We start from the raw sequence: 461373 nt of genomic DNA on the forward strand, positions 1-461373 counted from the left end.
GTATGGTGGAGTTGATTAAATCTACAAAATGTGCCGTTTTATTCATTTCCGCAGCCGATATTTGCTGACCGCTTCGTATGGATTGTAGCTGGTACATCACAAAGTAGAACGGCTGGGTATTATCAATCAGATTTTGCATTTCCTTATGTTCAAGGGGAATGTTTTTGACCTTATTCCAGTAACTGTATGTTTTCAACAAAGAATCTTTCATTTGCAGATCCTGATTGATCTTCTGTGTAGAGACGATAATCGACTTCAGCTTGTCTCCGATTTGGGTATATTCGCGGATCGTGCTATTGAAGTTGAAGTTGGGATTCATTTTCTGCAGGGATTCCAGCATGCGTTGTACGGGAAGCTTGAACCGGATACTGAACAGGATCGAGATTAAAAGACTGACTACCAGAGACAAAGCAAATAAAATCAGCAATAGCAGGCTCAAACGGGATACCGTAGAGGCGATTTGCTGGTTTGGGGTGACACTCACATAGGTGAGTTTGGATTTCTCGCCGGTCTGATAGAAATAATAATTGTTATTATTCGAATCATAGGCTTCTCCATTCCCTGCAGCCCGAAAATTTGTAAGCGCTTTTATTAATGAAGTGCTGAAGAAGCGCTTTCCGTGTTCGTCCTCTATATAGAACAAATTATTATCTGAGAAGTGAGAGTTTAAGTAGATCTCATCTGCATCTATAAAAGCGGCGATATAGCTATTCTTCTGAAGCGAGTTTTTGACAATGACAGGGAAGTAAGTTCCTGCCTGTTCGACCTTTCCGTTGATATTTCGTTTCTGGAACTGAGCGGCCGGAAATATCCTCATGTGGTAATCTTCCTCCAGCTGTTTCTTCCAGAATGCGGCATTGTATTGGGGATTTATATAATGATCTTCAAACATATCGGCAACCTCTGTTAGTCCTCCCTTTTCAATGATAAAGGAATAACTGTCATTATAGAAAAACAAATTATCTAGATTCAAATTATTGTAATTGGCTAAAATCACCTTAATCTCACTGGTAAGGTTATTCATTGCCATGAAATTTGATCTGTTACGTTCGAGTAACGGGATATTGGCACCGAAAAACAAATTGGAAGCGATATCGTCCAAGAGCCGAAATTGTTTCTCATAATTGTTTACGGTGTTGCTCAAGTTGAGTTTATTGTACTTGATGATTTCCGTCCGAAGGGTGTTCTGAAAAAAGTTGAAGGAGAGCAAGTTGAAGATGAAGGAGATCAAGACGATAATCACAAAGCTAAAAAGCAGCTTGATAAAGAATGAGTTTCGTTTCGATTGCAGATACATGAACATAACTCACGCTCCTTGTTGTAGAAATATACTATTATTATATTAGGTTTCATGTACAAAGCGAATCTGCATTATTCATTCTATTCTTCTTTCTCCGATCATTATTGCAGATTACAAACTCATTAACCGTACATTTATTCATTTATCGATCTTTACTGGGCACATTGTCGCAATGGGAATAATAGTACGGGTATTGCGTCTATCTAGGAGAGAAATTGCACCTTTATAATCAAAGTGTGCTCAGATGGAACAGGTCAGGAGCACCTGCAATACCGCTTGACCAATATTGATGCAGGGGGTAACAGGAAATGAAAAAAGGAAACAGACGTTTGATCAGTTTCATGCTTGCAACGATTTTAGTAGTATTGTCCGCTTGCAGCAATAGTGGAGGGGACGCAAAGCAATCTCCCAGCACGAGCAATACGCCAACCAACTCTGAAACTCCAAAGGTCCCGGAACCGGAGAAACCGACCAAAGATGGGAAGTATGATCCGCCCATTACGTTGACGACGGTGAGAACTTTGGAATCGACGGTCAAGTTCGCAAATGGAGATTCCATGGAGAACAATGTATGGACACGTGCTTATGAAGAAGAATACGGCATTAAAGTTAAAACCTTATGGGCTGTAGATTGGAGTCAATGGGAGCAAAAAATGAATTTGACGATTGCTTCCGGAGAAATTCCGGATTTCTTCCGAGTAAATGCAACGCAGTTCAAACAGCTTGCCGAAGCAGGTATGATTGCCGATCTAACTGACGTCTATAATGAAAACGCTTCCGGCAGCCTAAAGAGCTTACTGAACGAAGAGGGAACAATGGCATTAGATTCCGCCACCATTGATGGCAAGCTTATGGCCATCCCCTTTACGAGCCCAAGAAGGGAAGGCTCGCAGATGGTTTACATTCGCACCGATTGGCTGAAAGCCTTAAATCTTCCAGAGCCAAAGACGATGGATGATCTCTTGAAAATCAGCGAGGCGTTCTCCACTCAAGATCCTGATAAAAACGGTAAGCAGGATACCTATGGGTTGGCGGTGGATAAAGACTTTGCACTTTTAAACGGCTTTTTCAACAGCTTTCACGCTTATCCGGGCATTATGATTAAAGATAGTGACGGCAATCTGACCTCCGGAGTCATTCAACCTGAAGTGAAGTCCGCTTTGGCCAAGCTGCAGGAAATGTTCAAAGCGAAGCAAATCGACCCAGAATTCGGAGCGAAAGATATTACCAAAGTATTTGAGATGATTGCTAACGGCAAGATCGGAATGATGTACTATGCCTATTATGCGGGATTATACCCGCTGCAAGCCGCTAAAGACAAAAATCCTTCCATGGAATGGAAAGCGTTTCCGATTATGTCGGTTGACAGCAATCCTGCCAAATCCCAAGTAACATTGGGCGTAGATAGCTATTGGGTTGTGAAGAAGGAAGTCGAACATCCCGAAGCAGTTCTCAAAATGCTCGACTTCTGGGTTAAAACGTTCTATGAGAATACGTCGGACGAGATTTATCAGAAGTTTAATACTACACCCGAGGATGGCAACCAGGTCTGGCTTCTCAATAATATTGCGGCATATAAAGCATTCAAGAACGTGGATGAAAGCTTGAGGATCATTAAGGCGCTTGATTCTAAAGACACATCAAAGCTAAATCCCGAGGATAAAGGCGTTTACGAGAAAATCCTGAAATTCCAATCCGGAGATCTGACCAATTGGGGCTGGAACCTGATATTCAATAAGGGGCAGTCCTTATCGATATCTGATTATTACCGAACGAATAATCTCTATATCAATGATGAATTTACAACGTCGCCTCTTGAATCCATGGTCGAGAAAAGTCCAGTGCTTGCCAAGATGCAAGCGGAAACATTCACCAAGATTATTCTTGGGCAGTCTCCCGTGAACGAATTCGATAATTTCACTAAGCAATGGCTGGGGCTTGGAGGCAAAGAGATCTTGGCCGATGTGAATCAATGGTATAAAACGAAAAAATAATTATACCCAAGTAAAAAATGCCATTGGCGTCCTTTAGGCGCTGATGGAGCTTTGCGGAGACAATTCAGAAAAGTATAGCGAGTGTTATACTTTCTTTCTGAATTGTTGAATAAGGGGGGGAGTATTCCGTGTATTTCTCGCCCCTTGTTTTGTTACGAACATTTGTCAAGTTGAACGGAGGTGAACGGACTTTGTCTAAAAAACTGGTGAACTGGCCACTGCATCTTATGATTTTGCCAAGTCTGGTTCTCGTCTTCATATTTAGCTATGGACCCATGGTCGGAATCGTCATTGCCTTTCAAAAATTTATTCCTGCCAAAGGGATTTGGGGCTCTGAATGGATAGGATGGGATAACTTCAGGTATGTCATAAGCTTGCCCGATACCTTCAAGGTGTTGCAAAACACGGTCTTTATCGCCCTGATGAAAATCGTTACGGGCCTCATCTTTCCACTTACGATTGCCTTGCTTATTAACGAAGTTCTAAACAAATTCGTTAAGCGCTCGATCCAGACGCTCATCTATTTACCCCATTTCTTATCCTGGACGATATTAGGCGGCGTGCTGATCGATATTTTGTCACCCTCGCTCGGGATCGTTAACGATATGGTCAAGATGTTCGGGTTTAAGCCTATCTATTTTCTAGGCGACAATAATTGGTTCCCTTATGTACTTGTCGCCACCAATGCATGGAAAGAAGTCGGGTTTAGCACCATTCTCTATCTAGCTGCCTTGACCAGTGTAAATCCGGCATTATACGAAGCGGCGGTAATGGACGGTGCAAACCGCTTGCGACAGACATGGCATATATCACTGCCCGGCATGAGACCGATTATTATATTGCTGGCTACGTTAAGTTTGGCGAGTGTTCTCAATGCAGGCTTTGATCAGGTTTTCGTGCTCTATAATTCGCAAGTCTATGAGAGCGGAGATATCATTGATACCTATGTATACCGTATGGGCTTGATTAGTGCGCAATTCGGACCCGCGACAGCGATTGGACTGTTCAACTCCATTGTTTCCTTTGTATTAATATCTATCGCCTATTATCTGGCCTACCGTTTTGCCAAATACCGTATTTTCTAGGAAGGAGGGGTAAGGAAATGCGGGAATCCAGATGGAGAGCAGGTTTCCATGTCTTTAATTATACTTTTCTCTGTTTAATCTCTATTGCTTGCGTGCTTCCGATGGTCCATGTCCTCGCGCTGTCTCTGAGTTCGAATGCTGCAGCTTCAGCGGGAATTGTCCGGTTGTGGCCGATCGGATTTAATACGACATCTTATTCGTACGTCATGGAACAAGCCGCTTTTATCAACTCGTTTGTCATCTCATTGAAGCGGGTTGCTATAGGCGTATCGATTAACATATTGCTGACGATCTTGTTAGCTTATCCTCTGTCCAAGGAATCCCATAAATTCAAATCACGGACGATTTATGCCTGGTTTTTCGTGTTTACGATGCTATTCGGCGGGGGTCTCATTCCCGCTTATATGGTCATTAGGACAACGGGCTTGCTTGATTCGATATGGGCGCTTGTCCTCCCGGGAGCTGTACCTGTATTCAGCGCGATCTTGCTGCTCAACTTCTTTAGAGGATTGCCCAAGGAATTGGAAGAAGCCGCATTCATAGACGGTGCCGGACATTTCACTACGCTGTTCCGAATCTTTCTCCCTCTCTCTACTCCGGCCATTGCTACCATTGTGCTGTTGTCGTCTGTTGGACATTGGAACAGTTGGTTTGATGGGCTCATCTATATGAACTCGCCGGATCATTATCCGCTGCAAAGCTATTTACAGACCATTGTAATTCAGAAAAATTTTTCCGGATTAACAGACTTGAATTCGGAGATGCTGCGACAAATTTCGGACCGGACGGTGAAGGCTGCACAAATTTTTCTGGGTGCTTTGCCAGTTCTCGTTGTTTATCCCTTTCTTCAAAAGTATTTCATGAAAGGCATCGTGATGGGGAGCGTTAAGGAATAAAAAAATGATAGATAGGTGGAGGATTTAAATGCGATTCAGACAAATACATCTCGATTTCCACAATCATGGATCCGTTAAGATTGGGGAACAGTTTTCCAAGCGGCAATTTCAGGAGATGCTTCAGCTAGGCCATGTAGATTCGATTAATGTGTTTGCGAAATGTTTCCACGGCTGGGCTTATTACGACACACAGAAATTCAATAAGCACCCCGGATTAAAGTTCGATTTATTGGGTGAAATGATCGAGGCAGCACATGAGATAGGTGTCAAGACGCCGGTCTATATTAATGTCGGATTAAGCGAAAATTTGGCTCTGCAGCATCCGGAGTGGTTGACCCGCGACGAGAATGACAAAACGCTCTATGATTCAGGATTTATGCAGCCCGGTCTTCATACCTTCTGCTTTCACTCTCCTTATTTGGAATATATTCTGCAGCTGACAGAGGAAGTGGTTGCCAAATACGATGCGGATGGGCTGTTTCTAGATATCGTTTTTCCGAAAGCTTGTTATTGTCATCATTGCAGAGGAGCTCTGCTGGAAGAAGGCAAAGATCCATTAAATCGAAACGATGTTATGGACCTGGCAGAGAGGGTATACGCCAATTACACAAGTCAGCTCAATGAGCGGGTATGGAAAATCAAGCCCGGTCTCGATATTTTTCATAACAGCGGCATTAGGTGCGGGCGCCGGGATATGGTAGCGATGAATAGCCATATTGAAGTGGAATCGCTGCCTTCCGGCGGATGGGGCTATGATTATTTTCCGATTTCGGCGAGATACTTCCAACAGTTAGGGAAAAAGGTTGTCGGGATGACTGGACGATTTCATATGAACTGGGGCGAGTTTGGCGGGTATAAGCATGCGAATGCCATTCGGTTCGAAGCGGCATTGGCTCTTGCGCATGGAACGCACTGCTCCGTAGGCGATCACTTGCATCCCGATGGAATCATGGACCCCATTGTCTATCGAATGGTCGGCGAGGCTTACCGGGAGGTGGAAGCCAAGGAACACTGGTGCACGGATGTGACAAATGTAGCAGATGTAGCCTTACTCTCGCTAGAGTCGACTGGACTCGAGCACGCCAGGATGGGACTCTCGGATACGGGAGCGTACCGTATTCTCCAAGAAGGCAATATCTTGTTTGATATCGTGGATATGGAATCCGACTTCCATCCATACAAAGTGATTATTTTGCCTGACAGGGTCAGAATTACGGATTCACTCGGCGTTAAGCTAAACCGTTATTTAGATAACGGCGGCAAGGTATTTGCGACAGGAGAGTCCGGACTCAACTCGGCAGGGGACGCATTTGCGCTTGATCTGGGAGTGGAGTGGGTAGGGGTTAATCCGTACAAACCTGATTTCTACAAACCGTATGAGCCATTGGCTAGTTTCGGAGAAGGATCATTTGTATTTTATTCGCAGGGACAGAAGGTTTCATTAAACGGCGGTAAGGAACTGGGCAACAGGGAAGATCCTTATTTCAACCGTGGCTTACATGCCTATTACTTCACTCATACTCCGAACAGCCGCAATGATGCAGGGCCTGGGATGGTTGAAAGCGCGAATGGCATTTACTTGGCATGGGATGCGTTCGAGGATTACGCGGAAAACGGCAGTTTGTTCGTTAAGGAAACGGTGCTTTATGCGCTTGAAAGATTGCTGGGCGCAAGTAAAGTGCTAACTACCAGCTTGCCTGCCCAAGGCGTTGTAACGCTTCAGCATCAGACGAAGGATTCCCGGTACATTAATCATCTTCTGTATGCTTTTCCGGTTAAGAGGGGGAGAGACAAAGAAGTTATAGAAGATATAACGCCGATCTATCAGATTGACGTCAAGCTTCAATTGCCTGAAATCATTCGTCGCGTATATACCGTTCCGCAGCTAGAGGACATTCCTTTCGAGCAGGATGGATCGTCCGTTCGCTATCAAGTGCCTGTTATAGACTGTCATCAGATGATTGCGATTGAATATGACAAAGCTTAATGAAGCGGATGAGGTCATGCGCGAGGCGACATTTGAGAATGAGAACCGGGAAAACCGCTAAGGAGGATTCATCGAATGGCAGAAAAGAAATACGAGTTTCGCAAGCGATTGGAGGTTGTTCATCAACCCAATCGGCGAGATTCCGAGGCAATTGCCCAAAAGAATGAGATCACGATCGATCAAGATTGGAGCATTGCGATTGGTGAAGAAGCAACTCCTCTGATGATGAACGTGGCCAAAGATCTTCAAGATTATTTGCTCGTGAGCATGAATATCTCGGTAAGACTTCTTATCGTGAAGAACGTATTGGAGTATTCGCAAACGAAGGATAGGACAATCATCCTTGCGACCAAGGAAGAACTCCCGGAAGTCGGTCAGGCTTTGAACCTGCCTCGAAGCTACATTGTCATCGTTAGCGACAGACGCATCATCGTATGCGGCAATGACGAACGCGGAGTCGGTCAGGGAAGCTATTACCTCGAGGATTTGATGAACTTGCGGGAGGCGCCTTTCCTTACCGTTCAAGAGGTTATGAGGGAACCGATCTTCTCGCCGCGGATGGCGCATTCGGGCTGGGGACTCGACCGTTATCCCGATGCCCATCTGAATGCTATGGCCCATGCAGGCATTGACGCGATCCTTGTGTTCGTCAAGGATGTGGACAAAACAACGGAAGGCTATCAGGATTTTAACTATCTTGTTGACCAGGCGGCCCTATATGGTCTTGATGTCTATGTATACAGCTATTTAATCTCGCGAAAGCATCCTGATGAGCTCGACGCGGAGCAATATTACGACAGAGTTTACGGTAAGATTTTCGAGGCTTGCCCGCGCTTCAAAGGTGTCATACTCGTGGGCGAGTCCTGTGAATTTCCAAGCAAAGATGACAATACGACCGGCGTTCTCAGGCTTGAATGGCCTGCAGATCAGCCGCAGACTAAGCCGAGTCCCGGCTGGTGGCCGTGCACCGACTATCCGCAATGGCTGAATCTATTGAAGAAGGTCGTCCGCAAGCATAATCAGGAGGCGGATATCGTTTTCTGGACGTACAACTGGGGCTGGGCTCCCGAGGAGGATCGCCTTAAGCTGATCAGGAATGTACCGGAGGATATTACTCTGCTCGTTACGTTCGAAATGTTCGAGCAGATCAAGCATGAGCATGTAACCAACGTATGCGTGGATTACACGATCTCTTTCGAAGGACCTGGCCAATATTTCAGCAGTGAAGCGAAGGTCGCCAAGGAAAGAGGACTCAAGCTATATGCGATGAGCAATACGGGGGGATTAACCTGGGATATTGGCGTTATCCCTTATCAACCCGTACCTAATCAGTGGGCGAACCGACATTCCGCTCTTCTGCAAGCGAATGCGGATTGGGGGTTATCGGGTCTGATGGAAAGCCATCACTACGGCTGGTGGCCGTCCTTTATCAGCGATATCACGAAATGGACCTATTGGAATCCGAGTCCGCCTTCAGAACAAATAGTTGAAGCAATTGCCATACGCGATTTTAGCCGTGAAGCGGTTGATCACGTCTTGGAAGCATGGCGGAGCTGGAGCGAAGGAATTAGACATTATGTTCCGACCATAGAAGACCAGTATGGACCGTTCCGTATCGGTTCCTCCTATCCATTCGTATTCCAGAACGAGGTGAAAATGCCGGTCGCTTGGCATGCGATGTTCGGCAACGAGATCATATTTACGGCTTATAAGCCAATAGACACTTCGCGCCAATCGTTAGGCGCGTCACGGTATCCTGTAGAAATAAGAAGCTTGCAACGGATGCTGGAGCTGATGATTCAAGGTAACGAAGCGATGAAGAAAGCGATAGCGCTTACACCGGAGAGGAAGCGGGAGCAGGCGCTGAAAGGGCTAGGAATCAGCCTATTTATCACGCATGCGGTGCAGACGGCAATACATGCGAAGCAATGGTGGCTGCTGAAGCAAAGGCTGCTTATAGAGCCGGATACCGGCAAAGCGCTTGCCATTCTGGAGGAAATGCAATCGCTGGCCAAAAGCGAGATTGCCAATGCGCAAGCGGTCATTCCCCTTGTAGAAGCGGATTCCCGGTTAGGCTGGGAGCCTAGCATGGATTACATGACGGATGCCGAGCATTTGCATTGGAAGATTAATCAAGTAAGAAGCGTGATCGAGAACGAATTTCCGGGATGGCGGGCATCACTGGCGCTTACGGACTAACAGCCACATTCACGAGCTGGATTTTTAATCGAATGGCCCGTTAAAGAAGGGGGTGACAACGGTGTAACAGATTATTGAGAGGATTGAAACGCCTGCCGTCGTTGTGGACATGGAAATGATGTAAGCCGATTTATAGGCGGAAACATGAAGAAGTTCTCTTTACCTAAATTTAAAATTCAGGAGGAAGAAACGATGTCAGAAATCATGGATCATTCCAAGCAAATTGATGGACAACAGAGAACAGGCACAGGGCCAGACGCAGGGGCAGACACAGACACAGATAAAGGGACATTAAGTCGGAGAAAATTTTTGACTGCGATTGGTGGATTGGGTGCAGTTGTTGCTACTGGCGGTTTGCTGTTTAACAATCCTCAGTTGGCCAGCGCGAAAAAGAACAGCGAGAACAGCATCAACACCGAGAATGTGATTTATCTGAATAGCGTTGCAGATATTCAAACCCTTGATTTATCAACGCTTACTGATGGTCAGCAATTCAGTGTACGTTGCTTTCATCCCAATACAACGATTGGCGGGGGTATCTTCTATCTGAATAAAACCCGTGCGAAATCAGCTCATAATGGAGGTACCATTGTATCTACCACCGTTCCATGGAATGGAACGGTAGCGGGTCTGCCGGGTTTTCTCAATGGAACAGGCGAAACGAATCCAACAGGATCCGGATGTCTGGTCCGTTTGTACGGGGAGAGGATTACTTCTCATATGTTCGGTGCGAGGGGAAATAGTACCGATGATGATACGACAGCCATTCAGGCAGCTATTAACGTAGGCATCCCTCTTTATTTCCCGGAAGGGACCTATTTATTAAAACTATCACAATCGATAACGCTTGCAGGTGGCCCTACTGTTTGTTCTTTGATTGCGCGGGATAAAATGAATCTGCTAGGGGCGGGTATTGGAAAAACGATATTCAAGCTAAAAGATAACGAGTCAACCGATTCCAGCCCAAAATACTTTAATATTATTGCTGGCAACACCGTAATAAATAACCTTTACGTTGAAGGTATTACATTCGATGTGAACGGAGCTAATAATAAAATTAGTCCCAATAGAAGCAGTGGCTCTTATTATGCATTTAATTGTGCAGGAATTTTCATCTCCGGTACTGTTGCAACTTCCGGCTCCGATGCCAGGTTGTATAATTCTAAAATCACGAATTGCGAGTTTATCAACTCTCCCGGAGTCACTTGTATAGCTACAGGACAACAAGAATCCCCCGGTGTAATTAGCAACAATGTCGAAATCAGTTTCTGTAGATTCTACAACAATGGTATCGACAGCAGCGATCACTCCTCTGTTTACATGTGGGGTGATTCAATCAATGTTCATGATTGTGTATTTGATCACCCCACGGTTTCCACAGGTATCGCAGGTCCAGTGGTCGCTGCCGAACTTCATGGATCTGAAAATTTCTTTACCAACAATATTGTTAATAATTATGCTCAAGGAGTATGGATTTCCGGAAATCAGAAAACACCATCAAGGGGGATTAGCGTAACAGGAAATTCCTTTACTGTTTCGTGGTTTGGGGTTGGTTTGTTCAGTATAAATCCAATAGGCCTCGGCACATCGGATGTTCTGATTGGAAATAACAGAATCTACATTATTGCAGGTGAAATTCTAAACCCGGGTATGGGTTTCCCTAAGACAGCGGTATTCTTGAATATGCAAGATGGCGGGGGTGACCGAATGACGGTCACGGGGAATCAATTGTATTGTACGGACAGGTCTTCTAACATAGCAGTTTTGGTCTCTGCTGCCGCAGGTGGTTATATGAGAGATACGTTGATATCCGATAATTTGGTCAATGGCTTTTGCAGAGGGATTTGTGTAGGGCTTGGGGCACTCGGATCTGCTTATAATACCACGATAAAATCTAATACCATTTGCAACCTACAGAGGACTACAAACTTACCCGCCACAGTAGGCATACATGTGTCCGGAACGCAAGGAGGGGTGATCCTATCATCCAATGATATTGGCGGGGGGACTGGAACGACCGATCAAGGCATTTTTATTGGTGGAGCAACGGGCGCTCTTGAATTTCTCCACTTTGAAGGAAATAGAGTAGATGCATCTGCATCTTCCTCTATTGAGGACAGTATCATTGTTACTGGCCGGAGATCAGGCGAACAGGCACTAACCTTTACTGCTTTACCTGCTCAATCCACATGGAAGAAAGGGGATTCTGTAACCTTAGCCTCTCCTATACAAGCAGGCACAGCCCCAAATAAGTACATGATCGTCGGTTGGCAAAGGATAACCAATGGCACTGCTAATGTCCTCAACACAGACTGGTTAGAACGAAGAGTTCTTACTGGTAATTAACTCGAGATTAAGCCCCGAGCTATGCGGAAAAGCCCCATCGAGAGGTTGTTGTATATGAAAAAAATACGATTAGGCATTATCGGCTGCGGAGGCATTGCAAACTCCGGACATGCAAAAGGGTTAATACAACTGAACGACATCATGACCTTCACGGCCGCCTGCGACCACAATCTGGAACGCGCGGAGCATATGGCCGGACTTGTTCAAGCGGAGAAAGCAGTCACGGACTATCGAGACATGCTGGATGACGTGGACGCCGTCTTGATCGCACTCCCGCATGACCTGCATTATGAAGTGGGGCTGGCGTGTTTAAAAGCTGGCAAGCATGTGCTGATGGAGAAGCCGCTGGCCAATACGGAAGAGGAGTGCGCAGAGCTGATCCGCACGGCGGAAGCAATGGACCGGGTGCTGATGACGGCGTATCCGGTTCCGTTCTGGCCGGTCATCGAGAAGATGAAGGAACTGATCGACAGCAAGGCGTACGGTGACATCTTCCAGCTGTCCATCTGGACGGAGCAGTTGACGTACGCCGAGGAAGGACACTGGACCCATTCGGCGAAACGGCTGGGCGGCGGCCAGCTCTTCAGCCATGGCTGCCACTATATCAACCTGATGCTGCGCTTCCTGGGGAAACCGATAAAGGGCGTGCATATGGGCACGAACTTGGGCACCCCGTGGATGGAAAAGGAAGGCACGAGCAACGTGACGATCGAGTTCGAGAACGGCGTCATGGGTTACCATTTCGGTACATGGGGTGCCCGCGGGTCCCGGCTCGGATACAGCATCCATGCCCATTGCACGGAAGGAATGCTGGATATGCACCTGGGCGAAGGTAAGCTGTACGCGTATTCGCATATGAAGCGGGAGCAAGGCGATCTGGAAACGGGCTCGAGCAGCGCGGTAGTGATGGAAATCGAAGAGCCGGGCAAGATGACGCAGCATGAAACGCGCCATTTCCTCGAATGCATCGCCAGCGGCAAGCGGCCGATCGTAGACGGGCCGCGAAGCATTCAGGGACTGCGGGTCATATGGCGGCTGTACGAAGCCGAGCAAAATAATGCGATCGCAGATTTGCGTGGACTCGGCTTGGACGAGGAATGGGACAACCCTGCGCTCAGGACGAATTTCCAGTTGGTTTAAGCAGCGGGAGCATCGTAACATCCTTCCAGGAGCGCTAAGGCTTTCTAATCGGATGGAAATGGTCACTATCGTCGCAAAATGTGAAAACGAGAAGCAGGTTATGCAAAATCGCCTCGACCCTCATATTGTCGCAAAAAGCGATTATGAGTGGGCCGAGGCAGCAAATTGTTCTTGTTCCGTCATTGTCGCAAAAAGCGACAATGAGAGCGTGGAAGGGTTTTCCTGGATTGCAGAGTTCCCGTAATAGATTAAGGTTTCGAAAAAATCGATATCTAAGGAGATGATTGCAATGCCACATTTTAGCGCGTCCACAATCGTATTATTGGTAATCGTTGCTCTTCTATTCTTCGGACCAAAGAGACTTCCCGAATTAGGTCGTGCAGTTGGCAATACGCTAAAAGAATTTAAAAAGGGAACTAGGGAGATGATAGCTGAGGAAGAATTGCATTCCCCTGCGCAGCTTGAGAAAGAGAATCTTGAAGGTAAGTCATCGGGAGGAATGGAAAGGTGATCCTATGAAGGATAGGTCAATGTCACTATTTGATCATCTGGGAGAGCTTCGCAAGCACATCATATGGATTACGATTGTACTGGTAGTTACTATGATCGTTGGTTTTTTTCTTGCAAGTCCGGTTCTGGAATATTTGAAAAAGACAGAGCCGGCTTCAACTATTCAATGGAACGCCTTTGCTCCATGGGATGGCGTTCGAATCTACTTGCATTTTTCATTCATTCTCGCTCTCGTAGTGACAGTTCCATTTACATTCTATCGCCTTTGGTTCTTTGTCAAACCTGGGTTGAGCGAGAGGGAAAGGGAAGCGACTTTACGATATATTCCTTATACGATTGTTCTCTTTTTAGTCGGATTTAGCTTTGCCTATTTTATTGTGTTTCCCCTAGCCTTTCGTTTTACGTCGGGATTTAATGAGAGCATGGGGCTAACGGAAACCTATGGAATCACCCAATATTTTTCATTCATGTTTAATATCATTTTGCCATTGTCATTATTATTTGAAATGCCAATTGTCATTCTATTCTTAACGAGAATTGGGCTGTTGAACCCTACTCTTCTTGGCAAGGTTCGCCGATATGCTTATATGTTGCTGCTTGTGTTAGCTACCTTCATTACACCGCCTGATGTTATTTCCGTATTAATCGTGGCTATACCGCTAATCGGCCTTTATGAGGTGAGTATCCTCATCTCGAGATATGTCCTCCAGAAGCAATTGGCCAAAGAGTCCGTCCGGGAGAACACCCCACTATCCATCAAGCTCTAGCATCATGGAATATTTTCGTGTAGCGGCAGTGAAATTGCAAAATCAGAAGTTAAACCGGGAGGAAGCTCGAAACGGAGCTTCTTTCTCTATTTATAGACAATTTAAAGATTTGTCTTTTATATGCATGGATACTAAGATGAAGATATCCAAAGGAATTACATCGGCCAAAGATAAAAAGAAGTCTCATTCTGCACTGAAGGAGAAGGATAATGACTATGAAAGCCATTCGTGATCTGCTTCCTTCCGCCAAAGCGATCGAACGTGAGCTGATCGAGCTGCGAAGGAAGCTTCATCGAAACCCAGAGCTTAGCTTCGAGGAATCCGAAACAGCGGCGGCGGTAGCTGAGTTATTGCGCGGCCTGGGACTTGAGGTGCGAAGCGGCATTGGCGGGCATGGTGTCGTGGCGGAGCTTACAGGGAGCAGACCGGGACCGCGGATTGCTCTTCGGGCGGATATGGATGCACTGCCAATCCAAGAGGAAACCGATCTTCCATACGCTTCCGAGAGGCCAGGTAAGATGCATGCCTGTGGACATGATGCCCATACGGCAATCTTATATGGAGCCGCCAAGCTGCTATCGGAGAGGAAGGATCAACTGGTCGGCAGCGTCCGGTTTATTTTTCAATCGGCCGAAGAAATCAATGCCGGGGCGCAGGTGATGATCGAACAGGGTGTTCTGGAAGGCGTGGACGAAATATTTGGTCTCCATAATCTTCCTACATTACCTGCAGGTAAGGCAGCCACTCGGTACGGCGCTTTGATGGGATCGGTCGACCGATTTGAACTGAACCTAACAGGAAAGGGCGGACACGGTGCCATCCCCGATCAATGTGTCGACCCTGTCGTTGCGGCTTCGGCGATCATTTTGTCGCTTCAATCAGCGGTCAGCCGGGAGATTTCCCCGTTCGATCCGGTGGTCGTCACTGTCGGAAGCATCCATGGAGGAGCTTCTTATAACGTCATTCCTGAGCGGGTGGAGATGACAGGGACGGTTAGAACGTTTTCCCGAAGTGTTCAGGAGGGTATGCCGTCACGGCTGGAAAGGCTAATCAACCAAACGGCCGAGGCATACCGCTGCAAAGCGGAGCTTCGATATACGCAGCAAGTGCCGGTGCTTGTCAATCATGATGACAATGTCCGGCATGTCGAGGATGCGATCGACCTTATTCTAGGCCTGGAAAATCGAGTTGAAGCAAATCCTGTATTGGCGGGCGAAGACTTCTCCGTCTATCTTCAGCACGTACCTGGATGCTTTTTCTGGTTGGGATCGGGACCAGCAACCGGAGCGGAACAAGCTTATGGACTTCATCATCCGAAGTTTGCCATTAACGAGGACTGTCTGTCAGTAGGAGCTGCTTTACTGGCGGCGATTTCGATTCATCGGCTGGGAGTTTGAGGACCGCACGATCCGTCTGCTGTCCGGCGGCAAATACAGCCATATCGGTCCGTATATGACTGGGCAGCAGGCTGATAGGGGTAAGACAGCGGACACGAATTCACATTACAGAGAGATAACCTAGCTTTTGCGAAATCATGCGGCCGGCTTCCTTCACGGATGCCGCGATCTCAGGGAGCTGTTCATTCGGAAAACGGTGAACGGCCCCGGATATGCTGATTGCACCTGCGACGTGACCAAACATGTCAAATATAGGAACGCCGATACACCTTGCCCCTTGCGTTATTTCCTCATTATCAACCGCAAAGCCTTGTTCTCTTACCTGTTCCAGCTCTTTATAGAATGAACTTTCTTCGGTAATGGTGTTAGGTGTCAGCCGGGGAAGGCCTTGAGCTGCAATCATATCCCTTACTTGATCTTCCTGGAGAAAAGCTGCAATCGCTTTGCCCGTTGCGGTAGCATGGAAAGGGGATTTAGAACCGATCTTATCCGACATCCGAAGGGCATAGGTTCCTTCAATGATCTCTACGTACAAAATTTCTTGCTCCATAAGCACGCAAAGGTTGACCGTATCCCCGTATTTTTCGACCAGCTTGTTCATTTCCGTTAAAGCCGCATTGCGTAAAGAGCTTCGCTCCAGCAAGTTTTTCGTTATGATCAGCTGCTTGTACCCCAAGCAGTATTTGCCGTCTTCTTGACTGCGGGAGATGAATCCGCGTTTCTCCAGAGTCAGAATGATTCGGTATAACGATGATTTCGGTTGGTTCACCAATTCCGCCAATTCTATCAAGCTCAATGAATCCTGTGCGGATAGAGCCTCAAATACATCCAATGCTTTCTCGATAGAGTGGATCGAATAACGATCCTGCTTGTCTTTCTCCAAGGCTACACTTCCTAACTAAGAGAGTTTAATGAGTTGACCTCCGTCAATGACCATGCAGTGTCCGGTCATGTACCGCGATTCGTCGCTAGCCATGAACAAAGCGGCTGAAGCGATGTCTTCCGGCTGCCCCACGCGCTTCATAGGTATTGTTTTTAAGTATTCCGCAATGGCGGTCGGATTGTCAATGAGCGGTTTCGTCAACTGCGTCTCGATAAACCCGGGGCAAAGGGAGTTTACACGAATGCCATGCGGCGCCAATTCCACCGCCATCGACATCGCCAGTAAATTAATCCCGCCCTTGGATGCATTGTAATGGGCTTGATCCGCTTCGGCCGAGAGACCGTTCACGCTCGACATCTGGATGATCGAGCCGCCGTTTCCCTGCTTGACCATCTCTTTGGCAGCGCGTTGGGAGACAAGGAAAGTTCCCTTCAGGTTAATGTCCAGATGCCAGTCCCAGTCCTCCTCCGTAATTTCTAGGAAAGGCGCAGTGCGGTTGACTCCCGCATTGTTCACGAGAACATCAATCCGTCCCCATTCTCGCAAGGTATCATCGACCATACGATCCACATCTGCCCGGTACCGTACATCCGCTTCGATCGCGATCGCTTGGCTTCCAAGGTCAGTTATATAAGCTGCAGTCTCTTCAAGGCCTTCTTTACCGAGACCAGCAACAGCGACCTTCGCGCCTTCAGCCGCAAACCGGACAGCAATTGCCCGGCCAATTCCTTGAGATCCTCCCGTTACGAGCACTACTTTATCTACTAGTCTCAACCTATAAACCTCCCCTGTTCGCTTTTATAGGTTTGTGTGAACGACCTACACGTCTTCTTCTAAGAGCCCGCACCAATCGATAATCATTTCAGCATACCATCGAATCAGAACTTCATAAGAAGCGATATCGAGAAATTCATCCGCCGCATGCGCGTTGCCGCCGCACGGTCCAAGTATCAACGCCGACGTATTGCTGTACAAGTTAAACATAAAACCGTCGCAGGCAAACGGCGCCCCTGTTGGAGGCTCCGGGGAGTGACCGAGCGCCTTTACGCCGCAACCTGCAGTCAGCTCCAGAAACTGAGCGGTCTTGTCGTCGTTCTTCATTTCACTGGCGGACAAATAGCGGATTAAGGGCTGAATCTGCGGTTTGCACTTTTGCAGCAACGGATAGTTAGAAAGCTGAGCTTCGTAAAATGTCCATAGATCCGCGATAATGTCCTCTCCGGTCATTCCCGGATAGCCTTCAATCCAGAAATTCAGTTCTCCGGTTGCAGGAAGCTTCTCTTGCAGCTCGCGATTCACGTCTCCGGACATAATCCTAATAAGGGTCACTTCCGCTTTCCGAGCCCCATCCCACCACACCGGTACCTCCAGATTTTCCTTTCGATAGGCATCGTAAGCACGCAAAAGGTTTGCGAAATCAATCGTTGCTTCGAGTGCACTCAACAGCTCTTCACCTGCGAAGCCGATTCCGCTCTGTCCGGTGAAGGTAGCCTTCCAGATACCGCCGCCGAGATGAGCCGGATAGAGCTTCATGTTCGATGGCTCCGGAATGATCGCCATGTCCGGATTTGGTCCGCGAAGTCGCCCAGCCAGAGTGCCGTTGGCGCCTCCATGCTCCTCATCCACAACGCTTTCGACATATACCTTGCCTGCTATCGGGATATTAAGCTCCTGCAGACATTTGACCGCCATCAATGCGGCAGCCATGCCGCCCTTCATATCGTACGCGCCTCGACCGTACAATTTGCCGGAATCGATTGTCCCGGAGAAGGGGGGATGGGTCCATGCTTCCGTTCCTTCATAGACGGTATCGGCATGCCCGGAGAACATCAAGGACCGCCCCTGACCGCCACCGAAAAACCGTCCGACAACATTCGGCCGATTGTCATAGCTGCGAGAATCCATATAGGCGGCATGCTCCCGCAATCCCGGCACCTCTGAAAGCTCGTACAGATCCACTTCGGCTTCTTGAGAGCGCATCCATTCCGCGATGAAACGCTGATATTCCGCTTCATTACCGGTTGGAGGATGATTGACGCTTTCGATTTGCACCAGCTTGGAAGCAAACGAAAGTGCTTCCGGCTTATTTTCCTCCATCCACCGATTAATCGATAGGGATATTTCCTCTCGGCTTGTATGCACGGTCTATTCTCTCCCTCGTCAGCCTATTTCTTCCCGTTTGGCGGGAGCGAATGCAATTACGTCGATTTCCACCAAATAGGCGCCCAAGTCGACTGGAGCGGTCGTTCTGGCCGGATAAGGCGAGTTAAACACCTCTGCGTACGTCTTATTGTAGCCTGGGAAGTCTTCGCTTCGACTGACAAAAGCATTGGATTTGATTACATGGTCAAGCGTCAGCCCGGCCTTCTCGAGTATGATTTCAATATTGCGCAGGCACTGCCGGGTTTGCGCTTCAATCGTATCCCCTGCGAGCTCTCTCGTTACAGGGTCAACACCCACTTGACCAGATACATATACAAAATCGCCGGAGCGGATAGCGTGAGAGAACGGCAGTGGAAACTGCGGTGCATTTTCAACATGGATAGCTTTAGACATAGAATAATCATCCTTTCGATCTCAATAAATAGTTAACGAACCTTACCTCGCGCATCGACGCTAATTATACGGTCTACCTGATCTCCACGAACGCCTTGCAGCTCATTGTGCAGGTTCGTCGTTGTGCAGCAGTGATTCGGCAGAAACAGCAGCTGGTCGCCAATTTCGAATTGGACGCCTTCTGGCAGGTGCAAGATACCGTGTTCCTCGCTCAGCCGCTCCACATAAACGTCCGGGTAATCACGCAAAGTGCCATACCCGGGCACATGCACACTGGCGTCGCTGCTGAATGTTTTCGAACCGGCATCGATGATTGCGGTTCCCTTCCGCGGGGTGCTGACAACCGTGGCCAACACGTGCATGGCGCATTCTTCGGCTGTGATCACACCAATCGCAAGCTGCGCGATGTCTCCGAATACGTACGCTCCCGGGCGAATTTCCGTCACACCGTCAATTTCGCCAATAAATTTGGAAGTAGGCGTGGAACCGACACTGATTTCTTCGATTAGAATCCCTGATTGTTCGAGCAGCTGCTTGGTGCGGACAAGGCCTTCCGCTTCAACCCGGGCTGCATCCCGTACTTGTTCCTGCGTTTTTTTTCCGTAGGCAAATCCACCGTGCGTCATTAACCCGACCACATGCACATAAGGGAGGCTTGCAATCTCTTGAACGAGCTGGACCGTTTCTTCCCCTGGCTCTTTCCCGCAGCGGTTCAATCCGGTATTGACATCGATATACAGCTTGATGTCCTTGCCGATCGAGCGCCCTAAGTGGGAGAGTCCTTGTGCTACTTGTACGTTATCGGTGCTGACTATGACGTTGGCACGCTCCATCAGCTTAGCCAATCTTCTTAGCTTCACCTCGCCAACGATTGGAAAAGCGACGAGAAAGTCGGCGATGCCTGCATCCGCTAACACCTCGGCCTCCCCCAGCTTGGCAACCGTGATCCCGCAAGCGCCGTAACGGATCTGCTCTTTGGCGATCCAAATGCTTTTATGCGTCTTGAAATGCGGTCGCAGCTTTACACCGGCCTGGCGCGCCAATTCCGCGGTATGCCTTAGGTTTCGATCCAAAGTATCGAGGTCGATCAGTACGGTGGGAGTTTCTATATCCGGCCACGGTTGTCGATTTTCTTGCACATTTATCCGCCTCCTCAAAAGGTTTCATCTATCAAAACCAACGTTTCATTAAATGAATCGTAACTGACGCTTTAGGATTTGTAAATAAAAAAGTTCATATTTAGGCTTCTACGATAACCGCAATAAATCTGTCACCTGATCGCATAACGTTTGTTCATCAATCAAGTCGGACCAATATTGTTTTAACAGGTATCTCAAAGCGTTGAAGGAGGCCATTGATAAATTCAAATCCCGGTGCATGCGATAGGAGGCCATGGTTTCACGGAACATAAAAAATCGGGAGGGGCGATTCATACTATTCATGCTTTCGGATTGTTCCAAGGGAGCTTCCGCTATACGTTTCAAAGCAGGCAGACTGAGCGATTTCTCCCGAATGATCCGCTGCGCCCTGGGTGAAGCCAAGTAGTCGGTGAGCAGCATGACCGCTTTCTTTTGTTTCGAGTTTCGGTTTACTGCTACTCCGATCACGTTCAGAAGCGAACGTGGCTCGCAAATATAGGGCAAAGGGGAAATGTCGTAATCCAGATTCGTATCTTTGAAGTCGTTAATGGACATGTAATTGGTCAGGATCATAGATACTTTTCCTTGCACGAACAGTTCGTTGACATCGTCGCTGTTCTCGGAAAGATATCTGGGGTAGAAATTACGGTTGTCGATCAGTTCCTTGCTAAGGCGAATGCTCTCCATCAAGCGTGTGCCGCTCAGGCGGAACGAACCGTCAGGCTCAGGCTCGAAACGCATGCCGCTCTGCAATAGGAGTGCTGGCCAGCGGTTGTCCGACAATAGGTAGAAGTATAGCCCATGCCTTTTGCCCGGGATGGTCAACGCGGTTGCATGTGCAACGACGTCGTCCCATTTCCAACTCCCGTCCGGTTCGGGGACATTCGATTCATGAAAATGGGATCGGTTATAAGCGAGCACAATGGGGGAGAAAATGACCGGCTTGGCCAATATATCATGATCATGAACGAACGCTTCCTGTGTGAAGCGGTATACCTGCGTATCTGGAGTCAACGGTTCAAGCATGTGTGTGTAGCCATGGTCAACGATGTGTTGAAAGTCTAGGTTATTCAACGTGAACGCATCGAGTAGATTGTTGTCCATATATTCCTTTGCGGTGCTCATGTAATCGGTGGTAGAACGCAGGGGCAATGCTTTGACCCGGACTGACGGATGCAGGGCGTGGAAATCATCTAGAAGAGACGAAAGAACAAAATCCCGCTCGATGGAGGCGCTGTAACCAAACGAAAGCGACAAGGCAGCACCAGGGGCTATGTCCGTCACGCGGCTGCCCACCCGGTCGATTTTGACGATTAGTCCTTCGCCGACTAGCGTATCGAGCCCTTTGCGAACTGATTTGTTGCTTAATTGGAATTGCTCAGTGAGCATCATTTCCGAGGGCAATAATTCTCCGGGCGAATAAGCTCCGTGCATAATGTCGGAGCGTAAGCGATCGATCATATGTTGTAGGCGGAGTTGAAACGATTTCCGTCCGGTTTGGAGGTGAGTGCTGTCCATGAGGCCCAACCCTTCTGCAGTTTTTACTGTATATCATAATAGATAGGCTATGAATTGTACATCAGTTCTGAGTGTGATAAACAGCAAGAAGATATTCGTTGACATCAGAGTTGGAAAATTGGTAAGTTATAGGGGTAATAATACATCAGGATATACATCAATTTGAGGTAAAAAACTTGTAATTATCAATGATATACATCAGTTTGTGCGTGAAAGACAAAAAACTGGAGGTTGGGTATACGATGATCGGGATCAGTGAAACGAAGCACGCGATTATGAAGGAGCCGCTTCTGTCCCCCTTTGGATTCAAAGGAGCCTACTTGACGGAATTATGGCAGTCTGTCGCTGGACTCCGTGCGCAAGACGGAGCGCTTAGTATCGGTATAGGCGTTCAAAGCGTTCTATGGTCGGACCCCCGGGTATTCGCGCGTTACGGAGAGGCTTCCGGGAACGGGCTAATGGCCGATTTGACCCAATACGCATTGGCGCTCGCGGATAATGCGGAATTTGATACGCCGCTTGAGCTTCTGGATCGATTGTTTCCGGACGTGTATGAATATGGCCGGAAACATGTGGGGCTTTCTGATCTGCGGAGCACTTTTGCGCTGAATGCGCTCGTTGCTGTGGATCATGCCGCGTGGGGCTTATACAGCAGAGGGAAGAGCATGTGCTTTGAGGAGTTGGTGCCGGATAAGTACCGATCCGCATTGTCTGAGCGACAGCGGAAGCTGGCAAGCATCCCTGTCGTTGCTTATGGCTTATCCGAAGAGTCGATCGAGCAGATGCTTCAGGAAGGGTATTTTCTGCTGAAAATCAAAATCGGAGCCGATCCTGACCGTGACGGCGATCAAGCCAAGATGCTGGAATGGGACCAACAACGGCTGTCGCAAATTCATCGCATTGCATCACGCTATGAAACGACCTATACCCGGAACGGGAAAATCGCTTATTATCTGGATGCAAATGGCAGATACGACGGGAAAGAACGCATGATGCGTTTTCTGGATCATGCAGATCGGATCGGCGCTTTGGAACGAATTGTATTGTTGGAGGAGCCCTTCGATGAGGCGAATGTGATCGATGTATCGGATTTGCCGGTTCGACTCGCGGCCGATGAAAGCGTACACGACGAGCGGGATGCTCAGGAGAGGATCGATATGGGATACGGCGCGATTGCGCTTAAGCCTGTTGCCAAAACGATGAGCATGAGCTTGAAGGTGGCGAAGCTTGCGCGCGACCGGGGTGTGCCCTGCTTCTGCGCTGATCTGACCGCGAGCCCGATACTGGCGGATTGGAACAAAACGTTGGCTTCCTACCTGTCCCCTTTACCAGAATTAACGATCGGCGCGATTGAAATGAACGGACGTCAGAACTATCGGAATTGGGATCGGATGAAAAGTTGGCATCCTTGTGCAAACGCTGCATGGACCGAAGCTAATGAAGGTATTTTTAAGTTGGATGATCGTTTTTTTGACATTTCGGGAGGGGCTCTTGAGATCAGCCCTTATTACGAAAGGTTATTGGACAACAAAGGAGGGCGACAGGAATGAAATCGCTGAGAATCGGTCTTGTGGACCTGGATACTTCGCATCCCGGCAGTTTTGTTCCTTTGATTCGCGGCTTGGGGCATGAAGTGACCGGGGTGTTTGATAGCGGGACGATCTATCCGCCTGGATATGCGGATACGTTTGCCCGCGAGCATCGGATTGACGCTGCTTGCGAATCGTTGGAGGAATTAGTTGACCGGGTGGACGCGGTATTCATTCATAGCTGTAACTGGGATATGCATGTGCGGCATGCGCAGCCTTTCGTGGAAGCGGGCAAGGCCGTGTTCATCGATAAACCGATTGCAGGAAACGTCGTCGATCTACGTCAGATGATCGACTGGGCCAAGCAGGGTGCCGTAATTACCGGTGGATCGGCGCTGCGGTATTGTAACGAGGTTAGGGAGTGGAGAGAGCGGGAAATAGGCAACGAGGAATGGGTATATGGACTTGTTGGCTGCGCGGTGGATGAGTTCAACTATGGCATCCATGCTTATGCTATGCTTCATGGGCTGCTTGGACCGGGTATCGAATCGGTGCGTTATCTGGGGGGAACCGTGCAGCGGCAGATCGAACTGACTTGGAAGGACGGCAGGCAGGGGGTCGTCAGCATCGGGAAAACGGACGGGTATTTGCCCTTCTACTCTACTATCGTTATGCAAAAACAAGTGGATTTTATCAGGGTGGACAACAGCCGGTTATATCAAGCGCTATTGGAAACCGTACTTCCTTATTTAGCCGGAGAAGCGCCGGCTCCCTTGCCGCTCGAAGAGCTGGCTGAGGCGGAAATGGCGGCAATTGCCGCGAAGCTGTCGGCTGATCTGGGAGGGAAGTCTGTTCGAATTAATGAGATTCCTGCCGATTACGCTGGATATGACGGGACAGTTTTTTCCAAACATTATAAAGCTTTAATATTCCCTCAGACAAGTTAGGCAATAAGCATGAAACGAGCGGTCTTCCGTAATAGGGAGGATCGCTTATTTATTTACATATTCTCTTCCTATCCTTGATGCGATAGTGCAAAAAAAACGGAAATATTGATAAAGCTAGCCAAGTGATTAAACGCTATATTTGAAGTAGAAATAACTTCACCTCTCATGGCACTATATATGTCGTGATAATGGCGAGGCAGGAAGGAATGGTTTGTCAAAGTTCGTAAACAGTTGGGGGAGCAGCAAACCAGATTTGTAAGAAGATACCGGCTAGGTGAAGTCAAAATTATACTTGGAGGGTGTGTCGAGTCATGAACCAAGCAAATCGACGGGTTAAATTGATCGCAATCATTGCAGGTCTTACCATGGTATTCGCTCTTGCTGCCTGTGGAAGTGGAAATTCGGTTAATGAAAAACCAAACAGCAAGCCTTCGGAAGCAACGAGTGAGCAAAGCGATCCACCCAAAAGCGATGTGAAGCTGACTTTATGGCATTGGAAGGTTTCGTTCGATCCAGGTTTCAAAGCGGTAGCCGATGCGTTTAAAGAGAAAACCGGCATTACGGTCGAGACGCAAACAACAACTCCGGACGCTGCTTACAGCCAGAAACTCATTGCTTCTGCCGCTGCTTCAAGCTTGCCGGATATATGGGCGACGGATGCCTCTCCTGCCTATCGTGCATTCGATGGCAAGGCTTACGAATGGAGTGGCGAGCTAAGCAAGGATGAGGCATGGAAGAATGGGTTTCTTCCGGCAGCACTGTCCGGCATTACTGTTGCTCAGGCCAATATCGACGCATGGGCAAAGGACGATAAAGCAAGCGACTGGCAGAAAGCGACGAAACCGGGTCAAGTCTATGGCATTCCCATCGACGTAGGCGCGTTCTATATGATCTATGGAAATAAGAAGCTTGTGGAACAGGCAGGTTTGGAAGCCAAAGAGCCGGCTACGTTTGAAGAATGGGTATCCATGATGAAAACGGTGAAGGAAAAGACGGGTACTCCAGGATTTGTGTTCAGCGGCAACGTTGGCGGCGTCTATAATGCATGGTTCCTCAATCTGATTGATTATATGAAGAATGGTGAAGAATCTTTCACGAAGTTCATGAACAGGGAAGAAAAGATGTCCGATCCAAAGCATATATGGGCGTTGAAATTCATCGAGGATTTAACGAAGGGCGGGTTGTTGTTACCGGGTGCGGCCTCTTTGGATATCGATCCTGCGGATCAAGCATTCGCTCAAGGGAAAGCAGCATTCAGCCTGGGAGGCACATTCACCTATGCGAACCTTACCGCAATCGGGATGAATGCGGATGATGTGTTCAGCTTCAGGGTACCCGCGTTCAAGGGTTCAGTCGTACCGGATGCGAAAGTATCCCCGTTCCCGCTTGTTCAAATGGTCGTCAATAATGAAAGCCCGAATAAGGATGCGGCAATTGAATTCGTTAAGTTCCTGACGTCGGAGGAAGGTCAGGTTCTGTACGCGAACCATGCATACGATTTACCGTCGGTGCAGATTAAAGATGGAAGCAAGCTCAATTCTTCTCTTCAAGCGATGGCCGCATCGCTTAGCAGCGAGAGCAACTGGTGGTCGGAAAATTCGGCGATCTGGCAGCAGGTGTTCAAGGAGGATTGGAAGGTTTTCAGTGCGGGAATGGTTAAGGTGATGCTCGGAAACAGTACTGCTGAAGAAGCGGCAGCGGAATACGATAAGGCTGCAGCGGCTTATAAAAAAGAAAATCCTTAAGAAATATCCATAACGCAAATGGATCAAGAAGAAAAAGAGGGGGGACGCCCCTTCTTTTCTGTCTTGCGGATAGGAGGAACGGATGAATTTTCGAAAAGCCGCAAGGCGGGAAGCACTTGCAGGGTATTTACTGATTGCACCGGCAGTTGGTTTGTTTATCGTCATTGGTTTGTTTACGGTTCTTTTTTCAATTGTGCTTTCCTTCTTTAGTCTGCCGCAGGGTCAGTTAATCTGGAACGCCAAATTTGCCGGATTGGATAATTTCAAGGATTTTTTGTTAGGCGGGAACTACATTCTATCGGGATTTTTTAGGCAGGCTCTTGTTAATAATTTGTGGATTGCTTTTGCCATGGTAGTTATTGTCATTCCGCTGGCGCTTTTTATTGCAGTGTTGTTGGAGAGAGCCGTCAGGGGCGTGCGTTTGTTTCGTACGATATTCCTTCTGCCCATGGTCACCTCCTCGGTAGCGATCTATTACGTCTGGCAAGGCTTGTATGATCCAACAGGCTCAATCAACCAATTGTTGGGATCCATCGGTCTTGATTCATGGAGAGCGGAGAACGGCTGGATCGGGGAAATTCACACGGCTTTACCGGCAATTATCATTGCCATCGTGTGGGGGGCGCTTCCGCATAGCCTGATCCTGTTTTTTGCGGGATTGCAAGGCGTGGACACACACTTATATGAAGCTGCTGAGATTGACGGCGCTAACGCTTGGCAGAAGCTGACTCGAATTACTTGGCCGATTTTGAAACCGATTACGGTTATTGTGGTCATCATGAATCTAAACGTGGCGCTGCAAGTATTCGATCAGATCTGGATTATGACCAAAGGCGGACCGGCGGGCGCAACGCAAGTCGTTAATGTGCTCGTGTATCAACAAGCATTTTTTCAGGATGGGGATATGGGCGTCGCGAACGCAATGGGCTGGACGATGTTCATGCTGACGTTTGTGTTGTCTTTGCTTAGCTTGAAGTTATTCCGGGATAAGAGCGGGGGGAATCGCATTGATCAGAGCTAAGACGGCCGCTGTTTATAGCATCCTCCTGCTGTGGAGTGCCTTGTGTCTATATCCTTTATTGTGGATGGTCGGGGCTTCGCTGAAAGCTCCGATGGATGTCATGAGTACTTTCTCTCTGTTTCCGGTAGGAAGATGGCATTGGGAAACCTTTGTGGATGTGTGGAACCGGTTGAATTTCTTTTCCTATTTCTGGAATAGTGTCTTTGTGACGCTCTCAACGCTGATCGGCATTAACGTGCTTTATTCCATGGCGGCCTTTGCCTTTGCAAAGCTGCGTTTTCCAGGAAATAATGCTCTGTTTGTCCTCTTTCTTGGGATGATGTTCGTCCCTGGAATTACGGTTATGGTGCCGCTCTATTTGACCGAAAATTACCTTGGCATTCTTAATACGTATATTGGCTTGATTATGCCCTCCATTAATGGTGCGGCGCCAATGGCGATTTTCTTGTTCCGCAATTATTTTCGCAGCATTCCGCATGAATTGTTTGAATCGGCCAAGATGGAGGGAACGGGCATCATGCGCACCTTGTTCCAGATCTACCTTCCTCTCTCGGTCCCGATCCTTGCGACGCTTACCGCGATTAATTTTCTAGGCTCATGGAACAGCTTGATTCTTCCGATGGTCATACTCAGCGATCAAAGCTTGTTTACACTGCCGATCGGGGTGATGCTGCTGGATTCCGGCGTATTCCGGCAATGGAACGTCCTGATGGCTGGGTCGTTAATCTCGATCGTTCCGATTCTGCTTTGTTTCGGCTTTTTGCAGAAATATTACATTAAAGGGCTGTCCGCCGGGGCAGTTAAAGCGTAAAAGGATAATAACCTTGGAATTCCAATAGGTGGATAAGAAAGGTGAATGCCTTGAAAAAAGTAACGATAAGCAATTTTAATTTTCACTATGGGGTCGTGGAGACGGGGGCTGACGCGGAGGCATGCATTCAGCAAATCGAGCGTTACCTCGCGCAGCGGATTGGGCAGGTGCTGCCGGATCAGCCCGATTTGATTGTGCTTCCCGAGTGCTGTGATATGCCCTCTGGAATAGCCGAGGATGCCTTACAGAACTACTATCGTGTACGGGGCAATCGAATACGGGATAGCTTGTCTTTACTAGCAAAGCAGAACAGCTGCTATATCGCCTACCCGTCTATTCGGCTTGATTCGGATGACAAGTGGTGGAATTCCGTTCAGCTGCTGGATCGGAACGGTAATGTGGCGGGCGTCTATAACAAGAATCATCCTGTTATTATCGAGATCGAGGAAAACCAAATCGAATGCGGAAGAGAAGCGCCTGTTATCGAATGCGATTTTGGCCGTGTCGGCTTTGCCATATGCTTCGATCTGAATTTCGATGAACTGAGATTGAAATATGTCCGCGATAAGATGGATTTAATCTTGTTTCCATCGATGTTTCACGGTGGATTCATGCAGCAATACTGGGCTTATTCCTGCCGAGCTCACTTCGTAGGGGCGATTGCGGGGGGACTGCCAAGCTCGATTGTTTCTCCTGTAGGACAAGCGGTGAGTACGACGTCCAGTTACTATGATTTCGTGAGTACGACGATTAATTTGGATTGCGCCGTTGTGCATCTGGATTATAACAGAAGCCGGCTTGAAGCATTAAGGCAGAAGTACGGCAAGAAAGTAAGGGTTACAGACCCTGGTTACCTGGGCTCCGTACTTCTATCCAGCGAGACAGAGGAGTTCTCAGTAGAAGATATTATTCGCGAGTTTGAAATAGAGAGATTGGACGATTATATGGCACGTTCCAGATTGCATCAAAAATAATAAGGCACTTCAACGCAAAGAGTTCGCCAGCTGCTTATCGCAAATTAAAATTAAATGTAATGGAGATGACCCTATTGAGCTCATTTAAGGTTGGAATTATTGGTTGCGGCGCATTGGGCAGGACGCATGCAGAGTGCATCAAAGAGTTGGAGCATATGGAGACGATCTCTTATTGTGACGTCCATAAGCCAAGCGCGCAGAAGCTGCTGGAGCAATTCGGCGGTAAGCTGGCAACGACGGATGTAGAAGAACTATTCAAAGATACAGAAATTGATGTTATCTATGTCACTACTCAACACGATACACATGCGGATTTATGTATTCGTGCTTTGCAAGCGGGCAAGCATGTTCTGGTGGAGAAGCCGATGGCCATGACGGTGGAGGATTGTGCCCGAATCGGCGAGGTGGTACAAGCGACTGGAAAGAAGCTGTTTACGGCGTACAAAATGCGGTATTACAACATGCTCTGGAAAGCAAAGGAATTGATTCCGCAGCCGATTATGGTCGTTATGCAAATGATGGATAGCCGTTGGGGAGAAGGGATATGGCCTAATGATCCAGTAAAGGGTGGAGGAAATGTCTTAAGCCAAGGCTGCCATTCAACCGACGTGCTGCGTTTTGTAGCCGGAGGTAATCCAATAGAGGTATATGCGGCAGGTGGGAATTATTATCAGCAAAGCGGAGTTATCGACAATCTCACAGCGGTATTCCGCTTTAACAACGGTGCGGCAGGCACGCTCATTCAAGGAGATTGCAGCTGCCCTCCGGTTACGAGCAAATTTTTCATGCAGCTGTTTGCCGAGCATAAGTCCATTACGATCTCCGATCGACTGACCACGTTAACGTATGCAGAAGATGGTAAAGAGACAGTCGTCTATCGGGGTTCTGAATCCGGATTTCTGGAAGAGAACCGCGCGTTCGAGAAGTGTTTAGTCGATGATACACCTCCACCAATCGATCATATTGACGGTTTGTATTCCACACTGATGATTTTGCAAGCTATTGAATCTTTGAAAAGCGGGAAGCCGGAGAAAATCGAAGAGATCGTTGAGCGATATGTCTAATCAGGTGAATGGTGCTGCGAGAACCTAACGCAGAGGTGGAGTGCTAGAGCTACTTGGAAAAAGCCGGATTGAAGGAACATCCGGCTTATATAAGCATGCCCAATTAGAGTAAATTTTACTGCGAAAATACAACACGATTGTGCAAAAAAAACGGATCGTCTGATAAATATCATTCGCAGGGCAGACCGTATGATAAGGATATGAAAGACAATTTTAAGCAGAGTGGGAGAGAGCTCAATGACTAAATTACGTATGGGAATTATCGGCTGCGGCAGTATGACCGCGGAAGCGCATCTTAACGGACTTCTGGAGCTGACGGAAGTTATGGATGTCACTGCTGTATGTGATATTGATATGAAGCAGGCAAACCTATTACAAGCTAAACTGCCTAACGCGATCGCAGTAACGGATTATCACGATTTACTTGATCATGTGGATGCCGTATTAATTGCATTGCCCCATGATTTGCATTATGAGGTCGGAGTCGGTTGTCTTGAAGCAGGCAAACATGTTCTTATGGAGAAGCCGCTGGCGAATACGGAGGAAGAGTGTGAGGAACTGATCCGAATATCCAATGAACGGAATCTTACTCTCATGACGGCGTACCCCGTCCGGTTCTGGCCGATTGTACAAAAGATGAAGGAACTGATCGATGCCAAAGCTTACGGAGATGTGTTCCAAATGTCGGTTTGGACTGAACAGCTAACCCATCCCCCACAAGGGCATTGGGCTACCTCGGCCAAGAGATTGGGAGGCGGGCAATTTTTCAGCCATGGCTGTCATTACGTGGATTTGATGCTCTGGTTCCTGGGTAAGCCGATTAAAGGTACTCACTTTGGTACCAATTTAGGCACGCCTTGGATGGAGCGGGAGGGCACAAGCAATGTCGTCATTGAATTCGAGAACGGTGTTCTCGGCTATCATATGGGGACATGGGGAGCCCGTGGCAGTCGCTTGGGATACAGCATTCATATCCACTGCACCGAAGGAATGCTGGAATATAACCGTGCGGAAGGCAAGCTGTATCTGCATTCGCAAATGCAAGAGGAACGGGCGACAACAGATACGTCTTCTGATGTGACAATCCTGATGGAAGAGAAGGAAGCGGGCAAGCAAACGCAGTTCGAGATTATGCATTTTATCGAATGTATCCGCGATCGAAAATTGCCTTTGACTAATGGCGACATAAGTCTGCAAGGTCTGAAAGTGATCTGGAAATTGTATGATGCCGAGAACGCCAGCACATTAGCTGATTTAAGGGGACTTGGTTTAAGCGAGATTCATTGAGCTGGGTGGATCTACTCAAATTTACTGGCAGCCTCTATAACAGGAGCTTTTCCTGTTAATCTTGCTGAGCGGACTGTGGAACCGCTATTCAGATCGAAACACGACTCCAAACAAGTTCAGCGGACACAGGATCCGCTATCAACTAAAATGCAGCTGATTTCAGATGATTTGCTGGAGAATAGCGTCTTCTCTGTCCTTTAATCCACCTACATGCAGTGATTGGACTGAAATAAGAGCTCTCCTGTCCGCTCAGCATCTGATTACCTTCGACAGTAACCACCAGTTTTGGTGTAGAGACTTAGGACAAGTAAAAAGAGGGCTTACGCCCTCCAATAAAGTTTAGTTTTCTACTCTACTCAGAAAGTATAAAATTCGCCTATCCTTTTCTGATATTTTTGTGGAGGAAACTTGCGTCGCTGCCAGAGGGCAGCGACGCAAGTTTCTTCTTAAATTAATAAATTGCTGCCGCGAATTGATTGCGAATGACATTAACGACGGCTTTAATATCGTCATGCTTGGCTGTGTCCGTTATCCACAGATCGATGTTCAGGAGCAATTGGCTATCGATTTGCGCGACAGCGCCGCTAAAATCCCCGCTTGATGCTTTAGTTATTACCTGCCCGATCGCAGCTGACAGATTTGAGCGTCGCGTTGCCGGCGTTGCGTCGAAAGCGGTGTCCGGAATGTCCGATAACACTTCATTTAACGCCTGAGGATCTTTATAACCGGATTCTGTCAGCGCGTTCAGCATGAAATACATAAAGGCTGTTCCTGAGCGGGTATCGTTCAGGAAAGATCCGTCCACATTTTGCAAGGCGAGCTTAGAATTAATGTATGTGAGCAAATTATCAGTGAAATCAAGATTAGCCACCGCAGCAAGTTCCTTCTTCAGCACCGGGAAATCCGCGTATCGGTTACCCAGATCTCCTAGTACCTTCAGCAGCATATCTTCGACATCGCTATTTCCGTGCAGCTTATTATAGCTGGCCAAGTCTAGGGATTGGACGAAATTGTAGGCGGCTGGCGTTTCACCGATTAATCTCCACCCATAAGGCCAACTGCCGGAATCATATTGAACAGCTTTCAAATTGTTGATTAATCCGTTCATATAGGGCACTAAGTCGGCATCTGAAGTCAAGTTGTACATCAGGCCGAAGATGTTCAGAGCCGTTGCGTCTACATTGTATATTTCAATGGCCGGCCCGGTGACTCCGTTAATCGTAATATCAAGCATGTCGTAGTAGGGAACCGTGCCCCGAGTATGAGCGGTATCGAGCCAGACGTACTTGGTGCCGGGATTCGTCAGCATGTAGTCTTTGCCCTTCTCTAGCGCATCCAGATACTCCGGTTTGCCGAAACGCAAGTAAGCCTCATATAAACCGAGCATCGCTTGCTGGGTGTTGACGGCATTCGTCTCCGTTTTTGGACGAAGTGCGCCAAAGCTTGTATAATCCCACGGCAGTACCCAACCTCCATTTGCCTGCTGGGTATTTAATAATTGTTCGGCCGCAAGATGAGCTTTGTCCAAATAATCCGAATTGCGGGTGATGTCATACATTGCAGCGTAGATCCGGTATATGCTTGTAATACTGTTCGTGTCTGCATCCTGCGGATCGGTTGGCCAGAATCCATGGTAAGTTTTCCAAACCGACCCGGACAACAGCGTATCTAGGTGGCTGTCGAAATGCCCGGCGCTGCTTAGAATGGTTTGACCAACTCCCCAAACCGTGGAGTCTTGGAGAGTGCCATATCCGCGGTTAAGCAATTTGTAGAGGATCGTGGAGTTACTTTTCTTCTCGTGTAGGGCTACAGGGGTTATCAGTGCCCCGGCTTCAGCCGTGAACGTTCCTGAAATCTCGATTGTACCCTCACCATAATTGTTAAGCGCGATAGTGCTGGAGGCGGCATCGAATGTGAGATCTCCAGCAAGCGTATAGCTGTAGGAAGAGGCACCATCAGATAATTGGGAGCTGCTTGTGATAGCCAGTGTTTTGCCGAGCAATGAAAAGGTGTCCAGCAGCGATCGCGTGTTTCCGGAATTCTTGACCTTCAGTGACAGCGTATCATGTACCGTTCCTTTAAATAGACCGGAAAGTGGCAGGATGACGGGACTAGGCTGTTCCGTAAGCTTTGTGATTCGGGCGTTGTCGAACCATACGTCCCCCGAACCGAAATCCAGGAAGGGCCTGATAGCGACATAGGACGCATTGTCTGGCAGCTTCAGATTAACCGTAATTTCCTGCCAATCGTGGGTGCCCGGTGAGCCGGCGAAACGTCGATTATCAATGACCTGATGGCTGGAGTTATAAACGCCGAGCTCGAATCCAACGAATTGGGCCGATACGGAAGAAGTTTTGTGCTCGATGGAAAAGCGATAGAAGGAGCCGCCATTGATGGGAACCGACCACTGGTTAACGGCTGCGCGGCTGCTAGCGTTAACTCCAGACAAGCGGACCGAACCGGCTCCTTCGCGGAAAACGGAGGTCGAGACAGCGGCTGTTCCGCCGTCCAGAAGCGTATAATCCCATCCGTCCGGTATAGAATCGGAGTTGGTATCTCGCTCCAGAGATCCGTTCAGTAATAGGTTACTGTTAACAAGGGACACTGCTTCAGCTGCATCAAACCATGCGTTTCCACTTGCATAATCGAGCACCATTCGGAATGAAAAAAAAGCTGTATCTGCCGGTGCTTTCTTAGACAAACTCACTTGCTCCCAATCATGCGTGCCGGAATTGGCAGGCTGGCGTGCGGACTGCAGGAGCTGATGGCCTTCATCGTAGAATGCGATTTCCAATCCGACAAAACCATTGCCGCTCGCAAGTGTCACTCCATTGGTTTTGAGCTTGGCTTGAAATTGGTATTCTTTATATTCCTGAGCGGGCAAATACCATTGGGAAGCGAATGAACGGCTTGAAGTGGATGAACCCTGAAGCCGCACCGACTTTTGCCCCTGATATTTTTCCGCCGTTACCAGAGAGCCCGATCCACCGGAGGCCACGGAATAATCATACCCATCTGGAACGGAATTGTTATCGATATCCGTTTCCATGTTGCCATTAAGTAATAAATTTTGCTCATCTGCAACGAACGAGGCTACAGAATCGGCCCAAAGGTCTCCACTGCCAAAATCGAGTGCAACCCGGAAGGCATAGGACACCGTACCAGGTGGCGAAATCCATGAGGTTTCTACTTTCTGCCAATCATGTGTGCCCTGAGTGACAGAAGTTCGGACCGAAGCAAGTGATTGGTGGGAGCTGTTGTAGAAGACAAGCTCGAGACCGGCAAATCCGGCAGTCACATTATTTGTTTTGATCCATGAGGACATCGTATATCTGGTATTTTCTACTGCGGGTACGTACCATTGATTAACAAAGGAACGGCTTAGTGAGGATGAACCCGATAATTTGACCGATTTACCGCCCGAATAGAAGAGGTTTGTTGCCAATGCAGCAGTACCTCCGGCGACTAAAGTATAATCCCAACCGTCAGGCACCCCGTTAGAATCAATGTCGGTTTCAAATCCGGGGTTGAGAGCCGTATTCGGCTCCGAAGCTAGTGCTTGACGTGTACCAATCGGTAACAATCCAACAAAGAGCATAAGGACAATTCCGTAGCAAGCCATCTTTTTAAACAAAGGTCTCATTTCTATTTTCCTCCATTCAGTTATTCGTTCCTCGTACTTAACACGGACTCATAACGAAAAGAAAGCAGCTCCTTCCTTATTTGATGGTTAGCTCCTTCTTCTGTGTAATTTCGTGGGGTTATTTATTATAATAAGGGCAGCACATGTGAACGATCTTTGTCATTCTATCCGATTTTTTTATACTATCGTGTTAAGGGAGACGATCTGGATGGCCTACAAACGGGTAACACTTAACGAAGAGATCGTTATTAACCAAATTATCACTTTTCACTACTATGAATTGCCTGGATCCTATGTAACCAAAGGGGAGAAACATAATTTTTGGGAGTTCGTCTATGTCGATAAAGGAGAAATTGATGTTCGATCAGACAGCGGTGTATTTTCCGTCAAGCAAGGGGAAATCGTCTTTTATAAGCCCAATGAATTTCATTCCGGCAATTCAAATGCCAAATCCCCGCCTAATTTGATCATTATTACGTTTGACTGTGACTCAGAGGCTATGAAAATATTCGAGAATAAAAGATTCAGTGTGGACGAGCAGGAGAGAAGATTGCTCACTCAATTAGTTAACGAGGGGTATAATGCGCTGACTCCACGCCTCGATAAACCTTATAAAAAAGAAATGCAAATAAAGAAAAACTCGCTATTCGGAAGCCAGCAGTTGGTCAAGTTGAATTTAGAGATGCTGTTAATACATTTTGCGCGCAGGTTGAAAACAACCGACACCTTTTCCAAGCTGGTGTCAACGATGAATGAAAAGAAAGACTCTGATCTGACCAAACAAATTATAGCTTTTATGAATCGAACGCTTCACAAAAGCTTAACGCTCAAAGATATTTATAACAATTTTACGGTTGGCCGTTCGCAGCTTCTACGGACATTCAAGATGAATACGGGCTATGGCATCATGGAATATTTTAATCGTTTGAAAATTGAGAGGGCCAAAACATTGATCCGCGAGGAACAATATAATTACACGGAGATTGCTGAACGGCTTGGTTACAGCAGCATCCATTATTTCTCCCGTCATTTCAAGCGTTCAACAGGTATGACACCGACAACCTATGCAAGATCGGTGAAGGCGAGGATCCTGAATCATCGGTAATTTCATTGGAAAAGACGTAGAAAATTACTCGGCCAAATCGAATTGAAAATCGGTGAGATTTAATACGAATGAGGAGTCAACCTAAGGGTTGCTCCTCTTTTTTTGTGTAAAGAAAGTATTTAGATAACAAGTCCATTCATAGGGCCTAGTACTAGCTTTGTGATCAACTCAGCGTTAGTGGACCCTAAAAGTCGCTTTATCGCAAATAAGTCATTTTAATGTTTTAATATGAGTCATAAATAATGATTAAAATTAACTATTGCATTATTTATGACTCATAAATATAATAAAGGCATAACATATACCGGAGGAGGATGAACGATTGTTGCGAGTTGGTCTTAGTGGAACAGGACGAATAGGCAGGTTATGTATTCGTAAAGCTTTGTCGCTAAAGTCACGAGATTTTGAATTGACAGTCATAAACACGACATGTGCAATTCATACATTGGCACATTTACTCCAATACGATACTGTTCATGGCAAATGGGATGCAGACATCAAGATAAACAAAGACCAATTAATTATTAACGGCAATCGAATATCCATCGTATCGGAGAGAGATCCAAGTTTAATTCCTTGGAAAGAGTATGGCGTTGAACTCGTCATCGACTCGACAGGAAAATTTACCGACCGTCTTGCGATGGAAAAACATTTGTCATCTGGAGCCCGCAGGGTGCTTTTAACATCACCGGGAAAAGATGTCGATTTGACAATCGTAATGGGAGTCAATGAGGATCGATATGATCCGGCAAGGCATCGGTTGCTTTCGGCAGCCTCATGCACAACGAACTGTTTAGCCCCGGTTCTAGATATTATGGATCAAGCTTTTGGAGTGAAACGGGGATGGATGACGGCGGTGCATGCCTATACCAACGATCAGAATCATATGGACAATCCACATAAGGATTTGCGGCGAGCCCGTTCCTGTACAAGTTCCATCATTCCGACTTCTACGGGAGTGAGTAAGGCTTTGATCGATGTTCTTCCTGGACTTGCTCCGCATATTAAAGGAATTTCTGTACGCGTTCCGACCCAAGATGTTTCTCTACTGGATTTGCAGCTTGTTTTAAAGAGCCCGGTACAGGTTGCTGATGTACAGAAAGCCATTCAAGCAGCGATTACTGGAGAGCTCGGAGCATACGTCGGTTATAACGAGCTGCCGTTGGTTTCTTCGGATTATATCGGTAATGATAAATCGGCTGTTGTTGATGGGCTAAGCATCATGACACAAGAGGATCAGGTGAAATTATTAGCTTGGTATGACAATGAATGGGCATATGCTAGTCGAGTCATCGACGTCACTCGCTTGATCGCTGAAGCAGAACAGCGGCAACTAAAAGGGGGAGAACAATGCGTAACCAAGATGGCGTGATCACAAAAAATGAGTTAGGAATGGCCATTTGTAAGATTTGCAATGAAGTTCTATATACCCTGCCGACGAACCGCCTGAAAAAGTTTTACGTCGTTTGCAACAATGAGGAATGCATAGGGAAAACCAGAGAGGGAGATACAAAATGACATTGAAAATGGTATATTCCTTTACCGAAGGAAATGCGAAAATGAAAGCTTTACTGGGGGGTAAGGGCGCGAATTTGGCGGAAATGACCCGAACAGGTCTGCCGGTTCCTCCTGGTTTCACTATAACGACCGAAGCTTGTCACGCTTTCTTTCATTCTGGCAATCGAATAACAGATGATCTTCTAGCACAAATTAACCTCGGGTTGAAGCAGCTCGAAAGCGATAAGGGTCAAATGTTCGGCGACCCGTCTCATCCGCTCTTGATATCTGTTCGATCGGGCTCTGTAACCTCTATGCCTGGTATGATGGACACGATTCTAAACCTGGGATTAAACGACGAGACGGTGGAAGGATTAGTGGCATTAACCCATAATGATCGTTTCGCTTATGATTGTTACCGCCGGTTGATCCAGATGTTCGGCAGTGTTGTTATGGGTATTGAGGGCTTTCAGTTCGAGCGCCTCTTGACTCGAATGAAAAAAAATCTCGGCATCCAGCAGGATCAAGAGGTTACGGCTGAGGGTTGGCAACAACTCATTTCTGAATACAAACAGTGCGTAAAGACGCATTCAGGCGTTGAATTCCCGCAAAATGTGCATGATCAGCTCAAATTGGCTGTGGAAGCTGTTTTCAAATCATGGCATAACCATAGAGCGCAAGTATACCGTAAAATCAATCGTATTCCTGATGAACAAGGAACTGCCGTCAATGTGCAAAGCATGGTATTCGGCAACAAGGGCGACGATTGCGGTACTGGTGTCGTATTTACCAGGAATCCATCATCGGGTGAGAATGTTATGTTCGGTGAATATCTCATCAATGCTCAAGGTGAAGATGTAGTTGCAGGTGTGAGAACCCCGCAAACTATTGAAACACTGAAGAACATACTTCCGGAAATGTATGACCAGATTGAGCAAGTGTGTAAGCAATTGGAACAGCATTACAAGGATATGCAGGATATCGAGTTCACGGTTGAGAATGGGAAGCTGTACGTGCTCCAAACGAGAAATGGAAAACGAAATGCTCAAGCGGCATTAAAAGTTGCCGTCGATCTCGTTTCAGAAGGCGTGATTAGCAGAGAGGACGCTCTGCAAAGAATTGAAGTTTCCCATCTCGACCAGCTGCTTCACAGGGGAATCGATGAAAGTGCAGTTACTGACGTGATAGCAGTAGGACTACCAGCTTCCCCGGGTGCTGCGATCGGAATCGTCGCGTTCGATGCGGATACCGCAGCAGAGTGGAATAAAGCAGGTAAACAGGTGATTTTGGTTCGCTCTGAAACGACGCCCGAAGATATTCATGGCGTACTTGCAGCCGAAGGCGTCCTTACCAGCCGCGGAGGAATGACTAGTCACGCTGCGGTTGTGGCACGGGGAATGGGTAAGCCTTGCGTTTGCGGCTGTGAAGGTGTGCGCATTGATTTGCAGGCAAAGCAGATGTTTGCGGGTGATAGAATCGTTGAGGAGGGAGACTGGATTACTTTGGATGGAGTGAGTGGAAGAGTTATCCAAGGTGCCGTCCCTCTGAAAGAGGCAACCGTGACGGATGAACTTCTCCAGATTCTGCAATGGGCCGATGAAGTCCGCAAATTACGAGTGTACGCCAATGCTGATAATCCTGAAGACGCGGAAATAGCGCGTGGCTTTGGAGCAGAGGGAATCGGCTTGTGCCGGACGGAGCATATGTTCTTCTCTCCATCTCGTTTGGCGGTCATGCAGAGAATGATCATGGCTGATTCGCTAGAAGAACGCAAGATAGCGTTGGATCAGCTTTTGCCCATGCAGCAATTTGATTTCGAGGGGATCTTTAAAGCTATGGATGGACTTCCTGTCACCGTTCGGCTTCTGGATCCGCCTTTACACGAATTTCTGCCCAATTTGAGCGAGCTGCAGAGCAAGCTTCAAAGTTCGGATACGGACGAGGAAAAGGTGCAGCTGCAGCAAATGATCCGCAAAGTTAATGCCCTGCATGAATCCAATCCGATGCTTGGTCAGAGGGGCTGTAGATTGGGTATCGTTTACCCGGAAATCTACGATATGCAAATCGAAGCCATTTTCAAAGCAGCATCCGCATGTATAGATAGAGGAGTATCTGTGCATCCGGAAATAATGATTCCTCTTGTCGGCGATGTGAGCGAGCTGAAAATATTGAGAGAACTTGTTGATGAAGTGGCTGAACAAGTGCTCAGTGCGGATAAAAAAAGAGAATGCAGGTATAAGGTTGGGACGATGATCGAAGTGCCGCGTGCCGCCCTTACGGCTCGGCGAATCGCAGCCCATGCAGACTTTTTCTCTTTTGGTACAAATGATTTAACACAAATGACTTATGGCTACAGCAGGGATGATGCGGAGGGTAAATTTCTAGCACATTACCTGGACAAAAAACTTCTACCCCATAATCCATTTCAAGTGCTTGACTCTGAAGGGGTAGGCCAATTAATCGATCTTGCTGTGACAGCAGGACGCGCTTTGAAGCCAACACTGAAAACAGGCATTTGCGGAGAGCATGGAGGGGATAAGGATTCGATCGCTTTCTGCCACCAAACCGGATTGGATTATGTCAGTTGCTCCCCATACCGAATTCCAATGGCTAGAATTGCCGCCGCCCAAGCTGCAATTGAACATAATAATCAGGTAGAGAAGCAGGCAGAGAAGCAGGCAGAGAAGCAGGTAGAAGCAAAAGCAGTGTGATCCATCAATCGGATCGGTTACAATGGTGGAAGACGTACGACGCAATGGGAGGGAACAACGATCGAACTATCATCCCGCCAATTGGAAATTATCGAATTGGTCCAGAAACGTGCTCCGATTACAGGAGAACAAATCGCTGAGCTTCTTGGATTAAGCCGACCCACCATCCGGTCCGACCTGGTGCTGCTTGTGATGTTGGGTTATATCGATGCGAAGCCTAAAGTCGGTTATTTTATCGGCAATGCCGTGATGAAACAGAATTCTAATGTTACCCAAATTACACAGCAGCTAGTCAGTGATGTGATGGGTATCCCTGTGGTTCTTCGAGAGACGGCGACCGTAAGCGATGCGGTCGTCACTCTTTTTCTCGAAAATGTAGGGAGTATTATGGTCGTAGATGCATCCGGTGCACTGGCTGGTATCGTTTCACGAAAGGATTTGCTGAAAGTGACACTGGGTAACGCTCAGGCGTCTCCCATTTTGCTCAGTATGGTGATGACCCGCTACCCGAACATCGCCACGGTGTCCCCTGACGACACGGTCCGTGAGGCGATGAGCAAAATGATTTCCCACCAAGTGGATGGTTTGCCTGTCGTTCACCCTATGAATCCATCAGAAGGATCGCCCAAAGTGGAAGTGATCGGCAGAATAACGAAAACAACCATTACGAAGTTGCTGTTCGATGCGACTGCGGGGGATCAATAGGGGGCGAATACAGGTTGAATGAACAAATAAGCACCATTTTTGTTTGCTCCGATTCAGTAGGAGAAACCGCAGAGGCTGTCGTTCGCGCGACGGTTCGACAATTCGATACCGAGAATGTGAACATTAGGCGCTGGGGACATATCAAATCTGAAGAAGAGATTCGCAAAATCATGGAAGAGGCCGCTCGAATCGGCAGTTTTGTCGTGTACACGCTTGTTCTTCCAGAATTAAGAGAAATGATCCGGCAAGAGGCTGTCCGTTTAAAGGTGTTTGCCGTGGATGTCATGGGACCTGTAATGGAAGCTTTTATACATACATTCAACTTTTCACCGAAACAAAAACCCGGTCTTCTTCACCAAATGGATAGGGAGTATTTCAAAAGGGTAGAAGCAGTTGAATTTACAGTGAAATGCGACGATGGGCAGGACCCGGCTTCTTGGAAACAAGCGGATCTTGTATTACTTGGTGTCTCCAGAACGTCTAAGACACCGCTAAGCATCTTCTTGGCACATAAAGGGTACAAAGTGGCCAACTATCCGATCGTTCCTGAAGTCAAGCCGCCTAAAGCTCTGACTGAATTGAAGGAATGCAGGTTCATCGGATTGACCATGAGACCGGAAAGCCTGGTTAATATTCGAACGGAACGTTTGAAAGCGATGGGGCTGCCCTACGGAGTCACTTATGCATCATTAGAACGGGTTGTCGAAGAGTTGGAACAGGCCCAATCTCTCTTCCGGCAGCTAGGCTGCATGGTTATAGATGTCACAGAACAGGCAATCGAAGAGACGGCGGGAACGATTATGGAGGCATTGGCTTTTCAATCCAAATAGTTCAATGACTTACGGTCAAATTGTCCATTGATTTACGGTCAAATTGTTCAACAAAATGCACGCGGCGAGAAGTTCGCCGCGTGCATTTTTATTGCGTTATTCGTCCATATAGGTTTATTCAATTAGTTGCTTTGCGCTATTGTATGGTAATAAATACGCAAGCTTAAGTCCTTAGCGCTCTGCTTAACACAGTTTTGGGCACTCTGCCACAGCTCATCGGTCAGCCGCGTCTCAGGGATGGAGATGCCAATGGCGGCTACCGCTTCATTATTCGCATTGCAGATGGGAGCTGCTACACAGCGTACACCTTGAACGGCTTCTCCATAGCTATAGAAGAGGCCTCCTTCGCGTGCTTCCCGAATCTGTTCGAGCAGCTGGTCTAAGTCATTGATCGTCGATTCCGTCAGCGTACCCAGCGATTTATCGGAATAGATGGAGGCGACTTCATCGTCGGTGTATTTGCTTAGCATGGCTTTACCCATCGCAGTGGAATGGATCGGAAGCTTCATCCCCATATGGGAAACGAATCGAATGGGATGACTGCTTTGTTTCTCGGAAACGTAGAGGATCTTATCCCGATCCCTGATCGACAGGAATACCGCTTCGTTAATGTCGCCTACTATCTTTAATGCAATTTGCTGAAATTCAGAGATCAAATCCGTGTTCCGGGTATATTTCGTCGCGATTTCCAGCAGCTTGTGGCCTAGGCGGAACTGTTTCTCGCTATTATCGCTCTCCAGGTATCCCCGCTCAAGCAAGTTTTGAATGATCTTATAGGTACTGCTCGTCGGTAAATCCAGCCTTCGGGAAATTTCCATCAAATTGAGCGGATGCTGTTCATCGGCAAGCAGCTCCAATATATCCAATACACGGTCGGCCGATTTAACGAAGGCCACCTGCTTTCCGGTATTTTCCATTAAAATTCCTCCTGCGAAAACAAATTTCTTAATGGTAATAAGCTATAGATGAATTTACATCAAAAATGGATCATTGTCCATCAGACATACGACTCCAAGGTCGGATGGAGTTTTGCGACAATGAACGGCGGAGACTATATTCAAGGAATCTATTCAACTATTCGGAAAATCACCTTGAAAAAATGCAAATAGAAAATTATTTTCTTGATATAAAATAAACCCTTTGCTATTATGAAAAAAAACAACGAAAAAGTGAGCCCCATGAGACTGCATAATAAAGTCGCGATTATTACGGGCGGGCACGTTCAATCGGGAAAGCTGTAGCCGTGAGATTTGCTGAAGAAAGCGCTTCCGGTAAAAGTGGACGGCGGCTGGATGATGCATAAAGGAGCATAGAGATGAAAATTGCAGAACTACTCAATCAGTCCGCGGATCCACAGTGGACATTATCCAAGCAAGCGGGCGTCACGCATGCTGTCGGAAGATTGCCGACCAAATCCAACGGGGAAGTATCGTGGGATTATATGGCCTTGCTGCAAATGAAGAAGCGGTTCGATGATTTCGGTTTAAAGCTTGAGGTGCTGGAACTGGCTATGAGATGCTGATGAACAACATCAAGCTGGCTACGGATCAGCGCGATAATGAAATTGCCCAAATTCAGAATTTGATTCGCAACATGGGCAAGCTGGACATTCCTGTATTGTGCTACAACTTCATGGCGCACTTCAACTGGATCCGGACCTCACTGGCTGTACCGTCTAGGGGCGGTGCATTAGTCACCGGTTATGACCATACTCTCATGAAGGAAGCTCCTCTAACCGAAGCGGGTGTTGTGACGGAGGAGCAGCTATGGGAGCGGCTTGAATATTTTCTGAAGAAAGTGGTGCCGGTTGCAGAAGAAGCAAAAGTGAAGCTATCCCTTCATCCTTGCGATCCGCCGCTTTCACCGATCAGAGGGATATCCCGTATTATCACGAGTGCCGCAGCTATGAAGAGGGCTATCAATCTCGTACCGAGCGAATATAGCGGGGTAACGTTTTGTCAGGGAACCTTTGCTACTGCCGGGGAAGACATACCGGCTTTGATCCGTGAGCTTGGCGGCCTTGGCAAAATATTTTTCCTTCATTTTCGCGATGTACGGGGCACGCCCGAAAAATTCGTGGAAACTTTCCACGACGACGGTCAGACGAATATGTTCGAAGCGATTAGAGCCTACAAGGAAGTCGGCTTTGACGGACCGGTAAGGGTTGACCATGTTCCCACGATGGAGGGCGAATATAATCTGGATCCAGGCTATGCCTCGATCGGTCGATTGTATGCGCTTGGATATTTGAAAGGGCTGCTTGAAGGTGCAGGATACCAATATTAAGTCCAAATCCTAAGATGATAAATGGAGGCAATCAAATGACAGTATTCGAAACTTCAAAAACAAAGTTCGCGGAATCCCGCAACTATCTTGCCGGCGGCGTATCCAGCTCCCTGCGTGCTTCAATGAAGCCGGTCCCGCTTTATGCAGCTTCAGGAAAAGGCTCGCACATCCGGGATGTCGACGGCAATGAGTACGTTGATTACATGTTGGCTTACGGTCCATTGATTCTCGGACACGCGCATGACGGCTTAACCGAATCGATTCTTGAAGCCATGCGCAAGGGTTACACTTATGGCGTTCAGCATCAGGGGGAAATCGAACTCGCACAGCTGTTATGCGAAGTACTGCCATGTGCGGACAAAGTGTCGCTGAGCGGCTCCGGTACCGAAGCGGTCATGCTGGCGTTAAGGTTGGCCCGCGCTCACACGGGCAGAAGCAAAGTTATCCGTTTTCACGGTCACTACCACGGCTGGTCGGATGCCATCTTCACCTCTTTTCCCAGCGCGGATATGAAAGGCCATGCGGCCAATAACGATGCAGCGGTTTCACCGGGGACTAACGGACAGAGCGCAAACAGCTTGTCCGATGTCATTTTGCTGCCATGGAACGATAAAGCTGCACTTGAGTCGACGCTTCGTACCCGACATTTGGAGATCGCGGCTGTCATTACCGAACCTGTTATGTGCAACTCCGGCTGTATTCTTCCTGAGGAGGGGTACCTTGAATTGATTCGCGATCTCACTAAAGAGCTTGGAATCGTGATGATCATGGATGAAGTTATTACGGGATTCCGGCTCGGAATCGGCGGCGCCCAGGAAAAATTCGGCATTACGCCCGATCTCGTAACCGTAGGCAAGGCGCTCGGCGGAGGCATTGCGATTAGTGCGGTTGGCGGCCGGGAGGCCATTATGAAGTTGGTGGATGACGGGGTAGTCAGCCATCTCGGAACCTTGAATGGCAACGGCGTATCCACGGCGGCAGCGATTGCTACGATCCGCGAGCTCCGCAAAGATAATGGGGCCGCTTTTGCCCATATTGAAGGTTTGACCGGTACTTTGGTCGAAGGCATCCGGTTATTATTCAAGCAGCACGACGTGCCGGGAGTCATTAATCAAATTGGACCCGTATTTAATTTCATGTTTACAGAAGAAGCGGAAATCCGGGGCTTCGATGCTTACAATAGACGCGATTCGGCCAAATATGCCCGTTTCGCCGAGCTGATGCTGGATGAGGGAGTTCTCGTTCGTCCGAACGGATTGTGGTACATGTCGACTGCGCACAGCGAAGCGGATATTAAGAAGACGCTTGCGGCGATCGGCAACGTGCTTCTGAAGTTGAAATAATCTGAAGTCAGGCGGAGGGGATTCGGATGAGACTCTTAGTAGCGGGCGTTTTCCACGAAACAAACACATTCGCTCCAGGGAAGACGGAAATCGAGCAGTTTCAAGGTGAATGGGTAGAAAGGACGGGCGCCTACTTCGAACGATACACAGGAACCCGAACAAGCATGGGAGGGTTAATCGACGCGGCCGCTGCTGAGAACGCGGAGCTGGTGTGCGGAGCTTATTTGTCCGCCATGCCGTCAGCTATGGTGTCGGCTTCAGCCGCGGAAACCCTTCTTGACAAACTGGTTTCCACGGTTGATGCGGAAGCCGACGGCATTATCGTCATTCTGCATGGGGCTATGGTGGCGGAAGGTATTGCGGACATGGAGGCTGAAGTGCTTCAACGCATTCGGATCAGAGTTGGACCACATGTGCCGATCGCGATTACGTTGGATATGCATGCGAATGTCAGCCAGGAGATGCTGGATCATGTGCAGATCGTGACCGGCTATGACACTTACCCGCACGTCGATGCTTATGAACGAGCCGTCGAAGCACTTGTGTTATTGGCGCGTACGGTGCGGGGGGAAATTACACCCGTCCAAGTGCTTGCCCGGCCGGGAATGCTGATCGTGCCGCCGGTGATGCTGACAGATGAAGCGGGTCCGATGCGGGAACTGATGGATAGGGCATTCGAGATGGAGCGGGAACCGGGTGTGCTCAGCATTATGGTTGCAGGAGGTTTTCCCTACAGCGATGTGCCGGCTGCAGGAATGGCTTTCGTCGTTACGACGGATGGAGATTCAGCGCTTGCGCAAGGGCTGGCCAACGAGCTTTCATTGATGGCTTGGGAACGCCGGGAGCGATTTGTCAGTCCGGCTTATCTGCCGGCGGATGCCCTGCGATTAGCCATGGAAGAGCCGAAAGGCCCGGTTGTCCTTGTCGAAGGCTCCGATAATGTCGGGGGCGGAGCTCCTGGAGACGCGACATTCCTGCTCGGACATTTAGTCAACGCCCCGGTTAAGAGCCTGATCGTGATTTACGATCCGGAAGCGGTTAAGCTTGCCCACCGACTTGGAGTCGGCGGAGCGTTCGAGACCGAGATCGGCGGCAAAAGCGACCGGCTGCATGGCGATCCGGTTGCCGTTCGAGGACGGATTCGGTTGCTATTCGACGGGAAGTACACCCATATTGGCGCTTATATGACAGGCCAGAGAGCGGATATGGGGCTAACCGCTGTTATTGAAGTCAATCAATTAACATTAATTGTTACGGAACGAAGGACAGCACCTTGGGATCCCGGCCATGTCGTTTCACTTGGGCTGCGCGCGGAGGACTACCACATCATCACGGTTAAAGCGGCAATCGCTTGGAAGACGGCGTTCGGGGACATTTGCACCAAGTCTATTCTCGTCGATACTCCCGGCTGTTGCGCGGTGGACGTGAACCATTTTAACTATAAGCAAATCGTCAGGCCTATCTACCCGCTCGATCGTGAATAATAAGTGATGGAGAACCCTTCATTCCCGCTACCATGCGAATCGGATGTCCCGTTAAGATGCCTGCCGTACATAAATGATTAGATGAAGAGGCCGCCGCTGATATAATCATTGGCCAGCCTCTTCTTGTTTTTTAGCGAGCCTCTGAGGCAGCAGACTTCACTTGTTTTTCGAAGTTTTTAATAATTTGGAAACCGTTATACTGGCTCATAATTTCATTGTAATAGACAGGCCATTGCTTTCCCGATTGATCGGAGAACAGCATTTTGACCTGCAGCTCATTTTGCCTGGCCCGGAAGGCGCCTACATCAATGCCGATGGGCGGCGCCAAAGCAACGCCAAGCTTCGCTTTAACCGGGAGCTGGGCTAGGAATGTCTTGATTTCCTTGTCTCTAGCTGTCATTGTGGGATCAACAACCTGCAAGCCTAGCACGCTCGGGGTTTCCGGAGTGAAGAAGCTCCATAATTTCAACGAGTTGAAATTATGCTTCTGATCCTCCGTCTCCTGCGGTAATAACGTGATCGCGTTTCCGCGACGTGAATAGTACTTCCCCTCAATACCGTAATGGGTGAGGAGATAACCTTCTTCACTCGATAGCCAATCCAGTATTTCCACTATTTTTTTTATTTTCTCAGGATGCTTGTCGGCTGTCATTTTGGCGAATACAAAAGGATACTCAGGTGATCCTCCTGCCCTTAACGGCTGATTACCCAGCGGGTTAAAGGGTACCCAGTTGGCGTTCGGATCTAGCTTGCGACTAAGCGATTGAATGCTTGCCGGATTAGCATCTAAGGCGAAATCAACGGTTTGGCCAAGGATAACGCCTGCTTTTCCTTCTATCACTTTGTCGACATGCTCCGTTCCGGAGTTGAAGAACCAGTCAGGATCGATTAATCCCTCATTAATTACCCGGAGAATGTCATCCACGACATGTTCGACTCGCAAATCCGATTCCATGTCGACAAGCTTATTATTATTCATATAAGCCGGATATACGAGACCGTTCTTTGCATACTCAGGCCAGTCAGTAGACAGACTTGAATTGTTGCCCGATGTCGTGAATCCATAAGTATCCTTCTTGCCATTTCCATCCGGATCATCGAATGTAAAGGCGCGTAACACCTGCAAATACTCGTTGTAATTATGCGGGATTTGAAGTCCCAGCCGCTTGAGCCAATCTTGACGGATATAGTAGCTTCGATAGGAATTCTTATCATAGGGAATCGGAGCACGATAGAAGCGATTATGGATTTGATATTGCTTCAATTCCTTCTCGGATACCCAGTACTTGAAGTAATTTGGCATCGTAAGCTGGGATATGTAAGACGACATATCTGCAAGCACACCATCAAGTGAAAGCTTGGAGGCACCGTCGTTGCTTCTGTCGATCCACATATCGGGAGGGTTGTTGGCAAACAGTAAAGTCTCGATCTTGGCGTTGTAATCATTTCCGGGTATCATAGCGGTAAGATGGATACGGACGTTAAATTTTTTCTCAATGATTTGGCGAATAAAATCAGTATCCCCCTCAGGTAATACCGTATCCGCGGATACATTAATGAACAGGTTCAAAGGCATGATTTGTTGATCTTCATTTGCAGGTGCAAGAAGAGCTGGTTTATTATTTTGCGTCCAAATGCTCCAACAGAGAACGAATAAACCGATAACTAGGAAGACGCTTAACGGCAAGATTGAACGGTATCGCAGCATCTATTTTCCCTCCAAATCGATCATTGCTGATTACTTATTTAATATGTTAAGTTATTTCCTATAGAAAATATATGACTTCTGGATAATAAATTTTGCTAGCTATTGAGAGGAATGAGGAGTGCTATGAAGACAAATTGGTTTAATAGACTATTGCTCTCCTATTTGCCGGTCTTTTTTATTATTACGTTAAGCCTGCTGCTCATGACCTTCCTTACCTTAAGTGAAATGTCCAAGAAGGCTTCTGTAAAGGCGAATAATGCACTATCTCACAATATATCAAAGCTGATAGACAGCAAGCTTGCAGACATAGATTCCTTATTGGTATATGAAATACAGAATAATGAGAAGATCAAGCAGTTTTTCTCGGACAATCCTAAGGAAAACCGTCACTATACGGATATCCAAGCTTCTTCAGCATTAAAGGAGCTGCTGCAGAACAATCCAACTATTGACTCCATCTATTTGTACCGAACTCCGGATCGAATCATCCTTACTCCGTCCACGCTTACTGAATTGAATGATTTTACAGACAGCCAATTCATTGGTTTCTCCTTGAACAGCCGCGTTCCGTACCATTGGACATACCGATCCGTAGAGCCCCAAATTACCGATGGCAACAACACCCGAAGAGTAATTAGTTTGGCCAAAAACACGAATCTGAGCAATTTAAGCATCCTGATCGTCAATGTCCGAACCGAATCTCTTCTTGGATGGATTGCCAGCATGACCGACAATAATTCAACCTTTGTGCATCTCAATGATGAACACGGCAATCTCATTGTCTCTACGGAAGCAGATGCCGATGGAAAGACATCCGGTATGAGGGCCGGCACAGTTCTATCCTCTTCTATTTCGGAACAAACAGGCTGGATCATATCCAGCGGCACTCTTAACGGCGGGATTCTGGAGTTTGTGTCCTCCCTATTCTACGTATGGATGGCTATTGCTTCGGTAATTGTTATTGCCGGTTTGACCTGGATTATCTATGTGTCTAGGCGTCAATACAAGCCGGTTCTTACTTTAATGAACATGATTTCAGGTGCACGCAAAGACTCTCCTACTCATCCAAAGACGGAGAAGGTTGATGAATTCAAGTTTATTGAATCTTCGATCGAAGAGCTTTTGGATGAATCGAATATGCTTCAGGAGCAGCACAAAGAATTGTCCGTGTACCACAAGAGACATCTGTTTCTTAGCTTAATGGAAGACGCGAATGACAATGCTAACTTTGGCAATTCTCTCGAAGAAGAATTATCGCGGCTTGGAATCAATCAACCTGTGAGCGGCTCGCTCGTCGCGATTGTTGAGATCGATCAATACGCGGAATTTGTGATCCAATACGGGAGCGATCAGCATTTGCTGAAATACATCCTTGGCGCATCAGTGAAAGAATTAGTCGAGAACAAGCCTTTTACCGTATGGACCGAATGGATTTCTAATTCCAAGATGGGGGTTCTCTTTCTATTTCATCATCAGGAAAGCCAGCAGGAAGTACTGGAATGCTGCGAGACGCTAAGGGATTGGGTATCCAATAATTTGGACTTTACAGTGACGATAGGGGTAGGTCATCTGTTCCATGAATTGGAGCTGACCTCGGAATCCTTCCGGGAAGCGGTTAATGCGGTGGGTTACAAGTCATCATTGGGAATGAACCGGATTATTACGCCCAATCATGTGGTTTCCAAGCCGAAGGGTGAATTATTCAAGCAACTGCAGGTTTTTAGAATCATTAGTCAATCGTTCCGGCTTGGAGACGAGAAGTGGGAATACTATTATCAGGAAATGTATCAGACGCTCCAGGATCAGCTCTATACCCATGATGATCTATCCAGTCTTATGCAGGTTCTGATTGGATATTTGCAGAAGGAAATGGCTGAGCTGACCGAGGAGTTAAACAACGTTTGGATTCGGGATGTACAGCCTTCATTGCTGATGGCTCTTAAAGAAGAAACGCAGGATGAAGTATATAAGACCTTTTATAATATTCTGAAGGCTGCCTTTGATAGGCTCAACAAACTGCGCGAAAGTAAGTCGTCACATCAGCTCATGCATCAGGTCAAAATGTACATCGTCGACAATTATAGCAACCCCGATCTATCTCTCACCCATCTTAGCGATGAATTCGGATTAAATGCCAAATACTTAAGCCGCCTCTTCCGGGAGGCATTCGGGATGAAGTTTGTTGAGTATGTATCCAATATCCGAATGGAGAAGTCGGAACAATTGCTCTTGGAAACAGATGAGACGATCCAAGATATCGGCCGTTCTGTCGGGTATGATCAGTCTCTGACTTTCATTCGCGTATTTAAGAAGCATACCGGTGAAACCCCAGGACAATATCGAAAGAATAATCGTACAATTTGAAGCCCTGCATGGTGTTGCGGGCTTCTTTTTTTCACAAAATAAATAGCGATGAGGAGAAAAGTCTATTGCGGACTTATCGTCTATCGCCTAAAAACCGCAGCTTGTTCCTTTTCATCTATGTGCAGCAAATGATCTATATACCGTGAAAGTGCTGGGGTGTTACTTTTATTTGCGAGGCGCGGAACCAATGAATAGCTGCTTCGGAACGGAGGAAAGAGAGCATTAAGGATGTAGAGAAATGAGAAGTCAAAACAAAACAATCGGGAGGGTTCATCTATGAAATACAAAGCTAAGATGTGGGGTTTATCGTTGACTTGTTTGCTTCTTGTATCTACGACGGCTGCTTGCAGCAATGGCAAGAACAATTCTCAGGCTCCCAATAATCAAGAATCCACAACCGCACCAACAAACTCGACAGTAAACTCTGATGCGAGCACCAATGGTAGCGAGTCCAACGTCTATCCAGAGAATGGACTTCCTAAAGACAAGAAAGTCACTTTGAAATTCGGCTACTGGGAAAACGCCAGCGGGAGGGAATGGATCGATTACGCGATTGAAACATTCACGAAGAAGTATCCGAACGTAAGCTTCGATACGACTTATTCCCCTAAAATCGATACGATTACCGCTACGAAAATAGCGGCTAAAAACGATGACGATATGTTTGATATTTTCTCGAATCTCCTACCAGGAGGCGGCAATGCCAACGCAATGGCGACAAGCCTTGTGGAAGCAGGCAAGCTGGAGCCTCAGGACGATCTGTGGGACCATAAAGCGCTCGACAATGAAGCGAAGACGTTGAAGGAGCTCCAATCGGGCATTTATGAAGGAAGAACCCTCATCCTGGGTAAAATGTATGCCATTCCTTACGGGCAGAGCATAACAGGTCTGTACTACAATAAAGCTCTGTTCGAGAAAAACGGTTGGAATCAGAATCCGAAAACCTGGAGCGAATTTAAGGCGCTTATCGATACGATCAAAGCGGCGGGAACTATTCCGATCACATACCCTGGTAAATATCCGGGATACCTGGACTTTTCCATCGGAATAGCAAAAATGTTTGAAATCGCCGAGATAAACGGAAATTTGGATAAATTCAATGATGACTATCGAAACTTCAAAGCGCCATTCTATGCATCACCAGAAAGCTTGGACGTATATAACAGGATTTACGAACTCGGTCAGAAAAAAGCATTCCCGGATGGAGTGGCAGCATTGACCCACACACAATCGCAAATGCAGCTGCTGCAAGGTCAAGCTGCACTGGCTTCGACAGGGGAATGGGTCCAGAACGAAATGAAAGATTCCATCCCTGATGGATTTAAATGGGGCTTTATGCTGGTGCCGATGGGGGATAATCCTGATAGCACCAAATATTATCAAAGCTATGCGGGCGGAGGCCATTACACCTGGGCAGCTAAACCGGAATTAAACAAGAAGTGGGCGAAAGAGTTCTTGGTCTGGCTGTGGAATCTGGATGTGCAACAACGCTTTGCGGAGGAAGCGGGAGGACTGCCGGTTCGTACCGACTTTATGGATGATGCCGCTTTGGTCGAAAAGCTGCAGGATGCTCCGAAAGCCGTTCTGGAATACTTGAAGAACAATAACGTCAAGGGTACGAGCGAATCGCGCAGTGTTACGCTCACTGATCCCAATTCAGAAAAGGCGAGAAAGCTTGTTGAAGAGACCGTGAACGATATCGCTTCAGGCAAGCAAGATCCGCAGCCTAAGCTACAAGAGGCCGAGAATCTGCTTGCTAAAGCAATTGCCGCACAGAAATAATAGACCGATATCATTGCACTTAATAAGAAACCATCACGGAGCGCTGATGGAATTAGCGTTCCGTGAATAGTAAAGGAGCGACTTCACGATGAATGAACTGCCTAATCCTGTCGCGCACACAACAGCACCACCAAGTCAGCACTGGAAGCAGAAAGCCAAATTTCAGAAGAGATTGTTTATTTTACTGGCAACGTTTCCCGCTTTCGGAGGATACATTTTATTTACGTTGTACCCGAATTTGTTATCGGCCTATTATTCTTTATTGGATTGGGATGGAATTAAAGAGCCCGTATATGTCGGCTTGAACAATTTCAAAGAGATGTTACAAGACGACTATGTATGGCGGGCGCTCTGGCATAACATGCTGCTTATGGTAACCGTTACTCCACTTGTTGTTTTCATTTCAATCATCCTTGCGTATTTGCTGGCGAATAAAGGATATCGATTCAATTCGGTGTTTAAAGTGCTGTTCTTTTTCCCGAATGTACTCTCTCTGGTTGCCGTTTCCTTGCTGTGGTCCTTCGTGTATGACGGATCCTTTGGCTTGATGAATGCCGGGCTGCGATTGATCGGAGTGGATATCGGAAATTATTATTGGCTAGGTGAGAAGAAATCCGCCTTGTGGGCGACGATTCCTCCTTCCGTTTGGGGTGCGGTAGGGTTCTATTTCGTTATTTTCTTGAATGCAATGGGTACGATTCCGAAATCGCTTTACGAAGCGGCGATTCTCGAAGGGGCAAGCCACCGGGTGCGGCTCTTTAAGATTACCATCCCGCTCATGACCCCGATTATCCGAGTTGCCGTTTTGTTTTTAATGCTAGGCGTGTTCAAGGGTTTCGAGAATATCTTGATCTTAACGAACGGAGGACCCTCGGGCTCGACGGATGTAATCGGTTTATATATGTTCAATATCGCGTTCGGTACGGGAGTTCACAATTATGGATACGCATCGGCGATCGGGATGATGTTGTTCGTTATTCTAGTTGTAGTCAAGCTTGTGATCGATAAGTTCACGACAAATCGGGATTCCGAATACTAGGGAGGGGCAGCAGTGAGAGAGAGAAGAACGATAGTCGATGCTTGGTGGTACATCATTCTCCTGATCTGGTCGGTGACGATCTTGTTTCCTATGATCTGGGTATTCTATGAATCGCTCAAGACAAATCAGGAGTTTTTCCAAAGCGTATGGAATCTACCGAGAGATCTGCAATGGACGAACTATAAAGGTTCTTGGCATAAATACGGAATCGGAAGCGCCATGGTCAATACGGTTTACTATGTTGGTGCAAGCCTAGTGATCGGTACATTTTTGACGGCCATTAACGCTTACGTTCTGACTCGCTTGGAGTTTAGAGGGAGAAAGCTGATGTGGGCAGTTATCATGCTGTCGCTGTTTCTTCCGGGAATCAATGCATTGATCCCTCAGTATATTTTGATGCGTGATTTGCATCTGACGAACAGTCTGACCGGGATTATTATTCTAGACAGCTTCAGCGAAAGCGCGTTTTATTTGATGATGCTAAGCGGCTTTATGCAATCTCTGCCGAAGGAGCTCGAAGAGAGCGGCGCGATCGATGGGGCATCGATCTTCCAGATTTTCTTCAAGATCATTATGCCGCTGTCTACTGCCGGGATCGTTACGGTGGCCATATTCAAGTGTCTCGCCTTGTATAATAATTTCTTGGGACCGTTCATTTACTTGGGAGACCCGGATAAGTATACGATTGGTGTCGCCATGTATCAGGCGAGTCAAATTATGCAATATAAGGCCGATTGGGTTACCTTGTTCGCTGGACTCATGATCACGATGATCCCGCTTATCTTTATGTATATTTTTCTGCAGCGTAGAATCATGGAAGGCGCGACTTTGGGGGCAGTGAAGGGTTAAGCGAGGAGATACTCACTAGAGGTGCATTAAACTTTCTATATTTATCAATAGTATTGGATTTCACGAGCAGGATAACGTTAATAGGCCGAACGGTTATCCTTATTGCCATTGGCTGCAAACGACGTAAGGAGAAGGCAGGTTTTAAGCGGCTGGCCACCGCTTCCTCATGCTACTGATGCCGGAGGCTTTATTTCGTATTTTCCTATTCGGTTTCATTCCACCATATTTTCAATTGGCTGTAATCGATATAGCCTGAACTTGTATGCGATTACATTCATGGTGGGCAGCCGGAATGACTGAGATCAATTACATATAAGGGAGTGAATATAATGAAAAAATTATCTTCTAAAGTACTCACCTTGTTTTTGATGGCCGCGTTGTTTGTTACAACTGCCAGGACAGCCTTTGCCGAAGATTTCATGATCGGTTTTTACTATGCACCACCATCGGATTATACAAATGCTACGCAGTACGATTTAATAAGCGATGCAAATATAAACGAAGTATTTAATGTTAACGCTTTTGATTCAACAATAGACACAGTAGCGAAAAATATTACAGCTATGGATTTAAGCAGTCAAAGAGGATTGAAATATCATGTTTCCGATGCGAGAGTCAGGAATGTTGATAGTGCAACAAATGCTGAAATCGATGCTTTTGTAAACGACTACAAAAATCACAGTGCATTAAAGGGATTATATATCCGAGACGAGCCGTCTGCCTCTAGGTGGGAGGGTTATGCAAGAGCTTACAATAGATATTTGTATGACAAACCCGATATTGTGCCTTATGCAAATTTGCTTGGAAGCTACAGTAATTCCGATCTGGAGACTTTTCCGGTTGTGGAAACAGCCCAAACTGAAGTAGGTAATGGTACATTCGTTCAAAGCAATCAGCTGTTGAGACAAAGTTTTAAAACATCTGCAACTACCAGCTATATTCAGTCTATAGAATTGAAAATAGATTACAATACATGGAGTCCCGCAGAAAATCTGACATTAACTTTATGGAATGCCGATAAGACAGTTTGGCTTGCCAAACGTACATTGAACGCTACAAATAATGGGTATTACCCGAGTTTTGAACTTATGGCTAACGTATCGCCAAATACGACCTATCAATGGGAATTAACCCATGATGGCGGTGGAAACAATACGGTTGGATGGGTAGTTGGATCTACCGCTGATGTTTATCCGGATGGTATTGCGTATGTAAATAATAGTGGGCAGAGCTGGGATTTTTACTTTAGGGTATTTTCAGGGTACACAAAAGCAAAAACGACTTTAATTGAACAGAATCAAGGATATACTGTCGACACTTCTGTTACTAGCGGGCGGCCTCTAGGTCAGTCTTTTAAGACTACAGCATTCACTACTAATATAGATTCAATTGAGTTGCATCTTGATAGTACCTCATGGTCACCTGGTGAAGCTCTTACATTGAAACTATGGGATTCGCCTTCTAAAACAACTCTAATCGCTTCCAATGCGCTACAATCAACGAATAATATCGATTATCCGAGATTCAAGTTAAACGCAAATGTGTCGGCGAACACCACATATTATTGGGAAATTACACATAATGGGGGAGGAGATAATTTGATAGGGCCTGTATACTATACAAATTATGATTCCTACACAGATGGTAATCTTTATTCAAATGGCACTTCAGCACCTAATAGTGATTTTTATTTCAGGATATATGGGAAAGACCGCTTGAAAATGCCTTTATTAGCATCTCAGACTTTACAGGGTACAGGTTACAATGTAACAAGTACAAATAGTTTAGGACAAACGTTCAAGACCCCTCTAAACAGTACTTATATTAATATGATACAGTTAATGGTTGATTCCAGTTCATGGGGTGCCGGCGAAGCTCTTACGTTGAAATTATGGGATTCATCTTCAAAAACGACTTTAATTGCATCAAGTACGTTGACGGCCACCAATAATGGAGACTATCCCCAATTTCAGCTGGCTAGCAATGTTTCTGCAAACACAAGTTATTATTGGGAATTAACACATAATGGCGGCGGAAACAACTCAGTAGGTTGGGTATGGAATTCAAATACGAACAATTATGCAGATGGTTCTGCTTATCAAAATGGGTTAGTATTAAACAATGATTTTGTTTTTAGGGTGTATGGAAGTCCGGCTATTAAAGATAAGATTGTTATGAACTCTACATTCGGCGATGGGGATTTTGTAAGTACCTCCAATGCGGTGGGTCAAACGATAAAGACTCCAGCAGACTTAGATAGAAACTTATATAGTGTAGAATTGTATGTGGATCCAAGTACCTGGACAACAGGTGAGACGATGACTTTGACGGTTTATGATAGCGTTTCGAAGAAAGAAGTATTTGCTAAAGATTCAATTTCAGATAAATCAAACAATGGTTGGTTTCCAAGGTTTAATATGAATGGATTTCTAAAACCAAATACTACCTATTACTTAGAGTTGACACATAATGGTGGAGGAAACAATAGTATTTATGTGGTTCACTCCCCATTAAAGACTTATATAGATGGTAGCGGGTATAAAAACGGTACTGCGCAAACTTGGGATCTCTATTTTAGATGTATATTCAGTTCAGATTATCAAGACTATTTGGATGAATGGGTAGATACGATCGGACCGTCCAGTCTAAAAAATATTTCCAATGACTTTTATCCATTTTCGACATTAGGAGATCTAACTGATAGTTATTTCTTAAATCTTGAGTTATTAAGAGATAAGGGACTAAAGACGAATATCAGTACACGCGGTTATTTACAGTCAGTAGGTATTGCTAATTATATGACCCGTCCTAACGAAAACCAAATGAGATGGAATGTGTTTACAAGTCTTGCATACGGATTGAAAGGTTTATCTTGGTTTACATGGTGGACTCCAACAAACATTCCGGAATTTAGTGATGCTATTATAAACCGAACCGGGAATAAGACTGACTTATATACTCCTGTACAGACGTTAAATGCACAGATAAAGAATTTAGGTCCTACTTTGATGGGATTGACTTCACAAGATATATTCCATTCGGTTAGCAGTTTGAATACAGGAACGCGCAGTGTGCCTACAGATTTTTTCTGGAAAACTAATAACAGCAGTGATGATGTTATTATTTCGTACTTTATAAATTCAAGTAATAGAAAGTACATTATGGCAGTTAATAAATCTTATACAAGTACCGTTACATTTACTTTTAATATTAATCCTAAACCTTCAACAGTAACGGAAGTATCCAAGACTACGGGACTGGAAGTCAGCACAAATTATAATTCTTCAACAGGAGTTATCTCAGCTCAGTTTGCACCGGGAGAAGGAAAGCTTTATGCACTTCCTAGCGGGTATTAGGTTTTTTTGGTTACTATTTTCAGTCAGCTAAACAGTATTTAAATAAGCTGTTCCGGCTGAAAATATGCTCGCTGCGGATCTTCTTCGGGATTGTTGCCCTCTGAAGCACTTTGCGTTCAATCAACATAAAGATAAATGAACAAATGAAGAGGAGGCTGCCGATGATGACTTCACTGGCCAGCCTCTTTTTGTTTCAAATATGTGGAAGTCATTGCACCAAGACGATTCAGGATGTCGGCCGTTCTGAGAGGCCATGAGGAGAAATATCTATTGCGGACTAATCGTTTATCGTCTAAAAAAACGGAGCATCTTCCTTTTTATCTATCCGCTGGAAAATGGTCTATATACCGCGAAAGCGCAGGGGTGTTACTTTTATTTCCGAAGCGGATTCCCGGTATATGATTTCAATTCCGGAGAACAGCTTGTTATCGATGATTCCGGTTGTACCGCTTGGATAATGAGTAAGTCAGAGGTGTTTATTTGATGAGAAGACTTTCCGTAAAGCAGGCTTAGTATTTATTGCCTTATGCCTGTTAATTTCAACGTTCACGTACAGTCTGATCAGCTAATTATTTGGCGGCAAAACCGATGTGTTCAGTCTTGCCCTTATTTATAGAAATATATGACGAGGAGATTATTACATAAGAACGATTAAACGAGCCATACACATCGATTTTCACACTATGCCGGACATTCCCGATTTCGGGGCGAATTTCAGCGCGAAGGCATTTGCAAAGACGTTAAAGGATGCAAACGTTGAATATGTGAATGTCTTTGCCAAGTGCAATATCGGGTTTGCTTATTATCCAACAGAAATCGGAGTCGTTCATCCGCATCTTAAATTTGATATGTTCGGGGAGATCGTCAAGGAATGCCGCAAGGTGGATATCGGCGTAACTGCCTATTTCAATGCGGGCTTGGACCACGAGATGGCCAGGAAGCACCGTGATTGGACGGTAGTCAACAAGGAAGGCCAAGTGATTTACGGCGACCGAACGGCGAACTTCTTTCGCAATATGTGCTTTTGTTCGGGATACCGCGATCACTTGTTGAACATGATCCGCGAAGTGGCGGAGCGATATCCGGTGGAAGGGTTTTTCCTGGATTGTATGGTCGTTAATCCATGCTATGGCAATGAGTGTCTGGAAGGCGTGCGCGAGCGTGGAATGGATCCATTGAATGACGAGCATGTACTGGCGTTCGCCAAGGAAACCTTGCTCGATTTCTCCCGGGAAGTAAAAAGGATTGTCGGTCCCGACAAGTTCCTATATTTGAACGGCTTGGATCACGCTGATACGGAAGGATTGCGAACGCATGTAGAACTCGAATGTCTGCCAAGCGGATGGAGCTACGATTTCTTCCCGGCTCAAGTCGCTTATGCGCGCAATTTGGGACAGCAAGTATTCTACATGACCGGACGGTTTAACGTCAATTGGGGGGACTACGGCGGCTTGAAAAGCAAGGCGTCACTGCTGAATGATTGCTGGGATGCGCTCAGCAATGGCGTACCAACGTCAATCGGGGACCACATGCATCCTCGTGACGGCTTGGAGTCGGCGGTGTACGATGTCATCGGTGAAATTTATGAGGAGCTTGAAAGATACGAACCGTGGACGGACAACGCTAGGCTATTGCCGACATCGGGATTCTGACGCTGGAGGGCGGCAAGCTAGACGAATGTCACAATGGCGCGGTGCGAATGCTGGGTGAGTTGAAGATCACCTATGACATCATCAACGAGAATCATGACCTGTCCAGGTACAAGGTGATCATCCTGCCGGATAACGTGAGGGTAACACCAGTGCTAAAGCCTAAGTTGGAAGCTTATATCGCTGCGGGAGGCGGGATTATCAGCTCAGGACATTCGGGCTTGAATCCCGAAGGCGAGGCGTTTGCGCTTGAAGAATGGAACATGGCCTACGAAGGGGAAGACTCGTGGAACAGCTCGTACTTCCGTATGCTTGAGGATACAAATGGAGAAGTGCCGGACATGCTGTGTGGGATCTATAAACAGGGGATTCTGCTGCAGACAAAGGAAGGCGCACACGCGATCGCCGATTACTGGCAGCCATACTTTAACCGTCAATGGGACGGCTTTCTCGCCACTTTCTACACGCCGCCGGAAAAGTACGCCGGACGTCCAGCGGTGGCGAGGTCGGGTAATATCATTCAGTTCTGCTTTCCGATATTCGGTGCATATATCGAGTATGCCGCGAACGTCCATAAGTATATGATTGGCTACAGCTTGAGGCAGCTGCTGCCGGAGCCCCTGATCAAATGCGAAGAAATTCCGACGACGGCGCGCGTGACGGTGACGACGAAGAAAAACAAACGTATGATTCATATCAAGCTGACTCATCCGGAATCTAGAGGCAAATACAACGTGATCGAAGATGTGCAGACGCTTGCCGACGGGATCGTGTATTTGAGGGGGAGAATGCCGCGAGCGTCTATTTGGCACCAGGGAAAGAACCTTTGGTTTATGATCTTGTGGATGGCTATATTCGCATTCCCTTACCGAAGGTGAATGGATATGCTATGGTCGTCGTGGAGCAATAAAGGAAGAAGGGGCTAACCGCCCACTTCAGTTTTTCTTACAAAGTCGACAATACATCATTGTCGACTTTGTTTGTTGTACGTACTTTTCCACGATTTCACGAAGCAACGGCTAACCTAAATCCTTATCATCGATGTGAGGAGCTATACGATGCGTTATTTCTCCATCCGTTTCACTAAACGGTGATCGCCAGGATTGTGCCCGGTAATCTCCAGGAGTGAGTCCGGTAATTCGTTTGAACATACGGGTGAAGGAATTGGCATTGTGATATCCGACTTTATTGGCTACTTCCTGAATTTTATCATCGGTTTCCATAAGGATTATTTTTGCTTTACGAATGCGAACGTCCTCGAGATAATCGTTAAAAGTTTTGCCTGTCTTGTTCTTAATATACTTGCCCATATATCTGATGGATAAATTAAGCTTGCTTGCGATGGCCTCCTGACTGATATCTCCACCGCTATGATGCTCAATATAAGCAATAACATAGTCGACAATAGGATCCTTGCCAGCATTTTTGATGCTAATTAAAGAAGCGGCTTTCTCAACTAAGGAGATATAGAAGGTAAGATATTGCTCTTCAGATACGAACTCCTTTATTTGTTCATAGGGAGTCAGCTCAGCAAGCAATTCCCCGACCTCGATTTTTTGTGACATCAGGTTAAGTAAAATCTGCGAGATAATATCACTGGCCATTTGCTTGTATTCAAGGGCTATGCCATTGACGCTCAGACGCTGCAGCATGCGGCGGATCGACTGCAGAATATCTGCAGTGTTGCCCGCCTCGATCTGAGCCGACAGCTTCATTAGCTCGGGAGGTGCAATCTGAAACCGGTTCTGTACATGGCTAAGCTTGGTAATGATCTGGATATCCGCATTTAGTTTGCGTTCACGAATCATCTCCAAAGTCTCTTCATAGGCCACTGTAAAATCGCTGGGATTTTGCAACCGTAGATTGGTAGCGATTGTAATGTAATACTGCTCCTGCTGGTTAAATTTCTCCGTCAGGATATGTAGTGTTTCAGTCAACTTATGTTGATCCTGTAAGTCGTTCTCACTGAAAATAATCGCAACGATTAAATCCCTCTCAATCTGCAATATTTCGGATTGGATGAAGCTACATTGGATATTCAAATTGATTATCTCCATGAAGTGTGCGGTAGTTTGCATGTCCTGCGATGTTTCATGAATAGGGTGAGCAGATTGGAGTTGAAACATAATAAAATAAAAGGGCTTGGTCGAATCAATCAGGCTCTGCATGTCCTTGCTGCCGAGAGGGATGTTTTTCACCTTGTTCCAATATCCATAGGTCTTCAATAGGGAATCCTTCATCTGAAGGTCTTGATTTATTTTTTGATTAGAGTTGATGATCGTTTTCAACCTATCGCCAATCTGAATATATTCTCGTATCGTACTCCTTAAATGAAAATTAGGATTCATCATTTGCAACGAATCCAGAATACGTTGGACAGGAAGCTTGAATCGTATACTGAACAGAATGGAAATGAGCAGGCTGAGCACTAAAGACAAGGCGAATAGAATAAGTAATATCCAACTCAGGCGGGATACGGTGGAGGCGATTTGTTGGTTAGGAGTAACATTTATATAGATGAGATTAGATTTTTCACCTTTCTGGTAGAAGTAGTAATTGTGATTGGAGGAGTCATAAGCCTGCTCGGTTCGCGTAATTTTATAATTTGTAAACGCTTTACTTTGAGGCGTGTTGAAAAAAAGCGTTCCCTTATCATCGCTTATAAAGAATAAGTCATTCGTAGAGAAGTGAGAGTTCAGGTAAATGGCATCCGCGTTAATAAACGCGGCAATGTAGCTTTGCTTCTGCAAAACGTTCTTGATAATGATGGGAAAGTAGAGCCCCGCGTCCTCAATCTTTCCGTTGAAATTACGCTTCTGGAACCGCGCGGCCGGAAAAATCCGCATATGATAATCTTCTTCAATCTGTTTTTCCCAGAAGTCAGCGTTATAATCAGCGTTAATATAAGAGTTCTCGAACATCTCAGGAATACTATTTAACCCTTTTTTATCAATAATGAAAGATAGACTACTATTATAGAAAAATAGGTTTTCCAAATTGAGGTTGTTGTAGTTGGACAGAATGGCATTTATTTCCGCAGCCAAACTGTTCATGGCGATAAAATCCGAATTTTTCTTCTTAAGGATGGACATGTCGGTGCCAACATATAGATTTGTGGTGATATCGTCTAGCAGCCGAAACTGCTTTTCGTAATTATTAACGGTATTGCTCATAGTCAGCTTATTGTATTTAATAATTTCCGTTCGCAACGTTTTCTGAAAGAAATTAAAGGAAAGCAGGTTGAAGATGAAAGAGATCATCACGATAATTAGAAAGCTTAAAAGCAATTTGAAGAAAAACGAATTCCGTTTCTTCTGCAGGAAAGTTATCATAACTAACACTCCTTAATCTAGCTGAGTAGAATTATCATAATCGATTTCATCTCAGAAATGAAACCTTCATTTTTTCACTTGTTATTCATTCGAGTACGAATATCGAAAATCTAATGATTGAGGATAAATGGAATAAGAAGCCGGATATTGCGTGTTTCAAAGTATGTCATGCTGGTTCTATTATGGGGACAAGCCTTCCTGAAGGCCAATAGGAATACCAATCATAGAGGAGCGTGTTGATGTGGGAATGAAGGATGAAGCGAATGTGAAACAGGATGAAGCTGTCGGAGAAAGCTTGATTAGCCGTCGAAAAATGCTTGCTTCGCTCAGTATTGCGGGTGTAGCCATCGCTGCGGGGACACTGCTTCCGGGAGGTATGGGAACGGCTCACGCGGATGTGTTGAAGGGAAAGGCTCATGCAGATGTGTTGAACGATTCCGTAGCCGATATCCCGGCGCTTCTAGCCTATTCTCGTGGGACGAATACTTGCGTTATCGTAGCCGATCCTCTGCGAGGCGGTATTTTTAGTTGGTCCAGTACAGGGACTCCGAATGGCGGGACAGTATTTGCAGCGTCCGGCGGAGGGGTTTGGAACAGGCAATTCAGCGGAGCATTCAATGTATGCTGGTTTGGAGCTAAATCGTTGACGGACAGTACGGCAGCTATACAAGCGGCATTCAACGCGATTACTCGTCCAGGATGTGTCTTTTTCCCGGCGGGGGACTATTATATTTCCGCGCAGATTATCATTCCAACTCAAGTGGTTAGCGTACGGGGCGAAGGACAATATGTTACCTATATAAGGGCAAGGACTAATGGTTCAATTCTGCATGCCATGTTCTTAGGAACAAATGCGGATACAATGGAATTCAATAGTATCTCTCTTGCCGGGGAAGGTAATGCGGACTCTGCTATTTTTTACAATAATATTAATCATAGCGCTTTCATTAATCTATTTATTACGGGAACTGGGGTCGTAGCCATCCATATAAATGGATGGAACAATAAGTTTCAAAACTGTCAGATCGTAGCCAATGCGGGCAATGGAATTGAAGCTTTTGGAACCCCTTATTACAACAATAACCTAACTGTACTATGCTGTGAGATTTATGCTAATGGCGGGATCGGCATGCGTGTCGGAAACGGGATGAATGTTACTATTAGTAGCAGTACACTCGAGCATAACAAGGTGGCAGCAATTATTGCTTACGATATACAAAATATTAATATTGTTGATAGTTATTTCGAGCGTAATGCACAAGTTGGATTTAATTATACGGATGCGCAGAACGTTACGCCGATCAACATCAAGAGTGATATTCATCTGCTTGGTGGAGGAGCGACGATAATCGGAATCGATCCATCGAAGCCAGTGGAATGCGCGAAGATAAGCGGTATTGAATGGTCACCTTTGAATAGTGCAGGGGTAGATAATGGCGGAATTAATAACACGAGCTTCGTATTCAGCAACTACCTGGACAAAGTAACCATTGAGAATGTGCATTGTTTTGATACGTCCAAAACGGATTCATTATTAACGATATGGGGCAATGGACTCACTAGTATTGTCAAAGGATACGTTTCTATTAGAGGAAATAGCAAGTCGGATGTACAACTAATCGGTGTAGATAACGGAGTTGCAGTTAGTGGCGGGCATTTGATTGAGATTTCAAATACGAGATCAAAAAATTACTACAACCCTAATTTTATCGATTATCAACGTATGGCCGAAACTTATTTGGGCAATCTGCTTAAATCACAAGAAAGGCTCAGTGATTATCCATCATTTGAGCTTACAGAGGGCAACGAGTGGTGGGGAAGCTTCGTGGATGTAGCAACGAAGTTTCCTGAGCTTAAGGGGAAACTCATTTGGTTTGGGGCTTGGGTTAAAGCTGCTACAGGGAATGATGTCAAGATAGTAACTTATGACGGAGTAGCTCCCCATGGAGACACTATTGCTGCAGCGGGAACAGGGAAGTGGCAGTATAAATCCATTCTTATTCCTGTTCCCAGCAATGCTACCTCTCTGGCTTGCGCTTTTCAGAAGCTGGGCTCGGGAAGCAAAGCTAATGTGGCGTTCCCGGTTATGGCTTTAGTTGGTTCCTCGCTAGACCGGTTCGAGATAGGAAGCGAAGTTGATTTCCGTTCAACGTCTTATCCGACAACGGGATACTGGGAACAGGATGATGTTGTACGAAATTCAGCTCCATCTGCAGGTGGCGTAATGGGTTGGGTATGTACTGCTGCGGGAAGTCCGGGAACATGGAAAGGTTTTGGAAAAATCGATATCTAAGGAGATGATTGCAATGCCACATTTTAGCGCGTCCACAATCGTATTATTGGTAATCGTTGCTCTTCTATTCTTCGGACCAAAGAGACTTCCCGAATTAGGTCGTGCAGTTGGCAATACGTTAAAAGAATTTAAAAAGGGAACTAGAGAGATGATAGCTGAGGAAGAATTACATTCCCCTGTGCAGCTTGAGAAAGAGAATCTTGAAAGTAAGTCATCGGGAGGAATGGAAAGGTGATCCTATGAAGGATAGGTCAATGTCACTATTTGATCATCTGGGAGAGCTTCGCAAGCACATCATATGGATTACGATTGTACTGGTAGTTACTATGATCGTTGGTTTTTTTCTTGCAAGTCCGGTTCTGGAATATTTGAAAAAGACAGAGCCGGCTTCAACTATTCAATGGAACGCCTTTGCTCCATGGGATGGCGTTCGAATCTACTTGCATTTTTCATTCATTCTCGCTCTCGTAGTGACAATTCCATTTACATTCTATCGCCTTTGGTTCTTTGTCAAACCTGGATTGAGTGAGAGGGAAAGGGAAGCAACTTTACGATATATTCCTTATACGATTGTTCTCTTTTTAGTCGGATTTAGCTTTGCCTATTTTATTGTGTTTCCCCTAGCCTTTCATTTTACGTCGGGATTTAATGAGAGCATGGGGCTGACGGAAACCTATGGAATCACCCAATATTTTTCATTCATGTTTAATATCATTTTGCCACTGTCATTATTATTTGAAATGCCAATTGTCATTCTATTCTTAACGAGAATTGGGCTGTTGAACCCTACTCTTCTTGGCAAGGTTCGCCGATATGCTTATATGTTGCTGCTTGTGTTGGCTACCTTCATTACACCGCCTGATGTTATTTCCGTATTAATCGTGGCTGTACCGCTAATCGGACTTTATGAAGTGAGTATCCTCATTTCAAGATATGTCCTCCAGAAGCAATTGACCAAAGAGTCCGTCCGGGAGAACACCGCACAATCCATCAAGCTCTAGCGTCATGTAATCGTGTGATCGACACACATTAAGTAAATAGTTATTCAATTGTAGCTCATGTTGAAGACTTAGGTACAAATGGAATAGGATGACCGATATTGCGCCTTTCCAGGTCAGGGATTTCGCCACTATGATTAGGGTGCTTAGGGTGCGACAGCACAGAAGCATGCTTCAAATTCAAAGAAGGGCTGTATAAATTTGTTCGAGGGGGAAAAGAAATTGAAAAGAAGAAGCAGGCGTTTGATCGGATTCACGCTAGCAGCTATTTTGTTGGTACTGACAGCTTGTAGCAACAATAAAGGGAACAACGCACAATCTCCAGTTCAGAGCAGTGAAGCAAGCGGCACCGCGTCAACTCCATCATCTCCTACAGCAAGCGAAACTAACGGAATGAATGCAGACGGAAAGTACGATCCGCCTATTACGCTGACAACGGTAAAACCACAGGAAATTACCGTTAAGTTCACAGATGGTGATTCCATGGAGAACAATGTATGGACTCGTGCTTACGAGGAGAAATACGGAATCAAGGTTAAAACCTTGTGGTCTGTCGACCCAAGTCAATATGCTCAGAAGATGAACCTAACGATCGTATCCGGAGAGATCCCCGACTTCTTCCGTGCCACTGCGACACAATTTAAACAGTTGGCTGATGCGGACTTGCTTGCCGATTTGACGGATGTCTATGCTAAACAGGCTACGGATTCCGTAAAAAGCTTGCTGACCGAAGAAGGGAATTTGGCACTTGATTCTGCAACTATCGATGGCAAACTAATGGGTATTCCGTTCACCACCCCTAGCCGGGAAGGCGCACAGGCCTTATACGTTCGCACGGATTGGCTGAAGAAATTGAATCTTCCGGAACCGAAGACAATGGAAGATGTCTATAAGATCAGCGAGGCGTTCACAACGCAGGATCCGGATAATAATGGAAAACAGGATACTTACGGGTTAGCTGTCGACAAGGACTTTATTCTTCTGACGGGGTTTTTCAACAGCTTCCATGCTTACCCCGGCAGCTTTGCGTCGAATTTAGTGAATTTCTTCCTCAAGGATAGCTCGGGCAACCTAACTTCCGGAACGATTCAGCCGGAGGTAAAAGCAGCTCTGGGCAAGCTGCAACAATTATTCAAAGCGAAGCAAATTGATCCAGAGTTCGGCGCGAAAGATACAACAAAAGTATACGAGATGATTTCTAATGGCAAGATCGGCATGATGTATGGTCCGTATTATACCCCTTTATTTCCGCTTCAGGGCGGCAAAGACAAGGATCCATCCATGGAGTGGAAAGCCTTCCCGATTTTCTCGGTGGACTCTACTCCGGCCAAATCGCAGACAGTGCTCGGCGTTGATGGCTACTGGGTCGTGAAAAAAGGCGTTGAACATCCTGAAGCTATTCTTAAGATGCTTGATTTCTGGAACGAAACGTTCTACAAAAACACGTCGGATGAGATTCAACGCAAATTTAATAGCTCGGAAGACGGCAACCAGATATGGCTGCTTAACAACATCGCTGCCTATAAAGCGTTTAAGAATGTCGACGAGAGCCGACGGATCATTGCGGCGCTGGACAGCAAGGATACTTCTAAGCTGAATGCTGAAGAAAAGGGTGTCTACGAGAAAATACTTAAATTTCAAAAAGGCGATCAGACGAATTGGGGTTGGGCCCAGATTTTCAGTAAAGGTGGAACAATGTCTATTTCCGATTACTATCGTCAGAACGATCTATATGTCACGGATGAATTTACAACCGCACCACTTGATTCAATGGTTGAGAAGCAGCCTGTACTGACCAAATTGCATGCGGAGACGTTCACCAAGATTATACTTGGACTTGCTCCAGTGGACGAATTCGATAACTTCACTAAGAAATGGTTGGAGCTTGGCGGAAGTGAAGTTTTGGCAGACGTGAACAAATGGTACAAGACGAAAAAGTAAACGAACTTACGCAATGGGGAGAGAAAGATTCGCTCTCTCCCTTTCCAATGGGCAAATAGGAACCCAGCTTTAGGTGGAGGTGATCGGACTTTGTCCAAGAAACTAGCGAATTGGCCGCTGCATCTTATGATTTTACCGAGTCTGATTCTAGTCCTTATATTCTGTTATGGTCCTATGATGGGTATCGTAATCGCTTTCCAGAAGTTTATTCCGACCAAAGGATTTACAGGATCTAAATGGGTTGGGTTAGACAACTTCAGATACGTGATTAGCTTACCCGATACCATCCTAGTTCTGAAGAATACAGTATTCATCGCTTTAATGAAAATTATCACGGGGCTCATTGTCCCCCTTACCGTCGCTCTGCTCATTAACGAAGTACTCCATAAATTTTCCAAACGTTCCATTCAGACCCTCATTTATTTGCCGCATTTTCTGTCCTGGACCATATTGGGCGGTGTATTGATTGATATTTTGTCGCCTTCGGTGGGGATCGTGAACTCCTTGATCAAAGCGATTGGATTTCAACCCATTTATTTTCTCGGGAATAATCATTGGTTTCCCTATGTGCTTGTCATCACCAATGTATGGAAGGAATTTGGATTTAGCACGATTTTATATTTAGCGGCTTTGACGAGCATTAGTCCTGTCTTATATGAAGCGGCAGTAATGGACGGAGCCAATCGCATACGTCAAACCTGGCATATTACGCTGCCAGGGATGAGACCTATAATCATTCTACTTGCAACGCTCAGTCTTGCAAGCGTGCTCAATGCAGGCTTTGATCAAGTATTCGTTCTCTATAATCCGCAGGTTTACGAGAGTGGAGATATTATCGACACTTATGTTTATCGTATGGGCTTACTTAGCGCACAGTTTGGTCCAGCTACGGCAATAGGCTTATTTAACTCTATTGTTTCCTTTATCCTGATTTCCGTTTCTTATATTCTCGCGTACCGATTTGCGAAATACCGTATCTTCTAGGAAAGGAGCCATAAGATTATGCGGGATTCCGGTTGGAGAATCGGCTTTCAAATCGTCAATTATACCTTTCTATGCATGATCTCTATTCTTTGTATACTGCCGATGATTCATGTCCTAGCCCTGTCCCTTAGTTCTAACGCCGCTGCTTCCGCAGGTATTGTCAGGTTGTGGCCGATCGGGCTTAACACTACATCTTATGCTTACGTTTTGGATCAGGCTGGATTTATCCATTCGTTCCTCATCTCGTTGCAACGCGTTGGATTGGGGATTATTATCAATCTCTTACTTACGGTGACATTGGCGTATCCGCTCTCTAAGGAATCCACAAAGTTTAAATCGCGTACCTTTTACGCTTGGTTTTTTGTCTTTACGATGTTGTTCAGCGGCGGGCTTATCCCAACTTATATGATCATTAAGTCGTTGGGTCTATTGGATTCGCTTTGGGCACTCGTTCTTCCCGGGGCAGTTCCAGTATTCAGCGCAATCCTATTGCTTAACTTCTTTAGGGGGCTGCCGAAGGAGCTTGAAGAGGCGGCTTTCATAGATGGAGCAGGACATTTCACGACATTATTCAGAATATTCCTCCCTTTGTCCACTCCGGCTTTAGCTACGATTCTGTTGCTGACTATGGTAGGGCATTGGAACAGTTGGTTTGATGGGCTTATCTACATGAATTCACCTCAGAATTACCCGCTGCAAAGTTATTTGCAGACGATCGTGATTGACAAAACGTTTACAGGCTTGACGAACCTCAATACGGAAATGTTGAGGAACGTCTCCGACAGGACGGTTAAGTCAGCTCAAATATTCCTCGGTGCATTGCCCGTTCTTCTGGTATATCCATTTCTACAGAAATTCTTCATGAAGGGAATCGTTATGGGAAGCGTCAAGGAATAATAACATATGTAAAATGGAGGGTTAATATATGCGATTTCGTCAAATCCATTTGGATTTCCATAATCATGGGTCGGTTAAGATCGGAGAACGGTTCTCCAAGCATCAGTTTCAGGAAATGCTTCGTCTTGGCCATGTCGATTCCATTAATTTGTTTGCTAAATGCTTTCACGGATGGGCCTATTACGATACGGAGAAGTTCGATAAGCATCCCGGTCTGACGTTTGATCTATTGGGCGAGATGATTGAAGCCGCACATGAGATTGGCGTTAAGACACCTGTGTATATCAATGTCGGCCTGAGCGAGAATCTGGCATTGAAGCATCCAGAGTGGTTGGCTCGCGATGAGAATGAAAAGACTTTCTATGATGTCGGATTCAAGGAGCCAGGACTGCACACCTTTTGCTTCAACTCTCCCTATCTGGAGCATATTCTTCAGTTAACGGAAGAAGTGGTTGCGAAATACGACGCGGACGGACTATTCTTGGACATCGTATATCCGAAAGCTTGCTATTGTCATATTTGTAGGGCACAGCTGCTTGAAGAAGGCAAGGATCCATTTAATAAGGCCGATAATATGGAATTGGCTGAACGGGTATATGCGAACTATACAAAACAATTAAATGAAAGAGTATGGATGATCAAGCCGAACCTTGATATCTTTCACAATAGCGGAATTCGAGCAGGGCGTCGGGATATGATTGCCATGAACAATCACCTAGAAGTTGAGTCGCTGCCTTCAGGCGGCTGGGGATATGACTATTTTCCAATATCGGCGAGGTATTTCCAACAAATGAATAAACGGTTGGTCGGAATGACCGGCAGGTTCCATATGAACTGGGGCGAGTTCGGCGGTTACAAGCATACGAACGCGATCCGTTTCGAGTCTGCTTTGTGTTTGGCACATGGGACACTTTGCTCTGTAGGAGATCATTTACATCCTGATGGAATGATGGATCCGATTGTTTACAAAATGGTGGGCGAAGCCTATAGGGAAGTGGAAGCGAAGGAACCATGGTGCATGGATGTGGAGAATGTCGCGGACGTTGCTATTCTTTCCTTGGAATCTACGGCACCCGAGCACGCCCGTATGGGACTGTCGGACACGGGAGCTTACAGGATTCTTCAAGAAGGGAACATCCTGTTTAATATCGTGGATCTGGAATCCGATTTCAGTTCTTATAAGGTTATTATTTTACCGGACAGAGTGAGAATTACGGAGACGCTCGGCGATAAATTGCGGATCTATGTGCAGCAAGGCGGGCGAATATTTGCTACAGGTGAATCGGGTTTAAATGTAACTGGAGATGCGTTTGCGCTTGATCTCGGAGTGGAGTGGGTGAGCGTTAATCCGTTCCGGCCTGATTTCTACAAGCCGAATGAACCGCTGCCGAGCTTTGGGGAAGGATCGTTTGTTTTTTATTCGCAAGGACAGAAGGTTTCATTAAAAGGTGGAACGGAACTCGGCTATCGAGAAGACCCTTATTTTAACAGAAGCCTGCATGCTTATTACTTCACACACACGCCGAACAGTCGTAACAATGCCGGACCAGGCTTGATTGAGAGTGGCAACGGTATTTATCTGGCATGGGATGCGTTTGAGGATTATGCAGAGAATGGAAGCTTGTTCGTGAAGGAAGTTGTCCTATTCGCACTGAACAGGCTGCTTGGCGACCAAAAAATTCTGTCTACAAATCTGCCTGCACAAGGTGTTGTCTCGGTTCAGCATCAGAAGAAGGAGTCTCGGTACATCAATCATCTTCTCTACGCATTTCCGGTTAAACGGGGCAAGGACAAAGAAGTTATTGAAGATATTACGCCGCTCTATCAGATTGACGTTAAGCTTCAATTGAGCGAGACCGTCAGACGTGTATATACGGTTCCGCAGCAGGAAGAGCTCGCCTTCTCCCAGACCGGAAACTCTATTCAGTATCAAGTTCCCGTTATTGATTGCCATCAAATGATCGCTATAGAATACGACGAACTTTAATTGGGAGTGACCAATCATGCCAAATATAACAGTAGTGAATGTTCGGGATTACGGCGCAGTTGGGGATGGGATAACGAATGACACAGAAGCTCTCCGTCTTGCCTTCGAAGCGGCTCCCTATCAAACCGTTGTACTGCCTAAAGGTACTTATCTGACTGGAACAATAACGATACCGGCGCACGTTGAAGTCAATTTTCAGAATGGAGCGACGTTGGTCCTAGAAGAGGGGGCTGTGCTGGAATTAAACGGTAAGTTATCCGCGGGTCCTTATCCAATCTTCGATTTCCCTTACGAACGTAATTCAGGTACGGCAAAGGTTGTCTTCCAAGGATTTCAATCGCTCACCCATTGGTTGCCGGAATGGTTCGGGGCGGTAGGAGATGCCAAGATTGACGAGAGGGTTACCGACTTGCCGATTGTTTCTGGGACGGATAGCTCGCTTGCATTCGAGAAGTGCTTTTTGGTTATGAGCCAGACTGGTGTCGCAACGGTAAAGCTTAATCATGGTAATTATTTGTTCGCGCATGAGGTGAACGTATTTGACGGAAATTTCTGTCTGGAAGGCAGCACGCATGCGAAATTCTCTTCCGTACCAACCAGCCATAATCCTTCGGATTATTCGATCCATATGGATACGGGCTACATTACAGGCAAAGGCATCGAAGCTTTATTTCATATCAAGCAGTCGGAGCCTCTTCACGGCTATTTCGGATTTTTAATTGAGAGAGCCTTCTTCCGCAGCTATCACGATGGACCGCAGTCTGTCGTTAAGGTAACCGGACCGGCATTTCCAGTCCTGGGTGCACCTCCAAGACCCTGTGTGTTTGACAACTGCAGAGTGTTTAAATTCCGCAAGGCGATTTGGAGCAGTGCAACCTTTGGGCTTGGCACCCTAAACGTTACGAATTGTTATTTCTCGGCAAGCGATTTTACAGGAAATCATTACGCGGTATACTCCGATGCTTACGGAGGTGTAACGAACTTTAATTTTATTAACAATGTTTCAGAGCAGGGCGGTAAAATTCTATTCGAGCGGGTACATGAGCCTGGTTATGGTTACTTCGGCAGTCTTGAAGGCCAGTTTCGGATCGAAGGCAACTTGTTGGAGGGTCAGACAGATCCAATCGTGATCCACTCCAATGTGGCGAGCGGCTCGATACGCAACAATTATTTCGAAGCTAACAGCGGCTCGATTATTGAGTTTCATTGTCTTGGAAGGGATCCCGACCTGGATGGATTAAAGGAAGACGTGTCTACGATTGAGATCTGCGATAATTTCTATCATGTTCTCAAGAATCCCGTAATCGTATTAGACAATTGCCGGGTAACAAAGCTTGATATCAGCAATGAACCGGGAATTAGAGTAAACTTGTCCGGCGTACGCCGTTATTCCCGCGACAGTGAGAATACCAAGGTGGGAATCCACCCGTCCCTCGGCGATTTCTGCGGTTTTTCAGTCGATTTCAGCTATTTGCGTGATAACCTGTACAGCGCCGTTCCTCTTGCCGATCAGGGAGTTATCCCGTTCACTCAGGGGGGGATGAGCAGCATACGAATGACCCCGCTTGGCTCTCGTTCCAGCATGGCTTTCGAAGCCGAAACAGAATGGAAACCGATTCCGATTCCTGTACATGAGGATGAGATATTCGTTGTCGGTTCCATTCTGAAGAAAACAACGATTGAAGCAGAATTCGTCGGATTATCCGTATCGGATAACGAAGGCAACGTTAAGCTAAGCACCCCCCAACTAGTGCAACTCATTAATGGGCCTAGATCGTTCACCGCCGTATTCTTCGCTATTGATGGAGCACTTATTTCCGGAGAAGGAAACTTGCTTCGTTATAGCTGCTCCAGATCTGGTAATGAAATTACCGATGCATACTGCTACACGGTCAAGAAGAACGAGGCGCAGGAACAATTTAGCGTGTTTCTTCAGGATGGGACAACCGTATGAGTGAGAGAAATTACGAGTTTCGCAGACGGCTTGAAGAAGTCCATAAGCCAGATCGCCGCAATCTGGAGTTCATAGCGCAGTCGGACGAGATTGAGATCAATGAGGATTGGCAGATTATTATTCCTGATCCATCCTGTTCGGTTCTATTGAATGTCGCGAAGGATCTGCAAGATTATTTTCTTGTGAGCATGAATATTTCGTTGCGATTGCGCCGCGTGGTTGATATCGCGGAAATCGCCCGTAATGGTGAACGCGTTATCGTGCTTGGAGACAAGGAGCAGCTACCGGAATGGGAAGGACAACTGGCAAAGAACCGCAGTTACCGTATTAAAGCCGAACGTGAACGTATTGTGGTATGCGGACACGATTCGCGGGGCATTGGACAAGGTAGTTATTATTTGGAAGATTTGATGAATTTACGCGAGGCGCCGTTCATCCGCACGCAAGACATTTGCCGGGAACCCTTATTTACGCCACGTATGGCGCATTCCGGCTGGGGGCTGGATCGTTATCCGGATGCTCACTTGAATGCGATGGCTCATTCCGGGATCGATGCTATTCTTATTTTTGTTAAAGATGTGGATATGACTCCGGAAGGATATCAGGATTTTAACTATTTGATCGACAGGGCGGAGCTTTACGGTCTAGACGTGTATATGTACAGCTCCCTGCTAAGTCGAAAGCATCCCGAGGATAGTGGCGCTGAAGCCTACTACGACAGCACTTATGGCAGGGTGTTCGAGGCGTGTCCACGACTGAAGGGAGTCGTGCTTGTCGGGGAATCATGCGAATTTCCTAGTAAAGACGAGAATACAACTGGAATGCATCGACTTGACTGGCCTACGGATCAGCCGCAGACAAAGCCAAGCCCAGGATGGTGGCCCTGCACGGACTATCCGCAATGGCTTAACATGATCAAGAAGGTCACTCGTAAGTATAATCCGGACGTAGACATTATTTTCTGGACTTACAATTGGGGCGGAACGCCCGAAGAGGATCGCTTGAAGCTCATACGAAACATTCCAGACGATGTAACCTTGTTAGTTACCTTTGAAATGTTCGAGCAGATCAAGCATGAAGGCGTAACTAGCATAAACGTGGATTATAGCGTTTCATTTGAAGGCCCGGGTCAGTATTTTGTTAGTGAAGCTAGGGCTGCTCATGAACGTGGAATCAAGCTATATACGATGAGCAATACGGGTGGGCTAACCTGGGATATCGGGGTCATCCCTTATGAACCGGTTCCCTACCAATGGGCCAGAAGACATTCTGCCCTGCACAGGGCGCAAGACCAATGGGGATTGATCGGGCTTATGGAATCGCATCATTACGGTTGGTGGCCTTCCTTCATAAGCGATCTTACGAAGTGGTCATACTGGAGTCCCAGCCCTCCGATTGAAGAAACCTTCGCGGCCGTAGCTCAAAGGGATTTCAGCGCCGAGGCGGTGCCGATGGTTTTGCAAGCTTGGGAGCACTGGAGCGAAGGTATCCGATGCTACATTCCGACGAATGAAGATCAATACGGCCCCTTTCGAGTGGGACCTTCTTTCCCAATGGTGTTCCGCAAAGCTTTATTCCGTAAGGAACTTACTATGCCAGCTTCCAGTCATGCCATGTTCGGCAGTGAAATCGTGCTGACGGATTACGCTCCAGCCGATGAAGCACGCCAATCCTTGGGAGTCTCGCGAATTGATGTGGAGATCAGGCAGCTTGAACGGATGGCCGTATTATGGCGTCAGGGCAATCTATCCTTGGAGCGCGCGCTCTTGCTAACCTCAGAGAAAAAGCAATTCAACGGCCGTCTATTGCTTGGGATGAATCAGTTTATCTTGAATGCGGTACAAACGACAATACACGTTAAGCATTGGTGGAAATTGAAGCAACGCCTATTTAATGAGCCTAGCCCCCAGATCGCCGGAAATATCCTGGAGGAGATGGAAGCGTTGCTGTTGAAGGAAATCGACAATGCCGAGGCGACCATCCCGCTTGTTGAATTCGATTCCCGACTTGGCTGGGAGCCGAGCATGGAATATATGACGGATTCGAAGCATTTGCGTTGGAAAATAGCTCAGGTTCGAAGCGTCCTGGACAACGAATTTCCCGATTATCGGAAGTCTCTAGCACTTACGGAGTCTTAATCTGACTATCCGGGACTTCCTGCCACTTCTCCTGATTCTGTCAGTGCTTCCAGTGCCTGGTTCTGTGAAAGGGTGGAGGGATAAGAAATTCAAATTGAGGAGGCCGGGATAACCTATGTTACAAGGGGAAATGCTGACGCCTGAGCAAGTATGGAAGGATTATGACCCGAGCCGGGAGCCGTTGGAAGTCGAAGTATTGAAGCAGTGGACGGAAGACGGGAATGGCTTTAAAGAAATGTATTTTACGGGAAAAACGATCGGAGCGGAGAAAGTTCGGATTTACGCAGTTTACAGCGCTCCGCTGCCCGGCAAGCAGCTGCCCGGCATCTTGCACGTTCATGGAGGAGGGCAAACGGTTAATCAAGACATTCTGCGCTATTGGAATGAACGCGGTTATGCTGCGTTATCGTTTAACTGGGGTGGAAGAAGAACGGACGGCAAGGCTTATACGCAATGGGGCACCGCCTTGGCGCACGCCAATGAAGCGGACTCCGGCGAACAAATAATGGCGACCATCCCGAATGTGCGAGCCTCCTCCTGGTACGAATGGGCTGAAGCCGGACGGCGGGCATTAACCTTGCTGGCCGAACAGCCGGAGGTCGACCCGGGTAAGCTCGGCGCTTTTGGAGTGTCCATGGGAGGAACGTTGTTATGGACGATGGCGGCGATGGATGAACGTATACGTGCAGGATGTGTAATTTACGGGCTTGGCTGGCACAACTTCAAGGAAGAGTTTCACCTCGTGACAGGGACGAAGCCTGAATATACCGATGAAGATAGTTGCATCTGGAAGCGCGTGATGGAGCCGGAAGCCTATGCGCCTTCTATTCGCAGTCCCATGTTGTACTTGAGTGCGACCAATGATTTTTACGGAAAGATGGACCGGTCGTTCGATGTCCTGTCTACCTTGCCGGAGCAGACTCCGCGAAGAGCGGCTTTCACGTCGGGTTTTAATCACTATATCCATTGGGAACAGGCGGAAAATGTTCACAAATGGATGAATACATGGCTCAAAGGGGAAGAGCAATGGCCCGGCACACCGGAGGTTTCACTTCAAATGGATGAGGCGGGCCGTCTTGAGCTTATGATCAAGCCCGATCCTGCTCAACCCGTAACCCGGATAGAAGCCAATTGTGCGCTCGGAAATCCGCATGCGGTGTCCCGCCATTGGAGACAGCTCGCTCCCGTTGCGAACGGCGAAGCGTGGCGAGCACCACTAGGCGTAACAGGTTACCGTGGAACCGTTTATGCTTATGCCAACGTGTTCTATGAATCAGGCATTTGTTTGTCCAGCAGCTTAGTGACGGAGACGCTTGGCGGTGCCGGAGCTGCGAATGCGGATGATTGCGCTTGGCCTCCAGAACACCGATCCAATCTCATTTACGATGGCCGGGACGGCTTGGACGGCTGGGTGACGAACACCCCCAATGCGGATCCGTTTCCCCGCCGATACAGCCCGCTAACGACAGCTGTGAGCGAGGATGGTGTACTAGGCTTTCGTCCGGATAAACAGCTTTCTCCCATTACGTATCGGCTGGGAGACCCGGAATATCGGGGGATGGAAGGCGAGGCGCTTCGCTTTCAGCTGTTGAGCCGGCATGCCGCCGATTTTACAATCATCGTACAGCAGCGTCATTTTCCGTCGCACACGCTCAGTTATCGGTGTTCCGCCTCTATTGAAGGCGCGGCGGCGTGGCAAACCTTTACCCTCCCGCCGGAATCGTTCCGGCATGAGGAGAGCGGAGAAGCTCTGGGCAGCTGGGCAGACGTCAATTATTTGGAGCTTTGCAAGCCGGAAGAAGGCTGGCCGGACGAAGCCTTGTTGTTTGCGAATTTTGAATGGGTACCTTCAGCCTATCATCATCAGCAATCCCTCGAATAAAGCCAACCGGTACGATTCTCCCGATGAAATGGATGGCTATATTCGCATTTCCCTGCCGAAGGTGCACGGATACGCAATGGTCGTGGTGGAGTATTGAAAAGGATGATCGGAGAGAAATATCTATAAGTGTCTAAATGCCGTGAAACTTATGCGACGTTGAGATAGACCCTTTAAACAAGAAATGCCACTCCTTTGTAGGGTGGCAATTTTTATTTTAGGTAATGTATATGGCATAGAGAACCTTATATTTCTTCTTTTTATCTATCAAGTGTCAAATCGTCTATATACGAGAACGAATAAAAGGCTTAGTTATAGAGTGAGACGTCGATACAGAAGGTGTTTTATAGGAAGGGGTAGAAGAGGAATGGAAAGCAAATACGAATTTCGCAGAAGACTGGAAGAAGTACATAAGAAGAACCGCCGTGATCCCAATGTACGTGCTTCCGACGATGAATTGGAGATCTCGGATGATTGGAGCATTGTTGTTAGTGAAACGGCAGGAGCGCTTCTCCTGAATACGGCTAAGGATTTGCAGGACTATTTGTTCACAAGCATGCATGTCTCTGTCCGCTTGTCACGTGTGAAGGACGTTCAGGAACAATCCAGCTCGGGTGAGCGTGTCATTGTGCTAGCCACGAAGGAGGAGCTTCAGTTATTCGGTGATAAGCTTGTAAAATCCCGCAGCTATCGCATCGCCGCCGAGGTTAACCGCATCGTGATCTGCGGATATGACGATCGTGGTGCTGCTCAGGGCAGCTATTACCTTGAGGATCAGATGAATTTGCGTGAGGCACCCGTATTCGAGTACCGGGATACCGTGCGTGAGCCGCTGTTTTCCCCGCGCATGGCCCACTCCGGCTGGGGGTTGGATCGCTATCCCGATGCCCATTTGAATGCGATGGCACATGCGGGCATCGATGCGGTAATGGTGTTCGTGAAGGATGTGGATCATACGCCCGAAGGGTATCAAGATTTTAACTATCTGATTGATCGCGCTGCTTTATATGGGTTGGATGTGTATGTGTACAGCTATCTAAGCAGTCGCCTTCATCCTGACGATCCGGATGCACCCGCCTATTATGAGAGCACTTACGGCAAGGTATTTCAAGCTTGTCCGCGCTTCAAAGGCGTCATTCTGGTCGGAGAATCATGCGAATTCCCGAGCAAAGATCCGAATACGACAGGTAAGCTTCGCCTCGATTGGCCTGCTGACCAACCGCAGACCAAACCGAGTCCGGGCTGGTGGCCGTGTACCGATTTTCCTCAATGGCTGAATCTGTTATCGAAGACTATACGTGCACATAACTCGGAGGCGGATATTGTTTTCTGGACTTACAATTGGGGCTGGGCACCGAAAGAGGATCGGCTGAAGCTCATTCACGCTCTTCCGGATAACATTACGCTGCTCGTGACCTTCGAAATGTTCGAGCAAATCCGCAATGAAGATGTGACTCATGTATGCGTCGACTATACGCTTTCTAATGTCGGGCCAGGAGAGTATTTCAGCAGCGAGGCCGAAGTTGCCCGCGAACGCGGCATCAAGCTGTACGCGATGAGTAACACCGGGGGACTCACTTGGGATATCGGAGTTATCCCGTATGAGCCGTTTCCCGATCAGTGGAACAGAAGACATTCCGCCTTATTGAAAGCTCAGGAGGATTGGGGTCTGTGCGGATTGATGGAATCCCACCATTACGGCTGGTGGCCGTCATTCATCAGCGATATAACCAAGCAGCGATACTGGAGCCCGAGTCCGTCTTACGAGGAAGTACTGGCGATGCTTGCCAAACGTGATTTCAGCGAAAGGGCTGCTCCAATTGTAGTGGAAGCATGGAAGCATTGGAGCGAGGCAATCCGCAGCTATATCTCGACGAATGAAGATCAGTATGGTCCGTTTCGGGTTGGTCCTTCTTACCCGCTCGTATTCCGTAAAGGGGTTCGTATGCCTGCAGCGAAGCATGCCATGTTCGGCAACGAAATCGTTGAGACGGATTACTCGCCAATGGACGATCCGAGACAATCACTCGGGATATCCCGTATAGACGTCGAGTTACGGAGTTTAGAGCGCATGCTAAAGCTTTTGGATACTGGGAATGGTCTCTTGGAACAGGCCCTTGCTCTTACGCCAGGCAGAAAGATGGAGGACGCATTGCGCATGCTCGGTTTAGGCCGCTTTATTGCCCGTTCCGTTCAAACCACCATTCATGTGAAGCAATGGTGGAAGCTGAAGCAGCGGCTGTTTACCGTAGGGGATGCTAGTCAAGCTTCTCAATTATTGGAGCAAATGGAGCAGCTTGCGGAGCGGGAGATTGCCAATGCTGAGGCCACTATACCGATCGTGGAGGCGGATTCAAGGCTTGGCTGGGAGCCTAGTATGGAATATATGACTGATGCGGATCATTTACGTTGGAAAATCAATCAGGTTCGCTCCGTGCTTCAAAGTGAATTTGGGCAATATCGCAGTTCCCTTGCATTGACGGACCCGACGTATGATCGCAAAAGATAATCGTTTGATCCGTAATAGTACAGTATCAATATTAGGATTGACAACTCTAAAATATGGTAATATAATTTGGGAAAACGTTGTACCAAATGTATTTGCACAAAATAGGCGATATATAGGCGCGTACAATGGATTTTTCGTAAAATAAAGGGCTTATGTCGAAGAATGAGGATTAAAAGACTATTATTCTTTTAGTTTATTTGGGAAAACGTTACCCCAAACTGAAATCCACTACTTGGATGAGGAGGTGAGGACATGAATAAGGGTCAAGGCAATACATTATGGATATTCCCCGACTGTGAACTGCCGCCGGCAGGAGATTCCCTACTGAAAGGGCATGAGTCGGTTATTGTGCTTAATCTGGATCCTAATGTGGCTAATCTCAGCATAACGCTTTATTTTACGGATCGTGAGCCGGTCAAGGATATTCGGTTAAAGGTCGAAGGGGAAAGGGTGCGCTGTCTGCGGCTGGATAACCCGGATGACTTAGATGGATTTGTGATTCCGAGGGAAGTGCAATATGCGCTTAAAGTCGTTAGCGATATTCCTGTAGTCGTCCAATATGGAAGACTAGATACTAGACAAGATAATATGGCCTTCTACACGACAATGGGCTTCAGTGAATAGATATCGAATTCATAGAGAGTAGGGAGAACGATGAACGACAAAATTCATGTAATCTTCGGTTTCGATATGGAAACGGATGTTGGCAGCTTCACTCCCTACTATGACGGCGTGAAAAATGCGACTGCGCCACTAGTGGAGATGTTCGACAACAAGGGAATCAAAGGCACCTTTTTCTATACCGGTGATGCAGCCCGCAGAAATCCGGAAAGCGTAGAGCTTGTGAAGCTAAGCGGTAATGAGGTTGGAACCCATTCCTTGTTCCATGAGACGGTAGGCGACCAGCTATTCCCGATTCCAGGCGTCGTGCCGCTGCTTCCCGAAGAAGTGCCCTTCCGTATTCGCAAAGCTACGGAATGGGTGGAGGAAGTGCTGGGAGAGCAGCCGGTTTCGTTCCGCTGCCCAAGGCTGTGGAGCTCCACGGCGGTGGTGAATGCTTTGGAAGAGCTTAACTACGTGGTTGATGCATCCTATCCGATGTACTTCTACCGGGAAAGACTCGTTCCTTACCATCCTAGCGAGCAAGATTGGACCAAGGAAGGCAATCTGAACATTCTCCAAATTCCGAATTTCGCAGACATGGTCATGAAGAGCAAGGACCCGGGCCTGGAGCGGGATCGAGATCAGTGGCCGTTATTTCGGACCAAGGGAGCCAATGCATTGATGAAACGCGTGGACAGCTTTATTAAGTTCATGCGCCAAAAAGAGCTTCCTGTCGTGCTTTGCTTCTATTTTCACCCGTGGGAATTTATTCCGCTTGAAAAAAGCTACCATTTCGGGGAATGCAGAGTCACTCCGGATCGCTTCCTTACACTGAATTGCGGAGATAAGGCGATGAGCGAGTTTGGTATTCTCATAGACCGTTTGAAAGATTTAGGAGCGGAATTCCATCGTGCGGACGAATTCGCCAGCCTGTGGAATAAGGCTCATGATGTTCAAATCGCTAGCGTATAAGATTTACATTCGATCCGACGAGGAGATACGAAACCATGACAACTCACGTAAAAATTCCTGATCATGAATACCAGGAGCGGATTCAGAAAGCAGCGAAGCTAACGGCGGAAGCGGGACTAGATATACTGATCGTTAACTCTAATGAAGCGGATTACGCCAATGTCAGATATTTCAGCGGATTCTGGCCTTTGTTCGAACGGGCTGGCGTGGCAATTGCTGCATCGGGAAAAGCTGCCCTGCTGGTCGGACCCGAAAGCACGATTTACGCGTCCGACTTCAGTCACATCGATAACATCTTCTGCATGATGGAGTACCGCGAGTCCGCGGATCCAAGCTATCCACAGATCAAGCCGGATACTTATGGTGACGTATTTAAGTCCTTAGGCGTTAATGGCTCAAAGCTTAGAATCGGCGTTGCCAGCTTCTTGGATACGACCGTGATCATGATGGATGGGCTTAAGAACAGCTTTCCGGAGGCTGAGATAGTACGAGCGGATGCAATTATGATCAAATTGCGTTCAATTAAATCAGAGAACGAGCTCAATTGCATGCGCGAAGGCTTCCGCATAACGGAGCTAGCGACACGCGAGGTTATCCGCACGATTCGTCCCGGTATGACGGAGTGCCAAATGGTTGGCGTTGCCCAAAGAGTTATCTACGAGAACGGAGCGGAGTACGAAGGGCTTCCCATGTATATTTTCAGCGAGAAATCGACTCGTCATGCAATCTCGCGTTCATCGCATCGCGTGATCAACAAAGGAGACATTGTGCAGCTGAATTTGTCCGCTAAGGTGGACGGGTATTCTCCGAGCATCGGCATGCCGATCAGTATGGGTAAGCTGACTACCGAGCGCCGGGAAATCATCGAATTTGGGTTGAAGGCTCATGAATGGACTCAGGCTAACCTGAAAGCAGGCGTGCTGGCCAGTTCCGTCGCGGAAGGGTTTCTTCAATATTTTAAAGACAATGGGTATGAGAAAAATTATTTGTACGGACCTTGCCACGGAACGGGCATGATCGAAGTGGAGGCGCCATGGATGGAAACCTCCTCAGACTATTTGCTGGTGCCTAATATGACCTTCCAAGTGGATACGTTCATGACGACAGATACGTTCGGAATCCGTTGGGAGAAGGGTGTCGTCATTCGCGAAAGCGGATGCGAGGTGCTCTGCAATCCGATCGGCCAGATTCATGAGCTTGAATTCTAATGATGAATTTCTGGATTTGGACAGCTATGTCGAATTGATCCGCTGGTATGCGGGAATTGCCGTCGACTGGTGTGGGATCGACGCTGGACAGGAGGGCTGATCGGATGACTACTTCAAGGAAATGGAAAATTGCCGTTGCAGGTATTTTCCACGAAACGAACACCTTTGCGCCTGGATTGACGGAGCTTGATGCTTTCTGGAGTGAATGGATCAGTGGAATGGATGCTTTTCTCGGGCGTTATGAGGGTACAAAAACCTCAATGGGCGGTGTTATCGAAGCAGCTGCCGCGCTCGGAGCCGAATTGGTTCCCGGTCTTTACACGGCAGCAACGCCAAGCGGCATGGTCACTTCTTCAGCCGCTGAACAGCTCATGGATGAATTTATTGGCTCTATTGATGCTGATGCTGACGGTTTAGTCATCATCATGCATGGGGCCATGGTAGCGGAAGGTTATCCGGATCTGGAGGGCGAGTGTCTGCGGCGACTGCGCGTCCGGTTCGGGACCGGCTTTCCCATAGCGATGACATTGGATCTGCATGGTAATATCAGTCCGGATATGGCGGAACTGGCTAATTTTATCGTGGGCTATGATACTTATCCTCATATCGATATGTTCGAGCGAGCAATAGATGCAGTGGGACTGCTTGTTCGTTTAATAGAAGGCGACATCGTTCCGACCCGAGCTTACGTGCATACGGGGATGCTGATTACTCCGCAGGCGATGCTGACGACAGCCGGTCTTATGAAGGAGCTAATGGAAGTCGCGTTTTCTATGAAATTGGATCCAAGCGTATTAAACGTTACGGTGGCTGGAGGATTTCCGTACAGCGATGTCGCCGACGCAGGAATGTCATTCGTCGTGACAACAGACGGTAATCCGAATTTGGCTGAACGATGCGCATCTAAGTTGGCACAGATGGCGATTGGGCGAAGAGACGAATTTAGGGTCGATTATATGCCGCCTAGCGAAGCCATTCAGGCTGCCCTTGCCTATGAAGAAGGCCACGTAATTCTCGCTGAGGGCTCTGATAATGTGGGAGGCGGTGCACCTGCGGATGCGACGCATGTGTTGGCGCTGCTAGTCGGAGTTCCCAAGCGATCACTGATCGTGATCCGTGATGCCGATGCAGTGGACACTGCGAATTTGGCTGGTATTGGTGGGGAATTCAGCAAAGCGATCGGCGGTAAGAGCGGAGATAGGCATGGTGAGCCGGTTATCGTGCAAGGTACGGTGCGGCTTTTGTTTGATGGTGTTTATCGCCATCGCGGCTCTTACATGACTGGACATCAAGCATTCATGGGGCGAACAGCAGTCATCGAATGCGGCAAGCTTACGATCGTGTTAACTGAGAAGCGGGTTGCGCCATGGGATCCGGGCCATATTCTTTCGGTTGGGCTTGATCCTGAACAATTTCATCTAATTGTCGTTAAATCAGCGATCGCATGGCAGACTGCATTTGGCACCTATGCGCGGAAGGTTATTCACGTGGACTCGCCTGGCTGCTGCAGCGCGAATTTACAGCATTTCGAATATGAGCACTTGCTGAAGCCTATATACCCATTTGATCCAGAGCCATGTCCTAGATTCTTTAGCTATTAGACCTAAATGCTGTTGATCGAAGGAAGATTCGAGGAGAGCCGGCCATCAATAATTGCTCGGCTCTTATTTGTGAGTTTATACCGATTGGCCACATTGGACAGCCGCAGGATATTGTGGCTGTCACTTTGTTATTAGCTTCAGACAAGCCGCGGTTCATGGCGGCGCAATGCATGGTCGTGGACAACGGACAACGGACAGCGACAGCGGACAATGGATAACTAATCAAGCTGTCATGAACAAAATCAATACTAACGAAAGAGCAGGAAATGTAGTATTGTTTAAAGCAGGCTATAAATGGTGAAACTCAATTATTTTCTAAATAAATCTTAGTAGGTGCATGTAACTTACTTTTAATAAGATTTTCCTATTATTTTGGGAAAATTTATCTCAGAATAAGGTAGGGGGTTATGACGATTCAACTCAAGGATATCGCGAAGCAATTGAATGTATCGGTGTCCACAGTCTCCAAAACCATTAATGGTACCGGCAGAGTTGGGAAGGAGACAAGAGAGCGCATTTTGGCTGCCATTAAGGAGTCTGGTTATCAGCCGAATGAGGTTGCCCGAAGCCTGAAGCGTAAGAGTACTCGTTCGCTGGGTGTAATTGTAGCGGATATTTCCAACAGCTTCTATGCCAAGGTCATTAAGGGTGTAGAGAAGGTAGCAAGCGCAAACGACTACAATGTGTTCGTCTGCAATACAGATGAGAAGATCGGCAAAGAGGAGGAATATGTACGGGTTCTGCTGCAGAATCAGGTAAGCGGACTGGTTATTGCCACCGTCGGTGGTGATCCCAAGCTGTTCCAGCCCTATATTAATTCAGGGATCCCTTTCGTCTTTATTGACAACCTGCCGGACACGGATGACAACTTCGATCTGGTCACGATCGATAATGTCAAAGCAAGCTACACCATTGCTCAGCATCTGGTTGATCAGGGGCATCGTAAGCTAGCGCTTATTACAGGACCGCTGAATCAATCAACAGCTTCGGAACGGAAAAAGGGCTTCCAGAAATGCCTCGAGGACAATGGCATTCCGCTGCAGGACGAATGGATTGGGGTCGGTGAGTTCAAAAACGAAAGCGGTTATCAGATCATGACGGAGTGGTTAAAGCGGGATGAACGGCCTTCAGCTTTGGTTGCTGCCAACGATTTTCTATTGTATGGTGCAATCAAGGCCATCTATGAGGAGGGGCTAAGGATTCCTCAAGACATTGCAGTGGCTTGCTTCGATGCAACCGATGAGACGGGGCTGCTTCGGCCTAGAATTACCTCGATCATACAGCCCGCCTTTGAAATCGGTTCTATCGCTGCCGAGATTATTATGCGCAAGGAACGAAACAAAGAGCGGAAGCTTTTTGAGAAAATCGTGCTGGAGCCAACGCTGCTAATGAACGAATCGAGCCTTGGCGTTTCTGGAATTTAATGGAGTAAATAGAATATATCATTAGGAGGGCGAACGGATGATAAAGATGATGCAGGCTGAGTTGGTAGTGGATTGTGCATGTCAATTAGGAGAAGGACCGGTTTGGGACGCTGCGGGAGGTTCCCTCATTTGGGTGGACATTGATGGATGCTGCATCTATCGATATTGGCCGGACAGTGGAAGTGTTCGCAAAGTCGAAACGCGTGTACCTATTGGAACATTTGCCTTGCGCGAGCAAGGAGGAGCCGTCGCAGCGGGGGTTGGAGGTTTTTACCTGCTGGATATCGACACAGGAGAGCTGCAGCCGATCGCAGACCCCGAAGCCCATTTGCAGCATACAAGGTTTAACGATGGCAAATGTGATCGTGCCGGTCGATTTCTTGCTGGAACGTATTCGTCACGAGAAGAGCCGGAAGGAGCTTTCTACACGCTTGGACCGGATCTTCAAGTTCGAAAAAACTTCGACGGGGTCAAGTGCTCCAACGGAATTGCATGGTCTTCGGACGACCGAACGATGTATTACATCGATTCGATAACACGTGAGGTCGTATCCTACGACTACGATATAGCAACTGGCGATTTATCTGCGAAAAGGACAGTCATTCGTTTCGAGGAAGGCTCTGAGCTTCCGGACGGAATGACTGTGGATCGGGAAGGCATGCTGTGGATTGCAGAATGGGGTGGCTGGGCAGTCTGCCGCTGGAATCCGAACACGGGAGAACGCTTGGCGAGGGTCGAAGTGCCTTGCCAATACGTGACCTCCTGCACCTTTGCGGGTGAAGGATCTGACATCCTCTACATTACAACGGCGCGCAATGGCTTATCCGGAAGTGAACTATCCGAACAGCCTCACAGCGGTGGATTGTTCCGTGTGAATACGGGTGTTGAAGGTACGGCTTCATTTACTTTCAGTCAAATTGATCAATAAAAATGCACGCGGCGATTCTCTCGCCGCGTGCATTTTTATTGCATTATTCATCTATTATTCCACCGGTGTGGATTCGGCCCGGAGCAGTCGATTGACAGTTTCCCGGCGAAGTCCGATAAGCTGGCCGATTTCCTCCTGTGTGAGGACATCCGTTATGGGTGCTGGGCCTATATAGGTCTTAAACCAAGCTTGCAGCTTGCGCAGCTTCTGAGCTGGCGTCACCTCAGTTAATTGATCAATTCGCTGCTGCATCATGCGCAGCTTGTCCTGCAGTAAGAGTGCAATATCCCTGCATTTGGCCGGATACTGTTCAAGTTCGAAGTACCACTGTGACGAGGATACCGGTTCGACCTCACAAGGAACGAGCGCAATCGCCGTGCCATTGTAGGGATTGGGGCTAATGAGGGAATGTTGCGGGATGATTTCATCTGGAATAATAATATTCACGAGAAATGGAACGCCGTCCTCATTTATGCGAACGATTTTTAAGAGACCGCTCTTAAGATGATACAGCTGGCCGGATTCCCCTTGGCGAAATAGCGTTTCTCCCTTATGTAAATGCATCGTAACCCCCATAGTAATAAAGCGAAGGTTCTCTCAACGGTCATTTCGCTTTTTTGTTTTAATTGTAATAAGTATAACAGTTCCACAATTGCAGAAAACATATTCGAAAAAGGACGTAAAAAAGGACATATGTCCTTTCCATCACAGATGCGATTACTTACACTTAGTACCAACGAACGGGGGATGCGCCTTGCAAAGGATAAAGGATGCTCAAGCGATCAGCGAGCTGCTTCGCAGTAACAACCTGCTTACTATCTTCCGGCCTCAGGTTGTAGAGTCCATGGAGCTGCGGATCTACGGCAATCAAGAAACCATCTGCACAATGGGTGATACTCTGGATGGCTTGTATGTGCTCGTAACCGGTAAACTAAAAATCTATACGGTGCAGCCTAACGGGAAATCAATTCTGCTTCGATTCACGAGACCTCCTAGCCTGATCGGTGACGTGGAATGGATGGGGCAATACCCTGTCAAAAATATCGTGGAAGCGGTTGGTCAAAGCTCATTGCTGCTAATCAAATGGGATCGGATGCTGGAGGAAGAAATGAATAATCCAGCCTTCTTGCGATTCATCATAGAGAATCTTAGCCGCAAGATGTATACGCTGAGCAATGCCTCGGCTATGAATTTGCTGTATCCAGTGGAGAATCGTTTCGCCAGCTATTTGATGTCTCTTCTGCCTCAGGAGACCGATGCAGGGCAGGTAGAGGAAATTCGAACTTCATCGCTGATGGAGACCGCTGATATGCTCGGTACAAGCTATCGTCACTTGAACCGAGTCATTAAGAGCTTAATCCAGGAGGGCGTTCTTCAGAGGGAGAAAGGACGTCTGCTTATCTGTAATGAACAGCGGCTAAAGGAGTTAGCAAATAATCAGCTCTATACGTAGAGCAGGCACAGTATGAGAGCTGAGCTGATATAAGATACGGGGGAGTTAGTAAATGGCGGGTATTTTGTATTCTTTATTGGCGGGCATTGCGATTGCCATACAGGGTATCGTGAACACGAGAGTAAGCGAGAAGGCGGGGTTCTGGTTAACCAATACGATTGTACACGGATCAGGCTTTATCGTGTCCTTGCTGTTATTTGCCCTTCTGCGTGACGGTTCAATCAGCGGCATTCAGACGATGAATAAAGGCTATCTGCTAGGCGGTGTGTTTGGCGTCGTCATTGTATTCTCGGTGATGAAGGGGATCGGGCAATTGGGGCCTTCCTATTCGGTGGCGATCTTATTAGTATCCCAGCTGATTTTCGCTACTGTTATTGATAGCTTCGGTTTATTCGGTGCTCAGGCAGTTCCGTTTGCTTGGAACAAGGTCATCGGAATCCTAGTGATGGTAGCTGGTATTGCTGTATTTAAGTGGAATTAAAATACAATTGACATGAAATTATGTATCGTTTGTACAGTCCGTTCCATCAGAATTATACGAAGCTGCAGATATGGAAGACTGGCGCGTTCATCTACTCCACAAAAAGAAGAGGGGCGGATATCCGACCCTCTTCTTGTGAAATTAAATGCTGGATTAGTAAGCAAGTGCGAACATGCCGTGGATATGTGACAGGTAGCGAACATTGCTCGCTTCCTTCATAAACGTAGCAGGCAAGCCTTTCAGCTGAGTACCGTTGCCGCCGATTGTGCCGACAGCATCTTTACGACCCAAGCTTCCAAGTGTTCCGGAGAATACAGGTGCGAATTTGTCCATAACGCCGCCTTTGATCATAACGGACAGATTGTAGCCGACCGTCTCACCCATCTGCCAAGCAAGCTGAGCAGTTGGAGGATAAGGGCGATCGCCGCCTTCAGGGAATACAACCGCACAGTCGCCAGCTAGGAAAACATCTGCATGCGAAGTCGATTGCAGCGTTTGTGAAACCGTCGAACGGCCGCGATCTTCTGCAAGGCCGCTGCTTCCAACAACAGGGTTGCCTTTAACGCCGCCAGTCCAGATAATGGTGCTGGATTCGATAGTATTGCCATCTTTTAGCGATACAGCTGTTTTGGTTGCTTCTGTGATTGCGACGCCAGTGATGAAAGTAACGCCGCGCTTCGACAGGCTCTCAACTGCACGCTCGATCAATACTTTAGGGAAGATAGGCAGAACAGCAGGGCCTGCTTCGATACAGTACAGTGAAATATCTCTGAAGTCGATACCTTTGCTGCGACAAACCTCAGGAAGTTTGTCAGCGAATTCGCCAACAAGCTCAACACCAGTCAAGCCGCCGCCGCCAACAACGATTGTTGCGTCAGCCTGGTTGCCTGATTTCTTGTAAGCGTCAAGGCGAGCCTCAACATGCGTACGAATGCGGTTCGCATCTGCAACCGATTTGAGAACCAAACTGTTCTCTTCCAGACCTGGAATACCGAAGTAGTTTGTTTCGCTGCCAAGTGCAACGACAAGCGCATCATAGCTGTGCACGCTGCCGCCCTCTAGAACAACTTGTTTCTCATTAGGTTTAATTTCTTTGACCGAATCAACGATGATGTTGACATCTTTGCTGCCCAGCAGCTTATTAAGTGGAAGCGAAACGGCTTGCTCTGCAATACTGCCGCCAGCAAGACGGTGCAGCTCGGTAATAATTTGGTGAGTCGGGAAACGGTTAACGATCGTGATGCTCGCTTCCGCTGCTGACAAATACTTGCGAGCGGTAAGAGCTGTAAGAACGCCACCGTATCCGCCACCCAAAATCAAAATTTGTTTCGACATGTCCATCCTCCATTCTTTCTCAACCTAATTAGTTACTAGACCTTCTCGTTCTTACGATCAGCAAGTACGCTCAGGAAAGCTTGAGCGAAACGAAGCGTTTTTTGTACTTCTGGATCCTTCAGCATTTTGAGCATGCCGAATAGTCCGACTGTACTTCCTGCGTCGGATTGCGTGCGTTCGCCGGCTTCGATTGCTGCCGATGCGATACCCTTTGCTTTTTCTTGAACGGGTTTGACGAATTCGCCGATGCCGTGCGCGAACTCATTAATCAATACTTTGTCTGTTGCAATGCCTTGAGCAAAATCATAAGCCTTCGTCATGAACGTAACCATTTCGGCCAATTTCGGCAAGCTGTCTACGAGCACAGTCAAAGATTGTTGGACCTCCGGCTGCATTAACTGATCAAGCACATCTAACGACTTTTTTTCTTCAGCGAGGGCTGTAGCTACCTCTTGTCCAGCAGATGTTTGTGACATAAGAGAATGTCCTCCTTTGCATTGAGATAAAATAAGTTGTTGGTCTCGATTGCGTCAGTTCTTGCAGGTAAGTTCGCATGTGATGAAGATTGCACCATTTTTCACATAGTTATACAGTCGTACTCCATAACATGCGATGCAGCCTATCATTACCAGTGAATAAAGAACCATCAGTAAACATGACTTCTTCAGATCACAACTCTTACTTCTATTCTACTCCTTTTTTCGAACTAAATTAATAAGAATTTTTTTGAAAATCTAATTTTTATTAAAATAAATGCGAAAGTTGGCATAAGTAGACCACTATAGGGAAAAAATACGCAGGATAAACCCGATTTATGTTTGAAATTCGTGTAACTCCGTTCCATCAATTGGAGATCAGTGCAAGGATTACGACATCTATAAAGATACTTGTCACATCATGCTTCAGATATTGCTTTAGTAAGCCTTCGTATTTAAAGCCGAATTTCTTTAATATTCTCAAAGAAGCTGTATTCTCAGGAACGACATCTGCTTGGATGCGGTGAGCGCCAATTGTATGAATGCCGAATTGAGTAACCTCCTCCAAAGCTTCGGACATGATGCCTTGATTCCAATACTCCGTAGATAACTCAAATCCAATTGAAAGCGGGAATAGTGGGATTGTCTCGAAAGTGCCTCGTGAGGGCATGTACATAATCGTTCCAATTAATTTAGGGTCGCTCTGCCGCGTTATTCCCCAAGGCAGCAGCTTTTTGTCCATAAACAGCTCATTCCACGATAGAATCAATGCTCTCGCTTGTTCAACGTCGGAAGGGCCATTCCAATCCAGATACTTGATCACTTGTTTGTCGGAATAGATATGATACAGGTCCGCAGCATCTTCCAAAGTCATTTGTCTTAGAACTAAACGACCGGTGGATAGGATTGGGAATTGGTCGAAGTACTCCATGCTATTAGCCCCGACTTTCAAACGATAGGATAACTAGTAGTATAAACTAGCAACATGAAAATGAAATGAATGAGCAGGTATGAAGAAGAAAAATTCACTTCCCCCTATTGACAGACCGCCAGTCGGTTTGTATACTGAGGTTAATAAAACCGACCGTCGGTCTGCAGTGACCGATTAGATCATAAGGAGCGAATTAATATGACACAGCAGCAATGGGATTGGATTGGTTATGGTGTATGGGCATTGATTATCTGGGTTACATTGAAGCAGTTTATGCAGACGAGAAGAGAATTTAGGGGCAGCGGCGTACGTATATTACTTGGAGACTGGCTGTTAATCGCGCCGCTTCCGTGGATCGCTTATTGTATGGGAAGTAGGGCTACGCTGGAGCAGCTGTTATGGACCATTGGGTTAGGCGTTGCCATTGCGATTCCTTATATTCTGACCAGCAGGTTTGTGGTAAAGGATGGCGGACGCATTTTCTTCAAGTCAAGTTGGATCTTCTATGTCATCTTAATTGGGTTCCCGTATGTGCGCTACTTGATCCGCGATAAAGTGTTCCACACCTATCCGATTCTGAGCTTAGATCATCGCCCAGATATTGAATTAATGCTTGCGATGTATATTGCGGCGCTAGTGATATATACCTTCCTCTGGCGTACATTCATGTATGCGGGCTACGTAAGACTGCAGCGAAAACAGCAGCTTCTAAAAAACACACAAGTCGCTAATCTTTTGTCTACTGACAAACCGACCGTTGGTATATAATAAGGAGGATGGGGACAATGAATAAGTGGACGAAGAGAATAATCACTCTACTTGCGGTCTTGTCGGTTGTCTTTATTATTGTCGGGTACATTATCGTTCAGTACGGCTTCTTCAGCGCCAAGCAAGCTGCACTTGTTGATTTCAAACTGAAGAGTCCCGACTTTCATTACAAGCCTTGGGTTTACGTTTTATACATTCATATCATCACTGCCAGTATGGCGCTTGCCATAGGGCTCTATCAGATGCTCCGCAATCCAATAGGTAAACAACGTACAGTCTGGCACAAAAGAGTAGGTAAGCTCTATGCCTATTCGATCTTGATTAGCGGTGTGGTCAACATGTACCTGTCGGCTTATGCCAGCGGGGGATGGATTGCAAAGCTGGGGTTCTTTACTCTCGATTTTCTTTGGATCTATACAACGTTCAAGTCGGTGAGCTATGCACGCAAAAAGCTCATTGAAGCGCATCGGAACTGGATGTATCGCAGCTATGCATTAACATTCGCTGGTATTACGTTGCGCATTGTACTAGGCCCGCTTATGATGCTGTTCGGCGAATTTACTCCTGCTTACCAGGTCACCGCTTGGTTATCCTGGGGGATCAACCTGATCATTGCCGAATGGTTCATCTATCGCAGCAGGGTAAAGCCTAGCTTGACCACCCAGCAGAAGGTTAGTATACAATAGAAGCGGGAAAGAAGGAGGTATACAGGATGTCAGACTCGACCAACCCAAACGCAAGCTTTCAACTTATATTAGATACGGCCGAGAAGCTCATTGATGAGAAAGGCTGTCGGCAGACGACCCTGCAGGATATTATTGAACGGTCGGGGCTTTCCAAAGGGGCCATTTATCACTATGTATCTGGCAAGGATGAATTATTTGGACGTATTCTCATCTCCAAGATGGAGACCATTAATGATAGCTTTAATGAATCCGTATCCCAAGCGAGCAAGGGGGATGCGGCTTCTCCTGTTCAGTTGATTGCTAAGGGCATGCTAGCCAATACAGATAGCCAGTCCGTGACCAATAAGATCTTTACCTACTTGCTTAGTCAAAGCGATAATCCAAAAATCGCTGCTATTTTAAACAATTTGTATCACTATACGCTGCGTCTCTCTACGGAGTGGATTAAAATTGGCCAGACATCCGGTGCGATCCCGCCTCATATCGACGCTGCCAAAATGTCCATGCTATTCACGATCTTCACCTACGGTCTGCGTACTCAAAGGGTGATTACCAAGGATGAGGATCAAGTCGATTTCGAAGATATCTTCCGTTTAATATTCCGATCCCTGCAATGAAGCGATTCCCGCAGAGCCTTGTGCTCACGATTCTATTGAACGCAGTCGCTCCTTATCTCATTTATATGGCATTAAAGGATAAGACTTCAGGTTTGACTGCGCTGGTCATTGCTACTTGTGTACCACTGGCAGAGCAAATCTTTTATTTTGCCAAGAAAAGAGTCATCGATAGCTTCGGTATGCTTATGGTCGGCACCTTTGTGCTGGGAGCGGGTCTAGCTCTAATGGGTGGAAGTGAAAGGGTAGTGCTGCTGCGGGAATCCTTCGTTACGGGAGCCGTTGGCACTGTGTTTCTAATCTCCCTATGGATGCGAAGACCCCTAATCTATAGCTTATCGCTGCGCTTCATACCAGAGGCGAATGCCGCTTCCCAGGAGCTGAAATGGAAGAGCCCCTACTTCCGCCGAGCTTGCCGACTGATGTCCGCCGCTTGGGGCCTGCTATTAATCGGGGAAGCCGCTGTTCGCAGCTATCTCATTTATTCGCTCTCTACTTCTACATTTCTCATGGTATCAAATGTTGTTTTCTATAGCTTTATTGGTGTGGGCATTATCTGGAGCGTGATCTACCGAAGGCATGTACAGAAACAGATGGAGTAAATAAAAGCAGGTCAATATGTATCCCCTTTCTAGATAGTGAAAAAGGAGCTCATGATTTCATGGGTTTCAGACACTGTTGATGGAAGGGGATATTTGCTATGTCTTCCCAAAGAGGCGGGTAAGCGGAAGGGTACAACCAATAGAGGCGGTATCGCTATGGAGTATGAGGTTTATCCTTATTCCTTAATAGCGAACAAGGTTATCAGTTTTTCAGTAAAGCTAAATAAGAGGACGGCGTATTTTAACAAATTTAGGTAATTAGGAAAATGCAGAATAGGGGAGGGGGTGAGGAGGAGAACGGAGTCAACTTATTTTTGGGTCTATTTGGAAATCGAATAATAGGCTTCATTGACGACAAAACTTGATCCAATCAACTCATCCTCTTTTTAAAGTGTAGAATTTACCCGTCGAATCATGCATAAATACGAAGGTGAAAAGTCGAAAAAGCCTGTATTTACGAGGGTTTGTCGATTCTCCTCACAATACGAGAGCACCAAAACGCATTCCGCTCCTTCGTACAATTAAGCCGTATTTCGCTGCACAAACGAAAGACTAGTGTTTGTGACGGCTATTTGGCCCATTCTAGCAGCCTCCATATGACAGCTTAAAAGGGAGTAGGAGTCCGTTGAGCAGTTCTTGAGATAAAAGAGGGCTGAAACTGATCGATCATCGAATCCAGATGAACATGCCTTAATTTGAGGTACCAAGAGAACGAAATCAGGCTTATCGAGAAAAGGCATTCATCCCATCTCTGGAGCCATTGCTTGAAACGAATACTCCTTCATCACCTGAGTGGGTTTTATCCCCGTTTATATGAATGTAGCTCCTTAATGTTATTCCGAGTATCGCATCATCCGCTGCTTTTAGCGCTACATGAGCCGCCAACAAGGCTACTCAGTGTTTGGTTGACTGATTTTCTATTAAATTTATATCTAAATTAAACTACCTATAGAATACAGCGTTTGCCGTCAAAAGTACACGATAAAGAGAAAAAAGGCCAGATATATAGGGAAAAATATACGAAATAGAGAAAACGGGATCTGATGATATCGTTATTTTTTGCATATATGAACACAAATTTATATTCCTAATAAAGATGGATCCGATGCATTGTAAGGGCTGTAATAAGCCTATTCGGCACTTAATTGGTAACTTGCCCCTGCAACAAGATTACATGGCACCTTTGAAGCGACTTCAATCTCACAGATTGCAGAGACTCGTGTTTCGAACGAATCTGATAACAATTATTTAAGCAAAAGCCCTTAGTACGCGAGTAGGGGGCTCCTCTTCTTTGTCTTATTCCCTGTATCTAAGCTGCGTCCCGCATCAGATGGTCTAGCGGCGAAACTTACCGCTGATTCCGCTGCTTCCGCTGATTATTACAGCTGACTCGCGTATCGATCTGTTACTTTATGTAAATCCTTTAAATGAGCATTTCAATCTTTATCCAATGTAGGGCCAACTGATCAAGATAGGATGATTCCGGATGTTTTGGTTTTTAAAGTTGTTGATGGGAAAAAGCAATTCCAAGTATCAAACGCCTGCCAAACCAACAGACACATTGGATGCTGTTCCAATTAACAGCGAATTATCTGTTAACCTCGATCACCTTAAACAATTGTTTAATTTGACTCCCGACTTGGTCATTCGGCAGATCCAAGTGGGTCAGGCGGCAACTTCTGCAACCCTTGTCTACTTAGATGGCATGGTTGATAAGGAAGCAATTAACAATAATATTTTAAAGGAATTAATCCATCTAGCTCCCGATAAGCCGTCAGATTTGAATGATGCGGTAAGTGTTGGGGATTTCCATACGGAAACGGATTGGAATCAGGTGGAAAATGCCATTCTGCAGGGAAATAGCGTACTTTTTGTCGATGGGCAGCCGAAAGTCTACATTTTTGATACGAAAGGTTGGCCGAAAAGAGCAATTGAAGACACACACGTCGAAACTGCTCTTCGGGGAGCTCATCAAGCTTTCGTCGAAACCGGGAGTCAGAATATCGCGTTAATTCGCAGGTATATTCCCAACCGGGAATTGAAAATCAAGGAACACAATGTAGGCACACGTGGAAAAACAAAGGTCTCGATCTTATATTTGGCTGACGTGGCGAATCCGGACCTTCTGAAGGAACTTGAAACTCGAATTACGCAGATTGATGTGGATACCATCCTGAATACAGGTGAGCTGGCTGAATTCATTGAGGATAATTCGTTCTCACCTTTCCCGCAGCTTCTATTGACGGAGAGACCTGATTCGGTAGCTTCCCATATCCTTCAGGGGAGGTTCGCTGTGGTTGTGGATCGCTCTCCCTCTGTGTTGATTGCTCCGGCAATCTTTGTGTCTTTTTTTCAAAGTGTTGACGATTACAGCAGCCGTTGGCTGATCGCTTCCTTTATTCGGCTGCTTCGTTTTTTGGCGTTGTTTATTGCTTTGTTTTTGCCAGCTATATACATTGCGCTCATTTCTTTTAATTACGAAGTTATCCCTGTACAGCTCATTTTATCGATTGCTGAGACAAGGTCGCGGGTTCCGTTTCCTCCAATTTTGGAGGCCATTCTGATGGAAATAACGCTTGAAATGATGAGAGAAGCAGGACTTCGGCTGCCCGCGCCAATCGGGCAAACCGTTGGCATTGTAGGGGGAATCATCATTGGGCAAGCGGCGGTCCAAGCAGGGATCGTCAGCAACTTTATGGTTATTATTGTTGCCTCTACCGCCATCGCTTCTTTTATTACTCCCAACTATGATATGGGCGCATCCATTCGGCTACTTCGGTTCCCAATGATGCTGCTGGCTTCAATGTTTGGAATAGTGGGTATGGTCTGTGGAGCGATGGCCTTGGTTGCCCATTTCGTTTCACTTGAAACGTTAGGTACTCCATATGGCAGTCCACTGGCGCCTTGGAGATTCGCCGATTTGAAAGATGTATTCATCCGTCTGCCCCTATGGACGATGGGCAAGCGACCTAAAGGCACAAATGCAGTGCAATCCGTCAGACAAGGCAATTCTTTGGGAAGAGAGGATCCATGAAAAAATACGCGTTGAACGAAATTACCCTTATGCAGTTTATTTTCCTCATTCATGGAGCTCAAGTAGGAATAGGGATATTCTCTTTACCCATGGACGTGGCTGTTAAAGCGGGGACGGATGGCTGGATGTCTCTTATTCTTGGCTGGGGCTGCAACATGGTCGCCAGTATTGTGATCGTGCAGGTTTTCAAAAAGTACCCGAACGATACCTTATCGGATCTTTTGATCCGCCTTTTTGGCAAGTTTATTGGGAAGCTTTTCATTATACCCGTCATTTTTTATTATGCATTTGCTGTCTGGACCATACTCACCATCACGGTGCTCTTCGTCAAACACTGGTTTTTGCCGCTGACTCCAGACTATATCGTGATGATTTTATTGATTGTACCGGGGTATTTTATTTCTCGAAATGGTTTGCGTGTATTGGGCCGATACAGTGAACTCGTTTTTTATATGATGCTGTGGATGCCTTTCATATTATTGGTTCCTTTGAAAGATAGTCACTGGATACATTTGCTTCCGCTTTTCAAAGAAGGATGGAAGCCGATTTTTGATGGATTAGGAGCGACGATAAATTCTTTCCTCGGTTTTGAAATCGTTTTTTTTATCTATCCGTTTTTAAAGAAAAAGCAGTTGGCTATGCGTGGAATCGTTATTGCCAACACATTGACCTTATTCGTTTACCTTGGAGCAACTCTGATTTGCTTCGCTTATTTCAGTCCAGACGATATCACGAACTATAACCAACCTTTACTGAGTTTTTTGAAAGTCATCGAATTTCGTTTTCTCGAGCGATTTGACTTGATCTTTTTGGTTCTTTACCTGTTTATCGTTTCGACCACTTGGCTGCCTTATACGTTCGGAGTGATCTTTTTTACAGGCCAATTGTTAGGAAAAAAGGATCCGGCTCCGTTTGCAGTGGTATTCTTCCTCCTGATCATAACACTCGTCTTCGCTTTACATCCTTCATGGAATCAGGCCCAACAATGGCAGCAATTCGTAAGCGGAGTGGGGATATGGTTCGCTTATGTGTTTCCATTCCTTCTTTACCTATATGTTCTTGTCTATAATCGATTCAGAAGGAGTGTATCCTCATAAAACGCGCTTTCCTCTTTTGTCTGCTGCTGTCGCTTTCAGTCATTTCGGGCTGCGGAGATCAAATCAATGTTGAAGACATCTCGCTCTCCTTGTTAATCGGAGTTGATCTCGATAAAGAGAACCACCTTGTTTTTTCATCATCCAGTCCGGTATTTAGTACAGAAGCGAAAGAGAAGGAAGAGTACGCTGAAGTTCATGCCGACACGCTTCGTGAATCAAGAGATGAATTTGATTCCACGATCACCGCTTTAACGAGCCGCGGTAAGGTCCAGGTGGTGCTCATAGGCAAACGTGTTCTTCAGCACAAGGGTTGGTTTCCTGTTATGGATTCTATGTATAGAGATGGCAAAAATACAGTTATGGGCCGCGTCGTTCTTGTAGACGGCCCGGTTTCGGATGTCGCCAAGTTTAGGCCCATAGATAAACCGCGTCTTCCTTTATATGTGTCCAAGCTTATTGATACCGCGCATGAACGAAATGTAACAGTTATCACGTCACTTCAAGAACTTCATCGTCAATTTACGGATAAAGGATTGTCGCCCAGCCTTACGGAACTTAAAAAAGATGGAGAGATTAAAGTGACAGGAACGGCTCTTTTGGATCGATTCGGTAAATACAAATTATCTATCAACGCTGATGAGACTCGCCTGTTGAGACTCTTGCAGCATCAAACGGATGGAGAGTTTACTTTTACGATTCTTCTTCCTAAGCAGCCTGGGAAAGGCGTTTTCAATAAAAATAGTATGACCTTTACACCTGAGGGTATTTCTGTCAAGACAAAGACTAACTATAAGGATGACAAGTTTGTATTTGATATTGGAGTTGGCCTGAGAGTTGGGATAAAAGAGCGCCTTTTTTCCTATGACGTCAAACATAAAGCGCCGGAATTGGAAAAGCAAATTGAGAAGGAACTTGAACAGCAATTTTCACAATTGGTCAAGAAAATCCAAAAGGCCAAGATCGATCCGATGGGACTCGGACTGTATGCCAGAGCCTATAAATACACCCAATGGAAGAAGGTTCAGGATAGATGGGGCGAAGCTTTGTCAAAAGCGGACGTGAATGTTAAAGTGGATATTAAAATTCAGTCAATGGGATCGATGAAGTAAACGCAAAGGGCCACCTCCTGGTGGTCTTTTTTGCAATTATTAGAGACAAGATCTTATCAAATTTCCTATTGACTCTCACGTATCGTGATCCTTTATAGTAAGTCATGAAAGGAGGCGGGGATGAATCGATGCGGGTAAAAGAAGTTGCGGATTTGGTTGGTATTAGCGTGCGAACCTTGCATCATTATGATGAGATCGGACTACTAACGCCAGATGAAATAACTGATGCCGGGTATCGTCTATATTCGAATGTCAATCTTGAGCTGCTGCAGCAGATTTTATTTTTTAGAGAACTCGGGTTTCCTTTGAAGGAAATTAAAGAAATTGTCAGCAGTCCAGATTTCGACCGCAAAGCAGCGTTGGAGCTGCATCGCAAAATGCTGATGGAGAAGCGCAGCCAACTTGATCAATTGATTGCCACCATTGAGAAGACGGTTCAATACACGAGAGGAGAAATTCAAATGACGAATAAAGAAAAATTCGAAGGCTTCGATTTCGGTCATAACCCCTACGAGCAAGAAGCAAGGGAACGCTGGGGGAATCAAGCCGTTGACACCGCAAATGCGAAGGTGGGCGGAATGTCTAAGGACGAGCAAGGTGCGTTATCTGCAAGGATGAACGAGATTTACACGAGGCTGGCTGCTCTGCGTAATAGCTCGCCTGATTCTGAAGAGGCACAAGGAGCCATCCAAGAGTGGTATCTATTGTTGAATACCATGGGCAGCTACTCACTTGAGGGTTTCAAAGGATTAGGTCAAATGTATGTCGATGATAGCCGTTTTACCAAGAACATTGATAAGTTCGGCGAAGGACTGGCGGTATTCATGCGGGATGCGATGGCCATCTATGCTGAGAACAACTAGAAAATGAATAAAGCATGAGCAAAAGCGAAGCGGACGGAATCGTTCTGAAGAAGCGAGAGCGTTCGCCTTTGTCTCCGTATTTCTACCCCTAAGGGATAGAATCAAGAAATAGGGAGACAACAGCGACCCTTAAGAATGATCCGTCCGCGCAGCGGGCTTCTAGGTCATTATTTGAGTAGCGATAAATGGTTTGATGCTTTCTTTCAGTGAAGTAACAGGGCCTCCAATCAATCTCTCCAAATCTCCTGAGGTTGAAGAAGTATCAATCTTGCCCAAGAACCCATATATCCAGTTCTGGATCTCGGGGTCCTGACGGTGAGAAACGGACTTGCCTGTAAGCTCAGACAGAACGATCGCTAGTTCATTGAAGGTCCATGGACGGGGTGCGGTAAGCTCATAGGTCTTATTCTTATGGTCCGGTTCGGAAAGAACGGCCGCTATTCCTAAAGCAAGATCATTGCGCGTAACCGTATTAAAACTCCAATCTCCAGGGTAAGTCCTCAGTTCACCTGTAGCTATGGCAGCATCCAGACCAAGCACGCCGACAAAATCAGTATACAAAGCATTCCGAAGAATAGTATGCGGAATTCCTGTTGTGAGAATGGCGTGCTCCGTTGCCAAATATAAATGAGAAGGTGGAATCGAACCGACTCCCAGGAAAGCAAAGCTTGTGAAAAGGAGATGTTCCACTTTCGATTTTTTTGCCGCTTCTATGACATGAACATGTTGACGTAAACGAACCGTATCATCGGTATTAGAGCTTGAAATTAATAATAGCTTGCTGGCTCCGGCAAATGCTAGATCAAGTGATTCAGGCTGATCATAGTCGCAAAAGCGCACTTCAATTCCTTGCTCTTGATATTCTTTCGCTTTCTCGATGTCACGAACACAGGCAATAATTTGATCCGCCGAGACTTTCTGAAGGAGATGCTTAATAATTAAACTTCCTAGTTGGCCATTTGCCCCTGTAATGATAATCGACATCGGGATTTCATCCTTCCTAAGCGCAAAATAGTTAATAGCTTAACTAAATGAACAAAAAAATTTACGCTCTGCTTAGTTTATTTAATAAAAAAAGGAGCTGTTTCAATTCCTGCTCTTCCAGCACTTTCATTTTCTCGGCAATCCCTTGGCGGTTCTCGGGTAAGTGTTTCAATAGGATGCTCTGACCGTCATTTGTTATTGAAATCACCGATTTTCTGCCGTCCTTAGGATGGCTTGCCCGACGGATTAATCCGTCATTTTCTAAAGGGATAAGCAAAAGACTAATATTTGCTTTCGTAACGCCAATTTTCTTGGCGAGCATCGAGGGAAGTATAGTGCCTCCTTCTTTCATAATTTCAACCAAAATTCGAATTCTGGCACCATTTAGACCTTTGGATTGCCAATACTTCTCGGAGACATCAACTAAATTTGCTGTTGCTTCAACCAAGGAAAAAAAAGCCTGTGTATGCAGCGGTAAATCAAGAACGTACTCTTGTAAATCTTTCATAAAGCCACCACCATATTATAGTTAAGCACTTAACTTAATTGAATGTACTATAGATACGTGATAGTTGTCAAACCTAAATCCCTGAGTAACAAGCAGACCGGTATTCCTAGGTCTGCTTGCTCTCATTAATTCGTAGGCTTGCGTTTGCGAAGAATCAGTGCTAGCGGGAGTGCCAATGCGATGAGGAGACTAGAGATCAGAAAAACATTATTCACGCTGAGTGTATAAGCCGTCTTATGAATCCAAGAAGCTCCTTTACTAGCTTCATCCTTAAGTAAGTGGGACTGATGGATATCCAGTCTCATGTAGAAGAACGAGGTCAAGAGGCTAAGCGTCATCGCGCTGAATACCTGGCGAATCCAGTTAATAAGCGCTGAAGCATGACCCGATAGCTCTCTAGGAATGGCAATCATACCTGCGTTCGTCGCAGGAGTCATGGCAAGACCTGTTCCGATATTACGAATCGATAGCCAAAGCATAATCGAGAAGAGCGTCGAAGTTGGGTGTAGGTGACTAAAGTGATAGGTGGTCAGTATCAGAATTAGACCGCCCGCAATGATTAAGGTTGCCGGACCTAGCTTTGTATAGAATTGACCGGAGAAGAAGGTTGCACAGGTTAAGCAGAATGCAGCCGGCAGGAAAAGAATACCGACCTGGAATGAGGATAACCCCTGCATCTCCGACAGGTAGAGTGGAATAAAGTAAATGCCCGCATAGAGAGCGACGGATAGGATTAGCGAGATGGAGAGGCTTGCTGTGAACATAGCAGAGCGGAATAACCGAAGCTGCAGCAGCGGAGACTCCGTACGCAGCTCATGAATGACAAAACCAATTCCACATGTCACACCGATAATCAGACATACCCAAGTTGGGGCTGCCTGCCATCCCCATTGATGCATATTGCCGAAGAGCAGAAGGAGCGATAGACTGCCTGCTGCTGCGAGGATAAGTCCAATTACATCCAGTTTAGCTCTCCGTAACAAGTGGTCAGAAGGTAATATTCGTAATGCTGCTATGATCACGGCAATCCCCAGCGGTACAGTAACGAGAAAGATCCAATGCCAATCGTAATCCTGCAGCCAACCGCTAATGGATGGTGCGAGCGCAGTACCAAGAACGGTAGAAAATGACCATATACTGACGGCAAATGGCTGTTTATCAGAAGGAACTGTTTGATAGATCATGGCTAGTGCGACAGGAGAAATTAATCCGCAGAATAGGCCTTGCAGGATACGGAATGCGATCAGCGCATAGATGTTCCAAGCTAAGGCACACAGGATGGAGCTGGCGGTAATCCCCACTAAGGAGAAGATAAAGAGCCTTTTCCCTCCGAATCGATCCCCAGCGTACCCACTAACGGGAGCGATCACACCCGCTGCAAGGGTGAAGCCTGTAACGATCCATTGAACAGTGATAAGCTCCGTATGGAAGATCCCGATGAATCCGTGAAGGGAGACGTTAAGAGAAACGACAGGATAGACGCCGACGAACGATCCGAAGAATAAGGTGATTAAAGCAGGCCAGATCGACTTTCTCGCTGTCGCTGGAAGTGTCTGAACAGCTAATTTTCGTGCGTCAACAGACAAACAAAGTACCTCCAATCAGAAGAATAGACTTTTGACTACTAGCCTATAAGAGGGCCAGTATAAACGAATTATAGTATATAGGTGAACCAAGGAACGATCGAACTTTTCAATTCATTAATAGAAGATTCTAAAGCTTAAGTAGAGATACGAGATAACAAAGTTTTCTGCGGTTTAAGCATTGACGAATGAAGCGAAGGGGTATAGAATATCACCTGCATGTAAGTTCGCAGTATGAAAAGAGGATGAACGCGAGTTGAATATTAAGACAGCTGCAATTTGTTTGTATATCGTTGGTGTATACGGGGTTGCGACAAAATTCCCTACGCTGCATTCTTTATTTTTTCCGACTCTAGGCGCTTTCAGCTTACTCTTTATAAACCGGCCCTTCTCTATAATGCAATTAAGCAAAGTCGCATTGGGTGCTATTATAGCTTCCCTAATTGGAACGGTTATTGTCTATGTACATGCTGGAGTCATTCCCTTACTCATTAACATGGTTATTGTGATTTGGCTTATCAATCGCTTCAAATTGAATGCCCCTCCGATTCTGGCGGTTTCCTTTGTCCCATTCTTTGTTCAGCCTTCATTCATTTGGGCAATCCCGATATCGGTATTTGGTTCACTGATTGGATTGCTGCTTACCTTGTTACTGGCCCATCAGGTTGAGACCAAATGGACCGTTTTGCCAGCATTCCTAAAGACGAATACGGAATCTAAGTCAGATACTGCTGCGTGATTGGGCCATTCACATGGGATACGCCATGGATTCTTCAGACGATTAACTGCGCCAAGCAGATAATCGTCTTTTTTGTGCACATTGTGGTGGGTGAATTGCTTAAACCTCCGTAATACCCTACAATTTAGATCAAGACGAATTTGTTAGCTGAGGAGTTTATTATGAGTCAAACAAGCTTTAGTACCTATAAATTAAGTGAAGAGATCGTACGTGCGCTGGATAGCCTAGGCTATGAGCAGCCGACAGACGTGCAAGCTAAGGTCATTCCGGTCGCACTCGAGAAGAAGGATCTTGTTGTAAAGTCACACACGGGCAGCGGCAAGACGGCCGCTTTCGGTATTCCGATCTGCGAAATGGTCGATTGGGAAGAGAACAGTCCACAAGCGCTCATTCTGTCACCAACGCGTGAGCTGGCTGATCAAGTCAAAGAGGATATTACGAATATTGGCAGGCTGAAGCGGATTAAGGCGACAGCTCTGTATGGCAAGCAGCCTTTTGCCAAGCAGAAACTAGAACTGCACCAGAAAACTCACGTGGTTGTAGGCACGCCAGGGCGTGTGATTGACCATATTACAAAAGGTACACTCGATATCGAAAAGGTGAGATATCTGGTTATTGATGAAGCTGATGAGATGCTGAATAAAGGATTTATTGAGCAGGTAGGCGCTATTATTGATGAGCTTCCGAAGGACCGGGTAACGCTGCTATTCTCTGCTACCTTGCCCAAGGATGTTGAAGGCTTATGCCATCGCTATATGAGCAGCCCTGTGTATATCGAGATGGTTACCTCGGAGGAAGCGACAGCGCAGATTGAACATTCTCTTATCATTGTCAAAGAAGAGAACAAACCGAATCTGCTTAAGGATATAACGATCGTCCAGAATCCGGACAGCTGCATCATCTTCTGCCGCACTCAGGAGCAGGTTGATAACGTCTATAAGCAGTTGAATCAGATGAACTATAGGTGTAACAAAATTCATGGCGGTATGGAACAGGATGATCGGTTCAGCGTCATGAATGATTTTCGAAGGGGTAAATTCCGGTATCTCGTGGCGACGGATGTAGCTGCTAGGGGCATCGATATCGAGAATATTACCCATGTCATCAACTATGACCTGCCTGTTGAGAAGGAAAGCTACGTACACCGAGCGGGGAGAACGGGACGAGCCGGTAAGTCTGGTAAAGCGATTAGCTTCGTTAAGCCAAGTGAAGAACGGCTGTTAGCGGATATTGAGGGATATATAGGAATGGAAATTCACAGAAGTGATGCTCCTTCCAGGGAAGAAGTCAGCAAGCGAATGGCTGCATTTGAAAAGAAACTGAGAGCGGAACCCACAATTAAGAAGCATAAGAGTGATCAACTGAATCAGGAAATTCTGAAGCTGTACTTTAACGGCGGAAAGAAAAAGAAGCTCAGAGCGGTGGATTTTGTCGGAACGATTGCTAAGATTGAGGGTATGACTGCTGAGGATATTGGGATTATTACGATTCAAGATAACGTTACGTATGTGGATATTTTGAATGGAAAAGGCCAGCTCGTCATTCAAGCGATGAAGACAACGACGATTAAAGGCAAGCAATTGAAGGTGCATAAGGCGCTTGAGAAATAGGTATGCTGCCGGGGATAATCCTATCCATAAGTCAAGCGCATAGCGCGTCGTTCCAACGGATATCCTACGTAGACCACCAAGAAGTGCTTCAGCAAGGGTATGCCTAATCAAGCGTTTCGGAACAAGCAGCACACGGGTTATCCATAACTCTGCTTGAATTCAGCCTAACTGATTACAGAAGAAGCACCGTACTCCGCCTAGGGGGCGGTGCTTTTGTATAACGATCGCCACCTTCCAAGTAAAGGATGCGGGGAACAATGAAAGTAATCGCCTGTACGGGTATTGTTGTCCTTATAATGATCGTGCTCTTCTCCATTAGTTTGTATTTTTACCATGTTGCAGTGAAACGAGCGAATAAGAGCTTTTTGACGCATAATCCGGATTTGGAACTCAAATCCATCCCACAGCGACGTGAAATATGGAAGAAAGATCCTGGTTTCGAAGAGATAACGATTACATCGGAGGATGGCTTGAAGCTGCAGGGCTACTGGCTGGAGGCTGCAATGCCCACTTCGAAGACGGTCATTCTCTCCCATGGGTATTCGGGTAAAGCACGCGATATGGATCTATTAGCCAAGCTGTATCATGAGCAATGTGGTTATCATGTGTTAATGCCGGATGCAAGAGGGCATGGGCGTAGTGAAGGCGGCTACATTGGGTTTGGCTGGAGGGAACGTAAGGATTACGTGCAATGGGTTAAGGCTATCATGGAGAAAAAAGGTTCTCATTCACAAATTGTGCTTCATGGGGTGTCGATGGGTGGAGCAACTGTATGCATGACGAGTGGCGAAGCACTTCCCAGCAATGTGAAAGCGATTATATCCGATTGCTCCTATACCTCTGTCCTTGCGCAGCTCACTTATCAGTTGAAGAGAATGTATCGTCTACCCGCATTTCCGTTGGTGTACTGTACAAGTCTGCTGACACGAATGAGAGCGGGGTATTTTTTCTCTGAAGCTTCGGCGCTGGAGCAGGTCAAGAAGTCAAGGACACCGATGCTGTTTATACATGGTGAGGACGATACCTTCGTACCGTTCAAAATGGTCAAGGAGCTCTATGCAGCATGCAGCAGCGAGAAGGAACTCTATACTGTGCCAGGCGCTGGTCACGGACTCGCATATAGTGTTGATCCGGGTAAGTATACCAAGAAGGTTGAAGCGTTTCTGGGGAAATATGTTGGCTAGCTGAATGCACTATCTTAAGAGTGGATAGCTCCTGCCGTATGAAGAAGGAGACTGCAAAAATGAGTCGTAAGGCAAAATAAAAAGCACCACTTGGGGTGCTTTAAGCTGAGCTGATATTTCGGCACTTGGGAAACACACTGCATCCGTAGAATTCATACGTAGACCCTTTCCTTAGAACCACATTACTGCCACAGCGCGAGCAGATACGTTCTACCTGCCTATTCTACAGGACTGTCTTCTCTGTTGTTTAATACAGAAAAAGCTGTCCTTTTTTTCACACCCGCTTTTTATACACCCACATTGCAAAGAAATATGCTACGAGCAAAATCCCGACGCACCACGCAAGCGCGACCCATATATCATTGCCCACCGGCTGACCTGACAGTAGCGCACGAATGGCTTCCACTATCGAGGTCACCGGCTGGTTTTCGGCAAAGGCGCGAACGACCGACGGCATCGACTCGGTTGGCACAAACGCCGAGCTGATAAACGGCAGGAAGATAATCGGGTAGGAAAAGGCGCTTGCGCCATCGACCGTTTTTGCGGTCAGTCCAGCAATTGCTGCGACCCAAGTTAATGCCAGCGTAAACAGCGCGAGTATGCCGGCTACTGCAAGCCATGACAATATCCCCGCCGGCGAACGAAAGCCCATAATCAACGCTACGAGAATGATGACGAGAACCGATATGGCGTTGGATACCAGCGAGGTCAGCACATGCCCCCACAGTAAGGTGGAACGTGAAATCGGCATGGTGTGAAACCGCTCGAATATGCCTCGTTGCACATCCGTAAACAAGCGGAAAGCCGTGTAGGATATGCCGCTAGCAATAGCAATCAGTAGTATACCGGGCAACAGGTAATTCACATAGTTATCCGTTCCGGTTTGAATTGCACCGCCGAACACATAGACGAACAGCAACATCATCGCGATCGGCATGATGGTGACCGTGACGATGGTGTCCATACTGCGGAAAATATGGCGCATGGAACGTCCAAGCATAACGCCCATATCGCTGAAAAAGTGTTTCTTTGCCGCCTCCATTTACTTTCCCTCCTTTTTGCCGATGATTGCGAGGAATATCTCCTCCAATGTCGGCTGTTTTTCAACATACTCCACCTTTGCGGATGGGAACAGCTTTTTTAGCTCCGAGAGCGTGCCGCTGGCGATAATCCTACCCTCGTGCAGAATGGCAATTCGGTCGGCAAGCTGCTCAGCCTCCTCCAAATACTGCGTGGTTAGGAGTACCGTCGTGCCGCCGTCGGCAAGCTCCTTGACAATCTTCCAAACCTCGATGCGCGCCTCGGGGTCAAGCCCAGTGGTCGGCTCGTCGAGGAAAATGATCTGCGGTTTCCCCACAAGGCTCAAGGCGATGTCGAGCCTGCGGCGCATACCACCCGAATAAGTAGACGCCCTGCGGTCGGCGGCGTCTGTCAAGCCGAAGCGTTTAAGCAAGTCGTCCGCAACCTGACGCGGATTTTTGAGGTATCGTAGCTTGGCAATCATGATAAGATTTTCCCGTCCGGTCAAAATTTCGTCCACGGCGGCAAATTGCCCGGTCAGACTGATCGCCTGCCGCACATTCTCGGGTTTTGACGCAACATCGAATCCGTTTACCGTGGCGGTTCCGCTGTCTTGTTTGAGCAGCGTGGTGAGGATTTTGACAACCGTTGTCTTGCCCGCCCCGTTGGAGCCGAGTAGGGCGAAAATACTGCCCTTTTCCACCTCGAAATCAACGCCCTTTAGGACTTGATGCTGCTTGTAGGACTTTTGCAGTCCAATGACTTGAATCGAATTATTTTGCATAACTTCCCCCTCCTTATCGAACAGTAACCTTGGACAAATCGGCCCCCATGCCTTTAAGCGCAGCATAGGTCAGCTTATCCATGACTGCGCCGTCAAAGCAAATGGTTTTGATGGAACGGTAATACTTATTGGTCAACGAAAAAAACGCCTGAAAAGACACATTCTTGAGTGTCGCGCCCTTAAACGAAACTTCGTTCAGTGCCGCCTTGTCAAACTTGACGCCGATAAAGGTTTGCCCGTCAAAACACAGCCCTCCCAGATCGGAAGATTTGAACTCCACGCCGTCAAAGATACAGTTTTCAAAGATTGTTTTTCTAAGGTCGGTCATGGAGAACGTGACGTCGGTCAGTTTTACACCTGTGAATTTTGCTCCGTCCAGTCCCGACTTGCTGAAGTTAGTGCGTACAAGGATCGATTGATTGAAGCTTACATTCGCAAGGTCAAGGGCGGATAGGCTGCAGTCAGTCAGATTTGCGCCATCAAAATTGGCTTCACGTACGTCGCTGCTCTTAAACGAGCTGCCGGTCAAGTCTGCGCCCGCAAAGTCGGAACCGCGTAACGCGCTAGCATTAAATTGTCCTTTATGCGCAATAACGCCCGCAAAGTCGCTCTTTGGCAGGTTGCTCGCGCTAAAGTTTGTCAGCACCTGCCGCTCCAGCGAGCGGGAGAGGTTGGTGACCTCCAGTATCGTTTGCTCGATGTCGCCGATGCTCTCAATGGTCATCTTAAACGCTGTTTCATCGTCTTTGCCCTCGGCTTTGAGTTCACGGTATCGCTCCTGCAAATCGGAGAGCAGGTCGGCCTTTAATTCGGTGACGCTTTTTACCCCATCGTATGGCGTGAAAACGCCGTTCAAATAGTTCGTCAATTTCTGATTCATCTCATCAAATCTCCTTATAATAAATTTTCTAGCACGCGCTTAGAATACTCCCAATTGCTTTTGTTGCGGGCGTAAGCACCCTTGCCCTTTTCGGTAATCCTAAAATACTTGCGTCGTCCGCCCTGAGATTCATCGCCCCAATACCACTCGATATCGCCGTCTATCTCAAGCCGCCGGACGCTGGAGTACATCGTGGCTTCCTTTAATTCATACTCGCCGCCCGAGCGCTCGGCAATCAGCTTGACAATCTCGTACCCGTAGCGGTCAGCTTCGGATAAGAGCCGTAAAATCATCGTATCGGTATGTCCGCGAAGCAAGTCGGATGTAATTTTGTTCTCGCTCATGTAATCACCTCCGTATTTGTATAATACGACATACTACTATGACTGTCAAGGTAGTATTTTAAGTTAAGTACTTTGTTTGAAAAGTAAGATATAAATTCATAACGGTATCTAACGGATTCATTCTCTTTTTCGAGCTTTCGTGGAGTAGTTTCTGCGCACATGAAACCAGCCAGTGTAAAGAACATAAATATACCGATGCCCACTCCGACTTATACATCGGTGTAGGCATCGGTATGAATAAACCGCTGGCAAAGGCATCACCCGTGATCTGGAGATTAATCGGGTGTCCATTGATACCCTCGGCTTTCCATGTTTTAGAGCCTTATTATTAAATGATATATCTAGGTATTCTGGGAAGGACATATGTCCTCAGCTTGCCAAATTGGAAGGGAAATAAAAAACCACATGGCGTATCAAGATACGTCGTGCGGTTCCTTGTTAATTGGAGATTCTTCTTATAATGGAGATGTATACCGTGCGCCATGCGCGACAGGTACGAGCTGGTCCTTCTGCTGCTTGAGAACGTAAAGGGAGCTGCCTTCGGCTCCGAACCACTCTAAGCCAAGCGCATAGCCTTGCTTCGAATGAGCGGCGAACATGAAACGAAAGTGCTCAGGAAGAATCTCTCCACCATCGTCAACCCGCCAAGTCGAATAGTGATCTTTATCAATTTCACCCGGTAAATCATGATACAGGATGCCGCTTGGGGAAACGAGGACGATACTGGCTAACGCATGTTTCCCCTTAGGCTGAAACTCTACGAGTGCAATTGAGGTTTCCTTGCCGATCTTTGCGATTAATCCCTGTCTAACCACTTTTCTCTGATAGTGCTTAGTGATTTTCTTCACGACTTTATCGGTTAATTGACCTTTGGCTGGCGATGGGGCAAACGTATAAAAGGTATAGCCTTGGAAGGCCCCCTTCTTGGCGACGACACAGCTCTGATTATCGTCTGCTCTTCCTTTGTTCACGCCGAATATTGCGCCTTCATCCTGTAAGAAGTTTTGTGCTGTATTTCGCCCCGTGCTGTCTGCACCCATTTTCTGTGTTTTCTCATAGCTGATTGTGAGGACATGGCCAGGCTGGCAGTAAGCTTCTGTGTATGCTGCAGGTTTATCATCGGTTGTTTGTGAGACGTTCAAATGTTGCCCCGTCTGATTAGCATAAGCAAATGTCAATGGAACACTTTCCGTCGTTCCTGCGGCGGAAGCTAGTGACTGGCCCATTAGGGTCATCACACCCGCGAGCAGTAACAGTTTCTTTAGCATAATTACATCTCCTTTTCCCATTTTGCGATTGGATCGTTATAACCAGCAATCACTACGACGTTATAATATAAATAAATGTTCCAATTTTTTGAAATTTTATTTTGAGCGAGCCGAATCCCAAATGGAGGGGGCGAACGTTAGTATCTCCGCGTTAACGGTTAGTTCGTTGAGCATAACCGAACGCTTGTACCTCCGCGTTAACGGTTAGTTCGTTGAACATAACCGAACGCTAATATACCTCCGCGTTAACGGTTAGTTCGTAACATAGCAAGTTTGGAACAGATTACCTTTGGTGGGGATGCTACAATCAAGTTACCGATCGGGAGGTGGAGCGCTATAGCTTACATCGAGAGTTATCAGAAGAGTATTGATTATATTGAGGAGCATCTCAAGGAACGAATAACCGTAGAGTGTCTGGCCGAGATCGCAGGCTTCTCCGCGTATCATTATTATCGACTATTTAATGCTTACGTTGGGATGCCGGTGATGGAGTACGTCCGTAGAAGACGGCTTGAACATGCGGTAACTGAATTATCCGGAAGCAAACGCATTATAGATATTGCGATGGAATATGGGTTTGAGTCCCATAGCGGATTTGGCAAAGCATTTCGTAAAGTGTACGGTTGCTCGCCAGAGCAATATCGCATTCACGCAACTGGCAACATCCCAAGCAAAGTGGATCTTATGCTGTTAAAACAATTTAATTTATCAGGAGGCATTATTCTGGAACCTAAAATCATAACCAAACCAAGCTTCAAGGTAATTGGATACGCCCTAGAAACAACGTTAGAAGACAATCGAAGGAAGCGGGATATTCCGGCTTTTTGGGACCATTTTAATGTGGAGGGACTTGAAGCGAAGCTGTATGAAATGATTCAGCCCAAGGAACATGGCGAGTTCTGTATCTGTTTCCCACCTGACATGGAGACAGGCAAGTTCACCTATGTGATCGCGGTAAAGACGGATTCCTTTGAAGGCGCGCCGGAGTATCTGTATCAAGGTGAAGTACCGGAGGCGACCTACGCGGTATTCACAACGCCGCCCGCGGACTATAATGACAAGGGATTTGTTCAGGCAATTGAGGGGACGTGGAGATTTATTTTCGAGAAATGGTTCCCAACCTCCGGTTATGAGTTTGCGTCTGACAAAGTGGATTTTGAGTTTTATGATGAGCGGTGTCATCCCCAAATTGGCGCTGTAATGGAGATTTATATTCCTATAGTAAAGTCGTAGAGTTTAAGCAAAGCTCGGTGGATGCTAACCTAGATCCGCCGTTTTTGCTTTAGGATCGTCCTCTTATCCATTTCTACGCTCCAGAAGTGCTTTATGTATCCAGATGGCGGCTTGGGAGCCTTCTCCCATAGCAATTGTAACTTGTTCCGAATGAACAGCGACATCGCCAGCTGCCCACAAGTTTGGAATACTAGTCATTTTGCTGCGAGGATGGGTCAAAATATGCATATTCTCGTGGAGATGAGCGCCGAGCTGATCGGCCAAAGTAGATCGAACCTCGTTCCCTCCGAAGGCCAAAAAGGCTCTCTCTGCATCTATTCGAAGGCCATCTTGCATCACAACGCTTTGAATCGAGCCTCTTGCAGCTAAAATGTGCTGGATATGCGCCTTTAAATAGCCGATCCCTGCATTCTCCAATGCATCCAAAAGCTCTGAGCTGACCGATTTCACCGTATGCTCGTGGTTGATATACAGCAAATAACTCGTCCAAGCACGAAGCGTAAGCGCCATGTTGGCTCCAGTATCACCCGAGCCTAGAACGAGCGTCGCGCGATCTTTCACCTTGAAGCCGTCGCAATCCGGACAGACAAATACGGTGAGCCCCAAGCATTCCCGTAAGCCTGGAAGTTCGGGGAATCGGTCCATGACCCCTGTTGCTAGCAAAAGCGTAGCTGCCTCATAAGTTGAGTTATCTTTGTCCCCATGGATGAGAAAGGATCCATCTTGCATCGATTGAGCGTTTATTACCTTATCCTGCGTGAACTGTACGCCGTAAGATGAAGCTTGGTTCATGCCGATTCTCCTCAGATCCATCCCTGAGACACCCTCTGGGTAACCGAGCAGGTTTCGATAGCTTAAGCAAATCGAAGAGCGGCCATCCGAAGAATCGATGACCAGCACACTGTGCATAGCGTACCTGCCTAGCTGGATAGCGGCTTGAAGCCCCGCAATGCCTCCGCCAATAATAATGCAATCAAAGCGCATTCCGATCCCCCCATTCTCTCTACCACAGATCTCATTAATTTCGCCAACTTCTAATGAAGTATGCATGTGAGCAGCAGATTTTCACGAACAGGTATTCAAGCTCCTTATTTGATAAAATAATCATAGAACAAATACCTTATGAAATTTGAGAGTGGGCTGGACAAACATGAATCCGCTAATGGAGCAGTTTGGCGATATCGACCTATGGGGATAGAACTAAAGAATTTCTGAAGGGGACCGTAATTATAAAGACGAAAATCCCGTCATTATGTGTAAGCGTTACCGTTCCTTCGTGCAGTTCAACAATGCTTCTGGTGATCGAAAGACCTAAACCGGTACCCGTTTGGATATCTTCGCTGCGCCGCGAGTGATCGCCTTTATAAAAACGGTCAAAAAGTTTTTCCTCTTGATCTTTTGTGATGGGTGTTCCTTCATTTTCGACCGTAATGTAAAAAAACTGTTCATCCGTTTTCATGGAGATGCGGATTGTGCCCGGCTTAATGGAATACTTGAGCGCATTCATCAGCAAATTATCGATGGCTCTCGCGAATTTTTCGTTATCAATTGCCGTAACAACAGCGGTATTGCCCATATCTTTGTCAATGGATGCTCTGTTTTCCAGAGCAATAGGCTCGAATTCAAAGATCATTTGGTTAAGCAGCTGATGAACATCAATTTGTTTCAGGTTTAATTTAATGCTGCTAGATGTAAGACGAGTGTATTCAAACAAATCATCTATGAGCTTTTTTAAATGAATGGCTTTGCTATATGTGTTTTGAACAAATCGTTCATACTCATTCTGATCTTTAAATGAACTAGTTCTTAATAAATCTAAGTAACCAATGATGCTCGTAAGGGGCGTGCGCAAGTCATGGGATACACCTGTTATTAGGTCCATCTTGGATTTTTCAATCTTCCGCTCTCTTTGAATCTGTCGATCTAATCGTTCAGTCATCGCATTAATGCTTAGTGCTACTCGCCCAAGTTCATCTTCTCGCAGTATAGGTACGCGGTAATCCAAATTTCCTTCTGAAATGATATGGAGTCCATCTGCTAAAGCAATGAGGTATCTGACCACGCGGCCGGTTAGCAAATAAAAAGAAAAGATGAATGTAGCCACAAAAAAAATAGTCGGCACATAAGTTTGATTAAAATTCGAGACGACAAACATGGAAACAACTGCAATAATAAAACTAAAAACAAACGCCCAAAACATCTCGACCCGGATGCTTTTTTTACCGCTTATCAGGCGAAATAGTTTATTTATCAATTTTATATCCCACTCCCCAAACCGTTTTGATATATTGTGGTTTTCTTGGATGTTCCTCCATTCTATCACGCAGGATATGCACCATGACCGTGTTATCGGAATTCAAGTAGCCGGGCAGCGCTGCATGACAACCTGGTGTGTAAAGAAGAACAATGAAGAAGAGCGGTAGCCTAGGGGCTATCGCTCTGTCCTCATCTACGTACAAACAAGAATTTGCCGAGAGAAATTCCCTTTCTTTGCTATACAACGATCTGTAATGGTGAAGCCAGCGCTTGCAACTCTGTCATCAATCGTTTCGATCGTAATGATGATAACCTTGCTGGCGATCCGGCGAGCATGCTGAAGAATTGAATCCTGCTCTGCTGTTGTACTCGTCGAGAACAGGTTATAAGGCATATCAATGATCGCTACATCATAAGTGCTTGTTATATCCTCAATCGCACCCAATGTGACCTCGCATTCGAAGCCGAAATGGGCAATATTCTCACGAGCACCGCGGGCGATGAACGGATTGATATCGCGTCCGACGATGTCGATGCCCATAGAGAGGGCTTCTACAAGCACAGTCCCAATTCCGCAGCAAGGATCAATGACTTTAATTCCTGTTGGATCAGGAACAGCAATATTGGCAGCTGCTCTAGCTATTCGTGTCGTGAGGGCAATGGAATAGTTACGCGGCTTCTGCATGTGATGAAACCAAGTGGCCTTGTTCTTATGATAATTACCGAAGTACCAGCGTCCACCCAAGGGAACAATGCCGAAGAGCAGCTCCGGACTTTGAATGTCCGCCTCGCCTTCAATGCGCAGCCCAATCTCCCGCTCAATTCCACGGCGGTTCACATATACGACTTTGTCTGTTATATCCAAGTCATTGGTTTTGATGAATAAAACTCTGAACGTCGCATCCCCTACCTGTACTTGATCGACCTGGTCATAAATCTCCTCCAGCGTGTCTCCTTCGTACATGACATCAATTCGCTCGCGAATAAAGGGGCTTCGGCTCGGATCAATCTGGATCGTGCTTTTAAAAATTTGCTGAGAAGCCTCGAACCCAAAGAAAGAACGCATCTCCAAATCGCATAAGGAAACCTCGTCCTTACGACAGGCATACGTATATATAAATGCCGGTTTTCGGCTAGTATCCAATCTAGTCCCATCCTCTGTTTCATAGTATAACGTCCTCTCAAACCATAGCGGTTATTAGGAAAAAAAGCAAAGATGAGCATTATTAAAGATCGACTACTGGCATTGCATTCAACTTACACGGTGCATTATTTTTTCCTAGCAAATTTAATAATCCATACAATTACTACAATGACCATAATCATTGTTAGAAGTTGAATGATGGCCGTATTTAAGTGGAAATCCATATTTCAGCCTCCATAAATGAAATCCTAAAAAGATTGGGGGGTGTCGAAAATATAATCTGGTGAACTTTGCTATGGGCTTCCCCACAAGCTGCTCAAGCTCCTCAGTGGTCGCCTCCCGACCTAATATCGTGCGGAAGCCCAATCTATTGGCTTCGGTCGCCAATTTCTCGCTATCCTGAATCGTACCGTCCAGATCAAATAAAATACATTTCATATGACTCTCTGTTCTCCTTTCAATGCAATTGATCCTCGATAGCTTTTCTGTGTCTTTGGGGCGAATTGCGTGGATTATAATTGTTTAATAACGATTAATATTTCGCTTTTTGTAAAGATTTTCACCCTATATTTTTTATGGATATTCACTTCTTCTATTTCTCTTATTAACTGGAATCCTCCGAGATCTGTATCAACATGATCAAATCCTTTAGAATTATGCTCGATATTGTTTATAATAACTTCACGAGTTATTGGACCACGATTAGAATCAATAATGTTATTTATTATGCCATTGACTGACCAAAACAACAGACATAAAAACAGTAGACCCCCAAAGAATTTAATTGAAAATATTTCTAATGCTTTGTTAACATTCTTTAAATTTGACTTCATCATGGATGGAATAAAAGTTGTTATAAACAGCATTAAAAAATGAATAGGAACCTCACCTAGTAAAACACTACGCTCATCGGTTGAGAGAAAGTATCTAATATAGGATTCAACGAGCAAGCAAAGAATAATTAGACAAATTCTTATTAAATTGATTCTTTTTGTAAACCACTTCGGTCTTCGATAAAAATTAATTGGAGAGTTTATCAAATTAAGATCCCCTTTAATGGAGTGAGGGCCAAAAAGTGGCCCGAAGTGAAAACACGATTTATGGATTGGACTGGCTTTTGGCTTGAGAGTATTTTACCATAATCAGGAATTATGAGTTCTAAATTTATTTGCTCTTCAAGATCAGTCTAATTACGGATAGCTGACTGTCAAAGCAAAAAAGGCTGCCAGTTGGCAGCGATTAGCATAAGAGGTGCGAGAGGTACTTTTCCTTTATCCTATAAGTCGCTCGATTAAATGGTCCACTTCGTCTACCCAGCTCGCTTTTGTTTCTCTCTGGGAACAAATAAGTCGATATGATTATCCTCGCGAAAATAAAAAATCATGCAGCACCTCACGTTGTACGTAGTTGATATTTTTCATTACAAAGATCAATGATATGAAGTACAAAACGCAGTGTGTGGAGAGCACGTTCCTCGATGGATTCAAAGCCCATCTCAAGCTCCGAGCCTTCTCTAATTCGCAGGGCTTCATTAATGAGCGAGTGCCATTCATTTGTCATGACAGCTAACAGATAATAACCGCCTTGTTCTTTTGTAATCATTTCTTTATTTTGCAGCGTATAGAGAATACGACCGAGTGTTAGAACGGTATCTACAACCCAATCATCCTGCAAGAAGATGGTATAATCCTTCACTTTATCCGTCCAGTAGCTGTGCAGGTTATATTTCATAGCAAGAAGAAGATCGTCCCAATCCACTTGTATGTTTATTTCGTTAACATCCGGTCCAAGAACGGAAATGCCATGGTACTTGGTAATCCACAGAGAAGTAGGATCAATCCATCCATTCCTCAGCCCCATATATTCCCCGTAGAAATAGTTAGGATAGAGTTCCTGCGGTTTTTTAATTGTCTTATCAAGATGGCCTAGGGTGGTGTATTGTCCTTCCATTACCATATAGTACTCGTGTTTTTGCTTGAGCTCCTCATGAATATCCCGAATGATCGAAAGTTCACCTGCTGTTAATTCATGGTTTACTACAATGAGGAAATCAATATCACTCCGTTTCTTGTTAAACCCGCGAAGGGCAATGGATCCTTGAAGATAGAAGCCCAATACAGCATTGGGCAGCTTGGATTGAAGCAAATCCTTAAAATCACTAATCAGAGGCTGGATTTCAGTTGGAATCCTTGCGTTCATTATGTATTCCTCCTTGATCATAAAGTTTTTATAGACGTGGAGATTACCGTTACTTGTAAAGCAAGCATAAATGAACCTTTCAGATAGAAATAGAGAAAGTTCTAGATGGTTTCTTTCTTATTTAGCAAATGGCATTTGTATATCACATCCTTATCATGCAGATATAGTGGATAATCAGAACGTGGGAACAGTAGGAGCAAAGATGGCCGACATTTGCCTAGTGCGGAGCCACCTTCTTTGCTTATTTTTGTGAGCTACCAGCTTAAGTGGCGGGGCCAATACCGTTTCTTTTTTTTGTGACATGGACTTGTGCAGGAACTAACTGTAAAATCAGAATTGTGCCTATTTTAATGGGAGGAAGGGGTGTTTGAAGTTGTCTTTTGTTATTCGGTTAAAATGGTTTTTTCAACAAAGATGGGGCAGCTATGTGTTGGCAATTAGTTTCATGTCAGCTGTTAGCGTATTAACAACGATACCGCCCAAATTGATCGGCAATACGATTGATCATATTCGTAAAGGGGATTTGACAGCCTCAGGCTTGAACAATACCGTTCTACTGCTCGTAGGTCTTTCCTTGCTGTTATATGGAATGGTGTATGTATGGATTACGACCTTGTTCGGTAACTCTGCACTGGTGGAGAAGCTGCTGAGAGGGCGATTGCTCGCGCATTTGACGAGAATGACACCCGCGTTCTTCCAGCGTAATAGTACAGGGCAGCTTATGGCGCTTGCCACCAATGATATCTTAGCCATTGGGCAAACGTCCGGTTATGGTGTTATGACTCTTGTGAATACGCTGGTTGGCGCTTCGGTTGTCATTATCATGATGGTTTCCTTTATTAGCTTCAAATTGATGTTAGCCGCGCTCATTCCGCTGCCTTTTCTAGTGTTGGTAATTAGCAAGTTAGGGAAAAAAGTGCGTACCCGGTTTCTTGCGGCTCAAGCTTCCTTCGGCAAAATGAATGAGCATGCACTGGAGTCGATCTCCGGCATCCGCGTCATTCGTTCTTATGTACAGGAGAATCATGACCTTCATGCTTTTGATGCGATGACCACCGAGGTTATGGATAAGAACAAACGGGTATCCATCTTGAATGCACTCTTCCAGCCAATCATTTCATTGATTGTTGGCGTCAGCTACTCGATTGGCATTGGTTATGGCGCCTATCTTGTTTTTCACAATAAAATTACGCTAGGTCAGCTGATTTCCTTTAACATTTATCTAGGCATGCTGATTTGGCCGATGATTTCCTTCGGTGAGTTTATTAACGTCCTTCAACGCGGAAGCGCATCAGCAGACCGCCTTGAAACAGCACTTACTCAGAAAGCGGATTTGGAAGATGCGGCATCGCCTATTGCGATAGATCTGCCTACCTCTATAGAAATGAAGGGGTTAACCTTCACTTATCCGACCGCTAATCAGTCTAGTCTGGATCACATTTCCTTCCGATTAGAACGAGGGGAGACGCTGGGGATTGTCGGTAGAACGGGAAGCGGGAAGAGCACGCTGCTCAAGCAGCTGCTCCGTCAATATCCGGTTGAACGCGACAAGCTCCTCATATCCGATATTCCCGTTGAGCAAATTGCCATCGATCAAATGAAACGTTGGGTGGCCTACGTTCCTCAGGAGCATTTGCTGTTGTCCAAGTCGATTCGCGATAATATCGCGCTCGGTAAGCCAGGAGCCACGCCAGAGGAAATTGCTCGGGCAGTCGAAATGGCAGCTTTCACGCAGGATATTGATCAAATGCCGGAGGGGCTGGAGACGATTGTCGGTGAAAATGGCGTCATGCTGTCCGGTGGGCAAAAGCAGCGATTAGCGATCGCACGCGCGCTGCTCATTGACTCCGAAATTCTGCTGCTGGACGACTCCTTGTCTGCGGTGGATGCACGTACGGAGAGCCGCATCCTGCATCATATCCGATTAGAGCGTGCGGGCAAGACGACTTTGATCTCAACGCATCGCCTCTCCGCCGTCAGCCATGCCAATTGGATTCTGGTCCTCAGTGAAGGACGGATTCTGGAAGAAGGCACGCATGATGACCTGATGCTCTTCGGTGGCTGGTACAAGGAGCAATGGGACCATCAGCAAATGGAAGCGAGTCTTGAGGAGTAGATTGGTGTAACAAAAACTTAGCCTATGTTTCTGGGCTCTAAACCATAATCAGTGGTTGTCATTACGAAAAACATAGCGCAGCGGGCGGAATCGTTCTGAAGAAGCGATAGCGTTCGCCTTTGTCTCCTGATTTCTACCCTAAGGGATAGAATCAAAGAAATAAGGAGACAACAGCGATCGTAAGAATGATCCGTCCGCGCAGCGGGCTTTTACGCACCATGCTGCAAATTTAGGCAGAGCCGCGCAAAAACTTAGCATATGCTTTCGAAGCAGTTTTCGCTTAAGGATACCAAGAACCACGGTATCCCTAGGCAGAGCCGCGCAAAAACTTAGCCTATGCTTTCGAAGTAGTTTTTGCTTAAGGATACCAAGAACCATGGTATCCCTAGGCAGAGCCACGCAAAAACTTTTAGGAGGGCATAACCAAATGGTATCCAAGCCGTCCACGACGAGACGATTACTCGCGTATGCGCTCGTCTATAAATTCCGAATTATCGGCTCGCTGCTCATTCTTTGCTGTGCGGTAGGCGCCGAGCTCGGCGGACCTTATATTACAAAGACCATTATCGATAAGCATTTGTCTGGTGGAGGGAATGATATCGCAGCCGTGCTTTGGCTGCTTGCCCTGTATATGGGACTTCTCCTTATCGCCAGTATCAGCAATTTCACGCAAGCCTACATGCTGCAATCCACGGCGCTTCAAATTATTAAGAATATGCGGATGGACCTCATGCGGCATATTCAGCGTATACCGCTGCGGTACTTCGATAATACGCCGATTGGACAGGTAGTTTCGAGAATCGCGAATGATACGGAAGCTGTTCGGGATCTGTTCATGAGCTTCATGGCAACCTTCGTCGTAAGCTTGGTACAGCTATCCGGTATTTTCATAGCGCTGTTTATCTTGGATGCAAGGCTCGCGCTATTTTCCTTACTGCTGCCGCCCTTGTTCGCTGTTATTATGGTTATTCATCTCAAGTACTCGAAGATCTACATCACCATTATGCGTGCCCGGCTTAGTGATATGAATGCGATGATTAATGAATCGATTGTCGTCATGCCGATCATTCAAGCCTTCCGCAGGGAGAAAGTGACGCTGGATGAGTTCGAAGTGCTCAATGAGGATCGGTATGTTAATCAAATTAAGCAATTCCGGATCTTTTCCTTATCATCCCGGAATATCGTAGGTACCATAGGAAGCTTGGTCACCGCCTATGTTATCTGGTATTTTGGCCGGAACTCTCTGCAAACGGTCATTTCGTATGGTGTGTTTTACGCGTTCATTGATTATTTGGGGCGGATTTTTCAGCCCATCATTGGGATCTTTGATCAATTGACGAATGCGCAGCGTGCGTTTGTTTCTGCGGAAAAGGTGTTTGCCATTATGGATTTGGAAGGCGCTGAGGTCGAGGAAACTACGGATGTGGTGAAGCCGGATGGTATCGTGAAATTCGACAACGTAACGTTTGCCTATAAAGCAGGTGACAATGTACTGAAGGGCATTTCCTTCGAAGTCCGCAAGGGCGAGACGGTTGCGTTAGTGGGTCATACCGGATCGGGTAAGAGCTCGATCATTAATCTGCTGCTCGGTTTCTATGAACCAGATCAAGGTCTAATTACGATTGATGGTCGGGATATCTCGACATTCTCGAAGCAAGCGCTGCGCAAACATATGGGGATTGTTCTTCAAGATCCCTACTTGTTCGCCGGAGATATCAAATTCAACGTAAGTCTCTATAACAAAGAGATTTCACTAGATCAGGTCAAAAGGGCACTTCAAGATGTGGGCGCGGCAACCTTCATCGAGCAGCTGCCTAATGGGTATGACGAGCAGGTGGTGGAACGCGGAAGCACGCTGTCCTCGGGTCAGCGGCAGTTGATTTCTTTTGCCAGAGCATTAGCATTTGATCCGTCTATTCTCATCTTGGATGAGGCAACTGCGAGCATTGACAGTGAGACGGAAGGCTTGATCCAGCAAGCGCTGCAGGTGGTTAGTGAAGGCCGAACGACCTTAGTCATCGCGCATCGACTGTCTACCATTCGGGATGCAGATCAGATTCTTGTCCTGCATCGCGGAGAGATTGTGGAGCGAGGCAACCATGATGCGCTTATGGCGATGGAAGGTCGATACTACAAGATGTATCAGCTTCAAAAAGGGGAGAAAGCGGCTCCTTCGGCTCACTGAGAGTAATCAGGGAAGAAACTTGCTTCACCGCCAAGGACGGCGATAGCCGGTTAATTAATTAACTAAAACAGGCTGCCGTCGCCCGGCAGCCTGTTGTGCTATTCCGCTTTATTTATTCCCTATTCTCATAGGTATGGGTATAGTCCTTGGGAATCAAGTTGAATTCCCTTTACGCAAGTTGATCCCGCCTATTCCTAAAGAAATAAAAATAATAAATAGTGATACATTATCCATTAGGGACAAATGCTCATTTAGAAATAATGTTCCCAGAATAACTCCGAAAAGAGGAACCAAGTAATTGTTGAGCGATGTAAATATAGCACCCGTTCTGTTGATAAGGATGTTGTAGAGCATATAGACAATACCTGCGTGGAAAACGCCAAGAATGATTAGGGCAATCCACTGCTGAGAACGTAAATTTACTTCCATAGGATTTTCAAATATAAAGGCCAAAGGAATCAATAAAACCGCTGCAATCGACAACACATTCCTCATAGCTATAATAGGTGAAATTGAAGGCAGTCGGTTTAATAAAATTAACGATCCGGCGAAGCTAAGTGCAGCCCCTAAAACAGCTAATATCCCCAATACATTGAGATTGATTGCTTTAAAAGAAATATCCGGTGCGATTAAGAGTAGAATTCCAATAAATCCGAATATAACACTAATCCATTTTAAGGCGTTTATTTTTTCTTTCTTAACAAAAACAGCTGCCAACAAAATGGTGAAAATAGGCACCGTCCCCATGAGAATAGCCGTCAGACTGCTAGTGATCCGCTGCTGCCCCCAACCGATTAAGAAAAAAGGAATCACGGCTTCCAATAATGCAATCCAAAGATAAATCAACCATCGTTTATTAAACGGATTAGACTTGTTCTGGCTAGATCGATTCTTAACAAAGAAGGATAGAACACCTAAAGTGGCTGCGCCGAAAAGGGCCTTATATGCAGCCAGCGTAAGTGGCTGTATGTTGTCGATAACGATTTTTACAAAGAAAAATTGAGAACCCCAGATTAATCCGATTCCAAGTAACAATATATAGTTTGTCCAGCGCATAGCTGTAGGCTCCTATTCGAGTTACTTCTATTTCTCCTTCAGCATAGTTTGCTTATTCTTCTTGAAATTAACCTGGGTACTAATAACACCGCCGATAATCAGAATGGCACCAATAATATGAAAATAATGAAGCTGCTCATTCAAAAATAATACCCCGGCAACCATAGTCATTAAAGTAGCTAAATTACTGAAGACACTCATTTGTGAGGCTTTCAGGATGGATAAAGCATAATTGGATAGCAATGCTGTACCAAAAGACGAAAGAACCCCTAAAAATAGAATAGACAGTACAAAGCTGGAGTTAGTAAAGGGTTGAAAAAAGCTGGTTAATGTATTCGCCGCCTGATGTTGAACGAGCGCAGCGGCATTGAACGCAATAAAGCCGATTAGCAGCATGACATAGGTTAGTTCGTACAAGGAATACTTCTTGGTAAGCTTTCTGGCGAGCACATTGTAACTGGCAGCCGATATGGCCGACAGGAGAATAAGAATGGAGCCAATAAAGCTTGAACCGGTCAAATTAAAGCCTTTCATGGCAAAAATATATACAACCCCGACTGTTGATATAAAGGTAGCCAGCTTTTGTTGAAGCGTTGAAGTCTCGCCTAACAAAAATGAGGCTAACACTAAAGTGAAAACTGGAATACTGGCTTGAATAATTCCTGCTTCAGAGGAAGAAGAAAAGGTGAGCCCAAAGACTTGAAATGCAAAAAAAATGGTTGGATAGAGGAGAGCCAGCGGCAATATGGAAAGAAAATCCTTCCACTTCATAGTGAATTTGACTTTTTTCATCAGGAGCGGGATAGAAGCTGCAAGTAAGGCTAGAGTGAACCGGTGAGCTAATGTATCGATTGGGCTGGCTGCTGTCAGGGCTACTTTTACAAACATGAATGAGAACCCAATGATGATCGTATAGAGCAGCGCCGCGGTATACGCTTTTTGTGTTGATGACATCGGAAAACCTCCATTGTTGTCGTTCGACTTTATCGTTATCGTAACCGTCGACGGAAATTGTTACAATGTAAAAAAACCATAACTGTACCGGTACAAGAGGTACAGACATTTTAATTTATCAGACAGAAGATGGGAAAACCAAAATAGATGTTAAACTTGATAGCGGCACTGTTTGGATGAGTCATAAGGCGATTGCAGAATTGTATCAGAGGAAGCAACTATTCGGAAAGACCGAATAGTTCAAAATGAAGGGAAGCGTGAAGTGGAACGAGATGTAGAGCCTCAGAGAAGAGGTTTTACCGTAAAATTACAGCTATCTATTGGCTATCCATTGTTTATGATTCGCAGTTGAATTCAATTGAATTCGGCGCTTCACAAGTAAAGTTTATTTCTGGGAAAGCTTTACAAGATATGCATGAAAAATGGGAAGCAATCACAAGATAAAGACGAGGTGGGATAATGACTTTGTCTTGTGAACCGACGAACCAATTACATATAAAGCAAATATTCGAGGGCAGTGACGATTTCATCTATGCGGAAACAGTATTGAATAAGAAAAAAATACATATTTGTTATTTGCAATCCTTAGTTAGCTTAAAGGATACGTTGGATTTGTTAGTGAATCAGCTGAGTCATGCGGATAAGGATATGGATCCGGCTCAGTATATTGTTTTGTCCTATAATGCTAGAGCGAATTTGTCGTTGGACGAGCTCGTTGAATCCTTATTGCAGGGCATGCTGATTATTTTCCAACCGGATGGGATAGAGAATGTGGTTTTTGAACCGCTGCATCCGAAAATTACCAGAAATATCATGGAAGCTCAAAACGAGAATCCAATTCAATCCTCACTGGATGCTTTTACGGAAGATATGAATATGAACGTTGGTCTGGTGCGCAGTAAACTGAGAACAAAAAACTTGGTCATTCAATCCCATTCCTTAGGGAGCGATTACCCGCGTGAATTATCGGTTCTCTATTTAAAAGACCAAGCTAATCCGAAGATGGTTGAGCTCATCTCGGATTGTTTGAATGAGAATAAAATGATGGATATATCTGATGTTCAGCGTTTGCTAAAAGCATTAAAGCAGCCTAGCTTCAGTCTCATACCAACCTATGTTACTTCCGAACTTCCCTCAGCGACGAAGCATTACCTGCAGGATGGACGAGTCGTGATTATATTGGATCATTTTCCGTTTGCAATTTCGTTTCCTGCGATTGTGACGGATTTCTGGGCGGTGAAGACGGATCAAGACCATCCGCTCCCTTTTATGATTCTATACCGAATCATCCGTATTATTGCTTTATTAGTAGCGATCTCCATGCCTGGCTTGTATGTAGTCCTCAATGCTGTAAATCCGGAGCTCCTGCGAATTCAACTTGCGGTGTCTATTACGGATTCCAGGGAAGGGGTTCCTTATCCGGTTCTAGTTGAAGTGATGCTCATGCTGATCATCATTGAAATGGTAATCGAAGCGAGCATTCGGCTTCCTAAGAGCATCGGTCCAACGATCACAATGGTAGGCGGCATTGTTCTTGGAGAAGCGGTAGTTCAGGCCAGACTGATGAGTAATTTTTTGATTATCATCGTGGCGGTTACAACCATTGCTCATTTTACATTGGGTACTTATATGAATTCACTTTCGATTCGCTTATATAAATATGTAGTGATTGTTTTCTGCGCTTTATATGGCATTTTAGGTTTAATGGCCTCCCTCGTACTTCTTTGTTTCTATTTGGGGAGCATTTCGACCTTTTCCATCCCTTATTTGAGCTTGACTGCAAAAAGAGGGAAATCCAATGAATAAATATTTGGTTTTGATTTTGTTTTTTCTCGTCCACCTTTCTTTTTTATTCTATATGTATCCGGTGAATATTATCGAATCGTCAACCAAGGGCTATTGGGAACCGATACTGGTTGGTTTTCTTATGGAGGCCCTTCTGATAGGAGTTTATCTGAAGGGATTATCGGCTTTTCCGCGCAAGGATATCATTGATATATTCACTGGAAAATCGGGGAAATGGCTAGCAAGAGTTCTCCTTACTCCCTTTTTTATTTTCTTATTTGTGAATTTCGGCACCATGCATCGTGTTGAATTTGATTCGGTTAACGTGGTTCTCCTGCCCAAAACCCCTCTGTTATTTATTTTGCTGCTGTATCTTATCCCTCTCTACGCCGCCTGGAAAGGCTTGCAGTCAATTGCTCGCGGTGCGGTGCTACTGTTTGTTTTTGGTGTACCTCTTATTCTTTTTTCCTTAATGAGCAGTATCAAAAATTTTGATTTTCATCAAGTTTTCCCCTTGTTAGATACGCAGATGGCTTTCTTCAGCAAACCAGAATTTTATTCGGCTCTCCTTGCTCACACAGGTTTTTTGTTTCTCGGTATGATTGGTCTTAATAAAAATGCAAGCATGCGGTATTTAATTCCGATCTTAATCGTGATTTTTATTTTTGGGTTAGCTGCAGTTTACGTACCCTTGCTGATTTTTGGCCCCGAGTCGATTATTTATTTGCGCTATCCTGTTGTATTAACTTCGGACACAGTTGATATGGAATGGGTTATCTTTGATTGGCTGCCTACGTTTTTTGTTATTTCCACGATTGCCATCTCTATGGTGGAAGCAGCTATATCACTTTGGATGATGACGACTCTTATGCATAAACTAGCTTTCCCCGCCAAAAGGGGATGGTCAGTTATTATAGTAGGCGCAGCGTTATATGTCTTTAGTGCGATGATTCCCAATACGGATTGGCTGGATCAGCTGACTACATGGAATTCCGTCTTTGGCTTGTACAGTATCGTTGTCATTCCTATCACTGTTTTACTCATGAGTTTAAAGGATAGGAGGGATTCCGCATGATACCTCGCTATGTCGTCCGTATTGGACTCTTTCTATATTGTCTGGGCTGCTTTACAATCCTTACGGGTTGCTGGGATACAAAAGATATTAACAAAAGACTCATGCCTGTTGTCATGGGAATTTGTAAAAAGGAGCAGCAGCCATACAAAATTATTTTGCAGATTCCGAGTCCTCAGATGAAGGGTTCTCAATTCTTGGAGGGTCAAGCGGAAACGATTAATAAGGCAGTTGATGGCATCCGTACAAAGTCTGAAAAAGGTGTCGACCTGCTGCATTTAAGGCTATTTCTAATCTGTGAAGAATTGGCGAAAAAGGATATCGAGAACATTGTCAATTACACGATACAGGCAAATGACATCTCAGTTAAAGGCTTAGTAGGTATTGTGAGAGGCGATTTCGAGAAAATGATGCACCACAAAATTCAAGCCAATCCGGAGCTGTCATCCTATGATTTTTTCAGTGAACAGGCGGGATGGACTCCCAATAATACGATCATACGTTTATGGGAAGTGTATCGCGATATGAATTCGTATACGAGGGATATGGCCATTCCTATCCTCAGTAAAGGAACCGATACCTTATATAATTTCGAGGGTTCTGCGATTATGCGGCGGGACAGAATGGTGGGGGATATTTCTCCAGAGGAAACCTTAATTTATAATACGTTTCAAAGAAAGTATATAGGAGGCACGATAGAGGTTGCGGGACATAGCAGTGTTTTAATTAAGAAGGCAACCATTAGCCACCATGTCAAGTGGACTGCATCAGGACCTAGTATGAAAAGTAGGATGAAATTGAATGTGGTTGTTGCAGAGAATGAAAGGAATTTACCCGACGATGTAATTGCAAAATTGCTTAAAAAGGATATAGAAAAAAAAGCGGCTAAACTGATTAAGAGGCTGCACGAGCAAAAAGCTGATGTCCTTGGCATAGGCCAATATTTCCGAAGAATCATGACGGAGAAGCAGATGAAAAGCTGGAAAAAACAATGGTTTCCGCAAATGGAGCATGAAGTCACAGTGGATATAAATATCCTCGATAATATATATTTCAAGTCTTCCAATAAAATGAAATCGACCCCCGTTTCTTGACAAAGTAGACACGGAGAACCGAGAATGCGATAGAATAAAGCTATCAAAATTCGGACCGTACAGATGATGCCGGTAGACGGAAAACCTGTGGTGCAGCGAGCTAGGGGAGCAATAATGAAAATAGATCGTTTGTTAGCGATGACGGTTCTACTGCTCAATCGTAAACGGGTCAGTGCCAAGGAATTAGCTGACCGCTTTGAAGTTTCAACCAAGACGATTTACCGTGACATGGAAACCTTGAATCAAGCGGGAATCCCCATTGTGGCGCATCAAGGAATATTAGGCGGGTTTGAAATCATGGAGCCCTACACGATAGCCCGCCAATTTCTAACGCTTAATGAAATAACTGCCATTATCGCTGCAGTAAAGGGGATCGCCACTGCGGTGGATGACAGTATGCTAACGAATCTTCTTGATAAGGTTCAGGCGATGCTTAGTAAGATGGACAGAATAGACGCCGAGCAGCAGGGAACAGGAATGGTCTTTGATTTTAACCCATGGGGACAGAGTGCTGCTGCCCGAGAAAAAGTGAATACGTGGAGGCAGGCCATCGAGGAAACGCGCAAGGTAAAGATTCAATACTTAAACATGAACGGCGTGGAGAGTGAGAGAGTTGTTGAGCCGGCTGCGTTAATTATGAAAGGGAATTTGTGGTATCTGCATGCCTACTGCAATTTACGGCAGGATTTTCGAGTGTTTCGGTTATCCCGTGTACAGGATTTGCAGATGTTAACGGAACATTTTGAGCGCCGACCTGCACCGTCATTAGATGGTTACGCATGGGATTCGGAGTGGTCCAAGGATAGCAAACGGGAAGTTATACTTACCTTTCATCCAAAAGTTCGTTATCGCGTCGTGGATTCTTTTCCTCCCGATTGGGTCACCGAGCTAGAGGATGGCTCCGTTCAAGTGAAAGGGGAATTACTGGAGGACGAATGGTTGTATGGTACGCTTCTGAGCTATGGCGATAAGGTCAAAGTCGAACAGCCGACTAGTGTGGTGGAGGAAGTCGTGAGCCGTGCACAAAAAATAATTGAACGATATTCAAACGAAGACAGATAGTTGTCCACTTTTCCAATCTATAATAAGTTCAGATACAAGGAAAAGAGGATGATTCATGAATACCCATATCGTTCAAAAGCCAGAAATAACACTTGTAGGAGTAACTGTACGTACGACAAACGCCGAAGAAGCAGGTCCGAACAGACGCTTGCCGCAGCTTTGGGACACCTACTTTCAGAGTAACCTTGCGCTGCAAACAGATGCCCATAACCCGCATCTCATCTATGGCTTATATACAGACTATGAAAGTGATGCAGCTGGAGCGTACACGACCCTTATTGGGCATGAAGCAGGCGATGCGATGCTTACAGGCGACAACAACTTTGTGCACGCGGTTATACCGGAGAGTAAATATATCGTCTTCACGACTAAAAAGGGTCCCGTATATGAAGTGGTCGCACAAGCGTGGGGAGAAATCTGGGGTTATTTCAAGGAATCGGTGGAGACAAGAACCTATACGGGGGATTTTGAGCTTTACGATTCTCGCAATTTCGATCCTCTCAGCACTGAGGTGCAGATTTATATTGCTATTGAATAGATAGACTGATAAGAATGGGAGCAACAGTATTTTTTGTCTAGTGCATAATCCAAGTCACGGGACATATGGAATGCTGTGTGTTGCTCGTGAAAAAGTAATTTATGGGGCCACATTTACCTAGAAGAATACTGTTGAAGTGAGTTTTGAGAGTTTAAGCACATCAATTGCTTGAAAGAATAAAAAGAGTTGACCATCTATTATCGCTGGTCAACTCTTTTTTCGTCATAATAATTGAGTTCTAGCCTATTTGAAAAATGCCGAGTTATTTGGATAGCGTCATTACCTCTTCTACATAGAAAAGTACAAGCCAATCTGAAACAATCACCTTCAAATACCAAATGTAGAGAATATTTTTTCATCGTTTGGCACATACTAAAAAGTGATTTTACATTGTAAAAATTTATTTTACAACTGTACGCTCAGTAGCATATAATAAAAGAAGGTGAAAAAGAGAGGTGAGAAGCAATGAATTACAATTATTTTGACTACCGTGAATTGATTTCCAAAAACTTGCTTTCTTTCTTGAGGCAAAGTGGCTTTTCCAAATTGTCATTTTCCAAATTGACGGAAATTTCACGACCAACGATTGACCAGATTATAAAGGGTGAAAGTCCAAGTCCGAAACAATACAATTCACAGATCACAAAAATTAATGAGACGTTCCAATTGCCAGACGATTTCTTCATTGTTTTTCAGGATGAACCAACGACAACTTCGCGTTACGCTTACGCTTATTCAGACCATGGTCGAGATGTTGAAAAAAGTCCAAAAACAATGGAACTTCTCAATGCGCTGGATGATATTCTGGACGTTTATTCCCTTTATTTGAAGTAAGGAGGGGCCTGTTTCATGCGAATCACCAGCGAAAACCTGGATCAAACGATCCGCACTAATGAACAAATTGCCAATCAGATTGTAGATCACATTCACTTCATTGAAAAACGCTTAATCAAATGGCAGTCCCTTCCGATTGAGGAGCAAGCTTTTGAGATCTTAAAGGAACATAATTTGATAGAAGTACCGATACCTGATGAAAATTGGGGTGGTGCAATTCGTAAGTTTACGAATAACAAGATGATTCCCATCATTAATACTTATCAACCACGTCTGTATCAATATTTCATTTACTGGCATGAAATTTATCACTTGACTGAACGTGAAGAGATGCAAACTATGCATAAAGATGGTTACGAGATAACAACCGAGTTTGATCTTAACGAGCGAAAAGCGGATTATTTTGCGAGTCAAATGATCTTTGGTAGAACGGATCTTTACGACTTCTTCCACTCATTAAACACGAATGATTTCATTGAGCGAATTGCGCATTGTATGAAGTCCTTTAAAGCCCCGTACAAAGCGATCTTGATTGAATTGTATCAGATCGCCAATAAAAATAATCACATTCAACTGCAGAATGAAATCAAAAAGCATTTTGATCTACGTCTTAAACCAACAGAGTGGGAAATTATCTTCCAAGAAAACGGTTTGGATGATTCTTTGATTAAACCTTCCTTCGTGACGAATATGAATGCGATCATCAAAACAATCCAGGAAGAAATCACAAAACATCCTGATGTCCAGTTCTACAAAGAAAACTTAAACTTAATTAAGGAATGGGAGCTAAAGTACAAAAACGTTCATCGTGAAGCCAAAGGAGCAGGGGATGGGCAACTATCGTGACTTAAGTCAGTCATTACGAGGAATGACAGGGGTAAAGATATTGATTTTGGATACTAACAACATCCAGTTTTATTATCAGCACGAGACAGTATTGCCGAAATCCGAAATTTTTGCTCCATATGATCTTATTCTTATTCCAGGCTGGGTTCAAAATGAATATGGCCATCATGAAGGGAAATCAGAGTATATTCATGCCATTCCCAAACCTTTATTTATTATGGATGAGACTGAGGATTATTTGGAGATGATCGGATACAGCGATGAGCGACTATTAGAACTATTCCGACTTGCCTCTACTGGTTTTCGTGAAGCATTGTGGTTTATTCACACCTGTAAAAAAGATCATCAAATTTTACCTGATACATGGATAGATGATTTTTATGATCAAGGTTTTGAGACAAAGCAAATGCCATCAGGACTGACCACAAAGAAGAATGCTGGTGAAGTTTCAATTGTAACACTGTGTTTCTTGTTGCTGTCTCACTTTAGCAATCATATTTCATCTATTACTTTAGCGTCCAGTGATTATGGTACATACCACCTAAAAGACAAAGTGCTTAGCGAAGCCAATTTACCACTATTACATCTTGGCATTTCGCAAGCGCCGCCAATCTCTTTTCAAAGTACGGACGTCGTAATCTACAACGCATTAAAAACAGGTCTTATCCAGCCTCAACAAATTTACACTTTACGAAATCATACACAACAGCGATCGGTGCTTTATCTCGAAAATTTTTCGGATCGAGATTCAGCCATTCATCATCATCTTGTTGATATTCCGACCTTCATTTCGATCTGCTCCAATCATGAAAAGTATAAAGTGGTTTTTTAGTGTCTGTTTACGGAACATGGATACATAAAGATAGAACCCTCCAAATCAGGAGGGTTTCTTACTGAGCATTGTCTTTAAATTGGTACGGTGAACCGTACCACAAGTAACGGCGAATTTTCCTGCTTTTGATGCGGACAGAAAAAGACCCTTCCGCATCGTTAGCAGAAGGGTGGTCGCGCATTACTTTCTCAACGCTACAGCAGGCTCTATACGGATTAACTTGTGGCTGGCTATTATGCTAATTAGAATAACAACTTTTACTCGTTAATGTAAGTGTTGACTCGGTTTTGGATCAGCTTGCTGACATCTTCAACTGATTTCTGGCCGCTCATATAGGAATCAAATTCTTCAACCGCAATGGAAACGACCTTGAAATCACTAGATAAATTCTTACCTGTTCCATCTATGAGCTTATGCAATTCTTGAATCTTGCTTTCTACTGTATTAGCATCAAACTTCTGTCCAGTAAGTGTACCCTCTACTGCCTGCTTCTTGGCATCCTTGAGCTGTTTCTCTACAACTCCCTTATGCATCGCAAAGCCTCCTACCATTGGTGAAGATTGCATTTCCTCGGAAAGCATGAACTTAATAAAATTCCAAGCTTCTTCTTGAACCTTAGATTTGCTGTTCATGCCTAAAGTGAAATACGACTTAAATGGAGTTCCGCTATATTGTCCATTTACTGTTGGCTTTTGATATATATTAACCTTTGGATCAAGGACTTGAGCCAGGCCTGTTATTGGATCGAGAAGGTTAGCATTGTTGAACAAGGATTTGGAATAGTCGGACGAGAATTCGGTACTGAGCACACCTTCATCATACATCGATTTGATTTGCTTCATCATACCTCGAAACAGATCGGAATCGAAATTTGCTTGGCCTTGATCAATGAGCTTATCATAATTAGCCTCTATATACTCCGATAACAGTTGAACTGGGAATAGATTAACAAATCCCACATAATCCTCACCTGCTTTTTCCTTAAGCTGCTTTAAAGCCCCTTTTAGATCATCCCATGTCCAAGTTCGATCATTAATTTCAATATTAGCTTGCTCTAACAAGTCTTTATTGCCAGAAAATGCGTCTAGGACAAATGAGAATGGCATTGCATACAAACCATCTCCATTTTGGGAAGATTTAAAGATATTTTGATAATACTGATTTCGATCAAAGTCAGAATCTTGGTCCATCAGATCATAGAAATTAACCAGCATGTTCTTGGCTACATATTTGTCCTTCGGTAGTTCGTTCATTACGATGATGTCTGCTCCTTTACCAGACATTAGCTGTGTGCTGACCGTTTGTACATACTTCTCAACATCGGCCTTTGTTAATGGTTCACTCGATGTATTTTCCTCTATTTGAGGTGTAGCTTTATACGCTTTGATTTCAATGTGGACATCTGGACGAATTTTTTTATATTGCTTAATCGCCTCATCCAAATAAGGATTTGCTGACATCATTGCAATCTCAATCGTTTTGCCATCTTGACCTGAATGTTCCTCAGATGATCCTCCTCCACCTGATCCCACGTTACTAGAGCATCCCGATAACACGACTATCATTGCTAATAAGGCCAATACCAATCTTTTCTTCAAATTCATTCATTCCCTTCAATAAACTCGGATTCGATTACCTTCCTGCAGTGGTTCACTTGATTCAATAATGATCTCATCATTTGAGCTTAACCCACTCACTGCTATGACTTCATCCTCGGTTGAATCACCTGTTAATATATAAGCTTTGCGTGCATTGAACGTATTGCCGAGTGAGCTTTTCTTCTCCTCAACTACATAGACATAGCTTCCTGTCGCATCTTTATGAATCCATTTCTTTGGTAACACAAAACCTTTGTCATTCGATTCCTTCTTTATATCTAGACTTGCTTGTTCGCCGCCTTTAAGACCACCATCGGTGATGGAAACGACAACTTGATAACTGGATTCATTGGGTGAATCTTTGCTGGAATCTCCACTATTTTCTTTTTTTGCAGTTTTAATCTCTTGAATTGTACCGTCAACCAATTTATTGTCTTTCACCAATCGAACAGAAACCTTAGACCCAATCTCGAATAATGCCGTATTCCCCGAATCGACAGCAAATAAAAATTCAAAGCCCTTGCCACTATCCATAAGTGTCAGAATAGTCCCGCCTTGTGAGCCATTCATGCTATCTTCTGCTGTAATCTTTGTAATTTTGCCGTCAAAGGGGGCAGTCAGCGTTTGTTTGTCCGCCTTATCTTTATGCAACTTATTCAATTTTCTTGTTGCCATTTCAAGATCCATATTATCCAGTTCAAGATCTCGCTGAGCTTTGACAATTGCTTGCTCATCACCGGCTCGCACCGCATTCATTATGTTCTCTTTCAACACCTCCCGATTCAGCTTTTGCTTTTTAAGTCCCATTTCCTCTTGGTAGAGTTGCTCATCCAGTTCAGAGCTGTCGAATGTCACGAGCTTTTGACCCTTCTTAACCTGATCATTCTCTTTTACATAAACCTTCAAAATTTTAGAGCCACTCTCATTCACCAAATCTACCTGCTTTCGAGGCGTTAAGACTCCACTCCCGTTAACACTATGAACTAATGTTTTAGAAACAAGCTTCTCCGTAATCACTTTGGGCAGCATCATCGTTTCGAGTGTGCTGCTAAAGAAAGTCAAGCCAGCCAATATCGCAAAGAACAATATAAACAAAGTGGCCGTTAAACGTTGTCGCTTAGATATACTTGTCATCTCATTCCACCTATCCTTTAATTCCAGAAAGCTCTATGCCCTCAATAAAATACCGTTCCGCAAGAAGAAATAAGAGAATCATAGGCATCATATACAAGACCGCAGCGGCAAAGGATACCCCAAACGCATCTTCCTGCAAGCGAGATAGAAAAATGGACAAGGGCTGCAAAGCGGCATCCTGCAGAAAGATCAGTGGCTGCTCCACCATATTCCAGTAATCTGCAAACAGCAGTACGACAAGCGCTGCCATGCCAGGTTTCACCATAGGCAGGACCATCGTAACAAAGGAACGGAAATAGCCTGCCCCGTCCATTTTGGCAGCCTCCATATATGCAGTTGGAATCTGGAGCATAAATTGTCTGAGCAGGAATACGCCAAACGCTGCAAATATTCCTGGTAAAATAATAGAGCTCGGACTATTAATAAGCCCCAATCGATCAGACATAATGTAATTCGGTACAAGTGTGACCTGAAACGGCATGAGCATCGTTATTAGATACACAATAAATAATGGCTCTCTACCAGGAAATCGCAGCTTCGCAAATGCAAATGCCGCTAGTGTTGCCACCACGACCTGACCTATAATAATTGGAACCACCATAAATACAGAATTCCAAAACATACGAAGAAATTGCGAGGTTGAAATAAGCACCTTAAAAAATTGCTCGAACGAAACCCAATCTGGAATCAGCTTCAAATTCGCAAAATCATTTATCTGAGTACTACCTAACATGCCGTAATTCAGCATAATTTCTTTCTCCGTCATCAAGGAGCTTACTATTGTCAGTACAACAGGAAACAACATGACAAGTGCTATTACGGTTAAGAAGATAGTGAGTAGCAGTGTTCTTATCTGTTTCTGTTTCATCTACACACCTTCCCTTACTCCATAAACGAACGGAACTTCCGTTCAACTCGGAATAGTATTAGCACAATGACTAGAATGCAGAGCACCATCAAGCATGCTGCAGCCGACAGCTTCTGAATATCGAGCGATAGGAACATATTGTTCATATAGTGCTGAAGCATATAGATGCTGTCATGTGGATAGTCACCTGCAACTAAATAGATTTCCCGAAATACCTTGAATGAGTTCAAAATTGACATCAGTATAACTAAAAATCCTGTCGGTATTAAATAAATCAAGGTGATCTGGAGCTTACGAGCCCAGCTTGCTCCTTCCAGGTTTGCTATCTCATAATATTGATCAGGGATATTTTGCAACCCGGCTAAGAACAGGATCACGTTATAGCCAATGTTCTTCCATACATAGATAACTATAACAACTCCTTGTGCCCAATCTGATTTCATCCAATCGATCCGATCGATTCCAAGCCACTCCAATACATAATTGAAAAAACCATTCCAATCAAATAAAATCTGCCATACGAGCACAATTGAAGCTACTGGAACAACCAGCGGCAGCACATAAGAGGTGCGCAGCCAGTTTTGAAAGAAGACTCGTTTGTTAAGCAGCATGGCAAGAGAAAGTGACAATAGAATAAGAATGGGAACGCCAATAATAGTAAACCAGAATGTATTCCCCATTGCCTTTTGAAAGGACGAACTGGCTAATAGGCTCTGATAATTGGCAAGCGAGAACCCTGCTTCTCCGCTTGGATTCTCAAAAGAAAATGCAATACTTTGACCAAACGGAATTAAATAAAATAAGGCAAAACCTATTAAGCTCGGAGCAAGAAAGCAGAATGCCACAAGAACCTCCTTGCGAGCCAAATTTGATATTCTCACAGCATCACCCCCTATTTGCGTTTTTTAGATTATACATTTTTGTTCCTCCTAGGATTGATGCAACCATCGTACAACAATCGATGTTAAATCCCTGTTAAGTGATTTTCTTTGTTTAGAATCAAATGCTTAACATAGATTTAACCTATACTTAGGTACAATAGTAAAAGAGGTGATTTGCGTATGAGGATACTTATTGTAGAGGACGAGCTTGATTTGCAAGAAGCGATTGCAGATGGGCTTAGAATAGATGGTTACGCGGTGGATACCTGTGACAACGGTGAAGCTGCTTACGAGCTTTTATATGAAGTAAATTACGACTTGGTTGTACTTGACTTAAACCTCCCGAAATTGGATGGGCTTGAGGTTTTAGCTAAGATACGAGATGAAAGGCCGGAATTAAAGGTACTTATCCTCAGTGCAAGAAGTAGTGTTAATGACAAAGTAAAAGGCTTAGACATAGGTGCAAATGATTATTTGGCGAAGCCATTTGATTTTGCCGAGTTGGAAGCAAGAATACGAAATTTGTTAAGGCGAAAGTTTGTGCAAGAAAGTAGGTTGCTTTCCTGCGGTTCAATTAAAGTGGATTTATCAAAGCGTATTGCAGTTGTTAATGAAAATGAAATATCACTTACCAAAAAAGAATTTGCATTGCTTGAATATTTCTTGCTTAAAAAGGACAGAGTGGTTAGCCAAGAAGAACTGATTGAGCATGTTTGGGATCAGAATGCGGATAGCTTTAGTGGTGCTATACGGGTTCATATTGCAACTCTCCGAAAGAAGCTGAAAGCTGTATTAAACTATGATCCCATTGGAACGAAAATCGGGGAAGGATACTTGTTATCAGATAAGGCGGGTGATGATGTTAATGCTTAAAAAAATGCCAATTCGATTGCGACTTACAGTTATGACCGTTGCACTTTTGACTGTTTGTTGTGTAGGTCTTACCTTAATACTTAATTTTTCTGCTGATACAATGGCTTCAAGGATTGATGCAGCTTTGGTATTACCGGCAAAAGAGATCGGCGAAAATGGACGGGTTGATGAAAGCCCTCAATCACCGTCAAGCAGCATAATCATTCCCGTTCCATCTGATGATTCCCAAAAAGCAAGAATGGATTTTAGATTTAAAAGCATTATTTATATGATTTTAGTTATTGTTGGCGGCGGATTCTTAACCTACTATATTTCGGGCAAGGCATTAAAGCCTCTTGATACACTAAATGGTCAAGTGAAAAATATAAATGTGCATAACCTATCTGAAACATTATCTGTGCCGCCTACAAAAGATGAAATTGCAGAGCTTACTATAACATTTAATGAAATGACCGATAAGTTGAATAGTGCTTTTATGATGCAAGGAAGATTTTCCGCAAGTGCCGCCCACGAGCTTAGAACACCTCTTGCTGTGTTACAAACAAAGGTTGATGTATTTAAGAAGAAAAAAGATCATACAAACGAGGAATATAATGCTCTTATTTCCGTTATTGAAAAGCAAACAAAACGCTTGAGAGGACTCGTCGGCAACCTGTTAGATATGACGAATATGGACGATAACGGTGAGCAAAGCAGCATTTTCATAAAGGATATTTTTGAGGATATTATTTCCGAGCTTTCTCACATAGCTAAAGATAAAAATGTTACGCTGTCCTTAGATTGTGATAATAGCATTGTTACTGGAAACACCGACTTATTGTATCGTGCGTTTTACAACCTTGTGGAAAACGGAATTAAGTACAATATTGATGGTGGTACGGTTGGGGTCATTGTAAACAGATTAAGTAAAGAAGAAGTCTCAATCAAAATTAATGATACAGGCATCGGCATTGCCGGAAATAACAAGAAGAATATATTTGAGCCTTTTTATCGTGTTGACAAATCACGCTCCCGTCAAATGGGTGGTGCGGGCTTAGGACTTTCGATTGTTGATAGTATTATCAAAAAGCATCATGGTACGCTTACTGTTACTGATAATGAAAATGGCGGAACTTGCTTTAATGTAATCTTATAAACGGGAAAGGAGCGGGGAAGGTTTTAAATATATCAGAATATGATATATTAGGTTCTAGATATGAAATAGGGAGATATTGCATCCATGAAGCTTTCGTTGAAGCACTTAATTTTATTAGTAGCACTGATTTCGGTGATTTTCACTCTGTGTAGCAGCACTTTATCTGGTTATCGGATTAGTCAGAAAACGCTTATTGAAAATACTTTAGAAACCAATCGAGTTTACGCACAAAAACTTGCCAGTATAACAGATGTTTTCTTTAAGATGACACTTCAAACGTTGGAGCTGAGCTCAAAGGATATTTCGTTATACATGAGAAATGATAAATTTAAGACAAAGCTTCTTCAAGAGGCGGATCGTTTGAAAAATCAGACTAATACGTTTAATTCGGTTGTGATTGTCGCTGCCAATGGTGAAATTTTAGCGACGTCACCGCAAACTCTAAATATAGTTGGGAAATCTCTAAATTCTACAGGTGGACAGCAAGCTTTAAATGGGAAACGTCCGCTTATATCAAAGCCCTACTTATCCATCACGGGGCGGTTAATTATTTTTATATCGCATCCGATCTTTGATGAAGATGGGAAATATCTGGGTTTAATTGGCGGCACCTTGTATTTAAAGGAAAAAAATATTTTGAGCGAAATTTTAGGAGAGCATTTCTACAAGGATGGATCTTATGTATACGTTGTAGACGGAGACGGGCGCATTATTTATCATCAAATGCAAGAACGGATTAATGATCACGTGCCGCAAAATCCGGTCGTACAGCAACTGATGAAAAAAAAGAGCGGATCTGCCCGTGTCACAAACACAAAAAATGTTGACATGCTTGCAGGATATGCATATATTCCGGCGGCTGGATGGGGGGTTGTATCACAGCGACCGACGGCTGTTTCATTAGCACCAACGACGGACATGATGAAAGAAATGATTTTAAAATCATTGCCGTATTTATTGGTATCTTTAATACTTATTCTACTTATTTCCAAGGTAATTGCTCAACCCTTACAAAGGCTAGCGCTTTTTACGGAATCAAGCACCCAAAATAATCAAGATGAAAGTTTGAAAACGGTTAGAGCTTGGTATTATGAAGCGATTCAATTAAAAAAAGCACTGACCTATAGTCTTGGTTTTTTCCATGATAAAGTAGACTATTTTACATATCAGTCTAAAACAGATCCGTTGACAAAACTTACAAATCGGCGGACGCTGGATGAAGAGACTCTAAAGTGTGCGGAGAACGGGACACCTTTTTCAATTATTATACTGGACATTGATCATTTTAAGAGGGTTAATGATACATTTGGCCATACTAAAGGTGATGAAGTGTTGAAATTTTTGGCAGAACAAATGAGAGGAGTATCCAGGGAAGAAGATATTTGTTGCCGCTATGGCGGTGAAGAGTTTGTATTACTTCTCCACAACATGAATAGTGATGAAGCGTATCAAGTTGCTGAAAAATTACGCATGAAAGTAGAAAGCACAGTGAGTCCATGCGGCGACATAATTACAATATCTTCCGGAATCGCTTCTTATCCAGTTTGCACGACTGAACTTGCAGTTTTATTTGAAATGGCGGACCAATGCTTGTATGAAGCGAAGAATACCGGAAGAAATAAAAGCGTAGCAAAAAAATAAAAGTCTCTGTTGTCGCTACAGATGGAAAATGGCCCCAGAAAACACCAAGAATGATAGGATCAAACCCGCAGATATCAAAAAGCCCTGAAGGTATCATCCCTCAGGGCTACGCTTATTCATACGGCTGTTCCGCTTCCATTGCCATTATCGATTTACTTAGCTGCCCGCCAGCTGCTGGCGGTACTTTTCCGCTTCCAGGTTCAGAATATCCTGTTTCTCCTGCTCAGTCAGAATCCGCGGCTGTCCCATGCTGCTGGCGATCCAGAAGACTCTTGCCGCATCTTCCATGAGTTCTGTGCGGTAATAAGCCTGCTTCATGCTGGTTCCCAGTGTAATCAGCCCGTGGTTTTTCATTAGTAGGGCATTGTACGACGGATTTCTCAGCACCCCGATAACGGCATCCGCCAATTCCTTCGTGCATGGCGTGATATATTCCAGACAGGGCACATCCCCCAGCAGGACCACTTGATCGGGAAATAATGCGGGAATGTCGTCGCGTCCAGAGCTGATAAGACCAATCGTGATGGGAGGATGAGTATGGACGATTGCAGTCACATCCGGTCTTTCCCGGTAAATATACAGGTGGAACAGCACTTCGGAGGAAGGGCGCAGCTCGGCATGCCCGCATTCGCCAGTTTCAATATCCACCGGCACCCAATTGGGAGCCTCGATATTGTCGAGGGAAAAGCCGCTGGGTGAAATCCACATCTGCCCGCCAATGCGCACACTTGTATTCCCGCCCGGGCCCACAACGAGATTTTTCTCCACCACCTTGTTGCTGTAATAGATGAGATCGTTCAACAATGGATGATCAGGCTTGGACACAATCCTTCATTCTCCTTCCAGATGACTTGCCATATTCCAATGAATCAGGCGGTACGAGCCCTCCGTATACTTCAACACATTAATTCCGGTATTATATTGTTCCAGCTTGCGATAATGAGACAGCGGCATGCCGAGGCTGTCCGCCATGAATAGGCGGTTGACTGTGTTGTGGCCGACAATGAGCAGGGATTCACCTTCATGTTTCTTGCTTAACTCGTTTATGCAGGAGAGGACTCTGCTGCATACTGCCGCAGCTGTCTCTCCGCATTGTCCAGCCTGGGTGTCAGCCGGATCGACAAGCCAGCGCTCCCAGACGGAAGGATCCTCTTGCAGAATCTGCTGCTTCGTTCTGCCCTCCCATTGTCCGAAATCGATCTCCTGCAGCCTTGGATCGGAGGAGGCTGCAAGCGAGTGGGAGCGGGCAATGGTCTGGGCTGTTTCCAGCGCTCGCTTCAGGGGTGAGCAGTAAACAGCGGACAGCGGAATATCCTGAAACCATGCCGCTGCTTTTCGCGCCTGCGATCGCCCTGTTTCACTCAGCGGGATATCCGTAATTCCGCAGTATCGGTTGCCGGCGGCATTCCACTCGGTTTCTCCGTGACGCAGTAAATAAATCGTAGTCATAAATTTCCTCTTCCTTCTTGTGAGAGATAACCCAAAACGGCCAATTCTGCGGTGAAACGTTGGTATTTCTCATTGTAGGGCCCGCTGTTACTCCCAGGCTCAACGGTTTTCTCGGGCAGCGCCAGCTGCCCTGCTGCTTCAATTAGACCGCCAAATGCAGACATGGATGCGGCGATGATGGCCGCGCCTACCGCTCCATCGGCATATTTCATCTTCACAATCGGCTTTTGCAGGACATCGCTGCGGATTTGCAGCCAGCTCGCGCTTCTGCTGGCACCGCCGGCTGTGAAGATGCGGGCGGGAGCCTCACCTGATAATTGTTCAATCATGTCGTATGACATACGCTCCATGAAAGCGACACCTTCCATGCGCGCCGCATAAAGCGATTCCGCACTGACCTCCGTAGGATCAAATCCCCGTGCATTGGCGCATAGGAAGGGAAAACGTTCGCCTGTCTGCATAAGCGGATACGATAGCCACGGCGTCGGGATCATCCGGGCAACCGCTGAATCCAGAGCGTCCAGATCATAGCCTGCATAATCGCGCGTAATCCAGGCTGCGCCCGTATTGCTGGCTCCGCCGGGCATCCAGAACCCCTGAGGGTGCTTGTGATTGTATAATCGCTCCAACGGATCGAGAACCCTTGCCCGGGTTACCCCCTTTACCACCAAGGTAGTACCGATCGTCGTACTCCAATCGCCGGGAGCGGCTGCCCCGGAGGCAACCTGCGAAGCGCAGCCGTCGGTCATGCCAAGCATTACCGGCGTGCCCTCCGGCATTCCCGTACATGCCGCGACAAATGCGGGAAGCGGCCCCAGAAAGGTTCCGGGAGCTGCGACCTCGGGCAGCCATGCGGAAGGAACGGACAGCCGTCCGGTAATATAAGCCGGCCAGCGCTCCTCCTGAAGATCGTAGCCGGTCTTCAGCGCATTGGTATAATCGGTTACACCCCAGACGCCGCTCAGCTTGCCAAGGATATAATCGCCGGCATGACACCAGCGGCCTATCCGGGAGGCAGCATCAGGGTAGCGGCGCATGAACCATAGTATCTTCGGCAGCCCATATGAGGAATGGAAAGAAACCGACGGCGATGTCGGGTCCTGGGCGGATGCCTCGCTGCATGCAATCGCTTCCACAGAAGAACGGGAATCATTGTACATAAGTGCCGGATGGAGCGGTTCGTTGAAGCGGTCCATGGGTATGACAGTCCCTGATGTAGAAGTGACGGAGATGGCCTTGATCTGTCCGAGTGTGGCCGATCCCGCCAACTGGTCGGCGAGCTGCTTCAGCAGGCCGGTCAATATGTGCCACCACTGAACAGGGTCCTGCTCATGCGCCCCTTCGGACTGACTGCTGCCTGCCGGATGTGAATGGGTGTAGGGCTGCTGCAGGGCCGCCAGCTGCTCTCCCGCATCATTCATCGCCACAACTCTTACTCCCTGGGTGCCAATATCAATCCCGATAAATACAGAACGGTAATTCAAGATGCCACCTGCCTTTTATTGTTTCAATATTTATATGTATATTTCAATAATATTCAATAAAAAACAGTAAGTCAATGCGTTTTTCGCTGCGTGTGGGACTTCTCTAGGTAAGCGGGCTTGTCGCCTTGGCTGCGCCCACCCGCATGTGCATGTGGTCGGACTGCTGCCATGCCACGCCACACCGCGCGCGTAGGAGCTGCGCGGTGTTTCACGGGCAGTGGATAACGCAAATAAGCCGCCATTTCCACGGTGGTTGTGGTTAGCAGCTGCTTACAGTTATTAGGGGAGGGAATTCTGATTGGACAAGGGAAAACCTGGGCTGTTTCGCGCCCTTAGCCGGAATAGTAGGCTGTCCTATACCGTCAGCACTTCAATCCCCTGTGCAGTCAATAAGGTTCGATTTGTATCGCTAATAGCATTATCGGTAATCAGCAGATCCACTTTATGCAGCGGAGCAAGCTCGGCGAAAAACACGCGTCCCATCTTGGTGGAGTCCGCTAACAGAATGACCTGATCGGCCGCGGCGATCATGGCCTTCTTCACTTCAGCCGAGAAAATATGCCGTTCAGTCAATCCCTTCCCAGCATCGAAGCCGCTGCAGGAAAGAAAAACCTTATGGGCGTGAATTTCCTTAATTCCGGCAATGGCTTTGGGACCGACAAGCTCCTGCAGCGACGATCGCAGCATTCCGCCGACAAGATGCACATGCGCATTGCCATGCCGCCCCGCTGCGCTGGCCACGTTCAAAGCGGCTGTCACCACATTAAATTCAAAGCCGGAGGGCAAATGCGTGGCCAGCTCCATCACCGTTGACCCCGCATCCAGGAATATGGTTTCTCCCGGAGCGATCAGTCCGGCAGCTTTTTTCCCGATTCTCTCTTTCTCGCTCGCATGGACGACGGCCCTTTGTTCATAAGTAATTTCATTCATTCTGGAGAGATCGACGGCACCGCCATGCAGCCGCTTCAGCATGCCATTCTGCTCCAGGTACTTCAAGTCATTACGCACCGTGGCTTCAGAGACATCCAGCCTCTCTCTCAATTCATGGATACCGATTGAGCCTTTTTCAGAGACAATATCTATGATGGTCTTCTGTCGTTCTTTAGCAAGCATTTCTTCCCCACCCGGCTTCCGATAATCATTCATTATTAATGAATTTTAACGATATTTATCGTATGCGTCAAGGTTGTGGGATAACCCCAATCCTGAGAAGAAATCCGCAAGGAAATGAAACTAGCATAATTACTTTTTCTTTTCTTTCAAAAAAACTTCTTTAGCAACATTAATTGCTGAAGCTGCTCGCGGCCACCCCACATAAAAAGCAAGATGTGTCATCACCTCAATCAGTTCTTCTTCAGAAAGACCATTCTCCTTGGCAAGGTTGAGATGATAGACGAGCTGACTTGTATGTTCACCAGCTACTAATGCAGATACCGTAACGAGACTCCGTTCCCTTAGAGACAACTCTTCTCTTCTCCATACATCACCGAAAAGAACATCTTCCGTATAACTAACAAAGGCCGGAGCAAAATCTCCAATGGTTGTTCTAGCGGTCGATGTGATTGGTTTATGTTTCATCTTTATTCCTTCTTCCTAATATATAACTACCAAACCTCTTATAAAATCATTTGTGCGAGTCCTTTTCCGAATGTCCAATCTTCTAATTCTGTTTCAATCAGAACAACAAATACATCTTCTTCCCTGATTTTGCATTGAGATGACAATAGCTCGGCTAATCTTTTATAGAAGCTGCGTTTTTGATCTCTGCTTCTTCCCGACCCAAGTGTAATTTGGATAATCAGTAATTGATCCGTTCTGGATACATTCAAATAATCTTTACTGTAATAAAATTCACTCTTTTTATGAGCGTGAAAGACCTGGAAATAATCATTTTCTGGGACATTAAAATGTTCGATCAGTGCGCTCATTATACTCTGGCTAATTACGGGCAATTCCTTTTCCGTGTATTGACTTTCCAAGTAACTTACTCGTACGAATGGCATCTTGTAAATCCCCCTCATCGATTGATAACTTGATTTTACATCAACATTCTTTATCAGTACAATTGAAAATAATCATAAATATATTCAATTTAATAGATGGAGTTGGGTGTTCATGGATCTCAAAGAACTAACTACATTTCGTACCATTATTGAAGAAGGAACGTTCTCAAAGGCAGCCGCTAAGTTGAATTACGCTCAGTCCACGGTGACCAATCAGGTGCAGAGACTCGAGAAAGAATTAGGGATAAAGCTTTTTAAAAGAGGATGGGATTCAGTATTAACTGCATCCGGCAAAGTATACGCAGAAGAAGTAGACGGATTGATACAACATTGGAATTATGTGTTGGAACAGGCTAAGTCTTTGGAAAAAGAAGAAATTGGCACACTGAATATCGGTGTTATAGAAACGGTAACGGCTAGTATATTGCCCGCTGTCCTTCAAAAATTCCGTGAGCATAAACCGAATATAACTTGCAATTTTATTATTGGGAATACAGACGCTCTCTCGAAGGCTCTAATGAATAACTCGCTAGATTTCGCGATCTGCGGGGAGCCACACGCTATATCTTCTTTGCATTTTGAACCCACTAATATCGAACAAATCTCTTTTATCGTATCTAAGAATCACCCTTTTGCCGAGAAAAGCGATCTCACTTTGGAGGATTTGTATGAGTATCCGCTTATCGTTGGCGGAGCCAATTGCCTGTATCAAATACAGTTGGAGAAAGAACTCTCTCGATTTCCTTCAAAACCATTCTTTTATACAGTCAGTCAAATTTCATCCATTCCATCATTTGTACAAAATATCCCTTCTGTCGGAGTAGTTCTTTCTTCACTACCCTTATCCGTTGGGGTTGTGACCATTCCATTGCCCATGTTAAATTCTTATATTCCGATTGGACTCTTGCAGAGGAGCAAAAAAGAATATGTCTCTTCAACCAAAAAAATATTTATGCAACTTTTAAGGCTCTACACCAAAACTAGTGGTTGACGACGAAGGTAATCAGATGCAGAGCGTCAGCGGACAGGAGAGCTCTTATTTCAGTCCAATCGCTGCATGTAGGTGGATTAAAGGACAGAGAAGACGCTATTCTCCAGCAAATCATCTGAAATCAGCTGCATTTTAGTTGATAGCGGATCCTGTGTCCGCTGAACTTGTTTGGAGTCGTGTTTCGATCTGAATAGCGGTTCCACAGTCCGCTCAGCAAGATTAAAGGGAAAAGCTCCTGTTATAGGGGCTGCTTTCGTCTGTTTTTTCGTTATAACGGGAATTTCTCCCGTTAATCCATTCTTTTTCAATAAAAAGCGGCTTAGGCCCGAGGGCCCGTTACAAAATAGTCAACCACTGATTATGAGATTGAGCCACTTTTAAAGGAGGAACTTTCTTGACGAGAGGTGAACCGTACCACAAGAAGAGGATAAAGCAGAAAGATCAAGAAAGCCCTGACGCGAATAATCGCGCAGGGCTTTCTTCGTATTAGAAATCGGCATTTCCCATTTTCCCGGATTAAAAATCTTGAAAGGCTTTAATGATCTCCTCGCGGCTATTCATGACGAAGGGTCCGTGTTGATAAACGGGCTCATCAATCAGTTCCCCGCTCAGGACAATGACAAGTGTATCATCGGTTTGCCCTTTAATAAGGATGGGCGACGCGAAGGCCCTTGCTGGCATGCTGGTGCGGTATGCAGCTGATCGGGATAGTGGAGTTGGACAGGCTTTCCCTGTAATGGGGGGAGCCTGTATACTTGTATATAATTGTGAGAATTCATACTCTAGAAGGAGATCAGAGCCTTGGCGACAAACAATCGTAAACCGAACGTCTTTATCGGTTGCTCACGCGAAGCCATCGATTATGCACGTGCAGTGAGCGCTCAGCTTGAATACGTGGCCCAAGTGAATCCCTGGTACGCCGGAACCTTCGGAGCCAACGATTACACGATGGAAGCGCTTGAGACCGAGCTTGACGTCAATGACTTCGGCATATTCGTATTCGCTGCTGACGATGTGGCCTTGATTCGGAAGAAGCCTGTTTTCATCACCCGGGACAATACTGTATTTGAAATGGGCTTGTTTTGGGGGAGACTAGGGAGACGGCGCGTATTCTGCATCATCCCACGGGATCTTCCGGAGCGGGACGATTTGATTCAGGGAACGAATGTCTCTGAATTCCATCTGCTTTCGGACTTGGCTGGACTTACGTTGCTCAGCTATGGACAACGCACTGACGGCAAGTTCTCGGCAGCGGTTGATACAGCATGCGGTGAAATTATGAAAGCCATAAAGCAGGAGAAATTGTTTCAGGACCCGAAAAGACTTCTGGCAGAAAAGCAGGCCGTCATCGATCGGAAGCAGAGCATCCTCCGCTTTTTTTGGGAGTACATTAGAAATGTATCCGTGACGGATCAAATGGAACGGTACACGGCATTCTCTGAAGCGATTCGCAACTCCCTCTTGCCACCGCATGATTTTATAACAACTGGAGCAGCTATTTGGAAGAAAATCGATGAAGAGAATATCAGTCAGGTCGGCGGTAACGTAGGCCGGGGAAGAACCTTTAAACTCAGCGAAAACCAAGGCAAAGCAGATGGGGATCAAAAAATATACGTCGTGGACGCCTTCAATACAGGAGAATTTGAATTTTTCCTGCGCCGGGGAATTGAAGAGATATATATACTATGCTATCCTTTAGATAAGGAGCATGTTCTCTCCGTACACATTTCAGGTAATAGAGTTTTATCCGATGCGCACTTTGAAGAGATCATCGGGATTAACGCGGAGCTCCTGGTTACCATTAAAGCTTTGGTTGGAGGGGATTCGAAATGAAGAAATTCGGAAGAAAACCTGCGGTTCGTGCCTTCGGGTCCAACCACGTCCGCCATCGCAGGGGGCAGGCTAATCACGTTGTGATCACCACGGGTACTGGAATTAAGCGAGATTCCAGCATTGGAGTTGTCTTTACCGGTCCGTCCGTTGAAGGCACAGACAAGGAATACGTAAAGGTCTATAGTGGCAAGGTAATCGATAAGAAACCTTCGTTCGCATAATGTTGGGTAAACCGCTTCGGCTTCGGCCGGGGCGGTTTTTTTGTTGTTCAGTCGCAACCCTTAAGGGTCAAAAAGTGGTAAAGGCTGGCTGTGAAATTTCATCCAAGGCAACCAAGGCCAAGAAGGTTAAAGTCGTGCCGAAGGCTTCTGGTAAATGCATGTAATTCCCAATTTCCGCTGCCATAATGGTAACACCTATTCAAGGAGTAGGAGGAAGTAGGAAGGAAATGCAGTGCTTGTAAAAGAAAAACATGACGTCACCGTTCATTAGGTGACGTCATGTTTTGTTCTTCTACACGGCTCCCATTGACTTGCCTTTGACAAGCGTGACGTAAATGTGCTCATGCTCGACATCGTTCCCAGCAATTAACTTAAGCAGCTGCTCGGAGGCCAATAGCCCCCATTTTTGTTTGGAATAATCGATCGATGCCAGACGAGGCTGCGTGTATTGGGTTACTTCGATGTTATCGAACCCGATGATGTGGATATCCTCGCCGATCCGAATATCCGTCGTGATCAAATAGTCGTACATCCCAATTGCCATTTCGTCGTTTAAGCAGAAAACGGCTGCGGGTTCAGAATATCCCTGAGCGATTTGGATACCGGCAAGCGCTCCTGACGATTTGTTAAAGTCGCCTTCGATTTCGATATATTGTAGGTCTGGATGTCGATCAATCACTTGTTTGACTGCTTGCAGGCGCTGTCTGGAATCGAACGAGCCTTTAGGCCCGGTTACCACGTACAGCTTGCGATGACCAAGCTCGATCAAATGCTCCACCGCCAGTGTGGCTCCAGCTTTATTGTCCAGCAGCACCTGATTTATATTCGGGTGGTTTAGATCACGGTCCATTACGACCAATTTATGACCAAGATCGGCATATCTCAGCAGCTCTTCACTAGAGAACGTCTCGTCGAGGACAATGGCTCCGTCGATCATTCGCTGCGGAAGTAGCTGATGGGACTGCTTGCCGCTGCAGACTACGAGATCGTAACCACTCTGGTTTACTCCCTCTTTCATCCCTTGCAGCAGATGGCCGTAGAAAGATCCGCTGAAATCAGTCAAGAAAACCCCAATAATTTTCGTTTCCTGCTTCTTCAAGTTCCTTGCGGCTGCGTTCGGAATATAGTGCAGCTCTTTGGCAATGGCTAATATTCTAGCAGAAGTTTCATCTGTTACTTTCGGGCTTCCGTTGAGCGCATAAGAGACCGTCGATATTGAAACGCCTGCTTGTTTAGCAATATCTTTAATATTTGCCAAGGTACACGCTCCTTTTCCTATGCATTTAAACATACCACAATGGGCCGCTAGTATACGAAACTAGCGGCCCTTTTCTAATCTCTTTCCGCATTATCACATGAAGATGTCAATGATGTTGCTCTCGGACATCAGAACCGATTCAAGCTGCTCCTGGGTGATTCGCAAGCCGCCTTGACGGTAGCGGTTCTGTACCATTTGAACGGATACTGCTTCGCCGTTCACCAACACGCGGCTTACTGGCTGGCCGCTGAGATGATAGACGAATTTGATAGGTCGGCCCATGAATTGGAATTCAAAATGCAAGCCGTCCAAATGAGCAGGCAGAACAGGATCGACAACCAAATCATTACCCTCAAGGCGGATGCCGAGGCAATTGGAGATCAGTTGATTCATATAAATCCCCGGGCCGCTAGAGTAGATTCTCCAACCGCCTTTGACCGGCACCTTGCCTTGTTTGAGGTCATCAAAACGTTCTTGCGCCTCGTAACGGTCGTTAAATTTACCATCGGAGCTGCTGAAATAAGAATTGCTCTGGCGCAGCTCGGCATTTGAAACGACGTCCCGAAGACCGATCGGATTTATCATCAGAAGCCCTTGCCATACCTCATCCTGATGACCGAGCTTAGCCATCGCCTCGACGAAGCGGATATGAGCATGTACGTACTGCAGCCCGACTTCCCTTCCGAAGTTGGACGCCTGTTCGGCACGTTTGAAGTGGGTACTTACGCCGCCGGTGTACTTGGCTGGTCGGTCCATCAGTCTTACGCCGTCTGGACAGTACAGCTTTTCCTTAATAAGCGCATAATGCGCTTCCGCCTGCTCCTTGGTAAGCAGTTCACTGATCATGCTGCGCGTCATGGGCAGCAGACGATAATGGATGCCTGTCTTCGTGTCCTCTGGATGGAGCATCAACTCCGCTTGCTCCGGCTCCTCCATATATACAAATCCGGGAATGACATCCGTCTGCAGCATATAGCGATGGAAGTCTGCTTGGATGCTGGATGCGAGCTTGTTCAATTCGTCAGCCAACACTTCATCATAGTCCACTAGCGCTGCGGACAACTGATTAATCGTTTGATAGGTCAAGGCGACCGTCCAGCTGCTTACCATATACTGCTTAAGCTGAGCATTTGCTGGTTGGAGTGTATCGTCCCAATCGCCGTCGCCGTAAGACGATAAGTGTGTTCCGTGTAGGAAATGATCCTTGATATATTGGATTTCCTTACGGGCATGCAAAAGTAAAGTTGACCGCTCTTCTGTAAACTCGAAAGTATGGCGGTCCGTGTACGGTACAAGCTCCTGAAGAATGTTGTAATCCTTCGTGGCGTTCAAGTAATCGCCCAGTACTTTAAGTGGCCAGACGATAATATCGCCGTGGCTTTCTTCCTGTTGGACCTTGGAATAACGGTCGAACATAAACCATTGCGGCCAATTCCCGGTATCTTCGTATTGATGGGAATATACCGTTAACAGGATGTCGCGTACCATGCCGTTTTTTTGGGTCGCCATGAAATATTCGACTGGTCCCTGACATACGTCACGCGTTCCCCAAGCTGCTCCACCGTACTGCTCAAGGCCATGCGGTACGGAGAAATGAACGAGCATATTATGGGTGTACCACCAAGCTAGAATGTTTACTTTATCCAGCTCACTGCTGGCTCCGTCATTTAAGGAGAGGTGGAACCCGTTCAAGATCGTCTTAAAGTATTGGCGATATTTTATAATTTCCGATTCCGAATCTCGCGTGACAAAAGGCAGCTCCTGTCCATGGAGTAAACCTTGAACGGCTAGGCTCCAAGACTTGCTCATGCCAAGCTCCAGAACGACTAGTGATGCTTCGTTAGGCTTGACATTGTCCGCCAGCATACGTTCATCACCGACGTTTAATTCTACTCCCGACACTCGCATGCGGTAGCACAAATCCGGATAAACGGAAGTGCTAGGCGAACTGCTGTCCGCTCGGAATGTTATCGTATCGCCGTCTTGCTGCAAATGAAACGGCACTTCATACTCGTTATTATTCATCGTCACTTGATTCGTTACGAGGTAACGATACAACGTTCCGCTCTCGGAGGTAACCTCGAGATAAACCTCAGGCGTATCAATTGTAGTAAAAGTGGTGATGATCAGTGTGTCTTCCTGCATTTTGTAAAACCATCTGGCATAGTTAAACCCGATCTCGTATAAAGATGGCATGGTTAAAAGCCGGTAATTGCCATCCAATTCGACATAAATACGCTGTCCAGATGTTTTCATGACGTTCAGAGCGTTGCGGGCATTCGTTAGCATTTTGTTGAATGAGGTGTTGCCGACCACGAGCTGGGAGTTGAATATTCCGTACATATACGATGTCGAGGTCAGAATATGCTCGTTCATCCGGTCATTATTGCCAGTCATCAAAATATGCCCGTGCGGGCGCTCGACCTGAAGCTCTTTTTCCTTCAGCACGATATGCTCATATGTTGGTGTAAAGAATGAAAGCAGTGTCTCTCCGTCCCATTCCTCTTGTAGTCGAACTGGGAAGCGAAGGTTGATTTCCTCGCGGCTCATCTCCAGCGACTGCAAAGGATTGCCGATAGTGGCTTTAAGGGCCGTCTTCTCGATAGAACGCCCTTCGATTGGTAATTGCGCTTCGATTTGCATCCAAGCATCCGCAATCTCTGTCCCATACTCCAGTGCTGTTACGGCCGATGGATGATCTTCTTTGAACAGGCCGTAGAAGACAATCCGAGTCGGTCCCTCGAGCTTCATGCGTCCAGACTGCAGTGCCACATAGGCGAATTCGTACTGGTAAATTTCGTTCGCCAGTGTTTCCTTTGTGAGCTGTTCTGGTTCATTCGTTTCTTTATAGGAAAGACCATAGAATTGGAAGCCATCTGTGGAGTATCCGACTGCCCCCGTCAGCACCCCCTGCTGCATATAAGGGAATTTTCCCTGCTGTGGTTGATTCTGACGGGAACAAACGACATATCCTTTTTCTTCATCTTTGAAGGCTTTATGGTCGATATATTGGGATAAATAGGCTTCATTAGAACGTACTGCAGCCTTGTCGGCAATGCCGATATCCTGACCGTAGATCAGATCCACTTCAGCGTCACACCCGTCCAGCTGGACATCCCAGAACCAAATACCGCGTTCTGCAAGACGGAAATCCACTTTGTAGGAGATCCCCCAAGCAGAGCCCTCCCAAGTCAACCCTTGCGCCGAATAACGCATGCGGCTTTCGGAACGAACGCCGAGCAGCGGCACCGATTCGATGCCTGTTGCAAGGTGAAGACGAAGGTGCAAATTATTTAACGATCCGTCAATGGGATTTGCAAGCAGCTGATTGATAAGTGTATCTCCATAGGACGCTTTGTGTAAATCGCCACTATTCAAAAAGGTGAAGCACAAAGGGCCATCTTGCAAATGAAGGTTAGAATCGACTGTGTTTGTCATAATGATTCACTCATTTCTAATTAATAGTTAGCTACATTAACAATAGAAACGTTTCGATTGATACTTATCAAGTGTAATAAATCTTAATTATTTAGTCAATCGAAGAAATATATTATCTTTTCCCATTTAAAATCATTCTAAAATACATAGTAATTGGGTGACTTAAGTAGTTGGATACGGTTTAAACTTTATTTTATACTCAAATAGAAACGTTTCTATAATTCGAATGAATGAATGGGTGGAACGGCAAATAGAAAAAGAAATCACTCTTTTTTAATGAAATGGAGGTAACAGCCAACCATTACTAAAAGGAGCGATTTCTTTATATTTTAAATTTACCATGGAATACCTGCGTTAGGTATTAAAATTCCATATTCTCTGTCCGATAAAATAAGCCAGAGCATGTATACTATCTACGATCAAGGGGGAGTTCCATGAGAAGTTCTTCGCTTAAATGGGGAATGGCTGTTTTTGCCCTCAATATGGTGTTTGGCTCCGTTGCCTACTCGGCTACATTCGAGCCCACCAGTTTGTTCTCCGATATTTCCCAAATACCGCAGGATAAAACCGAAGCGATCCGCGAAGCAGTCCGCCTTGGACTTTTGTCAGGCTACCCGAACGGAGAGTTCCACCCGTTAGCTCAGCTAACCCGCCAAGAACTAGCAGTCATATTAGCTAAAGCATTACATTTGCAAATTAAGAGCAGTGTGTCCTCATCCTTCAAAGACGTAGACTCTATAAATTGGGCCTCTGGTTATATTGAAGCCGTCAAGGGTGCTGACTTGATGAGTGGAGACAAGACAAACATCTTTCGACCAAATGATCCAGTATCACGGGAAGAATTAGCGACGATCTTTGTACGAGCGATCGGCGGGACCGAAGCGCTCGGTGGACAAGTATCCCAAGTTGCAGATCAATCACAAATTAGTGTATGGGCATCCGGATCGGTAGACACGGCGCTTCGTTTGGGACTCATTGATACGCCGGATGGCAGATTAAACCCAAAGGGCGCTCTGCTACGTGAAGATATCGCTTTGTTTCTTGTTGAGATTTTCAAACAAGAGCAGCAGACTGCTAAGATCGACCGGGTTGACGGGGACATTGTAACTATCGACGGCGTACCGTACCTGGTCGCGGGCAAGCTGAAACAAATAATCGGTGACACGAATCGTGAAGCGTTGGTTGGCGCTGTCTTGAAATTTAATTCTTTGAACCGTAACCTGGATGGAATTCAGGAGCTTGAAATCGTTCAATCGGGGGTCGTTATCAACGCATCCTCAATCTCCGCCAACACTTCGCTGCGCATTTCGGGGGATAACGTGACATTGAGAGGAAACGTGCCCGGCGAGTTGATCGTCAAAGAAGGGGTATCGAGTCTGAACATAGAAGGCCGAGTAGAACGAATCATTCTGAACACCGTAGCCCAGTTCAGCTTAAAAGGGACTGGCTCTTTGCAGAATATGCAAATCGTCAGCGCGGGGGCCAAGGTAACGCTTGACCCCTCGTTAGCTGTAGAGAATCTGCAGCTTCCGGCTAATACACAAGTTTCTCAAGTCATTCAAAACTATCAGGCTGTACAGAAAAGCATCACCCACGTGCTCAGCGCCGACGGTATCATACAGACACCTTCTGTACCGGGTTCTTCAAATCAGTCTGACGGAAATTCTCCCGTAAATCATGCGCCATACGTTCGAAACACGATTGATACGGTTACAGTAGGATTTGCTGATGGGACCCATACCGTCAGCTTGGCCAGCACATTCTCCGATCCGGATAATGACGCGTTGACCTATACGGCCGCATCCGCGAACACGGATGCAGTAACGGTCTCGATAAATGGCGCGGACCTAACCATCACACCGGTACATGCAGGCACGGCAATCATCACCGTCACTGCAAATGACGGCAAGGGAGGCAGCAAGCAAACCACGTTCACGGTAACCGTCGAAGCAGCGACGCCGGTGAACCGTGAACCGATAGTGGTCAACACAATATCATCGTTCACGGCAAGCGTAGAGAATGGTAGCCGAACCGTTAGCTTGGCCAGCACATTCTCCGATCCGGATAATGACGCGCTGACCTATACGGCCGCGTCCGCCAACACGGGTATAGCAACGGTCTCGATAAATGGCGCGGACCTGACCATCACACCGGTACATGCAGGCACTGCAATCATCACCGTTACTGCAAATGACGGCAAGGGAGGAAGCAAGCAAACCACGTTCACGGTCACCTTCGAAGCAGCAACGCCGGTGAACCGTGAACCGATAGTGGTCAACACAATATCATCGTTCACGGCAAGCGTAGAGAATGGTAGCCGAACCGTTAGCTTGACCAGCACATTCTCCGATCCGGATAATGACGCACTGATCTATACGGCCGCGTCCGCGAACACGGATGCAGCAACGGTCTCGATAAATGGCGCGGACCTGACCATCACACCGGTACATGCAGGCACTGCAATCATCACCGTGACTGCAAATGACGGCAAGGGAGGAAGCAAGCAAACCACGTTCACGGTCACCTTCGAAGCAGCGGTACCGAAAGGTCTGTTCTTCTCCGAATTGGTCTGGGGCCAAAGCGACAGCAACCTACAAGCGATAGAATTGTACAACCCGACCGGCCATGACATCGATACCTCCAAGATCCGCATCGAGCGCTCCAACGGCGGTGAACCAATTACGTTGGAAAACGGGAAGATCTCCAGCGGTGGCCTCTTCATGATCGTGGAGTCCTCCTACTCTGAAACTGATGTCCCCGTGGATTACAATACGATGATGAATTTCTACTATGATGATACTCAACCGGTCACACTCTCTCTCTACTACGAAAACAAACTTATGGATATCGTGGTCTTCTGCCCGTATCAATCGGTTAGTCGAGTTTCCGGTACCGTGATCGGCAGCACAACAGCGTATGAATCAGCGCAATGGGTAAGTGAAGGGGTCGATTATATTGGCGGTCTCGGCAAATACACCCCTTAAAATAAAGTAAGTCTAGAATAGTCCCTATTCTGTTATAAGATAGGGATTATTTTACGCTTAAGGATGTTTCAAAAAGATGTTTCATGTGGTTTTGCATGAGCTTATGAAATGGAAAGAGCATCTGAATAAGTCAAGAATGAATCATTGACTAATGATGGTCAAGGGCAAGGGGCTGTCCCAGAAGTCATAAATATGACTGAGGGATGGTCTTTTTTTCTTAAAAACGACAAAAAGAACAATCGTCAGACTCGTCAGGATATTAAAACTGTGAAAGTACGTATCAACATGGTTATAAGTTTTTTCAATTGATGCCTTACGCTATTATGACGAAATTGATCTGTTGAAGCCGCGTCGGAACTGCTCTATTTCCTGCTTCAGCTTGGTGGCAATCGTACGAATAAGCTGGGCCGTATTAGCTATGATGCTTATCAGCCAAGTGTGGCAGGCAGCAAGGATCTTAGCGTATACCGGATGTCGAAGGACGGAGCTAGAACAAACGCAACTGTATAGTAAGGTAGAATAAGAGGGGCTGTTCCAACAGGTCCAAGACCTGGGACAGCTTTTTTGCGCAGTTAGTTATACAAGCATACGATGTCTAGCTTCGGGCATGCCGGAGGAGAAGAACATATGTCCATAATAAAAACCACCAAGCGGCAATAAGCTGCTTGGAGTTTTTTGTATTCGCACACAAACTCCTACTCCTGCGAATCTAAGTAGCGCTAGGCAACAAGTCAAGAAAAGATAAAACCGAAGTAAAAAAAATACAAATAAAAAGTGGGTTAAAGCCCTGTATAATGAGGAAGAAACCGCTTACCACAGCCAAGAATGGAGTGACCGCGTGCGCCAGCTTTTCCATAATCGCAACTTGTTGTCATTCGGTTTGTTCCATAAAATATGCCTGGCCTTCTTCGTGGCGATCATTCCGATTCTATCGGTCGGTTATTTGATCGTCATCAACGGAGAGAAAACGATCCGCCAAGAGATAGAGAGCTCGCTTCGCTCGCGAGTCCATTTCTATCTGAACGAGCTCACTTTGGAGCTGGAACATATCGTGAATCTGAAGAGGGAATATATTTTCGATCGGGATATTCAGCGTTTAAGCGTCCTGTCCTCGGCGATGAGCGATTACGAGCGAAGGGTCGCCATTCTTGATCTTCAGAAAAAAGTGCAAACGCTGAAATCGTCGAGCTCTTATATCGAGGACGTCAGATTGTTCATGGTGTCCGAGGACAAAGTCGTACAGCCGAATCAAATTCTGTTCCATATTTCCGATGAACAGAAAAGCATCCATCGAACGATAAGCTTGAAGGAGTACCCGGTCATCCAATGGAACGGCCAGCTGATCATGGTCGAACGATTCCCGACGGGCAATACCCATTACGTGGACGATAATCTGCCTGTTTATTGGATGGAGATCGTACTTAACCGTTCCAAAATCGAGTCTGCTCTGTCGCGAATTTTGTCCGAGAATGGCGCCAGCGCGATATTGTCCGATATGCGGCATAAATGGAGCTTGCATGGGGACAACGGAAACGCGTCCCTTTCCAAGGAAATGATTAAGGCTAACGACGGCGCCGAAGGATCGTCTGATTCTGGGCAACGGCTGCTGAAAGTTCGCAATGACTCTTATATCGTAGCTTACGAGCAGTCACCGGCCTATGGCGTCGCACTCACGATCTACGTGCCGGAGAAAGTCGTGCTGGAGCCGCTCGCGATCTACCAGAAATGGTTTCGGATCTTGATCGTGACGGCTATGGTCATCGTGGTATTATTCTCATATTGGATTTATTTGTTTCTGCAGAGACCATTGCAACGATTGATTCGGGCATTCCGCAAAGTGAAGGATGGCGCCTTCGACGTTCAATTGATCCATACAAACCGGGATGAAATTCATTATTTATACGAGCAGTTCAATCAGATGGTCGGAACGATCCAATCGTTGATCCACGACGTATACGAGCAAGGAATTCGTTCCCAACGGTCGGAGCTTCGCCACTTGCAGGCGCAGATTAATCCGCATTTTTTGTATAACACGTATTATCGGTTGCACCGTCTTGTCCAAGACGAAGACATTGAGAACATTAAGATGTACACGCGGCTATTAGGCGATTACCTCAAATATATTACCCGGAACGCTCAAGACGAAGCTAAGCTCGGAATGGAGATCGATCACGCGCGGACTTACGCGGACATCTTGAAAATGAGATTCCGCAACAAGCTGGAGCTGGAGTGGGAAGAGATGCCGAGCGAATTGGCGGATATCCCTATTCCTCGTTTGATCGTCCAGCCGGTCGTGGAAAACGCCTTCGAGCATGCGCTCGAGGAGATGGAAGGCGTCGGGCGGCTTCGATTCTTGATTTTCTATTCCAATGAAGAAGTATCGATCCGGATCGAAGATAACGGAGATCGGTTGACGAATCAGCAATTGGACGATCTTCAAGAGCGTTTGCGTGATACGCGCGAGGATATGGAAACGACCGGACTATTGAACGTCCATCGCAGGCTGCAGTTGAAATTCGGGGATGCTTTCGGGATTGGAATCGCCAGAAGCGACTTAGGAGGTCTTCGAGTCGAGATTCGTATACCGCATAAAGCAAACGCATAAGGAAGGAGAACATACAAATGTATCGATTATTGATCGTAGATAACGAAGATTACGTTGTAGAAGGGTTGATGAACGTATTTCATCAACTGACTCATCTTGATTTGGAAGTGATAGGCGCATACTCTGGCAAGGAAGCATTGGAGAGGCTGAGGAAAACGAAAATCGATATCGTCGTATCGGATATCCGCATGCCCGGAATGGACGGCATGACGTTGCAGCATGAGATTTGCCGGTTCTGGCCGAGCTGCCAGATGATCTTCTTGTCGGGCTTCAACGATTTCGATTACGTTCAGAAAGCGATCCGCAAAGGCGCTGTCGATTATGTCCTGAAGACGGACGGCGATGAAGTCGTCATTGCTGCGGTGGAGAAGGCGATTCAAAAACTGGAAGCCTCGATCGAGATCGAACAATTAATCGCCAAGTCCAAAAGCCAGATGCAGATGGCGATGGTCGTGATGCAAAGAGACTTCTTCAGCAATCTTCTGCAGGGGGATCGTATCGGGGAGAGCTTCATCGCAACGCAATTCGAAGATCTCCAAATTCCATTGAAACCGAAATTGCCCGCATTGCAAGTGGTGGGCAGGGTGGACGAATGGGCAGACGGCATCAGTTACTATGACCGCTACTTGTTGATGTACTCCATTCAGAACATCGCGAGCGAATATTTGGACACGACGGTGGAAGAGGTTTCTTTCGTCTACGACCGATTTAACCTGATTTGGTTTATTCAACCGAAGGAGTTGCAACCGAGCAGTCTTGACCGAATTCAGGAAGACACTTGGAGCACTGTTAGTCGGTTCGTCTTAGGGACATTCGAGCGAATTCAGATGGCATGCAAGGAATTGATCAAGCTGAAGCTATCCGTCGTTCTGGCGGATCGGCCGATCGAATGGGAACATTCCGCCCGCAAATTCGCCGAATTAAAGTCTAAGCTCGCTTGGGGACTCGGGTCCGGCCAGGAACTTCTGATCGTCGATCGAGAAGAAACGGATCAAGATACTTCGATTCTGATGTCGACGCAGGATACGGTTCATCGGCTGAATCGTCTTGGCCAATGCCTGGAAAATAATCTCAAAGCCGAATTCATGGAAATTCTACGGGAATTACTAAGCGATGGAGCATACGAAAAAAATTATTATATGATCGTCTCCCTGATCTTTTCCTTGCAAAGGGAGGGACGTGCCCCATCCGTCGATACCTCGTTGGAATGGAGCAGGCTTGCCCGTCCGAACCTGCATGAAACCTGGGACGAAGCGGTCGGTTATCTCTATCACTGCGCCGAGTTGATCTTCGACGACAAGGACCGAATCCTTCACGAAGAGGAAGACGAGCTGGTCGGCAAGGTGAAGAAACTTATCACGGACAACTTGGCTAACGAGCTTTCGCTGACCGTCATCGCGGAGAGCGTGAAGCATAATTCTTCGTATCTTTCCCGCTTGTTCAAGCAGAAGAACGGGATTGGTGTCTCCGAGTACATTTCGGATTACCGTATTCAGAAGACGAAGGAAATGCTGACCGACCCGAACCGGAAAATCAACGATATCGCGGCCGCCGCCGGGTTCGCCTCCGTCCAGTATTTTTATCGCGTATTCAAGAAGGCGACTCGGATGACGCCGCAGGAATTCAGAGATCAATCGGTGGGGAAGTAAATAAAAGGCAACGCGGCATGCGGAATTGTGCAATCAAGAAACTGCAAAGGGAAGTAAAATCATTAGAATAGTTTTCCAATTGGGCGGTTGCTACAATGAGATCGGGAAGCGCTTTCAATCCCTAAACTCAGGAGGTGCAACAGATGCCGCATTTCAGCTCTTCAACGATTATTTTATTAATTATTGCCGCATTGCTCTTGTTTGGCCCTAATAGGCTCCCCGAATTGGGACGGGCGATCGGCAAAACGTTTCGGGAATTCAAGAACGGGACGAAGGAATTGATCGAGGACCCTTCGCCTGAGCCCCTGTCCCCGCAACGAAAAGAGGTTCGAGCCGACGAAACGAATAATCTCGAACTGAATCCCTTGGCGTTATCGGAATCTAAACCCGAAGCGCGAGGGTGAAGGATGGGACAAGCCTATGCAACCGAATCAAATGTCGCTTGTCGATCACTTGGGAGAAATACGTAAACGTCTGATCTGGATTTTGCTTGCGATGGCCGTTGCCATGATCGCCGGGTTTATCGTGGCTAAGCCGATTTTGCGATATTTTAAAAGCGTAGAGCCGGCTTCGGGAATCGAATGGAACGCGTTTACCCCTTGGGACGGCTTGCGGGTATACATGCAGGCCGCCTTTCTTCTCTCCTTCGTCGTGACGGGTCCGCTTACTCTCTATCATCTATGGGCATTCGCTAAACCCGGTTTGGACGTTCCGGAGCAAAAGGCCGCATTGCGTTATATTCCTTACTCTGCCGCGCTGTTCGCGATTGGACTAAGCTTCTCTTATTTCATCGTGTTTCCTTTAACGTTCAAGTTTACTTCCAGCTTTAATGAAAGTCTTGAGCTTAAGGATGTATACGGAATCACGCAATACTTTTCCTTTATGTTCAATATATTGCTGCCCATCTCCTTACTGTTCGAAATGCCGCTCATCATTATGTTCCTTACCCGGCTTCGTCTATTGAATCCGGCCCTGTTGAAAAAAACGCGGCGATACGCGTACATGGCGCAATTGTTAATCTCGACGCTAATAACGCCGCCCGACGTCATATCCGTGCTGATCGTGGCGATACCTTTAATCGTTCTTTACGAAATCAGCGTCGTTTTGTCGGGATACGTCCATAGCAAACAAGCGAAAAATGATTGAATCCTCCATCGGATCGGAAAGGCGGGATCGCAATGGCAACGGAAAAGATGACTGTAGTTCATTCGCGCGAACAGGTAGACGAAGGTATGGTATTCCAGATCGCCGCAAATGATTTTCTGACCAAACCTCTTCCTAGGCGAACTTTCATGCGCAGTTCATTCATGGCCATGATGATGCTGGTGCTTGGACCTTATCTTTACCGCTTGCTCATTAAGGAGTTGGGTGCGGATTGGGGAAGCAAGAAAATTGCCTGGAACGAGCCGGATTATGGACCTTCGGCGACACAGGAGAAGATCGATCCATCCATGAATGGTCGTCCTTCCCTCATGAACCTACAAGGAATCGCAGTGCCCAGTCTGACCGGAAACGGTAAGCGGCTTTACAAAGGGAAGCTGGGATAACGGAGAGGGGATAACGGAATGTTGGTTACGACGAGATATACGATCACGAATCCTTACTTGTATGTTTCCGGCATTAACGGGATTATCGACGCCATCTCGGTCGATCCGGCCGGGACGGGCAGTTATAAAGGCAATATGATCAAAAGCGGCGGTTCGCTCTATATGAGCCTCTATAAAGACGGAGGGGAAATTACGTGTTATAGCTCGCTCGGGACGTGGGCGATAAGCGGGAGCACGCTCACGATAAGTGATGTCCCTTTCGGCTCGACGGAGATCAAAGGCGACTGGACGATTGCTTTGAGCGTGAATACACTCCACTGCAGCTACGTCATTAAGAATACCGGCTTAGCGGCGGTTCTGTTCACAAGCCCGGGCTTTAAGCTGGTTACGCCGTTCGAAAGGGACGGTTACGACGTGACAGATCCGGCGAAAATTTATTTTAGCAAATTTATTACCGAGAAGGATCAGTATATCGATATACGCAATTACAAGCGTTTAACGGAAGACGACGCATTGGATTTGTACGGAAATTGGATACACGCCTTCGGTACGAACGGGTACGATTTGCGTTTTACGCCGGATAGCGGCATTATGAGTCCCCATAATGATGCCGACAGCCAGACGCTGCGGTTCTCGAAGATCAATACCGCCAAGCACTCCCGGCTTAACCCGAGTCAACAAATGGCGAAAACGCTGAATATCGAAGTCTATGTTCCAGGAGCGTATACGAAGCCCGATGGTTATCCGACCTTTAGGGCATCCGACGCCGAGGTAGCCGAATCCTTAAATGCCATGTTCTACGAACGTTGCTTCAGTTGGCCGGGCTCCTGGGCGCCTCCTTCCATTTGGAAGGAATTGACGATGATTGAGAAATCATTCTTGAAAAGCTACGTACGGGATCAGGAAAGAGAATCGCTGTTGAACATGCAATTGGATTCGGACGGCACTGTATTTACTTGGGGCAGTCAGAAAAACTACGCGACCGGCACGAATCATGCCTTGTTCGCGAATGCCAATTACATTAACGGAAGTTGCAGATACTTCATGGCGACGGGGGATACCGATTTTCTGGGATTGATCATGCCGAAGTTAAGAGCGGCCATGGACAAGCTGTTAACCTATTATTCCGCCTCGGATAAAATTTTTATCCTGAACGACGGCATCCATCTAGGCAGCACCTATCAGAACGGTTCATCCAATCTTTGGGACGGCTTCCCGTTCGGGTATAAGGATGCCTACGACAATATTTATTGTTACGCGGCGTTGAATCGTATGGCTGAATTGGAGTCCATTGTTGGGAATGCCTCCAAGGCTTTTCAGCTTGCGAACTACGCCGCGGACGTCAAGACGGGGTACAATGCGATCTTCTGGGACGGCAACAAATTCATTCAATGCATCGATATTACGGGAGCCGTGCACGATTACGACATGACTGGCGTGAATCTGGAAGCGATCGCCAATGGGCTCGTAGATCCGGCTAGGGCGAGCTCGATTATCGATTATTTCACGAATAAAATAACGCCATCCGGCACGGCCGACGTATTTACGAGATGGGCGGTCGGACCAAGGCTATTGGCTACGGACAATCCGGTCAAGGCTTCGGGCGGTTGGTGGGTCTATCAATATGATCCTACGCTCGGGTACGACAACGTAATTGAAGCCGGAGGGACGACGCTGTGGCTTGGATATTACGAGTTAATGGCGAGAATCATCGGTAAGGACGCTGACAATGCCTACGCGAGATTGGCAACGATACTTAACCGATTTAATCAACCAGACCATCTTAGCGGCGGAAATCCATTATTCAACGGGGAAAATAATCAGCATGGCAGTGAAGGCAACGTAGGCGTGTGGGGAGAGTTTCCCGAAAGTGGCGTGTTTCCGACGATCGCTCTCTATGGCTTCATGGGAATTAAAGCGGATAAAGACGGGCTCCACATTACGCCTAATCTTCCTGCCGCGCTTACTTCCCTTGCCATCGATAAATTCAATTACTGGGGTATGGATCTGTCGATCGACGTTACAGTCTCTTCCGTCAGGATCAGAGCGACTTCCTATAGCAGCCCGTACACTTGGGCGGTAGACGGAACAACCGTATCCGGCATGTTCGATCGCACGGTCGCGATCGCGTCGGGACAGACGGTCACGCTGCAAAGAACCCCGAACGGACATCTCGATCTGACTGCTCTTCAACCGAATTATTACAGACTGAAGCTGGGTTTAAGCTCTGATATCGTAAGTAAATCGCATACATGGGAATATGTCGGCCCTAAGCCGCTGCAAAACGGCCTTAACGTCGTCAGTTTGCCCTCGTCTGGATTCGTCGGCTACAACACGACCGCATCGGATGGTACGGGCGGCGTCATCGCCGAGGTCAATTTGCCAGACGGTTCGAAGCTCTATACGGACAGCTCATGGAAGGTCAGCCGAACCGCCGAGGGGGACATCAGCGATCCCGCGTTCGATGATACGTCGTGGGCGAATGCAACCTCCTATGGCCATTACGGAGTATCGCCATGGAAAAGCTTGATTCCCGGCATGAGCGGTTCACCAGGACAGTGGATTTGGTCCGGCGCCAACAATGATGAGCTCTCCCCGGCATCGATTATCGCATCCTCGGCTTCAAGCGAAATCTACTCATCCCTGAACGCTTGGGATAACAATCCCACTTCTTGCTGGTCGAGTGCGGGACATGCCGGAGCCGCCAACACGGAATGGATTCGCATCGATTTGGGGATTGCCAGAGACGTCAGGGGGATTACTTTGACGCCAAGGCAAGATACGCCGGGAGCCGGCTTCCCGGTCGACTTCTCTATTCAAGTCAGCAATGACGGTATTCAATATACGACCGTATCGGGACACAATTATGCCGGCTATCCGAACCCCGGGGCGAGCTCGCAGGATTTTATATTTACGGATCCCACGAGAGCAAGATACGTGAGAATATACACTACCCGATTAAGTTCGATTGGCGGCAGCTATTATTGCCAGTTGGCCGAAGTCACAGTCAAGGAAATGCAATACGCTCAGTCTTGGATTGCGGCGACGAAGCTGCAAGTAAATTCCGTATCGGCGTCAAGTACTTACCCGGGATATTCGGGAAGCTTTGCTTGCGACGGAAATCTGGGCACGACTTGGTCGAGCGCGGGACATGCCGGCGAAGCTTTTACCGAAAATATTACGTTCGACTTGGGCGAAACGCAAAGCGTGGGCGCGATCGTCCTGAATCCGACGTATAACGGTAAATATTTTCCGAAGGACTTCTCGATTCAATCTTCCGTTAACGGCACGGTATGGACGACCGTACTCGGACAGAGCTATTCCGATTATCCCGCGCCGAATAGCTGCGTCGACCTTAAGTTTGTGTTCTCCGGAGCCATTCAGGCCAGGTACATTCGAATGAACGCGACGAAGCTTCGCGGCGATTCAACGGGCAACTATTACTTCCAGATTAACGAAGCAACGATATACGGAGGTAATTTCACGGCATTTGCTTCCAGCCAATTATCGTGGGGACCGCCGGGCCAAGTGACGGATAGAGACTCATGGGACTCTTTTTTCACGCTTTGGTCCAGTGACGTGCACACGTCGGCCGCTTCAACGGAATGGATTGCCATCGACATGAAAAGCGCCAGGAGCATCGATTACGTGGTCGTGCAGCCGACGTATTACGGCGATTTTTTTCCAAAGGATTTCAAATTTCAATCCAGTAACGACGGTTCCGCATGGACGGATATCCCGGGAGCATCCTATATAGACTATCCTAAGCCGGGAATCAACTTCTCTAACGTGCAATATTTCGAATTTCTTACGCCCGTATTTGCCAGGTATATTCGGATGTATGCAACCAAGCTGACGGATTACCAAGGAAACGGATGGTATTATTTCCAGCTTGCAACGATTGGGCCAATGCAGAAGAATACGGCCTATTTGCGGAAAACCTTTTACACCTCCGTTACGCCGCAAAGTCTATCGTCTGCCATGGCTTCCTCTTCGGCTGGTTCGGGTTATGAAGCTGTAAGGGCGATCGACAACAATGTCGGCACGAGCTGGTCGAGTATAGGCCATGTTACGGAAGCTGCGACGGAGTGGCTTTACGTGGATGCTGGCTCCTCGCAAACGATCAAGCAGATTTTGCTGAAACCGGGTTCAGGAGGTTGTTTCCCTGTAGATTTCAAATTCCAGTACGGAAACGAGGCGGAGAACTGGATGGATATTCCGGGTCTAAGCTATGTCGGTTACGGGGATCCGGGCGTCCTCGAGCAAAGTTATGCGATCCGAACTCCGGTGATGGCGCGTTACATTAGACTGTATATCACGAAATCGAGGGTTTCCTCGAATGGAACGTATTACGCGCAGATCGGTGAAATGAAGTTGGAGAAGTAGCGGTATGATCAGGCTTTTAGGGTCCCGAAAAGGGGATCGTAAAAGCCTTTTTGCCGAAAGGCGTCCAATCCGATTAACGAAGCTAGTAGGCCTTGAACGTTGCTGCGAAGTCGTTAAAGTATAACAGTATCACGTGATCGTGCAATCAAAAACATGCAACGAAAAGTGGATTTATTAGAATAGATACCCTCCGAAGGGGGGTGTTATGATGAGCGTGCATCTATCAATCAAGGAGGGTAATTCAGTGAAAAAGAGAAAGAGAATATCGCTTCTTCTTGTACTCGCGTTACTTCTGACCGTACTAAGCGCATGCAGCAGCAAATCGAACGATGCTGGTTCAAGCGGCAGCCCGACCACCTCATCCGCAAATCCGGAGACGGGTGCTGACGGGCAGAACGGAGAGGCTGCGGCAGGCAAAAACGAGAATGCGGCAAGTGACGGTCCCTTCTCCAAATACGAAACGCCGATTACGATGAAGTCCACGCTTGCGACGCAAGGTTGGGCGACTTTCCCAGCCGGAGAAACTTGGGATAACGATAACATCTGGCACAAGCTCATCCGTGAAACGCTTGGCATCGACGTCAAATGGGCGTGGCAAGTCGACGGCGCTCAATACTTCAACAAAGTGAATTTAACGATCTCTTCCAATGATTTGCCAGACGTCATGATGGTGAACAAACAACAATTGAACCAGTTGGTAGAAGCCGACATGGTCGAAGACATGACTCAAGCATTCGATCAATACGCCATGCCGTTCCTGAAAGAACAAGTGAAATCATCCCTTTTGTCCGCTCAGAAGACGGCTTTGTATAACGGCAAACTCATGGCGATCCCCCAGTACGCGGGCGATCCAAGAGATTCGGCGTTGACGTTGTACATTCGCACCGATTGGCTTGCGAACGTGGGTCTCCCTGAACCGAAAACGTTGGATGAACTCGTCCAAACGGCCGACGCTTTCGCCAAGAAGGATCCAGACGGTGATAAGAAGTCCGATACCTACGGCCTCGGATTGCTGCCCCTCTATACCGGCGGGGGATCGTTAACGGGATTCTTGAATGGGTATCATGCTTACCCCGCTATCTGGGTTCCCGACTCATCCGGCAAGCTCGCGTACAGCAGCACGCTGCCCGAAATGAAAACCGCGTTGGGACGGCTTCAGCAAATGTACAAGGACGGCTTGCTCGACAAGGAATTCGGAACGAAAGATTTTAACCGGTTAAAAGAAGACGTCATCGCCGAGAAAGTCGGCATGTTCTACGCAACGACGTCCGAATCCGCAACTATTCTCGGCGAGGCGATGAAGAAAAATCCGAAGGCGCTCTGGAAGGCACTGCCTCTCGTGTCGATCGACGGCCAACCAGCGCGGCCGAGCGTTCCGATTACCGGAGGTGCATTCTTCGTCGTGAAAAAAGGCTATACGCATCCCGAAGCCGTTCTGAAAATCATGAATTTGTTCGTCACCAAAGTATACGGCGAAGATGGAGCCGGGAAGGGCGCGGATAGCAATTACGCCTGGAAAGATAATGGCAAATATGCCGTATTCCCGCAGTCTCCCATTCAAGCGTATGTCAAGGATTTCAATTACGTGGCCGTGAGGGACGCGTTAAAGAATAATGACGGCTCCCAATTGCCGGAAAACTTAAAGAAAACGTACGATCTGGTCAAATCGACCGACGGCACCGAGGTCAACGAAGGGAAATGGCAGCAATGGTGGATTTATCAAACCAACGTCAGCCCGTTCGAAGTTCGCGCTAATTATCAGAAGGACCCGAATTTCACGATCGTGGACAGCTTTTACGGCGGGTCGACCAAGACGATGGAGGAGAAAATGTCCACTTTGTTCACGATGGAATTGGAGACGTTCGTCAAGATTATTATGAATGCCGCCCCATTGGACGATTTCGACAAATTCGTAGCCAATTGGAGCAAGCTCGGGGGGGAGCAAATCACGAAAGAAGTCAACGAATGGTACGTCAAAAACAAATAAGCAAAAAGCAATTTATTCGCGTTAACTTGGGGAGGGACTTCAGTGAACAAAAGCAAATTCATACCGGTTTGGCTTGTCGTCGCCTTATTGCTGACCGTTCTTAGTGCCTGCAGCAGCAAGTCGAATGATGCGGCACCAAGCACCGCTGGTAATTCCGAACCTAGCGGAACGGCATCTTCGAACCCAACGGAGCAAGCGGGAGCCAAGGACGGACCTTTCACCAAATACGATCCCCCGATTAAGCTGTCATCGACTCTGATGACGCAGGGCTGGGCCTCGTTCCCGGCCGGACAATCGTGGGATAACGATAATCTGTGGCACAAGCTGATCAACGATACGCTCGGGATCGACGTGAAGTGGGCTTGGCAAGTCGATTCCTCCCAGTACAACAACAAGATGAACGTCACGATCGCCTCCAACGATTTGCCGGACATCATGGCCGTGACCAAGCAGCAGTTAAATCAACTTGTCGATGCGGATCTGGTGGAAGATATGACGAAGGTTTTCGACGATTACGCCATGCCGTTTCTGAAGGAACAAGTGAAGTCGTCGTTAATGCCCGCTCAGAAAATGGCGCTGTATAATGGGAAATTAATGGCGATTCCTCAGTATTCGGGCGATCCCAGAGATTCCGCGTTGACCTTATATGTCCGTACCGATTGGCTCGCGAATGTAGGGCTATCCGAGCCGAAGACATTGGATGAGCTCGTCAAAGTGGCGGAAGCGTTCGCAAAGAACGACCCGGACGGCAACAAGAAAAATGATACGTACGGTCTTGGATTGCTGCCTACTTTCGCGGGCGGAGGGTCCATGACGGGCTTCCTGAACGGATATCATGCTTATCCCGGTATTTGGTTGCCGGATTCGTCCGGTCAATTGGTTTATAGCAGCACGCTACCCGAAATGAAAAACGCGTTAACTCGTCTTCAAGTGATGTATAAGGATGGCTTGCTCGACAGGGAATTTGGAACGAAAGATTTTAATCGGCTGAAAGAAGATGTCGTTTCCGAAAAAGTAGGCATGTTCTACGGAACGATATCCGAATCCGCCACCGTCCTGATCGATGCGATGAAGAAAAATCCGAAAGCCAAATGGAAAGCGCTCCCACTGGTGTCGGTCGACGATCAACCGGCCCGTCCGAGCGTTCCGATTACCGCGGGCTTGTTCTACGTCGCGAAAAAAGGCTTCGCTCATCCCGAAGCGATCCTAAAAATTATGAACTTGTTCGTCAGTAAAGTATACGGGGAAGATGGCGCGGGCAAAGGCGCGGAAAACAAGATTTATGCTTGGGTGGACAATGCCAAGTACGCCGTATTTCCACAATCTCCGGTCCAAGCCTACGTCAAGGATTTCAATTATGAGGCGGTCAGGGACGCGCTCATTAGCGGCGACGGGTCGCAATTGCCCGAGGAATTAAAGAAAACGTATGACATGGTGAAAGCGAGCGACGGAACGGACATGAACGGTTGGCAGCAATGGTGGATCTATCAAACCGACGTGAGTCCGTTCGAAGTACGAGCAAATTATCAGAAGGATCCGAATTTTACTGTCGTGGACAGCTTTTACGGCGGATCGACGGCAACGATGGATGAGAAGGCGGCAACGCTTGCCACGATGGAAAGCGAGACCTTCGTCAAGATCATCATGAACGCTGCTTCGTTGGATGAATTCGATAAATTCGTAGCCAATCGAAGCAAGCTTGGCGGCGAGCAAATCGGCAAGGAAGTCAACGAGTGGTACGCGCAAAACAAATAAGACGTCCAAAGCGGGAGGGGAGGGGAAGGGAAACCCCTTCGCCCTTCTGCTTGAATTGGAAATGGGGAGTGAGGAATGAAAAAAAGAAGTTTGCGACTAGAAGTCCCTTTTCATCTCATGTTGTTGCCTGGAGCGCTTCTCGTCTTTATTTTCGCCTATGCTCCAATGTTCGGAATTATCATCGCCTTTCAGAAGTATTATCCGACCAAAGGTTTCTTCCACTCTGCATGGGTAGGACTGGACAACTTCCGATACATTTTTATGCTTCCGAATTTCGGGAGGGTCATGTGGAACACGGTGTATATCGCGTCGATGAAAATCATCCTGACTTTAATTATTCCTGTGCTTACCGCCTTGCTCTTGAATGAAGTAAGGAAGCAGTTCTTCAAACGGATCGTACAAACATTTATTTATTTGCCGTATTTCCTATCTTGGGTCATTCTGGCGGGCATATTGATGGATGTCTTATCCCTGGACGGCGTCGTCAACCATTTGCTAGGTTTTATGAACATCAAGCCGATATTCTTTCTCGGCGATAACAAATGGTTCCCTTGGACGCTGATCGCATCGGATACCTGGAAGCAGTTCGGGTTCGATACGATCATCTATCTGGCAGCCTTAACGGGCATAAATCCGACATTATACGAAGCTGCCGTTCTGGACGGTGCGGGGCGATGGAAGCAAACGCTGTATGTTACCCTTCCCGGAATTTTGCCGATCGTCATTCTCATGATGACGCTTAGCCTTGGGAATGTCCTGAATGCCGGGTTCGATCAGGTGTTCAATTTGTACAGCGCTCCGGTAATGGAGAGCGGAGACATCATCGACACGATGATTTACAGAATGGGGCTGCAAAATTTCCAATTCAGCGTGTCCGCGGCGCTGGGCGTGTTCAAGTCGGCCGTGTCTTTCGTATTGATATCGGTTTCCTACTGGTGCGCCTATCGTTTCGCAAATTATAGAATTTTCTGATTGGAGCCATGTGACCATGTTGCACAAAATGTCATGGAGCAAGCGATCGTTCGTCCTCGCGAATTATTTAATGCTATCCGTGTTAGCCGCGCTCTGTTTCTTGCCGATCCTGCACATTCTGGCGATGTCTCTTAGTTCCAAGGTGCAGGTGTCGGCAGGCAACGTCTTTTTCTGGCCTAAGGAATTTACGATCGCTTCTTACCGATACGTGGCTTCCCAAGGGCAATTTGTTACGTCGATGATCATTACCCTGAAACGGGTCGCTCTCGGCACGTTAGTCAACATGCTCCTAACGCTGCTGATCGCTTATCCTCTATCCAAGGAAACCCGGGAGTTTCGGTTTCGTACCGCGTACGTCTGGTATTTCGTGTTTACGATTCTTTTCGGTGGCGGCCTGATTCCTTGGTATTTAACAATTAAAAACCTCGGACTGCTCGATTCGATCTGGGCGCTGGTGCTTCCGGGTGCCGTGCCGGTGTTCAACGTGATTCTATTATTGAATTTTTTTCGGCGGCTGCCCAAAGAACTGGATGAATCGGCGAAAATCGACGGCGCGAGCGAGTGGACGATTTTACTCAGAATTTATACGCCGCTGTCTATGCCGGCTCTGGCGACGATCTTGCTGTTTACAATAGTGGGTCACTGGAATGCCTGGTTCGACGGGTTGATTCTTATGAACAGCCCGTCGCATTATCCGATTTCCAGTTACTTGCAAACGGTTATTACAATGCCAGATCTATCCAAAATGCAAGATCCAGAAAGCGGGAAGCTGCTTGACTTCATCTCGGATCGGACGGTCAGGGCCGCGCAGGTGTTCGTCGGCATGCTGCCGATCTTGCTCGCCTATCCGTTCTTGCAGAAGTATTTCATCCATGGCATCGTGCTGGGAAGCGTAAAAGAATGAGAAATAGCATACGAATTGCCGACTTGGGGGAGGCAGCGATGAGACCGTTCTGGTGGGATGTTGATTGAGGATACGGACGAAACGGGGATAGGAGAGCTATGAAGAGCGAACGCTACGTCGGTCCATGGGATCTTGCAGGGTTGAGTCAGGTTCCTGACATGCAATGGGAAGAAGAGACTGAATATTCGGCATACTCCTTAACCCGACTTTCTTATGCGAACGAGTCTTATCAAGGACGGGATACGCGCGTGTTTGCCTATTATGCGCAGCCTAAGCAAATGGAAGGTCCTATTCCGGCAATCGTCCTCCTGCATGGAGGCGCTGGCAAAGCGTTTCCCGAGTGGGCGGGCCAATGGGCGGAAAGGGGATACGCGGCGATCGCGATGGATTTGTTTGGAAACGGGTCCGACGGGGATCGGATGAGCGACGGGGGCCCGAATCAAACGAATGAGGAGCTTTTTTTCAACATATCGACGGAAACCGTAACCGAGATGTGGCCTTATCATGCCGTCGCGGCGGCCATACGCGCGGTGTCCATCTTGGACGACAGACCGGAAATCGATGCCTCGCAAATCGGCTTGATGGGCATTTCCTGGGGCGGCTACTTGGCGGAAATCGTCGCGGGGCTGGAATCGCGGCTTAGTTATGCCATTACGGTGTACGCCGGTGGCTATTTCGAACAAGGCTCTCACTGGGCAAACGAGATGAAGCGAATGAGCAAGGAGCAGCTCGGCCTATGGAATGACAATTTCGAGATTAGCAGGTATGTTCATCAATCTAGGATTCCGATGATGTGGGCGACAGGGACGAATGATACGTGTTTTCCGTTGGACAACTGGCATAGAACCTATAGAAGCGTACAGGGAAAAGCGACGCTGAGGTTAATCAAAGATTGGCAGCATGGTTACCACGAGCCTTGGGGAACGATGGAGTTTATCGCCTATGCGGATTCGAATACAGGGAGGGGCACCCAATTGGCGATTACGCGATCATTCGGCGTAAGCGACGGGGTTGCGTGGGCTGAATATGAAACTGGGAGCCCAATCCAATTCGCAAAGCTTCTGTATACGCAGGATGATGGGGATTGGCAAACCAGGCGATGGCAAGAGGTTGCAGCCGATTTAAACGCAAGGGCGAACCATGCAAGCGCTGCTCTCCCTGATGGAACGACTATCTTTTGTTTTATCCTCGAGGATGAACGCGAACTAATCGTTAGCACTGAATTAGTATGGGTTTAAGAGTAGGGGGGATTCGATGCAGCCCAATGTGATTATGCTGGTCGCCGATGATCATCGGCAGGAAAGCATCGGGGGCTATGGCAATGAACAGGTGCGGACGCCTAATCTAGATCGACTGATGCGGGAAGGCACCTCTCTGCAACGGACTTATACGATGGGAGGGACTTCCCCTGCGGTATGCGTTCCGGCGCGGGCGGCTTTGCATACGGGAGTAAATTGGTTTCGGGCTTCCAGCGCTCCCGAGGCTGCTGATTACCATGACGTCATGACGATCAGGCCGGAACTGGAAACGCTGGGCTTCCAGCTTAGAAAAGCAGGATACCATACGTTCGCCGTCGGCAAATGGCATAACGATAAGCGGAGCTTCTCGGAGAGCTTTGCCGATGGAGCGAAAATTTTCTTCGGCGGAGATGGCGATCCAATGCGTCTGCCCGTGCAGGACTATGATCCATTAGGACAATTCGCCGATACGGAGGCATATGTGGACGGACGTTTTTCAACGGATATGTTCGCCGATGCGGCAATAGATTTCATCGATCAATATGATTCGCCACAGCCTTTCTTCTTGTATGTGGCTTTCACTTCACCGCACGATCCGCGCACGCCCCCTGAGTCGTTCGCAAACTCGTATTCACCAGAAGAGATTCGACTGCCGGCTAACTGGATGCCTGCTCATCCGTTCGATAACGGTGAGATGGAAGTACGGGACGAAAAGCTTGAACTTTGGCCGCGTGACCGCAGTCGAATTCGTAAGCATATCGCGGATTATTACGGCATGATCAGCCATATGGACTTCAAGATCGGCCAAATTTTACAAGCCCTTAACGATAAAGGCCTGCGCGAACATACTCATATCGTATACACGTCCGACCATGGGTTATCGCTTGGACAGCATGGTCTTATGGGAAAACAGAATCTCTATGAGCACAGTGTTCGTATTCCGGTGATATGGAGCGGACCGGATATACCGAAGGATCACCGAATAGAAGCGTTGACACATCAAGTCGACTTGTACCCGACAATATGTCGGTTGGCTAGCGCAGTCATTCCGGATGATCTAGACGGCTACGATCTGCTTCCGCTCATCCGGTCAGAAGTATCATCTGTTCGTTCGGAGGTTGTCGCGGTATACCGCAGTTGCCAAAGGATGATTTGCGATGGCAGATGGAAGTTGATCCGTTATTATGCAATACCCGAGCATTCGTTAGGCACGAATTGCCTGCAGCTATTCGATCTAGAGAACGACCCTATGGAGACGTGCAACCTTGCCTTTAGGTACGAACAGAGAGAGAGGATTGCGGATCTAATTAGTCGATTAAATCTATGGATGGCGGGGAATGGAGATCCATTGGCAAACGAACGATTCGAAATTCAATATTAATAGGAGTGATCATCAATGAGTGCCAAATATTCGGTTATTTTGTCCAACGTAGGTTCCTGTTCAGATCGTTACTTAACGACGGGTTACGAGAAGCCGTATTCGATCTCCGAGCTATTCGAACGGGTGTCGAAAATTCCGCAAGTCGGCGGGGTGGAATTGATCGGGACATGGCACGTGACGGACAACAACGTTAAGGAAATTAAGCGGCATCTGGACGAATATGGGCTTAAGCTCGTTTCTATTATTCCCGATCATTTCGGCCAAATGAAATGGAAGTATGGAAGTTTCGCTTCCAAAGACGGCGCCATTCGGGATCTGGCGGTCGCCCATACGAAGGAAATGATAGATGCGGCTGTCGAGCTGGGTGGAAACCTGATCTCGTTATGGCCGGGTCAAGATGGTTATGACTATCTCTTCCAAGCGGATTATATACAAGAACGCGATTGGTTCGCGGAAGGAATCAAAGAAGTGTGCACCTATCGGCCGGATGTCAAAATCAGTCTGGAATATAAAGTGAAAGAGCCCCGCACGCATAGCTATTTAAGTACCGTCGCCACGTCTCTCCTTATCGCGCAAGAAATCGGAACGGATAACATCGGGGTTACGATCGATTTCGGCCATTCGCTGAACGCGTACGAAACGCCGGCCGAGTCGGTGGCCTTGCTCAAGAAGTACGGGAATAAGCTTTTTCACGTCCACATGAACGACAACTACCGTCATTGGGACGACGACATGATCGTAGGAAGCGTCCATACGATCGAGACTCTTGAATTTTTCTATTGGCTGAAGCGCACCGGTTACGACGGATGGTTGTCGATCGATCAATATCCATACCGCGAAGACGGGTTGGAAGCCGTTCGCGAGGGCGTGAACGCGATGGAGGATTTCGTGAATCTCGTCGATTCCATTTCGACCGGAGAAATCGAAAGTTTAATTCGCAAGGGCAACTCACCGGAAATTACCGCCTATTTGCGCAAGCTGCTGCTATCCGCGCGTAGTTGATTATTCTAAAGGAGAGACAAACATGCTTACGATAAGCAAGATGATGGTGGATTACGAGGTGAATCCTCTGGGAATAGATGCCGCTAACCCGGCACTAAGCTGGCAGCTGCGCTCGGATCGCTCGACGCAGTACCAGAGCGCTTACCGAATTCTCGTTTCGTTAAGCTCGGAAGCGTTGGATCGCGATATCGGTGACTGTTGGGATAGCGGACAGGTGGTATCGGGCGAGTCACAGCACCGGATTTACGAAGGCAATCCGTTTCAATCGGGAACCCGGTATTACTGGAAAGTAAAAGTGTGGGATGAAGAAAGCAACGAGAGTGAATGGAGCGACTCGGGCTGGTGGGAAACGGGGTTATTGTCTCCATCCGATTGGCAGGCGAAGTGGATCACCGCTCCATTCCTACCCGATCCTCAGCCGGAGCCTGATCTTCTTCGAGATATCCCGGTCGTCTGGGATCCGCAGGCTCGTCCGAACGAGGATAAGGAAAACTCCCGCAGATATTTCCGGTTATCTTTCGCAATCGACGGGGAATTGCCTGAAGAGGCCAAGCTGCATGTTTATGCGACCGATTCGCTTTACATCCATGTGAACGGAGAAGACGAAGGACTTTATTATCCTTATATGCAAGCTGTTACGCTGGACATTGCCGATTTGCTGCGAGAGGGGAGCAACCTGATTGCTTGTGCCGCGGACGGTGAGCATCCCGGCTTCATTGCGGCATTATCTCTTCGTTATAGCGACGGTCGCGCAATGTTGCAAACGACGGAATCGAATTGGAAAACCTTCGATATCCCTGAAGAGGGTTGGATATCCCACGATATGGATGACTCGCATTGGCGCTCGCCAGTTTCGATCGGTCGATTCGGGCATGATTCCTGGGAGGTATATAAGCGGATTTTGTATCCGGTTAACAAAGCTTACGGGCCTTGCCCTCGGTTCCGCGCGCAATTTCGCGTCGACAAGCCAGTACTAAAGGCAAGATTATATATTTCGGCTCTAGGAATCTATCAAGGTTACTTGAACGGGCGGCAAATCGGCAACGACGTCTTTGCTCCGGGTTGGACCGATTATCGTACACGGATACCTTATCAAACTTATGATTTGACGTCATTGATTCAAGATGGAGACAATTCGCTCGAGGCGATCGTCGGTTCCGGCTGGTACGCGGGCAATTTGGGCATATGCGGACCTTACCATTACGGGAAAAAGGTGGGCTTGCGCGCCCAGTTATTATTGGAATTTAGCGATCATACCCAAGAAGTCATCTTTTCGGATACCGATTGGCAATCCGCCGAAAGCCCGGTCGTCGCTGCGGATATGTACATGGGTGAGACTTTCGATGCGCGGAAGTTAATGGCGCAGCCAGAATGGCAAGCTTCACTGCTGCACGAAGAGCTGCCTGGAGGCTTGATGTCGGCGCAACAAGGTCCACCGATTCAGCGGATTGAGGAAATCGTTCCGAAATCCATCGTCAGGCATGACGAGCGAACGTTCATCGTCGACTTGGGACAGAATATGGTTGGCTGGGTTAGATTGAAGATGCAAGGCGCGGAGAGTGGTAAGAAAATTCGCATTCGTTACGCCGAACGGCTAGAAATGGACGGAAGTTTGTACAGGGCGAATTTGCGCACCGCTAAGCAGACGGACGTTTATATCGCTGGCGGCGGCAACGGGGAAGAAAGCTATGAGCCCAAGTTTACTTATCACGGTTTTCAGTACGTGGAAATCCAAGATTATCCCGGCGAATTGACGGCTGATCAGATCACGGGAATCGTCGTTCATTCGGCCGCGGATCCCGTAATTGACATGGAAACCTCGAATCCATCAATTAATAAGCTGCTGGACAACATCCGTTGGAGCCAGAAGGGGAATTTCTTTGGCATTCCGCTAGATTGCCCGCAGAGGGACGAGAGACTAGGTTGGCTCGGAGATGCGCATGCCTTCGCCAGGACCGCCACCTACAATATGAACGCGGCTGGCTTCTATACGAAGTGGCTAACGGACATCCGCGATGCCCAGGCGGAAGATGGCGCGATTCCCGATATTGCTCCGTTCGTGGAGCACTTTGGATACGGGCATGTGTTTTTCGCCGACGGCGGGGTTATTATTCCTTGGATCATGTATCAGGTGTATGGTGATACGAGGTTCATCGAGACGAACTATGACGCGATGGCGCGATGGATCGATTGGATGATCAAGGATAGCGACGAACAGTTGATCCGGAAGTCTGAATCGTTCGGGGATCATCTCTCACACGGGGCAGACACGCCGCCTACATTGATCAATGCTGCGTTTTTTGCTTATAGCGTGCAATTAATGGAGAAGATGGCTCTCATCGTCGGCAAGCGAAGCGACTCCGAAAGCTATGGAGAGCTTTTCGAGCGATTAAAATTGTCTTTCCAGAAGCGATTCGTCCGGGATGACGGCATGATCGAGAGCGAAACGCAGACGGCTTACGTGCTCGCGCTGAAGATCGGATTACTTCCCGAAGAGTTGATCCCGCTTGCGTTTCGGAATTTACTCGACGATATTCGCGAGCGCGACTGGCATTTGACGACGGGCTTCATGGGTGTTAGCTATGTGCTTTCGGAGCTGGCAGAGCGGGGAGAGACAGATGTGGCATATCGATTGCTGCTTCAGGATACTTTTCCGTCGTGGTTATATTCCGTGCGCAACGGAGCGACGACAATCTGGGAGCGCTGGGACGGCTGGACGAACGAGAAGGGCTTCCAGGATCCGGAGATGAATTCGTTTAATCACTATGCGCTCGGATCAGTCGGGGAATGGATATATCGGTTCGTGGCGGGCATAGACCTACAGGACGGAATAGCGGGTTATCGGACGTTCAAAATTCAGCCGCGTCCGGGTGGAGGGTTTACCCATGCGAGCTGCCGATACGAGACGCTGTACGGAACCATCGTCAGTTCATGGAGGATCGAGAATGGAATATTCACTCTCCATGCGGAAGTTCCCGTGAACACCGAGGCATTGATTATGCTTCCCAAGTCGGGCAAAGGGATCACTGTCGGATCAGGCAAATACGAATTTAGTGTGGCCGGATGGGCGTAACCCGCCCGATCGGCCATCGACATAGAGGAGAAGAACTCGAATGAACATCGGAAAGAATCAGGCAACTTGGATCTGGTATCCGGACGACTACGAAATATGGCTTCATCGGAAGGTATCCGTTCTCAGGCAGTATAAAGGGTATATTTGTCCGCCATCGTGGCGATTGGACGATGCCTATACAAGCGTTAAATTCCGTAAGACGTTCCATTTAGATGCGCCCGAGACGTTAACGCTATCCGTTCAAGGGGAGTTCGTGCTGCTGATGGACGGGAATATGACTCCGATTCCTTACGAGCGGAAACCGATCACTTCGGTTGTTATTCCGGCAGGAATGCATGAGCTGACGATTAACGTATACAACGAGCATTACGTTCCGGCGATCTACGCATCGGGCGAAAGCTACATTACCGACGATACGTGGGAAGTGACGGCTCTCGACGGAAAGTGGGTCAATGCGGCATCCTCTTCGCAATTTGACGAAATCCATCATCCGCCGAAGGAATTTCCGTTTTCGTACGAAACGTTTGCTCCCGTCCAAGTCGAGGATATCGAAGGGGGGACCTTGCTCGATTTCGGCCGCGAGTCTTTTGGTTATCTGAACTTTACGGACGTAACCGGCAAAGGGACGATTCGTCTCACCTACGGCGAATCCCGTGAAGAGGCGATGGCAGGCGAGCTTTCGGAAACTTTCGACGATCTGCCGGTCGAGGGGGACGCGAAGGCGATAGCGGTAATCAAGACGCCGGTCACTCGGGCATTCCGCTACGTGTACGTCAAGTCGGACGAGGGGATAACCTACTCTCGCGCCCTGCATGAATACGAATTTTTACCGATGGAAGCTCAAGGCTCGTTCCGCAGCTCGGACGACACGCTGAATCGGATATGGGATGTTTCCGTTCATACGATTCGCCTTACGATGAGAGAGTTTCTATACGACGGGATCAAGCGGGACAGATGGGTTTGGAGCGGCGATGCGAATATCGGATTGATGATCAACAACTACGTGTTTTTCGAACAAGACTTGGCCAAACGGACATTAATCGCGTTGCGAGGAAAAGACCCGGTCTGTACTCATATCAATACGATCATGGATTTCACGTTTTATTGGTTTCTGAGTTTGCGTGATTATTATGTTTATACGGGCGATCTGGCGTTTATTGAGACGAATTATCGTAAAATGCTGTCGCTGATGGAGTTCTGTTTGAATCGGCGTAACGAAGAGGGCATGATGGAAGGGCGTCCGGAAGACTGGGTGTTTATCGATTGGGCGCCGATGGATTTGCGCGGGGAGGTCAGCGCTGAACAACTTCTGTTCTGTCGAAGTCTGGATACGATGGCGCTATTCGCCGAGAAGCTGGGAGATACGGACAACCTGGAGCGTTTCGGCGAACTCGCTGCCGGTCTGCGGCGAAAGATTTTCGACGTGTTCTGGGACGGGAAGGAAGGCGCGTTGCTTCACGGCCGTCATCAAGGCGAGGTTAACCGGAGCGTTCTGAAGTATCCGAACATCTTCGCGACGAAATTCGATTATTTGGACGCAGAGCAGAGGGAATCCGTCAAGACCAAAGTGCTGCTGAACGACGACGTACAAAAAATCAAGACGCCGTTCATGAGATTATTCGAACTCGAAGCCCTTTGCCTGCTAGGCGAGCCCGAGCATGTACTTAGCGAAATCCGGAGCTATTGGGGCGGCATGCTCGAATTGGGCGCGACATCGTTCTGGGAGGAATACGATCCGACGCTTCCCGCGGACGAGCAATATGACATGTACGGCGATAAATACCGCAAAAGCCTTTGCCATGCTTGGGGCGCGGCGCCGAATCTGCTTCTTGGCAAATACGTGTTGGGCGTTCGGCCGCTAGAACCAGGTTATACTCAGTATATCGTAGAGCCTCGTCTGTGCGATCTCGAATGGATCGAGGGTAAAGTTCCGACTTCGAACGGCGATATTGAAGTGTTTGGGAATAGCTCTACGATCCGCGTTCGGACGAACGAAGCGGGCATAGGCACTTTACGGATTCATGCGCATTCGCGCCCTCGAACGGACGACGGAGAGTTGATGCTTGCCGACGATGGAATTTACGAATTGTGCCTGTCCGAACCGAACCGACTTTACGTTGTTCATATGGATGTGGAAACCGGCGACGCTTAGCATGCAGGGCTTCCGCAGGAAACTTTCGAATCCTTAGTCGGAGTTTTTCGTTCTATAAGTCTAAGTCTTGCAGGTCTATTTCACTTCCGATTATGGGCATACTAAGCCCGTTCGACGCTATTCTGGCGGATGATCGCACTGGTAATCTAGAACTTCCGCTACCCCAAGATAAGATTCAGGATCTGCTCACTCTTTGTATGGGGCAATATAATGCCGATAACCCGGGGGTAGCAGAGTTTTGGAGTAAAATAAGGAACTTGGAAACTTCTCCATCTTAGTTTTAAGCAGCTGATTGATAAGCTAAGTTGGTAATAGCTTTTGATCATGAAATGGAAGCCCCATTACGATATGTAGTGGGGGTTTCCTGTTTTCAAGAGTTTTATAACCAACAAACGTGCATTTAAAATAGGACGCTGAAGCGTATCTTATAGGAGTCGTTGATATCTATTGACCGTGCTTACTGCAAGGGATACTGCTCTAAGAGAACAAAACGAAAGCCGGCTTTTTGGAGCTTCGGTATGGCTTTCATCACACCCTCTGCGGTATCCTTCTCCGGATGATTCATGTGACCAATCACGATGGAGCCATTCTTTGCTTTCATCAGAGCGGCTTCTACCTGCTTCGTATTATATGTAGCGCCAGCATCGCCGAGAAGGTTGTAATTAACGGGCTCTAAGCCCAAATCTTGAACAATATGAATGGCTACATCATCGTAATAGGCGGTTCCAGAGCGGAAGTAAAGCGGTCTACGGCCCGTTAGTTTGGCGATTTTCTCCTCATTCTTACTTACCTCATCAACGACAGCAGCCACATTCTTCGTACCCCGAATACCATAAGCCGCCTTACCTGTAACGGAGAGCGGGCGATGCTCATAGCCATGATTTTCAATTTCAAATAACGGATTTTTGGCTAGCTCTAGGAAGATCGCCGGGTTGGCGTCGATCCACCGAGCATTCACGAATAATGTAGCTGGGATTTGCTCGTGAATGAGATAATCAATCAGCTTCTTATCATAGCCGCTCCCCTTGGACCCCCCGCAAGCATCAAAGGTCAAGGCGATCACTTTATCCTTCTTGTTTAAGTGGGTTAAGTGGGTTTTAACACCAGGAAGGTTCTCTCCCCACTTCTTGGGCTTGATTTGCTCATAGCGTTGTAATAGGAGTTGTTTCGTCTGATCTGGAGAGGTTGAGCCAGACGATGCTGCCGTCATTGGCGCAGCTGATAAGGCGGCCAAGGAAGCAGTGAGCAGAACCAGAAGGTTAAGAGAAATTATTATTTTTGGCACATGGAGAGCTCCTTAGCAACTATAATTTGGAATTTAATGCAATTAGGGTCCATATTATCACTGTATGATGCCAGCTAGCAAACTGCCAAGGGCAGTAACATTAAAGAGCATATTCGCTTGCTGCCATTTGCTTTTCACGGCTGGATAAAGTTATATGTAAATAGGAGAATTCTAGGGTCATCTAGCCTTCCAATTGATAGATAAGGGGAGTGAGCGTAATGACAACTAAGGATGTAACCAAATTACCTGACGTACTGGGTCAAAAGCAGCGGATAGCCGTTGTTACTGGTGCAAGCGGTGGAATGGGAAGGGCAACCGCAGCGCTTCTCGCAGCAGAGCATGGGATGAAAGTCTTTCTGCTGGCGCGCAGCTTGGATAGAGGACATGCAGCGGTTAATTATGTGAACAGCAAGAGCGGCCGGAAGGATGCGGAGCTCATACTGGGTGACTTGGCCTCATTTGCAAGTATTCGGACTGCTGCTAAGCAGCTAGCTGAGCGTACGGATCATATCGATGTACTCGTTAACAATGCGGGTGTCGTTACCTTGAAGCGAGAAGAAACAGAGGATGGCTTTGAACGACAGCTTGGCGTTAACCATCTGGGCCATTTTCTCCTAACGGGGTTATTGCTGCCCTTGCTTGAGCAAAGTGAAGCGGGACGTATTGTCGTCGTATCCTCTGGCGCACATAAGATCGGGCGGATGAATAATGAGGATATGGATATGAAGAAAAGGTTCACCATTTGGAATGCTTATGGTCGTTCGAAGCTGGCTAATATTTGGTTCGTGAGGAGGCTCGCTTCACGCCTTGCTGGATCGCATGTTACTGTGAATGCCCTTCATCCAGGTGCGGTTTCTACGCAGATTGGCGTGAACCGCGCAACGGGATTCGGCGGGTTCGTTCATAAGCTGCTGCGGCCGTTCTTCTTATCGCCAGAGCAAGGCTCGGCTACAGCCGTCTATTTAGCCAGTTCTCCCGAAGCTGCAGGTGTATCGGGCCAGTATTATTACAAGTGCAAACCATCAGGGATATCTAAGCGAGCTGCTTCTGAGGGGGAGGCCGAGCGCTTCTGGAAGTGGAGCGAAGAGGCGACGGGCTTTCGTTGGAGCAAATAGGAATGTGCAGCGGATAGGAATTATTATGCCACAAACAACAAGATAACTACTGGGAGGGAATGCGCCATCATCAGCTTTCTAATTACTGTATTGATCATCGTTGTACTCATTATTGGCGTTTATCTGTTTATGAAGAGCTATCCTGCTTTTGGTGGGAGGCCCTCCAGAGAGCAGCGCAGCAGAATCGAGCAATCCAAGTCCTTCATTAAGGGTAAATTCGTGAATCAAATCCCAACCTCCACGGCATCAAGCCCCAAAGAAACAGTGAAGATTTTGCTTGAATTTATGAAGGGTAATCCGAGTCGGAAGCCTGCTAAGGCCATAGCTGCGGAGCCACTAAATTCGCAAGAACTGTTTAAAGTGGAAGCCGGTAAGCCAGCAGCAGTCACCTGGTTCGGCCACTCTACCCTGCTGCTGCAGTTGAATGGGAAGACATTATTCATCGACCCGATGCTGGGACGTGCGCCATCACCCTTTCCGGCAATCGGAGGGAAGCGGTACAGCAGCAATCTGCCTATCGAAATCGAAGATCTTCCACCGATTGATGCTGTTCTAATCTCCCATGATCATTACGATCATCTGGATTATGGCTCCATTAAGAAGCTGAAGGGGAAGGTGAGGAAGTTCTTTGTCCCACTTGGCGTGGGTGCTCATCTGGAGCGATGGGGAGTAGATCCGAATAGGATCGAAGAGCATGATTGGTGGGATGAGTTTGAATTTGAGGGTCTCACACTGGCTAGTACGCCGGCTAGACATTTCTCAGGCAGAAGCCTGACCGATCGCAATACGACACTATGGTGCTCATGGGTCATACTTAGTCCAGATACGAAAATCTTTTTTAGTGGCGATAGTGGCTATGGACCTCACTTTACAGCTATCGGGGATAAATACGGACCCTTCGATCTGACCTTAATGGAATGTGGTCAGTATGATGAGCGATGGGCTACGATACATATGATGCCAGAAGAAACGGTACAAGCTCATTTGGATGTGAAAGGGAAGGTAATGATCCCTATCCATTGGGGCGCCTTTACATTAGCTCTGCACAGCTGGATAGACCCTGCGGAGCGAGCAGTGAAGGCCGCTAGAGCTCAGAATGTGTCTATTAGCACACCGAGGATTGGCGAGAAAGTCCTTGTCGGAACGGCTCGATTTCCTGCTTCAGCTTGGTGGCAATCGTACGAATAAGCTGCGCGACGGCGCCAGCCGTTTTTTCTTATATGCAAAGTTAAATCTGTAAATTCGTAACATTCCTTCTCTTCGGTTCGTTTGTAGTAGTGTAAGACAATGGAAAGAAGAGAAGGGTGGAAGGGATATGAATAAGAAATTAGCTTTAGTTGCAGTAGCTTTAACGACGACATTAATCTTGGGCGCATGCGGCAACGATAATTCCAATACGAAGAAATCCAATACAACACAAAACACAACAGGCAACGCAGCAACAACAAACAACACAACAAAGGGAAATGGTCAGGAGCTGGCTAGCATTCCGGTTACCATCAATGATATCGAAAGCAACCTCAAGGTCGGATCGGATCAAAGCGAGGTTACGAAGCTGATGGGTGACAAGCATGAGGTTGTGAAGTCCGCGGATGGCAATGTATGGCGGTTCGATATTGGATTAAAAGGGGATTATACGTACGCCAACGATAAGACAGATCCCGATCGTGATAGTATCGTCAACGGAACGGTTCCGCTGCAGGTCTTCTATTATTTCGATAAGGATGGCAAATTAGTTAGCTACGATGCTTATCAGCCAGGTGTGGCAGGCAGCAAGGATCTTAGCGTATACCGGATGTCGAAGGACGGAGCTAGAATAAACGCAACGGTGTAATAAGGTAGAATAAGAAGATGAGGCTGTTCCAAAAGGTCCAAGACCTGGACCTGGGGACAGCTTTTTTTGCGCAGTTAGTTATACAGTATACGACGTCTAGCCTACGGGTATGCCGGAGGATAAGAACATATATCCATAATAAAACCGCCAATTGTATCTGGCGGTTTTTCGTTAATCAAAAGCCTTATTTATGTACATAGCGTCAGAGTGCACTTATAACGTCGAGGCCGCCTGACTTACTAGAGACGACAGTTGATCAGTATCGACCGTCTGGCCTTGTCGCAGCTTTATTGTCTTTCTTTCGGGAGGACCGTCGAACATTCCTTCTGGAAGCACAAGCTCACTTGCGTTAAAGATCGTAAAGCTTACCGCGTCTTTCGACGTTGAAATGACGGCGGCGTATTTTCCATTTTTCAAAAAATGGGGTTTCTTGTACTGGATGCGCTCCTGTACCTCTGGAATCGACTGGTGGACAACCTCGCGAAGGCGGGAGCACAGCTCCCCTTGCCAAGATTCCTTTATTGCTTCAATAAAATCTGTTACATCTTGGTTCATCGGTCATTCTCCTTTTAAGCAAATGGGGTTTTCTTTATAGTCTTATTGCTTGACGATCATCCACGTAACGCCGAATTTGTCGACGACTTCGCCGTAATAGGCTCCCCATGGCTGAAGATCGAACGGAAACTTGATCGTACCACCCTCACCGAGATTCGAGTATGCCTCTCGGGCTTCGGCTTCGACGTCGTAAGTCAGGGCAATGGTGATGCTGCGGCTACCGTTTACTGGTTCGAAGGAGTCGGACAGGAATAACGTATTTGCTCCGGCAACCGTCAGAACCATGTGCATCACTTTATCCTTGACCGCTTCTGGCGTGTCCGGCATCTGGCCGAACGTCATGATGGAATGGATCTCCCCTCCCAGAGCCTGTTTATAAAATCCAGCCTGTGTTCTTGCATCCTCCGACATAATATAGGGGTTTAACTGTGCTCCCATGTTCAACAACCTTTCACTTTAGTTTTTTTGAAATAGACCGGGTGTTTCGAAAAAGATAACCGATGAACGCAGCCTCTACCAACACGACGAATGGGAAATGACAAAATCGACAGATTCGAAAAATATTTTCAGCTTTTTTTTAGCATATCAATTTGGTCTCGCAGATCGGCCACCTCCGCGATTACCCGATACGTTGGCCGCGCATTCGGCGGTGCGCTTCAGCAGAAACTCGCGCTCACGTGCGTTGTGTGTCAGCGACGCAGCGCGTTCAAACTCTTCCTTCGCTTCGCCCATGCGGCCCAATTTCATCAGAAGGTCGCCGCGAACGCTCGGAAGAAGGTGGTACTCCTTTAGCGACGGCTCGGAAGTCAGCTCATCGACGATCTGAAGACCGAAAGCAGGACCAAATGCCATAGCGATAGCTACCGCGCGGTTCAGTTCGACTACCGGGGAAGGTGTAATCCGGGTCAATGCTTCGTAGAGCGCGGCGATACGCGTCCAGTCGGTCTCCGACGCGGTACAAGCCCGCGCGTGACACGCGGAAATCGCGGCCTGAAGTGCATATGGACCGAGCGGGCGTCCGAGCTTCTGGGCACGCTCGAGTGCGGCCAAACCGCGGCGGATCAGCAGATGATCCCATAGTGCACGGTTTTGGTCCATAAGAAGTATGGGTTCGCCCGTAGGGCTTACCCGGGTTTTGAAACGTGACGATTGGATCTCCATCAGGGCAACCAAACCGTGAACCTCTGGCTCCGTAGGTGCGATCTCCGCAAGTATGCGCCCGAGTCTAAGTGCCTCTTGGCAAAGCAGCGGGTGTATCCAGTTACCGCCAGAAGTCGCCGTATACCCCTCGTTGAACATGAGATAAATAACTTCGAGCACCGTTGACAGGCGCTCCTTGAGCTCTTCACCCAAAGGAACCTCGAAGAGAACTCGAGCGGCACTAAGCGTCCGCTTCGCCCGAACGATCCGCTGTGCGATGGTCGATTCGGCGACGAGGAAAGCGTGCGCGATTTCATCGGTTGTGAGCCCACCGAGCAGACGCAGCGTCAGCGCTACACGCGCTTCGCGGGATAAGACCGGATGGCAAGTCGTAAAGATCAATCGCAGGAGATCGTCGCCAATCTCCCCGTCCATCGTATTCTCCAGGTCGTGCTCGGTGTACAAATCGCTGCTGCGGCCAAGCTCTTCATATTTCCGGTCGCTCAGTTTGCTCCTGCGCATCAGATCGATCGCACGGCGTTTCGCTGTAGTCATCAGCCAGGCGCCGGGATTGTCCGGGATTCCGGTATCGGGCCACCGTTCTAATGCGATGACAAGCGCATCATGTGCAAGGTCTTCTGCGAGACCGACGTCACGTACCATCCGCGCCAGTCCAGCGATAAGATTGGCCGATTCGATTCGCCAGATTGCATCGATTGTGCGCTGGGCTGCGGAGGAGGTCACGATTTCTTTAGCCTCTCCATCTGTTCACGAAGCGCGGTTTCCTTCGCCAGCGTTTCCGGATTTTGTGTCAAATCTAGCGCCTCGAACACCTGCCGGAGCTCGATTTCCCCTTCGCCATAACCGTGGGGATCCGGCATGCGTCTCGCCCATTCGATCGCTTCTTCCCTAGATTTGACTTCAATGAGCGTATATCCGGCTATTAACTCTTTCGCCTCGGTGAAAGGGCCGTCGGTTATCTTCGGCTTGCCGCCGGGCTCCGGATAGGAGATCCGAATTCCGTTTGAGCTTGGGTGTAGACCATCGGCAGCGAGCAGCACGCCAGCCTTAACCAACTCTTCGTTGTACCTCTGCATCGCTTCGACAAGCTCCTGACTAGGCATAACACTCGCCTCGGAATCCTTAGTAGCTTTGACAATCATCATGAATCGCATATGTGTTTTCCTCCTGAATTCATTGTGGAGACTCGTTTATCAGTTCTAATCAGACCGGTAAATTTGCCTCTACATAGACGACGAATAGATATCGATTGAATCGACATGGCGAGGCAAATTTTTTTTAGATTTGTCATTAACAAACGCAGCTATGAGAAATATCCCCTATTGTTGCAGTCCATCTAGTCATTCGTCATCTATAAACAATTCTCCTTTTCTCCTTTACTCAAGCGAAAAAGAAAAAAGCCGCGAATATGCGGCTTCTAATAAACATATGTTTTTGTCTTCCAAGTAAAAACACCTCCGCCGAAGCGTGTGACTACGATTCGGGGAGGTGTGGAGGCAGTTCAATCCATTGATTGGCCCAACCAATAATTTCTGTAAAGAGAGGAGCGAGGCCTTGGCCTTTCTCCGTAAGTTTGTATTCAATACGCACTGGCATCTCTGGATAAACATCCCGCTGAATAATACCTTCTGCTTCAAGTTCCTTTAATCGTTCAGATAGAACCTTCCCGCTTAAGTTGGGGATCGAGTGCTCGATTGCAACGAATCGCTGCGGTCCGTTAAGCAGTTGATAGACGATCATCGATGTCCACCGTTTGCTTAATATCTCCAACGCCTTCTCAAAACGGGCACACATGAATTGTGGATGCTCCATCGTCATCACCTCATTCTCTCCTTTTATTATAGCCCTCAAGCCCCATAAAAACAATCTTACTAAATGGAATGTACACACTTTATGGGAATATCTTATTAAATAATACTTAGTTACATTAAGTAACTAGATTATAAAATTATCTGTCATTGCTAAAACAGAGTTGGCTATCATTCGTGACTTTTATGAGCGGCTAGCTCATCATGCGCTGTGAGTCGTTCCGCGAGCCGAACATTTCATTCCGCTCTTCCTGGCAATGGGAAGTGCCGAGGCGGTGGGTAAGCCGCTGACCATCTATCGCGGATATGAAATGGGCTCGTCCAGCTTTAGCTTTGAAGCCTATTCGAGGAAGACAGTTACATCATGCTTGGAATGCTAGTTGGACGGGAACCAAATATTGCGAAGGTCGACCCAGCCCTGTGAGTTGAAGGTTACGCCGCGCACGGAGGGGAGATAGGCGGTTTGAACAGGCTTTTCGTATAGGATATGCAGCTGATTCTCCTGAATAAGCTGGTCTTGAATCCGCGCAAGCCCCTGTTCTCTTTCCTTAGCATCGGGTGATTGCTTCACGGTATGAAGCAATCGCTCAATGTCGACTCTCGTGTGAGGCTCAACATGCTCGGCTATCGTTAGATAGAGGTCGAATAAACGCAGCTGCTCATCCTGATCCCGTAATAAAGAGAATAGAATAAGGTCTGATTCCAGTCGAATCATGCCTTTGAAGTCCTCTGGCGATATAAAAACCACATGGCAAGCATATCCATGCTTCTCTAGCCCAGCAGCGACGGCTTCGGCATCCTGTTTGTAAGGCGGAATGGTTGCAATCTGCAGCGTACCAATCGAATTGGGCTGATCTCCTTGATCTCCGCTGCTTGCTGATGCTGTGCTGTCGTCACGCAGACAAGCTAGAATACGAGCACGAACGGTCGGATCGGTCAACGGTCCGGCTTTTTTGGTGTTGCACGTAATGAATTTCCGAACGGAAGCCTCCGAGTGAATTTGACTCCATACGGCTTCACCATCCCATGCTTGACCTTGCATTACATGGAAGGGCAGCAAATGATCGGCAGGGTCATTCTTCATCCCCCACGGCACATGGACGATCTCCACCCGGTCCAGATGCGCTCTCCCCTGAAAGTAAGGCGTAAACACTTCAAGCACACAAATACTCTCATTCATCTGGGCGACCTTGAACGGTCCCGACCCGATAGGACGTGTACCGAAGAGGGCCTCACCAATCTGATCCAGATCCTTCGGTACAATTGCAGCGCGGCTCGTACACAAGAATGGCAGGAACAGCTCACTCGGCTCCTCTAAATCGATGATCACGGTTGTCGGATTGATCGCACGAACAGATCGGATTTGTTTGAAAATAAAGCTGTACAGCGTTCGCCTCGAGGAGTGGATTAATCGATCCAGCGAGTAGACCACATCCGCGGCTGTCATGATTTTTCCATTGTGAAAGAGGATCTCTTTACGTAGGAAGAAGGTCCACCTCGTACGAGCTTGATCCACGTCCCAGGCGTGGGCGATATTCGGAAGGATCTCATTCGAATTATTCATTCTCCGGGCTAGACCGTCGAAGACATGGCTGGAGACAAACGACTCAGCGAGCAAATTCATATATAACGGATCAAAGGTATGAAGCTGTTCACGGATAGGAAGCCGAAGCGTATCGATCTGCTTATCACTTCGGATCTCGGAATGATGACCGAAGTAAGTAAGCAGCCAGCCCTGCAGACGGTCCTGCAGCGAGGAAGACCTTGCATGGATGCTGATTTGATCAAAGGTCCGCTTGAAATCCTTGCGATTAATGGACTGCATGACGGACTGCACCGCAATCTCCTCAGGCTGGACAAGAAACTGCAAGCTTGATCGGCGTCCGCGTCCACGATGGGAAGTCCATGAGATCCATCCATGCTGGGCCATTTTGTTCACGATAATCATGGCATTGCGATGGGTGCAATCCAAGGCTGCTGCTAATTCGTCCAGCGTAACCTCTGTCTCCTCGGTATGTCCGTAGTGGGAATGGAGCCGAAGGAATTGGTTGTTTAGCTTCATACTCTCATCATCCTCTAAAATGCGAAATTTTTGGGCAGTTTCTTTCTCTTTATTTTTCTTATTTTAACATCTAAAATAAGGGTTAGATAGGAAGAAAGTGGAGGTATTGATGATGAACAACAGATCAACCCCCTTGTTAGGGCGATCACCCAAGGCTCTCATTGCCGCGGTTGTCTTGGCTATTGTGCATCAGTATTTATTTTATGGCCATGTGCTGGGTGTCTCGTATCCCATCTTTATTATTCTCTTCTATGCGTTCATGTATCATCTGGCGAATGACAGAATGCGAGCACCGACGCCGTTTGGTTGGCTGCTGCTCATCGTCAATCTGATGTTATCTATGACGTATGTGCTGTTTAATAATTCATTTTTTTACGTGCTGAATGTGCTTGTCATTCCGCCGCTTATCTTCATACATATGTCCTATATGCTGAGTGCCAGGAGAATAGAGTGGTGGAAGATCCGAATTATTCAGGATGCCTTGGATCACCTGTTCGTGCAGAGCACTCGTCATTTTCCCACTGTATTCAAAGTTATACGACTGTCTACCTTTCGAAGAATGAACAAGCAGCGTAAAGGTGTGATGAGCAAGGTACTCCTTGGTTTAGTTATTGCACTGCCGTTCTTAGTCATCGTCATTAACCTATTAGCCTCAGCAGATGGCGTGTTCAACAGCCTGCTGTCCGGCGTTCCAGGGTGGCTGGATCAACTGTCTTATAGTGAGAGCGTCCTAAGGCTCATATGGGTTATTATCTTCGGGTTCCTGTTCTTCGGCTACCTATGGGGATTCATCAAGCAGAAGACCTATGATTGGGAGAAAAGAGCACAAGCTGCCAAAGCACAGCTGCGAACAGACTCAGAAGCTGCAGCGCTGACCGTTCAATCCAGCTATCAAATTGATCCCATTATTATGGCTACTGTACTGATTGCCTTCAATGCGGTGTATGTACTCTTCGTGGTTGTGCAGTTTACTTATTTGTTTGGGGCAGGGCAAGGGATATTGCCGGAGGGGAGCTCCTATGCAGAGTATGCCAGAAGCGGGTTTGTCGAACTCATTGCCGTATCGATCATTAACTTTGCCATTATGATGATCACGCTCGTATTCGGCAGTGCACAAGGGCAATCTGCTCTGAAAAAACTGAACAATGCGATGCTGTATATCTTGGTTGGATGCTCCTTCGTTATGCTGTATTCGGCCTATATGCGGCTTACCCTCTATGAGGATACATTCGGCTACACGTATATCCGTTTCTTAGTCCATGCGTTTATGCTCTTCCTGGCAATCCTCTTGATTATTGCGGGGTTCAGAATCCATTACGCGCGTATTCCGCTTACGAAATGCTACATCGTGTTAGGGCTAATTTCTTATGTCATGATGAACTACATCGGAATGGATCGCATTATCGCTAGTAATAATATCGAGCGCTTCAGAGAAAGCGGGAAGATCGATGTCAATTACTTGACTGATCTATCCACGGATGCGACTCCGCTGCTCATTCATTTTGCCCAAAAGGAATATCCCGAGCTGCAGGAGTCGCTTCGTAACCAACAGACGGATTTATGGAGGGATAGTAATCGGGCATGGCCTTCGTTCAATCTATCGCATTATCGGGCGGAGCGAGCGCTTAACCGTTATTTCGAGGAAGAAATCACCAAAAGTCACTAAGTGAGAAAGCCGGCTGCGGTTTGCAGCCGGCTTTAGAATTTTGCAATAAATTAGGTTGACGTGTTCTATCTGTGATTGCCAAGTAATCCACGGGGCCGATAGTTCATGCCATTGATCGTTCATAAAGTTCCTGCTTGAGATATTGATAGAGCTTTAAGCTTGCTATCTTGGGCGGATAGGCCGATGCTTTGCAGAGGAGTCCGAAAGGCATGTCAATTAGACTGCCGCTGATTGTCCGGACCGTAGATCCAGCAGGAACTGGATCCAAAATAATCTTGGGCACAAGGGCGATGCCTAATCCACTCTGGACATAATATTTTAAAGCCGTCATACTTCCAATTTCCATCGTGCTCAGTGGGATGCTCGCCGTTTCTTGTAATACCATCTCGAGTTTTCTGCGGTAGGGACAGGATTCCGAGGTAATGAGCAGGCGATGTCCCCGAATATCATCCGGCGCAATTACCGCTTTTTGTGCAAGCGGATGGTTCTCAGGCATCAACACTACGAACTCTTCTTAAATAAGGGTTCAAAATAAAGCTCAGACCCTAGATCTGGTGCCGAGCAAAGAGCGAAATCAAGTTCTCCTTTGAGAAGCCGCTCGCTTATGGTTGGGGTGTTTGCGAACTCCACAGAGATTCGAATATTCGGGAATTCAGACATAAACCTCGCCACAATCCGGGGTAATCGGTGACTGGCGGTTGGTTCCGTTACCCCAATACGAATGTTCCCTGCTTCGCCCAACTGCAAATCGGATAAGTTCGATTGTAATTGCTCCATGTTTTTTATAATTTGCAAGCTTTGTTCGTGAAATAGTCTACCAGCTTCCGTTAACTGAAGTTTCTTCCCTCGTTCGATAAGCTGAACGCCCAAGTCGGATTCAAGCTTCTGAATCTGCATGGTAACGGTGGATTGCACATAATTCATTTCTTCGGCTGCGCGGACAAAACTGCCGTATTTCACAATCATTTGAAATGTTTTTAATGTTTTAAGGTCCATCACGCACTGCTCCTATATGAATTCAAAATTTTTGAATCAAAATATCAATTGATTCAATTATACAAATTGAACATAGCGATATACAATCATTTATATCAGGGTACACAAAAGGAGAGAATCCCATATGGATTTAAATAACAAAGTAGCTCTTGTTACTGGCGGCGGTACAGGGATCGGAAGGGCTGCATGCCTAGCACTTGCTGAGCGGGGAGCAAGTGTTGCAGTGAATTATTCGCGCTCTCAAACCGATGCGGAAGAAACGGTGCAAATGATCATGAACAAGGGTGGGCGTGCAATAGCGATAGAAGCCGATGTTTCTCGGGACAAGGAAGTCAGGGGAATGGTTGATACCATTGTGCAGCAATTGGGGACGATTGATTTGCTTGTGAATAATGCCAGCATTACACGGCATATCCCGCTTGATGATCTGGAAGCGGCAACGGAGGAGGTATGGGACGAGCTTTATGATGTGAATGTGAAAGGAATGTTCTATTGCGCACGAGCCGTTGCCCCTTTCATGAAAATGAATAAACAAGGCGCGATTGTCATTGTCGGCAGTATAGCAGGACAAACGGGATTAGGCTCCTCGCTTCCATACGCCGTATCCAAAGCGGCAGCACATGGTCTTACGAAATCGTTAGCACGTGCCTTAGCTCCGGATATTAGGGTGAACTGCGTTGTACCGGGAGCCGTCGCAACAAGGTGGTGGGATGGAAGGGAAGAGCAAATGAAGAAGCTTGCTCCTAATCTTCTGCTGCAGCGCATCTCAACACCTGAAGATATTGCTGCATTAATTTGTGCAGCCTTGGAACAAGAAGCGATGACCGGTCAGATTATTACAGTGGATAGCGGACAAACGTTGTAGCATGCTTTTCTGCAAAACCAGAGACAACCCCGCTATCTGAACAGATTATGTTGCAATTAATTTCTGCTGGTTGGCTGCGGGAATAATGATTTTAATCGTTGTCCCGATGCCGATCCTGCTCATAATGGAAACCCCGTACTCGCTGCCAAAATGCAGCTTGATCCGTTGGTCGACGTTGCGAATGCCATATCCCAAATAAGCGCCGTCGTTTGGCGTGAAAATCTGGGCAATCGTTTCAACACTCATTCCGGATCCGCCATCTACAATTTGGAATATAATACGCCCGTTGTCCATTTCTGCATAAATCGCGATATGAATTTTACCTTCCCCATTCCAGCCATGTTCAATCGTGTTCTCCACAAAAGGCTGCAAAATCAATTTCACCGTATTATAGGTAAGCACTGACGGATCTATATGTAATTCAACGACTAATCGATCTGTATACTTTATTTGCTGAATTTCGATATACGACGTTACCTGTTCCAGCTCTTTTTCTACCGAAATGAGTGTTTTTCCGTTGTTTAACGAATTTCTATAAAATTTGGATAACCCCATCACCATCATTTGCAGCTTCTTCAGCTCGCCGAATTGGGCCAATCGGTTAATGGAAGAAAGGGTATTATATAAGAAATGGGGATTGATTTGCGCTTGCAGCGATTCCAATTCCAACTCTTGTTTTTCTATTTTGGAAAGATACGTTTCTTTAATTAGCTGATTCATATGCTCACCCAATTGATTCAGAGCAGACACAATGTAGGTGAACTCATCGCCTCCTTTATATCGGATCCGTTTGTCATATTCGCCTTCCTGGAAAAAATGGAGCACGGAGATGACTTTGCTAACACGTCTGGAAAACATACGGGAAATAACGCCGCTTGCGATTATACATACGGCTAAACTGATCAAACATACGATAATGGTCAGATTCGCAAGCTGTCTCGCGTCTTTTTCCAGAATCTCTACGGGAATGAGTGCTGCCAAATTCATATTAAAGTCTGGAAGCGGTTGGGATATGACCAACTTGTCATTCGAGGTATACTCACGCCAATAATGATGAATGAAAGCATCCTTGGAGGCATACATAATTCTTTCCTGGGCATCTACTGCAAAAACAAGTGTGCCTTCACCCAATTTCGGGTAATCCAAGCTTTGAAAAAGACTGGAGATCTTCGTTGTAATGCGGATAAATCCGATTTGATTGCGGGTGAACGGATCGCTTGAATCGACCAGTCTTCGCAGTAAGGAGATGTTACCATATTGGCTGTCGTCTCCAACTTGCTGCCATAGCATCGTGGTACCGTATTGTTCTTCGGGAAACTGCCTATACCATTCTTCCTTTTCAATGCGGCGAATGTTGTACATTTCGAAAGATCGCTTATGCAAAACAAGAGGATCCTCCATATGCAGCGAAGTGCTGTATACTTCTGGAACTGCCGGATTGTTCATATAAACGGTCAATTGAATATTTTGGCTAGTGGCATTAATTGTACTTTGAAACTTGGGGATCATATATTTAATATTGCTCTCATAGCTGTCCCAGCCCTCATCGTAATTCTGAATATTGCCTGCAAGGGTGTCATCATTGTACAGGAGATCAGACACGCGCCGTATATCTTCAAGCTTGAAGGCAATATTGTCGCTCATCTGCTGCAACGTTTCACTCATACTAATGCGTGTATGCTCCTTCATAGCATGCATAAAGGTCGTATACGAAAAGATACCGACGGCAATAATTGGCATAAGACAGATAATAATATAGGAAATCAATAATTTATACCCGAAGGGAAGGTATCCCTTCCTATTAATCTCCATCTATCCGCTCACCTCTTTTGATCAACATTGTTTTCTGAATTCGAGTGGTGACATTCCAAAGCTATCCTTAAACTGTCTGCTGAAATAATTCAGATTGCGATAGCCGACTTTATCTGCAACTTCATATATTTTCAGGTGCGTCTCTGCCAGCAGTTCCTGGGCTTTCAAGAGACGTGCCTGAATGACATAGTCTGTAAAGGTGAGGTCCATTTCCTCCTTGAAGAGGAACCCAAGATAATTGGGGGTATAAGAGAAGGCATTGGCCGCATTCCGCAGTGTGACCACTTCATGGATGTGTAAATGGATATAGTCGATGATTTCCTTAATTAATTTTTGATTTTTTTTCTGTTTTTTGATATTGAGTATTTCCGACAGCTCGTACATGACATTTCGGAGCCATAATTGTATTTCATCAATGGTTTCAAAATGATGAATAACTTCCAAGTTTTGTGGTTGAATATCGAGTAATCCAAACATGCTTTCGTTAAGGGTATGAAGCCAGGTATCCAGTTTTACAATCACATAAAGCAATACATTGTAAGCCGTAGCCTTAGATTGGATCGACTTCAAATAATAGAATAAATCACCGTTTCGGTCGTATATGTATAGCAAATCATAGTTTTTTATTGCTAGAAACAAACCTTCGATTTGCGCATCGATGTTACCTGCCAATTCCACATGCTTTTGCTTAATATCGGAGAACGGAATGATACGATCCTTACCCAAGAACATTTTGTATTCCAAAGCTTGCAGTGCCTGCCGATAAGCTTCGGATAACTTATTCACTTCGGTAAATTCACGGCTTAATCCGATCGTAATGGAGTAAGAAGATGCGATTCGGAACGCGTCAGCAACTGTTGACCATTGGTCGTCTGCAGAAGACTGATTATCCGCATAAATAACGGCCACACGGTGTGAAGAAACAGGGAAAACCGCATCGTATCCTTGCGTGCGGCATGCATGGGCGATATCCCTAATCAATAATTTCAAGATATCGGACCTTTCATTTTCGTTATATCCTTTGAGCTTCAAGGTTACGTCATCGATTTCGATGACCGCTACCCGTAGAAACTCGAATAGGGACGGAAGCCCGCATTCTTCGTAATACAAGGGATACTCCATCTCCGATGCTTTTCCCTCCAACAGTTGAAGGAAAAGCTCGTTTTTGAGCAAGGGAGCAATTTCCTTATAAGCTTTCTCCGTCTTTTTCTGACTCTGCTCCATGTCCAGCAATTCCTTCACTTTGGTTAAAGCTTCATAAACTTCCTCATCGTCGACAGGCTTCAATATATAAGAACAGGCATTCAGGCTTAGCGCCTGTTTGGCATATGTAAAATCCTCGTGTCCGCTGATAAAAATGATCCGTATGTCCTTGTTTCTTTCCAGCGCCAGCTTAGCGAGCTCGAGCCCGGACATCTGGGGCATGCGGATGTCGGTAATCAGGATATCCAGTTTCGTTTGATTGATCAATTCCATGGCCGAAACCGCATTATTCATCGCACCCGCAACCTTCATATTCAGCTGATCCCAGGGAATGAATAGTCGCAGCGCATTTAAATCCAAATCCTCGTCATCCACGAGCAGAACGTTGTACACCCCAATCCCTCCTTCCTTATCATGCCAAGAGAGCATACTATTCCTAGTATACTCTCTCTCTTCTTCCAACTGGATTTTAATTTTTCTTGATTCTCTTAAGGTTCTCTTGCCATTTTTGAGTTTCGTACTGCAGCAATTTTTCATATCCTGCTTTATTGGCGGAATTCTCACCATCTGCTATTATTTTCTCAACCTCCACGTCGCTTCCGCCATAAAGACCTTTAGCAATGACGCTCGTTTCGATATCTGCCACTTTCTGCAAGGTTTTGCCCTCTGTCGTCGCTGGATCTGGCGTTAAATTGGAAAATTGCGTTGTATTATAGGACGTTTTCCATGCAATCGTGAGCTGTGCTTCCGCCGCCCAGTCGCGTTGACCTTCCGGGAGCTTCATGTTGTTACTTGATTTGGAGAGGTCGATAAAGCTGGTGTTGCCGGCCCATTGGAAGCTGTCCGTGATCGCCATGAATTTCGTTCTCTCCTCCACATCCGTCTTGAATTTCTCCGTCCAGATTGGGGCACCGTCCTTCTCTGTTCCTTTCCAGTATAATCCTTCTGGCCCCCAGAAAATGATGCGCTGTCCTTCTTCTCCCGTCAACCAATCCAGATAAGCGAAGATGCCTTCCGGATTTTTAGCGCTGGTCGTAATGACATTGACATTCCAACCGATGGTGTCGTAATTGTTCGGATATACTTTGTTTGGGTCCACACCTTCCTTGTGCAAAGGCCAGATCATCTGATATCCTGCGTCCGGATCGGTTTGCTTTAGTGTTACTGTAGCTTGGCTGCCTAAATCTGCCGTATCGTAAGAGGCATATACGGCTACTTTACCTGTGTTTAACTTCTCGACAACCTGATCTTTGGTTTGCGTAAGAGCATCTTGGGTAATTAACTTCTCTCTAAACAGCTTGCTGGCATACATAATAGTTTCTTTAAATACGGAATCCGCGAAGATGGATTTCAATTCATTGCCTGAAGGAACGAATCCATATGAAGTATAGGCGGAAGTATGGTCTTCCCCGAATCCGGAATATAGAACGCTGATTCCCTGTGTTCCGTAGCCGATGTCCAGCGGTACCACCCCGGGCGCCTTTAGTTTGACCAGCTTCAAATAGCTATAGAGATCTTCGAACGTTTCCAGCTTTGGTGAACCCAGTTCCTTGTAGATTTTTTTGTTGATCATATATCCACCGTTGCCCATTGGAGTAGACGTATACCAGTTCGGAAATTGATACAGCTTCCCGTCATCGGCCCGCAGCATATTTAGTGTTTCTTCCCCAGCGTACTTTTTGAGGTTCGGGTATTTGTTCAGATAATCGTCGAGCGGCACCAGTTTTCCGGCTTGACGAAGCTTTTCCACGAGTGGGCCGCGATCCATCCAGAGGACATCCGGCAAGTCTCCAGAGGCGACCATCGTATTAAATTTTTGAACGGATGCTCCTTGAGCCGGAACCGGAGTAACAGTCACTTTTTTATTTTCCTTGATCCATTTGGAAGCGGGATCCTCTCCCCAGGGCTGCATCGTATACCAATCATAATTGCCATAGAAAGAAAATTTCACCGGTGTTTCTCCGAACATGAAGGTGTCGGAAGTACTCTCAGGTGTGCTTGCGGATGGACTGCTGTCCTTATCTGCTTTTGAACAACCCGAAATCGTGATAGCCAAGCATAATGGAATGGCCAACAGACTAATAGTAGCGATAGTTTTCTTCAAATCTGATCCCCTCGATTCGTTATTTTTTATTCTTTCAACGAGCCTACCATAACGCCTTTGACAAAGTATTTCTGCACAAAGGGATAAACAAGTATGATAGGAATCGTAGCAACCATCATAGTGGCCATGCTCAAGGACTTGGATGTTATCGTTCGGGCGGCCGCCATATGACTTTGCGCAGCTGCGCTTGTCTGCATCATTTGCTCCGACATAATATTGGAGCTGAGAATCTGCTGTAGAAGCGTCTGGATCGGCAGCAGATTCGTATCTGAAATATACAGCGTAGCCGTAAACCAGTCGTTCCAATGCTCTACAGCGGTAAATAAGGATAGTGTTGCGACGACTGGACCCGAGATCGGCAGAACAATTCGAAACAAGGTTCCCCAATAGCTGCATCCGTCCATTTTTGCCGATTCTTCGATACTACCCGGCAATTGCAGGAAAAAGGTGCGGAATACGATCATATTCCAAATGCTGATCAGTCCCGGAATAATCAGCACCCAGAAGGAGTTCATCAAGCCCAGAGAACTGATCAACATATAGGAGGGAATTAAACCTCCGCTAAAATATAACGGTATGATGCACATGATCATGTAATATTTGCGTCCAACGAGCTCCTTCTTAGACATCCCATATGAAAATATAGCGGTCAGCGTAATGGAAAGCAGCGTTCCGATTACCGTCCGTAATATGGAGATAAGGAATGCATGGACAAGCCGTTTATCCTGAAATACGACATCATAATTCTCTAATGTAAAATGCCTCGGCCAGAACGTAACCCCGCCAAGCGAAGTGTCTGCACCGGTATTAAAGGAAATAACACCAGAATTCCAAAAAGGATAAAAGGTAATGAACATAAGGAGGGTCAGAAGAAAGTAAATCATAATGGATGACAATCGTTCACCATGCGATAGTTTCATGAGTAGATCCCCATATTCGTAGATTTTACCATAAACTGTTACCTGATCTTCGGGCAGCGAAATTTGCGATTGTCAGTAAGACGATGCTAATAATCGCTTTAAATAACCCGACTGCAGCAGCATAAGAGAAGAGGGAGTTCCGGATGCCTACCCTGTACACATACGTATCAAGGACATCGGAAATATCTCTGACTATATCCGATTGCAGCAGCAAAATATCTTCGAAGCCAGCACTGAGCAGATCACCAATTGCCAGAATCAAAAAGATGGCAATGACCGGCATAATGCAAGGAATGGTAATCAGATAGATTTTCCGGAAGCGGCTTGCTCCGTCAATCGAAGCGGCCTCATACAAATCAGGATTCACCCCTGAGATTGCTGCAAGATACACAATGGAAGAGAACCCAACGCCTTTCCACAGCCCGGTTGTAATTAAAATAGTCCAAAAGTAGTTAGGAATGGTTAGCCAATTGACAGGTTCGTCAATCAGGTTTAACTTCTCGAGGGCTATATTTAAGCTCCCATAATCTGCGGACAATATCGTCATTACAAATCCGGAAACGATAACCCATGATAAGAAGTGGGGTAAATAACTAATGGTCTGAACGACTCTCTTAAACAAAGGGATCCGTACTTCGTTCAGCAGCAAAGCAAGTAGGATTGGAGCAGGGAAGCCAATGAGGAGCTTCAGAAAGCTGATCGCCAGTGTATTACGCATAATCGTTAGAAATTCCGAAGCGTTCAGAAATTCCTTGAAGTTGTCTAGTCCGATCCAAGGGCTCTTATAAAATCCTTGGAAAATATCATAATCTTGAAACGCAATCAAAATGCCATACATGGGAATGTACGAAAATACGAAAATAAAGATAATTGCGGGGATCACCATCAATTGTAAATCCCATTGGCGAAGGATTGATCGACCTATCTTCACGGCTTTCCTCCTCGAATGTTTTGTAACTATAGTGTAAAAAGAATCAAGGGAATAAACTACAACACAAACCAACAATAATCTTCATGGAACAATGATGTTGTGCGATTCCGGTTTTATCAGGAACGAAAAAACCTGCCCCCTACGTCTTTTTAGACATAAGGAACAGGCTCTTCTCGGTTTTAGATTTTACCAGGATCGGCGGGAATCAATTTTCTTCAGTTGGCTGTCTGTCCATTTGCCGTAGAGGAAAAAGCTCAGATTCTGTATCTCAGGAAATTTACTTCGGATTCCTGCATAAATTTCGTGGTATTCTGCATCGCTCCACCAGACGTCCAGACCGGGAATGATTTCTTTGGTTCCGATTTTAGTCTTTGTTTGCGCCAATATTCCGGTATTATTGTAAACCCAAGACGGCGTAAAACCCCAGTCAGCGAAATAAGCCATTGGCGACACGAAATCCACATCGTTTTTGAACTTGTTTGCGTCCTGGCCGACTTCAACGAATTCCGGTGGCAGGATGTACACACCTGTAAAAAGACCAGGAACGAGACTATTAATATCGCTTTTTACATCCCGCACATAATTCCCGATTTGGGTCGTTCTCCAATCGTTCCACTGCTTTCTCTTCGTGTTATCGGTCGTGAAGTCAATTGTGATCGGATCGTAGCCATATTCATTGTTATATTGCTGCCTGGTGTAGGAGCCCATATCCATATTGTAGTCGTCGAACCGGAGCCAATCCAAGACAACACCATCGACGTCATACTTGGTTATGATCTCCCGGATGATGGAACGTTCATAGGCTTGCACATCTGGGTGAATCGGATTCACGAAATACTCGTTTCCATTTGCACCAGTAAAGGGCACAGCCTGCCCATTTACTAACGCCATCATCTTCCAAGAAGCATTTTTGTCAAAAGCAGCTTTATCGTGAAATTGTGGGACCCAGGCTCTTACTTGTATGTTTCGCGAATGTGCTTCCTTGATAACATCGGCCAAAGCATCGAAATTAGCATACCCTTGGGCGATGGGAGCAATCGTGCTCTTGTAGAACACATAACCTGAAGGGACCGTATCGTCTTCGTCTTCCTTCACATTCAGATTAATGACGGAAACATGATATCTTGCAGCGCTTTTCATGAAACTGACGACATCTGCATGATTCTTAAAGTTTTCCACCGTTCTAACAATAACTTCGGTAACATACGGGTTATTCGCCGCTTGAACTGGTTCGGGTTGTGAATAACTTGCACTGCCCACCAACAGTACTGCAGCCAGGACAAAAGCAAGCTTAGAAAAATACCTGTTAGCCATTGATATCAATACCTACTTTCATAGATTATTTGATCGGCCGATGGTTCTATCGTAAGCCTTCTTGCCTATTAAGAATATAGGAAATTCCAACAATATATGGAACAAAACAATGTTTACACTTCAACACATCCCTTGTTTTTTCCTTCTGTTCCCTAGGGCATGCGGCCATTTGCTTGTATACTAAGGCTAGGAATGGGAGGCGATAGTATGGCAGTGACGATACTGCTGGTAGAAGACGACCCTTCAATAGGGGAAATGGTAGAAAGTTATTTGAGCCTGGAAGGCTTCCAAGTTGTGCATGCTTGGGACGGAGAGGAAGCGCTGCGTCTGTTCACACAGCAGACATTTGATCTGATTCTGCTGGATTTGATGCTGCCCAAGCTGAATGGCATGGATCTTTTGAAAAAGGTAAGAGAGAAGAGTCATATTCCCATTCTAATTGTTTCTGCGAAAGACGGTGAGGTGGATAAGGCGCTGGGCCTCGGATTTGGAGCAGATGACTATATTGCTAAGCCTTTCTCGATGATTGAACTGACTGCTCGTGTAAAATCGGCTATTCGCCGAGCAACACACTATAGCGATACGCCGTCCGCTCCAGTGGAAGCCAAATCTAGCCTCATAGTGGTACATGAGCTGGCAATGGATATGGATAATCTGACGGTGAGTAAGAAGGGGGAAGAGATCAAGCTGACCTCCAAAGAGCTGCAGATCCTGCAGCTGTTCCTGACAAATCCCAAGAAGGTGTTTACGAAGCAGCATATCTTCCAGTCGGTGTGGAATGACGATTATTTTGGCGATGAGAATGTCATTAACGTCCATATGAGCAGGCTGCGCGAGAAAATTGAAGATATACCATCCAACCCCCAATATATCAAGACGTTGTGGGGAATTGGCTACAGGCTGGGTGAATTTTAAAATGAACTTCTTATTATGGAGCATCATCGGGCTGCTGTTGGTTGTAAATGGGCTTCAGTACTTCGCCCGAAGGAATCAAAACCGGAATTTGCATTATATGGCCACGAAGCTGAGCCGGATTATGGATGAGGCTACCTCTGAACAATTAATGGTCATGACCGATGACCGTCATCTGCGCACCTTACTGAGCGCAATCAATGAATTGCTCGCGTATAAGCTGCAGACAGAAGCTGAATTTGCTAAGACGGAGCTAGCCATGAGAAGGATGCTGGCGAATATTTCGCATGACCTCAAGACGCCGCTGACGGTAGTGCTTGGTTATATGGAGACGCTGCTAAGACATCCGAACCTCAGCCATGAGGAAAGGGAGAAGCTGCTGACCAAGGTACATACGAAGGCCGGAGAAGTGGTTGATCTGATGAACCGCTTTTTCGATCTTGCGAAGCTGGAGTCCGGGGATAAAGAGCTTCCGCTTACCCGTGTAGATATGAATGAGATTTGTCGTAATAACATGCTCATGTTCTATGATTCCCTGGAGTCGCAAGGGCTTGAGGCGGTAATTGATATACCGGATAAGCCGGTGTATGCATGGGGCAATGAAGAGGCGCTGGACCGGGCTATTGGCAATTTGCTATCCAATGCCATTCGTTATGGCAAGGATGGTAAGGCTGTAGGCATGACGCTGCGCAGTGACGAGCGTGATGTATATATTGACGTTTGGGATCGGGGTAAAGGGATCAGCGAACGTGAGCAGGAGCTTATTTTTGAACGCATGTACACACTTGAGGATTCCAGGAACAAGGCCTTTCAAGGAAGCGGGCTGGGACTCACGATTACCAAAAGATTGGTAGAGCAGCTTGAAGGTGACATTCGGGTGCGCAGTAAGCCTTATGAACAAACTTTATTTACAATTCGTTTGCGGCGTCTGAGCTGATCAAGAATTCAAGCTTGCAGCTTAAGATATTCGTAAGAATTAGGCAACAAAAATGATAAGGATCAGGGCTACAATGATCTTAAGCAAGTTAATAGGGGGGAGCTAAGGCCAAGTGAGCTATATCGTGAGTACTCGTCATGTTAGCAAGGTATATAAGGGTAAAGAAGTGGTATCGGATGTGAGCTTGAACGTTGCCAGAGGGCAGATTTACGGCTTTCTCGGTCCTAACGGAGCTGGTAAAACGACCTTAATGCGAATGCTCCTGAATATTGTAAAACCGGACAGCGGTGAAATTGAAATATTCGGGGAGCTGCTGAAGCCGACTTCCGTTGAATTATTTAAGCGGATCGGCAGCATCATCGAATATCCGGTCTTTTATGAGAAATTGACAGCCCAAGAAAACATGGAGCTGCATTGCGAGTATATGGGTTTGCATAATAAAAAGGCCATTGGTGAAGCGCTGGACATGGTTAAGCTGTCCGCGATCGACGGCAAAGCAGTAGGCCAATTCTCGCTCGGTATGAAGCAGCGGCTCGGACTGGCCCGGGCAATTGTAACTAAGCCGGAGCTGCTCATTCTCGATGAGCCGATTAATGGATTGGACCCTGTAGGCATTAAGGAATTTAGAAGCTTGTTCCGCATGCTGAGTAAGGAGTTCCGCATGACACTGTTTATTTCGAGTCATTTGCTTAGCGAAATTGAACAGGTTGCTGATACCATAGGTATCATTCAGAATGGCAAATTAATGGACGAAGTAACGATGAATGATATCCGTAACCGCAATACGGATTATTTAGAAGTGGTTACAGCGCAATGCAAGCAGGCTGTATTTGTGCTGGAAAATCAGCTCAAGATCCGCAATTTCCGGGTTATCGGCGAGGACACGATCCGTATCTATGAGTCAGGTATCCCACAGCCGGAAGTGACAAAAGCGCTGGTAATGAATGATGTGTCCATCATATCCATCAATCATAAACATACCTCTCTTGAGGAATATTTCATGCATCAAATCGATGGCGGTGAGAAATATGATTAAATTAATCAAGCTGGAAATGAAAAAGCATAAGTTTGGCTGGTACTGGAGAGGAGCAGCGATTGCCAACCTGCTCATCATTGTCTTATTATGGCTGATTCCTTTCACAGCAGATGACGGGGCCTCGTTTGCCAATTTTGAAGGAGTCTATACATCGATGGGATTGATAGTTAGGGCCACGTTTACCGTTTTTGCATCCGTACTGATCAGCAGACTGATTATTGATGAGTACAAGAACAAGACGGTTACTGTGCTGTTCACCTATCCCGTTCCACGGAAGAAGCTGATTGCAGCTAAACTCGTTCTAATCATGGGGATGACGTTGTTCACCAATCTAGCTTCGTTGGTTGTAATAGCCACAGCCTTCAATATCATTAATGCCTATTTTGATTTCTTTCCAGGAACGCAATCGTTAGATGTTCTGATAGAACAAGGTTTCCGCCTCTTCATTCACGCGATCTCTGCAGCCGGAGTAGGCTTGATTCCATTGTACTTCGGGATGCGAAAGAAATCAGTCTCCTCAACAATTGTATCTTCGATTCTGCTCGCGGCAGTTATCAACTCCAATAATAATGACTTCTCACTCGGCTCGTTTCTCAGCGTATCGATTACGCTCGCCGTTATTGGCATCCTGATTGCTTACCTGTCATTCCGAAATATAGATCGGACGGATCTTATCTAAGAGATTGCTAGGTTGCGATCACTTCCACCGTGTTATATGCTTGCCTGCTTTGGCCAGTCCAAAGACAGGCTTGTTGTTTGTATTACGACGTAATAACGCCATCTCGCGGTTCCTATACAGCCTCCTTCTCCTGTTCTTCATGCCATTGAAAGAGGAAGCATACTTCAGCCTGACTGCGCTCGGGTATTTTGGTATGCCTATTCATTCTTGCCAGCAAAGCAATCAAAATCGGGTTTACGAGGTTGTTAGTACTTAAGAAACTCGTAAGAACTGAGTAAGAGAAAAGAGAAACTTATTTTATACAATTTAAACAGAGAGAGAACATCGAATACGGCTCGTCATAGGGAGAGAGAAACATGGCAATTTTAAACGCAATGAGCATGGTATCAAGAACAGGCATGCAGTCGGCATGGATGGCCTGGGAAGGTTTATTTGATCAAATTACTCGGATAAGAAGTGAATCCGTTACACAGTATGGGATATGCAAGCTAGTGATTAGACAGCATCATGGAAAGAGCATAGCCTGTGACAAAGGGTACTGGATACACGAAGGAGACTGGGTGGGAGAGCTGCATCTGGATAACCGGCAGGTATTGGAACTATCGCGTTCGATCGGACCGGATCGTGCAGCATTAATGACGGCACGGATGCTGCGCAAATCACTTCAGCAGATCAGCTATGCCATGGTGCATAATCCTGGGCTGTGGAAGGTGCAGGCTTTAACAGGCATCACGCTGCTTCATAGAGGAATCATTCACGGATTAGGCTTTGAGCTGCACCCTATGGAATCAAGATGGCTCAGAGTTTGGACGACCTACTATCTCAGATTCCTGCTTCGGATCCTGCATCCGGTAGGTAAACAGCGTATGAAGCAGAGTGCTTCGAAGCTCGTTCCCATGAAGCTGATGATAACAAGACAGGCTCTGCTAAATCGTTACTGGAAAGAAATGCAGCTATGAGTCCCGCGATGCTCGTCCTGCTCATACTTTGTGTCGTTGTCTACATGTTGATTCCATATGTCCTGTCGAGAGTATGCGGTCTTGGTGTTTACCGACGCGGAAAGAATAGGCAGGAGAAGGAGTTCGCCTTCACTTTCGATGACGGCCCTGACCCCTGCTATACACCAGAACTGTTGGATTTGCTAAAGCAATACGGTGTGAAAGCGACCTTCTTTGTTCTTGGCAGTAAAGCCGAAAGGTATCCCGAATTGATATGGCGTATGCATGAGGAGGGACATCAAATTGGCATTCACAACTATACACATACCTGTAACTGGATGCTGACACCATGGGAAGTAAAGCATCAGCATGTGGGTCGCACCGCGGATATCATTGAGAGAATTACTGGAGAACGACCTACTTGCTATCGTCCACCGTGGGGATTGTTGAACATGGGTGATTTGCTTTTTCTGCGAAAATCATACCGCATCGTGGTTTGGTCCGTAATGGGTTGGGATTGGAAACGCCAAGATGATGCGGAGCCGTTGACTCAGCGGCTGCTAAGTAAGATTAAACCTGGAGCTATCGTATTGCTGCATGATAGCGGTGATACACCGGGAGCTGATGAGGAGGCACCAAGGCAAATGCTGAAGGCGCTGCAGACGGTACTTCAAGTGCTTCAGCACAAGGGATATCAATACATGCGTACAGATAAACTTTTGGAGTATAAAGCGGTTGAAGGATATGCAATGAATCAGACGATTCATCCTGCAAAACACATAAAATCCCGGGTGTATGAATAACCCCGGGATTTTTGCTCATATGATCTTGACGGTGGGCGAACACGATATCACTGGAGTCGTGGCTGCTTGTGAATTTCAGGAGAACTTTAGGTTTACTAACGGACTGTCGTGGGAGCCAACCAATCAAAGTTCGGAATATTCCTCAGTAATCCAAATGAAAGGGTCAAGATCAGCATTATAGCCATAATTCCGCTGCTTATAAGCCGCATTTGCTTCTTTTTTGTAACGAAGTACATCGCATACAAAGGAAGTAAGATAAATACTAAGGGGTTGTATCTAAAGGCTTGAACAAAATCTAAACTCAGCAAGGAAATAACAACTCTCGTTATCCCACATCCTGGACAAAAAAAACCAGTTAACTCGTGAAAAGCACAAGGAACACCGATGTTCGTCACTGGTAACCATACTTTTAGGTAAAATAACCCTCCTACGCCAAGCGAGACACCCCAAAATAGTTTGGGGTGTCTCTTAGGATCAAGCGCAAGCTTAAGCGAGTCTATTAACATCTGATTGAACCAAAGCATAGGTTACGATACTCAGACCGAAGAATGTAAGAATAAGGTAAAGAACCGAATTGTCTGATACCAATAGGCCGCGTTGTCTTTGTGCATCTGCGACTTGCTGACCTACTTGATAGGCCCAAATGAAACTCCATATCCCACATGTGACCAATGTTAGAAGGAAATGCTTTCCTCCCGTAAATGAGGAATCTCCACTCGCTTCGCCGACTTCATTGGTTAAAACAATAAACCAATATATACTATAGATGCCGCATGTGATTATTGATAAAATAATTGCTAACGCGATACTCCTCTGACTACCCATTACACACTCTCCTATTAATATATGTATTGCTAGATCATAAAGCAGGCCTGAAATCAAACTCACGGAACATAATAACAGATCACCAATCGAATTCGTCCGGCTAAAATATTTTTAGTGAGTATCTGACAGGATATGAAAAAAATCGACAATATTATCATAATAAAATAGGAGTTTATATACAAGACAATAATTGATATTGATAATAGTTTTACTGGAAAAGCGGAGATTCCGCGAAACTGCACCACTCATCAAACAATAAGACGGTTTGTTCATTTTGAGTATGATCTCCTGCTTATTGCTACTTTTATTTCGATTGTTTTTAGATGCTCGTTAAGGACCGCGTTCTGTAGAACAATCGAAAAAACATTCAATAGCGATGTCGCCATTGAATGTTTTTTTTGATTGTTGTTGACCTAATGTTCCTACACTATTGTGGCCGTTCGCCATCAGATGTCATTCGATCGCCTCCCCGGGTCCTCCCGGATCTCCGCTTCTGCCTACGGTCACCCCTGATTCATTTAGCCGGGATACGAAGGTTGGAATCTGGAACTCAACCACCTTCGTCCCGTCCTTATCTTCACTGCCGTTGTATAAAGGCAGTTAGCTTCGCTACCGGTCGATGTTCCTCCCAAGTGAGGTTGTAGGTAGCATCTTTTTTTTAACCTGGTGTGCTGACGAACAAGGACTGATAACAGGATTTACAAACCGAATTGCTGCTTATGAGGCTGGAAAAGACAGTCATAGCTTATAAATATAGTCACGGTTTGCCACAAGACCTGCCTCGATAGAACTAGATACTGTTATTTGAAGGGTACAGGACATACCGAATAAGGTAAGTTCATAGTAACTTTTAGTTAACTGTGTAGACTACAATCACGAATACTAAAACAAATCATAACATATACTGTTACTTGAATCTGTAACAATACCCTGTTGAGGTTATATTACAGTTCTAAAGTTAATATACATGAGGAAAACTTAAACCATATGGATAGAAGGGGGCATATACCCACCTTGAGGCATTCTGTATATTTATGTTGTCAAAACCCTGAGTGCTCAAATGATGAAGTCCTTTTTGTATGTAGTGCTTTAAATGAAGAATCATCAGATGATACAGCAAATTACTACAATTTCAACTCACAAAAAATATGCCACGCTTGTAAAGAAAAAATCATTTACTTCTCAGCACCAGAGAATAGAAATAGCCCCCTATTCAAAGAATAGGGGGTTATTTCTACAGCCGGGTCTATTACTAGACCTCTTTACCTGCAATGGCCTCTCGGCTCGGTTAAATACAGCATACAACTCAATACATAATTTGTCAATCCGCATTTTTAATTACCCCGTTTGCACTGCTGGTGCTACCTGCTGTAGAAGTGCAGCATAAGCAGTATCTCTTACCGCTGGACTTACCATTCTTATTGTTTTATCTGGATTTCTAATAGCCTTTGGTTTTATCCATTTTTTAAGCAAATCTTTTCGAGTTTCGCTAGATAATGTTGCTTTAGCGGGTCGTTTGTATAGAATATAGGTATTAGCATCATCTTCAACCATATAATCTATATGTGACCTTTGATCGCTTAATACTCGTACAACTCGGAATAAGTGCTTATACTGCAATTCATGATCTTGAAATTCTGGTATCATAGTTTCATCTTCGTAAATAAACTCCTCGTATAATGTCTTTTTTCCATGCATTAATACTTGAAGCCCTTCTTCAATTCTCCTTGCTTGTATTTCATCAATACGAGCATTACCGAAGCTACCGTTTGCTGGGTTTCTTGTGTGATAGTTCGCAATTCGTTTTCTGCTTACAGGTTGTATTTGATCTAATAGAACAACAGTTGAAGTTGATAACACTCCATGAACTGTATTATTAGGACCTAGAAACTTTGCAGGACCAATATTAATATCATAGGCACTTTCAACAGTGCTGTCCATTTTAAAGCTAGTACAAGGTATTACCAAGACACGGTCATTAGAGTTCTCAACATGCCATACTATAGCTGGGTGGTTCCCCTTATGTTCAGTTCCAAGTCCTGCAAAATCGACATGCACCATCATTCGCTTCTTTAAATGTACACGTGAAGCAGTTGGTCTCTTAGAGGAATCTGTAAATAAGGCAACTCTTTCGTAAATATCTTCTTTTGTGTATATTCCATCATCTCTAATTGATGAGATATTTTGAATTATACTTCTTACAGTTTCATCCTTTACGATTTGAGACAAATGTTGTGAAGTTGATCTACGTTCTTGTAATGTTAATTCTTCGAGCTTTCTAACTAATGTAGTTAGCTGTGGCTCTGACAGAAGCATAATGAAGTTAGTTAGGAACTTCGTACGTTGCACCGGAGTCGATGCTAGATATTGGGTCAAAAAATCTTCAAGAGTAGGCATACTATCTCCCTTTACAGTTTATCTTTAATACAAATTCTATCATAGACCTTACCAAATATACCATCATTACCTAAATTCCACTTTCGTCAAACCGTTGCCGTTACTTATGGTAAGGTCCACCGTACCACAAGTAACGGTGAATTTATTAATTCTTAATCTTTATAAATAGGGCTTGGGAGAATTCAATTTAATTAAAATAAATGGTATTACAAAAAGTTAGTTGAAAAAAAGCTATGGGAGAGGCTAACTAATGGATTTTATTGTCCGTTTCGATGAATTAATTGAGGAAGGCTTACTTATTTCTTAATTTCCGGTTACGACAATCGTTATCAACTATTAAAAGAGCCCTTAACCATATTGAGTTAAGGGCTCTATGACGTACTTCAGCTTATAACTGATAGTCGATCATTCTTCAGATAGAAGGTTGTTCAACCGAAAGCACAGCGGTCGATTTTCTTACAATGAGCTTGGTTGGGAGTAGAATCTTCCTGCGCTCCTGTTTAGGGTGTTTGATAATAGAATCAAGCAATCGGACCGCTTCTTTACCAAGTTCTTTCTCCTGCTGACTCACACAGGTCGGGGGAACTTTGGAAAGAGCCGATAGTTCATAGTTGTCAAAAAAAACAATAGACAAATCCTCAGGAACATGAATGCCGATCTCGACGGCGGCTTCCATAATGGTTAGCCCTACTGCAGAATTAATTGCAAATACAGCAGTCATATCCGGGTTTTTCCGTAGGAAGGATTGTACTTCATGTCTGACTGTTTCGTCAGCAACTCCCTCTTGTAAGATCGTGTTCGTCTGCTCGTTATCGAAATGACAAAGACGAAGGCTGTGGTCGACAGGGATATTATGGTCAGCCAACGATTTTTCGTAACCGGTCAGCCGATCTTCTATACTGGTCGTACCTTGATATGCCGTTGAAACAAATCCGATCCTTGTATGGCCTAATGAAACGAGATGAGAAGTTGCTTCATGCGCGCCTTGCACATTATCCGAACAAACGCAGTTTGTTTCAATTCCCCGTAAATAGCGGTCCAATACGACTAGCGGAAATTCGCTTAACGTTAGCCGTAAAATCTCCTCGCTGTATGTTTCGCCCTCCACAGGGAAGATGATGATCCCTTTTACTCCGAGTTGGATTACTTCCCGCAAAATATCCTTTTCGATGTCTTGGGAGTCATGGGTTCTGCAAAATATGAGGCGATAGCCTAGTTTCGACAGCTCACTTTCAACTCCACTAAGCAGTTGTGCCGTATACATGTTTTCCAGACGTGGCATGAGGTAAGCGATCAACGGCTTACTTGTATCATTAGTAGAATCTGAGCGATAAATAAACGGTTCGCCGGTAGTATCTGGAGAAACAAACGAACCTTTTCCCTGCACTCGAAAAATGATGCCTTCCTCAATAAGCGCAGCAAGCGCATTCTTCACAGTAATTCGGCTGACGCCGAATTGGCTGGCGAACTCATTCTCAGAAGGGATCCTGTCGTTTGGAAGCCATATTTTCTGCGTAATTTGATCTTGAATATATTGACGGATTTGCGTGTATAAAGGGATTCGTTGTGAAGATTTAGTCATGCTCCTGATTCACTCCTGAATTCGAAGAATAATGTATATAACAAATATACAACTTACTAGTCACGATGTACAGAAATTTTTATAATTTACAACTGCAATGAGTGGTGGTAATATTCGTTATATACAAATAATCATTTTCGGGTTAGTTGTATTATAAATATTTTGATTGGAGTGAAACTGTTCATTGGCAAAGAAAATCGTTCACATCATTTCACATTCTCATTGGGACCGTGAGTGGTATATGCCTTTTGAGAAATTTCGTATCCGTCTGGTCGATCTAATAGATCGTACCCTTGAATTGTTGGAGTCCAAGGAAGGTGGTTTTCAATATTTTCACTTGGATGGTCATGTCCTTCTGGTTGATGATTATCTGGAAATTCGTCCTGAACAAGAACAGAGGCTTCGCAAGTTGGTTGAAGCCGGGAAGTTGTATATTGGTCCATGGTATGTACTTCAAGATGCATTCCTGACGAGCGGCGAAGCGCAAATTCGTAATCTGCAATTCGGAATCCAACGTTCCGAGCAACTGGGGAGCGCCACGAAGGTCGGTTATTTCCCGGATACGTTCGGCAATATTTCACAGTCCGCACAATTGCTTCAAGGGTTTGAGATCCATACCGCCGTATTCGGCAGGGGAATAAATTCCGTCGCGGAAAACAATACGCTAACGAATGATCAAAATTCAGGCTATCATTCCGAGCTGTGGTGGGAATCGCCGGACGGTTCGAAAGTATTATCCGTATTTATGGCGAATTGGTATCATAACGGGATGGAGCTGCCGACAGAACCAAAAGCTGCTTTGGCAAGGGCAGAGGTCATATTAAACAATGTTCAAAAATATTCAACGTCGCAGCATTTGCTATTGATGAACGGCTGCGATCATCAACCTGTACAGTCGGATGTAGGAGCGGCCATTCGAACTTTAAATGAGGTCATGCCGGATTATACATTTATACATAGTAACTTTCCTCTTTATCTGGATAGCTTGCAAAACGATATTCGGCCATGGGAGACCGTGCAGGGGGAACTGATTAGCGAGTTTACGGATGGCTGGTCTACTCTTGTAAACACGGCTTCCTCAAGAATGTATCTTAAGCAATGGAATGTCAAAGTCCAAACAGAGCTGGAACGGTGGGTTGAACCTTTTGCGGCGATTGCCGATCAACAAGGAAGAGATTACCCTGCAGCTTTGGTTCGTTATGCTTGGAAGCTATTGCTGCAAAATCATCCGCATGACAGTATTTGCGGTTGCAGCGTGGACGAGGTTCATGACGAAATGGTTACGCGTTATCGTAAAGCCATGCAAGTAGCGGAAACATTGAGTTCAAAGGCGTTGGAGTTCATTGCGGCGAACGTGGATACCGGCAATCTTGATTCTGCCGGCATACCTCTGATCGTTTTCAATCCGCTTGGGTGGGAAAGAAATGAATGGGTAGATGCACTCATCGATGTTGAAACGGAACTTCCGCTCAAGCGATATGCGCTGTTGGATATTCACGGAAACGAAGTCGATTATGAATGTGAAGATTTAGGCATTGTAAATGGGTTTACCCTGCCGGACGAGGTGTTTAGAATTCCATGGCAAAAGCGAAGGTATAAACTAAGTTTTAAAGCAAGCCGTGTTCCTTCTCTGGGGCATACAACTTATTTATTTACAAATCGAACCTCTGCTCCTTCAGCCGAGGATGCCGTCCAAGAACAATCCGCTTGTCGGGTTACAAATGGCAGTGCCTTGATGGAGAACGATTATTATTCTATCGAAGTATGTCCGAAAGGCCTCGTCAGCATTAAGGATAAAATAACCGGAAAAACGTTTCATGATTTGCTAACTTTGGAGGACTCCGGGGATATAGGAAATGAGTATCTGTATCGAAATGCAGAGGGTGCGGAGCCGATCGTGTCCGGAAACGATCGGGTTGAGATGAAATTGCTTTCTACGGGGTCTATTTCGAAGCTTAGCATTAAACATGTTCTCAAGCTTCCGGCTGAACGCGAGGGCAACGTTCGTTCCATGCGAATGAGAGATCAGGTTGTCGTGATTGATATCAGCTTGCCTATGAACGCTCGAAGAATCGATGTGGAAGTAAAGTTGGACAACCGGATTAAGGATCACAGGCTGCGTGTGCTTTTTCCAACGGACTTGAATACGGAGTTTGTCCATGCGGATGCACCTTTTGATGTTGTTCGGAGGAATATTAAACCATGGGGGGAAAGGACGAATCCCTCGAATTGCGAACGCATGCAATCGTTCTTTGATCTTTCCGATGGCAAGGATGGAATGATGATTGTTTCGAGCGGACTGCCCGAATATGAGGTGTTAAGAGACGGGAGAAACACGATGGCTTTGACTTTACTTCGATGCGTGGGCGAATTAGGGGATTGGAACTACTTCCCTACTCCTGGCGCGCAATGTCTTGGAGATTATTCCGCTCGTTTCTCGATCATCTCTCATAAGGGTGATTATCGATCGGCTCTACAGCAAGCTTATGAATTCAATGTTCCTATGCGGGTGGTTCCCGCTGAAGTTCATTCGGGTACAATCGCTCCCGAGTTATCGTGGGTAAAGCTATCCGCTGAGCCATCCGTACAGCTTACAGCCTTAAAAAAGGCGGATACCTGCGACGGGCTTACGTTGAGGTTTGTGAATTTGAGCGATCGGGAAGAAAATATTCAAGTCAGCGGGGAACTGTGCAAAAATGCGATCGGCGCAAACGAGACTCTTCTCAATGAAAAAAACATAAGACCCATCGAGGGAGTGGATGAATCGCTGAAAGCAACCGTACCTGCTAAGCGAATGTCCACGTTTATTCTCGAAGGAAGCAAATCAAATAGGAAATAATATAACAAAAGATCATCTTTACACAAAAAACCAATAGTGGTATCATATGTAATATACAAGTCATAAGTTGTATATATGATATAAACTTTCTTTTGTTCGGAGGGATGCAACGGGAATAAACTAAAGCGCTTTCATAATTAGAATTACCGAATTGAATGGAGTCCATAACGAGAATAAGGGGTGTTGTTGCATGAAAAAAGGATTCGTTATATTACTTACAGCGGTATTGATATTTACGTTAAGCGCTTGCGGAGGAAATAAAGCGGCAAATCAAGAGGGCAGTGGAAAGGCAAGTGAAGGAAAGGCAAGTGAAGGAGCGGCATCCAAGAGCGCTGAAAGTTTGACATTATGGCACTGGAAAGTCGCGTTTGATCCGGGATTCAAGGCAGTGGTGGATGCTTTCGAGAAAAAGACGGGCATCAAGGTGAATACGGAAGTCACGACCCCGGATGATGCGTATAAACAAAAAGTAACGGCATCAGCCACTGCTAATAATTTGCCTGATATTTATGCCTATTGGGCAGGCCAGGCAGAGGGGGCATTCGATGGAATCGCAATGGAATGGACTGAAGAACTTAACCGTGATTCCGCTTGGAAAAGCTCGTTCTTTCCTTCAGCGCTTTCAGGACTTACGATAGCGCAATCATCTCTCGATACTTGGGTCAAAGACAAAGCGGCAAGCGATTGGAAAAAAGCAAGGAAAGTCGGAGAGATTTATGGAATACCGCTAGATGTAGGCGCTTTCTATACGGTGTATGGAAATGCCAAATTGCTGGCTGATGCAGGTGTCCCGACTGATGCGCCCGCTACGATCGAGGAATGGGTGGCAAGAATGAAGAAAGTGAAGGAAGCAACGAATACTCCGGGTTTTGTGTTCAGTGCCAAGACATTCTCGGTGTATGAGAATTGGATGGTCAATTTTTTGGATTATATGAAAAACGGAGAAGAATCTTTTACGAAATTCATGAATAGAGAAGAAAAAATGTCCGATCCTCAGCATATCCATGTAGCGCAATTCATTGAAGATTTGACCAAGAGCGGGTTAATGATTCCCGGAAGCGTGTCGCTTGATATCGATCCAGCGGACCAGGCTTTTACGCAAGGGAAAGCGGCATACTTACTCGGAGGTACATTTACTTACGCCAGCTTGACGGCAATGGGGATGAACCCGGCCGATATTGTCAGCTTTAGAGTTCCGGCTTATGAAGGATCGAAATTACCGGATGCCAAGGTTACCCCGTTCCCTCTTGTTCAAATGATTGTCAACTCCAAAAGCCCTAATGCCAAGGAAGCAGTGGAGTTTGTCAAGTTTTTGACTTCGGATGAAGGGATGACGCTATATGCCAATGGGGCGTATGATATTCCTTCGGTCAAAATACAAGATAAGTCCAAGCTGAACGAATCCATTAACGCAATGCTTTCCTCCTTAAACACGGAATCGACTTGGTGGTCGGAGAATTCCGCGATCAGCAGCAAGGTATTCGGTCCGGAATGGCAGTTGTTTCATGAAGCAAAGCAAAAAATCATTTTGGGCTCTATGACTGCAAAAGAAGCAGCAGCCAAGTTCGATGAGGCTGCCGCCGCGGAGAAAGCTAAAGAACAGAAATAAAGGATGAAAAGGGGAGTCATCAAGAGAGGCTCCCCTCTTTATTCAGCAGGAGGAATGTACGTTGAATTTGAATATCAAAAACAAGATGGCGTTTAAGGAAATGCTTGCCGCTTATTTGCTTATTGCGCCGGCATTGGTTTTATTTCTTGTTATTGGATTATTTACAATTATATTTTCTCTGGGATTATCTTTTTTTCATATGCTTCAGGGAAGTCAGGTTCAAAATGCAAAATTCGCGGGGCTCGACAATTTCAAAGATTTTTTATTTGGCGGGGCGCCTGTCCTTTCAGAAATGTTCCGCAATGCTATCATACATAACTTCTTGATAGCGCTATCTATGGTTGTATTTGTTATCCCTATTGCATTAATATTGGCTGTTTTACTGCAGCAGATCAAACGGGGAACCAAATTTCTTCGAACCGTATTCTTGCTGCCGATGGTAACGTCTTCGGTTGCTATATATTATGTTTGGACTGGTATTTACGATCCAGAAGGATCGATTAATAAACTTCTGCTCGCAATGGGAATAGATCACTTCGCCCAATTAAACGGTTGGTTGGGTGAATTGAATACCGCCCTGCCATCCATTATCTTCATGATCGTTTGGGGTGCGGTTCCGGGTACGATGGTTCTTTACTTTGCGGGATTGCAAACCGTGGATAATCTATTGTATGAAGCAGCCGATATAGACGGCGCCAGTGCGTTCCAGAAAATGATTCATATTACATGGCCCGTGCTTAAGCCCATAACCGTTATTGCCGTGATTTTGAATATTAATGGGGCACTCCAAGTATTCGAACAGATATGGATCATGACCAAGGGAGGCCCGGCTGGCTCGACGCAAGTCGTTAATGTGCTTATTTATCAAGAGGCTTTTGTAAGCGGAGACATGGGAAGAGCAAACGCGATGGGGTGGACGATGTTTTTACTGACCTTCGTGATGTCGCTGCTAAGTATGCGTGCCTTTAGAGAAAAAACGTAGGTGGTTGAGACAAATGAAAAAACAGGGTAGCAAACGATTGGTTATATACCTGGTTTTGCTTGCATGGGGCTTTATTTGTATCTATCCCATGTTGTGGATGATTGGTGCGTCATTAAAGGAACCTTTGGATGTGATGAGTTCTTATGCATTGTTCCCGACCAAGAAATGGCTTTGGGAGACCTATTACAATGTTTGGAACAGATTGGGGTTTTTCAAGTATTTCTTAAACAGTCTGAGTGTGACGGTATGGACTTTGGTGCTAATTAATCTTATTTATAGCTTTACGGGTTTTGCTTTCGCCAAGCTTAAATTTCCGGGCAAGACGATATTTTTCTATATGTTTCTCGGAATGATGTTTGTACCTGGAATTACGGTTCTGGTGCCGATTTATTTGACGGAAAACTATCTTGGAATATTAGACACACATCTCGGTGTCATTCTGCCTATGGTTAACGGCGGTGCACCCTTTGCCATTTTTTTATTTCGTAATTACTTCCAGACGATTCCCCATGAAATTTATGAATCGGCAAAGATGGAAGGAGCGGGAATTTCCCGAATATTGTTTCAGATTTATTTGCCGTTGGCATTGCCTGCTATTATAACCATTACGACAATGAACTTTTTGGGTTCATGGAACAGCTTGGTGTTGCCTATGATTGTTCTTAACGATCATAAACTATTCACACTCCCTTTAGCAGTTATGTTGCTGGATACCGGAGTGTTCCGACAGTGGAACGTGTTGATGGCCGGTTCATTGATTTCAATAGTTCCTGTTGTCATTACTTTCTTTTCCCTTCAAAAATATTATTTGCAAGGACTAGCCGCGGGAGCTGTTAAATCATAAAGGAGGCCAGTAAATGCGAAGATGGTACATCCTTATGATCGTGATAGCCTTCGCAGCGGTTCTTTCTATCGTTTTATTGTGGACTATTCATGATCGCAAACCACTACCTGTGGAAGTTCTCGATTGGGAGGAATTAAGCAAACCCCAATATATCGGCAAACCTGTTGTCGTTCCGGCTCGTTATGACACCACTGATATTCCGATCGCTTCATATGTCGTCAGTCAATTCGGTTCCAAGGGAGATGGTCGCACGGATGACACAGCTGCCTTTCAGGCAGCGATGGATAAGGCTTCCAGTGACGGTGGCGGCGTTGTATACGTACCGAGCGGCGTTTACGCATTTCATGGAACGTTGAATATTCCAACGGGCGTGACGCTTCGAGGGGAGTGGAACAATCCCGAAGACAGCGATCAAGACGAAGACGGTACGCTATTCCTAGCGTACTCGGGCAGGGGAGACGAAGAGGGAATTCCTTTTATTACCATGCAGCCGAGCAGCGGGTTAAGAGGAGCGAAGATATGGTACCCCGAGCAAACTGGGAATACATTCGTACCGTATCCTTGGACGATCAAGCAAGCCAGCGGCATGCATATTACGGTTCAAAATGTCACATTAGTTAACCCTTATCTAGGAATTCGCATCGGACCGGAATGGAATGAGCTTCATTATATTAATCAAGTTTATGGAACTCCGCTGAAACAAGGGATTGCTATTGATTTTACAACAGACATCGGAAGGCTCGAGGACATTCATTTCAGTCCACGTTATTGGCTGAATTCCGGCTTGGAAGGCACTCCGGATAAGCAGAAACTAGACCAGTGGCTTTGGGATCATGCGGAAGCCATTGTAATGGGCAGAACGGATTGGCAATACAGCTATAATATATCGATTGAAAACTATGGAATCGGCTTAAAAGTTAATTCTACATTAAGCGGGAAGCCTAATGCCCAATTTTCCGGCTTAAATATTCGAAACGCAAGAGAAGGCATCCAGCTATCGAATGCCAATGAGCATGGGGTTTTATTTTCGAATAGCACGATTCACTCTGATGGCGGGAAAGATACGGTTGGAATTAACATTGAAAGCTCATTCAATACGGTAGCTCAGTTCAATCAAATAACGATCAACGGTACACCCGATGTGGCGGTAAAGATGAGCGGAACCGGGGTCGCGACTTTTTCCGGCGGACGATTCGAGGGCTGGAGCAATAAAGCGATCGAGCAGGCAAATGGGACCTTGACGGTGGAAAACAGCGCGTTCGTAGGCAAGGGAACTCATGCTCTTATTCAACCTAGTATTCAATCTTCAGCATTCCTGGGGAACACTTATGAGGGCCGTCCTGTCATTTCGAGCTTAGGGGTGGAAGCGAGCAAATTGCTCATCAACGAAGAGCGGAGGGATTTGACGCCGAACAAGCCAATGGAGCACAAGTATATCGGCGAAATACCAAAGCCCCAATCGAATGCATTATTCAATGTGAAGGATTATGGCGCTGCGGGGGATGGATTACAGGATGATACGGAAGCGATAAATACAGCCTTACACGCCGCCGGGCAGGACAAAGGGACCGTATATTTGCCTGCCGGTACCTATAAAGTGCTAGGGGAATTAACCGTTCCATCTGGTGTGGAATTAAGAGGAACGTTCGATGTTCCCCATCATTCTCAAGGTAATGGAAGCATTCTGCTGGCCTATTCTGGGAAAGGAAATGAATCAAGCAAGCCCTTTATTTCATTAAAATCTCACTCGGGCGTAAGAGGCGTCACTATATTTTATCCTGAGCAGCGATGGAAAGAAGATCCGTTTGCTTATCCTTGGACGATCCAGGGCCTCGGAGAAGGGGTATGGGCCAAGGATGTCGTCTTAACCAATTCCTATCAAGGCATTGATTTCGGCACCCACCCCAGTAAAAATCATTACATCTCCTACGTATCCGGCGCACCGTTAAGGAAAGGGATATTTGTCGGGAACAATTCGGGAGAAGGCTGGATCGAAAACGTACAGTTTAATCCGCATTACTTTTTCCGTTCAGGCTTTGCAGGAGCACCAACAGAGGAAGATTGGACGCCGTTGTGGGAATATCAGATCCAGCACCTGGATGCCATTACCTTCGGTAATAATCAGCAAGAACATGTATTGGGGACATTTGTGTTCGGTTCCAACAAAGGCTTGTATTTTGTTAGTCAGAACAGAAAAGGCACAAACGCGGTTATTATTGGACATGGAACGGACGGAAGCAACAAGGGGATTGTTGTGGAAGGGGGTGGAAAGCTAGATTTCATGAACACTCAGCTTGTGGTTATGGGGAAAGGAGGAGATAAAGAACATATCGTTGTCGCCAAAGACGTGGGCTCGGATGCGGATATTACATTCCATAACAGTTCCGTGTGGGGATACGCCGATCGTTCCATTCAACTATCGGGTGGAAAGGTTACGCTCCGTCAGACCAATTTTTACAGCCAAGGCGATGCTGCGATCTATGCAGATGGGGGAGAGCTTCTCGTGACGAACAGTTATTTTCAACAAAATTCGACCCAGGTGAAGCTTGAGAGCGGGATTCTCTCTGCTAAAGTGTTTGGAAACGTTGGGAAAGGAAGCGTATGGGCAAAAGCGGAAATTCCGTTGAATGTTGAAAATCATGCAGGAGACAAAGCGGAAATAGGTGACAATATCGGTATTGAGTAATAGCGATCGGCTTGTACCCGGAAGGAACTCCAAAGGAATTTTTCCTTAAAATCCTTTCGGGTGTTATGCAATTCGTTACGAACTTAAATAATGGGAGGAGTTATATTATGAATAGATCGACGAAGAAGGTAGGTTCGTTGGTGACCTTTCTGCTCTTCATGTTGTCAATATTTGCAAACTTATTATTTTTCTCGCAAAATGCAAGCGCTTCCACTAAATTTGAAGCGACCTGGAACACAGGAAGCAGCTATGGATTGACGAATACGCTGGATTTCCCGTTAGCCAACGTCACGGGTTATAGCGGCAGCGGATTGCCCCAAGCCAATCAAGCGGCTAGCGGGACGCAGGGAATAACGGCGCATCAAGGAAATGGTTATCTTCAGGTTGCGGGAAAGGATACTAGCACAACGGCAAACAGCTACGCGTATCACCGAATTTATGAGAAAGTGAATATCACGGTTATGTCCGGCATGCACATGAAATATTGGGTCTACCATTATGCACATACGACAACAAGTCCTCATATGGGATTTGACTTGTTATTTTCGGATGGCACCTATCTCAGGGATTTAGGATTGTTGGATAGTAACGGAGCCAGCTTCCATCCTGCAAACCGTAATGAAGCAATGAATCAATGGGTTCAGGTGGATGTCGATTTATCTCCATTGGCCGGCAAAGTTATCCAGAGGATAGTGGTAGCCTACGATGATAATGTGAATGCCAATACGGGGCAGTACGTCAGCTATTTCGATGATTTCACACTTGAAACAGCGACCGCAGCAGCCACTACCAATCCACGCACGTTGACGCCTGTTAACTCAACGGATGATCTGGTCGTATACACGGTTAATGCAACGGAAGCTCCCTATTCGGCCGATAATACGGGCGTCAATGATGCGGCTCCAGCGATCCAGTCAGCGCTCAATGCTTGCTTCAGTCAAGGAGGCGGAGTTGTCTGGCTGCCGGCAGGAAAATATCGGATGGATACGAATATTGTCATACCGAACCACTGTACGCTCCGGGGAGACTGGAGAGATCCTGATAGCGGATCCGGCAACTATGGTACGGTTATCATGGCCTATTATGGAGCCAACATGACCAAATCCGACCCCGGTCTCATCCAGATTGCAGCCAGCGGTGGTGTTAAGGGGCTGACGGTATTCTATCCGAATCAGGATATAGCCAATGTTACGCCGTATGCTTACACGTTTGAAATATTCGGCGATTCGACAGTCGGCGGGTACAACGGATATATGAGCTCGTCGATCCAGAATGTAACAATGCTTAATTCGTATCGCGGAATTATTGCCGGTTATAGAAGTACGCATGAACTTCACGAAATCCGTAATGTCAAAGGGACTGCGCTAAATAACGCGATAGCGCTATACAATTCAGCCGACGTAGGCAAAGTCAATCAAGTGAAATTCAAAAGCGATTACTGGTCCGGTATGGACTTGACTCAATTTGCCGGCTATTCCCTGAAGCCGACGGATTCGCAGGTTACCGCTTATACGCGTGCGAATGGAACAGGCCTGGAAATCGGCGATCTTGAATGGTCTCAAATGAACGATGTGGCATTGAACGATTATAACATCGGCATTCATATTGTCCCTGGCGTCAGAGCTGTAGGCTATACCCCTTTTTCAGGCATGATGTACGGGATGTCAGTGCTAAATAGCCATATAGGACTGTTAGTAGATCCGCAAATTGGCGGGAGAGACAGCCTGGACACCAGAGTCGGATTAACCATATCGAATTCTACGATTAAAGCCAATCAGGGTATAGATCCTGTCGCTGTTAAGATTCAGAATAATAATGGAGCGAGTATCATTTTCAATACCTGCACGATCGGCGGCGGCGCTTTGAATGCCGTGCAATTGCTCGGGAATACGATGGCCAGCTTCCACAACACAACATTCGACAGTTGGACGGATACGTATGCCATCTCGGCAAGCGGAGGGACGTTAATCCTGGAAGGATCCACTTTCGTACCTGTGCTCTCGGCAACCAAGAAGGGGGCCAATCTGCAAGCCGGTCTTTCGTCAGCTGCTATTCTTGGCAGCGTCATTTCTCCTGCGGGCTCCGCAAATTTGGTTGCGAATAATGCACCTTTGGCTGACGTAACTCGCAATGACAGTTTGGTCTTTGCAACGCATGGCGTTGGAGCGTATCTGGCAAAGTCAAGCTTGCCCCGACCAACCAACAGCAACTTTTATAATGTCAAAGATTATGGAGCAGCGGGTACAACCGCTAACGCTAATCCTACAGTAGACGATACCGCCGCATTCAATGCTGCGCTTGCTGCCGCTGCTGCCGCCGGGGGCGGAACGGTTTATGTGCCGCCGGGAATATATCGGATTGACGGCCATTTGACGGTAGGGGCCAATGTGCAGCTAAGAGGCAGCGATGATATCCCGCACAGGGCGGCGGTTTATGGATCCGCAACGGGCAGTATTTTATATGCTTATGAAGGCAGGGGCACTTCTACGCCCGATACGGATGCTCCGTTGATTTTGTTAAATGGCAATAACTCCGGGGTAAGAGGGCTCTCCATTAACTATCCGGACCAGGCAACAGACAGCGCGGCTAATATAGCGGCCTACCCCTGGGCGATCCGAGGAGCGGGCGATGGCGTGTATGCCTTTGATATCGGATTCGTAAATGCCTATAAAGGAGTTTACCTGGGCAGCGGCGGCACGGCCGACAATCACTATATCAATCAGGTAGTCGGTACAGTGCTGCGCGAAGGCATTCGTATCGAAAATAGCAGCGTCGGCTGGATTGAAGACAACTTGTTCAATATAACCGGTTGGGGCAGGGCCTACGGAATGCCGAACCAATTGAATGAAGTGACAACTATGTTTCCCGTTGCCGGCACGTACACGAAGACTAACTTGAAGGCGTATACGGTTAACAATTCCGCATTAGATGAGCGAATGATCAATAATTTCGTATACTCCAGTCAGGCCGGATTCACTTATTGGGGAAATGCGCATGCCACAGCCATTAACTCGGCCCATGATGGCGGTATTTATCTGATAGATTCGCAAGGATCGGCCGTGTTGAATATGATTAACCTGCAGGGCTGCGGATGCGGAAACGGGGGAAATGCAATCAATATTGGCGGTGGTACCGTTAACCTATTCAATGTATTGACGATGGAGGCATATGGGAAAGCCATTAGTCAAACGGGCGGCTCATTAACTCTGCAGGGGGCTGCATTTCATCACGGATTAGCGACCGTTTCAGGCGGCACTGTTGTTATGAACGGCGTATTATTCCGCGACTCCGGCACCGACGTAACCCTTACGGGATCGACAACGGCAACATTGATCGGGAATATCGGGGGGAACGGCTTCAACATCTCCGGAGCATCTACCAATAGCAATAACATTAGAAGGTAATCAAAAAGTGGTAATGGAAAATCTGGAGTCGGAAAAGCACTGGCATCTGCGCTAAGTAAAGTTGGTTGACCCAGGCGGTCCAGTGATTCGTAATTATAATAATATAGGTAGTGTCACTCAATGAAGCAGCTCGCATCGTTTGGCGAGCTGCTTTTTGTTTTAGCGTGCCCAGAGGCACGCCTTTTCGCCGATAGAGCCGTTAAGCTGAACCGTACCACAAGTAACGTCCCGCGAGTTCATCACCTGGCCTCGCCAGATTCCTTCGAAACCAAGCTCATTTCCCTGCGCTCTGTCTGGGGGTAGGGATATAATTCACTCATGCGAACACTCTGCCCGACTTCATTCTTGAATACCACATGCTCACGTGTTAATTGACGAGGACTTTCCAAGCCACAGGCTGCCGAGAGAGCAAAAACACTTTCTCGCATTTGGAGAATGTAGTTCATGACGCGCCACTGTTTTTCCTCAGGGGCTAAGGCCGCTTGATACTTTGAATCTGTCGTTGTAATACCTGCGGGGCACTTACCCGTGTGACATTGCATCGCCATGATGCAGCCATTGGCCATCATGAACCCACGAGCAGAATTGACGCAGTCCGCTCCAAGTGCGAGAGCCGTGGTAACCTTATCAGGCGTGATTAGCTTCCCAGAAGCTATAATTTTGAAGCGATCACGTATGCCAAATTTCCTAGCCGCATCATCAAGAATGATTAGCGCGGGGAATAAGGGCAAACCCATTCCATCCGCCATAGCTTTGAAGGTTGCACCTGACCCGCCTTCACTACCGTCAACCGTAATGAAATCGGGATAAATATCAAGGTCCACCATCGCTTGAAAGAAAGGCTCCAAGCGGGTCTGATCGCCTACCACAATTTTGATACCTACGGGCTTACCGCCCGCCTCCTGCAGCCTTTTCACGAAACGAAAGGTATCCTCAGGATTTCGCAGGAAAGGGAAACGATTCGGTGAATTAACCGTTCGACCAACGACAACTTTACGAACGGCCGCAATTTTCTCATTGACCTTCGATCCTTCTAAATGTCCGCCGCGAATTTTTGCACCTTGGGCGAATTTCAATTCAAAGGCCTTAATATTCGCAATGGCTGCTTTTTCACAGAATTCATCAAAGGAGAAGTTATCCTCGCTATCTCTAAAACCGAATAAACCTGGACCAATCTGAGCCACTACATCGACCCCGGAAGCCAAATGTTCGGGGGCAACTCCGCCTTCTCCGGTGTTAATCCAAGAGCCGCCAGCCATCTGTGCGCCATTACCTGTCGATTGGATATAATGCTCGCCTACCGCTCCGTAGGAAGTAGCTGAAGCCCCGAACATGCCCTTTAGCCGCCATGGATGCTTACGGTTTTCGCCGATCACGATGGCATCATCATCCGTATAAAGCCATGGCTTAATTTTATCCTCAATCATTCGTTCTTGGCGGGTAAATAAGCCTTCCTTTACAATCTGATACTTCTTCCCAAGCGTGTCCACCCGGTTATCTACTCTCAACTCATCGACTAATTTAGGGAACATGTCGTTCGACAGATAAAAGCCAGTTTTCTCATAATCACGCTTCGAGCCAAAGCTGATCAGGTCGGTGCGATATTTGGAAGCGAATACGACGCCTAGAAAGTCAGAACGGGAAAAGGGCTTTCCCTGGTTATCGTCATCGAACCAATACTGCCGGAATTCGGGCCCAAGCTTCTCCAGTAAGTATCTCACCCAACCCAAATAGGGGTGAGCGCGGATAATGGAATGCTGTGGTTTCTTCGAAATGGCATACAAGTATCCCAAGAGAAGGACAGGGGGGATTACGATAATAAGGAATAAAATAATTAGGGCCAGTGTCATGTTCATACTCCCTTTACGATGAATGTAGTTAATGAAGGTTGAACCCCGAAGGGTTTTTGAACGGAGGATATGATGTTAAAAGCAGTTAAAAGCAGCTGGTACATAGTTTCTATATATGATGATACACTCGTGGTAATCAGGGCGCCATTTAAAAATAGGGCGAATTGGCCGGGCTCTACACCCGACACGGAAAAAGTAACTTCATAGTTGCCCGGATTGGTAACTGCAATCTGTGTGGTTCCAGGGGCATGAAAAAAAGGCTTCACTCGCCGCAGTATGGCGGACCGTGGAGCCTTAATCTGTTTTATACGCTGTTGCATTTAAGTGGTGCTGCTTGTTTCTTACTGCTTCCAAACGTCATGATACTCTTTCTTTCGTCTAAACTGAGCCTCCGCATAGGAACAGGCCGGGATGATCTTCTTATTCGTTTGGCGGGCATAATCCACTACCTGCTTCACTAACGTCTCTGCGAGCTTCTGACCCCGCATAGCCTCTGAAACATAAGTGTGGTCAATGACCAGCGTATCTTCCCCTTGGGGAACAAATGTGATTTCGGCTACCATTTCTCCGTTCTCTTCGATGACAAACGCATTTCCTTGCTTGATTGGTTCACTCATTTAACCTCACCACCTCTTCAATGCTATAATGTATAACTCCTTAACAGTTATTGCGGATTCGTTGTCCAAATACCAGCAGTCTTGATGAAAACACGCTGAGGCAGCTTTAATGCAGCTACTGCCAATTCGGCTACATCCTCTGGCTGCATCATACGATCCTCATCACCGATTTTGAGACCCGCGCTAGAAGCAAGCTCTGTATTAACGGTACTCGGTGTGAGCGCCGTTACTCGGATATTGAATTTGCGTAATTCCTGCATGAGCGATTCAGTCAAACCCATAACAGCGAATTTAGAGGCGACATAGGCAGAGCCAGTGGCAAAGCCGCGCTCTCCGGCAGTCGAGGCAATGTTAATAATATTTCCGCTGTTACGCTCGATCATAACGGGAAGTGAAGCACGCGTTACATAGTAGGTTCCCATAAGGTTGGTTTGAATAATTTGTTCCCACTGTTCAGGCTCCATATCCAGCAAGGTACCAAACTGGGCAATTCCCGCATTGTTGATCAGAATATCGATGGCGCCCAGCTGTTGAAAAAGCGTACCTACCGCAGCATCCACCTCTGCTTTATTAGAGACATCAGCTGTTGCTATATGAACACTGACGCCATATTCACTGGACAGAGAGGTCTGCAGGGACTCTAAGTCACCTAGGCTGCGTGCGATTAAACCTAAATTTACGCCTTCTTTGGCAAGAGCGACGGCGATAGCTTTTCCAATTCCTTTACCAGCGCCTGTAATAAGGGCTGTTCTATTCTTTAAATCCATATCCATCTCTCCTCATGTTGTTGTATGTGACAAGTATGGAATAGCTTAGAACTGAAAGCAAGTTTATGCCTCGCAGGGGTTCTGCAATCGTTACACACAATAAAGTATTGTTGTCAGTAAACTGGCCATTTGACAAACGGACGCAAATCAAGTATCTTTAATTTAAGATAAAAAGTAATAGCTGACTTCAGAGGGTAGAGGTGAACTTCATGGGTAAAGATAAAGAGGATTCCTTAAATCTCTTCATCGTACTCTCAAGAGCGAGCCAGTGGGTAAATGCACATGCGGATCGAGATATTCGCACGCTTGGCTTGAATCGAACCGAGTTTGGCGTTCTGGAGCTCCTGTATCATAAAGGGGCACAGCCCATCCAACAAATCGGTGGAAAAGTACTGATGAGCAGTGGCAACATCACGTATGTGGTGGATAAGCTTGAGCAGAAGCAATTCGTTCAGCGCAAGGCTTCTACCGAGGACAGGCGTCTCATCTATGCGGAGATAACCGACAAGGGCAAGGCATTCATCGATGAAAAATTCCCTGCACATGCAGCAGTGATCGAGAAGGCCGTTGCTGGACTTACCCCCGAAGAGAAGAAGATCGCAAGTCAGCTGCTTAAGAAGTTAGGCAGCTTTGCTCAAGAGAGCTTTAAGTAGTTATAAGGGATACTTCTTATTACTGCTTTAGCTTTATCATATATCTTAAATTAGAGATAATTATTCTAAAAGGAGCTGTGAACAAAATGACCAAACAGACAGCAGGGATTCATCATATTACTGCATTTGTGAGAAATGCACAGGAAACAGTTGATTTTTATTCCGGTGTGCTAGGACTTCGACTCGTGAAGAAAACAATCAACTTTGACGCACCCGAGGTTTATCATCTTTACTTCGGTGATCAAAGCGGAAGCCCAGGAACAATCATTACCTTCTTCCCATGGGCGCATTCACGCAAAGGAAGAATCGGCGGCGGGCAGGTGGGTACAACCACTTATGTAGTTCCGCCGGGTACCTTGGCGTTCTGGAAGGAGCGGCTGGCTCGGTTTCAGATTCCAGTTGCGATAACGGAGCGTTTCTCGGAAACATATGTCGAATTTGTCGATCCAGATGGCTTGCAGCTGGAGCTTGTTGAACGGGAGCAGGGAGCCCCAAGTGAATGGTCATTCGGCGGGGTCCCTGCAGAGAAGGCAATTAAAGGGTTCGGCGGTGCTATTCTATACAGCGCTGCTTCTGCTAAGACAGCAAGGGTGCTTGAGAATGTAATGGGGCTTGAGCAAGTCGGGCAAGAAGGACCGTATATGCGGTTTCAAGCGACGGGAGATCTCGGCAATGTCATTGATGTTAACACAGCCTCTATGCCAATGGGTGAGGGTGGCGCCGGTACAGTCCACCATATTGCTTGGCGCGCGAAAGATGATGAGGATCATGTAAGCTGGAGGAATCACGTTGCACAAAGCGGCCTTCAGCCTACACCGGTCATCGACCGACAATATTTTAATGCGATTTATTTCCGTGAAGGAGGAGGCATTCTGTTCGAGATTGCCACCGATCCACCGGGTTTTGCGAATGATGAACAGCCAGATCAGCTAGGGGAGCATCTGATGCTGCCGGAATGGTTCGAGGAGAAACGTGCTGATATTGTGAAGAATCTACCGCCTATTGAAGTTCGGGTATTAGAGGAGGATGCGAAGTGAAGCATATCTTTCAAGAAGGATTGGATAAAGACGCTAAGGTACTCGTTCTCTTGCATGGAACTGGAGGGACGGAGCGTGACCTATTGCCGCTTGCCGAGCGAATTGCTCCCCGTTCATCGGTGCTTAGCATAAGAGGGAACGTACTAGAGAATGGCATGCCGCGATTTTTTCGGCGGTTAGCCGAAGGTATTTTCGATGAGGAGGATCTTCTGTTCCGTACGAAGGAGCTGAATGATTTCTTGGATAAAGCTGCTGTAGACTATGGATTTGATCGGCAGAACCTTGTGGCTATCGGCTATTCGAATGGTGCTAACATAGCGGGAAGCCTGTTATTCCATCATCCCCACGCGTTAAAAGGCGCGATTCTTCATCACCCGATGGTACCAAGGCGAGGTGTGGCTCTACCCGATATGACAGGACTTCCCTGCTTTATTGGAGCAGGGAAGAATGATCCGATATGCTCTCCCGAAGAGACGGAAGAGCTAAGTACATTACTCAAGCAGGCGGGTGCCTCGGTAACGGTTCATTGGGAAAGCTATGGTCATCAGCTGACACAGCCCGAGGTGGAAGCCGCGGCACAATGGTACCAGCAAGCTTTCTAAGAAAGCTTACAAGGAACGGACAACTCACCACAGTTAAGAGGGGAATGCCAAGCATGACAATGATTACTATTGATCCCGCAAGCCAAGGCGACCGAGATAATTATAAGCTGCTCATTGGAAGTGTTATTCCGAGACCTATTGCTCTAGTCACCACCCTCTCAAGCGAGGGGGTTCTGAATGCAGCGCCGTTCAGTTACTTCAATATTATTACGGCCAGCCCGCCGATGATCTCCATATCCGTTCATCGGAAGCAGGGTGTGATGAAGGATACCTCCAGGAATGCGATAGCGGCAGGAGCCTTCGTCGTTCATGTATCGGATGAATCTTATATTAGGCAGATCAATGAAACAGCTGCAAACCTGCCGCCAGAGGAAAGTGAAGTGGATTATGCTGGCTTGACGCCAGTCCCAAGCACTAAGGTTACTGTACCGGGGCTGGCTGAAGCCCGCATCCGTATGGAATGTGTGCTGGAGCAGATTATTCCACTAGGCGGAACAGAGGGAGCACCTTCAACGGATTTGATAATCGGACGGATTGTTTGCTTTCATTTGGACGAATCTGTCTATCAGAACGGACACATTGATGCAGTGAAACTACAACCAGTCAGTCGTTTGGCGGGCAGTCTATATGCGAAGCTAGGCGAGATATTCTCGATTGATCGCCCACAATAGCAGGTAAGGTTTACCTCATGAACGATATTTGAACAAAATAATCGCCCCCATTTTGGTCTGTTCCAATAAGCCAAAATGGGGGTTTGATCTGTGTATGAGACAGGTGGGAAATGTTTATCCTACCGCATATCGGATATTCAGGTATACTTAGTAAGTGTTTTGAAACCAAAATGGTTTTCATCCGTATTACTGATGTCGGCTTTGAAATGAAAGAAGAGAACGGATCCGAGAGAGGACAATGTGTAAGCATGTTTCAAGAGGACAAAAGCGCTTGGCGAAAAGATATCGCAACCTACGAAAGACCACAGATTCGTCATAGTGTGTGGCAAATTCTGAATACGCTGTTGCCCGTATTCTTGCTTTGGTATATTGCTTATGCAAGTTTATCTGTCTCTTATTGGCTTACCCTTGGAGTATCTGTCCTTGCCGGAGGCTTCTTAGTTCGAACCTTCATCATTTTTCATGACTGCTGTCACAGATCATTCTTCAAAAACAAAGCTGCAAACGAGATTATTGGTACGATAACCGGGATCATGACGTATGTACCTTTTCACCAATGGCGTCATACGCATAGCGTTCACCATTCGACTAGCGGTAATTTAGATAAACGCGGTACAGGAGACATTTGGACACTGACAGTAGAAGAATATTTGTCGGCCACACCTCTCAAACGGCGCATCTATCGGCTTTATCGTAATCCCTTCATCATGTTTATTATTGGTCCAATTTATATATTTCTACTCGATTATCGCTTTAACCGCAAAGGCTCAAGCATGAAAGAAAGAATAAATACGTATATAACGAACATTGGTATTGTCGGCATAGCCGCTTTACTTATCTGGGCTGTAGGCTGGCAAGCGTATCTGATGATTCAAATTCCTGTGTTCTTCGCGTCAAGCATGACAGGGATCTGGCTCTTTTATGTACAGCATCAGTTCGAGGAATCCTATTTTGAAGAAAATGAAGATTGGGATTATGTGCAGGCTGCCATGCAGGGTAGTTCCTTCTATAATCTGCCCAAATTCCTTCATTGGATAACTGGTAATATCGGTTATCATCATATTCATCATCTAAGCCCGAGGGTGCCCAATTACAATTTGGAATCCGTTCACAACAAGAATCAGCGGTTTCGGAATGTGCCGACGATTTCATTGTTAACGAGTCTGCAATCCCTTCGGTTCCGATTATGGAATGAGCAAACGAAGAAGTTTGTTGGAATCAAAGAAGTGAAGCGAATGGCTGCCGACAAGCTATCCCTTCCGGTACTACCTGTACCTGTGAGTAAGAAGATATCATAGCGATGAATGACCGAATGACGTGAGATAACTCGCGTCATTCGGTTTTTTTTGTTTTTCTGCCCAATACAAATGAGGCCGCCGCACCTATCCCGGGGGATTAAACCTTGATGAGCTAATCCCTTAGACACTTAGACATCAAGGTTTTTTACTTGCACAAGAGTAGCTTTATGTCGTATGTAAGTATTTTTGTAGGAAAATGGAACCTTCTGTTGTAGTATTAGGGACAAGTTTCTATCTTGCACTCTATTCGAGTTATGCTTTGTATGAAGGAGGGCGAAAAGAGAGAAGCAATTTTACTTTTCCTATTATTTTTCGCGCTCACAACTTCCAACTACGAGGCCTGCGGGAGGATTAACGATGGCATTGATCAAACGTTTTGTTCCCTATTCGCTTAAAAATCGGTTGACCATCATGCTGATTGTAACGACAATGATTCCGCTTGCATTGATTGGTACCATATCCTATGCATCGATCTATTCTGTTCTGGAGAATAAAGCCGAACGGGGGGTACGAAGTAATCTGCACCAAGTCATGCTGTCGCTGGAGAGTACACTTGATCAGCTCAATCATGCCTCTCAACAGCTGGCTTTAGACGGTAGGATCGGCAAAAATCTCGATCTATATCTGAAGGCCGATATCTATGAGAAGAAGCAGCTCCTTGATGAGATCAAGAACGAGCTCAGCCTGGTTACATTTACGAACCCATCTATGGGTCTCGCTTTTTATTATTTTGCGAATTCAGGAAAAGTCATGTTTGAAAATTATAGCATCGAGGAGGGTGTTGATATCCTCGATCTTCCCGTTCTATCCAAGCTTGGTACGATTTCGTACAATGGACCACACCGTTCTTTGAATCCGTGGGATGGCCATCAGGTATTCTCGATTGTCCGTAACGTTAATCTAGCAGACGAAGAGAATGTATATGTGTATATAGAAACGAGCTTTAAGCTGGCCGAGTCACTCCTGAGCATGGATCAATCGGTGGCCGACACCGCTCATTTAATTGTTGATTCTGAAGGCCGGATTCTATTCAGCGAGGATGAAAAGTTGTTTCCTACCGGAAGCCTATATGCGTCTGGTGAGCGAAATCAGAACGGTTACGCGGGGCATTATTTTTTCGAGGAATTGAACGAAAAACAAAACTGGAGATTGGTAGCCGCCATCCCGAAGGCCTCCTATGACAGAGAGCTTCGAAGCTGGCTGCTGCAATTTGCCGCGCTGACGATCCTGTCGCTAGCTGCCGGTTGTCTGGTGGCCTGGATTCTATGGCGCACGGTGTACGAACCATTGAAGAAGCTTTCGCAGGATATGAGACTTGTTCCCTATTCCAAGTCGCAAAGCAACGGAAGAATGGCTTCGATTATGGAATTCGACCGTATTCATAATAGCTTCGAATCCATGCGCTCGCGGATTGAGATGCTGCTGCTGGAAGCGGAGCAAAGGGAACAGCGCAAAGCACGTCTGGAAGTCGAGAAGCTGATGCACCAGATTAATCCCCATTTCCTTTACAATGCGCTCGATACGGTCCGATGGTTGGCCAGGATGAGGGGGGAGAAGGAGATTGATAAGCTGGTCTCATCGTTAAATAAAATTCTTCATTATAACCTCAACAAGGGCGAAACAGCGCAAATACGCGATGAGTTGGAAGCGCTCCAAAATTATATGTCGGTACAATCCGCTCGGTATCAATTTCACTATGAGATCGATTTTCAGGCTGAGGAAAGCAATCTGGATTGGTTCATACCCCGGTTTATTTTGCAGCCGCTGGTTGAGAATGCGCTTCTGCATGGTCTGAAGGATGACGGGCGGATATGGGTCCGCATTGCCGCGGAAGGTTCGGATGCGCTGATCGAGGTTAGGGACGACGGAATTGGGATGACGGAGGAGCAGCTGCGTAAGCTCAGAGATACCGAAACGGATAGTGCCCCCAGCGCCGCCGGGTTTGGCATTGGTTTAAATTACGTGAGGAAGGTCATCGCTCTGCATTTCGGAGATCGCGCGAAGCTATTCATCGAAAGCGAGCCGGATACGGGAACGATTATTACGCTTCGGTTGCCTATTATACGGGAGGTGAAAGGCGATGCTTAATGTGCTTGTTGTGGATGATGATCAATTGGTGCGGAATGGTTTTATCACAATCATGCCCTGGAGCAAGCATGGCCTACGGGTCGTAGGGGATGTCAACAATGGGGAAAAGGCGCTGGCCTTTCTTCGCGATAATCCGGTTGACTTATTAATTACAGATCTGGCCATGCCGGTCATGTCCGGAATCGAACTCATGCGGCAAGCCAAACAGCTGCTTCCGCGCCTTCGTATGGTGGTGCTGACGTTTCATCACGAATTTGAATACGCTCAGGAGGCAATCCGCCTCGGTGCACTCGACTATATTACGAAAGTGGAACTGGAAGAAGACCGCATGGATGAGGTACTGCGGCGGATCGCATTGCGGATTTCAGAGGACGATCAGGTAAACGGAGTGCATAGTCCTACTGTTAATGATTTCTACGAAACTCCGGCAGCTTCTGCTAGGAACGAATCTGTGGAGACAGGGAAGAAGGAGCTGCAGACGCTAAAGGAAAGATGGTGTTCGTTCGATTGGATGATCGATGACGAACGGTTCGCCCAGCTGCTTGGGGAGATGGAGGAGAGGCGTCTTGCTCCCGAACGCATCGAGATGCTGTTCGAAGCAGCGGTATCTCATTGGGAGAAGATCATTCCGGAGCTTCACCCCCATATGGATACGGACGGCCTGCACACCTGGCAGCAATGGTCGGATTGGCTCAGGCGGCTGCGGTTTGTGGTTAGCGAATCCACGCGGACACTGCCCTATTCGTCTGATGTAGTGAATTGCATAATGAAAGCGCAAGCCCATATCCGCGGCCATCTGGAGGAAGAGCTTCAGATGCCGCAGATCGCCAGGATGGTAGGCATGAGTCGGAGCTATTTCAGCCGCTGCTTTCATGATATTTCGGGATTTACGTTTAACGATTATATCAGGGACCTACGCATTGAACGGGCCAAGGCGCTGCTTCAGCAGACGGACAAATCCATTGGTTGGATCGCTGCTCAATCGGGATACCCGAACGACAAATATTTCTCCAAAGTGTTTCGAAATGCAACCGGACTGCTGCCGAGTATCTACCGTAAAGATGTAAGAGGTCAAAAATGATACGAAAACAGGTGCAATCTTATCTACTGGATTGCGCCTGTTTTGTACTAGAGACGAAAATAGTGGAAAAGGTGAGACTATTTTGGTCCCCCAAGAGGGGAGTCTACCTCATACTTAAAATAGATTCACAACCAATACATCCGAAGCGAGGGCGCCAAATGAAGGGGAGCACATGGAGTAAAGGAATCGGGGCAACACTAGCTATCCTGCTCGTTGCAATGACGGCAGTAGCATGCAGTGGGAGCAAGGAATCTAACAAGGAACCAGCTGAGTCGTCAACAAAAGGGGATGACGGGAAAGGGCAAGTCGCACAGGGAGATAAACAGCCAGAAGAAGCGTTCAATTATTACAAGTATAAGGAACCCGTTGAAATTACAATTGTAAAGGATGTTCCTCCAGGGCTAAAGCTGCCTGAAGGGGAAACGATTGAAGACAATTCAGTCTCGCGTTTCGTCAAGAAACATACGAACATCGACTTTAAAGTGGCTTGGTACGCTACAGGACAGGATTTCGTGCAGAAGCAGCAGCTGGCAATTGCCAGCAATGACATCCCGGATGTCATGCTGGTCGATGAAACGACATTCCGGCAGCTGGCTGCTGCTGGGCAGCTTGAGGATCTGACCGAAGTGTACAACAAATATGCGCAGCCGAAACTGAAGCTCAAGTACGAAGCAACAGGTGGCGTGGCGTTAGGTAAAGCGACCTATGACGGCAAACTGATGGCGCTCCCTAATTTAAGCGGACTTGCTGAATCGATCAGTCTGTTATGGGTACGGCAGGATTGGTTGGATAAGCTCAATATTCCTGCACCCAAAACTACGGAAGATGTGGAAGCGATTGCAAAGGCTTTCGTCCAGCAGGATCCCAATGGAAACAAAAAAGCGGATACGATAGGTTTGACCGGATCGGGTTCGACACTGTACTCGAATGGTTATGCAGGCATGCATGATTTTACGGGACTATTCGCTGCTTATAACGCTTACCCTGGCCTTTGGCAGAAGGGAGCGGACGGTTCGATTGTATATGGTTCAACTACAGCAGAGACGAAGGCGGCGATTGCCAAGCTGCGCAGCATGTATGCGGATGGGCTGATCGATAAGGAATTCGCGCTGCGCAAGGACCCGAATCAACTCATATCGAGTGGAGAAGCAGGCATGTTCTTCGGCCCTTGGTGGGCGCCATGGAACTTGTATGAATCCATTAAGAATGATCCAAAGGCAAATTGGAAGCCCTATTGGATTGCCGATGCGGAAGGCAAGCTCAACACGCATATGGTACCGATCAGTTCCCACTTTGTTGTTGTGAAGAAAGGCTTTAAGCACCCGGATGCGGTTATGACCTATATTAACTGGTATACAGGCGGAGACGATCTGAAGAGCAAGGACGAGAAGGAAAGAGCCCGTGCTCAAGAGCGGTTGGATGATTACAAAAAGCTGGATCCGACTTTAATCGCCCCACTATATCCCTTATATACAACTTATGTGGACACCGATGTAGTGGAAAAGACAGCTACTAAGCTGAAGCAGGCAATTAGCGGTGAAATAAAGCCGGAAGACATAGAAGAAGCCGGGGATAAAGTATTATTCGAGCAATGGCAGCGTGATAATGCCAATCCGAGGGGTAATGCGGGCGATTGGCCTCCTCCATATGCGTTCCTGAATGGCGGGGGTGCTATCATGCAGCCAGCGGATCGAAAGGTATTTAACGAATATACGGCAACGACAAAGACCATGCAGCGCAAGTGGGGAAACCTGCAGAAGCTGGAAACCGAAACATTATACAAAATCATTATGGGTGAAGTGCCGCTCGAAGCGTTCGATACCTTCGTAGAGAAATGGAAAAGCCAAGGTGGCAGCGAGATTATCACTGAAATTGAAGCTGAACTGAGCAAGCAAAAATAAAAGAAATAAAGACGGGGCTAGCGCCGGCGTATGAATGGGCTTCGGCTTAGGCATATGGCGCTGCCCTGCAATGCCAAAATGGGGTGGAAGCTGTGAGATACCGGTCATTCGAGAAACATTACCATCTGATGCTGCTGCCGGGTATCATTCTGCTGTGCATATTTAGCGTGATACCCATGTTCGGGCTGATTATGGCATTTCAGGATTTCAAGCTCGGTTTCGGTATCTGGAGATCTCCCTGGATCGGACTTGAAAATTTTCAATATATGCTCCAGATGTCGGACAGCCGGCTTATATTTTACAATACGTTATTTCTTGCAAGCTGCAAAATCGTCATGAATTTGGTCGTACCCCTCGTGTTCGCGGTGCTCTTGAACGAACTGCGGCTGCGGATGTTCAAACGCTGGGTGCAAACGATCGTATACATCCCGCACTTTCTGTCCTGGGTTATTATTTCGGGGATTATCGTGGAGATGCTGTCGCTAGACGGAATTGTAAATGGGGTCATTCGGATGTTCGGGGGAAAGGGAATTCTCTTTCTGGCGAGCAATAACTGGTTTCCCGCCATTCTTGTGAGCAGCGATGTATGGAAGGAATTCGGCTTTGGAGCCATTATTTATTTGGCTGCGCTTACAGGCATTAGTCCTTCGTTATATGAATCGGCAGCTATTGACGGAGCGACTAGAAGACAACGCATGCTGTATATTACGCTTCCAGGGCTGCTGCCTACCGTTATTCTGATGGGGACGCTGAGCATTAGCAATATTTTGAATGCGGGGTTTGATCAAATTTTTAATTTGTATAATCCTATGGTTTATGAATCGGCGGATATTATTGATACTTACGTGTACCGTTCAGGGCTGCTGCAGGCGCAATTTGGTCTTGCGACCGCGGTTGGGCTGATGAAATCGGTCATTTCGTTCATCCTGATTATGTTCTCTTATGGATTGGCTTACCGATTTGCCAATTATCGAATTTTCTAATCCTACAAATCTATTACTCAACAGCAAAGCAGGTGAGCAGTTTGGTTGAGAGCCGAACGATGACTTCGAAAATGGCGGATGTAACGCTGATTATCATCATGACGCTTATTGCGTGCATGTCTCTTGGGCCGATCTGGCATACAGTTGCGGTATCTCTTAGCGACAAGGCGTATGCTGCGGCGGGGCGGGTCACGTTTTGGCCGGTTGGATTTAATGTTAGCTCCTATTACGTCATCTTGTCAGATTCGTCTTTTATCCAGGCATTTATGGTGTCGGTCAAACGGGTAGTGCTGGGCGGGGCAGTCAATTTCGGACTTTGCGTGCTGATGGCCTATCCTCTGTCCCGAACGTCTCGGGAATTCCGGTACCGTAATCTATATATGTGGTTTCTTGTTTTCTGCATGTTATTTAGCGGCGGTATCATTCCACTTTATATTTTGATGAAGACTCTCGGTCTTTTTAATTCCATATGGGCCTTAGTGCTGCCTGGAGCTGTGCCGGTGTTTAATGTCATCTTACTGATGAATTTTTTCCGTAGTTTACCGAAGGAACTCAGTGAAGCGGGGTATATTGACGGAGCGGGCCCCTGGTATATGGCTGTTAGAATTTTCATTCCATTATCCACACCTGCTTTGGCAACGATTACGTTATTCAGCATTGTCACGCATTGGAATTCATTCTTTGATGGATTGATTTTCATGAGGACCCCGGAGCTGTATCCGCTTCAGACTTATATTCAGCAGTTAGTCGTACAAATCAGCGCACAGAACATTGATCATACCAAGATGTCGCTGCTCGCCAAGCTATCGAATCAGACATTGAATGCGGCGAAGATCTCCGTCTCCATTGTGCCGATCCTAATCGTATATCCGTTCATGCAAAAGTATTTCGTTCATGGAATCGTACTCGGTTCCGTTAAAGAATAGCTACTTCCAATATTAAATTATACATCCCAGAAATGATTACAAAGGATAGGATGAAATCGCGATGAGAATTGGAATTATCGGATACGGACTGCGGGTCCGTCACGTATTTGAGGATCTGTCCAAGCTGGATTCGAGCTGCCGTATAACGGCTATCGCCGATCCAAGGTGGGAGGAGCTCCGAACACAGCTCGAAGATGGGGCAGATGATATCGCCTGGTACGAGCATGCGGATGAAATGCTGGAACAAGAGAAGCTGGACGGTGTCGTAATTGGCACCCGCTGCAACCTGCATACCGAGATGGCGCTAAAGGTGCTCGCGCGTAATTTACCGCTATTTCTTGAGAAGCCCGTAGCTACGAATTATGAAGATTTGTTCCGTCTGAAACAAGGATACGAGGCTTCCCGATCACAGGTGGTCGTGTCGTTCCCGCTGCGAAATACGCCTCTCGTCGAGCTGGCCAAACAAATCGTCGATTCAGGACAGATTGGTACGGTTGAGCACGTCCAAGCGGTTAACAACGTTCCCTACGGCGGAATCTACTACCACAACTGGTATCGGGACGAGCGCATAACAGGCGGCCTTTTTCTGCAGAAGGCTACCCATGACTTCAATTATATTAACTATTTGCTTGGCATGAAGCCGGAAGCGGTATGTGCGATGAAATCAAAGCAGGTTTTCAAGGGTCATCATAAGGCAGGGTTAAAGTGTGTAGATTGCGAAGAAAAGCATACCTGCCCGGAAAGCACAATTGTCAATCAGATCGGTGAGTACTGCTGCTTCGCAGAAGATACCGGCAACGAAGATTCGGGAAGCGCGCTAATTCGTTATGAGTCAGGCATGCACGTCTCTTACTCGCAGAACTTCTTCGTCCGTCGAGAGGCCGGGAAGCGCGGGGCACGCCTGATTGGATACAAGGGAACGATGGAGTTCGATTGGTATACAGGTGAGCTAACGGTGCAAATGCATCATGAGCCCCGAGTTGTTACGCATCGACTTGACGTGAACGCTTACGAGGGGCATGGAGGAGGTGACGCCAAGCTATTACACAACTTTGTTCAAATCATGAAGGGCAAGGAACAATCCAAAACAACGCTTGAAGATGGTTTACTCAGTGCCCTAACTTGTTTGAAAGCGACTGAATCAGCGGAAACGAGCACATTCCGCACGATCGAATGGGCACGATAATTCGGACGAACTTGAGTTTTACGAATCTATCATCTGGAGAAGCAAAGGAGGGAGTTACAATCGAAAAAAAGCATACCACCGGTAAGAATGAGGGGAATGGCTGCCTTCTGTTTCTCACAAATAGTCGGTTCCAGGAAGGGGCTGCCTCGTTCGAAGCCGGAATCATGCCTGTGCTCCAGCATCTCGGAATACCTTTCCGGGTGTTGGATATCAGTGATGACGGGGGCGCATATGTGCGGCGTATTAAGAAAGAAGCGCCTCAGTGCGCCGCCGTCATTCTGGCGCATGACGGCGTTGCGGCAGCTTTGCCTGCGATGGCGTGGAGCTACATTGTTCAGGTTTCCGATTCTGGCATTGGCGTTCTAAACATGGACGGAGCTTTATGGGAAGCGGATCCGGAAATTTGGCGATTTTTTGGAGCGTCATCGATGAAGGAACAGCCGCTTCAAGAACTGTACATACCGGATAACCTGCACGATATTACATGCATGCAGCTGTCACCGGTAACACATGAGCTTCCACAAAATGTAAGCGCTTCCTATATCGAGGGATTAGAACCAGGCTTTGAAAGTCTTGCCTATTCGGATAATGGCTCTCCAGCTATCATAGCCTATGCGCCCGCTGACAGTAGAAGTACAAAGGGACGGAGGGCTGCGCTGTTGTTCTCGCCGCGCATATGGCTGCCGGAAGTGTTCGGTCACGCGATGGGGCTGGACGATTTACTTTGGCGGTCGATGGTCTGGGTGGCGCGCAAACCGTTCATTATGCTGAGCATGCCACCTTTTGCCGTATGCCGTATAGATGATGCTTCTGGGCATGACCGTTTTAACTACATTCGCGTGCTGAATGATTACGGCTGGCTGCCGCATATTGGATTGTTTCTGAACGATATCGACGAAGACAAAGCCGAGGCTGCCCGGGGGTATTACAACGAAGGTAAGGCCGAGTTCGGGGCGCATGCGTTCAGCGAGCTGGAGTGCTCGGTTCCAGATCAGATCTATCTGCATCATGATGGGCAGGAGTATGGCACTGATGAGCTTGCGGGGCATTTTGCCCGATTGGACGAATGGTTCGAGTGGGCAGGTATCAACCCATCGCGCACGGTTAACAGCCACTTCAGTGAAATAGGAATAAACAGCCTGCCTTTTCTGTTGGCCAGAGGTCAATGCTATTCGATGTCGTTTGTCCCTCACGGAATCCCGTTTGCAAAATCCGAGCGTTCGTGGGCGCCGTATCCTTATGGTCATCAGGGCTTTCATTACGCTCCGCTCGATACGGAGGGGGAATTCTGGAATGTAATGGGGCATCATCTCGGCGGTTATAAGGTAGCGGATCAACTTCTTGGTCCAGGGGAGTTTCTACTTGGCTGTACGACATTTGCGGAGGAAAGTACGCACAACGATATCGAGATGGCCGTGCTAAAGGCAGTTAATGCTGTGAAAATGGGTATCGCCAGTGGCTTCTTCGGTACCTTGATGACCCATGAGCAAAGGATTTCGGTGCTGAAGCCGGAGGAATGGACCGCAATTGTAGAGCGGATTTCCATGCAGCTAGAAGGCTGGGATGTTTTATACCGCTCTTATGATGAAGTGGCGCGTTACTGCAAGGATAAGGCGCTGACCCGGATCATCAGTTCCAACGTGTACAAAGAAGAGGATGGCTTGATTCAAGTCAGACTTGCCGGACAAGCGGAACAGGCGCTTTACGTTCATGTTTATACCGATACCGGGAATCGGACATTGATGCATCCTTTTGAAGTAGAACCTTTCAGCGGCTTTGCAAGTCTCACTATTCGAAAGTAATCATGAATGAAGTGAATGTAGAATGCATGACTGAAAAGGAGGCATAAAAATGAGGAAGAAATGGTTGCTTGGACTGTTAGCCATGCTGCTCTTGAGCGGGTTTATTCCGCCTAATCGTACGGAGGCTTCATGGTATCCTTCGATCCAAGTAGACGGTCGAATGGATGAATGGAACGATATTCCTCCGCTGATCCGCGGCAAGCATACTACTGTGAGTGCATTACGGGTGACGAATGACGCTTCTTATTTGTATGTATTGGTCGAGGGCATCGGGCTCTCCACCCTAACTTCTTCTTTTTATCTAAATACGGATGGAAGCGACACTACGGGTTACCAGGAATCGGGATGGGACAAGAACAGCGGAGCGGATTATCTTGTGGAAACAAGTATCGAATTGGACCCCGTCACTGCCCTAGGACAAGTGCGGAACGCGAAGAAGGACAAAGCCACTCTGCTGAGTTATACGGGCTCGGGGACGGATTGGAGTTGGAATAAAATAGCCGAGTATAAGGGGAGCGGCCAGATCGTAAAGTCGGACAGCTTAATCGAAGCGCGAATTCCGCTAAGTGACCTCGGCTTATCATCGGGTCAGTCTATTAAAGTCGGGTTCGTTAACTATTACTCCAAATCTGAACGGCTCCCGGCTAAAACCGATGGATTTGCAGCCTATACGTTAAAGTCAGCTAATTCGGAGCGTCCCTCCGTTCCAATTGGATTAAACGTAACGAATGCGCGAAGCACCGAATTGCAGATTAATTGGTCACCTTCTACAGACAATAACGGCGTAAAGGGTTATAAGATCTATCGCGTCAAACCGGGTAAGCTTGAATATGCGGGTTGGTCTACGACCACCTCCTATACCGATGGCTGGCTGCAGCCTTCGACGGCTCATTCCTATAAGGTGGAAGCCATCGATACGGACGGTTACGCTTCGGGCCCAAGCGTTACCATTACAGCTTCGACAACGGCTTACCCGAGCGTTCCAGCATCAACTGGCGACTGGAGTAAAGTAACGGATTTATTATTTAATTATACCGTGGAAGATTCGATCGATGCCGAGGAGTTTGCGAGCTATGATCTGCTGGCGCTCTCCGGCGCGGTCTCCCCTGAGAAGCTGAAGGCGATTAAAGCGATTAATCCTGATATTTTTATAGTGGGCTATATTTCGGTCGGTCAAGACGCAAGGGAAGGTAATTCGCCGGACATCTTCTTCAAGGATAGCGAAGGGAATCCGGAGTGTGACTTGAATTGGCCATCCTGTTTCATCGATCCAACGAATCAGAACTGGCAGAAGAAAGTTCTCGATGAGCTGCTGCCAGGGCTAGTGGCTCGTGGATTTGACGGCTTTTATCTGGATACAGTTGATGTTACAGAATCGGTTCATACGGATAAAGCATGGGGCATGGGGCAGCTGGTACAAAAAATTAAGCAGAAGTATCCGGACAAGAAAATATTTTCCGGCGGCGGGGTGCATCTCATGCGCGGCGGGGCCTATGATATTCGTTCATCGGTCGATGCCGTGCTGTTCGAGAGCTACACAAATACATGGGTCGGCGATATGATGTGGGACGAGACAGCGGAAGCCCCCATTGGCAATTCGGAAGCCTATGGCGTATACACGCCTTATGATCATCCGAGGAAGATGGACTACATGAGCAAACGCGATGTTATCAACAAGGCTAGATTCAAATTTAACGCCGATGGCACGCTTGTTCGTGATGGCTCCGGCAAACCGGTAAATCAACCGGATGCGAAGTTTCATGTATTTACGCTGGATTACAACACTCCGTTCCAGCCTGAGCTTATTCGCTATTCAGCTGAGCGAGCCTGGGCGGACGGGTTTCTCCCGTCATTCAGCATGAAGCTGCTGTATTTCCCTCCGGCGTATGACTGGAGAGCGTTGAGTGGATATTCACCGTTTAATGCGCTTACGACGTACAGCGCGAACAATTTCGGTAAAACCTACGATTTATTGAAATACATTCCCGTAAAGGTGGATGGAAACAGCACGGAGTGGAGTGGGACAGCCGCGCAGTCCGTTACCGGAACAGGATCGATTGCGAAGATGAGCGCAGCCATCGACGGAACGAACTTGAATTTGCTCGTGGAAGGGACGGGATTGAATACGCCGGGACAACGAATTATTCTGAATACGGATAATAATATGTATTCGGGCTACCAGTTCCCGGAATGGTTAGGCAATGCCTACACAGGAACGGACTTTATTATTGAGAACGGGATTTTGCTGAAGCATTTGGGTGATCCTTGGACCAGCAGCGGATGGACGTCATGGTTGTGGAAAGAGGTTACGGAACCTATCAGCTATGCCGTTAATAGTGCAGGAACCGTTATTGAAGCGTCAATTCCATTAGAGCTTCTGACGTCGGTCGGCGGAAACAAGCTTTATCCGTTCAGTCAAATTACCGCCGCATATATGAAGTACACCGGGGCCACAGCCACAGAGACATTGCCGAAGGTGCTGCCAAGTACGACAGACAGCTTGCTGCACGTCGATTTCCGCGGGGAATTAATCAAAGCGGATGGGTCGGCAGCAGATTGGTCCGGGCATGGCGCTACTTCATCGGCTTCGGGAACGGGCAGCATTCATAAAATTAGTGCTATCGGAGATGGATACCATCTAAATGTTCTTGTTGAAGGAACGGGATTAACAAGTAATAAAGGACGGCTGTTGTTAAACACCGACAACAACCCGGACACCGGATATCAATCCGCATCATGGGGACCGACACAATCGACGGGTGCGGACTTTATGGTGGAGGATGGAAAGTTGTTTGAATATGCGGGAAGCGGCAGCGATTGGAGCTGGAAGTCTGTCGTGCGCTATCCGGACATTCCGGTACAGCCTACCGGGTATGCCGCGTCCGCTTCGGCGATCGAGTATCGTATTCCGCTGGATGCGGTTCATTTATCGCCCATCAGTACATTTAGCGCAGCTTTTCAGACTTACAGCGGGGCATCAGTCGTTGAGACATTCCCTCATTTTCTGCAAATGACGCTTCCCAAGTAATATTCACCGCTGGAAATATGGTAATACCAATACCAATACCAGTGCCAGTGCCAGTGCCAGTGCCAGTGCCAGTGCCAGTGCCAGTCCCTGTCACTGTCACTGTCACTGTGTCTAAGAAGATATCATAGCGATGAATGACCGAATGACGTGAGATAACTCGCGTCATTCGGTTATTTTTTTCTGCACATTGGAACAGGGATATATTGGGGTTATGAATTCATCAATAGGGGGGGGGGGAGGCTCTTCCTTTTATTGGACCTGAGTGCTTCCCGCGCTTCTCTTCTAGCCCCTTCTCCTTCACACTGGCAGCCAGTAAATAAATAATAAAAACTAAAAAATAAACATATACGATTGAAATTCGGACATGGTTAGGAATACCAAAGAGGAATTATAATCAAGTCAGTTTTAATTGTGCGCCAAGGGCAGAAGCGGCTAACCGCTATTACGCCGCAAACGTTCAAGATGGCCATTACGGTCATCACCATACTGTCCGTCGCTTTTGTATATCCTTTCCTGCAAAGGTATTTCATTAAGGGCTTGTTGATTGGTTCGATTAAGGGATAACTGGGAGGTTCAGTCAAAATGATAAAAAACGCGATTCGGTTAGCCGTGGTTGGGGGAGGAAGAGGCGCTTATTTCAGCAATTGCTTGGCCAGGCTGAAAGGGCGCATGGAGTTGGTTGCGGTTTGCGACAATCAAATAGAAGTATTGGGAAAATGGAAGAAGGAATTTCCGACGGCAAGTGCATACAACGACTATGAGAGGTTGCTGGAAGATCCTTCGATTGATGCAGTTTTCTTGGCTACTCCATTATTTATCCATGCTAATCAAGCCGTGCAAGCTTTGCGGGCAGGTAAACATGTGATTAGTGAAGTGATAGCTGCACATACGCTTGAGGATTGCTGGGAATTGGTGAAAGCCGTTGAACAGACAGGGCTGACTTATATGATGGCGGAAAATTACTGTTATACACGAAGTAATATGATGCTCCAAAACATGCTGCAGCATGATTTATTCGGAGAGTTGGTCTACGCGGAGTGCGGTTATACGCATGATATAAGGGACTTGATGCACGACCGGGATGGGAACCTGACCTGGCGCGGGCGGTTAGTGCGGGATTACAACGGATGTACGTATCCTACGCATTCCTTGGGACCGGTGGCGAAGTGGCTGCGCATTAACCGCGAGGGAGGTGACGAACTTGAATCGTTGGTAACCGTCACTTCCAAAAGCAGGGCGGCTGCCAGCTACTTCAATGAGCATTTCGGGTCGGAGCATCCGGGTTCGGACTCCTCCTACTGGAGGGGCGGGGATGCAACCGTTACGTTAATCCGCACGAAAAAAGGAGCCCTTATCGCGCTTAAATATGATATCCAGTCTTCTCGGCCGCACAATATGAATCATTATACTTTGCAGGGAACACAAGGAGCATACTTATCGCCACGATATGAGGGAGAGGAGCCGGTCGTTTGGTTAAAGGATAAATCGCCGGGGCGCTCTCCCGCTAACCATGGCGGGGCTGCGCATGCAGAGTGGCAGAACTTCTCTCAATATTCGGATAAGTGGGAGCATCCTTCATGGCAGCGGTGGGCGGAGGAAGCGAGTAGCTCCGGACATGGAGGGGGGGATTTCTTCGTGCTGGAAGAGTTTGTATCCGCTATCGAAGAGGGGCGCAGTCCAGACGTTGATGTATATGACGCCGTGACGTGGAGCTCGGTATTTCCGTTATCCGTTCAATCCGTCTCAATGGGTGGAGTTCCAGTCTCATTCGTTAATTTCAAAAAGTGATTCTATGGACCAGTGGAATGAATGAAGGGAAAAGATGGCATACTATCCCCTAGATTTGGGGGGATTGTAGATGAGAAAATATAGAACAGCAGGATTGGTTTTTGTATTAACAGTTGTACTTATGTGTACGGCTTGCGGGAAGAAGAAAGAGGAGAACACGGCGAAACCGACGGGCAACGCACTTAAGGTCATTCAATCGAGTGGGGAGCTCCGTGTCGGGACTGAAGGAACCTATTCACCTTTCACTTTCCATGACCAAGCAGGAACGCTTATGGGCTTCGATGTGGATATTGCGAAGGAGGTTGCTAAGCGGCTCAACGTAAAGGCAACCTTCGTCGAAACGAAGTGGGATGGGATGCTTGCCGGATTGGATGCCAAACGATTTGATATGGTAGCCAATGAGGTTTCCATCCGTGATGACCGCAAAGTGAAGTATGATTTCTCCGATCCTTATATCGTGTCCAAATCCGTGTTGATCGTCCGTGAGGATAACACGGATATTAAGAAGCTGGCTGATCTGAAGGGCAAGAAATCTGGACAGTCGCTGACGAGCAATCTATCGGATATTGCCAAGGCTAATGGTGCCACGATCGTTCAGGTAGATGGATTCAACCAAGCGATTGATCTGCTGGCATCCAAGCGAATCGACGCCACCATCAATGACGGACTTTCCTATCTGGATCTCAAGAAGCAGCGGCCTGATACTGCGATCAAAGTCGTCGATGAGACGGATGTCGCCTCACAAAGCGGCTTTTTGTTTCCCAAGGGAAGCGAGGCTTTGATAACAGCTGTGAATAAGGCGCTGAAGGATATGAAAGCAGACGGGACTTACTTAGGTATTTCGCAAAAATATTTTGGCGCGGATGTATCGAAGTAAGAAGGGTGGACGGCGACGATGAGTGATAGAACCGAGCGGCTGCTGCATATCTTCCTGGACTCTTTCCTACCCTTGCTTCATGCGGGGGTAGCTTTTACAGTTCCATTGACACTGCTTTCATTTACTTTTGGCTTAATCCTAGCCATGGTTACTGCGCTTGCTCGCTTGTCTGACTTTCCTGTACTTGCAGCGATAGCAAAATTCTACGTCTGGATTATCCGAGGCACCCCGCTGCTCGTTCAACTATTCATTATTTTCTATGGCTTGCCGAGCATTGGTGTTACCATCGATGCCTTCCCTGCTGCGGTTATCGGGTTCTCGCTTAGTGTTGGGGCTTATGCCGCCGAGATTATTCGCGCTGCTATTATCTCCATTCCCAAGGGTCAATGGGAGGCTGCATATTCCCTGGGGCAGACTAGGCTGCAGGCGCTTCGTCGCATCATACTCCCGCAGGCGGCGCGTGTATCGGTTCCGCCGCTGTCTAACTCCTTCATCAGCCTCGTGAAGGATACCTCCTTGGCTTCTGTCGTAACGGTAACGGAGCTGTTCCAGAAGGGTCAGCAAATTACAGCAGTCGTCTATGAGCCCTTGCTGCTCTATTGTGAGGTTGCGCTCATTTATTTACTATTCTGCAGTGTGCTTTCTGTGCTGCAGCGGCGATTAGAACATCACTATGATCGGTATCATGCAAGATGAAGATGAAGATGAGGATGAGGATGAGGATGAGGATGAGGATGAGGGAGACATCATGATAGAGGTAAGAAGCCTAACCAAATCATTTGGTTCATTAGAGGTGCTGCGAGGGATTGATCTGAGCTTGGCCAAAGGTCAAGTCTTAGTCATTATCGGTCCTTCAGGTTCAGGTAAAACGACCTTGCTTCGGTGCATGAATGTGCTGGAAATGCCTTCTTCGGGTTCGATAACGATTGGACAAGCTCAGCTCACATTTCAGCAAGGCTTGAAGCCTAAGCAAGCTGAGATCCTTGCTTTAAGAAAACAGAGCGGTATGGTGTTTCAGTCGTATCATTTGTTCCCTCATCTGACCGCTCTTGAGAATGTGATGGAGGGGCAGATCACGGTAAAGAAGAGGCCAAGGAAAGAAGCGCAGGCTAAAGCAATGGTGCTTCTGGAGAAGGTGGGGCTTGCGGATAAGGGAGAGGCATATCCACATCAGCTCTCAGGCGGACAGCAGCAGCGCGTGGGCATCGCACGGGCAATGTCAATCGATCCAGAGCTGCTTCTATTCGATGAGCCAACCTCGGCTCTGGATCCAGAGCTTGTCCGGGATGTATTAAAGGTGATTAAGCGGCTGGCAGAGGAAGGCAGAACCATGATGATTGTGACCCATGAGATGAAGTTCGCGAGAGAGGTAGCGGATCGCGTCATGCTAATGGATAACGGCGTGATTATCGAGGAAGGTCCGCCCGCGCAGCTGTTTAACCAGCCGCAGCAGGAGCGGACACGTCAATTTCTATCGATGCTGCAGGGCGGCTAAACATCGATGTTCTTGCTTAATATAGTCCCGTGGTTATCGAATGGGGACCGCATAGATAATAGGAATGACAGTATGGATCAGCTGCTGCTTCAGCAGGTAACCATTTTCCTCAAACCAGTGAGAAAGATGAAGAAGACTGCTCATGGGTCCAGCAATACAGATTCGCCCGCGAGGCTTTAGTACTCGGCGCATCTCCGTGAGAGCGAGAAGCTGCTGTTCATTTGTAAGATGATGAAAGGCGAAGCTGCTCACGACAAAATCAAACACTCCCTCAAGGTAGGGAATCGCTAGAAAGTTGCCAAGCCGCCCTTCAAGTGTCGGATATTTGCGCTGACTGTGCCGCAGCATTTCTTTGGACTGATCAACCCCAGACATATGAATGCCGCCCGCAATGAATTTCCCCGCTAAATTCCCTGTTCCGGTACCTAAGTCAAGTCCATGCTCTCCTTGTATAGCGGACACCCACTTCACAATGAGATTCAGTGTATCCTCGTAGTAGGTGTATTCACCACTGTGGCTGGCTGCCCGCTCGTCGTGAGTAGGGGCCAATTCATCGTAATGCCACGTATCCTTCCATGCTGTCCGCTGCTCCTTCAGAGTCTTAGAGCCTTCCGCCAGCTTGTAAATCGCTTCGAGTGGCAAGGTGCGATTCACTTTGAGCAGGGTGATCATATGATCAGTGGTCTCAATGACCTGCTTCATCTCTAACCATTTGGCTACCAAGACGGAGCGTTGAAGCTCCAAATAATACCGCAGCTCTTGTATGTTATCTTCGTCCATCTCTGCAAGCGCATGCTTGATCGATTCCAGCGGCATGCCGGCTTCACGGAGGGAGAGGATCGTTTGCAATCTCCATATGTCCTGTTCGGTAAAAGTTCGATATTGATTGTGAGCTTGTTTGATCGGGGATATTAACCCTTTCTCCTCATAAAATCGAATGGCTCGCGGAGAAATGTTCAGCTTGGTTGCGACTTCTTTAATTTGCAGAGGAATCACTCCTTTCCTCCTTCATTCTAAACCTTTCCGCTACGTGAATGTATAGGATTATATGCAACGGGAAATAGCGAAAGCACAAGGTTTCGTCCGGTCTGGTAATGAGGCGCAGCAGCTGTAGGGGGTCTTTTTCGGTTTCATACCCCGTTGTGGTACAATAGAGATGCGAATAAACTTGGGGAGTGTTTCGAGCGATGAGTAAAGAACAGGGACAACCGCAATCAGAGATTAACGAACAAGAGCTAGTAGCTTATATAGCCGCTGAAACAAAAGTAGATGCGAAGAGCATTCAGCTCGTATTGCAATTCGAGCAGAAGTTCATTGATAGTGCGCAAGAGGATGCCAATGGGGAAGTCGAGATCGATAGCGATGAGCTCGTTGATTACATTCTTAAGCAGCAGACTGTTAAATTAGATGAAATCACGGTGGAGAATATTTTGGAAGCCGAGATGGAATATTTGCTGGATAAAGGAATTGTCGGTTATATCGATTAATAAAGAAGCATACAGCGAAGGCTCGTGGTCCCTCTTTAAGTAGAGGAGCCATGAGCCTTTATTAATATTACTTCACTTGCACCCATGATTAAGGTCGTTTCGAATAGGCTTTGCGCTTATGGAAGGAGACGGAGCGATATTTGAGGGCAAGCTTCTTACGTTTGGCTTCGGTGAGTCCAGAGGCATTCATATGCAAGCTCGTATTCAAGGCTTTTTTCAATACATATTGGTTTCGATAATGGGCGTGAAGGAAGTTCCCGTACGTTTCGAATTCAGAGAAGCCAAATTGCTGTTTCTTGTTAATGCTGCGAATAATGGCGGAGTGCCAGCTCGTTTGATGCTTGGCTTCAATGATTCTCTTCAGCCGGGCAACCTTTGCGCGCTCGAATAGCATGTAATGGGTGACGAATGAGGTGGGAGAGTCGGCCTTCCGGCCCATCAGCTTCTTATAGGTTTTAAAATATTCAGGCTGGCTCCATTTGCGATAGTAGAAGACGGTGCGCCCTCCCGTGGTCTTAAAAACATGCGGCCTTATAAGCACGGTATCCGCATCAATGACCAAATAATAATCTTGTTTGCCGAGTTTACTGCCGCCTAGCTTAAGCAGCTGCTGGAACAGCCATCCCGATCGATCCCATCTGGCTGATTGGTAGTTAATGCTCTTCTTCGTGATGGGCAGAACGGTCTTCTCATTGATGAAGGTACAGCCCTTTCTTGCGCATAACTGGCGAATTTTTTTGCTGTCTGGGGATACAATCATAAACTTACCGATAGGATGTTTAACTTGTTTCCTGACGCTGTCGATCACGTAGGGAAGTGTCCCTAGATCCTTCTCGATGGCTGGAATTAATATATCTATCTTGGGAAGAGGCATCTGTTCATCTCCGTTGTACAGGATAGGATGACTAGCTGCACAAGAAAGGCTGACGAGCCGAATTCCTTTCAGATGCAACTGTATCATGATATGACAACGGAGGAGTGTAGGTTCGGTGGAAAAGGGGCAGCTTTACTTCGAAAGCGTGTCAGCGGCTTGTGAAGAAGGGCTCAAGACAAGCAGTGCGAAGATCAACAGTGCACCTACCTCCATAACGGCGATAATAATTCCCATAGGCACGGCTGTAAGACTGCCGCCGAGACCGACAAGCGGGGCCGCCAGAGATCCAAGTAAAAAAGTTAATACACCAAGCAATGCGGATGCACTGCCTGCGGAATGGCTTAAATTACGCATGGCAAGTGAGAAGCTAAGAGTAGAGACAAGTCCCACACATGATACGATTATGAATAAGAAGATAAGGATGGCTGCTAGTCCAGCGCTGATAAGAATCATTCCAAGCAGCATGACACCGCCGAATGCAGCCAGGCAAAGTCCAATCAGCAGCAGCTTGGTTTCATTCACTCGGCCTGCTAATCGGCCAGCAACCTGACTGGCTAAGATAATGCCAAGACCATTGATAGCAAAGCATAAGCTGAACATTTGCGGCGAGACGCCGAAGATATCCTGAAGGACAAAGGGTGAGCCGGAGATATAAGCGAACATCGCCCCGAGTACAAGACCTTGGCATAACGCGTATCCGACAAAAACACGATTTCGTGCTAGGGTTCGGAAGGTGGATAACGTGTTCATGATCCCGCCCTTCATTCTCTTAGCCGCAGGTAAGGTTTCGGGCAATCCGAGCAGAACGGCAAGCAGCATAATTACGCCTATGACAGCAAGGACGAGAAAGACACCGCGCCAGGATGTAAAGTGAAGCAGCTGCCCGCCGGCTATGGGAGCGGCTATTGGGGCTATCCCATTGACGAGCATGAGCAGGGAGAAGAACTTTGTCAGCTCAGTCCCGGAGTAGAGATCCCTGACAACAGCGCGTGCAATAACGATGCCTGCTGACCCTGCAAGCCCCTGAACGAATCGAAGGAGAATGAAGGTCCAGATGGAAGGAGCGAACGCGCATAGCAGGGATGACGCGGTGTAGCCGATCAGCCCGACCAGAAGAGGAATACGTCGTCCGCGGACGTCGCTTATGGGACCAGCAAAGAGCTGTCCCAAGGCCAAACCGATCAGGCAAGCTGTCAGACTAAGCTGGGTCAACGAAGTCGTGGTATGCAGATCATCCGCAAGCTTAGGCAAAGAAGGTAAATACATATCCAGAGACAGCGGTCCAAAGGCACTGAGCGAGCCTAGAATGACAGCGGTCCAAAGGCGCCCGGAGCGTGTCAGAGTTTGTGATTGACGATGAGCATTATGAGGCATGATTAAGAGTTCCTTTCTGTATCCATCTCGTGATCTGTTCAATCATCCGTGCTTATTATTGCTTATTGTTACATTCCGGTCAATCAAACAAGCATAGAAACACCCGTACTTCCAATTTTTCGGATATTCTAATTAAAAATCTTTCATAAAACGACAAATAAAGGGGGAAATCATCGGGCGTTGTCGAATACAATTACCATTCCGTGAAAAGAGAGTGATGCCATGAAGCGCAGAAAAGGCTTTACACTCCGGTTTATGGTGAGCTTTCTTGTAGTGCTGTCTGTGTTATTGACTCTGACTTTAAGTGCATTAGTCGGTTATCGTAACGAGAAACAATCGCTTTTCAGCATGACCTTACAGCTTAACCAGACTTATTCGAATCGAATCGCCGATACCGTAAATGAAGTATTTCTTTCGATGAGAGAAAGTCTTGAAGTAACCGGAGAATATTTATCCAAGGATTTATCCAGGCCGGATCTTGATCAGCAGCTTGACTTGTTCCGCCGCAGTCATTCCAATTTTACGGGGAGTCTAATTGTCGATAAGACTGGGTATGTCCTGTCAACCTCGCCAAACACGCTTGACTTAAAAGGGAAGAAGCTTACGACAGTGGGGGCACAGCAAGCGCTGAGGGAGCGGAAACCCCTTATTTCCGAACCTTATATAGGGACGACGAAAGCGCTGATTATTATGGTCAGTCAGCCTTTATTTGATAGCAACAATCAGTATCTTGGCTATATTGGCGGAACTATGCGACTGCATGGATCCAATCTAATGAATACACTGCTAGGAAATTCAACAGATCGTAAGAATGGTTCTTATGCCTATGTTGTCAGCTCTACGGGTGTTCTGCTCTATCATCCAGAAGAGAAGAGAATCGGCGAGAAAGTGCTCCAGAATCCCATTGTTCGCAAGGTCGTAGCTGGCGAAAGCGGAGCGATGCGGGTCATCAATACAAGAGGAGTCGATATGCTGGCCAGCTACACCTACATTAAGGAAGCGGGCTGGGGAATCGTAGCACAAACGCCTACGAATGTTGTATTAGCTTCATCAAGGGATCTGGCCCTTCGTATGGCGCTTTATACGCTGCCTGTGCTGCTTATTTTCTTGGTCTTCATTTATGGGGTTATTGGACGCCTATCAGCACCGCTTGTCGTGCTTGCGAATTATGCTGCCGTGCTTTCTCCGCACCAGAGTCAATTGGATGAAATTCCGAGAATCAACTCTTGGAATGCTGAGGCAAATGCTCTTCACAAAGCGTTCGGAATGGCAGTTAATCATTTCCGCAACCAGTTTGATCATTTATCCATGGTAGCCCAGACTGACCCGCTTACAGGGTTATTCAACCGCCGTACGATGGGGCTTTACATGGAGGATTGGATTTCGAAGAAAATGCCGTTTGTCATTCTGGTACTCGATCTCGATAAATTCAAAAAGGTGAATGACACTTACGGTCATGAGCTGGGTGATGAAGTGCTTAAGTTCTTGGCGCAATCCATGAGGACTCATTTTGAAAAGGATCATGTATGCTGTCGGTACGGCGGGGAAGAATTCGTTATTCTACTTCCAGCAGCTGAGCTGGATACAGCTGCACGCTATGCGGAGACGATCCGTGCTGTTATGGCGGAGACGGATAGCCCGATCGGGAAACCTGTGACTCTTTCAATAGGAATTGCAGCTTATCCAGGCTCGGCTTTGGTAGCAGATCAGTTGTTCCGAATGGCCGATGAGGCTCTGTACCGTGCAAAAAGACTTGGCCGGAACCGGGTGGAGCATGCAGAACTGCATGATAGTCTGACATTGTAGTTTATAAGCAGGCTTTCAATAAATAAAGGGCTGACCCGCAGGAGCGTACGGAACGATGAACCGTTCTGTGCTTTTCACAAGGTCAGTCCTTATTTGTATGGTAGTAAGATATTTCGCATCTTCTCTTCTGTCATTTCTTAAGCAAAGATGCGAGCTAGGTGATTAATGAGGCACTAGCTGTTGCTTCTTGGGGTTATAAATGTATCCGGAGCATGCTCGCGTAAAATCTTCGGAATGTGATCGGCTGGTTGAGGCTTATAGAAGAAATAGCCTTGGATTTCATCGCACTGATTGTGCTCAAGGAACAGGTATTGTTCAGCAGTTTCTACACCCTCTGCAAGAATGGTTAAGTTCAGGTGTCTGGCGACGAGCAGCATCGCCATAATAATTGCTTCATCCTTAGGGTCCTTGGCAATACCGTCTACGAAGGAACGGTCAATTTTTATTTTATTCACTGGTAGATGCTTCAAATAACTAAGAGAAGAGTAATGCGTGCCGAAGTCATCGATGGAAATCGTAATATTCATTTTCCTTAGTTCTTCAAGTGTGGTCCAGTTCTTATCCTGCATCGCCATACTTTCCGTTATTTCGAGCTCCAGATAAGTGGGGTCTAGACCCGTGTCTGTTAATATCTCTTGGATATGTTCAGCTAATTGGTTTTGCGCGAATTGTCGTCCAGACAGATTCACCGCGATTCTTACGGGAGGTAAGCCCGCCTCCTGCCATGCTTTACTTTGGGCACATACCGTACGCAGCACCCATTCTCCGATGGGCACGATCAGCCCAGTTTCCTCCGCGATAGAGATGAAGCTGCCGGGCATAACGAGACCTCGCTTTGGATGATTCCAGCGAATAAGCGCTTCAAGTCCAAGGATTTGACCGCTGCCGACCTCAATCTGAGGCTGGTAATGAATCACGAATTCTTGGCGATCAAGCGCATAACGCAGACTGTTCTTAATTTCCATTCGCTCTTCTGCATTCGGGTTCAGCGTGCTGTCATAGAGTCGGAAATTGTTTTTTCCCTCTTCTTTGGCTTGGTACATGGCGGCATCTGCATATTTAATGAGTGTTGCGGCATCCTCGCTGTGATTCGGATAGAGGGTAATACCAATACTAGCCGTTACATAATACGCCACGCTCTGGAGGGTGAAAGGGCGTTGGAATAATTGGACAATTTGCTGAGCCGTATTCTTAGCTTGGTCTTCGTCAGCAATACGGGGTATAAGGATCGTGAATTCATCACCGCCAATGCGAGAAACCGCTTCTCCCTCCGTAAAAATGCTAGTTAATCGCTGCCCGACTTTTTGCAGGAGCAAGTCACCATAGGTATGTCCAAGAGTATCGTTTATCATTTTAAAATGGTCCAGATCGAGGAAAAAAACGGCGAACGGACGTTGGTGAAGCTTCGCATGAGCTAGTAGATCATTCAGTCGTTCTTGGAAATAAACGCGATTATGCAAGCCTGTTACCGTATCATGATAAGCCATATAGCGAAGCTTTTTCTCATTGCCTTCAAGTAATTGGTATTGCTCTCTTAATTCTTCCTCTGTCGCAGTAAGCTCCTCGTATGTGGCTTCTAGCTGTTGATTTGCCATGACAAGACTGGTGGTTCGCTCTTGCACCCGGGTATGAAGCTTGCCCTTCTGAGTCATTTGGACATAGAGAAAAGCTAGCAAGAGCAGCAAAGCGAAGGAGCAGATGATCCGAATAACCTGTATCTTGGTCTGGATGGAATGGAGCTTGCTCGCACTGGGCTCAGCGGCTAGCTCCCAATAGCCTTCAGCAAGTTGAATATGCCGATAAAGGGAGCCTGGGTGTAGATCGAATAGATGTGCATCCCCGAGAAGAACTTTTCCATCCGCCCTTAACGCGATAGTGATTCCCTTCTCCTTTAGTAAGCCGGCTTCTTGCAGAATCGGCGGAAGATCAAGCACCACGGAAACAAAACCCCAGAACTGATTATTGATAAATATGGATTGTCTAGTTAAAATGCCGAGCCCGCCTTGTGCCAACTCCCTTGGACCAAGCAGCGTCATATTGGTCGTTTGTCTCGTACGTTCGGCCTGTTCTCTGATTTGCCTATCCGGGTGATGGAATAAGTCCATACCTATAATCTTCTCGTTGCCGATGAGCGGGTAGACGAATTGTGCTTTACCGTCTGGATAAACGGATAAATTACGAATGCCCTTCATGGGCTGGATAAAGCAAGAGGCGAAGTAATTGAATTGCTCCTCCGTCAGCGTTTGATTCTGTGCAAGCTCTGTTTCTACGAATGCTTTTAATCCAATGGAGAGAAGAAAGCGACGCTCGAGTGATAAGGTTAGAGATGAGACATTATTCGATAACTCCACGTTTGCATCATGATAGACTTCTTTTATAAGTCGGTCCCGATAGCCATTGGTAGCCCACCCAGTAAGTGCGCCGAGAATAAGCAGGATACTGGATAGAATTAACCATGTACGAATGGGTGTCTTGTAGCTGATGATAGTAGGGTCTGATCTATCGTTCATGGAATCTCCTCTTCTAGTAGGCCAATATATGGAAACAAGTTGATTAGGTGTTAATTCGCTATTTATCGACAAATTCCTCCAAGGTCACAAAAAAACGGATAGGTATTAAGAATCAGGTGTCGAAAATCGCTAAAAGAAGGATCAAACGTCATCTCAGTGAATTATATTTATATCAGATTAACTGCGGATGCAAGGCTTAGAAGCTGCTTTTGTAGCTGTTAAAGAAAGGATGAGATAGACGATGAATCAGGACCATAGTAGTGCTAAATCTCTATTGGAACAGCTGCCAAAGGTAGATCTTCATGTTCATTTGGATGGCAGTGTCAGGCCGGAGACGGTTCTGGAGCTTGCAAAGCTGGAGGGCATTGAGCTGCCCGCCTACGAGAAGGAAGCCTTGCTTCCGTTCATGCAAGTGAATGATACATGCACGAGTCTAACGGAGTATTTAAGCAAATTTGATTTTACAACACGATTTCTTCAGACGGGGCCAGCTTTGGAGCGAGTGGCCTATGAGACAGTCGCACAAGCTGCCAGTCATAACTAGCCGTTATATAGAGGTGCGCTTTGCTCCACAGCTGCATCGTAGGAATGGCATGACAACGGAAGAAGCCATTCATTATGTAATCGAAGGGCTGCGCCGTGGAGAAAGGCAGTTTGGAACAGTGGCTCGTGCCATTGCGATTTGTATGAGGAATCATACACAGGCTGATAACCTAGAAGTAATTGAGGCTGCAGCTGCTTATATCGGCAAAGGACTCGTTGCGGTAGATCTCGCTGGAGATGAAGCTTCCTATCCGCCGGAGCTATTCCGTGAGGTGTTTGCACGCGCTCATAAGTATGGAATTCCTGTGACGATACATGCGGGTGAGGCAGCGGGAGCTGACAATGTGTACGAAGCGGTTAAGAACCTCGGTGCTTCACGGATCGGACATGGCATCAGGGCAAGGGAAAACCCAGCCATTTTAGATATGGTACTTAAACAGGGTATCCCACTTGAAATGTGCCCCGTCAGCAATATACAGACGAAGGCTGTCGTGAGCTGGGATGTTTATCCGATTCGTGAATACTTTGAAGCGGGCCTTCAGATTACCATAAACACGGATAATCCGAGTGTTTCCGGAACGGACATTACCCGGGAATACCGCATATTAGCAGATAAGTTTGGATTCGCAACTCGTGAGCTGGCGGCAATCATCCTGAATGGGGTTGAAGCTGCGTTCTTGGAGGACTCCAGTAAGCGGGAGCTAAAGCGAAGCATCCAGAAGGACTTCCTTACACTAGGGGTGCGGCTTTAAGGGTGAGGTATGTTTTGTTGAACATTCTATTGTCGACGGATCCATTCTTCTTCGCCTATCAATCACCGACTTATCTGACAGCCTACTATAGTGCGGAGGGTAGTCCTTCAGCCACCGTCAGGGGCAGCTGACGGCGCTTGGTTACGGAGCAGCGGTTCTATTGGCGACCATCCTCAGTGTACCTTACTGGGAGTGGCTAGGACTCATTCATCCAATCCAATAGAGTAGGGGAAGTAGCCTGCAAATTATCCAAATCAGCGGCAAAAAACTCCAACAAAGGCCGAATTCCCTTTGTTGGGGTTTTTGCTGTGGCTTGCTATTCGTTTACCAAAGCGTGTTCGGCCTGCATCCCCTGAGGCGATGGTCAGCAGCTGCCGCTGTCCGTGGCTCAAATTGCAGCTCCCCAGTAGAGCTTCAAGTAAACGAATAATTTCAACACAAATCGTTCACCTCGCCATAGGTAAAGTTAAATTTATAGATCGAATTCCAGATCTAGATCCGTCTCCTTGTAGATAGCGATGAGGACAACGGCGGGTCCATCACCCACATTTTTCACTAAATGGGGGACACAGGCATGCCAGCTGAAGGAGTCACCCTCAGACAGAGTAGCGGAGTCCTCTCCTTGCTCGACATATACGCTCCCCTGCATGACAAAATGCACTTCTTTTCCCTCATGCGCATGGGGCTCCGTTCCTGTAGAAGCACCGGGTGGAAGCTCGGCAAGGGTCATTCTCACCCCGCCAACGGAGCTCAGATGCGTGATCTTCAGGTTGCCGCTGCCTGTCGTCGTCATCTGTCTCTCCTCCTTGCGCACAATACTCATGCGGTCATCTTTTCTCAGGAGCAAGAAAGCGAGAGGGACGTTCAAGGCATTCGCGATTTGGTCTAAAGTAGAGATCGAGGGAGAGGTCTTATTGGTCTCTACCTGACTCATGAACCCCTGTGACAGGCCGGTTTCTTCACAGATTTGGGCGATCGTTATGTTTTTTCGTTTGCGTATGTTTCGAATCGTTGAGCCGATATCCATTGCTGCTCCTCCAATTCCATTAATATTAGTAATAACAACAATAAGTTTATAATAGCAAATTTCCACTTGACTCGCTATCACAAATGAAGTTAAATTAGTTATATAAACTTTAATTACCTATAACTAATATTTTATAAAAAGGAGTTGATGATAACGATGGTACCCTCATACTTTTTTGCGCATGGTGCGCCTTCTTTGGTCATCGAAGAGCATGGCTATACGGATTTCCTGAAGAGCTTTGCGAAGGATAAAGTGAAGCCTAAGGCAATCGTTCTATTCTCTGCCCACTGGGAGAGTACAATTCAATCGATCGGTGCCGTAGATACGTACAGCACGATCTATGATTTCTCCGGTTTTCCGGAACAGCTTTATCAGATCACTTATCCAGCGCACGGAGATGCTGCGCTTAGTGATCAGATTCAGACACTATTCGCGGAGAAAGGGATTCCGAGCAGACTGGATCACGAACGCGGGCTTGATCACGGGGCTTGGGCGGTTCTGAAGCTTCTCTACCCAGATGCTGACATTCCTGTTATTGCGCTATCCGTTAATCGGAATTTGACCAATGAACAGCAGTATCAGATTGGCCAGGCTCTGGCTGAACTTCGGGAACAGGATATTATGATTATTGGAAGTGGTGGAACTGTTCATAATTTACGCCGAATTGAGTGGGGCGCTAATGCTGCTGCGGATTGGGCCGTTTCCTTCGATCAATGGCTGAAGAGCAAGTTGGAGACGTGGGATCTTGAAGCACTATTCAATTACCGGGAAGAGGCTCCTTATGGCAAAGATTCCGTGCCGACAAGCGAGCATTTCATTCCCTTACTACTGGCAATGGGCACTGGTGATCGGAACAGGCAGGCGAAGCTTGTTTATCAGGATTACCAGATGGGGACCTTGAGTCTCAGCTGCTGGAAATTCGAATAAGTTTTTATAGGGAGGCCTGGTTGTGCGTGAAGCGCTTCCAGGCTTTTCGATTATAAAGGGATTTCCCAGGCTTGTGTTTATAAAACCAGGATTGTGGGTAACATGTATTTTGGAGTGGTTTTCCGCGTGGTTACTGCGTTTAGAGGGACAAGTCAGTCTGCATTTTTAGTCGAAAAATATCCAAAAGAAAACCATGGAAAGGCTTGTAAGCGAGTTGCATTTGGGAGATAAACATGGTAAGATATGAGTATCCATAAAAGAGCTAACCTGAATTCACTTATTGAAAAGGGTTGTCATTTGTGCGACAGGATGGTACCTTTCTCAATGTGTGATTTTTTTATTTGTTTACCGAATAAAAAGTACATGTTAATTTATCTTTGGAGGTTTTACCCATGCAAACAGGAACAGTAAAATGGTTTAACGCAGAAAAAGGATTTGGCTTTATCGAAGTTGAAGGCGGCAACGATGTATTCGTACATTTCTCCGCAATCGTTGGAGACGGCTTCAAATCTTTGGACGAAGGCCAACGCGTTGAATTCAACGTTGTTCAAGGCAACCGTGGACCACAAGCAGAAAACGTTGTAAAACTGTAGTATTTACAACTTTCTTCTGTTACAAAATAAAACTGCCCTTAACTTGTGTTGAGGGTAGTTTTTTTTAATAAAAGGAGGGATGTATCTTGTATAATAGGAAGAAGTTGCTAGAAGATATCCCTGAAGAGAACACAGAGATCTGGAGCTGCGAGAAGGAAGGCTGCAAGAGCTGGATGCGTGATAATTTCGCATTCGAATACGTGCCGACCTGTCATATCTGTCATTCACCTATGGTAAAGAGCATGAAGATGCTGCCGACGCTTGTGAACTCAAACGGCGATCTAAAAGCACTAAAAAAAGGTAAACAAATATAAGCAGCCGTCCATCGCAACCGTTGGAACGGCTTTTTTTTTATTTTATAGGAGATGAAGATGCCTAATACGATACGTCTGTCGGTACGATCGCTCGTTGAATATGTATGTAGCAGTGGCAGCATCGAATCTGGTTTTCGGACAACCAGCTCCATGACGGAGGGGACGAAGGTCCATCAAGCGATTCAGAAGCAGTACGGCGAGCAGGACCAGAAGGAAGTATATGTCTCTGTGGAGATCGTGATTGACGATCTTCTATTCATCGTTGATGGACGTTGTGATGGGCTTCTGGCGCATGAAACGATCTTAACAGTTGACGAAATTAAGTCTACTGCAAGGGAACTCGCGGCTATTACGGAGAGCTCGTATCCCGTTCATTGGGCGCAAGCCAAGATGTATGCTTACATTATCGCTAAGGATCAAGGGCTCGATCAGATGAAGGTGCAGCTAACCTATGTGCAGGTGGTTACGGGGGAGCAGAAGCGTTTCGTCGAAGTGATGCCATTCGTGGAGCTGGAGCAATTCATGTTGAGTATGCTGGCGGCCTATTCTCCCTACGCGCAGTTAATTACCCATCATGCAAGGCTAAGAGACGAGAGTATCAAGCAGCTCGCTTTTCCGTTTGATCAATACCGAGAAGGCCAGCGGAAGCTAGCTGGAGCTGTGTATAAAACCATTGCCGACAGCGGTAAACTTTTTGCAAAAGCACCTACTGGCATAGGGAAAACGATCTCGACGATCTTCCCATCTATTAAGGCCATGGGGGAGGGTTTGCTTCAACGCATCCTTTATTTGACTGCGAAGACGATTACACGGACGGCTGCTGAAGAGGCCTATGCCCTGCTGGAATCTAAAGGGCTGCATCTGCATACTGTGACACTAACGGCCAAGGAAAAAGTTTGCTTCAAAGAGGAAGTGCGGTGCTCCAAAGAACATTGCGAATATGCAGATGGCTATTATGACCGAATCAATGAAGCGCTGCTGGATCTGCTGTCACAGGAGACGCTGATGACTCGGACTGTTATCGAAGCTTATGCCCATAAGCATCGGGTATGTCCGTTCGAATTTGCTCTGGATGCCGCGTATGCCGCTGATGCGATGATATGCGACTACAACTATGTGTTTGACCCGCGCGTCAGTTTGAAGCGGCTGTTCGATGATCAGAAGCGGCAAACCGCTTTATTGATAGATGAGTCGCATAATCTGGTGGATCGTGCTCGTGAGATGTATTCCAGTGAGCTGCATAAGGCGGATTTTCTTGCGGTTCAAAGAGAATATAAAACAACGAATCCGGCACTATATCAAGCGGCCAAAGCAGTGAACGATAGCTATATCGCGCTTCGCAAGCAAATTGGAGATCGTTATACACAGGTGGTCAAAGAGCCGCCGGAGTCACTAGTAGTACTGCTCGAGACTTTTGTAAGCCTGGCTGAGAAGGAGCTTCTAGTGCCGGGCTCTGGGCCAGGTCAGGGCAATGCCCTGCTGTTGGATCTGTTTTATGCTGCTCAGAGCTTCATCCGCATTGCGAAGCTGTACGATGAGCGCTTCGTCACGTACACGGAATGCACGAAAAGTGATGTTCGCATGAAGCTGTTCTGTCTAGACCCCTCGCATCTCTTGCGGCAGATGAGTAAGGGCTATCGATCGGTCATTTTTTTCTCCGCTACGTTATCACCGCTGAATTATTATATGGATATGCTTGGTGGCGGCTCGGAGTCAGATTTCTCCGTGACGATACCATCGCCATTCTCCAGTACACAGCTGGATGTGTTCATCGGGCCGCTGTCGACCCGGTATCAGGATCGGGAACGGACGAAAGATCCGATCGTTCGGCTCATCAGTGAAATGACGAAGGAGAGGCCGGGTAATTATTTGCTGTTCTTCCCGTCTTATGAATATATGAATGATGCTTATGAGCGATATGCAGCTGCTGCTGAGGATGGACAGGCGAATACGATTATTCAAGGGACGAGCATGACGGAGGAAGACAGAGAGAACTTCTTAGCTGCTTTCGCAGTGGAACCGATAAGTGCTATGGCTAGATTGGGTCCTAATGATGATGGCAAAAAGAAAGCCTTCGTCGGGTTTGCCGTCATGGGCGGCATCTTCTCGGAAGGCATCGATTTGGTCGGTGATCGTCTGACAGGCGTTGTTGTCGTAGGTGTTGGGCTTCCGCAAATTGGTCTCGAACGTAACATCATCCGTGAATATTTTGATAGCGTGGGTAAGAATGGCTTCGATTATGCTTTCCTCTATCCCGGCATGAATAAGGTACTGCAGGCAGGTGGAAGGCTGATTCGTTCCGAAACCGATACGGGCAGCCTGCTGTTGATCGATGATCGTTATTTGCAGCCGCAATATAATCGCCTGTTACCTCAGGAGTGGAAGAATTACACGATTCTGAACGGACCGAAGCCGAGTTCCTTTTCCTAGCTGGCATTAAATTAAACAGAGCCATACATTTTGGCGCCACGCGGTTGATTGCCATGGTCATCGGGCTCGAGCGTAATGCCGATGGAATCAAAGGCAAGCGTATCGGAGGCGATCGGCATGGCCAGCAATCCGATTCCTTTGTCCGATCGATGAACCCGGAAGGTGCCAGCGCTGCTTCTTACCCCATCCTTAATGAGCCATACTTGGTAGGCTTGATCACCTTCGGTGACGGCTGCGCCAAACAGATAGATGACGAACTGCTTGCTCTGTCCATTATCGACAATGCAAGCAACACCCGCAGATTCGGATACCTCGGGCGACTTGGGCTGCAGTCGAACCAATTGAGTAATTTGAGCGGCGGATACGGACAATGCCTGCTCTACGGGCAGAGGTGCCGCCGACTGATCGCGGTACAGCTGCACATTCCACAGCGAGACGAGTAAGATTGCGGCAATGGCGGCTGCAAAGAGAGCTGTTGTAGACCTTTTGCCGAATAACGGTCTTCTTGCTCGGATTGCTGTTGAAATCGGATGATCTTTATCGCTTTCTGTCGCCATTATGGCGTTCATAACTTGATTTTTCAGGTCGGCTGGCGGTTCGATTTGTTCCATATCCGTAGGAAGAGCCTCCCATACGATGCCCAGCTCCTCGAGCTCCTTCTGACAGTCTTCGCAAAAGGGGAGATGACGTTCGAAAGCGAGCTTCTCCTCATCCGTGCAAATGTCCATCACATAGTCCGGACAGCATTCACATACGGGTAACCCTCTTCTTTCTCCCATCATATCCCCTCTTCTTTCTCCCATCATATCCCCTCCTCTTCTACCAGCAGATGTCTGCGCAATATTTTTAAAGTTTGATGTAGGCGGTTCTTCACTGTGCCCAGCGGTTGATTATATTTGGCCGCCAGCTCGCTTAGGCTATAGCCCTGCCAATAGAAATGCTCCAGCAGAAGGATCTGCTGCTTTGAAAGATGACAATAGGCGTTGCGGATTTGTTCTTTAAAGGATTGTCGTTCAGCTCGATCCTCTGGCGAGGGTGTGCGCGCATCGGGAATTCGCTCGAGCTCTTCAGGAAAATAGGGCATAATCCCTGCGTTATCCCGTCTCTTCTTGCGCAGGGAATCCGTCGTTATATGGCGGGTTATTGTTAACAGCCAGCTCGTGAACCGACCTTTGTCTGGATTGAAGTCCGATTCGGTCGTCCACAGCCTCAAGAATACAGCCTGCACAATATCTCGAGCTGCCGACTCATCCCTCAAGGCCTTCCATGCAAAGGAATAAATGAGTGGCGCATACCGATCATACAAGATAGATAACGCCGTGTGTCGTTTGCCTTTAACGAGCAGCATCAGCTCATGATCGGACAGATTCTGCATACGGACTAGCCTCCAGAATAGGCGTGAATTACGTTCATTTTATCAAACAAAGACAGTGGCCGATAGCTCTATGGAATAAAGTCAATCGGCCCGTCCGTGGATTTTGTTGAAGTCCTTCCATAAGGCCGCTGACGAGCTATGCTCATTGTCCTCACTTTGCAGTAACGACGATGGTTCCTTGCATGGCCGGATGTGGTGAGCAAAAGTAAGTGAATGTACCCGCGTTGTCAAAGGTTACGGATTTGGCTTCATCCAAACCGAGCAGATCCGTATCGAAGATACTATCGTCAGAAGTGGCGGAATGCTTTACTTTATCTCTGTTGACGAATTTCACAATGTCTCCTGCTTTGATCTCCAGATTGGCAGGGGAGAAGGCAAAATCTTTAATTTCTACGACGAATACAGTGCCAGTCTTCTCGGAAGGGGTAGAGCTGGTTGGTGGCTTACTCGGCTTGGGGTTCTTGCCAGAAACAGAGCCGTCCTTCGAGCCGCTATCGGACTTGGCAGGAACGGAGCCGTCCTTCGAGCTGCTGTCGGACTTGGCAGGAACGGAGCCGTCCTTCGAGCTGCTGTCGGACTTGTCAGGAACAGAGCCGTCCTTCGAGCTGCTGTCGGACTTGTCAGGAACAGAGCCGTCCTTCGAGCTGCTGTCGGACTTGGCGGGAACGGAGCCGTCCTTCGCGCCGCTATCGGACTTGTCAGGAGCAGAGCCGTCCTTCGCGCCGCTGTCGGACTTGGCAGGAGCAGAGCCGTCCTTCGCGCCGATATCGGACTTGGCAGGAACGGAGCCGTCCTTCGAGCTGCTATCGGACTTAGCAGGCGAAGAATCATTCTTCGCCTTATCGTCATCTGTGTGCTTTGTACTAGCAGCATTGTCAGCAGGGGTCTTGGAATCCATGTTATTTGTCTGTGTTCCCGCAGGAGTCTTATTCTCTTGTGAGGACTCAATTGTCTTAGAACCATCGGACGCAGCTGTATGGCTCTCATGTCCTTCTGCGGCGGGTGTATTTGTCTGTTGCGATCCGCAGGCTACCAGTAGAAGGAAGACTAGCAAGGTAGATAGCAATGCGAATACTTTTCTCTTGTGCAGCTTTATTCTCATCTCTAGCCCTCGCCTACTTCACGATGATCTGGCCGGTCATGAATTTCTTGTGCGGCTCACAGTAATAGTCGTAGGTTCCGGCTTTATTTAGGGTAATCGTGAAAGATTCTCCTTTGGCAAGCAAAGGAATGCTGAAGCTGCCGTCCACCGCTACGGCATTATGCTGCATATCGTCGTAGTTGGTGAATACAACCTTGGAACCGGCCTCGACTGTAAGCGGTCCCTGGCCGAAGGAGTACTCTTTGATGTCGATGTGGTAGGTTTTGGCTATAGGTGCTGTTGTGCCAGCGAATGTGGCTGGATTAACGACGAACCAGACGTGACCGACATCTTGGCCCAGTACATCGCCATGTGCTTTGTCCTTGATGAAGTAATAAAGGGGGAACCCTTTATAAGTCGTTTGCTTGCTGCCGTCCGATCTAGTAAGAGTACCGATATCGCTTTTGGCAACACCTGTCGGGACATAATCGCCATGTGCTAGATAGGCTGGCCAGTTTACTAGACAGTCGCCTTCGCAGACGCTCGTTTGGGGTGTATCTTTATCAAAATAGTAGAGGGTGCGGCCGTGCTCATCTGTTAAGTAGTTGCCCAGCGTTGGAGAGGTGCCGAGCATAGCGGCATAATCGGCTTTGGCGACAAACCAGACGCCGCCCACAGCTTCGCCTAGTACATCGCCAGCTTGATCCTTCACGAAATAGTAAAGGGGCCATCCTTTATAGGTGGTTTGTTCCGTGCCGTCCGCACGCTTCATTACGCCAAAATCAGCCGGATTCAGGGAGGATGGGATTTGCAGCTGATCCGCATAGAATATTGGCCATGCTTTGAGGCAATCGCCTTGACAGCTGTTCAAATCTGCCGCATCCTTCGTGAAAAAGTAGAGGGTGCGTCCATTCTGATCTGTGAAGAAGGTACCAAGCTTATCGGAGCTGCTTAGGCGAATTCGCTCACCTGCTGGCAGCTTATCTGACGCAGCAATGACGCCATCTGCCTGCAGCATCTCGAATAGGCTGTGCCCGTGCATGCCTGTGGCAGTTAAGGCTTCAACGAGCGCAGTGGCAATATGGGCATTAGTAATAGAGGCTGTACCCGCAATTTGACTTAGACCTTGCTTGGCTGCGAAGCTTTCAGTGGCGGCATAGGTGAAATCCGTTCCGGATTTGAATCCAAGGACTTCAAGAAGGACCTTGTACAGCTGCTGTGAGCTGATTTCAGCTAATGGATTGAAGGTTCCATTCCCCGCGCCATTCCAGCCAAGCTCCTGGTGACTCTTCAGATAACCAAGAATCGCTTGGTTCTGCTTGTTAACCAACTTGGCATCGGAGAAATTACCAGTTCCTGAATAAGTAAGTGCTTCTTCTAAATGCCCTTGAAGACGTAAAGAAATAATTGCCGCTTGTATGCGAGTAGAATGCTTGCCTAAGTAAGCATCCGAAACGCCTTCACCATCTCCTAGCAGCAAGCCTAGCTTGGCTGCTGTTTGTGCATCGGTCGTAACCGTTGCTGTCTCTTGCTCGGCAGCAACTGCACCCAAAGTGGGTGCGAGTAATGAGGCACATAAGGTCAAAATAAATAGGAAAAGCCCAAACCTTCTTGTTTTCATAACGTTACCTCCCCAAAATGATTAATATCATAATGAGGTAACGAACGAATGAGGCAAGCGGTTTGAGCAGGTATGAATGATTATTGTTGAAGAGAAGGCTTACGTGGACGGAACCAGGGATTTCTCATATACGTTAATCCAGAAACCATCGATAACGGAAGCGCCTCTATGGTGGTACCCGTTATTCATAAACATCTTTTTTGCACCGAGCTGGTTGGTAAGCGCGTCTAGATAAATGTGATTAAAGCCGAGCTCGAGCGCGCGTTCCTCCAGTCGCTCCAGCAGAGCCTGGCCGAATCCACGCTGTTGATAATCGGGATGAACACGAAGCCGTTTAATTTCCGCGGTTTCTTCGTCCAGCTTCTTCAAGCCGCCCATCGCGAGAACGACTCCATTCAACCCTGTTCCAACAAAGAAATCTCCACCGCAATCTAAGTAATTCTCATGAATGTGAAAAATATCGTGGTAATGCTGGTGAGTAGGCTCGACACCGGCCGCGGCAATGACAAGCAAATGGATCCTCCATATATCTTCGTGGTCGGCAGTAGAGTAACGGCGAAAGTTCAGCATGGCATTCTCTCCTTATTCTCTGTGAATTCATCGCTCAAGGTTATATGTTATATAATCTAACATGGAAAAGTAGGGGTGACAAACCCTTTTCGAAATCATTTAGAAAAGTTAAGCGGGAATTAGCTGGATAAAATAATACTTGATAACGGAGAAGAACTATTTTATAATCAAAAATGAACGGAGGTTCATTAATGGTTCAAATACTCAAAGATGAGATTAGATATGCCATTCTTCGGGCTGCTCAGGATGCGTTCATGCAGCATGGTTATTCGGGTACATCGATTAAACAGATCGCCGAAGCCGTTGGCATCTCTGCTGGCAACCTCTACCGCTACTACGCGGGTAAGGAAGAAATCTTCGAGGCTGTTGTTGGCCCTGTGTATCAAGAGCTTCAGCAAATGCTCGGTCACAATGAGCAAGAATCGACTGCAGAAATTCGCGGGCTGCACATTGGAGTTCTGGTTGACATGATCATCCAGGCCTTTGGTGGTTTGACGGTAAAGTATCGCGTTCCGCTTCTCATTCTAGTTGATGGCAGTAAAGGAACGAGACATGAGAATGAGAGACAGACGTTGTATAAAATATTCGCCGATCACATCGTGGGTCACTTTGCTGAATATAACCACAGAGCAAAGCTGCAATATGAGAGCAATCTGTTGACGCAGGCAGACCCGGCGATATCGCTTGAGGAGCCTATTTATTTTACGGAAAAGGCAGCTTGGCCGATTTCGGTCGCTTTTTTTCAAGGCTATCTCGAAATTGTAAGACGTTATGAAGATCCGGAAGAATGCCACGGCGTTCTTCGCCAATATGTTGCCCTTTGGTATCAAGGCCTACAATCGCTTATTTAATCAGCAGGTAGGCATTTTTTTTAGCAACAAAAATGAATTATTATTCATTATTGAAAAGGTGGAGATGTCCGTGTCCGTATTGAAATCGTCTCAAGTCAATTTAGGAAAGGAAGGATTTGATCTCAATCTCAAGGCTTCACAATCCGTGGAATCCGTAGAAACCTCCTCATTACCTCCTGCGCACGGATCACGCCTTGGACTCGTTATTCCTGGACTACTACTCATTCTAACCATTGCTGTTCTCGATCAAACCATTGTCTCGACAGTAGTTCCAACGATCGTGTCAAAGCTTGGGGGAGCGGGCTATTATGCATGGGTGTTCTCGGTGTATATGATTGCAATCGTGGTGGCAACGCCTATTGCGGGTAGATTATCGGATATTTATGGCCGTAAGCCGCTTCTAGCCATTGGTGTTGGTGCATTTCTGCTCGGCTCTGGTCTTTGCGGGGCTGCTTCGTCTATGGAAATGATGATTGTGTTTCGCGGTATTCAAGGTTTAGGGGCGGGCATGATCATTCCCATCGTATTTGTGACGATTATCGATTTGTTTCCCGAGGAAAAGCGCGGCAAAATGAATGGGTTATTCGGGGCAGTGCTTGGGCTTGCATCTGTGTTTGGCCCGCTAGCGGGTGCATATTTCGTGGATCATTGGAACTGGCGATGGGCCTTCTACATGAATATGCCTATTGGTATTATAGCTGTGCTTTGTTTCCTATTAGGCTTCAAGGAGAAGGAGAGGGGAAGCCGCCCGAGGGGGCGTCTGAATCTTCTAAATGCCCTGTTATTCACACTCGCGATCATTACGTTAATGCTGGGACTTGAATTCTGGAGCCGCGAGCAAGCACTGAACTCCTTCAGGGTTATTGCTTTTCTAGTCTCCGCTATTGTTCTGTGCAGCGTGTTCATCCTTGCGGAAAGGAGATCCAAGCAGCCGCTTATTCCGATGGATATGTTCCGGAATCCTGTGTTCTCCATTACGATGGTGTTAAGTGTTATCGTTGGGGTTGTCATGATGGCTTGTTCAACCTATATTCCACTCTTTATTCAAGGTGTTACGTTAGAGTCGGCTACCAATGCTGGTCAAACCTTAACGCCGATGATGCTTACGCTCATTATAGGCTCCATTCTCAGCGGGTTAATGGTCAATAAAGTGACCTACCGTACGATGCTGGGTCTCGGAGCATTGATCATTGGCATTTCCATGATCATGCTGTATCGACTGGGTACACAGTCCACGCACGGAGCCGTCATTCTCTGTATGTGTGTCGTGGGTTTTGGTCTTGGTATCATGGCGGCTGTCCTTAATCTGTCTTCTGTCCACCGTTTGGCACCTGAACGTCATGGGATGGCTAACTCGCTGGTGCCGTTCTTCCGTAACATGGGTTCGGCTATTGGAATCGCCATATTCGGTCTGATCCAAACGAATCTGCTGCAAGAGAAGATGGCCAAATTTGCATCGCCGGAGCTTCAGAAGTCAGGCGCCGCTGTGCTGCTCGAGGTGAAACAGCGTGCCGCGCTTCCAGTTCAAATCGTCAATCAACTTACTTCGGCACTGGCGGGTTCCATTCGTGTCGTATTTGTGGGCTCTTTATGCTTAGTTGTGATTGGTCTGCTGCTCATTCCGTTCATGGGGCGCTCAAGAGTGAATCTAACAGGGCGCAGCGAGGAACAAGCTGCTGAAACCCTATCCCGCTAAAGGGTGGAAATTACAAAGACATCCTCTTCTCATCAATCATCAGATTGATGGAGAAAGGGATGTCTTTGTGTGATTGATAGCGCTGACAATTTACATTGAATTCCCTAGCGTAAATGCACATAATGATATAGAGAGGCTTTGCCGTATAGTCCGTATTGTTGCTACGAGACCCGAAGTGAAGGGAAGAGGAGTTGGTTCGGATGAAGCTGGTTGTCCTATCCGATACACATATGCTGCGCATGGCGAAGAAGCTACCAGAGCGTCTTATTCTAGAGCTCAAGGATGCAGATGCAATCATTCATGCAGGGGATTGGATGGAAATGTCCGTTTGGGACATGCTGCAGGCTTATGCGCCTACAGATGGTGTGGCCGGTAATAATGATGGGCAGGCCATTATTGCTAAGTTCGGCTATCGTAAAGTGATGCAATTCGGCGGGGTTCGAATTGGCGTTGTTCATGGCCATGGATCGAGGGGCAGGGAAGGCACGGAGACGACTGCCTTTCATGCGTTTGCAAGGGATGAAGTGGATGTTATTATTTTTGGTCATTCCCATGTTCCTTTATTGAAGAGACGAGATGGAATCCTGCTGTTTAATCCGGGATCGCCGACGGATAAACGCAGACAGCCCCTCTATTCGTTCGGTATACTGCGTATAGAAGGCAGTAACTTGAGCGCGGAGCATATTCGATACGAGAACAAAGGATAAGAACAAAGGATAAATAATAAAGTGGGCTATCGTGAAGGAGATCGACAGACATGAGCGGGCAACAGACTAACTTGCGTAACGTCGGCATCTTCGCCCATGTCGATGCGGGTAAAACAACAACAACAGAGCAAATGCTCTATTTAAGCGGGCATATTCGAGCGCTTGGCAGCGTCGATAGCGGAACGACGCAGACCGATTCGCTCGATGTTGAACGGGAGAGGGGAATCTCTGTACGCGCAGCCGTGACTCGGTTCCAATGGAAGAACACGACGATCAATTTGGTTGATACACCAGGACATGTCGATTTTTTATCGGAGGTTGAACGTTCGCTTCGTGTGATGGATGGAGCAGTGCTGATCCTATCGGTGGTTGAAGGCGTGCAGGCACAGACGGAGGTGATCTGGCAAGCATTAAGAGAGTTGTCGATTCCAACGCTAATCTATGTGAACAAAATGGATCGAATCGGGGCGGATGCAAGCGTTGTTCTTAGTCAAATTCAACGCTTCCTCTCCCCTCATGCGGTCCCGATCCAAGCACCGAATGGAGCTGAGGCTGCGTTCCTTGGCTCAGAAGAATTACTGGGACAAGCTGCTGATTCGCTGCCAGCTTGGACGGCTCCATATCGTCAAATGCTTGCAGAGCTTGTTGCAGAGCAGGATGAAGCTTTAATGAACAAGTACATAGATGAAGTGCCATTGTCTAAGGAGGAATTGGACGATGCACTTCTTAGCGGTGTTCATCAGTCAGCGCTTTTCCCTGTCTTGTTCGGCGCATCTGGCCGGGGCATTGGTGTAAGCCAGCTGATGGATGCGGTGATTCATTATCTGCCTTCACCAGGCGGCTTGGAGGAGGCGCCAGTAGCGGGTGTGATTTTCAAAATGGAACGTGATCCGATCATGGGGAAAATCGCTTATGTCCGTTTGTATGAGGGCGCGATTCATAACCGCGATTTGGTACATAACGTGACCCGAGATATGCAGGACAAGGTGACTCAAATCCGTAGAGTCCATGGACAGAAAACCGAGGATATCGGCGTACTGAAGGCGGGTGATATCGCAGCGGTCTGCGGCTGGAGTCGTGCTCGGATCGGCGATATTGTCGGTTCGCCAGAGGGTGTGCCGGGGGAGAAACGGCTGGCGGTCCCGCTGCTTACGGTTCAAGTGCAGTGGCGTAATGCAGCCGAATATCCGGCGGTTGTGGCAGCCTTCCAAGAGCTTGCTGATGAAGATCCGCTGCTTGATCTGCAGTGGCTGCAGGAGGAACGGGAGCTGCATTTGAAGGTCATGGGACCGATCCAGATGGAAGTCTTAACCTCCATTCTGAAGGGGCGGTTTGGGCTTGATGTTACCTTTGGTGCTCCATCTGTTATTTACAAAGAGACACCAGCAGTCACTGGTGAAGGCTTCATCGCCTATACCATGCCTAAGCCATGCTGGGCGATCTTGCGATTTCTCATCGAACCGGGTGAGCGAGGAAGCGGCTTGACGTACAAAACAATTGTACGCGGTGAGCAATTGCTGGATAGCTATCAGAACGAGGTGGCAAGGCGGGTTCCTGAAGCTCTGCAGCAGGGACTGCTAGGCTGGGAAGTGACGGATTTGAAGGTTACTTTGGTGGAAGGCGAGCATCATGTCTGGCATACGCACCCTCTGGATTTTGTCATTGCTACGCCAATGGGTATTATGAATGGACTGGCGAATATCGGCACGAAGCTGCTGGAGCCCATGCTTCGCTTCCGCCTATCCATTCCTGAGGAGTATGGCGGCAAGCTGATGAATGAGCTGATCGTGATGCGCGGGGAATTCGAGGCTCCAATTGTTCGTCAGGAGCGGATGGAGATCGAAGGCTTACTGCCGGTTGCGACGACGCTAGATTTTCCTGCTAGGCTCGGTTCCATGACAAAGGGGCGAGGAACCTTATCGACCTTCTTCTCCGGTTACCGGGAATGTCCGTCCGATGTTCATGTGGAGCGGCAGCGCCGAGGGGTGAACCCGCTCGATCAATCGAAGTATATCTTAGCCGTGCGCAACGCATTAACGCAGCATTAATCCTATATTATTCGCTTCCCTTTCAGAGACCTGCTTCCCTATAATGGGAGCAGGTTTTTTTGTAGGAATAGCAGAAAGTATAAAATTCGCCTATCCTTTTCTGATAAAATATAAGTTTTCTCCATACTTTGTTTCTATTTCAGAGGAAGAAACTTGCTTCACCGCGAAGGACGGCGTTAGCCGTTTCTTCTGGATCACCGTGAAATTTGTCATCCTTGTGACTGGAGCAGGTGAGAAAAATATGGATAACTCGAGGTTGAACGTGCTTCTTCGGACTGATTTCTTTATACTAAGAGCATCGTGAATAAGATAGGATGACAGACATGCAGAATAACCTCATGGTTGATCATAGACAGTTATTAGAAGAAGCAGATTTATTCATCAAAGACAGCTACGGCGAGCTTGGCAGGTCGAATCAGGATATCGCTGATCGGCTTAACGAGATACAAGACGAGATCGTCCGAACGGGGACCTATACGCATACCGTAGAAGAGCTGACCTATGGAGCGAAGCTAGCTTGGCGTAACAGTAATCGCTGCATCGGGCGTCTTTTCTGGGAGTCGCTGATTGTCGAAGATGCACGTCTTTTGTCCACTGAGAAAGAGATCACGGGAGCACTGTTCAGACATATTGAGACGGCCACGAACGGCGGTAAAATATTGCCGACGATCACCGTATTCGCAGCTGCCGCTCAAGCGGAAGAAGGCTCCATACGAATATGGAACGATCAGCTGATCCGCTATGCAGGTTACGAGACGGCTGATGGTACGATTGGTGATCCGATTTCGGTAAAGCTAACGAGTATTTGTCAGAGGCTTGGCTGGCGGGGAGCGGGCACGTCCTTCGACGTGCTGCCGTTATTGGTGCAAATAGGGACAAGAGCGCCGCAGTGGTTTGAAATTCCCAAGTCCATTATTATGGAAGTTCCTATCTCACACCCCGATTACGAAGCATTCACATCGCTTCAGCTGCAATGGTATGCCGTTCCGCTTGTTTCGAACATGCGGCTGGAGATCGGGGGGATTCATTATATGGCTGCTCCTTTCAATGGATGGTATATGGGGACGGAGATAGGTGCTCGCAACCTCGCGGATGAGTTTCGCTATAATATGCTCCCTAAGGTAGCTGCTATTATGGGACTCGATACGAGTCGGGAGTCCAGCCTATGGCGTGATCGAGCACTCGTTGAACTCAATGTGGCGGTCCTGCATTCCTATAAGGCACACGGGGTAACGATCGTTGATCATCATACGGCGAGCAAGCAATTTGGACGGTTCGTGGAAAAGGAAGCGCAAAAAGGGCGGTCGGCTACGGGAGAGTGGAGCTGGCTCATTCCACCGCTTTCTCCTGCGACTACAGCTATTTTTCATACGAGCTATGATCATTCTGTGAGGAAGCCGAATTTCTTTTATCAAGATCCATTGTCTGAGTAAATATAGGGGTTTCGCCTCGTGCGATGCCTCTTTTTTGTTGGTGAAAATCGGGTATCCCTCACGCCAAAACGTGTCCGCTTTGCTGACGGATCATTCTTACGATCGCTGTTGTCTCCCTATTTCTTGATTCTATCCCTCAGGGGTAGAAATACGGAGACAAAGGCGAACGCTATCGCTTCTTCAGAACGATTCCGTCCACTTCGCTATGGCGCACAAGTTACTGACGAAGTCCATGTAAGGTTTATGACCCCGCATTTCTAGCAACAAAGGAAAGAGACTGCAGGGATCGGGCAATTCTGCAGTCTCTTTCTGTAATATGATGACAATTATTGGAAAAAAAGAAGGATGAAACAGCTAGAAAAGAGAGTTAATGTTGGTATTCATAACATGGAATCGAGCCAAACATGAAAATTTCGACAATATTGAACAATTATTTTAAATCGTATGTTATAATTGCTCCCATACAAAAAGAGGAAACTAAAGAGGGTTGGGATGCTTATGTTCGATTGGTTAGGCTTACGTAAAGGGCTTCCGCTTTGGTGGTCTTACAAGCTCAACACAGCGATGACAGAGGATGTAGGGGATATCTTCGAAGGGATTGCCGATACGAGGATGAACGTACTGAAGGCGTGGACGACTGAATATTGGGATCATCTGGACCGTCTTCTTGGACATATGGCCATTCAGCATCAGGGAGAATCCCTATTCAATGAGGATGACCAGACCGTCTGGGAGCGGTCATTTGCAGCTGCACAGACACGTGCTTCCGATTTCTCCGAAATATTCCTGCTCAATGCAGAAGGCAGTGTTGTCTTTTCTACCGATCATCGGCATCGGGGCGTAATTTATGGAGCAGACGGCATAATAACGCCTGGTCTAACCTACACGCGAGCAGTCGCAGAAGGACGCAAATGCTTATATGGTCCTTACGCCGATCCATGGACAATAACGATTGGTCCCAGCTCTTCTTCTTTTCACGATAAAATGACACTGCTGTTCATTACGCCGATTATCGAGCAGGGACAATGGAAAGGCGCCTTATGCGGTCGTGTCCCGAACGATGTCATTGGCGATCTGATCCAGCGAGAATCTGGACATGTCTATCCCGATTCTGGCGATAACTACATCTTTATGGCTCAGCCCAAGCTGAATGCACATATTGCACCAGGTACGGCGCTTTCGCGCAGCAGATTTGAAGATCGAACATTCACCCATGGAGAGAACCTGAAGGATGGTGTATCCACAGATTGGGGGACGGTCTCGGTTAAAGAGCATACGGAGCTGGAGATTACGTTCACCGACCCGGCCACCGGCCAGCTTCATCCCGGAGTTGCAAATACGATCAAGAATGGCAGCAACCTATTCGTAGCTTTTCCCGGCTACTCGGATTATCGTCATATTTCCGTTATTGGGAAAGGTGTGACCTTCCAGCTTCCACACTGCCCGGATGTCTGGGGGATGATGTGCGAAGGTGATCTGGAGGAGGTTTATCGGATTCGCAGTATACGATGGACGCAGTTCCGCCAATCGTTAGGGTGGATCGCAGGTTTGGGTGTAATTGGTGCGATCCTTACTTATTGTTTAATAAAGTATACGTCGCCTCTGATAGGTGGACTGCTTGTAGGTTTATGTAATCTGCTGCTTGGACTAGCTTTGATCTGGTCATTAGATCGCAGAGGCAGCCGAAGAGCCGTGAATCAACTGAATAGAATTAATCAGTTTATCCGCATTAATGCGGAGGGTAAAGGTGATCTTACTCAGCGACTAGACACCGCCTCGTTCGATAACAACGAAACGCGGGATTTGGCTAAGTGGATTAATAATATGATTGATTCACTCGAAGGCTTCATGCTTCAGGTTAAGCTTGCTTCTATCGATGTACTCACGAATCAACGTATCCTGAGTGATTCGACCGTAGTTACAGCAGGGGCGACTAAACGTGTTAGCGGCAAGATCAGTGATATGATTCTCAGTATCCGAAGTCAGCTGAAGGATATCGATATCGCCAAAGATGTAGCGGGTGAGATGAGACTAACGCTTCGGCAGCTGGAGGATAAAGCATCCGCGCAGATCGGTGTGACACAGGGTGAACTGGTTCGAATCGGGGACAAAATGGAGCAGATCGCGGGTCGTGTAACGGAGACGAATCGGTCGATTGAAGCATTCATGCTGACGACGAATGAGATACGCAATGTTCTGGGCGTTATCGAAGAGGTCTCGGCGCAGACGCATTTGTTGGCGCTCAATGCATCCATTGAAGCAGCGCGTGTTGGCGAACAGGGAAGAGGCTTTGCGGTCGTGGCTGTTGAGATTAAGAAGCTCGCTGACCTGACGCGCCAGTCCACCGAAGAAGTACATGAGATCGTCCAAAACATTTACCAAAATGCCAAGGATGCAACAACCACGATGGCAGAAGGAACACGTGTCGTAACTGAGGGTACGGAGCTGGTCGCGGCTGCTTCCGAAATATTAAGCAGCGCGAATGAGGATGATTCGCTTAAGACACAAATTATTGACGAGGTTGTCGTGCTCATGGAGAAAATCGCTCAGGTCAGTATGCAGAACCGCATGATATCGACCGAAGTAGAAGGCAACGTGCAGGAGCTTCTTACTGACTTTATGAACGTACGCCATTCCTCCAGCCATGTCGAGGCGATTACGGCCTTCCTGCAGCAGCTCGTCGGTCAATTCCAGCTTACGGATGCTCGTAAGAGGTAGCTTTAGCTACCTCTTTGCGATTCTTCGTTTCCTTATTAGATACCAGATAATCAGGACGAGAACGAAGAGCCCTCCTGCAAGAAAGGGCAGCGCATCTTCCCACAAGATCTGATTAATTTGAGTGACTTTACCTCCGTAACGATGCAGATAGGTAGCTTTTATAAACAAATTTTTCTTCTTCTTGATGGCAATGGCCTGCTTAGTAGCTACATTGTGAATTTCATAGTATTCTGTACCTTTGGGAAATCGGTTGGAGAAGTTCCCTGAGTAGGTACCTTCTCTATTCGAGTAATATGTCACTTTCCCAATCTTGGATCCGATTAGCTTGGGGTCCACCTGCGTATCTGAAATCTCATATGAGCTGCCATTATAAACGACAAATAAATAGACCCAATCTGCACGAGCTGTTCCCATAAACAGTGAAATGCCGATTAAGCAAGCCAAGACAATGCCTGTAAGTTTCTTCAAGTCCATCAATCCCCCACACTAAAGGCTTTACAAGTATTTTGCAGATGCTCGTAAGAGATAGCATTAGCTGCCTTTTCGAATTCTCCGTTTCCTTATCTGGTATAAAATAATTAAGAAGAGAATGAAGAGCGCTCCTGCAAGAAAGGGCAGTGCATCCTTCCATAGGATTTGATTGAAGGAAGTGACGCTCCTTCCGGGGTCGGAGTCACTGACTGAATCATCGACGCTGCCTCCGCCTGGGTAGTGACTCTGATAGGTAGCTTTTATAAATACTTGGCTGCTCTTCTTAATGGCAATGGCCTCTGTAGTCGCTACATCCAGAATCTCGTAGTATTCCGTACCTTTGGGAAATTGATTGGAAAAGTTCCCGGAATAGGTGCCTTCTCTATCCGTGTAAGACGTTACTTTACCGATCTTGGAACCGATTAGCTTGGGATCTACCTGCGTATCTTCAATAACATAAGAATTACCCTTATATACGACAAATGCATAGGCCCAACTTGCACGAGCTGTTCCCATAAATAGCGAAATGCCGATCAAGCAAGCCAAGACAATACCTGTAAGTCTCTTCAAGTCATCACCCCTTACTTTATAGACTTTACAAGTATTTGATTTGTTGCGATATGGAAGAAAAGTAAATAGTAAAGGGTTGTCTCAAATGGTCTAATCACCATGGAGACAACCCTCTATTTGTTTGTAACAAGTCCACTGGGGCCAAAACGCGAAGATTAATAATCTTGGCTTCGTTAACTAACGATTTAAGCTTCGCGTTTGTGCTCAGGAAGCTGAGGAGAAGCAGAGGGGGTTGGGACAGCATATAACTTGATCGGCTTAGCGGGTATTGAATCTTGCTTGGCCGTCTGCCTCGAGGCGAACCGTGCGGCTGTTAATCCGAGCACAACCATAATAGAAAGTACATACATTACTCGCACGAGAGGGAGGCTGCTATCCGTCCCCATGAAGAAACTGTGAATCAATGCCATGATATAGATTGGATAGGAAAGCATATGGAAAAGCAGCCATAGGCCTCTTTTTATTTTGTTGCGTAGATCAGTCGTAAGAATGACGACCAACATCCCGTAGCTGCTTAACGTACCGAGGCCGCTTAAGGTCGGCGAGTATGAAGCAGAGAAGGGAATCAGCAGATCCCTCCAAGAATAGGGTGCATAAGTATCGATGATCGTAATGAGACCGTGAAGCATACCAAGAGCTGCTCCTGTTATCGTAGAGAAGGAGTGAATTTGATAAACCCTCCGCTTGGTCTGCCGGGTCCAGAATGAGAAGCTATAGGAAATGCCAAGGCTGATTCCAACCGTTAGGAAGAGGAAGGACAGTATGCCGATTATCCGAATCAATGGCCATGTGGGTAAATGGAGTAGGAAAGAAATCATTGCGTACACCTCCCTGAATTTAGATAAAAAAACGAATAACGGAAGAAACTGTTATACATTCATTGCCTCATGTATGCGATTGATCTGTACCTGCTGCCATCGCTCACCGATTGCCGCTTTACTGCCGTAAAACTCGATTGTTCCATCCTTCATAAAAAGCAATGCTTCGGCCTTATCTGACTTCTTCGCTAATAAAGCCAGTCCTTGCACGCTGCCGAGGATACAGATCGTTTTGGCCCAGATTTCGCAATCTACGGCATGTTCTCCTGCAACGGTGCACTGCACGACATCACTATCACTCGGACGCAGCGTAAAAGGGTGAATGAGATGGTGCATGGCTCCATTAGCTGATTGCCACCGTCGTCTTCGCGAGCCGGATGAAGCCGCTGCACCCTCCGTGAGTACAAGTATGCCAGCTGTTCTGCATTCTCTCAACGGATCATCGATAGCGACTTGCCAGGTAGACGAGGGGTTAGCTTGGGTTGGCCTTCCCCAGACGGTCAGATCACCGCCAGCATTAATCAAGCCCTGCTTAACTTGATACTGATTGCGTAAGAAGTTAGCGATTCGCTCGACAGCCCAGCTCTTTACAATCCCTCCTAGGTCGATGGATGAGTGAGTCGGTATTTTTACCGATTTCATTGTTCTATCAATCTGCAAGGATAAGTTGTTGAGAGGTGCACCAGTGTGAAAAGCTTGTGTACGGGTGGGGATGACCCGGTTCTGAATACGCTCAAAGGAATCATCGTAGCCGCATTGAAGAAGGCTATCCAGCACGAAAGGATTGAAGATACCTTCCGTTAGCTGCATATACGTCTGAGCGAGTAGGAGCACTTCCAGCATTGTGGAGGAAATCATGCAGCGTTCCCCGGCCAGCACATTCAAGTGGCATAATTCGCTATCTGGAAGAAATCTGCTGAAGCGTTTCTCAACGTGGCTAAACCAATGATGCGTAAGTCTCTCAAGCTCAGCGGCATTTTCCTCATCCTCGCATTGAAGCGTGCAAGTAACAGTTGTATTCATCGCGCCAAACGAGAAGCGATGCAGCAAATCTGACGGATGCGGGGAATCAGTTTGATTGAAAAGACTCATGGTGTTTCCCTCCTAACCTTCATTGTTTAAGTGGTACTAAGATTGGCTGGTGCGTGTGTCATAACGATTCGCATCGGTCTGATCGCTACTCGAATCGCCATTGCTGCCCTGTTGGCTTTGTCTATTAGTGGAGCGACCGCCTCGATGATGCTGTTCCCTGCTGGGGGTCGAATCCTCTTGGTTATCGAACCATTCTTGAATAACCGGATCTTCATTTGACTGCACGCTAGCCTGATTACTGGTCGTAGCGGGGCTCGCTTTTGCAAGCTGAAGTTCAAATTGAGGGCTTGTTTTTACAAATTGAAAGATTAGGGCAATACTGAACGTAGAAACTACACCGATTTTCCATTTCAACCATTTGGAAGCTTTCATTATGGACCCTCCTAAGAGTTACTGCGAGGCTATGCCTGAGCAAGCCGTGTAAGCGGCAAGATCAAGCAAAAACTCACATCGGAAGCATAAGCTGAGTTATTGCGAGGCTATGCCTGAGCATGTTTGTGCTTGTTATTTCATTATAGGTGGTCAAAATGAAGATCATTTGAAGTTTGTTTTGGTTTTTAGTCCTTATGAGGGAAGATTCGGTACATGCCGAAGTGTGTAATGTGGTACGATAGAGATGCCGGTCTATGGAACGGGAAGGTTTTACTATTAAAAAGAGGTGGATGTATTGGCAGGTTTTGAACAATTAGGGATAGCAACCGCGCGGGCTGAAGCATTGCGCAATGGTGGCATACAGGAAGCAACGCCGATTCAGGAGGGCGCAATTCCAGTTATTTTGCAAGGCAGCGACGTGATCTGTCAAGCACAGACAGGAACGGGAAAAACGCTTGCTTTTTTACTTCCGATGCTGGAGAAAATTAGACCAGAGCGAGAAGATCTTCAGGGGCTGATTTTGACGCCTACGCGGGAGCTTGCTCTGCAAATTACGACGGAGCTGAAGCGTTGGCTCGCTTCGAGAGATGAATGCAACGTACTCGCCATCTACGGGGGACAAGACGTGGAGTCTCAGCTGCGTAAGCTGAAGAAGGCTGTCCACATTGTGGTTGCAACCCCAGGTAGATTGCTCGATCATATGCGTCGCGGCACGATTTCGCTCGGATCTGTGAAAATGCTCGTGCTTGATGAAGCAGACCAAATGCTGCATATGGGCTTCCTCTCTGAGGTTGAGGAAATTATGAGTCATATGCAATACCGCAAGCAGACGATGCTGTTCTCGGCTACGATGCCCACAGCAGTCCGTTCACTTGCAGCACGCTTCATGCTGGAGCCGAAGGATATTACGGTACGTGCACCGCAAGTTACCGTTAAAGCCATCCGTCAGCTGGCGGTCGAAGTAACGGATCACAACAAGCAGGAGACGCTGCAGCGTTTAGTTGAAGAATATCGTCCATATCTGGGCCTTATCTTCTGTCGGACGAAGAAACGGGCAATTGCGCTGAACGAAGCGCTGCAGGAGCTTGGCTTCAATAGTGATGAGCTGCATGGTGATCTTTCGCAAGCCAAGCGTGAGCAGGTCATGAAGAGGTTCCGCGAGGCGAAGATTCATTTGCTCATCGCGACAGATGTTGCAGCGCGAGGCCTTGATGTTGAAGGGGTTACGCATGTATTCAACTACGATATCCCGCAGGATGCTGAGGGCTATATTCATCGCATCGGTCGTACGGGACGAGCAGGTGAGGATGGACTAGCGATTACGTTTGTATCGCCGCATGATCGCCTGGAGCTGGCTGCTATCGAGAAGGGGATTAACCAAAACATTCCTCGGGAGAAATCCAGAGGGCTAGTCTTACCATCTGGAGAATTCATCTCGAAGGATGCAACTCCAGATCGTCAAGGGTCGGGTAATCGTAAACCGACTAGCCGCAGAGGCGCATCATCTGGGAAGCCGGGGTCATGGGAGTCCAAAGGACGTTCTAACAAACAAGGCCGCAATAGCAACAGTACTAGCGATAGAAGCGGCGGTAAAACGATGTACCCGCGTTCCGGTTCGGGCACACGTTCCGCTTCGACACAGCGCGGCAGTGAATCACGCGGGGGAGCTTCGGGCTTCACTCGCAGTGAAGGCGCACGCGGATCATCTGCAGGAATGGGATGGGCGATGCGCGCTGGATCTAGCGATCGAGCAGAATCAAGCGAGCATGTTGAACAGGGTGAGCGTGGAGGTGCCGCGCGTCGTGGAGATTCCAGCTCGCGCGGTGCACGGAAAGGCTCGCCGCAGCAGCGAAGTAATGATTCACGTGGACGCGGTGGTTCACCACAACGCTCCGAGCAGGGTGAACGCGGCAGGTCAGCAGGCCGCGCAGGATCCGAATTTGGTGCATCACGTGGCGAAGCAAGTGGACGTACGGGATCAGCGAAGCGTATGGATACGGGTGATCGTGGAAGATCCGGAGGCGTACCGTACACGGAATCACGTGGAGGTTCCGGTTCATCGCAGCGCTCGGAATCAGGCGAACGTTCTGGATTTGCAGGTCGTGGAGAGTCGGCTGACCGTTACGGATCAAGTGCGCCTCGGACAGGCTCACGTGAGCGTTCCAAAGCACCTCAATTCCCGAACTCGGGCGGGGATAAGAACCGTTCCTCGCAGCGTTCCGATTCACGCGGTGGACGACCTAGCTTTGGTTCTTCCTCAGGCGGAGGCCGCTCGTCTTCAAGCGGCTTCAAAGGGAGTCGTCCAAGTGGCGGCGGTGGCGGGAAGTCAGGCTCAGGCAGCCGTAACCGTTCACGTTAATAAGCACAACGCGGGATAATAAGAGATCTAAAATCAAGAGAGTGCAGCTGATCGCAGCTGCACTCTCTTTTTTTTGTAGGATCTTTTTATCAAGTGAAATACTTCCAGAGCATGAGACTTTCATCAAGAAACAGCATCTTTTCTTCGTTGGGTCTGCCCCGACGGATACTGAGGGTGGCTTCAGCATCCCTTTTTTCAGCTAAGGTGAGCGGGATGCCTTGGAGAAATGGGCAGTAAATAAGGGCGAGGAAGGTCTAATCTCTTACAGGGAGGAGAAGAATGCAATTAGCTTGGATGGTCGTGTTACTCCGCTTGGTCAAGGACATGCGAAACGGGAATATTTTATGAAGAGATTATTTTGCTGTAAACTCCCTTTTCTGATAAAATCTTAATGACTAAAAGAATGGTAAAGGGGAGTGGGACAATGAAGAATCTACGGCTGCTTGAGCGTGTGATTCATTCTGTTTCCATTCTCGATAGGTATGTATGTACACCAAGGCTTATGAGCCTTGGTGTTTTTTATTTCTGTGGGAGGTGGATGGATATGAGGTATAAGCGTGTTCTCATTAAACTAAGCGGCGGTGCGGTTGCAGGACAAGGGGAGATCGGGTTTGATCCGGAACGGCTCAATTATATTGCCAGCGAGATGATGACGGTCGTTAACATGGGTGTTGAGGTATCGATTGTCATTGGAGGCGGCAATATCTTTCGCGGTAATTTGGCGGAGAATTGGGGGATTGAGCGCGCAGAGGCCGATAATATTGGGACGCTGGCTACTGTTGTGAACAGCTTAATGCTAAGGGGCGTGTTGAAATCAAAGACGGACAAGGAAGTCCGTGTCATGAGTGCGATCCCACTCTCATCTGTGGCGGAGCCGTATATCCGTTTGCGGGCCATTCATCATCTAGAGAAAGGCTATATTGTTATTTTTGCCGGGGGCAACGGACAACCCTATGTCACAACGGACTACCCATCCGCACAGCGTGCGATTGAAGTGAACAGCGAAGCGCTGCTTGTGGCTAAGCAAGGCGTTGACGGCGTGCTGAGTGGCGATCCGAAGACACGAACGGATGTGGTGAAATATGACTCTCTCCATTACAACGATGTGCTGCAGCGTAACCTTAAGGTGATGGATCAGTCGGCTTTCATTTTAGCGCGAGACTACCATTTACCTATTCATGTGTTCAACTTTGACACGCCGGGCTCGATGAGAGCCATCTGCGAAGGAAGTAATGTTGGCACAATGATTAGTCATGATTCGGTGCTTGCAGTTACGAGCACTTAGCACATACTATGGGAGAGCAGAAACCGGCTAGTGAGATCGGATTAAAGCGTTTTTGGTGATATGAAGCTGACATAATGCGCTGGTTCCTAAACTCTCGCGCAGACTGTTTGAAATATCCAACTATATGATTTATCCTATTAAAAAGATTTATTTATAGATTGGATCGGCATCTGACGACCTTGTAGGGTCGCTTATGGTTCTCATTATTGGATGTGAAACAAAGGTAGGAGGAAAGGATCATATATGGGGAACCGGACATTCCTAAGCGTTATAAACGCCGATAAAGATTCGGTCGATTATGAGAATACAGCTTTCGAGACGAATAATTTTCTCGCTCCAGTATGGTTTTGTCTGGTCAGCCAGGAGCAGTTCCAGCGCTATAGCGGGCAGCTTATGCAGGCATGGAGCAGGATTCAACCCCATATGGACCAACCGAATGTGGAGGATCTGCCTGAGTGGGAGTGCTTTTCTGAGGCATTCCAATGGCAGATTCCATGGGCGGATGCTGCAGAGCAGCTGCGCCTGAGCTTACCCGGCACGCTGGCCCATTTCCCCGCGCTTGCCGCTCCTGTGCATGAATGGCTGGAAACCTTGTCGACCCATGTACAGCGGCATTCTGCACCCGTTATTCATCTGGAGCTTTCGCAATATTTCTCGTTCACGGACGATCCCGCCCTCTATCTGAAAGACATTCAGGAATACGTTACGCTCTGGCTATCACCGCATCCCTCGCAGGCGAAGGTCTGGCAGGGAGCAGCCGATAACTGCTATATGCTGAACGGGGAGCATTTGCCATGGAGAGAAATTACGGCAGCTCAGCCGGAGCAAGCTCCGGAAAATCAGCCAGCACAGTCCATTCCTCCAACATCTGGGAAGCGTCAGCCCAAATGGCTGCAGGAGCTCTACATATGGTTGCTTGCGATTCTGTCCGCAGCCCTTTTTCTTACCGTCTATGTCAAGACCTCCAGTGGATGGTTGGCGGTGCTCGGTTTCCTCATCCCCTCTCTGATTATCGTTTTGTGGAATGTGATTTTTGGTCCTAAAAAAACCTCCCGCCCTCGGCTGGAGGCGGCCACGGCCTTAAAGAGGAACAGTACCCCATCTTATGCCGTGCTCAGGATTGAGCATTTCGATGGGCATTCACCTATTGGGGTGGATGGCATGGAAACCGGCCCTTCGGAGGATAAATCATTACCGGATCTTATCCCCTGGCTGCAAATCATGCAAGCGAAAGTACTTTCATCTCATGAGGTTGAGCTCATGATTTCTACTGAAAATCCACCTGTCTTCGCCTTACAACTTCATTTTAAGCTGGATGAACAGCTGGTAGCCAAGGATACCGTATCAGCGATTAATGCCATCGTGTTGGCTCATAAAATGTAAGATCCGCGCTCAGCGCGGTTTTTTATTTTAGGCATATCAATCATGGTGAATTAATCATCAATTTATTGGTTTTTGCTCTTACACAAGACAATTGCGACACAACAATTAATTGAAACAAAGCTAATAACGTTTCTCTAGACCAACCCAATTTCGTGTTGATATTATAATCAGGACATAGAATTACGGTTGGGTTTGGGGAGATTATTAACGATTGGATACATGAGTGGACAAGGTGGGAGAGAATCCCCAGACGTCATTGCTGCTTATGTAGGTGTTTTTTCTGGCTCGACCCTGTTACGGCGATTATTTTATGAATAGGATACAAACAAAAGCTTCCCAGCATCACGGGAAGCTTTTGTTTATCCAAAATCGTTTGTTTTACAAAAACGAAAATACCGATCGAAGCAGGCCGATTCACAAGCTTCATTCATCGCTAGGCTCAAGTAATTCTCGTAATATACGGTAGGCTTGATGTTGTTTCTGTTCACTATGTCGAAGCAGGAGCGAGATACTTTCCCACACCCATTTTTGCTCCTGCAAGAAGGCTTCTTTTTGGTCGTTGAATAGCTCATAAACGCTCATGTCTAATGCATTGGCTATTTTTTCAATCGTTTGTATCCTGACATCCTTTTCTCCCCGCTCGAGTTGCCCCACATAGGAAGCCGTCATGCTGCTTAGCTCCGCAAGCTGTTCCTGTGTCCAATTATTTGAAATTCGATGTATTCGGATTTTCGCGCCAATTTGTTCTGCAAATGATGCCATGGTTCCACAACCTCTCTATAGAGAAGTTTAGACGAACAGCAAAAAGGGATGGAGCATGCAACTGCGACTTTTATAGAATATCAATTGTTGTAGTTACTTATATTTGATATAATTTACATCTACATACAAAATTATACTTAATCTGATGATTTTAGCATAGGGCTGAATTCGGAGGCTGCCATGAAACGTTTATCCGATGAAGAGTTATTAGAAAGTATCTCTATCGCGAAACGATTAGATTTAGAAGATTTCCTTGCCGTCCTACTCCGTGAATTGAAGCGTAGGGATTTAGATATCGATGTGTTGGAACAAGATGGGGTGAGTAAACTTCGCGGGTAAGTGACGAAAAGGGTTAGGAGGTTGTAAACATCCAAAATCTAAAGCAAGGACAATTAGCCGAATTGTTGACACAAGCTATACCTATAAATAAAGGGTGAAAAGGGAGGGGAATAATTTGTATGTATACCTGATGACTACGGAAGGACGCTGGTTCTTGTTAGGAATGGTAATTCTAGCAGTGGGCCTTCTGTCTTATATTTTATGGCAGGAGAAAAAGAACAAGAAGAATGAGAATGAGAATAAAAATGAGAACGATATGAACTTATAAAGGAGTGGGAATAATTAGCGTAATAATTCGCGTGAGCACATAGCCGAATGGGCTGTATGCGGAATAAGGAGATTAATTTCCTTACCCGTATACGGCCTTTTTTTAATTGGATTTTAAAAAGATCGCTGTAAACAGGGCGTTTACCCGCTTTCGAATAGGCTAAATCAGCATAGTGAAAAAATGATAAGTATATTTTTTTCATCCGTTTCATAGACTTGTGAGACGTTTATTATTCAAGTACATAACGAACTCGGGAGGAAACACAATGAAAACAAATACTTGCTTAGCTATGCTGCTTGCCGGAGGCGAAGGCCGAAGGCTAGCCCCACTAACCGCTACCATGGCGAAGCCCGCTGTACCATTTGGAGGGCACTGCCGTATTATTGACTATACATTAAGCAATTGTGTCCATTCTGGTATCAACACAATCGGTGTGCTTACGCAATATCAGGCTGAATCGCTTCACAACCATATCGGCGACGGGTCATCTTGGCAGACTGCAGGTATCGATAAGGAAGTGGATATTTCCTTACTGCCAGCCAGCCGTTTTGGCGGGGAGGGCTACCTCGGCACTGCGGATGCTATCTATCAAAATATCGATTATATCGACCGTCAGAATTCGGAGCATGTGCTGATTCTATCTGGTGATCATATCTATCAAATGGATTACAATGAAATGCTCCAAAATCATATAGCAAGCGGCGCGGTCGCAACCATTGCGGTGAAACGTGTACCCTGGAAGGAAGCCAGCCGCTTCGGTATTATGAACACTAGCGAAGGTAATCGAATTGTTGAATTTGACGAGAAGCCACAACGTCCTAAGAGCAACCTAGCCTCGATGGGAATCTACATGTTCCGGTGGGCGGAGCTGCGTGCTGCATTGATAGAAGATCATGGGAATAAGAATTCGAGTCATGACTTTGGTGCGGATCTTATCCCTCTCATGCTAGGTTCAGAGAAGAATCTATATGCCTATCCATTCGATGGCTACTGGCGGGATGTAGGCACAGTGGAAAGTCTATGGGAAGCGCATATGGACCTCATTAACGGAGAAATGGCAGCCGCTTCAGATGAGCAGAATCTTCCGGGAGCTTGGCCGATTCTAACGAGGGAACATAACCAGACCGTTCGTTCCTATGTATGTCCGACGGCTGAAATTCAAAGCTCTTATATTCACCGTGGAAGCTCGGTAGAGGGAGACCTTGATCGTTCTGTCATCTTCGGAAATGTGTCAATCGGCAAGGGGGCAGATATTCGCGAGAGCATCGTTATGCCTGGCGCCCACATTGGTTCCAATGTTACCTTATACCGAACGATTGTCGGAGAAGGTGCGATCATCGAAGATGGCGCGGTAATTGGCAACCTGAATGATGAAGTAACTGTCATCGGTACTCGGGAGAGAGTCATGGTACATCCGCGGTTTAGCGTCTCATCTGGTCAAATGCCTCATTCCTTATTAGCGGAGTTGGAGCAATCTATGGCCGTATCCATACTAGAGAAAGTTAGATCTTAGTAGAGTAATAGAAGTAACTACCACCAGCACGAGAAGAAACGGTATTCGCCGATTCTTCTCGCATTGGTGGTTATTTTTTTGTTTTCAATCGGTCTGCAGACCGAGTCGTGCTCCCTTCTAAGCCCGATTCAAGGCATGAAGTATATCCATTATAATACATACAGCATGACTCCTTTGAAAACCTTCGATTTCGTATGCTTTCACAAGGTGAATGTGCTAAGCTCCAATACTGTGATCACTTTGACGTCTTGGATCCTTTGCACTCGACGATACGCATTTTCAATAGTAACAGAAATGAAAGAGGTGCTGTATGACAAGACAAACTCCTTTAGTTCGTTTATTAACGTACATGAGCAGATACAAGATGCTATATGTTGGTTTGATCATCACGATGGTCGTAGGTACTGTTCTTGAACTCTCTATTGCGTGGTTTTTGTCTCTCATAACAAATGCTGCTGTAAAACATGAAGTTGAGTCTTGGCCTAATTTGGTTCTTTTAGCGGTAGGAATGTTGATTTGTATTGGCCTGCACGCCTACTTTGATACCTATCTCAAGCAAAAAGCATCTCTAAAAGTTAGAAACGATATTCGTTTGGATACGCTCGATCATGTCTTGTGTTTACCTCAATCTTATTATGATAAAAATCATTCCGGTGAATTGCTTGCACGTTTTACAAGTGATAATCAAGCTGTGGGAGAAGCGAGTGGTAATATTATTATGGGCCTTCTTAAAAATCCATTACTTGCTCTTTGCGCATTCATTTACTTGTTAAACATTCATTGGCCTCTCGCCTTGATTTCCATTTCCATAGGACCTCTCATGATAGTGTTTGGGAAACTATTCGGTGAAGTTATGCGCAAGAAAAGCATTCGTCTACAAGAAGCCATGGGCACGGCAACCACTTTTCTGCAAGATGTACTGGGTGCCAGTATTCTGTATAAAATATTTGGGCTGGAGAAGAAAATATCGAAGCAGTATCAACGATACAGCACGGAGATCTCTGAGATTGAACGAAGTCAGGGTAAAATACAGGGAACTGCTAATGCAGTATCAGGCGGTATTGCTAGCTTGACCTTTATTATTGCCATTCTTGTTGCTGGTTTCTTTGTTGCCAAAGGAAACTTAGAAGTAGGGGCTATGCTCGCATTTATTCAACTCATGAACTATCTTGTGCAGCCATTCTCACAGCTCCCCGGGCTCTGGTCAAGTATGCAGCAAGCTTTGGCAGGTGCAGAGCGGATCTTTCAAATCATTGATGCACCTAGAGAATATGAGAAGCTTCCGGAAGAGGGACGTGCAAAAACGTCTTTTAGTGAGCTAGCTGTATCTACAGTTGGATTCTCTTATACAAATTCTGAGGAGGATCTATCTCTTAGAGATGTTCATTTCCGTGTGAATGCAGGCCAGACGATAGCCATTGTTGGCACCAGCGGCGGAGGGAAATCTACATTATTCAAATTGCTGCTCGGATTGTATTCCCCAACGCAAGGAATGATTGAAATTGATGGTAGAAGCAAAGAGTCAATGGGATTGAGGGAATACCGAAGCTATTTCTCACTTGTTCCTCAAGAGACAGTCCTTTTCACGGGGACGATTAGAGATAATATATTGGATGGCAACCCCATGGCTGATGAAGCAAGCGTTATTGCAGCAGCGAAGAAAGCAAATGCTTATGATTTTATTATGAAATTAAGCGAAGGCTTTGATACAGAAATTGGAGAACGCGGTAGTCGATTATCCGGTGGACAGAAGCAAAGGATTGCCATTGCAAGGGCTATTTTACGAGATGCACCTATACTGCTCTTAGACGAGGCGACGTCAGCGTTAGATAATGAGTCCGAGAGGATTGTACAGGATGCTCTAGCTGAGCTAATGGTTGGAAGAACAACGTTGGTTATTGCCCATCGCCTCACTACGATTCAAAATGCAGACTTGATTCTAGTCATGGAAAACGGGAACCTTGTGGAACAAGGTACGCATAACGATTTACTTCAAGTAGGTGGTCGATATCATTCTCTGTATTATGCTCAATTAGAAGAAAAGGAAAGTACTCTACTTATGGCAACATAGTTGTCGTGTTTTAGGAGTATTAATAAAATCAAATGCTTGTTCGATGAACAATTTACAAAAATAGAATTAAAGAAAATAAGGGGTGTGTACGGCAATGTTTGAATGGAGCAGATTCGGACGGATCAGCCGCTATTGGGGACAAGGAATAAAGGAAATTGATTATCAATGGCCATCGGCTAAATTCCCGGTCATTAACATTCGGTCGAATGGCGGCCTAGGAGGCAAGCCTAAGCTGGCAATTGGATTGATCGCGCTTGGTGATATTGCCATTGGCGTCGTATCTGGTGGAGCCGTAGCTATTGGAGTATTCTCCTTTGGCGCAGTGGCGCTCGGCGGATTCCTTGCCCTCGGGGCAGTGGCGATATCGCAAGGGCTGTCAGCTGGAGCTGTCTCTATTGGGGACTTGGCGCTTGGCGCTGTCAGCATCGGTGAAACGGCGATCGGTGCAGTTGCAATCGGGCAAACGACGCTTGGCGCGGTAGCGATCGGCCAGTCCGCCTACGGCGTTGTAGCGATCGGTAATCATGGCTTCGGGATCGTCCCGATTATCGGTGATTTCTTCCGCTGGATAGGGAAATTATTTAACTGAATATAGGCGTAACACTAAAATAAGTGCTACTGATTATGGTTTAGACCAATGAATCGAAATACTACAATTTGAACGTAAAATGACAAATTATTATTCATCTTCTCCATTTAATGTTTTTGGATATGACTGTATGTTTAAGACATAAAGTATCCAAGGACGGTGAGATATTTGAACGATTTCTTTAAACGCCATATTATTTTAGAAAATAATCACGTCAAGTTAGTACCATTCAGTAGTTATTATGAAGAGGGTCTTCGGAAGATAATATTTGATAACGAAATCACAAAGTATACCGGAAATCATTTTATAAGTGATAATGATCTAAAGAACTACATAAATAGAACCCTTACAAGCCGGAATGAGAATGTATCCTATCCCTTTATCGTTATTGACCAGTCTTCAGGCCAAATAGCTGGATCAACACGTTTTGGGAACTTAGTTTTTCACAACAAGAGACTTGAAATAGGTTGGACTTGGTATGGTCAAGCATTCAGAGGAACGATTGTAAACAAGGCTGCTAAATTTGAGTTATTGAGATATGCTTTTGAGGAGATGGACTTTAACCGTGTTCAATTTAGTGTAGATGTTGAAAATATTAGATCACAAAAGGCTGTTCTCAAGCTAGGGGCCAAGCTGGAAGGGGTCTTTAGAAGTAATTATGTAAATGCAGATGGTGAATGTCGAGATGATGTGTATTTTAGCATTATAAAATCGGATTGGCAGGAGTTAAAAAGAACGGTGTTCAATGAACTGTGATGCAACGTAAAGACTCTCCAGTTGAATGGGCATAGATACAATTTAAAAAGAGTGACAGTCCAGTACTTAATTTCATGTACTGGACCGTCACTCTTTTTTTTGAATCAATCTACGTTCATTCGCTGCAATCTAAGTTCACCTACTGGCCGGGCTCTACGATTGCTCGTACGCTTAAGCGTTTGTAGGCGGTACAAAGGTACGTGCAGCGAATTCAGCATCAAGCATAAAGAAAGCGTTGCTGTCTTTATCGATACGCTTGAGCTTGTTAATGATGCTGTCGAACATGGATTCTTCTTCGACCTGCTCATCGATGAACCATTTCAGAAACTGCATAGTAGCATGCTCGCGGTCGTTCAAGGCGAGGTCTGATAGGTGATAAATGCGGCGTGTAACCTCTTGTTCATGCAGATACGCATGCTCAAAGGCTTCCAGAATAGAAGAATACTCATTGTTCGGTGTTTCCATACCTGTTAATGTTGCACGTTTGCTGCGGTCGTTCAGGAACTTGTACATCTTCATCGCATGGAATCGTTCTTCCTCTGCTTGCACGATAAAAAAGTTCGCAAATCCGTCTAAGCTCTCTCCAGAGCAGTAAGCGGCTATCGCCAAGTAAACATGAGCAGAATAGAGCTCAAAATTCAATTGATCATTTAAAGCTTGGCTGAGTGATTCATTCATCATCGAAAAGCCGCCTCCTTCTTAATTATAATTCTAACTTTATAATAGATATCGTACCATAATATGCCTAGTTAGCCTATCCGGTGCTTAAGTTTCTTATACAGCGTCTTCGCATTAGGAGCCACGACGACCTCTGTTTTGCCGATCATTACGATACATTGCTTGGAGCAAAGTCTGCAGTTGCCCAGGCAATCCTTCTTCTTCTGTTTAATATCAGGAAACTCATTTTTGAACGATTTAAAGACGGTTTTCGAACCGTTTTTGAAGTTTTTGCAGCAATACTTTATTTTTTTCATCGGTATGTACCAGCCTCCCCGAGTGGGAATAGGAATGATTGCTATTACTACTTTTAATGATAGTAATTCTCATTCTCAATGTCAACAAATAATATAGCTAGTTTGTCCCGGTCGGTTACAAGACTTGCTTGCTTTAACGAAGTAAGAGGCTATTCCAACAGCCATTAACTGTTGGGATAGCCCCTAAAGCATTATTTTATCTCAGGGAACGAGAACTTCTTCACCCATGTCACTCCGCCATCTGTCGTTCCGTAGATACCGCCTGGAGCGCTGCTCGTTGTTGCGATCCAGCCAGTCGTCGTTGTTGGGAAGGATAGTCGGCCGCCATAACCAGGTACACCAGCGAAGTTCTTCCACGTTTTACCGTTATCCAAGGAACGGCCGATACCGACCTTGTCTAATGCACCGGAGGAAGCGGCAAGATAAGCGGCTTTATTGCCGATTACTTGCATGTCCTGCGGAGCTCCGGCAGGTCCTTTCAAGCCTTCTACCTTAGGGCCAGGGGCAGGGCCGCCGCCTGCAGTAGAGTTGGAGATGATTTGCTTCCAACTAGCTCCTGCATTCATTGTATGGTAGACGGAGTAGGAGGTTTGAGACATCCCCGAATCTCCATTAAGAACGACCCACACATTAGAGCTATCCGTGCCATAGATCATGCCGCCACTAGTAGCGGGTGAGTTAACGGTAAGCTTATTCGTCCATGTACGTCCGCCATTCGTCGTCTGCTTCACCTCATAACCAATACCAGGGCGCAAGGTAATAATCCATCCTTTGTCCACTGTGGTGAAATGGGCATAACGGGTGTTAGGAGGCGTAGATACCTTGGTCCAAGTCTGGCTACCGTTCGTTGTCTTGAAGGTGAAGGCTTGTGTGAATCCGAATCCAACCTGCTGAGAGAAGAATTCAATACGATTGAACGCATTACCGCCTGTAGCGATCGTTTTGAAGGTGGAGCCGCCATTTGCTGTATGCAGCAGTACATTGGGTTTTGTGCTATCTGTCTGAGCGAGTGCATAACCAACAGCGTTCGTTAGAAATTGAATCTGATTAAAGCTGTATGTGCCATTGGATTGAATAGCCTGCCAATGACAGCCGCCATCGGATGTACCAATCATAAATCCATTGCCAGCTGCTCGGCCGACCTTGCTGCTTAAGAATTGAATCGCTTGAAAATGCGCAACGCCTGTGTCTGCTAATGTTTTCAAAGATAAATCATGGTTATCCGTTCTGCATCCTGTTGTCTGTGCTGCCGCAGCCGAGACATTATCCGCTGTTGAAGATCCGATTCCAGCAAATAGTGTAGTCGAAAGGGTCATAACCCCAAGTAACGCGAGTCCTTTTTTTCTCATGATTGAATCACCTCTGATGTATATTACCCATTTATTAATATTCTCTACCTCCCTACGACGGATAGGATGATGCGAAAGTTGCGGTCCCTCTGCCAAGGGTCAAATTCTTTACTTCGCAATGTCACTGTCATATGATAGGGACAACTAAGCATCGCATGGCTAACACGCGAAGAAGGAGTATACATCTATGAGCATCAATGGACAACAAAGAGCCTCGATACGGGCTGGACTAGTCGTAGATATTGTTTTGAAGAAGGATCAGGCAACAGGGAAGGTTACGCGCGGAGTAGTGAAGGATATTTTGACCAACTCCCCTAATCATCCACATGGCATTAAAGTAAGACTGCAGAGCGGCGATGTAGGACGGGTGAAAACGATCATCGGAACGGAAGGCTAAAGGAGGTCATTCATCGTGATCTATAGTGATCTAACGAATTGGCAGAAGGAACGGCTCACCTTCCCAGAGCCTGTGAGGCGTGCGCTTGATCGACTGCAGCAGACAGACTTAGATGTACTTCCAGCGGGACGGCATGACTTCGGTGAACAGGGAATGTTCTTGCTTATTAATGAAGTAACCACACAAGACAAGAGTAAAGTGCGACCTGAAACGCATAAGCTTCATACCGATATCCAGCTTGTGCTGACTGGGCAGGAACGAATGTGTGTGGCCAAAATATCGGAGGATCAGGCGATTACAGATAATCGATATGAGACGCAGGATATCGCCTTTTACGAGCATATACATAACGAGAATCAGATCGATATGGTGCCAGGGGACTTTATCGTGCTGTTCCCAACTGACATCCATCGGCCGAATTGTTCCATTACCGAAGATTTGCCCTTGCGTAAGGCGGTCGTGAAGATCCATCAGGACTTATTTGAAAAATAAGTAAGTATAAGTTTCCTCTATACTTTGCTTATATTTTAGAGGGAAGAAACTTGCTTCGCCGTCAAGGACGACGTAAGCCGGTTCTTCTTAGTGAAGGAGTGTTCCAAGCATGAGTGAATTAGAAATTATTGATGTTTATCGACATGCACTGCAGGGATATACAATTGAGCAGCTGCAGCTTAAACCGAGTGAGCACGAATGGTCGCTAGGTCAGATGTATAATCATCTCATCAACATTACCGTAGGTACGCAGCTCCGTGCAATTGAAGAATGCGCCTCTCTAGGGGAGCAGCAGCCGCAGGCTAGTGCGAAGACAGAGGGAGGCGAGGAAATCTTCCAATTAGGTGGATTTCCCCCGGTCAAGCTCAAGGGCCCCAATACCCCGGAATTCACACCGCGAAATCCCGAGACGAAGGAAGAGCTTGTCGCAGCGCTTGATCAAGTGCGAGAGAAGGTCGAAGCATGGTCAAGCAGAATCAGCGATATAAGTCCAATCCCCAAAGTGGAGCATCGCAGATGGGGCTGGCTGAATGCACAAGAATGGTTCCGATTAATCGGTATGCATTACCGACATCATCTTATGCAAAAGGGTGAGCTCGATCAGCGTTTGGGCCTGTAGTTAGGTGCATAGCTGCATTTATTTCAATGAGAATGAATAATAGCTTTGAGCATGATGAAATAAGAAAGAACGAGTCTCCTCATGATTGGAAGCTCTTTGCCATTCAAGGGGATGCTCAAGGCTACCTTCCAGCGCGATTAATGCGGCCTCCGCAATCGCGCTTTTTTCTTGTCCCCATGTATCATGATGGCTTCTCACATAACCTATGCTTTCGGGAATGGAGAGACCCTTTAGCTTTAAGAAGACAGAAGCCCAGCGGACGATATCGAAGCTCGCTTGGCTCCAATCCGGAAGAAGGCATTCACTCCAGCCGAGCATCCCTCCGCTTGAGATGCAGACGATTATGTAGTTATATTCACTGCTGGCTGTGGTGTCGGATGCGAGCGTGAATCTGTCCCGACTGCAATTACACCGAAAGATTTCCATACAAGAAATCTTACTCTTCCTAAGTCTGTCATTGCTTACATGAAGCAGCGGATCCGATAGGAGGATCATGCTGAACCACACTCCCTGTTCGTAGATAGATAATAGATATAGTAAAAAGACAAAAAGAAGCCCGTGCGAGCAGAGAAACTCTACTCCCGGGCTTCTTCCACAGTCATGAGATCAGCTGTAGATGGCTGGGTCGCGGTTCTCTCTCAATACGCTTACGAGGTTAGCTGTCGGATTCGGACTTGAGAGCGCCCGTCCCTTACTTGCTATGCAAGTAATAGGATTCACCCCATGAAGCCAATTGGCAGCTTCGATTGGTTCCCCCGCTCCCCTCTCGGGGATTAAGCGTTGAATGGAAATGGAAAAATGCTTGTTGAAAGGAATGATACGCCAGTTGTGAACCTTTGTAAAACAGAAATCTGGTGAGGATTCTCGCGTTTTGACCTCTTCGTCCACATGAAAACGGATTCTTACCGCTTTCCGGTGCCTAATCGACCGATTTACTGCTTCTAGCTAGCTTTTTCGCTATATTTAGAAGATCTGGAATAGAAAAAGAGTATCGCTCATTAAATAGAACATCATACGCTCGCGAAACGAGCGATACGAGGTGACTGCTTTAATGACGTTTATTATTTTGCTTTGGTTAGCCTCTATTATCGGGCTGTTCTGGGTGTGGTCGGACGCTTCTGAGAAGAGAGGCGGGAACATTGGTTGTCTGTGGGCGCTCGTCGTGTTGATTCTGGGGCCGATCGGCTTTATCGCGTATTTATTCGTACGAAATATAGACTGAGGATGGCATGCAAGCGGAAGGGAGCATGGAAATTTGAACCTCATTCAAAAATGAAGTAGGATAGGAGGAAAGCGCGTATCTCATTGAAAGATCCGTAAGAAAAGGAGCCACACCGACATGAACTTTCTCTCTGACCCCGGTCGTCTTACGCATATAGGCTCTATTATCATTACACTGCTGTCGGGCGTAGCTGTCTTATTCCTCAGGATGCGAGCATCCAACAAACCGACTACGATGCGTAAAATTATCATGCCGCCGATCGGCATGTCCACCGGCTTTCTCATGTTTATTGCCCCTGTAACACGTGTACCTTGGAGCTGGGCTTTGACCGCTTTCGCAGTAGGCGCACTATTATTCGCTTATCCGCTCATTCGCACCTCTAAGCTGGAGCGTATCGGGGATACAATCGTACTTAAGCGTTCCAAGATGTTTATCTTTATCCTGCTTGCCCTACTGCTCGCTCGTCTGCTGCTGCATGATGTGGTCGAGCAGTCGGTGACGATTCCGCAGACAGGCGGACTGTTCTTCATTCTAGCTTTCGGCATGATTGTAGTCTGGCGTGTGGCGATGCTAAGGGCTTACAAGAAGCTGGAGCGCGTCCACAATAAATCAATATAACCTTTACCCTCTATTTACATGGCAGTGTTACACTTTGTCGGATTAAAGTGTAAAGTTCTGTCAAAATAGGAGGGTTTTTTATTATGTTGAGAACATTGCGCCGATTCAAGCGGCAGCTTGCTCTAACGTTAGCGTTCACGATTGCGGCATTGCCAGTGGTGCCGACGCTTAGCTACGCAGATGCAGGAACATCCCAAACTGGCGGCCGTGCAGCGCATGTTGTGATTAGCGAAATATTCGGCGGCGGCAATGAGAAATTCGATTCTCTTTTTCAAAATGATTTTGTAGAGCTATATAATCCAACTTCAAGTAATGTGTCTGTTGCAGGCTGGTCCATTCAATATGCGCCGTCTAACAGTTTGGACAATGCCGCATGGACGGTTGTTCCTTTAGGAACGCCAACAGCAGAGATACCAGCATATGGCTATTATTTAGTTAAGCTCGGAGGTAAATCCGCACAGAATCCGCCATTGACCGCATTACCAGCAGCGGATGCAGTTGGAACAGTGGATATCGACAATAAGGGTGGAAAAATAGCACTTGTAGCAGGAACGACTGCTCTAGCTAGCAAGGATCCGCTTAGTGATATCGAGCCTAATAAATCACTAGTCATTGATTTTGTTGGAATGGGTCTTGCAGGCAGCACGGGAGCTAATGCCTTCCAGGGCTCGCTGGCACCAGAAATGTCAGCAAAGAAAAGTATTGAACGCAAATGGACGAACCCGCTCAATCCAATTCCAGCCGAAGGACTGGATGCCAAATTAGCAGCCAATCGAGGCAAAGGGAATGATTGGGATTCCCATAATAACGGAGCTGACTTCACCATTGTATCAACAGGCTCCGATGGGTATCCGCAGAATTCAACCTTTATCACTTCATTCGGGCTAGCAGATGCAGCGAATTCCTCAGCAGCGATGAGCTCACCTACTGCCGTAGCCGCTGGTGATAATAGCTTCACGGTGAATCTTTTTAACGGTACGGTTGCACCAGACACCACTTTGTCAGTGTCGGATTATGCCGTAACTGGCCTGCAGGGTCTAGATGTCACAGCAGCAAGCAGTGCAGATGGACATGCCGTAACTTTTACAGTCTCGGGAACGGCGAGCTCATCCGTTACAGTGGACCAGAATCTACAAGTCGTTCTTCAGCCGTCCGTATGGACAATGACGAACAAGCCTTTGAATCCGGTAACGATAACCGGCCTTCAATTAAAAGCTTATAGTGCTAAAGTGAGCGGTGCTGCCTGCGTTGGTGGTAGCACGCTAGCTATGCTGACATCAACGAAGCTTGATCCTGCTCACAGCAATTTGTGCTTGAAGCTCACTACAGGTACACCGACTGAGGGTACGATTGACCCTAGTCTGTATGCCATACAAGGACTTCCTTCTGCTGCACAGGTTACGACAGCAGTTGGAAATGCAGCAGATAAGACAATCATGTTCACGATAGCAGGAGATGCGATTCAGCCCGTTACAACTGATATCCCGCTTACGGTCACGGTAAAGGTCGGTGCTGTGTCGGAAGGTGCGACGCAGGACTCTGATGTTATTACTGGTTTCACTTGGTCAGCTTATCAGAAGCCCGTTATAGCAGATGCAGCTCGTAAAGCATCACTGACGAACATCATTAAAGAGAGCAATGCCTTCTTCTCTGATGCATCCATTAAAGCATCCAAGTATACGAAGCAAGGTGCTAACCTTTTTGATTTCTATCGGGGTACACCTAATATGTTCTTCTCCGATCTCGGCACGGTAATTCCAGTTCCGGCATCTTGGAAAGCATGGCCGTTGAAGACATGGATTCAAGGGGATGCCCATTTGCAGAACATAGGCACGTACAACAATGCTAACGATCAGACGGTCTTTGACTTGAATGACCCAGATAGCTCGTATGTAGCACCCTTTTATTGGGACCTGCTTCGACTGCTGCCAAGCATTTACTTAGAGCGGGATGTGTCCAAAGTATCTGCCATTCACAATTTGACCGATGCACAGGTGGCTGAGCTTCTTGGCGATTTCCTGGATGAGTATCGTGCAACAGTGAACTCGGTAGCAGGTAATAATGATGAGAACACAAGAGAATTAAATGCAGCATCGCTGTTGACTGGGGAGTATACGAGCAAGATGCTCAGTTACTTTGCTGCCATCACGACAGATACACAGCTCAGCAAAGCGTCGGCCATCGTAGACGGAACTGGAAGGAAATTCAAGACAGATTCGAAGTACGGCGTTCTCTCCGATTCCGAACGTGCTGCATTCCTGAAAGCATGGCCAGCTTACGTGAGCAGCTTAGGTTCTGTGGGTCAGAACAATCAGCTGCTAAACAAAGATTATTATACAATTAAGGATGTTGTCTACCGCTTGGGTCAAGGCAACTCAAGCTTAGGCTCCATTCGTTATAACCTCATTATCGAGGGATCATCCAGTGCTGCCAATGATGATGTCATCCTCGATGCTAAAGAGCAGTTCGAACCGAGTATGTTCGTCATGAATGAGGTGGACAAGTCCTCTTATACAACCTGGTTTGGCGGCAATGATGCAGCTCGAACCGTGACGGCTTATAGGGCGATGACGAATAACACCGATTCATTCGCTGGCGTGCTTAATATTGGCGCTAGAAACTTCGTAGTTAGAGCCATTGCGAAGAGTAAAGGCGACTATACAGACGAGAAGCCAGCTTTTGCAAGCAAAGATGATTTGGCGAATTACATGAAATATGCCGCGCAAGCTTATGCACTTGCACATGCCCGCTCGGATAGTGATTTTGACAGTAAATATGTAAGTGGCAGCTTTGACGATCAGTTCAAAGCCATCATGGATGCAGGGACGACATGGGCATCTTTTAAGCAAAGCCTAGTAGAGCTTAGTGGGGACTACTACCGCCAGGTTGCCTCTGATTTTAATCTGATGAAGAGTGATCTGACTGCAGGAACGCTTATCGATGTGAATCAACTGACTGGTTTGACCTACAATGGCGGGACTAGTGTGGCTGGATTCGCATCCGATCAACTCGTCTATAATCAAACGGTGGAGAATAATGCTGCGCAATCTGTGATTCGTGCAGCTGCTGCGGATAGTCTGGCGAAAGTTACGATCGCAGGCGTTACTGCAACGAGTATCAATGAACAAACGGTTGCCTTAAAAGTAGGTACGAATACAATTAACATCATAGTTGAGGCAAGGGATGGTTCACAGAAAACATATAAACTAAGCCTAACACGCAAATCTTCATCAGGATCGGATTCAGGAAACGGCCCAGGAAGCGGTTCAGGAGGTACTGGATCTGAAACAGGTACGGGGACTGGAACTGGAACTAAAAACTTATATGAGGAAACTTCCGTTACTGGAAAGGGTGGAAGCTCGACGAGTGTCCTTACGCTAAACGGTGAGCAATTGAAGCTGGAAGCTTCTAAACAAACACCTAGCGGGACAAAGCAGATCGTGATAAAGCCTGAGGGCGCAGCGAATCAAGCGGTTCAGCTCAAAGTTCCGGCAGAAGGATTCAATCAACTGGGAGCCAATCTTATTGTAGAGGCAAAAGGCTTCACGCTGACTCTGCCTTCAATCAGTGTGAATATGGCTGCGGCTGCTAAAAAGCTTGGAACTACAATAGATCACGTCGAACTAAATATTGAGGTTACACCGACAACGACTGGAGTAGCGGTTCAAATATCGGCAGCTGCAAACGGGAAAACCGTTCAGGTATCCTCTGAACCAGCTAGTGGAATTTCAATCTCTTTGCCTTATAAGGGTGATGGCGTTCAGAATGGGAACGGAGCTTCGGTTGTCCGTCTGCTGCCAAACGGCGCCTATGGCTTTGTTCCCGCGATCTTTACAGCGAGCGCTGTTGTACTGACGGTTAAGGCTAGCGGTGAGTTCAAAGTGGTGCAGTCGAAAGTATCCTTCAATGATTTGAGCAAGAGCTGGGCGAAGACAGATATCGAGCTGTTAGCAAGTAAATTTGTCGTTAGCGGCGTTGACGGCAATAATTTCAAGCCCGATCAAACCATATCCCGAGCAGAATTTACAGCTTTGCTTGTGAAGGCATTAATGCCCGAGCAGCTAGCTGCCTCTGGGAATGTAGGAACGATGTATAATGACGTGAAACAAAATGATTGGTTTGCTCCTTATATACAAGCTGCTGCTGCGTGCGGACTTGTCGCTGGCACAGGTGACGGTCAGTTCAATCCATCCTCGGAGATTACAAGAGAACAGATGGCCATCATGCTCCAAAGAGCGCTTGCTGTTATTGGCAAGCCGCTGGATGCAGCAAAAGGAAATGAAACGAACACCTTTAAAGATGGCGGCGTTGTAAGTCAATGGGCTGTATCTGCCGTCAATGGGGCACTAAGCACAGGGCTTATGCAGGGCTTGTCCAACCGAACCTTCGCGCCTCAAGAAGAAGCAACTCGTGCGCAAGCGGCAGTTATCATCAAACGCGCCCTTCAGTTTGCGGGATTCCTAGCATAATAAGCTGCAAACCGTATGGCCGTTAGAAAAGTGTGTTGTATAGCTGGAAATGAGAAGAGAGCGGCTTGGGTGCTCTCTTCTTTTACTTTGATTTTCCGTCACATCTTAAAAAGATGAATTATAATTAAAAAATGAGAGCCAAGACAGAACGAAATATTGTGAGGGGGGCGGAATGTGTTTAAAAGTACAATTTACATTATTTTAGTTTCTGTCATGATGTGCACTGCTTGTTCTGCTTCAAAAAATGAGTTAACACTTGCTCAACAAAGTTTCGTTAGATGGCATGCAGAAGAAAACATGTTAGAAGTATATGCTGTGGCAGTTAATCAAACAAAAGCAGATATATCGTTTGAAGCATCCATCGTATTGTTAAACCCGAATTTGAGAGATGCGGTTGGTTTTGATACGGTGGAAATCAAAGAAGATGACAGAAACGGAAAACCACCTTTTCATTTAAAATCTTATAACGAAACAGTCTTTAAGCAAACCTTCAAAACGAACAGGACGCTGACACGAGAGATGTTATCTAATGGTGTTGGAATTAAAATATCGACACAAGAAAAGAGTTACACACTCCCTATTAAATATGGCGAACGGGGTAAAGAATAGAACATTGACAATCAAGGAGTCAGCTGATATTCTACGTATATAGATTGTATACAATTCAATTTGACTTAATTATTGTCCTGCTGACAGCGAGAGAGGAAGGTGAGTATGGATCGTGATACTCTGCTTCAACTAGATAACCAAGTCTGCTTTGCCCTGTATGCTTGCGCCCGAGAGGTGACTAAGCTGTACAGACCTTTCCTAGACGAGCTTGGCTTAACGTATACGCAATATGTAACCCTACTCGCACTGTGGGAGAAGGATGAGGTTCCTGTTAAGGCACTTGGGGAGCGGCTTTATCTTGATTCTGGAACGCTGACGCCGCTGCTGAAGAAGCTTGAGGCAATGAAGTTGATCCTCCGCAAGCGAGATGCCGCAGATGAGCGAAGCGTTATTGTGAAATTGACAAGTGAAGGACATGCTTTGAAAGAACGTGCTTTTTCAATCCCGGAGCGTGTATTCTGTCAGACGAATATTCCGCCTGAGGAGCTGGAGCAGCTTCGAGAGCAATTGCGGAGGCTGACCCAGAACATTCACCAAAGCGATAGCTGCCATTCACAAACCTAACCTATTCATAGAGGAGAATGCCTAATGACAACCATTTACGATTTTCAAGCGGAAACGAACAACGGTGCTGCGAAGGCCCTGTCCGATTACAAAGGTAAAGTGCTGCTTGTAACGAATACAGCGAGCAAATGTGGGTTTACGTACCAGTATGAAGGCTTGCAGAAGGTCTATGAGGAATATAAGGATAAGGGTCTTGAGGTTCTAGGCTTTCCTTCCAACCAATTCGGCGGACAAGAGCCGGGCAGTGACGAGGAAGTTGCGGAATTCTGCCAAATTAATTACGGCGTTTCGTTCCCTTTGTTCGCCAAAACCGATGTTCGTGAAGAAACGGCACATCCTGTATTCCAATATTTAACCGAAGCAGCTCCTTTTGTAGGCTTTGACTCCTCTGAGGGTGGTCAGAAAATGGACGGCTATCTCAGATCCAAAATGCCTGAGCGTATGGAAGACAACTCCATCAAATGGAACTTCACAAAGTTTCTTATTAACCGTGAGGGTCAAGTTGTTAAACGCTATGAATCCAGTGTGAATCCGCTTGATATTAAAGCGGACATCGAAGCGCTTCTCTAAGCATTTCTCTGAGCACTACACTAAGCATTTCTCTGAGTACTTCACTAAGAATGAGGCTGGAGCCTCAGTAGCTTTCCTTAATCTGTCTAACAAAAAGCCATTCACGTAACGCATCGTAGCGTTACTCCGTGAATGGCTTTCTTCTTGTTCTTGCGATCCCCTCGATGGTCTGCGGCCCAAGCGGCGTGAAGCAGGACTTGGTCATTCTCGGGCTCCATTCGCACCTCCCAGTTTATTGAAACAATTCCCAGATGGCTTGCGTCCTAATGATATCGGATAAATCAAATAAAAGGGGTGAGTGGCGTGGCTTTCCAAATCAGGAATAAATCGATTGTTGCCGTCGCAGCGGCGATTGTCCTCTTATCAACAACGCTCGCAGGCTGTGGTAAAGATAAAGTAGAAGCTCCGCGCTATCAAGTGAAGGACATAAACGCAGCACAAGTGCATGCTTATAATGATTTCTCTCTGCGCATGACGAAGCAATTACTGGCGAAAACGAAGGACGGGAATGTATGTATCTCGCCGCTCAGTATGGCCTTTGCACTCTCTCTTCTGGTGAATGGTGCAGAAGGCGAGACGAAGGCGGAGCTGCTCCGTGTACTGGGGGCGAAGGGGTTAACCCTCGAAGCTCTTAATCAGGGCAGCGATGTGCTTCGCGATCTGCTGGAGCATGCTGACCCTAAGGTCGATGTTCGAATTGCAAATGCGGTATGGGCGAGGAAAGGTACAGGTCTCGCGGAGGATTATTCGCAGCGTATCAAACGGTTCTATGAAGCAGAGGCCAGCGAGTTGGATTTTGATGATGCTGATGCGGCAAAGACGATCAATCAATGGGTGAACAAGAAGACGCAGGGCCTGATCGATCGGATGGTCGACGAAAATACGTTGAAATCCAGTGTGATGGTTCTCATGAACGCCATTTACTTTCATGGGGAGTGGACGAAGCCCTTCAAAGAATCAGATACGAAGGATGCCCAATTTCATTTGGCAGATGGTTCCTCAGTGACTGTACCTATGATGGCGCAGAAGGCTTCCTTAACGTATAAGGAGAGTGAGCATTTCAAAGCTGTTCGTCTTCCTTATGGGGATGGCAAATGGAGCATGACAGTCGTGCTGCCGAATGAAGGGATCACACTACCCGAAGCAGAGACGGAGCTATTAAAGGATGCCAGCTCTTGGAGAGAGGGCTTCACGCAGGGAATGGCTGAGATTGAGTTGCCAAGATTCAAGCTGCAGTACGGAACAAGCTTAATTGATGCGCTGAAGACACTAGGAATGAAACAGTCCTTTGATAAGGAGAAGGCTGATTTCTCTGGTATGACCAAGAGCCGCCAAAGTCTATATGTAAATGGGGCTATTCATAAAACATTCATTGAGGTCAACGAGCAGGGAACAGAGGCGGCCGCTGTCACTTCGATTACGACTGCCGCCACAGCGGCGGCGCCGATGGATCCTTTCAAGCTGCGCGTGGATAGGCCCTTTTTCTTCACCATAGAGGATCAAACGACCGGTGCAATCCTATTCTTAGGCTCGGTTACCCAACCAACTGCATAAGAAAAGGAGAGTCGAATAAGCTGCTTGCCAATCATGTCCTATCTGTCAGAGATAAAGAGGGGGATCGATATGAAGGTAAGAATGAGAAGAAAATCCATCGCGGGCATCGCAGTCACGGCTATTTTAATCACTTCGATGATCAGCGGGTGCGGAGCGGAGAAGAAAGAGGCTCCGCGCTATATAGCTTCGGACATTAATGTTAAGCAAGTGCAGGCTTACAACGACTTCGCTCTTCGTATAACAAAGCCATTATTGTCGGAGTCAGACCAGGAAAATGTGGTGATATCTCCGCTTAGCCTGACCTTCGCACTCTCCCTCGCCCTCAATGGAGCCAAAGGAGCGACCAAGGACGAGCTGCTTCATATGCTGGGCTCTGATGGTATATCTGTGGAGACGCTCAATCAAGGCAGCGAGGTGCTGATTGACCTGTTGGAGCATGCTGATCCTGAGGTTGATGTCGCCATCGCGAATGCCGTATGGGCGAGGAAAGGCTTCGACCTGTTGAAAGGCTACTCAGAAATTGTAAAGCAGTTTTATCGAGCTGAAATCAGTCAGTTGGATTTTGACAAGGCGGATGCTCCAGATACGATTAACAAGTGGGTTGAGAAGCAGACCAAGGGGAAGATTGACCAAATTGTTAACTCGGAGACCCTTCATTCAAGCGTCATGCTGCTAATGAATGCGACTTATTTTAATGGTAATTGGAAAGTGCCGTTCGAAAAGTCAGCTACCCATGACGCGCCATTCCACCTAACGGATGGATCTGCCATTACGGTGCCGATGATGCATCAGGAGGCTTCGCTCAGCTACAAGGAGGGCAAGCAATTCAAGGCAGTTCGTCTCCCCTATGGGAAGGGGAAATGGGGAATGATCGTCGTGCTGCCCAATGAGGGAGTCTTGCTTGACACAGCAGAGTTGGAACTGCTTGCGAACGCTGACACATGGCGCAAGGGCTTCAACGAAGGTGAAGTGATTGTTGAGCTGCCGCGCTTCAAGCTGGCGTATAAGAAAGAGCTGATCGACCTATTGAAGGCACTTGGTATGACGCAATCCACGGATTCCAAGACTGCAGATTTCTCTGGGATGATTAAGAACTCGGCTGGCCTATATGTAACCAGTGTTATACAAAAGACATTCATTGACGTGAATGAGCAAGGAACGGAGGCTGCTGCCGTAACCAACATTGGTATGGACTCCGGATCACAGCCGTCTACGAAGAAATTCGAGCTGCGAGTGAACAGACCCTTCTTCTTTGCCATAGAGGATCAGACGACCGGCGCTATCTTGTTCCTTGGCTCAATTGCGAATCCTGCCGCGGAGTGATAGATAGGAAAGCTTCAAAAGCGTCAATGCTAGTCTTTCACCGCTCCGCGCAGTGCGAATTGCTCTTCCCCAAGGCTTGGATGCCCTCTGGCATACTGGCGTTTCCTCGATTGCCAATCACGATATAAACCGAGTGCTCACGGCCAAGTGCTTCGATGATCGGCTTGTAGGGGAAATCGGTCCAAGAGGACCCCTTCCACAGATTGCTAATGCACATTGAATATGCTAAGGTTAAATTAGTTTAATTTTGAAATAGGTAACCAAATTCAAAATAAGGAGAATGTACTTGAAAGATAAATTAAAAAATAAACCTATTAACCTTAGTGTACCGCATGATGAAGGACAGCTTCGGATGATGTTTACAAGTGGAGGGGCCCGTGAGGGAGCGGGAAGGAAGGGGATTGGTCAGACGAGGAAAGTATCTTTAACTTTGCCGGAATCAACGTGGCTAGCCATTGAGAATCAGAGTACTCAGCGTGGTTGTTCGAGATCGGAAGTACTGCGAGATATCATTGAAATCTATATGAATCACACGGAAGGACAGGCTGAAACCCGTGCTAAGGATTGATGTTTCTCAGCGAAATTTCTCCCATGCCCTCCACCATGTGTCCAAAGCAGTCTCGGCGAAAAGCACGATCCCAATTCTCTCGGGCATTCATCTGAAGGCGACTGCAGCTGGAGTGACCCTCCAAACGGGCAGCTTAGATCTGATGCTGCAATATGAATTGCCAGCGGAAGAGGAGCATGTCATTATTCACGAAAGCGGCACAATCGTCGTTCCTGCCAAATATTTCATCGACATTATTAGAAATTCGCAGGATGGAATAGTGACAGTAGAAGCTAAAGAGGGTTCTCTCGTCGTTATCCGGTCGGGCAATGCCGTCTATCGTTTAAGCAGCATGAATGCAGAGGAATTCCCACAGATGGTTCAAGTGAGGCAGCCAGATATCAAAGGTTTGCCGAATGAGCTTCTTCGTGCCTTTATTCAGCAGGTTTCTTTTGCCAGATCGACCTCAGAGATGCGGCCGGTTCTGACTGGTGTACGATGTCAATTTAATGAAGGACATATGCAATTACTAGCCACAGACGGCATAAGACTCGCTTCGCGAAGAACAAATGATGAGGATGCCTTTTATCCCAATCCATTGACCATTATTGTCCCAGGAAAGAATCTATTGCAGTATGCGAAGCTGCTAAACGACATGGAAGCAGCAACAGATATTACAATCGTTGATAATAAGATCCTGCTGCGAACCCAGAACTTCACCATGCAATCCTTACTAATTGATGGGACCTATCCTTATGTAGACAAGCTCACATCTGAATCTTTTATAACCGTAATGACAGTTGACTCCGCCGGGTTCCTACATGCCTTAGAACGCGTTTCCCTATTAGCGGGTGAGAGCAGCTTAGTTAGAATGCATATTCAATCTAATGGATCAATTGAGCTTCTTTCCCAAACGGCAGAGATTGGAGATGTTGTCGAAGAAGTGCCTATTAAGGAACTGCTCGGTGATGAATTAACGGTATACTTTAATGCTGCTTATATGAGCGAGATCCTGCGTGCGGCTGATTGTGCGGGATTGACCCTGTCCTTCTCCGGACCTTGTAAACCGATTATTATCCGGCCTCTTGATGATGCTGCATCGCTCTATATCCTAACGCCGATTCGATCCCGACTTTAGAAACGAAATAAATATTTAAAATTGGTATGACAATCTTCGCTTTTCTTGTTAACAAACCGATAATATAATAAAGGCATATGTCGTAATTTGTCGTTATTGGTCGATGGGAAGAGGGGCTTAGATTGAACATTCTGCTAAAAGAAAGTCGTCAGCAAAAAAATGTGATTGTTCTTCGTTTGCTCCTTTTGAATTTCTCCCTGTTCATTGCTGTGCTTACATATGCTTTTCTTAAAATGGGATTACCAGTCAAGGCCTTCTGCTGTTTAAATGCGATCTTCTTTCTTTATGTATTCGTTTATGCTTTCTTTTATAGGCAGAGGAAGGATTCACCTTGGATTGGCTTTATTCCGATTGTAGGGCATTTCATTGTTACGCTGATGCTCATGTATTTTATCCCCGCGGTTTCTAATTTCTTCAGCAGTATGTATTTAATCGTGTTAGCTGCTGTTTTTATGCGCAAAGAAATTCTCTATATCGGTCTCCTACTGTCTGCACTTGCGGATATCCTTTTTATTTATTCCTCCAAGGTAACAAGTCTTCCTCTGACCCAGCAGGTCACAATTGGTGTTAGTATGTGGTCAATAATGATGGCTTTAGCCCTTCTCTTTATCATATATAATGATAAGAAGCTGATGGGGCGAGTTTTTGCTTTACAGAAGGAAACCATTAAGAAGGCAGAACAAATTAATCATCTGGCGACGACCGATTCGTTAACGAGCCTTCCTAACCGAATCTCTTCTTGCGAGTACTTGGAAGCAGCGCTGCTGCGGATGTATGCAATTAAGGGTCAATTAGGTGTGATTGTGCTGGATGTCGATCATTTTCAAGTCATCAATGATTCCTTGGGTCATTCAATCGGGGATCAATGCTTAGAGGGGTTTGCCAAACAGCTCATCGATAAGCTGCCTAAGCGAATTTACATTTCTCGCTTGGGCGGCGATGAATTTAGCTTTGTGATCGAGAATTACAAGGATCACGAGGATTTGATGATGCTTGTCCACTCGATCTGGGAAGCTGCGCAAACGCCAATTGCTGTAGCGGGAGTTTCTATTCAGTTGAAGGTCAATATGGGTATCGCCATTTATCCGGAACATGGGTATTTAGTGGAGATGCTGCTTATGAATGCGAACGTCGCCATGCAAAGGGCCAGAAGCAACGGAAAGAACAGCTATCTGCTGTTCGATGGTCAGATGAAGCTTGAGCTGCTGGAGAAACGAAAGCTTGAGGAAGACATGAAAGAAGCATTTGCCAATGAAGATTTTGATCTACATTATCAGCAGCAGGTTCATGTGCCGAGCGGCTCTGTAAAAGGCTATGAGGCCTTATTGCGCTGGGAGCATCCATGCGGTACGTTTATCCCGCCATCGGATTGGATCCCGCTGGCAGAGGAAACGGGGCATATCGTCGCTATTGGCGATTGGGTGCTGCGTAAAGCCTGTCTAACTGCGAAGAGGTGGCATGATGATGCGAGGAATGCTTTTACAATGTCGGTTAATATCTCTGCGCTTCAGCTGATGCAGCCGGATTTTGCAGACAGGGTTCTGGCCATTGTCGCGGAGACTGGATTGAACCCATGCCTACTTATTCTAGAGTTAACAGAAACGCTGCTTATTCAATCGATGGAAACCTCAAAGAATCAGCTTAACCAGATTCGGGAGAGAGGGGTCAGGATTGCACTTGATGATTTTGGAAAAGGATTCTCTTCCTTGAGCTACATCAAGCAATTGCCGATTGATATTGTGAAGATTGATAAATCCTTCCTGGATCATATTGAACACAGCCTGGTGGACCGAGCGGTTGTGGAGTCGATTATCTCACTGGTTCAGAGAATTGATATGGAGGTAGTCGCAGAAGGGGTGGAGGACCAAGAACAGCTGCGTATTTTGCAGGAGATTGGCTGCCACTATGTGCAGGGTTATTATTACAGCAGACCTCAGCCCGAGCATATCGCTTTTCCAGGTAACGCTTTTGTAAGTTGAGGAATTATTCTGCCTTCAAAAAAAAGACACCTTCGCGGGTGTCTTTTTACATTCCAAAAGGAATAAGCTGGGATTAGGCCTGCTGGGAAGCTTGGATCTCGAGGCTGATTTTAACTTCATCAGCGATCAACACGCCGCCAGTCTCCAATGCTGCATTGTAAGTCAAGCCGTAGTCGCTGCGGTTAAGCGAGCCTTTTGCGCTGAAGCCTGCTTTTACATTACCCCACGGATCCTTGCCTTCGCCTTCAAAAGTAGCCGAGAACGTCTCTGTGCGAGTTACACCATGCAGTGTGACTTCACCTGTGATCGCATATTCGTCATCATCCGTCTTGCTGATTTGGGCGGATTTGAAAGTCAGCTTCGGATGGTTCTCCGTATCGAAGAAGTCGCCTGTGCGAAGGTGATTGTCACGATCTGCGTTACGAGTATCAATGCTGCTGAGGTCTACGCTGAATGCGATGTTGGCTGTTGTAAGATCAGATGGGTTTGCTTCAATGTCTGCATCAAAAGTATGGAAGGTTCCTTTTACCTTTGAAATCATCATATGTCTGATTGTGAAATCCACGCTGCTGTGTGTTGCATCTACGATCCATTTGGCATTGGACATTAAAATAACCTCCTAATGTTTACTTACTTTTAATAACTCTCTAACCTTTGTTGAGTTAATTTTATGCCGCATTCACATTATTGTCAACACTTATTTTTAAGAATCTTTATTTTAAGGATCTCTATTTTAAGAGCCAGTCTATGACGAATGTCCAGCATACCGCACAGAACAGCAAGGCAGCTATGAGTCCCCAATTGAGGCGTCTAAACATGATGAATCCCTCCTGTTTCCATGGGTTATTCTATCGACCAGTATGGACCGATTATCCTTAGGTGTAAACGGTTCAGTATCGTACTTCTTCATTATAAGGATTTAGAATAAGGATTCAGATAAATCTTTGTTCTACTCATAATAAGAGCCCGCACGGCAGACCGACTTCAAGCTTCGGTACCGTGCGGGCTTCTTTTAGACGATCAATAACTAGCTTACATCCTGCTGTGATTTCTGGCTGAACTGGCTCTCATATAATTCAGCGTAGAAGCCGCCTTGAGCTAGCAATCCTTCATGTGTACCTTGCTCGATGACGGTGCCCTGCTTCATAACGAGAATGAGATCGGCATCTCGAATGGTCGATAGACGATGTGCGATTACGAAGCTTGTGCGGCCCTGCATCAGCTCGTTCATAGCTCGTTGAATCTGGATCTCCGTTCGTGTATCGACGCTGCTTGTGGCCTCATCGAGAATGAGAATAGCCGGATCGGCCAGAATAGCCCGGGCAATCGTAAGCAGCTGCTTCTGTCCCTGCGAAATATTCGATGCTTCCTCATTGAGCAGCGTATCATAGCCCTCAGGCAGCGTTCGGATAAAATGATCCGCATACGCAGCGCGGGCAGCCTGCACGACATCCTCTTCGGTCGCGCCGCTGCGCCCATAAGCGATGTTGTCACGTATTGTTCCATTAAATAACCACGTATCCTGAAGCACCATGCCGAACAGGCTGCGGAGATCTCCCCGTTTGAACTGTGTAATATTGACGCCGTCAATGGTAATGGCACCATCGTTCAGCTCATAGAATCGCATCAGCAGATTAATCAGCGTCGTCTTGCCAGCGCCCGTAGGTCCGACAATTGCGATCGTCTGCCCTGGCTTCACATCGATATTCATATCCTCGATAAGAGGCGTATCATCCTTGTAGCTGAATTTCACATGCTCGAATGCCACATGGCCCTTCGGCATTGGGATGACAGAGTCATCCACAATCACAACAGCATCTGCCGCTTCAGCAACCTCCTCCTGCTCATCCAGCAGCTCGAACACGCGCTCTGCTGATGCAATCGTCGACTGAATGATGTTGGCGATCTGCGCGGTCTGGGTAATCGGCATCGAGAACTGGCGGGAGTAGGAGATAAACGCCTGCACATCCCCGATTTCAATCGCTTTGCGAAGGACGAGAATACCGCCGGCGACGCTGACAAGCACGTAACCGATATTGCCGATGAAGCCCATGATTGGCATGATCATGCCGGAGACGAATTGCGCCCGCCAGCCGGACTCATATAACCGTTCATTCACTTCATCGAATTGACGAATCGATTTATCCTCATGGCTGAAGGCTTTAACGATGGGGTGACCGGTGTACATTTCCTCGACATGGCCATTTAATTCACCAAGCGACTTCTGCTGGCCTTTAAAATACAGCTGCGAGCGCTTGGCGATCAATCGGATAGCTAGGAACGAGAGAGGAAGCGTCACGATCGTAATCAGCGTCATAAGCGGGCTGATCGTCAGCATCATAACCACGACACCAATAAGTGTTACGATGGAGGTAATGAGCTGCGTTAAGCTCTGCTGGAGCGTTCCGCTAATATTATCGACATCATTGACGGCGCGGCTAAGGATTTCGCCATGCGTGCGTGAGTCGAAGAATTTAAGCGGGAGCTTCGCCAGCTTCTCATTCACATCCTTGCGCAGGTCATAGACGGTTTTCTGAGCGACACCAGCCATCACATACTGCTGAATATAGCTGAACAGCGCGCTAATCACATAGAGCGCGGCAAGGACGAGAAGGATTTGCCAGATGTATCCGAAATCGATCTTTGCGCCAGGTACATGCTTCATCTTGCCTACTAAGCCTTCGAATAACTTGGTTGTTGCTTTACCCATAATCTTCGGTCCGAGTATAGAGAACACGGTGCTCAATATAGCGGTAGCCACAACGATGAATAAAGCAACACGATGAGGCTTTAAATAGCTGATTAGTCTTCGAAGTGTGACTTTGAAATTTTTTGCTTTCTGTACGGGCATGCCCATCATGCCGCCTGGACCTCCGCGGCCGCCGCCCGGACCAAAGCCGAAGTTGCCCGGGCCTGGCCCTTGAGGGGCACCGCCCGGGCGCTGACCTGGTGCGCCTGAACCTCTTTGCTGCTCACTCATGCGATCTCCTCCTCAGACAGCTGTGACGTCACGATTTCCCGGTACAGCTCCGATGACTGCATAAGCTCGCGGTGATTGCCAATGGCAGCTACCTTACCATCATCGAGCACAATGATTTGATCCGCGTCCATTACCGTACTCACCCGCTGGGCGACGATAAGAACCGCTGCATCGCCTGTTTCGCTGCGTAGAGCCTGGCGAAGCTTGGCATCCGTCTTGAAATCAAGCGCAGAGAAGCTGTCATCGAATAAATAGATATCGGGCTTGCGGACGAGCGCCCGGGCGATCGATAGCCGCTGCTTCTGTCCGCCGGATACGTTCGTACCGCCTTGGGCGATAATGGAATCGAAGCCTTCCTTCATCTCATTTACGAACTCACTCGCTTGCGCGACTGCAGCTGCATGGTGAACTTCTTCATCGCTCGCCTCTTCTTTGCCGTAACGAATATTCTCGGCTATCGTGCCTGTGAATAGGACGGACTTCTGCGGGACAAGACCGATCTTGGCCCGCAGTTGATGCTGCGTAAGCTCACGGTTATCGACACCGCCGATGCGAATTTGTCCGCTGGTTACATCGTAAAATCTTGGTATGAGGTTGATCAAGGTTGATTTGCCAGATCCGGTACCGCCGATAATGGCTGTTATTTTGCCGCTATCTGCGGTAAAGGAAATGCCTGATAGAGCTGCCATCTCTGCGCCGGGATAGTGGAAGGATACATCCTCGAACACGACTGACCCACCATTGGTGGAAGCAAGGGAAGATAACGCAGGATCCTTGATATCTGGTTTCATATCCAACACTTCATTAATCCGTACAGCGGAAGCGGATGCCCGTGGAATCATGACGAACATCATCGATGCGAAGATAAGGGCGAACATGATCTGCCAAGCATATTGGATGAAAGCCATCAGATCACCAACCGCCATATGACCGCCGTCGATGCGAAGGCCGCCAAACCATACGATTGCAATGCTGGCAAAGTTCAAGACGAGCATCATGATCGGCATCAGAGAAGCCATAATCCGATTAACCTTTATGGATGTATCGGTTAAATCATAATTGGCTTTATTGAACCTGCTTTGCTCCTGACTGATTCGGTTGAAGGAGCGAATAACGCGAATCCCCGTAAGATTTTCCCGAAGCACGAGATTTAATTTATCGATCTTTGTCTGCATGACTTTGAATAGAGGTACGCCTCTGCTTACGATGGAGTAGATAACGATCGCGAGAATCGGCACGATAGCGATGATAATCAGGGAGAGTGTTGCGTCTTTGTAGAGGGCCATAATGATACCGCCGAAGCACATCATCGGAGCCATGACCATGACACGCATCATCATCGTCAATACCTGTTGAACCTGTGTAATATCATTTGTTGTACGTGTAATGAGAGAGGCGGTACCGATCTTATCGAATTCATGCAGGGAGAACTGCTCGACATGCCCGAACACCTTTCTTCGCAGATCTTTACCGAAGCCGCCCGCCGCCTTGGCAGACAGGAAGCTGGCACCCACTGAACAGGCTGCGCCGCCTAGTGCGACGAGCAGCATGAAGCCGCCAATGCGCCAAATATAAGGGGTATCGCCGCCTACGACGCCTTTATCCACGATATCGGACATCAAGGTAGGCAGGAAAAGCTCGGATAATGACTGAATGAAGACAAATACCAGAACTAAGGACACAGAGACACGGTACGGTTTTAACATACGCAGCAGCTTTAACATGAGTCTTATTCACCTTCTTTATGGGATAGGGGGCGGTCTGAGGTCATTCTTGCTGGGCCTGGACAGGAATCGGGCTCTTGTTCCCCGTAATATTGAACAACCTCATCAAGCAGCTCAACGAGCAGCAGACTTCTTTCTTTTCCCAAGTGATCAATGAGTCCCTTCACCCTAATATGCATGGAATCTTCAGCCGCCTGTGTCATCCGCTCGCCTTCCTCTGTCAGCTTGATCCGGAAGACACGCCGATCATGAGCATCTAAGCTGCGTTCGACTAAGCCTTTGGCTTCCAGCATATTGACGGTTTGTGTCACGGTAGGGGAAGTAATCTTCATCATACTGCTGATTTCGGAAGCCTTGAGCCCAGGAGACCCTGACTTCGTGCTTCTACGAATGCAGAAGAGCATCATCGTTTCGCTGGGCGTACACCCTTCGAACGGACGTCTTCCACTCCAATTCACATGGCGCAGCTGTCTGAAGGCACGAACCATTTCATGTGAAGAATTGCGATCTTCGGGCATTGGGTAGTATCCCCCCTTAGTTATTTTTGTAAAAGAAATGAAAAAATCTGTGATTAGTTTACTTAGCTAACCTAAATATATGTGTATGAAAGCGCTTGTGTCAAGATTCCTATTTATAAACACTCGCAAAATTGTGTATGATAGGAGGATAAAAACTTACGTGGGAAAGGTTGGTTACCGTGGAGAACAAGACATCATCCTCGAATTTTATAAAAAACATCGTTTCAGAAGATTTGAAAGCTGGCAAGGTACAGGAAGTCATAACCAGGTTTCCACCGGAGCCTAACGGCTATTTGCATATTGGTCATGCTAAGTCGATCTGTCTTAACTTTGAACTGGCCGATGAATTCAAAGGCAAGACAAACCTGCGATTCGACGATACGAATCCGATTAAAGAAGATACGGAGTTCGTAGAGGCGATTCAAGAGGACGTTCGCTGGCTTGGCTTTGAATGGGATGAGCTGCGATTCGCATCGGATTATTTTGAAGAAATGTATAATCGTGCGGTGCTGTTGATTAAGAAGGGCAAAGCGTTCGTATGCGATCTATCCGCTGAGCAAATGCGTGAGATGCGAGGTTCGTTGACCGAGCCTGGTAAGAACAGCCCCTATCGCGAGCGCAGCGTGGAAGAGAATCTCGACTTGTTCGCTCGTATGCGGGCAGGCGAGTTCAAGGACGGCGAACGTATTCTGCGAGCTAAGATCGATATGAGCGCGCCAAATATCAATCTTCGTGATCCAGCGCTGTACCGTATCGCACATGTTCACCATCACCGCACTGGCGACGAATGGTGCATCTACCCGATGTATGACTATGCGCATCCGATTGGCGATGCAATCGAGGGTGTGACGCATTCGATCTGTACGCTGGAATTCGAAGATCACCGGCCGCTCTATGATTGGACGATTCAAGAATGTGAGATGGAATCGCAGCCTCACCAATATGAGTTTGCACGTTTGAACATCACGAATACGATTATGAGCAAGCGTTACTTGAAATCTCTCGTTGATCAAGGCGTCGTTGAGAGCTGGGATGATCCGCGTATGCCAACGATTAGCGGTCTTCGCCGCAAAGGCTTCACATCGGAGTCAATCCGTGCTTTCTGCCGCGAGATTGGCGTAGCTAGAGCTTATAGTGTCGTTGATGAGCGGATGTTGGAATTCTTCATTCGTGAGGATTTGAAGCTGAAGGCTCCGCGTACGATGGCCGTCATTCAGCCGCTTAAGGTTATCATTACCAACTATCCAGAAGGACAAGTAGAGATGCTTGAAGCCGAGAACAATGCAGAGAATGAAGAGATGGGCAGCCGTCAAATTCCATTCTCGCGTGAAATTTATATCGAGCAAGACGACTTCATGGAGAATCCGGTCAGCAAGTATTTCCGGTTGTTCCCAGGCAACGAGGTGCGTTTGAAGCATGCTTACTTCATCACCTGCCAAGAAGTCATCAAGGATGCAGAAGGTAATGTCGTCGAGCTTCACTGCACGTATGATCCGGAGACGAAGAGTGGCTCAGGCTTTACGGGTCGTAAGGTGAAGGGAACTATCCACTGGGTAGAAGCAACACAGGCGGTGCCGGCAGAGTTCCGTTTGTTCGAGCCGCTGCTGACAGATGAAGCAAATGAATCGGGCAAGGAGTTCCTAGAATGCATCAACCCGAGCTCGCTAACGGTACTGCAAGGCTTCGTTGAGCCGAACATGAAGGAAGCGCAAGGCCAAGATAAGTTCCAATTCTTCCGCCACGGCTACTTCAACGTAGATCCGAAGCACACCAGCAAGGAGAAGATTGTGTTCAACCGGATCGTATCCTTGAAGAGCTCGTTCGACGCTGCTAAGGGTAAATAAGGCGTAGGATGTAGAATATTATATAATCGTCTTAAAAACGCCGAATCCAGGATGGATTCGGCGTTTTTTATGCTGTATATGGGTTTGGAATCATTCTTGTGTGCAACAATCAATAGCAGGGACTCGTCTATCCAAGCAGAAGAATACGGAGAAGAAGTGAGCCTTGTTTGAAGAAAATGAGATATTTAGGTATGAGTATGACGATAGTTATGGTTCCTCTCGACATCCGTTTCAACTGGTCAGGCGGAGAATGTTGTATATCCCGAGTGCGGTAATACGATTCATCCACAGATTGGGAAAAGCATCCCCAGTTCTATTCCTGCCACCGGCTCCTCAGGAAAATGATGTCAAGGCTACATGAATTGCCCATCTCTCAGGATGATCGATGGTTGAAAATATTTAGAATAATTGATAACACGCGAGATATCATTACATTAAGGTGAAAGAGGGTTAATAATGAAAAAGATTCTATTTGTTTTATCTTTGGTTTTAAGTTTTGGTTTGTTTGGGGAGCCGCAGATCTCGGCTGCGGAAGCAAAGGGCCTTAGTCCGATCGAAATGAATGTAAATGGCCAGTTTATTGTTATGGATGTGCAACCCGTTATTGATAAAGCGAATCTTTTAATTCCTATCCGAGCATTGTCCTCCTTTGGATTATCTTATCGCTGGGATTCAGCTACCCAATCTGTGACCATTGAAAATACGGATGGCGATGTGCTGAAGGCTGCAGTAAATAGCAAAACCGCTTATAAAAACGGTACTTCTAGCGAAATGACAGTTCCTGTACAGAGCAAAGATGGCCGGGTACTTGTCCCCGTCCGTTTTATTACCGAAAACTTAGGTTGCCAGGTTCAATATGAATCCATTCGCAAAATGGTGTTTATTACCTCGAAGGATTATAAGTTCGATATGAATGTATTTGAGCAAGAGGATTTGGTAGCTGCACGCAGAGCAGCTATCTCGATACCACTGACAGTCGCCTTTAAAACCCTCGATTTTCCTACATTAAAGTACCATAGTTACAGATTTCCGAAAGGAAAGGCAAATACGTACGTTTTTTCGGATGCCTATACAAACTCGATTGTGGAAATAAAGGATGGCAAAGCCATTGTGCTAGGTCAGTATGTAATAGGTGATCGCTCTAATTTTGCCGTCAAAGCAGGTAACATTACAGAAAAAAACACTGCTGATCCCGTTTTGGCACCTTTTATTTCAGGCGTAACTTTTAGTTTTGAATCCAACGATACTTCTCAAACAAACTACCATGATAGCGAAACAGGATTGAATGGGTCTTTTACCTCCTCTGTAAAGGTCTACTCTGATATTATTCAAAAAGTTCCTAATGGCAGTTAATCTGTCGGTTCTAAAAAAACGATAAGGTCCTAAAATTGGGCGTTGTCGTTTTTATGTTACCGCCGATTCAAAGCCGTCAGTCATCTCATGCTCTACTAGCTCGTCCCACTCCGGCAGCATGCCCTTCCAAATGATCTGCAACTCTCAGTCTTCTATCTTTTGAATAGGTACCATCAATTGGGCCAAAAGCGGCCTATTTGTTTGAGTCCTCATGGAAGAAAAATACACGGGTAGGGGAATTCGCAAGATTTCGGCCAAATATTCAGAGGAAACCAAGTTATCTCAAAACCTAAAGGCATGAACGCATTTGAAGAAATTGACTTTGGAGCGAGAATAAAATAGTTGTTGTGCAAAGAATGGATCTCTTGTAGAATCGAATTAAGCGCTTAACCTACTTTTTTAATGTTGTGGTAGCGCTATTTTATTAAACTAAGGTATAGCGCTTAACCCCATAACCTTACAATATAAATGGAGGGCTTGATGAGATGAGCACGATTCGACTTTCGATGGCGCAAGCGCTGCTTCGTTTTCTCGATAATCAATATCTATTGGTTGACGGCAAGGAAACCAAGTTCGTAAAAGGGGTCATGGGCATTTTCGGCCATGGCAATGTAACAGGAATCGGTGAAGCTTTGGAGAATAGCAGCGGAGATCTTGTCTACATCCAAGGGAAAAATGAACAAGGTATGGTCCATGCTGCAACTGCTTTCGCTAAGCAGAACAATCGCCGCCAGATCTTTGCTTGTACCTCCTCCATTGGACCCGGTGCCTTGAATATGATTACTGCTGCCGCGACAGCGACGGTAAATCGCATACCTGTCCTGCTGCTGCCAGGTGATAATTTCGCAAGCAGACAGCCTGACCCGGTGCTCCAGCAGCTAGAGGTAGCAAGCGATTATACCATTTCTGCTAATGAGCCCTTTAAAGCAGTCAGTAAATACTGGGACCGTATCGTCAGGCCCGAACAATTGATGACCGCGGCGGTACAAGCGATTCGTGTGCTGACCGACCCTGCCGAGACGGGAGCTGTCACTCTTGCCCTTCCGCAGGACGTACAGGCGGAAGCCTATGATTATCCAACTTCGTTCTTTGAACGCAAGGTTCACTATATCGATCGACGGCCTGCAGCGGCAGAATCTATCAAACGCGCGATGCAGGTAATGAAAGGCAAGAAAAAGCCGCTTTTGATCGTTGGTGGGGGCGTCCTCTATGCTTCTGCTACGCGTGAGCTTGCGTTATTCGCCGAAGCATTCCAGATTCCGCTATCGGAAACGCAGGCTGGGAAAAGTGCTGTACCTTGGAACCATCCGCTTAACGTAGGTGCCATTGGTGTGACAGGTACATTGGCTGCAAATCGGCTAGCTCAGGAAGCGGATCTTATTATCGGTGTCGGCACCCGGTATTCCGATTTCACGACGTCATCCAAATCGGCATTCGGCAACCCGGATATTCAATTTATTAATATTAATGTAAGTGGTTATGATTCGTCCAAACTGAATGGCGAGGCCATTATAGCGGATGCCAAAGAGGGCCTGCTGGCCTTGCATGCCGCTCTGTCAGCAGAGCAATACAAGAGTGGGTACGAACCGTCTTTCATCCAGGGGTTGAAACAGCAGTGGGATGAAGAGGTTGATCGCCTATACGCTGCGGAGCATGAAGCGGGCTTTGCTCAGACTAGGGCACTTGGCGTGATCCAGGAAACAATCGATCCGACCTCGGTTATCGTATGTGCGGCAGGAAGCCTTCCGGGAGATTTGCACCGATTGTGGAGACCGCAATATCCGAAGACGTACCATATGGAATACGGGTTTTCTTGTATGGGCTATGAAATTGCCGGTGCATTCGGGGCCGCACTTGCAGAGCCAGAACGTGAAGTCTATGCCGTCGTCGGAGACGGAAGTTACCTGATGCTCCATTCAGAGCTTGTGACCAGTCTGCAGGAGGGACGCAAAATCACGGTGCTGTTGTTCGATAACCACGGTTTCCAATGCATTCACAATTTGCAAAGAAGCCAAGGGAGCAGCGGATTCGGCAACGAGTTCCGTTATCGGACTTCGGAGACGGGGAAGCTGACCGGAAATTACATGCCAATCGATTTTGCCGCCCATGCAAGCAGTCTCGGAGCCAAAGCCTATAAGGCTGGGAATGCGGAAGAGCTTAGGGAAGCTTTGCAGGCGGCAAAACGTGAAACCACTACAACGCTCATTGAAATTTCGGTTGTACCGGGGACAAATTCGGATGGTTACGAGTCCTGGTGGAACGTCGGTGTTCCCGAGGTGTCCGCTAGTGCCAAGGTTGTGAAAGCGAGCGAAGAGATGAATGCACGCATCCGGAAAGTTACACTTCGATAAAAGAAGGAGATAACGCATATATGGGAAACATGCCTTTTCGGTTAGGTATCCATCCGATCAACTGGGTCGGAGAAGACGTCAAGGAGCACGGTGATGATACCTCATTCGAGCGTATCGTTGATGATATTACAGCACTTGGTTTGACAGGTACGGAAATGGGTCGGAAATTCCCTACAGATCCAGACGTTCTAAAGAAAGAGTTGTCCAAGCGCGGCATTACGCTAACGTCGCAGTGGAAGTCCGTGTTGTTCTCCGATCCGGCCTACCGGGAGGAAGAACTTAAAGCCTATCGCAAGCATGCGCAATTCCTGAAGGAAATGGGAAGCACGGTCATTAGTACTTGCGAAACCGGGGGCTCACTCCACTTTGACCCACGGCGCTCGCCCAATGAGAAAGAGGTACTTCGGCTGAGCGAAGCAGAGTGGAAGCACTTGGCTGAGGGGCTCAATGCCGCTGGTGCAATCGCTCAGGAGTACGGTCTGAAATTGACCTATCATCATCATGGAGGCACTGTGGTGGAACGGCCGGAGGAAATTGATCGTCTGATGGAGCTGACCGATCCGAAGCTTGTTTATCTTCTGTTCGACACCGGTCATGCTTATTATGGAGGGGCAGACCCCTTGTCCGTCCTTCGCAAGCATTACGATCGAATTGCTTATATTCATTTGAAAGATATCAGGCAGCAGGTGCTGGAAGAAGCGCGAATGGAGCAGGTGGATTTCGTGACTTGTATTCGCAAAGGCGTATTCACTGTGCCAGGTGACGGATGCATCGATTTCGGACCGATCATAACTGAATTAATGAACAGAAATTATACAGGATGGGCGATTCTGGAGGGCGAGCAGGACCCCAAGGAGCATCCGGCTTATGAATATGCCCGCCTTGCACTTCTTTACATCGACTCCCTTATCTCCTCAGAAAGCAGGTAGCGATTGCTATGACTTATTTATCCTTTTCTAATCAAAAAGTACTTGATTTCGTAGCTATCGGCCGACTTTGCATTGATTTGAACGCGAATGAAATCAACCGACCGATGGAAGAGACGATGACGTTCACCAAGTATGTTGGCGGTTCTCCTGCTAACATTGCTATCGGTATGTCTCGACTTGGACAGAAGACCGCCTTTATCGGCAAGATCGCGAATGATCAGATGGGCCGTTTTATTACTGATTACTTAAACCGCAACGGAATCGAAACGGAGAATGTCGTGACGGACCTGTCTGGCGCCGTGACGGGTCTCGCCTTTACGGAGATCAAGAGCCCTACCGATTGCAGCATTCTCATGTATCGTGACAATGCAGCCGATCTCAAGCTTACGGCAGGCGAAGTGAGCGAAGACTTGATCGCGCGCTCGAAGATGCTTCTGATCTCCGGCACGGCTTTGGCGAAGAGCCCTTCGCGAGAAGCGGTCTTTCAGGCACTACACTATGCCAAGAAGCACGGAGTCGTCGTCGCATTCGATCTGGACTATCGCCCTTATACCTGGGAGTCCAAGGAAGAAACAGCTGTTTATTATAATCTTGCTGCGGAGAAGTCCGACATCATCCTCGGTACACGCGAAGAGTTCGACATGATGGAAGTGTTCGATCATAATCCGGAGCATAACGATAGCATTACCGCTGCAAAGTGGTTCGACTATGCAGCGAAAATCGTCATTATTAAGCACGGCAAGGATGGCTCCATCGCCTATACGGGAGACGGAGCGAGCCATCGGGCTAAGAGTTTCCCAGCGAAGGTAATCAAGACATTTGGCGCTGGCGACTCCTACGCAGCTGGGTTTCTGTATGGGATCATGCAGGGCTGGACGCTCGAGAAGAGCATGGAGTTCGGCAGCGCATCCGCCTGTATCGTAATTTCGAGCCATAGCTGTTCTGACGCGATGCCGACCACAAACCAAGTTCATGAATATATCGAAGACTGCAACAGCGGCAAAATAACGGCTTCTTAAGTCTCATCTCATGCTGCAATCGAAAGGGGTAAATGAAATGACGCAAGTTTTGAAAAATTGGATCGGAGGCGCATGGATTCCTTCTGCATCAAGCGCAACCGAGAATGTATACAATCCCGCAACCGAAGAGATCCTGGCGCTTGTTCCGTTGTCTACAAAGGAAGATGTAGACCTTGCCGTTCAAACAGCCAAAGAAGCATTCAAAGCTTGGAGCCGTACACCGGTTCCGCGCCGCTCACGGGTTTTATTTAAATATCAACAGCTGCTCGTAGATCATTGGGAAGAGTTGGCTCGGCTGGTCACATTGGAAAATGGAAAAAGCTACAGCGAAGCATACGGCGAAGTACAGCGCGGCATCGAATGCGTCGAATTTGCAGCCGGAGCTCCCACGCTCATGATGGGTAAGCAGCTTCCGGATATCGCTTCCAACTTGGAATCTGGTATGTATCGGTATCCGGTAGGTGTGGTGGCGGGTATTACGCCTTTTAATTTCCCTATGATGGTTGCGTGCTGGATGTTCCCGCTCGCCATCGCCTGCGGTAACACGTTCGTCATGAAACCCTCAGAACGCACACCGCTTCTAGCGAACCGTCTTGCCGAACTGTTCCAAGAAGCCGGCCTGCCAGAAGGCGTGTTCAATATCGTTCATGGTGCGCATGATGTTGTGAATGGCATTCTGGAGCATAAGGATATTAGCGCCGTTTCCTTCGTTGGCTCGCAGCCTGTAGCCGAATACGTCTACAAAACGGCATCCAATCATGGCAAACGGGTTCAAGCGCTGGCTGGAGCCAAGAACCATTCGATCGTCATGCCGGACGCAGATTTGGATTTGACTGTCAAAGAAATCATAAACGCGGCTTTCGGCTCCGCAGGCGAACGCTGTATGGCATGCGCCGTTGTCGTAGCCGTCGGAGAAGTTGGCGATATCCTCGTAAGTAAGCTTGTGGAAGCGGCTAACCGCATTACGATCGGCAACGGAATGGAAGATGGGATCTTCCTCGGGCCCGTCATTCGGGGGTCGCATAAGGAGCGTACCCTTAAATATATCGATATCGGTGAGAAGGAAGGCGCTCTCCTTCTGCGCGATGGACGTAATGATGCTGCTGCAGAAGGTACGGGATACTTCGTCGGCCCGACTATTTTTGACAGTGTGCAGTGCGGGATGAAAATTTGGGAAGACGAGATATTCGCTCCTGTACTGTCTATTGCGCGTGTCGATACGTTGGAAGAGGCAGTTGAGCTTGCCAACCGTTCGGAATTTGCAAATGGCGCTTGCCTGTTTACCCAAAACGGAAGCCATGTCCGCCAATTCCGTGAAACCATCGATGCCGGTATGCTGGGAGTCAACCTAGGTGTCCCTGCTCCAATGGCGTTCTTCCCCTTCTCCGGCTGGAAAAAGTCATTCTATGGCGATCTGCATGCGAACGGAACGGATGGCGTAGAGTTCTATACCCGTAAAAAAATGATTACTTCGCGCTGGTAATCATACTTCATACAATTGAGCTTCGCTGATTTGCAGTTCAGGCAAAGCAGGAGGTAAAGGAGAAGGAGGTAATTAATCATGAATAAGATCAAAGTTGGGATCATCGGAGCTGGCCGCATCGGAAAAATCCATGTCGATAATTTACGCCGTCTTCCTCAAGTGGAAATTGTGGCCGTATGTGATCGGTTCACTGGGCCGGAACTAGAGGCTTGGTGTGCGGAACGCGGAATTCTTATTGTCACAAAAGAGAGCGAAGCCATCATGGCCAACCCGGATATCGACGCGGTATTCATTTGCTCCTCCACGGACACACATGTGCCGTTGATCAAGCAGGCCGCGCTCGCAGGCAAGCATGTTTTTTGCGAGAAGCCGGTGAGCATGGATATCCGCCAAACAGAGGAAGCCGTCGAAGCCGCCAGTCAAGCGGGCATCAAGCTGCAGGTCGGCTTCAACCGCCGCTTCGATCATAACTTCAAACGACTGCATGAACATGTGAAAGTCGGAACAGTCGGGGCACCCCATATTATCAAAATCACTTCACGCGATCCGAACCCGCCGCATCCGGATTATATCCAGGTGTCGGGAGGTATTTTCATCGACATGATGATTCATGATTTTGACATGGCGCGTTACGTGTCAGGCAGTGAAATCGAAGAGGTATATGCGCATGGCAGCGTACTGATCGACCCGGTATTCTCGCAATATGAAGACTTAGATACAGCCATAGTGACGTTAAAGTTCGAGAATGGTGCACTTGGCGTCATCGATAACAGCCGCCAAGCGGTGTACGGCTATGACCAACGGGTAGAGGTGTTCGGCTCCAAAGGCAATGCTGCCGTTACTAACGATTATCCTAACACGGCGGAAATCAGCACAGCGGAAGGCGTATATCGCGATAAGCCGCTGCACTTTTTCCTTGAACGGTATAACGAAGCCTATAAAGAAGAAACAGAGATCTTCATTGACTGTATCCGTAACGATAAACCGGTTCCGGTTAGTGGAATGGACGGACTGCAGGCAGAACGAGCTGCATTGACCGCTAAGCTGTCGAGTCAACTTAAGCGCCCTGTGAAGCTCAGCGAAGCCTTGCAGTTGGCGGAGCAGCACTCGCTATTAACGTAGATCGGAAAGGAGAGGACAAACGATGTCGCAATCACAACTGATCGTGGCTCCTGCAGCTGTACCGGATGACGAGGGAAGTCTGCTGAGCATCACGCCGGAATCGGCAGGGTGGAGCCATGTTGGTTTTCAAGTGATCCAGCTTGCCGAGGGGCAAACCTTTCATCGAGAGACCGGCGAGCTGGAGGTGTGTCTCGTTCTGCTCAGTGGGAAAGCGAATGTGAGAACCGAAAAGCAAGAGTGGCTGGAGATCGGGCAACGGATGAATGTTTTTGAAGGAATACCGCCTTTTTCGGTTTATGTGCCCAATGATGATAGCTATGAGGTCCAAGCGCTAACGAAGCTGGAGCTCGCGATTTGTTCTGCTCCTGGCCGAGGCAATCACCTTGCGAGGCTGATTACACCGGAACAGGTTGGCGTTGAGAAGCGCGGCTACGGAAATATAGAACGTCAGATTCATAACATATTACCCGAGCAGGAACCAGCGGACAGCCTGCTAGTCGTGGAGGTATTCACACCTAACGGACATTGGTCGAGCTATCCGCCGCATAAGCATGATCAGGACGATCTTCCTAATGAGTCGCTGCTTGAGGAAACCTACTATTTCCGGATTCAGCCGGAGAATGGATTTGCGATACAAAGGGTGTATAGTGATGACTGCTCTATAGACGAGACATTAGTCGTGAAGGATGGGCAAGCGGTGCTTGTGCACAAGGGATATCATCCCGTTTCGGCACCGCCTGGTTACGATTGTTACTACCTGAACGTCATGGCCGGTCCGGTCCGTACCTGGAAGTTTCACAATGACCCGGACCATGAATGGATCATGACAAAGCCAAGCAAGTAGCGGGGTAGCGATTGCAACTTTGTTCCTTACTCTTCATAATGAAAGAAAACACATTCCAGTTGGGAATGAAGAGATAGAGGGAAACAAGAATGAAATCGACTATATATGACGTGGCCCGCGCGGCCGGCGTTTCGATCGCAGCAGTATCCCAAGTAATCAACGGAAAAGGGAAAATCAGCGAAGAGCGACGTGCCGAAATTGTCCGCGTCATGGAGCAGCTAAATTATAAGCCGAGTGTTATTGCTGCTGCGTTAACTGGGAAAAAAACCTATACGCTGGGGCTGCTTATACCGGATATTTCCAATCCATTTTTTGCTGAAATCGCACGAGCGGTGGAGGATCAAGTGGATTTTCACGGCTACAGCCTGGTCATCTGCAGCACCGACAATAAAGATGAGCGAGTCGAGCGATACTTGTCCCTTTTGCAGCAAAAAAGCGTGGACGGGATCATCATTGGCACAGGGATAGACAATAAGGAAATGCTGGATACCCTTATTGCCAAGTCGGTTCCGGTGGCCATGATCGCTCGGGAATTACCGGGAGATGCCGTTCTGACGGTCGTCGTCGACGATTATGCCGGCGGCCGCCTGGCAGCACGCCATCTGCTGGATCTCGGGCATACTCGGATGGCGGTCCTCTCTGAGCATACCAAGGTTTCTAGCTCCCGGGAGCGGATTCGCGGGTTCCAGGATGAGCTAACGGAAGCAGGTCTAGATCTGCCGGAGTATATGGTGAAGACTAGCGGCCGAGATTTAGTGAAAGACGGGAAGCGACTTGCGTCTGAGCTATTGCGCTATGCAGAGCGTCCGACGGCACTGTTCTGCTGCACGGATCTGCTTGCGATCGGCGCGCTGCAAGCGGCGAAGGAGATGGAGGTTCAAGTACCGACAGAGCTCTCCATCGTCGGGTTTGATAACACCATACTGGCCTCAGTTACGGATCCCTCCTTGACCACCATTGCCCAGCCTATGGAGCAGATGGGGAAACTCGTTGTTGATCTCATTCTGGATAAACAGCAGGAGAGTCCACCGAATGGAACGAAGAGAATGGTGCTGAAACCGGAACTTGTTGTCCGGCAATCGACGGGTCGGCCTCTCTTATAGAGAGGCTCTTCTCAACATTATGATAAGCATACAAAGCAGTTTTCTGGTATCGATACCAGAAATAACGCTACTTAGGAGGCAAAGACTAATGAAGTTCGTTGACGTGAATGGCATACAGCTGTCAAGTCTCATTATGGGAACTGGGGATTTAAGAAAACAAAACGGAACGGAAATGTTAGACCTCTACGTCAATGCTGGCGGAACGACGCTTGATACAGCACATCAATATAAACAAGCCGAGAAGATTATCGGAGCGTGGATGAAGGAAAAGGGAAATCGGGATCGGTTAGTCATCATGACCAAGGGGGCTCATCATGATGATGGAAGCCCCGGCCCGAGGGTGAATCCGGAATCGATCCGTAAAGACCTTTTCGAAAGCTTGGATCGATTGGAAACGGGTTATATCGATCTTTACGCGCTGCACCGGGATGATCCAAGTATTCATGTAGGCTCGATTATGGAGGAACTGAACCGACATCTTGCAGACGGACGGGTTCGGGCTATTGGAGCCTCCAACTGGACGCATCAGCGTATTCAAGAAGCCAATGATTATGCGAATTCGCATGGTCTATCGGGTTTCTCTTTCAGCAGCACTAATCTTGCCTTGGCAGTTGCAAGCGAGCCGAGATGGGCGGGATGCGTCTCAGCCGATGTGGAGGCATGTGCATGGCATGAGCGGAATCAGATTCCACTGCTAGCTTGGTCTTCGCAGGCGGGTGGCTTTTTCTCCGGTTTATTTTCTCCGGAGGACCGTTCGAATGAAGAAATGGTCAGAGTTTATTATACCGATGACAATTGGTTGCGATATGAAAGAGCGAAGATTTTGGCGGGGGAAAAGGGTGTGACCGCTATTCAAATCGCTTTGGCTTTCGTGCTGCAGCGTTCATTTCCAACCGGCGCGATTATCGGACCTCGCAATGGGGCCGAGCTGAATGATTCCCTGCACGCACTAGATATTCTGCTGACGAGTCAGGAGCTGGAATGGTTGAACCTAGAAAGAGGGGAGCGAGTGTAATGAGACATAAACTGGCGGCGCAGCTGTATACGCTCAGAAATGAAGTGAAAAAGGATTTTCCAGGCACCCTTCGCGAGTTGAAAAAAATGGGCTGGAGCGCGGTACAAATCGACGGTTTGTATGGTTATGACCCGAGGGAGCTCGCATCCGTCATGAACGAAATCGGCCTTAAAACCGCTGGTATGCATGTCGGCTTGGAGCGGATGAAGCATGATCTGGCTGCTGTATTGGAAGAAGCTCGTTTGTTCAACACGAAGGATTTCATCTGCCATTCCTTACCGGATGAGCTTATGAATCCTGCGGGCTATGAAAGTGTGAGAAAAGATTTGCGCCAAGTCGCAAGCCAAGTAAAGGAACTGGGATTTCGAGCTGGCTATCATAATCATGATTTCGAATTTCATACGTCTATCAACGGGCAGTACGCCTTGGATTACGTACTTGAGTTGGATCCGGAGAATCCGGTTTATGCGGAAATTGACACCTATTGGGTTAAAAAAGCGGACTTGGACCCTCTCACCTACATTCAAAAGTATGCTTCCCGCATGCCGATTCTTCACTTGAAAGATATGACGGCGGACGGAAACCGGTATTTTGCAGAGATAGGGACCGGGATTATTGATTTTGTGCCGATCATCCAGTGGGGTGAGCGGAATGGCGTGGAATGGTATGCTGTCGAGCAGGATTATTGTCCTGGTAATCCAATGGACAGTTTGGCCTTAAGCTACGCCAATATCATGAAGATGGAGCCGGCAATCATGGGCTAAAGGGTGGATTGCCATGGGATTCCTATCCTCGTATGCTGGGCGACGTAATGTAACGACTTCATTAGTAGTAATTAGCTTATTTGCACTTAACAAATTGACGAAGCTGTTTGCCCGAACGAAACAAGTATGCGAAGTACGGATCAGAATGGAAAAAACATCATCAGGCTTGGGGCATATTCTGACACACTTGAACCGAAGTGGATTGCAGATTGATAAACTTACCGTTGATAGCGAAGATAGGACTGATTTACAAAGTAATTGCGTCGTTATCATTCACGTTCAATTGAAATTCAAGAAACTTCGAAAATATGAGGAAGCGATTGCGGCATTGGTCGATATTGAAGGCATCATCGGATTGGAAACAGCCGGCTTATCGGTGTAAAAGAGGGTGAGGTAACGAATGCTTCTGACAGAATCGAAAATAAAACAGCGGCTGTTGCAATTGGAGGCGACACGGTACAGGGACGCTAAGCCTATCGCATCCTTCCGATGGATGGAGGATGAAGCTGGGGAAATAGCGGCCAAACCGCCTCAGGGCGGAGAATGGTCTACGATCAAGCTCGGTGATACTTGGGTCGGGCGCGACCGATATGCTTGGTTGTCCCACGAGTTGAACATTCCGCAGGAATGGACGGGCCGCAAAGTGCTGGGTCGGTTCGACTTTGGCGAGACGGAAGGCGGCAATAACGCTGGGTTTGAGTCTCTATTCTTTCTGAACGGAGCCCCTTATCAAGGTGTTGACTCTAATCATAAAGAAGTGTTCCTTCCAGAGGAAGCAGTCGGCAATGACATTCAGATGGATATACGCTTATGGTCCGGACTCGAAGGCGGAGGTCCGCCTAAACCGCGTAAGCATACGATTCTGCTGGCGGAACTCTGTTGGCTCGATGTGCAGGTCGACGATTATTATTATACAGCTTGGGCAGCGTCCGATACTGTCAAAGCATTAGATCCCAATCATTCGGACCGGGTTCGACTGATGAATGCGCTTGATCGTTCCTTGCTTCATATCGACTGGTCTTATCCGCGATCCGAGGCATTCTACTCCTCCGTATACGCGGCGTGCGACTCCCTCCGGGCTGATCTAGCCGACATTGAGAAGCATTCCAGAGTTACGGTTACATGTGTTGGGCATACGCACATCGATGTTGCCTGGTTGTGGCGGCTGAAGCATACCCGGGAAAAATGTGCTCGCTCGTTCTCTACCGTTCTGCGTCTTATGGAGATGTTTCCGGATTATGTTTTTCTACAAACGCAGCCACAGCTGTATGAATATATCAAAACAGACTATCCCGAAATTTACGAGAAAATCCGCGAACGTGTCCGGGAAGGACGATGGGAAGCCGGTGGCGGGATGTGGCTGGAAGCCGACTGCAATTTGACTTCGGGTGAATCACTCGTGCGCCAGCTGCTGTTCGGAACCCGATTCTTACGAAACGAGTTTGGCGTGGAATGCCAATATTTATGGCTGCCGGATGTGTTCGGTTACAGTTGGGCGCTTCCGCAAATTTTGAAGAAATCGGGCATCAGCACCTTTATGACTACGAAAATCAGCTGGAGCCAGTTCAATCGGATGCCGCATGATACATTCCAATGGCGCGGGATTGACGGCTCCGAAGTGCTTACACATTTCATAACGACACCGGACGAACATGATAGCCCTTACTATACGTATAATGGGGTCGTCGAAGCCCAGATGGTCAAAGGTATATGGGATAACTACCGGGATAAGAACATCAACGAAGAGCTGCTGCTTTCTTATGGATATGGCGATGGCGGCGGCGGCGTGAACCGCGAAATGCTGGAAATGCGCCGTCGGCTGGACGAAATGCCAGGTTTGCCCCATGTCCAAACCGGCACAGCGGAAGCCTACTTCAAGCGGCTGCAAGACCGTGTCGCGAGTACGGATCAATATGTTCATACCTGGGATGGAGAACTCTATCTCGAGTTCCACCGCGGCACGTACACGAGTCAAGCCTACAACAAACGGATGAATCGCAAATTGGAGCTTGCCTATCGGGAAACCGAATGGTTTGGTGCCTATGCGAGCTTGTTAAGCGGGAATTGGTCCTCCTATCTTCAGGATGAGCTGAACAGCGGATGGAAAATCATTTTGCGCAACCAATTCCATGACATCATCCCGGGCTCCTCAATTAAAGAGGTATACGAGGACAGCACCTTGGAGTATAACGAAGCGGAACAGACGGTTCGCACAGCTTGGGCGCATGCGGCAGATAGCGTTGTCGAACCGAAGGCAGACCAAATAACGGTATGGAATTCCGCGCCTTGGGCGCGCCTGGATCTGCTTACAATCGAGTCAACCGCAGGAACAAGCGATGGGACTTGGACGAATGCGGGAGGAGAAGTTCTGCCGGCTCAGAGATCGGGTGACCAATGGACGATTCAGATGGAAGTGCCTTCGATGGGTCATACGACGATCGGGTTTAACCCAGGCGTTACAGAGAATACGGAGAAGTCCTCAGACTCGACGTTTGCATTCGGTCCATCAAGCATTCGCACCCCGTACTACAGGATCGCGTGGAACGAAACCGGTCAATTGATCGAAATATGGGATGAAGCTGCGCAGAAACAAGTACTGGCGAACGGGGAAAAGGGTAATGTGCTGCAGGTGTTCGAGGATAAGCCGCTCATGTTCGACGCTTGGGATATCGATATTTACTACCAACAAAAAATGCGCGAAGTGACCGATCTACAATCCGCGGAATTCATCCATTCCGGTTCACTCTCGGCATCTGTGCGCTTCGTTTGGAACTATATGAGCTCTACAATTTCGCAGGTAATGAAGGTATATGCCGATTCACGGCGAATTGACTTCCAGACCGAAGTCGATTGGCAGGAGCGCCAACAGCTGCTGAAAGTCGCGTTTCCAGTCGCTGTACGCTCCACAGAGGCAACCTACGATATTCAATTTGGCAACGTGAAACGCCCGACGCACTGGAACACGAGCTGGGATTGGGCTCGCTTCGAGACAGTCGGCCATCAGTGGGCAGACTTGTCGGAGCGCGGTTACGGCGTCAGCTTGTTGAATGACTGCAAATATGGGTATGACATCAAAGGCCACACGATGAGGATGTCCTTGATCAAGTCGGCAATCGAACCGGATCCCGATGCGGATAAAGGCTTCCATTCCTTTACCTACGCCCTGCTCCCGCATCAAGGTGATTGGTATGAAGGCGGCACTGTGCAGGAGGCGTGGGCGCTCAATAACCCGCTTACTTCCTCCAATGGGATATCTCCGGCAGTGGAATCATCGCTGCTTCGGGTTTCTTCGGGCGGCGTCATGATTGACGCTGTGAAGAAGGCGGAAGATAACGATAGACTGGTTGTACGACTTCACGATTACGCCGGAAGTCGAGATTTGGTCACGTTAATAAGCGACCTTACGATTGTTTCCTGGCAGGAATGTGATCTGATGGAGCGTCCGATTGGGGAGCTTCAAGTTAGTGCTGCCGTCGAATTCACCCTATTGCCTTATGAAATCAAAACTTTCATACTTGAGATACGCGCTTGAAATCGTAAAGAGAGAGGCGATCCTTATTATGCGAAAAGCGATGGTCGCAGCCCATACGGGCTGCGGCATTCACCCTGACAATACGATGGCTTCATTCCTCGAAGGCATCCAGATCGGTGCAGATATTGTTGAAGTAGACGTACGTGTGTCCCAAGAGGGCACGCCTATTCTGCTGCATGATGATTCGCCGTATCTTCGCACGCATACCTACGAACAATTGAATCTGCCGGACATTCGGCATTTGATTGACATGTCGTATCAAACGTATGAAATTGCGACATTAGAACAGGTTTTCCGAGCATCGGAAACACTCGGAACGAATCTGAATTTGGATTTGAAATCAGCGGACAGCATCGATCCGACAGTTCGGTTAATTCGTAAATTCAATGCGCAGAAACGCGTTTTCATTACAGGGTGCTCGGATGCTATTACAGAGCGATACCCGGACATTCAGGTAATGATGAATACGCCTGATGAGCTATCGCCACAGCAAGAACTGCGATATAAAGAGTTTGCGGAGTCCGTATGCCGTGAAGCACGGGAGCAAGGTTATACAGGATTGAACATGAATGCCCCAACCTGCCGCAAGGAGATGGTGGAACAGGCTCACGCTCTTGGGTTGAAGGTATGGGTCTATACCGTGAATGGCCGGCAGGACATGGAACGGTTATTAGAGATAGAGGTAGATGCTATTACCACGCGAAAACCGGAAATTCTTATTGAAATATTAAGTGTTTGTTAGGATTAAAAAAAAGTGTAGCAACGGGAAAAGAAAGTTGCTATACTCAAATTGTAATTAGAACAGTAAGCGTTTTCGTGTAAATTTAAGTAAGAAGACTTATTTTTTTAACTGACTCTGGTAACGTTACCAGAAAACGCTTACAAACCGAGGTTTTTGCCACAATTCGAAAGAAGAAGGTGATCCCAGACTTATGAAAGTAACCACCTCAACATCGCTGAAGTCGACAAAAGTAAAAAGCACGTTATGGAAACGTATCCTGATCCATCGTTATTTGTACATCATGCTGCTGCCTTGTATTGTATCCTTCATCATTTTTTCTTACATTCCGATGGGCGGATTGTTACTCGCCTTCAAGGAGTACAAATTCAACAAAGGAATACTCGGGAGTCCTTGGGTTGGTTTCCAATACTTCCAAACCTTCTTCAATTCCTATCAAAGTACGGAATTGATCAAGAACACACTCATTATTAGCGGTATGAAGATGTTCCTTTACTTACCGTTCCCGATTATTATGGCACTCATGTTTAATGAAATTCGCAATAAATGGTTTAGGAACATTTCACAGAGTATTCTGTATTTACCGCATTTCCTTTCTTGGGTTATCGTCGTCGGTCTGGTTCAGCGGATTCTCGCTCCGGACGACGGGTTGCTGAATCAATTCATTTCCAATATGGGTGGAGATGGCAGTACCTTTTTCATGATGGATTCCAAATACTTTTATTCGATCATGTTCGGAAGCCATTTATGGAAGTCAATTGGCTGGGATTCCATCATTTATTTAGCAGCAATATCAGGCATTAATCCAGATATGTACGAAGCAGCCAAGATCGATGGGGCGGGTAAGTTGCGAGAGATTTGGAGCATTACGATCCCATCCATTATGCCGACGATCGTCATTCTTTTCATCTTAGGGTTAGGAAACATTTTATCGGCCGGATTCGATCAGATCTACCTGCTGCGGACGCCGGGCAACATGGACCTTGCCGATATTCTGGACACCTATGTTATTCGCATAGGCTTGCAAAGCGGACAATACGGATATGCTACCGCTGTTGGTATGATGCAAGGGTTGATCGGATTGGTATTGGTTGTTATAGCGAATCGCATTTCACGCCGCGTTTCTGAGACTTCTCTCTGGTAACGATACCATGGAGGACAAACGGCATGACTATCTCTTCGTTGTAAGACGCCAATTGGCGTTTTTCATAAAAAAAATCGTTGAAAAGGGGAAAGCACATGAACAGGAAATGGGTTAAGTTGTTTGCAATTTCGCTTCTCGTGGTTTTAATGATTTCTGGCTGCACAAGTAACAATGGCAATAACACTCCTAAAGAGCCAGTAACAGACGGTAAGGGAAATGTTGCTCCTGAAGGCAAGCCGGCAACTTGGATTGCTGACCGCAAGATTAAAGGGCTTGTGTTTATGGGTTCCGACGATTATACCGAAGATATGAATCCAGAGGTTAAAGCAAAGGTTAAAGAACTGACGGGTATTGATTATGAAATTCAAATCATGAAAGCCGATCATTCCATCGATGGATTGATAGCTGGACTTGCATCGGGCGACTTGCCTGACTTTATTGCCTTCTACTTAAATGACAGTGGTCGTCCGGAAATGCCGGTCATCCTGAAAGCGGCTCGTGAAGGCATGTTCACGGACCTGGCTCCACTTATGAAAGATACTAAAGTATACAGCAAGTACCTGGAAAAAGGATTCTTACCACTTGACACTGAGTTTGGCGTTATGTTCCGTCCAGAATTCAAAGGGGCAACATACTTTGAACACATGAACATTAACCGCGAAGGAGGCCAAACGACTAATATGGTCGGCGGACCATTCATCCGTAAAGATATCGCTGAAGCTTTGAATGTTGATCCACGTACGATCACATCGACAGAACAAATATATGAGCTGGCTAAGAAAATCAAAGCTGGTAACTTCAAAGACAGTAACGGCAAAGTCGTAACACCGATCGGTCCCGCTTACTGGGGTGGTTCGGAGGTTGGTGCACTTTTCCAAGATTTGGAGTGGGGAAATACAGAACAATGGATCAAGCAAGACAAAGATGGCAATATCCTTCATGAAGCAGAAACACCGTACGCTATGAAAAAAGTAGATTTCGTTAAAAAGCTGTTGAGTGAAAAATTAATGCAGCCTGAATTCTTCACCATTGATGAGAGCCGTGCTACAGAAGGCGCTGTAAACGGTTCATGGGCAATCGTCGGAAATATGCACAGCATGCAGGACTTTAACCAAGATGTACATTACCTTCCAATTGGTCCAATTAAAGATGTAGATGGCTCAACACAAATGAAGCTTTCTTTCAAATCTGGTTATAGCGGCTGGGCTATTCCGACTACGACAGAGAAACCAGAAGATATTATGAAGTTTGCTGATTTCCTTGCAAGCAAGGAAGGCAAGCTCCTTTGGAAATACGGTATTGAAGGCCGCGATTACACTCTGGATGCAGATGGCAAACCGGTCGTCAAACAAGAAGTAATTGATTTGAAAGCGAAAGATCCTAATGAAGCAAAAAAACTTGGATTTGCCGGAGTAGGCAATGAATGGGGTGGCATTCTCGGCAGCACGGACAATGATGATCTGGTTGATTTCGGTGAAAAATTCTGGGCAGATAAAGCAAATGCAGGCAAGAGTAAAGGCGCAGAAATCATCGCTGAGTATGTGAACTGGAACAAAAGGCGGGCTGAAGCAGTGATTAGAGATGTCTACTCGCCAAAAGCATTCTTGGGTGAGTTCGCAAAAGGCACGGAATTGAAAGCTGCTTTTGATAACTATAAAGATAGTTTGGTCAAAGCTTACTACAGCAAGACCACAGAAGAGGCTCAAAAAACGCTGGATAACGCTTTGAAACAAATGAAAGCAGCTGGATTGGATGATTACCTGAAGCTTCTTAAAGAGAAAAATGCTGATCCAAAAACGAAAGTAGATCTATAAGGATTGCCAAGAGGCTAGGTGGTTTTACCCGCGAGAAGCGGGTAGACCGCCTTTCCTTCTTAAGTGTCTGCTTCCGAAGTGAGCTTTTTACTCGCGAGGTTGCATAGCAAGGAGTTTCGTAAAAAGACTCTTAGGTGTCTGCTTTCGAAGTGAGCTTTTTACTCGCGAGGTTGCATAGCAAGGAGTTTCGTAAAAAGACTCTTAGGAGGAGGGATATCCGTGGATTTTCATAAGTTGAGTGTTGGAGAAAAAGTGTTTAAAGTGATTAATTATTTGATCATAATCGCTTTATGTCTGTCCATTATTCTTCCCTTTCTGAATATTATCGCCTTAGCATTTAATCCCGGCAAAGATGCTGAAAAAGGTGGCATTTTCTTTTGGCCAAGGATATGGTCGCTAGATAACTTTAAACATGCTTTTCAGGCGGCTAGCATTGGTGTCGCATTCAAGATTTCTATATTCCGCACGGTTGTAGGCACAATTGCGAGCGTTTTACTATCTGCAATGGCGGCTTATGCACTTAAGAGCAAGACGCTCCCTGGCGGAAGGTTCTTCATGATGATGATTTTCTTCACGATGTTGTTTGGCGGGGGCACGATCCCATTCTACATGCTTCTGAAATCCATTCATTTGACGGACACCATCTGGGTGTATATCATTCCAAGTTTATACAGTGCATGGAATTTGATTGTTTTCCGAACCTTTTTCCAACAGATTCATGCAAGCTTAGAGGAATCAGCACGAATTGATGGGTATAACGATATGCAGATCTTCATGAAAATTATAATGCCTCTCAGCAGACCAGTTATGGCGGTTATCGCCTTGTTCACAGCTGTAGGTCACTGGAATGACTGGTTCACTGGCGCGTTCTTCGTTCGTAAGGAAAGCCTGCGTCCGTTGTCCACACTGCTTCAAGAAATGCTGATGAGTGCGGAAGCGATGAGGGATACCTTGAATCAGGCTGCAGGTACGAGATACGATTTGCTTCTGAAAATTCAAATTACGAGCAACTCGCTGAAAATGGCGACGATCGTCATTGTAGTTACACCTATTATTCTCATTTATCCATTCGTACAAAGGTATTTTGCAAAGGGCGTTATGATTGGTTCGATGAAAGAGTAGCATCTTAGGGGAGGATGGAAGAGCGATGCAAATTATAAATCCTTATGATCAAACAGGTATTTGGCTTAGAGGGAGCTTTCACAATCATACCAACAATAGCGATGGATGGTTTCCGCTTGAAACGGTATACAAAATGTATGGCGGCTATGATTTTCTAGGTATTTCAGATCATGATAAAATCACGAAACATGAAGGCAAAAGAGAGATTCCAACTGTTTTTGAAGCGATTGAAGTCAGCAGTCGGCAAACGCATATGCTGCTCGTTCAGCCTCCTCATAGTATAATGGAGGACTACAGTAACGAATTTACGATTGAGAATTATCAGCGCTTTGTGGATATGACAGTAGACAACGGCGGTTTTGCCGTTCTGGTTCATCCGAACCGGTTCTTCTCGAATTTTTGGGAACTGGAAGATATGATTAAGATGGAACGTTATCTCGGGGTTGAAGTCTATAATGGAGACGGTAATCCAGAGTACGATATTGCTTTTGACAAATGGGATGCTCTTCTGTCCGCGGGACGTAAGGTGTGGGGCTTCGGTAACGATGATTCCCATGTCTATGGTCAAGAGAAGCGGGCATGGAATGTGGTGCAGGCTAAAGAGAACACGAATGAAGCCATTATTGAAGCGATTCATCAAGGAAATTTTTATGTTTCAACGGGTTACGGATTTGATGGAATCCGGACAGAAGGGAACACAGTCATAGCTGATCTGCGTTCAAACGAATTGCTAGATAAAATGTACAAATACGTCACGTTCTTCGGCAAGGACGGGCAAGTGCTTCATGAAGCAACAGGTCGAATCAACCAAGCGAAGTATGAGTGTAAAGGCGACGAAGGATATGTTCGAATCGCTGTATATCTAGAAGGTGGCTATTCCGCATTTTCACAGCCTCTATTTGTTAAATAAATGCAAAAATGCAAGGAATAATGAAACTTTTGTCGAATTGATAGTATAGATTGTTTAACAGTAATAAGATGGGGTGGGCAAGATGCAGGTTAAAATTAAAGATGTGGCCAAACGGGCTGGGGTTTCTGTGACCACCGTTTCCAGGGTTTTGAATGGAGAAAAGTATGTCAAAGACGATCTCAAAGCAAAGGTAAATCGGGTCATCGAAGAATTGGGATACGCTCCAAGTCAAATCGCCCGTAGTTTGGTTCGCAAAAAAACGAACCTCATCGGCGTCATAGTACCTGATCTGACCTCAAGCTTCTATTCGACGATACTAAGCAGTATTGAGGAAGTGGCAAGTGCCAATGACTATAATCTGCTTGTCTGTAATATCAGTGAAAATATTGATAAAGAGCTCAAGTATTTGAATGTGTTTCAAGAAATGCGGGTTGAGGGCATTATCATCATGCATGAAAAGATCAATGAACAAATCCGGAACTTCATTCATAAAATCAATATTCCTGTCATTTTCTCCAGTGTAAAACCAATGGATCAAAAATTCATATCGGTCATTGTCGATGACTATGCAGCCGCTTATGATGCGACTAAGTATTTGATTGAACTGGGCCACGAATCGATTGGATTCCTTGGTGGCGACATGCGGGATATTACGTCGGGTCAGAACCGCTACAGCGGATATCGGAATGCAATGGCGGACAGCGGCAAAAAGCTCATATACGAGCATATCCGGTTTGGTGATTACAAGGTTCGAAGCGGTTATGAGCAAATGAAAGAAATGCTCAGCACCGAAGCGCCACCTACCGCGGTATTTGCCGTTAGTGATGACATGGCGGTCGGTGCCATGAATTGCATTCGGGATCATAATCTGCGCGTGCCCGAGGATATCTCTATCATGGGATTCGATGGGAGCCAGTTGACTGAATTGGTTCGTCCAACACTTACTTCCATGGAGCAGCCGATTCATCTTATGGGGAAAGTGACGATGGATGTGCTGCTCAAGCAAATTGAAGGAGACAAAATTCCGGCGGAAGATGTGGTGTTAGAGCACCGATTGGTCGTTCGTGAAAGCTGCCGGAATTTGAATGAATAAACTTAAGAGTTCAAACAGGGAAACCGCAAGGGACAAGGACGTGATTAGTTATGAAACCATACGATACCATCGTAATAGGAGATATCAATATTGATTTGGTCGTTGCGGGATGCAACGACCTACCTGCACCAGGTCAAGAGGTACTCGTTCAGAATATGACCCTGCATGTCGGAGGTGGAGCGGCATTGTTTAGTTTGGCGCTTGCCAAACTGGGGTTGAAGATTGCCTTTAACGGGATACTTGGAGAGGATGGCTTTGGGCAGTTTGTAAGGGATAAACTTATTGAATCTGGAATCGATACCAGATTCATTCGCAAGAGTACGATGAACAACACGGGGATCTCCATTGCCATCAATCCGGAGAAAGATCGCTCCTTTATCACTTACATGGGTTCCAACTCGGAATTGAACCTGCAGCAGCTGGACATGAATAGTGTTATTTTGGGGCGTCATGTTCATTTGACGGGTTACCGCGGAAGCCAAAATCATAAGGAATATATGGAAATGACAAATAGGCTGAAATCGCTGGGATTGACGACTTCCCTTGATGTGGGATGGGATGATACCGGGGAATGGTATAAGGGTATATTTGAGCTGATGAAGCAAGTGGATGTGTTCTTCATGAATGAGGTCGAGGCACAGCATTATACAGGCTGTTCTTCGGCAGAGGAAAGCATAGCGGAATTGTCTCGACACTGCCGCCATATTGTGGTCAAGCTGGGCTCCGAAGGAGCCGTCGCGGCGGTTGACGGCCAGCTGATGTACCGATCTGGATTTGAGATACCCGTCGTCGATACGACCGGTGCCGGGGATTCTTTCAACGCTGGATACATTTACGGCTTCTTGACTGGTGAGCAAACGGAGCAATGCTTGCTGTTTGCCAACGCATGCGGCGCGATGTCCGTTAGCCAATCCGGCGGAAGCACGGGAACACCGGACCGAGCAGCATTGGAGCACTTTATTGCGGAGAAGGTTGGTCATACAACGGATATTTGGGAGGCTGCGGGATGAAGCTGACGTTAATTGGCGGGGGCGGCGTACGTGCCGTTCTTTTTACGAAGAGCTTAACGTTGAAGGCGGAGCAAGTCGGCATCACCAAACTAGTGCTGCTCGACGACGATTCCGCACAACTAGAGATAATCAGCCAATTATGCCAAGTTGTTATCGCGCAAAGCGGCATCCATCTGGAGCTTGAGTCTTCTACCGATGCTAGAGCCGCACTGAAAGATGCAGCTTACATCGTAACAACGATTCGGACCGGCAAAGAACAGTCTAGGTACACCGACGAGCAAATTGCATTGAACCTGGGCGTCATCGGTCAGGAAACGACGGGGCCAGCTGGCTTCTCTATGGCGCTTCGTACGATTCCCGTGCTGCTGGATTATTGCAAATTAGCCAAAGAGGTTGCGCCGGACGCATGGATGTTTAACTTCTCCAATCCATCCGGCCTGGTTACCCAAGCGCTTCGCAGTGCGGGATATGACCGGGTTATCGGAATTTGCGACACTCCTAGCCATACGAAATTACGCATGGCAGAGGCGATGGGCATCGACCCGAAGGAGCTGTACGTGGAGTTCTTCGGATTGAACCATTTGTCCTGGATAAGCAAAGCGATCTACAAAGGCGACGATGTGTTGGGACGATTAAAAAATGACGCAGCCTTCATATCGCGTGTCGATGAATTCAAAATGTTCGATCCGGATTTGCTGAAGGCACTCCCTTATTTACCCAATGAGTATTTGTATTACTACTATCACAGGGAACAAGCGATGGCGAATATCGTCAAATCGGGTATGACCCGGGGTCAAATGATCGCTCAGAACAACGCAGAGATGCTTGAAGCGCTGAAGCAGATCGATATCTCTAATCAACCAGAGCGGGCGCTTCAGACCTATATGTATTATACGCAGAAGCGGGAAGCCTCTTATATGGCAATTGAAACAAATGGGAAGGCGAAGCCGCTGCCTCCAGCAGAAGAATTACAACTGCCGAATTCCCTCGGCTATGCAGGCGTCATGCTCGACTTCGTTGATTCCCTGCAAACGGGGGCCGAACATAACATTGTGCTTTCCGTGCCGAACCAAGGAAGTATTGCTGGTTTCGACGACGAGGATGTAGTGGAAATTTCGTGCAGCATAACGGCGGAAGGCGCGAAACCGATTCAAATCGGCGATGTGCCGGAATCGATGTACCTATTGATGCGGAACGTGAAGCGGTTCGAAAGATTAACCGTTGAGGCTATAAACCATAAGTCCAAAGAGCTGGCAATCGAAGCATTGACGGTGCATCCGTTGGTCTGTTCCTATTCATTAGCTAAACAGCTCGTGAATGATTATTTGCAAGCGTATCAACCGATCTTGGGAGATTGGCGATAAAAGCTAGCATTAAAATTGGCAGTAAGGCTGGCGGTTAGGCTGGCCGAATTGCAGTAAAATGGAGGAATTATGCAATGAAATTTGAGATTAACGCGGCCATTACTGCACAGACCTTTATTTTACCTGTATTCGTGGAAAGTTTGCCTGATTTACCGAAACTCCGGGAGTCACTGCAATCGGTGACGATTTTACCTCACATGGGAGCCAGGCATGCGATCACGTGGTTTTATGGTCATAGCGGCCAACCGGATCTTGTGCTTGTCGGTCTTGGAGAATCGGCTAAATTTCAATCCTCCTATATTCGCGAAGCTGCTGGTAATGCGGGACGAGCTTTGCTGAAAGAAAAGCGCCGGACGGCTGCCGTTTCGTTCGAAGCGCTGCCGTCCATCGGTTTATTTGAAGGCTGCACGGCAGATGATATTGCGGCATGGGTCGAGGGCTCGCTGCTCGGCACCTATTCATTCGATAAATATAAGGCCAAATCGGCAGAAGACACGGACTTGACCCTTTATTTTGCAGGTGAGGAAAACGGGGAGTGGACAGAGGCGATCCGACTTGGTCAAGTGCGAGCGGAGAGCACGATGTGGGCGCGTGATCTGACTAACGAGCCTCCCAATTATTTGCGTCCTCGGGATCTGGCAGCAAGAACGGTGGAGCGGTTCACTGGTACTTCGGTTCAAGTATCCGTTCATGAGGCTGACGAGTTGGAGCGGCTCGGCTTTGCAGGCTTGGTTGCAGTAGGGAAGGGGAGCATGCATCCTCCGGTATTTCTGGAGCTTCGGTATTGCACGGATGCAGCCAAACCGCTCGTTGCTTTGATCGGTAAAGGCATTACATTTGATACGGGTGGAATCAGCCTGAAACGAGATCATGATATCAGTGATATGCGTATGGATATGGCCGGAGCAGCAGCTGTGCTTGGGGCTCTCGATATTATGGTCCAGAGCGGAGCGGCTGTGAATGTGGTGGTCTTAGTGCCGTCGGCGGAGAATAGTCCGTCCGATCGTTCGATGCTGCCAGGTGAAATCATTCGCTATGCCAATGGGTTAACCGTTCAAGTAGGCAATACCGATTCGGAAGGTCGGCTTATTCTGGCGGATGCCTTGCTTTATGCCCATCGCATCGGTGCTGTACAGGCGATTGATATGGCCACGCTAACTTATTCGGTTGTAGGGGCACTCGGTTCTAAGGTTGCCGGTATTTTGGGGGATGACCAATTGGTCAAAGCGATCAAATCCGCTGGTGAACCATATGGCGAGAACATATGGCAGCTTCCTTTAATAGATGAATACGAATCTTATATGGACAGCGATTATGCCGATACCTCTAACATCAGTCGTGTAGGCGAAGCAGGCGTCATTACGTCGTCTTTATTTTTACGCAAATTCGTGCATCCAACGCTTACGTGGGCGCATATCGATATGAACGGCCCTAAGGATTCATCCTCTGCCAAAGGCGAATTCGCTGTTGGGGCAACAGGCTTCGGTGCACGAATGCTAGCTGCCTTCGTGACGAAGCAAGACGCGAAAAAATAGAGACATAGAAGCCTCCTACAGGCTGCTGGGAAGGGTGAAAGAGATGTTATCGATCGAGAGATATTGGGAAGATCCAGGCAAGCTTCATCTTAATCGGGAGGAACCAAGAGCGTATTATATCCCCTATGCAGATGAAGGCTCGGCGCGAGCCAAGAAAAGAGGTCGCTCCCCTTTCTACCAAACCTTAAATGGCAGCTGGAAATTTCAATACCATGCCAGTGTAAAGAAAGTAGCGGAGGGATTCTACGAACGATCGGCGGATGTAAACGGTTGGGATGATCTGCTCGTTCCCTCCTGTTGGCAATCTCAAGGCTATGATCAGCTTCAATACACGAATATTAACTATCCGTTCCCGTGTGATCCCCCATTTGTGCCGAGTGACAATCCTGCCGGACTGTACGTCCGGGACTTCAATTTGGCCGAACAGTGGGACGGCAAAGAACAATACGTTGTGTTCGAAGGCGTCAATGCATGCTTTTATTTATGGGTTAACGGACATTTTGTAGGGTACAGCCAAGGCAGCCGAGTGCCTGCGGAATTTCTTGTAGCTCCTTATTTGCGATCTGGATCAAACCGGATGGCGCTGATGGTTCTTAAGTGGTGTGATGGCAGTTATTTGGAGGATCAGGATTGTTGGCGGTACAGCGGTATTTTTCGGGATGTTTATTTGCTTGCCCGTGATCAGATGCATATCCGTGATGTGTTCGTTAAACCGCTGCTTACCGATGATTATCGTAGTGGGGCGCTGCAGATTGATGTAGATACGACAGGTAGTCTGGAGGTAATGGCGGTACTGAAAGGCGATAATGGCAGGATCCTTTCTACTACCAAGGCTATCATTGATCATAGAGGAACGCTCGCTCTCGATGTGGCAGACCCTAAGTTATGGAATGCTGAAACACCTTTCTTATACGACTTATACATTTATTCTGGCGAGGAGATCCTTCGGTTCCAAGCTGGTTTCCGGAAGGTAGAAATTCGGGATGGCGTGTTGCGAATTAACGGTCAATCGGTCAAGCTAAAAGGCGTAAACCGGCATGATTCTCATCCTGAACTGGGCCAGACGATTCCACTGAATCATATGATCAAAGACTTGAATTTAATGAAGCAGCATAATATTAATACGGTTCGTACATCTCATTATCCGAATGATCCGCGGTTTTTGGAGCTTTGCAACGAATTCGGCTTCTATGTCGTGGATGAAGCAGATTTAGAATGTCATGGCCTCGGAACGGCGGGAGGTTGGGAGAACGCCCATCTACTATCCGAGGATGCGAAGTGGAAGGAAGCTTTCGTCGAACGTGCGGCGCGCATGGTAGAGAGGGACAAGAATCATCCTTCCATTATCATGTGGTCGATGGGGAATGAGTCCGGCTATGGTGATAATCACATTGCCATGGCGGAGTGGACGCAAGGCAGGGATCCTTCTAGACCGGTACATTACGAAGGAGCGGCTCCGCACTATAAAGGCAATCCGAAGGTTGATTGTCTTGACTTGGAAAGCCGGATGTACACCTCAGTTGCGGAAATTGAACAATACGCATTGGATGAGAACAACAAGAAGCCTCTTTTTCTTTGCGAGTATAGTCATGCTATGGGGAATGGTCCAGGGGACCTGAAGGATTACTGGGATGTGATCTACAAGCATCCGAAGCTGATCGGTGGCTGCGTCTGGGAATGGTGCGACCATGGGATCAAGAGTGAGACGGATAAAGGGGAGTCCTTCTATGCTTACGGAGGCGATTTCGGCGATAAACCCAATGACGGCAACTTTTGCATGGATGGTCTCGTATCTCCAGACCGTAAGCCGCACACAGGTCTGTTGGAGCTGAAGAAAGTTATAGCGCCAGTTCATATTGAAGCAGAAGATTTGAAGAACGGTCAACTGAAAGTTACAAATCGGTATGACTTTATCGATTTGTCTCAAATCGGACTGCATTGGAAAGTGGAGAAAGATGGGCAAACCATCCAGCAAGGCCAGCTCTGGCAGCTGGATGCGGCACCGCATGAACATCAGATTATAACACTTCCTTACCAATGGCCGGAGCAAGCAGATGGCTGTTATTACCTCACCTTGTCCTGCTGGCTTAACCAGGAAACCACGTGGGGAGCAATGGGACATGAGGTGACATTTGAGCAATTTGCGTTGTGTGATACCGCTAATGTGAATACCTCCGATGTTAATACGGGTATGAATGCCGTTGTGAATGCCGCTGTGAATGCCAATGACAGGAAAGCACTCCCGACTATTCGGGTTTCGGAAGAGGGCAGCGTTCTCACTCTAAGAGGGTTTGATTTCCTTCACCAGTTCGATCTTGACGGAGGCACCCTTGTGAAGATTTCTCGGCACGGCCTCGATCTGATCGAGCAGCCGGTCGGCTTCAACATCTGGCGTGCGCCCACTGATAACGACATGCATGTCCGGCTCAAGTGGAAGGAAGAAGGCTATGATCGCGCGGGATTGAAAGTGTATCATTCCGAGTGGATCCAATTGGATGACGGTACCGTGGAGATCAAAGTGTCGTTCTCTTTGGGCGGTTATTCTAGGTTCCCTATTCTACGCGGAGAAGCCGTATGGCGAGTAGATGGCGAAGGGGCAATTGGGCTTCAGGTACAAGTGAAGGTCCGGGAGGATTTGGTCTATTTGCCTCGCTTCGGACTTCAGCTAACGATGCCGAAGGGCAACGAGGAAGTGGAATACTTTGGACTGGGACCGCATGAGAATTATATCGACAAACGTCAGAGCGTTAGAAAAGGCTTATATTTACTCACCGTGGACGAGATGTCTGAGCCCTACAATATGCCGCAAGAAACGGGTTCGCGATTTGGCACAGAGTGGGCGGTCGTATCCAATGAGCTGGGGATGGGTTTAAAATTCACTTCAGCGGACTCTTTCTCTTTCAACGTATCGCACTTTACATCGCAGGATCTTACAGCAGCTGCGCACAGGTATGAGCTGTCGAAACGGAAGGAAACGATTGTTTATCTGGATTACAAAATGAGCGGCGTCGGATCCAATTCCTGCGGACCGGATCTGTTAGAACACTATCGGTTAAATGAAAAGGAATTCCAGTTTGAGCTTCGAATAAAACCTATTTGCAAGGAGGATGAGTAGCTTGGAAAAAATGATACAGCTTGCTGCACAGGTAACGCCGTCTGAACGTCAATTGGCATGGCAAGAAATGGAGTTTTATGGCTTCATTCATTTTACGGTGAATACGTTTACGAATCTGGAATGGGGGCACGGGGACGAGGATCCGGCTATCTTTAATCCGACTGAGCTTGATGCCAATCAGTGGGTGGAGGTATGCAAATCGGCAGGCATGAAGGGATTGATTCTAACCTGCAAGCATCATGACGGCTTCTGTCTGTGGCCGAGCCGCTATACCGACCACTCTGTCAAAAGCAGTCCGTGGAGAGAGGGGAAAGGTGATCTGGTCCGTGAGGTTGCTGATGCTTGCCGCGCCGCTGGAATCCGTTTTGGGATCTATCTTTCACCATGGGATCTTCATGAATCGTCTTATGGCGATTCAGCGGTCTATAATGCTTTTTTCCTCAATCAGCTCCGTGAGCTGCTGACCGAATACGGCGATATTTTCTGTGTATGGTTCGATGGGGCATGTGGAGAGGGACCTAACGGCAAAAGGCAGGTATACGACTGGAAAAGTTACTATCAGCTCATTCGCGAGCTGCAGCCGAACGCCGTCATCTCGGTATGCGGTCCGGATGTGCGCTGGTGCGGTAATGAAGCCGGCCATACACGTACTGCGGAATGGAGCGTCGTGCCGGCAGCTCTGCAGGACAATGAGAAGATCCAGGAACATTCGCAAAAAGAGGATGACGGCGAATTTGCCAAACGAATTCTCTCGCATGACGATGATTTAGGGAGCCGGGAAGTTATTCGGGAAGCAGGCGAGCTTGCCTGGTTTCCTGCGGAAGTAAACACTTCGATTCGTCCAGGATGGTTCTATCATGCCGAAGAGGACGATCAGGTCAAGTCGCTGGATGAGCTGTTTGAAGTTTATGTACGGTCGGTCGGAGGCAATGCCACCTTCCTGTTAAACCTGCCACCTGACAAGCGCGGATTGATCCACGAGAATGATGCGCGGCGGATGAGTGAGCTCGGGCAGGCGATACAAGGCAACTTCCAAGTCGATTTGTGCACGGGAGCCACCGCTGCTGCTTCTTCGGAATTGGATGACCAGCATCGGGTGAATAACCTGTTCGATGGGAATCCGGACACCTATTGGTCTGCGACGGAAGGAACGGAGAAGACAGAGATCGTAATCGACCTGCAAGAGGAACAATCATTCGACCGAATCATCCTTATGGAACAAATTCGGGTCGGCCAACGCATCGAAGGTTTTGTCTTGGAATGGAAAGATGGAGAGGAATGGAATCCTCTGGATCAAGGGACGGTGGTCGGTTACAAGCGCATTTGCCGCTTTGACAAGGTGAATGCCCGGTACATCAAGCTTTCCATCACTGCATCCAGATGGTATCCAACGCTGCAAAGCTTCCAAGTTTTTTTGAGTAAGAAAGTATAAGTTTCCTCTATACTTTGCTTATATCAGAGGGAAGAAACTTGCTTCCCGCCAAGGACGGCGTTAGCCTTTTCTTCTTGGTAAATGAAATCGTTACTAAGATGATTATTATAGAGGAGGAATTAACATGGGACATCATAAACTACAATTTCGAGAAGATGGCCAATTTACTATCGTTCAATTCACTGATCTGCATATAAAGGATGGCATTGAACCAGAAAAGGATGTCCAAACGCTTTCGATTATCCAGCAAATAATAGCTGACCAGCAGCCTGATTTAATCGTTTTTACTGGCGATCTTATCTCTAGTATGGATGCGGAGGATCAAGCAGGAACATTCCGCCGAGCGATTGACGGAGCTGTTCAATCAGGGATTCCATTTGCTGTTATTTATGGTAACCATGATTCGGAGAAAGGCATTACTCGTCAACAATTAAATGACATTTTAACCGAATTCGATAACAGCTTGTCTGTGGATGGACCTGAGGATATACATGGTATAGGCAATTATGTGCTTACCGTAGCAGGGGCTAAGAGCGAAGCGGATGCGGCAGTTCTATACTTCTTTGACTCGGGGGATTACGCACCGGAATCCATTGGCGGCTACGGTTGGATTCACCCAGATCAGGTTAGCTGGTACCTAGCGGAATCTGCTAAGCTGACGCAAAAGAATGGCAGCCCGCTGCCGGCGCTCGCTTTCTTCCATATTCCAATCCCAGAATACGAACAGGCCTGCCTGCAGGGTACGATAAAAGGGAATAAAGGTGAGAGCGTATGCTGTCCTAAACTGAATAGCGGCTTATTCACGGCGATGCTGGAGATGAAGGATGTTATGGGGACCTTTGCCGGACATGATCATGACAATGACTATGTTGGAGAGCTGCATGGGATTCGGTTATGCTATGGACGGGTTACGGGTAACAACACGTACGGTAAATTGGAGCGTGGGGCGAGAGTTATTACCCTAACGGAAGGAAAGCGCGAATTCGATACTTGGATAAAGCTAGAACAAGGATCAATTATATAATTGAGATTCAATTAAATAATTGAGATTTAATTAAATGATCAAGATGAAATAGCTTTCAGTTTGTTCCCAGCATACTTGGTACCAACCGTTTGTGTTTCCGCTGCTGCTCTAACAGAGCTGCCATAAATTCCTGCATCCCTTTCGGCTGCAAGGAGGCAAAAGCTGGATGTGCAAGGTTGCAGGTTTCAAGCGGGTCTGCGGTCAAGTTATACAGTTCATACTCCTCAGGAACCGGTTCGGTTTTGACTGATGTGACGTAGTGAGTGGACTGGGTTGACTGCAGGCCAGCATTGGGGCCTGCCACTAGCTGGGCGGTGATATCTTTGCTTCCTGGTTGGCTCCAGAATTGATCGTTATCAAAGTAGCGGGAGTACTTCCACAGCTCTTTCCTATTATTCCTGTGGATGCTGGCGACAACGGTTTCGATATGATTCGGCTGTATAACGGAAGGATAAGGTATCCCTAAAGGATTGATCTGGTGCTGGCCTCTCGTCACATCGTCGTCAATCATGAAATAGATCGGTTCTTCCACTGGATTGGACTTGTTCTGCTCTAATATAAAAGGGGACAGGTCACGGCCTACAAAGGAATGAACTTCACTGAATTTAGTGTGCAGGCGGCATTGGATGTCACTTATATCAGCATTGGCTAGTCCTAGCATCGTAGGCAGCAGATCAACATGGCTTGTAAGTGTATTGCAATGCATAGGCTTTGGGAAACGTTTTGGGTTATGAATGAGAAAAGGGACATGCAGCATTTCCTCGTAAGCACAGTACCATTTTTGATGAAGATCGCCATGTGCACCAAGTAATTCCCCATGATCAGATGTGAAGATAATAATCGTATTATCATAGAAGGAAGAGCGGGTAAGAGCTTCCACAACCTTATGCATTTGCTGGTCAGCATTTTTTTGCAACTGATAGTATAGCTTGCGGTAATGCGATTGGTTAATTATGGGCTGCAGCGCTCTAGGATATAGATGCTGATAGCTGGCTTGACACCGCGGCTTGGTATCTAAAGGCTCGTTTAATGTAGGTGGAGGACTGACCAAAGGCATGGGCTCCACGTCAAAATTGAACGTAGGAAGATGTGCAGTGAGCGCTCCGTATAAAACAATATCATGAGGATTCACGAATGAAGCGACAACAAGCCACGGCTTTGCATTCTTATCGATGTCTTTCTGACAGTCGAGAGCTTCGATGAGTTCAACCACTTCTGAAGCATAGACCACATCTCTGCCACTTACTCCGAAAGCAGCGGAAGAAGCAGAATTTCGCGGATTTTTACCGTGAGGTTCAGGACCAATCCAGCTGGAAAATCCAAAGCTGTCCAGATGGTCAGCATGCAGATACAATTCCTCTCGTTGTTTATCAGGTACACCCGTCATAGAATGATAGCTAGGGACGCCTTGGTGCGTACCAGGAACAACAATATCTTCATAGGAGATATGCCACTTCCCTTTATAATACGTTTGGTAACCTGCCTCGCGAAAATAATTCCCCACAGTTGGCACCGTATTTCTACCCAGCCAAAACATATCCGAGTCAAAGGTTTCCTTGGCAATTCCGTTTGTCTGACTAACGCCATGGAGAGAAGGGTATTGCCCTGTCATCAAGGTAGCTCGGCTTGGGCAGCAGGCTGCACTTCCAATATAATGTCTGTGGAATTCCATAGCATTAGATTTTAAAAACTCATGGGCAATGAGATTTTGTTTGCGCCATTCTTTTATTTCTGCATTCTCATAAACAGGTGGATATCGTTCCTCATCAACGAGGATGACGAGAAAATTAGGTTTGTCATCGTGATGTGGGAGAGGCTGTTCATTCATAGCATGCACATCCTAGGTTAGCGGTTTTTACCCTAAACTACGTGATGAGGCTCTAAAAAAGAAGTAGAATAAAATTTTTAAAATCATCTAATATGATAAAATAACTTTATGAATTATTATAGGTGTTGGATTTAACTTCGATTTGGGGGTGTTGGAAATAGATAACGGTACTTTTGTTGCTATTTTTTCGAGTTTTATGGGAGCATTTGTCTGTATAATGGTTGCCGTAAAAGTTAGAAAAGATAAAAAGAGAAAATAATAAAAATCTTGAAACAGGATTGAGTCGCGGATGCAGCCGTTAATCAGATGGAATGTTCTTCCGATCGCTGTTGAGCCCGGATTTCTTATTTTGTCCCCTGATAAGGGGGGAACTTATAAAGATAATCCGTATAGAGTGAATTACGCAGCTTATTTCAAATCATTGACAGACTTCCTTGGATTCCATACAATCCAAATGAAGGAGTGATTGTATATTGTTGATAAGTATGAAGCGTGTTGAGGTTGATTTATTAGATGACATGTCTTTGCAATCAGCGTGTTTTGGACCATTGATTCAGGCGTATAAGGAAATACGAACTCGTGGAGACGACGAAATCAAGTTCTACAATGAACTAACAAATGGACAACAAGCATTGTTTATGTTTAGAGCTTTTTATGAACATGCCCGTAAATCTGCCGAAGACTTATATTGGTGGAGCGCCTATTTTATGGCCCAAACCGGAAGATGGCCTTCATTAAAAAGAGGACTAAGTTACTTCGAGGATGTTGTCGCAGTGACACTCATTGAAGATATAGAGAGGTTTCTCAAAGAAAGAAATCATCCAAGAAGCTTAGAAAACTTCGATGTTACAATACAAGACCTTGAGAATGATTCTGAACTGTTATCATCCTTTGAAATCTTTTATGCTCGTTACCAAGCGGTTACACCGATAACGATCAAACGAATCGGCCAGTATATTCGTGAACATGCTGACGAGTTTTTGGCTCTACTATAATCCGTGCATGCCAACACGAAACAAAAGCGAAGCGGACGGAATCGTTCTGAAGAAGCGAAGCGTTCGCCTTTGTCTCCGGATTTCTACCCCTAAGGGATAGAATCAAGAAATAGGGAGACAACAGCGATCGTAAGAATGATCCGTCCGCGCAGCGGGGTTCTTATGGATCTAGCAATTACGTTACTTGGCGAATATTTTTTCCGCATCATCTAATGCCAATTTGTTGCCAAGCGCTGAGTAATCAAGCCATGGTTGTACCCCGATTGTGTAGATATGATTTTCCTTTACAGCCTTCAATCCTAGCCAAATCGGGTTTTTTTGTAATTGTTGGTACACTTTTTTAGCTCCATCTTCATCATTGACAACAACGAAGATTGCATCTGCATCAAAATCCGGAAGCACTTCTTGGGAAATCACTTCATAGGCTTTATTTATTTTCTCGACGCCATTTGCTGGTTTTAAGCCTAAATCATCAAATAGGATAGGACCTAAAGGACGTACCATGCCAAAAACACGTAACTCTTTTGCCGTAACACGGATCGCCATCGTCTTGCCATCGCCAATTTTTTTGTGCACAAGAGTTTTCACGCGTTCTGTCTGTGCTTCGTAATCATTGATAAACTGCTTCGCTTGCTGCTCACGGTTTACAAGCTTCCCTACCTGGTTTAAATGGTCGCGCCATGTCCCCTTGTCAAGGTCAAATACTTCAGTCTTCGCAATTTTTTCATATTTGGAAAGATCTTTCCCGGCATATTTCTCATCAGCGTATATGACATCAGGGTGTAAGGCCAGCAAAGCTTCCATGTCGGGATCTGTTGCCGCTCCGAGCTCTTTCGTGTTTTTCAAGCGATCCGCCACATGAGGCAAGAAAGCTTTACTATCACCTCCGACAACGGACCCTACAGGGGTGATGCCAAGAGCAAGCAAATCATTAGTTAAATGTATAGAAAGCGAAGCAATTTTAGTCCCTTTGCTTACCGTTTCATCTTTGTTTGCTGCCCCGTTTTGCTGCGGTGCCGACTGACTGCAAGCAGATAAAATAAGTGTGCAAACAATGCTCATCAAAAATATAAGTTTCTTCATCGTCAATTTCTCCTCTATCATCATGCTGTTATTTTGTTCTTACAAGTAAATAAAGGAAGTAAGGCGCTCCGACTGCAGCCACCACCACGCCTGCTGGAATTGAGTTCGGTTGAAATATTGAACGGCCAATCGTATCAGCCACCACCAGTATAACGAGGCCAATAAGTCCGGCTACTGGAAGAAAATGCTGATGGATCGGCCCGACAAGGCGACGTGCAAGATGAGGAGCAGCCAAGCCAATAAAACCGATCCCTCCTGCCATGGACACGCTGGCGCTAGATAAAGCGACAGCGCACGCCAACAACAGATAACGCTGTCGCCTTACAGGAGTCCCAAGACTGGTCGCTACCTCATCGCCAAGTGAAAAAGAATCCAATGTTTTGGATTGAAAATAGGCATAAGGGACAAATATGACAATCCACGGAAGCAGCGCATAGACATTTACCCAATCTCGCCCCCATACATTCCCGACCAGCCATCTTGCTGCAAATGTGTAGGTGTCCTCGTCAAGACGAAGCGATAAAAATAGCGTAATCGCACTGAAACCAGCCGCAACCGCAATTCCGACTAGCAGTAACCGAATAGGCAGTACTCCTTTATGACGGTCATACGCTAATAAAACAATCAATAGAGCAGCCGCCACACCACCCGCGAAAGTAAACAACGGAATCAAAATGGAGGACATTCCCTCCAGCGTGTGGAAAAAGCTAACAAAAACAATGAGACCAAAAGAAGCTCCTGCGTGAAGACCTAGAATTCCCGGATCAGCCAACGAATTACGGGTCACTCCCTGCAGAATAGCCCCAGATACGCCTAATCCCATTCCTGCTAACATGGTAACCAAAATACGCGGAAGGCGGTAATCAAATAACACCATCGTATCGTCATAATTCCCATAACCAAATAAGGTTTGAAAAACGGTTAGAGGAGAAAGCCGAATCGTGCCTGTATTTAAACTGATCAAAAGGGTAATGACACAAATAAGTGACAAGAATATAATGACTGCCAAAACTCTCGTTCCCCTGGAGGTCGCCTGCTTGTTCATTTACAAATTCCTCCTTTCTCTACTGGCAAGGTAAAGAAAGAAAGGTACCCCGACAAGTGCCACCATCGCACTGATAGCCAACTCTTTGGGTGGATTCACAGTTCGCGCCCCTAAATCAGCCAATACAAGCAGGATCGCCCCCAATAAAGCTGACATCGGAATAATCAGTCGGTAATCTACCCCAACCAGCTTGCGCGAAATATGTGGAATCACGAGTCCAACAAACCCAATTGGTCCCGCAACTGAAACGGAAACCCCAGCTAGTATGACCGCACAAACCATTCCTAAAATCCGAATCCGCTTTGTTTTCTCACCTAAACTGACCGCAATATCCTCACCAAGCGAAATGACCGAAATCGATCGGGCCAGTACGAACGTAAAAGCGATGGTGAGCAAAATAATGGGCACCAGCAGCTTTAAATGAAACCACTTTACTCCAGCCACGCCGCCAGCAAACCAAAAAGCCAAATCCTGACTCAAATCATAATAAATCGCGATCCCTGAGCTAAGTGAACTAAGTAGTGCCGCCACCACAGCGCCTGCAACCGTTAGCCGAATTGGTGTTAAACCGCCTGGTGTCATGGATCCAAGCAGCATGATAAATAATGTACTTAACACAGCCCCGATAAACGAAAGCAATATTAAAGCCAAATAAGGTAGGTTTGGAAAAAACGCAAAACTAAGCACCACCATAAAGCTGGCACCCGCATTAATCCCCAAAATCCCCGTATCAGCTAACGGATTGCGCGTTACTCCCTGCATCAAAGCACCTGCAACTGCAAAAGCCGCCCCTATCACTGCAGCACCGATTACACGCGGAAGCCGTAATTCATGAATAATTTGATCTGAAGTTAGCGCTGGATTATAATTGAAAATCGCTGTCCAAACCATTCTCATAGTAATCTCTTTCGCTCCAAACGATACCGCCAAAAACATAGACAACAATAACCCAAGCACCGCCAAAACAAATATAAAACTAAGTAACACAACGCTCGAATGAGCAGTAGAAGTTTTTCTGAAAAACTTATGTACCCATTTCGAATTCATCCATGAATGTCCCTTCTAACTATTGAAAATGATTCTCAGTATCAACACCAACATTGGTATTATACCATTAAAGCGATTAAAAACAAGTTCGACACTTTTTTGTGTTCGACACTTTTTTGCGCATAGCATAGACGTGATGAAGGGGATGGCTAAATCCATTGATTTGTACTAATTTTGTTGAATTGCTCTAAAACTTAAGCTAGACTACAAGTGAGGTGGAGTAGATGAACGGCTACGAACGACGGAAACAGAAAAAAATCGAGAATATATACAGCGTCTCCTTTCAACTATTTTTCAAATTCGGATTTCAGAAGGTCAGTGTGAATGAGATCGCTCAGAAGGCGAATGTTTCACCTGCAACCATTTATAACTACTTTGGAACAAAAGAACAGCTCTATACCGATATGCTTATGAACTGGATGGACAAGCAGTTAGAGCAGTATGAGAACATTCTTGATTCAGAGCTTTCGTTTCCTGAGAAGACTAAAGAAATCATGCTGCTCGAGGCCAAAAATTTAAATATTCTATCGGATGAGTTTCCGAGATCCCCATCCTCTGAGTTGAGTGGATTGATGCAAATGATGGAAAAGTATAACGAGCAGAAGGTCATGCACTTTTTTAATAAGTTTGTCTCGCTTGGGAAGCAAGCGGGTTATATTCATAAAGATCAAACAGAAGAGATGACGATGTTTTACTTTACGATGTACAAGAATGAGCTGGGTCGGTATTGGGAAGCATCGGATCAAGAACGCGTAACTCGGAGCATGGATCAATTGATCGGATTGTTCTTCTATGGGTTAGTTGGACAGGTGCAGGATCAGAAGTAGGGTATGGGGAAGGAGCATTCGAAATGTTGCAAGATCTACCGTCTATTCATGGTCTGATTCTTGCTGGTGGAAGAAGCTCACGTATGGGGACGGACAAGGCGCTGCTCGCGGTCGTGGGGAAGCCCCTGCTTATGCATATTATTATGCAAATGAAATCTGTAGGTGTGAAGTCAGTAACCGTTGCGGTTAATGATGCAGCTAGAGAAGAAGTCTATCGTAATGCGCTAACGGAGCATGGTGGCTACGAATCTGTACAATATGTGCATGATCAATTCATAGACTGTGGTCCAATCGCGGGCTTGCATGCTGGGTTATCCATGATGCCTGAAGAAGGCTATGTCTTCGTCCTTGCCTGTGATATGCCGATGCTATCGGAATCGCTGCTAGATCGAATGGCAGCAGAATGCGCATTAATAGAAACAGAAGAGCATGTGGAAGTGATTCGTACGCCGCTGCAGCCCTTTCATGCCTTGTATCATACTTCTGCTGTACCTAAGCTTCTTCTCCAGCTAGAGAGAGGGGAGTTCCGAATGATGCGCATGCTGGATCAGTTGAGCCATTTGCTTATCCAACCAACGCTAGCGGAGGAAGAAGCCTTTAGAAACTTGAACACACCGGAAGCTTACGAATCGTTCATTGGATTGTGAAGCATATCATCATCAACAGGAGGTTCATCATGGCTCGTTTAGAAGGAAAAATCATTGCCATAACCGGACCGCGCAAAGCGGAGGAATTCAGCAAGATGGTTGGCAAATTCGGAGGTACAAGCCTCATACGCCCCGCTCAGGGAACTGTCTTCCTGGATGATACACAGATCGAGGAGCAGCTCAAAGCGTTGATCGAGAATCCAGCGGATTGGATCATCCTTACAACAGGTGTAGGAACCGATGCCTTGCTGCAGATGGCGGAGAAGCTTGGGCTTGGCGAGCAGTTTCTAGCTGTACTCGGGCAAATTCGGATTGCGGCTAGAGGTTACAAGACAGTAAATGTACTGCGCAAGCTTGGGCTTACGCCCGAGGTTCGGGATGATGACGGAACGTCAGCCGGTCTGCTTCGGATGATGGAGGCTTATGATCTTCGTGGGAGCTCGGTTGCGCTCCAGTTATATGGGGATCCAGCTCCACGTCTAGTTGCTGAATTAGTGAAGCGGGGCGCCCATTGCGAGGAGCTTTTGCCTTACCGGCATATAGCACCAGAAGGTAATGTAGTGGAGGGGCTCGTCGATGAAATCTTGACAGGACAAGTGGATGCTGTTGCCCTCACAAGCACGGTGCAGGTACGCTATCTCATCGGCTGTGCGACCAAGCTTGGTAAGCTGAGGGAGCTGCGTGAAGCATTCGAAAGTAAGGTTCTTGCCGTCGCGGTTGGGAAAGTAACAGCGGAAGCCGTTCACGAGGAAGGCATTCAGCGCGTGTTATTCCCGGAGGAGGAACGAATGGGCAGTATGATTGTGGCGATGAGTAAATACTTCAATCAAGACGAAGAAGACTTATCAGATCTCATATCCTAGCATGGCTATAAACAAGAGGAGGGTTGCTATGAGTTCGAGCTATGCGAAGCAAATGGAAGCTTGGCTGCGCAGTCACCAGAATTCCGAGACTGCAGGGCCGATGATAGCCTATATGCGTAATCAGTTCCCTTTTCTAGGGCTCAAAACCCCTCAACGTATGGCAGTCACGAAGCAGTTCGTGAAGGAGCATGGCATACCTTCAGGTGAAGATTTGGAGCAGGCTGTACGCGAGCTGTGGACCATGCCTGAGCGGGAATTCCATTACACCGCGATTCTGCTGCTGGAGAAACGGATGAAGGAAGCACTGCCCTCGCAGGTTAATTTGCTTGAATATATAATTACGACGCATTCCTGGTGGGACACAGTCGACCTCATCGCAAGCCATTTGGTAGGCGACTTGTTTACCCGTTATCCAGCGCTCATTCCTGTCTATACAAGTAAATGGATCTTGTCAGATGATCTTTGGCTGCGCCGGAGTGCGATCCTATTCCAGCTTGGCTACAAAGGGAAAACAGATACAGAGCTGCTGTTCTCATTCATTGACCAATGTAAAGACGAGAATGATTTCTTCATCCGCAAGGCGATTGGCTGGGCGCTTCGAGAATATAGCAAGACAGATGCCGAAGCAGTGAGGCATTTCGTGGCTCAGACGGAATTATCGCCATTAAGCGTTCGTGAGGCGCTGAAGAGAGTCGGGAAAGAAAAAGATTGAATAAGATGAGGCTAAGCAGGCAAATTTACAATTGACGACGATAGAAAAGCATGGTATTCTTAATTCCAACAAAGTAGGTAGGAATTATGGGAAATAGGTGGTGCTCTCCTTATGAATCATCCAATAACGATTAAGAGTGGTCAGCTAGAGCTGTCCGGTGTACTGCAATATCCCGTACGGGATCATAATGAACGCCAAGCGGCTAAGTATCCGCTTATTATTATATGCCATGGCTTTATTGGCAATCGAATGGGTACAGATCGATTATTCGTAGAAGCAGCCGAGCGTCTGACGCACAGCGGGTATCTTGTACTGCGCTTTGATTATGGAGGCTGCGGCGAGAGCACAGGCGATTATGGCAGCGGCGGGCTTGATGAGCTTATCGAGCAGACTCGCACAGTCATCGATTATGGATTTGGTCTTGATATCGTTGATTCGGAGCGAATTATTCTGGTCGGACACAGCTTAGGGGGAGCCGTAGCGGTTCTGACAGCTGCTCGCGATTCGCGTGTGAAGTCTCTCGTGCTTTGGTCTCCAGTTGCCCATCCTTTCATGGATATCCGTAACATTATCGGAAACAAAGCGATTGAAGAGATCGATCGTACAGGCAAAAGTGAATACATGCATTATGAGTTTACGAAGCAGTTCACGGATTCGCTTGCACAGTATCAGCCGCTCACAGAGCTTCGCGGTTATAACGGTGACGTACTGATCGTACATGGCACCGCGGATACGGTCATTCCGGTCGATTACTGCTTTCTTTATCAGAAGATGTTCTGGCTTCGTAAAGAAGGCAATTGTGATAAAGAGGTTATTTTGCAGGGCGACCACACCTTTTCCTCCAAATCCTCCAGAGAAGAGCTCTTCGATGTTACCTTCCGTTGGATCGATGTCATCGGGAAACGTCGTTCGGACTGGAGCTTGTGGACGATTTAACTAGAGCGAGTCTGCATACGGAGAATGATAGAACAAAGCTGTTAATGAGTGTAAGGAGCCATGATTGCAATGGTTTCTTACGCTCATTTTGTTTGTGCGCTTTGGAGAGAGTAGATCCAGATGCTTACAGAGCGTCAGGGTGTGTAACTTTATGCTATAATTCATCGTTGTTTATAGAGGTATGGAAAGGTAACAATATTGAAGGGTAGAACAGACAGCTAAGATGAGATAAAACAAACGAGTGAACGGTGGTGTGCATAGATGACTTTACGTAAAACTGGAATATCCATGCTGCTAGTTACTTGTCTACTGGCATCTGGATGCGCGAATAATGGGGGCAAGGCCACGAATAATACTGGTCAACCACCTGATACAGAGCAGAATAGCTCAGGCACTGTGCAGACCGGTGACGGCACGGAGCAGACCACTCCACCTGGAGGGAATAAGGGCAGCTCATCAGGAAATGGAAGTGGAGACGGCACAGCTGAGAAACCGCCAGTCACCCCGGTAAGCGATACGATTAAGAAGGAACTCGCAGCGATGACGCTTGATGAGAAGCTTGGGGAAATGCTTATTGCTGGTATCGAAGGCAATACGCCGAATGAGCAGACGAAGCGGATGATTGAGAAGCAGCATGTTGGCGGTATTATTTTTTATAAAGAGAATGTAACAGACCCGAAGGGTGTCGTTGCCTATGTGAATCAGCTGAAGACTTGGAATCAAGGCAATGCTGCACCTCTCTTCATCTCTGTGGATGAAGAGGGCGGACGCGTGAGCAGGCTTCCTGGTTTAGCCGCTTTGCCCAGTGGTCATGAGGTCGGGAAGGTGAACGACCGTTCTTATGCTATGCAGATTGGCAGCTTTCTAGGTGAGGCGGGCAGCAGCATGGGCTTTAATATGGATTATGCTCCGGTACTGGATATTAACAGTAATCCCAACAATCCCGTCATTGGTGACCGCGCGTACGGGGCGACAGCTAAGCTGGTGACGGCTATGGGAATCAATGTGATGAAGGGGATTGAATCGACAGGTGTCATTCCTGTAGTGAAGCATTTCCCGGGTCATGGTGATACAGCTGTAGATTCACATCTGGAGCTGCCGATCGTGAAGAAGAGCTTGAAGCAGCTTCAAGCCTTCGAGTGGCTGCCCTTCAAGGAAGCGATTAAAGAAGGCGCAGATGTGGTCATGATCGCCCATATTTTGTTTCCCAAGCTGGATCCTATTTATCCGGCCTCCCTATCCAGGACGGTCATAACCGATGAACTGCGCGGTACGCTTGGGTTCAAGGGGGTTATCATTACGGATGATTTGACGATGGGGGCGATTGCGAAAAATTACGGAATGGACGAGGCCGCCGTTCGTACGATTAAGGCGGGCAGTGACATTTTGCTGGTGGCTCATGGTTACGATAACGTAGATAACATCTTGGCAGCCTTGAAGAAAAGCATCAAGAGTGGAGATATAACGGAGAAAAGAATCGATGAGAGTGTGGTGCGGATTTTGCAGCTCAAAGAGAAGTATCACCTTACTGAGGGAACGGCTGTGGAGACGCCGAATCTGACCAATCTCAATGCGGCTATACGCAAAGCGATTGCATCGCATAAGTAGTTGTTGACCAAAAGGGAGTGGCGCTTATGCGCTGCTCCTTTTTTGCCACCGTTTTATCGCTAATATTCGGAACGTTCCTTCGGCAATTAAGTGTTAGACGGACTAAAAAAATAAGCAAAGGTAGCCTTTGGACATGAAAAAAAGTCCTAGACTGCCTTTGCTTTATTGAACTCGTTTTCCATTGTTCAAAGAAGGAGAATGTGTAACATAACTGTGTAAAATCATCCCAAGGATTACGATAAACATACCACTCCAGGATATAAGAGAAGGAAGCTGAATAGACAAAAAGACGAGTTCTCCTAATAATGAAAAAAACACTTCCATGGATTGCGTTGCTTCAATAGTTGCCAACTTCTGCATGTTTCCTCTTACCATATCTGTTGCTTTAAAAAATAAAACAGTAGCTATTACTCCAGAAAAAATGGCAACCAAAACGGATTGAATGGTTTGCTCTTTACTTGGCATACCTGTGGTACAAAAACCGTAGAACGAAAGCAAAAGCCAGAGCGGTAAACTAGCTAAAGTCATCCCTAGTACACGTTGATATGCATCTAGACGTCCCGCACATACCTCCATCATTTTACGATTACCTAATGGATAAGCAAATGAAGCTATAATGATAGGGGTCACTCCGAATAACAAATCTGTTATAGAAATTGATTTTGACTGTTCAATTTGCATTAGAATGATTCCGAGCAGAATGATCAGAGACATCAAAAGACCTTTGAAGGGGATTTTCCCACGTGATTTTATAGGACCATTCTTTGTTTGTACGATTTCTGAAAAAAACGGAGCAAGTAAAGAACCTGATATAATTGTGATCTGCCAAGTTCCAGCGATAAGCCAGCCTGGTGAATATGCTGACGCGAAACATAAGGGAGCATAAAATAACCCAAACCCCACAAAGCTCCATAGAAGCCAAGTTCCTGGTGCTTCTCTCATTACTTTCAGAAGAGGTATAAGCTTATTTTTTGACATCACAATGATTAATAAAAGTGGAATCATAAAGATATAACGTAACGAAGCACTCCATATCCAATTCCCACCAGACAACTCCATAGACCGATTAAGAACAAATGTAAAAGAAAAAAAGAAAGCAGCAAAAACACCTAACAATATAGATCGCAATTGACTCACCTTATTCTGTCTGTTTAGTTATCGTGTTATTTAAAAGCACTTCGGTTTTATTTTCAAGACGCCTCTCTTGAAGAAATCTACCTATTAGCATTCCTGTAGAGCGTTAAATTTCCGCTTTGCAAAAAAAAACGAGCGCCTCGGTACGATGGGAGTATGCAACGGGTCATAGCCCTTAAAATCCCATCAACCAGGAGGACGCTCTACTATAAATTCTAAATCGCAGGACAAACAAAATCAACTCGCTGAAAAAATTACCAATTGGTAGTCGGGATCGACTTTCTTCCTATATTCACATGCCAAAAATGAGGATTTGAACCTTTTCAAGATATATAGAAACTTCATGTATAACGAAAAAAAAGAAAATAAGCAGGATGTGAGCAAGTTATTACTGCTCATATCCTGCTTATTTTTAAAAATCACAACTTACTCCCCAGTAGCCACACGTTCCATAAGCCCAATAAGCTCATCCGCCGGATAAGCACCAGACAGCGCGTATTTATTATTAAACACGAAGTACGGCACACCGGTTACACCGATTTTATGCGCTTGCTCGATGTCGGCGTCTACCGATTCGCTGCCTTCTCCAGCAAGCAGACGAGTGCGAATATCTGCTTCATCTAAGCCGAGCTCAATTGCGACGGCTAACACCTCGCTGAGCTGAGCGACATCGCGGCCTTCCTCGAAAGTGGCGCGAAACAGTGAATCAACCGCTGCCGTCTTGCTCTCTTCAGGGACTAGAGCGATGAAGCGGTGAGCAAGTCTAGTGTTCGGCATCCGGGTGACACGGTCGAAGCGGAACGTAACGCCAACGGCTGCACCAGATTTGGTAACATGCTCAAGCATGCGCTGAAGCGTTTCAGCACCGCCCATTTTCTTCTGCATGACTTCATCAAATGAACGTCCTTCCTCGGGAAGGTTGGGATCCAGCTGATAAGCCTTGTATGTGATCGTAACGGGCTCGCCGCCTTTGGCTTCCCATTGCTTTAAAGCGCGAAATAAATTTTGTTTACCGATTCGGCACCAAGGGCAGACCACGTCAGAGTACAAATCAATATGCATATGTCATAATCCTCTCATGGGTAATTTTTATACTTTATTTTAACACAGGTGCGCCTACAGTTCCTAACCCCTAATTAATGAGTTTCAGTTGAGAAGGTACAAACACGCTGCGCGGAAGATCCTACGGATAGAGCCAATCCCTCTTTTAAGATATTTCTCAGGCGGTTACAATATTATTAGCACAGCATTATCTTAGGAAGCAGCTGAACCAAAGAGGTGAACAAAACAATTATGATTCGAATTGGCTTAGCAGGATGGGGAGATCACCCAACTTTATATAAAGAACCGGGCGCCAAGAAAAACAAGCTGGCCGCCTATTCGCGATGGTTCAATTCTGTGGAGGTGGATAGTACCTTCTATGCCGTGCAGTCCCCTGAGCTCATGAAGCGAGGGGCAGATGATACACCGCCGGAATTTCGTTTTGTTGTAAAAGCTTACCAGGGGATGACAGGCTATTCGCGGGGTGGAGGCAGCAGTTATAAACCTTTCGCAAGCGAGGAAGCGATGTATGCTGCTTTTCACGAATCTCTTGCTCCTCTAAGGGAAGCCGGGAAGCTGGCAGCTGTGCTGTTCCAATACCCGCCGTGGTTTGATTGCTCCCGTCCTTATGTCGATCAGATTCGCAAGGCGAAGCGGCTCATGGGAGACGTGCCTGTTGCTCTGGAGTTTCGCCATCAGAGTTGGTTCGAGCCTGATATGCGGGAGAGAACCTTGGATTTCACGCGGCGTGAAGGGTGGATGCACACCGTATGCGATGAACCGCAGGCAGGTGAGGGCTCGGTGCCGATTGTAGAAGCTGCAACCGACGAGAAGGTGACGATTGTTCGGCTGCATGGTCGTAACAAGGAAGGTTGGGTATCCACTGGCCAGCCGAATTGGCGGGAAATTCGTTATTTGTACCGCTATAACAAGGATGAGCTGGAGGAATGGGTCGAACGGCTGAGGCGGCTTGATGAGCTATCCCAAACGGTTTACATTCTGTTCAATAATAACTCCGGCGGGGATGCCGCAGATAATGCACTGCAGCTCATGCAGATGTTGGATCAGCTACCTGTGAGAGGCGCGTTTGAACAGGTCAAGCCAGTTGAAGAAGCGGAGCAGCTGGAACTATTCGACTGATTCCACGAGGCAATCAGCAGACTCCTAGGGTTCTAACTTAGAAGGAATAGAAAACAAAGAAGTAAAGCAAAATAAGAGACATGCCACCATTGACAACAACAACTGTAACTGATATTATTACAGTATAAAGCGAGGTGGTCGCTAAAACATGAACAGCGAATTTACGATTGCCGTACACAGTTTGGTATATTTGGCTCACAAGCCGGAGCGAATGGCTTCCAGCGAAGCGATTGCTGACAATGTAGCGACGAATCCGGCGAGAATTCGCAAGGTTATGAGCTGTTTGAGGCGAGGCGGTTATGTCGACACGCGGGAAGGCGCTGGCGGCGGATACAGGCTGACACTTGATCCAGCAGTAGTCACCTTAGCTGATATTTATAGGCTTATGGCCCAAGGATCTGTCATTCCGAGCTGGTGCTCAGGCAATCCGGATATGGATTGTGTAGTGGGCTCCAATATGAAAGAAGTGATGGACGGTATATTTTGCAAGGCGGAGAAGCAGCTCGAGAGTTACTTTAGCGGCATCACCCTTACCGATATGCTGAGTCAGATTCGAGACTGTGAGGATTGTTGATTCGATCTTATGATGTGATGGGTATACCCTTCTCATACAGTGTTTGCAGCTCATGTAAGAGAACTTATATTTGAGAGGATGATTGAATATGGCAGTAGCATTGACTAAAGACAACTTCAGCAAAAGCATTGAGAGCGGCGTATCCTTGGTTGACTTCTGGGCACCATGGTGCGGACCTTGTAAAATGCAGCTTCCAATCGTTGAGGAGCTTTCCACTGAGCTTCAAGGCACAGCGGTAATCGGCAAAATTAACGTAGATGAAGAGCCGGAATTGGCTTCCCAATTCGGCGTAATGAGCATCCCTACACTTATTTTGTTCAAAGACGGTCAACCCGTTGACAAAATGGTTGGCTTGCAATCCAAAGACGCTTTGAAAAACAAAATTCAAGGCCATATCTAATAAACCGAGTTCAACATAACTCGTTCTTTCTTATCTCATATTTTGTGAGCAAGCAAAAAGGATCCGCGGCAGCGGATCCTTTTGCTGTTTTATTGAACTAGCATCCTCTTAATTAAGGTCATCTTTCAATAGCAAATAACTGTACTGCTCCGGGTTTTCTCTGATTTCATCCCCTAATGCCTCATACCATTGAGATAGAATAACGGTTCGTATACGCAGAGCGTTAGGATCTTTTGGCTTTAAAAAACCAATTTCGATCCATTGTTTCAATTTCTCCCTAGCTGTCCGATCACCGATGCTAAGCAGCATCATAATTTCCGTTATGGTGATTTCGTCCTGTTTAAAAACTAATTGTCGAAACAGCTGTCTTTGTTGAATGTCTAATTGCCGAATCAGTTCCGGCTCTACACGTAGCATCTCTGCATTCTTCTCCTGAACAATTTGCGCCGCATGCGTATAGACTTCTACTAGACCATTAAGGAAATAATCAAGCCAAACCGTTAAGTCTGCATCATGTCGGCCGTAGTAGTAATTATGCGACAAACCCATTTGCAACGCCTTATAATATTCATTTAGATTCCGGTCATAGAAGTTTTCAAGAACGAATAGTCCCTTTAATCCAAATTGCCCTCTCCGCAGAATATAGGTTGCAATCATTCTCGCTGTCCGGCCGTTACCGTCCATATAAGGGTGAATCGTTAAAAACTGCCACATTGCTACTCCGGCACGAATTGGAGCTGGCAATTCATGGGTTTCCGGCGAATTTAGCCACGCTACGTAGTCCTCCATCAAAACAGGAACATCGGTATATTCTGGCGGCATGTAAAAACCCGATTGATTCCGATTGCCGACTTTGTTCTGCTCCAATCGATAATCGCTCAATCGCGGACGCCTTCCATGGGAAATGCGAATGATCGCATGAAGCTTTTTAATCCATTCTTCTGTTATTGGCAGTCGCCTACGTTCCGAATCATCCAAGAACTCAATTGCTTTCATAAGGTTGTATACTTCCTGTTCCTTATCTAAATCACTACTTCGATAGAGCGCTTTGCGCTTTTTATCGTCATCAAGATCGTTGCCTTCCATTCTCGTCGAAAGCAATACCGTTGTCTCTTTTGCTTCCTTCTGCAACTGTTCCAATATATCCACTGGTAGAGGTAATTGATCGATTATGACGCTCGCTCGCTGGATCTCCAATAGCTTATTAATCATGTTGAACGTATTTGTGAGTTTTGGATTAAACATTGAACCGCCTCCTTTCATTCATTATATCACAATTACCGCTATTTTACCGCTATATACATATAGGTTCGAAAATTATACCATCCGGTCTCTTTCTATTTTGGTAGGGATCAGTGCTTGCCAACACGAAACAAAAGCGAAGCGGACGGAATCATTCTGAAGAAGCGATAGCGTTCGCCTTTGTCTCCGGATTTCTACCCCTGAGGGCTAGAATCAAGAAATAGGGAGACAACAGCGACCCTTAAGAATGATCCGCCCGCGCAGCGGCCTTCTACGCACCATGCTTCGAATTTATCAAGCACTTATTTTAGTGTTGACCCAAAAAAGATGCAACTATTACCAAAATGTAAACGTTTAACCATACATAGGAACTTATTCACGTATACATTTTGGGGAGGAATACAGGATGGGTATTGGTAATAGGCAGTGGATGCTGACTTTATGTGCGGCTGTTGCATTGACGGCTGCTGTGCCGGGGTCTGCTTTCGCGGACGGATCGGCACCGTCAGCTCCGTCAGCGAGCGTGAGCAGTGGTACGGTAGGAAGTCTAAAGGAAGGAAGTCTAATTGATTCCTCGATATCTAAGATAAAGGCAGAAGCTCTGGCTCGCAGCTACGTTAGTATTCCAGCAGAGTACAAGCTGCAAAATGCTAATCTATACAGCGGCTCGAATTGGATGAACAGTCGGGATATATGGAGCCTTGCGTTCGTTAAGACAGTAGGCGGTAAGCAAAAGGGTACAATCAACGTTGGCATCGATGCCAACAGCGGCTTGCTGACCTCTTACAATGTATATGTGGATGAGCCGAATGCGAAGCCTTCTTATCCATTGAAGGTTGATCGTGATGCAGCGCGTACGGTAGCGCTCGCTTTCATTGCAAAGCAAACACCTGCTTATAAGGATCAGCTGCGTTTCGACGAAGACTATGGCAATGATTTGAAGCCGCCGCTTAATGGTCAGGTTCGCCATTCTCTCCGGTTCGATCGCGTTGTTGGCGATATTGCTTACATGGACAATTACATCGACGTTGATGTGGATAGTGAAGGCCGCATCCTGCGTTATGAAGTGACTTGGAATGAAAGCTTGATCTTCAACCAGCAGAAGCCTTCCTTGTCGCTAACCGAAGCGGCTGCGAAGATTCGATCCTTGGTTAAGCCGGAGCTGGTCTACGTTTCTCCCTACCAAATGAAAGAGCCACGCAAGCCGATTCTTAGCTATGACCTGCAGCCTGTCACTATCGATGCGGTCACAGGTCAATTGACGCAGCCGCTCTATAGCATAGACCAATGGGCATCGACGCCAGTAACGGATAAAGCACTCGGCAGTAAACCGCAGGGAGGCAAAGCATTAACGCGCGAGCAAGCTGCGCAAGCTATCAAGGCTGCTTTTCCCATTCCGAAGGATGCTGTCCAGTCGGATGCGAATTACAACGAATATAAAGATGGCAACAGTGGCACAACATCCTCTTCTTGGAGCTTGAGATGGCAGTTGAAGAGCGGTGATAAAGAAGTAGGCAGCATCAATGCTTCCATTGATAGCGACACGGGTATCATCCGCAACTTCAGCTCTTATCGCTATCAGTCGGATGATTCGAGTGCAGCGACGAGCCGTATCACTTACAATGATGCGAAGACCAAAGCGGTGGAGCTCGTGAAAAAGCAGTTCCCATGGCTGACAAATCAGCTATATATTCGTCAACAGAGTGAAGTAGAGCTGGAACGGCAAAATAACGGGAACAATCAATACTCTTTTTCATTCGTTCGCAAAATTGATGGAGCACGCTTAGATAGTGATTCCATTCAGGTAACGATTAACGCTAGTTCGGGTGACGTTCAAGAGCTGTGGTCGAATCTGTCGGTCTATGACTATCCTGCTCAAACACCGGCTGTCATCAGTGCGGATAAAGCCATTAACGCTTGGATGAATTATTATAAGCTTGAGCTTACCTATGTAACGGAAACATCCTTCCAAATTAATGGGCAGCCTATTCCACCGGAGAAGTATAAGCTCATGTTAGCGTCAGGCGAGCTTAAAGGTGATGATAAAGATGTCCAATCCACAACGAAGCTTGTTTACCGATTGGTATCCAAGCCAAGAGATGAATCGGTCTTTCTGGATGCGCAAACAGGCCAATGGCGAAGCAGCGACAGTGGCGAAACGACCGAGCTGATTAAACCCAAAGCGATCGATGTAGAGGGACACTGGGCACAGCGTGAATTGGAACTGATGGTGGCTTACAAGGCACTTGATGTTGTTGATGGCAAAGTAAGGCCTAACCAAGTCATAACAAGAGGCGAGCTCATTAAGATGCTTGTGCTTGCTATGAACAGTGGTCGTCCACCTATTATGTACGCCTCAGACCAAGCAAAAACTAGTTTTAGTGATGTCTCGGCTTCTTCCGCCTATTATGTTTATGTTCAGGATGCGATGCAGCAGAATCTAATTGATCTTGGAGACGGTTCCTTTAATCCGGAAGGAAAGGTTGATCGAGGAGAGATGGCGGAGCTGATCGTCAGAGCGCTTGGCTATAACTCGCTTGCGGAGCATAAGGATCTCTTCAATGTTTCCTTCAAGGATGAGAGCAAGGTGAAGAAGAAGGGGCAGGCGGCTATCGTTGTCGGCCTTCATATCATGAGCTTGACCGATGGCAGCTTCCTGCCTGAACGCCAAGTGACTCGAGCAGAGGCGTCTGCAGCGTTCTTCCGGTTCCTCTCGGAACGAGCGGCGCTGCAGGAAGCTCCGCTCAGAAACGATTAAGCGCAGCTAATGTAATCGAGTAAAGGAATAAGGTGTAGAAGGAGAGTGTCACCACTTGATCATCAAGTGGCGGCACTCTTTTTGCATTATGAGTGCGGTCATCAGGGAGCTGCTGTTCGTTTGAGATCACCACCTAGAGGCTTAGAGGTCTAAGATTGAGAAGCGCGCTGAGGAAGGGTATGATGAGGGAAAGCTATTTTGAATCTAGAGGGGGTCAAAGATGTCGCGCATCGTCGGTATTCCTTCGTCAAGGGTTGCTAATTTCCTGAGGTTTCAACGAGATCCGCTCGGCTTTCTAGTCGATGCGCTGCCGCTTGGCGATGTCATTTCCTTGCGGACTAGCAGCTTTCGGCCTACCTATGTTATTAATTCACCTGAATTTATACAAGAGATCCTTGTGCGACAGGATGATTATTTTCAGAAAGGGAGAAGCTCTGGTGTGCTGCGCCGAACGATCGGTGATGGCTTGCTTACTTCCGAACATGAGACTCATCACAGGCAAAAACGCTATTTGACGCCTGTCTTCTATAAGGAGCGGATTCAGGCTTATTCGCAAATTGTGGTCGAGGAAACGCTCCGTTGTGCGGATCAACTAGAGAATGGAGTCGCCATTCCGATGCATGATCGCATGATGCAGCTGACGCTAAGCATTATTGCGCGTAGTATGTTTAATACCAATCTAGATGCGGATAAGGCAGAACTTGCTGCTGCGGTTGATATGACCATACGTCATTCGGCCAAAAGCATCTTCTCGCCCATTATCATTCCTTTCTCCGTACCTACACGAGGCAATATGGCGCATAAAAGGGCCATTCGAACACTGGAGACGATGATTTATGATGCGATTGCGGCTGCCAAGCGAGAACCGGATCGATACGCGGATAGTCTGCTTGGACTTCTGCTGGATACGAAGGATGAAGCCGGTGAGCCGATAACCGATGTCGAGATTCGTGATCAGATGATGACGATGCTGCTTGCTGGGCATGAAACGACAGCCAATGCGTTGGTCTGGACATGGTATCTATTGGAGCGTGGGCCGGAAGTAGAGGATCGGCTGCATGAAGAGCTTGATGCCATGCGCTTAAAGGAGCGTCAGACGGGGGGGCGGCTGGGTCCGTTTGAACGTTATCGCGAGCTCACCTATACGAAGCAGATCGTGCAGGAAACGCTTCGCCTATATCCGCCTGCTTGGGCCATTCTCCGCGAGGCGGAGCGGGATGTGGAGCTGCTGGGACAGCGCTTCGTCGCGAATAGCAGCTTTATCATTAGCCCGTATGCGATCCATCGCAATGACGAGGTATTCGGGGATGCTGCAGCATTTCGCCCGGAGCGATTCGATGCCGGGCTGACGGAATGGCCGCGATTTGCCTATTTTCCATTCGGCGGCGGAGCCCGCGGCTGCATAGGCTCGCAGTTCGCAATGATGGAGGCGGCACTTATTGTAAGCACGCTGGCAGAACGGTTTTCATTCATCTCGGTGGAGGGCCAAGGAGAAGCGGTACCTGAGCCGCTCGTCTCTCTAAGGATAAAGAAAGGCCGATGGATGATTCCGCGGCGTCGATAGGGAGGCTTCCTATTCCTACCGCATAGTGAAAGGGCGAGTGAGGTTATTCTCATTCGCCCTTTTTGTACAAGCTCAATGCATATTTCCATGGAAATGGGAATAAACATGGATAAGCATACATGCGAGGGGATGAATGGATGATCATGGAATCGGACAAGGGGGCACCTATCGCTTCCATCCTTGGAATAGGGACGGCTGTCCCACCTTATCGGATTGTGCAATCCGAGGTATCTGCGCGTTTGGCCGAGGCCTTAAGCGATTATCCGGATTCGGTTCGTTGGGCTAGACGGATATTCAAGCAGTGCGGCGTGGAGACCCGCTACACCTGCGAGCCATCCTTAGTAGGCTCTACGGCTGCATGCAGATATCTTCCTTCTTCTCCGTTAGAGGAAGTTCCGACTACGAGAGAGCGAATGGATGTGTACAAGCGGGAGTCTATGCCGCTCGGATTAGAAGCGGCGAGACTGGCGCTGCTCGATAGCAGGGCGGACCCCTTAGACGTTACACATATCATTACGGTCAGCTGTACGGGGCAATATCTTCCTGGCTTAGATGCTTTGCTTGTGAAGGAGCTTCAGCTTTCACCGCATGTCAACCGAATCCCCCTTCAGTTCTTGGGCTGCGCGGCTGGATTGAAGGCTATATGCCTAGCCCGTCAGCTGATAGCGGCTGCACCGTCAGCGACTATATTAATTGTTTGCGTGGAGCTGTGCACGCTTCATATTCAGCCGTCTGGGAAGAGAGAAGCGCTGTTTGGAGCTTCCTTTTTCGGAGATGGGGCTTCTGCCTGTATTGTTGGCTGTGCGGGAGACGAACATCAGGGATATTTGCAATTGGGGGAAGATATGTCCGTCCTATTGCCAGATTCCTCAGAGGAAATGGTGTGGGAAGTGGGCAATCGCGGCTTTGATTTGTACTTATCTCCGAACATTCCGAGAATATTGGGTCAATATTTGCCTGCGGAATTAGATCGCTTCTTACGCGTGGAGGACAAGCCTGAGCTGTGGGCCATCCATCCCGGTGGTCGTGGGATCGTGGATACCCTTCAGGATCTATGTGCACTTACCGATGAGCAGACAAGCTACAGTAGGCGGATCCTTCGGGATTATGGCAATCTGTCCTCGGCAACGATATTGTTCGTCCTGCAAGAGATGAGAGATGACCTCCGGAGACGGAAATCGGGACGGGCAGCTGGTTTGGCCTTGGCTTTCGGTCCGGGGGTTACGGCTGAGATTATCCGAATCGCTTATGTTTAATAGGTTGAAATATCGCGCCTTATCACCTGAGCTGATGGATGACTTTTCAGAGGGAGGACCGGAGCTTGTTGAAGCTCTGCGTCATCTTCGGAAGCTGAATCGAATCTTCCATGCAGCCGCCCCTACTTTATATGGAATGAAGCGATTATGGAGAGAAGCGGGCAAACCGAAGCAGTTTACGATACTCGATGTAGGCTGCGGTTCGGGTGACATCAACCGGCGTTTATTGAAATGGGCCGATAGAAATGAACTTCAAGTGAGCATTCGTTTAATAGATATTACGGAAGAGGCTTGCGAGGAGGCGCGGCTATTCTATAAGGATGAACCGAAGGTTGAGGTCATTCTCGGAGACCTGTTCTCACTTCAGGATGTTCAGGATGAGCAAGCGGATGTTGTGACAGCGGGGCAATTCGTTCATCATTTTGCCAATGAGGAGCTGCCGCGTGTAGTGGATTGCCTGCTTCAAGCGTCCCGATGGGGCGTCGTGATCAATGATATTCACCGTCATTGGATACCGTGGACAGCCGTTTGGATGACTACACGCCTCGTATCGAATAACCGTTATATTCGTCATGATGGACCGCTCTCTGTAGCCAAAGGATTTCGGCGCGAGGATTGGAACCAGCTCGAGCGCTCGCTGCAGGGCGTGAAGCTGCTGGCGAGATGGATTCCTTTATTCCGCTATGCTGTTGTTATACGAAGCGACAGAGTCTGAGTCCATAAACGGAGCTGATCAGATGAAACGTATTTATGATGCGGTCGTGCTTGGTGCTGGCATAGCGGGAACTTGTGCGGCAAAAGATTTGGCAGATAAGGGTTGGGATACACTGCTGATTGACCGTAAGGAATTTCCTCGTCATAAGGTATGCGGGGAATTCTTATCGCCAGAATTTCAAGGGATGCTGGGTGAGATTGGGCTTTACAAGGTGGTGGAATCGCTCCAACCGGCCTTGATAGATCGGGCACGCCTAACCTTAAGTAAAGGTGATTCATTGGAGGTTATGCTGCCCAATAAGGCATGGGGCATTAGTCGATATGTGTTGGATGCCGCTTTACATCATGCCGCTCAGCAAGCGGGTGTGCAATTGCGCACGGGTGTAACGGTGATGTCCGTTGCTCCTGCTCAGGATGGCTTTCTCATTGAAACGAGGCGGGATGGAGAACGGGAATACTTCCATGCAAGAACGGTGATCGGGGCTATGGGTGTTCATCGTCAGCAGCAGGACCGCAAGTTACTAGAAATGCATAATGGCAGGAAAAAGCAAAGCATGAATAAGGAGAAGTCCGCTTATTTGGGGGTAAAATCGCATTATACCGATGTTTCCTTGGATTCGGCAGTCGAGCTGTATTTCTTTCCGGGAGGTTATTTGGGTCTTTCTCCGCTTCCTGGTGGTGAAGTGAATGCAGCCGCTTTAGTTGATCAGAAGGCTTTCTCCGGCTCCGAGGGAGATAAATCCGTTCTAGGCATCATTAAGGAAGCCGCTCGTCATAATCAGAAGCTAGGCGATAAGCTGAAGCGGGCCATTCCCGTGGCTGGATCGCAATCAGCGGTTTCTCCTGTGAAGCTGAATAGGAAACCTCTTGCATGGGACGAGTATGCCCTGATAGGGGATGCAGCCGTTATGATTCCACCCCTTTGCGGAGATGGCATGTCGATGGCCCTTCGATCAGCACGGATATGTACGCCCCTAGCGGATCTTTATCTGAAAGGGGCCATTTCTCGTGAGACCTGGCAGCTGGAGTATGCTGCTTCTCTGAAGAGGGAATTCAGCGGTCCTTTGCGCTATGGACACTGGATTCAAAGTCTAGGTGAGCTGCCGATATTATCTAAGGCCGTCTTAGCTGTGGCGAAGCTTGTGCCAAGTATGGGAGCCGGATTGCTGCAGGCCACAAGGCTCAAGGACAACCGTTTGTAGAGTAAGCCGTGAATAGAGGGGAACTTAGGATGGGCTACGTGAGGCTTGGCGTTCTTGCATATCGATGTCCAAAGACCTTCATGCTGATCTGGCTGCTGCTATTAAGTGTGCTCGGGCCTTATTCTGCCAAGCTGCCCTCCGTATTGAAGGACCATGGTCTGCTGCCAAAAGGTGAGTTCATACAGGTACAACAAGCCATGGCCTCGCAATTTGGCATACCTGCAGATCCTATTATTCTAGTGTTCGAGAAGAAAAATACGGTGAGCGAAGCGCAATTTCATCATTTTATCCGACTAACACTGGATAGGCTAAGAGAAGTCCAAGGATGGACTGGGCAAGTCTCCCCGTGGGAACGAGAAGGCATGCTGCAGTCAAGTGCCGCTTACGCACTGCTCACCTTCAGGCAAAAGCCGCACGAAATGCAGTCCCTAGTCGAGCAGATTCATGCGATTATGCCCCGAGATAACAACATTTCCGTTCAGTTGACTGGCAAATCCGTTGTCCAGGTTGATGTTAACCGGGCGAGTCAGCATGATCTGCGAAAGGCGGAGCTTATCGGTCTGCCTGCTGCATTCATCATCTTATGGCTGGCTTTCGGGGGTATTGCGTCCGCGATGATTCCCGTTCTTATTGGGATGATTGGAGTCACTGCTACCATGGGAATCATGTACGGACTTGGGACGAGAATGGAGCTGTCGAACTTCGTGCTCAATGTTATTCCGATGGTAGGTCTTGCGCTTAGCATTGATTTTGCCTTGATGCTTGTAAGCCGATTTCGTGAAGAGATAGCGAATGCGCCTGCGGAGCAAGCGATAATAACGACTATGCGTACGGCAGGGAGAGCTGTCTTATTCTCTGCCGCCAGTGTAAGTCTTGGTTTAATGGGCCTTTTGTTTATCCATCTGCCTATATTCACAACCGTTGCGCTGGGTGCGATGACGGTAATTGTAGTATCGGTGCTGCTTATCGTTACGCTGCTTCCAGCCCTTCTTGCCTTCTTAACCCCCACCCTCCAACGTGAAAATAATGCCAAACGGGCTAAACGAGACCGAGGTGCTTGGCAAAAATGGGCCATTTTTATTATGAACCGTCCGATCCTAATGGCTGGTTTATCATCTATGATTCTGCTTGGTTGTCTTTTGCCTCTCGCTCGCCTGCAAATAGCTATACCCGATGCAACATCATTGCCCTCTGCTTATGAATCACGCATGGCTGCAGCCAGTTTTGAGCATTATTTTACCGAGCCTAATTCTTCGCATGTCTATGTCCTAGCGATTGGACAAGCCGCTGCCCTTACGAAGGGAGATTGGGAGCGGGCATATTCAATTCACAAGCGATTAGAACAGGATGCAGGCGTCCTTCAGGTGAACTCTGTTTTCTCCCGTAATGACAGTCAGTCCGAGCGTTTATCTGTTAAGATTCAGCATTCAAATGAGACTCCGCGATCGAGCATGCAATTTGCAAGTGCCCCCTATGTGAACAAGAACCTCATGCTTATGGACATTACGATTAAGGGGAATCCGGAATCGAAGGAGGCGAAGAATTGGCTTCGCAACATGGAGCAGGAGGGAGAGCGCGGTCAGATGCGATTCCTGCTCGGTGGAGAAGCCAAATACCAGCAGGAGATATTCGATGCCGTGATGAAGCCTATTCCGATCGTTATTACATTCATTTGCCTATCTAACTTTATGGTGTTGTTTCTTGCCTTTCGCTCCGTTCTTATTCCAATCAAAGCGATTGCTATGAACCTATTGAGTTTAGCGGCATCGTTTGGCATTCTCGTGTGGGTGTTTGAAAAGGGGCATTTGGGTTTTGAGCCTTATCCGATCGCGATCATGATTCCTGTCTTTATATTCGGCTTGGTTTTCGGCATCAGTATGGATTACGGAGTATTCTTTCTCTCTCGCATATCTGAAGCGTATAAGCAGTCAGGAGATAATGATCTCGCTGTACGAATCGGACTCGCCTCATCCAGCCGAATTATCACATCGGCCGCTGCTATTTTGATCGTGGTGACGCTTCCGTTTGCTTTTGGTGAGGTGGTGGGGGTGAAACAGCTCGGTATCGGCATAGCAGCTGCTGTCTTTATCGATGCCACGATTATTCGGCTAATCCTTGTTCCTGCCTTAATGAAACTGCTGGGCGGCTGGAACTGGTGGGTACCAAGATGGTTTCAGTAAGCCTGTTGAACGAACGAACGAATGAACGAACGAACGAATGGCATGGCACGGCATGGATATGCAGGAATATCTATACATATATAGAATTCATAATTGACTGATTATGCATTCACGATCCACTACATTGTGAAACCGAGGTGTGCATCCATTGCCATGCTAAGGTATCATGAATTTATACCTCGTCCCTACTTAGAGTTCGGTTCAAGCTTGCTTCGCAATGGGGTAGATCGGCGCGATGTCGCCTCGGCTACGGTTGCATCCATTCAAGCTGCCTTAGATCGGCGTTTCGAGTTATTGATTACGATTGTTCATACGAATCACGGCATGCCGGCTGAGGTCGTGAATGACTTTCGGATCAAGGGACCTACATGGTGCGAGTCGCAAGTCGAAGGTGCACAGGCTCTGATTGCCAAATATGCGATCACGCTCCCTGAACAGGTGGAACAGCATGATCTTTCCGAAGCGGAGAGCGTGCTAGGCTGGAAGCCGCAGATCGGATTTCTCGATTTCCTGCGAGATTTGAAGCTGCGAGACGAACGCGGAATCGATGTGAAAGAGCTTTTCATACCGTCTGAACTACCTGAGGTATAAGCTTAAATGTTAGCTCAGGAATAGGCAAATGATGTAATCCTAGCGCTATTGGATACTTAGAATTGTGATGAATATGGGTGGGGATAGTGTTGTCTATACGCAATGAAATTGTTGTTGCTGTTAAGGGCGTTATTGAACACAACGGTAAAGTATTGATTATGAAGCGTGCTAGCGACGATGTTGTTGGTGGAGGTACATGGGAATGTGCCGGAGGCAAGATTTCGTTTGGAGAAGATTTGGAAAATGCTTTGGTGCGAGAGGCGAAGGAAGAAACAGGGCTGGATATTCTAGTGGAGAGAATTTTATATGCCACGACCTTTCAAACTGACCCGACAAGACAGGTTATTATTCTTACCTACCTATGCCGAAGTAATCGGAACGATGTTGTTCTCTCAGAGGAACATACGGATTATCAATGGTCTAACAATGAGCAATTAAGACGATTACTACCCCAAGGCATTGTTGATGATTTTGAGAAAAACGATGTTTTTTCATTGTTTTCTTAGATGAGATGGGATGGGATAGCTTTAGTGAATGGACAAAGAGCCCTCTAAACGTAGCGGATGACTACAGTTAGAAGGCCCTTTGTATGCTGAGAATTAGATCGCCCAGTTACCTTGGCGGAAGATCGGTACAATTGTCCCGTCATCCAAGATGCCATCGATGTCCATCTCCGCAGAACCGATCATGAAATCGACATGCGTAATGCTGGAGTTGACGCCGTTTGCTGCAAGCTCCTCGGCTGACATCGTTTTACCACCTTCGACGTTAAAGGCATAACCACTTCCGATTGCAAAATGGTTCGAAGCATTCTCATCAAACAAGGTGTTATAGAACAAAATGTTCGACTGCGAGATTGGCGATTCATGCGGAACAAGAGCAACTTCGCCCAGATAATGTGAGCCTTCGTCGGTGTCCACCAGTCGCTTCAGCATATCCTCGCCTTCTTCCGCCTCGACCTTAACAATACGTCCGGTCTCAAAAGTCAGCTTGAAGCGATCGATAATATTACCGCCATAGCTGAGCGGCTTCGTGCTGGAGACGTATCCATTAACGCCTTCGCGAAGCGGTACGGTGAATACCTCTTCCGTGGGCATATTGGCCATGAAAGCAATTCCGTCCTTCGTCGTGCTGGATGCACCCACCCATAGATGCTTATCCGACAGCTCTACCGTAAGGTCAGTTCCAGTTGCCCGATAATGCAGCTTGCGAAAATGCTTGGTATTCAGGATATCCACTTTAGCGTGCAGGTTAGCGTTATGCGCGGCCCATGCTTCAACAGGATTGGTTGTGTTAAGCCGTACAGTTTCGAATATGGCATCCCACAGCTTGGCAACGGCTTCTTCATCGGATACGCCTGGGAATATCATTGTAGCCCATTCCTTAGAGGAAGCTGCGACAACGGTCCAAGCGACTTTATCGGATTGAATGGCACGGCGGTATTCAGCCAAGCCTTGGCCTGCTGCCTTCTGGAAATTGCTGATCCGCTGTGGATCAATGCCTTTAAGCAAGCTTGGATTGGGCGAAATAAGAGCGATAAAAGCAGCGCCGTTCTCCACGAAAGCGTTGCGTTTGGCTGACTCCCATGCCGGAAAAGAAGTGAAAATCTCGTCTGCTGCCTTTTCATATTTGAGTCTTGAGAGCGCTTCGTCCGTCCAATCCACATGGACGTTGCTTGCACCGGCTGCGTAGGAACGATCTACAATAAGCCTTGCTAAAGGAGCCATCTCGATTGCGCTAGTAATGAATACCTCTTGTCCTTGCTGCACATTAACGCCGACCTTAACGATAAGTTCCGCATATTGCTCCAGCTTCTGGTTCAGGTTTAAGTTTGACATTGGGACCTCCTAAAAGTTTTTAGTGATACTTCTTGATAAACGACATAGCGAGCTAAAAACTAGCATCGGAAGCATAAGCCAAGTTTTTAGTGATACTTCTTGATAAACGACATAGCGAGCTAAAAACTAGCATCGGAAGCATAAGCTAAGTTTTTAGTGATACTTCTTGATAAACGACATAGCGAGCTAAAAACTAACTTCGGAAGCATAGGTGAAATTAATACTATTGTAAACAACTTTGGGACGAATATCGAATTCTTCGTCGTGAGCACCGGTCTTCTTCCTTCATACGGTCTTCTGGGCCATGGGTGCAATGATGGTCGTGGTGATCTTTCTATCCTTTATGCGCAGAGGTCGTACGGTTAAGCAAGATGTGAGCTCAAATGTCTCGCTTCGTTAAGAGAACAAAGCGAAGCATATAAACAAAACAAAGCAGAAACGGTCTGGTGCCGTGTCTGCTTTGTTTGTTTAGGCTGTTATGTTTGGAACCAGCCACTCTAGACCTCTCTAGCCGGCTGCTTCTGAATTGCCAATCCTAGATACCCATACGTGTAAAGATACCTTCAAAAGAAAAGTCTACGCGGTCATCTCCGCATAAATACCGATAAAACTTCGCGGCAGCGACTTGGTTCAGTCTGGCATCATTGCCCGCCCAATCGTGGTAGTTGTTGAGGACTTGAGCGACTTCCGGTCCGTTGTAGTCCGCAATATTGAATAGGCTGCGCTGCTCCTGACCAGGCCGTAACCTTAGTTTAAATACATAACGGGCCTCGTCGGTATAGTTCGGCTGGGCGCAATGCCAGATGGCATGGTGCAGGAAACCGATCGTTCCGGCTTTAGACACAAGCTTACGCTGGCCCAAGATGTTTTTGTAGTGGCTGATACTTCCGGTATTTACTTTATTGTGAAGATGAGAGCCTGGCAGAATCAATGTGGGCCCCATAATTTCCGGCGTATCATGTGAGAAATAGAAGGCTTGAATATCGAAGGCAAACGGCCTTGTATCGATGACGGAATCGGCATGGTAATTCTGTGCATGATGATGCTGAGGAGAAACGATGTGCAGAGCCGAATGGTCATACACCGGTGCAGCACCGACTAGACTTTGCAGAACGCCCTTTACCTGCGGAAGCTCGAATACGTCCTTGATGAGCTTAGATTGACTCCAGTAACTACCTGGCCCCTTCCATGCCTGCTGCTCTGCATGGACTGCTTCGTTTAGCTCCTGCGGAACAAGATTTTCCAATTGAAGGAATCCATTTACGGCGAATTGAGCCATCTGAACGGCGCTTAACAAGTGGTGGTTTTCTACTTTACTCATGGATAGTCACCTTTCTTTCCAAGACGTATTCATAGCGAAGATGTCCAAGCTCATGCTCGGCACCCGTGGGGTACAGTGGTGGGGTTGGAAGCTGGATGACGTTCCATCCGTCTCTCATGGCATCAAGCACGGAAGGATACAATGGAATGGATGAATCTCCCGTATTCATTTGCAGCTCGTCCTTTGCCTTTGCCCCATCATAGAGCGCCCATGCGACCGTATCTGATTCTAGACAAGGATCCGCCAAATGCAGGATCAAGATTTGTTGTCGTGTCTTGCTCATTGTCACTCATTCCTCCTAAAGGTTTTTGTGTTAATCACGGATGTACTCTCGGCGAGCCCAAACTCGCATGGTAGCATCAACTATGTTTTTGTGAGTTCTTCCCTAACATCGTAATATACACGCAGGGAATTCTGGATCTATAATTGTAAGATAAGTTTGTGTAATTCTAAGGTGATTTGGGCGAGGTGACGATTATGGATGAAGGCCAATTACAATTGATGCGAAGCTACTTTATGAATGCGCAGCTGCAGCTTTACGCGGTTCACCACGTCAAGCTGATTCCGGAATGGGATTATCATGTAAGAGATCCTGAGGTTAATCGATTGTATTATTTTCTTGAAGGAACGGGGATTGTTCGCATTCGCAATCGGGTGTATTCGCCGCAGCCTGGTCAATTATTTTTGCTTCCTGCCCATGTTGATCAAGCCTTCTCAACGGCAGAAGACGATCCCTTTCGCAAGTACTATTGTCACTTTACACTCACGATGGGAGATATCCATTTATTTCAGATGTTCCAAATTCCTCATTTTATCGATGTCCTCGATCAGAGCTGGCTGGAAGAACGGTTTCTGAAGCTCATTGAGCTATCTCAAAGTTCTTCCTTGTCTGCACCGCTGCTGATTAAATCAGTACTTTACGAGATGCTAACGTTATTCCTTGATCAAGCTCAGCTTCAAGAGAATCAGGAAGCATGGCGGGTCGATGCCTCGACGCCAGCAATGGCGAAGATCAATACCATTGTGAGCTACATCGAAGAACATCTATCGGAGAAGATGAGCATTAATGAACTGGCAGAGCGCCTGCATTTCCATCCCAACTATTTTATCCAGCTATTTAAGTCTATTATGGGCGTATCGCCTATTGCCTATATTACGAAGAAACGAATGGAGAAGGCACAGAAGCTGCTAACCACCAGTGATCTGACCGTCACCGAGATTGCCGAGCAGGTAGGAATGGATTTGTATTATTTCTCCAGTACCTTCCGCAAGCTAATCAGTCTGTCACCTACTGAGTATCGAGCGTATATGAAGATGCAATAACAGAGGGAGTTCATACTTTCGTAATACTTCATGAGAATAACCTAATCGTTTCGTTCTCTTCGATTACACTTTTAAGGGGATGTTGGAGTAGAATCAATAATAGGGATACTCGGAACTTGGGCTATCTATTGCTAAATCGTTAGTTGAGCAAGAATGGCTCACTAAGGCAATCCAGATCGCAAGCTGTAAGGAGGAGTAACGGATGAAACAATGGCTGGCAAAGATGCGTAAAGGATATGGCAAAAAGCTGGTCTCGCTCCATTCTTGGAATGGCTGGATCGTTGTCATCCTAGCGCTGACAGGACTCGTGCTGTTTCAAGGTACATGGCGAGGCATTCTTGGCGAAGGTCGAGTCCTTATACGATGGCTTCATGTTGTGGTTGGGTTGGCATCTCTAATTCCTGTTATGTTCTATCTCGTGCTCGCCTCCAAACATTGGAAGCAGCTGAAGGGGAAAGGCGTGCAGCGGGCCAATGTCTTAATCGTGCTCGGATTGCTTGTTGGCTGGCTTATCTCTGGCGTGCTGCTGTGGCAGTTTAAGGCGATTGGTCCGTCTTGGTCGAATTCAGCTCTCACTGTTCATGACGTACTGACATGGGTTGGTCTGCCTTACATCATCTATCACTCCATAACTAGGCTGAAGTGGCTGAAGCAGCCGCATCGACTCACAATAAAAACGGGCGAGCCTAGCGAAGGGATACATCCGGCTGCAAGTCCGCAAGCTGTCTTATCTCGCCGTGCCTTCATTCGCACGGCAGTCGGTGCAGGGCTTGTTATTGCAATAGGGCCCTCCTTTCTGAAGTGGATGAGCAGTCAACTAAGCTCTGGAGCAGACATAGAGAAGCTTGTGGAGTCGGATTCGAATAAACTGGTCCCTGCACCAACCCCGCTGCCTGCATCTATGCCTCCTCTTGGCGGAGGCAGCAAGGGCTCCTTCCGAATTTACACGGTTACGCCAATTCCTAAGTTTGATAATAGCAATTTCTCTTTTACCGTTGATGGTCTAGTTAATAACAAGCTGCAGTGGAATTGGGAGCAGTTCGTCAAGCTGAAGCGCAAAGTGCAGGTTAGTGATTTTCATTGTGTAACGGGCTGGTCCGTGTATAAGAACACGTGGGAAGGCATTCTTCTCAAGGATCTGCTTAAGCAAGCAGGCGTTAAGCCAAACGCGATGACAGTTAAGTTGTATTCCGGTGATGGTGTGTATACGGACTCCTTGACACTTGAACAGGCTAATATGGACGATGTTATGGTAGCTGTGCTGCATGATGGCAAACCCATTCCAAGTGATCTTGGCGGCCCAGTCCGCCTTGTTGTTCCTAAGATGTATACCTATAAATCGGTAAAATGGCTGAATCGAGTGGAATTGATCGAAGGGGATCATACGGGGTATTGGGAAGAACGCGGCTATTCGACCGATGCTTGGGTGTAACAAAATAGGCAATCGTAGTGGGGCTGCTCCTTATAGGGGTGGTCCTATTTTATTATACCTTCCATTTGAGGCGCTCAATCAAGAATGTAATGTCATATAAACTAACACTAAACAAATATATATCTATCATAAACCTAACACTAGAGAAAAAGTGGATTGACGGATGAATAGGAGACTGTTAAGATTTAATTAATAACACGATGTTAGTAATTGTTTGTGGATCCACTCTTTGAATATCCAATAAATAGATGAAAATTCAGTTTATTGTAGATATATTAGGGATTCGCATAATAAACCCAGTTATTTTAGCTTTTTTTTACTTAGTTAATAACATGATGTTATTAAAAGGATGGGGGCTGATTTGGGATTGGATATGAAGCAAATGGTGAAGCAGGACCAAGAGGTAATCAAGCAGCATAACAAGCATTTGGTACTCGATGTCATCCGCAAGCACCGACCTATCTCCCGTGCAGAAATATCCAAGGCAACGAAAATGAGCGCGACTTCGATCGGGCGTATCGTGAACGAGCTGACTAGTGAAGGTTTAGTCAAAGAGACAGCGCTTACTTCCACTGGTGTCGGACGTAAAGCGATTAAGCTGGATATTGAACCGGGCGGAAGATATTCCATTGGTGTAGATATTCAAAAGAAACGTATTCTGCTGGGTGTGATGGATTTCAGCGAGAAGATCGTTTTCACCGAGCAGGTTGCTCATACTGCCATAGAAGCTGCGCCTGAAGCGACGATTGCGCTTATTGCGCAGACCGTTCAGCAGTGTTTGGATGCCCGCGGTATACCGCGATCCAAAGTGACGGGCATCGGAGTTGGAACGCCTGGAGTAATTGACTACGCCAGAGGGATCGTCCTGCTATCTGCCACATTGGGATGGAAGAACATCTCTCTTGCGGCGATGCTTCTTCAAGCAACGGGCTTTAGAACTGTCATTGATAATGATTTAAAGGTGAAGATTCTAGGCGAGTACTTATTCGGGTCTGCTAAGGGCTCAGATAAGACGGTGCTGATTAACGTCGGTACTGGGATAGGGGCCTCTCTAATTATTAATGGTGAGATTTTTCGCGGGGGATCTAATAGTGCCGGGGAATTAGGACATACAACGCTAGACCCGAACGGCAATTTATGCGAATGCGGCAAGAGAGGCTGCTTGCAAACGTATATCGAAGAATCTGCTCTGCTCTCTGAAGCGCGGAGAATCAAACCGATCACCGATATCGCGCAGCTGTTTGAAGCCGCGCGGGCTCAAGAGATGTGGGCACTAGAAATTATGCATCGGACATCGCTTTATATCGGCATTACAATTAATAACATTGTCTGCTTGTATAATCCGGATACAGTCATTATTAGCGGGGATTTGGTGGAGAATTACGGTGAGATTTTGCAGCTGCTTCAAGAGCATTGCAAGACTGTCATTTGGGAGCCTTTCCGAGAATCGCTCAAGGTGATCGCCTCTGAATTAGAAGGACAGGCAATCGTTATGGGTGCGGGTGTACTGGCGTTACAGCTAGAAATACAACATTAAAGAAAGCGTGAAAAAAATGAAACTGAGTGCATTAGTCGAACAGTATCGCGGTAGCGTATTAGAAAATGTTCATATGGGTGTTCTCTGCGGCGTGAACGAATTTGGTGAAGTCTTGTATGAGGTGGGCAATGCGGAGCATCGTGCGTTCCTCCGGTCAGCTGCCAAGCCATTCCAGGCTATTCCGGTTATGCAGGATAAAGTTGTCGAGGCATTCGGAATAACAGGGGAAGAAGCTGCTCTCTTCGCCGCCTCACAACGAGGAGAAGCATATCAATTGCGCGCATTGGAATCCATTTTACGGAAAACAGGTATATCGGAAGAGCAATTGATCACTCGGCCTACGATTCCGTTAAATGATGAGCCGAAGCTCGACTATTTAATGAAAGGGCTTCCTCCAAGATGCATTTGTCACAATTGTTCGGGCAAACATTTGGGTATTCTCAGTTTGTGTAAAGTTATGGGATATCCAATGGATAATTATGGGGATATTAATCATCCCGCCCAACAGCGCATTCTGAAGGTCCTCTCTGAATTATCCGAGTGTCCGGTCTCCGACATTCATATCGCAATCGACGGATGTGGCTTTCCTGTATTCGCCCTGCCTTTGAAATGTAGCGCTAGTGCCTATTTGAAGCTTGCTTGTCCGGATTTGATTGCAGATGAATCGGTCCGCAATGCAGTTATTCAAATAACAGGCTATATGAATGCCTATCCGAATATGATCGCCAGTCATGACTTTATCTGTTCGGAATTGCTGCGGGATTCCAATATCGTGGCAAAAGGGGGAGCGAAAGGCTTCTATGCCTTCGCTCTTAAAAAAGAACGAATCGCTTTTGCACTCAAGGTCATTGACGGCTCCGAGAATCCTTGGCCGATTATTGTCGCTTCGGTTCTGGAACAGATGAGATATTCGAACAAAGAAACCATTCGTCGTATGTATGAATTAACCCCAAAAGAAATCCGCAATGACAATGGCGTCATTGTCGGCGAGAACAAAGCAGCCTTCCGGTTTTAATAACGAAGGGTATGTGTCATAACAAGGGGTTCGGAATTTCAAAAAAAAATCATGAGGTGAAATGTTATGAAGAAGAACAAATGGTTGCCTTCACTTAGCATTATTCTTATTCTGACTGTCGCTTTGACAGGCTGCAGCTTCTCCGGTAGTAATAAGAACTCGTCTTCAACAGATACGAATTCCACGAACCCTGCATCCACTTCAGGAAAGACCTTGAATGTGTATGTCGAGAACGAAATGAAAGATTTGAACCAGCTGGCAGCTTCCGATGATATTTCTTGGACGGTTCTGAATAATGTCGGAGAAGGCTTGTACCGACTGGATAAAGATAATAATCCAGTAGCGGGATTGGCACAAGATGTTAAGATTTCGGACGATAAATTGACTTATACGTTCACATTAAGAGATGGCATTAAGTGGAGTAATGGTACGCCGATTACGGCAGCTGACTTCAAATATGCTTGGCTGGCTGAGATGAACGCAGAAACTTCGAAGAATGGTTATGCCTTTATCATGACAGATTACATCACTGGCGGTGAAGAGTACGCTAGCGGCAAAGGCAGCGCAGATAAAGTAGGGATTCAAGCCAAAGACGACAAAACATTGGTCGTTCAGCTGAAACAACCAACGCCATACTTCCTTCGTTTGACGACAATGTCGGTCTACTTCCCGCTGAATGAAGCATTCGTGAAGTCTAAGGGTGCAGGCTATGGACTAGATGTGCAAAGCTTATTGTATCAAGGTCCTTTTATTCTGACTAAATTCGATCCAGCTGGCGGCGCAACACTGGAGAAGAACAAAGACTATTGGGATGCAGCGAACGTTAATCTTGATAAAGTAAATGTACGCGTGATTAAGGAACAAAGCACAGCGCTGAACGCTTACAAAGCCGGAGAGCTGGATCGTGTTTTACTAAGCGCCACTGATGTGGATAACTACAAAGATAATGCGGAATATTCCAAATTGATCAATTTCCGGACAACCTATCTTCAGTTCAATGTGAAAGCTGACGGCGTATCCAACGTGAACATTCGTAAAGCGCTGGAGCTATCCTATGATACGAATTCCCTAGCTAATAATGTTCTGAAGAACGGTGCTGAGGGAGCAGTTGGTATGATTCCTGCACTGATGAGCGGAGATAGCGAGAGAACTTTCCGCGAGCTTCAAGGTGATCTGTTTAAAGTAGATAAAGCGCAAGCTAAAGCCTATTGGGATCAAGGTGTGAAGGAACTGGGCAAAGCGCCTAAGCTTACTCTGCTTGTAGCAGATGATTCGGAGACCAGAGATGTTGCTACGTTCATGCAAAGTGAGTTCAAAACGAACCTCGGTATCGATGTTGCCATTGATACAAAAACGAAAAAAGCACGTAATGAGCTGATGGACAATGGTAATTACCAAATGGGTATTACGGCTTGGGGTGCTGATTACGATGATGCCATGACCTACTTGGATCTTTGGACGAATCATTCCCCGTACCGCGGCAAGTACGAGAACAAACAATATGACGAATTAATTGCTACAGCGAAGAAAGAAACGGATGATAAAAGACGTGTTGTTCTTCTTCTCCAAGCAGAGAAATTATTGGTTCAAACCGATGTAGCTACAGCTCCAATCTATCATAAAGGTGTAGCGCAATTGATCAAATCGGATGTCCAAGGATTGGTTTACCATCCTTATGCTAGTCCGGTCGAATTTAAGTACGTGACGAAAAAATAAAGTAGTCTGTAGGAACAAGAGAAAGGAGAGCGGGAATTCCCTCTCCTTCTCCATTCTTCCTGCAAAGGGGTGAACAAATGAAGCGGTATCTCGGTGTTAGGATTGTTTATATGATTCTGACTTTATTTATCATTCTGACGGCTACCTTCTTTCTGATGAAGCAGCTGCCGGGAACTCCGTTCGATGAGGAGAAACTGGCCAAGCTTCCTGCCGAACAGCGTGAAATGATTTATACCCGGTATGGTCTGAATGATCCTATCATGGTGCAGTATGTGAAATATATAGGCAATATCGCTAAAGGTGATTTGGGAACCTCTTTCTTTTATACAGGGCAGCCGGTTAAAGACATCATTATGCACCGCATCGGTCCATCTGCGTTAATTGGTCTGCAGGCAATTCTGCTCGGATTGGCAGCTGGTCTTATTCTAGGGATGATAGCGGCCTATCGTCATAATACGATTTGGGATTACTTCACAACCATTGTCGCCGTGCTCGGGGTATCGGTTCCGAACTTCGTGCTCGCCGCGCTTCTTCAATATTATGCAGGTCTTAAATGGGGGTTATTCCCTGTCGCCTTCTGGGAAAGTTATGAAAGCTCTGTGCTTCCTTCCATTGCCTTATCGGTTGGGGTCATCGCGGTTATCGCGAGGTTCGTCCGTACCGAGATGATTGAGGTGCTGGAGCAGGATTATATTACGACTGCAAGAGCTAAGGGGCTTGGCCGTATGACTGTCATGTTCCGGCATGCTATGCGCAATTCGCTTATTCCCGTCATTACCGTTCTTGGACCGATTGTCGTTGGATTATTGACCGGTTCACTTGTCATTGAGAACATCTTCGGGATTCCTGGTATCGGTAGCTTGTTTGTAGATTCCATTAAGATGAACGACTACTCGACAATTATGGGGATCACCATTTTCTATAGTGCATTTTATGTGTTCGTCATGCTGATTGTAGACGTGCTCTATAGTCTGATCGATCCGCGTATCCGTCTTGCGGGAGGAAAGGAGTGAGTGAAGCCTTGCAGCACAACATAGATCATTTGTTTGTTCCTGCGAAAGGGAAGTCGGCGGAGCAAGAGAAGATTTCTCGTCCCCCTTTATCGGCTTTCCAAGACAGCTGGATACGTCTGAAAAAGAACAAAGCGGCAATGGTCAGTCTGGTGATCCTTATCATTCTAGGTCTGATGGCGATTATTGGTCCGTGGTTGACCAGCTACAGCTATTTTGCCACAGACTACACTGCCTCATTCCAGAAGCCGAATGCGGAGCATTGGTTCGGTACCGATAAATTTGGTCGAGATCAATGGGCGAGAGTGTGGTATGGAACTCGGATATCGCTGCTCATTGCTGTACTCGCCGCTACGCTTGATTTAATCGTGGGTGTCGCTTATGGCGCAATCTCCGCTATTGCAGGCGGCAAAGTTGATAACGTCATGCAGCGGATTGTGGAAATTCTAATTGGTGTTCCAAGTTTGATCATCATTATTTTGATGCTGATGATTATGAAAGCGGACATATTTACCATTATGATCGCCATGTCTATTACAGGCTGGGTGAACATGGCTCGTCTCGTACGTGCGCAGGTGCTTAAGCTGAAGTCGCAGGAATTCGTGCTAGCGGCAAGAACGCTGGGTACATCAGGTACACGAATTGTGTTCAAACATATGATTCCGAACACGATTGGGATCGTGGTTATCAATACGATGTTCACCATTCCAACTGCGATCTTTACGGAAGCCTTCTTAAGCTTCATCGGTTTGGGCCTGCAGGCGCCTAAAGCATCGCTTGGCGTTCTCATTCAAGATGGTTTCCAAATGATTAATTCGCACTATTATTTACTGCTAATGCCGGTTGTTATTATTGTGGCACTGATGGTGACCTTTAATATTCTTGGAGATGGCTTGCGTGATGCGCTCGATCCAAGAATGAGAAAATAGGACGGAGAGGAGGAATACCATGGGTGCAATACTGCAGGTTAAAGATTTGGAAGTTAGCTTCTATACCTACATCGGTGAAGTTCATGCGGTCAGGGGAGTCGACTTCTCTCTCGAGAAAGGCGAGACATTAGCCATTGTCGGAGAGTCCGGGTCGGGCAAATCGGTGACCTCTAAAAGCATCATGGGGCTGTTGGCTCGCTCCGCCCGCATTAAGCAGGGGGAAATCCGGTTTGAAGACAAGGATTTGGCGGCATTGCCAGAGAGACAGATGCAGGCGATTCGCGGTTCAGAAATCGCAATGATCTTCCAGGATCCAATGACTTCACTTAATCCAACCCTGACGGTTGGCAAACAAATTATTGAAGTGCTTCAGAAGCATCGGAAGCTCGGTAAAAGGGATGCGGTTCAAAGAGTCATTGAGCTGCTTGCATTGGTCGGGATTCCTAATCCAGATAAACGAATGAAGCAATATCCGCATCAATTATCCGGAGGCATGAGACAGCGGATCGTCATCGCAATGGCGCTTGCCTGCGATCCGAAGGTGCTCATCGCAGATGAACCAACTACAGCACTGGACGTTACGATTCAATCTCAGATTCTGGACTTGATGCGCAGGGTACAGAGTGAAACAGGAACTTCGATTATTCTCATCACCCATGATCTCGGTGTCGTCGCGAATATGGCGGATCGGGTAGCGATCATGTATGGGGGTAAAATCGTCGAGACTGGTACTGTAGAAGAAGTGTTTTACAAGTCTCGTCATCCTTATACGTGGGGACTGCTGGCATCTATGCCTAAGCTTCATGAGAAATCAGATGAGCTGCTATCCATTCCGGGCACGCCGCCAGACATGATGGACCCGCCTAAGGGATGTCCATTCGCAGCGCGATGTTCATATGCGATGGAGGTCTGTTTCGCCCATATGCCCGTTCAGACAGAGCATTCTTCTACGCATCGGGCCGCATGCTGGCTGCAGGATCCGCGTTCTCCGCAAGTAGCTCGGCCGGCAAGTGCAGGAGGTGAGTGTTAATGCCGCAAGACAAAGGCAAAGGCAAAGATGTTCTAGTTGAAGTGAAGAATTTGAAAAAGCATTTTCAGGTTGGCGGCAACCAGATCCTGAAGGCTGTTGATGATGTCACATTCGATATCTACCGAGGTGAGACTCTTGGCTTAGTCGGTGAATCCGGCTGCGGGAAGTCCACGCTTGGGCGGACGCTCATCCGCCTTTATGAAGCGACCGGAGGTTCGGTCAAGTTCGCGGGTGAATCGGTACACGGTAAGAAATCCAAAGCAGAATTGAAGAAGCTCAGCCGCAGCATTCAAATGATTTTCCAAGATCCTTATTCGTCCTTGAATCCGAGGATGTCGGTAGAGGATCTGGTCGCCGAAGGTATGGACGCGCATGGATTATCGGAGAATCGTACAGAGCGTCATAAGAAAGTCATTGACCTGCTGGAGCTGGTCGGATTAAACAAAGATCATGCCAAGCGTTTCCCGCACGAGTTCTCGGGCGGACAACGGCAGCGAATCGGGATCGCTCGGGCGCTTGCGGTCGACCCGGAATTCATCATTGCGGATGAGCCAATCTCTGCGCTGGATGTATCTATACAGGCACAAGTTGTAAACTTGCTTCGCAAGCTGCAGCGGGAGCTGGGCCTGACTTATTTATTCATCGCGCATGACCTGTCAATGGTGAAGCATATTAGTGATCGAATCGGTGTTATGTATTTGGGCTCTATGGTGGAGCTTGCAGATAGCGATGCGGTATTCGAGGAGCCTCTTCACCCGTACACACGCGCGCTCATATCAGCGATTCCAGTACCGGATCCTCATCTGGAACGCAGCCGGGAACGGGTTATATTGGAGGGAGATTTGCCAAGCCCTATTGATCCGCCGAGCGGCTGCCGGTTCCGTACAAGATGTCCATTCGCTGCAGAAGAATGTGCAAAGTCGATTCCGGAGTGGCGGGAAGCACGCCCGAATCATTGGGTGGCTTGCCATCTGTATGGAGATGGAGAGATGGCAGCGAATCGCCTGAAGCAGGAGGCTGGTCATGGACAATAATCGGAGCATGAATTGGATGGATGAAGTGATGAAGAGCAAAGATCGGCTGCTGGCCGATCTTATTGCTTTATTGCGCTATGAAAGCGTGAAGGATCTATCTTCGAGCGCTGTGGGACAGCCGATGGGGAAAGGGATCTCTGAGGCGCTGCAGTTTATGCTGGATTTAGCGACTAAGGAAGGGTTTAACGCTCATAACCTGGAGGGTTATGCTGGTTATGCGGAGTATGGACCTTCTGATGCCGAGGATCATATTGCTGTACTGAGTCATCTTGATGTTGTACCGGCGACTGGTAAATGGACAAACCCTCCTTTCGAGCCATCTATCCGGGATGGACGAATATTCGCTAGAGGGGCTATTGATGATAAGGGACCGGCGATGGCTGCCTTTTATGCGCTTGTTATCGTCAAGCGCTTAGGCTTGCCACTTAAACATAACGTCCGTCTGATCTTCGGAACGGATGAAGAGCATGCCAGCACCTGCATGCAGAGATATCGGGAGCTGGAGAAGCCGCCGCTATGCGGGTTTACACCAGATGCTGAATTTCCGATCGTCAATGCGGAGAAGGGGCAGATCAACACCAAGCTGATTTTGCAGCGATCAGAAGATTTTGATAGCAGCTGGCAAAGCGAGGCAGGTGAGGCAGGTGAGGCAGGCAAGGTAGGCGAGACAGGCGAGGCAGTAGTTTTCGAGCTGCTTCATTTCTATGCAGGCGGTATCGCCAATATGGTTCCTGAATCTGCACAAGCTTCTATAAAAGGTGAAGAGTGTGAACTTACGGCTATGGCGGCTGCCTATGAAGTCTACTGCGTGAATGAGGAGCGAATAGGGAGCAGCGAAGTTGACGGTGGGAGAATCACATTCTCGATGACGGGGAAATCCGCTCACGGAATGGAGCCTCAACACGGTGTTAATGCGGGACTTGAGCTGCTTCATTTTCTAGGAGGCTACCGTTACCAACCAGCAGCAGAGCGCTTCGTCGCCTGTGTGGATGATTGTATGTATCGTGATTGCTACGGTCGCAGATTCGGAGTGGACATGCAGGATGAGATTACAGGCTCTCTGACGATCAATACGGGGATTTTGAAATTTGATCCAAATGGGGAATCTTTCTTTCATCTGAATTTACGCTATCCTGCATGCGGTGAAGATACCTTTATTCTAGAGCGAATCGCCGATAAGATAGGTCGCTTTGGTTTTGTTATCGACCAACCGATACTGAAGAAACCGCATGCTGTACCAGCGGATTATCCGATGATCCCTATTTTGCAGAAGGTGTATCAGGAAGCGACTGGTCTTGCTCCGGAATTACTTGCGACTGGAGGCGGAACCTACGGATCCCAAATTCCTAATGGTGTCGCATTCGGGCCGCTGTTTCCGGGAAGAGCCTACACGGCTCATCAGCCAGACGAGTACATGGAGATTGAAGATTTACTCCAAGCGACGGCCATTTATGCAAATGCGATCTATCAATTAGCTAATATGGATGTAGAGGCGGAGGAACGAGAATGAACGATTTCAACATCATGACAGGCCCGGAGCTTGCTCCAGCGCGCGAGATGGAAGCAATCGTTTATTTGCTGTTCGACGAGGACAGAGATGAACGGGATGGGTGCAGGATTGCTCCGTCAATGAAGCGAAGAGGAGAGACGACTTGGTTTCTTGGGCGTCAGCAGGAGCAGCATCTGCTGGTGGTTGGGATGGGAACCATTCAAGATCTTACGCTTGAAAGGATACGGGAAGCGGCAGGTTTAGCGGGCAGGGCGATCATCAAGCAGCACATCCAAACGGTGGAAATTGTTCTGGGTGAGCTGATTCAGAAGGCGATCGACGCTTCTGATGCTGTTACGGCTTGGGTAGAAGGCTTGCTGCTTGGCATTTATGCCTTTGACAGCTATCAATCACGCAAGGTCACTCATTCGTTAGCGCATATGCATATTCGATCTGAGCATGCTTGCGAACAAGCTGTGGAGTGGGCGAAGCTTCGGGTGAGAGGGACGATACTTTCCCGGGATCTGGTCAACGAACCTCCGGACAGACTGAATCCAACTGCATTTGTGAAGAGAGTGCAGGAGCATTTTGTTAATCGCAAGGTTATTGTGAATGTCTACCAGGGCGAGATGCTCGAAGAACGACAAATGAATGGACTCCGAACGGTCGGCAGAGGAAGCAGGCATTTGCCTGCATTAGTAGAGATCATCTACGATCCGGATCCAGGACAGCCGCTGCTGGCGCTTATTGGAAAAGGGGTAACGTTCGATATGGGCGGTATGAACGTGAAGAACGGTCGCGATATCAGCGATGCGCGAATGGACATGGGCGGTGCAGCTGCGGTAATCGGAGCATTGGACATCCTAATAGACGCGAACTGTCAGAAGAATATCGTCGCTCTTCTTCCCATTGCCGACAATGTGCCGGGTTCAGACGCGTTTCTTCCTTCGGAGGTCGTGACGTATCCGAACGGACTTACCGTTCAGGTTCGGAATACGGATGCTGAGGGCAGATTGATGCTGGCTGATGCGCTGCTCCATGCAGCGAGCCTCGGTGCCGCGGAAATCATCGATATCGCTACACTTACCGGTAACGTAGGGGACGCACTTGGTTTGTCTATGGCTGGCATGTGGGGCGATAAGGAGATGACCGAGCGGCTTCACCGGATCGGAGAGGTTAATGGTGATCGGATTTGGCCGATGCCGTTAATCGATGATTACGAGGCGCTGCTTAGAAGTGACTATGCAGATTTGGCGAATTTATCTTCAACAACTTACGGCGGTGCCATAATTGCCGCTTTATTCCTAAGAAACTTTACCGATCGCTCGGTTCCATGGGTTCATATTGATATGGCCAATACGGTGCAAGCCAAACATACGTATAGTTATTATCCGGTTGGTGCCTCTGGTTATGGTGCCAGATTGCTGGCTGATTATGTGTTAGCCAAATGAAAAGATAGATGGGAGAGACCAACATGCTTCTGGAAGTTATAGCGACGAACTTAGCTGATGCGGTTGCCGCAGATCAAAACGGTGCGGACCGTATCGAGCTTGTTACCGGCATGCTGGAGGGCGGATTAACGCCAAGTGTAGGTTTGATTGAGCGGGCAGTAGGCGCGGTATCCATTCCGATTAACGTGATGGTACGTCCGCATAGCTTGTCTTTTCAGTATGATAGATTTGATCTTCAGACCATGATCGCTGACATTCGGGCTATACGCAAGACGGGAGCGCGAGGAATCGTTATCGGTGCGCTAACGAAAGATGGACGTGTCGATACAAACTTGCTCCAAACCTTGCTTAACGAAGCGGGAGATCTCGATGTTACATTCCACCGTGCGTTCGACGAAGCGCGGGACTTGCAGGAAGCGCTAGAAACGTTATCAGGTTTCCGTCAAATTAGCCGGATCCTCACTTCTGGAGGGCTTGCTCCCGCCCCGCAGGCTGTGGATGGCATTCGTGAGCTGAGCTTAAATGCTTCCAAGACGCATCTGAAAATTTTGGCAGGGCATGGTTTAAAGATTGAAGGCTTGGGTGGTTTCATACAAGCCACTGGTGTGTCCGAGGTTCACTTCGGCTCTGCGGTCCGCAAGGATGGACATGTTCTGAAGCCCATTGATCCATATCGCATGACAGCGGTCAGAGCGGTCTTTAGTGATTGTAAGTAAAGAGGAAGCATGCTAATTGGCCTGTTATTTGGTAAAAGAAACAACGGAATTCCCCAGATGGGGGAGGATCCCGTTGTTTCTTTTTTAATTAGCCGTTTCTTCTTGTGGCTAGATAGTTGAATCTTACTTATCTGTTCTGTTTTTCTTCGTTTGAAAATTGCTGACTGACTTTGTATCCTCCAAATTATCATTCACGAAGGCCATATCCTGATTCTCTGCTTTCATGTGCGTGGTTCCTTTGTAGTTTCCTTTATGCTTCTTGTTTTCCAATTGAATCACCTCCGCTTGTAGTATGTGCGGGTTCATGGAGTTGTCATACAAGCCTTGAGGAACGCTAGAAGTGAATCGTGTTGTCTTGAGCGGTGCTGTTTATTTTATTCCTGTCGCACTGCTATCAGCTATCGTCTTGTAGTATCGGGGAAAAGGGCATATTTGAGAGCGTAAGGGGTTTGGATCCATTTTGAATCACACCCCATCCTTTCAATCCGAGGCAGCTTCGGGTATACTATCTTGAGGAATGTTTATTTGGGAACAGGGGTGTCTTGCAATGGCTTTGAAAGCTGGTATCGTAGGTTTGCCTAACGTAGGCAAATCAACATTGTTTAATGCGATTACGCAAGCGGGCGCAGAGTCCGCTAACTATCCGTTTTGTACAATCGACCCGAACGTCGGTGTCGTAGAAGTACCGGATGAGCGATTGGATAAATTAACAGAACTCGTTGTGCCGAACAAAACGGTGCCAACTGCATTTGAATTTATTGATATTGCAGGTATCGTTAAAGGAGCGAGCAAAGGCGAAGGACTTGGTAACAAATTCCTTGCCCATATCCGCGAGGTAGATGCGATTGTTCACGTGGTACGCTGCTTCCAAGATGATAATATTACGCATGTCTCTGGTAAAGTTGACCCGCTAGGGGATATTCAAACGATCAACTTAGAGCTAATTCTTGCAGATATTGATTCTGTTGATCGCAAGATCGAACGGAGTCGCAAGAATATCAAGGGCGGCGACAAGAAGTACGCGCAAGAGGTGGAAGTGCTAGAACGGGTTAAGGAAGCTCTATATCTGGATCAGCCTGCACGCAGCCTTGAGCTTACTGAAGATGAGCGACTGCTCATTCGTGATCTGCATTTGCTTACTATGAAGCCAGTTCTGTATGCGGCTAATGTAAGTGAAGGTGAAGCGGCCAATTCCGATGGCAATCCTTTCGTGAAGCTTGTTCGCGAGTTCGCTGCAACGGAAGGCGCTGAGGTTGTGCCGATTAGTGCTAGAGTGGAAGCGGAAATCGCTGAGCTTGAAGGCGAAGACAAGGAAATGTTCTTAGAGGAGCTTGGCCTTAAGGAATCGGGTCTTAACCGACTGATTCACGCGGCTTATAAGCTGCTTGGCTTATATACGTATTTTACAGCGGGCGTGCAGGAAGTTCGCGCTTGGACGATTCGTAAAGGGATGAAAGCACCGCAAGCGGCGGGTGTTATTCATACCGACTTCGAACGTGGCTTCATCCGTGCGGAAGTTGTTTCCTACGATGATCTCGTTGCTGCAGGCACGATGAATGCAGCTAAGGAGAAGGGCCAGCTTCGTTTGGAAGGTAAAGAGTACATCGTAAAAGACGGCGATATTATGCATTTCCGTTTCAACGTTTAGATGTGTCAGACTCAGCGGCGGTGCCTCGTAAGGCATGAGGCACAGGCTGCTAGCGAAGGACCCGGATTGGTACGGGTCCTTTTGCTGTGTGTGGATAATTGTAGAGCAGGAACCGAAACAAGAATTATAGGCAGGTATTTTTAATCTCCAGCTTTTGTCACGTTTATAGAATGCTCTGCGTTATGCTATAATAGTAAGACTATACTTGGATGAATCATAATGAATAATAGGGGTGAAATGCAATGTTGTTGGACCGTTTACAGGCGCTTGCCGATCGATATGATAAACTGAGCGAGCTGTTGTGCGATCCGGATGTGGGAAGCGATCCGAAACGTCTGCGCGAGTACTCGAAAGAGCAATCTGATTTGCAGGGCGTTTACGCAGCATATACGGAATACAAGCAAGTATTTGAGCAATTGGAAGATGCGAAGGTCATGCAGGGCGAGAAGCTCGATGACGAAATGCGTGAAATGGTTAAAATGGAAATTGATGAGCTATCGTCCCGATGTGCAGAGCTTGAAGAGCATATCCACTTCCTCTTGCTTCCGAAGGATCCGAATGACGATAAGAACGTTATCGTGGAGATCCGTGGAGCAGCAGGCGGTGATGAGGCTGCACTTTTCGCATCTGACTTATACCGGATGTACATGAAGTTTGCGGATTCGCAGGGCTGGCGTGTTGAACTCATGGAAGCCAATGAAAGCGACCTTGGTGGTTTCAAAGAGGTAATCTTTATGGTTACAGGTAAAGGTGCCTATAGCAAACTCAAATTCGAGAGCGGTGCGCATCGTGTACAGCGTATTCCAGTAACAGAATCAGGCGGACGTATTCACACATCGACATCTACAGTAGCAGTTATGCCTGAAGTTGAAGAAGTCGAGATCGAGATTTCGGATAAAGACATCCGCGTCGATACCTACTGTTCAAGCGGTGCGGGCGGTCAGTCCGTTAATACGACCAAATCAGCCGTGCGCGTGCTTCATGTACCAACAGGTATCATGGCGCAATGTCAGGATGGTAAATCTCAGAATGAAAACAAAGCGAAAGCCCTGCAGGTACTCCGCGCACGTATTTCGGATGTTATCCGCCAAGAGGAAGAAGCCAAATACGCCGGCGAACGTAAAAGTAAAGTCGGAACGGGCGATCGCAGTGAGCGGATTCGGACTTATAACTATCCGCAAAGCCGCGTTACGGATCACCGGATTGGCTTGACCTTGCATAAGCTGGATTCCGTCATGAACGGTGATATGGAAGAGATCATTAACGCTCTGACATTGACTGCACAAGCGGAATTGATGGAGCAGGAGAATTTAGCCTAACAACGGGTTGCATGGTGATGCAGTTAAGCCGCATCTTAGCAGCTAAGAGTATAGATAACTAATAAGCACAGTAACCTTCGAATGTGGAGCATGACTTTGCATAAACGAGTTAGAGAGAGGGGCGCTTGGCAATGACAGGGCGCAGCATGAATAGCACCGGGCGGTTCGGCGACGAGCTGGAAGCTCGGTTGCCATTAACTATTGGGGAAGCCTGCTTGCAGGCTTCTTTGTTTTTGGAGGCAGAAGGAGTAGGCGAGCCTCGATCGAATGCGGAGCTGCTGCTCATGCATTTGCTCGGGCTTGAGCGAGCGGAGCTGCTGCGTGATCTGCGCGATCCGTTCCCGCAGGCGGAGCTGGAGTCGTGGAAGCAGCTCATTGCGCGCAAGGCAGCGGGCGAGCCGGTGCAGTATATTATCGGCGAGCAGTGGTTCTATGGCTTGCCGTATACGGTGACGCCGGCCGTGCTTGTTCCACGGCCGGAGACGGAGCTGCTTGTCGAGGCCGTGTTTGCGGCCGTCGACCGGCTGTGGCCGCAAGCGCAAGCAACCGCTGGGAGCGGCGCGGACGGCAGCGTGGGCGCTGGGGTGGGCGGTGATGTGCCGACGGTTGTGGATGTCGGCACGGGCAGCGGCGCCATTGGCGTGACGCTTGCTGCGCTGCGTCCGCTCTGGCGCGTATGCGCGTCCGATCTATCGCCGGACGCGCTGGCAGTCGCCCGCTCGAACGCAGCCCGCCATGGCGCGGCGGCGCGCATGACGTTCGTGCAGGGCGACCTGCTCGGGCCGTTCGCGATGCCGCGGCCCGAACAAGATGCTGCGGCCGGGCAAATTGCCGGCCTGCGCATCGACGTGCTTGTCTCTAACCCGCCCTATATCCCGGCGGGTGACATCCCAGCCCTACAGCCCGAGGTTCGTGACCATGAACCTCGGCTTGCGCTCGATGGCGGCGATGACGGGCTCACACCTTATCGCAGAATGATGGAGCAGCTTCCACAGCTCGCTGCTCTGCCTCGTATCGTGGCCTTCGAGCTTGGCCTCGGTCAAGCGGACGCAGTGGCTGAAATGCTGCGCCAGTATGGCGCATGGAGCGAAGTGAGTATCATACCGGACTATGCCGGAATTGATCGCCATGTTATCGCCATCCAATCTTAACCTATTCTAATAGCTCCACAAATTGAGAAAGCGGATCTGTTGTGTACGAGCACAATAGCTCCACAAATTGAGAAAGCGGATCTGTCGTGCAATAAGCACAATAGATCCGCTTGTTTGTGTCTTTACATTCTGGCATCGTACCCCACAATTTCATCAGTAGCATCATCAATGTATATGCCAATCGGCCCGAGCAGTTCATCTTTCGTGGTTTTGAACACAACCCGAACTACACTCGAATGGGGAAGTTCAAATTTTTTTAGGGGGATGGACGTCCAGCTCGACTTGGTCACGAGAGCCATCTCCCAATCCCCAACAATCGTTTTTTGCTCAGCAATTGATAGACTATGCCACGCAATTTTCCGCATTTTAGATGCAAGGGGAGAAGTGCCCACTGCTTGAGCAGGATGTTTGATGCTATCTAAGGTCGCCTTTTCATCTAAGGATTTGTAAGCGTAAGTAGCCAAATACTCCTTATTCGTCTCGATTAAATTCCATAGATTTTCGTTATCGACGGTGATAGTAAACTCTTTTTTCTTCAAGGCATAGGGGTTGGTTGCCTTCACCCAGAGCTGATCATCGCTTGTACCCTTATCAAGAATGCGAATATAGGAGGTTGTACTTGATTCTTCTGAACCCGTACAGCCTGCAGCAAGCATGAGACAAACAATTGCAGCGAGTATCAAAACAAGTCTTCTTTTCACTTATACGCCTCCAGTTGAAGAGATTTCCTTATTTATCTATAACGCATAACAGCGGGATTTGTTGCTTAAACTCCCTATCAGAATGGATTTAAAGTTAAAGAGACATTTTTTATAGAATACTAGGTTTATAGAAACAACTTCGCGGACATAATGGGGGTATAGTCGTTCCGGAACGCAAGCCGCTGCACCGACGGGTGCCATAAAAGGAGCTTGCCCTTATGATTCGCACTTATTCCCGTTTTCCATATCGTACTTCTTATACTTACTTGTTCTTCGCAATTGTTATGCTCGTTATGTGCTGGGAAGGCCAACGCGCCGATGCGGCTATTGCTAGTAGTGATATTCCGAAAGATTCTATTCGCCTACGTATTCTTGCTAATTCCGACAGTGCCTCCGATCAAGCGGTTAAGCGTTATGTGCGTGATGCAGTTGTGGCTGAGATCAATACATGGGTAACAGGCCCGCAAACGATCGATCAAGCTCGTCAAACAATTCGTGCCCATATGAGTGACATTGAACATGTGATCGGAACGAAGCTAAGCTCCCGGGGGTTCACTTATGGATTCAAGGCAGAGCTAAGTGTAGTCCCATTTCCGACTAAAATATATGGCAATAAAGTGTATCCAGCTGGCAACTATGAGGCGCTTCGCATTACCCTTGGTCAAGGAGCAGGTCAGAATTGGTGGTGCGTGCTGTTCCCACCCCTTTGCTTCGTGGACGCAGTAAGCGGTGAAGCTTCCGCTGCAAGCAGCAGCAACAACGGCAACCAAGCCTCAAATTCCAACAGCTCCAATACAACCAAATCGGCAACAGTGTCGAAGGCGAGCTCAGGCAAGCAAGCACAAGTCAAAGCTAACGCAAACGCAAAAGTAAACACGAATGCAAACGTACAAACCAAGAACGTAAAAGCTTCCTCTACTGAAGAACGAGAATCACCTGAAGTTAAATTCTTTTTATGGGAACTGATTAAAGCCATTATCAATTTCTTCAAAAACTTATTTAGTTAATATACCGGCTTAATAGCCGTTAAACGTATAAAAGGGCATATCCTCTTGTTGAAGGATATGCCCTTACCTTTTTGTTAGTGGAAGGCATGTTTTCGTACTTATCGTACTTATCGTACCTCTTTATGAAAAAGCGTTACGCAGCGCTTCTCTTCGGTTCCTCCGATTGGCGTCTCTTCGGAATGAACAAACAAATCGGCAGCGCGACGACGACAATTAGCATAGCGATAAAGTAGACATCATTGACACTCATCGTAAAGGACATCATTTTGATATACGTTTGATTCGTGGCTCCGTGTTTGACTAAGCTGGCTGCATGCTTTGTGGTCTCGGAGGTGAGAAGCGAGCTGAAGATCGCTATGGCAAATGATCCGAACACATTACGTGTCCAATTTGTAATGGAGGAAGCGTGCCCGCTTAACTGCTTTGGAATTTGCTCCATACTTGCGGTACTGGCTGGCATCATGGAGAAAGCAATGCCTAAGTTACGTACGATCATCCAGAATACGATATAGCCATGCGGAACATCGACACTTAACCAGCTGAGCGGAAGCGTGCCGGCAGCCATTAGCGTAATGCCGATAAAGAGTAGGACGCGCGGCCCTGTTCTGCTGTACATTTTGCCTACAAATGGCGTAAGAAAGGCCATAGCAAGTGAAGCTGGCAGTAGAATAAGCCCGGTATCCAGTGGTGTTACGCGCTGAATATTTTGCAGGAAGATAGGTGTGAGGAATGTCCCTGAATAAAGACTGATCGTAATAATGCAAATTACGATAAGGGAGGTCGTATACCGACCGTTCTTGAGAACGCGTAAATTCAGAAGCGGCGATTCTGCCGTTAGCTCTCTCCATATAAAGAGCAGCAGGAAGAGGATGCCAATGCTGAATAAAGATAGAGCTTTACCAGATAACCAGCCCCAAGAATGACCTTGAGACAAAGCGACCAGCAGGGAAGAGCTGCTCACGATGACGGTAATGAACCCGATAAGATCGAATGATTTTGGTACGTTCAAGCGGTAATAAGGGATGAACGGAAAAATTAGCAGAACACCGATTATGCCGATAGGTACATTCATCCAGAACAGCCAATGCCAGCTGAAATTATCCAGCAGCCAGCCGCTAAAGGTTGGTCCAATTGCTGGAGCAAGCATGGAGGAAACGGACCAGAAGCTGAGGGCAAGCGGCTGCTTCTCACGCGGAATAACTTGGAATATGATGGACATTGTTGCGGGCATAATGAGTCCGCTGAAAGCTCCCTGCATGATACGAAAGGTAATGAGAGACGTTGTGTCCCATGACAATCCGCATAGAATGGAAGCGACGGTGAAGCCTGAAAGTGCGAAGATGTACAGCCGTTTAAAGCTAAACCTTTCGCCAAAATAACCCGTTACCGGTGCAAAGGTTCCCATCGCCAGCATAAAGCCGGTAAGCGTCCATTGAATCGTCGACAGACTGGCATGGAAATCCTCGGAAAGTACTGGCAGCGCAATATTAATGGTACTCACGCTTAACGTGGAGATAAAGCTGCCGAAGAAAATAGCAATCATTATCGGTACAAAACGAACCTCATTCTTTTGATTTTGCTGCATAACATAGGCCTCCAGATCATCTATCTCGACAAAATATATATATAAATTTATATATGAATAACCAAGAGAAAGCATAACTTAGTCTTCCCGATGAAGTCAAAGCTAATGTGTGAGTATGCCATGCGGATGGAAGGGAGTTAAACGCATACATGTACTCGTTGCTTCGAATATCGCTCTTTTCGGGGAGATTTTCCAAAGAGCTATTGTTGAAATGTTCGGCGGTGTTTTGCAGCTTGTCGGCTGTGGTATAATAAGGGCAATTAAGGCGAAACGCCATGGATAGGAATTGAAGCTTTACATGAGTAAAACAATCGTATGGCAAGTTAATGCAAGCATGTTGGATATAAATAAGCTAGAGCAAGCGGCGCAGCTGCTGCGAGAAGGCGGGACGGTTGCTTTCCCGACTGAAACGGTCTACGGATTAGGAGCGGATGCACGCAGCACGACAGCGGTCGAACGTATCTTTATGGCAAAAGGAAGACCCGCGGATAATCCGCTTATTGTGCATATCGCAGATCTTTCGCAGTTGGATGAACTAGCGCTTCCTTATGGGCCGTTGGCCAAGCGGTTAATGGATCGTTTTTGGCCAGGACCTTTGACGATTGTGCTTCCGGTTAGTCCAGGTGCAGTCTCGCCCCGTGTTACGGCAGGTCTTGATACCGTAGCGGTGCGAATGCCTGCGCATCCTGTTGCACTTGCTCTTATTGCTGCAGCAGGCTGCCCTGTCGCAGCGCCTAGTGCAAACCGATCGGGTCGGCCAAGTCCGACTCAAGCAAGTCACGTCCTTGCAGATCTTGACAATCGTATTGATGGGATTGTCGATGGGGGAGATGCAGGCGTGGGCCTCGAATCTACTGTCGTGGAGATTGATGGGGAAATCGTGCGTATACTGCGACCTGGCGGCATCACGGCAGAAGCGCTGCGAGAGGTTGCGGCCTATCTTGAATACGATAGTGTCGCTGCACCGGGCAATGACGATTTTAGCGAAGCTGACGGAGCCTTGCTGATTGCGGAGTCTGAGAAGGAATCTGAGAAGGATTCCAAGGCGGCAGCATCAGCACCGCGCTCGCCAGGCATGAAATATGCGCATTACGCCCCACAGGGGCTCATGCAGCTCGTTAAGGGCCAAGCCCCCGCAGTCTCCGCCTATATCCAAGCGGAGGTCCACGCGGCCCGAGCGCGCGGCGAGCTGACAGGCGTGCTCGCCTTTGCTGAGCAGGCAGCGACCTATGACGCGGACCATGTCCTAGTCGTCGGAAGTCTCGCGCAGCTTGAGACAGCTGCGCATGGATTATATGCTGCGCTTCGTGCCTTCGATGATCTCGGGGTGCAGCGTATCTGGGCGGAAGCGTGTCCTGAGGAAGGGATCGGACACGCACTCATGAACCGGCTCGTTAAAGCTGCCGGTCATCGAATCATTAAAGCCTAAAGCCTAATAGCCCTCGGTCATGTTTCCAGTCTTGTCCGCATATGCTTGGAGAAGAATGCGGACAAGGGGGTAACTATGGATGACTATGGTAGCGTCGGGTATGCATACCGGACAATGGATTACACTCCTCATACTGGCATTTGCTCTGGGGATGGATGCCTTTTCTCTGGGTATCGGCATTGGGCTGAAGGGCATTAGGCTTCGCGACATCATAAAACTAAGCGCGATTATTTCGCTTTTTCACATAATTATGCCCCTGATGGGTATGTTCACCGGCCAATATGTCAGCTCGCTTCTAGGTAATGTTGCCACAAGTGCTGCGGGTGTACTTTTACTGCTGCTTGGTGGACATATGATTTATAGTTCCTTACGTGGCGACTCTGCAGGATCATTTGATCACCGTACGGCCTGGGGCATGCTGCTGTTCGCACTCAGTGTTAGTATCGATTCTTTTTCTGTCGGTATTTCTCTGGGCATGTTTGCCGCAGACATCTTATTATCGGTGCTCTTATTTGGGGTGTTTGGCGGTGTTATGTCCATACTTGGACTTCTGCTTGGTAGGCGAGTCAGCTCAAGCCTTGGCGAATATGGGGAGGCATGTGGCGGTGTGATCTTATTTACCTTCGGCATGCTTTTCCTTATATAAAGGGAACCAATAATAACACGCATAAAGGAGTGATAATCTTTGAAACGCATTTTGTTCGTATGCACGGGTAACACCTGTCGATCCCCTATGGCTGAAGCGATGCTTCGCGAGATGGCTGGTAGACAGGGAATACACCTCGATGTGCGTTCAGCGGGTGTTTCTACCGTTGATGGGCTGCCTATTTCTAGTCATGCTCAGGATGTACTTAAAGGACGCAAGGTCCCTCATGCGGGTAATTCAACGGCGCTGGATGGCGGTTCCCTCGTATGGGCCGACCTGGTGCTGACAATGACGACAAGTCACAAACGTCAGCTGCTGCAAAGATTTCCCCACGCTGTAGACAAAACGTATACACTGCAAGAATTTGTGAACAGCGATGCGCAGGTTGTAGCGGATATCAAGGAACTCGAGGCTCTTTACTCCGAGTGGCAAATGAAACAGATTCTTGGCCAGCAGCTGTCTGAAGACGAACGAGCCCGATTGCTTCAATTAGAGCAGCGAATACCAAGCTTCGATATCGCCGATCCATTCGGAGGTCCGATGCATGTATATGAGCAAAGTGCTGCGGAAATTGAGCAAGCGCTGGTCAAGCTGATTGAGAGACTGAAACGATGAGCATTTCCCGGATGAATGCTGCGCTCACAATCTTCGTCGATGAATGCTGCACTCCCAGTGGTCGCGCAAACCAATCATCGTACGCAAACCAATCATCCTTGGATGAATGCTCTGTTGATTTAACCCCCATTTTCCCTTATAATAAAACCAACAAGATGGTTTCCGATGTAACTGGCGACGAAAGTGGATCAAACCACGGTGGAGCATCGGATCATACGGCCGGTCGCCTGGGCAAAGAGCAGCGTGCGTAAAGCGCGTCATGCTCTTTTTTCGTCTTTTTGGGCGAAATCAGGTATACTAAGCAAATCGACAATTTCCGCCTTTTGGCGGTCACACAGGGAGGATTATTCGTATGAGAATCGCCATTGGCGCGGATCATGCCGGTTACCGCTTGAAAGAGGAACTGGTACCTTTTATTCAATCGTTAGGCCATGAAATCGAAGATTTTGGCTGTAATTGTGACCAATCGGTTGATTACCCGGATTATGCGCTTCCGGTCTGCGATAAGGTGTCAGAAGGTCAGGCTGACCGCGGTATCCTTATCTGTGGGACGGGTATCGGAATGTCCATTGCGGCGAACAAAGTACCTGGTATCCGCTGTGCACTCGTGCACGATATGTTCTCGGCTAAAGCGACACGTGAGCATAATGATACGAATGTTTTGGCTATGGGCGAGCGTGTTATCGGCCCTGGTATTGCACAGGAAATTATTCGGATTTGGCTGGAGACGCCATTCTCCAATGGTGAACGGCATGTTGGACGCGTTGGTAAAGTTATGCAGCTCGAAGCTAAATTTGCATCACATCCTTAATCATGGAGCGTGAGAAGATGAGCGATGTACGTGAGCTAACAATGGCAGCTGCCGACGTAGAGACGGTCATTCGCGAGCTTGCGGATGCGGGCGGCATTCGCCCTAAGCAGCTGCTTATCATTGGCGTTTCGACAAGTGAGGTACTCGGACAGCGCATTGGAACGTCCGGTACCTTAGAAATAGCAGAAGCCATATTTGCAGGTGTAGAAGCCGTAAGGCGAGATATTGGATTTTATCCGGTTTTTCAATGCTGTGAGCATTTGAACAGAGCACTCGTTATGGAGCAGGAAGCGGCTGACAGGTACGGTCTGGAGCTGGTAAATGCCGTTCCGGTGCCTAAGGCAGGCGGGTCCATGGCAGCCTATGCGTTCAAACACCTGCCTCATGCGTGCTTAACGGAAACCGTACAGGCGCATGCAGGCATCGACATTGGGGACACCTTCATCGGTATGCATCTACGCCGCGTGGCGGTGCCGCTGCGTCCATCCATTCGTTCTATCGGTGCTGCACATTTGACGATGGCCTATACACGGCCTAAGCTCATTGGCGGCGCCCGAGCTGTTTATAGCCTAGAAGCAGAAAACCCGGAGCTGCCGGGTGGAACCTGTGAGTAATCCGAGAATACTAAATTTTAGGAGGATAAATTAACTATGGAACATCTACGTAAGCAAGATCCCGAAATCTTAAAAGCACTTGGTCTTGAACTGCAGCGTCAACGCGACAACATTGAATTGATTGCATCAGAGAACATTGTTTCAGAAGCTGTACTTGAAGCTATGGGAACTGTACTCACGAACAAATACGCAGAAGGCTACCCAGGCAAACGCTACTACGGTGGCTGTGAGCACGTGGATATCGCTGAAGATATCGCTCGTGATCGTGCAAAAGAATTGTTCGGTGCTGAGCATGCCAACGTACAGCCGCACTCAGGTGCACAAGCGAACATGGCGGTATATCTTGCTGCCTTAAACCCAGGTGATACCGTGCTTGGTATGAACCTTGCTCACGGTGGTCACTTGACGCACGGCAGCCCAGTTAACGCTTCCGGTATCCTTTATAACTTCGTTTCTTACGGTGTTAACGAGAACACATTCACGATTGATTATGAAGAAGTGCGCAAATTGGCGTTCAAGCACCGTCCTAAGATGATTGTGGCAGGCGCTTCCGCTTACCCGCGTATTATTGATTTTGAAGCACTTGGCAAAATCGCAAACGATGTAGGCGCATTGTTCTTCGTAGATATGGCACATATCGCGGGTCTAGTAGCTGCTGGTCTGCATCCGAGCCCAGTACCACATGCACATTTCGTAACCACAACGACGCACAAAACGCTTCGCGGACCACGCGGCGGTATGATTCTTTGTCGCAAACCATGGGCGCAAGCGATCGATAAAGCCGTATTCCCAGGCTCCCAAGGTGGACCTCTTATGCACATAATTGCAGCAAAAGCGGTTGCTTTTGGCGAAGCGCTTCAGCCTTCCTTCAAAACTTACGGCAAGAATGTAATTGATAATGCAAAAGCCTTGTCCGAAGGTCTTCTTGCGAAAGGTATCAACATTGTTTCCGGCGGTACAGACAACCATTTGATGCTGATCGATCTTCGCAACCTGAACATTACAGGTAAAGAGGCTGAGCACGTACTCGATTCCGTTCAAATTACCGTTAATAAAAATGCGATTCCATTCGATCCAACAAGCCCGTTCATCACTAGCGGAATTCGGATCGGTACACCAGCGGCAACCTCGCGCGGTATGGGTGTCGAAGCAATGGCAGTTATTGCTGAAGTTATCGCATTGACTCTCAAAAACCCTAAAGACGAAGCGGTTCTAGAGAAAGCGCGCGGCATGGTTAGTGACCTAACATCGCAATACCCGCTCTACCCTGGAATGACTTACTAATAGCTAGCATATTAGCCATTTAAGAATGCTCTGCATCATCCGAAACCTGATGATGTAGAGCATTCTTTTTTTTGGTTTGATAAGGAATCTCTTTGGCGTAAAATTCGTTATTCGTCAGATTCATTGATAATAATTCTCAATTAAAGTATGATTACTTGTGAAAATGATATAAATACTTCAGAAGAAAGACGGTGGAGAACAGAAAAGATGAATGATTCGATCCATGATGATTTTCATAATAACTATCCCCGTTATTTAAACATATTGAATGTTCCTGATGATCTGGCTATCGATCAGATTGAGATTCCCGAACTGATCGGAAGTGGGGCTATCAAGCGTACAAAGCTACGTCCGGGAATGGAACTGGTCATTGCAGACTGTCGTTTGCACCAGAAACAGACGCTTCACTTTCAATCTGATGTCCCCATGATCGAACTTAGCTTCTGGTTAAAAGGGAATAACGATGTCAATCTGTCGGGTAAGCCTCTTCATATTCGAGATAACCACTGCCAGCTTGCTTTCATGCAGCATCTGGATGCAGAGATGTACTGTACGGCCAATGAACCGATACTAGCTTGCGAAATCCGGCTGGCAGAATCCGTCTTCATTGATCTGGTCGAGACACTAGGTGGAGATACCAGATTGGACATCAAGCAGATTGTGGCAGCCGAACCGGTCCGTATTTTTCAGCAAGCGATCCAGCCCTCTGAGCAGTTGCTTGTCCGACAATTGTTGAATTGTCCGTTTGAGCCGCCTTTAAGGAAGATGTATATAGAGGGGAAAGCACTGGAATTACTAGCGATCTATTTGCAGAAATGTTTGTTCGACACTGACGATTCAATCCCAAGAAACGGGAAGGGACTGCGCCGAACGGATCTAGATAAGATCTGTGCAGCGGCGGATATGCTTGTGGCTCGGATGGATCAGCCGCCTTCCTTGCTTGAATTATCCCGGATGGCAGGAATTAGTGATTTCAAACTGAAAACGGGCTTTAGGGAGCTTTACGGCACGACGGTATTCGGTTATTTGCGTGACAAGCGAATGGAACAAGCACTGTTCCTGCTGGAGACAGAAGGGATCAGCGTGTATGAAGCAGCCATTGCAACCGGCTACTCTAACCCAAGTCATTTCGCCTCCGTTTTCCGGGAGAAATACGGTTTTAATCCGGGACAATGGGGTAAATGAAGTGAAGAAGATAAAGCGAACGAGAAGAAGCAGCCAAGCGGTTGTTTCTTTTTTTGTCTAGTTGAGCATTCACCCTAAATAGGCAGATATTAACCGTACAGCAGCGGACTTTTCATGATTGAAATGATAATCTTTCTCATGTAGGGACAGGAAACAAGCGGATGGGGGACTATCTAGTATTAATTAAGGATGTGGAGAGTGTTTATGAGTAATCCTCAAATGAAGGAAATACGATTCTGGCCCGTTATGAGTGCTATATTTATTGGGTCATTTTTATGCGTATTAGCATCAGCTACAATTAATCTCGCGCTTGAGATTCTTACGACTCATTTTGAAACAACATTGAGTTCCGTTCAGTGGACGTTAACCGGCTTTATGCTTGCAATGGGCACAACGGCGCCGCTTGTTGGGTATTTGGGGGAGAAGTTCAGCTATAAGAGATTGTATCTCTTCTCGTTGATCGGCTTCATAATTGCTTCCGCTTTGTGCGCGGCAGCATGGAATGAGAGCTCTTTGATCGTGTTTCGGGTATTACAGGGGGCATTCAGTGGACTGATTATTCCGGCTACGATGTCAATTATCTATCAGATTATGCCAAGGGAAAAACAACCAATGGCTATAGCCATGTGGGGGTTGGCCGCAATGCTGGCTCCGGCTTTTGGACCGACGATTAGCGGATGGATTTTGCAAAACTTTGACTGGCAATGGCTGTTCCTCATGAATATACCGATCGGCCTGATCGCGATCTGGTTCGTCGCCGCGTATATTCCTTATTATCGTCTTAGCGTTCCCAAGAGCTTTGATGGTTTTGGTTTCTTAACGGTTGTTCTGAGCAGCTCGTCTTTGCTGCTGGCGCTTGGTCAAGGACATAACTGGGGCTGGGGCTCCTGGAAGATTATCTCCTTATTAGTCGGTGGAGTAATCATGTTACTTTTATTCATATGGAGAGAACTGACGGCCTCAACCCCGCTCCTAGATTTAAGAGTATTCAAAAACGGTAGATTTACTTTAAATGCGATTATCACCAATATCATTACAATCAGCTTATATTCCGGTACATTCTTGACCCCGATATTCCTCCAGAGAATCCAGCATGTATCGGCGATGGATACAGGGTTAATTCTACTGCCTGCTTCGTTAGTAATGGCCTTGTCGATGCCTCTTGTCGGTAAGTTATACGACATTGTTGGCCCTCGCTTGCTCATGTCAGTCGGAATTATACTGCTTGCAGTTGGTACATTAACACAAAGCTGGTTAAGCATAGACGTATCCCACTCTTACATTCTGGGATGGATGATCGTACGAAATCTTGGAATTGCCTTGGTAATGATGCCTTCAAGCAATGCGGGAATGGAACAAATTCCTGCAGAACTGTCGGGCCATGCATCATCGATTACCAACTGGACGCGGAACGTCTTCGGCTCTTTCGCGATTGCGATCTTCACGACATTGCTGGCTTCCCGGTCTATTCATCATGCGGAGAATCTGATTGGTGCAGGCGATACGGACAAAGCTCACTATGGGATGATGGCTTTCACGATGAGCGTGAACGATGTGTATTTGATTGCTACCTTTATTGCGGTTGCCACGCTGCCCCTAAGCTTATTTGTAGGTAAAATGAAGCGAACGGCAGCTGCTAAGGCGGAAAAACAATCTGCCTAATCTCTGCACGGAGCCGAGATGTAACGGGAAATACATCCACTACATTTCTGGCTCTTTTTCTGATTACAGCCTTTTTGACTGAGAGAGTCCGCCTATATTCATCCTAAAGTTTACATAAAACGGCTGAAACTAGCAGCTCTCGCATGGTATCATAGAGATATACCAACGGAAGCAGGTGAACAGATATGGGCTCATCCATCTTTGGTTTATTCTTTGTTATCGTTATTATTGTTATAGTCGTTGGAATCATTTTGCAGCTGTCGAAATCAGGCTCAAGGTTCGGTTCACCGCAAAGAGGACCTAGACGCAGGATATCCTTACCGAATCGTAAACCGCCTGAATTTCTTGGTGTTCCGAAGCAGCATCCCGCAAGGGCAGTTTCCGAACGTTTGGAGGCTGTACTGACAGTGGATTTTGAGGAACGCATCAAGGATCGTGTGCTGAAAATCAACCCTGCGATGCGCGAGGGTGAATGGCAGTGGCAATGGTTTGAATTGAAACGGTATTTTCTAATGTGTGCAATTTTACGCGGCGTACCTATGTATAGTGTTAAGGTGGATGTGGTGTGGCATGAGATGCTCATGTTCACAAGGGAATATGAGCAATTCTGCAAACAACTTTGCGGCGGGCTTATTCACCACGCTCCACATGCTGCCGATGCGAAACCAGATCCAGGCGAACGCGCGTGGTTTGACTGGGTTTATGGAGAATTGTTTGAATCAACACCTGTGAGCGGACAGCTATGGGGGTCATTCTACAGGGTCCCTTTGCAAGAAGAACGTATTCGTGATTTAGATGGTCTAAGCAGAGAGCAGCTCAAGGATCAGCTCTTCAATCATAAAGCCGCGGAGCTGTTCCCGGATATTCATGCAGCGGCTGCTTACTTGATTGATAGGGGTAAAAGGCTTGCTACCGAAGCGAGACGCGGTGATCGTCGATCTAGTACTGATGATTCAGCTTATCAGTCCCAGTGGCAGGATGCCTCCATGATGACAGGATTATTGTCGGGAGCATTCTTCTTCTCATCTCTGCATGATTCCGGTGACTTCAATCGTCAGATGGACGATGCCCAGACTAAAGAACAACGAGAGCACAATAGCAGCTGCGGGAGTTCTTCCTACGTGTGCAGCAGCGATAACAATGGGGGTCACAACTGCAGCAGCTCTTCCTGCAGTTCAGGTGGTGGGGACGGAGGTTCCTCCTGCGGTGGATCTTCATGTGGAGGTGGAGGCTGTGGCGGAGGCGGCGGGGATTGAATAGTAGACGATTGGCCTGAGCGTGGATGGTCTAAAACCCTCAATAACCGGCAGTTTCCAGACCAATTGGAGCTGCTGGTTTTTTTTACGCCGCACGTAGTTGTGCACAAACAAGTACTCGGTGCTATAATAGACAGGATTGTGTTGAGACAATGTAAAAAAAAGACCTAATTTCACTAGCTGCGAAGCTTTCACAGGAGGCAATACCATGGGCAATCTGACGATTTGCGACCATCCATTAATTCAGCACAAATTGACCTATATCCGAGACAAAAATACGAATACGAAAGATTTTCGTGAGCTCGTTGATGAAGTAGCTACTTTAATGGCTTATGAAATCACAAGAGATTTACCTTTAGAAACGGTAACTGTAGCAACACCGGTTACGAACGCATCCAGCAAAGTTGTTTCTGGACGCATGCTTGGAATTGTACCCATTCTGCGTGCTGGTCTTGGCATGGTAGAGGGGATGCTCAAGCTGATTCCTTCTGCGAAAGTTGGGCATATCGGGCTTTTCCGTAACCCGGAAACACTTGAGCCGGTGGAGTATTACGTTAATCTTCCTTCCGATGCAACCGAGCGACTTCTTATTGTTATCGATCCGATGCTGGCGACTGGCGGCTCGGCATGTGCGGCTATTCAAGCGTTGAAGCAGAGGGGCTGTCAACAGATCAAGCTAATGTGCTTGATTGCTGCTCCAGAAGGCGTGGAAGTCGTGCAGAAGGCTCATCCTGACGTTGATATTTATCTTGCTGCTATGGATGACCATCTCAATGACCACGGCTACATCGTCCCGGGGCTTGGAGATGCCGGAGATCGCATGTTCGGTACCAAATAATCGCGTTATCTAATCATAGGAGTGACAATTAGTGGCTAAATTAAAAGTAATGACAATTTTCGGTACAAGGCCTGAGGCGGTTAAGATGGCGCCACTTGTACTTGAGCTTCAGAAACATCCCGATGAGATTGAATCGATCGTGTGTGTAACGGCGCAGCATCGCCAAATGCTGGATCAGGTTCTGGATTTTTTTGAGATTGCCCCCAATTACGACCTTAACGTAATGAAAGATAGACAAACGCTGACAGAAACTACAGTTCGCGTTCTGGAGGGTCTTGAACCGGTTCTTCGCGAAGCAAAGCCTGATATCGTACTCGTTCATGGAGATACGCAGACGACATTTCTGGCGAGCTATGCTTCTTTCATCCAACAAATTCAAGTTGGCCATGTAGAAGCTGGTCTTCGTACGTGGAATAAAATGTCGCCGTATCCCGAGGAAATGAATCGGCAGCTTGCGGGGGTTCTTTCTGATGTGCATTTTGCACCGACCGAATGGTCAGCTAACAATTTGCGCAAGGAAAATAAATCAGACAGCACCATCTACGTAACGGGTAATACCGCCACAGATGTTTTTCAATATACCGTTGATAAATCCTTCACTCACCCTATACTGGATTGGGCGAAGGGGAAGCGAATGATCCTGATGACCGCTCATCGCCGCGAAGCGCTTGGTGAACCGCATCGGAATATCTTCCGTGCTGTTAAGCGAATTGCGGATGAGTTCGAAGATGTTGCGATTGTCTATGCTGTTCATCCAAATCCTGCGGTACGTGAGCCCGCGAATGAAATTCTCGGAGATCATCCGCGCGTGAAGCTAATTGATCCGCTCGACGTATTCGAGTTTCACAACTTCTATCCGCATACGTATATGATTTTGACGGATTCAGGCGGATTACAGGAAGAAGCACCATCGTTCGGCGTACCGACACTTGTGCTGCGAGACACGACAGAGCGTCCAGAAGGCATTGAGGCAGGCACACTGGAGCTTGTTGGTACCGATGAAGAAGCGGTTTACAGCCGCACGCGTGCCTTGCTGACAGATAATCAACTGTATGAAAAAATGAGCAAAGCTGCCAATCCATATGGAGATGGACAAGCATCCTTCCGTATTGTACAAGCCATCCTGCATCATTTTGGAAAAATAGCAGAGCGGCCAGATACGTTCACACAACGTTCATAGGTTATATTGATATAGTGGCATGGTTAGCAACTTCACAGCATACAGTGCTACTGTACGGTTTGTATGGTCGAAAACCCTAGACAGATCAAGGGTTTTCGACTTCCTGTTCACTAAATGTTTGAATTTATATCAATTGACAAAGGTGACGTTGCTTCGATAAAATAAATAAGAGTTTTGGAGTGATTCCTCTATGAATCCATCCGAAAGAAAACCGTCCGGCGAAGATCGAAACACGAGCAGTCAGAACTTCGGGGATAATCCTTGGAGAGCGATGGGACTCATTGGTTCGGTTGGTGGTACTTTCGCGACTTGTCTGGGCCTTGGTTATTGGTTAGGCTTGAAGCTTGATGCTGCGCGGGATACTGGATATTGGTCGATAACAGGAATGGCGATCGGAGTTGTTATCGCTATAATTGTCGCCATATTTCTAATTCGGACATTTACGGGGGGCAAAGCAAACTGATGGACGACTTGTCGGCCCACCTGCGAACCGTCACGCGCCTTACATTTTTATTTTTATCTCTATGCTGTATAGGCTGGGCAATATGGCCGGCGTACCAATCACTCTTTGGAGGACTTGGTATTGGTGCAGTGGCCAGTCTTGTAAACGCATCCCATCTTTCTTGGAAGGTACAACGGATTGGTGCAAATGCAGCTGAGCAAGGCTCGAAACGAAATAAACTCGGGTTTCTCACACGTGCTTGCATTGGTTTGCTCGCAGTGGTTCTTGCTACGGAGTACTTTTCATTTAGCCTCATTGGAACGGTAGTTGGATTATTTGTTGCTCAATTGGCAACACTCATACTGGGATTTCGTTCCAAGAGTAGAACGGCAGCTTCGCATTCTTCCGATGAAAGGGGTGAAAACAACTAATGGATCACGTTTTTCCTGAGGTGCATCTAGGTGGTATCCGCTTTGACCTAGCTGCAATCATCACGATTGTTATCACCAGCATTATCGTTTTTGTGCTCGCTCGTCTGGCCGTTCGTAACGCTTCGGTGACCAATCCAACCAAGATGCAGAACTTTCTGGAGTGGGTAATTGAATTCGTTATCAATCTTATTGGCACGTCGATGGACTTAAAGAAAGGTCGTCCCTACCTGACGCTCGGAATTGCGCTTATTATGTACATTTTCGTAGCTAATATGTTGGGTCTACCACTCGGTATCGTTACCGAGGCGCATCATGGAGCTACTTTCCTTGGGATGGATTTGGTACTTCCTGATGGTAAAGATGAGGCGCATATCTCGTGGTGGAAATCACCAACAGCTGATGTTGCTGTAGCGGGAGCGCTTATGGCAATTGTTATCTTGCTTACTCACATCGAGGGTTTACGTCGTAATCGTAAGCATTACCTGAAGCATTATTTCGAACCGTATATTCCTTTCTTCCCATTGAACGTCATTAAAGAAGTTTCCAAACCTCTTTCCTTGTCGCTTCGTCTTTATGGGAACATCTTTGCCGGTGAGGTCATGATTTCAGTTATCATGGGGCTTGGATGGGTCGGTATCGTGCCGCTCGTCATCTGGCAAGGCTTCAGCATGTTTATCGGAGCTATTCAAGCGTTCGTATTCGTTATGCTTACGATGGTATACATGTCGCAAGCGATCATTCACGAAGATCATTAATACGCAGTAACAAACCCGCTAAGCGGGAAACAATAAACGACTATATCTTTTAAACATTTTAAGGAGGATTTCTTTAATGGGAGCAATGGCATTAGTTGCAGCAGCAATTGTATTTGGTCTTGGAGCACTTGGAGCAGGTATTGGTAATGGTTTGATCGTAGGTCGCACGGTTGAAGGTATTTCCCGTCAACCAGAACTTCGCGGTACGCTTCAAACAACAATGTTTATCGGGGTAGCGCTTGTAGAAGCATTGCCGATCATCTCTCTAGTATTGGCGTTCATCTTCTTTGCAAAAGCTTAAGTCCAAGTATCGCAATATGGCGGGGAGTGCCTATGCCTCCGCGCCTTCCTTTTGCTAGCTATAGGAAATATAGCTAGCCAATTTACGGAAAGGAGTGAAGTTCGTTGGATATCGTATGGTCCAATTTTTTCATCCAACTAATTGCTTTTTTGATTCTTTACTGGCTGCTTAGCCGTTATGCGTTCGGTCCGCTCCTTTCGATTATGGAGCAGCGCAAACAGCTTGTGAAAGATCAGCTTGATGGCGCAGAAGCTAGCCGCAAGCAAGCGGATCAGCATTTTGAAGATCAAAAACAAGCGCTTCAACAAGCGCGCAAGGATGCTAATGACATTATCGAGCAAGCCAAATCAATTAGCTCGAAGCAAGCAGAAGAAATCGTACACGCAGCGAAATCCGAGGCTACTCGCCTGAAGGACGATGCGGTTAAAGATATTGAAAGCGAGAAAAACAAAGCGATTGCAGCTCTTCGGAGTCAAGTTAGCGGCATGTCCGTTATGATTGCTTCCAAAATCATCGAGAAACAAATCGATGATAAATCGCAAGAGCAGCTTGTTGACCAATACTTGAAAGAGGTTGGAAGCAAATGAGCCGCGAGGGCGTCGTAGCTAAACGCTACGCTAAAGCGTTGTTCGAGCTTGCTCAGCAAAACAATGCGATTGCAGATGTTGAGAAACAGCTGAAGATCGTCGTTGAAGCATTGTCGGGAGATCCGGTAATCGGTAAGTTCCTTGCTTTGCCTAATGTTGAAGTAACTAAGAAGATTGAGATCATTAAAGGCGCTTTATCAGATAAAGTGTCGGCTATTGTTCTAAATACACTAGAGCTTCTTGTCATCCGTGGGCGTCAGAACTCCATCGGTGAAGTGTATGAAGCTTACTTGAAAGTAGCGGGCGATGCGCTGGGCGAAGCCCATGCAACGATTTATTCCGCTAAATCGCTATCCAATGAGGAATTGTCGAAGGTGGCAGCACAGTTCGGTACAATCGTTGGAAAACGCATTATTGCTACACAAATCGTACAACCATCTTTGCTTGGCGGTGTGCAAGTGCGCATCGGCGACCGTCTGTTTGACGGAAGTCTGTCCGGTAAGCTAGCACGATTGGAACAATCATTGAAAACTCAAGTATTGTAGATAGGGGTGAACGGAATTGAGTATCAGACCTGATGAAATCAGCACGCTGATTAAACAACAGATCGAACAATTTAAATCCGAGATTCAAGTCGTAGATGTCGGTACGGTCATCCAAGTCGGTGACGGTATCGCTCGTATTCACGGGCTTGAAAACGCAATGGCGGGCGAGCTTCTCGAATTCTCGAACGGCGTTGTCGGAATGGCGCTTAACTTGGAAGAAAGCAATGTCGGTGCCGTTATCATGGGACCTTACACTGCTATTCGTGAAGGCGATCAAGTAAAAAGAACCGGCCGTATTATGGAAGTGCCAGTAGGCGAAGCTTTACTTGGCCGTGTAGTTAATGCATTGGGTCTGCCCGTTGATGGTAACGGTCCAATCAACACGACAGAAGCGCGTCCAGTCGAATCACCGGCTCCGGGCGTAATGGCTCGTAAATCGGTATTCGAACCGATGCAAACCGGTATTAAAGCAATCGATGCGATGATTCCAATCGGCCGCGGCCAACGGGAACTTATCATCGGTGACCGTCAAACAGGTAAAACGCAAATCGCGATTGATACAATCGTTAACCAAAAAGGCAACGGCGTTATCTGTATCTACGTTGCAATCGGTCAAAAGCAATCTACTGTTCGTACGGTTGTTGAATCCTTGCGCAAACAAGGCGCTTTGGAGTACACAATCGTCGTAACAGCAAGTGCTTCCGAGCCGTCTCCATTGCTCTACCTAGCACCTTACACAGGCTGCTCGATGGGTGAGTACTTCATGTACAAAGGTAAACACGTTCTGATTATCTATGATGATCTTTCCAAACAAGCGGCAGCATACCGTGAGCTTTCCTTGCTGCTTCGTCGTCCTCCGGGTCGGGAAGCTTACCCAGGTGACGTATTCTACCTTCATTCCCGTTTGCTTGAGCGCGCAGCTAAGCTGAACGATGAGCTTGGCGGTGGTTCATTGACTGCCTTGCCTTTCATTGAGACGCAAGCCAGCGATATCTCAGCATACATCCCGACTAACGTAATCTCGATTACAGATGGTCAAATCTTCCTTGAGTCCGACTTGTTCTACTCCGGTCAACGTCCTGCGGTTAACGTAGGTAACTCCGTATCCCGTGTAGGTAGCTCCGCTCAAATTAAAGCAATGAAGAAGGTAGCGGGAACACTCAAACTTGACTTGGCCCAATACCGCGAATTGGCAGCATTTGCTCAATTCGGTTCTGATCTTGATAAAGTAACGCAATCCCGTCTGAACCGTGGTGAGCGGACACTTGAAATTCTGAAGCAAGGTATTAATCAGCCATTGCCGGTAGAGCGTCAAGTCGTTTCTCTTTACACTGTAACCAGAGGGCATGTTGATGATATTCCGGTACAGGACGTTCGTCGTTTCGAAGAATCGCTCCTTGCCTTCGTGGATGCAAACAAACCAGAAATTTTCGCTTCCATCCGCGATACGAAAGATCTGACTTCCGACAACGAGAAAGTTCTTGTTGAAGCTATCAAAACGTTCAAGAAAAGCTTTGCAGTGTCGGTTTAAACCATTTCTTCTACTTTCGAAGCGCACGCTGTGAGCTCTGTGTGATTCGAAAAAAAAACGCGGAATAGAGCCGGGCTTGTCCTAAGAGCCCAAGTCCGGCAATAAGGTGGTGACAACGAGTGGCAAAAGGAATGCGCGAAATCAAGCGTTCGATCAAGAGCAAGCAGAATACGAAACAGATCACGAAGGCAATGGAGATGGTTGCAGCATCGAAGCTCAGAAGAGCTCAAGAAGCAGCAATCGCCGCGAGACCATACACCGACAAGATCAAGGAAGTCGTTGCTAGTATTGCATCGGGCGCAGGCACAGTTAAACATCCTATGCTGCAAAGCCGCGAAGTCAAGCGGACGGCCTATCTGGTCGTCACTTCGGACCGTGGACTAGCAGGTGGATACAATGTTAACGTGCTTCGTAAAATTTGGGCGGTGCTGCAAGAAAATCACAAGTCTCCATCTGAATACGATATTTTCGTGATCGGACGTAAAGGCCGTGATTACTTCAAACGCCGCAGTATTGCGATTAAAGAAGAAGCGACAGGATTACCGGATGCAGCGAAGTTCTCTGATATCAAAGCGATTGCATCTTCTGCAGTTAGTGGCTTTGAGAGTGGTGCTTACGATGAATTACATCTTGTCTACAACCAGTTCCATAATGCGATGACTCAAGTTCCCGTTATTAAACAATTGCTTCCGCTGGATCAGTCGCAATTGTCAGGAGCGAAGTCGGATTACGAATATGAGCCATCACCAGAGAAGGTTCTCGATGTTCTACTGCCTAAATATGCGGAAACACTTATCTATAGCGCTGTTTTGGAAGGTAAAGCAAGTGAGTTCGGAGCTCGGATGACGGCAATGGGTAATGCAACGAAGAACGCGACGAAGATGATCGCAGGCTTGACGCTGACGTACAACCGTGCAAGGCAAGCAGCAATCACTCAGGAAATCGCGGAAATCGTCGGTGGAGCGAACGCTCAGCAATAAATAGTTGGGAAATTCACGCAATATAAGGAGGTACAGGAATGAGCAAGGGACGTATAGTCCAGGTAACAGGACCTGTTGTCGATATTGCTTTCGAAAACGGTCATTTGCCTGAGATTCTTAATGCGGTCAGGATTGAAAAGAAAGCTCAAAACAGTGGCGAACGCGACATTAACCTTACTGTCGAAGTGGCAACTCACCTTGGTGATAACTTAGTTCGCTGCGTTGCAATGTCTTCCACAGACGGCCTAGTCAGAGGAACGGAAGCTGTTGATACTGGCAAACCGATCACTGTACCAGTTGGACCCGCTACACTTGGTCGCGTGTTTAACGTACTTGGCAATCCAATTGATAATAACGGTGACGTTGACCGTACAAAAAGCAATCCGATTCATCGTCAAGCTCCGGCATTCGATGAATTGTCAACTTCACAAGAAATGTTGGAAACAGGGATTAAAGTTATCGACTTGATGGCTCCTTATTCCAAAGGTGGTAAAATCGGTCTCTTCGGTGGTGCCGGCGTAGGTAAAACGGTAACCATGCAAGAGCTCATTCACAATATTGCTCAAGAGCACGGCGGTATCTCCGTATTTGCCGGTGTAGGCGAGCGTACTCGTGAAGGTAATGACCTTTATCACGAGATGAGTGATTCAGGCGTTATTGAGAAAACAGCGATGGTATTCGGTCAAATGAATGAGCCGCCAGGCGCGCGTCTTCGCGTAGCTTTGACGGGTCTTACAATGGCTGAGTATTTCCGTGACGAAGAAGGCAAAGATGTACTATTGTTCATCGATAACATCTTCCGTTTCACGCAAGCTGGTTCTGAAGTATCCGCATTGCTCGGTCGTATGCCATCCGCAGTAGGTTACCAACCAACATTGGCAACTGAAATGGGTCAATTGCAAGAGCGTATCACTTCAACGAAAAAAGGTTCCGTTACTTCCATTCAAGCGATCTACGTTCCTGCCGATGACTATACGGATCCGGCTCCTGCAACGGCGTTTGCCCATTTGGATGCAACAACTAACCTTGAGCGTAACATTGCAGCGATGGGTATCTTCCCAGCCGTTGATCCGCTCGCTTCGTCTTCCCGGATTCTGACTCCAGAAATTCTGGGCGAAGAGCATTACCACGTAGCTCAAGGCGTTAAGAAACTTCTTCAACGCTATAAAGAGCTTCAAGATATTATCGCAATCCTTGGTATGGATGAGTTGTCCGAGGACGACAAACTTATCGTACTTCGTGCACGTCGGATTCAATTGTTCCTATCGCAACCGCTTCACGTTGCGGAAGCGTTCAACGGTATGCCAGGCGTTTCCGTACCGGTTAAGACTACGGTACGCAGCTTTAAAGAGATTCTTGACGGAAAACATGACGATCTTCCAGAACCAGCTTTCCATAACGTGGGTTCGATTGAAGATGCAGTCGAAAAAGCGAAGAAACTTGCACAAGAGGTTTAATTCGCAATTTATTAAAGGCTTAGTGTTTTACTCTGTAAAATGCTAAGCCTTGCTTACGAAGTGAGTTTTACATTCGTAAAACTCTAAGTTTATGCTTACGAAGTGAGTTTTACATTCGTAAAACTCTTAGGAGGGTAATGTAATGAGCTCCTTTTTACTAGAAATCGTAACTCCTGAGCGTAAGGTTTATGCTGAGGATGTTAATATGGTGATCGTTAAAGGTACAGAGGGTGAGATGGGCATTTTGGCCAATCATATCCCGCTTGTTACTCCTTTGAAGATTGCTGCTATTACAATCAAGAAAGATCGCAACGAAGAAATCATTGCCGTTAATGGCGGGTTTCTTGAAGTGCGCAAAGACAAAGTTGTCATCTTGGCCGAAAGCGCTGAGCTTCCTAGCGATATCAATCTTGATCGCGCGGAGTCTGCTAAGCAGCGTGCTGAGCAGCGTCTAAGCGGCAAACGCGATGATTATGATCATCGTCGTGCTGAGCTTTCTTTACAGAGAGCACTAAATCGTATTGGCGTAAAACAACGTTAATTTGTCTTTAAAGGAACACACTGTCGAATAGGACAGTGTGTTTTTTTATATATAGCTGGATAACTGTCATTTTAAAAGATAAGGCTAGGCAGTCTGAGCTGCAATCCTCTTCAGCAGGATGTTTGCAGCTCAGGCTGCCCTTTTGTGGTTGCATGTGTGCTGGTAATGGGATCGATGTGATCAATTTAATTTGACGTCCTTCGCTAGGGCGTCTATACTAGATGAGAATGTTTCTCATTGAATTTGATAACGCAGTAAAGCGTTAGGAATAGAATCAAGAAGGTGCAATGTGCGGAGAATTGTTACGACTGCTGGCGGGCTGGTGATGGCCGCCTTATTTGTTTGGAGCTCACTGCGCTGGTTTCAAGGCCGAGAGCTTGGGGCGGCGGCGATGCAGCTGCTTCGCTCACCGGGTATTTTACTTTTTATGACGGCTGGCTATGGTTTCTCGTTTGTTCTGAAAGCGATCGCTTGGCGACTATATGTAGGACGTGAACGAGAAGATAGGCTGAGGGATTATGTTTATCCGCTCTTTATTAGTCTTCTTGTTAATCATTTGCTGCCCATCAAGCTTGGGGACTTGGCTAGGACGGGGATGCTTGTTCGTATAACTCGTATGCGCTGGGATGACGCACTTCACTCCGTAGCTATTATGCGTCTGTTAGATATGGCCTCTTTATTGCTAATTGGATCGGTTGGCGCTGTTCTTCTGGGTCTGGAAGCATCACCTAAATGGAGTGCAATCACTGTTGGTAGCCTAATGATCATTCTATTAGTCCTCTTCATTATTTGTATGTCCCTTATAAGGAACAAATGGAGACAGAGATCCGCATCAAACGTTGGAGCAGCGGGAAAAGTACAAGCACTATTAGGCTTTGTGAAGCGACATTTAGAGCGTTTATGGCTGATTATTCGCTCACGTCGGGGTGCTGTGCTGACCCTGCTTACTTTAATTAGCTGGATGATGGAGGGTGCAGTGGTCTACGGTGTTATCCTAGCTCTTGATCTTCGAATTGGACCGCTGCAGGCGGTTTGGGCGAATGGAATGACGATTGCCGGACAGATCTTTCACGTGACCCCTGGAGGCATTGGGACGTATGAAACGACTTTAACAGCATCACTCGGCGTTCTCGGTATGGCGGGCGCGCAGGCCTATACTGTTGCGCTTCTATCACATGGTTATAAGTTCGTTTTTGCATATCTAGTTGGTATAGGATCACTACTATTAGCTGCAGTATCGTGGTCGGAGCTTCGCAAGTGGCTCAATCCGCGCGGAAAAAAGGAGAGTAATGAATCGTGAAGAAAGCATCAGGCTTCGAAATTGTAGCTGCACGCTGTTGGAATATGTTGAATGAGGGTAAGCCTTTTACGCCGATTTTTGTTATGGGTGCTTATGCGCTGTACCATATGAATCAATGGGGTGATCCAGCCTTTTGGGCCGCATTTGGTATCGGGTTATTGGTGGCATTACCGATATTTGTACTCTATTTTGTCTATGATTTCCCGCTATTTCTTCGTAACTACTTATGGTTTCCGGTTATAGGTGCGCTCGTACTATGGCGAGATGCGACGCTTGATTTTGGTTTATATGGGACGGCTTTGGGATTATTTTTCTTCTTCACGATTTATTTTTGGGGTACCTTCTATTATCATCTGCGGATTGGAACCTCGTGGTGGAACTTTAAACGCTTCTGGAAGCTAGTTCTAAAGAATAGTGATTCGACCAGTGGAAATGCACAAGAGCAAATGCCGAAATTTCTGCTTCTACTCTTCATTGTTGATGGAGCAGCACGTCGATGGGGAATGGATGAAGTCTTATTTTCGACCGATTTCACTTGGAGCAGTTATGCATGGTTCGTTATTGGTCTAGTCGTTTACACGCTGGTGCTGCACCGTAATTTATTCGATTGGAAGCCCAAAGAAATTCCAACCTACACGAATAATACGGCTGAGTCGAAGGTTGCAAGTAGTGAAAAGGTTTATGTTCTTGTTGTAGATGGCATGCGCAAGGATCGTTTCGAGGAAGCAAATGCACCGTTCATGAAGAATATGCGTGCCCAAGGCACAGAGTACACGCAGATGGAGACGGTATATCCGGCACGGACTGTGGTCTGCTTCTCATCGATGTTTACGGGGACTTATCCAAGGGAACATGGGATTACATCGAATATGGTCTGGAAGCTTGGAATTAAAGTAGAGTCGATCTTCGATAGCTTACGTAAAGTGGGAAAGCGTGGCAGGCTGCTCGGGATTGCCCATTTGATCGATTCCATGGGTGATGATGTGGAGAGCGTAACAGCAGTCATGCACAACGATAAAGCGGATCGTAACATAATGGAACGGGCTAAGCTTATTGTATCTGAGCAAAACCCCGATCTGCTCATCGTACAGTTTATTGCTACGGATCAAACGGGTCATAGCAGAGGCGCTTTATTCGACGAGTACAGAGAAAAGATAGAAGAGGCCGACCAATTGATTACCGAGTTTGTGGGATGGCTGCAAGCGGGAGGTTACGGAGACAACGCGACGTATATCGTCTGTGCTGATCACGGTCAAGCGGATGGTATTGGTGGACATGGGCATTTGGATGAAGGTGAGCGTTATGTGCCTTTCTTTATGTATGGAACAGGGATTCGTTCAGGTATAAAGGTAGATGAAAAGCACTCTCTAGTATCTGTGGCACCTACTCTTGCTTATTTACTGGGAGCGCCTTTTCCAAGTCACAGTAGGGGACCCGTTCTGCTTGAGGGTATAGAAGGTAAGCAGCCTGCAGAGTTGTCAATGAAGGCAGTAGAGGGTGCTTCTTGGATGAAATAGAGGAGAGTAGAAGGAAGATGGACCGTATTGAGGACCGTAAGCTAATTGTTTTTTTGCCAGCGCATAATGAAGAATTGAATATTGGACAGGTCATCTCGCGTATTCCGCGTAAGGTTCGGGAGGGCTGGCAGGTTGAGGTACTCGTCATTGATGATGGTTCGACGGATCGAACCGCTCAGGTGGCACTCTCAGCAGGTGCGGATCACATTATTCAATTCGAGAAGAATAGAGGGCTAGGCGCGGCCGTTCGCGAGGGTCTTGCAGCGTGCGTCAGGCTGGGGGCAGATATTGGACTGATGATCGATGCGGATAATGAATATCCACCGGAGGAAATTCCCGATGTGGTTGCACCAATATGGAATGGACAAGCGGATTATACGATGGGGTCACGATTTAAAGGTGTTATTCGTGGAATGACCATTCACCGGCGCATAGGAAACGTTTGTTTTACCATGCTGCAGTGTGTGTTGCTGCGTCGTGTCATTTGGGATGGGCAGTCAGGTATGAGGGGATTCTCGCGAGAAGCGATGCTGCATGCGGAGATTATCCACGACTATAATTATGCGCAGGTCATTACACTGAATCTAGTAAGGCAGGGTTTCCGTATGAAGGAGGTACCGATTCGGTATCAGGTACGCGTTCACGGGCAGTCTTTTATCAAATTCCGTAAGTACGTAGGCTCAGTGCTGCCGGCGATTTGGAAGGAAATGCGTCGACCTGTGGTGAAACGACAGCAGCTGTTACAACAGCAAAAGCAGATACTTCTTCAGAGAAGAGCGAATGCGGAAGAGTAGACAGACTATCGAATGGGAGTGTGTGAAGGTGCGTCGTCTTGGGAAGTCCAAAGAGCTAATGTCGGCGGCAATACCGACACTTGCTGTTATTCTCGTCCTTCTTTGGACGGTTTATAGCCTGATGCATCTCAGCCCATTTGCTGCTTCCTGGGACGAGGTTGATTTTGTGCTCGCCTTAGATCGGTTTGATTTGCTAGCGATGCAGCCGCATTTTCCCGGTTACCCCTACTTTGTGTTTGGGGCAATGGTGGTTCAGCGAGTGGTTGAGGATCCTGTTCTAGCTTATGGTGTATGGAATGTTCTGCTAACGGCTTCTGCTGCGCTGCCTATTTGGTTATTGACGCGGCGGATACTGAGCCCCTTTTGGTCGCTGCTCGTGGTTATGATGGTGTTTACTTCACCGTATCTATGGCTGCAGGCGCTTCGGCCTATGTCGGAAGCAGCAGGGATTGCCTTGTTGTGGTGGTACTTATTGTTCTGGTGGCGGGCGATGGAGCGCCTTACGTGGTCTGCTTCGTGGCAGGCACTCTTCCTATTCAGTTTGCTAATGGGTGTACGACTTTCATTTGCCCCGTTTGGATTGTCACTGGTCTGGTTGTTAGTCGTGCTTGGCATGAAATGGCGACGGCAGGGATTACGTTTGTGGCCGAGAATCGCATGGTTTGTGGCGATTGCAGGGGGGCTGCAGCTCTTGTGGGTAGCAGGCCTAGCGCTTAGCGAGGGCGGCTTTGTTGGATTCATTGAGCTTGCGGCAGCTTTTACGCAAGGGCATTTTAGTCAGTGGGGAGGCGGTGTAACCTCCGCCTCCCAGGTGTCGCTTGCGGAGCGGGTTCTCCGCTTCGCTGGCGACAACGTGCTGTGGACCGGGATGTTCGCCCGGTCCACAGCACTGCTCGCTGCGGCGGCGGCGCTGCTGCTCGCCGCCGTGCTTCGCGCGGGTGCGGGCGACGCCCCGCGCCGCGACAGCGCGAGCCCTCGCGCGCGCTGGGCGCTCCGGGCGGCGGCATGGCTTGGCCGCCCGACGCTGCCGCTGGCGCTCGCCATGCTCGCGGGCGCCTATGGCGCCTATGCGCTGCTGGCGCAGAACATCGACAAGCCGCGCCACATCACGCCACTAATCGGCTTGATGTGGCTGCTGCTCCTCGCTCTGTTCCGCGCGGCAACGCCACCAAAGGCTGCGGCCCGCAATCCCGCGCCGCAGCCCAGCCCAGTTCCCCCCACCACGCAATCTTTGCCCAGCGTGATGGCACCTCTCGGCTCACCAGTCTCACCAGTCTCACCAGTCTCGCCAGTCTCGCCAGTCTCACCAGACTCACCAAGCTCACCAAGCTCACCAGTCTCACCGAGCACACCAGTCTCACCCAGCGCGCCAAACACGAGCCCAGTGCGCGCCAGGCGCGCCATACAGACCGCAGGCGCGCTGCTAGCATGCTGCGTCATCTCGCTGCAAGCGGCGCAAGGCGGCCGTCTAGCCGCGCAGCAGGCCAGCGAACGGCCAGCCGTCTATCAGCTGGCCGATGCATTCACCAACAGCAGCGCTGCCCGCAACATCGTTCTCTACACCTGGGAAGAGACGCGTGTCCTTGAATACTTGCGAACGCCCATTGTGCATAGACGCATTGAGTCGTACAACTATTTTATTGCGGATATTAAGGCGAACCCGAAGGCGACTATCCTGCTAACGGACCATGTGCTGAAGGGATTCGAGGCACAGGTGGGCTCCCTGCAGGGAAAGGTTAGACAGGTTGCTTATTATCAAAGTCAGTCCATGTTTGATCCTGTGTATAACCAAATAACCGTGTATGAGTGGCTTCGTTAATTGATCTGTTCTTTTTTTGATCTGTTCTTTCCTTGATCTGTTCTTTTCTTGATCTGTTCTTTCCTTGATCTGTTCTTTTCTTGATCTGTTCCTCCCTTGATCTGTTCCTTCCTTAGTTTGTTCTTCAGAGATTTAGGATTGTGTACATTGTTTCACAATTTCAATTCTTGGGAGCATTCTGACGGAATCTTAACATTTGCATATTGACACTCCAAATGAAAATGATTATCATTACCTTCGAAGCCGATGAATTTCGGCCTATTCCCTGTACGGACTAAAACGTTAACAGAAGGTGAAAGTATGCGCATACTATCCATACGAATCGCAATGCTGGCTTTTGCGATTTTTCTAACCCTCGCCCCTTCGGGCGTATGGGCATATTCCTACGGAAGTGCGGATACCGAGGATATGGCAGAGACGTTCAAGCTGGTTGTTTCTTCTCTTGAACAATCGCCGCCAGATTGGGATGGTGCCCTTGCAGCACACAAAGCGAGACGCTCAGAAATATCATCCCACTTCGGAGAACCGGTGGCCGTTACATTAGACAATAATTTTAAATCACGTAAAGCTCCAGAGACAATTGCCAATTATAAAGCGATGCTCTTGATGAATTTGGACCGTCGTTTTGAGAATACACTTGAGAGCATTTCCGACTATGCCAAAGCAAAGCTGCTGCTCGCCAAAGCGAAGGCGACCTTCGATACGCTCTCTCCTTATGTGGAAGCCCAGCTGCCCTCGACCGAGATGGAGCGCCTCAAGAAGGACTTTAACACGGCGCTCGATGCGATCGGCAACCCTGGTCTGTTTGGAGTTGGGAAGAAAGAAGCTGATGAGAAAGTATTGAAGGCAACAGTCAACCAGATTTATAGCAAAATCAAACCCTTCTTCCCTTTTGCAGCTTCTTCGGGCACAGATCAAGGAAGTGAGCCATCAGGTGATAAGGGCACCAATCAAGCAGAGCCGAACACGATTGAAGGCACGAAGCAGCACGCACCTATGACGCATGAGAACAAAACCAATTCCGTTGTCACCCTAAGTGTTATCGGAGGCATCGTAATTGTAGGCGGAGCTGCTGTCTGGTGGGCGCGGCGTAAAGGGTTTTTCTAAAACCGGACCGGTAATTATTCCATCCCGCCCCGCCCCAATCGATTACAAGTATCATCTAGTCCCGCTTTTTTGGCGGGACCATACCTTTTTTATAGGTTATGAAGGGAGCGCACAGCTATGAATTTGCAAGCTTTTCTCATCTTGTTCCGTGAAGGATTCGAAGCGATCTTAATTGTCGGGATCATCATTTCGTACTTGAACCGGATCGGACAATCCAAATGGAATAAATATGTGTGGGTCGGGGTAGCGCTTGCTGTTCTTGCTAGTCTCGGCGTCGCTATGCTGTTCCAAATTGTGCTCGACGGCTATTCGACGATGGGCAGTAAGGATTATCTGCGTATCGCCATTCTACTCGTTTCAGCCGGACTGCTTACCCATATGATCTTATTCATGAGTAAGCAAAATCGAGAGATGCGAAGCAAGCTGCAAAATAAAGTGTCGCTCATTCTAACGACCGGTGGAGCAGTCAATATGATTGTTCACTCGTTTCTAGTTACTCTGCGTGAAGGCGTAGAGACGGTCTTTTTCTTCGCAGCGATCTCACAGGGAGATATCTCGCAAGCCCTTCAAAGCTGGGGAGCTGTGCTAGGACTGCTTACGGCAGTGGTGCTTGGCCTTATCGTATTCAAGAGCAGTAAAAAAGTTCAGATCGGTACCTTCTTCAAAGTAACTAGTATCTTCTTGATCATGATTGCGGCAGGCTTGTTCGTCCAAGCGATTGGTGTCATGCAGGATTTGAAAATCATCGGCAGCGTCTATAAAACCTCCGGTGGAGAGATTGGGCAAATGTACGACCTGACTTGGTTGATGCCCGAGCATCCAATTGATGAGACGAATTATATCCGCGATACGGGACATCATCCGATGATAAAGGGACAGGTGGGCATTTTCTTCAAAGCTTTCCTAGGCTATACGCAAGATCCTTCCCTTGAAGAGTTCGTTGGCTACTGGATGTTTTATGGATTTGTCTTCGTCATGCTGGCTAGGCAGAAAAGGCTAGCGGCTCTAGCAGATGAAGCTGAGGCTAATAGAAGCACGAGCAGCAGCAGCAGTAATGTCACCACTGCGGACTCGGAACAGGAATTAACCGTAGTTGCTTTTGAGGAAAAGACAGTCACGATTAAAGCTGCACCAAACTCGGAAGAACTTCCCTTATCTGTACGACGAGCAAGTCGGTAAAATCATAATACCCTTCGGGTTTCTATTCGTCTTCGTGACGAGTAAGAACCTTTTTTTATTTCCACCTATACATAAATTTCCCATCACTAAGCCATTATAATTATAAAATAACTATAAATGGAAATAAGTAGATTCGAATGTGCGGTAACTATTTGAGTGACCAGGGCGCAGGTAAAGGAAACAAGGGTCGGAAAGTAAGTCAGCAGAAGCATCGGACAAGCCGAAGGAAGCGTCTTCAAGTCCGTCATAGACGCAAGAGTTAGGGTTTGTTATAATTGTGAGGAAAATTTGACCAAGTAGGTACCCCTATCCTGCTCGTTAGATTGATTTGCACGGAGGCGATTGTGTGGAGAGGTATATCAACAATTATGTTATTGTGGCGATCTTCATTATTCTCGGCATCCTACTCCCAGTGATCGCTCTGTCTTTTGGCCGATTATTAAGACCCAGCAAGCCTACAGAGGAGAAAAAAACCACTTATGAAAGCGGGAATGAACCTGTAGGGGAGGGTCAAGTCCGCTTTAATGTGCGCTACTATTTGTTTGCGCTCATGTTTGTCATCTTTGATATCGAAACCGTTTTCCTATATCCGTGGGCCGTCGCATACAAGCAATTCGGCCTATTTGTGCTTGTCGAAATGGCTATTTTTACTGGACTTTTGCTTATTGGATTACTCTACGCCTGGAAGAAGAAGGTGCTTAAATGGAATTCAATTTAGAATCAATCACTCCTGAAGAACGACAAGAGCTGGAACGCAACGTATTCATGGGCACGTTAGATCAGTTGAAGGCATGGGCACGCAGCAATTCACTGTGGCCGTTAACCTTTGGCCTCGCCTGCTGTGCGATCGAAATGATGGGTACGGGGGCATCGCATTATGACCTGGATCGCTTCGGGGTTATTTTCCGGACGTCGCCGCGTCAATCGGATGTTATGATCGTGGCGGGTACAGTGACCAAGAAGATGGGACCGCTGCTTCGTCGTTTATATGATCAGATGCCAGAGCCCAAATGGGTTATTGCAATGGGGTCCTGTGCAACAGCCGGCGGACCTTATGTGAAGTCCTATGCCGTTATGAAGGGCGTCGATCAGATTGTTCCTGTCGATGTCTACATTCCAGGCTGTCCACCTAACCCTGCAGCACTCATCTATGGAATCAACAAGCTGCAAGAGAAAATCCGTTACGAGGCGAAGACCGGGAAGCGGGTGACAAGCCGATGAGTGACGAGAAAGAAAAGGAAGAAAGCGCTGCCGGGGAGAATGAGCTAAAGTCATCCACCCCTTCGGAGTCCGTAAGCAAAGCGGCAGAAGAAGCAGCTCCTGCGGAACCAGCCAGCGACAAGGCAGAAGAAGTAGCTCCTGCGGAGCCAGCAAGTGACAAGTCAGAAGAAGCAGCTCCTGCGGAACCAGCCAGCGACAAGGCAGAAGTAGTAGCTCCTGCGGAACCAGCCAGCGACAAGGCAGAAGAAGTAGCACCAGCGGAGCCAGCAAGTGACAAGGCAGAAGCAATTGCTCCCGCGCAGCCCGCTAGCGACAAGACAGAAACAGCAGCTCCTGCCGTTGACCCTGAGCGCGAAGCAAAGCTGAAGGCTGCTGCTGATGCACGAGCGGCAAGGGCGGCAGCCAAGATCAGCGCAGCTGCGGGTGATCCAGCTTCGACAGCACAAGTGAGCGGCGAGCAGACGCCAGCTGCAGCAGGAGCTGCAGATCCTGAACGTGAAGCGAAGCTCAAAGCAGCAGAAGAAGCGCGTGCTGCGCGAGCAGCAGCCAAGGCAGCGGCCGAGAGCCAGCCAGCTGCTCCCGAAGAGCCTAAGGCCCCGTCACCCAAACAACCTCAGCTTGATGAAGCAGCTCAGCTCATTCAGGCCTTGGTGTCCGAGGATGCTATTGCAGAAGCTTACATAAACGAAATGAATGGGCATATGCCGACTTTTATCATAAAAAATGAGCAATGGCTGGAGGTTGCGAGATTATTCCGAACGCACCCTTCACTTGACAGTAATTTTTTGCGCAATGTATCTGGCGTTGATTATGAGACTTATTTGGAAGTGGTATACCATCTCGTCTCCATCTCCTCCAAGAAGGAATATGCCATCAAGGTCAAAGCAGATCGAGAGAGCCCGCAGGTGGCTTCTGTTACGCCGATCTGGGCGACTGCGAATTGGAATGAGCGAGAAATTTATGACCTGCTTGGTATCGATTTTCCTGGTCATCCTGACCTAAGACGTATTATGATGCCCGACGATTGGGTCGGCTTTCCGCTTCGCAAAGACTATGAACCGCTAGACCCGGAGGTGTGACCAGCCGTGATTCGTACCGAAGAACTACTGCTTAATGTCGGCCCGCAGCATCCCAGCACCCATGGTGTTTTTCGCATTGTGGTTAAGCTGGACGGCGAGGTTATAACGGAAGCAACACCGGTTATGGGTTACCTGCATAGGGGAACCGAGAAGCTTGCGGAAGACTTGAATTATACGCAAATTATACCGTACACGGATCGAATGGATTATGTATCCGCAATGACGACCAACTATGTGCTTTGTCATGCAGTTGAGACGATGATGGGGCTGGAAGTGCCGATTCGCGCTGAATTCATGAGACTCATTGTTATGGAGCTGCAGCGTGTAGCCAGCCATCTGGTTTGGTGGGGTACCTATCTGCTGGATATTGGCGCGATGAGCCCTTTCCTATTCGCTTTCCGTGATCGGGAAATCATTATCGATCTCTTCAATGAACTGTGCGGAGCTCGCCTTACCTACAATTACATGCGTGTAGGCGGTGTGAAATGGGACGCTCCCGATGGTTGGATCGATAAAGTTCGTGACTTCATTCCTTATATGGAGAAGAAGCTGGATGAATATAACGATCTGGTGAGCGGCAATGAGATTTTCCTAGCGCGGATTAAGGGTGTTGGCAAGTATGATGCACAGACAGCCATTGAATACGGTCTCTCTGGCGCGAACCTGCGCTGCACCGGCGTAGATTGGGATCTGCGGAAAGCGGAGCCCTACAGCTTATACAGCCAGTTTGAATTCGATGTCCCGCTTGGACGTAATGGAGATTGCTATGATCGTTATCTGATTCGGCTTGAAGAGGTTCGTCAAAGCCTGCGTATCCTGAAGCAAGCGGTTCAGCAGTTCCCGCCTGCCGGAGATGTGATGGGCAAAGTGCCGCGTGTCATTAGACCGCCTGCCGGAGAAGTCTATGTGCGCATCGAATCTCCTCGTGGCGAAATCGGCTGCCATATCGTTTCAAAAGGTAAAGCCGAGCCGTACCGTTTAAAATTCCGCCGGCCATCCTTCGTTAATCTTCAGATTCTTCCTAAGCTGTTAGTTGGGGAGACAATGACTAACCTCATTACGATTCTGGGCGGCATAGATATTGTCGTCGGGGAGGTAGACTGCTAATGGGATCATGGCTAGATGAAACGCTGACATGGGGAAATGCCCTCATCTTTTTCCTTTGGGGCGTCATCCTGCTTGCAATTGTGCTCGGCTTCGTTACATACGCGATTTTCTTCGAGCGCAAGGTCATTGGCTGGATGCAGTTCCGCATTGGCCCGAACCGGGTTGGGCCTTGGGGGCTTCTGCAGACGGTGGCGGATATTACGAAGCTATTAATCAAGGAAGATACCATTCCGCGCAAAGCGGATCGGGTCCTATTCATCTTAGCGCCAGCACTCGCTTACGTTCCTGCATTTGCGGTACTAGCCGTTATCCCATATACGCAGAATTTATATTTTGCGGACATTAATGTCGGGCTGCTCTACTATGTGGCCTTGTCCGGGATATCGACGATAGCGATTGTGCTTGGCGGCTGGGCTTCGAATAATAAATATGCACTGCTTGGCGGTATGCGCTCGGCAGCTCAAATGATCAGCTACGAAGTACCGCTTGTTATCTCCGTGGTCGGTGTCGTTATGCTGTCAGGCAGCTTGAATTTACGCACGATCGCGGAGCAGCAGGGCGACTGGTTCTGGCAGTGGAATTTTCTCCCACAGATTATTGGTTTCGTTATCTTCGTTATAGCGGCCGTGTCGGAGCTGAACCGTACACCATTTGACCTCCCAGAAGCGGAGTCTGAGCTGGTAGCTGGCTATCATGTCGAATACAGCGGTTTCCGCTTTGCCTTCTTCATGCTGACCGAATACGTGTATGTGTACGCGATTGCTGCTCTAACGACGGTACTGTTTCTTGGAGGCTGGCATGCGCCTGCTCCTTTCCTGGATTTTGTGCCGGGGATCATCTGGTTCCTGCTCAAATTCTCGTTTATCGTGTTCTTCCTATTCTGGATTCGGGCAACCATGCCGCGTATTCGCATCGATCAGTTAATGGGACTTGGCTGGAAGGTACTGCTTCCGCTCGCGATCTTGAACGTATTTCTGACGGCTGTCTACATGGAGCTGTTTATTAAAGGGTAACGGAGGGAGAAAGAATGAAAGGTCTCTTCAAAGGATTAGGTGTCACGCTCAAAGCGATGACCGCAAAAAAAGTTACCACTTCTTATCCTGATGTACCGTTCGTGATGCCTGATCGTTTTCGCGGCATTCAGCATTTTGAGCCAGACAAATGCATCGTCTGCAATCAATGTGTGCGTGTCTGCCCGACGGAGTGTATCACATTGACGGGCAAAGCGAATCCAGACCCAGAGAAAAAGGGAAAAGTTATCGATACGTATGACATTAACTTTGAAATTTGCATTCTCTGTGATCTTTGTACGGAGGTTTGTCCGACCGAGGCCATTGTTATGACCAACAACTTTGAGCTCGCTTCGTATAGTAGGGATGATCTGTTCAAGGACCTCAAGTGGCTGGATGAGAACAATCGCAATGTACGTCAGGATAATAATAATATTGGAGCTCCTGCTGCAGCTAAGGGAGGAGCGAAAAATGTTTAACGTTAACATAACCGGGGAGTTTGTGGCTTTCTTCGTATTCTCCGTCATCATCATAAGCGGTGCGGTGCTCATGGTTAGCTTTACGAAGGTCGTTCATATGGTCGTTTCCTTAGCGGCCGTCTTTATCGGTGTAGCGGGAATGTTTATTTTGCTGGACGCCGAGTTTCTCGCCTTTGTACAGGTGCTTATCTATGCGGGGGCGGTGTCGATTCTAATGATTTTCGGAATCATGATGACCAAACACCACAGCAGTGCGGAAGAAAATGGACGGCCGCTGCAGGAGACACTTAGTGCGATTGGTGCACTGGCGCTGTTCGGGATTCTGTTCTATGCCATTCGGAAGTCAGACTTCCCTGTGCCGGAGAAGCCATTTGGATTGGGCGAAGATAATACGATGGAGATCGGCAAGCTGCTCTTTACCAGCTATGTCATCCCGTTCGAGCTTGTGTCTGTGCTGCTGACTGTCGCTTTTATCGGGGCGATCGTGCTTGCGAAGAAGGAGGCGGATTAAGATGCTATCTTCCTATTTAACGATGGCGGCTATTCTATTTTGTATCGGCTTGTATGGTGCACTCGTGAAAAAAAATGCGATCATCGTGCTATTGTCTATCGAGCTCATGCTCAATGCGGTCAATCTTAATCTTGTGGCGTTCTCCAAATATGGCGTCGTTCCTTCCTTGACTGGGCAAATGTTTACGCTCTTTAGTATTGCAGTTGCGGCGGCGGAAGCAGCAGTCGGAATTGCGGTACTTATTGCATTGTTCCGGGCTCGCGGAACCGTTAATGTCGATGAATTCGACAAAATGAGGAGGTAAGCGCCAAGTGGATACGATGTTCTCTCAGATCGCCTGGTTAATCCCTGTTTTTCCGCTTGCAGCGTTCTTGCTCTTGCTCGCTTTTGGGCGGTCGCAGCGTAGGCTTGGGGTTTTGACAGGTACAGTTGGTTCTTTTGCAGCTTTGGTTCTATCGATTCTCGTGCTGATCGAGCATATGAGAGACGGTAGTAAATATTATCAATCTGGATTCAAATGGCTCGATCTTGGTAGAATTCAGATAAACGCTGGGTTCGAAGTTACGAATTTAACGGCATTGATGCTCGTGATTGTGACGGCTGTGGCCTTTCTAGTGAATGTTTACTCGGCTGGCTATATGAAGAACGATGAACGAATCACGGTGTTTTATAGCTACGTTGCTCTATTTACCTTCTCCATGCTCGGGCTGGTCATAGCCGATAATATGCTAACGCTCTATATTTTCTGGGAGCTTGTCGGCGTTTGCTCCTTCCTGCTCGTCGGATTCTGGTACGCAAAGCCAGAGGCAAAAGCGGCGGCGAAGAAAGCTTTTATCGTAACTAGAATTGGCGATGCAGGGCTTCTGCTCGGTATTTTACTGCTTTACTGGTATATGCCGGATCATGCGCTTGATTTTGTGCATATCCAGAATGTTTTTGAAGGACAGACGGGCATTATTCCACTAGGGATTACGACGCTTATTGCACTGCTGATCTTCGTTGGCGCGGTAGGGAAATCGGGTCAATTCCCCTTACATGTGTGGCTGCCGGATGCCATGGAAGGCCCTACACCAATTAGTGCGCTCATTCATGCGGCAACGATGGTTGCTGCAGGCGTCTATCTGGTAGCGCGAACCTTTGATATTTTTGAAGCCTCACAGACGGCTATGAATACCGTTGCTTATATCGGCGCCTTCACAGCGATCTTCGCTGCAACCATTGGCGTAGCTCAGAATGACATTAAGCGAATTCTAGCTTATTCTACGGTCAGCCAGCTTGGTTACATGATGATGGCACTCGGGCTTGGCTCTTTGACAGGCGGGGTATTCCACCTGCTTACGCATGCTTTCTTCAAAGCATTGCTATTTCTAGGTGCAGGCAGCGTCATTCATGCGGTACATACACAGAATATTAACGAAATGGGCGGTCTCGGTTCAAAAATGCGTATAACGGCATGGACCTTCGGCATTGGCTCGCTGGCGTTATCTGGCATTCCGCCATTTTCAGGCTTTTGGTCCAAGGATACCATTCTTACAACAGCTCTGTATGATAAGCCTGCGCTGTTTGTCGTTGGCGTAGTGGCGGCATTCTTCACGGCATTCTATATGTCGCGGCTGTTCTTTCTTGTATTCACAGGCAAGCCCAAAGGTGAGCAGAAAGTCCATGAATCGCCGCTCACCATGACGATCCCGCTCATCGTGCTTGCCGTCCTGGCAATCGGTTCCGGCTTTATTCAAACGCCATGGAACAACACGCTTGGCTCCTGGTTGACGGATGGAACAGAAGTGGAGCATGGCAGTGCGGGTCTCGTTATGGTCATCTCGGCTGCAGTGGGTCTGCTTGGCATATATCTGGGATGGCTTGTGTTCGTAAAAGGAACGATCTCTCGCGATGCGGTGTCCTCTCGTGCACCATGGCTGGTCCGTCTGCTAGAGCGCAAATACTATATCGATGAGCTCTATCAGATTATCTTTATAAAGCCGCTGCGCGGTATTGGATTGCTGCTAAATGGGATAGACCATTATGTCGTGGATGGTATAGTACGGCTTACTTCCGGCAGCATTGTTTTACTTGGTAAAGGCGGTACGCGTCTGCAGAATGGTCAGGTCCAGACCTATGGACTGATCACTTTGTTTGGACTAATCATTCTTATTGCTATAGTCGCCTTAAGGAGGTTCTGGTAATGCTATCCGATCTTCCTATCTTGTCTCTAATTATCTTCTCGCCCTTGCTCGGTCTGCTCGTGCTGTTATTCCTGCCGAAGAACCGCAGCAACTGGCTGAAGACGACAGCTATAATTACCACACTGATTCCGCTGCTGTTATCCTTTTGGCTGTACGCCGATTATGACGGGGTCAAAGGCGGGAAGGCTTACGAGGAGACCGCAACGTGGGTCAACGCTTCGTTAAACAAAGAAGTTGTCGGCGAAGTGACGTCCTACGCCTTCCAGTTTCAGTATCACTTAGGCATTGATGGCCTATCTTTGCCTTTGCTGCTGCTTACGACGATAGTCGGGGTGATGGCAGCACTTGCCTCCGTGAATATCAAGAAACGCTGGAAGTCCTTCTACAGCTGCTTCCTGCTGCTCGAAGTCGGTATGCTTGGAGTCTTTCTGGCGAGGGACGTATTCCTGTTCTTCGTGTTCTTCGAGCTTACGCTAATTCCGATGTTCTTCCTGATTGGCATATGGGGCTATATGAATCGCGAGAAAGCGGCGAATAAGTTCTTAATCTACAATGGAATCGGATCGGCTATTATGCTTATTGCCTTCGTTTTACTTGTCTCTACCGCAGGCTTTCGGGTGGAACAGGTGCCGGATAAGCAGCAGACTAATCTCTCTTACAGCGGCAGCTATCAAGTGATTCAAGATAATCTGACGAGTGCTGATTCCTATGTCAACATGTCACCTAGCAGCCTACAGGCAGGCGATGAGAATCCCTTTTACCTGTCGAAAAACATGCGGTGGACGATCTTTCTTTTACTTCTGATTGCATTTGGCATTAAGCTGCCGATCTTCCCTTTCCATACGTGGATGCTGAAGGTCCATGCGGAGGCACCCCCTTCTGTCGTAATGATTCACTCGGGTGTACTGCTTAAGATGGGTGCGTATGGCTTATTGCGTTTCGGTGTGTTTATGTTCCCGTCAGAGGCTAAGGATTGGGCAGTTGTCCTAGCAATACTAGGTGTAGTGAACATTCTCTATGGAGCGGTTCTGGCACTTGTTCAGAAGGAATTCAAGCTGGTATTGGCCTATTCGTCTATCAGCCATATGGGAATCGTTCTGCTAGGTATTGCCTCGTTCAATGAAATCGGACTCCAGGGAGCAATGATCCAGCTTGTCTCTCACGGATTGATCTCCGCACTGCTGTTTCTCATTGTTGGCAGCTTGTATGAGCGAACGGGATCAACGATGCTTGGCGACCTTGGAGGGTTGGCCAGAAGCTTGCCATTCATTAGCGGCATTCTGCTGACGGCTGGGATGGCCTCACTTGGACTACCTGGTTTATCTGGATTCATTGGCGAATTCTTATCCCTATTGGGCCTATTCGACTCCATGAGGGTCATAACGGCGATCGCTGTGCTGGGTGTTATTCTTACAGCTGTTTATGTACTGCGGAGTGTATTAGGCATTACTTTTGGTCCAATGCAAGAACGCTTCGGTGCACTGCGAGATGCAAGGCTGATTGAAGCCGTTCCGATGATTGCGCTGCTCGCGTTCATCCTGCTAATCGGTATCTATCCGGCCGTAATGACCGAGCCGATGAAACATGGCTTTGATACGCTTTTGCAGCAAATTAACGAGAAGGTGGGGAGGTAGCGCATGGACGTTGTCAATCAACAGCTTCAGTCGCTCTCTTGGAGTGATGCGGCCTATCTCGCCCCGGAATGGATCTTAATTGCTTGTGCCGTTCTTCTTGTGATCCTTGATTTGGTGCTTCCAAGGAACGTTAATCGTGCTGTAATTGGCTGGTTCACACTGGCCGGTCTTCTGACCTCACTTGGGTTTGTAGTATGGCGGCTTATCGATATGAACAGCTCTGCACCAGTGATGGGTGAGGACGGGAAGGCAGCAAGCAATGTCATCTCTTTACTAGCGGATAGCTACCGCATTGATGATTTTGCAAGCTTATTCAAAATCGTATTCCTAATCGCTACAGCGCTCATTGTGCTGATGAGTTTGGGGTCAGTGAAGAGCAGCGATATTCCGGATAAAGGCGAGTTTTATTACTTACTGCTGCCAGCCGTAGTCGGAGCGATGATTATGGCCTCCTCCGGGGATATGCTTACGCTCTACATCGGTCTGGAGCTGCTTAGCATTACCACCTATGTGCTGGTTGGTATTCGCAAGCATGCGGTTGTGTCGGCGGAGGCGGCGTTCAAGTATGTCGTAACTGGCGGAATATCCTCGGCTCTCGTATTGTTCGGTATGTCTTATCTCTACGGGATAACAGGCGCGACCAATCTTGGTGCGATTGCACACGGCATTCAGCAGCATGCAAGCGATTATAAGGAAATGCTCTATGTAGCCTTCTTCTTCCTGTTGGCGGGACTTGGTATCAAAATTGCTGCGGCACCCTTCCATGTATGGGCGCCAGATGTCTATCAGGGTGCTCCGTCGCCGATTACCGCGTTTCTTGCGGTTGTCTCTAAAGGTGCGGCTTTTGCTATCGTATTCCGGATTATTTACAACGTCATTTTCTATGCTTCCTCAGCTGATGCACCCATTACCGATGATATATTCCTAACGCTGCTTATTATGGCGGCGGCAGCGATGTTAATCGGATCGGCAGCGGCATTAAGGCAGCATAATGTAAAGAGACTCTTGGCTCTTTCAGGTGTAGCCAATGCGGGTTATTTGCTTGTTCCTGTCGGATTAGCTCTCGGTGATATGCATGTATCCAACTTTGGCGAATTCATTTTTTACTTAGCGGTGTATCTGCTGATGACGATCGGTGCTCTTGCTGTCGTTACGGTTATAAGTAAGGCTGCTGGTCATGATGAGCTGGAAGGATTCGCTGGACTTTATTATCGTGCACCGTGGACGGCAATAGCGATGACGGTATTCGTACTTTCACTTGCAGGTTTGCCGATCACCGGCGGGTTTTTCGGGAAACTGTTTATTCTACTGGGCGCGGCTCAAACTAAAACCTATTGGATTATCGCCGTCATGGTCATTAGCAGTGTTATCTCTTATTTCTTCTACTTTGGCTTCATTCGTCAAATGTTCATGCGCTCGACGTCAGAGGAGCAGGTCCATATTCCTTTTACAACAGGCATCGTCATTTGGCTGTGTGTGGCAGCAACGGTTGCGCTTGGAATCGTGCCGGGACCTGTTCTTAGCTGGGTTAATGACAATTTCTCGATTGTCAGCGATCTATTCGTAGGCAAAAGGTAAGACGGTATTCATCAGTTGAATCAGAAATGAAGTAGTGAGGGCTGCACCCGGTTTGATCGGGCTGCAGCCTTTTCTTCTTTTAAGGTAATCAGATGCTGAGCGGACAGGAGAGCACTTATTTCAGTCCAATCGCGGCATGTAGCTGGATTAAAGGACAGAGAAGACGCTATTCTCCAGCAAATCATCTGAAATCTGCTACATTTTAGTTGATAGCGGAACCTGTGTCCGCTGAATTTGTTTGGAGTCGTGTTTCGATCTGAATAGCGATTCCACAGTCCGCTTAGCAAGATTAACGGGAAAAGCTCCTGTTATAGGGGCTGCTTTCATCTGTTTTTTTGTCATATTTATAATATTCGTCATATTCGTCATAGTGGAAATTTCTCTCATTAATCCTTTATTTTCCACCCCATTTAGGTGGATCTACTCAAGTTTACTGGGGGGATTCCTGCTAAATGAACCGCTCAGCCCCCAAAATCGAGATAATGAAATGGCCTGCAAAGCCAGAGATTCATACAAACTTCAAATTAGTGACTCTGCGGAATGCATAAATATTCGTGTGAGGCCATTGTATAAGGGTGGGACTTTTGAACCTTTATCAATAAATGAACAATTTGGAGAGAGGATTCCGATATAATGAGAGCGAATCGTTTCATAATAACGATTTGCAGGTTAAAGGCAGATTATGATGAACCAATCCTACTTGCATTCCTAACCAACAACTGTAAATGATCGGATAGAGAAGGACTAGGCGATAGACAACAGTTAGGCCTTGGAGTAGGTCTGGCCTGTTTGTTCGCGTCCGGTGACAAAGTAGAGGCTAATGGGTCTAAGGAGCAAGTGCTCATGAGTAAGGAGACGGTATGCAGTGATTCTCTTGATAAGAGCATCGCTCAGGAAAGTAAAGTTAATGCGGAAGATATGTACAGCTTAGATAGCTTAGACAGCTTAGGAAAAAGAGACGGTGCCAGGCGATTCGCGCGCTTAGCGTTGAACGGAGCGCTCGCAGCGCTGCTTCTCTGGAGTGCTCCTATGGGCTCGGCGTATGCCGCCCCTGGGGCCGCTCCTGCGGCCGCGCCGCCTTCGGCGGCATCTAGCGGCCCAGCGGCGCAGCCGGCCGCCAGCGCTGCTGGCAGCGCCCGAGAGGAGCCGCATAGCTGGCTCCTCAAGTGGCGCGAACCCGGGCTGGCGAAGCCGCTGCCCGGAACGCGCGTGCTCAGCCGCCAGGCGATGCCGGCGGCTGCGCTAGACGTCGTCCGCCCCGCAGATCCCGGGGCGGACACCGCGGAATGGCTCCGCCGGCTGCGCCAAACGCCTGGCGTCGAATACGTACAACCGAGCAGCGCCGTCAAGCTGCTCGGCGCTGTGCAGACCGACGATCCAGAGCTGCCGAAGCAGCTGCATCTGAACCAGATCCGGGCCAAGGAAGCTTGGGCAACTGTACATGATCAGATGAATATGACGATTGCGCTTGTGGATACGGGGGTAGATTTGGACCACCCAGACTTGAAAAACAATCTGGTAGCCGGCACGAACTTGGTTAATCCCGGTAAACCGCCTGAGGATGACAACGGCCATGGTACAGCGGTAGCGGGTGTACTCGCTGGAGAAGGCGATAACAAGGAGGGTGTTTCAGGCATCCTCTGGCATGCGAAGATTATGCCGATAAAGGCGCTTGACAAGGATGGCTTCGGAGATGAAGAACGATTAGGCGAAGCGATTCTCTACGCTGTTAAGAATGGTGCCCGTATTGTTGTACTTTCCGTCGGGCTTTACCGATATTCACCCTATATGAATGACATCGCGCAGTACGCGGAGACGAAGGGCGTCCTACTTGTCGCAGCAAGTGGCAACGATGGCCTTTCATTAGGGGCGAAGGCTAAGGTCAAATACCCTGCCGCGTACCCAACCGTTCTGGCTGTCGGTGGCACGAATGCAAAGGGCAACCCAGAACCGCGTTCGAATCCAGGACCGGAGATTGATATTGCCGCACCGTGGAACGTTTACACGACCGCAGTCGGTGGTGGATACAAGCATGAGGAAGGCACGTCGATGGCTGCACCCCAAGCAGCAGCAGCTGCGGCATTAGTCTGGGCACAGCATCCGGATTATAAGCCTTATGAGATTCGTGCTATGCTAAGACAGACAGCTAAGGATATTGGCAATGCTGGCGTGGATAATGCCTCCGGCTATGGTCTACTTCAGCTGGATAAGGCCGTATCGGCTACACTCAAAGCAGATTCTTACGAGCCTAATAACAGCCGAGACAATGCCCGCAAATTCCCGCTGTATACCAAGATCTCAGCAGAGCTCTCTGGCGGCAAGGATAAAGATTGGTATATTATTGATGCCCCTTATGCCGGCGTCATTTTGATTCAGTTTCAGGGTATCACCGTATCAGGTGAATCGATTCCGCCCATTCAGATGACTCATTACACAGGTGAAGCGGCGCAAAGTACAAAAGATGCGAAACTCGGCAACCAAACAGTGGAATGGAACGTTAAGAAAGGGAGAAACTATTTTGAGCTGCAGTTCTTCAATCAACAGCTTAAGCAGTCGCTTCCTTACTTGCTCACCTCCACCTTTGAGATTGCCCCCGATGCTTATGAGAAAAATGATAAACCCTACCAGGCTTTCACACTTGCACCGCGTTCACAAACGATAATCGGTAATTTTCATCAAACGGGAGACCGTGATTGGTTTGCCATCCATTTTGAAACGGGTGGAACGCTTAAGATTAACGCAGAGGCGGATTCTGTAAGAGTGGATCTTGCAATTGCCATTCAGCGCTCCAATGAGATGCTTCAAGATATTGATGATAATGGCGAAGGCGAGAGTGAAACCTCTCAAATCATTAACGTAACGGCCGGCACTTATTATATCCGCGTTTATAATGCAATGTCGGCACAGGCAATTGCTACGGCCGCACAGTATACCCTGCAGATTGAATACAAGACTAAATACACGGACCCTAACGAGCCTAATAATAAGTCCTACGAAGCCACAGGTATTCGTCCTGGCTCCGATTATCAAGGGGTTATTGGGGTAAAAGGAGATTTGGACTGGTACCAATTGCGGCTGACGAAGAAAAGCATGGTGAGAATTACTGTGAACGGTATCCCTACTGGGATTAAGATGAAAGCAGTAGTGACCGATAAACGGCAAAAGATCCTTTTCACGCTCCAATCTGCTCCGAATCGTACGATTATGACGCTGGAGCAGCAGCTAGATGCCGGCCTTTATTACATCAAGGTCAGTGCAGAAACGGCTTTTGATAAGCAGTATTATGGAATCCGTGTCGATACAGATCCTATGGTAGCAGGCTTTCGCGACATTGCGGGTCATTGGACGGAATCCGCTATTGTTGAGCTTAACAAACGTAAAATCGTTGGCGGCAGTGGGGATTTTCGATTCAATCCGAATCAAAGCATAACCCGTGCCGAAGCGGTGTCGATGCTTGTGCGAGCGTTTGATCCGCAGGAGAAGGCGGACTTGAACTTCAATGATGTTCCGATGAACCATTGGGCTTATGCATCGATTAGCAAAGCGATAAAGATGGGTTGGATAGCTGGCTACACAGGTGGGAAATTCGGACCGAGCCAATCGATCACTCGTGAAGAAATGTCTGTTATCCTCGCCAGGGTATTGAGAATATCGACGGTACGGCCAGCATCAGCTCCATTTAGAGATGTGGAGCGTACACGTTGGTCAGCGGCAGCCATCCTAGGTATGAAGCAGAAGAAGCTGATAAGCGGCTATCCGGATTTACGGTTTAAACCGGAACAGACGGCTAGTCGGGGGGAGTTTGCTTCGGTGCTGCTGCGGGTATTGAATGAGAAGAGATAAGGGAGAAAAGAACAAATGGATATGAATCATCTCGTCGCCACGACTGCGGGTCAGCATGCGCTTGTGTCAATTATTATCGAACTGCTCTGCATCACTCTGGCTTGGTATGTCCTGCAGGAGCTCAAGCTGGATCTGTTCATGCGTCGGGCTAGAAGCCTGCAAGCTAGACTACTCCAAGTTATGCTGGCTGTTGTGCTGGGTCATTTATTCGCTGGCTTTGTCATTGACTATTGGGAGTGGTCGAACCTGCTTAGAGGGCTTGTCGAATAACAAAAACGAAACATGTCAACAATGGGTAATACATGACGGTACGAAAAAAGAAAACGGCTGCGAATGGTATTAAATGCCTGTGTTCGACACCAAGAAAATAAACGCTTGTCGATTTGTGTAACTGAATGTTAAGATGTAGGTTGGGTACAGACTGTGCTACCATTTATTTCAGGATTAGGAAGAAGAATCTACTGCGCGCGGAGGGAAACCTAAAGATGAGCAAAATAATCGTCCGCGGCGGCCAGCGACTATCAGGGAACGTTAGAGTAAGCGGCGCTAAGAACGCTGTATTACCAATTCTCGCGGCCACGTTACTTGCAAGTAAAGGTGAATGTGTAATTAATGATGTTCCCTTTCTAGACGATGTCATAACGATTCAAAAAGTGCTTGCTGCATTAGGCGGCAGGTTAACATATGAGAATGAGACGATGCGCATCTCCGCGCAGAAACTTACGTCATTTGAAGCTCCTTATGAATTAGTCCGCAAAATGCGTGCTTCGTTCCTCGTCATGGGACCGCTGCTTGCCCGCCTTGGTAGAGCGAGAATTTCGCTTCCAGGCGGCTGTGCGATCGGAACACGTCCGATCGATCAACATTTGAAAGGCTTTGAAGCAATGGGTGCCGAGATCGTACTGGGCCAAGGTTTTATTGAAGCCCGTACAACAGGCCGTTTGAAGGGTGCCAAGATCTATCTCGACGTAGCCAGTGTGGGTGCAACCGAGAATATTATGATGGCAGCTTCACTTGCGCAAGGTACAACAACGATCGAGAACGCAGCGAAGGAACCGGAGATCGTCGACCTTGCCAACCTATTGAACGCAATGGGAGCTAAGGTACGCGGAGCTGGCACCGGACTTATTCGTATCGAAGGCGTTGAGCATCTGAACGGTGTAGCGCATACGGTCATTCCTGACCGTGTAGAAGCGGGTACTTATATGATTGCTGCCGCGATGACCGGTGGCGATGTACATATCGAAGGTGCCATTGCCGATCATTTAGCACCAGTTATTTCGAAAATGCAGGAAATGGGCGTCGAAATTACGGAGACAGACAATGGGATTCATGTCAGAGCTCCCCGCCAGCTGAAGTCGGTAGATGTCAAGACATTACCGTACCCTGGATTCCCGACAGATATGCAATCTCAGATGATGGCGCTCCTTATGGTGTCAGAGGGCACAAGCATCGTGACGGAGACCGTGTTTGAGAATCGTTTCATGCATGTCGAAGAATTTCAGAAGATGAGTGCTCAGATTAAAGTGGATGGTCGCTCGGCAATTATTAGCGGGGGGATTCCTTTAACAGGAGCTAAAGTTATGGCAACCGATCTAAGAGCGGGCGCTGCGCTAGTCTGTGCTGCACTTTGTGCGGATGGTGAAACCGAAATTTCAGGTATTCATCACGTTGATCGCGGGTATGTTAACATTACAGGCAAGTTAGCAGCACTCGGAGCAACAATCTCAAGAGTGGAGATTACGGAACAGCCTGCTATCGCCGCTGTTATTCAAGCGGAGTCGTTCGAGTCTGCTTATACAGTTGTGCTGGAAGCCTCTGCACCAGAACCGGCAGCTGAGAAGCTTAAGGAATCGGAATATGACTACAAACGCGACAAAGAAGTAAGCCGAATTAAAGCACAGCCTACATGGGCCTAAAATTATAAAGACATTTCCTAAAAGAAACCCTATTCTCGCTAAGAACACGAAGCGAAGTATAGGGTTTTTTGCTGTCTAAATAAGGCTGCTTAAGCCAGAGTCTTCTTTTCTTGTGGGTACTATTCTAGCATTTTCATTCATAGAATGTAGCAAATAGGAATGATGAGAAATGAGAATAGAGCATAAGGAAGGAGCGGGACATGGAACGAATGAAGTGGAAGACGAAGCGGTATCGCCGCTTCGGGCGCGGGACAAGCAGGTGGTGGCTCGGATTTACTTTTGGTCTACTACTTGCCGTGCTGGTGAAAGAGTTTGTACATGGATCAGAGAGTCACGTTGATCCTAACAAGCAGTCAACTGTCGAAATAATAGAATCGGCTTCGCTTCAAGGGAAGGCGGCTGTTTCTAATAATCAGAGTGATCGTAATACCCCAAGCAATCGATCGTCTCAAACGGTGACCGCAGACAGTCAATCCGCTTCCTTAAGTGATTATGACCGAATGTGGGTACGTGTCTATCTGGCGGAGGACAAGCGTATTGAGAAAATGCCCATTGAGCTTTATGTACGGGGGGTCGTTGCTGGTGAGATGCCGATTGATTTTGAGCTCGAGGCGCTAAAGGCGCAGGCGATTGCTGCACGAACCTACATCTATAAGAGAATGCTATCGGCAGACCACAGTGATCTCCCTTCTAATGAGCAAGAGGCAGATGTTACAGATACGGTGAACAATCAAGTTTATGTATCGATGAGTACGCTTCTAAGCCGTTGGAGTGGGAAGGAGAAGGAAGAAAATCTGAAGAAACTGAATGAGGCGGTTGAACAGACGAGGGGGCAAATCATCACGTATGAAGGAGAGCCGATACAGGCGGCTTTCTTCTCGACTAGCAATGGTTATACAGAGAATGCCTCCGACTATTGGTCCATTGATCTACCGTATCTACGCAGTGTTGCAAGCCCTTGGGATAAAGCGATTTCACCTCGTTATAAAGAGACGGTGACCATGAAGCTTAATGCGTTCAGCGCTAAGCTTGGCGTGAAGAAGAATGCCATTCGTTCGATGCGAATAGTAGACACAACCGAAGGCAAACGAATTAGAACGGTAGTCATAGGGGATGAGAGCTTTAGTGGACGAGAGATGAGAGAGAAGCTAGGACTTGCTTCCTCTCAATTTAATTGGACCATCCAAGATGATGAGATTACGATAACTACTTACGGTTTTGGCCATGGTGTTGGCATGAGTCAGTGGGGAGCTAATGGGATGGCGCACAGCGGTCAGACAGCCAAGCAAATCGTAACCTATTATTATTCCGGAACGAAGGTGCAGGAGGCTAAGGGACTAGTAGAATCCTTATCCTGACTCTTCTTTCTCCCCTAGTTAACTTACAATCTCAAAAAATGTTAAAACCTCACGTATAAACTGCTAGGTTGTGGCAACAATGGCTAGTGAGGTGATCGAATAATGAATGATCAAAACAAACCAAAGTTAGACTCTCCCAAAAACACAATGGGAGGAACTGCCGTTAAACCTTCTGCATGGAGAAAGCTGTTGTCGAAGAAGTGGGCAGCACCAGCAGCGTTCATGGCCGCGGCAGCAATCATCGTAACCTTAATGTGGCTTTACCAGGGAGCGAATGAGACATCTACGAAGCCAGTCACCGCCACTCCCGAGGTTAGCCAAGGTACGACGGATGAAACCGTGGATGGAACGAAGAAAGAGGATCCCGCTATTGCAGACATCTCTTCCAACGAGACGATGCACTGGCCAGCTGATCACAGTCAGTTAGAAACGGTCGCATCTTTCTATGACGCGAAGAACGGCTCTAACGAGGAACGTCAAGCAGGGTTGATTCAGAATGGGAATACCTTTGTAGCGAACAGCGGGATTGACCTTGCCAGATCCGACGACAAGACCTTTGATGTCTCGGCAGCTCTGAGCGGTATCGTATCCATTGCCGAGTCTCACCCTCTTAACGGCAACGTTATTGAGATCAAGCATTCAGATGGCATTGTGACCATCTACCAAAGCTTGAATGACCTGCAGGTGAAAGTTGGGGACGAAGTCAAGCAAGGGGCAGTTATTGCCAAGGCTGGACGAAGTGAACTAGGTAAGGATCTAGGTGTCCATCTCCACTTTGAAGTTCGTCAAAACGGTAAAGTGATTAATCCAAGCACATTGTTTCAGAAATAAAAAGAAGTTTACAGATTTATCGGATGCAAGGCAGGCAAAAGGCAGGGGAAACCCTGTCTTTTGCCTTGTTTTGGTCTTTTTTGAGCTGAATAATACCCTTCGATTTTGAAATTATTTTCACTTCTTAGCTTGTCATGCTTGGACACAAAGAATATATACCCGTACCCCTCATATACTGTACCAAACTATCTCGAGTAGGGAGGCGGGAGCGTGCACGATTACATCAAGGAACGGACTATAAAAATCGGCCGTTGCATCGTCGAGACGAAGCACACGGTGCGAACGATTGCCAAAGAGTTTGGCGTCTCGAAAAGCACGGTGCATAAGGATTTAACCGAGCGTTTACCAGAAATCAATCCCGATCTGGCGGATCAAGTGAAGCACATTCTAGAATACCACAAATCGATCCGGCACCTGAGGGGAGGAGAAGCGACCAAAATCAAATACAAGAAGAGTACTGGAAGAAAACGTGAGGTTCTTGCTGCTGCAAAATCGTAAGCATTTTTTTCTACAAAAATAGAGGAATTTCGCTCCATTCAGCGAATACTGTACGAGATGAACGTTAACTCGACTACTATTCGCCGTGGAGGACTTTTGACTTATGTTTAGCAAGGACATTGGAATTGATTTGGGAACAGCAAATGTGTCCATTCACGTAAAAGGGAAGGGCATCGTGTTGGATGAGCCCTCCGTCGTCGCAATTGAGAGTGAAACCAAGCGTGTATTAGCGGTGGGCGAAGAAGCGCATCGTATGGTTGGACGGACTCCAGGTAATATCATCGCTATAAGACCGCTTCGGGACGGCGTTATTGCCGACTTTGAAATTACAGAGATTATGCTAAAAGCTTTTATCGATCGCGTCGGAGGTCGCTCCTGGTACAGCCGTCCACGTATCCTGATTTGTGCACCTACTAACATTACATCGGTAGAGCAAAAAGCGATACGTGAAGCGGCTGAACGGAGCGGAGCCAAGGATGTCTTCTTAGAAGAGGAACCAAAAGCAGCTGCAATTGGCGCAGGGATGGATATTTATCAGCCTAGCGGAAATATGGTTGTCGATATTGGCGGTGGAACGACGGATGTAGCCGTGCTTTCAATGGGCGACGTCGTGACCGCCTCTTCGATTAAGGTTGCTGGAGACAAGTTCGACGCCGCTATCATGAGATATATAAAGAACAAGTACAAGCTCTTGATAGGTGAACGGACGAGTGAAGATATCAAGATCAAAATCGGTACCGTGTATGACGATGGTCGTAAAGACGAAATCGATATCCGTGGACGAGACATGGTATCTGGCTTACCGCTCACCGTTACGATCTACACCAAAGAAGTGCGCGAAGCGCTCTGGGAGCCAGTATCCTCGATTGTAGCAGCTGCTAAATCTGTGCTGGAGCGAACTCCACCGGAGCTTTCGGCAGATATTATCGATCGTGGTGTTATTCTAACTGGCGGCGGTGCGCTGCTTGGCGGTCTTGATGCTTTGCTTGCTGAGGAGCTTAAAGTTCCTGTGCTCATAGCAGAAGATCCTATGCATTGTGTCGTTAAAGGGACAGGCCTCCTTCTGGATTACCTAGACAGATCACCAAGAAAACGATAAGAATGGATCGATCAACCATAAAGACTCAGAGATGCCGCCAATAGGGCGGCCTTTCGTTCTCAGGTAGGGCGCTTTGGGGAGCGCGCCGAAGGGGATGAAATGATAAATGAGTCAAAAGACACATAGACGTTCTATTCATCGTACACGGGAATTTTCCGATATAAGGATATAGGTATGCGTTCTCCGAAACGCTAAGTTCATGCTTACGATGCAGCGTTTCTCCGAAACGCCAGCTCATGCTTACGATGCAACGTTTCTCTGAAACGTCAGCTCATGCTTACGATGTAACGTTTCTCCGAAACGTCTGCTCATGCTTACGATGCCGCGTTTCTCCGAAACGCCCCAGGAGGCTAATCGATGTTAAGAGGTCTTTATACAGCTGCGGCTGGTATGGTTGCTCAACAGCATCGTCACGATACAGTGACGAACAATATCTCTAATATTAATACGACAGGCTACAAACAAAATAACGCGGTAACTCGTTCTTTTCCAGATATGCTGCTTTCGCTTACTGGGGTTAAAGAAGGGGAAGGTAAAGTAATTGGTCATGTGAACACAGGGGTGTTTGCTGAGGAGAGCTTGCAAATTAATTTGCAGGGGGACCTGACGCAGACGAACCGTTCGAACGACTTTGCTATTCTGTCAGACATTGCTGTTCCTGGTATTACCTTTGATGCCTCAGGCAAATATGTGGCTCCGACAGGGGAAACAACTTTTCAACCGCAAGCCTTCTTTACGGTTCAAGATATAGATGGTCAAACCAGGTATACGCGGAATGGCTCCTTCAATTTGGATCAGCAAGGCTTTTTGACGCTGTCAGATGGCTCGAAGGTACTTGGAACGAATGGGGCACCTATTAAATTGCAACCGGGTACGTCGATGGACAACCTCACTCTTAACAAAGAGCATCAGTTGATTAATTCGGCTACGGGAGCGAGTGTGGGGCAGCTGCTGATCACTCGGGTAGACAATCCGAATGAGCTCATTCGCGAAGGTAACGGGAAATTCACACTTAAAGGCAATGGTAACAATGCCCGCGCAATTGCTGCGAATGACCGTGTTGAAGTGCGTCAGGGCTATGTAGAACGCTCGAATGTGGATCCGTCACAGTCGATGGTTGATCTTATGTCAGCGGCACGCGCCTATGAAGCGAACCAAAAAGTCATTCAATTTTATGATAAAAGTTTAGACAAGGCAGTTAATGAAGTAGGACGTATCTAATGCTTGAGCGGATTCGAGAAGGAGGCCTAGGGCGATGAATGGTTCCATGATTAATGCAATGGTATCTATGAATGGACTACAGCAAAAGCTTGACATCCTTGCTGATAATATCGCTAACTCCAATACAGTGGGCTATAAGCGTAAAGAGGGTAATTTTGAGGATTTGTTAACGACCTTGAAGCAGCAGCCGAGCTCCTTCTCTCAGCCTGGTCGTCTCACTCCGCTTGGATTTAATCAGGGCTGGGGCTCTCGATTAACGAATATACAGCCGGATTTATCGCAAGGTCCGCTTCAACAAACGGATCAGCCCTATGATATAGCAATTGAAGGAAACGCACTGTTCGAGGTTATTACGGACGCTGCTGGTAATCGTGCTTATACACGTGGCGGTACTTTCCAAACCTCCTTCGACAGTAGTGGAAACAATATATTGACCACAAAGGACGGCTATGCGGTTTCTTCCGTTGATGACCAGCATATTGAAATCCCGCCTGAGGTGCATGCGGTGCGTATTGATACAGCTGGTCATGTGCTTGGTGAGCTTGCTTCAGGAGAAACGGTTGCACTTGGACAGTTGAAAATGGTACAAGCTGTGAAGCCTTCACTTCTATCGCAAGTATCGGATAATTTATTTACCGTAGCTGATGGTGTCAATGTGGCGGCTGTCATTCAGAAGGTTGTTCCTGGCGATGGAACTGGAGTCACTATTCGTCAAGGCTTTTTGGAGCAATCGAATGTGAACTTAACCGATGAAATGACCGAACTGATTAGTGTACAGCGCGCTTACCAGCTGAGCGCAAGAGCATTATCCTCAAGTGATACGATGCTCGGGCTAGCCAATAACCTGCGCGGGTAGGAAATGAGTTGAACCGTATGGAAACGAAGAAAGAAACGGCAGCGGGACTTGAAGGCGTCTCCCAAGCGGAACGCTCAAGTCTGCTTAGTATAGAGCCGTCTGGCAGTAATACAGCTACACGAGATATTAATCAACAGCGGGATGCTGAGGTTGTTCGGTCGAAGGACAAGAACGAGGTCCTTCCAAAACGAAACCTGGCACTCCGCATTTTATTATGGATGCTCCGCAAAAGCGTCATACCGTCGTTATGTGTCATTGCAATCGTAGGTGGGATGTACATTGGTTATGCGGTTATGGGTAAACGACCAGCGTCGGAAGTATTCGATCTGGCCACATGGAAGCATATGTACGACCTGGTGTTTGCGGGTTCATAAAGAAGTCAACCATAGAGAATATTCCCCTAAGAACCCCTACTCTTCGATGAGTGGGTTTTTTTTTGCACATAAAGAAGAGGCCTCTTGCAGCAGTCGATGCGACGACTATCTGCAAAGGGCCTCTTTTTTACGAACGGTTTATTTAATGGTCACACGCACACTTACTGACTTCCCATCAAAGGTTGCTTTAATCGTTGCTGAGCCTTTTGCAATTCCTGTGACAGAACCGCCATTCACAACAACCGCATTTTCGTTAGAGGATGTCCACACAGCTGTATTTGATACATCGACGATTTGGCCGCTCTCGTATTCCGCGTTAACTTTGATCGTTCCTTTTGCACCAGGGCTCATCGTAAAGGCTTTAGAATTGAGTGTGAGCTTCTTCAGCTTAGGAACGACTGTGATGGTAACCTGAAGCGTTTGCTCTTGATACTTGCCAACCAGCTTGGCAGTGCCTTCAGCTAGTCCTTTGATGGTACTGCCGTTTATAGAAGCGACGGTCTCCGGTGTCAGAGTCCAGTTCATCTTGGAGCTTAGTGTGACTGACTTACCGCTCTTGTAGACGCCTGTCACTTTAAGTGTCTTTGTTTTATTAGGATTCAGGACAACAGTGGCAGCATCTACGAATAGTTTTGTGATCTCTTCTTCAATTGTAATCCGAATAACGGTCGATTTACCCAAATAGGTTGCGGTTAACGTCACATTCGATGCGACCAGACCCTTCATATTCGTGATCTTCATATTTGGGGATTTCAGCAGCAAATTCGCAGATGAGCTCTTCCATGTTACTTTGCTGGTAACATCTAGAACTTCGCCGTCTTCGTAAGTTACGGTAACGGTAGGGAACTGCGCTTCTTTACCGACAACGATGGACATCGTATCTTGATCCGTAGTCAGCACTAACGGCTTCTGATTCACATTGATCGTGACAGTAACAAATTTGGTATCCGTAACTTGTGCTTTAAGGACAGCGCTGCCTAATTTTTTGGCTGTCCATTTGTTATTGACCAATGCCACGACGTCTGTATTACTGCTTGTCCAATCCACTAGGTTAGAGATGTCTACAGTCTCATCTGCTAATGTTTTTGCAGTGACCTTGGGAAGGGTGACAACATCATTTTGGAACACGTCGACGGTATCACTTGCTACCGTTAGTGTGGACACGGTTGGATACACGGTAATGTTAACCTGTTGGGTTAGCCCCTTGTACGTTGCTTTAATGGTTGTTGTACCGACGCCTTTAGGCGAGACTACAACAGTGCCTTTAGTTTTGTCTACATCAACAGTTGCTGCAAATACATTACTTGAGGTCCAAGTGGCTTGATCAGTTACCGGTACTGTACTCTCATCGCTATTAATAACCGTTAGTGTAAAAGGGATTGGACTGTCTTTGATCGTTAAATGCTGCTCTTCCTTAGGTGAGATGCGCATTGCTTCATACGCAGGACGTACGACAACGTTAATGGTTGCGGATGATCCTAGATGGTAAGCAGTAATTTGAGTCGTCCCTGGTCCTACTGGAGTTACAACACCGCCAACAACGGTAGCTACGGCCGAATTGCCTGTAGACCATTTGGCATCACTAATAGATGGTACGGGAGTGCTATTGGAATTGAGTACGCCAGAGGCGATTAATGTTTTACTTTCTGCACCAACGATAAATTCCATGAGACTATCTGGTGAAATCGTAAAGGTTTTGTAGGGTGAAGCGACTTTCAGTTTAATGGAATCGGACTTTCCTTTGTAGGAGCTGGTAATGGTTGTTTCTCCGACAGCAAGCAAGGTTACTTTACCTGCGCTGATAGTTGCAACAGCTGTATTCGAGCTTGTCCAGGTTGCTGAAGTTTTGATACTGCTGCTGCTGTCGTCCACAGCATTCTTTGTTGCCTTAAGTCCAAATTCGATCGCTTGTCCAAGCTCAACATCAGCTGTATCTGCGACTGCTGTGCCATTCGTGTCTGTGAGGGAGATGCTATCGTACTTATAAGAAGATGTGAATTTGATGGTTACGGTGCTGCCTTTATACTGCGCTTTAATGGTAGCATCGCCGTTCGAGACACCAGTAAGAATGCCTTTGTCTACCTTAATAACAGCCGGATTGCTGGAAGACCATGAAGCATCGCTTGTTACGTCTTTAGTTGTAGTGGCGCCAGCAGTGGACAGCAAAGTGGCATTGACCTGCAGCTCATAAGTTTCTTCTACATACAAGGCAGCATTGGAAGGGGGGGAATAAAAGCTGAAATTAGTAACGGTATCCTCTGCAGCAGATGCAATACCAGCGAAAGTCGAAAGAGTGAGAAGGAGTGCGAGACCAGCGGACAGCCATGTGCGAATAACCCGGGTGGAGATGGCTTGCTTCAAGTGATTCATAATGATTTGAATTCCTCCAGCTTCATTTATTTTCTGCCATAGATGAGAAAGCGGCAGATGTTTTTGCTTATCTCTACTATTTAACGGCTTGAGAACGAAGAAATTGAAGTGGAAAACCATGAATTTCCAATAATGTTTATTCAGATAGGCCTTTAAAGGCTGGGAAAGCCTTCGCCACGCTAAGGTACAGGAGTTTTATTTTTCCTGGGGTAGAGGTATAATGGGTGAGGAACTTTGAGCAACATCCCGCACAACTAAGGGAGCGTGAAGGTTTGAATCTGCCTACTTTATTGACGATGATGCGTTTTGCGTTAATTCCCGTCTATATCGTTATTTTTTCCTTGGGACATATGAAATGGGCCTTCCTAGTTGTCGTTGTTGCGGGACTAACAGATATTTTAGACGGATATTTAGCTCGCCGAAACGGTCAAGTCACTTCGCTTGGCGCCATGCTTGATCCGCTTGCTGACAAGATGATGATGATCGCGGTCATTCTATCCTTGCTCATAACGGGACATATTCCATGGAGTGCGGGAGCGGCTATCTTCATACGGGATGTGGGTATGATTATCGGGTCGGCGTTTTTTCATTTTCGAGGGAAAAAGACAGTGCCTGCCAATTGGATGGGCAAACTAACAACAGCACTTTATTATTTGGCCATTCTCTTTATTTTCTTTGAACAGCCCTTTGCCAAAACTTATTTGTGGGGGGTAATCGTCTTCTCATTTGTAACATCCTTCATCTATATCTTCCTGTTCGTCTCTTTGAATAACGAGGAAGAGCAGCCAGTCAAGCTGACGGATGACAAGCAGCGAAAGACGATAATCAAGCGGAGAATGCAAAAAAGAGATTGACCGCTAAAGTTTATCTTCATGCGGCCAACCTCTTTCTATCTTAACCTTCCGCGACTGCAGTTTCGGGAAGGATGGCCTTATTGTGGCACAATAACCAATAATTTAAACGTGAATTTCGAAAGGAGTTATATAAATGCTCGATATTAGACAAATCCAAGAGATTATTCCACACCGTCCACCTTTTCTGCTCATTGATCGTATCCTTGAGGTTGAGGTAGGGAAGCGAGCGGTAGGCATTAAGAATGTGACGATGAACGAGCCTTACTTTACCGGTCATTTCCCACAATATCCGGTTATGCCAGGTGTACTAATTGTAGAGGCGCTTGCGCAGGTTGGTACAGTTGCTATACTCATGGTAGAGGGCAATAAAGGCAAGATTGGATTTTTTGCGGGCATAGATAATTTCCGTTTCCGCGGTCAAGTAACGCCAGGAGATACGTTGACCCTTGAGGTCGAGATTACCCGCCTTAAAGGAATTATTGGCAAAGGCCAAGCTACCGCAAGAGTAGGCGATAAGGTTGTTGCTGAAGGCGAGATCATGTTCGCGCTTAAAGATCCAGAATGACCAAGGTGCTATAAATGGCTGTATTATGGGTATACACGAAGAATGAGACATATAGAAGTTACTAATATTAACGTGAAGAGAGGGCGATTGAATGACACAAACGGCGTTAGAGCGATATCAGGCATGGCTTGGAGATTCTGCCATTGATGCTTCAACGAAAGAAGAGCTAGCAGCAATTAGCGGCAACACGAAAGAAATCGAGGATCGATTCTATCGGGAGCTTCAATTCGGCACTGGCGGACTGCGCGGGGTGATGGGAGCAGGAACGAACCGGATGAATATCTATACGGTTGGTAAAGCGACGCAGGGCCTTGCTACCTGGATACTGGGTCAAAAGAAGGATAATCCTTCCGTTGTGATCGCTCATGATTCTCGCAATAACTCTCCGGAATTCGCGCTTGATGCAGCGCTTGTGCTTGCGGCGAACGGTGTGACAGCCTATTTGTTCCACGGACTTCGTCCGACGCCTCAGCTGTCGTATGCCGTACGTGTGTTAGGTGCTTCTAGCGGTATTGTCGTTACAGCTAGTCATAATCCCCCTGAATATAACGGCTACAAGGCGTATGGCTCTGATGGCTGTCAATTGGTTCCAGAGGATGCAGAGCAGGTGATTCGTTCCATACAGGGTGTTACCAGCTTTGATCAAATTGGCCGAATCAGCCGTGAGGAAGCAGAAGCTAAGGGCTTACTGCGCTGGCTTGGAGAAGCTGATGACGCTGCCTACATAGATACAGTGGTATCTCATGGCTTGAACCGCGATTTGTTAAAAAGTGGTTTAGGTGATAGCTTCAACGTTGTGTTCACACCGCTTCACGGATCTGGAAACTGGCCTGTACGTCATGTACTGAAGCAAGCGGGCTTCAATCAGGTTCATGTCGTGCCTGAGCAGGAGAAGCCAGACGGTTATTTCAGCACGGTCAAATCACCGAATCCCGAAGAGCGGGAAGCGTTCACGCTCGCCATCAAGCTTGCACAGGAAGTAGGAGCAGATATTATTATCGGCACGGACCCGGATTGCGACCGTATGGGTGCCGTCGTTCGTAATAATGAAGGTGAATATGTTGTCTTGACAGGCAATCAATCCGGTGCGATTATGGTCAATTATTTGCTCAGCACGTTGAAAGAACGCGGTAAGCTCCCTTCTAACGGTGTAGTTATCAAAACGATCGTAACGAGCGAGATGGGTGCGGATATCGCCCGTTCTTACGGTGCGGAGGTCGTTAACACGCTGACAGGCTTCAAATATATTGGTGAGAAAATGACTCAATATGAGAAGACCGGTGAGCACACTTTTTTATTCGGTTATGAGGAAAGCTATGGGTATCTAGCAGGTACTTATGCCCGTGATAAAGATGCGGTAATCGCTTCATTGTTGATCTGTGAAGCTGCTGCTTATTATAAGAGCCAAGGCAAAACGCTGTATGATGTCCTTCTTGAACTATATGCGAAGTTTGGCTATTACCTAGAGCATTTGGAATCCCGTACGCTTAAGGGGCAGGACGGCGTACAGCAAATCGCGGGTATTATGGATGACTGGCGTCAAAGCCCGCCTACTGAAATCGCTGGAGTACATGTAACAAAGGTGCTTGATTATCTTCCAGGTCTTGATGGATTACCCCCTGAGAATGTGTTAAAGTACATGCTCGCAGATGGCTCGTGGTTCTGTTTGCGTCCATCCGGCACAGAGCCGAAGATTAAGGTTTATTTTGCAGTATGCGGCAGCTCGCAAGCAGATGCTGCGTCGGCTGTACAACGATTGACGCAAGCGGTCATGGAACGTGTGGACAACAAGGCTTAAGGAGTGGAACCGGTGCGACAAAATTGGCAGCAATGGAATCGAAGGGTACATCTATTACTGTGGGTGCTTACTATAGTCGGCGTTATCGCCGCACTGCCCATAGGTGTGACTCGTTGGCAAATGGAGAAAACATCCAATCAGGTTGAATTTGTTTTTGACTATCGTGATCTTGTTCAAATTGCTTCTTATCAGGCGCACCCGCAGCTTTATATTAAAGAGCAGCTGGTCAAAATGAAGGACGCAGGCGTCCATTCCATGGCGGTGGTCGAGAGCTCGCTTCAGGATTTGAGCTGGGCGGGCCGATTGACACTTTATAATTCGCAGGATGTCAGTGTTCTGACAGATAAGCCGAAGCCGGCAAACGAGAACTACACCTATCTGCTGTTTGCAGGTAAGGACGAGGAAGCGGCTCTGCGGCCAATGATTGAAGCTACCTTCAAAAACTGGGAGATCGAGGTATCTCCTTGGAGTTATAAAGAAAAGTCTGGGCTTGTGATCCAGACGCCAGTGCAAAATGCTGTCCTGAAGACGATGAGTCCGGATCCGATAGCGGTACAAACGCTACATGATGCAGGGTTTGCCATCGTGCCTCGTTTCTCAGATCGTACACCTTATAATCAAGAGGCTATCGATAAGCTGCTTACCGATTATAAGAAGCTTGGTGTATCGCGTATTATATTTGAAGGTGACGCGGTTAAAGGGTACGGTGACAATCCGGAGAAGAAGAGCATCGCTTCGTTTGCAGAAATTTTAAACCGGAATGGAATGGGAATCACAACAATAGAGAATTCGAAGCCGCAGAAAGGCATGAATAGTCTTGCTTATTTGACTCATTATAATGTAGCAAGACTGTATTCGCTTTCTGATAGCGATGCGGCGACGATGAAACCGGATGCGATAGTGGATCGATTCCAGCTGGCTGTTAAGGACCGCAGTATTCGGATGTTCTATCTGAACAGTGCGCCGACTAGCAGTGTTTCCAAATCATCGATCACCAACTCCTTACAGAATCTCTATGATTCGCTGCAAGGGGATAATGGAGCCATTGCCAAGCTGGACAAGCTAGGATTCACGACAGGAGATGCTAAAGCATTTGATTATCAATCTCCGCCTTCTTGGCAGAAGCCGCTTAAAGCTCTAGTTGCACTAGGTGCCATTGCGTTTATTTCTCTGCTGGTCAGTGCGTTCGTGCCAGGATACCTCGTGCCGATATTCTTACTCGCTTGTATTGGCAGTGCAGGGTTATATGTGCTCTCCAAATCGATGTTCGAGCAAGGTCTCGCGCTTGGTGCAGCAATCAGTGCACCAACACTTGCGATTATTTGGGCGCTTGGACGTGTGAGAGCTCATACCGTGGGTAATCGGAGGCCGATTGGTGGGGCTGTTGATGCTGGAGGTTCACCGGGTCTTACAGTAGGAATGAGAATGATATTCCCGGGAATTAGTGCGGGGCGTCGGTTTACGATGGCCATTGCCATTTTTGCGACAACCTCTCTGATCTCGATTGCAGGTATTCCCTTTGTTGTTGGGCTGCTCAATAATATGACGTATAAGCTTGTGCTCGAACAGTTCCGCGGCGTTAGCTTACTCCATCTAGCGCCTATCGCACTTGCGGCGATATATGTATTTCTATACACGGGCGATTCAGTTCTGGCTAACATTCGTAAGCTGCTCAAGATGCAAATTACGGTCTTGTGGGTTGTTATAGCTGTAGTTGTCGGTGTTGCGGGGCTATATTATTTATCGCGTACTGGTAATGCAGGGAAAACTTCTTCTTTAGACTTGATGTTCCGGAGTATGCTTGAGAATACCTTTGGCGTTCGTCCGCGGACGAAAGAGCTGCTCTCTCATCCGCTGTTTTTTTTAGGCCTGTTTCTGGCACTTCGTTACCGCGCAGCATGGGTACTCTTTATTGTTGGGGCGATTGGTCAATTATCGCTCGTAGATACTTTTGCTCACATTCATACCCCGCTGCCGATTTCTATTATTCGGGTCATGTTGGGTCTTGTCATCGGTGCGCTGCTTGGAGTAATCCTTGTTGGAATATGGCAAGTGCTGGAGGGAGTGTGGAAACGATGGTCACCTCGCTTCGCGCAGGCGAAACAGAACTCCAAGTCCGGCGTGTAGTTATTTCGGGTTACTATGGTTTCAGCAACAGCGGTGATGAAGCTGTTTTGAAATCTATCCTGTTCGCACTGGAGGAAGAAGGCGCGCAGGAAGGTGTGAAGATAGTGCCGATTGTCTTATCCATCGATCCGGCATGGACGAGTGAGATGTACGGTGTCGAAGCCGTGCATCGGATGAGACTCGGCGAGGTTATCCGAGCTATTCGCAGCAGCGATGGTCTTATCAGCGGCGGCGGAAGCTTGCTGCAGGATGCGACAAGCGCGAAGACGATTCCTTATTATACGGGCGTGCTGAAGCTTGCACAGCTGCTTCGCAAGCCGACGTTCATTTACGCGCAAGGCATTGGGCCGGTGAACCGCCGGTGGATGGATCGACTGATCCGCGGCGTTATGCGGCGCAGCGCGTATGTGTCTGTGCGGGATGAGGGATCCGCCCAGCTTCTTGGGCGAATCGGTCTGCCGCGTGAGCGGATCGACGTTGTACCCGATCCGGTCATGGGGCTGCCGCTGCCGGAGGCAGCGAAGCCGCTTGCGCGCGAAGCTGCTGCGGCTGGCGGGCTTGGCCTTGGGGCCGCGGCTATGCCGGCGGCGGCCCCGGGCCGCGCGGATGCGCCTGCAGCGGCGGCGGAAGGCCTGCCGCTGGTCGGCGTGTCCTTGCGCCATTGGCGCAAGGACGGCGCCGACCTGGCGCGCGTCGCCGCGGCGCTGGGCGCGCTGGCCCGCAGCCGAGCTGTGCGGCTGCGGTTCCTGCCCTTTCACACCCCATCAGACGCAGAAGCGTCACGATGGGTGATCGAGCAGATCGGCGATCTCGGCGCAAGCACAGCTGAGATTGCCACGTCAGGCGACGACCCCCAGCACATGCTGCTGGAG

General features: G+C 47.1%; 392 protein-coding genes, 3 pseudogenes and 2 riboswitches (2 of these 397 only partly in view). Of the genes and pseudogenes, 286 read left to right on the forward strand and 109 right to left on the reverse strand.

Translation table 11 applies throughout. From position 1 onward, the window contains the following. On the reverse strand, positions 1–1144 hold the 5' portion of the coding sequence (locus EKN16_RS23965) for a helix-turn-helix domain-containing protein (protein WP_232015987.1). 977 nt of this gene lie to the left of the window's left edge; 1144 of the gene's 2121 nt are visible here — the first part of the coding sequence; it begins with the start codon at positions 1142–1144; its stop codon lies beyond the left edge, outside the window. A gap of 464 nt (positions 1145–1608) precedes the next feature. Between EKN16_RS23965 and EKN16_RS23970 the strand changes: the two genes are divergently transcribed. The 12 genes from EKN16_RS23970 to EKN16_RS24025 all read left to right on the forward strand — a co-directional run bounded on the left by EKN16_RS23970 (position 1609) and on the right by EKN16_RS24025 (position 15621). After that, positions 1609–3294, forward strand: a complete 1686-nt coding sequence (locus EKN16_RS23970) for an extracellular solute-binding protein (RefSeq protein ID WP_125663047.1) — start codon at positions 1609–1611, stop codon at positions 3292–3294. Between the two features lie 227 nt (positions 3295–3521). Then, entirely contained in the window at positions 3522–4379 is an 858-nt protein-coding gene (locus EKN16_RS23975; protein ID WP_125666613.1) for an ABC transporter permease, read from the forward strand. Between the two features lie 17 nt (positions 4380–4396). After that, entirely contained in the window at positions 4397–5275 is an 879-nt protein-coding gene (locus EKN16_RS23980) for a carbohydrate ABC transporter permease (protein ID WP_125663049.1), read from the forward strand. A gap of 28 nt (positions 5276–5303) precedes the next feature. Beyond that, positions 5304–7262 (forward strand): family 10 glycosylhydrolase, encoded by a 1959-nt coding sequence (locus tag EKN16_RS23985; RefSeq protein ID WP_125663051.1) that lies wholly within the window; start codon positions 5304–5306, stop codon positions 7260–7262. 75 nt (positions 7263–7337) lie between these two features. Continuing rightward, entirely contained in the window at positions 7338–9461 is a 2124-nt protein-coding gene (locus tag EKN16_RS23990) for a hypothetical protein (protein WP_125663053.1), read from the forward strand. A gap of 192 nt (positions 9462–9653) precedes the next feature. Next, the gene (locus tag EKN16_RS23995; protein WP_164522972.1) at positions 9654–11807 is read left to right on the forward strand and encodes a putative phage tail protein; all 2154 of its coding nucleotides are present in this window, start codon (positions 9654–9656) and stop codon (positions 11805–11807) included. A gap of 54 nt (positions 11808–11861) precedes the next feature. Beyond that, positions 11862–12947 (forward strand): Gfo/Idh/MocA family protein, encoded by a 1086-nt coding sequence (locus EKN16_RS24000; protein ID WP_164522973.1) that lies wholly within the window; start codon positions 11862–11864, stop codon positions 12945–12947. 52 nt (positions 12948–12999) lie between these two features. Further along, a complete protein-coding gene (locus tag EKN16_RS33230; RefSeq protein ID WP_125663059.1) occupies positions 13000–13191 on the forward strand; it encodes a hypothetical protein in 192 nt (63 codons plus the stop codon). A 45-nt stretch (positions 13192–13236) separates the two neighbouring features. Then, positions 13237–13458, forward strand: coding sequence for a twin-arginine translocase TatA/TatE family subunit (locus tag EKN16_RS24010; RefSeq protein WP_125663060.1), 222 nt, complete (start codon positions 13237–13239; stop codon positions 13456–13458). A 19-nt stretch (positions 13459–13477) separates the two neighbouring features. Next, positions 13478–14224 (forward strand): twin-arginine translocase subunit TatC, encoded by a 747-nt coding sequence (gene tatC / locus EKN16_RS24015; RefSeq protein ID WP_232015989.1) that lies wholly within the window; start codon positions 13478–13480, stop codon positions 14222–14224. A 4-nt stretch (positions 14225–14228) separates the two neighbouring features. Continuing rightward, positions 14229–14456, forward strand: coding sequence for a hypothetical protein (locus tag EKN16_RS24020; protein WP_125663064.1), 228 nt, complete (start codon positions 14229–14231; stop codon positions 14454–14456). Continuing rightward, positions 14434–15621, forward strand: coding sequence for a M20 metallopeptidase family protein (locus EKN16_RS24025; protein WP_125663066.1), 1188 nt, complete (start codon positions 14434–14436; stop codon positions 15619–15621). The genes EKN16_RS24020 and EKN16_RS24025 overlap by 23 nt, the downstream gene beginning before the upstream one ends. Before the next feature lie 100 nt (positions 15622–15721). Here the strand turns inward: EKN16_RS24025 and EKN16_RS24030 are convergent, their stop codons facing one another. The 6 genes from EKN16_RS24030 to EKN16_RS24055 form a co-directional block, all read right to left on the reverse strand. After that, positions 15722–16504: an IclR family transcriptional regulator gene (locus tag EKN16_RS24030; RefSeq protein WP_125663068.1), complete on the reverse strand. Its 783-nt coding sequence runs from the start codon at positions 16502–16504 to the stop codon at positions 15722–15724. A 15-nt stretch (positions 16505–16519) separates the two neighbouring features. Next, positions 16520–17278, reverse strand: a complete 759-nt coding sequence (locus EKN16_RS24035; RefSeq protein WP_125663070.1) for an SDR family NAD(P)-dependent oxidoreductase — start codon at positions 17276–17278, stop codon at positions 16520–16522. A 45-nt stretch (positions 17279–17323) separates the two neighbouring features. Further along, a complete protein-coding gene (locus tag EKN16_RS24040) occupies positions 17324–18646 on the reverse strand; it encodes a M20 family metallopeptidase (RefSeq protein ID WP_125663072.1) in 1323 nt (440 codons plus the stop codon). Between the two features lie 18 nt (positions 18647–18664). Next, the gene (locus EKN16_RS24045) at positions 18665–19060 is read right to left on the reverse strand and encodes a RidA family protein (protein ID WP_125663074.1); all 396 of its coding nucleotides are present in this window, start codon (positions 19058–19060) and stop codon (positions 18665–18667) included. Positions 19061–19092: 32 nt separating this feature from the next. Then, positions 19093–20199 carry an alanine racemase gene (locus EKN16_RS24050; RefSeq protein WP_269462732.1) on the reverse strand — a complete coding sequence of 369 codons (1107 nt, stop codon included), beginning with the start codon at positions 20197–20199 and terminating at the stop codon, positions 19093–19095. A 108-nt stretch (positions 20200–20307) separates the two neighbouring features. Beyond that, on the reverse strand, positions 20308–21660 hold the full coding sequence (locus EKN16_RS24055) for an extracellular solute-binding protein (protein ID WP_164522975.1): 1353 nt from the start codon (positions 21658–21660) through the stop codon (positions 20308–20310). A gap of 266 nt (positions 21661–21926) precedes the next feature. On the opposite strand from EKN16_RS24055, the gene EKN16_RS24060 reads away from it, so the two are divergent. The 8 genes from EKN16_RS24060 (at position 21927) to EKN16_RS24095 (ending at position 31095) form a co-directional block, all read left to right on the forward strand. Continuing rightward, positions 21927–23267, forward strand: coding sequence for an enolase C-terminal domain-like protein (locus EKN16_RS24060; RefSeq protein WP_125663080.1), 1341 nt, complete (start codon positions 21927–21929; stop codon positions 23265–23267). Further along, the gene (locus tag EKN16_RS24065; RefSeq protein WP_125663082.1) at positions 23264–24193 is read left to right on the forward strand and encodes a Gfo/Idh/MocA family protein; all 930 of its coding nucleotides are present in this window, start codon (positions 23264–23266) and stop codon (positions 24191–24193) included. Before EKN16_RS24060 ends, EKN16_RS24065 begins: the two co-directional genes overlap by 4 nt. 311 nt (positions 24194–24504) lie before the next feature. Continuing rightward, positions 24505–25938: an ABC transporter substrate-binding protein gene (locus tag EKN16_RS24070; protein WP_125663084.1), complete on the forward strand. Its 1434-nt coding sequence runs from the start codon at positions 24505–24507 to the stop codon at positions 25936–25938. Positions 25939–26020: 82 nt separating this feature from the next. Then, positions 26021–26959, forward strand: coding sequence for a carbohydrate ABC transporter permease (locus EKN16_RS24075; RefSeq protein ID WP_125663086.1), 939 nt, complete (start codon positions 26021–26023; stop codon positions 26957–26959). Further along, complete coding sequence (locus EKN16_RS24080; protein ID WP_125663088.1) at positions 26946–27770, forward strand: carbohydrate ABC transporter permease; 825 nt, start codon at positions 26946–26948, stop codon at positions 27768–27770. Before EKN16_RS24075 ends, EKN16_RS24080 begins: the two co-directional genes overlap by 14 nt. 41 nt (positions 27771–27811) lie before the next feature. Beyond that, positions 27812–28744, forward strand: a complete 933-nt coding sequence (locus EKN16_RS24085; protein WP_164522976.1) for a carbon-nitrogen hydrolase family protein — start codon at positions 27812–27814, stop codon at positions 28742–28744. Between the two features lie 74 nt (positions 28745–28818). Next, positions 28819–29808, forward strand: a complete 990-nt coding sequence (locus EKN16_RS24090) for a Gfo/Idh/MocA family protein (protein ID WP_164522977.1) — start codon at positions 28819–28821, stop codon at positions 29806–29808. Between the two features lie 237 nt (positions 29809–30045). Further along, entirely contained in the window at positions 30046–31095 is a 1050-nt protein-coding gene (locus EKN16_RS24095) for a Gfo/Idh/MocA family protein (protein WP_125663094.1), read from the forward strand. A gap of 451 nt (positions 31096–31546) precedes the next feature. Here EKN16_RS24095 and EKN16_RS24100 read toward each other — a convergent pair whose 3' ends face one another. Continuing rightward, the gene (locus EKN16_RS24100; RefSeq protein WP_125663096.1) at positions 31547–34738 is read right to left on the reverse strand and encodes a hypothetical protein; all 3192 of its coding nucleotides are present in this window, start codon (positions 34736–34738) and stop codon (positions 31547–31549) included. A 208-nt stretch (positions 34739–34946) separates the two neighbouring features. Between EKN16_RS24100 and EKN16_RS24105 the strand changes: the two genes are divergently transcribed. From EKN16_RS24105 to EKN16_RS24130, 5 genes are all read left to right on the forward strand, one after another. Next, on the forward strand, positions 34947–35843 hold the full coding sequence (locus tag EKN16_RS24105) for an AraC family transcriptional regulator (RefSeq protein WP_125663098.1): 897 nt from the start codon (positions 34947–34949) through the stop codon (positions 35841–35843). Between the two features lie 322 nt (positions 35844–36165). Further along, positions 36166–37215, forward strand: coding sequence for a type I glyceraldehyde-3-phosphate dehydrogenase (gene gap / locus EKN16_RS24110; RefSeq protein ID WP_375782042.1), 1050 nt, complete (start codon positions 36166–36168; stop codon positions 37213–37215). 142 nt (positions 37216–37357) lie between these two features. After that, the gene (ppdK, locus tag EKN16_RS24120) at positions 37358–40051 is read left to right on the forward strand and encodes a pyruvate, phosphate dikinase (protein ID WP_125663102.1); all 2694 of its coding nucleotides are present in this window, start codon (positions 37358–37360) and stop codon (positions 40049–40051) included. Between the two features lie 81 nt (positions 40052–40132). Next, on the forward strand, positions 40133–40756 hold the full coding sequence (locus EKN16_RS24125) for a helix-turn-helix transcriptional regulator (protein ID WP_125663105.1): 624 nt from the start codon (positions 40133–40135) through the stop codon (positions 40754–40756). 14 nt (positions 40757–40770) lie between these two features. Next, on the forward strand, positions 40771–41586 hold the full coding sequence (locus EKN16_RS24130) for a pyruvate, water dikinase regulatory protein (RefSeq protein WP_125663107.1): 816 nt from the start codon (positions 40771–40773) through the stop codon (positions 41584–41586). Positions 41587–41708: 122 nt separating this feature from the next. On the opposite strand, the gene EKN16_RS24135 is transcribed toward EKN16_RS24130, so the two are convergent. Next, the gene (locus EKN16_RS24135) at positions 41709–42503 is read right to left on the reverse strand and encodes an IclR family transcriptional regulator (RefSeq protein WP_125663109.1); all 795 of its coding nucleotides are present in this window, start codon (positions 42501–42503) and stop codon (positions 41709–41711) included. Positions 42504–42901: 398 nt separating this feature from the next. On the opposite strand from EKN16_RS24135, the gene EKN16_RS33235 reads away from it, so the two are divergent. Genes EKN16_RS33235 through EKN16_RS24150 form a run of 4 tightly spaced genes read left to right on the forward strand, consistent with a single transcriptional unit; the run spans position 42902 to position 46699 of the window. Further along, positions 42902–43108 (forward strand): hypothetical protein, encoded by a 207-nt coding sequence (locus tag EKN16_RS33235; RefSeq protein ID WP_232015991.1) that lies wholly within the window; start codon positions 42902–42904, stop codon positions 43106–43108. Further along, the gene (locus EKN16_RS24140) at positions 43108–43872 is read left to right on the forward strand and encodes a mannonate dehydratase (protein ID WP_232015993.1); all 765 of its coding nucleotides are present in this window, start codon (positions 43108–43110) and stop codon (positions 43870–43872) included. Before EKN16_RS33235 ends, EKN16_RS24140 begins: the two co-directional genes overlap by 1 nt. Before the next feature lie 35 nt (positions 43873–43907). Continuing rightward, the gene (locus tag EKN16_RS24145) at positions 43908–45215 is read left to right on the forward strand and encodes an aspartate aminotransferase family protein (protein ID WP_125663111.1); all 1308 of its coding nucleotides are present in this window, start codon (positions 43908–43910) and stop codon (positions 45213–45215) included. A 26-nt stretch (positions 45216–45241) separates the two neighbouring features. Beyond that, positions 45242–46699, forward strand: coding sequence for a M81 family metallopeptidase (locus tag EKN16_RS24150; protein WP_125663113.1), 1458 nt, complete (start codon positions 45242–45244; stop codon positions 46697–46699). Here EKN16_RS24150 and EKN16_RS33550 read toward each other — a convergent pair. Beyond that, positions 46674–46808 carry a hypothetical protein gene (locus EKN16_RS33550; protein ID WP_260182433.1) on the reverse strand — a complete coding sequence of 45 codons (135 nt, stop codon included), beginning with the start codon at positions 46806–46808 and terminating at the stop codon, positions 46674–46676. The genes EKN16_RS24150 and EKN16_RS33550 overlap by 26 nt on opposite strands. A gap of 21 nt (positions 46809–46829) precedes the next feature. Then, positions 46830–48407: an extracellular solute-binding protein gene (locus tag EKN16_RS24155; protein WP_125663115.1), complete on the reverse strand. Its 1578-nt coding sequence runs from the start codon at positions 48405–48407 to the stop codon at positions 46830–46832. Positions 48408–48530: 123 nt separating this feature from the next. Here EKN16_RS24155 and EKN16_RS24160 point away from each other — a divergent pair, with 123 nt between their 5' ends. The 7 genes from EKN16_RS24160 to EKN16_RS24195 all read left to right on the forward strand — a co-directional run bounded on the left by EKN16_RS24160 (position 48531) and on the right by EKN16_RS24195 (position 60324). Beyond that, positions 48531–50771 (forward strand): helix-turn-helix domain-containing protein, encoded by a 2241-nt coding sequence (locus EKN16_RS24160; protein WP_164522979.1) that lies wholly within the window; start codon positions 48531–48533, stop codon positions 50769–50771. Between the two features lie 276 nt (positions 50772–51047). Further along, entirely contained in the window at positions 51048–52553 is a 1506-nt protein-coding gene (locus tag EKN16_RS24165) for an ABC transporter substrate-binding protein (protein WP_125663118.1), read from the forward strand. 88 nt (positions 52554–52641) lie between these two features. Further along, positions 52642–53592: a carbohydrate ABC transporter permease gene (locus EKN16_RS24170; RefSeq protein ID WP_125663120.1), complete on the forward strand. Its 951-nt coding sequence runs from the start codon at positions 52642–52644 to the stop codon at positions 53590–53592. 12 nt (positions 53593–53604) lie between these two features. Beyond that, positions 53605–54441: a carbohydrate ABC transporter permease gene (locus tag EKN16_RS24175; protein ID WP_125663121.1), complete on the forward strand. Its 837-nt coding sequence runs from the start codon at positions 53605–53607 to the stop codon at positions 54439–54441. Positions 54442–54770: 329 nt separating this feature from the next. Further along, positions 54771–57797, forward strand: coding sequence for a hypothetical protein (locus tag EKN16_RS24185; RefSeq protein WP_125663123.1), 3027 nt, complete (start codon positions 54771–54773; stop codon positions 57795–57797). Positions 57798–58480: 683 nt separating this feature from the next. Continuing rightward, positions 58481–59449 carry an alpha-L-fucosidase gene (locus EKN16_RS24190; protein WP_125663125.1) on the forward strand — a complete coding sequence of 323 codons (969 nt, stop codon included), beginning with the start codon at positions 58481–58483 and terminating at the stop codon, positions 59447–59449. Positions 59450–59496: 47 nt separating this feature from the next. Continuing rightward, positions 59497–60324 carry a beta-galactosidase trimerization domain-containing protein gene (locus tag EKN16_RS24195; protein WP_125663127.1) on the forward strand — a complete coding sequence of 276 codons (828 nt, stop codon included), beginning with the start codon at positions 59497–59499 and terminating at the stop codon, positions 60322–60324. A 141-nt stretch (positions 60325–60465) separates the two neighbouring features. On the opposite strand, the gene EKN16_RS24200 is transcribed toward EKN16_RS24195, so the two are convergent. Beyond that, positions 60466–62778, reverse strand: coding sequence for a helix-turn-helix domain-containing protein (locus EKN16_RS24200; RefSeq protein WP_125663129.1), 2313 nt, complete (start codon positions 62776–62778; stop codon positions 60466–60468). Between the two features lie 247 nt (positions 62779–63025). Between EKN16_RS24200 and EKN16_RS24205 the strand changes: the two genes are divergently transcribed. The 18 genes from EKN16_RS24205 to EKN16_RS24290 all read left to right on the forward strand — a co-directional run bounded on the left by EKN16_RS24205 (position 63026) and on the right by EKN16_RS24290 (position 87094). Further along, positions 63026–65071: a right-handed parallel beta-helix repeat-containing protein gene (locus EKN16_RS24205; RefSeq protein WP_232016584.1), complete on the forward strand. Its 2046-nt coding sequence runs from the start codon at positions 63026–63028 to the stop codon at positions 65069–65071. Positions 65072–65084: 13 nt separating this feature from the next. Continuing rightward, positions 65085–65306: a twin-arginine translocase TatA/TatE family subunit gene (locus EKN16_RS24210; protein WP_125663133.1), complete on the forward strand. Its 222-nt coding sequence runs from the start codon at positions 65085–65087 to the stop codon at positions 65304–65306. A gap of 19 nt (positions 65307–65325) precedes the next feature. Continuing rightward, the gene (gene tatC, locus EKN16_RS24215; RefSeq protein WP_232015994.1) at positions 65326–66072 is read left to right on the forward strand and encodes a twin-arginine translocase subunit TatC; all 747 of its coding nucleotides are present in this window, start codon (positions 65326–65328) and stop codon (positions 66070–66072) included. Between the two features lie 219 nt (positions 66073–66291). Next, positions 66292–68010, forward strand: a complete 1719-nt coding sequence (locus EKN16_RS24220; RefSeq protein ID WP_125663137.1) for an extracellular solute-binding protein — start codon at positions 66292–66294, stop codon at positions 68008–68010. A 126-nt stretch (positions 68011–68136) separates the two neighbouring features. Then, on the forward strand, positions 68137–68994 hold the full coding sequence (locus tag EKN16_RS24225; protein WP_125666617.1) for an ABC transporter permease: 858 nt from the start codon (positions 68137–68139) through the stop codon (positions 68992–68994). A gap of 18 nt (positions 68995–69012) precedes the next feature. After that, the gene (locus EKN16_RS24230; protein ID WP_125663139.1) at positions 69013–69891 is read left to right on the forward strand and encodes a carbohydrate ABC transporter permease; all 879 of its coding nucleotides are present in this window, start codon (positions 69013–69015) and stop codon (positions 69889–69891) included. A 28-nt stretch (positions 69892–69919) separates the two neighbouring features. Continuing rightward, positions 69920–71878, forward strand: coding sequence for a family 10 glycosylhydrolase (locus EKN16_RS24235; protein ID WP_125663141.1), 1959 nt, complete (start codon positions 69920–69922; stop codon positions 71876–71878). Positions 71879–71894: 16 nt separating this feature from the next. Further along, the gene (locus EKN16_RS24240) at positions 71895–73832 is read left to right on the forward strand and encodes a glycosyl hydrolase family 28-related protein (protein WP_125663143.1); all 1938 of its coding nucleotides are present in this window, start codon (positions 71895–71897) and stop codon (positions 73830–73832) included. After that, entirely contained in the window at positions 73829–75970 is a 2142-nt protein-coding gene (locus EKN16_RS24245; RefSeq protein WP_125663145.1) for a hypothetical protein, read from the forward strand. Before EKN16_RS24240 ends, EKN16_RS24245 begins: the two co-directional genes overlap by 4 nt. Positions 75971–76085: 115 nt before the next feature. Beyond that, positions 76086–77852 (forward strand): alpha/beta hydrolase family protein, encoded by a 1767-nt coding sequence (locus EKN16_RS24250; RefSeq protein WP_125663147.1) that lies wholly within the window; start codon positions 76086–76088, stop codon positions 77850–77852. A 364-nt stretch (positions 77853–78216) separates the two neighbouring features. Continuing rightward, on the forward strand, positions 78217–80358 hold the full coding sequence (locus tag EKN16_RS24255) for a hypothetical protein (RefSeq protein WP_125663149.1): 2142 nt from the start codon (positions 78217–78219) through the stop codon (positions 80356–80358). Between the two features lie 252 nt (positions 80359–80610). Continuing rightward, entirely contained in the window at positions 80611–80982 is a 372-nt protein-coding gene (locus tag EKN16_RS24260) for a sensory rhodopsin transducer (RefSeq protein WP_125663151.1), read from the forward strand. Positions 80983–81012: 30 nt separating this feature from the next. Beyond that, complete coding sequence (locus tag EKN16_RS24265) at positions 81013–81933, forward strand: polysaccharide deacetylase family protein (protein ID WP_125663153.1); 921 nt, start codon at positions 81013–81015, stop codon at positions 81931–81933. A 35-nt stretch (positions 81934–81968) separates the two neighbouring features. Next, on the forward strand, positions 81969–83141 hold the full coding sequence (locus EKN16_RS24270; RefSeq protein ID WP_125663155.1) for a M24 family metallopeptidase: 1173 nt from the start codon (positions 81969–81971) through the stop codon (positions 83139–83141). 104 nt (positions 83142–83245) lie between these two features. Continuing rightward, positions 83246–84742, forward strand: a complete 1497-nt coding sequence (locus EKN16_RS24275; protein ID WP_125663157.1) for a M81 family metallopeptidase — start codon at positions 83246–83248, stop codon at positions 84740–84742. A 44-nt stretch (positions 84743–84786) separates the two neighbouring features. Then, positions 84787–84960, forward strand: coding sequence for an SDR family oxidoreductase (locus EKN16_RS33825; RefSeq protein WP_375782050.1), 174 nt, complete (start codon positions 84787–84789; stop codon positions 84958–84960). Positions 84961–85149: 189 nt separating this feature from the next. Then, positions 85150–86166, forward strand: a complete 1017-nt coding sequence (locus EKN16_RS24285; RefSeq protein WP_125663159.1) for a LacI family DNA-binding transcriptional regulator — start codon at positions 85150–85152, stop codon at positions 86164–86166. A gap of 37 nt (positions 86167–86203) precedes the next feature. Further along, positions 86204–87094, forward strand: a complete 891-nt coding sequence (locus tag EKN16_RS24290; RefSeq protein ID WP_125663161.1) for an SMP-30/gluconolactonase/LRE family protein — start codon at positions 86204–86206, stop codon at positions 87092–87094. 54 nt (positions 87095–87148) lie between these two features. Here the strand turns inward: EKN16_RS24290 and EKN16_RS24295 are convergent, their stop codons facing one another. Then, positions 87149–87658 carry a Crp/Fnr family transcriptional regulator gene (locus tag EKN16_RS24295; RefSeq protein ID WP_125663163.1) on the reverse strand — a complete coding sequence of 170 codons (510 nt, stop codon included), beginning with the start codon at positions 87656–87658 and terminating at the stop codon, positions 87149–87151. A gap of 190 nt (positions 87659–87848) precedes the next feature. Here EKN16_RS24295 and EKN16_RS24300 point away from each other — a divergent pair, with 190 nt between their 5' ends. Both EKN16_RS24300 and EKN16_RS24305 read left to right on the forward strand, forming a co-directional pair. Then, complete coding sequence (locus EKN16_RS24300; RefSeq protein ID WP_125663165.1) at positions 87849–88547, forward strand: cyclic nucleotide-binding domain-containing protein; 699 nt, start codon at positions 87849–87851, stop codon at positions 88545–88547. A gap of 52 nt (positions 88548–88599) precedes the next feature. Next, on the forward strand, positions 88600–89028 hold the full coding sequence (locus EKN16_RS24305; RefSeq protein ID WP_125663167.1) for a DMT family transporter: 429 nt from the start codon (positions 88600–88602) through the stop codon (positions 89026–89028). A 153-nt stretch (positions 89029–89181) separates the two neighbouring features. Here the strand turns inward: EKN16_RS24305 and EKN16_RS24310 are convergent, their stop codons facing one another. From EKN16_RS24310 to EKN16_RS24320, 3 genes are all read right to left on the reverse strand, one after another. Beyond that, a complete protein-coding gene (locus EKN16_RS24310) occupies positions 89182–90363 on the reverse strand; it encodes an NAD(P)/FAD-dependent oxidoreductase (RefSeq protein ID WP_125663169.1) in 1182 nt (393 codons plus the stop codon). A 35-nt stretch (positions 90364–90398) separates the two neighbouring features. Then, positions 90399–90839 carry a DUF1641 domain-containing protein gene (locus tag EKN16_RS24315; protein WP_125663171.1) on the reverse strand — a complete coding sequence of 147 codons (441 nt, stop codon included), beginning with the start codon at positions 90837–90839 and terminating at the stop codon, positions 90399–90401. Positions 90840–91206: 367 nt separating this feature from the next. Then, positions 91207–91770, reverse strand: a complete 564-nt coding sequence (locus tag EKN16_RS24320; RefSeq protein WP_125663173.1) for a GNAT family N-acetyltransferase — start codon at positions 91768–91770, stop codon at positions 91207–91209. A gap of 198 nt (positions 91771–91968) precedes the next feature. Here EKN16_RS24320 and EKN16_RS24325 point away from each other — a divergent pair, with 198 nt between their 5' ends. From EKN16_RS24325 to EKN16_RS24365, 8 genes are all read left to right on the forward strand, one after another. Further along, on the forward strand, positions 91969–92538 hold the full coding sequence (locus tag EKN16_RS24325) for a CcdC protein domain-containing protein (RefSeq protein WP_125663175.1): 570 nt from the start codon (positions 91969–91971) through the stop codon (positions 92536–92538). A gap of 17 nt (positions 92539–92555) precedes the next feature. Then, positions 92556–93224, forward strand: coding sequence for a DUF2306 domain-containing protein (locus EKN16_RS24330; RefSeq protein WP_125663177.1), 669 nt, complete (start codon positions 92556–92558; stop codon positions 93222–93224). 26 nt (positions 93225–93250) lie between these two features. Further along, entirely contained in the window at positions 93251–93841 is a 591-nt protein-coding gene (locus tag EKN16_RS24335; RefSeq protein ID WP_125663179.1) for a TetR/AcrR family transcriptional regulator, read from the forward strand. Beyond that, entirely contained in the window at positions 93838–94440 is a 603-nt protein-coding gene (locus tag EKN16_RS24340) for a VC0807 family protein (protein ID WP_125663181.1), read from the forward strand. The genes EKN16_RS24335 and EKN16_RS24340 overlap by 4 nt, the downstream gene beginning before the upstream one ends. A gap of 1486 nt (positions 94441–95926) precedes the next feature. After that, complete coding sequence (locus tag EKN16_RS24350) at positions 95927–97474, forward strand: spore germination protein (RefSeq protein ID WP_232015995.1); 1548 nt, start codon at positions 95927–95929, stop codon at positions 97472–97474. Then, a complete protein-coding gene (locus EKN16_RS24355) occupies positions 97471–98571 on the forward strand; it encodes a GerAB/ArcD/ProY family transporter (RefSeq protein ID WP_125663183.1) in 1101 nt (366 codons plus the stop codon). Before EKN16_RS24350 ends, EKN16_RS24355 begins: the two co-directional genes overlap by 4 nt. Beyond that, positions 98568–99680, forward strand: coding sequence for a Ger(x)C family spore germination protein (locus EKN16_RS24360; RefSeq protein ID WP_125663185.1), 1113 nt, complete (start codon positions 98568–98570; stop codon positions 99678–99680). Before EKN16_RS24355 ends, EKN16_RS24360 begins: the two co-directional genes overlap by 4 nt. A 104-nt stretch (positions 99681–99784) precedes the next feature. Then, positions 99785–100543: a MerR family transcriptional regulator gene (locus EKN16_RS24365; protein WP_375782044.1), complete on the forward strand. Its 759-nt coding sequence runs from the start codon at positions 99785–99787 to the stop codon at positions 100541–100543. Positions 100544–100702: 159 nt separating this feature from the next. On the opposite strand, the gene EKN16_RS24370 is transcribed toward EKN16_RS24365, so the two are convergent. From EKN16_RS24370 to EKN16_RS24380, 3 genes are all read right to left on the reverse strand, one after another. Next, positions 100703–101527, reverse strand: a complete 825-nt coding sequence (locus EKN16_RS24370) for an SDR family oxidoreductase (protein ID WP_125663189.1) — start codon at positions 101525–101527, stop codon at positions 100703–100705. Positions 101528–101588: 61 nt separating this feature from the next. Then, positions 101589–102035, reverse strand: a complete 447-nt coding sequence (locus EKN16_RS24375; RefSeq protein WP_125663190.1) for a MarR family winged helix-turn-helix transcriptional regulator — start codon at positions 102033–102035, stop codon at positions 101589–101591. Between the two features lie 125 nt (positions 102036–102160). Then, the gene (locus tag EKN16_RS24380; RefSeq protein ID WP_125663192.1) at positions 102161–103621 is read right to left on the reverse strand and encodes a DHA2 family efflux MFS transporter permease subunit; all 1461 of its coding nucleotides are present in this window, start codon (positions 103619–103621) and stop codon (positions 102161–102163) included. A gap of 253 nt (positions 103622–103874) precedes the next feature. Between EKN16_RS24380 and EKN16_RS24385 the strand changes: the two genes are divergently transcribed. The 3 genes from EKN16_RS24385 (at position 103875) to EKN16_RS24395 (ending at position 107151) form a co-directional block, all read left to right on the forward strand. Continuing rightward, positions 103875–104357, forward strand: a complete 483-nt coding sequence (locus tag EKN16_RS24385) for a hypothetical protein (protein WP_125663194.1) — start codon at positions 103875–103877, stop codon at positions 104355–104357. A 161-nt stretch (positions 104358–104518) separates the two neighbouring features. After that, complete coding sequence (locus tag EKN16_RS24390; protein WP_125663196.1) at positions 104519–105967, forward strand: DEAD/DEAH box helicase; 1449 nt, start codon at positions 104519–104521, stop codon at positions 105965–105967. A gap of 257 nt (positions 105968–106224) precedes the next feature. Continuing rightward, positions 106225–107151, forward strand: coding sequence for an alpha/beta hydrolase (locus EKN16_RS24395; protein WP_232015996.1), 927 nt, complete (start codon positions 106225–106227; stop codon positions 107149–107151). 100 nt (positions 107152–107251) lie between these two features. Here the strand turns inward: EKN16_RS24395 and EKN16_RS24400 are convergent, their stop codons facing one another. The 6 genes from EKN16_RS24400 to EKN16_RS24425 all read right to left on the reverse strand — a co-directional run bounded on the left by EKN16_RS24400 (position 107252) and on the right by EKN16_RS24425 (position 111447). After that, the gene (locus tag EKN16_RS24400) at positions 107252–107356 is read right to left on the reverse strand and encodes a topoisomerase DNA-binding C4 zinc finger domain-containing protein (protein ID WP_125666623.1); all 105 of its coding nucleotides are present in this window, start codon (positions 107354–107356) and stop codon (positions 107252–107254) included. A 69-nt stretch (positions 107357–107425) separates the two neighbouring features. After that, positions 107426–108193, reverse strand: a complete 768-nt coding sequence (locus EKN16_RS24405; RefSeq protein WP_125663200.1) for an ABC transporter permease — start codon at positions 108191–108193, stop codon at positions 107426–107428. After that, entirely contained in the window at positions 108194–108955 is a 762-nt protein-coding gene (locus EKN16_RS24410; protein WP_125663202.1) for an ABC transporter ATP-binding protein, read from the reverse strand. Between the two features lie 13 nt (positions 108956–108968). Beyond that, complete coding sequence (locus tag EKN16_RS24415) at positions 108969–109835, reverse strand: pentapeptide repeat-containing protein (RefSeq protein ID WP_125663204.1); 867 nt, start codon at positions 109833–109835, stop codon at positions 108969–108971. 14 nt (positions 109836–109849) lie between these two features. Further along, entirely contained in the window at positions 109850–110179 is a 330-nt protein-coding gene (locus EKN16_RS24420; RefSeq protein WP_125663206.1) for a PadR family transcriptional regulator, read from the reverse strand. Positions 110180–110634: 455 nt separating this feature from the next. Beyond that, a complete protein-coding gene (locus EKN16_RS24425) occupies positions 110635–111447 on the reverse strand; it encodes a hypothetical protein (protein ID WP_125663208.1) in 813 nt (270 codons plus the stop codon). Positions 111448–111720: 273 nt separating this feature from the next. Between EKN16_RS24425 and EKN16_RS24430 the strand changes: the two genes are divergently transcribed. Next, positions 111721–112680, forward strand: coding sequence for an AraC family transcriptional regulator (locus EKN16_RS24430; protein WP_197719106.1), 960 nt, complete (start codon positions 111721–111723; stop codon positions 112678–112680). Positions 112681–112743: 63 nt separating this feature from the next. Here the strand turns inward: EKN16_RS24430 and EKN16_RS24435 are convergent, their stop codons facing one another. The 7 genes and pseudogenes from EKN16_RS24435 to EKN16_RS24465 form a co-directional block, all read right to left on the reverse strand. Continuing rightward, positions 112744–113664: an NAD(P)/FAD-dependent oxidoreductase gene (locus EKN16_RS24435; RefSeq protein ID WP_125666627.1), complete on the reverse strand. Its 921-nt coding sequence runs from the start codon at positions 113662–113664 to the stop codon at positions 112744–112746. A 202-nt stretch (positions 113665–113866) separates the two neighbouring features. Then, entirely contained in the window at positions 113867–114934 is a 1068-nt protein-coding gene (locus EKN16_RS24440; protein WP_232015997.1) for a HAMP domain-containing sensor histidine kinase, read from the reverse strand. After that, positions 114924–115043 (reverse strand): annotated as a pseudogene (locus tag EKN16_RS24445) (winged helix-turn-helix domain-containing protein); the annotation flags it as partial. The gene EKN16_RS24440 and the pseudogene EKN16_RS24445, both read right to left, overlap by 11 nt. Before the next feature lie 86 nt (positions 115044–115129). Further along, the gene (locus EKN16_RS24450; RefSeq protein ID WP_125663210.1) at positions 115130–116080 is read right to left on the reverse strand and encodes a TRM11 family SAM-dependent methyltransferase; all 951 of its coding nucleotides are present in this window, start codon (positions 116078–116080) and stop codon (positions 115130–115132) included. Between the two features lie 144 nt (positions 116081–116224). After that, positions 116225–116518 carry an HAD family hydrolase gene (locus EKN16_RS24455; RefSeq protein ID WP_125663212.1) on the reverse strand — a complete coding sequence of 98 codons (294 nt, stop codon included), beginning with the start codon at positions 116516–116518 and terminating at the stop codon, positions 116225–116227. Positions 116519–116592: 74 nt separating this feature from the next. After that, the gene (locus EKN16_RS24460) at positions 116593–117120 is read right to left on the reverse strand and encodes a hypothetical protein (RefSeq protein WP_183530665.1); all 528 of its coding nucleotides are present in this window, start codon (positions 117118–117120) and stop codon (positions 116593–116595) included. 352 nt (positions 117121–117472) lie between these two features. Next, positions 117473–118279: an aminoglycoside adenylyltransferase domain-containing protein gene (locus EKN16_RS24465; RefSeq protein WP_164522980.1), complete on the reverse strand. Its 807-nt coding sequence runs from the start codon at positions 118277–118279 to the stop codon at positions 117473–117475. Positions 118280–118652: 373 nt separating this feature from the next. Between EKN16_RS24465 and EKN16_RS24470 the strand changes: the two genes are divergently transcribed. After that, the gene (locus tag EKN16_RS24470) at positions 118653–120395 is read left to right on the forward strand and encodes an ABC transporter ATP-binding protein (protein WP_125666631.1); all 1743 of its coding nucleotides are present in this window, start codon (positions 118653–118655) and stop codon (positions 120393–120395) included. Positions 120396–120822: 427 nt separating this feature from the next. After that, positions 120823–122580, forward strand: a complete 1758-nt coding sequence (locus EKN16_RS24475) for an ABC transporter ATP-binding protein (RefSeq protein WP_125663218.1) — start codon at positions 120823–120825, stop codon at positions 122578–122580. A 153-nt stretch (positions 122581–122733) separates the two neighbouring features. On the opposite strand, the gene EKN16_RS24480 is transcribed toward EKN16_RS24475, so the two are convergent. Both EKN16_RS24480 and EKN16_RS24485 read right to left on the reverse strand, forming a co-directional pair. Then, complete coding sequence (locus EKN16_RS24480; protein WP_125663220.1) at positions 122734–123636, reverse strand: DMT family transporter; 903 nt, start codon at positions 123634–123636, stop codon at positions 122734–122736. 27 nt (positions 123637–123663) lie between these two features. Then, on the reverse strand, positions 123664–124590 hold the full coding sequence (locus EKN16_RS24485) for a DMT family transporter (RefSeq protein WP_125663222.1): 927 nt from the start codon (positions 124588–124590) through the stop codon (positions 123664–123666). Between the two features lie 459 nt (positions 124591–125049). On the opposite strand from EKN16_RS24485, the gene EKN16_RS24495 reads away from it, so the two are divergent. The 8 genes from EKN16_RS24495 to EKN16_RS24530 all read left to right on the forward strand — a co-directional run bounded on the left by EKN16_RS24495 (position 125050) and on the right by EKN16_RS24530 (position 132653). Then, complete coding sequence (locus tag EKN16_RS24495; protein WP_125663224.1) at positions 125050–126396, forward strand: spore germination protein; 1347 nt, start codon at positions 125050–125052, stop codon at positions 126394–126396. After that, positions 126389–127450 carry a GerAB/ArcD/ProY family transporter gene (locus tag EKN16_RS24500; RefSeq protein WP_125663226.1) on the forward strand — a complete coding sequence of 354 codons (1062 nt, stop codon included), beginning with the start codon at positions 126389–126391 and terminating at the stop codon, positions 127448–127450. The genes EKN16_RS24495 and EKN16_RS24500 overlap by 8 nt, the downstream gene beginning before the upstream one ends. Beyond that, positions 127447–128541: a Ger(x)C family spore germination protein gene (locus tag EKN16_RS24505; protein ID WP_125663228.1), complete on the forward strand. Its 1095-nt coding sequence runs from the start codon at positions 127447–127449 to the stop codon at positions 128539–128541. Before EKN16_RS24500 ends, EKN16_RS24505 begins: the two co-directional genes overlap by 4 nt. A gap of 114 nt (positions 128542–128655) precedes the next feature. Next, positions 128656–129603: a helix-turn-helix transcriptional regulator gene (locus EKN16_RS24510; protein ID WP_125663230.1), complete on the forward strand. Its 948-nt coding sequence runs from the start codon at positions 128656–128658 to the stop codon at positions 129601–129603. Between the two features lie 55 nt (positions 129604–129658). Beyond that, the gene (locus EKN16_RS24515) at positions 129659–130141 is read left to right on the forward strand and encodes a GyrI-like domain-containing protein (RefSeq protein WP_125663233.1); all 483 of its coding nucleotides are present in this window, start codon (positions 129659–129661) and stop codon (positions 130139–130141) included. Positions 130142–130606: 465 nt separating this feature from the next. Next, positions 130607–130975 carry an XRE family transcriptional regulator gene (locus EKN16_RS24520; RefSeq protein WP_125663235.1) on the forward strand — a complete coding sequence of 123 codons (369 nt, stop codon included), beginning with the start codon at positions 130607–130609 and terminating at the stop codon, positions 130973–130975. A gap of 15 nt (positions 130976–130990) precedes the next feature. Continuing rightward, on the forward strand, positions 130991–131821 hold the full coding sequence (locus EKN16_RS24525; RefSeq protein WP_125663237.1) for a hypothetical protein: 831 nt from the start codon (positions 130991–130993) through the stop codon (positions 131819–131821). Then, positions 131805–132653 carry a hypothetical protein gene (locus EKN16_RS24530; protein WP_125663239.1) on the forward strand — a complete coding sequence of 283 codons (849 nt, stop codon included), beginning with the start codon at positions 131805–131807 and terminating at the stop codon, positions 132651–132653. The genes EKN16_RS24525 and EKN16_RS24530 overlap by 17 nt, the downstream gene beginning before the upstream one ends. A 257-nt stretch (positions 132654–132910) precedes the next feature. On the opposite strand, the gene EKN16_RS24535 is transcribed toward EKN16_RS24530, so the two are convergent. The 4 genes from EKN16_RS24535 to EKN16_RS24550 are packed head-to-tail and all read right to left on the reverse strand — an operon-like array spanning position 132911 to position 137134. Then, a complete protein-coding gene (locus EKN16_RS24535) occupies positions 132911–134257 on the reverse strand; it encodes an ABC transporter substrate-binding protein (RefSeq protein WP_125663241.1) in 1347 nt (448 codons plus the stop codon). Between the two features lie 9 nt (positions 134258–134266). Beyond that, entirely contained in the window at positions 134267–135385 is a 1119-nt protein-coding gene (locus EKN16_RS24540) for an efflux RND transporter periplasmic adaptor subunit (RefSeq protein WP_125663244.1), read from the reverse strand. Positions 135386–135395: 10 nt separating this feature from the next. Continuing rightward, positions 135396–136253, reverse strand: coding sequence for a carbohydrate ABC transporter permease (locus EKN16_RS24545; protein ID WP_125663246.1), 858 nt, complete (start codon positions 136251–136253; stop codon positions 135396–135398). A gap of 14 nt (positions 136254–136267) precedes the next feature. Then, positions 136268–137134 carry a carbohydrate ABC transporter permease gene (locus EKN16_RS24550; protein WP_125663248.1) on the reverse strand — a complete coding sequence of 289 codons (867 nt, stop codon included), beginning with the start codon at positions 137132–137134 and terminating at the stop codon, positions 136268–136270. Positions 137135–137314: 180 nt separating this feature from the next. Here EKN16_RS24550 and EKN16_RS24555 point away from each other — a divergent pair, with 180 nt between their 5' ends. The 3 genes from EKN16_RS24555 (at position 137315) to EKN16_RS24565 (ending at position 140783) form a co-directional block, all read left to right on the forward strand. Next, the gene (locus EKN16_RS24555) at positions 137315–138007 is read left to right on the forward strand and encodes a response regulator transcription factor (protein ID WP_125663250.1); all 693 of its coding nucleotides are present in this window, start codon (positions 137315–137317) and stop codon (positions 138005–138007) included. Beyond that, complete coding sequence (locus EKN16_RS24560; protein WP_125666633.1) at positions 137994–139142, forward strand: sensor histidine kinase; 1149 nt, start codon at positions 137994–137996, stop codon at positions 139140–139142. The genes EKN16_RS24555 and EKN16_RS24560 overlap by 14 nt, the downstream gene beginning before the upstream one ends. 84 nt (positions 139143–139226) lie before the next feature. Next, positions 139227–140783 (forward strand): sensor domain-containing diguanylate cyclase, encoded by a 1557-nt coding sequence (locus EKN16_RS24565; protein ID WP_221226615.1) that lies wholly within the window; start codon positions 139227–139229, stop codon positions 140781–140783. A 156-nt stretch (positions 140784–140939) separates the two neighbouring features. Here EKN16_RS24565 and EKN16_RS24570 read toward each other — a convergent pair whose 3' ends face one another. From EKN16_RS24570 to EKN16_RS24595, 7 genes and pseudogenes are all read right to left on the reverse strand, one after another. Next, positions 140940–141608 (reverse strand): class II aldolase/adducin family protein, encoded by a 669-nt coding sequence (locus tag EKN16_RS24570; protein WP_232016001.1) that lies wholly within the window; start codon positions 141606–141608, stop codon positions 140940–140942. A gap of 6 nt (positions 141609–141614) precedes the next feature. Then, positions 141615–142232, reverse strand: coding sequence for a histidine phosphatase family protein (locus EKN16_RS24575; protein WP_125663254.1), 618 nt, complete (start codon positions 142230–142232; stop codon positions 141615–141617). Next, positions 142229–142990: an FGGY-family carbohydrate kinase gene (locus EKN16_RS33240; RefSeq protein ID WP_232016003.1), complete on the reverse strand. Its 762-nt coding sequence runs from the start codon at positions 142988–142990 to the stop codon at positions 142229–142231. The genes EKN16_RS24575 and EKN16_RS33240 overlap by 4 nt, the downstream gene beginning before the upstream one ends. Positions 142991–143017: 27 nt before the next feature. Next, positions 143018–143653 (reverse strand): annotated as a pseudogene (locus tag EKN16_RS33830) (FGGY family carbohydrate kinase); the annotation flags it as partial. A gap of 417 nt (positions 143654–144070) precedes the next feature. Further along, the gene (locus EKN16_RS24585; RefSeq protein WP_125663258.1) at positions 144071–144862 is read right to left on the reverse strand and encodes a DeoR/GlpR family DNA-binding transcription regulator; all 792 of its coding nucleotides are present in this window, start codon (positions 144860–144862) and stop codon (positions 144071–144073) included. A 96-nt stretch (positions 144863–144958) separates the two neighbouring features. Then, the gene (locus tag EKN16_RS24590) at positions 144959–145294 is read right to left on the reverse strand and encodes a carboxymuconolactone decarboxylase family protein (protein WP_125663260.1); all 336 of its coding nucleotides are present in this window, start codon (positions 145292–145294) and stop codon (positions 144959–144961) included. Positions 145295–145332: 38 nt separating this feature from the next. Next, complete coding sequence (locus EKN16_RS24595) at positions 145333–145719, reverse strand: tautomerase family protein (protein WP_125663262.1); 387 nt, start codon at positions 145717–145719, stop codon at positions 145333–145335. A 112-nt stretch (positions 145720–145831) separates the two neighbouring features. On the opposite strand from EKN16_RS24595, the gene EKN16_RS24600 reads away from it, so the two are divergent. Then, positions 145832–146710 carry a LysR family transcriptional regulator gene (locus tag EKN16_RS24600; RefSeq protein WP_125663264.1) on the forward strand — a complete coding sequence of 293 codons (879 nt, stop codon included), beginning with the start codon at positions 145832–145834 and terminating at the stop codon, positions 146708–146710. Positions 146711–147226: 516 nt separating this feature from the next. Here EKN16_RS24600 and EKN16_RS24605 read toward each other — a convergent pair. Next, positions 147227–147391: a pirin-like C-terminal cupin domain-containing protein gene (locus tag EKN16_RS24605; protein WP_125663266.1), complete on the reverse strand. Its 165-nt coding sequence runs from the start codon at positions 147389–147391 to the stop codon at positions 147227–147229. A gap of 120 nt (positions 147392–147511) precedes the next feature. Here EKN16_RS24605 and EKN16_RS24610 point away from each other — a divergent pair, with 120 nt between their 5' ends. Both EKN16_RS24610 and EKN16_RS24615 read left to right on the forward strand, forming a co-directional pair. Further along, complete coding sequence (locus EKN16_RS24610; protein WP_125663268.1) at positions 147512–148543, forward strand: TIR domain-containing protein; 1032 nt, start codon at positions 147512–147514, stop codon at positions 148541–148543. Then, the gene (locus EKN16_RS24615; protein ID WP_125663270.1) at positions 148540–148764 is read left to right on the forward strand and encodes a hypothetical protein; all 225 of its coding nucleotides are present in this window, start codon (positions 148540–148542) and stop codon (positions 148762–148764) included. Before EKN16_RS24610 ends, EKN16_RS24615 begins: the two co-directional genes overlap by 4 nt. Before the next feature lie 292 nt (positions 148765–149056). On the opposite strand, the gene EKN16_RS24620 is transcribed toward EKN16_RS24615, so the two are convergent. Next, the gene (locus tag EKN16_RS24620) at positions 149057–150022 is read right to left on the reverse strand and encodes a LacI family DNA-binding transcriptional regulator (RefSeq protein ID WP_125663272.1); all 966 of its coding nucleotides are present in this window, start codon (positions 150020–150022) and stop codon (positions 149057–149059) included. A 93-nt stretch (positions 150023–150115) separates the two neighbouring features. Continuing rightward, the gene (locus EKN16_RS24625) at positions 150116–153460 is read right to left on the reverse strand and encodes a GH36-type glycosyl hydrolase domain-containing protein (RefSeq protein ID WP_125663274.1); all 3345 of its coding nucleotides are present in this window, start codon (positions 153458–153460) and stop codon (positions 150116–150118) included. 434 nt (positions 153461–153894) lie between these two features. Between EKN16_RS24625 and EKN16_RS24630 the strand changes: the two genes are divergently transcribed. From EKN16_RS24630 to EKN16_RS24705, 16 genes are all read left to right on the forward strand, one after another. Further along, positions 153895–156444, forward strand: coding sequence for an S-layer homology domain-containing protein (locus EKN16_RS24630; protein WP_125663276.1), 2550 nt, complete (start codon positions 153895–153897; stop codon positions 156442–156444). Between the two features lie 838 nt (positions 156445–157282). Beyond that, a complete protein-coding gene (locus tag EKN16_RS24635) occupies positions 157283–159049 on the forward strand; it encodes a sensor histidine kinase (protein WP_125663278.1) in 1767 nt (588 codons plus the stop codon). Between the two features lie 17 nt (positions 159050–159066). Then, positions 159067–160698 (forward strand): response regulator transcription factor, encoded by a 1632-nt coding sequence (locus EKN16_RS24640; RefSeq protein WP_125663280.1) that lies wholly within the window; start codon positions 159067–159069, stop codon positions 160696–160698. A gap of 143 nt (positions 160699–160841) precedes the next feature. After that, complete coding sequence (locus tag EKN16_RS24645; protein WP_125663282.1) at positions 160842–161102, forward strand: twin-arginine translocase TatA/TatE family subunit; 261 nt, start codon at positions 160842–160844, stop codon at positions 161100–161102. Positions 161103–161118: 16 nt separating this feature from the next. Beyond that, positions 161119–161844 (forward strand): twin-arginine translocase subunit TatC, encoded by a 726-nt coding sequence (gene tatC / locus EKN16_RS24650; protein WP_125663284.1) that lies wholly within the window; start codon positions 161119–161121, stop codon positions 161842–161844. A gap of 32 nt (positions 161845–161876) precedes the next feature. Beyond that, positions 161877–162245 (forward strand): hypothetical protein, encoded by a 369-nt coding sequence (locus EKN16_RS24655; RefSeq protein WP_125663286.1) that lies wholly within the window; start codon positions 161877–161879, stop codon positions 162243–162245. 18 nt (positions 162246–162263) lie between these two features. Beyond that, positions 162264–166631 (forward strand): discoidin domain-containing protein, encoded by a 4368-nt coding sequence (locus EKN16_RS24660; RefSeq protein WP_125663288.1) that lies wholly within the window; start codon positions 162264–162266, stop codon positions 166629–166631. Between the two features lie 244 nt (positions 166632–166875). Further along, positions 166876–168618: a type 2 periplasmic-binding domain-containing protein gene (locus EKN16_RS24665; protein ID WP_164522982.1), complete on the forward strand. Its 1743-nt coding sequence runs from the start codon at positions 166876–166878 to the stop codon at positions 168616–168618. 42 nt (positions 168619–168660) lie between these two features. Next, positions 168661–170373 carry a type 2 periplasmic-binding domain-containing protein gene (locus tag EKN16_RS24670; protein ID WP_125663292.1) on the forward strand — a complete coding sequence of 571 codons (1713 nt, stop codon included), beginning with the start codon at positions 168661–168663 and terminating at the stop codon, positions 170371–170373. A 75-nt stretch (positions 170374–170448) separates the two neighbouring features. After that, on the forward strand, positions 170449–171345 hold the full coding sequence (locus EKN16_RS24675; RefSeq protein ID WP_125663294.1) for an ABC transporter permease: 897 nt from the start codon (positions 170449–170451) through the stop codon (positions 171343–171345). Positions 171346–171361: 16 nt separating this feature from the next. Then, entirely contained in the window at positions 171362–172249 is an 888-nt protein-coding gene (locus EKN16_RS24680; protein WP_125663296.1) for a carbohydrate ABC transporter permease, read from the forward strand. Positions 172250–172347: 98 nt separating this feature from the next. Further along, on the forward strand, positions 172348–173487 hold the full coding sequence (locus EKN16_RS24685; protein ID WP_125663298.1) for an alpha/beta hydrolase family protein: 1140 nt from the start codon (positions 172348–172350) through the stop codon (positions 173485–173487). 16 nt (positions 173488–173503) lie between these two features. After that, the gene (locus EKN16_RS24690; protein WP_125663300.1) at positions 173504–174868 is read left to right on the forward strand and encodes a sulfatase family protein; all 1365 of its coding nucleotides are present in this window, start codon (positions 173504–173506) and stop codon (positions 174866–174868) included. A 15-nt stretch (positions 174869–174883) separates the two neighbouring features. Next, on the forward strand, positions 174884–175870 hold the full coding sequence (locus EKN16_RS24695; RefSeq protein WP_125663302.1) for a sugar phosphate isomerase/epimerase family protein: 987 nt from the start codon (positions 174884–174886) through the stop codon (positions 175868–175870). 22 nt (positions 175871–175892) lie between these two features. Next, a complete protein-coding gene (locus EKN16_RS24700) occupies positions 175893–178943 on the forward strand; it encodes a family 78 glycoside hydrolase catalytic domain (RefSeq protein ID WP_125663304.1) in 3051 nt (1016 codons plus the stop codon). 40 nt (positions 178944–178983) lie between these two features. Continuing rightward, complete coding sequence (locus tag EKN16_RS24705; protein ID WP_125663306.1) at positions 178984–181095, forward strand: alpha-L-rhamnosidase-related protein; 2112 nt, start codon at positions 178984–178986, stop codon at positions 181093–181095. A 457-nt stretch (positions 181096–181552) separates the two neighbouring features. Here EKN16_RS24705 and EKN16_RS24710 read toward each other — a convergent pair whose 3' ends face one another. Then, complete coding sequence (locus EKN16_RS24710; RefSeq protein WP_197719108.1) at positions 181553–182380, reverse strand: polysaccharide deacetylase family protein; 828 nt, start codon at positions 182378–182380, stop codon at positions 181553–181555. A gap of 218 nt (positions 182381–182598) precedes the next feature. Here EKN16_RS24710 and EKN16_RS24715 point away from each other — a divergent pair, with 218 nt between their 5' ends. The 3 genes from EKN16_RS24715 to EKN16_RS24725 all read left to right on the forward strand — a co-directional run bounded on the left by EKN16_RS24715 (position 182599) and on the right by EKN16_RS24725 (position 185329). After that, positions 182599–183495, forward strand: coding sequence for an SDR family oxidoreductase (locus EKN16_RS24715; protein ID WP_125663308.1), 897 nt, complete (start codon positions 182599–182601; stop codon positions 183493–183495). A 90-nt stretch (positions 183496–183585) separates the two neighbouring features. Then, on the forward strand, positions 183586–184683 hold the full coding sequence (locus tag EKN16_RS24720) for an MBL fold metallo-hydrolase (RefSeq protein ID WP_260182434.1): 1098 nt from the start codon (positions 183586–183588) through the stop codon (positions 184681–184683). Positions 184684–184810: 127 nt separating this feature from the next. Further along, complete coding sequence (locus EKN16_RS24725) at positions 184811–185329, forward strand: hypothetical protein (RefSeq protein ID WP_125663310.1); 519 nt, start codon at positions 184811–184813, stop codon at positions 185327–185329. 213 nt (positions 185330–185542) lie between these two features. Here the strand turns inward: EKN16_RS24725 and EKN16_RS24730 are convergent, their stop codons facing one another. The 6 genes from EKN16_RS24730 to EKN16_RS24755 form a co-directional block, all read right to left on the reverse strand. Then, positions 185543–185884 (reverse strand): DUF1801 domain-containing protein, encoded by a 342-nt coding sequence (locus EKN16_RS24730; protein ID WP_125663312.1) that lies wholly within the window; start codon positions 185882–185884, stop codon positions 185543–185545. Positions 185885–185926: 42 nt separating this feature from the next. Next, positions 185927–186322 (reverse strand): VOC family protein, encoded by a 396-nt coding sequence (locus tag EKN16_RS24735; protein ID WP_125663314.1) that lies wholly within the window; start codon positions 186320–186322, stop codon positions 185927–185929. 147 nt (positions 186323–186469) lie between these two features. Beyond that, entirely contained in the window at positions 186470–187768 is a 1299-nt protein-coding gene (locus EKN16_RS24740) for an RNA polymerase sigma factor (RefSeq protein WP_125663316.1), read from the reverse strand. After that, entirely contained in the window at positions 187765–188199 is a 435-nt protein-coding gene (locus EKN16_RS24745) for a YciI family protein (protein ID WP_125663318.1), read from the reverse strand. The genes EKN16_RS24740 and EKN16_RS24745 overlap by 4 nt, the downstream gene beginning before the upstream one ends. Positions 188200–188518: 319 nt before the next feature. Further along, positions 188519–188857: a winged helix-turn-helix transcriptional regulator gene (locus EKN16_RS24750; protein WP_125666641.1), complete on the reverse strand. Its 339-nt coding sequence runs from the start codon at positions 188855–188857 to the stop codon at positions 188519–188521. A gap of 372 nt (positions 188858–189229) precedes the next feature. Next, positions 189230–190915: an ABC transporter substrate-binding protein gene (locus EKN16_RS24755; protein WP_125663320.1), complete on the reverse strand. Its 1686-nt coding sequence runs from the start codon at positions 190913–190915 to the stop codon at positions 189230–189232. Between the two features lie 109 nt (positions 190916–191024). On the opposite strand from EKN16_RS24755, the gene EKN16_RS24760 reads away from it, so the two are divergent. Continuing rightward, positions 191025–192581 (forward strand): DUF4153 domain-containing protein, encoded by a 1557-nt coding sequence (locus EKN16_RS24760; RefSeq protein ID WP_232016006.1) that lies wholly within the window; start codon positions 191025–191027, stop codon positions 192579–192581. A gap of 103 nt (positions 192582–192684) precedes the next feature. Here the strand turns inward: EKN16_RS24760 and EKN16_RS24765 are convergent. Continuing rightward, positions 192685–193577, reverse strand: a pseudogene (locus EKN16_RS24765) (LysR family transcriptional regulator). 124 nt (positions 193578–193701) lie between these two features. On the opposite strand from EKN16_RS24765, the gene EKN16_RS24770 reads away from it, so the two are divergent. Then, entirely contained in the window at positions 193702–194442 is a 741-nt protein-coding gene (locus EKN16_RS24770) for an SDR family NAD(P)-dependent oxidoreductase (protein WP_125663322.1), read from the forward strand. Positions 194443–194487: 45 nt separating this feature from the next. On the opposite strand, the gene EKN16_RS24775 is transcribed toward EKN16_RS24770, so the two are convergent. The 6 genes from EKN16_RS24775 to EKN16_RS24800 form a co-directional block, all read right to left on the reverse strand. Further along, complete coding sequence (locus EKN16_RS24775) at positions 194488–196209, reverse strand: cache domain-containing sensor histidine kinase (RefSeq protein WP_232016008.1); 1722 nt, start codon at positions 196207–196209, stop codon at positions 194488–194490. 66 nt (positions 196210–196275) lie between these two features. After that, on the reverse strand, positions 196276–197850 hold the full coding sequence (locus EKN16_RS24780) for a response regulator (RefSeq protein ID WP_164522983.1): 1575 nt from the start codon (positions 197848–197850) through the stop codon (positions 196276–196278). Between the two features lie 76 nt (positions 197851–197926). Then, positions 197927–199561, reverse strand: coding sequence for an extracellular solute-binding protein (locus EKN16_RS24785; RefSeq protein WP_125663328.1), 1635 nt, complete (start codon positions 199559–199561; stop codon positions 197927–197929). A 26-nt stretch (positions 199562–199587) separates the two neighbouring features. Beyond that, the gene (locus EKN16_RS24790; RefSeq protein ID WP_125663330.1) at positions 199588–200481 is read right to left on the reverse strand and encodes a carbohydrate ABC transporter permease; all 894 of its coding nucleotides are present in this window, start codon (positions 200479–200481) and stop codon (positions 199588–199590) included. A gap of 25 nt (positions 200482–200506) precedes the next feature. Next, on the reverse strand, positions 200507–201367 hold the full coding sequence (locus EKN16_RS24795; RefSeq protein WP_125666645.1) for an ABC transporter permease: 861 nt from the start codon (positions 201365–201367) through the stop codon (positions 200507–200509). Between the two features lie 231 nt (positions 201368–201598). Continuing rightward, on the reverse strand, positions 201599–202726 hold the full coding sequence (locus EKN16_RS24800; protein WP_125663332.1) for a family 10 glycosylhydrolase: 1128 nt from the start codon (positions 202724–202726) through the stop codon (positions 201599–201601). A gap of 207 nt (positions 202727–202933) precedes the next feature. Between EKN16_RS24800 and EKN16_RS24805 the strand changes: the two genes are divergently transcribed. The 6 genes from EKN16_RS24805 (at position 202934) to EKN16_RS24830 (ending at position 208031) form a co-directional block, all read left to right on the forward strand. After that, positions 202934–203641: a response regulator transcription factor gene (locus tag EKN16_RS24805; protein ID WP_125663334.1), complete on the forward strand. Its 708-nt coding sequence runs from the start codon at positions 202934–202936 to the stop codon at positions 203639–203641. Position 203642: 1 nt separating this feature from the next. Further along, complete coding sequence (locus EKN16_RS24810; RefSeq protein WP_125663336.1) at positions 203643–204575, forward strand: sensor histidine kinase; 933 nt, start codon at positions 203643–203645, stop codon at positions 204573–204575. 112 nt (positions 204576–204687) lie between these two features. Beyond that, positions 204688–205611 carry an ABC transporter ATP-binding protein gene (locus EKN16_RS24815; RefSeq protein ID WP_125663338.1) on the forward strand — a complete coding sequence of 308 codons (924 nt, stop codon included), beginning with the start codon at positions 204688–204690 and terminating at the stop codon, positions 205609–205611. Beyond that, a complete protein-coding gene (locus EKN16_RS24820) occupies positions 205604–206290 on the forward strand; it encodes an ABC transporter permease (protein WP_164522984.1) in 687 nt (228 codons plus the stop codon). Before EKN16_RS24815 ends, EKN16_RS24820 begins: the two co-directional genes overlap by 8 nt. Before the next feature lie 356 nt (positions 206291–206646). Beyond that, entirely contained in the window at positions 206647–207249 is a 603-nt protein-coding gene (locus tag EKN16_RS24825; protein WP_232016009.1) for a YkoP family protein, read from the forward strand. Further along, on the forward strand, positions 207246–208031 hold the full coding sequence (locus EKN16_RS24830; protein ID WP_125663341.1) for a polysaccharide deacetylase family protein: 786 nt from the start codon (positions 207246–207248) through the stop codon (positions 208029–208031). The genes EKN16_RS24825 and EKN16_RS24830 overlap by 4 nt, the downstream gene beginning before the upstream one ends. Before the next feature lie 95 nt (positions 208032–208126). On the opposite strand, the gene EKN16_RS24835 is transcribed toward EKN16_RS24830, so the two are convergent. The 4 genes from EKN16_RS24835 to EKN16_RS24850 all read right to left on the reverse strand — a co-directional run bounded on the left by EKN16_RS24835 (position 208127) and on the right by EKN16_RS24850 (position 212835). Continuing rightward, positions 208127–208555, reverse strand: coding sequence for a DUF2752 domain-containing protein (locus EKN16_RS24835; protein ID WP_311546131.1), 429 nt, complete (start codon positions 208553–208555; stop codon positions 208127–208129). Next, a complete protein-coding gene (locus EKN16_RS24840) occupies positions 208518–208856 on the reverse strand; it encodes a DUF4234 domain-containing protein (protein ID WP_125663344.1) in 339 nt (112 codons plus the stop codon). The genes EKN16_RS24835 and EKN16_RS24840 overlap by 38 nt, the downstream gene beginning before the upstream one ends. Before the next feature lie 1338 nt (positions 208857–210194). Next, positions 210195–211253 (reverse strand): type II toxin-antitoxin system PemK/MazF family toxin, encoded by a 1059-nt coding sequence (locus tag EKN16_RS24845; RefSeq protein WP_125663346.1) that lies wholly within the window; start codon positions 211251–211253, stop codon positions 210195–210197. A 412-nt stretch (positions 211254–211665) separates the two neighbouring features. Further along, positions 211666–212835 carry a GntR family transcriptional regulator gene (locus tag EKN16_RS24850; protein WP_125663348.1) on the reverse strand — a complete coding sequence of 390 codons (1170 nt, stop codon included), beginning with the start codon at positions 212833–212835 and terminating at the stop codon, positions 211666–211668. A gap of 184 nt (positions 212836–213019) precedes the next feature. On the opposite strand from EKN16_RS24850, the gene EKN16_RS24855 reads away from it, so the two are divergent. The 6 genes from EKN16_RS24855 (at position 213020) to EKN16_RS24880 (ending at position 225199) form a co-directional block, all read left to right on the forward strand. Next, entirely contained in the window at positions 213020–215674 is a 2655-nt protein-coding gene (locus tag EKN16_RS24855) for an alpha-mannosidase (protein ID WP_125663350.1), read from the forward strand. Between the two features lie 190 nt (positions 215675–215864). Then, on the forward strand, positions 215865–217283 hold the full coding sequence (locus EKN16_RS24860; protein ID WP_125663352.1) for an ABC transporter substrate-binding protein: 1419 nt from the start codon (positions 215865–215867) through the stop codon (positions 217281–217283). A gap of 61 nt (positions 217284–217344) precedes the next feature. After that, positions 217345–218265, forward strand: coding sequence for a carbohydrate ABC transporter permease (locus EKN16_RS24865; RefSeq protein ID WP_125663354.1), 921 nt, complete (start codon positions 217345–217347; stop codon positions 218263–218265). A 13-nt stretch (positions 218266–218278) separates the two neighbouring features. Next, positions 218279–219109: a carbohydrate ABC transporter permease gene (locus EKN16_RS24870; protein WP_125663357.1), complete on the forward strand. Its 831-nt coding sequence runs from the start codon at positions 218279–218281 to the stop codon at positions 219107–219109. Positions 219110–219122: 13 nt separating this feature from the next. Then, entirely contained in the window at positions 219123–221795 is a 2673-nt protein-coding gene (locus EKN16_RS24875; protein WP_125663359.1) for a glycosyl hydrolase family 28-related protein, read from the forward strand. Positions 221796–221902: 107 nt separating this feature from the next. After that, positions 221903–225199 (forward strand): glycosyl hydrolase family 28-related protein, encoded by a 3297-nt coding sequence (locus EKN16_RS24880; protein ID WP_164522985.1) that lies wholly within the window; start codon positions 221903–221905, stop codon positions 225197–225199. A 239-nt stretch (positions 225200–225438) separates the two neighbouring features. Here the strand turns inward: EKN16_RS24880 and EKN16_RS24885 are convergent, their stop codons facing one another. From EKN16_RS24885 to EKN16_RS24900, 3 genes are all read right to left on the reverse strand, one after another. Then, on the reverse strand, positions 225439–227049 hold the full coding sequence (locus EKN16_RS24885) for an FMN-binding glutamate synthase family protein (protein ID WP_375782045.1): 1611 nt from the start codon (positions 227047–227049) through the stop codon (positions 225439–225441). Positions 227050–227390: 341 nt separating this feature from the next. Further along, positions 227391–227666: a GNAT family N-acetyltransferase gene (locus EKN16_RS24895; protein WP_125663364.1), complete on the reverse strand. Its 276-nt coding sequence runs from the start codon at positions 227664–227666 to the stop codon at positions 227391–227393. Positions 227667–227713: 47 nt separating this feature from the next. Next, a complete protein-coding gene (locus EKN16_RS24900) occupies positions 227714–228433 on the reverse strand; it encodes a 3-ketoacyl-ACP reductase (protein ID WP_125663366.1) in 720 nt (239 codons plus the stop codon). Between the two features lie 209 nt (positions 228434–228642). Between EKN16_RS24900 and EKN16_RS24905 the strand changes: the two genes are divergently transcribed. The 18 genes from EKN16_RS24905 to EKN16_RS24985 all read left to right on the forward strand — a co-directional run bounded on the left by EKN16_RS24905 (position 228643) and on the right by EKN16_RS24985 (position 249849). Continuing rightward, positions 228643–229086 carry a MarR family winged helix-turn-helix transcriptional regulator gene (locus tag EKN16_RS24905; protein ID WP_125663369.1) on the forward strand — a complete coding sequence of 148 codons (444 nt, stop codon included), beginning with the start codon at positions 228643–228645 and terminating at the stop codon, positions 229084–229086. Between the two features lie 86 nt (positions 229087–229172). Next, the gene (locus EKN16_RS24910) at positions 229173–230123 is read left to right on the forward strand and encodes a ring-cleaving dioxygenase (protein ID WP_125663371.1); all 951 of its coding nucleotides are present in this window, start codon (positions 229173–229175) and stop codon (positions 230121–230123) included. Further along, the gene (locus EKN16_RS24915; RefSeq protein ID WP_125663373.1) at positions 230120–230725 is read left to right on the forward strand and encodes an alpha/beta hydrolase; all 606 of its coding nucleotides are present in this window, start codon (positions 230120–230122) and stop codon (positions 230723–230725) included. The genes EKN16_RS24910 and EKN16_RS24915 overlap by 4 nt, the downstream gene beginning before the upstream one ends. A gap of 59 nt (positions 230726–230784) precedes the next feature. After that, a complete protein-coding gene (locus EKN16_RS24920) occupies positions 230785–231396 on the forward strand; it encodes a flavin reductase family protein (protein WP_125666651.1) in 612 nt (203 codons plus the stop codon). A 248-nt stretch (positions 231397–231644) separates the two neighbouring features. Continuing rightward, a complete protein-coding gene (locus tag EKN16_RS24925) occupies positions 231645–232694 on the forward strand; it encodes a Delta(5) desaturase DesA (RefSeq protein ID WP_125666653.1) in 1050 nt (349 codons plus the stop codon). 357 nt (positions 232695–233051) lie between these two features. Beyond that, complete coding sequence (locus tag EKN16_RS24930; RefSeq protein WP_125663375.1) at positions 233052–234782, forward strand: cache domain-containing sensor histidine kinase; 1731 nt, start codon at positions 233052–233054, stop codon at positions 234780–234782. Beyond that, on the forward strand, positions 234775–235863 hold the full coding sequence (locus EKN16_RS32485) for a response regulator (RefSeq protein WP_164522986.1): 1089 nt from the start codon (positions 234775–234777) through the stop codon (positions 235861–235863). Before EKN16_RS24930 ends, EKN16_RS32485 begins: the two co-directional genes overlap by 8 nt. A gap of 158 nt (positions 235864–236021) precedes the next feature. After that, positions 236022–237764, forward strand: a complete 1743-nt coding sequence (locus tag EKN16_RS24940; RefSeq protein WP_164522987.1) for an extracellular solute-binding protein — start codon at positions 236022–236024, stop codon at positions 237762–237764. Positions 237765–237856: 92 nt separating this feature from the next. Continuing rightward, on the forward strand, positions 237857–238747 hold the full coding sequence (locus EKN16_RS24945; RefSeq protein ID WP_125663379.1) for an ABC transporter permease: 891 nt from the start codon (positions 237857–237859) through the stop codon (positions 238745–238747). Between the two features lie 41 nt (positions 238748–238788). After that, positions 238789–239673: a carbohydrate ABC transporter permease gene (locus tag EKN16_RS24950; protein ID WP_125663381.1), complete on the forward strand. Its 885-nt coding sequence runs from the start codon at positions 238789–238791 to the stop codon at positions 239671–239673. 61 nt (positions 239674–239734) lie between these two features. Beyond that, positions 239735–240859 carry a Gfo/Idh/MocA family protein gene (locus EKN16_RS24955; RefSeq protein WP_125663383.1) on the forward strand — a complete coding sequence of 375 codons (1125 nt, stop codon included), beginning with the start codon at positions 239735–239737 and terminating at the stop codon, positions 240857–240859. Continuing rightward, positions 240847–242661, forward strand: coding sequence for a hypothetical protein (locus EKN16_RS24960; RefSeq protein WP_125663385.1), 1815 nt, complete (start codon positions 240847–240849; stop codon positions 242659–242661). Before EKN16_RS24955 ends, EKN16_RS24960 begins: the two co-directional genes overlap by 13 nt. Positions 242662–242710: 49 nt before the next feature. Continuing rightward, the gene (locus tag EKN16_RS24965; RefSeq protein WP_125663387.1) at positions 242711–245689 is read left to right on the forward strand and encodes an endo alpha-1,4 polygalactosaminidase; all 2979 of its coding nucleotides are present in this window, start codon (positions 242711–242713) and stop codon (positions 245687–245689) included. A 411-nt stretch (positions 245690–246100) separates the two neighbouring features. Then, complete coding sequence (locus EKN16_RS32490) at positions 246101–246253, forward strand: hypothetical protein (protein ID WP_164522988.1); 153 nt, start codon at positions 246101–246103, stop codon at positions 246251–246253. Positions 246254–246271: 18 nt separating this feature from the next. Beyond that, positions 246272–247477, forward strand: coding sequence for a Gfo/Idh/MocA family protein (locus EKN16_RS24970; RefSeq protein ID WP_125663388.1), 1206 nt, complete (start codon positions 246272–246274; stop codon positions 247475–247477). Between the two features lie 70 nt (positions 247478–247547). Beyond that, positions 247548–248354 (forward strand): amino acid ABC transporter substrate-binding protein, encoded by an 807-nt coding sequence (locus EKN16_RS24975; protein WP_125663390.1) that lies wholly within the window; start codon positions 247548–247550, stop codon positions 248352–248354. 18 nt (positions 248355–248372) lie between these two features. Beyond that, positions 248373–249050, forward strand: coding sequence for an amino acid ABC transporter permease (locus EKN16_RS24980; protein ID WP_125663392.1), 678 nt, complete (start codon positions 248373–248375; stop codon positions 249048–249050). A 52-nt stretch (positions 249051–249102) separates the two neighbouring features. Next, positions 249103–249849 (forward strand): amino acid ABC transporter ATP-binding protein, encoded by a 747-nt coding sequence (locus tag EKN16_RS24985; protein ID WP_125666655.1) that lies wholly within the window; start codon positions 249103–249105, stop codon positions 249847–249849. A gap of 33 nt (positions 249850–249882) precedes the next feature. Here the strand turns inward: EKN16_RS24985 and EKN16_RS24990 are convergent, their stop codons facing one another. Beyond that, the gene (locus EKN16_RS24990) at positions 249883–250836 is read right to left on the reverse strand and encodes a MerR family transcriptional regulator (RefSeq protein WP_125666657.1); all 954 of its coding nucleotides are present in this window, start codon (positions 250834–250836) and stop codon (positions 249883–249885) included. A gap of 200 nt (positions 250837–251036) precedes the next feature. Here EKN16_RS24990 and EKN16_RS24995 point away from each other — a divergent pair, with 200 nt between their 5' ends. Further along, positions 251037–251336, forward strand: a complete 300-nt coding sequence (locus tag EKN16_RS24995; protein ID WP_125663394.1) for a hypothetical protein — start codon at positions 251037–251039, stop codon at positions 251334–251336. A gap of 88 nt (positions 251337–251424) precedes the next feature. On the opposite strand, the gene EKN16_RS25000 is transcribed toward EKN16_RS24995, so the two are convergent. Beyond that, positions 251425–252210 carry a DUF6492 family protein gene (locus EKN16_RS25000; RefSeq protein ID WP_125663396.1) on the reverse strand — a complete coding sequence of 262 codons (786 nt, stop codon included), beginning with the start codon at positions 252208–252210 and terminating at the stop codon, positions 251425–251427. 132 nt (positions 252211–252342) lie between these two features. Then, positions 252343–253584 (reverse strand): multidrug effflux MFS transporter, encoded by a 1242-nt coding sequence (locus tag EKN16_RS25005; RefSeq protein ID WP_125663398.1) that lies wholly within the window; start codon positions 253582–253584, stop codon positions 252343–252345. 222 nt (positions 253585–253806) lie between these two features. On the opposite strand from EKN16_RS25005, the gene EKN16_RS25010 reads away from it, so the two are divergent. Beyond that, the gene (locus EKN16_RS25010) at positions 253807–255390 is read left to right on the forward strand and encodes a sensor domain-containing diguanylate cyclase (RefSeq protein ID WP_125663400.1); all 1584 of its coding nucleotides are present in this window, start codon (positions 253807–253809) and stop codon (positions 255388–255390) included. A 173-nt stretch (positions 255391–255563) separates the two neighbouring features. Here EKN16_RS25010 and EKN16_RS25015 read toward each other — a convergent pair whose 3' ends face one another. Continuing rightward, entirely contained in the window at positions 255564–257900 is a 2337-nt protein-coding gene (locus EKN16_RS25015; RefSeq protein ID WP_125663402.1) for a bifunctional diguanylate cyclase/phosphodiesterase, read from the reverse strand. Positions 257901–258141: 241 nt separating this feature from the next. Here EKN16_RS25015 and EKN16_RS33555 point away from each other — a divergent pair, with 241 nt between their 5' ends. The 3 genes from EKN16_RS33555 to EKN16_RS33560 are packed head-to-tail and all read left to right on the forward strand — an operon-like array spanning position 258142 to position 259326. Beyond that, positions 258142–258444 carry an amidohydrolase family protein gene (locus EKN16_RS33555; RefSeq protein WP_260182436.1) on the forward strand — a complete coding sequence of 101 codons (303 nt, stop codon included), beginning with the start codon at positions 258142–258144 and terminating at the stop codon, positions 258442–258444. Beyond that, positions 258410–259195 carry an adenosine deaminase gene (gene add / locus EKN16_RS25020; protein ID WP_260182437.1) on the forward strand — a complete coding sequence of 262 codons (786 nt, stop codon included), beginning with the start codon at positions 258410–258412 and terminating at the stop codon, positions 259193–259195. Before EKN16_RS33555 ends, add begins: the two co-directional genes overlap by 35 nt. Before the next feature lie 2 nt (positions 259196–259197). Continuing rightward, a complete protein-coding gene (locus tag EKN16_RS33560) occupies positions 259198–259326 on the forward strand; it encodes a hypothetical protein (RefSeq protein ID WP_269462713.1) in 129 nt (42 codons plus the stop codon). 341 nt (positions 259327–259667) lie between these two features. On the opposite strand, the gene EKN16_RS25025 is transcribed toward EKN16_RS33560, so the two are convergent. Next, entirely contained in the window at positions 259668–260222 is a 555-nt protein-coding gene (locus tag EKN16_RS25025; protein ID WP_125663404.1) for a helix-turn-helix domain-containing protein, read from the reverse strand. Between the two features lie 156 nt (positions 260223–260378). Here EKN16_RS25025 and EKN16_RS25030 point away from each other — a divergent pair, with 156 nt between their 5' ends. The 4 genes from EKN16_RS25030 to EKN16_RS25045 all read left to right on the forward strand — a co-directional run bounded on the left by EKN16_RS25030 (position 260379) and on the right by EKN16_RS25045 (position 264486). Next, positions 260379–261149 (forward strand): DODA-type extradiol aromatic ring-opening family dioxygenase, encoded by a 771-nt coding sequence (locus EKN16_RS25030; protein WP_125663405.1) that lies wholly within the window; start codon positions 260379–260381, stop codon positions 261147–261149. 392 nt (positions 261150–261541) lie between these two features. Beyond that, a complete protein-coding gene (locus EKN16_RS25035) occupies positions 261542–261742 on the forward strand; it encodes a cold-shock protein (protein WP_040951936.1) in 201 nt (66 codons plus the stop codon). An 86-nt stretch (positions 261743–261828) separates the two neighbouring features. After that, the gene (locus EKN16_RS25040; RefSeq protein WP_125663406.1) at positions 261829–262056 is read left to right on the forward strand and encodes a cold-shock protein; all 228 of its coding nucleotides are present in this window, start codon (positions 261829–261831) and stop codon (positions 262054–262056) included. Positions 262057–262113: 57 nt separating this feature from the next. After that, on the forward strand, positions 262114–264486 hold the full coding sequence (locus EKN16_RS25045; RefSeq protein ID WP_125663407.1) for an ATP-dependent DNA helicase: 2373 nt from the start codon (positions 262114–262116) through the stop codon (positions 264484–264486). An 11-nt stretch (positions 264487–264497) separates the two neighbouring features. Here EKN16_RS25045 and EKN16_RS25050 read toward each other — a convergent pair whose 3' ends face one another. From EKN16_RS25050 to EKN16_RS25070, 5 genes are all read right to left on the reverse strand, one after another. Further along, on the reverse strand, positions 264498–265292 hold the full coding sequence (locus tag EKN16_RS25050) for an anti-sigma factor (RefSeq protein WP_125663408.1): 795 nt from the start codon (positions 265290–265292) through the stop codon (positions 264498–264500). Next, positions 265289–265861: an RNA polymerase sigma factor gene (locus tag EKN16_RS25055; RefSeq protein WP_125663409.1), complete on the reverse strand. Its 573-nt coding sequence runs from the start codon at positions 265859–265861 to the stop codon at positions 265289–265291. Before EKN16_RS25055 ends, EKN16_RS25050 begins: the two co-directional genes overlap by 4 nt. Before the next feature lie 151 nt (positions 265862–266012). Further along, positions 266013–266963 carry a cupredoxin domain-containing protein gene (locus EKN16_RS25060; protein ID WP_125663410.1) on the reverse strand — a complete coding sequence of 317 codons (951 nt, stop codon included), beginning with the start codon at positions 266961–266963 and terminating at the stop codon, positions 266013–266015. Positions 266964–266976: 13 nt separating this feature from the next. Further along, entirely contained in the window at positions 266977–268563 is a 1587-nt protein-coding gene (locus EKN16_RS25065; RefSeq protein ID WP_125663411.1) for a plastocyanin/azurin family copper-binding protein, read from the reverse strand. 99 nt (positions 268564–268662) lie between these two features. Then, positions 268663–269133, reverse strand: a complete 471-nt coding sequence (locus EKN16_RS25070) for a GNAT family N-acetyltransferase (protein WP_125663412.1) — start codon at positions 269131–269133, stop codon at positions 268663–268665. 191 nt (positions 269134–269324) lie between these two features. On the opposite strand from EKN16_RS25070, the gene EKN16_RS25075 reads away from it, so the two are divergent. The 6 genes from EKN16_RS25075 to EKN16_RS25100 all read left to right on the forward strand — a co-directional run bounded on the left by EKN16_RS25075 (position 269325) and on the right by EKN16_RS25100 (position 278586). Beyond that, positions 269325–269984 carry a TetR/AcrR family transcriptional regulator gene (locus tag EKN16_RS25075; protein WP_164522989.1) on the forward strand — a complete coding sequence of 220 codons (660 nt, stop codon included), beginning with the start codon at positions 269325–269327 and terminating at the stop codon, positions 269982–269984. A 70-nt stretch (positions 269985–270054) separates the two neighbouring features. After that, complete coding sequence (locus tag EKN16_RS25080; protein ID WP_164522990.1) at positions 270055–271680, forward strand: MDR family MFS transporter; 1626 nt, start codon at positions 270055–270057, stop codon at positions 271678–271680. A 200-nt stretch (positions 271681–271880) separates the two neighbouring features. Continuing rightward, a complete protein-coding gene (locus tag EKN16_RS25085) occupies positions 271881–272387 on the forward strand; it encodes a metallophosphoesterase family protein (protein ID WP_125663416.1) in 507 nt (168 codons plus the stop codon). Between the two features lie 50 nt (positions 272388–272437). Then, positions 272438–274435 carry an elongation factor G gene (locus EKN16_RS25090; protein ID WP_125663417.1) on the forward strand — a complete coding sequence of 666 codons (1998 nt, stop codon included), beginning with the start codon at positions 272438–272440 and terminating at the stop codon, positions 274433–274435. A 338-nt stretch (positions 274436–274773) separates the two neighbouring features. Then, positions 274774–275868: a nitric oxide synthase oxygenase gene (locus tag EKN16_RS25095; protein WP_125666659.1), complete on the forward strand. Its 1095-nt coding sequence runs from the start codon at positions 274774–274776 to the stop codon at positions 275866–275868. Between the two features lie 498 nt (positions 275869–276366). Then, entirely contained in the window at positions 276367–278586 is a 2220-nt protein-coding gene (locus EKN16_RS25100) for a methyl-accepting chemotaxis protein (RefSeq protein ID WP_125663418.1), read from the forward strand. Between the two features lie 6 nt (positions 278587–278592). On the opposite strand, the gene EKN16_RS25105 is transcribed toward EKN16_RS25100, so the two are convergent. The 5 genes from EKN16_RS25105 to EKN16_RS25125 form a co-directional block, all read right to left on the reverse strand. After that, the gene (locus EKN16_RS25105) at positions 278593–279054 is read right to left on the reverse strand and encodes a hypothetical protein (RefSeq protein WP_221226618.1); all 462 of its coding nucleotides are present in this window, start codon (positions 279052–279054) and stop codon (positions 278593–278595) included. A 63-nt stretch (positions 279055–279117) separates the two neighbouring features. After that, positions 279118–279627, reverse strand: a complete 510-nt coding sequence (locus EKN16_RS32685; protein ID WP_179955564.1) for a hypothetical protein — start codon at positions 279625–279627, stop codon at positions 279118–279120. A 185-nt stretch (positions 279628–279812) separates the two neighbouring features. Further along, positions 279813–280445 (reverse strand): ferric reductase-like transmembrane domain-containing protein, encoded by a 633-nt coding sequence (locus EKN16_RS25115; protein WP_125663419.1) that lies wholly within the window; start codon positions 280443–280445, stop codon positions 279813–279815. Positions 280446–280496: 51 nt separating this feature from the next. Then, the gene (locus EKN16_RS25120; RefSeq protein WP_125663421.1) at positions 280497–281537 is read right to left on the reverse strand and encodes an FAD:protein FMN transferase; all 1041 of its coding nucleotides are present in this window, start codon (positions 281535–281537) and stop codon (positions 280497–280499) included. Between the two features lie 36 nt (positions 281538–281573). Continuing rightward, positions 281574–281909: a hypothetical protein gene (locus EKN16_RS25125; protein WP_125663423.1), complete on the reverse strand. Its 336-nt coding sequence runs from the start codon at positions 281907–281909 to the stop codon at positions 281574–281576. A 286-nt stretch (positions 281910–282195) separates the two neighbouring features. Here EKN16_RS25125 and EKN16_RS25130 point away from each other — a divergent pair, with 286 nt between their 5' ends. The 3 genes from EKN16_RS25130 to EKN16_RS25145 all read left to right on the forward strand — a co-directional run bounded on the left by EKN16_RS25130 (position 282196) and on the right by EKN16_RS25145 (position 286936). Beyond that, on the forward strand, positions 282196–284268 hold the full coding sequence (locus EKN16_RS25130; RefSeq protein WP_125663425.1) for a DEAD/DEAH box helicase: 2073 nt from the start codon (positions 282196–282198) through the stop codon (positions 284266–284268). Between the two features lie 544 nt (positions 284269–284812). Next, complete coding sequence (gene pyrH / locus EKN16_RS25140) at positions 284813–285553, forward strand: UMP kinase (protein ID WP_125663426.1); 741 nt, start codon at positions 284813–284815, stop codon at positions 285551–285553. A 243-nt stretch (positions 285554–285796) separates the two neighbouring features. Then, a complete protein-coding gene (locus tag EKN16_RS25145; RefSeq protein WP_125663429.1) occupies positions 285797–286936 on the forward strand; it encodes a hypothetical protein in 1140 nt (379 codons plus the stop codon). 423 nt (positions 286937–287359) lie between these two features. Here EKN16_RS25145 and EKN16_RS25150 read toward each other — a convergent pair whose 3' ends face one another. After that, positions 287360–287698 (reverse strand): helix-turn-helix domain-containing protein, encoded by a 339-nt coding sequence (locus tag EKN16_RS25150; RefSeq protein WP_125663430.1) that lies wholly within the window; start codon positions 287696–287698, stop codon positions 287360–287362. A gap of 180 nt (positions 287699–287878) precedes the next feature. On the opposite strand from EKN16_RS25150, the gene sda reads away from it, so the two are divergent. The 6 genes from sda (at position 287879) to EKN16_RS25175 (ending at position 293234) form a co-directional block, all read left to right on the forward strand. Then, on the forward strand, positions 287879–288037 hold the full coding sequence (gene sda, locus EKN16_RS25155; protein WP_125663432.1) for a sporulation histidine kinase inhibitor Sda: 159 nt from the start codon (positions 287879–287881) through the stop codon (positions 288035–288037). Positions 288038–288167: 130 nt separating this feature from the next. Then, the gene (locus tag EKN16_RS32495) at positions 288168–288305 is read left to right on the forward strand and encodes a hypothetical protein (RefSeq protein WP_232016012.1); all 138 of its coding nucleotides are present in this window, start codon (positions 288168–288170) and stop codon (positions 288303–288305) included. A gap of 265 nt (positions 288306–288570) precedes the next feature. After that, positions 288571–289818, forward strand: coding sequence for a glucose-1-phosphate adenylyltransferase (locus EKN16_RS25160; RefSeq protein WP_125663434.1), 1248 nt, complete (start codon positions 288571–288573; stop codon positions 289816–289818). Positions 289819–290128: 310 nt separating this feature from the next. Continuing rightward, positions 290129–291889, forward strand: a complete 1761-nt coding sequence (locus tag EKN16_RS25165; RefSeq protein WP_125663436.1) for an ABC transporter ATP-binding protein — start codon at positions 290129–290131, stop codon at positions 291887–291889. Between the two features lie 94 nt (positions 291890–291983). Then, a complete protein-coding gene (locus tag EKN16_RS25170; RefSeq protein WP_125663438.1) occupies positions 291984–292478 on the forward strand; it encodes a hypothetical protein in 495 nt (164 codons plus the stop codon). A 168-nt stretch (positions 292479–292646) separates the two neighbouring features. Next, the gene (locus tag EKN16_RS25175; RefSeq protein WP_125663440.1) at positions 292647–293234 is read left to right on the forward strand and encodes a GNAT family N-acetyltransferase; all 588 of its coding nucleotides are present in this window, start codon (positions 292647–292649) and stop codon (positions 293232–293234) included. Positions 293235–293405: 171 nt separating this feature from the next. Here the strand turns inward: EKN16_RS25175 and EKN16_RS25180 are convergent, their stop codons facing one another. The 3 genes from EKN16_RS25180 to EKN16_RS25190 form a co-directional block, all read right to left on the reverse strand. Further along, positions 293406–293912: a ferritin gene (locus tag EKN16_RS25180; RefSeq protein WP_125666663.1), complete on the reverse strand. Its 507-nt coding sequence runs from the start codon at positions 293910–293912 to the stop codon at positions 293406–293408. Positions 293913–293983: 71 nt separating this feature from the next. Then, the gene (locus tag EKN16_RS25185; RefSeq protein WP_125663442.1) at positions 293984–294208 is read right to left on the reverse strand and encodes a DUF1450 domain-containing protein; all 225 of its coding nucleotides are present in this window, start codon (positions 294206–294208) and stop codon (positions 293984–293986) included. A 191-nt stretch (positions 294209–294399) separates the two neighbouring features. Then, a complete protein-coding gene (locus EKN16_RS25190) occupies positions 294400–295557 on the reverse strand; it encodes a WD40/YVTN/BNR-like repeat-containing protein (RefSeq protein WP_125663444.1) in 1158 nt (385 codons plus the stop codon). Positions 295558–295750: 193 nt separating this feature from the next. On the opposite strand from EKN16_RS25190, the gene EKN16_RS25195 reads away from it, so the two are divergent. The 3 genes from EKN16_RS25195 to EKN16_RS25205 all read left to right on the forward strand — a co-directional run bounded on the left by EKN16_RS25195 (position 295751) and on the right by EKN16_RS25205 (position 297065). Then, positions 295751–295954 (forward strand): YwbE family protein, encoded by a 204-nt coding sequence (locus EKN16_RS25195; RefSeq protein ID WP_125666665.1) that lies wholly within the window; start codon positions 295751–295753, stop codon positions 295952–295954. 15 nt (positions 295955–295969) lie between these two features. Next, the gene (locus tag EKN16_RS25200; RefSeq protein WP_164522992.1) at positions 295970–296446 is read left to right on the forward strand and encodes a NanQ anomerase/TabA/YiaL family protein; all 477 of its coding nucleotides are present in this window, start codon (positions 295970–295972) and stop codon (positions 296444–296446) included. Positions 296447–296555: 109 nt separating this feature from the next. Next, complete coding sequence (locus EKN16_RS25205) at positions 296556–297065, forward strand: DinB family protein (RefSeq protein ID WP_125663448.1); 510 nt, start codon at positions 296556–296558, stop codon at positions 297063–297065. An 18-nt stretch (positions 297066–297083) separates the two neighbouring features. Here the strand turns inward: EKN16_RS25205 and EKN16_RS25210 are convergent, their stop codons facing one another. Continuing rightward, a complete protein-coding gene (locus EKN16_RS25210; RefSeq protein ID WP_125663450.1) occupies positions 297084–297491 on the reverse strand; it encodes a hypothetical protein in 408 nt (135 codons plus the stop codon). Between the two features lie 202 nt (positions 297492–297693). Further along, positions 297694–297855: riboswitch (cyclic di-AMP (ydaO/yuaA leader) on the reverse strand. A gap of 261 nt (positions 297856–298116) precedes the next feature. Between EKN16_RS25210 and EKN16_RS32500 the strand changes: the two genes are divergently transcribed. From EKN16_RS32500 to EKN16_RS25245, 8 genes are all read left to right on the forward strand, one after another. Continuing rightward, the gene (locus EKN16_RS32500; RefSeq protein WP_164522993.1) at positions 298117–298287 is read left to right on the forward strand and encodes a hypothetical protein; all 171 of its coding nucleotides are present in this window, start codon (positions 298117–298119) and stop codon (positions 298285–298287) included. A gap of 117 nt (positions 298288–298404) precedes the next feature. Then, complete coding sequence (locus EKN16_RS25215; protein ID WP_125663452.1) at positions 298405–298905, forward strand: CcdC family protein; 501 nt, start codon at positions 298405–298407, stop codon at positions 298903–298905. An 83-nt stretch (positions 298906–298988) separates the two neighbouring features. Then, positions 298989–303374 carry a DUF2252 family protein gene (locus tag EKN16_RS25220; RefSeq protein WP_125663454.1) on the forward strand — a complete coding sequence of 1462 codons (4386 nt, stop codon included), beginning with the start codon at positions 298989–298991 and terminating at the stop codon, positions 303372–303374. A gap of 174 nt (positions 303375–303548) precedes the next feature. Next, positions 303549–303983, forward strand: a complete 435-nt coding sequence (locus tag EKN16_RS25225) for a hypothetical protein (protein WP_125663456.1) — start codon at positions 303549–303551, stop codon at positions 303981–303983. Between the two features lie 105 nt (positions 303984–304088). Continuing rightward, positions 304089–304547, forward strand: a complete 459-nt coding sequence (locus tag EKN16_RS25230; protein WP_125663458.1) for a MarR family winged helix-turn-helix transcriptional regulator — start codon at positions 304089–304091, stop codon at positions 304545–304547. 24 nt (positions 304548–304571) lie between these two features. Further along, positions 304572–305117 (forward strand): glutathione peroxidase, encoded by a 546-nt coding sequence (locus EKN16_RS25235; protein ID WP_125663460.1) that lies wholly within the window; start codon positions 304572–304574, stop codon positions 305115–305117. A 303-nt stretch (positions 305118–305420) separates the two neighbouring features. After that, positions 305421–306671: a serpin family protein gene (locus EKN16_RS25240; protein ID WP_125663462.1), complete on the forward strand. Its 1251-nt coding sequence runs from the start codon at positions 305421–305423 to the stop codon at positions 306669–306671. A 69-nt stretch (positions 306672–306740) separates the two neighbouring features. Then, positions 306741–307994 carry a serpin family protein gene (locus EKN16_RS25245; RefSeq protein WP_183530673.1) on the forward strand — a complete coding sequence of 418 codons (1254 nt, stop codon included), beginning with the start codon at positions 306741–306743 and terminating at the stop codon, positions 307992–307994. Between the two features lie 37 nt (positions 307995–308031). Here EKN16_RS25245 and EKN16_RS25250 read toward each other — a convergent pair whose 3' ends face one another. Continuing rightward, on the reverse strand, positions 308032–308211 hold the full coding sequence (locus EKN16_RS25250) for a hypothetical protein (protein ID WP_125663466.1): 180 nt from the start codon (positions 308209–308211) through the stop codon (positions 308032–308034). 69 nt (positions 308212–308280) lie between these two features. Between EKN16_RS25250 and EKN16_RS25255 the strand changes: the two genes are divergently transcribed. The 3 genes from EKN16_RS25255 to EKN16_RS25265 all read left to right on the forward strand — a co-directional run bounded on the left by EKN16_RS25255 (position 308281) and on the right by EKN16_RS25265 (position 311658). After that, complete coding sequence (locus EKN16_RS25255) at positions 308281–308562, forward strand: ribbon-helix-helix domain-containing protein (RefSeq protein WP_232016013.1); 282 nt, start codon at positions 308281–308283, stop codon at positions 308560–308562. Further along, entirely contained in the window at positions 308549–309679 is a 1131-nt protein-coding gene (dnaN, locus tag EKN16_RS25260) for a DNA polymerase III subunit beta (RefSeq protein ID WP_164522994.1), read from the forward strand. Before EKN16_RS25255 ends, dnaN begins: the two co-directional genes overlap by 14 nt. 122 nt (positions 309680–309801) lie before the next feature. Next, positions 309802–311658, forward strand: a complete 1857-nt coding sequence (locus EKN16_RS25265) for a putative bifunctional diguanylate cyclase/phosphodiesterase (protein WP_125663472.1) — start codon at positions 309802–309804, stop codon at positions 311656–311658. A gap of 73 nt (positions 311659–311731) precedes the next feature. Here EKN16_RS25265 and EKN16_RS25270 read toward each other — a convergent pair whose 3' ends face one another. From EKN16_RS25270 to EKN16_RS25285, 4 genes are all read right to left on the reverse strand, one after another. Continuing rightward, the gene (locus tag EKN16_RS25270; protein WP_125663474.1) at positions 311732–312265 is read right to left on the reverse strand and encodes a YceI family protein; all 534 of its coding nucleotides are present in this window, start codon (positions 312263–312265) and stop codon (positions 311732–311734) included. A 420-nt stretch (positions 312266–312685) separates the two neighbouring features. Continuing rightward, entirely contained in the window at positions 312686–314638 is a 1953-nt protein-coding gene (locus EKN16_RS25275; RefSeq protein ID WP_125663476.1) for an ABC transporter ATP-binding protein, read from the reverse strand. Next, positions 314635–316362, reverse strand: coding sequence for an ABC transporter ATP-binding protein (locus EKN16_RS25280; RefSeq protein ID WP_125663478.1), 1728 nt, complete (start codon positions 316360–316362; stop codon positions 314635–314637). The genes EKN16_RS25275 and EKN16_RS25280 overlap by 4 nt, the downstream gene beginning before the upstream one ends. Before the next feature lie 5 nt (positions 316363–316367). Beyond that, positions 316368–316880: a MarR family winged helix-turn-helix transcriptional regulator gene (locus EKN16_RS25285; RefSeq protein ID WP_125663480.1), complete on the reverse strand. Its 513-nt coding sequence runs from the start codon at positions 316878–316880 to the stop codon at positions 316368–316370. 170 nt (positions 316881–317050) lie between these two features. Between EKN16_RS25285 and EKN16_RS25290 the strand changes: the two genes are divergently transcribed. The 25 genes from EKN16_RS25290 (at position 317051) to EKN16_RS25415 (ending at position 350541) form a co-directional block, all read left to right on the forward strand. After that, positions 317051–318724: a glutamine--tRNA ligase/YqeY domain fusion protein gene (locus EKN16_RS25290; RefSeq protein ID WP_125663482.1), complete on the forward strand. Its 1674-nt coding sequence runs from the start codon at positions 317051–317053 to the stop codon at positions 318722–318724. Positions 318725–319180: 456 nt separating this feature from the next. Continuing rightward, positions 319181–320077 (forward strand): copper amine oxidase N-terminal domain-containing protein, encoded by an 897-nt coding sequence (locus EKN16_RS25295; protein ID WP_125663484.1) that lies wholly within the window; start codon positions 319181–319183, stop codon positions 320075–320077. A gap of 485 nt (positions 320078–320562) precedes the next feature. Further along, complete coding sequence (gene iolD, locus EKN16_RS25305) at positions 320563–322428, forward strand: 3D-(3,5/4)-trihydroxycyclohexane-1,2-dione acylhydrolase (decyclizing) (protein ID WP_125663486.1); 1866 nt, start codon at positions 320563–320565, stop codon at positions 322426–322428. A 20-nt stretch (positions 322429–322448) separates the two neighbouring features. After that, complete coding sequence (iolE, locus tag EKN16_RS25310; RefSeq protein WP_125663488.1) at positions 322449–323357, forward strand: myo-inosose-2 dehydratase; 909 nt, start codon at positions 322449–322451, stop codon at positions 323355–323357. An 8-nt stretch (positions 323358–323365) separates the two neighbouring features. Continuing rightward, complete coding sequence (gene iolC, locus EKN16_RS25315; RefSeq protein WP_125663490.1) at positions 323366–324376, forward strand: 5-dehydro-2-deoxygluconokinase; 1011 nt, start codon at positions 323366–323368, stop codon at positions 324374–324376. 37 nt (positions 324377–324413) lie between these two features. Further along, positions 324414–325859 carry a CoA-acylating methylmalonate-semialdehyde dehydrogenase gene (locus EKN16_RS25320; protein ID WP_125663492.1) on the forward strand — a complete coding sequence of 482 codons (1446 nt, stop codon included), beginning with the start codon at positions 324414–324416 and terminating at the stop codon, positions 325857–325859. Positions 325860–325937: 78 nt separating this feature from the next. Next, on the forward strand, positions 325938–326981 hold the full coding sequence (gene iolG / locus EKN16_RS25325) for an inositol 2-dehydrogenase (RefSeq protein ID WP_125663494.1): 1044 nt from the start codon (positions 325938–325940) through the stop codon (positions 326979–326981). 22 nt (positions 326982–327003) lie between these two features. Continuing rightward, on the forward strand, positions 327004–327825 hold the full coding sequence (iolB, locus tag EKN16_RS25330; protein WP_125663496.1) for a 5-deoxy-glucuronate isomerase: 822 nt from the start codon (positions 327004–327006) through the stop codon (positions 327823–327825). An 89-nt stretch (positions 327826–327914) separates the two neighbouring features. Further along, positions 327915–328928: a LacI family DNA-binding transcriptional regulator gene (locus tag EKN16_RS25335; protein WP_125663498.1), complete on the forward strand. Its 1014-nt coding sequence runs from the start codon at positions 327915–327917 to the stop codon at positions 328926–328928. Positions 328929–329016: 88 nt separating this feature from the next. Beyond that, positions 329017–329943, forward strand: coding sequence for an aldo/keto reductase (locus EKN16_RS25340; protein WP_125663500.1), 927 nt, complete (start codon positions 329017–329019; stop codon positions 329941–329943). Beyond that, positions 329943–330707 carry a sugar phosphate isomerase/epimerase family protein gene (locus tag EKN16_RS25345; RefSeq protein WP_125663502.1) on the forward strand — a complete coding sequence of 255 codons (765 nt, stop codon included), beginning with the start codon at positions 329943–329945 and terminating at the stop codon, positions 330705–330707. The genes EKN16_RS25340 and EKN16_RS25345 overlap by 1 nt, the downstream gene beginning before the upstream one ends. A gap of 13 nt (positions 330708–330720) precedes the next feature. Further along, on the forward strand, positions 330721–331089 hold the full coding sequence (locus EKN16_RS25350; RefSeq protein WP_125663503.1) for a hypothetical protein: 369 nt from the start codon (positions 330721–330723) through the stop codon (positions 331087–331089). An 18-nt stretch (positions 331090–331107) separates the two neighbouring features. Then, a complete protein-coding gene (locus EKN16_RS25355; protein WP_125663505.1) occupies positions 331108–334239 on the forward strand; it encodes an alpha-mannosidase in 3132 nt (1043 codons plus the stop codon). Positions 334240–334267: 28 nt separating this feature from the next. After that, positions 334268–334981 carry a glycerophosphodiester phosphodiesterase gene (locus EKN16_RS25360; protein WP_164522995.1) on the forward strand — a complete coding sequence of 238 codons (714 nt, stop codon included), beginning with the start codon at positions 334268–334270 and terminating at the stop codon, positions 334979–334981. Positions 334982–335171: 190 nt separating this feature from the next. Then, positions 335172–336122: an ABC transporter permease gene (locus tag EKN16_RS25365; protein WP_125663509.1), complete on the forward strand. Its 951-nt coding sequence runs from the start codon at positions 335172–335174 to the stop codon at positions 336120–336122. A 95-nt stretch (positions 336123–336217) separates the two neighbouring features. Next, a complete protein-coding gene (locus tag EKN16_RS25370; protein ID WP_125663511.1) occupies positions 336218–337936 on the forward strand; it encodes an extracellular solute-binding protein in 1719 nt (572 codons plus the stop codon). 219 nt (positions 337937–338155) lie between these two features. Next, on the forward strand, positions 338156–339058 hold the full coding sequence (locus EKN16_RS25375; protein WP_125663513.1) for a carbohydrate ABC transporter permease: 903 nt from the start codon (positions 338156–338158) through the stop codon (positions 339056–339058). A 25-nt stretch (positions 339059–339083) separates the two neighbouring features. After that, a complete protein-coding gene (locus EKN16_RS25380; protein ID WP_125663515.1) occupies positions 339084–339968 on the forward strand; it encodes a CehA/McbA family metallohydrolase domain-containing protein in 885 nt (294 codons plus the stop codon). Between the two features lie 82 nt (positions 339969–340050). Continuing rightward, positions 340051–341061, forward strand: coding sequence for a LacI family DNA-binding transcriptional regulator (locus tag EKN16_RS25385; protein WP_125663517.1), 1011 nt, complete (start codon positions 340051–340053; stop codon positions 341059–341061). 50 nt (positions 341062–341111) lie between these two features. Then, positions 341112–342071 carry a carbohydrate kinase family protein gene (locus EKN16_RS25390; protein ID WP_125663519.1) on the forward strand — a complete coding sequence of 320 codons (960 nt, stop codon included), beginning with the start codon at positions 341112–341114 and terminating at the stop codon, positions 342069–342071. Next, the gene (locus tag EKN16_RS25395; protein WP_125663521.1) at positions 342068–343435 is read left to right on the forward strand and encodes a family 4 glycosyl hydrolase; all 1368 of its coding nucleotides are present in this window, start codon (positions 342068–342070) and stop codon (positions 343433–343435) included. Before EKN16_RS25390 ends, EKN16_RS25395 begins: the two co-directional genes overlap by 4 nt. 74 nt (positions 343436–343509) lie before the next feature. Continuing rightward, entirely contained in the window at positions 343510–344970 is a 1461-nt protein-coding gene (locus tag EKN16_RS25400; protein WP_125663523.1) for a leucyl aminopeptidase family protein, read from the forward strand. 43 nt (positions 344971–345013) lie between these two features. After that, complete coding sequence (locus EKN16_RS25405) at positions 345014–348085, forward strand: glycoside hydrolase family 2 TIM barrel-domain containing protein (protein WP_125666667.1); 3072 nt, start codon at positions 345014–345016, stop codon at positions 348083–348085. Between the two features lies 1 nt (position 348086). Further along, on the forward strand, positions 348087–349517 hold the full coding sequence (locus EKN16_RS25410) for an alpha-L-fucosidase (protein ID WP_125663525.1): 1431 nt from the start codon (positions 348087–348089) through the stop codon (positions 349515–349517). Between the two features lie 124 nt (positions 349518–349641). Next, positions 349642–350541, forward strand: coding sequence for a metallophosphoesterase family protein (locus EKN16_RS25415; RefSeq protein WP_125663527.1), 900 nt, complete (start codon positions 349642–349644; stop codon positions 350539–350541). 55 nt (positions 350542–350596) lie between these two features. On the opposite strand, the gene EKN16_RS25420 is transcribed toward EKN16_RS25415, so the two are convergent. Next, complete coding sequence (locus EKN16_RS25420; RefSeq protein ID WP_125663529.1) at positions 350597–352369, reverse strand: sulfatase family protein; 1773 nt, start codon at positions 352367–352369, stop codon at positions 350597–350599. 485 nt (positions 352370–352854) lie between these two features. Here EKN16_RS25420 and EKN16_RS25425 point away from each other — a divergent pair, with 485 nt between their 5' ends. Beyond that, the gene (locus tag EKN16_RS25425; RefSeq protein WP_125663532.1) at positions 352855–353364 is read left to right on the forward strand and encodes a hypothetical protein; all 510 of its coding nucleotides are present in this window, start codon (positions 352855–352857) and stop codon (positions 353362–353364) included. Positions 353365–353544: 180 nt separating this feature from the next. Here EKN16_RS25425 and EKN16_RS25430 read toward each other — a convergent pair whose 3' ends face one another. From EKN16_RS25430 to EKN16_RS25440, 3 genes are read right to left on the reverse strand one after another with little or no spacing between them, the layout of a single operon-like run. Continuing rightward, positions 353545–354447, reverse strand: a complete 903-nt coding sequence (locus tag EKN16_RS25430; RefSeq protein ID WP_125663534.1) for an iron-hydroxamate ABC transporter substrate-binding protein — start codon at positions 354445–354447, stop codon at positions 353545–353547. A gap of 28 nt (positions 354448–354475) precedes the next feature. Continuing rightward, a complete protein-coding gene (locus EKN16_RS25435) occupies positions 354476–355492 on the reverse strand; it encodes a FecCD family ABC transporter permease (RefSeq protein WP_125663536.1) in 1017 nt (338 codons plus the stop codon). Then, a complete protein-coding gene (locus EKN16_RS25440; RefSeq protein ID WP_232016591.1) occupies positions 355493–356428 on the reverse strand; it encodes a FecCD family ABC transporter permease in 936 nt (311 codons plus the stop codon). It lies immediately after the preceding gene. A 335-nt stretch (positions 356429–356763) separates the two neighbouring features. On the opposite strand from EKN16_RS25440, the gene EKN16_RS25445 reads away from it, so the two are divergent. The 6 genes from EKN16_RS25445 to nagZ all read left to right on the forward strand — a co-directional run bounded on the left by EKN16_RS25445 (position 356764) and on the right by nagZ (position 362132). Beyond that, positions 356764–357366 (forward strand): TetR/AcrR family transcriptional regulator, encoded by a 603-nt coding sequence (locus EKN16_RS25445; RefSeq protein WP_125663540.1) that lies wholly within the window; start codon positions 356764–356766, stop codon positions 357364–357366. 23 nt (positions 357367–357389) lie between these two features. After that, positions 357390–358013: a molybdenum cofactor guanylyltransferase gene (mobA, locus tag EKN16_RS25450; RefSeq protein WP_125663542.1), complete on the forward strand. Its 624-nt coding sequence runs from the start codon at positions 357390–357392 to the stop codon at positions 358011–358013. A 29-nt stretch (positions 358014–358042) separates the two neighbouring features. After that, positions 358043–358876: a uroporphyrinogen-III synthase gene (locus tag EKN16_RS25455; protein ID WP_125663544.1), complete on the forward strand. Its 834-nt coding sequence runs from the start codon at positions 358043–358045 to the stop codon at positions 358874–358876. 28 nt (positions 358877–358904) lie between these two features. Further along, positions 358905–359588: a DNA alkylation repair protein gene (locus tag EKN16_RS25460; RefSeq protein ID WP_125663546.1), complete on the forward strand. Its 684-nt coding sequence runs from the start codon at positions 358905–358907 to the stop codon at positions 359586–359588. A gap of 111 nt (positions 359589–359699) precedes the next feature. After that, positions 359700–360524 carry an alpha/beta hydrolase family protein gene (locus EKN16_RS25465; RefSeq protein ID WP_125663548.1) on the forward strand — a complete coding sequence of 275 codons (825 nt, stop codon included), beginning with the start codon at positions 359700–359702 and terminating at the stop codon, positions 360522–360524. A 261-nt stretch (positions 360525–360785) separates the two neighbouring features. After that, on the forward strand, positions 360786–362132 hold the full coding sequence (gene nagZ / locus EKN16_RS25470; protein WP_125663550.1) for a beta-N-acetylhexosaminidase: 1347 nt from the start codon (positions 360786–360788) through the stop codon (positions 362130–362132). 162 nt (positions 362133–362294) lie between these two features. Here the strand turns inward: nagZ and EKN16_RS25475 are convergent, their stop codons facing one another. Together EKN16_RS25475 and EKN16_RS25480 are read right to left on the reverse strand one after the other, a co-directional pair. Further along, positions 362295–363260 carry a DMT family transporter gene (locus EKN16_RS25475; RefSeq protein WP_125663552.1) on the reverse strand — a complete coding sequence of 322 codons (966 nt, stop codon included), beginning with the start codon at positions 363258–363260 and terminating at the stop codon, positions 362295–362297. 432 nt (positions 363261–363692) lie between these two features. Then, positions 363693–364328, reverse strand: a complete 636-nt coding sequence (locus tag EKN16_RS25480) for a DsbA family oxidoreductase (RefSeq protein WP_125663554.1) — start codon at positions 364326–364328, stop codon at positions 363693–363695. A 231-nt stretch (positions 364329–364559) separates the two neighbouring features. On the opposite strand from EKN16_RS25480, the gene EKN16_RS25485 reads away from it, so the two are divergent. From EKN16_RS25485 to trxA, 3 genes are all read left to right on the forward strand, one after another. After that, on the forward strand, positions 364560–365447 hold the full coding sequence (locus EKN16_RS25485; RefSeq protein WP_125666669.1) for a DUF72 domain-containing protein: 888 nt from the start codon (positions 364560–364562) through the stop codon (positions 365445–365447). Positions 365448–365595: 148 nt separating this feature from the next. Beyond that, positions 365596–366021 carry an RrF2 family transcriptional regulator gene (locus EKN16_RS25490; protein ID WP_125663556.1) on the forward strand — a complete coding sequence of 142 codons (426 nt, stop codon included), beginning with the start codon at positions 365596–365598 and terminating at the stop codon, positions 366019–366021. An 88-nt stretch (positions 366022–366109) separates the two neighbouring features. Beyond that, positions 366110–366421, forward strand: a complete 312-nt coding sequence (trxA, locus tag EKN16_RS25495; protein ID WP_125663558.1) for a thioredoxin — start codon at positions 366110–366112, stop codon at positions 366419–366421. A gap of 108 nt (positions 366422–366529) precedes the next feature. Here the strand turns inward: trxA and EKN16_RS25500 are convergent, their stop codons facing one another. Beyond that, the gene (locus tag EKN16_RS25500; RefSeq protein ID WP_125663560.1) at positions 366530–367666 is read right to left on the reverse strand and encodes a Fic family protein; all 1137 of its coding nucleotides are present in this window, start codon (positions 367664–367666) and stop codon (positions 366530–366532) included. 403 nt (positions 367667–368069) lie between these two features. On the opposite strand from EKN16_RS25500, the gene EKN16_RS25505 reads away from it, so the two are divergent. The 8 genes from EKN16_RS25505 (at position 368070) to EKN16_RS25540 (ending at position 378434) form a co-directional block, all read left to right on the forward strand. Then, entirely contained in the window at positions 368070–370421 is a 2352-nt protein-coding gene (locus EKN16_RS25505; protein WP_125663562.1) for an S-layer homology domain-containing protein, read from the forward strand. Positions 370422–370641: 220 nt separating this feature from the next. Next, positions 370642–371985, forward strand: coding sequence for a cytochrome P450 (locus tag EKN16_RS25510; RefSeq protein WP_125663564.1), 1344 nt, complete (start codon positions 370642–370644; stop codon positions 371983–371985). A 143-nt stretch (positions 371986–372128) separates the two neighbouring features. After that, the gene (locus tag EKN16_RS25515) at positions 372129–373241 is read left to right on the forward strand and encodes a type III polyketide synthase (protein WP_125666670.1); all 1113 of its coding nucleotides are present in this window, start codon (positions 372129–372131) and stop codon (positions 373239–373241) included. Beyond that, a complete protein-coding gene (locus tag EKN16_RS25520) occupies positions 373234–373956 on the forward strand; it encodes a methyltransferase domain-containing protein (RefSeq protein ID WP_125663567.1) in 723 nt (240 codons plus the stop codon). The genes EKN16_RS25515 and EKN16_RS25520 overlap by 8 nt, the downstream gene beginning before the upstream one ends. A gap of 22 nt (positions 373957–373978) precedes the next feature. Then, a complete protein-coding gene (locus EKN16_RS25525) occupies positions 373979–375157 on the forward strand; it encodes an NAD(P)/FAD-dependent oxidoreductase (protein ID WP_125663569.1) in 1179 nt (392 codons plus the stop codon). 29 nt (positions 375158–375186) lie between these two features. Further along, the gene (locus EKN16_RS25530; protein WP_125663571.1) at positions 375187–377337 is read left to right on the forward strand and encodes an MMPL family transporter; all 2151 of its coding nucleotides are present in this window, start codon (positions 375187–375189) and stop codon (positions 377335–377337) included. Between the two features lie 153 nt (positions 377338–377490). Beyond that, on the forward strand, positions 377491–377928 hold the full coding sequence (locus tag EKN16_RS25535; protein WP_183530677.1) for a hypothetical protein: 438 nt from the start codon (positions 377491–377493) through the stop codon (positions 377926–377928). 89 nt (positions 377929–378017) lie between these two features. Then, the gene (locus EKN16_RS25540) at positions 378018–378434 is read left to right on the forward strand and encodes an NUDIX hydrolase (protein WP_125663575.1); all 417 of its coding nucleotides are present in this window, start codon (positions 378018–378020) and stop codon (positions 378432–378434) included. Positions 378435–378527: 93 nt separating this feature from the next. Here EKN16_RS25540 and EKN16_RS25545 read toward each other — a convergent pair whose 3' ends face one another. The 3 genes from EKN16_RS25545 to EKN16_RS25555 form a co-directional block, all read right to left on the reverse strand. Then, complete coding sequence (locus tag EKN16_RS25545) at positions 378528–379766, reverse strand: aminopeptidase (RefSeq protein WP_125663577.1); 1239 nt, start codon at positions 379764–379766, stop codon at positions 378528–378530. A 535-nt stretch (positions 379767–380301) separates the two neighbouring features. Then, the gene (locus EKN16_RS25550) at positions 380302–381087 is read right to left on the reverse strand and encodes a phytanoyl-CoA dioxygenase family protein (protein WP_125663579.1); all 786 of its coding nucleotides are present in this window, start codon (positions 381085–381087) and stop codon (positions 380302–380304) included. Then, positions 381080–381370, reverse strand: coding sequence for a hypothetical protein (locus EKN16_RS25555; protein ID WP_125663581.1), 291 nt, complete (start codon positions 381368–381370; stop codon positions 381080–381082). The genes EKN16_RS25550 and EKN16_RS25555 overlap by 8 nt, the downstream gene beginning before the upstream one ends. A gap of 194 nt (positions 381371–381564) precedes the next feature. On the opposite strand from EKN16_RS25555, the gene EKN16_RS25560 reads away from it, so the two are divergent. The 12 genes from EKN16_RS25560 (at position 381565) to EKN16_RS25615 (ending at position 395769) form a co-directional block, all read left to right on the forward strand. Then, complete coding sequence (locus EKN16_RS25560) at positions 381565–382410, forward strand: helix-turn-helix transcriptional regulator (RefSeq protein WP_125666672.1); 846 nt, start codon at positions 381565–381567, stop codon at positions 382408–382410. 202 nt (positions 382411–382612) lie between these two features. Then, entirely contained in the window at positions 382613–383842 is a 1230-nt protein-coding gene (locus EKN16_RS25565) for a molybdopterin-dependent oxidoreductase (RefSeq protein WP_125663583.1), read from the forward strand. A gap of 373 nt (positions 383843–384215) precedes the next feature. Beyond that, entirely contained in the window at positions 384216–385379 is a 1164-nt protein-coding gene (locus EKN16_RS25570) for an ROK family transcriptional regulator (RefSeq protein ID WP_125666674.1), read from the forward strand. Between the two features lie 16 nt (positions 385380–385395). Then, positions 385396–386394 carry an asparaginase gene (locus EKN16_RS25575; RefSeq protein WP_125666676.1) on the forward strand — a complete coding sequence of 333 codons (999 nt, stop codon included), beginning with the start codon at positions 385396–385398 and terminating at the stop codon, positions 386392–386394. Between the two features lie 66 nt (positions 386395–386460). After that, positions 386461–388110 carry a peptide ABC transporter substrate-binding protein gene (locus EKN16_RS25580; protein WP_125663585.1) on the forward strand — a complete coding sequence of 550 codons (1650 nt, stop codon included), beginning with the start codon at positions 386461–386463 and terminating at the stop codon, positions 388108–388110. A 77-nt stretch (positions 388111–388187) separates the two neighbouring features. Then, the gene (locus EKN16_RS25585) at positions 388188–389123 is read left to right on the forward strand and encodes an ABC transporter permease (protein WP_125663587.1); all 936 of its coding nucleotides are present in this window, start codon (positions 388188–388190) and stop codon (positions 389121–389123) included. Then, a complete protein-coding gene (locus tag EKN16_RS25590) occupies positions 389120–390049 on the forward strand; it encodes an ABC transporter permease (RefSeq protein WP_125663589.1) in 930 nt (309 codons plus the stop codon). The genes EKN16_RS25585 and EKN16_RS25590 overlap by 4 nt, the downstream gene beginning before the upstream one ends. 19 nt (positions 390050–390068) lie before the next feature. Then, on the forward strand, positions 390069–391079 hold the full coding sequence (locus tag EKN16_RS25595) for an ABC transporter ATP-binding protein (RefSeq protein WP_125663591.1): 1011 nt from the start codon (positions 390069–390071) through the stop codon (positions 391077–391079). Next, positions 391079–392113, forward strand: coding sequence for an ABC transporter ATP-binding protein (locus EKN16_RS25600; RefSeq protein WP_125663593.1), 1035 nt, complete (start codon positions 391079–391081; stop codon positions 392111–392113). Before EKN16_RS25595 ends, EKN16_RS25600 begins: the two co-directional genes overlap by 1 nt. After that, positions 392103–393623: a dipeptidase PepV gene (pepV, locus tag EKN16_RS25605; RefSeq protein ID WP_232016016.1), complete on the forward strand. Its 1521-nt coding sequence runs from the start codon at positions 392103–392105 to the stop codon at positions 393621–393623. Before EKN16_RS25600 ends, pepV begins: the two co-directional genes overlap by 11 nt. Further along, the gene (locus EKN16_RS25610; RefSeq protein WP_125663594.1) at positions 393620–395053 is read left to right on the forward strand and encodes a M17 family metallopeptidase; all 1434 of its coding nucleotides are present in this window, start codon (positions 393620–393622) and stop codon (positions 395051–395053) included. Before pepV ends, EKN16_RS25610 begins: the two co-directional genes overlap by 4 nt. A 23-nt stretch (positions 395054–395076) precedes the next feature. Then, complete coding sequence (locus EKN16_RS25615) at positions 395077–395769, forward strand: copper homeostasis protein CutC (RefSeq protein ID WP_125663596.1); 693 nt, start codon at positions 395077–395079, stop codon at positions 395767–395769. 123 nt (positions 395770–395892) lie between these two features. On the opposite strand, the gene EKN16_RS25620 is transcribed toward EKN16_RS25615, so the two are convergent. Continuing rightward, positions 395893–396039, reverse strand: a complete 147-nt coding sequence (locus tag EKN16_RS25620; protein ID WP_179955566.1) for a hypothetical protein — start codon at positions 396037–396039, stop codon at positions 395893–395895. 277 nt (positions 396040–396316) lie between these two features. Between EKN16_RS25620 and ychF the strand changes: the two genes are divergently transcribed. The 3 genes from ychF to prmC all read left to right on the forward strand — a co-directional run bounded on the left by ychF (position 396317) and on the right by prmC (position 399887). Next, a complete protein-coding gene (gene ychF / locus EKN16_RS25625; protein ID WP_125663600.1) occupies positions 396317–397417 on the forward strand; it encodes a redox-regulated ATPase YchF in 1101 nt (366 codons plus the stop codon). 245 nt (positions 397418–397662) lie between these two features. Further along, entirely contained in the window at positions 397663–398736 is a 1074-nt protein-coding gene (gene prfA, locus EKN16_RS25630; protein ID WP_125666679.1) for a peptide chain release factor 1, read from the forward strand. A 146-nt stretch (positions 398737–398882) separates the two neighbouring features. Beyond that, complete coding sequence (gene prmC, locus EKN16_RS25635; RefSeq protein ID WP_125666681.1) at positions 398883–399887, forward strand: peptide chain release factor N(5)-glutamine methyltransferase; 1005 nt, start codon at positions 398883–398885, stop codon at positions 399885–399887. Between the two features lie 122 nt (positions 399888–400009). On the opposite strand, the gene EKN16_RS25640 is transcribed toward prmC, so the two are convergent. Continuing rightward, entirely contained in the window at positions 400010–400588 is a 579-nt protein-coding gene (locus EKN16_RS25640; RefSeq protein WP_125663602.1) for a hypothetical protein, read from the reverse strand. Positions 400589–400806: 218 nt separating this feature from the next. Between EKN16_RS25640 and spoIIR the strand changes: the two genes are divergently transcribed. Next, positions 400807–401595, forward strand: coding sequence for a stage II sporulation protein R (gene spoIIR / locus EKN16_RS25645; RefSeq protein ID WP_125663604.1), 789 nt, complete (start codon positions 400807–400809; stop codon positions 401593–401595). A 133-nt stretch (positions 401596–401728) separates the two neighbouring features. On the opposite strand, the gene EKN16_RS25650 is transcribed toward spoIIR, so the two are convergent. Beyond that, positions 401729–403180: an MDR family MFS transporter gene (locus EKN16_RS25650; protein WP_125663605.1), complete on the reverse strand. Its 1452-nt coding sequence runs from the start codon at positions 403178–403180 to the stop codon at positions 401729–401731. A gap of 298 nt (positions 403181–403478) precedes the next feature. Here EKN16_RS25650 and EKN16_RS25655 point away from each other — a divergent pair, with 298 nt between their 5' ends. From EKN16_RS25655 to EKN16_RS25775, 25 genes are all read left to right on the forward strand, one after another. After that, complete coding sequence (locus tag EKN16_RS25655) at positions 403479–404609, forward strand: L-threonylcarbamoyladenylate synthase (protein ID WP_125663607.1); 1131 nt, start codon at positions 403479–403481, stop codon at positions 404607–404609. A gap of 85 nt (positions 404610–404694) precedes the next feature. Further along, positions 404695–405255 (forward strand): manganese efflux pump MntP, encoded by a 561-nt coding sequence (locus EKN16_RS25660; protein WP_125666683.1) that lies wholly within the window; start codon positions 404695–404697, stop codon positions 405253–405255. A 39-nt stretch (positions 405256–405294) separates the two neighbouring features. Further along, positions 405295–405870 carry a low molecular weight protein arginine phosphatase gene (locus EKN16_RS25665; RefSeq protein WP_125663609.1) on the forward strand — a complete coding sequence of 192 codons (576 nt, stop codon included), beginning with the start codon at positions 405295–405297 and terminating at the stop codon, positions 405868–405870. A 157-nt stretch (positions 405871–406027) separates the two neighbouring features. After that, a riboswitch (ZMP/ZTP riboswitch) is annotated at positions 406028–406110 on the forward strand. A 112-nt stretch (positions 406111–406222) separates the two neighbouring features. Further along, a complete protein-coding gene (gene rpiB / locus EKN16_RS25670) occupies positions 406223–406681 on the forward strand; it encodes a ribose 5-phosphate isomerase B (protein ID WP_125663611.1) in 459 nt (152 codons plus the stop codon). A 17-nt stretch (positions 406682–406698) separates the two neighbouring features. Beyond that, positions 406699–407295 carry a TIGR01440 family protein gene (locus EKN16_RS25675; protein WP_125663613.1) on the forward strand — a complete coding sequence of 199 codons (597 nt, stop codon included), beginning with the start codon at positions 406699–406701 and terminating at the stop codon, positions 407293–407295. 36 nt (positions 407296–407331) lie between these two features. After that, positions 407332–408579: a serine hydroxymethyltransferase gene (locus tag EKN16_RS25680; protein ID WP_125663615.1), complete on the forward strand. Its 1248-nt coding sequence runs from the start codon at positions 407332–407334 to the stop codon at positions 408577–408579. Positions 408580–408786: 207 nt separating this feature from the next. Then, positions 408787–409764 carry a helix-turn-helix transcriptional regulator gene (locus EKN16_RS25685; RefSeq protein ID WP_164522996.1) on the forward strand — a complete coding sequence of 326 codons (978 nt, stop codon included), beginning with the start codon at positions 408787–408789 and terminating at the stop codon, positions 409762–409764. Between the two features lie 246 nt (positions 409765–410010). Further along, entirely contained in the window at positions 410011–411426 is a 1416-nt protein-coding gene (locus EKN16_RS25690) for a DHA2 family efflux MFS transporter permease subunit (RefSeq protein WP_197719109.1), read from the forward strand. Between the two features lie 185 nt (positions 411427–411611). After that, complete coding sequence (locus EKN16_RS25695; RefSeq protein WP_125663621.1) at positions 411612–412682, forward strand: glycine-rich domain-containing protein; 1071 nt, start codon at positions 411612–411614, stop codon at positions 412680–412682. A 208-nt stretch (positions 412683–412890) separates the two neighbouring features. Further along, positions 412891–413520 (forward strand): uracil phosphoribosyltransferase, encoded by a 630-nt coding sequence (upp, locus tag EKN16_RS25700; RefSeq protein ID WP_125663623.1) that lies wholly within the window; start codon positions 412891–412893, stop codon positions 413518–413520. Positions 413521–413551: 31 nt separating this feature from the next. Continuing rightward, a complete protein-coding gene (wecB, locus tag EKN16_RS25705; protein WP_125663625.1) occupies positions 413552–414700 on the forward strand; it encodes a non-hydrolyzing UDP-N-acetylglucosamine 2-epimerase in 1149 nt (382 codons plus the stop codon). Between the two features lie 190 nt (positions 414701–414890). Beyond that, a complete protein-coding gene (locus tag EKN16_RS25710) occupies positions 414891–415163 on the forward strand; it encodes an AtpZ/AtpI family protein (protein WP_125663627.1) in 273 nt (90 codons plus the stop codon). After that, entirely contained in the window at positions 415163–415573 is a 411-nt protein-coding gene (locus EKN16_RS25715; protein ID WP_125663629.1) for an ATP synthase subunit I, read from the forward strand. Before EKN16_RS25710 ends, EKN16_RS25715 begins: the two co-directional genes overlap by 1 nt. Beyond that, positions 415573–416328, forward strand: coding sequence for a F0F1 ATP synthase subunit A (gene atpB, locus EKN16_RS25720; protein WP_125663631.1), 756 nt, complete (start codon positions 415573–415575; stop codon positions 416326–416328). Before EKN16_RS25715 ends, atpB begins: the two co-directional genes overlap by 1 nt. A gap of 76 nt (positions 416329–416404) precedes the next feature. Beyond that, a complete protein-coding gene (gene atpE / locus EKN16_RS25725) occupies positions 416405–416629 on the forward strand; it encodes a F0F1 ATP synthase subunit C (RefSeq protein ID WP_125663633.1) in 225 nt (74 codons plus the stop codon). A gap of 104 nt (positions 416630–416733) precedes the next feature. After that, positions 416734–417216 (forward strand): F0F1 ATP synthase subunit B, encoded by a 483-nt coding sequence (atpF, locus tag EKN16_RS25730; protein WP_125663635.1) that lies wholly within the window; start codon positions 416734–416736, stop codon positions 417214–417216. Further along, on the forward strand, positions 417213–417761 hold the full coding sequence (locus EKN16_RS25735; protein ID WP_125663637.1) for a F0F1 ATP synthase subunit delta: 549 nt from the start codon (positions 417213–417215) through the stop codon (positions 417759–417761). The genes atpF and EKN16_RS25735 overlap by 4 nt, the downstream gene beginning before the upstream one ends. Positions 417762–417777: 16 nt before the next feature. Next, positions 417778–419292: a F0F1 ATP synthase subunit alpha gene (atpA, locus tag EKN16_RS25740; protein WP_125663639.1), complete on the forward strand. Its 1515-nt coding sequence runs from the start codon at positions 417778–417780 to the stop codon at positions 419290–419292. Between the two features lie 119 nt (positions 419293–419411). Continuing rightward, a complete protein-coding gene (atpG, locus tag EKN16_RS25745; RefSeq protein ID WP_125663641.1) occupies positions 419412–420272 on the forward strand; it encodes an ATP synthase F1 subunit gamma in 861 nt (286 codons plus the stop codon). Positions 420273–420310: 38 nt separating this feature from the next. After that, the gene (gene atpD, locus EKN16_RS25750; protein WP_125663643.1) at positions 420311–421729 is read left to right on the forward strand and encodes a F0F1 ATP synthase subunit beta; all 1419 of its coding nucleotides are present in this window, start codon (positions 420311–420313) and stop codon (positions 421727–421729) included. 142 nt (positions 421730–421871) lie between these two features. Next, positions 421872–422270: a F0F1 ATP synthase subunit epsilon gene (locus EKN16_RS25755; protein WP_125663645.1), complete on the forward strand. Its 399-nt coding sequence runs from the start codon at positions 421872–421874 to the stop codon at positions 422268–422270. 289 nt (positions 422271–422559) lie between these two features. Then, positions 422560–423570 (forward strand): lysylphosphatidylglycerol synthase transmembrane domain-containing protein, encoded by a 1011-nt coding sequence (locus EKN16_RS25760; protein ID WP_125663647.1) that lies wholly within the window; start codon positions 422560–422562, stop codon positions 423568–423570. Then, a complete protein-coding gene (locus tag EKN16_RS25765; protein WP_125663649.1) occupies positions 423567–425087 on the forward strand; it encodes an alkaline phosphatase family protein in 1521 nt (506 codons plus the stop codon). Before EKN16_RS25760 ends, EKN16_RS25765 begins: the two co-directional genes overlap by 4 nt. Positions 425088–425104: 17 nt before the next feature. After that, entirely contained in the window at positions 425105–425881 is a 777-nt protein-coding gene (locus tag EKN16_RS25770; protein ID WP_221226622.1) for a glycosyltransferase family 2 protein, read from the forward strand. Between the two features lie 291 nt (positions 425882–426172). After that, positions 426173–426598, forward strand: coding sequence for a hypothetical protein (locus tag EKN16_RS25775; RefSeq protein WP_125663651.1), 426 nt, complete (start codon positions 426173–426175; stop codon positions 426596–426598). A 389-nt stretch (positions 426599–426987) separates the two neighbouring features. On the opposite strand, the gene EKN16_RS32505 is transcribed toward EKN16_RS25775, so the two are convergent. Beyond that, positions 426988–427143 (reverse strand): hypothetical protein, encoded by a 156-nt coding sequence (locus EKN16_RS32505; RefSeq protein WP_232016018.1) that lies wholly within the window; start codon positions 427141–427143, stop codon positions 426988–426990. Between the two features lie 122 nt (positions 427144–427265). Between EKN16_RS32505 and EKN16_RS25785 the strand changes: the two genes are divergently transcribed. The 24 genes from EKN16_RS25785 to EKN16_RS33260 all read left to right on the forward strand — a co-directional run bounded on the left by EKN16_RS25785 (position 427266) and on the right by EKN16_RS33260 (position 452787). Next, a complete protein-coding gene (locus EKN16_RS25785; protein ID WP_125663655.1) occupies positions 427266–427700 on the forward strand; it encodes a hypothetical protein in 435 nt (144 codons plus the stop codon). 300 nt (positions 427701–428000) lie between these two features. Beyond that, the gene (locus EKN16_RS25790; protein WP_125663657.1) at positions 428001–428807 is read left to right on the forward strand and encodes a hypothetical protein; all 807 of its coding nucleotides are present in this window, start codon (positions 428001–428003) and stop codon (positions 428805–428807) included. Positions 428808–428924: 117 nt separating this feature from the next. After that, on the forward strand, positions 428925–429986 hold the full coding sequence (locus EKN16_RS25795) for an FTR1 family iron permease (RefSeq protein ID WP_125663659.1): 1062 nt from the start codon (positions 428925–428927) through the stop codon (positions 429984–429986). Between the two features lie 346 nt (positions 429987–430332). After that, positions 430333–430704, forward strand: coding sequence for an NADH-quinone oxidoreductase subunit A (locus EKN16_RS25800; RefSeq protein WP_125663661.1), 372 nt, complete (start codon positions 430333–430335; stop codon positions 430702–430704). Beyond that, entirely contained in the window at positions 430689–431207 is a 519-nt protein-coding gene (locus EKN16_RS25805) for a NuoB/complex I 20 kDa subunit family protein (RefSeq protein ID WP_125663663.1), read from the forward strand. The genes EKN16_RS25800 and EKN16_RS25805 overlap by 16 nt, the downstream gene beginning before the upstream one ends. Further along, positions 431204–432286: an NADH-quinone oxidoreductase subunit C gene (locus EKN16_RS33565; RefSeq protein WP_125663665.1), complete on the forward strand. Its 1083-nt coding sequence runs from the start codon at positions 431204–431206 to the stop codon at positions 432284–432286. Before EKN16_RS25805 ends, EKN16_RS33565 begins: the two co-directional genes overlap by 4 nt. Before the next feature lie 6 nt (positions 432287–432292). Continuing rightward, positions 432293–433393, forward strand: coding sequence for an NADH-quinone oxidoreductase subunit D (locus tag EKN16_RS25815; protein WP_125663667.1), 1101 nt, complete (start codon positions 432293–432295; stop codon positions 433391–433393). Further along, complete coding sequence (gene nuoH / locus EKN16_RS25820; protein ID WP_125663669.1) at positions 433393–434406, forward strand: NADH-quinone oxidoreductase subunit NuoH; 1014 nt, start codon at positions 433393–433395, stop codon at positions 434404–434406. The genes EKN16_RS25815 and nuoH overlap by 1 nt, the downstream gene beginning before the upstream one ends. A 14-nt stretch (positions 434407–434420) precedes the next feature. Beyond that, on the forward strand, positions 434421–434882 hold the full coding sequence (gene nuoI / locus EKN16_RS25825) for an NADH-quinone oxidoreductase subunit NuoI (RefSeq protein ID WP_125663671.1): 462 nt from the start codon (positions 434421–434423) through the stop codon (positions 434880–434882). Next, positions 434875–435393: an NADH-quinone oxidoreductase subunit J gene (locus EKN16_RS25830; RefSeq protein WP_125663673.1), complete on the forward strand. Its 519-nt coding sequence runs from the start codon at positions 434875–434877 to the stop codon at positions 435391–435393. The genes nuoI and EKN16_RS25830 overlap by 8 nt, the downstream gene beginning before the upstream one ends. 1 nt (position 435394) lies before the next feature. Then, the gene (nuoK, locus tag EKN16_RS25835) at positions 435395–435697 is read left to right on the forward strand and encodes an NADH-quinone oxidoreductase subunit NuoK (RefSeq protein ID WP_125663675.1); all 303 of its coding nucleotides are present in this window, start codon (positions 435395–435397) and stop codon (positions 435695–435697) included. Positions 435698–435704: 7 nt separating this feature from the next. Beyond that, positions 435705–437576: an NADH-quinone oxidoreductase subunit L gene (gene nuoL, locus EKN16_RS25840; protein ID WP_125663677.1), complete on the forward strand. Its 1872-nt coding sequence runs from the start codon at positions 435705–435707 to the stop codon at positions 437574–437576. Further along, entirely contained in the window at positions 437576–439210 is a 1635-nt protein-coding gene (locus EKN16_RS25845; RefSeq protein WP_125663679.1) for a complex I subunit 4 family protein, read from the forward strand. Before nuoL ends, EKN16_RS25845 begins: the two co-directional genes overlap by 1 nt. Before the next feature lie 3 nt (positions 439211–439213). Continuing rightward, positions 439214–440788 carry an NADH-quinone oxidoreductase subunit N gene (locus EKN16_RS25850; RefSeq protein ID WP_125663680.1) on the forward strand — a complete coding sequence of 525 codons (1575 nt, stop codon included), beginning with the start codon at positions 439214–439216 and terminating at the stop codon, positions 440786–440788. Positions 440789–441631: 843 nt separating this feature from the next. Continuing rightward, a complete protein-coding gene (locus EKN16_RS25855) occupies positions 441632–444631 on the forward strand; it encodes a S8 family serine peptidase (protein ID WP_232016020.1) in 3000 nt (999 codons plus the stop codon). A 15-nt stretch (positions 444632–444646) separates the two neighbouring features. After that, positions 444647–444901: a DUF1146 domain-containing protein gene (locus tag EKN16_RS25860; RefSeq protein WP_232016022.1), complete on the forward strand. Its 255-nt coding sequence runs from the start codon at positions 444647–444649 to the stop codon at positions 444899–444901. Positions 444902–445116: 215 nt separating this feature from the next. Beyond that, the gene (gene murA, locus EKN16_RS25865) at positions 445117–446550 is read left to right on the forward strand and encodes a UDP-N-acetylglucosamine 1-carboxyvinyltransferase (protein ID WP_125663682.1); all 1434 of its coding nucleotides are present in this window, start codon (positions 445117–445119) and stop codon (positions 446548–446550) included. 200 nt (positions 446551–446750) lie between these two features. Beyond that, positions 446751–447908 (forward strand): stage II sporulation protein D, encoded by a 1158-nt coding sequence (spoIID, locus tag EKN16_RS25870; protein ID WP_125663684.1) that lies wholly within the window; start codon positions 446751–446753, stop codon positions 447906–447908. Between the two features lie 102 nt (positions 447909–448010). Further along, a complete protein-coding gene (locus tag EKN16_RS25875) occupies positions 448011–448739 on the forward strand; it encodes a M23 family metallopeptidase (RefSeq protein WP_125663686.1) in 729 nt (242 codons plus the stop codon). A gap of 210 nt (positions 448740–448949) precedes the next feature. Next, positions 448950–449237, forward strand: a complete 288-nt coding sequence (gene spoIIID / locus EKN16_RS25880; protein ID WP_125663688.1) for a sporulation transcriptional regulator SpoIIID — start codon at positions 448950–448952, stop codon at positions 449235–449237. 103 nt (positions 449238–449340) lie between these two features. Beyond that, positions 449341–450336, forward strand: a complete 996-nt coding sequence (gene mreB / locus EKN16_RS25885) for a rod shape-determining protein MreB (RefSeq protein WP_125663690.1) — start codon at positions 449341–449343, stop codon at positions 450334–450336. A 357-nt stretch (positions 450337–450693) separates the two neighbouring features. Then, positions 450694–451557: a flagellar hook-basal body protein gene (locus EKN16_RS25890; protein WP_125663692.1), complete on the forward strand. Its 864-nt coding sequence runs from the start codon at positions 450694–450696 to the stop codon at positions 451555–451557. Positions 451558–451591: 34 nt separating this feature from the next. Next, positions 451592–452413, forward strand: coding sequence for a flagellar hook-basal body protein (locus EKN16_RS25895; RefSeq protein WP_125663694.1), 822 nt, complete (start codon positions 451592–451594; stop codon positions 452411–452413). Between the two features lie 17 nt (positions 452414–452430). Further along, positions 452431–452787: a DNA-directed RNA polymerase subunit beta gene (locus EKN16_RS33260; protein ID WP_232016023.1), complete on the forward strand. Its 357-nt coding sequence runs from the start codon at positions 452431–452433 to the stop codon at positions 452785–452787. Positions 452788–452925: 138 nt separating this feature from the next. Here the strand turns inward: EKN16_RS33260 and EKN16_RS25905 are convergent, their stop codons facing one another. Continuing rightward, on the reverse strand, positions 452926–455157 hold the full coding sequence (locus EKN16_RS25905; protein ID WP_183530679.1) for an Ig-like domain-containing protein: 2232 nt from the start codon (positions 455155–455157) through the stop codon (positions 452926–452928). A 272-nt stretch (positions 455158–455429) separates the two neighbouring features. Here EKN16_RS25905 and EKN16_RS25910 point away from each other — a divergent pair, with 272 nt between their 5' ends. The 5 genes from EKN16_RS25910 to csaB all read left to right on the forward strand — a co-directional run. After that, the gene (locus EKN16_RS25910) at positions 455430–456011 is read left to right on the forward strand and encodes a CDP-alcohol phosphatidyltransferase family protein (RefSeq protein ID WP_125666692.1); all 582 of its coding nucleotides are present in this window, start codon (positions 455430–455432) and stop codon (positions 456009–456011) included. Between the two features lie 133 nt (positions 456012–456144). Continuing rightward, positions 456145–456576 (forward strand): 3-hydroxyacyl-ACP dehydratase FabZ, encoded by a 432-nt coding sequence (gene fabZ, locus EKN16_RS25915; protein ID WP_125663698.1) that lies wholly within the window; start codon positions 456145–456147, stop codon positions 456574–456576. A 91-nt stretch (positions 456577–456667) separates the two neighbouring features. Then, positions 456668–458374, forward strand: a complete 1707-nt coding sequence (locus tag EKN16_RS25920) for a phospho-sugar mutase (protein WP_125663700.1) — start codon at positions 456668–456670, stop codon at positions 458372–458374. A 12-nt stretch (positions 458375–458386) separates the two neighbouring features. Next, a complete protein-coding gene (locus tag EKN16_RS25925) occupies positions 458387–460501 on the forward strand; it encodes a DUF5693 family protein (protein ID WP_125663702.1) in 2115 nt (704 codons plus the stop codon). Beyond that, positions 460450–461373: the 5' portion of a polysaccharide pyruvyl transferase CsaB gene (gene csaB / locus EKN16_RS25930; RefSeq protein ID WP_125666694.1), read on the forward strand. Its footprint extends 306 nt past the window's final position; 924 of the gene's 1230 nt are visible here — the first part of the coding sequence; its start codon is at positions 460450–460452; the stop codon falls past the right edge of the window. The genes EKN16_RS25925 and csaB overlap by 52 nt, the downstream gene beginning before the upstream one ends.

Source organism: Paenibacillus baekrokdamisoli, from assembly GCF_003945345.1.
GTDB classification, from domain to species: domain Bacteria; phylum Bacillota; class Bacilli; order Paenibacillales; family Paenibacillaceae; genus Paenibacillus_Z; species Paenibacillus_Z baekrokdamisoli.

Excerpts from the sequence above, each read along its gene's own strand:
- EKN16_RS24455 (WP_125663212.1), bottom strand. The coding sequence starts at position 116,518 with ATGAAATGTATTTTATTTGATCTGGACGGTACGATTCAGGATAGCGAG.
- EKN16_RS33235 (WP_232015991.1), top strand. The coding sequence starts at position 42,902 with ATGAAAATTGCAGAACTACTCAATCAGTCCGCGGATCCACAGTGGACA.
- EKN16_RS25920 (WP_125663700.1), top strand. The coding sequence starts at position 456,668 with ATGACACAAACGGCGTTAGAGCGATATCAGGCATGGCTTGGAGATTCT.
- EKN16_RS25695 (WP_125663621.1), top strand. The coding sequence starts at position 411,612 with ATGGGCTCATCCATCTTTGGTTTATTCTTTGTTATCGTTATTATTGTT.
- iolE (WP_125663488.1), top strand. The coding sequence starts at position 322,449 with ATGGGAAACATGCCTTTTCGGTTAGGTATCCATCCGATCAACTGGGTC.
- EKN16_RS24100 (WP_125663096.1), bottom strand. The coding sequence starts at position 34,738 with ATGAGACCTTTGTTTAAAAAGATGGCTTGCTACGGAATTGTCCTTATG.
- EKN16_RS25430 (WP_125663534.1), bottom strand. The coding sequence starts at position 354,447 with ATGAAGAAACTTATATTTTTGATGAGCATTGTTTGCACACTTATTTTA.
- EKN16_RS25160 (WP_125663434.1), top strand. The coding sequence starts at position 288,571 with ATGAAAACAAATACTTGCTTAGCTATGCTGCTTGCCGGAGGCGAAGGC.
- EKN16_RS25585 (WP_125663587.1), top strand. The coding sequence starts at position 388,188 with ATGAAGCGGTATCTCGGTGTTAGGATTGTTTATATGATTCTGACTTTA.
- EKN16_RS25610 (WP_125663594.1), top strand. The coding sequence starts at position 393,620 with ATGAACGATTTCAACATCATGACAGGCCCGGAGCTTGCTCCAGCGCGC.
- EKN16_RS25600 (WP_125663593.1), top strand. The coding sequence starts at position 391,079 with ATGCCGCAAGACAAAGGCAAAGGCAAAGATGTTCTAGTTGAAGTGAAG.
- EKN16_RS23970 (WP_125663047.1), top strand. The coding sequence starts at position 1,609 with ATGAAAAAAGGAAACAGACGTTTGATCAGTTTCATGCTTGCAACGATT.
- EKN16_RS25505 (WP_125663562.1), top strand. The coding sequence starts at position 368,070 with ATGGGTATTGGTAATAGGCAGTGGATGCTGACTTTATGTGCGGCTGTT.
- ychF (WP_125663600.1), top strand. The coding sequence starts at position 396,317 with ATGGCTTTGAAAGCTGGTATCGTAGGTTTGCCTAACGTAGGCAAATCA.
- EKN16_RS24295 (WP_125663163.1), bottom strand. The coding sequence starts at position 87,658 with ATGCATTTACATAAGGGAGAAACGCTATTTCGCCAAGGGGAATCCGGC.
- EKN16_RS25905 (WP_183530679.1), bottom strand. The coding sequence starts at position 455,157 with ATGAATCACTTGAAGCAAGCCATCTCCACCCGGGTTATTCGCACATGG.
- EKN16_RS25565 (WP_125663583.1), top strand. The coding sequence starts at position 382,613 with ATGAAACAATGGCTGGCAAAGATGCGTAAAGGATATGGCAAAAAGCTG.
- EKN16_RS25185 (WP_125663442.1), bottom strand. The coding sequence starts at position 294,208 with ATGAAAAAAATAAAGTATTGCTGCAAAAACTTCAAAAACGGTTCGAAA.
- EKN16_RS33240 (WP_232016003.1), bottom strand. The coding sequence starts at position 142,990 with ATGCTTGGCATGACCGACGGCTGCGCTTCGCAGGTTGCCTCCGGGGCA.
- EKN16_RS25350 (WP_125663503.1), top strand. The coding sequence starts at position 330,721 with ATGGGATTCCTATCCTCGTATGCTGGGCGACGTAATGTAACGACTTCA.
- EKN16_RS24250 (WP_125663147.1), top strand. The coding sequence starts at position 76,086 with ATGTTACAAGGGGAAATGCTGACGCCTGAGCAAGTATGGAAGGATTAT.
- mobA (WP_125663542.1), top strand. The coding sequence starts at position 357,390 with ATGTTGCAAGATCTACCGTCTATTCATGGTCTGATTCTTGCTGGTGGA.
- EKN16_RS25455 (WP_125663544.1), top strand. The coding sequence starts at position 358,043 with ATGGCTCGTTTAGAAGGAAAAATCATTGCCATAACCGGACCGCGCAAA.
- EKN16_RS23990 (WP_125663053.1), top strand. The coding sequence starts at position 7,338 with ATGGCAGAAAAGAAATACGAGTTTCGCAAGCGATTGGAGGTTGTTCAT.
- EKN16_RS24155 (WP_125663115.1), bottom strand. The coding sequence starts at position 48,407 with ATGCTGCGATACCGTTCAATCTTGCCGTTAAGCGTCTTCCTAGTTATC.
- EKN16_RS25520 (WP_125663567.1), top strand. The coding sequence starts at position 373,234 with ATGTTTAATAGGTTGAAATATCGCGCCTTATCACCTGAGCTGATGGAT.
- EKN16_RS25220 (WP_125663454.1), top strand. The coding sequence starts at position 298,989 with ATGTTGAGAACATTGCGCCGATTCAAGCGGCAGCTTGCTCTAACGTTA.
- EKN16_RS24365 (WP_375782044.1), top strand. The coding sequence starts at position 99,785 with ATGAAAGGAGGCGGGGATGAATCGATGCGGGTAAAAGAAGTTGCGGAT.
- EKN16_RS25400 (WP_125663523.1), top strand. The coding sequence starts at position 343,510 with ATGAAATTTGAGATTAACGCGGCCATTACTGCACAGACCTTTATTTTA.
- EKN16_RS25655 (WP_125663607.1), top strand. The coding sequence starts at position 403,479 with ATGAGTAAAACAATCGTATGGCAAGTTAATGCAAGCATGTTGGATATA.
- EKN16_RS24800 (WP_125663332.1), bottom strand. The coding sequence starts at position 202,726 with ATGGCTAACAGGTATTTTTCTAAGCTTGCTTTTGTCCTGGCTGCAGTA.
- EKN16_RS24725 (WP_125663310.1), top strand. The coding sequence starts at position 184,811 with ATGAATAAGAAATTAGCTTTAGTTGCAGTAGCTTTAACGACGACATTA.
- EKN16_RS25380 (WP_125663515.1), top strand. The coding sequence starts at position 339,084 with ATGCAAATTATAAATCCTTATGATCAAACAGGTATTTGGCTTAGAGGG.
- EKN16_RS25690 (WP_197719109.1), top strand. The coding sequence starts at position 410,011 with ATGAGTGCTATATTTATTGGGTCATTTTTATGCGTATTAGCATCAGCT.
- EKN16_RS23975 (WP_125666613.1), top strand. The coding sequence starts at position 3,522 with ATGATTTTGCCAAGTCTGGTTCTCGTCTTCATATTTAGCTATGGACCC.
- EKN16_RS25280 (WP_125663478.1), bottom strand. The coding sequence starts at position 316,362 with ATGTTAAAGCTGCTGCGTATGTTAAAACCGTACCGTGTCTCTGTGTCC.
- EKN16_RS25425 (WP_125663532.1), top strand. The coding sequence starts at position 352,855 with ATGAAGCGTGTTGAGGTTGATTTATTAGATGACATGTCTTTGCAATCA.
- EKN16_RS24625 (WP_125663274.1), bottom strand. The coding sequence starts at position 153,460 with ATGACAAACACAGTCGATTCTAACCTTCATTTGCAAGATGGCCCTTTG.
- EKN16_RS23980 (WP_125663049.1), top strand. The coding sequence starts at position 4,397 with ATGCGGGAATCCAGATGGAGAGCAGGTTTCCATGTCTTTAATTATACT.
- EKN16_RS25405 (WP_125666667.1), top strand. The coding sequence starts at position 345,014 with ATGTTATCGATCGAGAGATATTGGGAAGATCCAGGCAAGCTTCATCTT.
- EKN16_RS24615 (WP_125663270.1), top strand. The coding sequence starts at position 148,540 with ATGAAGAAATTCGGAAGAAAACCTGCGGTTCGTGCCTTCGGGTCCAAC.
- EKN16_RS25515 (WP_125666670.1), top strand. The coding sequence starts at position 372,129 with ATGGAATCGGACAAGGGGGCACCTATCGCTTCCATCCTTGGAATAGGG.
- EKN16_RS24095 (WP_125663094.1), top strand. The coding sequence starts at position 30,046 with ATGACTAAATTACGTATGGGAATTATCGGCTGCGGCAGTATGACCGCG.
- EKN16_RS24305 (WP_125663167.1), top strand. The coding sequence starts at position 88,600 with ATGGCGGGTATTTTGTATTCTTTATTGGCGGGCATTGCGATTGCCATA.
- EKN16_RS24770 (WP_125663322.1), top strand. The coding sequence starts at position 193,702 with ATGGATTTAAATAACAAAGTAGCTCTTGTTACTGGCGGCGGTACAGGG.
- EKN16_RS24675 (WP_125663294.1), top strand. The coding sequence starts at position 170,449 with ATGAAAAAAAGAAGTTTGCGACTAGAAGTCCCTTTTCATCTCATGTTG.
- trxA (WP_125663558.1), top strand. The coding sequence starts at position 366,110 with ATGGCAGTAGCATTGACTAAAGACAACTTCAGCAAAAGCATTGAGAGC.
- EKN16_RS25595 (WP_125663591.1), top strand. The coding sequence starts at position 390,069 with ATGGGTGCAATACTGCAGGTTAAAGATTTGGAAGTTAGCTTCTATACC.
- EKN16_RS24500 (WP_125663226.1), top strand. The coding sequence starts at position 126,389 with ATGAATAAATATTTGGTTTTGATTTTGTTTTTTCTCGTCCACCTTTCT.
- iolB (WP_125663496.1), top strand. The coding sequence starts at position 327,004 with ATGTCGCAATCACAACTGATCGTGGCTCCTGCAGCTGTACCGGATGAC.
- EKN16_RS25875 (WP_125663686.1), top strand. The coding sequence starts at position 448,011 with ATGAATGATCAAAACAAACCAAAGTTAGACTCTCCCAAAAACACAATG.
- EKN16_RS24370 (WP_125663189.1), bottom strand. The coding sequence starts at position 101,527 with ATGTCGATTATCATTACAGGGGCAAATGGCCAACTAGGAAGTTTAATT.
- pepV (WP_232016016.1), top strand. The coding sequence starts at position 392,103 with ATGGACAATAATCGGAGCATGAATTGGATGGATGAAGTGATGAAGAGC.
- EKN16_RS24150 (WP_125663113.1), top strand. The coding sequence starts at position 45,242 with ATGAGACTCTTAGTAGCGGGCGTTTTCCACGAAACAAACACATTCGCT.
- EKN16_RS24560 (WP_125666633.1), top strand. The coding sequence starts at position 137,994 with ATGTTAATGCTTAAAAAAATGCCAATTCGATTGCGACTTACAGTTATG.
- EKN16_RS24600 (WP_125663264.1), top strand. The coding sequence starts at position 145,832 with ATGGATCTCAAAGAACTAACTACATTTCGTACCATTATTGAAGAAGGA.
- EKN16_RS24240 (WP_125663143.1), top strand. The coding sequence starts at position 71,895 with ATGCCAAATATAACAGTAGTGAATGTTCGGGATTACGGCGCAGTTGGG.
- EKN16_RS25755 (WP_125663645.1), top strand. The coding sequence starts at position 421,872 with ATGAGCTCCTTTTTACTAGAAATCGTAACTCCTGAGCGTAAGGTTTAT.
- EKN16_RS24905 (WP_125663369.1), top strand. The coding sequence starts at position 228,643 with ATGGGTAAAGATAAAGAGGATTCCTTAAATCTCTTCATCGTACTCTCA.
- EKN16_RS24830 (WP_125663341.1), top strand. The coding sequence starts at position 207,246 with ATGAGTCCCGCGATGCTCGTCCTGCTCATACTTTGTGTCGTTGTCTAC.
- EKN16_RS25295 (WP_125663484.1), top strand. The coding sequence starts at position 319,181 with ATGAAAAAGATTCTATTTGTTTTATCTTTGGTTTTAAGTTTTGGTTTG.
- EKN16_RS24465 (WP_164522980.1), bottom strand. The coding sequence starts at position 118,279 with ATGAACGCAAGGATTCCAACTGAAATCCAGCCTCTGATTAGTGATTTT.
- EKN16_RS24930 (WP_125663375.1), top strand. The coding sequence starts at position 233,052 with ATGGCATTGATCAAACGTTTTGTTCCCTATTCGCTTAAAAATCGGTTG.
- EKN16_RS24880 (WP_164522985.1), top strand. The coding sequence starts at position 221,903 with ATGAATAGATCGACGAAGAAGGTAGGTTCGTTGGTGACCTTTCTGCTC.
- tatC (WP_232015994.1), top strand. The coding sequence starts at position 65,326 with ATGTCACTATTTGATCATCTGGGAGAGCTTCGCAAGCACATCATATGG.
- EKN16_RS24885 (WP_375782045.1), bottom strand. The coding sequence starts at position 227,049 with ATGACACTGGCCCTAATTATTTTATTCCTTATTATCGTAATCCCCCCT.
- EKN16_RS25025 (WP_125663404.1), bottom strand. The coding sequence starts at position 260,222 with ATGGATATCGGCTCAACGATTCGAAACATACGCAAACGAAAAAACATA.
- EKN16_RS25440 (WP_232016591.1), bottom strand. The coding sequence starts at position 356,428 with ATGTTTTTGGCGGTATCGTTTGGAGCGAAAGAGATTACTATGAGAATG.
- EKN16_RS25770 (WP_221226622.1), top strand. The coding sequence starts at position 425,105 with ATGGACCGTATTGAGGACCGTAAGCTAATTGTTTTTTTGCCAGCGCAT.
- EKN16_RS25845 (WP_125663679.1), top strand. The coding sequence starts at position 437,576 with ATGCTATCCGATCTTCCTATCTTGTCTCTAATTATCTTCTCGCCCTTG.
- EKN16_RS25525 (WP_125663569.1), top strand. The coding sequence starts at position 373,979 with ATGAAACGTATTTATGATGCGGTCGTGCTTGGTGCTGGCATAGCGGGA.
- EKN16_RS24435 (WP_125666627.1), bottom strand. The coding sequence starts at position 113,664 with ATGCGCTTTGATTGCATTATTATTGGCGGAGGCATTGCGGGGCTTCAA.
- EKN16_RS24270 (WP_125663155.1), top strand. The coding sequence starts at position 81,969 with ATGACAACTCACGTAAAAATTCCTGATCATGAATACCAGGAGCGGATT.
- EKN16_RS24315 (WP_125663171.1), bottom strand. The coding sequence starts at position 90,839 with ATGTCACAAACATCTGCTGGACAAGAGGTAGCTACAGCCCTCGCTGAA.
- EKN16_RS24835 (WP_311546131.1), bottom strand. The coding sequence starts at position 208,555 with ATGCTTTGGTTCAATCAGATGTTAATAGACTCGCTTAAGCTTGCGCTT.
- nuoH (WP_125663669.1), top strand. The coding sequence starts at position 433,393 with ATGGGATCATGGCTAGATGAAACGCTGACATGGGGAAATGCCCTCATC.
- EKN16_RS24585 (WP_125663258.1), bottom strand. The coding sequence starts at position 144,862 with ATGAATGATTATCGGAAGCCGGGTGGGGAAGAAATGCTTGCTAAAGAA.
- EKN16_RS24925 (WP_125666653.1), top strand. The coding sequence starts at position 231,645 with ATGTTTCAAGAGGACAAAAGCGCTTGGCGAAAAGATATCGCAACCTAC.
- EKN16_RS25830 (WP_125663673.1), top strand. The coding sequence starts at position 434,875 with ATGTTTAACGTTAACATAACCGGGGAGTTTGTGGCTTTCTTCGTATTC.
- EKN16_RS24690 (WP_125663300.1), top strand. The coding sequence starts at position 173,504 with ATGCAGCCCAATGTGATTATGCTGGTCGCCGATGATCATCGGCAGGAA.
- EKN16_RS25775 (WP_125663651.1), top strand. The coding sequence starts at position 426,173 with ATGGAATGTTCTGCTAACGGCTTCTGCTGCGCTGCCTATTTGGTTATT.
- EKN16_RS24235 (WP_125663141.1), top strand. The coding sequence starts at position 69,920 with ATGCGATTTCGTCAAATCCATTTGGATTTCCATAATCATGGGTCGGTT.
- EKN16_RS33230 (WP_125663059.1), top strand. The coding sequence starts at position 13,000 with ATGGAAATGGTCACTATCGTCGCAAAATGTGAAAACGAGAAGCAGGTT.
- nuoI (WP_125663671.1), top strand. The coding sequence starts at position 434,421 with ATGAAAGGTCTCTTCAAAGGATTAGGTGTCACGCTCAAAGCGATGACC.
- EKN16_RS24020 (WP_125663064.1), top strand. The coding sequence starts at position 14,229 with ATGGAATATTTTCGTGTAGCGGCAGTGAAATTGCAAAATCAGAAGTTA.
- EKN16_RS25345 (WP_125663502.1), top strand. The coding sequence starts at position 329,943 with ATGAGACATAAACTGGCGGCGCAGCTGTATACGCTCAGAAATGAAGTG.
- EKN16_RS24330 (WP_125663177.1), top strand. The coding sequence starts at position 92,556 with ATGAATAAGTGGACGAAGAGAATAATCACTCTACTTGCGGTCTTGTCG.
- EKN16_RS24325 (WP_125663175.1), top strand. The coding sequence starts at position 91,969 with ATGACACAGCAGCAATGGGATTGGATTGGTTATGGTGTATGGGCATTG.
- EKN16_RS24205 (WP_232016584.1), top strand. The coding sequence starts at position 63,026 with ATGAAGGATGAAGCGAATGTGAAACAGGATGAAGCTGTCGGAGAAAGC.
- EKN16_RS24760 (WP_232016006.1), top strand. The coding sequence starts at position 191,025 with ATGATGAACAACAGATCAACCCCCTTGTTAGGGCGATCACCCAAGGCT.
- EKN16_RS24970 (WP_125663388.1), top strand. The coding sequence starts at position 246,272 with ATGATAAAAAACGCGATTCGGTTAGCCGTGGTTGGGGGAGGAAGAGGC.
- EKN16_RS25090 (WP_125663417.1), top strand. The coding sequence starts at position 272,438 with ATGAGCGGGCAACAGACTAACTTGCGTAACGTCGGCATCTTCGCCCAT.
- EKN16_RS23995 (WP_164522972.1), top strand. The coding sequence starts at position 9,654 with ATGTCAGAAATCATGGATCATTCCAAGCAAATTGATGGACAACAGAGA.
- prmC (WP_125666681.1), top strand. The coding sequence starts at position 398,883 with ATGAATAGCACCGGGCGGTTCGGCGACGAGCTGGAAGCTCGGTTGCCA.
- EKN16_RS24480 (WP_125663220.1), bottom strand. The coding sequence starts at position 123,636 with ATGCGCTGGACAAACTATATATTGTTACTTGGAATCGGATTAATCTGG.
- EKN16_RS25790 (WP_125663657.1), top strand. The coding sequence starts at position 428,001 with ATGCGCATACTATCCATACGAATCGCAATGCTGGCTTTTGCGATTTTT.
- EKN16_RS24630 (WP_125663276.1), top strand. The coding sequence starts at position 153,895 with ATGAGAAGTTCTTCGCTTAAATGGGGAATGGCTGTTTTTGCCCTCAAT.
- EKN16_RS25805 (WP_125663663.1), top strand. The coding sequence starts at position 430,689 with ATGGAATTCAATTTAGAATCAATCACTCCTGAAGAACGACAAGAGCTG.
- EKN16_RS24700 (WP_125663304.1), top strand. The coding sequence starts at position 175,893 with ATGCTTACGATAAGCAAGATGATGGTGGATTACGAGGTGAATCCTCTG.
- atpE (WP_125663633.1), top strand. The coding sequence starts at position 416,405 with ATGGGAGCAATGGCATTAGTTGCAGCAGCAATTGTATTTGGTCTTGGA.
- EKN16_RS24660 (WP_125663288.1), top strand. The coding sequence starts at position 162,264 with ATGTTGGTTACGACGAGATATACGATCACGAATCCTTACTTGTATGTT.
- EKN16_RS24210 (WP_125663133.1), top strand. The coding sequence starts at position 65,085 with ATGCCACATTTTAGCGCGTCCACAATCGTATTATTGGTAATCGTTGCT.
- EKN16_RS25615 (WP_125663596.1), top strand. The coding sequence starts at position 395,077 with ATGCTTCTGGAAGTTATAGCGACGAACTTAGCTGATGCGGTTGCCGCA.
- EKN16_RS24680 (WP_125663296.1), top strand. The coding sequence starts at position 171,362 with ATGTTGCACAAAATGTCATGGAGCAAGCGATCGTTCGTCCTCGCGAAT.
- spoIIR (WP_125663604.1), top strand. The coding sequence starts at position 400,807 with ATGATTCGCACTTATTCCCGTTTTCCATATCGTACTTCTTATACTTAC.
- EKN16_RS24285 (WP_125663159.1), top strand. The coding sequence starts at position 85,150 with ATGACGATTCAACTCAAGGATATCGCGAAGCAATTGAATGTATCGGTG.
- EKN16_RS25005 (WP_125663398.1), bottom strand. The coding sequence starts at position 253,584 with ATGCCTCATAATGCTCATCGTCAATCACAAACTCTGACACGCTCCGGG.
- EKN16_RS24790 (WP_125663330.1), bottom strand. The coding sequence starts at position 200,481 with ATGAAACTATCGCATGGTGAACGATTGTCATCCATTATGATTTACTTT.
- EKN16_RS24955 (WP_125663383.1), top strand. The coding sequence starts at position 239,735 with ATGAGAATTGGAATTATCGGATACGGACTGCGGGTCCGTCACGTATTT.
- EKN16_RS32500 (WP_164522993.1), top strand. The coding sequence starts at position 298,117 with ATGACGTTTATTATTTTGCTTTGGTTAGCCTCTATTATCGGGCTGTTC.
- EKN16_RS25060 (WP_125663410.1), bottom strand. The coding sequence starts at position 266,963 with ATGAGAATAAAGCTGCACAAGAGAAAAGTATTCGCATTGCTATCTACC.
- EKN16_RS25680 (WP_125663615.1), top strand. The coding sequence starts at position 407,332 with ATGGAACATCTACGTAAGCAAGATCCCGAAATCTTAAAAGCACTTGGT.
- spoIID (WP_125663684.1), top strand. The coding sequence starts at position 446,751 with ATGGAACGAATGAAGTGGAAGACGAAGCGGTATCGCCGCTTCGGGCGC.
- EKN16_RS24545 (WP_125663246.1), bottom strand. The coding sequence starts at position 136,253 with ATGAAACAGAAACAGATAAGAACACTGCTACTCACTATCTTCTTAACC.
- EKN16_RS24595 (WP_125663262.1), bottom strand. The coding sequence starts at position 145,719 with ATGCCATTCGTACGAGTAAGTTACTTGGAAAGTCAATACACGGAAAAG.
- EKN16_RS24840 (WP_125663344.1), bottom strand. The coding sequence starts at position 208,856 with ATGGGTAGTCAGAGGAGTATCGCGTTAGCAATTATTTTATCAATAATC.
- EKN16_RS25545 (WP_125663577.1), bottom strand. The coding sequence starts at position 379,766 with ATGTCAAACTTAAACCTGAACCAGAAGCTGGAGCAATATGCGGAACTT.
- pyrH (WP_125663426.1), top strand. The coding sequence starts at position 284,813 with ATGAGGTATAAGCGTGTTCTCATTAAACTAAGCGGCGGTGCGGTTGCA.
- EKN16_RS25145 (WP_125663429.1), top strand. The coding sequence starts at position 285,797 with ATGGGGAACCGGACATTCCTAAGCGTTATAAACGCCGATAAAGATTCG.
- nuoK (WP_125663675.1), top strand. The coding sequence starts at position 435,395 with ATGCTATCTTCCTATTTAACGATGGCGGCTATTCTATTTTGTATCGGC.
- EKN16_RS24755 (WP_125663320.1), bottom strand. The coding sequence starts at position 190,915 with ATGAAGCTAAACAACCAATTCCTTCGGCTCCATTCCCACTACGGACAT.
- EKN16_RS24230 (WP_125663139.1), top strand. The coding sequence starts at position 69,013 with ATGCGGGATTCCGGTTGGAGAATCGGCTTTCAAATCGTCAATTATACC.
- EKN16_RS25390 (WP_125663519.1), top strand. The coding sequence starts at position 341,112 with ATGAAACCATACGATACCATCGTAATAGGAGATATCAATATTGATTTG.
- EKN16_RS25500 (WP_125663560.1), bottom strand. The coding sequence starts at position 367,666 with ATGTTTAATCCAAAACTCACAAATACGTTCAACATGATTAATAAGCTA.
- EKN16_RS24805 (WP_125663334.1), top strand. The coding sequence starts at position 202,934 with ATGGCAGTGACGATACTGCTGGTAGAAGACGACCCTTCAATAGGGGAA.
- tatC (WP_125663284.1), top strand. The coding sequence starts at position 161,119 with ATGCAACCGAATCAAATGTCGCTTGTCGATCACTTGGGAGAAATACGT.
- EKN16_RS24160 (WP_164522979.1), top strand. The coding sequence starts at position 48,531 with ATGAAGACAAATTGGTTTAATAGACTATTGCTCTCCTATTTGCCGGTC.
- EKN16_RS24540 (WP_125663244.1), bottom strand. The coding sequence starts at position 135,385 with ATGACAAGTATATCTAAGCGACAACGTTTAACGGCCACTTTGTTTATA.
- EKN16_RS24565 (WP_221226615.1), top strand. The coding sequence starts at position 139,227 with ATGAAGCTTTCGTTGAAGCACTTAATTTTATTAGTAGCACTGATTTCG.
- EKN16_RS24810 (WP_125663336.1), top strand. The coding sequence starts at position 203,643 with ATGAACTTCTTATTATGGAGCATCATCGGGCTGCTGTTGGTTGTAAAT.
- EKN16_RS25050 (WP_125663408.1), bottom strand. The coding sequence starts at position 265,292 with ATGATGGGAGAAAGAAGAGGGGATATGATGGGAGAAAGAAGAGGGTTA.
- EKN16_RS24640 (WP_125663280.1), top strand. The coding sequence starts at position 159,067 with ATGTATCGATTATTGATCGTAGATAACGAAGATTACGTTGTAGAAGGG.
- EKN16_RS24425 (WP_125663208.1), bottom strand. The coding sequence starts at position 111,447 with ATGCTAAAGAAACTGTTACTGCTCGCGGGTGTGATGACCCTAATGGGC.
- EKN16_RS25275 (WP_125663476.1), bottom strand. The coding sequence starts at position 314,638 with ATGAGTGAGCAGCAAAGAGGTTCAGGCGCACCAGGTCAGCGCCCGGGC.
- EKN16_RS25245 (WP_183530673.1), top strand. The coding sequence starts at position 306,741 with ATGAAGGTAAGAATGAGAAGAAAATCCATCGCGGGCATCGCAGTCACG.
- EKN16_RS25210 (WP_125663450.1), bottom strand. The coding sequence starts at position 297,491 with ATGGAAATCTTTCGGTGTAATTGCAGTCGGGACAGATTCACGCTCGCA.
- EKN16_RS24525 (WP_125663237.1), top strand. The coding sequence starts at position 130,991 with ATGCGAATCACCAGCGAAAACCTGGATCAAACGATCCGCACTAATGAA.
- EKN16_RS25510 (WP_125663564.1), top strand. The coding sequence starts at position 370,642 with ATGTCGCGCATCGTCGGTATTCCTTCGTCAAGGGTTGCTAATTTCCTG.
- EKN16_RS25435 (WP_125663536.1), bottom strand. The coding sequence starts at position 355,492 with ATGAACAAGCAGGCGACCTCCAGGGGAACGAGAGTTTTGGCAGTCATT.
- EKN16_RS24170 (WP_125663120.1), top strand. The coding sequence starts at position 52,642 with ATGAATGAACTGCCTAATCCTGTCGCGCACACAACAGCACCACCAAGT.
- murA (WP_125663682.1), top strand. The coding sequence starts at position 445,117 with ATGAGCAAAATAATCGTCCGCGGCGGCCAGCGACTATCAGGGAACGTT.
- EKN16_RS25055 (WP_125663409.1), bottom strand. The coding sequence starts at position 265,861 with ATGCAGAATCTGTCCGATCATGAGCTGATGCTGCTCGTTAAAGGCAAA.
- EKN16_RS24495 (WP_125663224.1), top strand. The coding sequence starts at position 125,050 with ATGACTTTGTCTTGTGAACCGACGAACCAATTACATATAAAGCAAATA.
- EKN16_RS24010 (WP_125663060.1), top strand. The coding sequence starts at position 13,237 with ATGCCACATTTTAGCGCGTCCACAATCGTATTATTGGTAATCGTTGCT.
- EKN16_RS24265 (WP_125663153.1), top strand. The coding sequence starts at position 81,013 with ATGAACGACAAAATTCATGTAATCTTCGGTTTCGATATGGAAACGGAT.
- EKN16_RS25170 (WP_125663438.1), top strand. The coding sequence starts at position 291,984 with ATGTTTGAATGGAGCAGATTCGGACGGATCAGCCGCTATTGGGGACAA.
- EKN16_RS25895 (WP_125663694.1), top strand. The coding sequence starts at position 451,592 with ATGAATGGTTCCATGATTAATGCAATGGTATCTATGAATGGACTACAG.
- sda (WP_125663432.1), top strand. The coding sequence starts at position 287,879 with ATGAAACGTTTATCCGATGAAGAGTTATTAGAAAGTATCTCTATCGCG.
- EKN16_RS25710 (WP_125663627.1), top strand. The coding sequence starts at position 414,891 with ATGAATCCATCCGAAAGAAAACCGTCCGGCGAAGATCGAAACACGAGC.
- EKN16_RS24895 (WP_125663364.1), bottom strand. The coding sequence starts at position 227,666 with ATGAGTGAACCAATCAAGCAAGGAAATGCGTTTGTCATCGAAGAGAAC.
- EKN16_RS24535 (WP_125663241.1), bottom strand. The coding sequence starts at position 134,257 with ATGAATTTGAAGAAAAGATTGGTATTGGCCTTATTAGCAATGATAGTC.
- EKN16_RS24705 (WP_125663306.1), top strand. The coding sequence starts at position 178,984 with ATGAACATCGGAAAGAATCAGGCAACTTGGATCTGGTATCCGGACGAC.
- EKN16_RS25065 (WP_125663411.1), bottom strand. The coding sequence starts at position 268,563 with ATGAAAACAAGAAGGTTTGGGCTTTTCCTATTTATTTTGACCTTATGT.
- EKN16_RS24795 (WP_125666645.1), bottom strand. The coding sequence starts at position 201,367 with ATGGTGATCCCCGCAATTATCTTTATTTTCGTATTTTCGTACATTCCC.
- EKN16_RS24715 (WP_125663308.1), top strand. The coding sequence starts at position 182,599 with ATGACAACTAAGGATGTAACCAAATTACCTGACGTACTGGGTCAAAAG.
- EKN16_RS25735 (WP_125663637.1), top strand. The coding sequence starts at position 417,213 with ATGAGCCGCGAGGGCGTCGTAGCTAAACGCTACGCTAAAGCGTTGTTC.
- EKN16_RS24350 (WP_232015995.1), top strand. The coding sequence starts at position 95,927 with ATGTTTTGGTTTTTAAAGTTGTTGATGGGAAAAAGCAATTCCAAGTAT.
- EKN16_RS25120 (WP_125663421.1), bottom strand. The coding sequence starts at position 281,537 with ATGAGTCTTTTCAATCAAACTGATTCCCCGCATCCGTCAGATTTGCTG.
- iolG (WP_125663494.1), top strand. The coding sequence starts at position 325,938 with ATGAATAAGATCAAAGTTGGGATCATCGGAGCTGGCCGCATCGGAAAA.
- EKN16_RS25355 (WP_125663505.1), top strand. The coding sequence starts at position 331,108 with ATGCTTCTGACAGAATCGAAAATAAAACAGCGGCTGTTGCAATTGGAG.
- EKN16_RS25530 (WP_125663571.1), top strand. The coding sequence starts at position 375,187 with ATGGGCTACGTGAGGCTTGGCGTTCTTGCATATCGATGTCCAAAGACC.
- EKN16_RS24190 (WP_125663125.1), top strand. The coding sequence starts at position 58,481 with ATGCCGGACATTCCCGATTTCGGGGCGAATTTCAGCGCGAAGGCATTT.
- EKN16_RS25270 (WP_125663474.1), bottom strand. The coding sequence starts at position 312,265 with ATGTCCAATGCCAAATGGATCGTAGATGCAACACACAGCAGCGTGGAT.
- EKN16_RS25100 (WP_125663418.1), top strand. The coding sequence starts at position 276,367 with ATGTTCGATTGGTTAGGCTTACGTAAAGGGCTTCCGCTTTGGTGGTCT.
- mreB (WP_125663690.1), top strand. The coding sequence starts at position 449,341 with ATGTTTAGCAAGGACATTGGAATTGATTTGGGAACAGCAAATGTGTCC.
- EKN16_RS24510 (WP_125663230.1), top strand. The coding sequence starts at position 128,656 with ATGAAAATAGATCGTTTGTTAGCGATGACGGTTCTACTGCTCAATCGT.
- EKN16_RS24335 (WP_125663179.1), top strand. The coding sequence starts at position 93,251 with ATGTCAGACTCGACCAACCCAAACGCAAGCTTTCAACTTATATTAGAT.
- EKN16_RS24405 (WP_125663200.1), bottom strand. The coding sequence starts at position 108,193 with ATGGAGGCGGCAAAGAAACACTTTTTCAGCGATATGGGCGTTATGCTT.
- ppdK (WP_125663102.1), top strand. The coding sequence starts at position 37,358 with ATGACATTGAAAATGGTATATTCCTTTACCGAAGGAAATGCGAAAATG.
- EKN16_RS24975 (WP_125663390.1), top strand. The coding sequence starts at position 247,548 with ATGAGAAAATATAGAACAGCAGGATTGGTTTTTGTATTAACAGTTGTA.
- EKN16_RS25535 (WP_183530677.1), top strand. The coding sequence starts at position 377,491 with ATGCTAAGGTATCATGAATTTATACCTCGTCCCTACTTAGAGTTCGGT.
- EKN16_RS24415 (WP_125663204.1), bottom strand. The coding sequence starts at position 109,835 with ATGAATCAGAAATTGACGAACTATTTGAACGGCGTTTTCACGCCATAC.
- EKN16_RS25010 (WP_125663400.1), top strand. The coding sequence starts at position 253,807 with ATGAAGCGCAGAAAAGGCTTTACACTCCGGTTTATGGTGAGCTTTCTT.
- EKN16_RS25190 (WP_125663444.1), bottom strand. The coding sequence starts at position 295,557 with ATGAGAAAAAAAGGACTCGCGTTACTTGGGGTTATGACCCTTTCGACT.
- EKN16_RS24355 (WP_125663183.1), top strand. The coding sequence starts at position 97,471 with ATGAAAAAATACGCGTTGAACGAAATTACCCTTATGCAGTTTATTTTC.
- EKN16_RS24390 (WP_125663196.1), top strand. The coding sequence starts at position 104,519 with ATGAGTCAAACAAGCTTTAGTACCTATAAATTAAGTGAAGAGATCGTA.
- EKN16_RS24420 (WP_125663206.1), bottom strand. The coding sequence starts at position 110,179 with ATGAGCGAGAACAAAATTACATCCGACTTGCTTCGCGGACATACCGAT.
- EKN16_RS25095 (WP_125666659.1), top strand. The coding sequence starts at position 274,774 with ATGGTTGATCATAGACAGTTATTAGAAGAAGCAGATTTATTCATCAAA.
- EKN16_RS25370 (WP_125663511.1), top strand. The coding sequence starts at position 336,218 with ATGAACAGGAAATGGGTTAAGTTGTTTGCAATTTCGCTTCTCGTGGTT.
- EKN16_RS25650 (WP_125663605.1), bottom strand. The coding sequence starts at position 403,180 with ATGCAGCAAAATCAAAAGAATGAGGTTCGTTTTGTACCGATAATGATT.
- EKN16_RS25395 (WP_125663521.1), top strand. The coding sequence starts at position 342,068 with ATGAAGCTGACGTTAATTGGCGGGGGCGGCGTACGTGCCGTTCTTTTT.
- EKN16_RS25570 (WP_125666674.1), top strand. The coding sequence starts at position 384,216 with ATGAAGCAAATGGTGAAGCAGGACCAAGAGGTAATCAAGCAGCATAAC.
- EKN16_RS24980 (WP_125663392.1), top strand. The coding sequence starts at position 248,373 with ATGAGTGATAGAACCGAGCGGCTGCTGCATATCTTCCTGGACTCTTTC.
- EKN16_RS24255 (WP_125663149.1), top strand. The coding sequence starts at position 78,217 with ATGGAAAGCAAATACGAATTTCGCAGAAGACTGGAAGAAGTACATAAG.
- EKN16_RS24485 (WP_125663222.1), bottom strand. The coding sequence starts at position 124,590 with ATGTCATCAACACAAAAAGCGTATACCGCGGCGCTGCTCTATACGATC.
- EKN16_RS25460 (WP_125663546.1), top strand. The coding sequence starts at position 358,905 with ATGAGTTCGAGCTATGCGAAGCAAATGGAAGCTTGGCTGCGCAGTCAC.
- EKN16_RS24055 (WP_164522975.1), bottom strand. The coding sequence starts at position 21,660 with ATGATCGATCGCTTACGCTCCGACATTATGCACGGAGCTTATTCGCCC.
- EKN16_RS25890 (WP_125663692.1), top strand. The coding sequence starts at position 450,694 with ATGTTAAGAGGTCTTTATACAGCTGCGGCTGGTATGGTTGCTCAACAG.
- EKN16_RS24290 (WP_125663161.1), top strand. The coding sequence starts at position 86,204 with ATGATAAAGATGATGCAGGCTGAGTTGGTAGTGGATTGTGCATGTCAA.
- EKN16_RS24730 (WP_125663312.1), bottom strand. The coding sequence starts at position 185,884 with ATGAACCAAGATGTAACAGATTTTATTGAAGCAATAAAGGAATCTTGG.
- EKN16_RS25685 (WP_164522996.1), top strand. The coding sequence starts at position 408,787 with ATGAATGATTCGATCCATGATGATTTTCATAATAACTATCCCCGTTAT.
- EKN16_RS24735 (WP_125663314.1), bottom strand. The coding sequence starts at position 186,322 with ATGGGAGCACAGTTAAACCCCTATATTATGTCGGAGGATGCAAGAACA.
- EKN16_RS24375 (WP_125663190.1), bottom strand. The coding sequence starts at position 102,035 with ATGAAAGATTTACAAGAGTACGTTCTTGATTTACCGCTGCATACACAG.
- EKN16_RS24000 (WP_164522973.1), top strand. The coding sequence starts at position 11,862 with ATGAAAAAAATACGATTAGGCATTATCGGCTGCGGAGGCATTGCAAAC.
- EKN16_RS25855 (WP_232016020.1), top strand. The coding sequence starts at position 441,632 with ATGAGTAAGGAGACGGTATGCAGTGATTCTCTTGATAAGAGCATCGCT.
- EKN16_RS25230 (WP_125663458.1), top strand. The coding sequence starts at position 304,089 with ATGGATCGTGATACTCTGCTTCAACTAGATAACCAAGTCTGCTTTGCC.
- EKN16_RS24875 (WP_125663359.1), top strand. The coding sequence starts at position 219,123 with ATGCGAAGATGGTACATCCTTATGATCGTGATAGCCTTCGCAGCGGTT.
- EKN16_RS25180 (WP_125666663.1), bottom strand. The coding sequence starts at position 293,912 with ATGAATGAATCACTCAGCCAAGCTTTAAATGATCAATTGAATTTTGAG.
- EKN16_RS24695 (WP_125663302.1), top strand. The coding sequence starts at position 174,884 with ATGAGTGCCAAATATTCGGTTATTTTGTCCAACGTAGGTTCCTGTTCA.
- EKN16_RS25675 (WP_125663613.1), top strand. The coding sequence starts at position 406,699 with ATGAGCGATGTACGTGAGCTAACAATGGCAGCTGCCGACGTAGAGACG.
- EKN16_RS24185 (WP_125663123.1), top strand. The coding sequence starts at position 54,771 with ATGAAAAAATTATCTTCTAAAGTACTCACCTTGTTTTTGATGGCCGCG.
- EKN16_RS25115 (WP_125663419.1), bottom strand. The coding sequence starts at position 280,445 with ATGATTTCTTTCCTACTCCATTTACCCACATGGCCATTGATTCGGATA.
- EKN16_RS24825 (WP_232016009.1), top strand. The coding sequence starts at position 206,647 with ATGGCAATTTTAAACGCAATGAGCATGGTATCAAGAACAGGCATGCAG.
- EKN16_RS24075 (WP_125663086.1), top strand. The coding sequence starts at position 26,021 with ATGAATTTTCGAAAAGCCGCAAGGCGGGAAGCACTTGCAGGGTATTTA.
- EKN16_RS24860 (WP_125663352.1), top strand. The coding sequence starts at position 215,865 with ATGAAAAAAGGATTCGTTATATTACTTACAGCGGTATTGATATTTACG.
- EKN16_RS24475 (WP_125663218.1), top strand. The coding sequence starts at position 120,823 with ATGGTATCCAAGCCGTCCACGACGAGACGATTACTCGCGTATGCGCTC.
- EKN16_RS33555 (WP_260182436.1), top strand. The coding sequence starts at position 258,142 with ATGAATCAGGACCATAGTAGTGCTAAATCTCTATTGGAACAGCTGCCA.
- EKN16_RS25560 (WP_125666672.1), top strand. The coding sequence starts at position 381,565 with ATGGATGAAGGCCAATTACAATTGATGCGAAGCTACTTTATGAATGCG.
- add (WP_260182437.1), top strand. The coding sequence starts at position 258,410 with ATGAGACAGTCGCACAAGCTGCCAGTCATAACTAGCCGTTATATAGAG.
- EKN16_RS25465 (WP_125663548.1), top strand. The coding sequence starts at position 359,700 with ATGAATCATCCAATAACGATTAAGAGTGGTCAGCTAGAGCTGTCCGGT.
- EKN16_RS25165 (WP_125663436.1), top strand. The coding sequence starts at position 290,129 with ATGACAAGACAAACTCCTTTAGTTCGTTTATTAACGTACATGAGCAGA.
- EKN16_RS24685 (WP_125663298.1), top strand. The coding sequence starts at position 172,348 with ATGAAGAGCGAACGCTACGTCGGTCCATGGGATCTTGCAGGGTTGAGT.
- EKN16_RS24200 (WP_125663129.1), bottom strand. The coding sequence starts at position 62,778 with ATGATAACTTTCCTGCAGAAGAAACGGAATTCGTTTTTCTTCAAATTG.
- EKN16_RS24845 (WP_125663346.1), bottom strand. The coding sequence starts at position 211,253 with ATGCCTACTCTTGAAGATTTTTTGACCCAATATCTAGCATCGACTCCG.
- EKN16_RS24920 (WP_125666651.1), top strand. The coding sequence starts at position 230,785 with ATGATTACTATTGATCCCGCAAGCCAAGGCGACCGAGATAATTATAAG.
- EKN16_RS24850 (WP_125663348.1), bottom strand. The coding sequence starts at position 212,835 with ATGACTAAATCTTCACAACGAATCCCTTTATACACGCAAATCCGTCAA.
- EKN16_RS25320 (WP_125663492.1), top strand. The coding sequence starts at position 324,414 with ATGACGCAAGTTTTGAAAAATTGGATCGGAGGCGCATGGATTCCTTCT.
- EKN16_RS25215 (WP_125663452.1), top strand. The coding sequence starts at position 298,405 with ATGAACTTTCTCTCTGACCCCGGTCGTCTTACGCATATAGGCTCTATT.
- EKN16_RS25480 (WP_125663554.1), bottom strand. The coding sequence starts at position 364,328 with ATGCATATTGATTTGTACTCTGACGTGGTCTGCCCTTGGTGCCGAATC.
- EKN16_RS24025 (WP_125663066.1), top strand. The coding sequence starts at position 14,434 with ATGACTATGAAAGCCATTCGTGATCTGCTTCCTTCCGCCAAAGCGATC.
- EKN16_RS25030 (WP_125663405.1), top strand. The coding sequence starts at position 260,379 with ATGGTACCCTCATACTTTTTTGCGCATGGTGCGCCTTCTTTGGTCATC.
- EKN16_RS25045 (WP_125663407.1), top strand. The coding sequence starts at position 262,114 with ATGCCTAATACGATACGTCTGTCGGTACGATCGCTCGTTGAATATGTA.
- EKN16_RS24045 (WP_125663074.1), bottom strand. The coding sequence starts at position 19,060 with ATGTCTAAAGCTATCCATGTTGAAAATGCACCGCAGTTTCCACTGCCG.
- EKN16_RS24655 (WP_125663286.1), top strand. The coding sequence starts at position 161,877 with ATGGCAACGGAAAAGATGACTGTAGTTCATTCGCGCGAACAGGTAGAC.
- EKN16_RS24820 (WP_164522984.1), top strand. The coding sequence starts at position 205,604 with ATGATTAAATTAATCAAGCTGGAAATGAAAAAGCATAAGTTTGGCTGG.
- EKN16_RS24145 (WP_125663111.1), top strand. The coding sequence starts at position 43,908 with ATGACAGTATTCGAAACTTCAAAAACAAAGTTCGCGGAATCCCGCAAC.
- EKN16_RS25485 (WP_125666669.1), top strand. The coding sequence starts at position 364,560 with ATGATTCGAATTGGCTTAGCAGGATGGGGAGATCACCCAACTTTATAT.
- EKN16_RS24140 (WP_232015993.1), top strand. The coding sequence starts at position 43,108 with ATGAACAACATCAAGCTGGCTACGGATCAGCGCGATAATGAAATTGCC.
- EKN16_RS25150 (WP_125663430.1), bottom strand. The coding sequence starts at position 287,698 with ATGGCATCATTTGCAGAACAAATTGGCGCGAAAATCCGAATACATCGA.
- EKN16_RS24260 (WP_125663151.1), top strand. The coding sequence starts at position 80,611 with ATGAATAAGGGTCAAGGCAATACATTATGGATATTCCCCGACTGTGAA.
- EKN16_RS25015 (WP_125663402.1), bottom strand. The coding sequence starts at position 257,900 with ATGAACGATAGATCAGACCCTACTATCATCAGCTACAAGACACCCATT.
- EKN16_RS25205 (WP_125663448.1), top strand. The coding sequence starts at position 296,556 with ATGAGTGAATTAGAAATTATTGATGTTTATCGACATGCACTGCAGGGA.
- EKN16_RS25250 (WP_125663466.1), bottom strand. The coding sequence starts at position 308,211 with ATGTGCATTAGCAATCTGTGGAAGGGGTCCTCTTGGACCGATTTCCCC.
- EKN16_RS24065 (WP_125663082.1), top strand. The coding sequence starts at position 23,264 with ATGAAATCGCTGAGAATCGGTCTTGTGGACCTGGATACTTCGCATCCC.
- EKN16_RS24320 (WP_125663173.1), bottom strand. The coding sequence starts at position 91,770 with ATGGAGTACTTCGACCAATTCCCAATCCTATCCACCGGTCGTTTAGTT.
- EKN16_RS25365 (WP_125663509.1), top strand. The coding sequence starts at position 335,172 with ATGAAAGTAACCACCTCAACATCGCTGAAGTCGACAAAAGTAAAAAGC.
- EKN16_RS25000 (WP_125663396.1), bottom strand. The coding sequence starts at position 252,210 with ATGCCTCTTCCCAAGATAGATATATTAATTCCAGCCATCGAGAAGGAT.
- EKN16_RS24900 (WP_125663366.1), bottom strand. The coding sequence starts at position 228,433 with ATGGATTTAAAGAATAGAACAGCCCTTATTACAGGCGCTGGTAAAGGA.
- EKN16_RS24910 (WP_125663371.1), top strand. The coding sequence starts at position 229,173 with ATGACCAAACAGACAGCAGGGATTCATCATATTACTGCATTTGTGAGA.
- EKN16_RS24245 (WP_125663145.1), top strand. The coding sequence starts at position 73,829 with ATGAGTGAGAGAAATTACGAGTTTCGCAGACGGCTTGAAGAAGTCCAT.
- EKN16_RS25125 (WP_125663423.1), bottom strand. The coding sequence starts at position 281,909 with ATGAAAGCTTCCAAATGGTTGAAATGGAAAATCGGTGTAGTTTCTACG.
- EKN16_RS24225 (WP_125666617.1), top strand. The coding sequence starts at position 68,137 with ATGATTTTACCGAGTCTGATTCTAGTCCTTATATTCTGTTATGGTCCT.
- EKN16_RS32485 (WP_164522986.1), top strand. The coding sequence starts at position 234,775 with ATGCTTAATGTGCTTGTTGTGGATGATGATCAATTGGTGCGGAATGGT.
- EKN16_RS24195 (WP_125663127.1), top strand. The coding sequence starts at position 59,497 with ATGCTGGGTGAGTTGAAGATCACCTATGACATCATCAACGAGAATCAT.
- EKN16_RS24985 (WP_125666655.1), top strand. The coding sequence starts at position 249,103 with ATGATAGAGGTAAGAAGCCTAACCAAATCATTTGGTTCATTAGAGGTG.
- EKN16_RS25235 (WP_125663460.1), top strand. The coding sequence starts at position 304,572 with ATGACAACCATTTACGATTTTCAAGCGGAAACGAACAACGGTGCTGCG.
- EKN16_RS24135 (WP_125663109.1), bottom strand. The coding sequence starts at position 42,503 with ATGGAAAATACCGGAAAGCAGGTGGCCTTCGTTAAATCGGCCGACCGT.
- EKN16_RS23985 (WP_125663051.1), top strand. The coding sequence starts at position 5,304 with ATGCGATTCAGACAAATACATCTCGATTTCCACAATCATGGATCCGTT.
- EKN16_RS25415 (WP_125663527.1), top strand. The coding sequence starts at position 349,642 with ATGGGACATCATAAACTACAATTTCGAGAAGATGGCCAATTTACTATC.
- EKN16_RS24310 (WP_125663169.1), bottom strand. The coding sequence starts at position 90,363 with ATGTCGAAACAAATTTTGATTTTGGGTGGCGGATACGGTGGCGTTCTT.
- EKN16_RS25360 (WP_164522995.1), top strand. The coding sequence starts at position 334,268 with ATGCGAAAAGCGATGGTCGCAGCCCATACGGGCTGCGGCATTCACCCT.
- EKN16_RS24395 (WP_232015996.1), top strand. The coding sequence starts at position 106,225 with ATGAAAGTAATCGCCTGTACGGGTATTGTTGTCCTTATAATGATCGTG.
- EKN16_RS33565 (WP_125663665.1), top strand. The coding sequence starts at position 431,204 with ATGAGTGACGAGAAAGAAAAGGAAGAAAGCGCTGCCGGGGAGAATGAG.
- EKN16_RS24165 (WP_125663118.1), top strand. The coding sequence starts at position 51,048 with ATGAAATACAAAGCTAAGATGTGGGGTTTATCGTTGACTTGTTTGCTT.
- EKN16_RS32495 (WP_232016012.1), top strand. The coding sequence starts at position 288,168 with ATGACTACGGAAGGACGCTGGTTCTTGTTAGGAATGGTAATTCTAGCA.
- EKN16_RS25550 (WP_125663579.1), bottom strand. The coding sequence starts at position 381,087 with ATGAGTAAAGTAGAAAACCACCACTTGTTAAGCGCCGTTCAGATGGCT.
- EKN16_RS25445 (WP_125663540.1), top strand. The coding sequence starts at position 356,764 with ATGAACGGCTACGAACGACGGAAACAGAAAAAAATCGAGAATATATAC.
- EKN16_RS25085 (WP_125663416.1), top strand. The coding sequence starts at position 271,881 with ATGAAGCTGGTTGTCCTATCCGATACACATATGCTGCGCATGGCGAAG.
- EKN16_RS24515 (WP_125663233.1), top strand. The coding sequence starts at position 129,659 with ATGAATACCCATATCGTTCAAAAGCCAGAAATAACACTTGTAGGAGTA.
- fabZ (WP_125663698.1), top strand. The coding sequence starts at position 456,145 with ATGCTCGATATTAGACAAATCCAAGAGATTATTCCACACCGTCCACCT.
- EKN16_RS25850 (WP_125663680.1), top strand. The coding sequence starts at position 439,214 with ATGGACGTTGTCAATCAACAGCTTCAGTCGCTCTCTTGGAGTGATGCG.
- EKN16_RS25660 (WP_125666683.1), top strand. The coding sequence starts at position 404,695 with ATGGTAGCGTCGGGTATGCATACCGGACAATGGATTACACTCCTCATA.
- EKN16_RS24410 (WP_125663202.1), bottom strand. The coding sequence starts at position 108,955 with ATGCAAAATAATTCGATTCAAGTCATTGGACTGCAAAAGTCCTACAAG.
- EKN16_RS24645 (WP_125663282.1), top strand. The coding sequence starts at position 160,842 with ATGCCGCATTTCAGCTCTTCAACGATTATTTTATTAATTATTGCCGCA.
- nagZ (WP_125663550.1), top strand. The coding sequence starts at position 360,786 with ATGACTTTACGTAAAACTGGAATATCCATGCTGCTAGTTACTTGTCTA.
- EKN16_RS24505 (WP_125663228.1), top strand. The coding sequence starts at position 127,447 with ATGATACCTCGCTATGTCGTCCGTATTGGACTCTTTCTATATTGTCTG.
- EKN16_RS25860 (WP_232016022.1), top strand. The coding sequence starts at position 444,647 with ATGGATATGAATCATCTCGTCGCCACGACTGCGGGTCAGCATGCGCTT.
- EKN16_RS24745 (WP_125663318.1), bottom strand. The coding sequence starts at position 188,199 with ATGCGATTCATGATGATTGTCAAAGCTACTAAGGATTCCGAGGCGAGT.
- EKN16_RS25385 (WP_125663517.1), top strand. The coding sequence starts at position 340,051 with ATGCAGGTTAAAATTAAAGATGTGGCCAAACGGGCTGGGGTTTCTGTG.
- EKN16_RS33550 (WP_260182433.1), bottom strand. The coding sequence starts at position 46,808 with ATGATTATATCAGCGGCGGCCTCTTCATCTAATCATTTATGTACGGCA.
- EKN16_RS24605 (WP_125663266.1), bottom strand. The coding sequence starts at position 147,391 with ATGCCAGCAAGGGCCTTCGCGTCGCCCATCCTTATTAAAGGGCAAACC.
- EKN16_RS25335 (WP_125663498.1), top strand. The coding sequence starts at position 327,915 with ATGAAATCGACTATATATGACGTGGCCCGCGCGGCCGGCGTTTCGATC.
- upp (WP_125663623.1), top strand. The coding sequence starts at position 412,891 with ATGGGCAATCTGACGATTTGCGACCATCCATTAATTCAGCACAAATTG.
- atpD (WP_125663643.1), top strand. The coding sequence starts at position 420,311 with ATGAGCAAGGGACGTATAGTCCAGGTAACAGGACCTGTTGTCGATATT.
- rpiB (WP_125663611.1), top strand. The coding sequence starts at position 406,223 with ATGAGAATCGCCATTGGCGCGGATCATGCCGGTTACCGCTTGAAAGAG.
- EKN16_RS25575 (WP_125666676.1), top strand. The coding sequence starts at position 385,396 with ATGAAACTGAGTGCATTAGTCGAACAGTATCGCGGTAGCGTATTAGAA.
- EKN16_RS24965 (WP_125663387.1), top strand. The coding sequence starts at position 242,711 with ATGAGGAAGAAATGGTTGCTTGGACTGTTAGCCATGCTGCTCTTGAGC.
- iolD (WP_125663486.1), top strand. The coding sequence starts at position 320,563 with ATGAGCACGATTCGACTTTCGATGGCGCAAGCGCTGCTTCGTTTTCTC.
- EKN16_RS25420 (WP_125663529.1), bottom strand. The coding sequence starts at position 352,369 with ATGAATGAACAGCCTCTCCCACATCACGATGACAAACCTAATTTTCTC.
- EKN16_RS24995 (WP_125663394.1), top strand. The coding sequence starts at position 251,037 with ATGAGTAAAGAACAGGGACAACCGCAATCAGAGATTAACGAACAAGAG.
- EKN16_RS24530 (WP_125663239.1), top strand. The coding sequence starts at position 131,805 with ATGGGCAACTATCGTGACTTAAGTCAGTCATTACGAGGAATGACAGGG.
- EKN16_RS24555 (WP_125663250.1), top strand. The coding sequence starts at position 137,315 with ATGAGGATACTTATTGTAGAGGACGAGCTTGATTTGCAAGAAGCGATT.
- EKN16_RS25035 (WP_040951936.1), top strand. The coding sequence starts at position 261,542 with ATGCAAACAGGAACAGTAAAATGGTTTAACGCAGAAAAAGGATTTGGC.
- EKN16_RS24275 (WP_125663157.1), top strand. The coding sequence starts at position 83,246 with ATGACTACTTCAAGGAAATGGAAAATTGCCGTTGCAGGTATTTTCCAC.
- EKN16_RS24870 (WP_125663357.1), top strand. The coding sequence starts at position 218,279 with ATGAAAAAACAGGGTAGCAAACGATTGGTTATATACCTGGTTTTGCTT.
- EKN16_RS24070 (WP_125663084.1), top strand. The coding sequence starts at position 24,505 with ATGAACCAAGCAAATCGACGGGTTAAATTGATCGCAATCATTGCAGGT.
- EKN16_RS24590 (WP_125663260.1), bottom strand. The coding sequence starts at position 145,294 with ATGAAACATAAACCAATCACATCGACCGCTAGAACAACCATTGGAGAT.
- EKN16_RS24340 (WP_125663181.1), top strand. The coding sequence starts at position 93,838 with ATGAAGCGATTCCCGCAGAGCCTTGTGCTCACGATTCTATTGAACGCA.
- EKN16_RS25490 (WP_125663556.1), top strand. The coding sequence starts at position 365,596 with ATGAACAGCGAATTTACGATTGCCGTACACAGTTTGGTATATTTGGCT.
- EKN16_RS25340 (WP_125663500.1), top strand. The coding sequence starts at position 329,017 with ATGAAGTTCGTTGACGTGAATGGCATACAGCTGTCAAGTCTCATTATG.
- EKN16_RS25795 (WP_125663659.1), top strand. The coding sequence starts at position 428,925 with ATGAATTTGCAAGCTTTTCTCATCTTGTTCCGTGAAGGATTCGAAGCG.
- EKN16_RS24575 (WP_125663254.1), bottom strand. The coding sequence starts at position 142,232 with ATGACTACGATTTATTTACTGCGTCACGGAGAAACCGAGTGGAATGCC.
- EKN16_RS25555 (WP_125663581.1), bottom strand. The coding sequence starts at position 381,370 with ATGAGCAAGACACGACAACAAATCTTGATCCTGCATTTGGCGGATCCT.
- EKN16_RS25075 (WP_164522989.1), top strand. The coding sequence starts at position 269,325 with ATGGTTCAAATACTCAAAGATGAGATTAGATATGCCATTCTTCGGGCT.
- EKN16_RS25070 (WP_125663412.1), bottom strand. The coding sequence starts at position 269,133 with ATGCTGAACTTTCGCCGTTACTCTACTGCCGACCACGAAGATATATGG.
- tatC (WP_232015989.1), top strand. The coding sequence starts at position 13,478 with ATGTCACTATTTGATCATCTGGGAGAGCTTCGCAAGCACATCATATGG.
- EKN16_RS25715 (WP_125663629.1), top strand. The coding sequence starts at position 415,163 with ATGGACGACTTGTCGGCCCACCTGCGAACCGTCACGCGCCTTACATTT.
- EKN16_RS24960 (WP_125663385.1), top strand. The coding sequence starts at position 240,847 with ATGGGCACGATAATTCGGACGAACTTGAGTTTTACGAATCTATCATCT.
- EKN16_RS25580 (WP_125663585.1), top strand. The coding sequence starts at position 386,461 with ATGAAGAAGAACAAATGGTTGCCTTCACTTAGCATTATTCTTATTCTG.
- EKN16_RS25285 (WP_125663480.1), bottom strand. The coding sequence starts at position 316,880 with ATGCCCGAAGATCGCAATTCTTCACATGAAATGGTTCGTGCCTTCAGA.
- EKN16_RS24940 (WP_164522987.1), top strand. The coding sequence starts at position 236,022 with ATGAAGGGGAGCACATGGAGTAAAGGAATCGGGGCAACACTAGCTATC.
- iolC (WP_125663490.1), top strand. The coding sequence starts at position 323,366 with ATGACTTATTTATCCTTTTCTAATCAAAAAGTACTTGATTTCGTAGCT.
- EKN16_RS24520 (WP_125663235.1), top strand. The coding sequence starts at position 130,607 with ATGAATTACAATTATTTTGACTACCGTGAATTGATTTCCAAAAACTTG.
- EKN16_RS24105 (WP_125663098.1), top strand. The coding sequence starts at position 34,947 with ATGGCCTACAAACGGGTAACACTTAACGAAGAGATCGTTATTAACCAA.
- EKN16_RS33260 (WP_232016023.1), top strand. The coding sequence starts at position 452,431 with ATGGAAACGAAGAAAGAAACGGCAGCGGGACTTGAAGGCGTCTCCCAA.
- EKN16_RS24750 (WP_125666641.1), bottom strand. The coding sequence starts at position 188,857 with ATGGAGCATCCACAATTCATGTGTGCCCGTTTTGAGAAGGCGTTGGAG.
- atpB (WP_125663631.1), top strand. The coding sequence starts at position 415,573 with ATGGATCACGTTTTTCCTGAGGTGCATCTAGGTGGTATCCGCTTTGAC.